The organism is Natronoarchaeum sp. GCM10025703 (assembly GCF_042661985.1).
In the GTDB taxonomy this organism is placed as follows: domain Archaea; phylum Halobacteriota; class Halobacteria; order Halobacteriales; family Natronoarchaeaceae; genus Natranaeroarchaeum.
Genome location: NZ_JBHSZF010000001.1, coordinates 625,187 through 1,071,236 on the forward strand (window position 1 = coordinate 625,187; position 446,050 = coordinate 1,071,236).

Here is a 446,050-nt window from a genome sequence, read left to right on the forward strand (position 1 = left end):
GTCTCGTCCCTCGTGGCGATGACCGCGTCAGTGCTCTAGAACCCCCGAAGAACCGCTCGACAAGCCCGCGGCGCTTTCGCGCTCCAGCGTCGCTCCACCGCTTCTCTCGTACCTGTCCCGGTAGCTTCAGGTACTCGCCGTCGTCCATCGCGGCCGACTCGTGAGTGAGAATCAGGGAGACGAGATTCCCGAGCGCTTCCTGCTCGACGCGTCCGATCCCCGTACAGCCAGTCTGGGCGTCCTCCGCGACCCACATCTCGCGCTCGATGCCGAACACCGGTGGCTCGTACTGTTCGACCGTGGCTCGTTCCGTGATCGCTCGCTCCTCCGATCGCATACTGGCAGTACGTCTCCGGCGTACTAATCGTTTCGTGGGGGTCGACCGCTCAGTAAGAAAAGGTCCCGAGAGTCCGCTCTCTTCGGGTGATCGTCGCCGTCATTCGGTAGTGTCGATGCCGACTGTGTCGTTGATGGGGCACTTCTGCGTCGTTCCTGTTACGAGCAGGACCAGGCCGATAACCAGTGCAATAGCGCCCGCGACCGCTCCGGCCGCCCAGTAGCCGGCGAGCGCCGCTACCCCGGCGATGGCTAACACGATACCGATGACGAGGCGTCCGGTACGATCGATGCCGCCGACGTTTTGTTCCATGGTTACTCCTCCAAGTGGTAGTACGCTTGCTCTGACAATAGTTCCCGGTGGCGGTCGCCAGTCCCCACTCGGTACTCGCTCGGATTTCACAGCACCCTCACTCAGTATCCCAGACATCCGCTATCGGGCTGTTCGAGGACGAGCGGCCTGCCGACCCCGAGCCTGACGTCCGGGTAGTGTTGCTACCGGAATCGTTCTTCCCCGACCGCCCACCCGACGTTCCGGAGCCACGGGTCGACCGGCCGGCCCCGCCCCGGCCGCCCGCTTTATCGGGGTCGAACTCGGGGAGGTCAGGGCGGTCCATCAGCCGGATCTGCTCGTCGAACCACTCGGGGACGTCGTGACGCGCTCGGTCGAACAGATCCAGCAGGCTCGAATCCGCCAGATACGTCGCGCCGTAGTCGTCGGGCGACCGGACGATCCGGCCACACGCTTGGATCACAGTCCGGAGCGCGGTCCGGTAGTACCAGTCCCACTGGCCGTCTTCCAGTCGGTGGGCGACTCGGGAGTCGCGGGTGTTCGGGTACGGAGCCTTGCAGAGCACCTGCCAGCGGGCCAGCTCACCCTCCAGATCCAGCGCTTCCTCCATCTTCACCGAGAGGAAGACGCTGTCGTCGTCGCTGGCCTTCCAGGCGTCCAGATCCGCGTTCCGGTGCTCGCGGTCGTGGGTTCTGATCCGGTCGCCGACGCCGAACTCGCGGAGTCGCTCGGCAAGCCGGGACTGGATGTCGTAGGAGTGACAGTGGATCAGCCCCTTCTCGTCGTCGTGTTTCCGCATGATTCGGACGATAGACCGGGCCACCTTCGGCAGGGTCTCCGAGCGCTGCTCGTAGGTCATCTTGCTCTCAGTCACGTCGTACAGCGGCCGGTGCTCGACCGGGAAGGTGTGGCCAACGTCGACCAGCGCGACGTCATCGGGGTCGAGACCAACCCCGCGACAGAACGCCTCCTTGTTGAGGATGGTCGCCGACAGCAGTGCGAACTTGTTGCCCCGCTCCCAGACGGTGTGCTGGAGATATCGTTCGGGATCCATCGGCTTGATCGTCACCGGCCCACCGGCAGATCTTTGATCTGCCGAGGATCGCCTCGGGTCGCTCGACTCACCCCCTCGCCGTCGGAGTCCCCGTCGTCCTCGCTCTGGTCGACGAGCCACGTCGTCGCACTGTGTGGGTCGCGGTAGTCCTCGACGAACCAGTTCAGTTCGGAGATCAACTCCTGCAGGCGGTCGCGCTCGCCCGCCTCCTCGGCGGTGAGATCGCCCTTCCTGAGCAGGTCGTCCTTGCGCGTGGTGCACTGATCGACGAGCGCGTCGGCGTAGTCGACGGCGTCGTCGGTGCCGTCGAGGCTGGGGACCCGAAGGTCCTCCCAGAACGGCACGGTCCGGGGGCCGAGATGAGTCGTCGCGTACATCTCCGCCCACTCTGCGAGGCCGTGAGCCTCGTCGATAACGCAGACGTCCCGTTTGCGGAAGACGTCCGATCCCGCGGTCTGCATGAAGTACGCCAGCGTCATCGCGGCGATTCGGCGGTTCGAGGCGATGGCTCGATCCGAGAAGTAGGGACAGCGGTGTTTGACCGAGCAGTCGTAGCCTCGCTCGCGGGCGCAGGGGGCCTGGTCGACCTGCGTCTCCGTCTCGTCCGGCAGGATGCAGTTGTAGTTGCTCTTTCCTCGGATGATACTCAGATCCTCGAGCAGGTCGTCCTCGGCGACGTCGTCTAGCTGTGAGACCTGCGGCGTCGTGTAATACGCTTTCGTCGCCTGGCTGGGTGTCGCCTCGGTGCCGCGACGCGCAGAGCCAGCGATCGCACGCGCAAGCAGGGATTTGCCGCTCCCTGTCGGCGCACGGACGAGCACGACGTCGTTCCCGTCCTCGAAGGCGGACTGGATGTCGCCCAGGGCCGCCTGCTGGTTCCCACGGTATGCGGGTGCAGGGAACTCCTCGAAGATACGCTCGGGATCCACTGTCTCTTCCTTCTTCCCCTTCGTTCTTAACGTTGCGGAACCGAAAAATCGCCACGTCGATGCTCGCAAGGCGAGGGAAACGGCCTATTGTTTTACGGAGATACGCGCGATTTCGCTCGACCCACAGGTCGGACAGCCGTCTTTCTCCTGCGTGACGGTCGTGCCACACCGTCGACATTCGTGGTGTAACTGTGGCCCGCCGTACGCTCCGTATGCTCGTTTGAATCGTTGTTTGATCTCATCGAGTAGGGCCATCGGTGCTTCCCGCTGGCCGGAGCGCTTGCAAATACTTTGTGTTCGAGAGACTAGCTAAAGTCCGAAAAAGACATGTATACCGGTTGATACGGCGTTTCCCCGACCATCTCTCGGGGCGTCTCACTCTCCCGTATACTGCTCGATGGCGTCGACATCTGCGGCGTCCGGATAATCCGGCAGTTCGTCGACGCAGTCCATACACAGGAAATGCTCGGTGTTGTCCTCGAACTCCAGGGTCATTCCGCCTGTCGGCGTCGGCTTCGACGTCCAGAAGTCGCTGATGCCGCCGCCGATCCGTACGTTTCGGCTGCAGCCATCACACGGTTGACTTCCCATCGCGGGTCAGTAGGGCGTGCCCGCGTGAAAACTTTCTGCTGGGGCCGTTCGGGTACTGATCGCTATTCGCCCGGAGGCTTGCCACATCACCCGGAGTTTAGTCGACTCGTTCGCAGTTCCTCACATGGAGGTGAACTGTGAGGGCTGTGCGGGTTGCTGTATCGACTGGCGTCCCCTGATCGACGACGACGTCGATCACGAACGCGAGGGCCCGTACACGCCTCTCGATGACACCTATAACCTCACGCCGCTGACGCGGACGGAGATCCGGACGTTTCTCGCCGATGGGACGGCCGCGGCGTTGACGCCCCGCTTCTGGTCGGCCGACGACGGCGTCACCATCGACGGGCACGAACTCGCCGCCGTCGGAGGTGAACCCGTCTTCTTCGTCGGTCTGCGAAAGGTGACCAAACCCGTCGGTCCCTTCGAGCAATCCCCTCACTGGCTTCGTAGCTGTGTCTTCCTCGACTCGACCACGCTCCAGTGTCGGATCCACGACGATGACCGATATCCCGACCAGTGTGCGAGCTATCCCGGCCACAACCTTGCCCTCGACCAGGAGACCATGTGCGAACGCGTCGAAGCATCGTTCGGCGGCGAGCGTCTCCTTGACGACGACCCGCCCGACGAACTCGACGGCCTCCTGCTGGGTCCGCAGGCCCTCGGCGAAAAACTGTTCGTCCACCCCGACCCCGAGCGGCTAGACGGGCTGATCGACCGACTCATCGACGGCGAACTTCGGCCCGAGGACCGGGCGGAGTGTATCGCGGTCGCCGCGGCCTCTGCCCCGCCACGACGGCTATCGACGAGCAACACTACGAGCAGTACCGCGAGCAGGCGCTCGCCAGAACGTCCTGGATCGACGACGCGATAACGGAGTGGACAGACCGCTCGGGCGTGCTCGCCAGCCCCGCGCCGAAGCCAGACGTCGCCGCCGAAGTCGAGGACGACTGTGGCGCGCCCGGAACGCCGGGCTGGGAGTGAGCGCACTTCTGACTGGCCTGGGGGCGGGCGGAGCGTCGTCGGACAAGGTGAATTAATACATCTCGGGTCCGTTCCGGTCGTATGAACGTTCTAGTCACCGGCGCGACGGGTTTCGTGGGGCACCGACTCGTTCCCGCGCTCCTCGAGGCCGGCCACGAGGTGAGCGTACTCGTCAGGGACCGCTCCAGCTACGACCCGCCCGCCGACGACGTCCACGTCTTCGAGGGCGACCTGCTGGACCAGGGAAGCTTCGAGTCGGCGCTTGCGGACGTCGATGCGGCGTACTATCTGGTCCACTCGATGGGGGCGAGCGGCGATTTCGAGGAGCGTGATCGTCGGGCGGCGAAGAACTTCTCCACGGCCGCGAGCGCCGCCGACATCGACCGCCTGATCTATCTCGGCGGGCTCGGCCCCGGCGACGAGGCAGACGGCGTCTCGGCGCATCTCCGATCCCGCCAGGAGGTCGGCCGGATACTCGGCGAGGGCACCTACGATCTGACGACGCTCCGGGCCGCCGTCATCGTCGGCGAGGAAGCGCGAGCTTCGAACTCATCGACCAGCTAACCCACCGCCTCCCGGTGATGATCGCTCCCAGATGGGTCCGGACCCGCTGTCAGCCCATCGCTGTCGACGACGTCATCGTCTACCTGGTGGGCGTGCTCGACGCCGCGGAGACCGCCGGCGAGAGCTTCGAAATCGGCGGTCCCGACGTGTTGACCTATCAGGAGATGCTTCGACAGACGGCCGAGATTGCGGGCCGAACCGTCTACATCGTCCCGATACCGGTACTCTCTCCGACGCTTTCCTCACACTGGGTGACGTTCGTCACTGACGTGCCCAAGTCCGTCGCCAAGCCGCTGATTGCGGGGCTCAAGACGCCGGTTATCGTCAGGGAAAACCGTATCGAGGAGTTCGTCGATGTCGAACATACGTCGTTCGAGACTGCCGTCCGCCGCGCCTTTGGGAGCGACCCGGAGGCCGCTCGATGAGTGTCGAGTACGGTGACGCATGGGTCTACGAGAGCATCGTCGGAGCGATTCCCGGTCTTGACCTCTCCGACCGGGCGGCGGTCACGCTCCAGTTGATCGGCTTCGAGGTGGCGGTGTTGCTCGGCGCGCTCTACTACGATCTGTGGTACGCGGCCGCCTTTGGCTCTGTCGCGGTCGGTGTCGCGGCGGTCGGCAGCGCCGTCATGCTGCATTTCAGCCAGCGACTCCGATCGCTCGACCCGCCGGACGCCTACCGGAGCGCGCTCTTTGGCTCCAGTTTCGAGGTCGTCCTCGGTCTGGTCGCGTTCCTCGTGCTCGTGACGTATCTGTTCGTTCACGACCCGCAGACGACGTCGCTGCCGCTCCTCGAACGGCTGTTCGGGGCCGAACCGCCGCTGCTCGTCGTCTTCCTCGCATTGCTGATCGCGTGGGACGTTGCCTACCGGATCGGCACGAGTTGGTGGGCGAGCGTCGTCGGGGTCTGGCGCTCCTACCGCTACGAGTTCGACGCCGATTCCGCACGGGCGTACCGTCGACTCGACCTCCTCAACGTCGGCTTCGCGGCGATCCAGCTGCGTTGCTCCCGTTCGTCTGGGATCGGCCAGTGCTGGTAGTGGCCCTGGTCGGTCACGTCCTCGCGACCGGCGGTGCGGTCGCTATCTCGACGGCGCTGCTGAGATAAGTCGGGGAGAGGCCCCAAAACACGTCGGCTAGTCGGACTTGATCTGCTCGAACGTATCGAGTAGCTCCTCGGTCGACTCGCCCGAGTCGTACTCGATCGTACCGTTGTACTCGTCTCTGGCGTCGTCGAAATCCGCATCGACCGTGCTCGCTTTCTCCTCTCGACGTTCGTGTTCGTCCTCGTCGTAGGATCCAAGTGACATGGTAAGTATTCACATACTTAGTTATGATTGGATATTAATGTAACGGTCGTTTGAACGGGTACTCGATCGATGACGAAGCGATCCCGTCGAGGACAACTGGTTTAGCCCTCCGATACCAGCTCTCTTCGTGGCGAGCCCGCTTCGATTCCGCAGATCAGACCAACGCTGGACGGCATCCCGCGCAGAACGAGATATCTTCGACCCGCTAGATGCCAACCTCGGCGCGCAACGAACGACGCCTCGATTCGAGCCGACCGGCAACTGGAATATCCGCCGGTACGACGTCGACAACGGTGACCTTGCGCTGTTCGCCTGGGGCGACGATCACGGCTACTGGCTTGGCAACACCGAGACGCCGGAGTCGCTTTGGCGAACCGAAAAGTACGGCTGGCGTGGCGTACCGCACCAGATCGCCCGCTGGGCACAGCGGGAGCTTCTGGCCGAACTCCTCGACGAGGACCCGTGGCTGGAACCGTACGATCACCTCTCGTGGTATTTCCTCCCCGTATTCATGTCCAAAGACGGCCGCGAGACGACGCGGGCGTTCTTTCACGATCACGCCAGCGGTTTTCCCGACGCCGACAGCGACGACGCGCTGGCGTTTTACAACGACTTCCTTTCGACGGGGCGTCTCGACGAGTACCGCGAAACGATGGCGGGCAAACTCGGGACGAGCGAAGTGTTCGATAGAGTGCGCATGACTGCGGCGATGGGCGAGTTCAACGCCGCGAAGCTACTGGTTGACGCCGGCTACGAGATCACGCCCGAGATCGAGGTCGGGACGGGCCACTCGCTCGATTTCCGGGCCCGGGAGGAGGAGCCAGTGATACGATGGAAGCGGACGGCGGTTCGGGGACGCTGGTCGAAGTGACGCGACCACAGCCACCGACGCGCCGCAACGCGAACACACCGAGGGCTGCAGTCCGAGAGACTGCCGGGACGAAGGCGACGGGCCAACTCCAGCACAACGGTGATGCGGTGCTGTTCGTGGACTGTTCGAGTTTTCGTGAGGACGAGTGGGCGTCGATCAAAGGCGAACGCCCCGACCTCCCCATCGACCGGCGGTCGTCTATCGCGTGCGACCGTCGGGGTCGGTAGACGGGTACGCCACGGGGACGCCCCCGCTCGACGTCGACGCTATTCTCGATAAATAGCTAGAAAGAGCGCTGGTCCGGACCGTACGGACTCCCCAGCGGCGTCGGATCACGGTCGCTGTACCCCTTCCGGCCGATTGCCTTCTCGCTAACGCCCGAGTAGATGGCGAACTCGGCGTCCTCTTTGTGTTCGTAATTCTCCGACCCGGTCCGTTCGAGGACCTCCCGCACCGTCTCGTTCGAGAGCTCTAGCTCTTCGTCGCCGTAGCGTTCGAGCAACTGTTCGGACGTCATCGGAAAATCGTTGTCGGTAAGCATTTCGGTAGCGTTGGTCGTCATCAACTGTTCTTCGGTGAAAGATCATTATAAAACTTTTCTATAATGATGACCGGTGGGATTGCAGACCCTGATATTCCTTGTATGTCCTCTAGTGTCGAATGGTAACACGCCACACGTTTCTCATCAGAACGCACAGAAGTCGTGTACAGCCCCGATCCAGTGAGCCGGTTCCATCCGTGAGCAATCTGGCCGTGGCAATACGTTAGGCCAGCGCCTCGGCGACGCGCTCGATCGGGTGGGGTGGCTTGCCGTGTTGCTCTTCATAATCCGATAGCTGTGTCCGACAGGACGCACCGGGCGCGACGACCTGCTCTGTCGGCGAATCGTCGACCTGCCCAAACAGGGTGTCGGCGATCGCCTGACTCATGGAGTAGTGTTCCGACTCGTAGCCAAAGCTTCCGGCCATGCCACAGCACGACGAGTCCAGCGGGTCGACCTCGTAGCCGGCCCGCCGGAGGACGCCGACTGCGTGGTGGTCCTTTCGCGTCGCCTTCTGCTGGCAGTGGCCGTGGTACGTCAGCGACTCCTCGCCGGCGTCGAACTCCATGCCCCGGTCGAGTTCGAACCGATCGATATACTCACAGACGCCGTAGGTGTTTGCCGCGACTGCGTCGACGTCCTCGCCCGAGAGCAACGACTGGTAGTCCGACTGGTACATCACGGCGTCGGAGGGTTCGACCGACACCACGTCCCAGCCATCCTCGACCAGCGGTGCCAGTACGTCGACGTTCGACCGCGCCGTCTCTTTTGCGTAATCGAGCATACTCTTCGAGAACGCCGGGCGGCCGCTGTCGGTGACGTCGTCGGGGACGCGGACGTGTACGCCTGCGGCCTCCAGCGCCTCGACGGCGGCTTTCCCGACGTGAGGATGCGTGTAGTCGGTGTAGGGATCGGCGATCAGCAGGGCCTTGTGGTCGGCCTCCGATTCGGCGACCGTCGAGCCACCGCGCGAGCGCATCCACTTGCGGAACGTCTTCCGGTGGAACACGGGGAGGTCCCGCTCGCTCGCGATGCCGACCGTCTTCTCCATCACCCAGTCCGTGCCGGGAACGCTCATTGCCGCGTTCGAGAGCGGCGCGAACGTACTGCCGAGTTTGAACAGCGTCTCGACGTTGGCGAACAGCCGATCACGGAACGCGATTCCCTCGCGCTGGTGGTACTCGTGGGTCACTTCGGCCTTGAGTTTCGCCATGTCGACGCCGCTCGGGCAGTCGTTCTTGCAGCCCTTGCAGGCGATACAGAGGTCGAGTACCTCGTTGACGAACTCGTCGGAGAACAGTTCGTCGGGGAGTTCTCCGTTCATCGCGTTCCGGAGCATGTTCGCCCGGCCACGGGTCGAGGTGATCTCCTCGTCGGTCGCTCGGTAGGTCGGACACATCGTCCCGCCGGTCGTCTCCTGGTGGCCGGTACAGCCCGCACAGCCGTGACAGAGCTCCGTCATCCCCTGGAAGCCGTTGTCGTTCTCCCAGTTGAGTTCTGGCTCGAAGCCGGCGTCGAAACTGTACTCGGGGTCGAAGCGGAGGTTCTCCGTCGGGTCGTGCTCGCCACAGACGTTGCCCGGATTGAGCAGACCGTCGGGGTCGAACGTCGACTTCATCTCGCGGAAGACACCCCATAGCTCCTCGCCGTAGAGTTTCTTGTTCCACCTGGTGCGGGCCCGTCCGTCGCCGTGTTCGCCCGAGATGGAGCCGTCGTACTCGACGACCAGGTCGGTGATCGCTTCGGAGATTTCCGCCATCGTCTTGATGCCGTCCTCGGATTTGATGTTCAGAAGCGGCCGGATGTGTAACACGCCAGGACCGGCGTGTGCGTAGTAGGAGGCGAAGGTGTCGTGTTCCTCGAAGACGTCCTGGATGTCGGCGACGTACTCGGGGAGGTTCTCGGCAGGCACGGCGGTGTCCTCGACGAACGGCCAGTGTTTGTCGTCGCCGGTCCGCGAGAGCAGGATCGGGAGGCCGGATTTGCGCATCTTCCAGAACTTCGCCTGGCGGTCCGGATCGTACGCCTCCAGCGCGTCGACGGCGTTGATCGGCGCGTCGGTAGTCGTCGGGTCCTCGGGGTCGATTTCGGCGTCGTGGTCGGGTAGGCGGTCGGCCAGCAGGTTCGCGACTTTCTGTTTGCCTGCTTCCGTCGAGTCGGCGTAGAACTCAACCAGTAGCGTCGAAGCTGTTCCGTCCGGAAGTGTGGCGACGAGATCGGAAAACTGGCTCGTGTCCCGCGCCAGATCCAGCAGGACGTCGTCCATCACTTCGACCGCCGCTGGATCGTGTTCGAGGATCGGCGCGACGTCACGCATCGCCGACAGGACGTCGTCGTAGGTCAGCAGGACGACAGACGTCTCGTCCGGAATCGGTTCCAGGGAGACTTCTGCCTCGGTGACGATTGCCAGCGTGCCCTCGCTGCCTGCCAGCAGTCGTCCGACGTTGATCTGTCCCCGGTCGTCGACGTCCTTGACGAGTCTGTCGAGGTTGTAGCCCGAGACGTTGCGCTTGAGGTCGGGGTAGCGAGCCTCGATTTCGTCCGTGTGCTCGTCGAGAATCGTCGCGACCTGGGCGTAAATCCGGCTTTCGAGGTCGTCGGTTCCAGCGAGGTCGTCGAGGTCGTCCACGTCGACCCAGCCAAACTCCGTCACCGTTCCGTCGGCGAGTACAGTCTCGATGGACTCGATGTAGCCGTCCGCCTTGTGGTATTTCAGCGAGTGTGCGCCGGTCGTGTTGTTGCCGATACAGCCACCGAGCACGCTCTTGTCGCCCCACGCAGGGTCGGGGGCGTATTTCAGTCCGTGCTCTTCGAGATGGTCGTTGAGTCGTGCGAGGGTGATCCCCGCCTGTGCGCGGGCCCGCCCCGCGTCCGGGTCCATCGAGAGCATCCCGTCCATGTGGCGCTTGAAGTCCAGTACGACCGCCTCGTTGACAGCCTGTCCGGCGAGGCTGGTCCCGCCACCACGCGGTAGCACTGGGATCTGGTTGTCGGCACAGTACTCCATCACTGCCTGTACGTCGTCGGTCGATCTCGGCGAGACAACTCCGATCGGTAGCTGCTGGTATGCGCTCGCATCAGTCGCATATAACTGCCGACTGTAGGAGTCAAATCGCACATCGCCGTCGACCAGCGCTTCGAGATCGTCGACGAGATCCGGACGTTCGACCTCGTCGCTCTGATAGTCGTAGTCGGCCCGAGGATCGTCCGCCACGTCGATATCTCGTGCCGAATCTGGCTGATAGGTGTCGCTCATCTTGCCTTCCAATCGTCATGTACATTGTTTTTCGTACACTTTAACCTGCGTAAAGGCACCAGTAAGCGGGGGTATCGTAGCGAGGACTATCACACAAACAAAAACGAGTCGCTCCGCCTGTACTGCTCCTCGATTGCTAGCCGATTACTCGGGGACGAGCCCTTCGTCTTCGACGCGCATGATCGCTTCGCCGTCGGCGAGGTTTGGTGCGTCGACGAGCTTGAAGATCCGTTTCGAGCCTTTCGATTTGCGCAGGTAGACGCGGAACGTCGAGGTGTGGCCGAGAATGTTCCCACCGATCGGCTGGGTCGGATCGCCGAAGAACGAATCGGGGTTCGCAGAGACCTGGTTGGTGACGAGGACGGCAGTGTTGTTGAGGTCACCGACGCGCATCAGATCGTGCAGGTGCTTGTTCAGTTTCTGCTGGCGTTCGGCGAGTTGCCCCCGTCCGACGTACTCCGCACGGAAGTGGGCCGTCAGCGAGTCGACACAGAGCAGGCGGGTCGGGAACTCGTCGTCCTGACTCTCGCCCGCCAGTTCTTTTGCCTTCTCGGCGAGCAGGATCTGGTGATTGCTGTTGAACGCCTTTGCGACGTGGATGTTGTCGAGGAAGCTCTCCAGCAGTGCCTCCATCGCTTCGTCGTCGCCCGGTTCGCCCTCGATACCGCGGTCTTCCATCGTCGCGGCGATGAGCTCGTCGTCGAGTCCGCGGATCATGTCGTCGATCCGCTCGGGGCGGAACGTATCCTCGCTGTCGATGAAGATCGCGCTGCCGTGGAGGCCGCCGTGCTCTTTGGGAAGCTGGACGTTGACCGAAAGCTGGTGTGTGACCTGGGACTTCCCGGAGCCGAACTCGCCGTACACCTCGGTGATCGACTGGGTTTCGACGCCGCCGGCCAGCAGCTCGTCGACCTCGTCGATATTAAACGAGAGTTTGCCGATCTCCTCGCGCCGTTCGAGTACCTGCGCACCGCTCTCGAAGCCACCGATGTCGGCCTCCTCGCGGGCGGCCTGAATGATATCGGAGGCCGTGCTTTCCCCCACGTCGGCGGTATTGCTGAGTTCGCCGGGGCTGGCGACTGCCAGTCCCTGATACGAGTCGAAACCGTTCTCCTGAAGCTTCTCTGCGGTTGCCGGACCGACGCCGGGGAGTTCCTCTAGATCCTCGTTTGCTGCCATACACTCCCGTTGCGCCCGACCCTACATAAACCTCCGTTAACACCTTAGTGAAAGTGAAACTGACAGCGGAGCAGCGATTTCGCCGGCCGACACTTTTGCTATAGCTAGTATATTTGTTAAAATAAAGCATATAGTATCCTTAACAAACTGAAAGGAAATAATATATATACGTGGACTTATCAGGCAACCTGTGAACGTTTGGCAAACATTCAACGACAAAACGGTTCATTGTCAGCCAGACGTCGGGACTAGCCGTTCGAGTCCCTCTGCGATGCCGACTGCGACTTTCGACTTTCATGGCCGACACTACCACGTTTCGAGCCATACCGGCTCCCCTCCCCTGCAGAACACTTCCCTATGAGTAAAAACGAAGACAGCTCCGAGCACGGATCGGACACTCGCACAGGCCGCGGCGAAACCGACCGGAACGATTGCCCGACGGTCGATTCGTTCGAGCACTACACCGCCACCGGGGCGGAATCGTTCCATCCCGGCCAGCCACGCGTCGTAACGGTCGGCTCAGAGATCATCAATCCGGCATTCGTCGGCGCGATTTACGGGAGCGACACCGGCGACTTCAGGAACAGGGATCACTTCAGTCCGCGACTCCCTGTCCTTCGCCACGACCCTACCGAGTACGACGACGACGATTTCGAGTGGTCGATTGCAGACCGGCCAACGGGTAGTTCCGCCGAACTCAGTTTCTCGACGGCGACGAACGAGGAACAACCCCGCTACAATCACGGCCGGGGACACGCCACCGAGTTCGTCCCCGACGAACCGGGCCGGTACACCCTGGAACTGGCCGCCCCCGAGAGCGAGCGAACCAACGGTTTGCGGTCCTCGTCGGAAGCGCGGTCTGACGGTGTGTACGAACAGACAGTGCACGCGTTCCCCGAACCGAGCAACAAGAACGCGGGCCAGCCACGTGTCGAACTCGACGCGACGCATGAAGACGACGAGTTCGTCGTTGAGGCGACACCCCAACTCGCGCCCAGCCGTGACGGGCCGACGCTGGCACTCGATGTGACGTTCCTCGTCGACGACCGCGATAGCCTCTCCGAGGCAGAGATGACAGTCGACGATACCACCGCTCGCGTCCCAGTGGAGGCACTCGACGGCGACAGCGCCCGTATCCACGCCGTGGCATACGACGGCAACCTGCCGAGCGTCGTCGATACCGTCGAGCTATCGCCGGATGGCACCGTGGAACTGCCCAACCGCCCGCCTACGTGGCTCGACGAGAGTGTCGTCTACGAGATATTCACTCGCTCGTTCCACGGCGAACGCGGCGAGACCGACTTCGGCGTCCTCACCGACAGGGTGTCCTATCTCGACGACCTCGGCGTCGACGTCGTCTGGCTGACGCCGGTCGTCCCCTCGGTCAGTGGGAGCGAAGACCTGTCAGGCGGCGGCCCCCACGGCTACGACACGCTCGATTACTTCGACGTGGCTCCTGACCTGGCACCCGCCGGCGAGACGCCGATCGAGGCCTACGAGACGTTCGTCGAGGCCTGTCACGACCACGATATCAAGGTGCTGTTTGACCTCGTCGCGAACCATTGCGGCCGGGACCACGACTTCTTCCAGGCCTCGATCGACGGCATCACCGACCGCGACGGCGAGTGGCCGCTTATCGACGCCTGGGACGAGGACTCGAAATACTACGACTGGTTCCACCGCGTCCACCAGTCCCGCCACGACCGCACCGGCGATCAGGTCGAACCCGAACCGCGGGTGACCGGCTTCTACGATCACCTGCACATGCCGAACTGGAACTACGATAACCTGGCCGTCCGCGAGCACATGCTCGCGGCCGCCGACTTCTGGTCGGGCGAAATCGGCGTCGACGGCTTCCGCTGTGACATCGCCTGGGGCGTCCCCCACGACTTCTGGAAGGACGTCCGCGAGATCGTTCGCGGGAACAACAGCGAGTTCCTCATGCTCGACGAGACGATTCCGCACGACTCCGAGTTCGCCGAAAACGAGTTCGACGCCCACTTCGACACCGCCTCCTACACCGAAACGGCCCACGCCGTTGCCCGTGGCGAGGCCGACGCCTTCGAACTGCTCGACGCCGTCGAAGCACGCGCGGACAAAGGCTTCCCTGACTACACCCGGCTACTCAACGCCACGGAGAACCACGACGAGAAGCGCCTCCTCAACGAGGCGCTCTCCGCCGGCGCGTACGAGAACCCCGAACACGTCCAGCGGGCCTGCTGGGCCGCCAGCGTTGCCCTTCCCGGCGTTCCGTTCGTTTACTACGGGCAAGAGCGTGCGATCAGCCGACACGGCGAGGGGCGGCATCTGGGTGCGGGCGACCCTCGTGAGAACGATGTCCGCGCGGGCGGCAAACAGCGCGCGTTCATGAACTGGGACCAGTACGACGAGGAGCACCTCCAGTTCTACGAGACGGTTATCGACCGGTATCACGACCTCGACGCGCTCAAGCCCGCTGCCGACCTCGACGACGTCTGGTTCCGCACGGAGGACCACGTCCTCGTCTTCGGCCGGGACGCGAGCGATATGGACGACGTGTCGGGTCCCGAGCGTGCAGTCGTCGTCGTCAACTTCGAGGACGGCGACCCGGCCACCGTCGAACTCCCCGCCGCGGTCGACACGACCGATCTCCTCACTGGCGAGGATGTCGCCGTCGAACGCACCGGAACGACGGTGCCCGTCGAAGTCGAGACGATCGCCGTGCTCGAAACGCCGACGTTCGATCCGCTCGGCGATCCGATCGTCCAGTGGCGTAACGACAGCAAGTACCGCCGCCGGAACGCGTACGCCATGCCGACTCACGAGACGTTCTCCGAGGCGTGTTTTGACCTCCGGCGCTTCGAGGTCCGCGAGTTCGCCGATAGCTACCAGTTCGTCTTCGAGTTCGACGCGATCGAGAACGTCTGGAACCGCAAGCGGGGCTTTTCGCTCCAGTTCCCGCAGGTGTACGTCCGCGACCCCGACACCGGGTACGGAGCGCTCAACGCCGCCGCCGGAGTCAACGCCACGTTCGAGTCGGTGTACCAGCGTCGGGTACTCGCACGACCCGAGGGGCTCGTCAGCGTCGAGACGGGCCACGGTTCGCTGGTCGGCACTGGCGGCGCGGAGGTGCTCACCGACCGTGACGCCGTGCTGGTCTGGGTCAGCAAGGACGACTTGCCCGACCTCCGGGAGGTCGAACTCGTCCCGCTGGTCGCGGGCTACGATGGCAAGAACAAGTACGACGTTCGTCAGACCACCACGGAGGCGACCGACTGGACGTTTGGCAGCGGTCAGATCAACGGGACGCCCCCGAACGTCGTCGACCTGATCACGCCTGCGGGCGTGGACCGCGACGACGCCCTGCGCCCCTTCGTCGACGGTGTGGCGCGGCTCCCGTTCCGATCGATCGACTGACCCCCGCTACTCCCACGGATGTCGCCCGTCACTCGGCCAGAGCGGGTACCAGTACTCCTTGTCCGACTCCACATCTAGCTCGCCGTCGAGGACGCTCTGGAGTTTGAGTTCGATCTGGTTGTCCCGCTCGTGGGAGGCGTTCGGCTTCGGCGCGAACGGATAGAAGCTCCCCGCCGGAACGAGTAGATCCAGTCGCCCGGCTGCCCGTCGCGCTCGAACGCGAAGACGGCCGCGAGCAGGCGCGATCCGTACCCCTCCTCGATGAAGGTGTCCGCCGCGAAGTAGACGTTCGTCACCAGATCCTCGAAGTCACCGTCGTCCTCGAAGACGACCCAGCGGTAGCCGTGGTCGTCGTCGACGAAACGCGAGACGGTGCCCGTTTCGGCCTCACTGGTCGCCAGAATGTTTCGGACGTCGCTGACGGTGCCCGCGAACTCGTGGCTGTTGACGTCGCCGAAACACAGCGCCGCGTGGCCCGTCGGCTCGAACCCGAGATTCGCCTCCATCGTCACGTAGGCGGTACTCATCCCGAACAGGTCGTCCGGGTCGGCGTCGCTCGTCGCGTCCCGCTCGGCGCGGATTCCCAGCACGCTCCGGATGCTGTCGAACAGTCCCATCGTTCGGTGGTTCGTCGCCGTGGGCATAATGCTGACCGTTCTCGTCGGGAAACCCAATCGCTTTTGAAAGCCGCCCGGTTACGAGTGGGTGAGGGCACGTAGCTCAGTCCGGATAGAGCGTCGGACTTCTAATCCGACGGTCGTGGGTTCAGAATCCCATCGTGCCCGTACTTTTGCGACGAGCGAACGCGAGGAACAAAGTACGAACAGAGATGGATTCGAGCCCTGCGAGACGAGCGAAGCGAGTCTCGCTCCGGTTCTGAATCCCATCGTGCCCGCTCATTCCCTGCGGTCATTCGCGGGCACGATGATGTTCGCAAACCTCCGGTTTGCTCACTCCCAGCGTGCCCGCTTCTACGAGGAGCGAACGCGACGAGTGAAGCGGCTCAGGGAATCGAACTAGACCGAGGTTCTGCGCGGAGCGCAGGTTCTCGGGCGTGGTTCGAATCCCATCGTGCCCGTACTTCTGCGACGAGCGGACGCGACAAGTGAAGCGGCTCAGTGATTCGAGCCCTGCGAGACGAGCGAAGCGAGTCTCGCTCCGGTTCTGAATCCCATCGTGCCCGTTCACTCCTTTCAGTCGTTCACGGGCACGATGTAGATCGCAAACCCTCCGGGTTTGCTCACTCCCGGCTGACTACGTCAGCCGATGTTCGTGAACGCGTGGCGTTCACTCACTCCCATCGTGCCCTCGACCACTATCTTCCACCTCACTCCTCGCTCAACTGTCGCGGAAACACCTGTCCCCAGACGTGCTTGTCCAGTAGTCTGACCCGCATCGGCTCCTCGACGTCGATACAGCAGGAGAGGCGGGGATAGCCGAAGCGGACCGCAGCAGCGTCGTGCCAGTGCGTCGGCTCCGGCGCTGGGTCGACCTCGACAGTACAGGTCGAACAGAGCCCCCGACCGCCGCAGTTGGCGTACTGCGAAACCGTCCCGTAGACCGGAAAATCGCGCTCCAGCAGTGCATCGCGCAGATTTGCGCCGGGTTCGACCTGGATGGTCGTCTCCTCCGCTCCGGAAACGACCGTTACCGGAATCGTCTTCTCCATGAGTTCGAGTTGGGACTCGTCCAACCTGAGGCTATCGGGCTACTCACCGGTGCGTGAGACGCCACCGACGAGTCCGTCGTTCCCTCAGAGCCCGACTTCGCTGGACGTGCCCGCCTCGTCAGCTCCCGATACAGGTAGTACGAGTACGCGACAGTGCCGAAAGCGGTCAGGAGCGACGGGACCAGCACGGCGTACAGCGCGTACTCGCCCTGTCCACTCGCGTAGCCGACCACGAGTCCGATCAGCGTCACGAGCGCGGTGAGTTTGAACAGCGTGGCTCCGAGCGCGTTCGTCCGGTTCCAGACCTCGTCGTCGCTCAGCGTCCAGGGCGTCCGGATGCCGATGAACCAGTTGCGCTTGGCCTGTTCGAGGACGACACCGACGTAGTAGAACAGCGGGACCGTCCCGGCGAGTATGACCAGCGTGAAGTCGAACTCGTAGCCGAGGTTGAACGCGAGAATTCCGGCGTGGACTAGCGTCATGTACGCACTAAACACCACGACGAACCAGTCGTAGTACGCCCGGAAGGCCGCGATGTTCTCCCGGAGCGGGTCGATCCGCGGCACGAGGGCGAACAGCACGAGGAGTCCGGCCGTTATCCCGGGAATGAGCCACAGTCCCGTCGTCGTCGACATCGTTCCGTTGGGCTCGCCCGCGGCGTCCCAGTTGGTGATGAGCTGGTCGGGGAGCTCCGGTGCGGCGAGGAGGCTCGCAATCGCCGCGACGAGGACCAGTCCGGCAGCTATGGCGAAGCGGTGGACCGTATTCATGAGCAACAGTAGTCCACCGGCCAACATAAAACGGGTTGCTGGACGGAGGGTGTGCAGCTCGCTCCGGAAGTGTCGGACATCAAGATCTGGCTCCGGCTTCCGCCGCCTGGTCTTTAGTCTCCGCCAGATGGGTGTGGATGGTCGAACCGGGTATTTGTAAGATCAGCCATCAAAAGCACGCACGATCAGCGATGGACGGTGCCGTTCGGCGTCGCCTCCTCGACACCCACGGAGAGACGATTGAGGCCGTGATCGACAGCGGGCAGACCGTCGCGCGTGCGCTACCGCAGGAGGACGTCTCCGAGTCAGCCGCCGTCTCCCGCCCACTCAACGCACTGATCGGCAAACGGAAACTGCGAGGGGAGTTGCTGGCGATGCTCCACACCGGGGCGGCGGCAATCGACGAGTCGGTGGCCGGGACACCGGTTCCGGCACCGCCGTATCTGGTGGTGACCAGTGTCGGCCCGGTCTGCCGTGCGACGCTCTCGGACGGTCGCCGGCTAGTCGTTACGGTTCGCCTGTTCGACGTCGATAGGCGTCCGGTTCGGTATCGCTTCGCCGACCCGGACGCGGAGACGTGTCTCGACGTCCGAATCCGGTAAGGAACTGATGGAGGAATCGCGGCGTCGCTAGTCGTCTTTCGCGCCGGGGTTCGTCACCGCGCCGTTGGCCGCCGAGCCGAATAGCTGGCCGTATTTGGCCATAACGCCGTTGGTGTAGTTGGGTTCGGGTTCCTCGCGTTCGTCGAGGCGGCGGTCGATCTCTTCCTCGGAGACGTCGAAGGCGAGGGTTCGCTCCTCGACGTCGATGGTGACGATGTCGCCGTCTTCGAGAGCGGCGATCGGGCCGTCGACCGCCGCCTCGGGGGCGACGTGACCGATCGAGAAGCCGCGCGTCGCGCCGGAGAAGCGCCCGTCAGTAAAGAGCGCGACGTCCTCGGCGTGGCCCTGACCGGCGACCGCGCTCGTGACGCCGAGCATCTCGCGCATGCCGGGGCCGCCCTGTGGCCCCTCGTTTCGGATGCAGATGGCGTCGCCGGACTCGACGTGGCCCTCCTGGACGTACTTCATGGCCTCTTCCTCGTTCTCGAAGACGCGGGCGGGGCCCTCGTGGCGGAGGTCCTCCTCGCCCGTGACTTTGAGCACCGCGCCGTCGGGCGCGAGATTGCCGGTGAGGATGCGGATCGCACCCTGTTCGTTTTTCGGTTCGTCGACGGAGTAGAGATAGTCGACGTCGAGTTCCTCCATCGAGGGGAGATCCATCGCGTCGAGTTCCTCGCCGATGGTGTTGCCGGTGACCGTCAGCGCGTCGCTGTGTAGCAAACCAGCCTCGTGGAGCGCGTTGAGGACGACCGGGACGCCGCCGACCTCGTGGAGGTCGTTCATGACCTTTTCGCCGCCCGGCTGGAGGTCTGCGATCTTCGGCGTCTTGCGGCTAATCTCGTCGAACTCCTCGATATCGAGGTCGATACCCGCCTCCGCGGCCAGTGCGAGCAGATGGAGCACGGCGTTGGTCGAGCCACCGACCGCGACCTGCAGTGCAATGGCGTTCTTGAAGGAGTCCTTGGTGAGGTAGTCCGACGGTTTGCGTTGTTCCTCGACGACTTCGACGGCGAGTTCGCCGGTCTCGCGGGCGATATCGTAGCGGCTATCGGCCTCGGCGGGGGCGCTTGCGCTCCCCAGCGGCGCGAAGCCGAGCGCCTCGCTGATCGAGGCCATCGTGTTCGCGGTGAACATTCCGCCACAGGAGCCAGCACCGGGGCAGGCGTTGCGCTCCATCTCGTCGAGTTCGTCCTCGCTCATCTCGCCCTGGGCGACCGCGCCGACGCCCTCGAAGACGTTCTGGATCGTCACCTCGCGGCCATCGTGATGGCCTGGCATGATCGAACCGCCGTAGAGGAAGACAGAGGGGAGATCGGTGCGGATCATCGCCATCATCATCCCGGGCATGTTCTTGTCGCAACCACCGATGGTCACGAGGCCGTCCATCCGCTCGCCAAAGGCGACCAGTTCGGCCGAGTCGGCGATGACCTCGCGGGAGGTCAGGGAGGCCTTCATTCCCTCGGTACCCATCGAAATCGCGTCGCTGATCGTGATCGTGCCGAACTCGATCGGCATCCCGTCGGCCTCGTCGATGGCGTCGTACGCGCTCTCGGCCACGTCGTCGAGGTGGACGTTACACGGCGTGATATCCGCCGCCGGGTTCGCCACGCCGACCATCGGTGCCGACAGATCGTCGTCGTCGTAGCCCATCGCACGGAACATCGCGCGGTGGGGCGCTCGCTCGACCCCTTCCGTCACTTCACTGCTCGGAAGGTCGGGGTCCTTTTCGCCGCCCGTGGTTTCCTTGCTCATACCCAGTAGGTTCGTCCCGGGGGCCTTAAGTCACTATATCCGAACGTCTTCGGCCGCCCGCTTGCCTGCCGCCTGTCCGGTGTCGAAACGCCCATCCCAGCGCGGTGTATACCCCGACGCATGACGACGGTACGGACGGCGGCGCGGCTACATTTCGGCTTCGGGAACCTCTCGCTCGTGCACGCCCGACTCTACGGCGGTATCGGCGCGACGCTCGATTTTCCCCGACTCGTCGTGGAAGGTGATCCCGCTGTCGGCGTCACCGTCACGGACGAAACGGGCTCCGAGACGTCGTTCCGGCGGACTGTCGAGTCATACGCCGAGCGCGCGACCACGCTGCTCGACGTCGACGGCGTGGCGATCACTGTCCGCGAGCGACTGCCGCGCCACGTCGGTCTGGGCAGCGGAACGCAACTCGCCCTCGCCGTCTACGCCGCGACGGCGGCCGCCCACGAGCGGTCGGTCGATGTCCGGGAGGCGGCGCCGGCGCTGGGTCGGGGCGGGCGAAGCGGTATCGGCGTTGCGGGCTTCGAGTCCGGCGGCTTCCTGGTCGACGGCGGCCACCCGACCAGCCAGTTCACGACGGATCGGCCGGCCGACGGCGAGTGGACCGTGCCGCCAGTGACTGCCCGCCACGAACTCCCCGAGGACTGGCGGTTCGTCCTCGTCCTCCCCGACGCCGAACCGGGCCGGAACGGCGACGACGAGGAGGCCAGCATGCGCTCGGTGGTCGAGTCGGCGGATCCGTCGCTGGCAGACGAGATCAGCGCCGTACTGACGCGCCGCCTGTTGCCGGCGGCCGCGATGGGGCGTCGCCGCGAGTTCGGTGCTGCTGTCGCGGAAATCGGGCGACTTAACGGCGCGTGGTACACCGACGCGCAGGGTGGGGTCTTCCGGCCGCCGGTCGGGCGCATCGTCGAGGCACTCCGGACACATCCGGTGCTGGACGGCGTCGGACAGTCCTCGTGGGGCCCGACCGTCTACGGTCTCACCGACGTCGACGCCGTCGAGAGCGCACGGGCGGCCGGTCGAGACGCACTCGACGTGGCCGACGTCGACGGCGAGGTGCTGATTGCCGCGCCGCGGAACCGGGGGCGACGATCGACGGCCAGTTGGCGTAATGCCTAACACAGCGGAGGGAGAGATGCAGGTATGTCGCGCATCCCGTTCGGTATCTCGCGGTTCGACAGGACGATCGGCGGCGGCGCACCCTCGGGAAGCGTCGTGTTGTTGGCCGGCGAGGTCGGGGCTGGCGCCCGGGAGTTCATCTACACCAGCGCTGTCATGAACGGGCTTGCTCGCTCCGACGAGGATCTGTTCGATCTGTACTACGGGGACCTCGACGACCAGGCCGAACTGCCCGACGAGATCCGCTATCTCTCTTTACGACTGCGGAGTCGCCGCTCGTCGAGGAGATGGGCTATACGCTCGAATCCGAACTGGTCGAGAGCGGAACGGAGCCGATCGACTTTCAGGACTTCTCGACGGAGTACTTCCAGTTGAGTCCGGTGCCACCGGAGTGGTACTCCGAGCGGACCCGGAGCATCACCTCGCTCGGGCAGGATACCGACACCGACGACGTGCTCGACGCGATGGGTGATTATCTGAACGAACACGCCGAGGGGAGCCTTGTCGTGATCGACTCGGTGACCGACCTGATCAGCGCGTCGGGGACGGTGATGGACTGGACGGACATCACCCTCCTGCTGAAGGGACTGAAGAAGGCGGCAAACCAGTGGGACGGCCTGATCCTCCTGCTCGTCACGCTCGATACCCTCTCGGACACCGAACTCGGCCGACTGATGGCCGCGACGGATGGGACCTTCATGTTCGAGTGGGAGAGCGGCGGGAGCGAGCGCGACCGAACGATGGTCGTCAAGCAGTTCCGGGGCGTGCTCTCCCGCCTCGAAGACGAGAACATCGTCCGGTTCGAGACCGATATCGGCGACAGTGGGTTCGACATCAGCGACGTGCGGAAGATCCGATAATCCCGAAACGACATATCGCTGAACTATTCGTATCGCGCCACCGAACTATTAAGACGCTGCTTTAACAAGTGGAGGTGAATGGCGAGCGAGGATTCGAGAGGCGAGAAGGCGACGATCGACCTCTCCGGGGACGTGTACGACTGGCTAGAGGAGGTAGCAGCCGGGACCGACGACGACGCCGACACCGTCGCCCGACGACTCCTCGCCGCACACCGACAGCTCTCGGCAGGCGACACCCCAGTCGACCCGGCGGATGCGTCGGGTGAGGGGCGAGCAGTCACCGAGGGTGAACTGGATACGCGACTCGACACGCTCGACGACACGGTCCGCGACCTGATCGAGGACGTTCGCAAGCGTGTGATCCAACTCAAACGCGAAACCGACGCGAAGGCAGCCGATGATCACGACCACGGGGAGCTTCTGAGTCGGCTCGACGAAGCCGAACAGCGCGTCGTGGCGGCCGAGCGCCGGGCCCAGTCGGCTGGCGAGCGCATCGACGAGGTCGAGAACTCGCTTTCGACCGGCTTCGAGAACTACGAGGAGATTCTCACCTATCTTACCGAGGAGACCGAGACCGCCGAGCGCCGTCTCGACGTGCTCGCGCGGGCAGTGATCGAACTCCGCTCCGAGGTCGAGGCGGTCGCGGCCGAGCGAGCAAGACGCGACGGTGTCGACGAACTGAAACGCGCCGCCAACCAGCAGGGGATCCGGACGGCCGACTGTGCGGCCTGCTCGGCGTCGGTCGATCTCGGCCTGCTGACGCGACCGAACTGTCCGCAGTGTATGGAGCGGTTCGTCGACGTCTCACCGGGCAAGCGGTTTTTCAACGCGAACACCCTCGAAACCGGCGATCCTCCCGCACTCACCGAAGCCGTCGGCGTCTCGGACGAACTCGCCGAGGAGATAGACGACGCCTTCGAGACCGAGAGCGAGCGGGCCGCCCCGGAGTGGGAACCGCCAGGTGACGCCGATGCGTGACTCGACTGAGAGCGACGAGGAGTCGGAGGAATCCAACGAGGACCTGCCGCCCGAGTCCAGAGACGACCTGCCGCCCGAACCCCACGACGACCTGCCCGTAACTCGGCCGGACAGCGAGGAGGGGACCGATCACAGTACTGGCGACACCGACAGTGAGGCACCACTCGGGGAACTCGCCGCGAAGGTCGGGCGACGAAGCGACGACCACGACGAGGGCGAGTACGACGACCTGTTCGTCTCCGAGAACGTCGGCGACCTCGACAGTGACCTCGTCTGGGAGGAGTTAGAAACCGGCGGGATCTCGATCGAGCGTGATCTCGAAACCGTAGAGCACGTCGTCGCGACGTCGACGTACTGCGAACGCTGTGAGTACTTCTCCGAACCACCGGAGGTGGCCTGCGCCCACGAGGGCACCGACATCGTCGACATGGTCGACGTCGAGCAGTTCACGGTCCGGAACTGCCCGAAAGTCGCCGAAGACATCGCAGTCGGCGAGTTCGATCCCGAAGGCGAGTAGCTTTTCCGGGCGCTCGCCGTAGTCTCTGGTATGCAGTTCTGTGACGAGTGCGGTTCGATGATGCGCTCTACGGGCGACCGGATGGTCTGCTCGAACGACGACTGCGGCGCGACCGACGAGCAGGACGCGGAACTGGCGGCGGAGTTCGTCTCGACGACCGAGCAGAGCGGCGACGAACTGATCGAGACCGAGGAGGGTGCGGAGTTCGAGGGAAAACCGACCCGGTCTGACGTCCACTGTGACGAGTGCGGCCACAACGTGGCCTGGTACACGATCAAACAGACCGGCTCCGCGGACGAACCGCCGACGCGCTTTTTCAAGTGCAAGGAATGCGGCCATCGCTGGCGTGAGTACAACTGAGTGCCCTCACAACCCCCATTCTCATTTTGAAGTAAAATTACCACATCTTATAAGGGCGGACGACGAATTTGTGTAATTGTATGACCGAATACTTCCCGGAGGTCCCGGATATCGAGTATCAGGGCCCCGACTCCGACGAGGAGCTTGCGTTCGATTACTACGACCCCGACAAACATGTCGGCGACAAGACGATGAAGGAACACCTGCGATTTGCAGTCTCCTTCTGGCACGCGTTTACCGGCGACGGCTCGGACCCGTTCGGTGCGCCGACCATGCAGCGGCCCTGGGATGATATCGAAGATCCGATGGAGAAGTCCCGTGCACGGATCGAGGCCAACTTCGAGCTTCTCGACAAGCTCGGCATCGAGTACTTCTGTTACCACGACCGGGACCTCGCCCCGCGCGGTGACAGCATCGAGGAGTCCAACGAGTACCTCGACGAGATCGTCCCGCTGATCAAAGAGAAGATCGACGAGACGGGCATCGGCGTCCTCTTCGGCTCCGCAGAGCTGTTCGCCGAACCCAAGTACGCAGTCGGTGCGGCGAGTTCGCCGAGCGCGGACGTCTTCGCCCACGCCGGCGCACAGGTCAAGAAGGCGCTGAAGTCACCAACGAGCTGGGTGGCGAAGGGTTCTGCCTCTGGGGCGGCCGTGAAGGCTACAAGACGCTCCTGAACACCGATATGGGCCTCGAACAGGACAACGTCGCTCGCTTCCTGACGATGGTCGCGGACCACGCCGACGACATCGGCTTCGAGGGTCAGCTGATGCTCGAACCCAAGCCCAAAGAGCCGATGAAGTTCCAGTACGACCACGACGCGGCGACGATCCACGCGTTCCTCCAGAAGTACGATCTGGACGATCGGTTCACGCTCAACATCGAGACCAACCACGCGACGCTCGCCGACCGACCGTTCGCCCACGAACTGCGCTACGCGCGAACCAACGACATCCTCGGCAGCATCGACGCCAATCAGGGCGACAAACTGGTCGGCTGGGACACCGACGAGTTCCCATTCAGCCTCCGCGATCACACGCTCGCGATGTACGAGCTCCTGCAGGACGGCGGCATCTCGCCGGGCGGAATCAACTTCGATGCGAAGCTACGACGTGAGTCCTTCGAGCCTGTCGACCTCGTCCACGGCCACATCACCGGCATGGACACCTACGCTCGTGCGCTCGAAGCGGCCCACGCACTCAAAGAGAGCGGAGAACTCGAAGAGTTCGTCGAGGACCGCTACAGCAGCTACGACGAAGGCATCGGCCAGCGGATCGTCGACGGCGACGTCGACCTCGCCGACCTCGAGGAGTACACCCTCGACAACGACGTTCCCCATCCCGAGTCCGGCCGCGAGGAGAAACTCAACGCTCTGCTGAACCGCTACATCCTCGAAGCCTGACTGCGTCTCACGACTAGTATCTTTTTTTGTTGCTTATTCGGCAACCAGTTGCATATCCATCAAATCGTTGGTGAGTTCCGGAGCGTTTTAATCAGCGGGGGGATATGCGTGAGATATGCGATTGCACGACAGGGACGTCCGACAGGACGTGCGGGAACTCGGTGCACTGCTCGGCGACGTTCTGGAGAACCAGACGTCCCGGGAAGCCTTCGAGACTGTAGAGACGCTCCGTACGTCCGCTATCGATTACCGAGATGGTGAGTTAGACTCGCGCGAAACGCTTCACGAGGAGCTCAACGGGTTGACCCCCGAACGCGAGAGCATCGTCGCCCGAGCCTTCACGACCTACTTCGAGCTGATCAACCTCGCCGAGGAGCGGGAACGCGTCCGGGCGATCCGTACCGGCTCTCACGAGGAGGACCTCGAAGACAGCCTGGAAACGGCCGCCGAGGAGCTGACGAGCTGACGACGAGATGATGCAACAGGTCCTCGACGACGTGCTCATCGAGCCGACGTTCACCGCTCACCCGACCGAGGCCCGGCGAAAGACCGTCAAATCGAAGCTTCGATCGGTCTCGAACCACCTCGAAACGCTCGACGAGCGCCGACTCACCAACAAGGAGAAAGGCCAGGTCGAACGCGACATCGACGCCGAGGTGACCAGCCTCTGGCAGACGCCGCAGGTCCGCGACCGGCGGCCCGAACCCGAGGACGAGGCTCGCAACGTCCAGTGGTATCTCGAGAACACCTTGTTCGACATCGTCGGCGAAGTGTACGACGAACTCGAAGACGCCTTCGAGGCCGAACTCGGTGAGGAGATAGACGTCCCGAAACTCGTGGAGTTCCGCTCGTGGGCCGGGAGCGACCGCGACGGCAACCCCTTCGTGACGCCCGAGGTCACGACGAACACCCTAGAGCGCCAGCGCCGGGTCGTACTGGGCCGGTACCGCGACCAGCTAAAGAGTCTCTCGCGCGTGCTCAGCCAGGACGGCACCCGGATCGCCGTCGGCGAACGCTTCGAGAAGTCCCTCGCGGTCGACCGCGAACGTCTCCCCGGCATCACCGAAGAGGTCGAGGAGCGCTATCCGAACGAGCCGTACCGCCAGAAGCTAAAGCTCATGCGCGAGCGACTCAACCGTGTCGGCGACGTCCGACCCGGCGGCTACGATGACGTCTCCGAACTCGAAGAGGACCTGGCAGTCATCGCCGAGAGCCTGCGCGCGAACGGTGCCAACTCCGTCGCCGAAGCCTACATCGACCCGCTGGCGCGACAGGTCGATACGTTCGGCTTCACGCTGGCCAGCCTGGATCTGCGAGACCACCAGCAACAGCACACCGAGACCGTCACCGAGGCGCTCGCCCGCGAAGGTATCGACTACGAGTCGATGGACGAAGGCGAGCGCCTCGAGGTGCTCACCGAGTCCGTCCTGCAGGACGAACGCGTCGTCGACGTGTCGAACCAGGAGGGCGTCTCGGACACTGCGGCGCGCGTCCTCGAACGGTTCGACTGTCTGGCTGACTGGCAGGAGGAGTTCGGGATCCAGGCAATCGACACCTACGCCATCTCGATGACCGAGGAGCCGAGCCACGTGCTCGAAGTGCTGTTCCTCGCCGATCAGGCCGATGTCATCGAACTGCCCGGTCACTGTGGACTCGATATCGTCCCGCTGCTCGAAACCGAGAGCGCGCTTTCGGGCGCTCGGGACATAATGGGGACGTTGTTCGAGAACGAGGCCTACACGCAGGTGCTGGAGGCTCGGAACCACACCCAGGAGATCATGCTGGCCTACTCCGACTCGAACAAGGAGAACGGCTTCCTCGCCGCGAACTGGTTGCTGTACGAGAACCAGATCCACCTCGGCGAGATCTGTGACGACTTCGATGTTACGATGCGGCTGTTCCACGGCCGCGGCGGTTCGATCTCCCGTGGTGGCGGACCGATGAACGACGCGTTGCTCGCGCTACCAAACAGTACCGTGACGGGGCAGGTCAAGTTCACCGAGCAGGGCGAAGCGATCGCCGAGAAGTACTCCAACCCGCGCATCGCCGAGCGGAACATCGAGCAGATGCTCAACGCGCAACTGCGTGCCCGCAAGCGATCCCTCCAGCAGCCCCGAGAGGACGTCGAAGAGGAGTGGATCGAGGCGATGGGGCTGATGGCCAACGCTGCCCGTGAGGAGTATCGCGACCTCCTCGATACCGACGGCTTCGTCGAGTACTTCGGACAGGCGACCCCCATCGGCGTCATCGAGAACCTGAACCTCGGCTCTCGCCCGGCCTCCCGTTCGGGCGAGCGCAAGGTCGAGGACCTGCGGGCGATCCCGTGGGTGTTCTCGTGGACGCAGGCCCGCTGTATCCTGCCGGGATGGTACTCGCTTGCGACCGCGATCGACGCCTACCTCGAAGATGGCGGCGACATCGAGACGCTTCAGGAGATGTACGACGAGTGGCCGTTCTTCCAGACGATGCTCGACAACGCTGCGATGGCGGTCGGCCGGACCGACATGAACATCGCCGCCGAGTACGCCGACCTCGCGGATCCCGAACTCAAAGAGCAGTTCTTCCCCCGCATCACCGAGGAGTACGAGCGTGTTTCCGACCTCGTGCTGGAGATCGCCGGCCGCAGTCACACGATCGATCGCGACTGGCTCCGCAAGAGTCTGGACCGGCGTAACCCCTACGTCGATCCGCTCAACCTGCTCCAGACGCACCTGCTCTCCCAGACCCACCGCACGGATCTGGAGGAACGAACCCTGCGCCTGACGGTCAAGGGGATCGCGGCAGGGATGAAAAACACCGGATAGCGCTCCGACGCAGTCGCTGATTTTTGTTCTTGCTTGATCGGAACGTACCTGTGAAAAGACGGTGATGCACCGACCGCTCGAAGGGGTTCTCTCGGCTACAGCGCCGTACAGCACCCGTCGTCAGTGTCGACGAGCCCTTTCGATTCGAGCGTCCGAAGCGTCTCGAACAGGACGAGTTTTTGCATGCCGAGTCGCTCGCTCAGTTCGTCGACGGTGTAGGGAACGTCGCCGTCGAGCGTCATATAGACGAGTTTGGCCGTTGGAGTCTCGAGCTCCGCCGGGAGTGGCTCGGCTTCGGGCGTCTGGTTTCTCGCCGCTGGGCGCTGGAGACTCATCCGCTCCACTCGCCTCCCATATCGCCGGCGATATTCGAGCGCCACATTTCTGAACTCGGTCTGGCACTCGGGGCTGGTGTGGATGTGGTCGATGAATCCCGCTCCGGGGTCGGCCAAATCCGAATCGCAGAACGGACAGCACGAGGGGTCAGTCCACGTTGTGGTGGCGGTCTGGCTCATGTCTATCTACTGCTGACGGGAAACTCGAATATAAACTTAGGTCTGAATGTATAATATGAATAGGTTGACCTAGTACGTGTATAATTACCAGTGTAATTCTTTACGTATGGGGAGTACTGGCTGGATACAGACAGGGGTCACAACAGGGAAAGGCTCTCATACCACCCGAGGCGTCGCGCTTTTACACGCGCCGCCCGAACGCTGTGTCAGTGTCGACCGACCAAGCGGGCGAGCGTGTCGAAGTATATCCCGACCGAGAGGTGATCGTCGAGTTCGACCCCGACCTCACCTTCGAGTGCGTCGACGAGTGTACCTGGTGCTGTCAGCACGGCGTCCTCCTGTACGACAAGGACTTCCTCGAACTCGCCGAGCGCGAGAGTCTCAACGAGTCGACGACCCAGTTTCAGGGCCACGACTTCGTCCGGCGCGAGGAGAAAGACCGTGACGAGCACGTCGCCGACGACGGCGCGGCCTGTTACTTCCTGCGCGAGGACGGTCTCTGTGCGCTCCACGACGAACACGACTGGAAGCCGGCGCGCTGTTCGGTGTTCCCCCTCTCCGTCACGCTCGAAGACGGCGACCTCTACGTGGATATCCGCGACTCCGCTCACGAACACTGTGAGGGCCTGAACGTCAGCGAGCGCCGTGTGATCGAGGAACTCGACGCGTTCCTGCCGGAGTATCTCTGGGAACTCGATAACCCCGACAGCGAGCGAGAGCTGTAGTTGATCGGTGCCGATTGCTCACTGGTGATGTAACTGCTTACTGGGGGTGCCTGATTGCTCGCCGGTGGGCCGCTTTCGCCGGGTGGAACACTCTCCATCCGACGCGTTCGTTTTGTTGGTCTGAACTACGGTCACCACACTCTTGGCCCGTCGCCGAACCGGCTCACCGGGTCGCCATTTTCCACTCGCGGAGACCGAGGACCGCACCGTTCAGTTCCTCCGGATCGGCGTCGGTCGCCGCCCACAGAAACATCGGCGCGACGTCTTCCGGGTCGCGGCCGCCGGGCCCCGACAGATCGGTTGCGACCTGTCCCGGATCGACACAGCCGACGGTCTGCTCGATATCGACCGAAAACGCCCGGGCGATGGCTTCCGCCGTCGCCTTCGATACGGCGTACGAACCGATGCCCTCCGTCGCCTCGCGGGCAACCGATCCCGTGGGGACGATCATCCGGGCATCGTCGGTCAGGTGCGGGAGTGCTTCCGTAATCGTTGCAAAGACGCCGCGGGCGTTCGTCCGGAGATGGTCGTCGTAGGTCGAGTAGGCCTCCTCGTCGATCGGTGTCTCACCGGGTTCTCCGTGGAAGACTCCGGCGATCGGAAAGACGTAGTCGACGCCGTCCTCTCCGACTCGCGCGGCCGTCTCAGCAATCGCTCGACGTCGAACTCATCGCGGACGTCGGCCCGGACGCCAGTCGCCGTACCGCCTGTGGCCTCGATTTCGCCGACGACCTCGGCGACATCGTCGCCGTCGCGAGCGCACGCCACGACGTAGGCCCCGTTCTCGCCACAGGCAGTGGCGACTGCGTTACCGATTCCGCTCGTCGCTCCGGTCACTACTACGGTGGATTCGTCCATATCTGCCGTTAGGAGTGAGAACTCCTAAACGTGGCCCCTACGGCAGTTCACAGGCGGTACGAGGCGGATGCCACGGGGTCGTCCGGAAATCGAAGATTTCCGTGATCACGAGAATCGGAGATTCTCGAACGACTTGACCCCGAGGCGGTTGACACCGCTCACTCGTGGAGGTGCTTTTTTGCGACTGCGGGTCGAAGCACGGACGATGGCGCCGTACAGCGGTCCACCCGCAACCAACGGACGCGGTAGAGGAGGCGAGCCAGTGCGATGAGCGAGCGCGAGCAACTGCTCGATAGCATCGGGTTCGACGAGGACACGAGCGTACTCACGCGCCGGCAGGCAGAGGTGCTCGCGCTCCGCGAGCGGGGCCTCTCACAGTCCGAGATCGCTGACCGACTGGGTACCTCGCGGGCGAACGTCTCCAGTATCGAGTCGAGCGGCCGCGAGAACATCAGCAAGGCCCGTGAAACCATCGCGTTCGCCGAGGCGCTCCGCGCACCGGTGCGAGTACAGATCGACGCCGGGACGGATCTGTACGACGTGCCAGACCGCGTTTACGAGGCCTGTGACGAGGCTGGCGTCAAAGTCACCGACTCCGCACCGGACCTGATGAAGGCGGTCAGCGACGCCGCAGGGGAGGCGGTGACGGGGCGACAGGTCGCCGCAGACTTGGTTGTTAGCGTCACTACGAGTGGTGAGATCCGCGTCCGGTCTCCGGAGATGGTGCGCGAAGAGTCGGATTAGCGTACGTCGCTCGTCGGTTGCTCGGCGGGTTCGGAGTGCGTCGCCACCTCCTCGGTTACGACGGGCGGGTCCGGAAGTTCCGGGTTCGGTTCTCTGCTCCAGGTGAGTAATCGCTCGGTGAAGGTGAGTTCTTCCTTCGTCGGATCGGGCTTTTCGATCTCCTCGTACTCGACGGTGACCCCTTCCTCAGTGGCCTCGATCTCGACGACACAGAGCTGATAGCTCGGTGCGAAGACGGGTGGGAGGATCCCCGCGACGACGTCACGGCGATGGAGGCGCTTGAGCCAGGTACCGGTGTTGACGAGCAGGCGTCCGTCCACCTCGTTGGCCTTCGGGCGGTGGGTGTGCCCGTAACAGTAGACGGCTGTCTCCGGCTTTTCCTCGAAAACCTCCCGTGCGGCGCTTTTGTACGGCTTCTCGGGATCGACGGTAAGCGGCGTCTCGAAGACGCCGAAGCGATCGACTGTCTGTCTGGCGTCCCGGACGAAGATATACAGCGGGATACCGACCAGCAACAGGAGTCCGGCGACCACTGCATTCACCCAGAGCAGGAGGTAGACTGCGGTCCCGGCCTGCCCGAACTGGCCGAGCATCGCCTGGCTCCAGTCGACGGGGAACGACCAGATACCGGCCAGATCGAGTCCCGCAAGCACCGCGAGGATCGCACTGATGTTGAACAGCAACAGGAATGGGATGACGGCGTACCGCAGGAAGGGGTTCATCTCGCGATAGAAGTACTTCGAGACGAGCCAGTTGGGCATCCGTTCGGTCGGCGTCACCGCCTGGACGTCCTTGAGCCAGTTGAACCGGCCGCGGTTCGAAAGCTTGCCGGCCCGGCTTGTGACGTGGGTGTTGTAGAAGTACCCGAGCGGCGTAGCGTGTGGGTTGCCGAAGTCCTCGATCCGGTTGTTCGGGTCCTGCTGGTGGCCGTGCTCGAAGTAGATGGTGCGGTCGCCCACCGGCCGCGTCGTCGAGAGCGTCTGTTCGAGCGTGACGTTGTACTCGGCCAACCGGTCGACGTACTCCTCGTGGGCGGCGAGTTCGTGATCGTGGTTCCCCGGAAGCAGCGTGATCGGCATCGTCTCGCCGGTCGCTCGCAACTGCTCGAACAGGTCGGGGTAGTTCGTTTCGAGCACGTCGAACTTCTCGATGCCGTCGACGCCCGTGATCTCCCAGAGCCCGAACGCGTCGCCGTTGATTATCAGTTCGGCGTCCTCGTCGGCCTGCTCTAGTCGCTTCAAAAACGCGAGTAGCTCGTCGAGATAATCGACCTCCTCAGCTGCTCGTCGCCGCCGATGTGGAGGTCACTGATGACGTAGTATTTCCGGTCATCAGAATCGTCAGTCATCGGGGGAAGTTCGGTTCCTGTATACAAATGGGTTGTTCTTGACCATCGAGTGGCGACAGTTACGTCGATCCGGTGTGCTGAGCCCTGCGATCCGAGGATATCCAGAGATGCTGCCCGGAGCATTCGGATCGCCCACCCGATTCGATCAAAAACGCACTGGGTCGGTCTACGCCAGGAAGACGTGGCGTGGCCGGTCGACCAGCACGTCACGGCCCCAGTCGACGGTGTCGCTGAAGGCGTCGCTCCGGAAGAACTCCATGCAGTCGTCTTTCGAGTCCCACCTGCTGCGATGAACATGTCACAGTCGTCCTCGACGTTCGCATAGAGGTCCGTCTGGCGGTGGCCCTCCATCTCTGCGAGCAGGTCGCCGACGGTATCGAACTTCTCGACGAAGTCCTCTTTGTAGTCCGGCTTTACGGTGTAGAACATCCCCATCGTCCCGAACGTCTCGGCATCGTCGCCAGCCTGCCGGACGATTTCGGGGAGGTCGGAAAGGTAGTCGCTCGCGGTATCGGCCGCGTCTTCGGTCTCCCAGATGCTGACGACCGCCGGGTTCACGCCCTCGCTGGTGTAGACTGCCGTCTTGATGTGCGTGTCGTAGCGGTCGAAGCCGTCGCTCAGGCTCTGGACTTCCTCGCGGAGTTCATCGACGCCGGCCGCGGAGTAAAGCACCAGCGCATAGACGTCCTCGCCGTGGGGCTGTCCGGCGTAGATGCCGTGGTCATCGAGTTCGTCGCGGATGCCGGCGGCGTTCTCGTCGTCAGCCTCCCCGGTCTCGCCGTGGTCGTCTCCCTCACTGGCCTCGCCGATCTGGTGGAACTCGTTTTCGCTCCCGTCGAGAGTACCCTGCAGATAGCCGGTGGCGTCCGGTAGCTCTTCGAGGAAGCCGCTGGCGATGCCGGCGGCCCGATCGGTCTCCCAGCCGCTGACGACGGCCGTCTCCTCGCCATCATCCACGACCTCGGTGCCGAGATGCGAGTCGTAATGCTCGAAGTTACTGCGAAGGCCGTCGACCTCCGACTGGATCTCGTCGGTCGGTGCGTCCGAGTAGACGACCAGTACGGTACCCTCCGATTCGTCGAAGGTGACGCCGAGTCGGTCGAGTTCGGCGGGCAGGTGGTCGTCAGTCGACCCGTTGGCATGGTCCGTCTCGGCATCCTCGGGGGTCGCGGCCCGGTCGTCGCTCACTGCAGTCTCGCCGTCGTCGTCCACGCTTACGGGCTCTCCGGCCAGTACGGCGTCGAGGTCGGCCGGGCTGAACCGCCGCCCAGAGTAGAACTGGCCGAACTCGGCGTACCGCGAGGTGGAGGGGTCGAAACGCATCTCGTAGAGCAGGTCCTTGACGTCCGTCGGATCGTCGGCAAACAGCGTGACGCCCCACTCGAAGTCGTCGAGGCCGACGCTGCCGGAGATGATCTGGCTCACTTTGCCCGCGTAACTGCGGCCGATGTCGCCGTGGCCGGACATCAGCTCCGAACGGTCCTCGAAGGACAGATCGTACCAGTTGTACTCCGGATCGCGGCGTTTGTCCATCGGATAGAAACTGACGAACTCGGCGTCCGGCAGGTCCGGGTGCAGACGCGACTGAATGTAGTTTTTGATGCCCGGATCGGCCTCCTGGTCGGGGTCGAAGTACGCCTCCGCGCCGGTGTAGCCGGAGGCCTCCGTGACGGAGAGATACGAGCCAGTGTGCTCGGTAAAGCGGGCGAATGCCGTCGACTCGAACGTGCGCTCCAGAGTGTCGAGGTCGGCCAGTGTCGGGCGCAGATGGAGCAGCATGAGGTCGGCCTCGTGGCCGAGAATAGTGAACACTGCCGAGGCTCCCTCGTCGGCGTCGTCGACGGCTTCTGCCGCTTCCAGATACTCGATGCCCGCTTCGAGTGCGCGGTCGCGCTCGCCCGGCGCGGCCTCGTTCCAGGCGTCCCAGTCGATCGTCCGCAGATCGTGCAGTACGTACCAGCCCTCGTCGGTCTGTGGCGGTTCTCGCGTGTCCATATGCGGGCGTTAGGACGGCGTCGTTAAGGGGTTTGCCAACCGTCGCCGTTTGGCGGTTGGCCCTCTGCATCGCTCCTCGCCGTCCGAGTCGGCGTCGACTTCGCCGGGCGATCTGCCCGTGGGTTGAAGCCCTCCGCGCCGATAGTACGGCTCATGTCGCGGCTCGAGGATCCACTACAAATCGGCGACCTCACCGTCCCGAACCGGCTGTACCGAGCGCCCTTGCTCGAATGTGCGGGCAACGGTCCCGATGCCGTCGAAACGCTGATCGCGGATCTCGAACCCGGCGCGGCCTCGGGTCTCGGCCTGCTCTGTCAGGGAGCGACTATCGTCCGGCCGGAGGGGGTGTGCCGCGCCGGGGATGACCCGGGTCCACGACCCGGCGTTCGTCGACGACCTCTCCGCGCTCACCGAGCGGATCCACGACCACGGCGCGACCATCGCCATCCAGCTAGAGTACGGCGGTCTGCGGAGCATGGAGACCTGGCACGCGGGCTACCGGGCCGCCAACCCGGACCTCACCCAACTGGCCGTCTCGCGGCCGCCCTGGCAACTCCGCGCGCTCGACCGGCTGGGCGTGGTCGCTTACGACCCCGATCTGATGACGACCGAGCAGGTCTACGACCTCGCGGCGGACTTCGGCCGTTCGGCCGGCTACGCGGTCGATGCCGGCTACGATGCGATCCATCTCGCCGGTGCGAACATGGGGATCATCCAGCAATTCCTCTCGCCGTTTTACAACCGGCGGGACGACGAGTTCGGTGGCTCGCTCGCCGCGCGGACGCGCTTTCTCGAACTCGTCTACGACGAGATCCGCGAGCGCGCCGGAGACGTGCCGATTCTCACCAAAGTCCCGGCCGAGACCGCCGCGCCCCGCGCGGTCCGCCGCCATCTCTCGCTCGACGACGGCGTCGATATCGCGGCCCGCCTCGACGCCATCGGCTTCGACGCGTTCGTCCCCGTCGTCACGTCGACGTTCTGGGACATGAGCATCGTCCGCGGGGAGTATCCCGACCGCGCGTGGGGGATGGAGGGGTTCCAGGACGGCTACGCCGAGGCGTTCGGAAGCCGGTATCGGGCCCGCGCCGTCGCCGCGCTCAATCGCTTGCAGGCCCGCCGCTTCGAGTTCGAACCGGCCTGGAACGAGACGTTCTGCCGGCGCGTCCGCGAGCGTGTCGACAGCCCCGTCCTCGCCGAGGGGGTATCCGCGAGCGCGGACAGATGGATCGGTTGCTCGGCGCGAACGGGGGCCAACCAGCCTGTGACGCCGTCGGGATGGCCCGCCCGTTTTACGCCGAACCGCGACTCGCTGCGCGTCTGCTCGACGCCGATGCGTCCTCGCGCGTACTCTGTGAGAGCTGTAACAACTGCACCGTTCCGCAGGCCACCGGCGCGCCCGGCGTCTGCCGGACGCCCGAGATACTGCGGCGACACGGCGAGTTACAGCAGCAAGGGGCCTACGAGCGCGAGGAGTCGTAGCGTTCGACTCCGGGAGAGAAGGTTTCCGTCTCCGCCGGAAAGCGACAGCTATGCGAGTCAGCGTCATCGGCGGCGGGACGGTCGAAGATGCGGAGTACGAGACGGCCAGACGGCTCGGGAGAGTCATCGCCAAGCGGGGACACACGGTCGTCTGTGGCGGCCTGGGTGGCGTCATGGAGGCGGCCTGTCGCGGCGCACACGACGAGGGCGGCGAGACCATCGGGATCCTGCCGGGCGAGGACCGCGGGGAAGCCAACCAGTACGTCACGACGCCGATTGCGACGGGGCTGGGGAACGCCCGAAACGTCCTGGTCGTCCTGAACGGTGACGCCGCGGTCGCGGTCGACGGGAGCACGGGGACGCTCTCGGAGATCGCCCACGCGCTGGATACGGGGCGGCCAGTCGCGGGACTCGACACGCACGACGTCGACGGCGTCGAGGCAGTCGAGACGCCCGCGGAAGCGGTCGATCACGTCGAGTTGGCGGGTCGGTAATCCCAGCGCGTAAATCCCGGCCACGCCAACGGTCACTCCATGCGAGCCTACCGGATCGCCTACGATGGCCGGCCCTACTACGGCTTTCAACGCCAGCCTGACGTGCCGACCGTCGAGGACGACCTCTTCGACGCCCTGCGCACGCTCGACGCCTTCTCGGGCGAGAAACCGCCGGGATACGCCGCGGCCGGGCGCACCGACGCGGGCGTCTCTGCGCTCGCCCAGACCATCGCGTTCGAGGCTCCCGGTTGGCTCTCCCCGAGAGCGTTCAACAGCGAACTCCCGGCCGAGGTCCGGGCGTGGGCGAGTGCGTCGACCCCCGAGGGGTTTCACGCCACTCATCACGCGACAGAGCGCCGCTACACCTACCATCTGCACGCGCCCGAGTCCGACGTCGAGATGGCACGGGACGCTCTCGACGCCCTCTCGGGCCGGCACGACTTCCACAACCTGACGCCCGACGCGGACGGCACGGTCCGCGACCTCGACACCGAACTCACCGTCGACGGCCCCTTCGTCGTCCTCACGCTCACTGCAAGCGGCTTCTGCCGACAACTCGTCCGCCGGGTCGTCTCGCTCGTCGCGTCCGTGGCGGCCGGCGAGCGCCCGCTTTCGGACGTCGAACGCGTGCTCGACGAGGAGCCGCTCGATGGCCCTGACGGCGTCGCGCCCGCACCGGCCCAGGCGCTGGTGCTCACAGACGTCTCGTACGCGGGGAGCGAGGCGGTCCCGGACGGCCTCTCTCTCGACGTCGACGCCGATGCGGTCGAGAGCGCCCGGACGGTGTTCGAGGCGACCCGCATCGAACAGGCCACCGGAGCGCGCGTCGCCGGCCACCTCGCAAGCGGGGTCGGGTCGGCGCCCGACGGTGGCGAGAGTCGAGGCGGGCCACAGTAACGCCGGAGGGGAACGTCTTAGTGACCCCGCGCCCTCGGCCGGGGCATGGACCGCTCTCCCGAGGAGTTCGGCCGGTACTGGCGCGGGTCGCTCCGGATCACGGCGGGCGTGCTGGCCGCAATGGGCGGCTATCGGCTGGCCCAGCCACTCTTTCTCGATCCGGGCCTCGGGACGACGCTGTTCGGCTGGCTGCTGTTCTCGCTCGTGCTCGCCGTCGCGACGTATCTCGCCGTTCTCGGGCTGGCGCGAGTTATCGAGACGGCGGCGGGGACGAGGCGCTGAACCGATCTGAAAGCCCCGATTCGGCAACAGGATTTTGCCCTCCCACACCGAACTACGGGCCAGAATGAGTTCCGTACCGGAGCGCTCGGAGATCGATGCAGAGTACAAGTGGGATCTGGAGAGCATCTATACGACCGACGAGGACTGGGAGGAAGCCTACGAGGAAGTCGAAGAGCGCGTCGACGAACTGGCGAGCTACGAGGGTGAGGCCACCGAGGACGGGGAGACGTTACTCGAGTTTCTGGAACTGTACGAGTCGGTGATGCGGGCGGTTCAGCAGATCGCCGCGTACGCCCGAATGCGCCGCGACGAGGACACCCGGGATCAGGAGTATCAGGCGATGACGACTCGCTCGCAGTCCCTTGCGGCCGACGCGTCGAGCGCGTCGAGCTTTCTCGAACCCGAACTCCAGTCGCTCGACGACGACGAACTCGATGCCCTGCTGGAGTCCGAACCCGATCTGGAGGTCTACGAGCACTACGTCGACGACGTGGTGCGGATGCGCGAGCACACCCGCTCGGCCGAGATCGAGGGACTGCTCGCCGATCTCTCCGAGGTCACCGGCGCGTCCGGCGAGATCTACAACATCCTCACGAACGCCGATGTGGAGTTCCCGACCGTCGAAGATCCCGAGGGGAGGCCGTCGAAATCTCGCTGGCGAACTTCACGAACCTGCAGAAAGACCCCGACCGCGCGTTCCGTCGGGAGGTCTACGAGCAGTTCTACGACGAGTGGGAGGGGATCCGCAATACGGTGGCGACGTCCTACCGCAACAGCGTGAAAGCCGACGTGAAACTGGCTCGCGCACGCAACTACGAGACTGCCCGCGAGGCGGCGATGAACGGCCCGAACGTTCCGGTCGACGTGTACGACAACCTCGTCGACACCGTCCGCGAGAACCTCGACAAACTCCACCGCCACGCCGACCTCAAACGTCGCGCGCTGGACGTCGACGAACTCCAGATGTGGGATCTGTACATGCCGATGACGGAAACAGAGAGCCCAACGCTGGAGTACGAAGACGCCCGCGAGCACGTCGTCGAGGCACTCGGCGCGCTGGGCGAGGAGTACCAGTCCCGCGTCGCGGAGGGGCTCGACTCGCGCTGGGTCGACGTCTACGAGAACCGCGGGAAACAGAGCGGTGCCTACTCGGGCGGCACCTACGACACCCAGCCGTTCATCCTGATGAACTATCAGGACGACGTCTCCTCGATGTTCACGCTGGCCCACGAACTCGGCCACTCGATGCACTCGCAGTTTACCAGCGAGAACCAGCCCTACGTCTACAGTAGCTACGAGATCTTTACTGCGGAAGTGGCGAGCACGGTCAACGAGTCACTGCTCACCCGCCACCTGCTCGATACGGTCGAGGACCCGCAGTTCCGTCGACATATCCTCAACGAGTATCTCGAACGGTTCCGCTCGACGCTGTACCGACAGACCATGTTCGCCGACTTCGAGCATCAGGCCCACGAGATCGTCGAGGACGGCGGCGCGCTCACCCCCGACCGACTCGACAGCCTGTACGGCGACCTCAAAGCGGAGTTCTACGAGCCAGCGGCGATCGACGATCGGATCGGCCGCGAGTGGATGCGGATCCCCCACTTCTACCGGGCGTACTACGTCTACCAGTACAGTACGGGCATCAGCGCGGCCGTCGCGCTCGCCAACGACATCCTCGAGGAGGGTCAGCCAGCGGTCGACCGGTATCACGGGTTCCTCGAACGTGGCTCCCGGGAGTACCCGCTCGAACTGCTCGCCGATGCTGGCGTCGACATGTCCTCATCCGAACCGATCGAGGCGGCGCTCTCGACCTACGACGAGCATCTCGACGAGTTCGAGGCGCTGCTCTAGGACTCCACCGAGAGGCGAACCGTTTCGGCCTCGAAGTCCTCGATGAACGCCCCGCTACCGCCCACGGAGACGGGTTCGCCGTCGGCGTCGACGGTGAACGCGCTCTCGACCGGGAAGGAGTTTGTCGCCGGTTTGACCAGTCCCTGGCGCACCGAGACCACCTCCCCTCCAGCGTTTCGAGTCCGTCCTCCGAACTCACCGTCCGGCCTTTGACCGTTGCCGTGAGTTCTTCGCCCTGATTCATCCGGAGTGCGGCCTGCAGAACGGCGTGGCGGAAGCTCGTGAACGTCCGCGGGAGTTCGGTCTCTTGGCCCACGTAGAGCTCCTTGGCGATCGGCCAGTAGTTGCCGAGGAAGGAGCCGACGATGACCGGCACCAACTGGCGCTGGACGAGCGAGATGGCGTTGGCGTCGCTGTTCGACGCCGTCAGCATCTCGTTGGGCGCGATCAGCCCGAACTGCGCGTCGACGGTGATGATCGCGGGTGCACGCGCCTGCCAGGACCGCACCGCGCTGGCAACGCCGTCGAGCTCTTCGACCGGCGTCTCCTCGGCTTCGGGACCGCTCAGCAGGAGCAACACCATCACGTTGCGGTCGACCGTCTCGACGAGTTTGGATCGGAGTGCCGAGAGCAGCGACGGCGGGAGGATCAGCGTCACCTCCTCCTCAGCGCGTTCGAGTAGCGTCTCGATCCGTTTCAGCACGGTCGAGCGCGATTTGATCACCTCGAACTGCTTGATGTCCTCTTCAGTGCTCGTGAACCGCTGTTCGAGTTCGGGCTCCATCGTCTCCAGCGTCCCCGAGAGCTTCTCGATAACGTCCTCTGGCGGGACTGCTCGTATCTTCGTCGGTACTTCGTGGTCTTTCACTTCGACGAACCCGCGTTCGTCGAGCTCTTCGCTGATACTGTAGACGTATCGCTTCGAGACGTCCGCTTCGGCAGCGATCTCGCTCGCCTTCGCCTCACCGCGTTCGAGGATCGCGAGATACGTATCTATCTCCTTTTCGGACAGACCGAACTGTTCCAACAGATCTCCGAGGCCCCTCTCATCCATATTAACTGTGAAGTGTTTGCTCATCAATCAACTTAAAGATGTGAGCCTCGCTCGAACGGCCGAACACTCCCGCTCTGCCCGGCAGTCTGGCCAGCGTTTAGTCAGTTCGTCGACAGACGACGGCGTCTTCGACCCGGACCCGTGTACCGGTCTCGGACGCCGAGACCGCCTCGTGGGGCACGGCGACGTCCTCGTCGGTGAGTAGATCGGTCGACTCGACGCCCGGGAGTTCCACGATAGCCGGCTTCGTTCCGAAGTTGAGGACGACGGTGAGGGCGTCAGTGTCTGTTTCGGGACTGCCAGCGTCCACGCCTGCCTCGCGGCCGAAAGCCACCACTCGGTCGGTCGGCCCCTCGACGACATCCCACGACACCCGCGTCAGGTCGCCCTCACGAAGTGCGCGTTCGTCGTTTCGTGTTCGGAGTAGCGACCGGTGGAACGCAGTCAGCGCGTCGTCGCCGTCGACCCACGCCATCGGATCACGCCGCCCCGCCATCCCGCGCTCCTGGCCGTAGTAGAGCATCGGGACGCCCGGGAACGTCAGGGTCGCGGCCGCGGCCGCACGAAGCCCAGCCTCCCCACACTGGGCGATGTAGCGGTCCTCGTCGTGGTTCTCGACGTAGCGCATCTGGAGGGCGTGATCGGGAAAGCCGATATCCGCGATCCGATCCGGGACGTCGAGCAGTGACCCCGCGGGCGCGTCGCCGCGGCCCACGTCGAGCAACTGCTGGTACAGCGTCGTGTCGTAATGCAGGTCGAACTCCTGCTCGTGGTACTCGGGTTCGTGGGGAATCTTCTCGTCGAGCAGGAGGAACTCGGAGTCTTCTTCTTTCACTCGCTCGCGGACCTCCCGCCAGAAGCCGTGGGGAACGCCCCAGGCCACGTCCGTCCGGAAGCCGTCGACGAGCGGGGCCCACTCGTCGACCACGTCGAGCAGGTGGCGACGAACGGCCAGCGACTCGAAGTTGAGGTTCGGGATCGACGACCAGTTGAAGTAATGAGCCGCCTCGCCGTCCTCCCAGTCGTACCACTCGCGGTACTCGTCGACGCCCGCGGCGCTCAGCTGGAAGTGCGGGTGATCGGCCCCGGTGTGGTTGATGACGAGGTCGAAGACGACGCGGATCCCGCGCTCGTGACAGGCATCGACCAGCGCCGCGAACTCCTCGCGGCGTCCCAGGTCGCTCGCGGTATCGAAGTAATCGGTGATATGGTAGCCGTGGTGGGTTGGGCCTTCCAACACCGGCGTCAACCAGAGGCAGTCGACGCCAAGCCAGTCGAGGTACGGGAGTCTGTCCTCGATCTGCTCGAAGGTAGTGTCGAGTCGTCCACCGGCGAACTCCCGGACGAAAATCTCGTAGATCGTCGACGACCGGGCCCACTCCGGCGGATCGTTCGGCCGCGCCACGCTCCTCGTCCGTATCGATCCGCACGCAGTCGGCGACGCCGTGGCGCTCTGCGACCGGAATCGCGTGAACCCGTAGCTCCCCATCGATGGCCGACCGTGGGATGCGTGCCTCGTGGCCCTCGACCGAGAGCGACTCGCGGTCGACATCGTCCCGGTCGTCCAGGTAGAACTCGACTGTCACGTCACCGTCGCCGTAGTCGTCGGACGGCGGCGCGCGCGCCGTCGCGGTGATGACTGCCTCGTTGCCGTCGAGTTCGGCGTCGAGACGCACCTGCGGACGGCCCGGCCCCGGCACGGTAAGTTTGTCCCGGACCGCCCGGACATCGCCCTCGAGTTCGCCAAAGAAGTGCATATGATCGCCCGGCGGAAGTTCGGTCTCGTAGACGTAGCTGTCACCGTCGAGCCGAGGGCGGTCGGGGCCGACCATGTGGTCGTTGAACGGCCCGTGGATCACGAGGTCCGCATCGTCATCGGGGGAAACGGGCGCCTCCTCGATCGGAAGCTCGAACCTGGCGGGCCGTCTGTCGTCCTCGAAGACGCGGACCGTCTGTGTCCGCGTGCCGGGAGTTGCCAACGAGAGTTCGTAGACGCCGGCGACGTCCGGTTCGAACGCCACGACCGGCGTCTCACCGACGGTCGCGATGCTCCCGTCCGGCGCGCGCTCGATAGTCCACCCATACTGCTCGTCCGGCTGGGGATCCCGTGGCGCGAGTTGAATCGCCGTTCCGACCGTGGTCGTTCGTGGCGGTCCGCTGGTCATGTGCTGGCGGTATCACTCGACCTACCTAAATTGATCGTGATGGGGACGATGCGCCGGAGTAGGGCCATTAAAACTGTTAAAACCTCGTGTACGGGCCGTTTAGGAGCTGCATATGTGAATTACTTTTTCAACAATGTTTATATTTGTGGGTGGCTTTTGATCCAGCAATGAAACTCCGGACTGCGCTTCGGGATTACAAACAGACACTCGGCAGCGAGACAGAGTTTCCGGGTGAACGCCGATCGACGACGGGAATGTTTTCGGGTATCGACGGACGACTGGTACACGTCGATCCTGACGGCTCACTTCGTGACTTCTCCTATCCACTGACCGGACTCGCGGGGATCGAATCCCTCCAGTTCGGGCTCTATGCCGACGACGAAATCACCTGGTTCGACGAGTTCGAGACGCGTCGACAGGAGTACGCGGCGGATACCGCAGTCGTCGAAACCGAGCATACCGACGGAACCGTGACGATCGTTCAGCGGGATCTGACGCTCGATAGCGCGCACGTTACCAACGTCGAGGCACAGGGAGTCGAGGATGGCGAACTCTGTATCTCGGTGACGTTTGCGCCCGAGACGGCCGCCTCCCGGGTCGGCCAACTCGCTCATCAGGACGCCCTCGAAGTCTATCACCGCCGCGAGCATGACTACCTCGCGGCCTCGACCGACTTCGGAACGTTGCTCGGACAGGTCCCCGAGGGGATCGAAGAGGTGCTCGACAGCGCAGGGCCAGTCGAGTTCCCCGAGCAGTCGACGGCGGCCGGTACGAGCAGAATAAACTCGGCGGGACTGCCTTCGCCACCGTGCCGTTCGACGACTCCGGATCGGTCACCGTCGTCTCGCTACTGACCGAGATAGCCGAGACGAGCCAGCACGCCGCTCTCGACGAAGTGACCGCCCTCGCCGAGCAGTATGCGGCGGCCGACTCCGTGCTCGAGGCGGGCGAGGCACAGATGCCCGACTGGACGTCCGGACTCGATGACGAGACCGGATCGACCGACGACCTACGAGTGCTCTCTCTGCTCTCGGCGAACACCGGCGCACGCATCGCAGGGCCGGATTTCGATCCGACCTACACCTACTCGGGCGGCTACGGCTACACCTGGTTCCGCGACGACGCCGAAATCTCCCGCTTCCTGCTGGAGACCGACCAGCGGACCGACCTGGATCTCTCCGCCTGGCACGAGGCCAGCGCGCAGTTCTACGCTGACACCCAGCGTCCGGACGGGACGTGGCCCCACCGCGTCTGGCCGTCCGACGGTTCGCTCGCGCCAGGCTGGGCCCACGGACGGATCGAGGCTGGCGAGAACCGCGACAGCACCGCGGCCACCGCCGACCGCGGGGAGGGCACCGACTATCAGGCCGACCAGACCGGTAGCGTCGCTGCCTTCCTCGGGACGTATCTCCGCATCGGCGACCCGGAGGATCCCGAGGCAATCGAGTCGGTGCTCGCGGACGCAGTCGAGGGGCTCGACGACACCCTCGAAGGGACCGGCCTCCCCCAGACCGCACAGAACGCGTGGGAGAACATGACCGGCCAGTTCGCTCACACCGCGGCGACGTTTCTCCACGCCTACGCCGCCGTTGCTCGCTCGCCCGTCAAAGACGAACTGGCGGATCACGCGGCCGAGCAGGCCGACGCGGTGTACGACGGAATCGACGACCTCTGGATGCCCGACCGCGGGGCCTACGCGATCCGTCTCGAAGACGGCGAACTCGACGAGCGACTGGACTCTAGCGCCCTGGCCCTCGCCGGGGCCCACCACGATTACGCGGCGGTCGGGCAGGTCGACGATCAACGCCTCGACCGCCTCGTCTCGCATCTCTCGACGACGATTGAAGGGCTCTATCGGGACCCCGAAGGGAGCGATGTCCGCGGCCTCATCCGGTTCGAGGGCGACGAATGGCGGATGCGCGAGCAGTCCCACGAGAAGATCTGGACGGTCTCGACCGCCTGGGGCGCGAACTCTGCGACCAAGCTCGCGCGACTGCTGGACGAGCACGACCGCGCGGCAGCCTCCGAGATGGCCGACTGTGCGCTGGATCTCATGACGACGATCCGCCCGGGTGGCTCGCTCTGTCTCGACTCCACGTATCTCCCCGAGCAGGTGTTCGACGACGGGACGCCCGACAGTGCAACGCCGCTCGGGTGGCCTCACGCGCTTCGACTCGCGACCGAGACCGAACTCGCCGCCATGGAACTGAACGAGGCTCAGCAGACAATGGCCGCGGACGACTGACTCGGCCCCCGTCGTGCGTGGCGCAGTCGTGCACATTCTCGAACTGCCTGCAGATCAAAAGCCGATCTTACGTTCGTACTGTGGTTGTGACTCGGGATTTATACTGGCAAACCGATAGCAAGTACTGTGTGTGCGAGCCGTTCACCTGGCAAAAAACGGCAGAAAACAGTGGGTTAGATCCCCGATCAGTCGAGTGCTGACTTAGGCCGCAGTAGCCTTCTCCTTCTGTTCGTCGGTGGCGAGGACGTCGAGACCATTGTCGGGTGAGAACAGATGGATGTGATCCTCTTTGAACGTAATCTCGATCTGATCGCCCATCTCCGGTTCGAAGTCGGCCTCGACGCGTGCGATGAAGTCATCGCCGATATCGAGATGGAGATAGTTGTCCGAGCCGATCGGTTCGACGACTTCGACGGTAGTGGTAACTGACTGATCGCCTGCTGACTGGGTCGGTTTGACGCTCTCCGGGCGGATGCCGAGCCTGAACCGCTGTCCGCTGAGGCTGCTGTTGAGGTCGCCGGCGTACTCGCCCGAGAGTTTGTACTGGAACGGGCCATTGATCTCGGAGAGCTGGATGCCGTCGCCCACTGCGGTGGCCTCGACATCGATGAAGTTCATGGATGGCGAGCCGATAAAGCCACCAACGAACTCGTTGATCGGGTTCTGGTAGACCTCCTTGGGCTGGCCGACCTGCTGGAGTTCGCCTTCGTTGAGAATGACGATTCGGTCACCCATGGTCATCGCTTCCTCCTGGTCGTGGGTGACGTAGACGGAGGTGACGCCGAGTTCGTCCTGGAGCCGCTGGATCTCGGTACGCATGGAGGTGCGGAGTTTGGCGTCGAGGTTGCTGAGCGGCTCGTCGAACAGGAACACTCCCGGTTCCCGCACGATACAGCGGCCAAGCGCGACGCGCTGTTTCTGGCCACCGGAGAGCTGGTCGGGCTTGTCGCCGAGCATGCTCTCGATACCCATCATCTCCGCGGCGTTACGGACGCGGTCGCGACGCTCTTCGGGTGAGAGGTCGGTACTCATCCGGAGACCGAACTCCATGTTCTCGAAGACGGTCTTGTGCGGATACAGTGCGTAGTTCTGGAACACCATTGCGACGTCCCGGTTCTTCGCGTGGAGATCGGTAACGTCATCGTCGCCGATATGGATCGTTCCGTCCGTGGCGGGCTCCAGCCCCGCGATCATGCGCAGGGTGGTGGTTTTACCACAGCCCGATGGTCCGACGACGGTGATGAACTCCCCGTCTTTGATGTTCAGGTCGAGGCCTTCTACGGCAACGACGGTCCCTTTATCGTACTCCTTCCGAAGGTTCCTCACTGTAATACTTGCCATTATTATTTGTGCCGGTGTGTGAACGTATAACTCTTACTCAAACGTCGTAAGATGTGACGAAATAGGTCATCCATGTTGGAAACGGATTTTTCGCCACGCTCATAACCCGCTATCCCTCGATACGGATTGCTGGCTGCCGTTTTAATCTTTTGATATCTTATTATGATTAGTAATATCTCCCCAATGCTTGTCTGTTCTTGGAACCTCCTCGTCCGGTCGTGATGGTTAACTGATCTTTACTGGAGAGCCGAATCCCAACTATTAAATAAAGGAAGTTATAATTCATCATTGATTCATCCATGGATATGGACCGACGAACGGTACTCAAAGGAGCGAGCGGAATCGTTGCGACAAGTGCACTCGCGGGCTGTCTCGGCGGTGACGAGGGATCTGCGGACGACATGAGTATGTGGTACGATCTCTCCGAGGGAGAGGAGCAGTCGCTGGACCAGTGGATCAGCACTTTCGAGGAGGAAAACGATAAGGTAATCTCCACCGAGGCTCAGGGCTCACTTCAGGATCGTATCGAGACGGCCGTCGCGTCGGGCGACGGACCCGAAATGTGGCCCTGGGCACACGACTGGGTAGGCTCCCACTGGAACCGTGGCTTCCTGACGGACGTCTCGGACGACCTCAGCATTAACGTCGAGGAGACGTTCTCGGATCCGGCCGTGGAAGCGATCCACCCGCCGGGAGAGGACGCCGTCGTCGGTCTGCCGGGTTCAGGCGAGACCATGACGATGTTCTACAACCCGGATCTCATCGACGAGCCGCCGGAGACCTACTCCGAGATGGTCTCCATTGCCGAGGAGCATCACAACCCACAGAACGGCCAGTACGGGTTCACGCAGGATATCAACGTATACACGTTCAGCTACGCGCTTCAGGCATTCGGGTCCCGCGTTCTCGAAGTCGACGAGAACGGCGAGGCCAATCTCGGCCTCGAAGAGGACGGTATGATCCGGGGAATGGAACTCGCCCGCGAGCTGTATCAGTACATGCCGGCCGATACCACGTACGAATCACAGATCCCGCCGTTCGTGAACGGCAACGCGCCGCTTCACTTCAACGGTCCCTGGGCTGTCGGTGACTTCAACAACCAGGGAGCTAGCTTCGAGATTGCAGAGCTTCCGTCCGTCGAGGGCGGCGAGTTCACCCCGTTCAACGGGATCGACGTCTGGTTCTTCTCGGATATTGTGTCCGAGAACGAGGATCGAAAGGCCACGGCGATCGAGTTCGCCGAATGGTTCACCACGAACGAGGAGGTCGTCAAGCACTACGCCGAGGAACACTCCTACATTCCTGTGCTTGACTCCATCGATCAGGACGCCCTTCCGGCGCAAGTCGCCACGTTCAAGAGCGCCTTCGACCAGGGTATCCCGATGCCGATCGACGCCCGCATGAACCAGGTCTGGGGCCCGCTTGAGGACGCAATGACGGAAGTCCTCACTGCGGATGGAGACATCGAGACCGAGTTCTCGGAGGCGGCCGACGCGATCCGAGACAGCTGGTCCGAATCCGAAGAGTAACCCTCAACACCACATTTCTTTATGAGTTTTTCCAGTGAAAACGCCGACCGGTCCTGGTTAGCACAGCGTCTGCCCTCGAAAGAGGATCAGGCGGGGCTGTTGGTCCTTCCAGGCTTGCTTGCCTACGGGATCTTCATGCTCTACCCGATCATGTACCTGGTCTTCCTCTCGTTCACCAACGCAGGCGGTGCGGAGGATCTGATCCGGGGCACGTACGACTTCATCGCGCTCAGTAACTACTCGCAACTCGTGCAGGACGGCCAGTTCTGGACATCGATGGGTGTCACCTGGCTGTTCGTCTTCGTCAGCGTCGTGCTGAAGATCATCTTCAGTGTCTCGCTGGCGCTTGTGTTCACACACGACCGTGTCCGCGGCAAGCGCTACATGCGAGCGCTGGCGATTATCCCACTGGGTCTACCGCCAGTCTTCACCATCACTGTCTGGCGACAGATGTTCAGTCCGGCCCGCTACGGTATCGCCAACGAGGTGTACATCAGCGTCGCCGGGTTCCTCGGCCGGAACCCCGAACCGATCGGCTTCTTCTTCGATCGGTGGCTGGCGTTCATGTCCTACGTCGTCACCGAACTGTGGCTGGCGTACGCGTTCATGCTGATCATCATCGTGAGCGCGCTGCAGGACGTCTCGGGCGAACTTCACGACGCGGCGAAAGTCGACGGCGCAGGCTATCTGCAGCGGTTCGTCCACGTGACACTGCCGGCGATCAAACGGCCGGTCTGGTTCGCGTCGATCCTGACGGGTGCGACCTCGTTCCAGCAGTTCCTCGTGCCCTTCATCTTCAACAACGGTGGCCCCTCGCGTACTAACGAGTTCATTCTGCTCTACGGCTACCGGGAAGCGTTCCAGTCGCCCCCACGAATGGGGATCGGTGCGGCGATCATGGTGATCGCCCTGATCTTCATCGGGGTCTTCATGTGGATCAACGTTAGAAAAGGTCAACTCGCGGAGGGACTCTCGGAACAATGAGCATGAGTAAAAACATCCTTGGTGATATCAAGGATGACGTGGTTCACGGCGCAAAGGCACCGATTAGGGCGGCGCGCGAACTCGTCGATACGGTGCGGGCGCTCCGCGACGGCCGGGCGTCCTATCGCGAAGTCGGACTGACCGCGGGCGCGACCCTCGGTGCAGTCTTGCTGCTGGTCGTGTTGCTGTTCCCGCTGTACTACATGATCAACGTAGCGCTGGCGGCTGGCACGGGCGCGGCGAGCCTGTACCAGGAGGGCTTTTTCGCCTCGCCGTCCGAGTGGAACCTCGGCGCGTTCGAGTGGCTGGTCCAGGAGTCCGGGTTCTTCTTTGACCCGTACCCCGGTTCCGCACCAACGGTCGGCTGGTGGGAAGGCTTCATGAGTTCGTATCTGGCCAACAGTATCCAGTTGGTCGTCCCGACAGTCGTGTTCTCGATGCTTCTGATCATCCCTGCCGCATACGCGTTCTCGCGGCGGGAGTTCATGGGACGGAAGCCGCTACTGTACGGCTACGTGCTGTTGACACAGGTTGGCGGCGGGATCTCGATTGCGGCGCTGATCGCGATCTACGTTGTGTTCAACCAGCTTGGGCTTCTGAATAGCTACCTCGCGGTTGCCGCGCTGTACGCGGCGGGAGCGATCCCGTTCAACACGTGGCTGCTGAAGACGTTCATGGACAACATCCCCGAATCCTACGAGGAGGCGGCGATCATGGACGGCGCCTCGCGGTGGCGCGTTGTCTGGGAGATCATCCTCCCGCTAGCGAAGCCAGGCCTCGCAGTCGTGTTCATCTTCGTCTTCCTGGCGGGCTGGAACGAGTTCATCCTGGCACAGATCCTGCTGAGCGCGGACAAACACCCGCTCTCGGTGGGGCTGTACTCCCTGGTCGACGAGTTCAGCACGCCATGGGGGCAGTTCTCGGCGTTCGCACTGATCTATGCGCTCCCGGTGGCGACGATCTACTTCTTCAGCCAGCGGTACGTCGAGAGCGGACTGTCCTTCGGCGGTATGGAAGGATAGACGGCTCGCTCTCTCGGTCCATTCCTTTTGCTGTCCGCGTACGGTTGTCGCAATCTCCGTGAAGGCGACGGCTCCAGCCCTTCGGTTCTGGACAGTGCTACCGGACCCAAAAGGCACTTTTAACGTGGGCGACAAACGTTCATACTAATGGCGCACAGCCCCTCTCTTCCGGATCGCCCCCGGCTCGATTTAGACCCCGACATGTCCGATTCCGAGCGTCTCGAGGCGTTACGGGAGCATTTCGTCGAAATACTGCAGGTGAACGATGAGCTGACGGAACAGCTCGACTCGGCCGACGAACGGCGCGAGGAACTCCGCACGGAAGCGGACCACCTCGAACGTGAGAACGAGGCGCTCAAGACGTCGTCGCTGTACATCGCGACGGTCGAAGAGCTCTCGGACGGCGAAGCGATCGTCAAACAGCACGGCAATAACCAGGAGGTTCTCACCGAACTCCCCCGAGTATGGAGGACGACCTGGCCGCCGGCGACCGCGTCGCGGTCAACGACTCCTTCGGGATCCAGACGATCCTCGACGGCGAGACCGACGCGCGTGCACAGGCGATGGAGGTCGACGAGTCTCCCGACGTGACCTACGGCGACATCGGCGGCATCGACGAGCAGATCCGAGAGGTGCGCGAGGCCGTCGAGGAGCCGCTCATCAACCCCGAGAAGTTCCGCGAAGCCGGGATCGAGCCGCCGAGCGGCGTCCTGCTCTACGGTCCGCCGGGGACCGGCAAGACGATGCTCGCCAAAGCGGTGGCCAACGAGACCGACGCCACCTTCATCAAGATGGCTGGCTCCGAACTCGTCCGGAAGTTCATCGGCGAGGGCTCGCGACTGGTCCGTGATCTCTTCGAGCTGGCGACCGAGCGCGAACCCGCCATCATCTTTATCGACGAGATAGACTCCATCGCGGCCAAACGCACCGAATCGAAGACCTCCGGCGACGCCGAGGTCCAGCGGACGATGATGCAGCTCCTGAGCGAGATGGACGGCTTCGAGGCCCGCGGCGAGGTCCGGATTATCGCCGCGACGAACCGCTTCGACATGCTCGACCGGGCGATTCTGCGCCCCGGCCGGTTCGACCGCCTCATCGAGGTGCCCGAACCGGACTTCGAGGGCCGCGAGCAGATCCTGCAGATCCACACCCGTGGGATGAACCTTGCAGATGACGTCGACTTCACCGAACTGGCGGGCGACACCGAAGGCCACAGCGGTGCCGAGATGGCCAGCCTCGCGACGGAGGCGGGCATGTTCGCCATCCGCGAGGACCGTACGGAGGTCCGAATGGCGGACTTCGAGGCCGCTATCGACAAGCTTGCGGACGACGACGGCGCGGGCGAGGCTATCACGTCGCCGGGCTACGTCGACTACGCGTACTGACGCCCCCGCGTCGGGTCATCTCCCCTGTTTCTGACTGCCTGATCGGCAACTGTCTGTTGCCCGTCTGGGACGCACGGGGAGGTACTCTACTCACATACGAACCTCTACGGAAGGCGAATCCGGACTATTTCATAACTACCGTTATACCGGCTTCGGTCGAATTTTACACCCCGTGGGGACTATCCGATGAAAGATGTAACTGAACCACTATCAGTCACAGTCTACGTTCGTCCCGCACAGCTACTGGATCCGATAGATGCAAAGATCGATACCGTCCAGCAGCTCGAATCGGCCGGGAAGGTCGATTCACTTTCGATACATGCGTGGCCCGACAAGATAACGCTCTCCGAAAAGACGCCGTACGCAGAGGCAATCGAGGAGTTCCGAAAGATGGAGGCCTGGGCCGACGAGCAAGACGTGAGCATTCGCCCGCCCTTCGACGTTCGCACCACCACGTCCTCGTTCACGAACGAGACGAAAACGATCCTTCGGACGCCGATCATGTGTCTCGCAGTGTACGCCGACAACCGGCTTGCAAACGTCTTCCCGCACTCGCGCAGTGAGGAACAGTACAGCGTCACTGACGCAATTGCGGCCCTCAGAACTGGCGATATCGATCTGTTCTCGTTCGATGCCGACCGCGCCACACAGGTACCGGAACGGTGTTCGGAGTGTGGCGCGCTGCTCACGAACGTTCAGGGGCTTGGGGTCTGTCACGACTGCGACCGGATCGAACTCGGTGGCCCCGCCGACGAGGAGGCAGCACGCCCTCAGCTCCTCTCCCAGGACTGAATCGTCGATAGCTCAAACGCGCGTTTCATTTATCAACGGCTTTAGAAGTAGTCGGCGTCTTGTCTCGGGTATGCAACGACGGAGACTGCTGTCAGTGGTCGGCTGTGCGCTGGCGACGACCGCTGGCTGTATCGAGGACCGTACCCCCGTCGGCGACGAAAACGGCGACCCCGAACCGGAGAACGGATCCGATGGCGATGAAGACGCTGTCGCGGGGGCACTCGCCGACTGGGATCTGGCAGTCGGCGTGGACAGTTCCGCCGAACCGGACGAGTATCCCAGTGTCGAGTTCGGCGAGGACGCCGTTACCGTCACCGGGCGGATGCTGATCGGCTCCAGTAGCTGTAAGACGATTGCCGCGACGACGGTCGACTACGACGCCGACGCGGCGCGTCTCGACGTGGTCCTCGAGGACGCCGAGGCCGAGGACGACTCGCCGGAGGACGAACCTCGCAACTGCACGGACGACATCTCGAGCGAGTCGTACGAACTCACCGCCCGGTTCGACGAGAGCGTCCCCGAGACCGTCCGGGCGGTCGAAGACCTCCGGGATGCGCGCCGCGAGATCATTGTCGGTCGTGACGGCGTTCGGGACCGATCCAGGGATGGACCCACCACCGTCGAGTCGCCGCCGGAGGGAATCGACGATACCTCCCTCGAGGTCGACCGTGGAAGCCTGGCGGCGGTCGGCGAGTCGCCCGAGATCAGCATCGAGGACGCGGTCACCATCGAAGGGACGCTCGTCGTCGGCTCAAGCAGTTGCAAGACGACTGGCGTCACTGACCTCTCCTACGACGCCGACGCTTCGGAACTCGATCTCACCGTGGAAGACGTCGAGGTCGATGACGCCGACGGGGCGTGTACTGCCGACGAGTCGGTCGACGACTACCGGCTGACGATCGAATTCGCCGGGAGCACTCCCACGACGGTCTCGATGACCGAGCGCGGCCGGGAGGGGACTCGCAGCGTCAGCGTCGCACAGAACAGTGTGAGCGAGGACGACGCCGGGCAGGGATCGTAACGCCTTATCGGCCCGGTCACCTCGTTCCGGTATGGACACGATTCGGATCGTCTGGGGCGTCGGTGACGGCCCCACCGAGATGGCGTCGTACGACGCCGCGCTGGCCGATGCCGGCGTTCACAACTACAATCTCGTCACCGTCTCCTCGATGATTCCCGCCGAGGCCGAAATCGAAGTCGCAGATACTGCGCCCTACCTCGGTCCGCCGGGCAACCGCCTGACGGTCGTCCAGGGTCGGGCGACCGCAACCGCGGGCGAGTCGATCAGCGCCGGCCTCGGCTGGGTGCGATCAGCCGAGGGACCGGGCCTGTTCTACGAGGCCGCGGACCGCGTCCCCGCCGAGATGACGAGCAAGCGCGTTCTCGACGGACTCGATGCGGGCCAGACGCTCCGCGACTGGACGTTCGGCGAGCCCGAAACGCGGGTCGTCGAGGCCGAGGCCGCCCACGAGGAGTATACGACCGTGCTCGTGCTGGCGACCTACGGCCACAGCGAGTCGATGCTGGAGTAACCCGTCAGCATCCGTCACGTCGAGACGACAGCTAAATACCGGTCGAATCACACGTTTTCCACAGATGTCTCTCCCCGCTCCGTCCAGACGAGTCCGGCTTACAGTCGCTCTCGGTGGGCAGGGCTGGTTCTGCTGGCCCTGGTCGACGTCGTCGCTGCCTCGAACGTCGTCGCGGGACTGGAGGGCCAGCGCGGCGACGTCGCAGTGCCGACGTGGCTGTTCTTGCTCACGGGCGGGGCGGTGATTGCCGCCTCCGCGATGCTCTCGATGCTGATGACCGACCGGCAGTTCGTCGGCTCCTATCACACGTGGTCGAAACGCCCCATAGTTCCGTACAGTGACACGGTGCTCGCGGCTGTCGGCGCTGCCGGCGCGGTCCTCTCGGCGCTCGCGCTCGTCCTCGTCGTCTACACCGGCTTCACCGGGCCACCGTTCGGAAGCGCGAGTTTCGCCGTCCTGTTCGTCTTCGTCGGCATCCGGTCGGGGCTGACGATGGTCGCGTATCTCGTCGGCAACCCCTGGCCGACGATCAACCCCTGGCGGCGCGTCGCCGAACGATTGCCCAACGGGTTTGTCGAGTATCCCGACGTGGGCCAGTGGCCCGCGGTCGCTGCGTTGCTCGCCCTGATCTGGGTCGAGGTGATCGCCCCGGTCACCGAAGCGCCCGCGGTACTGGCGTGGGGTGTCCTCGGCTACAGCCTGTACACGCTGGCCGGTGCAGTGCTGTTCTCGCCCGAGACCTGGTTCCGGCATGCCGATCCGCTCTCGCTGTGGTTCCGCTTTTACGGTGCTGTCGGGCCGCTCCAGCGCGGCGAGGAGGGCTGGTCGCTGCGCCTGCCGGGCGCTCGGTTGGGCGAGTCGGAACTGCTCGCCGACCGCTCCGGCGTCGCCTTCGTCGTCCTGCTCGTCTGGGAACTGACGTTCAGCGGGCTGGTCGTCACTTCCCCGGGCGTCTCGACGGTCGAGTCGCTCGTCGAAGCGGGGGTACCACCGCTTGCGGCCTACCTACTCCTGCTCGTGGCAGGGTATGGACTCTTTCTCGGCCTGTACAGACTCGCGTCCCGCCTCGCGCGTCGCCGCGCGGAGACGTACCTGTCCGTCCGGACGCTCGGCCTTCGGTTCGCGCCGCCGCTGCTCGCCATCGCGGCGGGCTACCATCTCGCTCACTACTTCAATTTCTTTATCGCGCTGAGTCCGTCGCTGTGGACCGCGGTCACGAACCCCTCTCACCGCCTGCCCCGCCCGCGTTCACTCAGGTCGTGCTTCCGGCGTGGGTCGACCTGCTCGAAGTCGCCTTCGTCCTCGCGGGGCACGTCCTCGCTGTCTGGGTCGCTCACGCGACGTCGTTCGACCTGTTCCCCGGCCGTCTCCAGGCGATCCGAAGCCAGATCCCCTTCGTCGCCGTGATGGTGCTGTACACGATGATTTCGCTCTGGCTGCTCTCGATGCCGACCGTCGAACTACCGTACGTTCAGGCGTGAGACCCGCCCTGACTGCTTAACGACGGCGTATTCCGGAGACGGGCCCGGGACGAGATGAGAAAACTTATTCGGGGGCCACGCAGAGACACGGGCATATGAGACAGTTCGATGTACCGGAGATCGATTATGACCGGTACACGAATCGCCAACTGGCGGCCGTTCCGTTGGCCGTGTTGGCGGTCGCGCTTGCAGTCGTTATCGGTTGGTGGGTGTTTACCGGCGCACCCGCCACGTTAGGTATTGATTTCGCTGGTGGAACGGAACTTACAATCGAGACGACTGACGACCGGAGTACTATCGAGGGGGCGTTCAACGAAGAGGTAGAGAACATTAGAACGACGGGGACCTCCAATCAGTATATCCTGGAGTTCAGGTCCGACGATGCGGAGGGGATCGAACAACAGGCCGAAGCAGACCTGACCCCGGCTAACGGGAACGATGATGTCGTCCAGGAGGCGAGCACGTTCTCGGCTGCTTCGGGGGCGACAATCAGCGGACAGCGCTGTACGGTATCGTCATCGCCTTCGTCGGGATGGGTACGCTGGCGTTCGCCCTGTTCCGGACGTTCGTTCCGAGCATCGCCATCGTCATCTCCGCCTTTTCGGACATCGTGATCCCGGTCGCAGTCATGAACGTGCTCGGGATACCGCTGTCGCTGGGAACCGTCGCTGGCCTGCTGATGCTGATCGGGTACAGCGTCGACTCGGACATCCTGTTGAACAACCACGTCCTGCGCCGGAGCGGCGACTTCTACGAGAGCACCTACCGCGCCATGCAGACCGGCGTGACGATGACCGTGACGTCGATGTCCGCGATGGCGGTCCTCACCGTCGTCGCCTACATCTTCGGGATCGGAATCCTGTGGCAGATTGGCCTCGTGCTCGTGGTCGGACTGCTGGCTGATCTGATGAACACGTACATGCTCAATCTGAGTCTACTTCGCTGGTACAAGTTCGAGGGGATCAACCGATGAGCGTGCGCGACAAGATCCGCAACAACTGGCGGGTCCTGATGCTCGCCTCGCTGATCGGGATATCGTGTTTCTTCCTGTTCGTCCCCGGGGCGGGTTTCGGCGACTCGCTCGGGGAGAGCGAACAGGGCGAGACGACCGCTAGCTGGTCGAACATCCAGTACGGTATCGAACTCTCCGGCGGTGCACGCGTTCGTGCGCCGGTGATCGGGATGACCGCCGAAGGCATTAGTATCGACGCCGGTGGGGGACAGACGACTTCGGAACTCAACGGCGAGGTCGAATCGGCGGTGCACGAGGAACTCGTCGCCAATAACGAGAGTCTAGACCTCGCACAGCGAGAAGTCTCTGCGAGCGTCAGCGGCGACAGCGTTCAGGACCGGACCGTCGAGGTGTTCCACCCGGACGTCAGCGAGGATGATCTGGTACTCGCAGTCGAGAACGCCGGCTATGCTGGCGAGGACACGGAAGTTAGAAACGGCGTAACGGCCGAAACGCGCCAGTCGATGATCGATATCCTCGACAGTCGGATGGGCGAGTCCGGCTTCGACGGTGGGACTGTTCGCCAGGACAACGCTGGCGGCCAGAACTACATCGTCGTGCAGTCGCCCGGGACGTCGACCGCCGAACTGCGCGAACTGATCCGCGATCAGAACCTCGTCGAAATCGTCGCTCACTACCCCGCCGACAACGAGGCGGGCTACGAGGAACAGGTCGTGCTCACACCCGAGGACATCAGGTCGGTGTCGACCATCGAAGAGGAACAGGCCGGTGGCCGGACCCAGTTTCGGGTTCCGGTCGTCGTGACGGACGACGCCGCGCCGGAGTACATGAATACGCTGGTCGAGACCGGGATCACGTCCGATCAGGGCGTCCAGGCAGGCTGTGCTCCGGTCGACCAGACCGACCCGCCGTACGGCTACTGTCAGTTGATCGACCTCGACGGGGAGACGATCAGCGGTCTCGGGATGCAGCCGGGTCTCGCCCAGCAGTTCAACGACGGGACGTGGGTGAACAACCCGACGTTCGTCGCGACGTCGCCGGACCGCCAGACTGCCGAGGACATCAAGGTCAGCCTGGAAGCCGGGAGCCTGCCGACGACGCTGGATCTCGACGAGGGGACCAGTCAGACCATCACCTCGGACCGGGCCAGTCAGTTCAAAAGCTACGCCCTGCTTGCCGGCGTGCTCGCCGTGCTGACGGTGGTGCTGATGGTGTTCCTCCGCTACGGTGATCCGCGTGTCGCCGCACCGATGTCGCTCACCGCGCTCTCTGAGGTGCTCCTCCTCCTCGGGTTCGCAGCAGCGATCCAGTTACCGCTCGACCTCTCTCACGTCGCCGGGTTTATCGCCGTCGTGGGGACCGGGGTGGACGACCTGATCATCATCGCCGACGAAGTGATGGCCGAGGGCGATGTCTCCTCCCAGCGCGTGTTCGATACCCGGTTCCGGAAAGCGTTCTGGGTCATCGGCGCGGCCGCCGCGACGACCATCATCGCGATGAGTCCGCTCGCGTTCCTCTCGCTTGGGGACCTGCGCGGCTTCGCGATCATCACCATCATCGGTGTGCTGATCGGGGTGTTCGTCACCCGCCCGGCCTACGGGAGCATCCTCCGACGGGTCAAGACGGAGCGGTAGCCGCCGCAGTCTACCTTCGGTTCTGATCCACACACCCATCTCTCCTTATTCTACTAGTTGTTCAAGCGTTGGGTCTAAATATCTCTAGATTGTTGGCTTCTCTTGAGAACAGGTGACCATACATCCATGTTAGTTGGCGACGACACCACGTTCGAGCGGTATCTGGGGGATAGCGACGGGCCGATGTTTCTGTCGGACAGTGACGGGCTTGAAGCGGCGCGCAGCGAGGTCGTCGAGTTCGTCCGCCGGACCGTCGTCGACGCGAACACGGAGGAGTCGTCGTCGCGATGAGCGGCGGGATCGACTCCACGCTGACCGCGACGCTCGCCGTCGAGGCACTGGGAAGTGACCGGGTACTCGGCCTCGGACTGCCGGCCAGCAAGACCGATAGCGTCCACGCCACCGAGGCCAGGACGGTTGCGGACGGCCTCGGGATCGAGTTTCAGGAGATACAGCTGAGACCCCTGCTCAAGGCGTTCGAGGAGACTGTCGGAGCCGATTTCGAGGCCGACGCCGATCGTGTGGCGACCGGCAACGTCCTCGCCAGACTACGGATGCTCTCCGCGTACTACGCGGCGAACACCCGATCCTTGCTGGTGTTGGGCACGTCGAACCGCTCGGAGCTACTGCTGGGCTACTACACCAAGTACGGCGACGGTGCGGCCGATCTGTTCCCGCTCGGGGATCTGTACAAGACGGAGGTCCGCTCGCTGGCCGCGCACGTCGGCGTGCCGCGGCGGATTATCAGCAAGCCGCCGACTGGCGGCCTCTGGTCGGGCCAGACCGACGAATCGGAGATCGGCGCGGGCTACGGGACGCTGGATCGCCTGCTCAGACTGCTGATCGACCGCGAGTGCGACGTCGAGACGGCTGCCGACAGGGTCGACGTTCCCGTCGAGACCGCCCAGGACGTCGCGGAGATGTATCTCGACTCCGCGCACAAGCGCACTCTCCCGCCAATGCCGGGGATCGGCGAGCACAGTGGTGATCGGTCGCGACAGCCGTTTTACCGGTAGCTCAGAACCCGTCCAGTCCGGTCTGCTCGGCCTCGGCGAGCAGATCCGCACACGTCTGCCAGCTTTCCCGCGCACACTCCGGGAGGGTTCCGTGCTCGGCGACGTGGGCGTCGAGGAACTCGCGAGTGGTCGGATCGCTCGGGTAGCCGCTCCCGACCGGGCCGTATCGCTCCGCGAGCGCGTCGACGTGCCGGTCGCGGGCGACCTTGGCGACGATGCTCGCCGCGGCGACGATGGCGTACTCGTCGTCGGCGCCGTGTTCGGCCAGCACGTCCGCGCGGAACGGGAGCGCGTCCTCGATGCGTCCCTGGAACCGCGTTTCGGAAGTGTCACAGGCGTCGACGATGCCGCTGTCACCCGCTCGCGCGACTTCCTGAATCGCCTCGACCTGTGCCTCGACGGTCAGCGTGTTCATGTCCGTCCCGGGGTCGTCGATCCGTTCGGTCGGGACCTCCGCGGCGGCAGTCCGGACGCGGTCGTCTGCCGCCATCCGCTCGAACAGTTCTTCGCGGCGCTCCCGCGTGAGCCGTTTGGAGTCGGCGACGCCCGCCGACAGGTCGTCCGGCTCGTCGACTGCGACGGCACCGGCGAACATCGATCCCAGCACCGGTCCGCGTCCGGCTTCGTCGGCCCCGAATCGGCTACTCATCGACTGTGCGCTCCCGCTCTCGGGACAAAACGGTTTCGCTCGGAGCTACCGCATTGCCGGGTGACGCCGTCGAATCTGGTAACAGTTATCCGGCTGGGTTCGTTAGAAGGGAGCAAATGGCCAAAGACGTCAAGCCCACTCGGAAGAACCTGATGGCGATCGAGGATCGCATCGAGCTCTCCGAACGGGGCCACGACACGCTCGAAAAGAAGCGTGACGGGCTCATTATGGAGTTCATGGACATCCTCGACCAGGCCCAGGACGTCCGAGAGGATATGGAAGCGGACTACGAGGCGGCCCAGAAGACGATCAACATGGCTCGCGCGATGGAAGGCGACGTGGCCGTTCGCGGCGCTGCAGCCGCGCTCCAGGAACACCCCGAGATCACCACGGAGTCGAAAAACATCATGGGCGTCGTCGTCCCGCAGATCGAGTCGACGCGCGTCAAAAAGAGCCTCGACCAGCGTGGCTACGGCGTTCTCGGCACGTCTTCGCGCATCGACGAGGTCGCGGAGTCCTACGAGGAACTGCTCGAATCGATCATCCTCGCGGCGGAGGTCGAGACGGCGATGAAGAAGATGCTCGACGAAATCGAGACGACGAAACGCCGCGTCAACGCCCTGGAGTTCAAGCTCCTGCCCGACCTGTACACCAATCAGGAGTATATCGAGCAGAAACTCGAAGAGCAGGAGCGCGAAGAGATCTTCCGCATGAAGAAGATCAAGGAGAAAAAGGAAGAGGCAGAAGCCGAAGAGAAGGCGGAAGCCGAAGCCGAGGCCGCGGCGCTCGAAGAAGCACAGGCAAGCGACTGATATGGCCTGTTCGGCGTGTGGCGAATCGACGGTCGTCGTTGCCGTCCCCCAGACCGTCCGTCAGCATGCCCCCGACGATGCGGACCGGATCGCGATCTGTTCTACCTGTCTCTCGATCGCCCCAACAGACGCATACGCGACCGACAGTCCCGACTTCACCTCGATCAGCGGTGCGTTCCCTGCCGACGCCGAGAGCGCGGTCGGCGTCGCCGTGCTCGTTCACCTGCTCGACTCGCTGGTGCACAACCGCGACTCGATCCAGTCGCTCGTCGACTGGCTCGAAACGCAGGGGACGGACGTCTTCTTGGTGATCGACCGCCTCGCTACTGATCCCTCGCTGGAGCCAGCAGTCGACCTCGAACGGCGGCGAACGCAGCTGCGCAGTTCGTCGAGTGAGTGTCTGGTTATTCTCCTTCAGTGTCTGCGGCCGACACCACCGCCGAGCGCTGGCGCTGTAGCTCGGCCGGAAGCCGCTCGTAGACGGAGTCAAATATCTCGTCTGGCTCCGAGTCTGGCATCGCCTCGACGCGCTCGATGGCGTCGTCGACAGCCGCTTCGGCGTCCGCACGGATCTCCTCGTCCGTCTCGTCGTCGAGAAGCCCCTGCTCGCGGAGATACGTCTCGTAGCGCTCCAGCGGATCCGTCGTGCGCCACTCGGGGAGATCCCCTTCGTCGTCGCGATATCGCGACGGGTCGTCGCTGGTCGTGTGCGCGCCGAGGCGGTAGGTCAGGCTCTCGATCAGAACGGGGCCGGTGTCGTGCGCCGTCGCCAGCGCGTCCGCGACGGTCTCGGCGACTGCGATAGGATCTATCCCGTCGACGCGGACGCCCTCGAAGCCGTAGGCGGTCGCCTTCTGTGCGATGGTCTCGCTTGCCGTCTGGCGCTCGCGGGGCAACGAGATGGCCCAGCCGTTGTTCTCACAGCAGAAGACGACCGGCGCGTCGAAGACGCCCGCGACGTTCATCGCCTCGTGGAAATCGCCCTCGCTCGTCGCGCCGTCGCCGAAGAGCGTCAGGATGGCGTGGTCGTCGTCGCGGTACTGGGTGGCCATCCCGAGGCCCACGGCGTGGGGTAACTGGGTCGCGATGGGGACGGCCTGCGGGAAGACCGGAACCTCATGCCCGGACTGGAACTCCGCGTAGCCCTTTCGGAACGCGAACAGGTCGCTCATCGGGACGCCGCGAGCTATCTGGGTAGCGTTCGAGCGGTACGTCGGGACGAGCCAGTCCGTCGCTTCCATGGCGTGGGCGACGCCCACCTGTGTCGCTTCCTGCCCACGGAACGGTGGATAGCCGCTCATCCAGCCACGGCGCTGGAGCGCGAGCGCCCGGTCGTCGAACTGGCGCGCGCGAACCATCTCTCGGTAGAGGTCGACCGCCTCGGCTTCGGTCACCGCTGTCTCCGCGACGTCCCGCTCGCCGATAGCCCGGTGCATACCTCACAGTTGCTCGCTCCCGGCAAAACCGTTACCCCGGTCCCGGGATCGCTCGCCGGTATCCGACAGGACAAAGACCGAGCAGCGACTACCCCGGGTATGGTCGCAGTGAGCACGGTGATCGGCTACGGCATTCTCCTGACCGTCCACACGGCGATTGCGGCGATAGCCACGCGCTTTTTCCGCATCCGGTTGACGACTCGGTGGGGGGCAGCGCTGTACGCGGCGCTTCTCATCCCGTTACTGCTGGTCGTGTCGACGATGCTGCTGAGCGGCCCGTTCGGTATCGGTACCGCGGCGGGCGATCGGACGACCGCTCTGGTCGTCGTTATCGGCATCCCGCTCACGCTCGGTATCGCGATTGATCTGCTCTGGATGCCACATCCCGACGAAGTCGAACTGCCGGACACGACCGGATGAGGGCGCGACTACCGGATACGTCGAACTACTGTATCACAACCCTTTTACTGGATCCCGCAGTAGCACAGGATACAGATGGCAGGTGGCTGCTTTACAGGCCGGGCGCTCGCCCGTAACTAACTACAACTCCCGCCTGCCGATTCTCTCGCTGGTCACCACCGACCAGCCGGAGGTGCACCAATGTCTCAGGATGTAGATTCAGCGGACGAAATATCGGTAGTACTGCCCGACGGTTCCGAACTTAGCGTCGAGCGTGGCGCGACCGTCGAGGACGTCGCCTACGAGATCGGGCCCGGCCTCGGCCGCGACACTGTCGCCGGTCGGATCGACGGGGAACTCGTCTCCAAGCACGAGCCGATCCACGACGACGGCGTCGAGATCGAGATCGTCACCGAGGACTCCGACGAGGCGCTGCGCGTGATGCGCCACTCGGCCTCGCACTGCCTCGCACAGGCCGTCGAACGGCTCTACGACGACGTCCAGCTAGCGATCGGTCCGCCAACCGACGAGGGCTTCTATTACGACTTCGACGATATCGACCTCGACGAGGAGGACCTGGACGAGATCAAAGCCGAGATGGAGGAGATCATCGAGGCCGACTACGACATCGAGCGAGAGGAAGTCTCGATCGAGGAGGCTCGCGAGCGACTCGCGGACCAGCGCTACAAACTCGAACTCCTCGAGGAGTTCGCCGACGAGAACGACACGGTCACGTTCTACAGCCAGGGCGAGTGGGAAGACCTCTGTGCCGGCCCGCACGTCGAGTCGACCGGCGAGATCGGGGCGGTCGACCTGCTGGAGATCGCCGCCGCCTACTGGCGGGGCGACGAGGAGAACCCCATGCAGACTCGCGTCTACGGCACCGCCTTCGAGAGCGAAGCGGAACTGGAGGAGTACCACGAGCGCCAGCGCGAGGCCGAACGCCGTGACCACCGCAAGATCGGTGCGGAGATGGACCTGTTCTCGATCCAGGAGGTCACCGGCCCCGGCCTGCCGCTCTATCACCCACCGGGGAAGACGATCCTGCGCGAACTGGAGTCCTTCGTCGCCGATCTGAACCTCGACGCCGGCTACGAGTACGTCGAGACGCCACACCTGTTCAAGACCGACCTCTGGGAGAAGAGCGGCCACTACGAGAACTATCAGGACGACATGTTCGTCTTTGACGTCGGCGAGGACGAGTACGGTCTCAAGCCGATGAACTGCCCGGGCCACGCCGCAATCTACGACGATAGCTCGTGGTCCTACCGGGACATGCCGATCAAGTACGCCGAGAACGGCAAAGTGTATCGGAAAGAACAGCGTGGCGAACTCTCCGGCCTCTCACGAGTCTGGGCGTTCACCATCGACGACGGTCACCTGTTCGTCCGGCCCGACGACATCCGTCAGGAGGTCGAACAGATCATGGACATGATCGACGACGTGCTCACCACCTTCGATCTGGAGTACGACGTGGCGCTCGCGACCCGGCCCGAGAAGAGCGTCGGAAGCGACGAGATCTGGGACCGCGCCGAGTCACAACTCGAGAGCGTCCTCGAAAGCCGATCGATCGAGTACGACGTCGAAGAGGGCGACGGCGCGTTCTACGGCCCGAAGATCGACTTCGGGTTTGAGGATGCGATCGGTCGCCGCTGGGACGGCCCGACCGTCCAACTCGACTTCAACATGCCCGAGCGCTTCGACCTGTCCTACGTCGGCGAGGACAACGAGGACCACAAGCCGGTGATGATCCACCGCGCGCTCTACGGTAGCTACGAGCGCTTTTTCATGGTGCTCATCGAGCACTTCGCGGGCAACTTCCCGCTGTGGCTCGCCCCCGAGCAGGTCCGCGTCCTGCCGATCAGCGACGCGAACCTCGGCTACGCCCACCGCGTCAAAAACGAGTTCGACGAGTTCCGCGCCGAGGTCGACGACCGCGACAGCACCATCGAGCGCAAGATCCGCGCGGCCCACGACGACCGCGTGCCCTACATGATCATCGTCGGCGACAACGAGGAGGAAGACGGCAACATCTCGGTTCGTGACCGCTTCGAGGACCAGGAGTACGACGTCGAAATCGAGACGTTCCGCGATCACCTGCGCTCCGAACGCGACGAAAAGCGGATCGAACCGGACTTCCTCGCGGACTGACGCTTTTCGGCGAGCCTTTCTCGCGGTCAGTTTACAGGTATGCACGCTGAGAGATCCACGTTCGTGGACATCAGCCCCCCGTCAGTATCGTAACCACCATACTTGTGGAACCGTGCATAGGTCGTATGAACAGAGCAGAGAAGGCGGCCCTCCAGTTGCGCGCGGTTTCGGTTCTCCGTATGCTCAAGGAGACGCGCACGTACGACGAACTCGCCGAACTCACCGGACTCCCGGCCGGCGATCTCAACCGGTACGTCAACGGTCACGTCCTGCCGAGCGACGACCGTGCCCGAGAGGTCGTCTCCGGCGTCGGCCGCGACGCGCTGGCGGCGGAACTCGAAGACCGCGTTAAAACGGACGAGGAGGGCTACGTCGACAACTCCTCTATCGTCTTCGATCAGTCTTTTCTGGATCTCGCGGCCCCGGTCGCGGCCGAGTCCTTCGAGTTCGACCGGCCGGACGTCGTGCTCACGGCGGCCACCGACGGCATCACGCTTGCGGCCGCCATCGCGAGTTACTACGGCGGGCGCTCGGCCTACGCGAAACAGTCCAAAGAGACCGCGGTCGAGGACTTCATCGAGTCCCGCCAGCGGCTTCAGTCCGGGATCGAACTGACCTACTACCTGCCGGCATGCTCGATCAACGAGGGCGACACCGTGCTGGTCGTCGACGACCTCATCCGCTCGGGCGAGACCCAGGAACTCCTGCTCGATATCGCCGAACGCGCCGGCGCTGAGATCGGCGGCGTCTTCACCCTGATCGCGGTCGGCGACGACGGTATCGAGCGCGCTCGGGAGCGGACCGACGCACCAGTGAGTGCGCTCATCGAGTTCTGATCGCTCTCTCGTAGCGATCTGTCCGCAGTTCTCTCGTACAAATGAAAATACGGAAATGAGGGAGCTGGGATTTGAACCCAGGAACTCCTACGAGACGGGTTCTTAAGACCCGCGCCGTTGGCCTGCTTGGCTACTCCTCGCTGCGCTCGTAGCTAACTGGCCCGGCGGTTTACAGTCTTGCGGTTGGTCACCGCTCCAGGCTGAGGGTGCCGTCGCCGTGGGGATCGGGTGCGACCTCTTCGCTGGTGCGCCGGTCGATGACGTAGATACAGCCATCGCCCTTGTTCGCCGGGCAGGCCTCCGCCGCGCTGACGTTCTCGTCGAGGTCGTCCTCGCCGATGTAGTAGGATCGGGGGCTTGCCATTCCGCTTTTGATGTCCATCTCCCAGTTACTCGCTACCTCGGCGCATTTGCCCGCGCCGAAACACGCGCTGGCGTCGAAGATGATCTTGTAGGGCTTCTCCTCCGTCGGGGGTGCGTTGCTGTCACCGAACGACGTCGGATCCTGCAGTTCGGCATCCAGATCGCTCATTACTCACTCGAACGAACTGGATCGTCTTTCGGCTTACGGTCCGCGCGGCCCCGTAGCCCGCGCCCGATCCCTAATGAATACCCCAAAACGTTTAATCGCTGACAGTATACTTCCCGTAGTATGTCGATGACCCTGCTGACGGTCGGTGCGGCCCTCCTCCTCGCCGGTAGCGCCTTCGCGTGGGTATCCGAGATACCCATGGCGGGGGTCGTGAGTGCGATCAGCGGTGTGAGCTTTATTCTTGGCGTCGTGCTCGGCGACGCCTACGACTGGGCACCGAAAACGGTTGCCGCCGGCGTGTTCACATTTACGGGCGTCTCGATGGTAGTGCTCGGCTGTGCGCTCGGCTTCGGCGACCGGTTCCGGTTGCTCGACGGACTCGGGACTGAGCGACGTGAGAACGCGGCGGAGTCAGGGCGATTCCTCGGCGCGTGGTCGACGGCCCTCGGTGGCTTCGTCGCACTGGTCGGCGTGGCGACCTACCAGACGGTGACGCCCCCGCCGATCTGGTGGGGCTTTGCTATCGCCTGCGTCGTCTTCTCGTGGTGGGCGATGCTCGGAATCCGCCGATCAGTGTCGTAGTGTGCGGTGCTACTCTTCGATCGTGACGGATTCCATGACGGCTTCGCCCTGTGGCTTGTCGTTGCGGTCGGTCGGCAGGTCGGCGATCTCCTCGACGACGTCCATCCCGTCGACGACGCGGCCGAAGACGGAGTGTTTCCCGTCGAGGTGTGGCTGGGCATCCAGCGTAATGAAGAACTGTGAGCCGTTGGTGTCGGGGCCACGGTTCGCCATGGAGAGCACGCCCGCACCGTCGTGCGAGAGGTCGTCGTCGAACTCGTCGTCGAAGGTGTAGCCGGGGCCGCCTCGGCCTGTCCCGGTCGGGTCGCCGGTCTGGACCATGAAGTCGTCGATGACGCGGTGGAACTCCACGTCGTCGTACAGCGGTTCGTCCTCGACCGTCTCGCCGCTTTCGGGGTCTTCCCACTCCTTCTCGCCGGTGGCGAGGCCAACGAAGTTCTCGACCGTGTTCGGTTTTTCTCGTCGTACAGTTCGACTTCGATGTCGCCGCGGTTCGTGTGGATCGTCGCAGTCAGATCGCTCATACCTCTTTGGAGGGGCGTCGGCGTCAAAAAGGCTTGTAGTCGCCCCCGAGAACGGGTCGGGTATGCCGAGGTTAGTCCACCTGCACCGGTTCCGCCTCGAACCGCTCCGCCGTGGCTCGCCACCGCCAGGAGCCCACGAACGGCCCGCCGTCCATGGCGACGATAACGTACGATTTTCCCGGCCAGGCAGCGTGTTTCCGATCCGTCTCGCTCGGAGCCGTCGGGCCCCTCGGATGCGAGTGGTAGAACCCGACGATGGACTTGCCGGCCGCTTCGATCCGCTCGAACAGCGCCAACTGTTGTTCGGGATCGATCAAATACTCGGCTCGTGGCTGCTCCGCGACGTTTTCGGTCGGATGCCGGGACGTCACCCGAGCACGGTCCTCGTCGACGTGTCCGCCGAGGATGCCGCAGGCCTCGTTCGGTGCAGCCGCTCGCGCGTGGTCGATCAGTCCGTCGTAGACCGACCGTTCGAGTTCGATCACGGCTCTCTTGGGGTGGCGTCGTGGAGCCGTTCGAAAGACGAGACGACGTCGTCCGAGGGCATATCGACGATGTCCGGGTGAAGCACGCCCGCGAGGGCTTCGAGCGTGTCGACGAGACGCGGGCCCGGCCTGTTGACGTAGTTGTGGCCGTCCATCGCGTGGACGCGACCCTGCCTCACTGCACGGAGGTCCTCCCAGCCGGGCCGCTCTGTCAGGTCGGTTCGGTTCTCGGCTGTCTGGTCGAGTTCAGAGCCACAGGGGGCCGCGATCAGGACGTCCGGATCGTACTCGCGGATCTGTCGCCACTCGCGCGGCGTCGACCGGTCGCCCGGATCGGCGAGGCCGTACTCGCCGCCGGCCCACTCGATTATTTCGGGTACCCAGTGGCCCGCAACCATCACCGGGTCGAGCCAGTCGAGGATGGCGACTTCGGGGCGCTCCTCGACCTCGGCCGTTGCGGTCCGGACGCGCTCGATTCGGGCCTCCAGATCGGCGACCAGTTCGGCGGCCCGCTCGCCGCGTCCAGTCGCCTCGCCAACCGTCTCGATGTCGTCGAGCACGTCGCCGACGCTGTGGGGGTCGGTCGTCAGTATCTCGGAGTTGGCGTCGATATCCGCCACCGCGTCCTCGACGAGCACCTCGTCGACCGCACAGACGTCACAGATCCCCTGCGTGACGATGAGGTCCGGGTCGGCCTGCTCCAGCGCCTCGACGTCGATGCCGTAGACGCCGCCGTGTTCGCGCTCGGCTTCGAGTACCTGCGCGTCTATCTCTCCGCTGCTCGCCTCCGGATCGACGTGTGCGTAGTTGATCGATGGCTGCTCGGCCGCCTCGGGCGGCACGTCACACTCGTGGGAGACGCCGACTGGCTCGATACCGAGGGCGTAACAGATCTCCGTCGCGGAGGGAAGCAAGGAGACGACGTTCATCGAATCCACGTATGGGGTCGGACGGCTAAACGCTGACGCCGGACAGGTCCCCTGCTCAGACGTCGTATAGCTCGCCGAACTTCTCCTCGGCGTACTCGACGAAGTAATCGGCGGTGAACGCCTCGCCGGTCGCTTCCTCGATCAGGTCGTCGGTGGTGTACAGCGAGCCATGGCCGTGGACGTTCTCGTTGAGATACGTCATGATCTCGTCGAACTCGCCGTCACGAACCAGCGCGTCGACATCCAGTTCGTCGCGCATCGTCGCGTCTATCTGGGCGGCCAGCACGCTCCCCAGCGAGTAGGTCGGGAAATAGCCGAAACTGCCGTGGCTCCAGTGGATATCCTGCAGACAGCCCTCGGCGTCGGTTTCGGGCCGGATCCCGAGATACTCCTCGTACTTGTCGTTCCAGACCTCGGGGACGTCCTCCACTGCGAGGTCGCCGCTGATCAGCGCCTGCTCGACCTCGTAGCGGATGATGATGTGCATGTGGTAGGTCAGTTCGTCCGCTTCGACCCGGATCAGGTTGTCGTCGTACACCTGATTCGCGGCCTCGTAGGCGTCCTCCACAGTGACGTCCTCTAGCTGAGGGAACTGGGCCTTCATATCCGGAAGGATCAGCTCCCAGAACGCTTTCGTGCGGCCGACGTGGTTCTCCCAGAATCGAGACTGGGACTCGTGGACCGAGAGGTCACGCGACTGGCCCAGCGGCGTCCCGTAGTGCTCGTCAGGCAGTCCCTGCGTGTAGGTGGCGTGGCCGAACTCGTGGATCGTGCTCGTTAGTGCGCCGAGCGGGTCGGTCTCGTTGAAGCGCGTCGTGACGCGCGCGTCGAACTGCGTCCCCGAGGAAAACGGATGGGGCGCGGTGTCGAGGCGTCCGCGGTCCCAGTCGTAGCCCAGTTCGTCGAGCACGTCGCGGACGAACGACTCCTGTTCGTCTTCGGGGAACTCCCCGCAAACGCGTCCGTCGCCAGGTCGGCCTCGGAGTCGGCGATGTCGTCGATCAGGGGCACCAGCTCCTCTTTGAGACGCGTCAGGACGCGGTCGGCCGTGTCCAGGTCGAGATATGGCTCGTACTCCGCGAAGAGGACGGCGTAGGGGTCAGCGTCGGGGTCGACGTGTTCGGCGTACTCGCGCTTGAGTTCGACCAACGTTTCGAGCGTCGGCGCGAAGATAGAGAAGTCGTTTTCCTCCTTCGCTTGCTTCCACTTGGGATGGGCCTCGCTGGTCGTCCGGGATATCTCCTCGACCAGTTCGGTGGGGACGCTCGTCGCCCGGTCGTGCTCCCGGCGGACCTCGCGTATCACCGCGGCCTGCTCGTCGTCGAGTTCGGCGTCTTCGAGCGCATCCAGATGATCGGCGGTCTCCTCGTCGGTCAGTAGTTCGTGGCTGACCGCCGAAAGTGCGGATAGCTGTTGCGAGCGAGCGGGTGTCCCGCCTTCGGGCATCATGACCTCCTGATCCCACCCGAGGACGCCTGCGGCGTTCCCCACGTTGGTGTACCGTTGGACCCGTTCGAGAAACGCCTCGTACTCTGCCGGCTCAGTCTCGGAGGCTGCATCCGTTGCCATACCCGTTTATTCGTGTCATCGCCTATCAATCTCCTGCTACCGGCGGTTCGCTCTAACCGGTTTGTCTCTAAAACGTATTGATTACCCTCGGATCTCTGCTGGTAGGAGAGTTTTCCGTACCAATAGCTCAGGCTATACCCGCTCCCATCCATCGATCATCGTCTCCGCCCGTCGACTATGCCGAGGATTACTATGTGGCTCACTGGATTGGAACTTATTAATGGAGAGCGACGCCGTTACAGAGTACCAGATCCGTCAGTATCGTCCGGCCGACCGCGACGGCGTCCTTGCCCTCGACTCTCTGGTGTGGGACCGTGACCGTGGGGGCGAGTGGTTCGACTGGAAGTACCAGCAGAACCCGTACGTCGATCACACTCCCCTGTTTGTCGTCCGGAAAGACGGCGATGTCGTCGGCGCGCGCCCCTTCATGCCGTTCGAGATCCGGGTCGACGATCACACTGTACTGGCGCTACAGCCGACGGATACGATGGTCCATCCGGACCACCGTCGTCAGGGCCTGTTCACCCGGATGACCGAACGCGCCATCGAGTACTACGAGGACACCGATGTCGACCTGTACTTCAATTTCCCGAACGGGATCTCTCGTCCGGGATACGAGCGCCTCGGCTGGCGACGGATCGACCGGAAACGGACGCACTATCGCGTGCAACACCCCGAGTCGCTCGCAACCGAGTACATCGATAGCCCGCCGGCGAGGGCAGGTGCCGTGCTTGTCGGGCCGCTGCTCAGACGGTACTATGACCGCCGCAGTGGGGCCGACGACAGACTGGACGATATCACCGTCGAGTCGCGGCCCGGCCTCGACGTCGACAAACTCGTCCGACTGTACGAACGCCGGCAGCCAGCGGGATTTCACGCCTACCGGACGCGACGGTTCTACGAGTGGCGGTTTGCCAGTCCGGTCTGGGTTCGGTCGACGTACGTGGCGACCGTCGATGGGGAGCCAGTAGTTGCCCTCATCGCACGAACACGGCGGACGAACGATGCCGTAACGATCACGCAGATTGGCGAAGTGGTGCCGATGACCGGCGGGATGCGGTGGCGAAGCGGCCTCTCGGCGACGCTCGAAGCCGTACTGGCCGATCACCTGAGTTCGGACGTCGTCGCCATCTCGGGGACGGTGATCCCGTACGATCTGTTGCTCACCTACGGGTTTCTTCCGGACGACCGACTCCCGATCTCGCTGGTCTCTGGCCACCGCTGTACGCTGGTCGCGCGACCGGCCGACGGGGTCTCGTGGTCCATCGGCGACCGCCCCTCGACGAGGCAGCATACTGGCAACTGACGTACGCCGAGCGCGATACGACATGAGTTCTCCGGCATGCTCTCAGATTGCGAGGCAGTTATAGACCGATCACGGGTGCACATTCACGTCACAGACCTCTCTGCTTTTCTTTCATAAGCAAGTCTTTATTTACAATGGGACAGTAAGTGGTAAACATGAACCGGCGAGTGGGGGATTCGCGCTTGTAGCGGTGCTGGCGTTGCTTCCTTCAGTGGCTGCTGCGCAGGGTGTACCGACCGATTCGGTCGTCGAACTGACGCTGTTCGAGCGAGTCGCCATCCAGACGAGCGTCGTCACGTTCATGGGTGTCGCCGTCCTCGCCCTCTTGCCACACTGGTGTTCACCTGCCATCAGGACTGCCCGTTCGAGCGTGTTCGTCTCCTCGCTGTTCGGTATCGCTGTCGCGGTACTGCTGGCGCTGCTCGGGGCCTCGGCATGGGTCTTCTCGCAGATCATGCTGGGTTGGCTAGCCGCCTATCCGCTTGCACTGCTCGTCCTCGGCACGACCTTCATCGCCCAGGCAATCGGCTTTATTGCCTTCGGGAACGCCATCGTTGCCCGCTTTGGCGTCGACCACGACTGGGTCGGCCTGCTCGTGGGCGTGGCGCTGGCGGCGGTGCTGGCGTTGGTTCCCTACGCCGGCGCACCGGTCGTACTCTTGATCACAATCGTTGGACTGGGCGGGATGACCCGGACGGCGCTCGGCAGCGGCAAACGCACGGAGCGCGAACAGAGCATGCCGCCCGCCCACCGACTCTGAGCGATCCCGGCCGCTCCTTGAAACCCTTTTCACCACGGGGAGCAAAGCGACCCTATGAACGTTGTACCGGACACAAGCGTGGTCATCGACGGCCGCGTGTCCGACCACGTCGAAGACGGGAAGTTCGCCGGGGCGACGATTTCGATACCCGAAGCAGTCGTCGCGGAGCTGAAGCACAGGCTAACGACGGCGTCGAAAGCGGCTGGGACGGGCTTTCTGAGCTCCAGCGTCTCGCCGAGTTCGCCGACGAGGGCGAGATAACGCTCGAATACGTCGGCGAGCGGCCGGACGCGGTCGAGCGCGGTCACGCCACCGAGGGCGAAATCGACGCGCTGATCCGCGATCTGGCCGACGACATGGGTGCGACCTTCGTCACCAGCGATATCGTCCAGAGCGAAGTCGCCGAGGCGAAAGGGCTCGACGTCGAGTATATCGCCCCGCGCGTCGAGGACGTCGGCGAACTCACGATCGAGGAGTATTTCGACGATCTGACGATGAGCGTCCACCTCAAGACGGGCGTCGTGCCGATGGCCAAACGCGGTGAGATCGGCGAGATGCACTACGAGGAGATCCGCGACGAGGTTCTCTCCGAGGCGCGAATGAAAGAGTACGTCGACGAGATCGAAAACTCGGCCAAGGAGTCGCCCGAGGGCTTCATCGAACTCTCCGAACCGGGGATGACGATCGTCCAGTTCCGGGATTACCGGATCTCCCTTGCCCGGCCGCCGTTCTCGGACGGGATCGAGATTACCGCCGTGCGCCCCATCGTCCAGACCGATCTGGACGACTACGAGTACGACGACGAACTGCGTAACCGGCTACTCGAACAACAGCGCGGCGTCCTGATCTCCGGTTCGCCCGGCGCGGGGAAGTCCACCTTCGCGCAGGCGGTGGCCCGGTTCCTCTCGGGCAGCGACTACTCGGTCAAGACGATGGAGAAACCGCGGGACCTGCAGGTCGGCCCGGAGATCACCCAGTACACCGAACTCAACGACCAGATGTCGTTGACGGCCGACTCACTGCTGATGGTCCGCCCCGACTACACCATCTACGACGAGGTCCGCAAAACCGACGACTTCGAGGTGTTCGCGGACATGCGACTGGCCGGCGTCGGCATGATCGGCGTCGTCCACGCGACCCGCGCCATCGACGCGCTCCAGCGACTCGTCGGCCGGGTCGAACTCGGGATGATCCCGCAGGTCGTCGACACCGTCGTCTACATCGAGGCCGGCGAGGTCCACACCGTCTACGACGTGACGACCGAAGTCAAGGTCCCTCACGGCCTGATGGAGGAAGACCTCGCGCGGCCGGTCATCGTCATCAACGACTTCGAGACGGGCGAACCCGCCTACGAGATCTACACCTTCAATCGGCAGGTCGTCACGGTCCCGCTCAACGACGAGGAGGAAGAAGAGTCCACCGGCGTCGACCGGATCGCACGCCAGGAGATCGAACGGGAGATCCGCTCGATCGCACAGGGCCACGTCGACGTCGACCTCAAGAGCCCCAACACGGCGGTCGTCTACGTCGAGGATCAGGACATCTCCACGGTCATCGGCAAAGGTGGTGGCCGCATCCAGGACGTCGAGAACCGCCTGGGAATCGATATCGACGTGCGCACCCACGACGAGAAGCCAAACAGTAGCCCCAACGAAAGCGGCGACGCGGGCGGCACCACACCCGCCGCCTCGGACCGATCAGGACAGATCGTCAAGCCCGAGATCACCTCGCGCCACATCGTGATTCCGGTCGACGGCGAGGCCGGCGAGACGGTCGAAGTCGAAGCGGACGGCGAGTACCTCTTCACCGCGACGGTAGGCCGCGGCGGCGAAGTGCAGGTCTCGCGGGGAAGCGCCATTGCGGAGGAGCTGGAGTTGGCAATCGACCGCAAACAGCAGATCACGGTTACGCCGTCCTGAACGGTCGGCGCATGATCGTCGCGCGGTAGGGCAGTCCGAACAGGCTGATGATGCGGTCGCCCGTCTTCTCGAAGCCCATCGACCGGTAGAACCGTCTGGCGTCGTCGTTTTCGGCAAGCGCCTCGACGAGCACTGCGTCGGCATCGTCGCGAACGGTATCGAAGCCTGCCTCGACAAGCCGTGACCCCATCCCCCGCGCCAGTGATTGGGCGCAACGTACAGTGACTGTAACTGGACCTCGTCGTCTTCGGGCGAGACGAAGGCGTGCGTCTCGGAGCCGGTAGCGAACTGGCCCTCGCCGACTACCTCGCCGTCGACGAGCGCGACCAGAAAGTCCATATCGTCGCTTTCGAGTGCGTACTCCAGCGACTCGATCGGCTGGAACCGCTCCTCGTCGGCGATGAAGGCGAGCGCGTCCGGCGGAAGGAGGTCGCCGTAGGCGACGCGCCACGAGTCGCTGACGAGCCGCTGGACCGCACGCAGATCCTCCCGTCGCGCCGGTCTGACCTTGACTCCCATCGTCTCTCGATTGGGTGTGAAGCCGGAAATATCACCGGCCGCCGTCGTCTCATACAGTCACCTGTTGGGGTCGTAGAACTCCAGATTGCGTGCACTGAAGACGCCGAAGGCCGTCAGGTAGCCGATCCCACCCAGCACGACCAGTCGGCCGGTACTGCCGAGACCGACCAGGCCCACAGTCTGTGCGGTTAGCCCAGTTGCGAGCAGACAGACGGCGAAGATGATGGCTCCGTCTGCGAGCATCCCGCCGATCCCCTTTGTTTCCTGATACTCCCTGAACGGGAACCCGCCAGTTGCCAGCGCGCCGAAAAAGACGACCGGGACGACGATCAGCGAGAGTCCGATAGCGTCCGCTGTCGCGGGCGTGATTCCGTAAGGAAGACTCGCCGAGATGGCCGCGTACGACAGCGACGCAAGCACCATTGCGATGATGGTGACGACGAGCCCTCGCAGACGAAACCGGTTCATGGCCATGGCTGTTCGCCGGACGGTCTTAAAAACCGGCGTCTCGAATCCCAACCGGAAGGCGGCTTGCCGGCCGCTCAGCCGCTCCGCTAGCGGAGGCGCGTCTCGACGTCCTGGACGAGCACTGTCACCGCCTCCGCGCGCTTCGTCTCCGCCGCGGTCGAGTCGCGGGCGGCGGTCACCTCGTCGACGAGTTCGTCGTCCGGCACCCTCGTCGAGAGGTCGAGCACGCGATCACAGACTGCCCCGGTTAGCTTCGGCACCACGTCGCTCACACTCGCCCAGACGTCCTCGTTGGTCGGTGGGGTGGCCTGGTCCTCGGCGTTGGCTGCGATCTCGTCGACCAGCGCGTCGTATTCGGCTCTCGTCTCTAGCTCCATCTCAGGCGTCCTGGACCTGCTGGAGGATGTCCGGTGCACTGGCCAGCGCGTCGTCGAGGGCCTCCGTGTCGGGGCCGCCACCCTGTGCGAAGTCCGGTGGGCCGCCACCGCCGCCGCCGACCTCACTGGCAGCTGGCTGACGACTTCGCCCGCGTTGACTGCGACGTCGTCGGGGACGGCGACGACGAACTGTGCACCGTCCGCGCTACTGCCGATCACTGCGACTTTCCCCTCGTCGACGATGGCGTTGGCCGTCGCCCGGAGTTCGTCGACGCCGCCGTCGAGACGCTGAACGACCGCCGTCACGTCGTCGAACTCGAACTCGGAGGCGTCCGACCCACCGCTGGCGCGCACCTCGGCGAGTTCCTCCTGCAGCGCTTCGATGCGCTTGCCGCGCTCTTTCCACTCGGTGAAGAAGCGCTCCGCCGTCTCCGGCACCTCGGTCGGCGTCACGTCGAGGATTTCGGCGGCCTCGTAGAGCGCGTCTTCGGTCTCCTGTGTGGCCTCGATCGCTGCCCCGCCGGCCGAGAAGACGAGTCGCTCGACGCCGTCCTGCACGGGTTCTGCATTGCGGATCTTGATCGAACCGATCTCGCCGGTCCGGGAGACGTGAGTGCCTCCACAGGCCTGTACGTCGTCCTCGACGTGGATCAGCCGGATCTGCTCTCCCGGCGGGATCCCGCCCTGATAGAGGTCGAAACCGTACTCTTCCTGTGCGTCGTTGCGATGGGGCCACTCCTCGGTGACGGAGTGGTTTTCCATCACCAGTCGGTTGGCGACCCGTTCGATCTCTTTGACGTCCTCGCGGTCGATCCGATCGTAGTGGCGCAGGTCGATTCGCGAGGAGTCGACGCCTTTCTGTGCGCCGGCCTGCCGGATGTGCTCGCCGAGCACCTGTCGCGCGCTGTGGATGACGATGTGGGTCGCCGTGTGGTTACGCATTAGCTGTCGGCGGCGTGCCCCGTCGATCTGTCCTCGCACCATCGCGCCCCGGTTGAGCGGGTCGTCGGTCCGGTGGCGGATCACGCCGTTCTCGCTCTGGGTGTCGGTCACCGTCACCGTCGCGTCGTCGGTCGACAGCGTCCCGACATCGCCCGGCTGGCCACCGCCTTCAGGGTAGAACATCGTCTGATCGAGCACGATGTCGTAGCCCTCCTCGCGCTCGAAGACGTCGAGCACGACCGCCTCGAACTCGGTGCCCTGCTGGTCGTCGTAGTAGAGCTTCTCGGTCTCGGGGAGGTCCTCGAACCGGTCGTCGATACTCTCGGCGTCGAGATCGCCCGCGCTCTCGTCGTCGTGTCGCTCGGCGACGAGGCTGTAGAAGTCGTCGGGTACCTCGACAGTCGCACCCTTCTCGTCGGCGATCTCCTGGACCATGTCCGGCTGGATGCCGTGAGAGTCGTACAGTTCGATCAGCTCCTCGGTCGGGACTGGCTCGCCCTTCTCGCTGTACTCCTCGGCGAGCTGTTCGACGCGTCGGGAGCCCCGGTCGAGCGTCTCGCGGTACTTTTCGACCTCGGTCCGGACGATGTCCCGGATCGTATCGCGGTTCTCGTAGTCGAGTCGCTCGGCCTGCATGTCGACCAGTTCGTCCAGGGGGCGTCGACGCCCACGCTGTCGACCAGTCGTTTCGTTCGGCGAAGCACCATCCGTGCCAGATAGCCGGTGCCGACGTTCGAGGGGACGATTCCGTCACCCAGCATGTACGCCAGCGTCCGCGAGTGATCGGCGATAGCGTAGATGTCTTCGAGCGGTTCGAGCAAGGACTCCAGTTCCGCGACGTCGACGCCGACGGACTCGGCGATCTCGCCGCGCGCGGCCTCGACGTCCTCGGCCTCGTCGATGTCCATCTTGCCCGAGAGTTTCGAGGCTTCCTGTACGATCGATTCCTCTTTGTCGGTGTGGTCGATCCCCGCGTTCTCTTTGAGGAACTCGATCGTCTCGGGGTAGACCGCCTCGTAGACGGTCGGAGTCCCCTGACTGACCCACGTCCAGCGTTCCAGCCCGTAGCCGGTGTCGACGACGTAGGTGTCCATCTCCGAGTAGGTGTTACCGTCTTTCATCTCGTACTCGCCGTCGGGGTCCTGTTCGAGCGACATGAAGACGAGCGTCGCGAGTTCGACGCCGCGGTAGATGACCTCGATTGCCGGCCCGGCGTTACCGCCGCCGACCCACGGGTCCTCGATGTAGACGACCTCGTCCAGATCGACGCCGACCGCCTCGAAGAGGCCGTCGCAGTACTCGACGGTCTCGTCCTTCCAGTAGACCTCACCGTGATAGGCGTACTCGTCCTCGTCGACCTCCTCTTTCGTGTTGAACGCGTGATGGGCCATCATCTCGAAGGCCATCGTGTGCCGGCCCGTCTTGCCCACGTTGTCGATATCCTGCATTCGGATGCAGGGCTGGCTGATACAGAGCGGGTTCGCCGGCGGCGGCGTCTCACCGCTGGTTACCAGCGGCTGGAAGTCGTAAATCGACGCCTGCGTGAGCAAAACGTCGTCCCGCCAGCGGTTCGCTGCGACGGGGTACGGTTCGACCCGCTCGTGATCGTGCTCCTCGAAGTACGAGAGGAACGTCTCGCGCATCTCGGTCAGACTGAACTCCTCGTCGAAGCCAGTGTCCTCCATGAAAGAGTACTCGCCACACGGGGGTTCGCCACACGTCTCGCGGTCGTGATCGCGCGTCCAGAAGTGAACGCCACACTCCGGACACTGCTTGCGGACGAAGTCTTCCTCCTCGAAATACTCGAGGCGGTACGCCTCCTCCAGTTGACTCATTACTCGCACGTCGCTCCGCGGAGAGTAAAACAGTTCCGCAACCGCCGTTCGGGAGAGCCCGTTCCCTGTTCAGCACGCAGTCGGCCCGATTTGAAACCACGACTATGTGTCTCTAACCCGTCTTTTGCAAGCGTTTACTATACTGTGTGGTATACGATAACACGTTATGCCTCGTTGTACCGCGTGTGGCGGGCACCTCCGACGTACAGAGTCGGCCAAATGCGTCTGTGGCGACCGTCTCCACTCGTCCTGCCGGGAGTATCACGTCGATTTCGACTGTGAAGCGAGCCAGGAGCGCTGGATCGGTGCAGTAGAGTTCTAGGTGTCGACGCGCCACTCCCCGTCGTCGGATTCGACGTCCGGGAGTTCGGCAAGTCGCGGAGCGACGCAGTCCCACCACGCCTCGCCGGTAGCGTAGCCCGCCGGCTGAGTCGGGTAGACCTCCTCGACGAAGTCCGCATCAGTGGCCGAGTGACGATCGTGCAGATACTCGTAGGCGGCCCGCACGGCGTCTCGCCGCCACTCGCGCATCAGGTCGCTCGCGCCCGGGAACGACAGTTCGTCGAGTGCGGCTTCGACCGCCTCCTCGTCCTCCATGGTAACGACGACGGTGCCGCCGGCGACCCGGTCGGCGGGCAGATACCACAGGTCGACGGCGAGGTCCGAAAGCTCCTCGCTCGTAAGCCGTCGCTCGGCATCGTCGTTCCCGTGGACCGCTTTGTGTGACAGCGCGTCGCGCTCGACCAGCGCCGAGAGCGTCGCCCGCACCGTCTCGACATCTGCCCGGTCTCTTCGGCGACTGTCTCGGCAGTCTTCGGCGTCGCGTCGCCGAAGGTAGCGAGCACCTCGTCGGCATGGTCGAGCGGACTGCCCTCGCCCTCGGTCGGCATACGCGCCCGTTTTTGGCCGGGGGTGATGGACCTTCTCATTCTCGTCGCGCCGAGTCGAAAGACAGGTTTCGGTCCCGTCCGTCTACCGGGGTATGCTCACTATCTGTTCGGATACACACAGCCACGACGGGCACGCGTTGACTGGCCGCACGCTGGAGGCGGTTCGGGAGGCCGACCGCGTGATTCACGCGGGCGATTTCACGTCGCCGAGCGCGCTCGAGGCGTTTCAGGAGGAGGCACGACGTCTAGACGCAGTCCACGGGAACGCCGACAGCATGGCAGTGCGGGACCGGCTTCCGACGGCCCGCACCGTCGAGTATCAGGGGTTCGCTTTGCAGTGACCCATCGCCGCGACGGCGGCCCGACCGCGCTCTCGCTGTTCGGCCGCCAGCGCGAGGCCGACGTGGTCGTCTCGGGGCACTCACACCAGCCGTCGGTCGTCGACGCCGATGGACTGACACTGCTCAACCCCGGGAGTCACGCCGACCCTCGCGGTAATCGGCCGGGCCATGCGGAGCTGAACCGGCAGGCGGCGGACTGGCTGGTCGACTCTGCCAGCCGGACGGAACCGTCTTCGAGGAGTTCAGGATCGAGCCGTAGAAGCGCCAGCGGGGACGGACCACAGATGCATGACCGCGACGGCCTCGCGAACATCGCGCCGAGAGAGGGTCGCGGCACAGGGCGCGAGCCGCAAAGTGGAGGGCTGCGGGCGGCGGGGCAGACGGGCGGCCGCGGGCGGTCCATCGATGGCAGGGGCAGACCGATCGGACCGACCGCATTGCGGTTCGGTTGGCAGGCATCTACGTCCTCTGGAACGGACGCACTTACGGCTACGAGTACCGGGGAAAAATAGCCATCGTAGAGTCAAACAACGGCTTTAGTTATCGTAATCGCGTCCAAATCCCCACCGCTTTCGGCCGGATATGGCCTACACCCGGTGAATTCGGACGTACCAGATCACGAACCACGCGAGCATCACCGTCGCGCCGCCGGCGAAAAGAGCGCGCCCGGCGGAAGTCCTGCTCCATCGAGGAGCCCGAAATCGTCCTCGATCAGGGGGATATCCAGACTGTCGCCGTCGGCGGCCGTCGGATCGGCGTCGGCCGCGCCCGAATCCTCTTCGCTCGCGGTACCGATCTGTCCGGAGTCTTCGGTCGCTTCTCCATCAGTTCCTGACTGCTGGCCGTCGTTGGCCGCCGAGTCGAACAGCCCACTGCCAGCAATCGCCTGGATGAGCAGGCTTGCACCCGCGACGGCAGCAATGCCGCCGATCAGTCGCTTGAGCGCCGCGCGGAGTCCGGTCTCTTTCGACTCGTCGCCGGCGAAGACGACGAGCGGTTGGTCGGTCGGCCCGTAGACGTTCATCTCGCGGCCCTTCTCGGAGTAGGCTGTATCGATCACTCGGACGACGTTCGCGTCCTCCAGATTGCCGAGGTGGTACTGGGCGTTCTGTAGGGAGGTATCGATCCGGTCGGCCAGATCGGAGGGGGTGCCGGGGTCGTCGTGGAGCGCCGTCAGAAGTTGTCGGGCCGTGTTCGAGGAGAGCGCAGCGAGAACATCGTCGGCCTCCTCGCTGTCGATCCCAACCACTCTGGGTTCGCCGTCATCGACGGACGAGGTGTCGGGGATGGAGGGTAGTAGATCAGCCATACTACCGTGTCAACAGTCGAACGGAAAGAACTTTGTGCAGTACGGGCCGAAACGCATTTGTCCGCGCCTCCTGAATCCGATAGTATGTACACAGATCCGTTTTTCCTCGGCCTCGTCGGGGTCTTCGTCGGCCTCTTCCTGTTCTTTTTCCTGCTTTTCCGTAAGACTGTGATGTCGTTCAAAGACGGCATCGACGATTCGCGTCGTTGAATCGCTGCTCTCTCAGGTCGCCGTGGTGACGTCCTCTACGACGCCGACGGCCGTCTCGATAGCTTCGCGGTCGATATCCAGATGCGTACAGAACCGGACAGTCGTCTCGCCGAACTCGCTCGCCCGGACGCCACGCTCTTCGAGTGCCGAACAGAACGCCGCGGCGCTCAGTCCGAGCGCGCCCGTCCCGACCAGGACGATGTTGGTCTCGGGCATTTGAACGTCGAGGCCCTCGATTCCCGCCAGTTCCTCGGCGAGCAGGCGGGCGTTCTCGTGATCCTCGTGGAGTCGCTCCCGGTTCGCCAGTGCCTCGAGTCCCGGGGCGGCGATGATCCCGGCCTGTCGCATGCCGCCGCCGAACAACTTTCGCACCCTGCGTGCCTCGGCGATGAACGACTCGCTTCCGGCGAGCATCGAACCGATCGGTGCGCCAAGCCCTTTCGAGAGACAGAACATCACCGAATCGACGTTCCGGGTGATCCGTTCGGCCGGGACATCGTGGTGGGTCGCGGCATTGAACAGTCGCGCGCCGTCGAGGTGGACCGGGACACCGAGTTCTTCTGCGGTTTCGGCGGCGGCGTCGATGGCCTCGGGCGCGATGGCAATGCCGCCTCTGCTGTTGTGGGAGTTTTCAGCGTCAGCAGTCCGGTGCCGGGCCGGTGGAGGTCCTTCTCGACGTAGCCGGCGCGGATCGCATCGGGCGAGGGAATCCCCGCTCGCCGCCGTCTATCGTCCGCGTCTGGACCTGCGAGTGCTGGGCCAGTCCACCCAGTTCCCACTTGTAGACGTGGCTCTGTCCCTCGATGAGCACCTCCTGGCCGCGTTCGGTGTGGACGCGCACAGCAATCTGGTTCCCCATTGTCCCGCTCGGCACGAACAGCGCGGCCTCGAACCCAGTGATATCGGCGGCCCGGGACTCCAGTTCGGCGACGGTCGGATCCTCCTCGTAGACGTCGTCGCCGACCTCGGCATCTGCGGCGGCCGCTCGCATCGAGTCGTCCGGTGTCGTCACCGTATCGCTGCGGAGATCGATCATACTCGAAGTCCATCGCCGAAAACGTAAACGGTTTTTCACCTCGCCCGCGAGTTCGTTGTATGGATCCGCGAATCCGTGAACACGCAGAGGTCATCGCACACCACTCGGTCGACCTGCAGGAAGGCGACGACGTCGTCATCGTCGCCCCGCCGGTCGCCTCGGACCTGGTCGTCGCCCTCCACGAAGTGATCGGCGACATCGGTGCGAACCCGATCAGCCTCTCCAGCAACGACCGCGCCCAGCGCGCATACCTCCGTGCGAGCGAGGTAGACGACTTCGAGACGCCGGGCCACACCGAGGCCCTGATCGACGAGACCGACGTCTACATCTCGATCCGGGCGAACGAGAACGCCACCGAGACCAGCGACGTCGACGCCGAAACCAACGCCGCCTACCGGCGCGCACAGAAGCCGATCACCGCCGAGCGACTGTCCAAGCGCTGGTGTCTCACCCAGTACCCCGCCCCCTCGAACGCCCAACTCGCGGAACTCTCCACCGAGGGCTACGAGAACTTCGTCTGGGACGCTGTCAACAAGGACTGGGACGAACAGCGGGAGTTCCAGGCCAACATGGTCGACCTGCTCGAACCGGCCGACGAGGTCCGGATCGTCAGCGGTGACACCACCGACGTCACGATGTCTATCGCCGGCAACCCCGTCCTCAACGACTACGCCGAAAAGAACCTCCCCGGCGGCGAGGTCTTCACCGCGCCGGTCGCCGACAGCGTCGAGGGCGAAGTGCTGTTCGACAAACCGCTCTACCATCAGGGCCGCGAGGTCGAGGGCGTCTATCTGGAGTTCGAGGACGGCGAAGTCGTCGACCACGCCGCCGAAAAGAACGAGGAGGTCCTGACGGAGGTCCTCGAAACCGACGAGGGCGCACGCTATCTCGGCGAACTCGGCATCGGCATGAACCGCGACATCGACCGATTCACCGACAACATGCTGTTCGACGAGAAGATGGGCGACACCGTCCACATGGCGGTCGGACGCGCCTACGAGGACACTGTCGGCGAGGACAACGAGCAGAACGACAGCGCGGTCCACGTCGATATGATCGTCGACATGAGCGAGGATTCGCGGATCGAAGTCGACGGCGAAACGGTGCAAGAGGACGGGCGGTTCGTCTTCGAGGAGTAGCACCGCGGCGAGCGGTGGGCGACGAACGGTGTGAGTCGTCCCGAGGGAGTCGCGGCTTTTTTGCCGAGATTTTTTCGTGAGTGGTTTGCCACGACTACGCGGCCTGTGAGTAACCTGCAACTATCCGGTACCAACAAACTACCCTCAAGCAACAAATATCAAAACAGCAGTAATCAGATGCAAGATGAACGCAGGTTCGGAGACACGGTAGTCGTGCCTGAGGGGGTGCAAGCTCGGTTGCCTGTCTCCGCGCGCTCGGCAAGCGGGGAATCCGTACCATCGCGATCTCCGAGTCAGAAACCGCACCCGCGCTCGCTTCACAGTACGCCACGGAACGCCGGATCGTGCCCGATCCGATGGAAGATCGTGCGGGGTATCGCGATGCCCTCCTTGCGCTCGCGGAGCGAGCAGACGTCAGGGCTGTCGCGCCGATGCGGGAAGTCGACGTGTTCACGCTCGCACGGAACGAATCGGCGTTCGAGGCGCAGATGCTGCCCACCTTCCCCTCTTTCGAGATGCTGCGGACCGTCCACGACCGGTCCCGGTTGGTGGAGACAGCCGCCGACGCAGGTGTGGCTGTGCCGGAGACGCGACTGCTCGGCGAGGTCGACGACTGGGAGCGACACCAGATCGTCAAGCCGCGGTTGGTGTTACTGGCCGACGAGTACGAGGGAACGACGAGTCCGGATCGGCTCGAAAGTACCGGATCGGCGACGCTGCTCCAGCCAGGCGTCGAGCCGGATCGGGAGAGCATCCGCAAACGGATGGGCCACGAGCCCATCGTCCAGGAGTACGTTCCAGGATCGGAGTATGCGCTCTGGGCGCTTTACGACGACGGCGAGCCAGTCGCGACCTGCGGGAAACATCAGCTCCGGGCCTACAAGTACAGCGGCGGCACCAGCGTCTGCCGCGAGACGGTCTCGATCCCGGACCTGGAGACTGCTGGCACGGCGGTCCTCGACGCGCTCGACTGGAACGGCCCAGCATCCGTGCAGTTCGTCAAGGACGAGCGCACCGGGGAGTTCACGCTGCTCGAGGTCAACCCTCGGTTCTGGTTGTCGCTCGCCTGTCCGATCGCTGCCGGACTGGACTTTCCCCATCTGTTCTGGCAGATCGCGGGTGGTGAATCAGTAAACGGGTCGACATCGTACGAGGACGGCGTCGCGACACACCTGCTCCGCGGGGAACTCGTCCATCTTCACAGTGTCCTCCGGGACGAGTTTCCGCTCGTCGACCCGCCGCGGTTTCGGCAGGCCGCCCGTGATGTCGCACAGTCGGTGTACGACCAGCCCAACTTCGACTACCTCTGTCTCGACGATCCGGGACCGTTCCTCAGAGACCTCAGGAACGTGTTTCCCTGGGGCTCCGGCTAGTCCTCCGGGCGTCAACTGGACACCGACTTCAGGAAATCGAGCCACTGCTTGTGATCGTTCACGTTCACCGACCGGGAGCGCTGGCCGTACCGACGGCCGCGCAGGCTGTTGAGCGCGTTCAGCGCACGGTCGATGCCGACGATGGTGTCCGCTATCTCCTTGCCGTGCTCGTAGGACATCTCCTCGGTCTCCAGTCGGTCGACGAGTTCCATTCGCTCTGCTTTCAGCGCGCGCTTCGTGTCGAGAACCAGTTCTTTCGCTTCGTCCGGGACCCCCTCGACGCGGCGCGTCTCCATCATGAACTCCTGGAGGTCGAGTTCCTCGCCGTTTACCGTGATCGTGTCCGGCGTCTTCGCGCCGATGGTCGCGCTCTGTCTGTTGATTTGCTTGAGCAACTGCTCACGTTCCGATTCGTCCATACCTGACGGTGGCTTCGGGTGGGGAAAAACATTCGGCGACTCCTCGATTCCTGGGAACGACTGCCGCTCAGACCAGCCCAGCGACACCTGCGTTGGTATCGTGCTCCGGCAGGGTGAACCACTCGTCGGAAGCCTCGCGCAGTCCATGAAGTCGGACCTGTCGTTCCCCGCCACGCTTTCTGACCTCGATCATCCTCTCGGAGAGATGCTTGAGTTTGCTGACGTCGCGCTCGCCCGTGACGTTCGTGCAGACCGGGAATAGCTGAAGTCCGGATCTGGAGCCTCCTCGAGCATCACCTGATGGGCGTACCGAAGCACAGTCATCGAATCTGCGGAGAGTAGTGGAGTGGTTAGACTGTCGAACAGCAGATGGATCGTATCGTGTTCCAGCGCGAGCGACTCGTAGCCGCGCCGCAGACCGAGCATTGCGCCGCCGAAGTCGACCGGAGAGCTCGTCTTCCAGACGTTCTCGTCCGGTTCAGCGTGTCGCCGGTCTTTCGGCGTGGCGTCGACGACTGCAAGCTTCGACGTCGAGGCGAACTCGCTTGCCCGCTCGAACTGTCGGTGGACGTGCTCTGCGGCGTCTTTCGTGGTGATGACGACAGCGCCCTGGTCATCTCCGACAGCACTGGAGAGGAGTTCCCGGGGGAGCGACCCGATGGTTTCGGGACACGCGCCAGTAATCAGTATACTGGCGTCTTCGGGGAACGCCGCGCGAATCTCGTCGACCGTTTTTACTCGTGACACACGCTCACACCTGGTTCGTTTCAATACTCTTTGCCAGTTGTTATAAACATTGTGAGCGGTTCCCGTGACGAGGTACTCCGGGTGGCGATCAGACCATCGCGTCGTCGCCGAGTTCTGGATGCGTCTTCACGAACGCGACGAGGTGGTCGACGTACGACTCGAACGGGGGCGCTTCGATCCCGGTCCCCGCCAGTGCCCGCCGAGTGTTGGGACAGCTATACCGGGTCGGATGGTCGAGATATTCGAGGGTCGCGGGCTCTATCGAGATCCCCCGCGAGTCGAGCCACCGCGCGGCTGACCGTGCGACCGGCTTGATCGTGGGAACCGTGACGGTACGGTGGCCGGCAGCCGCCGAGAGCGCATCGACGAACTCGGTAACGGGGAGCGGCGCGGGATCACAGAGATGGTAGACCTCGCCGATAGCGCCGTCTTGCGTCCCGATGGTGGCGATGGCGTCGACGACAAAGTCCCGCGGGACGACGTTCAACTCGGCGTCGGCCGACCCCGGCACTGCGAACGATAGCGATAGCCACTCCGGTTGAGCGAGTAGCAAAGAGAGCAGGTAGTAGGGGCCGTCGTACTTTTCGGTCTCACCAGTCTCGCTGTCTCCGACCACGATTGCGGGCCGGTAGACCGTCGCCGGGAGGCCCGCCGCCATTCGCTCCTGGACGGCGACCTCCGCCCGGTACTTCGTCTCTTCGTAGTGGTTGTTGAACGACTGGCCCTCCTGCAGGTGCGCCTCGGTAAACACGCCGTCGTAGCGCCCGCTGACGTAGCAGGTGCTCACGTAGTGGAACCGTTCGAGGTCGAGCATCTCGGCGACGTCGAGGACGTTCTCGGTCCCCTGAACGTTCACGCGCTCGGCGAGGTCGGCATCGACGGCGAGGTCGTAGACCGCCGCGAGGTGATACAGTTCCTCGACGCTCTCGAACGTCTCAGCGGGGTCTTCCAGACCTATCTCCTGCTCCGTGATGTCACCCTCGTAGAGCCGGATCGGCTCGTCCTCGTCGCTTCTCTCGGCGAGGTTTGCGGCCCGTCGCTCCGCAGTCTCGCGGTATTTTGACTGGATGAGGCAGGCGACCGGGCCGTCACCGCGCTCCAGCAGGCGCTCGACGAGTGCCGAGCCCAGAAAGCCCGGAAAGCCGGTGAGCAGAACGCGTGGATCGCTCACGGCAACCACCGCCCGATTCGGGTCCGCAGGCGCATCGCGCTGGCGGTCAGTCGGACGAACCAGCGCTTCGGGAGTCGCGCGGGCGGTTCGAGCGGGCCGACGCCGGAGGTCGCTATCGTCCGCGACTCGACGTACCGCCGGAGCCCCGGGAGGCCGTGTCGCCGCCCCAATCCCGAGTCACCGAACCCGCCCATGGGCGAGTCCATCGACGCCCAGCCGACGGTGTAGGGATCGTTGACGCAGACGGTCCCGGAGTCGATCCGGCGGGCGACATCCCGGCCGCGGTCAGTATCCGCCGAGTAGACGCTCGCGTTCAGACCGTACTCGGTGTCGTTGGCGGCCGAGACCGCCTCGTCGACGCCGGAGACGGGATGGACCGAGACGACCGGCCCGAACGTTTCCTCGCAGGCCACCTGCGAGTCCGGAGCTACGCCTTCGAGGATCGTCGGTTCGTAACAGAACGGCCCGACGTCGGGCCGGTGGCGGCCGCCGGTGAGCTCCGACGCGCCGTCTTCGACGGCCCCCTCGACGTGTTGCTGGACTCGCTCTGCTGTCGGCCGTCGATCAGCGACCCGACGTCACCGTCGTAGCCGACCTCGACGCCGAGCGAGAGTTTCCGCGTCTCGCCGACGAAGGCGTCGAGGAACTCGTCGTAGACCGACTGGTCGACGTAGATCCGCTCGGGCGCGAGACAGAGTTGGCCGGCGTTCGTGAACGCGCCGTTCGCTGCGCCCCGTGCCGCGTCGTCGATATCGGCGTCGTCGAGAACGAGCATCGGGTTCTTTCCCCAGCTCCAGCGAGCAGTCGATCAGGTTCCGCCCGGCCTGCTCGGCGACCGTCCGGCCCGTCTCGGTCCCGCCGGTGAACGCGACGTAGTCCACGCGGTCGATCAGCGCCGGGCCGACGACGCTCCCCTCGCCGGTCACCACCGAAAGCACGTCTCCGGGGAGTCCAGCCTCCTCGAGGAGTTCGGCCAGCATGAGCGTCGCATAGGGCGTCCGTTCGTCGGGTTTGCAGACGACGGCGTTGCCAGCGACCAGAGCGGGCAACACGTCAGTCGTCGAGAGCGTGATCGGGTAGTTCCACGGGCTGATCACGCCGACCACGCCGAGCGGCTCGAAGGTCTCTATCGCGCTCGTAAGCCCTGGTGCGGGACCGGAGCGATCCTGATCCTCGAGCATTTCCGGTCCCTCCTTCCCGTAGTACGCGCAGGTGTTGACGACGTCTAACACCTCCTCGAAGGCGTCCTCGCGTGCTTTTGCCGTCTCTATCTGAATCGCATCGAGCAGTTCCTCGCGGTGGTCGAGCACGAGGTCCGCAAACCGATAGAGCACTGCCGCTCGCTCCTCGGCGGACTGCTCCGCCCAGGCGGTCTGGGCCTCCCGTGCCCGTTCGACCGTGGCGGCGACATCCGCCGCCTCGCAGGCCGGGACTGTGCCCACCACCTCGTCGGTTGCGGGCGTTCTGACGTCGAGCGAGGATCGGTCGCCGACCGTTCGGACTTGGCCGGCAAGCGCGTCGAGCCGAGAACGTGAGAAGGCTGTCCGTTCCAGCACTGCCGACTGCGAGAGAGCTGACATATATAGAGCGTTGGACTGCAGGACCTACTGCTTTGCCCGACTACCAGTTGCCTGAGTGGGCCGTCGACGCTACTCCACGATCCGCCCCGTCTCACTCCCCGTACGTATGGAAATCGACGGCCTGTTCGAGCAGTTCGTCGGGGATGCCCGGCACTTCCTCGGAGCGCACCGGTCCCTGCTCCTCGATGGTTTCCGGGTCCCGCGGGAAATCCCGGAGCTGAAAGTGGATGTCGATACCGGCTTTCGCACCCTGGCCGAGCGCTACCGGGATCTGGTTGTGTCCGGGCGTGCAGTCGCCGACGGCGTAGACGTCTTCGACTGAGGTCTGGCCGTGATCGCCGACCTCGATCGTTCCGTCCTCGTTGATCTCACAGCCGAGTTCCCGGGCGAGACCGTTGTTGTACTCTGCCCCGTACATCGCGAATCCGCCCCTGTACTCCCGGACGGTTCCGTCGTCGGACTCCGTCCGGCTGCTCGTGGGACGTGGTCCCACGGTGTCCTCGAACTCTATGGCTTTCAGCCAGCCGTCCTCGCCGTTCTGGATGCCGGTAACGTCCTCGTGGACGATGTCGATCGGGTGGCCCTCCAGCATTTCGGCTGTCTCCTCGCTCCACTCGGGATCGTTCCCGCGGGTAAGCAGGTCGACTTCGTCGGTGAAGTTCAGCATGAGCGCGGCGACGTGAGCGGCGCTTTCGCCGTGTCCCATCACGTACACCGACCTGTCGACGAACATGTGTGCGTCACAGTGGAGACAGTAATGAAGACCGCGGCCGGTGCGCGGAAGCGGCGGTTCGGGACGGACGTCGTTGAATCCGGTCGCCAGTACGACCTGCTCTGCGGCGTACGTCCCAGTGTTTCCCGAAAGATAGATTCGGTCCTCCTCGGTCCGTGAACAGGTGGTCACCATGTCACGGTGGATATCACAGCCGTAGCCTTCGAGTTGCTCCTGGCCGATGCCGAGGAACTCCGCCCCGCTGGTCTCTTCGGTCACGCCCAGCAGATTATGGACCTCCTGCATCATCGCTGCGCGACCGCCGCCGCGGCTGACGACGGCAGTGTCGTGTCCGAGTCGTGTGCTGTACAGCGCCGCCGTCATCCCGGCAGGCCCCCCGCCGACGACGATAACCTCGTAGCTCTCTGTTGTCTCCCCCATGTTTCGGATCGATGACTGCGGATGGCAAATAGCTGTGGCCGATGTGCCTCTCGGATGCAACTTCGACGGGCCCCCTGCGGCCGAGTTGGTACTCGTATCGCACACTCACGGTTCGTTTATATGCTGGCTCTGCGATATGTTCTCCGTGTCAACGTTCGTTGTCGTCGGCGGGGACGCCGCCGGCATGTCAGCAGCCAGTAAAGCGAAACGCGACGACCCGGAGATAGATGTCGTCGTCTTCGAGAAGGGCCAGTGGGTCTCGTACGGCGCCTGTGGGCTCCCATACTACATCAAGGGCGAAATTCAGTCGCTCGACGACCTCGTCTCGGTCACCCCCGAAGAGTTCTGTGAGGAGCGGGATATCGATCTTCGCATCGGTCACGAGGTCGTCGATATCGATCGGGACGAGCGCGTCGTCACGGCACGTAGCGAGGGCGGAGACGTGGTCCAGCCCTTCGACCACCTCCTCGTCGCGACCGGTTCCGAAGCGGTCACACCGCCGATCGACGGGCTTGAGTCCCCCGGCGTCTTCACGCTGGGTTCGATGTCCGACGGGACGGAACTCAGGGAGTACGTCGGCCGGGCACGCGCTGAGGGGGACCTCCAACAGCCGGATAGCGGCCCGGCCTGTCAGTTCCTGGAGACCTGTAGCGGGCCGGTCGGTATCGTCGGCGGCGGATACATCGGCGTCGAGATGGCCGAAGCGCTCGCCGCAAACGAGTTCGAGGTCCACCTCTTCCAGCGCGGCGACCGGATCCTCAAACAGTTCAGCGAAGCGACGAGCGAGGCCGTACTCGACCATCTCGTCGAGCAGGACGTCGCGGTCTATCTCGGAGCGGAAGTCGAGACGCTTGCCGGCGACGACAGGGTCGAGGCAGTCGTCACCGACGACGAGCGGGTTCCGGTCGACATGGTGCTCGTCGGGACGGGCGTCAGACCGCGCACTGACCTCGCCGAGGCCGCCGGTATCCAACTCGGCGAGACGGGAGCCATCGAAACAGATGCCTACCGCGAGACGAACCTCGACGACGTCTACGCCGCGGGCGACTGTGCGGAAGCCGAGCACGTTATCACCGGCGACCCGGTGTACGTTCCGCTGGCGCTCACTGCCAACCGACACGGTCGAGCAATCGGGAAGACGGTCGCAGGAGATCCGACCGAGGGCGGCGGCGTCGCAGGCACGGCAGCGGTCAAAGCGTTCGAGATGGAGGCGGCACGGACGGGTATCCTCGACCACGACCGGGCCCGTGCGGCCGGCTTCGATCCGATGACCGAGACGATCAAAGCGAAATCCCGGGCCGGCTACTACCCCGACGGTGGGACGGTCCGCGTGACGCTCACCATCGACCGGCCGTCCGGACGCGTGCTGGGCGGCAGCCTCGCCTCCGAGTACGGCGAGGGTGCGGTCCACCGAAGCCACGCGCTCGTCGGGGCAGTGACCGAGGGACTCTCCGTCGACGACCTCGCCGACTACGACCTTGCCTACGCGCCGCCGTTCAACACCACGTGGGACCCCGTCCTGACGGCCGCGAAAGTGATTGGCGGCCGACGCTGAGCCGTCCCGTTTGGTCGCCGTCTCGGTCCGGTCAGACCGCGCTGCTCGCGGGGCATAGCCCCGCTCGCTACAACGAGGTCTTCGCTACGCTCAGACCTTGCTTCTCGCGGGTCGTTCCTCCCCGCTCGCCGTAACGAGATCCTCGCTCCGCCCGGATCTCGCTCTAATCGTCGGCCGGTGCCGGACTCGAATCGAGACTGTCGTCTTCTGCGTACGGGTACCAGGTCCGTTTCGTGTTGTGCATGTACGGATCCTCGTAACTCGTCTCCTCGGGTTCGACGATGTCGTCGAGGGCGTCCTCGTCCAGTCGCGCGATGAAGTCGCGGAACGTCTCGCCGCCCTCGCGCTGGGACTCGAACGTATCGAGCAGGTTCTCGATAGCGCCCGGAACCTCGTCGGCCGGGATGCGCTCGGCGACCCACTGTGCGAACTGCGGGTTCTCGCCGAGGCCGCCGCCGAGGCCGATGTCGAGTGCTTCGACCGGTTCGCCGTCCTTGCGCGTCTTCATGCCGCGCAGGGAGATGTCGGCGATCTGGGGCTGGGCGCACGACGCCGTACAGCCCGAGAGGTGGATGTGGAAATCCTCGACGCCCTCGGGCAGTTCGACGTTTTGCTTCAGCCAGCGGGCGAACCGCACCTGGCGGTTCTTCGTCTCGACGATCGAGAGCGAACAGAACTCGGTGCCCGTACAGGCGACCGAACCGCGCATGAACGGATGGGGGTCCGGCGAGTAACGTTCGAGCAGGTCCTCTTCGAGGAGCGCGTCGAGGTCTTCCTCGGCGACGTCCGGAATGATGACGTTCTGTCGCTGGGAGACCCGCACCTCGCCCGAACCGTACTCTTCGGCGACACGGGCCAACTCAGCGGTGTCGTCGGCACCCATCCGCCCGACGAGGACGTTGAGTCCAACGTAGTAGTTATCGTCGCGCTGTTCGTGGACACCGATCAGGTCACCGTGCTCGTCGCCGCCGGCGTTGTAGGTGTACTGCTCGCGGAGGTCCGTTCCTGCGGTCTCTAGCTCGAAGTCGACGAACTCGTCCTGGAGCACGTTGCGGAACTTCTCCGGGCCCCACTCGTCCATGAGGAACTTGACGCGAGCGTTGTAGCGGTTCTCTCGGTCGCCGTGCTCGCGGAAGAGCGACGAGATGCCGCCGGCGACGTCCGCAGCGTTCTCCGGTCGCGTGAACACGTCGAGTTCGCGGGCCAGGCGCGGTTCGTTTCGCGAGAGGCCGCCACCGACGCGGATGTTGAACCCGCGGACCTCATCGCCGTCGACCTCTTTGAACGCCGGTTCGAGTGCGAGGTCGTTGATGTCACCCTGTCCGGAGCCGTCCGGTGCGCCGGTGACCGACACCTTCCACTTGCGCGGCAGATTCGAGTGGTCCTCGTTGCCCTTGAACCGCTCGTTGAGCTCCATGATGACCGGCAGCGCGTCGACGAACTCGGGGGCCTTGCCGGCCATCGGGTTACCGACGATGTTCCGCCAGGAGTCACCACAGGCCTGCTGGGTCGAGAGCCCGACAGATTCGAGTTTCTCGAATATCTCCGGGACGTCCTCGAGTTTGATCCAGTGGAGCTGGATCGACTGGCGCGTCGTCCAGTCGACGTAGGCGTTGCCGAACTCGGGATTCGATGCCGGGCCGGTCGCGTACTCGTTTGCGATCTCGGCGACGACTTCCGTCTGGCCGGGTTCGAGTACGCCGTTCGGCGTCCCGATTCGCATCATGAAGAAGCTTTCCTGCCCGGACCGCTGGTGATACAGGCCCCACCATTTGAACCGCTCGAACCACGCGTCGTGTTCCTCGTCGGGGATCGACTCCCACCCGTCTTCCGCGAACTGCTCCAGATGTTCCCTGATCTCGTTTCCATAGACCTCGCTTTTCCATTTTTCGACGTCAGTTGGCATATGGGCTCAGTAAGACCCCTCTTCATATACGCCACTGCCTCGCGTCAGTTCTCCCCCATCTACAGTGTACCAGAAAGGATTGCCTGTTGTGGCGTCACGTGTCACGGCCTGGGGTCCCGATCCGTGCTAGAATCGCCCCGAGAGGCGATGCTCGTCCTCGGTGACTCCCTCGACTGGTTCGAGCAGTGACTGCACCTGTCCGGGTTCGTACGCGGAGAACTCGCCCTCGACGACCCGGCCGACCGGTAACGTATCGATCGACCCTTCGGTTCCACAGTCGATACACTGGCCGACGACGCCCGCGACGATGCGACGGCCGTCGACCCCGACATCGTAGAACGCTTCCAGAAGCAGGTGTGCGGTCTCGCACCCACAGAAATCGTGGCGGGCGATCGGCCAGATCTGGCTCACACCGACGGCTCGCGAATCGTTGATGCTGATCCAGGCACCGTCGTCGAGCGTCCGCACGGAGACTACCATAGGTGCCTACAGATCACCCGTCTACCTTAGGCCCTCGCCGACAACAATGCTTACCGGAGCTGTGACGATACAAATACCGAAAAACCGACAGCAGGGGCCGCATTTGACCCGGATCGCTTCGTCCGTGATACCGGAAAGGATTTCTGCTAATCGGGAGTTCGGGTAGGGTTTGTTGCTGAGCGCTCTTTTAAGGAGATACCGTTACAAAGCATAGACGATGACAGACGACTCGTGCGTTGATCGAGTATCGAACCAACAGCATACGTCAGCAGACGTTGCGCCGGAACTCTACGAACGAGACTCGGTGGTCTCCCAATGAGCGAACTCAAAGCGCAAGATGGAGACGATACTGAGGAAGAATCGGACGACGATCACCTCGCGGACGTCGAGGAAGGGGCTGGCTGTACGGAGATCTGGGAGCACCTCTCCGAGCAGCGTGAGGAGTAGCGTCTCCCTCTAGTCTGACACCTGTCGGGTTGCCCGAGTAGGAGGGTTTTTTGCGGTGCCGACGTTACAGTGTTACAATGACTGCTGACTGGTCGGAAGACCAGCGAAACGAACGTTATCGCTCCGAGAGCGGTCCCCACGCGCCACCGGCAGACCGCGAGGAGCCAGTTGGTAACCCTGTGGTTCGGGGCGATGCGAAAGTCACTGGAGAGCACGCGGACGAGGCGGTCCATTTCGATCCCGACGATCCCGAGAGCCTCGACCGTGCGGCCGAGACTGTCGCCGCGTTCGCCGGAAACACGGCCGGCGCGGCCGACAACGTCTACATGCTCCGCGGTGCAGCGGCGTGTGCGGCACTCGTCAGAGGCGAAGGCTCTTACAAGATCGCCGCCGAACGCGCCGGCGGCGAGGCGACGGTCGCGTTTATTCGCAAGTGGGCACGCGTCCACGACCTCCCACAGTCGATCCGGCGACACGTCGCGATGGGTCATATCGCGCCGACAGCCGCGAAACACATTGCACGGGTGAGCGGCACCGCCCGCTTCGACCTCGCGTGGGCGGCGCTCGACAACGACCTCACAGTCCGTGAGATCCGCACGCTCGCCAGCGACGTCAATGACGGCCAGAGCGTGAAGGAAGCACTTGACGGGCACGGAATCCAGCTCGGCGAAGTCTCGCTGTTACTGCCGCCGCACGTCTACCGCGAACTTCGACGGCGTGCCGCAAACGAGGGGATCTCACCCGATCACCTCGCCCATCGTGCCCTCGACCGCGAATTCAGGGAACGCTGATCCCCGCCGTGCATCATAAGGGTTTAATTGCCCCTCCCCCAACCGGTTTGTGTAGGGCCGGTAGCTCAGTTAGGGAGAGCGTCTGGCTTTTAACCAGACGGTCGAGGGTTCAACTCCCTCCCGGCCCGTGCAACGAACCGCCGAGTGACAACAAGGGGTGAGTGAACCGGCAGGAAGCAGTTGAACCACATCGGACCGTACGGTGTGAGATCTGGTACCGGATTCAATATCTCCTATCCTCTCTCGTTCCCCGACCGCCGTTCATTCCAATGCCCGGTCAAGTGTATACTCGACCAATAGTTGCATTTGGAGACTGTGCGTACTGGATCGTCGACGGTTGCGCAAGAAGCTACTGCACCGACATGCCGGTCCCGGACTCCGGAAGATAAAAACGATTTCGACGCTCTACGCGGTTACTCCTTGCGCGGCAGGTACGCCATCGCGACGAGCAGGAGGGCGGCGAGTCCGGAGATGATCGTCGCGACGGTCATTCCGTTCGTCCGCTCCTCGAAGTAGGCGACTCTGTCGGCCTCTTCGTTGTACAACTCTTTGTTCGACGTTAGCTGTAGTCGGTCCTCGGCGGTGAAGTGGGCCATGTACGTCTGGTTCTCCGAAACCTGGACGACCTCTGCCCCTCCCGGACAGTGAGATCCTCGGTGACCTGCTCGCTCCACTCTATCACTACTTCCTCCTCTGCCACTTCGCCGACGGTAGCGTTGAACTCCTGATACTCGATACCGTCGCCTTCGGCGAACGTCTGGCGGTCGAGTGGTTCGTACTCGTCGATGGGAATCAGTTGTTCTTCCCCGTCCTCCTGGACGCGGATGATGCGGTCGTCACCCTCACCGGTCACTTCGACATCGTCACCGGGTACCTCACGGAGCGTGAACTCGGAGGCATCGGTCTCGTTCGAGACGAGCACCTCGTAATCCCCTCCCTGATACTCTATCTCATCTCCATCGGCCCAGGTTTCGCTCTGGTCCTCGGTGATGTTCCACTCCAGCGTCCCAACGGGGGCACCTTCTTCAATCGTTACTTCGGCAAGCGTGTACGTCTGGCCTTCGGCCTCGAACTGGTCGCCCACTGTCGCGTCATATTCTGGGTCTTCAAGCGATATCTCGGGACTCTCGGCTGTCGCGGCGAGTCCATACGCTCCGACCGCGATGACGAGAAAGAGGGCAACATAGCCGGCCGCTGCTCGTCGTTGCATACTCGGGAGGTGGAACGCATACCGTATAACGATTACTTTTTGCCGAACACGAGTGCTCCCAATTTGGGGATCGTCGCTTCGCTTGTGACCGTGAGTCTGTTCTACTGGTGCGCTCGCGACCGGATCCAGCAACGGTTCTTTACGATTTACTGACGTACCGTGTCAGTGGTTGCTTGCTTGTCAGATCTAACGTGTATCCTCGCGTTCGGCAGTACTGTGGGCATCGGGCACGCCACCTCTCGCGGGCGGGCACGTCCTGCCGCCCCGTTTGATCGGTCAGTAGCAACTGGTCTGCTGGATCGTCAGGAGTTCGTCCGGGGCTACCGGAGTTCGAGTTCCGATTCAGGCAGGAGAGGTGTCGCGTGAACTAACGGCCAGTTGCACGTATCGCCGACCGACGAGTGTCGTGATGACCACCAGCAGCATGATTCCGAGCGCCAGCGGGAGTGGCTGGCTCCCGACTAGCCAGTCGCCAGCAGGCGTTTGATAGAGGACCGTTGCCGGGGCAGCACCGCCGAGTGCAACTGCCGCTATCCCAGCCAGACTCTGGACGATATACTGCTCCGGTTCGACGTACAGATACACGCCACCGAGGACTGGCAGCGTCCCGAGCACCAGACCCAGCAGTTCCCCAGTCAACGGATTGACGTACAAAACCCAGTACAGCGCGATGAAGGCCCCAGCGGCAATGGTCAGATCGAACTTTTGATCGTCAGTCAGGTTCGACAACATGTCTATCGGTACTGTTGCTTGATACTTAATATCCCCCTTGGCTCAAAAACTGATTGTAGTATATCGACTGGAAGAGGAACGATCTAACCGGTCTGGCAGCGCTCACAGTCTGAACTCAATCCGATCGAGATGACCGATTTGCTCACCGAAGCGGGAAGCCGCTCCGAACCGTTGCTCACGCTGTTCGCAATGACGTCGCAAAAACATGGGCCCGCTCGGGTCCTATAGTCCTCAGAATCGCCGTACTCCGTGGGGGAACTATGTGCTATCATGGTTGTTAGTTCGTCGAAAGGTGGTTTCGGCGCTGTTCCATCTTCTCGCGCTCAGTCCGGCGGTCGTAGTGGCGGTCGAGCACGTCGCGGCTCACGTCACACCGCTCGCTCACGATCTCCACCGGAATGTCCTCCAGCAGGTGCGCTGTAATCGCACCGCTTCGGACATCGTGTGGCGACCTCGACGCCGAACATCAACCGCGTCCTCGGCGAGTATAGCTGTAGCTTGCGGATTTTGAGAGAGTAGAGAGCGCTATCGTTTTTCGACTTCGTACTCGAACAGCGTTGCCGACGAGTTGGTGTCGGCGCTGTTCCAGATCACCGAGATTTCGGTGCCCGCGGTGAGGGCTTCGGGACTACCGCTGATCGACGCTCTGTCGTCAGTCAGGTAGCTCCCACTGCCGTCGGCGGCGATGTATAGCGAACTCTGTGAGCGCAAGCCGTCGGCTGAGTCCGACCAGTCCGCGCCGCTGTCGCTTACCGTCTCGCCGTCGACGACGACCGAGAGCGTCTCGACATCCTCGACCGTGTTCCCAGTCATATGGTACAGGCGGACCTGCTGGTCGCCATCGCCGTACTGCTCGACGTCGAAGCGCACATTCGGCGTCTCTTCGACGTCTCCAGCGCTCTGGTACAGATCGATGGCGAAGATGCCGAGGACTGAGGCGAGGATGACGACTATCGCGACGAGCAGGATGGTGCCGATTGCGCTCGACTGGGCGTCGGCGTCTGAAAAAAGTGAGTCATTTGCGTGTGAACGGACTGTGGTGGGTCCGGTTAGCTGACGGTGTAGTCCTGAAGGACGGACGAGTCTGCCCCGTCGTCAGATTCCCAAACAATTCGGATGGTATCTCCTGATGAGAGCCCTTCCTCATTGTACGTGTCTGTCCCGTCGGTTACTTGATTAATTTGGTCAGGTCCGTCTTCGTAGTCGACAGCGAACGTATCATCCAAGTCTTCTCCGGATGCAAAGACTACCTGTACACTATTTCCAGCACTGATATCTCCACTACTGGACCAGACTTCTTTGACATCATCATCAGAAGGACCTGTCTGAGGCGTAATACCGTATGCTGTATCACCATTCACCGTGACGTCGATGTTACTTTCGTCAATTGTAGTACCAGTTTGATGTGAAATATCAACAACAGTTAAATTCGAGGAGTGCGGTGCTGCGTCAGTGAAATTTTCCGTACTTTGATCGAAGTCCCAGCTGGCTTGCGGAACTTGTTGTTGATCGTCACCAATACCAATCACGAATGCACCAATAACAGCGGCAAGAATTACAGTGATAGCGACCATTAGTATAACTCCTATCACAGGAGATACTGCTCGGTCCTCATCAGAATATTGCATATTTTTCATATCCATATTTATAGATCCCAGGAAGTCAGCACTGAGGAATCTCCACCCGAATCAGACTCCCAAGAGAGCGTTAGTGTTTCATTCTCAGCATCAGTGGCGTAGTCATTGGTGAAGCTAAAGTTGAGTTCAACAGAAGACCCAGCACTCACATCACTATTACCAAACGGTCCTGTGTCGATGTCGCCGCTATTGTCGAATACGTCAGTTGCAGTACCGGAGAACTGGAGCTCAAGATTGCTGTTAGATATTGTATCACCGGTCTGATGTGATAGCGTTACTGAATCGGAGCCTGTCTCGCCGGTCTGATCCCAATCCCAACTAGCCTGTGGGACTTCTTGCTGATCATCACCGATACCAATCACGAACGCACCGATAACGGCCGCGAGAATTACTGTGATTGCAACCATTAGAATCACGCCGATAACCGGCGAGACCGCGCGTTCGTCGTCGTCCGTTTCGAGTAGTTTCTTGAAATCCATTGTGTGTACTTTGTAGGTTGTTTGCGCCGATTTCCGCCAAAGGATTCATATCAGACACGTCCGTGTGATATGATGAGGCAAGGGGTTCATGGGATCTGACACCCCTCCTCGCCTGTCCTTTCGCGTGCTGTCGGCGTTACACAAGAGAATACATTCATCCGTAATAAAACTTAAGCCAGATATGAAATATTACATCACAGTTGTAACCCAGACAGCATGTAAATTATAAGTAAATAATAACAACTAAATTAACGCCGAAATCGCTTGCGCGGACCTATAACGTGCAGAAACGGGCGGAGCCCTGGGACGCCGTCGAAGACTATCAGGTGTATCTCGACGTCGCCGCCCGGCATCCCGACAGCGGATCGAGCGCGCTCGCGTCGAATGGGAGATGCCGCGCGGTCGAATCCGCGCGTGGCAGAACGGCGCAAAGCCCGATCCCGCCCGCGCCGTCGAAGTCGCCGAGCAGCGCGGGTGGTTCGAGGGCGTCGACTCCGAGGAGTTCGCGGCGCTGAACCAGCTCGTCGCGTGGATTTTCTCGGGCGGCTCGATCTCCAGAGAGACCTTCGTCCCGCATTTCGCCGTCGACGACGCGACCGAACCGCGCGTGACCGACGCGCTGGACACGCTCGATATCGACTGGCGACGCGAGCGAGCGGACGAATCCGACAGAGCAACCGAGATCGTGCCCACGGACCACGCCAGCGTCCTCGGGCGAGCACTCGTCGTACTCGGTGCGCCACAGGGCGAAAAGAGCGACCAATCGGCGTTTTCGCTGCCGGAGTATCTCGACGACGTCTCGGACGAACTCCGGTACGAGTTCGTCGACGTCTACATTCGGAACCGCCAGACACCCCAAGGCGAGCGTTTCGTGATGGGCTTTCGTGAGGAACGATCCGAGGCATACCTCCAGGAGTTAGCAAACCTGATCGAAGACGTCGCAGGCGAGTCGGTCACCGCCAGCGAGAAGAATATCTACCTCTCCAGTGAGGCCGCCGACGCGCTGTACGGAAAGTTCCGGTCGTTGTGAGGTGTCCGGAAAGAGAGGGAAAGTCGAGAATTTGGCTTCGGTACGTACAGACGACCGACTGAACGGACAGCGTAGTAATCCACGCTCTTGACGAAACGCTACTTTGGACTTCGTCCTCACGTGTGTCCGGACTATCCCGTAACGGCTTCCCCTATGAGGGAACCCGGTATAATTCGATCTGTAGGCGTGCTTCGCCTGCGCTTGAGTCTGGGAATTCGATTGACCCGTGCGCGTTCTCGACGACCCATTTGATTAGCCAGAGGCCAAGCCCGCTCGAATGTTCTAGTGGGGTCTCTTCACCCTTCTCCAACGAATACCGTTCCACGTCCGGAATTGCCCCTTCATTCTGAATCTCGATTTGGGCCGTGTCTTCGCTTGGTGTCGAGACAGAGACAACAACAGTTTGGGAGTCCGTGTCCTGATGGACAATCCCATTCTCGATGGCTTCACGCAACGCGATGTCGAGATTCTCATCAGCAAGCACAGTCACTTCATTCGCTCCGGAAAACTGGACGTCGGCAGCCGAATATTCGGCTGTCGCTTCTTCGATGGCTGTCTTGATGTGGGGGCCAAGCTGCTGTGGCTCGACCGTCGTATCGCCTGTTGTTTGTTGAATGTAGCGGGCTTTCTCCGCCATCTCGACGACCGACTCAGCATGCTCGATGGCAGTTGCAAGTTGCTGGTGACTCTCGCCGGACAACGACTCCTCCTCGTCTATCAGTTTGAGCGTCCCCCTTACGAGGTTCAGATCGTTGCGGATGTTATGCCGGAGGACGCGGTTGACGATACCTAACCGTTGTTCGCGTTCGTTGATGTCGCGGCGTGCGCTCGTCAGCGAGTACGCTTGCTCCAGCATTAGTTGCGCATTCAACTCCGGGCTACCGGTTGAGCGATAGTCCTCGGGTGGGATGTAGAAGGGGTTCTTACAGAGCTGGTTGCGGTAGATGATTTGTTCGTGCGTTCGGAGAGCTTTTGCGGCCGATGTCTCATTGAACCGTTTGAGGTCGTACTGGCAGAGTGCGGTGACCGGGAGATTCGGGCAGGCGGCATCGAAGTCCGCTTCAAAATCGAGGACATGGTCGAATGACTGCTCGGTGTGGAAACACCACGAGTTCTCGCCGGCGAGCCACAACCCGTCGTAGCCGTCTTCGACGCTGACGTTGGCTTCGGTTTCGAGGGTCTTGATCATCTTTGTAGGGTCGAAGCCGGATTCGAGGTAGACTTCCTCGGCATCTCGAATGACGAGATCGCCAGCGTCGATGCGTTGCTCGACATCGATATTGGCTCTCCGGAGTGCAGATTTGATGTCGGCAGCGGTATTGACATCAAGCAGGTAGATGCAGCGGTGGCCAGACTGGAGGCCCTCGACGAGGAAGGCTGTGGTAGCAGCCAACTGGGCTTCGTTTGACCGATAGAAGAGCGCGAGGTGGCGTGTGAGATTATGAGACCCGAGTTCAGTACGGAGATCTGCGGTAGTCGCTTGGCGCGTCGTGTCTGCGGCAAACTGCGCCTCGGGTCGTTCTACCATTATCGGTCTTTTGGGATGAGAGCATAAAAGTGTCTACTATATAAAAGACGATAAGAGACCGAGGATCTTCTTGATGGCTTCGCAAACCTACTTACCGCGTATTTCAGTCTAAACGACCCGAAAATAGCGTCCGGAAACGTTCTGAAAGTCGGACGTATTCGGCCCCGATCACCCTTCCCACCCCCACCGAAAACCCCTTTACCTCCCGTGTGGCCGTCCGGGTTACAGGCTACTCGGACATGAACCTGAAAGCCCACGCTCACAGAGACGACATGAAGGTCTGGCTCAGTCAGACCGAAGTTGATCAACTAATCGCTCAGGCGGACGGCACCCAGCAGCGGATCGCCTTTTGGCTCGGCGCTCGCTGCGGGCTCCGATCCCATGAGGTCCTCGACGTGGCTCCCGAGGATGTCGTCGACACCGACGCCGGGACCGTGCTCCGGGTCTGGCACGGGAAAGGCGACCAGTACCGCGAAACGCCGGTTCCGCGGGATCTTGCGACGACCATCCGCACGATCGACGACGTTCGCGACGCCAGCGCCAACTCGTCGCTGCTCGACGTGACCAGCACTCGGTCACTTCGGCGCTGGATCCAGAACGCCGCCGATCGCCTCCAGGACGAAACCGGCGACGAAGGGTGGGACCACCTCGGCTTTCACGATCTCCGGCGCACCTGGGCGACCGCGCTCGCCAGCGCCGACGTCGACGCACTGCTCGTCTGCGACTGGGGCGGCTGGAACGATCTGGAGACGTTTCTGGAGCACTACCGCGGGACGTACTCGCCGGAAGCCCAGCAGCGAGAAAGAGGGAAGGTAGACTGGCTCTAATTTACCGAATTTTTAACTAATCGCTATGTCTTGCGCTTAGTAATGCCTGTAGAGTGTGCGATTTGTTCAACTGAGGTGGACATGCCATTCCAATGTAAATACTGTAAAGACCCATTCTGTATAGATCATCGCCTGCCCGAAAAACACGAGTGTATCGGGTTGGAAAACGGATGGGAGCCAATTCAAGAAGAACAGGAAACTCAGTCTAAGAACGACGGCCAAATCCAGACAGAGAGAGATGAGGCCCCATTTGAACGCATCTCCACACGCGAACGGATTCGAGAAGAGTTTGAAACGGTTGATGCACAGGTGATGGGAACAACCCCGGAGAGTGAAGAAATCATTGATGACCGGTCTCCAGATGTCGCATCAGACGGATCACTTATCCAGTCCCAATCCAAGGAAACTGAAGAACGGGCGGAGGAAAGTAATACATCGAAAACGCCTGCGCATCAACAGTCTTTCTTTAGTCTTTCAACAGTTGGTTTATTACTTCTCGTGAGTTTCGCCTGTACAGTTCCGTATGCAATGTGGGTAGGAACCCCAGCAACTCAAGAAGGATTTGTAGAGGCTATCTTTCCGATTCTCGCCGCTGGTTTTCTTATTGTCATTCCAGTTCGGTGGTATCAGCGGCGTCGTTCACGAAAGAGACTATTAGACTGAATTGAGCGTGTCATAGAAAGCGTCACGTACGAAGCAGCAGGGTGCGCGAAGTGTGTCCAACACAAGCGCAACCCTGCAAGATGTAGCTTCGGTAGACGACTTCTTGAATGTCGCGGCTATCGAGACAGTGCCGCTGTTTGAACATCTTGAGTTCGAGTTTCTGCTGGAGTACGACGTGTTCGCCCCCGCTTCGAGGGGGCGAACACGAGTTTACCAGCCACCAGATCTCTTTCGCGGCTTTCTGCACTGCTACTACGAGGATGTGTACGGTACACGCCCGGTTACACGAGAACTTCAGAACGGCCTTGTCTGGTACTACTGCGGACTCGACAAACCGCCATCCAGAGACACCATTGACCGCTTTCTCACTGACCTCGAACAAGTTATCGACGATGTCTTCGACAGACTCGTCGAGCAGGCCGCCGCCCGCGGCCTGCTCGACTCCACGTACTCCATCGATTCGACACACGTTGAAGCGATTCAATACAACGACGCGGCGTCATGGAACTACGATCCAACGGCTGAGGAGTACTACTACGGCTTCGGCTGTACGATCATCTCGACCGGCGCAAAGATCCCGATAGCAGCGGAGTTCACACAGGCCAAACAAGCAGATAAAGAGACGGCGATGCGCGTCACGTGTGACGCGCTCGCCGTCGATATACCGGTCTGGATGCTTGGAGACAGCGCCTACGACATCCTCGACTGGCACGACCACCTGCTGGCCGCAGGGGTCGTGCCAGTCGCCCCATACAACCCGCGAAACACTGACGACCCGAAAGACATCAAGTACAGGGTCGAAGACCGAATCGAGGAACATAGCGAGGACGTGCAGCTGAAACAATCTATCTTGGACGAGACGTACAACAACCGGACAGGCGTCGAACGAACCAACGACGCGGTCAAGGATTGCGGCCTCGGGCATATCCGCGCCCGAGGCCGCGTCCACGCACGAACAGAAGTGTTCCTCGCGCTGTGTCTTCGGATTGTTGTCGCAATCACCAACTACGAGCGAGGAAACGAACCGGGCTGTGAGAAGCTATGAGATGGATTCTATGACACGCTCTGAATTAGCTACAGATACTGGTCAGTCCCTTCCCACCGTCACCTGCCGAAAACTACTATCCTACAAATCCTCAACTACTTCGACGGTCCACTTCCCCGGCCCCTCACGCTGAATATGCGCGTGCTGCTCGCCGTCAACCTCGCCATCCTCGTTGATCAGCCCGTCGAGTCGGAGGTCGTCTTTCGGGATCGTGATGCCCGCACTATTCGAGTCGAGTTGTCGGAGTTTGTTGACTGCCATACTCAGAGCGGGCCACACGCCATCTAATAAAACTGGTGCAACCAGCAGCTATCAGGCGGCGAAACCAAGGTAATCCGAAGTTTTTCCGCGGCGCGTGTGGCCGCCTTGATCGCAATGTCCTATGCAAACTGGATCCCTGAAGGGGTTCGCCGAGAAGACGGAATCGACCTGATTGATGCAGTGCTGGCACCGCTGTTCGCGCTGGCGACGTTTTCGACCGCGGCGGTCGGGACGGTCCAGCTGTTCGACCCGATCAACTGGGGGTTTCAAGATATCCTCTGGGCGGCTGGCGGGACCGAGATCACCCTCGGCTTCGTGATCACGATGGTGACGATCTTCACCGCCTGGGTGACGAACGGCCAGACAACCATCGACGACTTCACCGATATGGAGACGATCGTCTTCCTGCTTGCGCTGGTCCTCAATATCAGTATGGCACTGATCCCGGTGGTCTCGTCGACGATCACCGCCCAGTGGTTCCTCGGCTGGTTCCTGGTGATGCTCAACGGCGCCGCGTTCTACCTGATCGCCTACAAGTGAGGTCCTCGAACATGGCAACAGCAACCTCTACCGATACGACCGAGCAGGACAGTGCGACGACCGAAGCTACTGATGACCTGGCCGATCGCCTCGACGACACCGTCACCTGGACGCTCGCGTTCGGGGCGCTCTCGGGCGCGGCGGTTGCACTGGCTGGCGGCGGCGGCCTGCTGATCGGGGGCCTGATCTAGATGTCGGCTGACGCATCCGGCCCAAAGCCCAGAAAGACATCCCAGGTCCGGTTCCAAACAGGTCGCTCGATCGGCGGATGTTCCTGAGAGGGACCGCGGCGGCTGGGGCGACGGCGGTAGGTCTCGGCAGTGGTCACATGACCGGCGAGAGTGAGGCTATCGGCATCTCGCTAGCAGTCGGTGGCGCGGCGCTCTTTGCGGCTGGAGCGGCGGCAGGCGTTGGTATCCAGTCGTGGCGCGTCGACGGCGATACGGAACTCGACCCGGACGACGTTCTACAAAATCAGATCTATCAAGCGGCGTCGGCAGTGTCTCAGGGTCGGGAGGAGTTCGTGAATCAGCTACAACAGGAATATCTCAACCACAGAACGATTCGGTTGGAAGTGGGCCCGCTCGGATTTGAACCAAGGACGAAGCGGTTATGAGCCGCTCTCTCTAACCAGACTGAGATACGGGCCCTCGCGTGGTCGTTGATGGACCTGAAACTAAGACCTGTCGCATCTGGGTGGCAGTCGAGGCAGTCGTCACGTCGAGCAAAACTGCCGCTATCGGATCGTGTACAGCAAAAAGACGCCACCGCCAGGGCTCGAACCTGGGACAACCTGGGTAACAACCAGGTGCTCTACCAACTGAGCTACGGCGGCCCGCAGGCAACTCTGAGTAGTCGACGTCTTTTGAAATGGCTTTCGTTTTTCTTCCGGTCGTACACCGGTATCCTTTCACTCGCCTAGCGAGAACGAGCGAGTGATGAGGGACGCCGAGGAGTTCGAGAGCGTCGTTGCCGCCGTCCGCGAGTCAGTCGACCCAGCACCGGACGAGCAAGAACGCATGGAACAGGTCGTGACGGCGCTCATCGAACGAGCGGAAGCGGTGATCGAGGAGCTCCCCGTCGAGGCCGACGTGGTCCGCGTGGGCTCTACAGCACGGGATACGTGGATTAGCGGCGACCGCGATATCGATCTCTTCGTCCGATTTCCACCTTCGATCGACCGCGCCGAGCTAGAGGAGTATGGCCTCGAAGTCGGCCACGAAGTCCTCCCGGACGGGAACGAGGAGTACGCGGAGCATCCATACGTCAAAAGCACCGTCGACAGTTTCGACATCGACCTCGTGCCCTGTTACGACGTCGACGATCCGGGCGACATCAAGTCCGCAGTCGACCGGACGCCGTTCCACGCCCAGTACATCAACGAGCGTCTCGACGCCGAACTGGCCCGTGACGTCCGTCTCACAAAACAGTTCTTCTCCGGCATCGGCGTCTACGGGAGCGACCTCAGAACGAGGGGGTTCAGCGGCTATCTGACCGAGCTACTGGTGCTAGAGTACGGTGGGTTCAGAGCCCTGATCGAGGCTGCTGCGGAGTGGCATCCCCCGGTCGAACTCGATCCCGAGGAACACGGCGAGGAGACGTTCGACGATCCGCTGACCGTCATCGATCCGACCGATCCGAATCGGAACGTGGCGGCAGTCCTCTCGGCCGAGAACGTCGCACGGCTTCAACACTACGCCCGAAAGCTACTCGACGATCCGAGTACCGATCTGTTCACGCCGATCGAACCCGATCCGCTCGACGAGGCTGCTCTGGTCGTTCACCTCCAGAATCGCCGGACGACCCCGGTCGCGATCAGGTTCGACGTCCCCGATATCGTCGACGATCAACTGTATCCACAGCTCCGCCGCTCGGAGTCCGGCATCGTCGAAGAACTCGATCGACGCGGTTTCGATATCTGCCGATCGAGGGCCTTCGCCCACGAGACCGCGGTGCTGTTCGTCGAACTTGCCGTGACCAGGCGGCCGGCCATCGAGCGCCACATCGGGCCGCCGGTACACGTTCGATCCCACGCCGAGGGGTTCTTCGAGAAGTACGACGGCACCGACGCGTACGGGCCGTTCCTCGACGGTGATCGATACGTCGTCGAGCGGGCGCGAGAGTACACGACTGCGGCGGCGTTTCTCAACAGCGAGGACATATTCACCGTCGCGCTGGGAACCCACATCGAACAGGCGCTCGAAGACGGCTACGACGTGCTCGTCGGTGAGGATATCACGGCACTCGTCGACGAGTTCGGCGTCGAACTGGCCCGATACTTCGAGCCGACGCCCTGGTTCGGCGGCGTGACGCCGCGGTGGCGCGTCTGGATGTCGCTGATCAGCGCTTCGACTTCGTCGTCGACATCGTCGTCCGGTGTCGATGGCGAGAGCCCATCGAACACTTCGTGGACCATCACTACACCGTCGGCGAGGACGTCCAGCCCGTACCCACCTTCGAGGACGAACGCGAGCGCGCCGTCGATCCGGTCGGTGAGATCGCGGACGTGCTGGGTGAGCACGCCGTAGCCATCGGTCGTGAGCCGCATCCGAGAGATGGGGTCGTGCCGATGCGCGTCGAAGCCGGCGCTGACGAGCAGGAGGTCGGGATCGAACCCTTCGATTGCTGGCTCGACCAGTTCCTCGAACACTGCCACGTATTCCGGGTCGCCGCCGCCTGCCGGAAGCGGAACGTTAAGCGTCGACCACTCGCCGTCGTCTGCTCCTGTTTCCCCGGTTCGTCCAGTGCCGGGATAGATTCCGTCCTCGTGGACGGAGACGACGAAGACGTCCTCGCGGTCGTAGAATATCTCCTGTGTGCCGTTTCCGTGGTGGACGTCCCAGTCGAGAATCGCGACCGACTCGGCATCCGTTTCGTCGAGGGCGTACTGGGCCGCAACGGCGACGTTGTTGACGAAGCAAAATCCCATCGCGTTGTCGGTGACGGCGTGGTGTCCGGGCGGTCGTCCGATCGAGAACGGTGTATCCCGGCCATGATCGCCTGCGAGTGCTCGTTCCGCCGCCCACGCCGCTGCCCGGCGCTGTTCAGAATCGCGTCCCAGGACTTCTCGACCGCCACCGTATCCGGATCCCAGCTTCCGCCGCCGTCGTCGCAGAACTCTCGTAGTTCTTCGATGTAGTCCTCGTCGTGGATGGCGGTTATCTCGTCGACCGTTGCGGGCGTTGCGTCGACGTACTCGACCCCGTGTTTTCGTTTGAGCCCCTCACGGACGGCTAGCAGGCGGTCGGCTGCCTCCGGATGCCGATCGCCAGTATCGTGGTCGAGGCACGTCTCGCTGTAGCCGAAGTTCATTTCATTCGAACAGCTCGAAATACGTTTGGATGTCCTCTGACTTTACTGTTCGCCGATCCGCGTGTCTCGCAAGCTTCGCCGCGGCGGTCGCAACGTTGTCCGCGTAGTCCTCAAGAATGTCCGCGAGCGCGATCCGTGCGTCCATCGAGACGCGATACGAGTCGTCGATGTTGAGCCGCGCGATCCGGTCGATGGGCGCAACGGGTAGTTCGAGTGCGTCCTTGTCGATGACTTGCTCGACGCCGAAGTCCTCTGCCATCAGCGTCTTTCGACCGTCCTTGGTCGCCTCGACGGCGGCGTCCTCTGCGAGATCTGCCCCGTGCATCTGGATCCGGCGCGCGAGCTCTTTCGCCGCCTCGGCACTCACACGCAACTGGCCAGCGTTCCGTCGAATAATAGTGTCCACGGGAGCAAACGGTAACTCAACGCTCATACCCAATTTCGGGCAAGTCGGCACCTTAACCTTTTCCGTCGCGGCGTTCTGGTCCCAACTCGACTACACTACGTCCTCGGCGTCGATGGTCCCGTCGCGCAACAACCCGCGAGCGGTGACCTCTTGGCCGAGATGGACGTCGGCGTCAGTCTCGACGCTTACGGTCTCCTCGCCGTCGTCGAGGACGACGGGATTCCCCGCCTGGACGACCGTCCCGGTGAACTCGGTCTGCTCCCCGTCAGCCATCGCGCTCGCGGCGCTGCCCTCGCCCGCGGCAGTTCCACCGGTGTCGTCGTCGTCGGCTGCCGTTGCCGTCCCACCAGCGTCGCTCGACGACGCATCGCCCGAGTCGTCGTCGAACGACCCCAGCGTTGCATCACCGTCGGCCGTCGGGGTGTCTTCCGTCGGTGTCGTCGTATCGCCCAGCACGGTTACCGACGACTGCCAGCCTGCCGAGGCTTCGAGGTCGTCCTGCCAGCCGTCCTGGATCTCGACGTCGGCGAGCGCGAGTTCGTCGCCCGGCGCGATCTCCTTGTCCGCCTTGTCGCCCCAGAGAGCGACCCGGATGTCGCCCGTATCGTCCTGCACGCGGACGTTCCGGACCTGCCCTTCGCTGCCGTCGTCCCGGTCGAAGGTCCGCTTCGGGTCCGCCGAGCGGACGACGCCGGCGATGTCGACGGTCTCGCCCATCTCCAGCGTCTCGATCGGCGTTCGTTCCGGTTCGTACTCGATCTCCTCGTCGATCTCTTCGATGGCACCGCGGTCGCCGACGTGCAGTTCGATACTGCCGTCGCGCTCGCGGACGTACCCGTCGACGACCTCGACGCTCGTCCCCGACTCGATTTCTGTCGCGCGGTCTGCCTTCTCGTCCCACAGCGTGATCCGGATGCGGCCGGTCGGATCGCCAAGGACCAGATTCGAGACCTTCCCCTCGCTGCCATCATCGCGGTCGAAGGTCCGGACCGGTTCGGTGTCCAGCACGAGTCCGGCGAGGTCGACGTCGGAAAGACCCAGCGAGAGGTCCTCGACCTGGTAGGTGTCGGTCACCGAGATGTCTATCTCGACCTCGTCCTCTGGCTGTGCGTCCTCGACGCTTACCTCCAGGCCGTTGTAGCCGTCCTTCGGCCGGCCTTTCACGCGGAGCACGTCGCCGACCTGCAGTTGCTCGGTCGCGGCTTCGGCCTGGCCGTCCCAGAAAGCCGCGCGCAAACTGCCGGTCTCGTCGGCTAACTCGACGTTGACGACCTGGCCTTCCGGCTGTTCCTCGTCGTCACGCTCGAACGTTCGCACCTCGCCGATACCGAGCACCTTCGCGATGAACTTCACTTCCTCCATCCCCGGTTCGATATCCGCGATTCCGTTCACCTCGTTGTCCGCAATCTCGTGTGCCACGAGCATCGCGGCGGTCTCCTCGTCGGCCAGCCCACCCATCTGTTCCACCTTGGCCTCGACGGCCTCGCGGAACTTCTCTTGGGGGACGTCTGCCTCGAGATCCTCGTATACGTCCTCGATAGCACCCATTCTAGTACGGTGTGGTAGTTTGGCCCCCGGTTAAGCGTTGTCCTTGCCGCAGGGAGCGACGCTGTCTGGGGGATTCCGACAGCATAGTGCGGGCCCTTGGCGGGTCTCGATGCGGTCGCGGACGTCCTTTCTGGCGTAGCATGGAGTGCTGTAGCCTCGCTTTCCGATATAAATTTGTGCGCTGGGCCGACGCCTCTCCGTGACGTATTGCCAGAGACGATTCGGATCGTAACCGCTTTACGTAGGTCGGCGGTACGTAGAGATGAGTCCGGGTAGGGTAGTGGACTATCCTCTTGGCTTGCGGAGCCAGGGACCGGAGTTCAAATCTCCGTCCGGACGTTCTTTGTGGCGTAATAACGACGAGCGTAGCGAGGAGTCTGCGCCGCGAAGCACGGCAACGGAGATTTGGGCACGGAAGTCACAGCCCGGAACAGCGCGAAGCGCCGCATGCCCGGACTGTCTTCCAGAGTTCAAATCTCCGTGCGACCTCTGGTCGCACGTGCATCGCGTTCGCTACGCTCACACGATACTCCGTCCGGACGCTCACTGCGTTCGCGACCGGACGTGCCTCACGCTCGCTTTGCTCGCGTGAGACACCATCTGATCGGCGATCAGATGTACCCCGGAGTCGGAGACTTCGAGACTCCGTCCGGACGTTCTTTGTAGCACAACCCGGCGAGCGAAGCAAACCGTCTGCGCTGAGGAAACTCCAACAAGGGGATTTGAGCAGATCAGACGCGCGCAGCAGCGCGAGCACAACTGACCGAGTTCAGATCTCTCTGCTGGAGTTCTGGAAACGCGTAGAAGACGTGCGGAGGACCGACAGCGCCAGCGGGACGATGCTCGCTATTCGTCACTGCCGTCGTCGTAGTGGACTTCGATGCCCTCGGGAACCGGCCGGAGGATGTACCGGTTGGTCTGTCCCTGTTTGACGGGAGCGAAGTCCGCGGTGAAGGAGGTCTGGGTGTCCTCGCGGATCTCGAACGGTTCGTTGAACGTCAGCGGGGCCTCGCCGGGCGTGTCCATCTCCGCAGAGTCGCCGCCGTCCAGCGTTCCCTCGATGCCGGAGACCTCAGCTGGAGGAACTCGTACTGGGCGGCGTCGAGCTCGCGGTCGTCGATCAGCGCGGTCGAGTCGTCCTGGAGTTCGACGAGGTCGGCATCTCGGGGGTCATCGAGTTCGTAGTACTCGCGGCTCGACGCCGCTTCGTCTTCTCCGTCTTGCTCTTCCTCGGTACCGTCGTCGGCACCTTCGGAGCCCTCCTCTGCGCCCTCGGGGCCGAGCCAGATGCCGGTGATCGTTACGACGCAGGACTCGAAGTCGCCGATGTCCGCAGGCTGGTCGGTAACGCTGGTCGCGAGCGTCCCCGTGGCGTCGCCGCCGAGACAGCCGGCGAGTCCGGTCGTGGCGATGGCCGCCGCACCGCCTGCCATCTCGAGATACGAGCGTCTGTCGGTCGTGTATGTGTCGTCAGTCATTGGTTTGGATCGCTTGAAACGTAGGTCGCGTTACTGTGCCTGTTCGACTGCATCGGGGGCCTCATCGTTCACGCTATCCACAACGTCACCGGCGCCGTCTGCGATGTCGCTCACTGCGTCGCCGAGGTTGTCGACGCCGCCGTCGAGGAACGCGTCGATCGTATCGTGGATCTCGGTGACGTGATCTGGCACCTGCTCGGGCAGCCCGTCAGGGGCGCCGATACCATCAGCGTTCACCGCGCCCGGTTCGTCAGCCGCGTAGTCATCGGCCTCTTCGGGAGTCGTCTCGGTTGCGTTCGATGCGTCCGCGGGGGCGGCGGCACCGACTGCCGCCGCGCCACCGATCAGGACGACCGCGGCGACCGCGATCGTGAGTAGTGTTCGAGTGTTCATTGCATCCGGATCGGGGAGTGGTAGACATTTAAGCCCCTGAAACGCTCAACCCCGTTTTGTGGCAGTTTCGGGCCGTTATTCGACGATTAAACCGAATTAAATAGAGTTATTTCCCGTGGCTGGCGTGCGGTGGGCACTCCGGCGTACCTCCGGCGTGTTCCAGGGCGATCGCGACTCGCGCGCAACGGAGTCAGCTACCGAACCGGTTCAGCAGGTTCGGACGGTCCGCGGGCAGAAGTCGCTCGACCAGGGGTCTGACGAGGACGAGAGCCGCGAGCGGAATCGCGCCGAGTCCGACGAAGAGGTGGCCGAAGAAGACGCCGCCTCCCTCACCGAAGACCAACGTATCGACGCTCAGTGCGACCATCACCAGCGTGATGACGGCGAGTGCGGTCACGACGACCGACGCGATGCTCGGCCAGTCGAGGACCGCGCCGACGAGCGTCACGATGGCGAGCAGGGTGGGAAAGACGAACACCGTCCCCGACCCCAGAGCATTACTGCCCGGGAGGACCTGGAGAATCGCTTCAGCGTGTCGATTCCGGGGACGAGTTTGACAGTCATCACGGCGACGATCAGGACGGTCAGCGCAAGGACGGCCTCGACGATACGCAGCCGTGATCTGTTGGAGGACATACAGGAACTGTCTGCGGACGCCCAAAAGTAAGTTCCGGAGGTCGAACGCCGACAGCGGCCGCTGTCGCGGTACTTTTGAGTATCGAAGGGAAAGAGTGGGTATGACCGAGGCACGCGCGGAGTTTCTGGCTGGCGAGCGACTCGAGGATGTCGCCTTCTTCCTCGCTGATCGGGCGGTAGACGAACCGGAGAAACTGGACGGGTTCGGCGAACGCGTCGACGGCGGCCACCTGCTGGTCGTCGATGGCGATGCCGGCCGCGGCGCGTTCCAGTCCGCGACGGGGACCGACGCGATGGGCTTTGCCAAGGACGCGATGGGTACGGAGGGCGAAATCGACCGATCGCTGACCGGCGGGACCTGTCCGGACGGCGAAGACCACGACGTGCGCTTCGTCTTTGCCTTCGCCGAGGAACAGAACGAGGAAGTCGGCGGCCTCTACGCCGAGGGTGACGTGATCCACGCCTACGCACAGTGCACCTGCGGGACTGCGTACTCGCACAAGTGGGTCGTCGGGGAACGTACGGACCAGCTTCGCCTATTCGTCGGCGGCATCGTCCTCCCAGTTCAGGTTCCGGAACGCGTCGAGGATCACCTGCTTTGTCGTCGCGCCGCGACTCGTCCAGTGGTGGGCGTAGTCGAGCATGTCGTCGTAGATGTCGGGCTTGCAGCCGGCCGCCTTGGGGTGGCCGCCGCCGTTGACCTGCCCGGCGACCTCGTGACAGCGCTCGAAACCGTCGGTGCCGCGGATCGACGCACTGCCCGCGGGCTTGACGATCACCGAGGCGTCGGCGTCGGCCTCGCGCATCGCCTCGGCGACCTCGTTCTGCGAACAGCGACCGTAGGTGACGCCGACGGTCCACGGTCCGATCTCGACGAACTCGGCGCGGCTCACCGCCCGCTCGATCAGGTCGTTCTTCTCGACGCGTTGCTCTTCGAGAAAGTCGAGGACCTCCTCCGAGAGGTCCGGGCCGTGTTCGAGCACGGTCTCGACGTACTCGTCGGGCTCCGACCAGTAGGAGTAGTCGGCCAGGTCGTCGCTGCGGGCGTCCTCTCGGATCCAGAGATCGTGATCGCGCGTGACGAGGGCCAGTTCGCGGAGGTGTTCGGGGAACTCGTAGTCGAGCGAGCGGAGCGCGACATCGGCAGTACACTCCTCGTCTGAGTCGCCGACGACGAGATCGGCGCCAGCCTCGCGGACGGCGGCGGCGACCTCGTCGTCCCACTGATGGTGGTCGAACCATCGGACCTCGTTCGCGCGGTCGAGCAGGGCGTCGAGTTCCTCCTCGACGTACTCGAACCTGTCCGGACAGAGATCACAGACGAACGCTCGGATACCCTCCTCGCCGTACTCGGCGACGTACTCCATCCCTTCTTCGAGGTCGTGCGGGCTGGCCGGGATCAGCGCCACGTCGCCGTACATCTCCTCTAACAGCGCAACGCAGGCGAGCCCGTCCGCGTCCGGATCGGCGACGACGGCGACCTCGACACCGGTTAGCTCCTCGGCCGCTTCCTGCTCTTCGAGATCCTCCTCGAAGGAATCGGGGACAAAAAAGCCCTCGCCGGGCAGTACGGATCGTCGCGGCGGGGCGAGTTCGCTATCATCGATGAGTGAATCGTCCATACTGTGGCCTGTGGCCCCGGCTCAAAGAACCCGCCGATCCGACTTTCGACGGTGTCACAATGGGTCCACGAGCAACACGAGCTCTCGGCGATCTGCACCGTGTTACGCGAGCTGTCGAACCGTCAGAACGGGGACGGAACTGGACCGGACGACACGCTCGGCGACGCTGCCGAGGAGAAAACGGTGTTCGCCGTGGCGACCGCGGGTACCGGTCGCGATCACGTCGGCGTCTATCTCCCGGGCGTACTCACAGACCTCCTTCGCCGGATGGCCCTCCCGTACCGCGGTGTGTACCTCCCGGTCCGCGTTCTCCCTGACGGCATCGAACGCGTCCTCGGCCTTGCGTTCGAGCGCGCTGTGCAGGTCGTCGCGAAGCTGGTCGGGCGACGCGTCGACCTCGCTTTCGTCGACGACGTACAGTGCGTGGACGCTCGCGTCGAAGCGCTCTGCGAGGTCAAGCGCCACGTTGACCGCCCGCTGGACGCTCTCGGACCCGTCCGTCGCGACGACGACAGTGTCGATCATATCTACCTGTTTTCTCGCAGGTCGCATAAATCTCCGGTCCTCCGGTGAGCGGTCACGTCTCCCTGCTGGGAGTCGTCAGGGGTGGATTTTTGATGGCGGACCGCGTTCGTCCGTGTATGTCACCAGTCACGAACGGGTCCCGATCGAGTTTCGGGGACGATGAGTCCGTCGACGATCCCGATCGGGTGCCGACCGTGGAGACAGTGCTCGTTCCAGTCGACGGTAGCGAGGACTCGACACGCGCCGTCGAGTACGCGGTCGCCATCGCCGACCGGTACGATGCCTCCCTGGAGGCGCTCTACATCCTCGGCGAGGACGTCGTCCGCGCCATCGAAGAGGAGCAACTCGAAGATACGTCTATTGCAGCGGACAACAGGGCCTATCTGGAGACGGTCGAAGCGAAGGCCGCCGAACATGACGTGCCCGTTAGCACGATGATCGCGTACGGCTTTTCCACGCAGCGAAAGACACAGCATCCCGGTAGCGTCGTCCTCGACGTCGCCGAGGAGACCAACGCCGACTTCCTGGTGATCCCGCGCGAATCGCAGACTGACGAGCCTGACGTCCTGGAAAAAGCCGCTGAATACACGCTCCTGTACGCCAGCCAGCCGGTACTGTCAGTCTGAGTCGCAGAGCCGTAGCGCCATCTCTGCTCGAAACTTTCGCTGCCAGTCTGCTCGAAGCCGACTTTCTCGTACAGCGAGACCGCGGCGGTGTTCCAGCGCTCGACGGTGAGCCAGACGCACTCGACGCCCTGTTCCTTTCCGTAGCCGAGCAGATTGCGGATCAGCCGACCGCCGATCCCGGCGCGCTGGTACTCCTGCGTGACGAAGATGGCTAACTCGTAGGTCCCGGCGTCGGAATCCCTGACCAGTGCCGCGTGGCCGGCGACGTCACCGTCGTGAGTGGCGATGACGCTGTGCCCCTCGTCGAGAATGACGTCGAGCCAACTCCGGACGCGCTGCTCCGAGGACGGCGGGATCCCCTGTGCACGATCCGCCGGATCGAAGTCGACGTACATCTCTGTCAGCGCCTCCTTGTCCGCTTCCTCGTACTGCTTGATCAGGATCTCGCGGCCCTCGCGGTCCTCGAACCTGTCCGGTGGTGAGGGGAACGGCCCCGAGGCCTTCTCCGGGTAGTGTCGCTCGTCACTCATCGTATCAGCTTCACCGTTACCTGTGCATTAACGAGTATGAACTCGGTGATGGGACCAAGTTTGATTTTCCCCATCGGGCTTGCGTGCCCCCCACCGATCACGATCTGGTCGAATCCCTCCTCCTCGGCGATCCGGAGCAGTTCGCTTTCCGGGTTCTCCTCTATGTGTCGGATCGTTGCGTCGAGTCCCGACTCGTCGAGTTCCGCGCGCACGTCAGCCTCGATAGCCTCGCGGCCGGCGTCTCGCTCTCCCGTCTCGAAGACTGCGACCGTCAACTCGTCGCCGGCCTCCATGGCTCGCTCGACCGTCTCCGTGAGCGCGCGCCGGGACTCTTCGCTTCCGCCGACCCCGAGCAAGACTTTCATAAACACCAGTTTTACCGGCCCCTTCAAAACAGTTGTGTCGCGGAACGGACCGATGCCGCGATCCGCAGGGTCGGATCTGTTCGAGACATCGACGATCGGAGACACGGAGACGTACTATATTCGCCACAGTTGTACTGCAAACGTACAGTATTAACGCATTAGCGGGTATTTCCGTCCGTTCCTACGTCAAACACGGGCTGATTCCACGAAAACCCTATAACCCGAGCGATTGATAATTATGATATGCAACGGAGGTTATTCCGGTGAGCACGGTACAGCGTGATCCCGACGACCGGGTACAGATACTGGACGAGGACGGTCACGTCCGGGATGGTGCCACGGTCCCCGAGCTCTCGGACGACCGACTCGTGGAGATGTATCGTGATATGCGGCTCGCCCGTCACCTCGACGAGCGCGCCGTTAGCCTCCAGCGCCAGGGCCGGATGGGGACGTATCCCCCGATGTCGGGGCAGGAGGGCGCCCAGATAGGGAGCGCCTACGCCCTCGGCACCGAGGACTGGATCTTCCCGAGCTATCGGGAACACGCCGCGGTTACCGTCCACGGGATGCCGCTCGACCGGACGATGCTGTACTGGATGGGTAGCGAGAAGGGCGGTCGGATTCCCGACGACGTCAACGTCTTCACCGTCGCGGTCCCGATTGCGACGCAGATCCCCCACGCGACCGGGATGGCATGGGCGTCGAAGCTCAAAGGCGAGGAGCGGGCCTTTCTCTGTTACTTCGGTGACGGCGCGACGAGCGAGGGCGATTTCCACGAGGGGCTCAACTTCGCGGGCGTGTTCGACGTGCCCGCCGTCTTCTTCTGTAACAACAACCAGTGGGCGATCTCGATGCCCAGAGAGCGCCAGACGGCCAGCCAGACGCTTGCACAGAAGGCGACCGCGTACGGGTTCGAGGGCGTGCAGGTCGATGGAATGGACCCCCTCGCGGTGTACAAAGTGACGAAAGACGCCGTCGAAAAGGCCAAGGATCCGGGGACCGGCGAGCTACGGCCGACGCTGATCGAGGCGGTGCAGTACCGCTTTGGCGCGCACACGACCGCGGACGACCCGTCGGTCTACCGCGACGAGGCGGAAGTCGAGCGCTGGAAGCAGAAAGATCCCCTGCCGCGGATGGAGACGTTCCTGCGGTCGACCGGCCGACTCGACGACGAGACGGTCGACGCCATCGAGGCCGAGGTCGAGGACCGCGTCGCCGAGACCCTCGAGTCGGTCGAAGCGATGCGGCGGCCGGAACCGGCGGAGATGTTCGAGCACGTCTATCGCGAGATGCCCGACCGTCTCGACGAACAGCTACGATACTTCCAGCGTATCAGGGAGACACGCGGCGACGACGCCCTCACGGAGGAATAACGATGGCAAGCAAACAGCAACCGACGACCGCACCGGACCCGACGGAGGTAACGAGCGAGTCACTGACGCTCGTCCAGGCGGTTCGTGACGGACTGGCGACCGAGATGGACCTCGACGACGACGTCATCGTGATGGGCGAGGACGTCGGGAAGAACGGCGGCGTCTTCCGCGCCACGGAGGGGCTCTACGAGGAGTACGGCGAGCACCGCGTGATCGACACGCCGCTGGCCGAATCGGGTATCGTCGGCACCGCGATCGGTATGGGCGCGTACGGTCTCCGCCCGGTCGCCGAGATCCAGTTCATGGGCTTTATTTACCCCGCGTTCGACCAGATAGTCTCCCACGCGGCGCGCCTGCGAACCCGCTCGCGCGGTCGGTTCAACTGCCCGATGGTGATCCGCGCACCCTACGGCGGCGGGATCCGCGCACCGGAACACCACTCCGAGTCGACGGAGGCGTTTTTCGCTCACCAGCCAGGGCTCAAGGTCGCCGTGCCGTCGACGCCGTACGACGCGAAAGGACTGCTGACGAGCGCGATTCGGGATCCCGACCCCGTGCTCTTTCTCGAACCGAAACTGATCTACCGGGCGTTCCGCGGCGACGTCCCGGACGAATCCTACGAAATCCCGCTTGGCGAGGCCGCGGTCCGGCGCGAGGGCGAAGACGTCACCGCCTACTGCTGGGGCGCAATGGCCCACCGGACCGTCGAGGCCGCCGAGAACCTTGCGGGCGATATCGACGTCGAAGTCGTCGACCTGCGGACGCTCTCGCCGCTGGATCGGGAGACCATCGTCGACTCCTTCGAGAAGACCGGCCGAGCCGTCGTCGTCCACGAGGCACCCAAAACCGGTGGCCTCGCCGGCGAGATCACGGCAACCTTACAGGAGGAGTCACTGCTGTATCAGGAGGCACCGATCGGACGCGTCACCGGCTTTGACACGCCGTTCCCGCTGTACGCGCTGGAGGACTACTACCTGCCCGAACCCGCCCGCATCGAGGAAGGGATCCGGGAGACGGTGGAGTTCTATGGTCCGCGAGTTCGAGTTACCCGACGTGGGCGAGGGCGTTGCAGAAGGCGAACTCGTCCGCTGGCTCGTCGACCCCGGCGACGCCGTCTCGGAGGACCAGCCGATCGCTGAGGTCGAGACTGACAAGGCGATGGTGGATCTACCCTCGCCGGTCGACGGACATATCCGCGAACTCCACGCCGAGGAAGGCGAGATGGTTCCCGTCGGCGACGTTGTCGTGACGTTCGACGTGGAGGGCGAGGATAGCGCGGCGGAGCCGACGGCGGACGCTGACGCCGAGACCGACGACTCCGCCGCCACGGCCGACACTGAGGCCGACACGTCCGACGCCGAGGTCGCTACCTCCGAAGGACGCGTCTTCGCGTCGCCCTCGGTCCGTCGCCGTGCCCGAGCGGCGGGCATCGACCTCGATTCGGTCGAGGGAAGCGGCCCTGGCGGTCGGATCACGGCGGCCGACGTTCAGGCGGCCGCGAGTGGGGGAGACACCGCAACCGTGAGTGCCGAGGAGGAACCAGCGGCCGAGGATGCTGATATCGCAGAGGCGTCACGCACGGCCGACCGCGATACGGCCGAGGCGTCCACCCCGACCGGTCGGGACACGGCCGGGACCACTGCCGCCAGTTCGGCCCGCATCGAGACCGATTCCGCCGACCGCGACAGAACCCTCGCCGCCCCGGCCACCCGCCGCGTGGCCCGCGAGGAGGACGTCGACCTGGACGCGGTCCCGGCCGTCGAGGAACGCGATGGCGAGGCCTTCGTCACCGCCGAGGCGGTCCGGGAGTACGCCGAGGCCCAGCGGGCCGCACAGGAGGCCGACGCGCAGGCAGTGCGGGCGGATTCGACAGGCGACACTCGCGAACCCTACCGCGGGGTCCGCCGCACCATCGGCGAGGCGATGGCGAACGCGAAGTTCACCGCGCCACACGTCACCCATCACGACACCGCCGACGTGACTGCGCTGGTCGAGACTCGCGAGCGACTGGCGAGCGAAGCCGACGAGCGCGGCATCAAACTGACCTACACGCCGTTCGTCATGAAAGCCGTCGCCGCCGCGTTACAGGACCATCCCGTCCTCAACGCGCAACTGGACGAGGAGAACGAGGAAATAGTCAAGCGGGGCGAGTACAACCTCGGTGTCGCGACCGACACGGATGCCGGACTGATGGTGCCCGTCGTCGACGATGCCGACCGAAAGGGCCTGCTCGAACTCGCCTCGGAGACGAACGAACTCGCCCAGAAGGCCCGGGAACGCTCGATCGAACCCTCGGAGATGCAGGGCGGTACGTTCACGATCACGAACGTCGGCGTCATCGGCGGCGAGTACGCCACGCCGATCATCAACCATCCCGAGGTAGCGATCCTCGCGCTCGGCGCGATAGAGCCACGGCCCCGGGTTCACGAGGGGGAGGTCGTCCCCAGAGAGACACTGCCGCTGTCGCTGTCGATCGACCACCGGGTCGTCGACGGCGCGGACGCGGCGCGGTTCACCAATCGGGTCATCGAGTACCTCGAAGCGCCGGAGCTCCTGTTGCTGGAGTGAGACAATAGCACCGTCTCGAACAAGCTACTGGACGTCTGGCGCGTGCTCGTCAGTCCGCCCCGGTAGTTCTAGCTCTATCTCCAGTTCTGGCTCCCCGACGCCCTCGTAGTCGATTTCGAGCGAGACCGGTTCGCCGAACGCGAACGGCAGTTCCCACTCGTCGTCGACGACTGTCAGTTCGTCGTCGTCGCGGAGTTGCTCGCCGATTGCGATGAGGAACTCGCCCGCTTCGCTCGCGTCGAGGCGGTACTCCTGCTCGAAGTCGCGGCCAGTTCGGATCGTCGTCCGTTCGTCGTCGGTGTGTTCGTTCTCGGACTCTTCTGCCATGACGACTGTTTAGGTCAGCCTAAACTAAAAGGGAACGGTTCAGGCCGGGAGAGGCGGTAGATACGCGGGCCATCGCGTTACAAAGGTTCGGTCATTCTTCGAGGCTCGGATGCGTCTCCTGCTCGTCGGGATGGCGTTCCGTAAAGCGCTCTCGCATCACCTCGTTCGACTCGTCTTCGCGCTCACGCGCGGTTGCCGCATCGATTTCCTCACAGCCGGGGGTAGCTCCCGGTCGCGGTCGGTGAAGTAGCCGTCCGGAGCGACCCAGTCGTGGTAGAACGGTCTATCGTCGTCCTCCAGGAGGGTGACCGCGACCTCCGCGCCGTGGCCTGCACAGACGATTGCCTGGTGTGGCTTCTCGGCAAGCCGCCCGGCGGCGTACAGACCGTCGACGCCGGTGCGGCCTCGCTCATCGACGTCGACGAACACCTTCCCCCGGTCGATGCGGCCGACGCCGTCGATATCATCGAGATAGCTCACCTCGTTTTTCGTCGCGGCGATGACGTACTGGGCGTGGTAGCGCTCGTCGCCGTCGGTAGCGACGGTGAATCCCTCTTCTGTCTCCTTGACGCGCGTGACCCTTGCTTCGACGAACTCGGCCCCTGCACCCGCTGCTTGCTCGCTCGTCAGGTCGAGCAGTCGACGGGGTTGACGCCGGCCGGGAAGCCCGGGAAGTTCTCAAGGTGGGCGTTCCGCCGAAGGATCGACGCGCCTGCATCGATGACGAGCGTGTTCAGGCCGTGTCGGGCGGTAAACGTCGCCGCCGTGCGCCCGGCGATGCCGCCGCCGACTATCACGACATCCCGTGTGCCGGCCGACATCGGTCAGCGAACACCCCCGGTGGACTCGACGTTCTTCTCGGGTGTCGGCCGGTCAGTGCTTCCCTCGCAGGGACAGCCGACGGGCAGTTCGGGGGCAACGGCTCTCTCACCCGGTCGCTGGCTCGATCCGCCCGCAGATATGATATCGATCACGTTCATGCGTTTTGCCCCGCGTACGACGACAAAACGTCTTCGGTTAGTGTCAGTCCCCGAATGGCTCGAACCCGCTCAAGCCCGCCTGACGCATCCACATCGACGACTCTCGGATGGGACCTACCAATCCGGCACCGCCGGTGTCGGACCGATACCTTGCGTTCTTTGTACCGACCTCTCCAATAGCCCTGCATGGTTGTTGGTGACGTCACTACTGGTACGGATGTACTGATAATCGGTGCAGGACCGGGCGGCTACGTCGCCGCGATCCGGGCCGGACAACTGGATCTCGACGTCACGCTCGTCGAGAAAGAGGCCTACGGCGGCGTCTGTCTGAACCACGGCTGTATCCCCTCGAAGGCGCTGATTACGGCGACGGGCGTCGCCCACGACGCTGGCAACGCCGAGGAGATGGGGATCCATGCCGCCCCCGAGATCGACATCGGGCAGATGCAAGAGTGGAAAGGCGGCGTCGTCGACCAGCTAACCAGCGGCGTCGAGAAGCTCTGCAAGGCCAATCAGGTCAACCTCATCGAGGGCCGCGCGGAGTTCGTCGACGAAAACGAAGCCCGTGTCGTCCACAGTGGCGAGGGACAGGGCGCGGAGACGATCGAGTTCGAGCATGCCATCCTGGCAACTGGCTCGCGACCGATCGAGATTCCGAACTTCTCGTATGCCGACGACCCGGTACTCGACTCCAAACAGGCGCTGCGCTCGAAGACGCGCCCGACGCGATGGTTATCGTTGGCGCAGGCTACATCGGCATGGAGCTTGCGGGCGTCTTCGCCAAACTTGGCACCGACGTTACGGTCGTCGAGATGCTCGACTCCGTCCTGCCGGGCTACGAGTCCGACCTCGCGCGGCCAGTGAAGAAACACGCCGAATCGCTGGGTGTCGACTTCCACTTCGGCCAGACCGCCGCCGGCTGGGAGGAGATGGATGGCGGCATCGTCGTTCGGACGGATGCGGCGGGCGACGACGACGGGCTCGAACTCGACGCCGACAAGGTCCTCGTCGCGGTCGGCCGCCAGCCGGTCACCGACACCGTCGACCTCGGTGCGGTCGGTGTCGAGACGGACGACCGCGGGTTCGTGCCGACAGACGACCGGGCGCGGACGAACAAAGAGCACGTCTTCGCGGTCGGCGACGTGGCTGGCGAGCCGATGCTCGCTCACAAGGGGAGCAAGGAGGGCCAGGTCGCCGCCGAAGTCATCGCGGGCGAACCGGCCGCACTGGACTACCAGGCGATCCCTGCGGCGGTTTTCACCGAACCGGAGATCGGTACTGTGGGCATGACCGAGACAGAGGCCGAAGAGGCTGGCTTCGAGCCAGTCGTCGGCCAGTTTCCGTTCCGCGCGAGCGGCCGGGCGCTCACGACCGGCGAGAGCGACGGGTTCGTCCGGCTGGTCGCCGACGCCGAAGATGGGTTCGTCCTCGGCGGGCAGGTCGTCGGCCCCGAGGCCTCCGAACTGATCGCCGAGATCGGACTGGCTGTCGAACTGGGCGCGACCCTCGAAGACGTCGCATCGACGATTCACACTCATCCCACGCTCTCGGAGTCGGTGATGGAAGCCGCCGAGAACGGTCTCGGTCACGCGATCCACACGCTAAACCGGTAACCTCCCCCGGATGGCGTAGCCGTTTGCCGACGGTTGCGCTCGATTTCCGAGTGCGCCGGAGAGCAGTTCGCGTCTGTACCTACCGGTACCCGATCAGGAGCTCGTCGCGAGCAATAGCTGTCGCTCGTGGGTGTTAGAGAGACGGTTTAGGTCAGTCAGCCATGACACCGTGGAAACCACGCGTGCCGAAAGGTAGCTGCCTGACCGTGCCGCCTACCGGAGTCTCTCTTTCCTCGCTACAAAACACCTCCGGTACAGTATTGGATGGTCCCGCCCGATCACTCCACCACGACCGATCCTTTCATGCCCGACGCCTGGTGTGGTGTACAGAGGAAGTTGTAGGTTCCCGGCTCGTCGAACGTGTACTCGAAAGTGTGACCGGTTCGGTTGACCAGATCGCTCTCGAAGAGGCCATCGCTCCCGGCGTGGACGACGTTGTGGCTACCGCCGTTGCCCGTCCACTCCCAGACGACCGTCGTTCCGGCGTCGACCCGAATCGCAGTGGGATCGAAGGCGAGTCCGTCCCCGGCGCCGACGGCCACCGTGACCTCGTCGGTACCTGTGTACTCTTCGACCCCGTCGAACTCGTCGACGTCCGAGAGCCATACGCCGGGGTCGGCGTCCCCGTCCTCGTAGTCGCCGCCGCCCGTACAACCGGCGAGGCTGACCGCCGCCGCACCGGCCACGGCGCCGAGAACGCAACGTCGAGTCGGCATCAGGCGACCACCTCGGACGGGAGGGAGCACTCGCTCGCGACACGACGACCGTCGGTCGTAGGGAGAGACATCACGTCCAGACTCAGTACTCGCCTCTCATAAGCACACTGAGATCCGTCCGTCGACAACCCGTCTACTCCGACGGCGACGGTCTTTTAGTCGCCCTCGGAGTATGAGCAGTCGATGAAAGCAGTTACCCTCGGTCCCGAAGGGACCTACTCGCATCGCGCCGCGCGGTCGGTCGCGGCCACAGTCGAGTTCCGCGAGTCCGTCACCGCCATCGTTGAGGCGGTCGCCGACGGCCAGTACGACCGCGGCGTCGTACCGATCGAGAACAGCATCGAGGGAAGCGTCACCGAGAGCCTCGACGCGCTCGCCGATTACGAACTCGCTATCGTCGAGGAGGTCGTGACGCCGATCCGACACGCGCTACTGGCTCAGGACGAGGAGTTCGAGACTGTAGCCAGCCACTCGCAGGCGCTGGCACAGTGTCGGGAGTATCTCAGCGAGCACTATCCCGACGCCGACCTCGAAGCGGTCGCCAGCACGGCCCGCGGCGTTCAGGTCGCCCGCGAAGATCCGACTGTCGCGGGAATTGGCCACCCCGATAACGGGGGCGACGGCCTCGAAGTGCTGGCCGAAGATATCCAGGACCGCAACTCGAACGCGACCCGCTTTTTCGTGATCGCCCCGACCGAAGACCGCTCGCGAGCGGGCGGGAAGTCCACGTTCATCGTCTACCCGAACGACGACTATCCCGGACTGCTACTCGACCTGCTGGAACCCTTCGCCGACCGCGATATCAACCTTACCCGCGTCGAATCCCGCCCCAGCGGCGAACGCCTCGGCGACTACGTCTTCCACGTCGATATCGCAGCAGGGCTGTACGAGGACCGTACCCAGCAGGCGCTGGCCGACATCGACGGACTCGCCGAAAACGGCTGGATCCGACGGCTTGGCTCTTACGACACCTCCCACGTCGTCTAAGCCACGGTTCTCGACTCTGTTCTCTGTGAGGGGTCGGAGGTTATAGGCCCCGATACCGTAGCTACAAACGGGCAGATCGCCCTGATCAACTATGCGAGGAAACCCGTTCGAAGAATTCGAATCGCTGTTAGAGCGGATGGAACAGGAGTTTGAAACGGGCATGGATCTCCAGCCACAGACCGATTCGACGGCGGTCGACCTTGCCGAGCGTGACGAGGAGTTCGTCGTTACCGTCGACCTGCCGGGCTACGAGACCGACGACATCGAGTTGACGATTGCCGACGACACGCTCCGCATCGAGGCTGATCGGGAGGTCGAATCGGAGGAGGAAGGAGACCAGTATATCCGTCAGGAGCGCCGGATGGAGTCGGTTTCGCGGTCGATCGCGTTTCCCGAACCTGTCGACGCGGAGTCGGTGACGGCCTCGCACACCAACGGCGTGCTGACCGTCACGGTACCCAAGGAGTTCGGGGCTGAGGAAGGCCACTCTATCGATATCGAGTAAACTGTCGTAACTGATCCGCGGAGTGGTGCTGCGGGCGCGCTTCGGACGGTCTCATTCAGAATATTTGTCGTTCAGACCGATCAGAGACTCGGTTAGCGCTGGTGGTCGGACAGGATCGAACCACGGCTTGCGTTCGTTTCGGAACTGGAGCCCTGGATCCGGCGTTTTCACGCCAGTATTACATAATCGTGTATACACCAGGGAACTGAGAAGAAAATATTTAAGTTGTCTGTTCGCCGACTGCACAATCATCCAATGGCAGTGGACCAGATCGCGGAGTTCTTCGAGTTCGAGGATCACGGCACCGACTTACGAACGGAGATGCTCGCGGGGGTCACGACCTTTTTGGCGATGTCGTATATCATCGTCGTCAACCCGTTCATTCTCTCCGAAGCGATCGTAATCGACGGATACGATCAGGGACAGGTGATCCAGATGATCGCGATTGCGACCATTCTGGCGTCGGCCCTGGCGACGCTCGTGATGGCACTCTACGCAAACCGACCGTTCGGCCTCGCGCCGGGGATGGGCCTCAACGCGTTTTTCGCGTTCACGGTCGTCATAGCTCTGGAAATCCCGTGGGAGACGGCGCTCGCTGCCGTCTTCGTCGAAGGGATTCTGTTTATCATCCTTACTGCGGTCGGTGCGCGTAAATTCGTCATCAACCTGTTCCCGGAGCCAGTCAAGTACGCGGTCGGAGCCGGGATCGGTGTGTTCTTGCTCTTTATCGGCCTGCAGGAGATGCAGGTGATCGTTGCCGAACCGACGACGCTCGTCCAACTGGGCGACATCGCATCGAACCCGTTCGCGATTCTCGGCGTTCTTGGTGTCGCGTTCACGCTGGTCCTCTGGGCACGTGACGTTACTGGATCGATCGTTATCGGTATTCTGACGACGACGCTCGCCGGCTGGCTGGTCGCCGCGGCAAACCTCACCGAACCGGCAACCGTCGTCGACGGCAGTCTCTACAGTTCTTTCGAGCAGGACGGCATTCTCTCTGCGATGTGGACCCTGATCACTGGCGTCCAGTACGACATCACCCCGCTCGCCGGTGCGTTCGTCGGCGGCCTGCAGGACATCGATCCGCTAACCTTCCTGTTCGTGATGTTGACGTTCTTTTTCGTCGATTTCTTCGACACCGCGGGGACGCTGATCGGCGTCGCGCAGTTCGGTAGCTTCCTCGACGATGAGGGCGAACTCCCGGAGATGGAAAAACCCCTGATGGCCGACGCAGTCGGCACCACCTTCGGCGCGATGGTCGGCACCTCGACGGTGACGACGTACATCGAATCCTCGACGGGTATCGAGGAGGGCGGTCGAACCGGGTTCACTGCACTGGTCGTCGCGGCCTGTTTCCTGCTTGCCCTGCCGCTCGTCTCTCTTGTCTCGATCATCCCTGACTACGCTTCGTTCCTGGCGCTGGTCGTCGTCGGCGTCATCATGTTCCAGGGCGTTACCGATATCGACTGGACGCATCCGGCCTGGGCCATCTCGGGTGCGCTCACGATCACGGTCATGCCGCTCGCATACTCGATCGCTGACGGTCTCGCGGCGGGGATCATCTCCTATCCGATCGTCAAGGCGGCGATGGGCGAGGGGGCCGAAGTCCGCCTCGGTCAGTGGGTGCTTGCGCTCGCGCTGATCGCGTACTACGTCCTCCAGACCGGCGGCTTCATTCTCTAGATCGGGTTCGCGTCGGCCGCGCACGGCACCAACGCTTTCTTGCTTCTCACCCCCAACTACTGATGAATGTCCGATCTGATACTGTACGAACTTTCGGGCTGTCCGTTCTGTGCGAAAGTCACTACGAAACTGGATGAACTCGACCTAGAGTACGAAGCGCGAGAAGTACCGCGGAGCCATTCCGAGCGAACCGAAGTGAAAGAGGTCAGTGGGCAGACCGGCGTGCCGGTGCTGATGGACGAGGCAAACGACGTCCACGGCATGCCCGAGAGCGACGATATCGTTGCCTACCTCGAAGAGCAGTACGTCTGATCGAGCGGTTTGTGGGCAGTCGGTCACCCGTCGGAACGTAGTGCGGTTCTCAGGGGAGTAGATCGAGACCTCTAAGTCGCCGGTGTCCCGGTCAGTCCCGTCGGCCGTCTCGACGCAGCACCTGCCCTTCCCCGCCGAGCGCGGCCCGCTGGGCACGCGCTCGCGGCCCTGTAGCTGTGTTGCGGGTTCGAGAGATGCGGCTACCGCCGAAGCAATGGGTGACAGAAATGGCGGCAGACGAGTCCAGTGTGGCCGATCTATAAAAGATAGCAGCGCGAGTACCCCGACCCACCGTGGTCGGGGGTGAAGCGCGTCTAATCCATACTTTTTTCAATTACTAAACCGTACTAAAATACAGTGCAGTCGTCCAAACTCACCCAAACCTTGCCATTCGGACTAGACATTACCACGGGGAGTGGCGACGACTTGCAAACCGGGTGTCTCGAAGCCCGACGCATCCGCAACGAAACCAACCGCCTCGACCAAGCTGGTTGGGAATGGGGCAATATCAAACCAACTGTGGTTGACAACGCCGATCACGTCAACAACACCACCCAACTCATCGTTGATAAGGCACTCGGTGAAATCGAAACATATCACGACAACAAAAATGACGGGTGGGGGCGTCCCTACCCGTACATCGATGAGTCGTACCCGATGGTGATGAACCACGGCGAAGGATACCGCCTGTTCCCCGAAGGGGACAGGACGATTCGCTTCCGTATCACTGCCACAAGAGGCACGCACGTCAAAGGTGAACTCCGTGGCAGCCCAGCCCACTTCGACAGACTGCAAACCGCGTTCAACGACGATGAATGGCGGGTTGGAACCGCTGAAGTCGTTCACAAACACGGTGAGTGGCGACTTCACGTCACCATTACACACGAGACCCATCACGTCGCCAGCAAGCACGACGCGGACACAATTGTTGGTGTGGATGTGAACGAGGACTGTATTGCACTCTCTGCGATGAGTCGAAGTGGTTCGGTGGAAGACTCCGTGGTGTTCGAGTATCCGTCGGTGAAAGAACAGCGTCACGAGTTTTTCACCAAGCGCAAGCGGATGCAGAAAGCCAAGCAGACTGCATTCGAGACGGTCGTACAGACCGAAGAACGCGACTACGTTCATGATTGCCTGCACAAAGTATCGCGGGAAGTAGTTGAATGGGTATCGCAATTCAACGACCCGGTTATCGTCTTTGAAGACCTCAAAGACATGCGAGAGTCCATCGACTACGGAACGCGAATGAATCGCCGCCTGCACTCGCTACCGTTCGCTGCACTCCAAGACATGGTGTCGTACAAGGCTGCGTGGCTTGGGATTCCTTCGGATGAAGTTGACCCTGAGTATACGAGTCAGCGATGCCCAAGAACTGAATGTCAGCACACGGAACGGGCGAATCGCCGCAAAAAGCGGTTCAAGTGCAAACGGTGTGAGTTTCAAGATCACGCGGATAGGAAGGCGTCGGTGTGTGTTGTGCAGGAGTGGTTAGAGCGAGAAACTGGAAATGTGCCGTCTCTCGAAACCCTTCCTCGCGTGTGGAAGGTGAGACGGGCGGCATCGGGGGCTGGTGGAGGCCCCGACTCTCACGGACACGATTTGTGTTCGGGTGTTCACGGACACGGAACGTCGGCGCAAGACTCTCAGAGTCAAGCGCGAGAGGAATTAAAGACCGTTGCGTCAGCGATGCAGGACTAAACACGGACGCCCCGCGCCACCGTGCGCGGGGTACTTCACGCTGGCTCTTCGTCGTAGTCGGCGCGCTCGCGGATCAGATCGCGGAACTCTTTCGGATCGTCGATCTCTGCGGCCTCCTCGCGCTCGATCAGCGCGGTCCCTTCGATGGAGGTCGGTTTCGCGCTGTCGACGAAGTAGACCGAGCGCGTTCCGACGACGCGGCCGACGGATCCCATGATCCGTGCGCGCTTTTCCGCAGTCCGTGTGAACTCGGAGTGCCCGGTCAGCACCGTCCCATCCAGTAGGTCCCCCTCGTCTTCTTCCTCGCTAACGGCCTTGAACGGTGCGCGCAGGGTCGGGTGGACCTCGTAGCCAACGCGGGTCATGACGGTGACTATCTCCTCGTCGTCGGGGTCCGCATCCGGAGCGTCCGGCGTCGGATCGGCGTCCCGGACGTCTTCGGCCCCCTCCAGCACGTCGACCTGACTGGTCAGACCGGAGCCAAACAGCTCTTCGAGTTGCATCGCGACCTCGATGCTGGCGTTCATCCCGTCCTCGTACTTCGAGACGGTCCGGCGGGAGACGCCCAGTTCGCTGGCTAACTGGCCGAGACTCCAGCCTTCCTCCTGACGTTTGTCTTCGAGGATGTCGCCGTCGATGCTGACGTACAGACCGCCCGGTGCGGCGTAGATCAGCGGCGGGACGCCCTCGACGAACAGATCCAGCGCGGTGTCGGGGCTAAATACGGGAACCCCGTGCCGGAAGTAGACGACCTCCGGCTTCAGGTCCTCGTCTCTGGTTCGCAGGCCGATAACCAGCGGCGTCGCGTCCAGATACGCGCCGATCCGGCGCATCTCCGCGCCAGTCTCGGCGTCGAACGCGTCGACGTTTCGCAGCACCTTCAGGAGGACGAGTTCGTCGCCGCGGCGGGCGGCGACGTCGAAACTCCGTGGGCGCGTCGCACAGCGGTCACTCACTGCAAAGCCTGCGTCTTCGAGCATCGCCGTAATGTTGCCGACGAGCGCAGACCGTGACATATTCGAAGGTAAGCCACTCACGATATATAGGCATTGTGGCGTCTATATCGGCGTTTCTTCGGGCGATTAGGGGGTGACGTGTCAACTCATCGGTGGTGGCGAGGTCCGCTCAGCTCGGTTCGCGATGCTGTGGTACTGGGCGAAAAAACGGATCGAGATGCCGGCTGTGGCGACGCGCATGCCAGCCGGAATCCTGTGCTCGGTTTAGCTACTGAAATCGTTACACACCGGGATGCCGACGGTGTCGAACTCGGTCATCGCTTCGAGTTCGTCCGGCACCTGATGGATATCGATCTTATCTTCGACCAGCGCGGTCGGATCGAGTTTCCCGGTTTCGATCATATCGAGCATCTCCGAGTACCGGGATGGCTGCAGCCCGAGCGAACCGACGAAGTCGATCTCTTTGGCGACGATATCGTCGGTTGGAAGCGACACCTCGCCTTTCTCCTCGCTGGTGGTGAGTCCGATCTGGACGTGGCGTCCGCCCTTTTTGAGCGAATCGACGGCGTTTCGACAGGTCGTCGCGATTCCCAGGGCGTCGACGGAGACGTCAGCGCCGCCATTGGTGATGTCGTGGACTTCCTGGGCCGGGTCGTCGACCTCGCTTGCGTTGACTGTTGTTACAGCCCCGAGTTCTTCGGCGCGGTCGAGTTTATCGTCCATTAGATCGACACCGATGACGTTTGCCCCCAGCGCGTTTGCGATATGTACTGCCGAGAGTCCGACCCCTCCACAGCGGTGAATGACGACGTCCTCACCGTTGCCGACATCCCCTCGGTGGGCCATTCCATGAAACGAGGTCATGAACCGACAGCCACAGCCAGCGGCAGTTTCGGCGTCGATACTGTCCGGAAGCGGGACGGCGTTGACATCGCCGTTCGGGATATGAACTTCTTCGGCAAACGCGCCGGGTGCCTCGTTCATAAAGCCGAGTCCGATGTGATTTTCACAGATGTTCTCGCGTCCGTTCCGACAAAGTGAACATTTCCCACAGGCGAAGTTGAAGGGAATCGCGATTTCGTCTCCTTCGTCGACGGTTTCGACGTTCTCGCCGACGTCGACGACGGTTCCTGTCGGTTCGTGGCCGAGGACGTGTGGCGGATCAGGCCGGTAGCCGAACCAGTCCCAATCCCCCTGCCAGCAGTGCCAATCGCTCCGACAGACACCACAGCCCTCTACCTTCGCTACCACTCCATCGGGCTCCGGATCCGGGCGTTCGATCTCCTGTACTTCCAGTGGCTCCTGAAACTCTTCGAGGACGACTGCTTGCATCGACATAGCATGTTACCACGCAACAGATGTGATGATAACTGGAGGGGGAATTTTTGAACATTGAAAATTATAATAAACATTCATTATAGTGTATCGCTGTCATTTTTATAGTTTATAATCATCCCTACCCGATCGGGTGTAATATATGCTTAACAGCTGAAACGAGACGGTACGTCTCTCCTCTGGCGAGCGCCGACCGAAAACGGTCGCGAGCGAGGAGGGAAACAGCGTCAACTCTCCGGGACGTCCCGATGAAGAACTTGCTGCCGAAAACCAAGCGCGACCCGTTCAGCCGGGAAGCCGCCCCGTTCGGTCTACGGCGAACAACACTACGACCGTCACGCCGAGGAGGAGCGCACTGGCCGCGAACACCCCGTCGTAGGTGTAGCCGCCCTCCACGAACAGGCCGAGTGCGTACGAGCCCAGCGACTGGCTGAGCATCCAGACGGAGCTAAACGCGGCGTAGGCGCTCCCGCGAGTCGCATCAGGGAGGGTGCCGAGGACGTACGTATCGATCGCCGGGAACAGCGCGTGGATGACGAAGCCGATGACGGCAGTGACCGTGATCAGCGCGGGAAGACTCTCGACAGTCGTCAGCACGAACAGGCTCACGGCGAACGTCCCGACGATGCCCAGCAGGTAGGGGATCTTGGGAAGCCGGTCCGCCAGGTCGCCGCCGACGAAGAATGCGGGGATCCCCGCGGCGAAGACGAGCGTGAGCATCGTGCTCGACAGACTATCTGAAAGGCCCTTCGACTGCATATAGAGCTCGTAGAAATTGAACACGCCCTGCCAGATGAACACCGTAATCCCGGCGATGGCGAGTGCAGTGCCGATGAGCCGCCACTCCGAGAGCGCGCCAGCGATCAACTCGCGGTCGTCCTGCCCGGCGTCGGGCAGTTCGGTCTGGCGTGCTGTCAGGTAGATGTAGACGGTTATGAGCGCTGCTCCCACGGCGATAGCCCACAGCGAGAGCCGCCAGTCGACGAAGAGCGTGAGCGCGACGAAGGGGGCGGCGATCACCGCGGCGATCTGACTGGCTGCCCCGTGGATCCCCATGGCGCGGCCGACCCGGCCGGGGAACAGTTCGCTCACCAGCGGGTTCGCCGAGACGAAGTAGACGCCCGAGGCGATTCCCATGAGGAAGGTGCCGAGCATGAGGTGTGGCACCGTCCTCGCGGTCGCGGCGACGGCGGACGAGCCTGCAAGGATCGACCCTGACGCGAGCACGAGGTGGTGTCTGGGGACCTTCGTGAGAAGCCAGCCAGTCGGCAGGCGAAGCGACGCGCTGCCGACCCACACCAGCGTGACGATCAGTCCAGCGGTCGCCTCGCCGATGCCGAACTCGGCGATGAAGACGTTCAACAGCGGCGCGAAGATGATTCGCGCGAGGTTGACCAGGAAGACGAGCCCACAGAGCGAGGCGAAAAGGCGGTTGCGGCCCACGCGGTTACGCGTCGGCGTCCGCCAGCAGTTCTTCGGCGGTGACGAGCGATTCGAGTTCGACGTCGATCTCGGCGAGGTTCTCGCGTCCGCCCTCGTTCCGGTCGACGACGACTATCGCGCGGTTCACGGTCGCACCGGCCTCGCGCAGCGCTTCGACGGCGTCGACTGCGCTCTGGCCGGTCGTTGCGATGTCTTCGAGGACGACGACCTCCTCGCCCTCCTCGAGGCGGCCCTCGATCAGGTTTGCCGTGCCGTACTCCTTCTTTTGTTTCCGTGCGATGACGTAGGGCTGGCCCGTCTCGACGCTGGTCACCGCGACCAGCGGGACGGCACCGAGCGCGACGCCCGCGAGTGTCTCGTCGCCGACACGCTCGGCGAAGGCTTCGCCGATCAGTTCCAGACAGTGCGGGTCGGTCTCGAAGAGGTACTTGTCGACGTAGTACTCGCTCGTCCCGCCGTGGGAGAGCTCGAACTCGCCGTACTGGACCGCATCGGCGTCCCGGAGCGCCGTAATGAGTTCGTCGTTTACCATACTACTCACTCGTCACGGGGGCGGTATAAGCGCCGTGAAACGTCGTAGCGTCATGGCCGTCACGCGCCCAAAATCCCGCCGCCCTCACTGCGCCGCGGCGGCGTCGACGACCCGTCCGACGAACAGGAGCGTCTCGGTCGGCCGATCCCGGATACAGAAGAGGAACGGCCGGTCGACGGTCATCTCGAACGGGTCTTGCGGTGCCGATTCGTTCATCCCCACCGCAGTCGCCGCGGCGGCCTCCGTCCCCTCCTCGTCGACCGAGACGAACGCATCGTGCCAGACGTCGTCGATGGCGATTCCGCCGCCCTCGACGATACCGCTGAAGTCCGCGCGACCGAGGTCGAAGGCGACCTCCATCCCGAGGGTGGAGAGAACCTCTTGCAGCGCGAACGAGGACTCGTACTCGAAGCGGGGCAGTTCGATGGTCCCCTCTTTCGGGTCGAGTTCGTCGAGCAGGCCGCCGAGTGTCTCCTCGTCGAACCCTTCCTCGAAAGCCTCGAACTCGCCCTCGGCGGGGAGTATCACCGTCATGCTCACTTCCTCACCGACGTAGGGAAGGTCGATGATCTGGTGCCCCTCGACCTCCGCGTAGGGGAACCGCCGTCCCTGCGACATCATCGGTACCTCGCCGGTCGAGCCATTGAGGGCGGTAAAGTCGGCGGGTTGGGTCGACTCCTCGGAGAACTGGTGGAGCCAACTCGCGTAGAAGTAGATGGCATTGGTTAGCACCATGACTGTCGTGGCCGAGATAGCTCCTTTCGGCAGCAGGTTTTCAATACGGCCTTCGGTCTGATCGGCGATGTAGCCGTTAATCTCTTCGCGGGCCGCCCCGGGGTCGGACTCGAAGGGAACCGTTCGCAGGTCCGCGTCGTAGTGCTCTTCGAGGGTTGCGAGGTACTCCTCACGATAGGGGTACTCCTCGCGCCCCCAGACGTCGTTGACCGCGCGAAGCGTGAACGGATCGCCGTCGTTGTCTTCGGCCGCTTCGGAGCGGGCGTCGAGTTCGGCCGACATATCGCCGAATGCGGCGTGTTGTTCCTCTCCATCGAGTGCGAAGGCGAGCGCGTCGGCCATCGCCGTCTCCGTCTCGCCGCGTGCCCCCGCCCAGGTCATCGCCAGCGCGGCGCGGATGCTGTACGGCGAGTAAAACAGGTTCTCGTCCGGGCGCTCCCCGACCAACTCCGCCAGGACGTCGAGCGCGAACTCGTCGTTGCCCTCGAGGAGTTGCTCCAGGTCGCCGGTCGGGCCGTCGCCGTCGCCGTTCCCGGTCTGTGGCTCCTCGCCGTCCGTTGCCGGATCATCGGCGAGACAGCCAGCCAGCAACGCACCTTGCACTGCGCCGGCAATTGCCAGCACTTCCCGTCGGCCACGGGTCGATGTGAGACTGTCCTGTGCCATGGTAAGATCATCGACGACTGATACAAAAGAACTTCTGCAAACTCAAAGAGTCGCTGTCGTCACGATTCGGCCTTGTAAATCGTTTTAAACACGGGCTTCAATTGAGTTCATATGGGATTTGACGAGATGGACGTCGACACCATCTGGATGGACGGCGAGTTCGTGGACTGGGAGGACGCCCAGATCCACGTCCTCACACACGGGCTCCACTACGGGACCGGCATCTTCGAGGGCGTCCGGTGTTACGACACCGAGAACGGCCCGGCGCTGTTCCGCTGGGACGCCCACCTGGACCGGTTCTACCAGTCCGGTGAGCCCTACGAGCTAGAGATCGGTCACGACCGCGAGGAGCTAACCGAGGCGACGATGGAACTGATCCGACGGCAGGAGCTCGAATCCTGTTACGTCCGGCCGATCGCTTTCTACGGCTACAACAGCCTCGGCGTGAGTCCGACGGACTGCCCGACCCGGACCGCAATCGCGTGCTGGCCGTGGGGCACCTATCTCGGCGAGGACGCCCTGGAGAAAGGCGTCGAAGTGATGGTCTCCTCCTGGCGGAAACACTCCTCCCAGATCCCGACCAACGCAAAGACGACCGGGCTGTACGTCAACAGCATGCTGGCGGGCGAGGAAGCGCGCCGGAACGGCTACACCGAAGCCATCGTGCTCGACAAGGAGGGATACGTCGCGGAAGGCCCCGGCGAGAACATCTTCCTTGTGCGCGACGGCGAACTGTTCACGCCGGCGCTCTCCCAGTCGATCCTCGACGGCATCACGCGCCAGAGCGTCATCGAGGTCGCCCGGGATCTGGGCTACACCGTCCACGATCAGGCGACGATCAGCCGCGGCGAACTGAACACTGCCGACGAACTGTTCTTTACCGGCACGGCCGCGGAGGTCACGCCGATCAAACAGGTCGATAACGTCGAAATCGGTTCCGGGACGCGCGGCCCGGTGACCGAGGAGATCCAGCAGACGTTCTTCGACATGCTCGAATCGCCCCCGGAGAAGTACGACGACTGGTTCACCTACGTCTAGTCGACTACTCGTCGGACTCTATCGGGACGTCGCCGGCGGCGTCTTCGCTCTCTTGTTCGCTTTCGGTTGCCCGCCGCGGATCGAGCCGTCCGTACTCGCTTTCGGACGCTTCCTGAACGTCGATAGGGATACCCCCGAGTCGCGAAGAGCCGGGACCGTTGCCGTTGGAGTCACCGAAGCCAGCGCTCAGCAAGCGGGTCAGCGCTTCCTCGACACGTTCGTCCACTTCTTCGATGTCTTCGGGTTTGACCTCGACGACGAACCCGGTAGTGATGTTCGGTGCGGTCGGCATGAACAGGATCTCATGGCCGTCGGGCGTCTGCTTGCCGGTCTTGAACGCAGTCAGTCGCATGTCTTCCCAGGGCTCGACTTTGACCGGCGTCTGGAGGGCCTCGGTGCCGCCAAGTGCGGTTTCGGCGGCCATTTTGGAGGCGTTGTAGACGACCCGTAGCCCCGGCAGGCGGTTCACCAGGTCGTCAAGCGTGTTCTCGGCGAACCCGCCGAGTGCGGTCCGCATGAGATAGCCGACTGCGAAAACCAACACGATGAACACGAGAATCGTCACGACGACGCGGACCACGTCTGTCGGTAGTCGGCCGAGTCCTAACATCGCGAGGAGTTCGGCGTCAATTGCGGCGACGAACGGGAGATCAGCGATAAATCCGGCGAGCCAGATGATCACCCAGAGCGTAACGATGATCGGGACGAGAACGACGAGGCCGCTCCCGAAGTCCCGTTTCCACGTTGTCATTATCCACCGTTTGGGATCCATCCTAATCAGCGCTGTTATCCTTACTGCCCTCGTCGGGGGAAACTGCTCAAGATCGGCTCAAGACCGCCCGCACAGCGAATAGTACGTTCTCCTTGCGCTCCATGACGCGCCGATAGAAGTAAGAGATCCACTTGTCGCCGTAGGGCGCGTACTGCCACACCTCGCAGTCGTCGGCCAACTCGAACTGGGCCGACTCGCGCACGCCCATCAGCATCTGCACCTCGAATCCGGTCCCGTGGCGGTCGTGGAGTTCTTTCGCGTGCTCGATCATTGCAGGGTCGTGGCTGCCGACGGCGACGCCGGAGTCGCGGTGCTCGAACGCGTATCGGAGCAGTTCGCGGTACTCCTCGTTGACGCGCTCCTTTCGGCTGTAAGATAGCTCGTCCGGTTCGTCGTACGCCCCCTTCACCAGCCGGAGTTTTCCGGGGACGTCGATCAGTCGCTCCAGGTCCTCTCGGGTCCGTTTCAGATTCGCCTGCAGACAGAGGCCGACCGAGCCGTACTCCCGTGCCAGAGGCTCGAAGGTATCGATGGTGTCGTCGGTCGTCGTGTGATCCTCCATGTCGACCCAAACGAAGACACCCTGCTCGTCGGCGTGTTCGACGATATCCGTAAGGTTCGACCGAAACGTCTCGGCACCGATGTCCAGGCCGATCTGGGAGGGTTTGATCGAGACACATGCACGCAGTTCTTCGTCCGCGATGTCGCCGATGAGTTGGCGATATGCGTCCCGATCCGCGGCGGCCGCCGCAGGATCATCGTAGTGTTCGCCAAGCAGATTGAGAATGACGCCGACGCCGCGGTCGTTACATTCACGGGCGTGAACGAGAGCTTCCGCGGGCGTTTCACCGGCAACGAAGTTGGATGCGATAGGCGGGAGCATACCAGATGATTGTCATTGGAGGTTTGTATACTGTTCCCCGACGAGTCGGAACCGTGGCCGTTTATACAGATCCGCGGACAGGTCCGAATATGAACGTACTCGATATCGTCGTCCTCGCTTTCTGGTTGATGTTGCCAGCGTACGTGCCGAACAATGCGGCCGTACTGACCGGCGGTGGCCCCCGATCGACGGCGGTCGGACGTGGGGCGGCAAGCGTCTGCTGGGCGACGGCAAGACCTGGCGAGGGACCGCGGGCGGTATTCTCGCCGGCGTCGGACTGGGACTCGTGTTGAACGCCATCGTGAGCGACGTGAGCGGGGCCATCGGCGTTTCCCTCCCCGAGTTTCCGATCGCTGCGCTACTCGCGCTGGCGGCCGGTGCAATGCTCGGTGACATCCTTGCCTCCTTCCTGAAACGGCGGACTGGCCGGGAGCGCGGCGCGGCGTTCCCCGGCATCGACCAGTTGGACTTCGTTGCGGTCTCGCTCGTGCTGACCGCGCTCGTCGCAACCGACTGGTTCGTCGAGTGGTTCACCGTGCCGGTCATCGTCGCTATCCTGGTCCTGACGCCGGTCCTGCATCTGGGGACCAACGCCGCCGCGTTCAAACTCGGCCTCAAGGACGAACCGTGGTAGAGGTTCGGTTTCATCCGGCTAACCGTCAAATAGCGGCCGAGGATTCTTTCGGCTTGATCGCCGTTATTCGGTATGACCAGATCCGCCACGCCGCCACGAAGCGTAGGGGAGACCGGACATGACTACCGTCGGCTACTTGATCGCGGGGGCGTGCTCCTACTGCTGTTCCCGCTGCTCCCGTTCGTCGCTATCGCGTGGCTACTCAGCAGGCTACTGGGATCCGAACCGCGAGCAGAAAAGAACCGTCGGCGTCTAGAACGGCCAGAGGAGTAACGCTACGTCCGCGTCGGAGGTAAGCACGAAATACAGACCGGCAAACTGAATCGCATTGAACGCGCCGTGGACGACGATCGGTACGAACAGGTTCTCCGTGTACTCGTACAACCCGCCCAGCACGAGGCTGATGAAGAAGAGTCCCACGATGGTCGGGAGACTGTCGAGGCCACCGTACGCCGGGATGTGGACGACGGCGAAGAGCAGACTCGCAAGGACGATCCCCAGGGGGACGCCGCTACGATTGACGAACCTGCTCTGGATGATCCCGCGAAAGAGGAGTTCTTCGCCCGGACCGATCAAGAGGAACGAAAGCGGGATCAGGGCCAGCAGGATCTCGGGAGAACCAGTCGCAGTCTGGACGATTTCGTGTTCTCCTCCATCGTAGCCCAGCAGAGTCAGGGCGCTCTGCACCCCTATTGACGCCGCGAACGTGCCGAAAACACCGACGACTACCAGCCCGATGTGTCGAAGCGTGGGCATCCGTAGCCGGAGGAACTCGAGTCCGTAGCCGCGGCGGGAGAGATACCATAGCGAGATGCCCAGCATTCCGACTCCCTGCAGGGTGGCCGTCGAGATGACAGTCAGCATGAGGTCGTTTTCGAGGATAGCTACCCCCAGCGCCTGGATGGCCACGATCAGCACGATTGCAGAGGCGGTGCCGATTGCAAATGCACCGATCACAGCCCGATTGCTCCAGCAGTAATTCCGAGGAGGGCCCGCGGGTCGGGGGTGTCGGGCGACGGGCCGCCGACGTCAGGTTCGTCACCACCGGCTGTGACCGGCTCTCCGTCGGCGGGGTCGTCCCACCCGTCGGAGTCCCAGTTGTCGTCGTCGCGTTCTTCGTTCCAGTCAGACATCTGTTACTCCTAGATCTATGGGCTGCACAGACTAAAATCTGCCAATTCTCCGGGGCCGTCTCACAGGCTTTCCCGTTCGTTCGGTATGGTCGTCGACGAGGACTGTCGGGCGACGCTCGGCAGTTGCTGTACGCAGTTCCGACAGTATCTGTAGCCCACCTCGTTTTCGGTCTCGCAGTGTCGGCAGCGCACGACCGAGGCGTCCTCAGGGAGTTCGCCGGATGCGGGCGTCTCTTCGATCCGGTCGAGGCCTCCCTCGGTCATCATCCCCGCTCGGACGTCGCCTTCTGCCCCAACTCCCGGGTGCGGCGATAGAAGTAGTAGCCGACGACGAGGTGTAACACGACGAATGCGACGGCGTACCCGATAGCCCACGCCGGAACCGTATCGAGACCCGTCATCAGGCCAAACTACGGCGTCTCGGAACTAAAACGTTGTCCGGCGGGCATGGATGATTCGATATCGTGTGCTACTAACCCCTCCCGCGTCGAGGGTGACGTATGCCAACAGCAACTCGTGAGGGTGTCTCGCTGTACTACGATACCTGGGGGAGCGGCGAGACGGTCGTGTTCATCGAAGATGTCGGCTTCGGTGCGTGGCTCTGGGGCTGGCAGAACGACGCCCTTGCCGGACCGTTCGAGACGCTCGTCTGGGACCTGCGGGGGACCGGTCGCTCCGACGCACCCGAGGGGCCGTATACGGTCTCCCAGCTAACAGCCGACCTGGAGGCGGTGCTCGCCGACCACGGCGTAGACACCGCCCATCTGGTCGGCTGTGGCCTCGGCGGGATGGTCGCGCTGGACTACGCACAGCGGCACAGTCGCGCCGAGACGCTGACACTGATCGGCGCGAGTCCGGGCGGCGAGGACGCCGACCTCCGAACTGATCGACTCGAAGACGCCTTCGCGCCGCGTGACGACGAGGCCGCGCTGGCGGCGTCGCTGGAAGCGGTGGTATCCTCCGGCTTTCGGGAGGACCATCCCGAGGCTATCGAACGGATCGCGGCGTGGCGGGCCGAGGACGACGCCGACCGCGCGGCGTGGCAGGCCCAGGCGGCCGCCTTCGAGAACTACGAACACCGCGATCCGCTGTACGAGACGACATTACCAACCATGGTGATCCACGGTGAGGACGACGAAATCGTCCCGTTCTCGAACGCCGAACTACTGGATCGAGAGCTCCCATCCAGCGAACTCGAGCCTGCACCCGAGGCTGGTCACCTCGTCGGCGTCGAGCGTGCGACCGGCGTCAACGACCTGTTGACCGGGGTTATCGAGGATCACGCGGACTTCGACGAGTAATCGTTTCTGTCGGACACGGTGAGACCCAGGGGTATAAAAACCAGCAGGGGTCCTGTCATGTGGTGTCACTCCTCGATGGTCGTCTTAGCCCGCTTACCTGCCGATCCGGCGTCACAGGAGTCGGCACGTTTCCCGGAGGACGGAACCCCTTTTACCACGCGGCCGCTTCGTTCGGATACAGATGAGTCGACCGCGCATCGCCGTGCTCAACGCAGCCCACGACCCCGGGCACAACCGTCGGAACTTCCGCCGGGAACTCGACGCCGACCTCGTGGAGTTCGACGTCACCGACGTCGAGCTCCCGCCGCTGGCGGAGTCGTTCGACGGGGTCGTCGTTACGGGGTCACGCGTCTCCGTGTACTGGGACGAAGACTGGATCGAACCCACTCGTCAGTGGGTTCGAGAAGCTATCGAGGCAGGGCTGCCGTGTCTGGGCGTCTGTTGGGGCCACCAACTCCTCGCAGACGTCCTTGGCGGCGAGGTCGCGGGTATGCACGAGTACGAAATCGGCTACCGCGGGATCGAACAGAGCAGTGAGTCGCTGCTGTTCGAGGGCATCGACGAGGAGTTCACCGCCTTCACGACCCACTCCGACGAGGTCGTCACGGTCCCGCCGGGCGCCGAGGTGCTGGCCGAGAACGACTACTCGATCCACGCGTTCCGCAAGGACCGCGTCTTCGGCGTCCAGTTCCACCCCGAGTACGACATGGAAACCGCCCGGGAGGTGACGCTCGGCAAGGATCTCTCGGACGAGCGCATCCAGCGCGTCCTCGACGGCATCACCGAGGAGAACTACGCGAAGGCCTGCGAAGCGAAGGCCGTCTTCGAGAACTGGCTCCAGTTCGTCCAGAACGTCCGGCGCGACGACGTCGCCGGTGACGCCGCGGACCCGGCGGGCGCGGACTGAGAGCGCCGCCGACTGGTTTTCCTGAACGTACCGCGTCTGGTCTCCCCTGGATAGACAGCCGTCCGAGAAACCGCCAAGTCGGGGTATACCGATCTTCAGCGGCTGATACTCCATAACTTCGGTAACTATAGTTTATAGATTCACATAGTATAGTCACGGGCGGTTCTATTTTGCCCCCGTGGACTCTATCTCCGCTATGCTCGATTACGTCGACCTGGAGGCCGACCTCGCTGAGGAAGAACGGCTGATCCGTGATACGGCCCGCGAGTTCGTCGCTGATCGCGTGAAGCCATCGATCGGGGACTGGTTCGAGGCCGGCGAGTTCCCCGAGCACCTGATCGAGGAGATGGGAGAGCTGGGCTTTTACGCGCCGAACCTGGCGGGCTATGGCTCCGCAAACGTCAGTGAGACGGCCTACGGGCTGCTGATGCAGGAACTGGAGGCAGGCGACTCGGGGATCCGCTCGATGGCGAGCGTGCAGGGCGCATTAGTCATGTATCCGATCCACGCGTTCGGTTCGGAAGCCCAGAAGGAGCGCTGGCTTCCCGCGCTCGGCCGGGGCGAAGCAGTTGGCTGTTTCGGCCTCACCGAACCCGAACACGGCTCCGACCCGGCGAGTATGGAGACCCGTGCCGAAGCGGACGGCGATGGCTACCGCCTGACGGGCACGAAGACGTGGATCACGAACGCCCCCATCGCCGACGTGGCCGTCGTCTGGGCGCGCGACGTCTCTGCGGAGGACCGCCCGGTCCGGGGCTTCCTCGTCGAGACCGATCGGGCCGACGGTGTGAGGACCAACGAAATCGACGGCAAGCTATCCATGCGCGCGTCGGTCACCGGTGAGATATCACTCGACGGTGCCTACGTACCCAGCGAGAACGTCCTCGACGTTTCGGGGATGAAAGAACCGCTCTCCTGTCTCACGCAGGCCCGGTACGGCATCGCGTGGGGTGCGGTCGGCGCGGCACGGGACTGCTTCGAGGCGGCCCGCGAGTACGCGACCGACCGCGAGCAGTTCGACCAGCCCATCGGCGGCTTCCAGCTACAACAGGAGAAACTGACCGAGATGGCGACGGAGATCACGACCGCACAGCTACTCGCGCATCGACTCGCCGACCTGAAAGAGCAGGGCACCCTGCGCCCACAGCAGGTTTCGATGGCCAAACGGAACAACGTCCGGATGGCTCGCGACCAGTCACGCGTCGCCCGCGAGATGCTCGGCGGCAACGGCATCATGACCGATTACCCGCCCATGCGCCATCTCGCCAACATGGAGACGGTCTACACCTACGAGGGCACTCACGATATTCATTCGTTGATCGTGGGGGAAGATCTCACTGGGATTGCGGCCTTCGAGTGAGCGAGAGCGAACGAGAAACGGCGCAACGCAGTGAGAAACAGGGATTGCGGCCTTCGAGTGAGACGTCTGCTCGTCGTTCGGCTGTTTATTAGTCCGATGCCCGGTACGACGCCTGTTTGTCACGGTCGCGCAGTATCGGCACCCGATCAGCCCGATTGACGACGTATTCGCCGATGTAGACGCTGAGAGCGCCGAGTGCGATACCGGCGACGACGTCAGTCAGCCAGTGGATACCCAGATACATCGTCGAGATGACGACGCTGGTACCGATCACGAGCGCGATGGGTGTCCACCGTGGGAACGACCGCCGCGTCATCAGCGCGAGGATCATCGTGGTGACGGCCAGAGAGGTGTGCAGGGAGGGGAACACGTTCACGTTCGTGTTGATCGCCGAAGTCAGCAACATCACCTCGGGGAACGTCTCGTACATCGGCTGGCTAACCACGCTCGGCATCACGTTTCGCGGGCCGTACGCGATAAAGAGCGTGTAGAAGAAGACGCCAAGACCGTAGTTCGCCGCGTATGCGATCAGCGTCACCTTCAGGGTGTGGAGCGAGTCGCGGAACAGATACGCGATCATCGGGAACACCAGCAGGACGATGTAGCCAAACACGTAGATGAACGCGAAGTACAGCGCCGCCTCTTTGGGGAACAGCTCCTGGAGGGAGGCGACGAACTCGCCTTCGAGGGCGTAGAATTCGCCAGTAACGTTCCGCCCGATCTCCCACGAGAGGGCGACGCTGAACTTGTGGAGGCCTTTGTTGATTACGAGTACGATAGCGAGGGCGCCGACGAACGGAGCGACACTGTGGAGCCGACGCTTGAAGGCGTCGGGATCGCGGAGGGGGCAGAGAGTAGCGAGGGACCGACACACACCAGTAGGAGTGTGCCGAGGAGGCCACCAGTTACGGCGGCAACTACTCCCAGGATCATCAGCAGGGACATTGTACGTATCACTATATTGTTCTCACTAATGAAACTACTGCCTCCTAACTCGCTATATTCCGGCCCCTCAGGGACTCTTACCTGATGTTTGGTGACTAGTCACATCCTTCGTCGGCGGACTCTCCGTCTCCGTGAAACCGATAGTCGTGTGCCGCCCGGGCCGACAGACGGGCGACGCGAAGCGGCTCCGGCCGGCCGCCACTCGCCGTAAAGTGCCGGAGCACCGCCTTCTCGTCGACGTTGCCGACCGACCGAACGTACAGTCGCTCGTCGCCGACCGACACCGGCGTTCGAGGCGGAAGCGCGCGATAGGTGCTGAGCCGTCTCCGGAGCGCCTCGCCGTCGAACTCTCGCTTCAGGGCGTCTTCCAGTCCGTCGCTCTCCTCGTAGCTTACGGAGAGAACTGGCCGGTCGACCCGCTCGTGGACGGCACCGATATCACAGACGTTGTACCATGAGAGTGCGATCCCAGATAAAAGAACGAAGCGGACATCGTCTCTCTGTACGAGACGGCAGACGGCGTCGGTCGCGTCGGTCCCGCCGACAGTCGTCCGGTCGAAGGTCAGTCCGTCGACCACTCTGTCCGCCCGGACCACCGCTCCCGCGAGCGTCGAGAACTCCGAGTCAACCGATCCGTCGTAGGATTCGGCGATTCCGAGCGCCCGCGTACCGGGCTTCATTACGACTATTCGTCCTTGATCTCCTGAAGCCGATCGAGTAGTTCGGTGTTCGATGCCCCGATTTCGAACTCTATCTCGCCTTCGTGTTCGCTGTCGCCAGCACCGACGTTGTTATCGTCGATTTCCGTGTCAAAATCCTGATTTTCCTGTTCGGATTCGTCGTAGCTCCCGAATCCCATACAGTAAGTAATAACAACCCCTCCCACTAAAATCGTACGCCGATTTGCCCCTCGATCGACCGATTTCGACCGAGAGTAGACGTGCTGGCGTCGAGTTCGTCGGGTCCCCGGTGCTCCCAGAAGCATTAAATAGGGACTATTTAGTATGCCAACTTGTGGCACGCGAAGTTCGGCCGACGACGGCGGTCACTGTGCTGTTCGTCGTGATCGCTGCGATTACCGGTGCGTCGGTAGTGTCGGCTGAGTTCTTCGATTCGGGCGGGGCCGCCGATCCAGAGACCGTGACACTGGAGGACGGCTCCGAGCTATGGCCGTACACCAGCAAGGGGCCGAACTATCGGGAGCGGACGCTCTCGATCAATCTCGTGGTGTACGGTGATACGGACGCGACCGAACGCGCCCTGCGTGAAATCTCTCTTGCGGACTGGGAACCGGTCGAAGAGGACCAACAGGACATCGCACCCGCCGAGGAGTTCGAGGTCGACGGTAACCGGACGACCGTCGCGTGGGGCGGGGCGAGCGGGGCGACCCGCTACGTCTACGTCGATACGGTCGACGACAGAGCGCTCTGGCTGGTGGAATCCTACCAGTTACACGATGGGGACTATCTGGGCGAGCGCCAGCATCTCCGGGGCTACGAGGATCCGGCCGAGGACGAATGGACTGCGATCCAGGCCCACGACGAGCACTGGGACTGGTTCCACCTGCGGCATACGGTCCACAGTATCGAAGAGTCACAACTCGCCATCGAAGAGGACTTCTTCGGCCGCTGGTACGTCGATAGTGTCACTCGTGATCGGTTCGCCAACGACGCCAGTTCGGACGCGGACGGGTGGGTGACGATCGTCGACCTCGACGAGCGGGCGACCCGACTGTTGATCGCCGGATTGCTTCTGGGCTCTATCGGCGTTGCGCGAACGCTCGAACGCGGCACGGAGCTATGGCAGGACGAGGACGTCCGGAGGACCCTGCGCTCGCTGGCGACAATCGGTCTGTTGGTTCTGCTATATCTCTCCATCCGGTTCGGAGCCGTCGGGATCGAACGGCTGTTCCCCGGGCTACGAACCAATGCCATCGTCATCGTATTCTACCCCTTCTCGTCCTCGGCTTGCCGGTCGTGGCCTATCTATCCACGCGACAACTCGATCGGGAACAGGCGTTTGCGGCGGCCTCGCTCGGCTTTACCGTCGCTATCTTCCTCGATTACACGCTGTTGGGCGTGACGAGGCTTCCGCTGGATACGTTTGTTCATCGCGGAGCGCTCGCGGTTGCCATCGGCCTGATCGCCGCTGGCGCGTCACAGACTGCCCGAGAGCCCGGTGTCGAACACGGCTACGTGCGAACCGGGGTGTTGCTCTGGGTTGTCGCGGTCACCATACCGCTGTTGCAGTTCGTCTGACACGGCCATTCAATCCGGACTCCGATACGGCCGCTCCCACGTCGGCGTGAACCTGGCATACGCGACGACTCCGGTGAACACGACGACGTAGAGGAGCCAGTTCGGAAGGTCGAGCCAGCCAAACACCGCCGAAGTCGCCAGCACCCACGCCGTCAGCAGCGCGACATCGACGAGTATCCGCGTCCGGTTGTGGCTGAGATACGCGACCAGTCGTCGCGAGCGCGACCGGATCGTGGGCCGGTCCTCTCCCATTACCGCTCGGCCTGCGGGAGGTCGATCACCTCTCCGTCGACACTGACGGTCGGGTCCCGCAGGATGCCGTCGAGGTGGAGCGGTGCGTCGGTATCGCCGCCGATCCCGGCGTCGTCCCCGATGGCAATGTGGACAGTCCCCGCGGCTTTCTCGTCGAGCAGTACCGAACCGACGAGGTCGGTCACGGCGAGGTTCGTTCCGATACCCAACTCGGCCAGGTTGTACGCGTCCTGCCCGACTTCCTCGGCACCGGTCTCGATCTGATCGCGGATCTCGTCGTCACTGATCGACGTCACGTAGCCGTCCTCGACCTCGAACGTGAGTTGTTGGCCCTCCGCGAGCAGTCCGTGTGGGCGCATCGTCCCGTCGACGACGTAGGTGCCGTCAGCCGACGTCGGACTGATGAACACTTCTCCGGCGGGCAGGTTCGAGAACTCGCCGGGTTCGTGCACCATCCCGGTGTCGTCCTGCCACTCGCGCCCGCCGACCGCGAAGGTGATGTCGGTTCCTGCGGGCGTCGTGACACGGATCTCGTCGGTATCTCTGACCGTCTCCAGCATGTCGGCCGAGACCTCGGCGATGGACTCGTAGTCGGCGTCGAGGCCGGTCGTAAACACTTCCTCGGTGATCCCCGGCAGTGTCGCGCCGCGCGCGCCCGCTTCGCACGCTGACCCCCGCGCTCGCGTGTGACTCAGGCTCTTCGTCGTCGGCGCCAAGAAGACGTCGGCCTCGGCCATCGCGGCGGCGACCGGAGCGGGTGGCTCTTCGCCGTGCTGGTCGCCGGGCTGATAGCGCATGACTGTTGCCTCCTCGGTGACGCCCGTGGCGGCGTCGTACAGCGCCTCGCCGATCCGTTCGCGCTTGTCGTCGGTGACGACCAGACAGGACTCGTCGGCGTCGAGCGCAAGGCATTGGTGCACTGCGGTTTCTGCGGCCTCGTGTATATCGCTCATACCGACACCTCGTCTGGAAGCGAGTTAGGTCTTGTTCTCCCGATGCCGAAAAACAGTCGACGGCGAACTGTTACTGCTCGAGGGCTTCGACCGCCGCGAGTGGCTCACCGGTGAGCGCCTTGAGATAGGCACCGCCAGCGATCGAGAGGTGATCGAAGTTCTCGGTACCGATATCGTACATCTCTATCGAGCGGGAGGTGTCGCCGCCGCCGACGACCGAGAAGCAGTCCGTATCGGCGACTGCCTGCAGGACGCCGCGGGTCCCGTAGCTGAACTCCTCCATCTCGAAGACACCGAGTGCGCCCTTCACGAGGACGGCTTCTGACTCCTCGACGTGCGGTCGGTACTCGTCGATAGTTGCCTCGCCAATGTCCATATAGGCGTCAGGCGCGCCCTGGAGGTTCTCCATGCGGTCGGTGACGCGCTCGCCGTCCTCGCCCTCCCGGGCGACGTCGACGGGCAGGGAGATCCGGTCGCCGTACTCCTCGATGACCTCGTGGATCGTCTCCTCGTTTGCTTCCCAGTTGTCGTCGTACAGGCTGGGGCCGTCCGGCGTGTCCTTGCCGATGTCGTAGCCCTTCGCGCGCTGGAACAGGTGGCCGACGATACCGCCGAGCAGGAACTGATCGACCTTCTCGTCGAGATGCTCCATCGCGGCGATGACGTCTTCGGCCTTCGTGCCGCCCAGCACCATCGTGACTTTGCCGTCGAACTCGCGGCGCTCGACGCTGGTGTTGTACTCGTACTCGTCGGTCATCACGCGGCCGGCATAGCTGTCCATGACCTGCGGGAAGCCGACGATCGAGGTGTGTGCGCGGTGGGCGACCGAGTAGCCGTCGTTGACGTAGGCGTCGAACTCGGGCGCGAGCGTCCGGACGAACTCAGTTTCGCCGTGCTCTTCGGGCGTCAGGTCGGCGAGTTCCTCGTCGGTCATCCGGACGTTCTCCAGGAGGATCACGTCGCCCGATTCGAGGTCGTCAATGGCGTCGAGCGCCTCCTCGCCGTACGTCGAGGGGACGTATTCCACGGGTTCGCCGACGTGCTCTGCGAGGATGTCGGCGTGCTGTTCGAGCGTGACGAACGTGTCACGGCCCGGCCGGCCCTGGTGGGCCATCAGCGCGATGGCGTGGTCGTCCGCGAGCAGTTCCGAGATGGTCTCGGCGTGGCGAGCGAACCGGCGGTTGTCCTGTACCTCCCCGTCCTCGACGGGGGCGTTCACGTCGATACGCATCAGGAGTCGTTGCTGGTCGTCAAGGTCGTCGATGGTTTCGAACATAGTTTGGGTATGGGGCGCGATGAATAAAAAGCCGGTCGGTCGCTTAGGCTTCGTCGAGGATGTAGTGCGCAACGTCGATCATCCGGTGGGAGAAGCCGACCTCGTTGTCGTACCATGCGAGCACCTTCACGAGGCCGTCTTCGACTTTCATCGTCGAGTTAGCGTCGACGAGAGAGGAGTACGGCTGGCCGATGACGTCACGGGAGACGAGTTCGTCCTCCGTGTAACCGAGCACGCCCTCGAGTTCGCCGTTGGCGGCCTCCTCGAACGCGGCGTTGATCTCCTCGGCCGAGACCTCTTCGGCGAGGTCGACGGTGAGGTCCGTGATCGAACCGTCCGGGACGGGAACACGCATCGCCATCCCGTCGAGTTTGCCCTCGAGCTGGGGGAGGACCTCGGTGGTCGCCTGTGCGGCACCCGTCGAGGTCGGGACGATGTTCTCGGCGGCGGCGCGGCCGCGTCGGGTCTTCGGGAGCGGGCCGTCGACGAGGTTCTGCGTGCCCGTGTAGGCGTGAGTCGTCGTCAGGACGCCGGACTCGATGCCGAACTCGTCGTCGAGCACCTTCGCGATCGGCGTGACGGAGTTCGTCGTACAGGAGGCGTTCGAGACGACGTCCTCGCCGTCGTACTCGTCCTGGTTGACGCCGTAGACGACCGTCTGGACCTCTTTCTCTCCTTTTGCAGGGGCGGAGATAACCGTCTTTTCTGCGCCCGCTTCGACGTGTTTGTACGCGTCGTCGTAGTTCCGGAACAGGCCGGTACACTCGAAGGCGACGTCGGTGTCGTACTCGTCCCACGGGAGGTCGGCGGGGTCACGCTCGGAGAAGACGTCGAACGTCTTGTCGCCGACGATGATCGAATCGCCCTCGACAGAGACGTCTTCGGTACGGCCGTGGACGCTGTCGTACTTGAGAAGATACGCCATGTCGTCGATGTCCATGACGTCGTTGATACCGACGATTTCGACGGTCTCGTCGTCGAGCGCAGCACGGAACACGTTCCGTCCGATTCGGCCGAAGCCGTTCAGTCCTACTCGAACAGGGTCGTCTGCAGTTTCACTCATACCTGAACACGTTTGATGTCGTGCGTAAAGTATTTATCTAAACACGCTTCGGACAGTTCATTTATCATGTAAAAAATAATTATAGTGTCTCCTATTTAACCGTGTCCAGGACGGAAATGTACGTTTCGCAAATAGGCAGAAACAATCACGATACTATCTGCTGTTGTCGATAGAGTAGGCCCTCCCCCGGATCAACCTGTATAGCCCGCCAATTTACTACTCGATTACGTGTACCAATCTATAATTTATCCGGAAAGATTATGAGGGTTGGGGATGCAGTCGTACATATGCTCTCCGTGGGTGTCAACGGCTACGGGACGATTGGGAAGCGAGTCGCCGACGCGGTCCGGTCTCAACCTGACATGACTGTTCAGGGTGTCGCCAAGAGATCGCCGGATTTCGTCGCCGACCACGCTACTGCGACGGGATACTCGCTGTACGCCGCCTCCGAAGGGGATATGACCCGGTTCGAGGAAACCAGCAACGATCTCGCGGGGACCACCGAGGACCTGGTCGCTGACAGCGACGTGATCGTCGACGCCACGCCAGGGGGTGTCGGCGAACAGAACCGTACACTGTACGAGCGACTGGAGACGCCAGCCGTGTTCCAGGGTGCGGAAGCACCCACGGTCGCAGACACCAGTTTCAACGCGCGGGCGAACTACGACGCGGCTCGCGACGCGGAGTACGTCCGGGTCGTCTCCTGTAACACCACGGGCCTTTCCCGATTGCTCGCCCCGCTCGCCGACGCCTACGGCATCGAGAAGGTGCGCGCGACGTTGATCCGGCGCGGCGGCGACCCCGACCAGTCCTCGCGCGGACCGATCAACGACATTCTTCCCGATCCGATCGCCGTGCCCTCCCACCACGGCCCCGACGTCCAGACAATCTTTCCCGACCTCTCCATCGAAACGATGGGTGTGACCGTCCCCGCCACGCTGATGCATCTCCACGGCGTCAACGTCACGCTCGACGCGACGCCCGACGTCGACGCCGTCCGCGAGCGTCTGGCGCGCGAGTCCCGCCTCTTCGTCGTCCCCGAACGGCTCCGTATCGATGGCTGTGGCGAACTCCGTGAGTGCGCTCGCGACGCCGGCCGCCCGCGCGGCGATATCTGGGAGAACTGCGTCTGGGGCGAGTCGATCGCGGTCGAGGGATCGGACTTTTACTGTTTCCAGGCGATCCACCAGGAGGCCGACGTCGTCCCCGAGAACATCGACGCGCTCCGGGCGATGTTCGGGCTTGCCGACGCCAGAGAGAGCATCGCGCGAACCAACGATAGCCTGGGCCTGTCGTTCCGCGAAACGCCGGACGGGCCACCGCCGATCCTTTCGACGCGCGCGAGTGGCGACTGAGGACGCTCGGACCCAGACGGACAGAAGGCTTTTCCTCGACTGGTCACTACGTTCCCCCATGAGACGTGACGACCGCGACGACCCGTTCGACGACCTGTTCCGCGAGATCGAGCGGATGATGAACGACATGATGGACGATGGCGACGTCGGCTTCGAGTCCAACGCTGGCTTCGGCGCTGACACGCACGTCGACATCCACGAGACCGACGACGAGATCCGCGTGATCGCCGACATCCCCGGCGTCGACCAAGATGCGATCGATCTCACCTGCGACGGCGAAGTGCTGACGATCACCGCCGAAAGCGAGCGCCGCCAGTACGACGACAAGATCTCACTGCCCGGAGCAGTCGACGAACACTCCGCGAACGCGACCTACAACAATGGCGTGCTAGAGATCACGTTCGACCGCGCTGACGACTCCGCGAACATCGACCTCGACTAACGCAGTCGGCGTCGCGGTCTCCCGTAGCAACAGCACGCTCGATTTTTATCGTCGCTTCGATCCTGCGGTCCGTTCTATCGCGTCCGCCAGCCGATCGTAAAAGCCGTTCTCGTACTTCGTCGCGTCGTCGACCGTTGGACGCGCATTCGTCTCGCTCACCACCGTCCGATCCTCACTGACGAGCAGGTCGACGCCTAGCAGCGAGATGTCTAACTCCGCGGCCACCCGTTCCGCTAGCCGGCGCAGGTCGTCGGACAGGTCGACAGCCGTGGCTTTTGCGCCGCGGTGGACGTTGTGTTTCCATTGCCCGGACTCGAGCGCCGCGTCGGGAAGCCGCCGTTCGACCGCGCCGACGTATTCGCCGTCCAGTACCATCGCCCGGTAGTCGGTCGCGCCCGTAACGTACTCCTGTACGAGAAAGGACTTGTCGCCGGTGGCGCGGTAGTCGTGGACGAGGTCCAGATAGTCGACGACGCCGAGAAACGAATCCAGGTCGTGGACCTTCGCCACGCCGACCCCCGCGTCGCGGAGTTGGGCTTGACGACGACCGGCGGATCGAACCGCTCGAAGACGTCGACGAGGTCGCCCTGATCGACGGGGTTCGAGACCATCTCGGTCCGGGGGACGGGGACCGCTGCGGCGTCGAGGTGAGCGATCACGCCGCCCTTGTTTCGGGAGGTGACGACCGCTTCGCGACCGTTGAGCCAGGGGACATCGAGCAAGGCGTCGGCGACGCCGCCCTCCATAAATCGGCTGGGTAGACGAAGCCGACGTCGAACTCGTCGGTGCGCTCGGCGTCGTCGCCGGTCAGTGTGAGCGTCCGCTCGGTGGCCGGGACGTGGTGGAGTCGGATGCCGCGCTCGGCCAGCGGATCGTGGATCCGCTCGAACGTCTCCGCACGGTTCACGGCGACGAGGTCGATCATAGCCGTCACTCTGCAGAGGAGAAAGAAAAGAATGCCGCTCAGCTACCCCGATCAGGAGACGAGTTGCTCTTCGCCGCGCTCGACGACGATGCGGCATGGCGGCGAGAGTTTGTTGTAGGACCGGCGGAAGGCTTCTTTGACGGTGGTGGCCTGGTCGACGGTACACCAGGTGGTGAAGATGCGGTCGCCCTCGGGGATGCGTGCGGCGGTGCCGACGATCTTGCCGAAGGACTGGCGCATTCCGTCGGAGACACGGTCGGCGCCTGCACCGGTTGCCTGCTTGTTCTCGCGGAGAACCTGGTGAGGGAACTTGCGCAGGGTCATTCTGTAGTTGTTCTCGCCGAGTTCCTTGATGAGGTGGCGGTTGGCCGACAGGCGAGCGCTTTCGAGCGCGCCGTGACGGAGTTGGACGGCCTCCTCGGTGACGAGGCTGATCTGGACGGGGTACTCGTCGGGATCGGTCTGGAGATCGCCCATCTCGTGCTGGGCGATCTTGGAACCGGGGATCCCTCCCATATACTCGCGGCGAGTGTAGGACGGCTTGTCGATCTGCCGGTACATAGAGGCGGGTTTCTCGGACATGGTTGTTACGGTGAGAAACGGTCAGTGTTCGGATAAGGGCTTCGATAACCGGAGCATGGGCCTGGACAGGCCCTCTGTCCCCTTCCCCGGTCTCAGAGCGAGGCCGCCGCGTCGAGCGAAATCGTGATCGCTCGCTCGACGTTGTTGTTCGCCTTGTCGGGCAGTTCGTCGTCGTCGGTCTCGCCTTTCTGGGTGCCCTCGACGAGGTTGCCGTCGACGGTACAGATTGCGCCAGCGGCGAGGCCTTTCCGGCGGGCAGCGTGAAGATAGCGGCGGCCTCCATCTCGACGGCGAGGATGCCCGCCGCTTCCCACGAGTCGACGTACTCCTCGGTCTCGGCGTAGAACGCGTCGTCCGTAGCGACCGCTCCGACGTGGACGTCTTCATCGTTCGTCTCGGCCCCATCGACGAGCGCCGAAAGCACCTCGTACTCCGGCACTGCGGGAACGGCGTCCGACTCGTAGCGGCCGGTCGTCCCCTCGTCCTTGGCCGCACCGGTCGCGACGACCATGTCGCCGATCTCGATGCCGGACTGGAGCGCGCCGGTCGTCCCGACGCGGATGAACGTCTCGACGCCGACCGCGGCGAGTTCCTCGACGGCGATTGCGGCCGACGGCGAGCCGATCCCGGTCGAGCAGATGGTCACCGGCGTCCCCTCGTACTCCGCGTTGACGAGTTTGTACTCGCGGTTCTCGGCGACCGTCTCGGCGTTCGTACACTGGCCAGCGATCCGATCGACGCGGCCCGGATCGCCCGGCAGTAGCGCGATATCGTTCAGGTCGCCCGGTTCGACGAGCAGGTGGGGCTGTTTTGCCATACCTCTTCGTTCGTCGAAGGCCGTCAAAAAACGCGCGCTCCGGCCCGAGTAGTCGACCGGCCGCTCAGGCACTGAGCGCGAGGGTAGGGACGAGCACCATCAGGACCAGACCGTACAGAAACGCCGTGGCCAGTAACTGTAGCTTCAGCAGTCGTGTGCGGTCCGTGTCGAGGTCGACGTCGGGGAGCACGAGTCGAGTGAACAGGAAATACATCACCGAAGTCACCGTCGCCGCGGCGGCGACCGGGGGATGAGCCAATCGATCGGGAGCGCCGCGACGCCGAGGTAGGCGACGCCGAAGACGATGCCGAGCAGGCCCGCGGCGAGTGCGTACGCCGACGCCATCCGCCCTGCGAGACCTCGTCGATCGACCATCCATGGCGTCTCGCCGCCAGCACGTAGGCGGGCGTCAGCCCCTCACGCATGAAATAGAGGAGCGGAAACAACAGCGTCGCAGCGAGCAGTGCGCCAGCCAGCGAGAGCCAGAGTGTCAGAAACGGTGCGCCGAGTCCGAGCATGTCCCGAGCAACGGGGGGCAGTATTAAACTTGCCCGAAGACTCGCTATCGGTCGGTCTCCGGGGAACTCTCGCCGTCGAGGAGCGCATCGATAGCCGCCTGCGTCGGCGCCGTTCTGGCACCCGGCTGTTCCGCCGCGAGCGCGCCACAGGCGTTGCCAACGGCCAGACATCGCTCGAGAGCGCCGCCGTCGAGCCAGACCGTCAGAAAGCCGGCGGCGAAGGCGTCACCGGCCCCGCTCGTGTCGACCGGATCGACGCCAAAGCCCTCGTGATGGACCGTCCCATCTGGCGTGAGCGCGCTTGCTCCCTCGCTTCCACGCTTGACGACGGCCGTACAGTCCTCTCGCAGATCCGCTTCAGCTCGGCGACGACGCTGGCCTCGCGGTCGTTACAGAAGACGAGATCGGCGAGTCCGAGTGCGGCCGAAAAATCTCGGTTGGGAAGCCGCCTTCCGGGATCGAAGCTTACCGTTGCGTCCCCTGCTCTGGCGAGTTCGGCGAGTCGTCGCGCCGTCTCGGGCCGCTGGCTCGTCAGGTGCAGGTGTTCGACGCCGTCGAGTCGGTCCGCGTCGACGTCCTCCGGGGCGACCGCTTCGTTGCAGCCGTCGTTTCCGAGTACCGCGACGGAGCCGTCCGCGGCGATCAGGAGGTACTTCACTGTCGTCGTCCTGCCCTCGACCACTCGCAGGCCCGTCAGATTCACGCCCTGCTCGTCCAGTTCGTGGCGGACGAGTGGCCCGTTTTCGTCGTCGCCGACGCTACCGATGACGCCGACGCCGACGCCGAGACTCGACAGCGCGACGGCCGTGTTCGCCGCGCTTCCGCCGCCCCCGCTGGACTGCGAGCGGATGCGTGCCTCGCCGTCGGGCTCTGGCAGTTCGTCGAGCCGGAGCGTCACGTCCCAGTTGACGTGGCCGGCACTCAGTACTCGTACCATAGGGAATCGCCGCGGGAGCGGGTTCGAACTCGGATGTGCGGCCACGGCCCGCGGTGTAACCTGTACGAACGCCCGGAGAGTATAAAAAGTGTGCCGCCGGTTCAGACGCCGACCGTGAACAGCAGGAGGTTGTTGAACGCGGGACCGAGTCCGACGGCGGCGACGACCGCCAGCATGAGTCGAGCGAACACTGGGTCGTCCTTGACGAACTCGCGGAACAGGACGACGATAGCCGCTGCGAGACTGACCTTGACGAGGATGAACAGCCAGCCAGCACCGACCAGATCGGCCGTCGGAAGCAACTCGCCAGCCTCCAGGACGTACCGCGAGAGCGGCGTTCGCTCGTGCGCGCCGAGGACGTCGTAGCCGACCGCCGTCGTAACGCCGTCGAAGGCGTGGCTGGCGACCAGAATGGCGCCTGCCGGGCCAGTGACCGCGGCGGACTCGGTGAAGCGGAGGGTCAGCACGATCCACGCTACGGCCGCGACGACGACGGAGGCGACGATCGCGATCACCGGCCAGAACGGCTCGAAGGTGCCGATCTCGGCACCCCGATACAGTCCCAGAGCCACGACGATGACCGCGACGGCAGCGCCGATGACGCCGAGCCGTCGGTCCGCGGAGCCGTGTGGCCGGATCTCCGAAGCGATCTCGGCGAACGCCCACGCCAGTCCGGTGACGATGGCCATCGTTGCGTAGGCACCGGGAGCCTCGAACAGCGGCGTGATCGCTGGCGGATACGCCCCGATCTGTTCCAGTCCGTGGAGCACTCCTCCAGTCGCCATCCACGGTCCGAACGCGACGACCGTCCAGTTCGTGACCGCCGGCTGGAGCAAATAGATGAGTCCGGCGACTCCGACCGTCCCGACGATCAGTCCGAACAGGTACGGTAACGGGGGTATCGTGAGACCTTCCGGAACTACCATACACGCCACACGCGTCCGGAACCGCTGAAAAGCTTGCGGTTACTTCCTCTTCGAAACAATCTCTGAGGGAGCGTCCCACGGTCGCTCGACGGTCTCACCGAACAGTTCGCGCATCAGGGTGACGATGCTCTCGGGCGGGAACTGTCCTCGCTCGGTCACGATGGCGTCGACGTAGCGCGGCGGCGTCACGTCGAACGCGGGGTTGTCGACCTCGATCAGTGGCGCGCCGTCCGCTGTAGCCTCCCGCTCCTCGATCACCGCCCGCTCGTCCGGGGGCAGCACCTCCGTTTCGTCCCGCTGTTCGATTTCGACGGTCGTGCCCGTTAGCGTGTCCGGATGCAGTTTGATCGTCGCGGCGGCGACCATGATCTGTGCGCCCTGCTCGCGGGCGAGAACCGCCAGTCCACTCGTACCGATCTTGTTGATGACGGAACCGTCCGCGGCGATACTGTCCGCGCCCACGACGACGTGGTCGACCTCGGACAGGTGCCGCCGTGCCGCGCCATCGACGATCAGCGTCACCGGCACCCCCATCTCCCGGAGTTCGCGGGCAGTGATGTGGCCCTGCTTGCGCGGTCGCGTCTCCTTGACGATGGCGCTGATCGACTTTCCGTCCTCGACGGCGGCCTCGATGCAGGCCAGCGCGTCGGTCGAGTGACAGTGCGTCATCACCGTGTCCCCGTCCTGCAGTCGATTGGCCCCGATCTCGCCGAGGCGTGACTGGGCCGCTTCGACCTCCTCGCGGAACGCCGCGGCTCGTTCGAGGACGGTCCGTTCGAGCGTGTCGACCGACTCGTCGTCGAGGTCGCGAAGCACGTACCGGAGCGCGTTCGCCAGACTCACTGCCGTCGGCCGGGTATCATATAGCTCCTGGCCCGCGGCGGCCAGTTCATCACGAAACGCGGCGGGGCTCTCGGCGTCGCTTTCGGCGGCCTGTGTCGCAAGGGCGTCGGCCGCGGCCGTCGCTATCGCTACCGCACCCCTGGTCTCCATCTCCGCGATCTCCGCTGCCGTCGCGCTGACGTCGTCGACGATTCGGCTCTCGTCGTCGGCCATGAGTTCGTGCTACGCTCTCACGTGACAAAAGCGATCCGGCCGGATCGACGGACCGATTTTTGACCCCTCGCCCCCGACTTGTCGTATGGAGTACCCCGAGTTTCCTGCGCGTATCGACCACACCGTACTCGGCCCGGAAACGACCGTCTCGGACGTCTACCGCGTCCTCGACGAGGCCGAGGAGTTCGGGATGAACGCCTGTATCCCACACTGCTACGTCACGGAGGCGACCGAGTACGCGCCATCGGTCAGGCTCGTCACCGTCGTCGGCTTCCCGCACGGCCAGACCTCGACAGAGAGCAAGGTCCAGGCGGCGACTACTGCGGCCAGACGCGGTGCCGACGAGATCGATGTCGTCGCGAACATCGGTCGACTGAAAGCCGGCGAGGACGACGCCGTCCGTCAGGAAATCAGCGAGATCGTTGCCGGCGTTACGGTACCGGTGAAGGTGATCGTCGAGGCGGCGCTTCTGAGCGATGCCGAGCGCGACCGGCTTTCGGAACTCGTGGTCGAGGCGGACGCCGACTATCTGAAGACCTCGACTGGCTTTGCCCCGGTCGACGGTGAAACGGGGGCGACGATCCCGGACGTCGAGGCGATGAGCGAGTATCTCCCGGTCAAAGCAAGCGGCGGGATCGGCAGCTACGAGGAAGCGCTGGCGTTCGTCGAGGCCGGCGCTGAACGGATCGGTGCGAGTAGCGGAAAAAGATCGCGACCGAATATCGGCGCTCGGCCGATCAGTAGCGATCAGTTGCGGTAGCGGGCGAACAGGGCAACAGCGAGCAGCGAGAGGACGGCGGCGAGCGGCCCGAAGCCGGGCAGCGAGTCGTCGCCTTCCTCGGCGTCTTCTTCCTCATCCATGCCCGAGTCGGACTGTGCACCGAGGAACTCCTCGGCGGCCTCGGTGTCCATCTCGTTGAAGTCGCGGTCCCAGTCACCGTTCATGAAGACCTCCGTCTCGTCGTCGGCGACGGAGAGTGCGCGAACGTCGCTCTTCTCGGCGTCCGCACCGACGAGACCGTCGACGCGGACGTGGACACCCATCGTGTCATCGTCTTCGAGAGCGCCCGCGATCTGGGTCACTTCGTTGCCGCCGAAGGCGGCGTCGATCTCGTCGGTCAGCGCTTCCATGTTGTTGAACTTCGCGCCGGCCTCGATCTCGACGGTTTCGCCGTCGACGTTGGCTTCCATGGCGGCAATCTCGAACTCGGAGTCTTCGAGATCAGTGAGGAACTGGTTCATCTCCGGGCCGGTGCTCGGATCCTGCATGGCCGACTCCATCATGGAATCGACCGCCTGCTGGACGAGTTCTTCCTGCTCGATTTCGAGGGCCATGTCGGCGACGAGCGCGTCGTTGTCGTCGATCTCGGCGTTGAGATCGACCGTCACGTCGCCCACCGTCCCGTTCATATCGCGGTCCTCGAGTTCGTCGACGTAGTCGCTCCAGTTTTCAGTGTCGGCGCTGAGCGAGAGCGCGACTCGATCGTAGTCGGTATCCTGGGATTCGTAGGTCGCCGACCACTGGTAGTTCTGGCCCAGATCAGCGGCCTGCTGGGCGTCGACCGTGTCCTGGAACTGCTGGATCTGCTCTTCGAGCTCCTCGTCCTCGATGGTGTCGAGTAGCGTCATCGACTCGTCGACTGCGCCTTCGAGGTTGCTCAGTTCGATGTTCCAGTCGGCGGTCAGCGTCGAACCGGACTGCTCGGCGGCGAACTCCATCGTATCGACTTCGACGTCGACGAGGCTCTGTGCGAGCGCGTCGGCTTCGCTCTGGTCGAGGTCGAGTTCGGGGTCCTCCGCGAGGGCGGTTGCAATCTGGTCAACGAGGCCCTCCTCGATGTTCTCATACTCGACGGTGTAGCTGATGTCGAGGTCGCCCTCACCGTCGGCGGTCTCGGTGTAGTCGTAGCTGTTGATCGTGATCTCGCTGGAGCCGCCGAACTGCTCACCGATCATGCCGTACTGTTGTTCGAGCGTTTCCTGCGCGGCGGCTTCGGTCTCCCAACTGCCGGTCTGGAACTGGCTGACGATCTCGTCCTGAGTCACGTCGACCGTGTAGCCGCTGTCGGTGTCAGAGACGCTCACGTCGTAGCTGAACTCGCCGGGCTGGACCGTGTTCCACTCGGCCGTGACGTTACCGGTCGTCGAGAACGTATCCGGCGTCACGCTGGCATCACCGGTCGTCTCGAAGCTCTGGAAGTCCTGTGTCTCCTCTCCGGATTCGACAACCGCTTCGAGGTTTGCATCGAACTCGCTGTTCTCCGACGTCTGCTCGCCGTAGACGTCGAGACTCAGGTCTTCGACTTCTTCAGGGCTTTTCGTCTGGAGGTTCCCCTCGCCGAAGAATCGGTCCTCTTCGAGAACGAGCGACAGGCCGCCGGTGGCGTTCTCGTCGAGTTCTTCCTGACCGGGTTCGGCGACGATCAGCGTGTGTGCAAGGCCCTCGCTGACGTGCATCCCGAGGTCGAGTGTAGTTATATTGTTGTTACCTCCGTCGTCCTGGTAGACGAGCACGGCGTTGCCGTCCTCGTCGACGTAAATCTCGTCCGCTGGCTCGACGTCCTCATCGAGTTCTTGACTGTCGATACTGGCGTCGGCTGCCGCCGCAGGGGCGGCGGCAGCAACCGTCCCGCAAAGCATCACTGCGACGAGTAACACGGCGGTTACCGCGTTACCCTGGAGGGTCAACGATTTTCTGCTCATGCATCCTGAGTGTCTCTTTGGCCGGTATTTATATTTTCGGCTCTTATATTGATTATAAATACTTGTTACTCACGATACTGAGACGGGGCAGTGAGACGGTTGCTTTCGTCGTGCTTTTGCCGTCGGAGACGCTATCAGTGGTACTGAGATGGCCCGCTACCACATCGAGACGTACGGTTGTACGTCGAACAGGGGTGAGCCGAGCGATCGAGCAGAAACTGCGGGACGCGGGTCACCGCCCGGTCGACGGTCCCGAAGCCGCGGACGTCGCGATCATGAACAGCTGCACGGTCGTCGAGAAAACCGAGCGCAACATGATCCGCCGGGCCGAAGAGCTGAGGCAGAGACCGCCGACCTGATCATCACTGGCTGTATGGCCCTCGCCCAGGGAGAGGAGTTCGAGAGCGAAGGGATCGACGCGCGCGTCCTCCACTGGGACGACGTGCCGACCGCGGTCGGCAACGGCGAGTGTCCGACGACGACCGTCGGCACCGAACCGGTGCTCGACGGCGTTATCGGCATCCTACCGATCGCTAGAGGCTGTATGAGCGACTGCTCGTACTGCATCACGAAACACGCGACCGGCAAGATCGATTCGCCGCCGGTCGAGGAGAACGTCGAAAAGGCGCGGGCGCTCGTCCACGCGGGCGCGAAAGAGATCCGCGTCACCGGCCAGGATACCGGCGTTTACGGCTGGGACGAGGGCGAGCGGAAACTGCACGTCCTGCTGGAACGGATCTGCACCGAGATCGACGGCGAGTTCCGGGTCCGGGTCGGGATGGCCAACCCGAAGGGGCTTCACGGTATCCGCGAGGAACTGGGAACCGTCTTCGCCGAGCACGACGAACTGTACAACTTCATCCACGCGCCGGTCCAGAGCGGGTCGAACGACGTGCTGGGCGATATGCGCCGCCAGCACCAGGTTAGCGAGTTCGTCGAGACCGTCGAGACCTTCGACGAGTATCTCGACGAGTGGACGCTTTCGACGGACTTCATCGTCGGCTTCCCGACCGAGACGGACGAGGACTACGAGCAGACGATGGAACTGTTCCGGGAGATCCGCCCGGAGAAAGTAAACGTCACCCGCTTTTCCAAGCGACCGAATACCGACGCCGCGGAGATGGACGGTCTCGGCGGCACGCTCAAAAAGGAACGCTCGAAGGAGATGTCGGAGCTAAAATACGAGATCGTGGGCGAGGCCTACGACTCGATGGTCGGCGAGCGTCGGGACGTGCTCGTCGTCGAAGAGGGAACCAACGACTCGGTGAAGTGCCGGGACGGCGCGTACCGCCAGATCATCGTCCAGAACGCGAGCGAGCACGGTCTCACTGTCGGCGAGTTCACCACCGTCGAGATAACCGGGCACAACACCGTCTACGCGCTGGCCCATCCGGTTCACCCGGTACCGGCGAGCGGGGGTCCGGGCGAGGACCGCCGTAGCCGAGGGGCTTAGGGGGATCGAGGGCCTAACACGCCTGTGAACCGCCAGACGATCGGGTACGCGCTCGTCTTCGTGTTCGGGCTAATGGCAGCCCTCCAGACGGCTCTCGCGATCCGCTACAATCTCTTTTTCTTGCTCATTGCTGGCCTGTTCGCCCTATCGGCGTATCTGATCTGGTATCACGTCTCCGGTCTGATGGAGCGCCGCGTTCGGCAAGGTGCGGCCACCGGGGGCAAACCGGACCCCGGGGTGGGTTCGGCGCTGGACCACGCGAACAACGGTTTCGCGAGGCCCGCCGGGGTCCGTCAGGAAACGCCGGCGGAACCGATTGGACCCGTCGAGCACCGACCAGTACCGAGGGCCCGACCCCTCGGGAGGCCTATCAGATCCTCGACCTCGGCACCGACGCCGACGACGCGGAGATCCGGAAGGCCTACCGTGAGAAAGTAAAATCCGTCCACCCGGACACGGCGGACGGTGACGAAGAGGAGTTCAAACGCGTGACGAACGCCTACGAGCGACTGACCGAGCAGTAATCCGGCCCGCATCGTCCCCATCCGAGAGCAAGGAATATGTGCCCGGAGAGACACCCTCCGGAAGATGGACGAGGACGCCTCGACACCTGAAACGGATGGAGACCCGTCGACTCGCCACCTGTCGCCGTCCGAGCGGATCGAAGAGGTCGCAAGCGTCGTCAGCCACGACCTCCAGAACCCGCTCACGATCGCGGGCGGCTATCTCGCCCGCGCTCGGAGTGACGGCGACGACGAGTCCTTCGAGCACGTCGAGGACGCGCTCGACGAGATCCGCGCGATCAGTGACGATGTCGTCGACCTCGCACGACTCGGCCAGCCAGTTCAGGAGACTCGACCGACCGATTTCGGCGCAGTCGTCGACTCGTGCTGGCGCGAGTGCTCCCCAGGGGCCGGTGAACTCGTCATCGACGAAGCCGACCCGATCGAATCTGACCGGAACCGGGTCCGTAGCTTGCTCGAACGATTGTTCGACAACGCGGTCCGCCACGGCCCCGCGGACGCCACAGTCTCCGCCGGCACTACCGAGGAGGGCTTTTTTGTCGCCGACGACGGCCCCGGCGTTCCCGATGGCGAGTACGACGCAGTTATCGAGGCGGGCTACTCGACGGTCCAGCAGCGGCCCGGACTGGGACTCACGATTGCCCGCGCCATCGCTGAGGCTCACGGCTGGTCGCTTTCGCTGTCCGAAAGTGCGGGGGAGGACTTCGGGTCGATATCACCGGCGTCGACCATGTCAGCCAGCAGACACTGCGCGATGATGTGCGGACATAGATCGGTGGGCGCGTAGAGGTGCGAGACGCTCTCTCCCCGCTCGTGTATCGGGTGTTCTCCCCGAATCGTGCCATGGCATGGCACAGCGAAGGCTTTTATTCGCTGTCACCTAACGAGGCGGTATGAGCCCGGACCGGGCCGTGCTCGAACGGGCAATAGAGCGCGGCGAGCGGGAAGGCGGCAGCGTCGAATTCAAAGAGCGGTTGAACCGCGAACTCCATCTGGTCGACGGCCGGCGAGAGAGTCTGGCCGCACAACTTCGACACCGCGTCCTGTCGGGAGACGGCGAGGCGACCTACGTCGTCGGCGTCACCGACGACGGCGGACTCGCGGGAATCTCGCCCGACGAGTTCTCCGAGACGATGGATGTGCTCTCACTGCTGGCTGAGGAGGCCAGCGCACACATCGACGAGGTCCAGACGTGGGGTATCGAGCCAAGCGGCGACGCCGACACCGGTCTCGTCGGCGTCGCGACGATCAGCGAGGGGGCCATCCTCGACACCGACGACAGCCATATCGTCGTCGGGACGGCGGGCCACGTCGACCACGGCAAAAGCACGCTCGTCGGATCGCTCGTGACGGGGCAGGCCGACGACGGCGAGGGGGAACGCGAAGCTATCTCGACGTTCAGCCCCACGAGGTCGAGCGGGGTCTCTCGGCGGACCTCTCCTACGGCGTCTACGGCTTCGACGAGGAGGGGCCGGTGCGGATGGACAACCCCAACCGGAAGACAGACCGGGCGCGGATCGTCGAGGAGTCCGAGCGGCTGGTCTCCTTCGTCGACACGGTGGGCCACGAGCCATGGCTCCGAACGACGATTCGCGGGCTCGTCGGCCAGAAACTCGATTACGGCCTGCTTACCGTCGCGGCCGACGACGGCCCGACGAAGACGACACGCGAGCATCTCGGCGTCCTGCTGGCGACCGAACTGCCGACCATGGTCGCCATCACGAAGGCCGATATCGTCTCCGACGAGCGCCTGGCCGAGGTCGAACGCGAGGTCGAGCGGATGCTCCGGGACGTCGACCGGAGCCCGCTCAGGGTCGAGCGCCACGGCATCGACGCCGCCATCACCGAGATCAGCGAGACTGTCGTTCCGGTCGTCACGACGAGCGCGGTGACCAAACACGGCATCGACACGCTCGACGAACTGTTCGAGCGGCTTCCGAAGACCGCCGGCGAGGACGGCGATTTCCGGATGTATATCGACCGCACCTACAGCGTCACCGGCGTCGGCGCGGTCGCCTCCGGGACGATCATGTCCGGCACCGTCGAGGCTGGCGACGAACTCCTGCTCGGCCCGATGGGTGACGGAAGTTTTCGCGAGGTGGAGGTCCGCTCTATCGAGATGCACTACCATCGCGTCGACGAGGCCAAAGCGGGCCGGATCGTCGGCATCGCGCTCAAGGGCGTCGAGGAACGCGAGATCGAGCGCGGGATGGCCCTGTTGCCACGGGAGAGCAATCCCGACCCGATCCGGGAGTTCTCCGCCGAGGTGATGGTGCTCAATCACCCAACGAGCATCGACGACGGCTACGAACCGGTCGTCCACGTCGAGACGATCAGCGAGGCCGCCGTGTTCCACCCCGACGGCGGCACGCTTCTGCCAGGCGATACCGGCACCGCACGCATCCGGTTCAAGTTCCGGCCGTACCTGATCGAAGAGGGCCAGCGCTTCGTGTTCCGTGAGGGACGAAGCAAAGGTGTCGGCACCGTGACGGACGTCAAGCCGGAACAATAGAACGCTCCCATCGCGGGCGAGAACGCGACAAGAGCAGCGCGAATCTGGAGTCAGGCCGCGGCGAGCGACCCGAACTTGTCCGCGGCGGTTCGGGTTCCCTTCGCGATCAGTACGTCACCTGCCTCCAGGGTCTCTTCTGCATCCGCGACGAGCAGCCACCCCTCGTCCGGCCGTCTGATCGCGATGACGCTCATCGTCACGTCGGTATCCGGGACGCCCTCGGTGATCTGCGTCCCCGCGAGCGCGCTCCCCGGTTCGACCGTGACCCGGGCGAGAATCTCGTCGCTCTCCTGCATCGCCGCCTCGACGACCGGATGGACGTCGATATCGCGGCGGACGCCCTCACTGATCTCCAGCGCGGCGTCGCTGATCACCTCGGTACTGATACCCAGTCGGATCAGTCCGCGAAGCGATACCGGGTCCTCGGCGTCTTTCGCGGCCCGGAGCGTCCACGCCTCGAAGCGGGACTGCAAGGCGTCGACCTCGATCTCCAGATTGTGGACCTCCTCGGCCAGTTCGGCGTTGTCGAACAGGATACTGCCGTAGGCCAGATCGACCGCCAGTTCGCTCAGGTTCTTCATGTGGATGATCGATCCGACGGCGCGTTCGAGGTCGTCGACCTCCGGTTCTTCGAGTGCTGGCTGGCTGTACGTCTCGCCGGTCGCGATCTCGTAGACGTCCTCGATCGACTGTGCGGGTCCGCGCATGATCACCACGTCGCCGGCCTCGATAGTCGTCGTCGGGCCGGGGCTCATGTTCCAGTCATCTCCGCGGCGGATCGCGATCACACGAACGCCGGTCCTGGACTCCAGATCGATCCCGTTGAGCGTCCGATCGACGTACTCGGAGTCGGCATCGACGGTCCCGCGCACGAGCGTCTCGACGGCCTCGGGCAGCGCTGCACGCATCGCTTCCGGGAGCCCCATCTCTTCGAGGACGATCTTTGCGATGTCGCCCGTCGCATTGCTGATCTTCTCGGCACCGCTGACCACGCCCATCACCGGCGCGAGCATCTCCGTGTCCCTCGGGTTGCGCGCGGCCATCATCAGGCTCATCCGCGCACGCATCTTGAGCACGTCCATCTTCTCTTCGAGTTTCAAAACCTCGGCGGCGATGTCCTGGCTCTGGTGGAGCACGGCGGAGTACGAGAGGTCGATGAGCAGTTCCGACGTGTCTTTCATCTCGACGAGCACGTCCTTGACGCTCACCGGTTCGTACTTGATCGATTGCGACGAGACGTCGCCCTCGTTCGGTCCCATAGATTGCGCTACTCGGCCTGCCAGTAAAGAGTTTGTTACGCTTGCGTGGTACTCGTCGCTATACAGTTTTATGAAGGTACGGCCAGCGTCAGGAACAATGCCGGGCCAGGAAACGGCGGTCGATGTATACAAACAATCACTGCCCGTAATCCTCGTCAGTCTCGTCGCCGGACTCTTTGCGGGGACGATTCTCGGGACGGATGCGATGCGCGAGGGAATCGCGAGCGTGCCCGGACTGTTGTTACTGCTCCCAGCCTTTCTGGCCACCCGCGGCGGCGTGTACGGCTCGCTCGGCGCGCGCCTCTCCAGTGGGCTTCATCAGGGGCTCATCGAGCCGTATTTCACGCGCGACAAACGTGTCACGAACGCGATTGTGGCCTCCTTCGTCAACGGAATGACCGTTTCGCTGTTCATCGCCGTCATCGCCTTCCTCGTCCTCATGATGCTGGGGCGATCCGGGAGCCTCATCGAACTCGTCGGGATCATGCTGATCGCCGGCTTTCTCAGCGCGGTCACGATGCTTGGCGTACTCCTGACAGTCATCTTCGTCGGCTATCGGCGCGGACTCGACCCCGACAACGTGATCGGTCCCGTGGTGACGACGGTTGGTGACGTCTTCGGCGTCCTCTTCTTGCTGGTCGGCGTCTATCTAATGAGGCTGATACTGTGAGTTCGCCCGACACGGAGTCCGCAGACCGCTCCGAACCAGTGTTGCCCGAGGGGTGGATGATCGGACACATCATCCGGACGATGCTGCCGTTGCTTGCCATCCTGTCGATCCTCCAGATGGTGTCGGGGACGGTTCTCGAGACGTTCGAGGAACAGTTACTCACGACGCCCTCCCTGCTGATCCTGGTCCCGGTCACCATCGGGACGGCGGGCAATCTCGGCTCGATCATGTGCTCGCGGCTCTCGACGGAGCTTCATCTGGGGACGTTGGAGTTCACGCCCGACAACCCTGCGATCCGGTCGAACGTGGGTGCAGTGATGGGACTTGCCGCGACAGTGTTCGTCGTCCTCGGCCTGAGCGCCTGGGCTATCGGGCAGTTGCTCGGCGGCACGCTGGCGCTCTGGAAGGTGATGTTCATCTCGGTGACGAGCGGGATGTTGCTCGCCGTCTTCGTGGTCGTCGTCAGTATCGCTGCGGTGTATAGCTCGTTCAGACTCGGCTACGACCCCGACGACACTACGATTCCGGTCGTCACGAACGTCTCCGACATTACCGGCGTGCTGATCCTGTTTAGCGTCGTCTCGCTCGTTCTGTGATCCCCCTCGTCACCGGGCGTACGCTCCGTCGACGCGCTCGACCAGTTCGAACAGTCGCGCCCATTCGAGGAGCCGTTCGGTCCGGTTGCGCCAGACTGCCCGCCAGTCCTCGTGACGCCGTCGCTCCCACGCCGGGACCGTCCCCTGCACGCGCTCGAAGACGGTATCGACGGAGAGGGGTTCGTCGGCGGCCTCCACGGCGGCGAGCACGTCGTCCGCGCCGACGACACGCTCGCGGAACCGGCGCCCGAGTTCGTTCGTGCTGACGTCCTCGCGGGTTCGCCGGTAGCCCCGGTCGCTCCGGTCGACGAGCGAAAGCGCTCGTAAGAAGACGAGCCAGGTCCGCCCGGCATTGCGGTCTGCGAGGCCGAGACCACGGCGGAGTCGGGCACAGCAGTCGTCGCTATCGCTCGGGACGAGCGGGACCGCGCTTCGCGCCTCGGAGAGGCGGTCGAGCGATGCTGGGGTCGGTGGGACCGGCTTGAACCGGGCGTCCCCAGACATGGCTACAGCCCGAAGCTCTCGGCCAGCAGTTCCTCGTTAGTCTCGCCGTAGACCGTCGTCGAACCGCCAGCACGTCCACAGTCACCTGTGCGGGTGCGAAGACGCCGTCCTCGACCTCGTAGAAGTCCCAGTCGACCTCCTCGAAGATCTGGGCGAACGGCTTGTCGTACTCGTCAGTTGCCGTCGAGGCGATATCGCCGAAGCGGTCGAACTCCTCGCGGACGGTAAGATGGACCTGCCCGCCGTAGGCCAGCGCGTCGTTGGTGCGCGCCATCGCGGCCTGTTCGTCCTCCGCGATGGGGGCGACCGGTGCGCTCGCGCTGACCGAGACGATATCCAGCGGATCGTAGCCGAGTTCCGAGAGCCGGAACGCGGCGAGTTCGGCGGCCCGGGCGGCCATCGTCACGCTGCCCGCGATGCTGGCGCTCGGGAACACCGGCAGGAAGACGCCGCTTGGCTCGACGTCGGCCATGTCGGCCACCTGCTCGGCGACGCTCTCGTCCGGTAGCTGATCGCTTTCGAGCGCCAGCACCGTCAGATCGAAGGCGTCGTGATAGCCGACGCGGCTGAACTCCTCTTCCTCGCCGACGAGCGCACGGGCCGGGCCGCTCCCGAGTCCCTCGAAGCTCTCCGTCGTCACTTCCCAGCCTGCCTTCTGCGAGCACAGGAGGGCAAGAGCGGGATGGTCGGTCGCCAGTTCTACGTGGGGGATCGGTGCGCCGCCGACCTCGTCCATGCGGGTCTGGACGGTTGCCAGCCCGGCCGTCTGGATCTCCGCAAGCAAGAGGCCGGACTCGATGCCGCCGTCGAAATCGACGCCGAAATCGAGGACGGTGGCCTCGTTCTCCAGTTCGTGGGCACCGATATCGAGTTCCTCGGCGAAGTCGAGGGCCTCGTCGACCAACTCGATCGCCATTCTGTTGAGACTCTCCATGCCGCCTCGTTGTTCGTCCTCGGTTTTACCTGTTGGTATCGCCCGTGGGGGCTTCCATGGCAACCGCGGTGGGGCCTCGTTGGTCTCGTTACGAAACGACTTCGTAGCCCGCGCTCTCGATGGCGGCCGTCAGGTCGTCGTCGGCGACGTCCCCGCCGAGCGTGACCGTTACGATGTTCCCCTCGTGATCCGCGGCGACGCTCTCGACGCCGTCGAGATCCGTCAGCGCGTCGGATACGTTCTCTTCACAGCCACCACATGACATTCCCTCGACGTCGAACTCTCGTCGTGACATGGCCGGGGGTAGGGGGCGGGGTGTTGAATCGTTTTCCATCTCTCACTCCCCGCCTTTCGCCTCCCGGCCGAGTTCCGACTCGACGGCGTCGACCTTGTCGGCGGCGCTGGTCTCCGCGGTCCGCTTGTCGTCGATTTTGAGCACCGTGCTCACACGGTCGCCGTCGACCGCTTCGTGGGCGGCCTGTGCGGCGTCGAACAGTTCGCCGATATCTTCTGTTTCGATGACGGTCCCCATCGGATTCGTCTCGTAGGTGACGTCGAACTCGTCCAGCGCGTCGACGGCCTTCGCGACTTCACTCGCCATGCTCTCCTCGATTACCGGTGCTACCGACAGCAGTGCAACGACAGTCATGATCGAACTGTGGGCGGCGTCGAGTAAAACTCTCGTGTCTTGGGGGTCCGTGGTCCCGGATCGCTCTCACGATCCGCTCACTGGAACCGCGATATGTTTTCGTTGGTGACCACCTATTTGCCACGCGAGTCAGTATTTGTACACCATGCCCGTTTCGCCCACACAGATCGTCCTCCTGCTTGCGCTCGGGGCCGCGCTCGGTTTCGTCTGGTACTACGAGGGGCGTGGTCGCTGGCGGTCTCGGTTCGACGACCGGTTTCTCTACGGTATTCCGTGGGGGACTCTCGTCACGATTACTGTCGTCGTCTTGTTTTACCTGCTGGCACAGGGCGGCGTACGGAACTGGTCCGAACCAGTCACGCTCCCCTTCGTCACGTGGTCCTATTTCTACCCGACTGGCCTCTTGACCTCCGGGATCGCACACGGGTCGCCCCAGCATCTCGCCTCGAACATGGCCGGAACGCTCGCGTTCGCCCCCATCGTGGAGTACGCGTGGAGCCACTACCCGCCTGGCGACGCCGAGTCGACTGGGCAGGAGAGTCGCTCCGACAGTTCGGGTGGCCTGCTGGCCCGTCCCTGGATACGCGCCGTCGTCGTCTTTCCGCTGCTCCTGTTCGGCATCGCGTTCGTCACGGCGCTGTTCTCGTTCGGTCCGGGCCTCGGCTTCTCCGGGGCGGTGTTCGCGCTGCTCGGCTTCGCTGTCGTAACGTACCCACTTTCGACTGTGGTCGCGGTCGTCGTTGGTACCGTGTTCGGGACGCTGTACAACGCGCTGAGCGAGCCGGTCGTCCGAGAGGTCGTCGAGACGGGGACGCCAGCGCCGCCCGCGTGGGCGGGAATCGCGTTTCAGGCCCACCTGCTCGGATTTCTGCTCGGCGTGGCACTGGGGATCGGCCTGCTGTGGCGTCGCGGCTGGCGACCGACGACCCAGCGGGTGTTCTTCGCGACGCTTCTCGTGGGGATAGCCCAGTCGCTGTGGTTGCTCGCCTCGCCTGGCGGGGACGACGTCTTCTTCCTCTACCGGGGCGCTGGCGTCGTGTTCGTGTTGCTGTTGACGATACTGGTCACGGTCGCTGTCACTGGAAGCGACCGACCGCTTCCAAGCGTGCTCGGCCGGTTCGACCGCGTGCCGACCCGCCGGCAGTTGGCCGCCCTCTGGCTCGGACTGGTGGTGCTCGGCGGCGTGTTTATCGCGGGCGGGGCGGTCGTTACGGGGCAACCGCTCGCCATCTCCGTCGTGCCGATAGCGTTGCTCACGACGCTGCTGGCGCTACCTGCAATCCCGCCACTGGCTCCCGACCGCTGGGTGACCAGCCCGGTGTCGCGGCGTCGGACGGCGGTCGTCGGGCTACTGGTGCTGACACTGCTCGTTGCACTCCCCAGTCTGCCGATCAGCCTGGTTACCCTCGGCGACGACCCGGTTCCGGGGTCCGGTGGAGTCGAGGTCGGCGACTATACCGTCACCTACGAGGAGAACGCGACAAGCGCGCAGCGACCCGCGATCGATCTGGGCGGTGACGACCTGCTTGCCAGCCAGCAGACGGGGGTGATCGTCGTGAGCGAGACGCGCCAACTCTGGACGATCGGCGTCAGGGAGGAGGTCCTCGAGTTCGAGGGCAACAATACGGCGGTCGTCGGAGGGATCGGCTGGCGGGAGACCGTCCACGCCGAGCGAACCGGCTGGGATGTCGTGGGCAACGACACCGCCTATGTCGTCGATCTGGAACTGGATGGCGAGACGACACGGTCGTTCGTATCCGATCCGGTGCAGGCCGAGGCGCGGATCGACGGCCGAACGCTCGCGCTGGTCCCCACCGACGACGCGTTTCTGGTCCGCGTGAGCGAGGACGGTTCCCGGATCGGCGAGACTCCGGTTCCGTCGGTCGGTGAGACGGCCTCGGTCGGGGAGCTACAGTTCTCGACCGAGCGATCCAGCGACGGCGTTCGTGTGCTCGCCGAAACCGCCGATACCCGGCTTATGATCGCGGAGCACGAACAGTACTCCTAAGCCAGTCAGCCGTCAGTGAGATACCGACGGATGGTGCCCAGAAGCGTCGACTGTGCTGATTCCGCTTCTCTCTCTCGGTCTCGTGTCAGTTGTCGGTTCTTCTCGGACAGGCGGCGCTCGTACTGCTCGATGACGTGTTGCAAGCGGCGGTCCTTTCGTTGGAGTTCGGCTTCGAGTACCGTGATTTTGCGTGCGGTATCTCCCTGTCGATCAGTGCCTTGGTCCTCCGAGTGCTGGTTCGCGGTCGGTCGGTGACCCGAGCGCTCCGTCCGACGCTCTTCGGGCCCCTCGTCCTCGTGTAACCGGTTCCAGCGCCACTCGTTTGGGCCACTGATACTTTCCGCCGGACGATCATATGACATGACTTACCATACCATGGGAGTGGAAGATCATAAGCTCTCGTCAGACGAATGTCATGCCTCAAGTGGTGGTAGATACACGGTGTCGAGAGTGCGGATCGGTGGCCACTGGTGCCAAGCTTTAGAAGTCTTAGCCCCCTGAACCGATACGATGGGAGAGCTCGATAGCGACGCCGTCTCCGGGGTGTACGACGAGTTACAGGAGTCACACGAGCAGATGTGGGACCAGCAGGGCCACCGGAGCCTCCACTACGGCTACCACGACGACGACCACGACGAGCCCGCGACAGCGGTCGAGAACACGACCCGAATCCTCGCCACGCTGGCGGAGATCGGTCCCGACGACCGCATTTTAAATATCGGCTGCGGGGCCGGCGCGGAATCGATCTGGATCGCCGCCAACCGCGGGGCATCTGTGGTCGGGATCGACGTCAACGACGGGCTACTAGACGCCGCATGGGAGTACGCGCGCGAAAGCGGCGTCGCCGAGTCGGTGACGTTCCGGAACGATGACTTTCACGAGCTATCGACCGTCGATGACGACTCCATCGACGTGGTCTGGGGCCTCGAAGCGCTCTGTCACGCGCGAGACGACGCGGCCGTCCTCGATGCAGTGGCCCGGGTTCTCACGCCGGGGGGACGACTCGTCGTCGGCGACCTGTTCCAGCGTCCACGCGACCTCGACGAGGACGAAGCCAGCCGTCTGGCACGCGTCGACGACGGCTTTGGCGTCGAGGTGACCCGGATCGACGCGCTCGAAACCGGCCTTGACGGGGCGGGCTTCGAGAACGTCTCGGTTCGGGACGTCACCGACGCCGTCGTCCCGTCGGTTCGCAGACGAGGGATCACGGGGCTGGTAAACTATCCGATCCACCGGCTCCGCGGTCTCTTTGGCGGGTCGAACGACCGGCAGCAGGCGCTGTATCGGGCGTCATACGACGTCTACAGGCTTGTCGGGGGCGGCGCGCTGGGCTACTACATAATCACGGCTAAGGCCTGATTACCTGCCGATCGGCCGGGATTTCACCGATGGATTAGACGGAATCTAAACTTATTGAGTAGCAACACTTTTAGTTTAGCCCCATCTAATCCTGCTTGATGACGGAGACTCACGCGAAGAGGCTGTCGCGACGAAAGGCACTGGCCCTCGGTGGCAGTGCGCTTTCGCTCGGTCTTGCAGGCTGTGCGACCGATACGCGGGGGCCTCACACGACGGCCCTATCGCAGTCGCTTCGTTCTTTACCTTCTACGATTTTGCTCGCCAGGTCGCCGAGGGGACGCCGATCCTCGTCAAAAACCTGATTCCGACGGGGCTCCACGGCCACGGCTGGGAGCCCGACCCCTCGATTCAGGTCGACATCATTACTGCGGACGCGTTCATCAACGTGGGCCCCGGCTTCCAGCCGTGGGCCGACCGGGCGATCAAAACTGCCCGTGACGACCGGGCCGAGACCGAGTTCGTCAACGTCCGGAAGGGGATCGACCTCCTTGACCTCGCCGACTCCGTCGGAGAAGAAGAAGAGATCGGACGAGGGAAAGACCCGCACTTCTGGCTCGACCCCGAACGCGCCAAGGAATCGGTCGACAACATCCGGGACGGCCTCGAACGGATCGCACCGGACGAAGCAGCGGTGCTGGCAGAGAACGCCGAGGCGGTCAAGGCCGAACTCGATGTCCTCGACGACGAGTGGCGTTCGCTGGTCGATGCCGCCCAGCGCGACGTAACCTTCCTCGCGGCGCACAACGCCTTCGAGTACGTCGGGGACCGCTACGGGGTCACGCTCCAGCCGCTCGTTACGAACCTCGCCGCAAACAACGACGTGCGACCGGCTGACATGCAGCGAGCACAGGATACGATCGCAGATAACGACATCCGCCACATCGGCGCGGCGGTGTTCGAGCCCCGGCGGCCCGCCGAGCAGCTACTGGCCGAGACGTCGGTCGAGAGCTACTATCCGGTCACCCCATACGCCGGCATAACGGAGCGGTGGGCAGAGCGGGGCTGGGGCTACTTCGATATCGCCCGACAGATAAACATGCAGACGTTCGGCCGCCTCCTCGATGCGCAGGAGCCATCGGAGGCGTTCAGCGGAGTGGCGGAATTTTGAGTAACAGAGCTACCAATGACAGACATCTACGTCGATGACGTTTCCTTCGGATACACAGCCGCACCGGTCGTCGAGAACATTTCGTTCGGCGTCGACTCCGGCGAATACGTCGGTATCGTCGGCCCAAACGGCTCCGGAAAGAGCACGCTTTTGCAGCTGATTCTGGGCCTGCACGAGCCGGATGCCGGCAGTATCGAGCTACTCGATCACCCGGCAGAGGCCTTCGCCGACCGCGAGCGGATCGGCTACGTCGCACAGGACGTCACCGAGAACACCAAGGAGATGCCGATTACCGTCGCCGAGGTCGTTCTCATGGGGCGGTTCCCACACGCCGGCTTTGGACGCATCACCTCGGCCGACCGCGAGAGAGCCCAGGAGGCACTCCGGACGGTCGACATCGAACACCTCGCGGACCGACGCATCACGAAACTCTCCGGCGGCCAGCGCCAGCGCGCCTACATCGCCCGTGCGCTCGCCGGGGAGGCCGAGTTGCTCGTCCTCGACGAGCCGACTGTCGGCGTCGACGCCGAGTCCGTCGAGGAGTTCTTCGAGCTTCTGGGCGAACTCAACGACGAGGGCATGACGATTCTGCTCGTCGAACACGATATCGGGGCCGTCCTCGAGCACACGGAGCGCGTCCTCTGTCTCAACCGCGAACTCTACTTCGACGGCCCTCCCGTCGAGTTCGCCGAGAGCGACGCGCTGGACCGTGCCTACGGTACCAACATCCGTCGTGACAAGGAGGTGACGGTCGCGTGAGTGTCGCGTCCTCGCCGTCGGTCGGGGTCTTCGGAGTCCCATACGACGCCTTGCTCTGGGTCCTCGAACGCTGGAGCGACCTGCTGTCGGTTCTCGGAGAGCAGTTCGGCATCGAGATGCTCCGGTACGGCTTCATGCACCGCGCGTTTCTCGTCGGCATCCTCATCGCAGTGATGGCCCCCCTGATCGGGACCTTTCTCGTCCACCGCCAGCTTGCGCTGATCGGCGACGCGCTTGCCCACACCGCCTTCGCGGGCGTCGCTGTCGGGCTGTTCGTCAACTCAGTCTTCGGGACTGGGATCTCCCCTATCTCTCGGCGGTCGTCATCGCGATGCTCGCCGCGCTCGCCATCGAACTGATCTCCGAGGTGACCGACGCATACAACGATGTCTCGATGGCTATCGTCCTCTCGACCGGGTTCGCGCTGGGGGCGGTGCTGATCAGCCTCAACGCGGGCGGGCTTGCCGTCGGTATCAACCAGTATCTCTTCGGGAACCTCTCGACGGTGACGAACGAGAACGCCGTCCTCCTGCTGACTTTGTTTGCCGTCATCGCGCTCGTCGTCGGTGTCACCTACAAACAGCTCCTCTACGTCACTTTCGACGAGACGGCCGCCCGCGTCGCGGGCATCAACGTTCCCTGGTACAACCGTGTCATGTCGATGCTCACCGCGATGGTCGTCGTCGGCGCGATGCAGATCATGGGCGTCATCCTCGTCGCCGCGATGCTCGTCGTCCCGGTCGCCGGTGCGGCACAGATCGCCCGCAGCTTCCGCGAGGCGCTGCTCGCGTCGGTCATCCTGGCCGAACTCGCGGTCATCCTCGGAATCACGCTCTCGTTCCAGTACGCGACGACTGCCGGCGGGACTATCGTGCTCGTCGCCGTCGCTATCTACATCGCCGCCGTCCTGTTCGGGAAAGTCCAATCCAGCGAGGATCCCGTCACGGAAACGGGTGCAGTCGTCGACGAGCAGTCCGCAGACTGAGTCTCACGCCGAACCGTGATCGCCCGGAGCGGACACGAACCCGTGCGGATCCGCCGTTTTGCCGACTTTCAGCAATAGTTATACGTTAGAACTATCAAAATCAGGTAATATGGCCCCCTCCACCCCGTTCGTCGACCCGCAGACAAGCGAGCTAGATACGACGCAGATCATCACCGAATCGATACTGCTCGCCAAACTCATCGGGTTCTTCGTCGCGATTGCGCTCGTCCCGTTCCTGGTGGCGATACTGCAGGCGGTCAGGGTGGGATCGGACTGCTGTTCGTTCTGGCGAGTCAGTTCGTTCTCGCAATCGGCTCCGGTATCGTTCTGATGTACGTCATCTCCCGTGCGATTCGGTTCAGCACGGAGTGACGCCATACGCACAGGTCGCGACCACCAACTCCACGAAACGCTCGATCAGCAAAGGGATCTAGGCCCGAGAGGCCGGCGTCTGTTCGGCAAACGACGGATCGGCGTCTGGCCGCATGGCGTCTGATGGCCGCGGTGCGGTGACAGTCACGCGACGCCCCAGATGGCGTTGATTCCGAGGACGGTGACGACGGTCAACAGCAACTGGAGCGGGCCGCCCACGCGCATGAAGTCGGTAAAGCGATAGCCGCCGGGGCCGTACACCATCAGGTTCGTCTGGTAGCCAACCGGCGTCATGAACGCCGTCGATGCGGCGAACGTCACCGCAAGCGCGAACGCGAACGGATTCGCGCCGACTGCGACCGCGATGTCGACGGCGACGGGGATCATCAACACGACTGAGGCGTTGTTGCTGACGACGTTCGTGAGCACGGCGGTCAGGAGATACAGGACGCCGAGCAGGAGCAGTAGGTCGAGGCCGCCAGCGATCCCGACGACGTGGCCTGCGAGGAACGCGGCACCGCCGGTCGCTTCCATCGCGATCCCGAGCGGGATGAGCCCCGCCAGCAGGAAGATGACGTTCCAGTCGACGGCGTCGTACATTTCCGACGGGCGCAGACAGCCCGTCGCCACCATCGCTACGACGCCGCCAAGCGCCGAGACGGCGATTGGTGCCAGTCCCGCACCGGCGAGTCCGACGACGAGCGCGACGATCCCCAGCGCGATCGGTAGCTTCGATCTGCGGTACTCGGGAACGTAGAACTCCCCTGCGACCACGAAGTTGCGATCGTTGGCGAACTGCTGGAACGTGTCGGCGCTCGCCTGTACCAGCAGGGTGTCGCCGCCACGGAGGTGCCGCTCGTCCATCCGGGCGTGGATCATCTGCCCGCCACGTCGGATCGCGAGCACAGTGGCGTTGTACCGCTGTCGGAAGTTCAGCGTCTCGAAGGTTTCGCCGATCAGCGACGAATCGGGCGTGATCACTACCTCCGCGAGCTGCTGGGACTCGACCTCCTCTCGCTCCTCGCCCTCCACGGCGAGGGTCTCGTCGTCTACCGCGACGTCGGCATCCGGGGCAAGCCCCAGCCCCTGGGTCTCGATCAATGAGACGAGGCTCTCCCTGTCGGTCCGCAGAACGAGCACGTCGCCACTTCTGATCTCCTTGTGTGCCAGCGGCTCGGTAAACGCCTGCTTGTTGCGGATGAACTGGACGATATCGGCATCGACGTCGACCGCCCGTAGACACTCGTCGACGGTCTGACCGATAAACTGCGAGTCCTCCTCGACGACGACTTCGGTCAGGTACTCTGCCATCTCGAAGTCCTCGGTGAGTTCCTCGGAGACCAGCACGCGTTCGGGCGTCAGGCGCACCCCCACAGTTAACAGATAGACGCAACCGACGATCAGCACGATCACCCCCAGTGTCGTGAACTCGAACATCGAGAACGCCTCGTACTCCGCGCCCATGCTGTCGTAGATATCGCTCGCCAGCAAGTTCGTCGACGTTCCCACCAGCGTCAACATCCCACCCATCATCGCGGCAAAGGAGATCGGCATCAGCAGTTTCGAGGGCGAGACGCCAGTCCGGTCGGACAGTTCGGAGACCATCGGAATCATCACGGCCACGACCGGCGTGTTGTTGATGAACCCGGCCGTCCCGCCCGATAGTCCGAGGACTGCAACCAGCTGTTTGAACGAGCTGTTACCGTATCTATCGGCGATCTCTCTGCCGATGACGCTGATCAACCCGGTCCGGCGAATCCCCTCGCTGAGGACGAACATCCCGAGAACGGCGATCGTCGCGCTGCTGGAAAAGCCCGACAGCCCCTGCGCGAGGTCGACGCCGGTCCACGGTTCGAGGACGATCAGCGCGACCATCACCCCGATCGCCGTGACATCGATCGGAACCGGTTCCCAGACGAAGAGAACGAGCGCGAGTGCGATGATCCCGAAGACGACCAGCATGTCCACCGACAGTGGCGGTGGGGCCACCGCAGGGATAGCGACGCCACCGGAAACAGCTAGGACCGAGAGTGCGCTGACGCCCATATCGGGCATGTAGGTGGCGCACGCAAAAACATTCCCTCTCCTCTGCGGTTAGTCACCAGTATACTCCGCTAATTATGGGAGCGTATCCTCTCAACCGTTCGTCCCACCTGCTGTTCGTGGCTCCCGATACCGCACGCACTCGCGGGTATTGCTTCTGAAAGGAGTGCGTCGGCGGGGAGTTCACTGAGCGAAACGATCTGAACGTCGGTCGGCAGTAGCCGACCGGGATTTGAACTCGCTTCACTCCTCTCGTCTGCTCAAATCCCCGATTACGCATACACCGATTTTACGAATCGCGGCGCGATGAAACGCACCGCTTGTCAAGTAAAAATCGGAGAAGTGCGTCGGCGGGGATTTGAACCCCGGTTGTGACCATGGCAAGGTCACGTGATACCACTACACTACCGACGCGCCCTGTCTGCATTCACAGATAACGAGAGACTGTTGTATAAGAGTTGCGAAAGCGAGCGGCTTCGGGAACCAGAACCACGGTACGGAACCACGACCGACGCCGCATCCGGGCCCGAAACAAAAGAAACCGCGTTATTACCTCAGTACCGATACAGCGAGACGACGAAGGGCAGTTTGTTGTACATGATCACCGCGATAGGGATGCCGACTATCGTCAGCGTCAGCAGGTAGGCGATCCCGGTCCAGAGGGCGCTGGCCCACCAGCCGACGAAGACGAACCAGACGCCACGGACGAGCAGGTTGTACTGCTCTCTGTCCGATTCGACCAGGTTCCCCTCGGGATCGGTCACGAGATCTCGCTGGGGTGATTTCAGCGAGAGCACCTTCGGGACGACGTTGATCATCTTGATCCCCAGCGGGATTCCGATGATGGTGAGGTTCAGTAGCCAGGCGATAGAGAGCCAGAGGCCAGTGAGCCACCAGCCGACGAACACGAACCAGAGGGCACGGATCACGAGTGAGGGCTCGGACCCCGAAGTATTGGACGACATCGTGTAGATGGAAAGCAGGTGCCATCAAATAACTCTTTCAGGTGTGCGTATGCGAAGAGTCGTCGACGTGTCACCGACCCGTGACACTCATAGGCAAGGATTCCGCACTCAAAACCACGGTAACCCCTCACAATACGGATGTGAACGGCTCTCACTGCCGAATCCGATCCGGCACCCTTTTAGGGTCGGACAGGAAAACATCGGCACAGTCTAGTGGCGAGGCGTCGAAGCGTCACGGCATGACAGTCAGTATACTCGTGCCGTCGTCCCTCGTCCGGGAAGCCGAAGACAAACGCGAGGCAACGCGTAAGATCGGTTACGTTGCTCGCGCGGCAACGGTATTCCGGGCGGATCGCCTGGTCGTCTTCCCCGATGGGGAGGGCGAACGCAGGTGGGGCGGCGGGTTCGTCGAAACCGTGCTGCGGTACGCCGCGACACCGCCATACCTCCGAAAGGAGGCGTGGGGGACGCGGAGCGAACCAGAGTACGCGGGCGTCCTGCCGCCGCTCCGCGCACCGTCGCAGACCGGCTCCGAATCTGACGATTCGGGGTCGACAAGACAGGGAATCGTGACCGAGGTCGGACCTGACGGGCGCGTACGGGTCAATTGCGGCTTGCAACACCCGATCTCGCTTGTCGTCCCTCCGAAAATGGAGGTCGACGAGGGAGAGCGCGTAACAGTCAGGATCTCTTCGCGAGAGCCGGTCCGTGCGAAACTGGTCGACGAGCCCATTTCGGTGCTCTCGATCCATCGCATGGACCTTTCGGAAGCGCTCGGCCGTGAGGATGCCGGTGTCCGGGTTGCGACGTCGAGGTTCGGCGAGAACCTGACGACGTCTCGACTCGGCTCACTGGCCGGACGCATCGAACGGGACGGGATGACCGTCGCGTTCGGTGCGCCCGAGAGAGGGCTTCCGGCGATGCTCGACGGGGTCACCGTCGAGCGCGTTGCCCCAGCGGGGCAACGAGAGGACGGAGAAAGCGACGAGGGCGACTCGTCGCACATCAACGTCGAACCGGGCGCACCCAGCCGGTTCGACCTCTGGCTAAATACGGTTCCGAACCAGGGCAGCAAGGTGGTGCGAACTGAAGAAGCAATCGTCGCATCGCTTGCCTGCCTAACACTCCCAGAGTGAAACACAATGCCACAACCAAGCAGACCACGCAAAGGCTCGTTGGGATTCGGCCCACGGAAGCGTGCGACCAGCGAGGTCCCACGTTTCAACTCGTGGCCGAGTGACGACGGACAGCCGACGCTTCAGGGTTTTGCCGGCTACAAGGCTGGCATGACCCACGTGGTGATGATCAACGACGAAGCCGACTCGCCCACCGAGGGAATGGAGGAGACGGTTCCGGTCACCATCGTGGAGACGCCGCCCATGCGGGCGGTTGCCCTGCGAGCGTACGAGGACACGCCCTACGGTCAGAAACCGCTGACCGAAGTTTGGGCCACCGAGTTCCATGAGGAACTCGATCGCACACTTGACATCCCCCAGGACCACGACCCCGAAGGCGCAGAGGGTCAGATCCGTGATGCCGTTGCCGACGGTCGAATCGCCGACCTGCGGATGATCACGCACACGGTCCCGAGCGACGTCAAGAGCGTTCCGAAGAAGAAACCGGACGTCATGGAGACACGAATCGGCGGCGGTTCCGTCGAAGACCGTCTCGCATACGGACTGGATATTCTGGAAAACGGTGGCGAACACACCGCAGACCAGATCTTCCGACCCGGCGAGTACATGGACGTCGCCGGTGTGACGAAAGGAAAGGAACGCAGGGCCCCGTCAAGCGATGGGGCGTTCAGAAACGAAAAGGAAAGCACGCACGCCAGGGCTGGCGGCGCCGGATCGGTAATCTCGGCCCGTGGAACCCGTCCCGAGTTCGCTCGACGGTTCCACAGCAGGGTCAGACCGGCTACCACCAGCGGACGGAGCTGAACAAGCGCCTCCTCGATCTCGGCGACGACGACGTCACCCCCGCGGGTGGCTTCGTCAACTACGGCGAGATCGACGGCTCGTACGCGCTCGTCAAAGGGTCCCTTCCGGGTCCTCAGCAGCGCGTCCTTCGGTTCCGCCCGGCAGTGCGACCGAACGACCAACCGCGCCTCGATCCCGAGGTGCGCTACGTATCAACGGAATCGAATCAAGGATAATCTATGCAGGCTACAGTACGTGACCTCGACGGTGAGGACGCGGGCACGATCGACCTTCCGGACGTCTTCGAGACGCCGATCCGGACGGATCTGATCGAGCGCGCAGTGCTCGCCGCTCAGGCAAACCGGAAACAGGACTACGGCGCGGACGAGTTCGCCGGTCTCCGCACACCTGCGGAGTCCCAGGGTAGCGGTCGCGGTATGGCACACGTGCCACGCGAGAACGGTACTGCCCGACGCGTCCCCCAGGCCGTCAGCGGCCGCCGTGCACACCCCGAAGGCCGAGAAGGAGCAGGGCCTCGACATCAACGACAAGGAGCGAAAGCTCGCGACCCGCGCCGCGATCGCCGCAACGGCGGACGTGGACGCAGTCGCCGAGCGCGGTCACGAGTTCGACGAGGATCTCGAACTCCCGCTCGTCGTCGACGACGAGTTCGAGGACCTGGAGAAGACCCAGGAGGTCGTTGCCCTTCTCGAAGCCCTTGACGTGCACGAGGACGTCGAACGCGCCGACGAGAACCGATCGGTCCGCGCTGGTCGAGGAACGACCCGCGGACGGAAATACACGACACCGCGATCACTCCTCTTCGTCACGTCGAGCGAGGCTGGCCCGTCCCGAGCGGCCCGCAACATCGCCGGCGCGGACGTCGCAACGGCGACCGAGGTCAATACGGAAGACCTCGCGCCGGGCGCGAACGGAGGACGACTGACGGTGTTTACCGAGAGCGCCATCGAAGAGGTGGCTGACCGATGAGCCAGGACCGAGACGTCATCGTTCATCCCCTCGTTACCGAGAAGGCGATGAACGACATGGACTTCGAGAACAAGCTCCAGTTCATCGTCGACATCGATTCGGCGAAGCCGGATATCGCAGACGCGGTCTCCGAGCGCTTCGATGTCGAAGTCGTCAATGTGAACACACAGATCACCATGGACGGAACCAAGAAAGCGACCGTCGAGCTGGGTCCCGACGACGCAGCCGATGAAGTCGCATCGAGAATCGGGGTGTTCTGAACATGGGACGACGAATTCAGGGACAACGACGCGGTCGCGGTGGCTCCACGTTCCGAGCCCCATCGCACCGGTACAAGTCCGACAAACAGCACAAGACGCCGGAAGAGACCGATCTCGTCTCCGGCTCCGTCGTCGATATCGAACACGACCCGGCCCGCAGCGCGCCGGTCGCGGTCGTCGAGTTCGAGGACGGCGATCAGCGGATGATCCTCACCCCGGAGGGCGTCACAGTCGGTGACCGAATCCAGGTAGGTATCACCGCGGAGATCCAGCCGGGTAACACCCTTCCGCTCGCCGAGATTCCGGAGGGTGTCCCCGTCTGTAACGTCGAGTCCAGCCCCGGCGACGGTGGCAAGTTCGCCCGATCCTCGGGCGTCAGCGCCGACCTCATCACGCACGACCGCGATGCGGCTGTCGTGCAGCTGCCGAGCGGCGAGGTCAAGCGACTCGATCCCGAATGCCGCGCGACCATCGGGGTCGTCGCCGGTGGCGGACGAACGGAGAAGCCGTTCGTCAAGGCCGGCAACAAGTATCACAAGATGAAAGCCCGGGGCACGAAGTACCCCCGCGTCCGTGGCGTCGCCATGAACGCGGTCGACCACCCCTTCGGTGGCGGTGGCCGCCAGCACCCCGGCAAACCGAAGTCCGTCTCGCGGGACACCCCGCCGGGACGGAAGGTCGGTGACATCGCGTCCAGCCGAACCGGACGAGGTGGAAAAGAATAATGAGTGGATCAGAATACAGAACCGGCCGCGAAGGCGAGTTCACCTACCGTGGCCACACGCTCGACGAGTTGCAGGAGATGGACATGGACGAGGTCGCGGAACTGCTCCCCGCACGACAGCGGCGAACTATCACACGCGGTCTCGGCGTCCAGCACGAGAAACTGCTCGAACGAGCCCGCGAGACGAGCGAAGAGGAGTCCACGAACGATCCGATCCGGACGCACCTGCGCGACATGCCAGTGCTGCCCGAGTTCGTCGGTCTGACCTTCGCTGTCCACAACGGTCAGGGCTTCGAGCGCGTCGAGGTCGAACCCGAGATGATCGGGCACTACCTCGGCGAGTTCCAGTTGACCCGAACGTCGGTCGAACACGGACAGGCCGGGATCGGAGCAACCCGCTCGTCGAAGTTCGTACCGCTCAAATAACCCATGGGAATCAACTACAGCGTCGACGTCGATCCGGAGACCACCGCGAAAGCGATGCTTCGGGAGCGTCACATGAGCCACAAGCACAGCAGGGCGATTGCCCGAGAAATCAAGGGCAAGACGACCACCGAAGCGGTGGAGTACCTCGAAGCGGTTATCGACGAGGAACAGCCCGTTCCGTTCAGACAGCACAACAGCGGCGTTGGTCACCGCTCGGGAATCGACGGCTGGGACGCCGGACGATTCCCCGAGAAGGCCAGCAAAGCGTTCATCGATCTGCTGCAGAACGGCATGAACAACGCAGAACAACAGGGATTCGACGCCGAATCGATGCGCATCGAGCACGTCGCCGCCCACAAGGTCGGCGAAGTCCAGGGCCGCAAACCCCGCGCGATGGGTCGCGCGAGCGCCTGGAACACGATGGAAGTCGACGTCGAACTCGTCCTCGCCGAACCCGAGGAGGAAGGTGACGAATAATGGCTGACGAACACGAGTTCATCGAAGACGGCATGCAGATGTCCCAGATCGACGAGTTCTTCGCGGACGAACTCGGTCGAGCCGGCTACGGCGGCATGGACGTCGCCAAAACGCCGATGGGCACACAGATCGTCCTCAAAGCCGAAAAGCCCGGTATGGTTATCGGGAAGGGCGGAGAGAACATCCGGAAGATCACGACGGCCCTCGAAGAGCAGTTCAACCTCGAGGACCCCCAGATCGACGTTCAGGAGGTCGAAGAACCCGACCTGAACGCACGAATCGTGGCCGACCGACTCGCCAACGCACTCGAACGTGGCTGGTACTTCCGCAAAGCGGGCCACACCACGCTCGAACGCATCATGGACGCCGGCGCGCTGGGTGCCGAGATCGTCCTCTCCGGGAAGGTAACCGGCGCTCGGTCGCGCGTCGAGAAGTTCAACGACGGCTACATCAAGCACAACGGTGAGCCGGCAGAGACTATCGTCGATCACGGCCAGGGCGTCGCAGTGATGAAGCTCGGCACGATCGGCGTTGACGTCAAGATCATCCCGCCGGGAGCCGAGCTTCCGGACGACTTCCGTATCGAGGAAGACGCCGACGTCTCCGAACTCGCCGCCGAGGTCGAGACCGACGAGGGCGTCGAAGAACTGCTCGAAGAGCCTGAAGACGAAGAGCTCGACGAGCTCGAAGACGAGGCCACCGAGGCCGAAGCCGACGACGAAGTCGTCGAGGAAGTCATCGAGACCGACGAACCCGACGAGGAGTTCGAGGAGGTCGACGTTCCCGAGGGCGACGAAGAGATCGCCGAGGAACTCGACGACCTCGAAGAGGAAGTCGAGGAGGAAGCGGACGAACTCGTCGACGAGATGGAAGAGGAGATCGACGACGAGGAGGGTGATGCCTGATGGCGATCCTTCACGTCGAAGAGATCCGCGACATGACGCCGGCCGAGCGTGAGGCCGAACTCGACGAACTCAAGACCGAACTGCTGAACGCGAAAGCAGTCCAGGCCGCTGGTGGCGCTCCGGACGATCCGGGCCGCATCAGCGAACTTCGCCGGACCATTGCCCGAATCAAGACGATTCAGGCAGAAGAAGGCGACTTCGAAGACGAAGAATAAACGATGCCACTGACACCCGAGACACTCCCACGACACGAACTCAACGGCCTGTACGTACGGGTCGTCGATGCCCCGAACCCCGATCTGATCGGGATAGCCGGGCGTATCGTGGTTGAGACTGCAAATACGCTGCACATAGAGAGCGTTGTTCCGCAGGAACAACTGAATGAAGGCGGCAACGCCGCCGACAGCGATATCGCAGCAGACGAGTCTCGGGTGCGGCAGGTGCCGAAGCAGGGATCGATATTCGAGTTCGTGCTCGAAGCAGACACAGATGAAGCCGCCGCACCCGAGAAGGGAGCGGGGATTGCGTCCAAACTGGAGGCCGAGTCGACGGCGACTCCGTCGGAAGACGGTCGGGAAACCGACGCCGACGGCCCCTCCGGCGAGGGCGTGACCTACGTTACGGTGGATGGCTCACGATTGCTCTCACGACCCGCAGAACGCACCGAAACACGAGGTACATCACCATGGCAATTGGATTAGACGTAGAACAACCACCAGAGCCGGACGACCCGGCCACATACGATTACGAGAAGTGTCCGTTCTATGGCGATCTCGCTGTTCGAGGGCAGGTCCTCGAAGGCGAAGTCGTCTCGACGGATATGGAGAAGACCGTGATCGTCGAACGAGAGTACGACGTGAACGTTCCGAAGTACGACCGACTGATGAAGCGACGCTCCCGCATCCCGGCACACGTGCCGGGCGTGCTGGAGGGACTCAATGTCGGCGACACGGTCAAGATCGCAGAGACACGACCGCTTCTGAAGACGAAAAGTCACGTCGTCGTCGAGCAGGTTGCCGTCGAGGCAGCCGCGACGACGGGGGCAGTAACGATGGAAGCGATGAAAGCTGACGTGACCCAGGGCCTGGAGAAAGGATCCCTGATCACGTGTGCCGACAACACTGGCGCGCGTGAACTCAGAGTCATCAGCGTTGCCGGCTACTCGGGGACGAAGAACCGTCACCCGAAAGCCGGCATCGGCGACAAGATCACCGTCTCGGTTACCAAGGGGACGCCCGAAATGCGTCGCCAGGTCATCGAAGCGGTAATCATCCGCCAGCGAAAGCCCATCCGCCGCCCCGACGGTACGCGCCTCAAGTTCGAGGACAACGCGGCCGTCGTCATCGACGAGAACGAAGAACCGCGCGGGACCGAGATCAAGGGTCCCATCGCGCGGGAAGTCGCAGAGCGGTTCGGAAGTATCGCAAGCACGGCTACGATGATTGTATAGCATGTCACGACAACCACGCAAACAACGAAAGGAAACGGAGAACGCCTCCCTGCACGAACAGCACAAGTTCGTGCATACGACGCTCTCTTCGGAGCTCCGCGAGGAGTACGACACCCGACGCGTCCGCGTCAACGCGGGCGACACCGTCGAGGTCATGCGAGGCGATTTCGCTGGCGAAGAAGGCGAAGTCGTTCACGTCGACCTCAAAGATTCCGTCGTACACGTCGAGGACGTCACGGTCGAAACCGCTGACGGCGAAGAGGTTCCGCGGCCGCTGGACGCCAGCAACCTGCGGGTCATCGACCTCGACCTCTCCGACGACCGTCGCGAGGAGCGTCTCCAGGGTGATACCCAATGACGAACCACCAGAAACGACTATCTGCACCGAACTCCTGGCCGGTCGAACGCAAGACGGAGAAGTTCACGGTCAAGGCCGACGACGGACCGCACGGCGACGCGGGCGTTCCGCTCGTCGTCCTGCTCCGCGACGTGCTCGGCTACGCCGACTCCAAGAAGGAGGTACGGTACGCGCTCGAATCAGGGAACGTCCGCATCAACGGCGACGAGATACGCGATTACCGCCGTCCCGTCGGGATGTTCGACATCCTCGAGTTCTCCGAGCGCGAAGAGTACTACCGCGTCTTCCCCGACGAGGAGGCCGCCTCGCACTCACCGGGATCGACGCCGACGCCGCGGGCAGCAAGCTCGGCAAGATCGTCGGCAAGCGCCAGGTCGCTGGCGGCGAGACGCAGATCAACCTCCACGACGGGCAGAACGTGCTCGTCGAGGACGCGAGCGACTACAGCGGGGACGACTCGCTGGTCGTCGACAACGAGACTGACGAGATCGTCGCACACTTCCCGTACGTGGAAGGTGCACTCGTGACCGCTGTCAGCGGACAGCACGCCGGCGACATCGGCGAGGTCGAATCGATCGAAGTGACGCCCGGCAGCGGCGACAACCGCGTCGTCGTCGAGGGCGTCGCCGGAAGCGACGCCTTCGAGACGATCGAAGAGTACGTCGTCGTCATCGACGAGAACTTCGTTGAGGGCGGACTGGAAGACGAATCGGCTGACGAAGAGGTGGACGACGATGAGTGAAGCCGAAGCCGACTTCCACGAGATGCGCGAGCCACAGGTCGAGAAGGTCGTCGTCCACATGGGCGTCGGGCAGGGTGGCCGCGAACTCGCCAACGCCGAGGAGATCCTCGAAACGGTCACCGGACACCAGAGCGTCCGGACGCAGGCCAAAGCGACCAAACCCGAGTTCGGGATCCGCCAGGGCGATCCGATCGGTACGAAGGTCACCCTTCGCGCCGACGATGCCCACGAGTTCCTGGAGACCGCGCTGCCGCTCGCCGATATCTCGGCGACGCAGTTCGACGATACCGGGAACTTCAGTTTCGGGATCGAAGAACACACCGACTTCCCGAGCCAGGAGTACGATCCGAGCATCGGGATCTTCGGACTTGACGTCACGGTCAATCTCGTGCGTCCCGGCTACCGCGTCGCCCAGCGAAAGAAGGCGACCCGGTCGATCCCCTCGAACCACCGACTCGACCCCGACGATGCAGTCGCGTTCGTCGGGTCGACCTTCGACGTGGAGGTAGAACAATGAGCGAAAGTGACAACGAGCAGACGGGCGAGCACGCCACGAAGCGCACCGGCCAGCTGAGGAGTGCCAGCGCTGTGGCCGCAAGCAAGGTCTCGTCGGGAAGTACAACATCTGGCTGTGCCGACAGTGCTTCCGAGAGATTGCCCGAGATATGGGATTCAGGAAGTACCGATAATATGACGGCAAACGATCCGCTCAGTAACGCCCTCTCGGGGATCAGTAACGCCGAGAGTGTGGGTCATCTTACCCACGAGGTATCGCCCGCCTCGAACGAGATCGGTCAGGTGCTCGAGGTCTTCTACGACCGCGGGTACGTCGACGGCTTCGAGTTCGTCGACGACGGCCGATCCGGACAGTTCGAGGTCGAATTAAAAGGTGCCATCAACGAGTGTGGCCCCGTCAAGCCCCGCTATGCGGCGGGCGCTGACGAGTTCGAGAAGTGGGAGAAGCGGTTCCTCCCCGCTCGGGACTACGGGACGCTCGTTGTTACGACCAGTCACGGCATCATGAGCCACTACGAGGCCCGCGATCAGGGCATCGGTGGTCAGGTCATCGCGTACGTGTACTAATGACGAGAGTAGCAATCGAACTACCGGACGAAGTCAGCGCAGAGGTCGACCACCTCGAACTGACAATCGAAGGACCGAACGGCAGCGTCACACGACGCCTCTGGTACCCCGACGTGACCGTCGAGGTAGCAGACGACGAAGTCGTCATCGAGACTGACGCCGAGGACGCGAACACGCTCTCGACGGTTGGCACGTTTGAAAGCCACGTCGAGAACATGGTTCACGGCGTGCAGGACGGCTGGGAGTACAACATGGAGGTCTTCTACTCTCACTTCCCGATGCAGGTTCGGGTCGAAGACGGCGACGTCGTCATCGAGAACTTCCTCGGCGAGAAAGCGCCCCGACGAACGTCGATTCACGGGGACACCGAGGTCGACGTCGACGAAGAACTCGTGACGATCAGCGGCCCCGACAAGGAGGCCGTGGGTCAGACAGCTGCCGATATCGAACAGCTAACCCGGGTTTCGGGGAAGGACGTTCGCGTCTTCCAGGACGGCGTCTACATCACCCAGAAGCCCAGCAAAGGAGGTGCCTGATAGATGGCAGACGAACTCGAAGAACTCGAAGACATCAGCGGTGTCGGCGCGAGTAAAGCCGAAGCGCTGCGCGAATTCGGTATCACGTCCATCGAGGACGTCAAAGGCGCCAGTCAGGACGACCTGTCGGAAGTCGACGGGATCGGTAACGCGCTCGCTGCGCGTATCAAAGCTGACGTTGGCGACCTCGAAGTCGACGAGGAGGCCGAAGCGGAGGCCGAAATCGAAGACGAAGAGGCCGAAGAAGAAGTCGAGGAGGACGTCGAGACGGAGCTCCAGCCCCGCGGGCTGGCCGACAAGACGCCCGACCTCAGCGACGAAGAAGCGCGCCTGATCGCCGAGCGACGGTCGGCGAGCAAGCCCGCGTTCAAGTCGCAGGACTACCACAAGAAAAAGCGGATTCCCGAATCCTGGCGCGAGCCACGCGGCGCACTCTCGAAGCAGCGCCGCGGCATCAAGGGCAAGGGCGCATCGGTCGAGGCGGGCTACCGCTCGCCGGAAGCCGTTCGCGGAAAGCATCCGAGCGGTTTCGAGGAAGTCCGCATCCACAACGCGGACGGCCTCGAAGGCGTCGACGGTGACCACGAGGCAGTCCGTATCGCCTCGACGGTCGGCGCTCGCAAGCGCGAGCGTATCGAAGACCTTGCAGAGGAACAGGGCGTTCGCGTCCTGAACCCCACCTACGTCGAAGTGGAGGTCGAGCAATGACGGACCTGAAAGCACAGAAACGGCTCGCAGCGGACGTCCTCGACGTCGGACAGAACCGCGTCTGGTTCGACCCCGAGGCCCAGGACGAACTCGTCGACGCGATTACGCGCGACGACATCCGCGAACTCGTCGAACAGGGCACCATCACGGCAAAAGAGAAGAAAGGCAACTCCCGCGGCCGCGCTCGCGAACGCGCGGACAAGCGCGCCTACGGCCACCAGAAGGGCCCGGGCAAGCGAAAAGGGAAAGCCGGTGCTCGAGAGAACCAGAAAGACGAGTGGGCGGCGAAGGTTCGAGCCCAGCGACAGCTGCTCCGCGATCTCCGCGACGACGGGACCATCGACCCCGGTCAGTACCGGGAGCTGTACAACAAGTCCCGCGGTGGCGAGTTCCGCGACGTAGCGCGACTGGTGAACTACATCGAAAACAACTACGGCGTCGACGTCGACGCCGAAGGTGATCAGTAATGGCAACTGGACCACGATACAAGGTGCCGATGCGGCGCCGCCGTGAAGTTCGGACCGATTACCATCAGAGGTTGCGCCTACTCAAATCCGGCAAACCACGTCTGGTCGCTCGAAAGAGCAACAAACACGTGACGGCGCAGCTGATCGTTCCGGGTACTGACGGCGACGAGACGATTGCGAGCGCACACTCCAGCGATCTGGCCGAGTACGGCTGGGAAGCCCCAACGGGCAACCTCCCTGCGGCGTACTTGACTGGACTGCTCGCTGGCCAACGCGCGCTTGCGAACGACACCGAGCAAGCGGTGCTCGACATCGGCCTTAATACGGCGACAGAAGAGAGTAAAGTATTCGCAGTGCAGGAAGGAGCGATCGACGCGGGCATCGAAATCCCGCACAACGACAGCGTCCTTCCGGACTGGGAGCGTGACCGCGGCGAGCATATCGCCGAGTACGCCGAACAGCTCGACGAGCCGCTGTACAGCGGCGAGTTCGACGCCACAGACCTACCCGAGCACTTCGATACGGTGCGAGAGGAGATCCTCGAACAATGAGCGGAAACAACTACAATGGCGGCTGGGAGCCGGTAACCCGGCTCGGTCGAAAGGTACAGGAGGGCGACATCGACACGATGGAAGACGCCCTCAACTCCGGACTCCCGCTGAAGGAGGCCGAAGTCGTCGACCAGCTCCTCCCGGGGCTGGAAGACGAAGTACTCGACATCAACATGGTGCAGCGGATGACTGACTCGGGTCGCCGAGTCAAGTTCCGCTGTGTCGTCGCAATCGGTAACCGCGACGGCTACGTCGGCTACGCCGAAGGGCGCGACGACCAGGTCGGTGCAGCGATCCAGAAGGCGATCGACATCGCCAAACTGAACATCATCGACGTGCCCCGCGGCAGCGGCTCCTGGGAGGACCGCGCCGGTGGGAACCACTCGCTCGCCCGCAAGGCAACTGGCAAGGCAGGCAGCGTGAAAGTCGAAGTCAAGCCCGCACCGAAAGGGCTCGGCCTCGCCGCAGCGGAGACGCCGCGGAAGGTCCTGGAGCTCGCCGGTGTGGAGGACGCCTGGACGAAGAGCCACGGCAACACCCGGACGACGGTGAACTTCGCGAAAGCGACCTACAACGCACTGCGTAACGCAGCCGAGTCGCGCGTGCCGGAGTACACCCGAGAACAGCGTGAGGTAGTCGAATGACGCAAGCGATCATCCAACTCCGCGGTGAGGTCAACATGAACGGCGACGTGCGAGACACCATGGAGATGCTGAATCTCCACGGCGTCAACCACTGTACGCTCGTTCCCGAGACCGACACCTACCGCGGCATGATCACGAAGGTCCACGACCACGTCGCACACGGCGAGCCGAGCCACGACGTCGTCGAGGAGCTAATCCGTCTCCGCGCCGAGCCCCTCGAAGGCAGCGCGGACATCGACGACGAGTGGGTGGCGGACAACACCGACTACGACGACGTGACGGCACTCACCGAGGCGCTACTGGACGAGGAGACGAAGCTGCGAGACGAGGGCCTCTCACCGGTCCTCCGTCTGCACCCCCACGCGGTGGTCACGAGGGCATCAAGCACCCGACCAAAGAGGGCGGCCAGCTCGGAAAACACGACAGCGAGGAGCTCGACGCACTCCTCACCGCAATGCGATAGAACAATGACTAGTAAGAAACGACGTCAGCGCGGCTCGCGTACCCACAGCGGCGGTTCTCACAAGAACCGACGCGGAGCCGGCCACCGCGGCGGCCGGGGCGCAGCCGGGCGTGACAAACACGAGTTCCACAACTACGAACCGCTCGGCAAGCACGGCTTCACACCGCCGGAATCGACGCAGGACGAGATCCTGACGATCGACGTCCAGAAGCTCGACGAGGACGCCACGCTGTTCGTGGCCGACGACGTCGCCGAGGAAGTCGACGGCGGCTACCGTATCGACGTCCGCGATATCGTCGAGGACGGCTACGAAGTCGACGCGGTCAAGGTACTGGGAGGCGGACAGGTTCGGAATCAGCTCGAAATCGTTGCTGACGCCTTCTCCGCGAGCGCTCGCGCGCTCATCGAGGAGGAGGGTGGCGACGCAGTCCTCTCGGAACGCGGAGAGGAAGACGAGGACGAACCACAAGACGTATCCCAGACTGACGAAGACGGGGAATAAGACATGGGATGGAAGGAGGCTGCTGAACCGGTCCTAACGCGGATGCCGACAGTCCGCAGACCGACTAGCCACGTGCCGTTCAAGCGAAAGCTACTGTGGTCCGGCGGAGTACTGATGCTGTACTTCTTCCTGACGAACATCGTGCTGTGGGGTCTTCCTCGGGGAGGAGAAGGAGCCGACGCGTTCGGCCAGTTCGGATCCATTCTCGCTGTCCAGCAGGGCACCCTGATGCAGGTCGGGATCGCCCCGATCGTCACTGCGAGTATCGTCTTGCAGCTACTCGGCGGCGCGAATCTGCTCGGACTGGATACGGACGACCCGCGGGATCAGGTGCTCTATCAGGGGCTCCAGAAACTGCTGGTCGTCGTGATGACGGTGCTGATGGCGATCCCGCTCGTCTGGGCAGGGTTCCTTCAGGCCAGTCCGGAAGTCGCTAACGCGATCGGGGTCCCGCTGGAAGGTGTGCGCGCACTGCTGTTCGCGCAGATCGTCCTCGGCGGCATCCTCATCCTATACATGGACGAGATCGTCTCCAAGTGGGGCGTCGGTAGCGGTGTTGGCCTGTTCATTATTGCAGGCGTCAGCCAGAAGCTCGTCGCCGGGTTCCTCAGCCCCGGTTCAGGCGGCTTCATTCCGACGTGGATCAACATCGCGCTCGGCCGTGAGGGGCCGACCGGTTCGCTGATCGGCGGCGACGGTCTCAACTTCCTGATCTTCGGTCAGGGACAGATCCTCGCGCTGCTCACGACACTGCTGATCTTTGGGATCGTCGTGTACGCAGAGAGCGTTCGGGTCGAGATCCCGCTGAGTCACAGTCGCGTCAAGGGCGCGCGTGGACGCTTCCCCGTGAAGCTCATCTACGCCAGCGTCCTGCCGATGATCCTCGTTCGGGCGCTGCAGGCGAACCTGCAGTTCGTCGGACGGATCATCGACCGGACGGCGAGTATGCCGGCGTGGCTCGGGGTCTACGACGCTAACGGACAGCCCGTACAGGGGTTCTTCTACTACGTCGCCCCCATCTACAGCCCGGAAGACTGGATGTGGTGGACGGAGGCCGTCGCACAGGCTCCCGCAAACATCATGATCCGCGTGGGCGTCGACCTGTTCGTGATGATCGTCGGCGGGGCGATCTTCGCGATCTTCTGGGTCGAAACCACGGACATGGGCCCGGAATCGACCGCGAAACAGATCCAGAACTCCGGGATGCAGATCCCCGGGTTCCGCCAGAACGTGGGCGTCGTCGAGAAGGTCATGGAGCGGTACATCCCGCAAGTGACCGTTATCGGCGGTGCACTCGTCGGAATCCTTGCGGTCGGCGCGAACATGCTCGGCACCATCGGTGAAGTCACCGGAACGGGGCTGCTGCTGACGGTCTCTATCACGTACAAACTGTACGAGGAGATCGCCGAGGAGCAACTCATGGAGATGCACCCGATGATGCGGAACATGTTCGGGAAGTAAGCGAGCAGTCCGCAACACCATTTCTTGCGCGGAATACCGCCGAGAGCCACGGACGATCAGCAGTGCGTACGCACGACGAACGGAGTCGGCCGGCAGCGAGTACCCCGTGCCGACACAAAGGACTAATAGATATCCTCCGGAAGCAAAACCCAATGGTCCCACAGAGCCTCGTCCCATACCTGAGGGTGGACTACCCGTGATCGACCGCGTGCGCCGGGCGACGAACCGCCTCCGCTCGGGACTCACACGAAACCGACTCCGGATCCTCTTTTCCGTCCTACTGGTGCTCTCTGTCGGGGTCGTCGCCGCCGCGGCGGTCTCGACTGACCTCTCGACGGGCTCGGAGACCGCCGTACCGACCGCACCGGAGACGGACGATTACACCGTTATCACCGAGTCGGGCCGGGCCGGAACGATCACCGTCTACGCACCCGACGGTGAGGTCGCGTACTACAACAACTCACGGACGAAGTATTTCGATGCCGACCCGGTCGAAGGCGACCCGATGACTGTCGAATACACGGCGACCGACACGATTCACAGCGAGGGGCCGACCTGTAGCGACCCGCCGTGTGCCCGGAACGTACTGGAGCGTGTCGACGTCGAGACCGGTGAGGTCGACGTGATCTACGAGCGCTACGATTACAAGGAGACCGCTGGCGAGTGGCACGATTCGGCACGGATCGACGACACCCGCGTCGTCATTGCCGACATCGTCGCGGATCAGGTCTTCATCGTGAACACCGAGACGGAGGTCGTCGAGTGGCTCTGGGATGCACAGAGCGAGTTCCCCGTCGAACGGGGCGGACCGTATCCGGAAGACTGGGCCCACATCAACGACGTCGAGTATATCGAGGAGGGTGAAAACGAGGGCCGAATCATGGCCAGCCTTCGGAATCAGGATCAGGTCGTCTTCCTCGACCCCGACGAGGGACTCGTCGAGGAGTGGACGCTCGGCGAGGAGGACAACTACGACATCCAGTACGAACAGCACAACCCCGATTACATTCCCGAGTCACAGGGCGGACCCGCAGTTCTCGTTGCCGACTCCGAGAACGGCCGGGTCCAGGAGTTCCAGCGCGAGGGAGACGAGTGGACGCGAACCTGGCAGTGGGCGGACGACCGGATCCAGTGGCCGCGTGATGCCGACCGGCTACCCAATGGACACACGTTGATCTCCGATTCGCACGGCAACCGCGTCTTCGAGGTCGACCAGTCGGGCGAGATCGTCTGGTCGGTCGGATCGACGCTTCCCTACGAGGCTGAGCGACTCGAAAGCGGCGCGGAAAGCGAGGGGGACAGAGCGCGGCCGAACTCGGACTCGAATCACGAACCGTCGACGCCGATGCCGCCGAAAGCGGCGGGGGTGTCGATCCGTTTGGATTTCTCGACAACATCGTTCAGGAACTCCTCCCACATCGGGTCTACAACGGTCTCCTGTTTGCGACACCGATCTGGGTCGGTTCGATGGAGTTCACCGCCATCGGCGTCGGCCTCCTTATCGGGATGACGTGGCTCGGTCTGGAGATCAGGTGGCGACTGCGCGATGCCGGCATCCGGTTTCGCCATCCCATCACTCGGCGTGACCGGTAGCCCGAACCTCTCGCCTGCCTCCCGGCGATCTCCATGCGCTCACATCACCATGTCGCTACCCAGCAGATAAAGTCCGGTGAGGATCGACTGATACGACAGCGTTCCGATCGCCGACAGGGTGACAAACGATCGCAGTTGCATATCCGACAGTCCGGCAGGAACTGTGAGCACCCCCGGACGAACAGCAGTGTATTGCTTCCCGCGACGGCGAGTGGCCCCCACCGATCGAACCAGCTGTCGAACCGATCGAGTCGAGCGCCAGTGAGCGGGAACCAGCGTTTTTGTAGGAGATACTCCCGTCCTGCATGGCGGATGAGGAAAAACAGGATCGTCTGTCCGATAGTCGTCCCGACGACGGTGATCGTTAGTATCACGGTGATATCGGCGATAGACGTGCCGACCAGCGCGAGTGCCGTCGGGGCAATGAGTTCGCTCGGCATGAACCGGAGCAACATCGTCCCTTCGAGGATGCAGATCCCTAACAACACGGCGAGCGCGAGATCAGACGTCAAGAGCGACTCTGCCACGTCGGAGCGTGACCCAGTTGCAATGGGATCATTGGCAGTTGGCAAACCGGTACTGACATACTCGTTTTCGGTTCCTCACGTGGATCGCTCCGTGCCGATGCACGACTACAACACCCCCGAGAGCTGGTAACTCGTCAGGGCAAGCGATGTGAGCAACAGTACAACACCGACGAACAAAACCGTTCGATTGACTCGCCTGTTCTTCGACTTGAACCAGTCGAGTGTAACGTGTCGCCGCGAGAGCGGTGCGAGCGGACGGAGTCCCATCGGCGTCACTACGTCACCAGCGAGGTGGGCGAGGATGCTGCTGGCCCCGATGGCGAAGCCCAGTACCGACGCGAGCGCTCCACCGACGAGAGCCGTCATCACGATACCGGTAAGGGCCCCGACGAGCAGAGCGAACCAGATCGTGTGAGTCCCTCCGCGATGCCGAAGCCGCGGAAGCGGCTGATCGAGGTCAGGGATGTTCGCCAGGCCGACCGTGAGTGCGGCCCCGAAAAGCGCCACTTCGAGCGACCAGTGTCGGCTCACCGTCGGCACGACGAGCGCGTACAGCGCCGCGTTGAGGCCGATGTGGCCTCCCCGATACATGATTCAATCGCGTATTCGGGCCTCCGTTTCGGACGCGCATGAACCGTTCGGTCAGTCCAGGTAGTAAGTTCATCTTACCCCGAACGTACGCATCGACACGCAACCGAGCGCTGCTCACCGGCACCCCTCATTTTTGAGTGATGCTGAGGTACTACTCGTAATGGACGCGGCCGCTCAGTCGAACGTCCTCCTCGTGATTCTCGACACGGTCCGAAAAGACGCTCTCGAACCGTATGGCTCCACCAGAGGGACGACACCACACCTGTCGGGATTCGCCGACGAGGCGACGGTCTTCGAGTCGGCCGTCGCCCCTGCACCGTGGACGCTACCGGTCCACGCGTCGCTGTTTACCGGCCTCTATCCGAGCGAACACGGGGCGGACCAGGAGAGTCCGTATCTCGACGAAACGACCAGTCTGGCGTCGACCCTCTCGGCGGCGGGCTACGACACGGCCTGTTACTCCTCGAACGCGTGGATCACTCCCTATACGGGCCTCACCGACGGCTTCGACGCGCAGGATTCCTTTTTCGAGGTCCTACCCGGCGACCTGCTCTCGGGGCCGCTGGCCACCGCGTGGCAATCGATCAATGACAGCGAGTATCTCCGGCGACTGGCGTCGGCAATCGTCAGAGTCGGCGCGATGATCCACGCCAAACTGGCCAGCGGAGAGCGCGCGGACTCGAAGACACCGACGGTGATCGATCGGACGAAACGGTTTATCGACGAGAGCGATGAGGGCTGGTTCGCGTTCATCAATCTGATGGATGCGCACCTGCCGTACTACCCCCGAGGAGTACCGCGAGGAGTTCGCACCCGATGTCGATCCCGGCGATGTCTGCCAGAACTCCAAAGAGTACAACGCCGGTGCCCGCGACATCGACGACGAGGAGTGGAACGCGATCCGGCGGCTCTACGACGCCACAATCGCGCATATGGACGCCGAACTCGGACGGCTATTCGACTGGCTCCGCGAGACTGGACGATGGGACGAGACGACAGTCGTCGTCGCGGCCGACCACGGCGAACTGCACGGCGAACACGACCTGTACGGCCACGAGTTCGCGCTCTACGAGCAGTTGATCAACGTTCCGCTGCTGGTGAAACATCCGGCGCTCGACGCCGACCGACGGGACGACCTCGTCGAGTTGCTCGACTGTTATCACTCGATCATGCACGCGCTGGGCGTCGACCCGGACGACGGAGACGTGGGCGAGGAGGCAAACCCGGTACCGCTCGACCGGACCCGCTCGCTCCTCTCGGAGCGATATCGCGACTTCGGGGCAAGCGACGATCCGGATCCCGGACAGCGCGCAGTCCGCAAGAGCGACGGCGACTACGGCTTCGTCGAGTACGCCCAGCCAGTAATCGAACTCCATCACCTCGAAGAGAAAGCCAGCGAGGCGGGTATCGACCTCCCAGAGTCTCATCGAGCCTATTCACGATTCCGTGCCGCACGGCGTCCCGACGCGAAATACGTTCGCGCGGATCGCATCCCCGACGAGGCCTATCGCCTCGACGAATATCCGAAAGAAGAGTTGCCGGTTTATCCGGCGGACGACGCGGTCGTCGCCGAAACTGAACGGGCACTAGCACGCTTCGAGGAGGCCGTCGGCGGGGCCTGGAACGAGGCGGCCGAATCTGACGCCACTGGGCGAGACGCGCTCGCCGAGGCCGACGAGGTGACCCGCGACCGATTGCGCGAACTCGGCTATCTCGAGTGACGACGGGCGTTACCCCTTATCGAGGACCGACCGATGGGGTGCCCCCGGCCAGTTTCTCGGGAGTCATAGCTGTGACGCCTTCCAAACCCGTGTAGGACAAGCCATATTACGTTCTGGTAGCTACGTTATGATATGATTTCACAGGGTGTTTTCGCCGACGATCAGCCCCACAGAAACACTGTGGCTCGGCGTTTCTCCGACCGACCGAGCGCGCTGTCTCGACGATGGCGAGTGGATCTCCGGCGGGCAGTTCGCCGTCTCTCGGTCTCCCAGCGACGTGATCTGTCATGACCCACCGACTCGACGAAATCGACCATCAGATACTCCACGCGCTGATGACGGACGCACGGAACACGTCCGCACCGATGATCGCGGAGGATCTGAACGTCTCCGCCGGAACGATCCGTAACCGGATCGAGCGCCTCGAAGAAGAGGACGTGATACGCGGCTACACGGCGATCATCGACTTCGAGCAGGCTGGCGGCCGACTCACGTCGGTCTTTATGTGTACGGTGCCGGCCGACGAACGGGAACGGCTGGCACTGGCCGCGCGGTCGATTCCGGGTGTCATCAATGTGCGAGTGCTGATGGCGGGCCGACGTGATCTTCAGGTAGTCGCCGTCGGCGAAAAGACGAGCGACCTGCGGAAGATAGCCCGTTCGCTCTCGGGACTCGACATCCAGATCGAGGACGAGGAGCTACTACAGACGGAACTTCACACGCCGTACACCGGGTTCTTGCCCGAAGGCGATCAAGAGTCGGCCGTCACCGATACGGTTACACTGGCCGACGGGATGTCCGTCGTCGAAGTGTGTGTCACCGAGGATGCACCGATCGTGGGACTGTCGCCGGTCGAAGCCCAGGAAGCGGGTGTGCTCTCTCCGGAGACGGTGGTGATCTCTGTCGAGCGCGAGGGGTCGGTTATTCATCCCCCCGACGAGACGACGCTCCAGCCAAACGACGTCGTGACCGTCCTGCCGACCGAGGAAGCCGACAGTAACGGGCCGCTGGCACCATTCCTCGCCGACGATACGACGAATCCGTCGCCATCATAAACCGTCCCGACGTCGTAAGCCCCTCGTTTTTCACGTTCGAGTCCGAAGTATCGCTATGGTTGATACGATTCTCGTACCGCTCGAACTTCCGGATCCGGAACCGCTGTCGCCCGTATTGATCGAGGACCTCTCGTCGCTGAACGTCGTGGTACTGGGCCACTACGGCCTCCCTGAACAGACGCCGGCCCGGTCGGCGAGCGAACAGTTCGGCGAGGAGGCACAGGAGACGCTCGACGAGATAGCCGAGCAGTTCGCCGAGGCGGGGGCATCCGTCCGGACGCGGTTGGTGTTCGGGAAAGACCGAGCGACGGCGATCGAACAGGTAGCCGAGGAGGAGGGCTGCGTCGCCGAACTCGATCCCGCTCCGACCGACGACATCCGTCGGATCCTCGTCCCGATCCCCGCCGCCGCCGAGGTTACCCGACTTCCCAAGTTCATCAGTCTCCTTAGCGAGGACTCGACACAGCAGATCACGCTGTTTCACGTCGTCGAGAGTGATGGGAGCCGTGAGGAGGCCGAGGAACTCGTCACAGAGATCCGCGACCAACTGATCGATGCCGGGTTCGATCCGAGCGAGGTCGACACGCGCGTCGTCGAGGGGCAAGAACACGACGACGAGATCCTTCGGGTGGCCGACGAGTACGACGCGGTCGTGATGTACGAGGCCGAATCGCGACTTGGCGACCGTCTATTCGGCTCGCTTCCGGATCGGATCGCCAACGAGACTCGCGATCCGGTGATCGTCGTTCGCCGCGACTACTGACTGAGTAGGACTCCTCTCGTGAAGTACCTCGGGGTCAAGCCCCGGGGCTTCGCCGTCTTGGACTGCCCTGCACCCGCAGGCGAATTTAATTCCCCTCGACCTTCCCCGTGAGGGGTCGGCTGGAAGTAACACCCGAACACGCCGATGTGTCCGTGAGGGTCTGTCGCTCCACCACGACACGACAACTCCCGTCTCACCGCCAGTAGCGGGTTTTGAGAGGAGTCGCATTTCCAGCAACCGAACGGCCAGCAAAGGAATTGAGGTCTTCAATTCCATACTTTGAGGGGTTGTTTCTGGCCGTTGTCTGTGTGTTATAGTTCGGAATAGTTATAATTATGGCATATCGTGACGGCATTCACCCTCGGGGGCAAGCCCCGAGGCACTCTGCCTGTTTTCTCTGTAGAAACTACTGAGCGGGAACCGTTCGGAAAACTGCCGACCTGTGTGAATACGACCGCCCTGCGAGTGTCGTCCTCGCTTTCTGAAGGCGATTACTCCGACTCGGGAACGACTGTCGCCCCTTCTTCGTCTCCGCGACGCCGCTGAATGATCGTTCCGATCGCTCCCGTCCTGTCAGTGCGGGATCGACCGTAGGCGAAGTAGATCACGACACCGGCGCTCGTGATCCCGACAGTACCGAGTATCGGGACCAGCCCCATCTGCGTGAGGAGGCCGAGTCCGGCCAGGATTCCGAAGATCTGCACGAACGGATAGCCCGGGGCGACGAACTCGGGGTCGTACGAGGGCAGGTCCGCTTCGCGGAACGCAATCAGTGCAAAGTTCGAAATCGAGAAGACGAGGATCTGGAACGCGCTCGCCAGTTTTGCCAGTTCGATCACCGGCACGAACGCGATCAGCAAGAACAGCACCGTCCCCGTGAGCAACACGGAGTTCCGCGGCGTCTTGAACCGCTCGTCGATCCGTTCTAGCTGTGGCGGAAGCAGTTTGTCACGACTCATAGCGAGCGGGAACCGTGAAGACGAAAGCACGCCGGCGTTGGCCATGCTGATGAGGGCCACCACTGCGATCACGGAGATGATGACAACGCCGAAGCCGCCGAACAATGCGTCCGCCCCCTCTGCCAGCGGTGTCAGCGATGCGCTTCCGCCGGGACCGCCGTGTTTCAGCACCTCGGGGTCGGCCAGTGCGATGATTGCGGCTACGACAAGTACGTAGATGACCGTCATTATCGCCATTGATCCCAGCATCGCTCGGGGCAGGTTCTTTCCAGGATCTTTCACTTCTTCAGCGACGGCAGCAATCTTGGTCACGCCTGCGAAGGAGACGAAGACGAACGCCGCTGCGGTGATGATGCCGCCGCCGCCATCGGGGAAGAACGGCGTGAAAGCGGACGTATCGCCGACCAGCCCGCCGTTGAGCGTATACGCTGTAAGACCGACAACGACGAGGCTGACGATGACCGCCTGCACCCGGCCGCTCAGTTTCGTCCCCGAAATGTTGAGGATGATGACCAGCGCGGCCAGAGCGAGCGCGATGAACTGAACCGCCCCTTGTGAGATCGGTGCGAACAACAGGAGATACGCGCCGAGTCCAACGAGCGCAAACGAACTCTTGAACGCTAGCGAGAACCAGGCACCGATTCCCGCGATAGTACCGAACAGCGGCCCGAGCGCTCGGTCGATGTAGAGATACGTCCCGCCTGACTCGGGCATCGCCGTTGCCATCTCCGATTTCGATAGTGCGGCTGGCAGTACGATGATTGCCGACAACACGTACGCAAGAATAACGGCTGGCCCGGCTTTCTTGTATCCAAGCGCCGGAAGGACGAAGATCCCACTCCCGATCATCGCCCCCATACTAATCATCATCGTCGAATAAAGTCCCAGACTCCGATCCAGATCGTGTCCCACCATGTGCTCACCCTCACTTAATATACCCGATCTTATATTTATTTCGGATTCCTGAATAACGGGGTATCCAAACTACTTATAACTCAGGGCAGTGTAGTTGGGAGTGACAGGTGACACGATGGCAACGACACACACACGAAACTACAGTCGAATCGGCCGATCGGTCCCCGCGGGGTTTATAGGGCTTATGGGAGCGCTCCTCGGTGCATTAGCGATCGGCTTTCTGCTAACCCATCGAGAATCGGCGGTCTGGTGGCAGGTCGAACTGATCGTCGTGGCAGCCGTGTCCTTCGCAATAGTGTTCGGCGCGTACCGACTGGCAGGGAGTTCCTACGACACGACCGATCTGTGGGTTATCCTCGCCTGGAGCGTGGCCGGCATCGTCGGTGCGGATCTGATCGGCGGTGGGCTCTACCTGCATCAGCTTACCGAACAGGTCAACCTCGCCGATCCGGCGTTCTTCTTCGAGTATCTGTCACTGCTCGGCCTAGCAATCGGACTCGCGTTCGGTATCAGCCGCCGCTCGCGGATCCGCCGCGAACTCGAGGGCGTCTTCGACGAGGAGCCTGCGGATCCCGACGCGATTCGCTCGCTCCTGGCACTGCTCGGCGGTGATGGTCGAACGCTCCGCCGGCGCTGGGATGTCGCTGCGGCTATCGCCGATACGACGACGCTTGCACTCCCGATTCCCGTGCTCGCTCACCGCCTTGCCGACAAGGAGACGGCCGCGTTCCCTGACGATGACGCGGAGGTCGAGACGCTCCTGTACGAGGAGATACTCCCGACGCTCACCGAGAACGGCGTCGTCGACGTCGACTACGAAACGGAAACGGTGGAGTACGTCGGCCCCACGGCAGCGGTCGAACACCTCGCGACACCGTGACTGAGGCGAACCATCCAGCACCGACCGATCGGTGCTGATCGGGCATCCGTCCGAGCGACGACCGGCCTGTCGTCCGCAGGTTTATTTTCTCTCCGGCCCCTCTCCGAGTCCAATGGCCGGCGATTCCTCGTTCGATCTCCTTTCGATTCCTGCCCACGCGGGACATCGTCTCTCTCGAACCGCCATCGAGGACGCGCTGGCGTACTTCGATTCCGACGCGGTCTGTCTGCCCGGCGAGTTCGATCCGGAACTGTACGGCGGCGTTCGCAAGGTCGCTACGGTTCCGGTGATCGCTCCGCGGGCCGGGACGGGCCACGTCGGACACCACAGACGCACCCCGGAGGGCGAAGTCGTCGATCAAGCGGCGGTCGACCCGACGACTGCGACCCACGAACTCGTTTCAGTCCGCGAGAGGAGCGTCCTCTCCGAGATCGACGAGATCCTGCCGAACGGCGAGGACGCCGCCGAGGACTTGCCGACGGTGCTCGTCGTCCCGGATCTCGCCGTCCAGCACGATCCGACGACGCTGACGGCGCGGTTGCCCCACCTCGATGCGCTGGCCGAGATCCGAAACGTCCTGTCGGGCCCGCTGATCGTGCTCGCAGGACGCCAGCCCGCGAACTACCACCATCCCTGGGACACTGGCGGCGGAGAGCCAGTGACGGTCCACGGAATGGGCGGCGGCGCGGACGGATCGCGACTCACGTTGCTCTCCTGTACGGCGAGCGGCGCGGTCGCCGGGGAGTCAGTCGACGCCGACAGTTTCGGCCTCCGGGCGATCCACGGCGTCGGCGCGAAGACGGAAGCCAGCCTGCACCAGCAGGGGATCACGACGCGCTCCGGACTCGCCGAGACGCCGGTCGCTACGCTCGCCGATCTGTCCGGCGTCGGCCGCGACTCCGCGGAACGGATGCACGCCCACGCCGAAGTCATCGAGACGGGCGATCCCCTGCGACTCACCAACGTGTCGCTCCCGGCCCTGCGGAACGGCCGGCAGCCGATCTGTCTCGACATCGAGACCGACGGCCTCTCGCCGACGGTCGTCTGGCAGTTCGGCATCTACGACCCGGAGACCGACGAGTACACTGCCTTCATCGAGGACGAAACGCCGAGCGAGCCGGGCCGGAACGTCCGGCAGTTCTGCGATCACCTGTTCGCCAGCCACGCCGAGCGGACGATACTGACGTGGAACGGCGACGGCTTCGATTACCCTGTGATCGAACAGTTCGTGCGCCAGCACGCCCCGGAGTACGTCGAGGCGTGGCAGGATCTCTGGAAACACGACCTGTACTCGTGGGGGTGCGGGACGGGAACGCGCTCCTCCCCGGCCGGACGAACAAACTCGACGACGTGGCGCGGGCCCTCGGCTACGCGGGCGGCGAGACGGGACTAACTGGCGCACAGACCGCCGCGGCCTACCAGCGGTTCATGCGCGCACCCGCCGACCCGGCCGCGGAACCCGACTGGACGCGTCACGAGCGCTACTGCGAGGACGACTGCCGGGCGCTCTGGCACGTCTGGCAGGCAATCGAGGACGCCAGACGCCGCGACCCGAGCGACAGTGCGACCGATTCGGGCGGCCAGCAGACCGGACTCACGGATTTCTGATATGACTCACCACTCCACTATCGACGTCGAGCGCCTGATTGCGACGTTCCCGCGCGAGGGCGTCTGGCTCGATTCCGACTCGATCACGTACCGGCCGCTTCCGGCACGCGAGGCCGACACCGTCCCGTCCGGCGAGGTGTTGCGCCCGACGCTCGCCGAGCGCTACCCCTTCGAGCCGTTTCGCCATCAGGCCGACGCGCTAAACGCGCTCGACAGGGACGAGAACGTCACCGTCGCCACGTCGACCTCCTCCGGCAAGACCGACGTGTACGCCCTCCAGATCGCCCGGAACCTCCTCGATGCGGGCGTGCTCGCGCCGGACGGCTCCCGGACCGGCGACGCCGACGCGACCGCGCTGTGTATCTATCCGACGAAGGCGCTCGCGGGCGATCAGCGCGAGAGTCTGGCCGACCGCTACGACGAGATGGGACTCGACGTCCGCGTCGCGCGCTACGACGGCGATACCCCCAGAGCGAGCGCCGGGAGATCAGAGAGCGCGCGGACGTGATCCTGACGAATCCGATGGGCGTGAGTACGTATCTCCACGATCACGACCGCTGGAGCCGCTTTTACTCGGGTCTGGACCTCGTGGTTCTCGACGAGTCCCACACCCACACCGGCGTCCAGGGAATGCACGTCGCGTGGATCCTCCGACGGCTCCGCCGGGTCGTGTCCCACTGGGGCGGCGATCCGCAGTACGTCCTGACGTCGGCGACCATCGGCAACCCCGAGGAGCATTCCGAGGAACTGCTCGACGAGCCAGTGACAGTCGTCGACGAGGACGGATCGCCACGCGGCCCTCGTGATCTGTTGCTGTGGAACCCACCGCCGTCGGGGAGCGAGCAGGAGCAAGGAACCTTCGCGGCGGACGACCCGCCGGCCGCACCGGGCGTCGACGGCGGCATCACCTCGCGGGTGCCCGCCTCGGTCGATGCGCCACGGCTCTGGAACCATCTCACCTACCATGGGATCGGCTCGCTACTCTTCTGTCCGAGCCGAAAGCTCACCGAAATCGCGGTCAGGCGCGCGGCGGAACACCGCTCCGAGCATCCGGGCTACTACCGGGCCACGAACGGGCCGCTTCCCTCGCTCGAAGCCTACAACGCGGGGATGGGCCGGATCACGCGTCAGGAGCGCGAATCCTCGTTCAAGAACGGGTCGCTCGCCGGGCTAGCGACGACCTCCGCGCTGGAACTCGGCATCGACATCGGTGACCTCGACGGCGTGGTCTTGCTGGGCTATCCCGGCCAGCGCCAGCAGTTCTGGCAGCGGATCGGCCGTGCAGGGCGGGGTGGCTCCCGGAGCGTGGGCGTCCTCGTCGCCGACCACCGCACGCTCGACCAGTACGTCGTCGACAACCCCGAGTATCTGCTCGATACCGACGTCGAGGACGCCGTCGTCGACACCGACAACGACGCCGTCTTCGCCCAGCACCTGCTCTGTGCGGCCGACGAAATCGCGCTCGACGAGGCGGATATCGGGCGCTTCGCCAGCGAGGAGCGACTCCGCTCGGGCGTCGAGATGTGGCGACGCGCTGGCCGCCTCACGGGCTATCTCGACGCTGTGGTCCACTACGCCGGCGCGCGCCGCCCTCAGACCGAGGTGAGCATCTACGGCACCGGCGGCGACGAGTACGAACTCCGACTGACTGACGACGTCGATGAGGCCGCAGTCGGCGACTTCGACGCCGAGAACGTCGCGCGAAACCGCGCCTTCCGCGACTACCACGAGGGGGCGGTACGGCTATTCGACGGCCAGCAGTTCGAGGTGACGGCGATCCACGACGACCGGCCCCAGCCAGTCGTCGAACTCGAACCGGTCGACCGGGAGTACTACACGCGGACGCTTTCCGACGTGAACGTCGTCGACGCCGAGTCGGAGCGCTCGCGCGAGGTCAACGGCTTCACGCTGCATTTCGGCACTGGAACCGTGCTCGTCCATCACCACTCCTACGATCAGGTGTACGTCGAGTCGAACGAGCCAAAAGAGCGGCTGCTTCCGACCGACCGCCCGCCGATCAGGATGGAGACCCAACTCTGCTGGGTCGAGGTGTCCGAGGACGTCGAGCGCGGCCTGCTCGAAACGTACCGGGAGTACGGGACAGAGACGGGTGTCGACGCCGAGCGCGCGGGTGCGCCCCAGATCGGCTACGTTGCTGGCCTCCACGCCGCCGAACACGCGATGATCAAGACCGCACCGCTGGAGCTACTCGTCGATCAGGGTGATCTGGGCGGCCTCTCGACGCTCGTCCTTGATAGCCACTACGCCAGCCCCGAGCACGACGAACTCGGTGCGACCGCGGAGCGTTCGCTTGACGCCGTCGAGGCCGTTATCGCGGATCGTGCCGAGGGCTCTACCGGCACCGCCTCGGGCTGGTTCATCTACGATGGCGTCGAGGGCGGGATCGGCTTTGCCCGCGCTATCTACGAGGAGTTCGAGACGCTCGCCGCGCACGCACGCGATCAACTCCGCAACTGCGAGTGCGGCCGTCCCGACGGCTGTCCGGCCTGCACGTACTCGGAGAACTGCGGGAACGACAACGCCCCACTGCTTCGTGAATCCGCCATCGACGTCTTCGAGCACCTCATCGGCGACCGGACGCGGGCCGACCTCCCTGATGGCGAGGAGTCCGAGCGGCGGCCGGCGCTGTTTTACGCGTGATCCCTACTGCTCCAGGATCTCGACGAGATTGTTCTCCGGGTCGCGCAGAAAGCAGATCCGCGTCCCGCTCTCTGTCGTCTGGGGCGGGCTGATCGTCTCGACGTCCTCGGGGAGGTCCTCGTAGAACGCATCGAGGTCCTCGACGTCCAGTCCCAGATGCGTCGCGCCGGGGCGGTTGAGCGCGGCGTCGTCGACGGCCGTCCCCTCCGGTTCGTACTCGACGAGTTCGATCCGGATCCCGTCGGCGTCCAGATGGGCGAACGACCCGGTCGCGCCCTCGACGCCGACGCCGGTCGCAAACGCCTCTCCGGAGACGGAAAACCGCGTGCGGAGGTCTAGCCCGAGCACGTCGCGGTAGAACGGGACGACGCGGTCGAGATCCGATACGGTGATACCGACGTGATGTGCGGTCGCGGGCATACACATAAAGGCGCTCGCGCGTCGCAAAAGCCCGTCGTCCGACCCCGGCAAGGAATCGCCGGCGACGACCGCCTGCCGGGCGACTCAGACTCCCGCGGCCCAGAGCAGGTACTCCTCGTCCTGTTCGTACACCTGCCGGAAGGCGTCCTCGACGAACTGGGCGATACGCTCGTCGTCGGTCCGGGCGAGTATGCGGGCGTTCGTCCCTTCGGCCTCTTCGGGCCGGACGAGTTCGTCGACTGTGAAGGAGGGGTACTCGTCGAGGAGGGATTTGAGCCGGTCGAGCTCAGTGTCCGTACAGTCGAGGTTCAGCGTGTCCTCTGCAAGCTGGATCCACGGCGCTACGGCGTCTTCGTCGGTCGTCTCCGCCGGTAGCTCCGCTTCGAGGGTCAGGAAGGCGCTGTCGCGCTCTCGATGGGCGGCGATGGCGTCCTCCGCGAGCGCGCGGCGGTCTTTGGGCGTCTCGGCATCGAATCTGGTCATACCCGTGCGTTCGAGATAGGCTCTCAAAGGCGGAACGGTTTCTTCAAAGCTTTACATCGGGAGGCTGTTCTTTCAGTATGGCCAGTCCAAACGTACTGCTACTCGGCGCACCCGGGGCAGGGAAAGGTACACAGAGCGCACGAATCACCGAGGAGTTCGACGTCGAACACGTCACGACGGGCGACGCACTGCGCGCGAACAAGGAGATGGATATCAGCCATCTCGATACGGAGTACGATACGCCGGGCGAGTATATGGACGCCGGGGAACTCGTCCCCGACGAGGTCGTCAACGAGATCGTCAAGACGGCGCTGCAGGAGGCCGACGGCTACGTGCTCGACGGCTACCCGCGCAACCTCGATCAGGCAGAGTATCTCTCGGACATCACCGACCTTGACGCCGTATTGCTACTCGACGTCGGTACCGAGGAACTCGTCCGCCGACTCACAGGCCGACGTATGGATCCCGAGACGGGCGACATCTACCACACCGAGTTCGATATGCCCGACGACGAGGAGATCCGCGAGCGTCTCGTCCAGCGCGAGGACGACACCGAAGAGACCGTCCGCGAGCGCCTGCGCGTCTTCGAGGAGAACACTCAGCCGGTGATCGACCATTACGAAGACGAGGGCGATCTCGTCCGTATCGACGGCGAAGGAACTCCCGACGAGGTCTGGGAAGCAGTCGAAGCGACAATCGAGGACGCGGTCTGACCACGCGCAGAGTGGTCCCCCTCGAGCACTTTCTCCTGTGGACCGCTCCCTACGATCACAACTGTTGAATACCCCTCCTCCTAGAAGATAGCAAATGGTTCGGACAGCGGAGAAAGTAGAGACTCTCGTCGAAGAAGACGAGAGTTTCGCCGATGCCCTCGCGGCGATCAAGCGGGCCGCCGACGAGAACGGCGGCGAGGTCAGGTGGACCGACGTCGAACGCGACGTTACCAGCGGCCAGTGGGGCCGCCTGATCGAGAAGGGTGTCCTCAGGAGTAGCGACGGCGGGTTCGAGTTCTCCGATCCCGACGGCGTCGAGGAAGTTATCGACGATAACGGTGATATCTCGCTCCCGGACGAGGAGACTCCCGAAGTCGAAGAAGAGAGCTCCTGGACCCAGTGGGACAAGATGGCCGGCGTTGCAACGGTCGCGATGATGGTTGGATACTACTTCAACCCGGTCCGGGACCTGATCGGCGGAACGATCAACATCTTCCTCGGCCCAATCGACGCCGTGCTCCCGTTCTACGCGGTGATCCTGATCGCCGCGATGCTGACCGGGATGTACTCGACGATCCTGCAGGCAAACCTGATGGACATGGACAAGATGTCGAAGTATCAGGATCAGATGCAGGAGCTACAGGATCGCCGCGAAGAGGCCAAAGAACGCGGCGACGACGAGGCTCTCGAACGCATCCAGGAGGAGCAGATGGACGCCATGGGCGACCAGATCGGGATGTTCAAAGAGCAGTTCCGTCCGATGGTCTGGATCATGGTGCTTACTATCCCCATCTTCCTCTGGATCTACTGGGCGGTCAATGCGGGCCAGCTGACGGCGGCCGAGCAGACGATGATCATGCCCATCGCCGGCGAAGTGACGCTCTCGTCGGGGCTCGTCGGTCCGATGCAGTCCTGGATCGTCTGGTACTTCCTGTGCTCGCTGGGCTTCACCCAGCTGATCCGGAAGTCGCTGAACATCAACACGACGCCGTCGTAGACCTCCCGACTCCCCTCGCCTCGTCATCGAAGTTCATAACCTCTTTTACCGGCAGTCGCTCAGATAGGATATGTTACTAACAGTCTCCGGTCCACCGGGGAGCGGGAAGAGTACCACCGCAGCGGCGCTCGCAGCGGAGTTCGGCATCGAGCACGTCAGTGGCGGCGATATCTTCCGTTCGCTGGCCGAGGAACGGGGCTACACCCTCGCAGAGTTCAACGAGCTGCCGAGGAGGACGACGAGATCGATCGCGACCTCGACCGGCGACTACAGCAGATCGCCCATGAACGCGACGACGTCCTGCTGGAATCCCGCCTTTCGGGCTGGCTCGCCGCCGACGAGGCCGACGTTCGGATCTGGCTCGACGCGCCGCTGTCGGTCCGTGCGGCCCGGATCGCCGACCGCGAGGGGAAACCCGTCGAGCAGGCCGAGACCGAGACCGAAGAACGCGAGGCCAGCGAGCACGAACGGTATCTCGACTACTACAATATCGATATCTCCGACCTGTCGATCTACGACCTGAGTATCAACACTGCACGCTGGGACGAGGATACGGTCTTTACCCTGCTCGTCGAAGGCGTCGAGGGGTACGACGAGGATAGCGACGAAGGCAAGCTACGGGTCGACGCAGATTACGAGTTCTGACTCATGCGTGGCCCCCCAGCAGAACGGACGCCCGCCGAGTTGCTTAGCTTCGGGGTCGTCAATCTCGACAAGCCACCGGGTCCCTCGGCCCATCAGGTGACTGGCTGGCTCCGGGATGCGGTCGGCGAGCACGTCCCGGAGGACGAGTACGCCGGCGAGTGGGGTGCCGCCCACGCGGGGACGCTCGACCCGAAAGTGACCGGTTGTTTGCCCGTCCTGCTCGGCGATGCGACCCGGCTTGCACAGGTGTTTCTCGAAGGGAGCAAGGAGTACATCGCAGTGCTCGAACTCCACGACGATGCCCCGAGCGATATCGAGGCCGTCGTCTCCGAGTTCGAGAACAGACTCTACCAGAAACCGCCGAAGAAAAGCGCCGTCTCCCGGCGGCTTCGAGTCCGCGAGGTCTACGACCTCGAACTGCTGGAAGTCGAACCCCGACAGGCGCTCTTGCGGATCCGCTGTGAGAGCGGTACGTACGTCCGCAAACTCTGCCACGACATCGGTCTGGCGCTGGGGACGGGCGCACACATGGGCCATCTCCGCCGCTCGGCGACCGATCCGTTCGACGACACCGACCTGCAGACGATGCACGACCTCGTCGACGCGCTTGCCGAACTCGACGAGGGCGACGACGGCCCGCTACGCGAGGTCGTCTCGCCCGCCGAGCGCGCACTTACCCACCTCCCCCGCGTGACTATCGCCGAGTCGGCGGCCCGCGAAGTCGCAGAGGGAGCACCGGTGTACGCGCCCGGCGTGCTCGGTGCCGAGGGCGTACGGGACCAGGAAGCGGAACCGCTGGTCACGTGTTATACGCCCGACGACGCGGCGGTCTGTCTCGGACGCCTGACCGGAGATGTCGAGGCGGAAGACGGCGTCGTCGTCGAACTCGAACGCGTTCTCGTCTAGACGACAGGTTTCAGAGGCCGGCGTCCTAACGCTCTCGTATGTCCGACAAACCGCGCGCCCTCTCGATGCGCTGGGAGGACGTGCTCTTTGCACACTGGCCCGTCGACCCCGCTATGGTCCGACCGACGCTTCCCGACGGCCTCGACGTCGACCTGTTCGAGGGTGACGCCTATCTGAGCGTCGTCGCGTTCGTCATGAGCGACATTAGCCCGAGCGGCGTCCCGTTCGGCCTTTCCTTCCCCGAGTTGAACCTGCGCACCTACGTCACCCACGAGGATGGGCCGCCGGGGATCTACTTCTACAATCTCGACGCCGACGACCGGATCGGCGTCCCCATCGCCCGCAAACTGTTCGGTCTGCCGTACTACCGCGCGGAGATGGATGTCTCTCGTACGTCCGAGAATGTCCGATTCAGAAGTCGACGCACTCACGACGGCGTCCCGCCCGCATCGTTCGACGCCGAGTATCGGGCAGTCGGGGAGCCACACCAACCCGAACCGGGTACGCTGGAAGCGTTTCTGACCGAGCGCTATCGGTTCTACGCGGTCGGCCAGGACAGGCTTCCGTCAGTCGATATCGGTGGCGATCAGCTCTATGCTGGCGATATCGCGCACGAACCGTGGACCCTGCGGGACGCCGAGGCGGAGTTCGACCGCAACGACCTGTTCGAGGCCGCCGGGTTCGAGATGCCCGAGGGGGAGCCGATCTGTCAGTACGGCCCCGGGATCGACGTCACGGCAGGCCGGGTCCAGCGGCTCTGAGTCGAGAGACATTTGATCCGGCCGAACGGACACCCTGACATGACCGCTCTCTGGACTATGAGCTACAACGTCCGGTACGACACGCCCGGGGACGGCGACGACGTCTGGGACGAGCGCCGGGATGCCGTCGCGGATATCGTCCGCTCTCGCCGTCCGGCTCTCGTCGGGTTTCAGGAACCGCTTCCCCACCAGCTAACCGATCTGCGCGAGCGGCTTCCGGCGTACGAAATCGTTGGCCGGGGGCGGAACGCCGATGGCGGCGGTGAGCGCTCACCGATCGGGTTCAGGCGGGACCGGTTCTCGGTGCTGGACCGGGAGACGCTCTGGCTCTCCGAGACGCCCGAGAATCCTGGTAGCGTCGGCTGGGACGCCGAACTCCCCGGATCGCGACCCGGCTTCGGCTTCGCGACGAACAAACTGGGCGGACGCTCACCCACTGTAACACGCATTTCGCACACAAGGGTGAGCGAGCACGGCGCGAAGCGGCGTCCCTGCTCGCTCGACGACTTGACGGCGACGATCCGACGATTCTGACCGGCGATTTCAACTGCGAGGCCGACTCCCCACCGTATCGACGACTCGTCGACGCCGGGGTTCGCGATGCTCGATCCGCGAGCGAACTGCCTCCGTTCGGTCCCCACACGACGCGGACGGATTTCGGTTCGCTCCATCCCGACTGGATCATCGATCACGTGTTCGTCGATGGCCCCCTATCAGTCCGGCAGTGTGGCACCTGTTCGGAGACGGACCGCCGGCACCGGTATCCGTCCGATCACCTGCCCGTACTGGCCGAACTGCGGTACGAAGACCGGTAGCTACCAGGTCTTGCAGGCCGCACAGACCATCCCCTCCTCTCCGGTCCACCGTTTCGTAACCGCCTCGCCACAGGCCGCACACTCTCCTCCCGCGTCGTCCCACGCGTAGGTGACGGTTGCCGGCGACGTCTCGTCGCGCGCTGGCTTGTCGGCGTCGCCCTCTTTCTCGCCCTCCGACTGGCCGTCCGTCTCGACAAACTCCGTCAGCGACGAATCTTCTGGCACGGCCGTCGCTACTCGGTAGTGCTACAAAACCGTTTCGCGCGGCGAGGCCGCCGCTCAGGGGTAGCAGCGACGCCGACGAGCGCGTCGGCGTCAAAAACCGTCAGAACTGCGGCAGCGACTTACAGTCGGGTGACTTCGGTCGCGCGCGGCCCTTTGGGTGCCTGTTCGATTTCGAATTCCAGTTCCTGTCCCTCTTCGAGGTCGGGGCCGCCGATATCTTCCATGTGGAAGAAGACGTCCTCGTCCGCGTCCTCAGTCTCGATGAAGCCGTAACCGCCTGTGTCGTTGAAGAAATCGACCGTACCTTCTGCCATAGCGACTACATCGAGACTACCGAGACTCATAATGGTTGCGGAGTTGCCTACTTACCCCGTCGAGACACTCCCTTCTATCAGAAACAACCGTGTAGATACTATACAGTTTCCCCGGAGCGACCCTCACTGGGGGCAGTCGTCGGCATCGACCGAGCGTTTCTCCGACCCCTGCTCGATCGGTCGTAGCTCCGCCGAGTCGAGATCTATCACGGCCGCTACTCCTCCGTACTCGTGCGTTTGATCGTGTCCACGGACGACGACGCAGTTCACGTCGTCCGGAATCTCGACCGTTTCGGATCTGGTAAACGGCTGTTGGGAGTGTGCGTGCGCGAGGTTCCGTCGGCCCAGACGCGTCCCGTCTACTCGCTCTACCTGCCACCAGTTCGCGTAGCCGTCTTCTCCCTCGTCGTCGTGATGGAGCATCACGTCGAACGTGTACGTCCCGCCTTCGCTCTCGAAGGCGACGTCGACGACGTTTGCCTCCCGGAGGTCTAACTCGTCCGTTTCGGGGTCGTCTCCGTCCTGATCGTTCTCGTCCGGATCATCTCCGTCCGCATCGCTCTCATCCGGATCATCTCCGCCCGCATCGCTCTCATCGGGATCATTCTCGCCCGAGTCGTCGAGACAGCCACCGAGACCAGCGACCGAGACGACGCCGCCAATGCTACCCAAGAGACGACGTCGCGAGCGAGACCGGACTGCATCCATATCTACTCCTTCGGGAGGAGATAGAAAAAGTCCCGCTCGTCCCGTCTGCTCACCGAAGCGAGGAGTCACTCACGCTATTTGGTAGTTCTCGCCGCGTCGGTGGCACCTCGCCTGCGAAGCTCTCGGGACTTCGAATGGACTGCGTTAGGCGTCCGTCTGCTCGCCGGCCGCCGTGAGCCAGTCGGGATCCTCGACGACTGTCGAGCCGACATCCGTGAGCGAGTAGCTGAACGTCATCGTCTGTTCGACGCCCTCTCCGTCGACACCCTCGCCGGTCCAGCTATCGTAGCGGACCAAACCGTCCTCGTCGACCAGCACCGCGTAGTCGAACGCTGTCCAGGTGAACTCGTCGTCGGTGCCCTGTGCGGCGATCCAGGCCGGCTGGTCGCTTCGCTCGTAGCGCGTGACGGTGACGCCGTCGTACGTCTCAGTTCCGACGACCGAGAACTCCGAGAGATCGCTCCCGCTCGTAATAGAGCTCTCGACCGAGAACAGGGTGTTCTCCGGGGTGAACTCTCCCGGGGCGGTCTGATACGTCGCCTCCTCGCCGTCGCCGTATCGCACGTACGACGTGCCGTCGGCGTAGAAACTCTCGTAATCGTTGGTCACTTCGTCCCGGTTCGTCATCAGCATCCCGAAACTGGATCGTTCGTTCACGTAATCGACGGCATGCGTGTATCTCGTTGTGCTTACACCGTCACGCTCGGTGGTGAACTCCATCTCCCAGACGGAGGTATAGCCCCCAGCATCCAACACTGCAGCCGTTCGGTTGTCGACGATCATCACTTCTCCGTCGGTGCCATCATCGGGTTCATCTGCTGGATCAGTAGAACCAGTTCCGCCGACACAGCCAGCAAGTAGCACGAGTGCAACGACAAAGATGGTCAGGCCGAATCTTTGTTTCATGTGTGTCTCACGCCGACCAGGTATAAATAGATAGATTCCAGCTATTTACTGCGGTCTGTTCTGCAGGAACGGGCAGGTAATTCATGGTACCGTTTGTGGGGGTGATATGGGGCCGGTCACTCGTACAATGACTGTCGCTCACGGGATTGTTCGCGACAGCAATATGGGGCCGCTCGGATTTGAACCGGATGCAGACGTGCTCACTACGTTGCGCGCGCCTGCCAGGGTTCAGATCCGAACGGCGTGTACGAGTCGCTCGTCACGTCCGTTCCTCGCAGAATCGATGGGGCCGCTCGGATTTGAACCGGATCAAGGATTCAAATCCTCACTCGTGCAATGACTGTCGCTCACGGAATTGTTCGCGACAGTAATATGGGGCCGCTCGGATTTGAACCGGATGCAGACGTGCTCACTACGTTGCGCGCGCCTGCCAGGGTTCAAATCTTCACTCGTGCAATGACTGTCGCTCACGGAATTGTTCGCGACAGTAATATGGGGCCGCTCGGATTTGAACCGAGGTGGCGAGCACCCAAGGCTCGAAGGATACCAAGCTACCCCACGGCCCCGTACCCTTCTCTTCGGTAGTCGCTATGTAAAGCGTTTCGTTCTCGATGTGTGGGGCAATAATGTTTATTAACCCTGACACGACAAAATGTGGTATGCCTACAAGGAACGATTCGGTTCTCACCGATTTTGATGCTATCGGTGCTCTCGACGCCGTACAGAGCCGGATCGGTGACGACCTTCTCGTCTGCGCTGAGTTCATCCCCGAAGACTTTCATATCATCTACGCCAGTGACACAGGGCTCGATGAGTACGAGAACGAGACCGATATCTGGGTCGTCGGCGACGTCATCCACGAGTACATGAACGTCGATTTCCTCGAACGAGAACTGTTCGAGGATCTCTATCCACAGGTGACCGAGACGAACGCCTTCGTCACGTACACCGACTACGCCGCGATCATTCGGGTCCTCAGCGGCGGCGAGGGACTGTATCTTTCCGTCGATCCGGATACCCCCGTCTCAGAGATCGTCAGCGAAGTCACGGACATACTCGGCTAACGATATCACTCGCCCGCGTCATCGTCTTCGAGTCGGTCGAGTCGATCCGCTATCTCGTCGTCAGTTGCCTCCGCATCCCCACTCTTCGTAGTCTCCGTACTGGTGGACAACTCGGCGTCCTCGATGTCGTCGTCCATTCGGGCCGCGATATCGCTGTCGGAGGCCTGTGACGACCCCGACGTGGCCGGGATGCCGTCACTCAGTGATGCCTCGGATGTCGTTTCCCTGTCCTCTAGCTTGGACTCGTCGATCAGTGCATCCGCATTTTCCGGATCGACGATCTCGCCGAATAGCGACGAGTAGGTCGCTATCAGTTGCTCGTCGTGTTCCTCTGGATCGATGTGGAAGTGGGTCACAACCTCCGTCTCGGCAAGGCGTCCAAGCAGGGTGTGCAGGAACTGAAACACTACCTCCGGGTCCGAGTGGACAAGCAGTCCGGAGATGGAGTCGAAACACAGCACGATCCGGTGGCCGTCGCTCGACCAGGTCTCACAGAACTCGCTCACTGACGCTCCGATATCGGTCAGCGCCGCGGGATCTTCCACGATATCCGTTGCGACCGGCGCGTCGAAATCCGGTTCCGTCGGATCCGCCGAGCGCAACACGTCTCCGACGATGATCTCCCCACGTTTCTCCGGTTGTCGTCCCGTGGTCCCCGTATCGAGTCGGGTTCGATCGGTGATATCCTGAGGAAACCTGACAGATAGCTCTGCCCGGTTCGTGGCTTCACCGACATCGAGTAGCGTGTCACAGCAGTGGTCGGCGTTCGTGCCGGACGCACCGAGTAGTAACACTGACGCCCCCTCGGAGACGTCGATCATTTCGTCACTCAAGCGTATTCTTCTGTTCTTTTACATGGATTAATAGTTTTGTATCGGTCTCACCGTTCCAGTCGTGTGAATTTTCATCGACGGCGGTCGGCCTACCGCCTGACGAGACGGCCCCTTCGTCCGGTAGTTTCTGCATACTAATATGGTGTGCTCCGGACGTGGAGGCATGGACACGGAGGAGGGCCAGGACGCGGTACTTATCCCGACCGGGTTCGATCCGGGGAGTTATTCCTGTGTACGGTCGCTCTCGCGACGGGGAATCCGGACGATCATCGCCTCTGAGCACGACGACGTTCCGGCGTCGAGATCCCGGTTCTGCGACGAAACCGTACGGATCCCGGCCCCAGACGAGGATCTGCTTGACTACCGAGACGCACTGCTACGGATCGCCTCGCGGCAGGACGTGAAGACGATTCTCCCGATCAGGCCACAGGACACGTATCTGTTCTCGCTGTACGAGTCGGAGTTCGAGGCGCACGTCTCGGTGGTAACGCCACTGATGGAGACGCTTCGAGTGGTCCACGATCGGATTCGGCTGACGGCGGCCGCCGAAGCCGCGGGCGTGCCAGTACCGGATACCCGTCTCCTTTCCGACGTCGAGGACACCGACCGCGAACTGATCGTCAAATCGCGCTACAATCTGCTGGCCAGCGAGTATCTCGATTCGTACTCGGAACGGGAGTCCGCGACCGCAAAATCCGTGAGCCACTATCGCGCAGGCGACGAACTCGATCGAGCGGAACTCACCGAATCGATGGGCCACGACCCGATCGTACAGGAGTATATCCCGTCGAGCGACGAGTACGTCTTCGGGGCACTCTACGACCACGGCGAGGCGCTCGCGACCTTCCAGCACCGGCAGATACGCGGGGACTCCTACACTGGCGGCGGTGGCGTCTACAGGGTCTCCGTCGATATCCCGGAGCTAGATCAGGTGGGACGGAGGCTTCTGGACAGCATTGATTACCATGGTCTCGCCTGTATCGAGTATATGCGCCACGAGGAGACCGACGAGTTCGTTCTCACGGAGATCAACCCACGGCTCTGGCAGTCGCTTCCCTGTGCCGTCCGGGCCGGGGCCGATTTCCCGTGGTACTACTGGCTTCTCGCGACCGGTCGGCCCGAAGCGATAGACCCGGAGTACGAGGTAGGAGTCGGGACCCATCTCCTGTACGGTGAACTCGGCCACCTCCAGAGCCTGTTCACCGACGACTCCGCAATCGTCGGCCGTCCGTCAGTCCCGGGAACGGCGTGGGAGATACTGCGGTCGTGCTACGAGGACCCGAACTTCGACAATCTCCGGGTCGACGACCCACGTCCGTTTGTCACGGGTCTCAGTCACGTTCTGAAGAACACGACGTAGCCCCCGGCTACTGTCGCGATTGCCCGCAGGGCGAGAGGTTTTTGCACGCTCCGTTGTAAGTGATGGGACGTGACTGAAGATTCACTTTCGTGGGAGACGTTCGGCTCCCGGACTGCGTACTCCTGTCCCGGCTTCGACGTCGTGACCGACGACGTGCGCCTGCCCGACGGGACCGAGACGACCTTCGATTATCTTACTGAACCACCGGCAGTCGTCGTGTTGCCGTTCACTGCCGACGGCGACGTCGTCGTCATCGAGGAGTGGCGACAGGCCGTGGACCGCATCAACCGCGGACTCCCGGTTGGGACTGTCGAACCGGACGACGAGTCGCTGGCCGCCGCCGCCCGGCGAGAACTCCGGGAAGAGACCGGCTACGAGGGACGGGAGTTCGAACACCTGACGACGGTCGAACCGATGAACGGTGCTACAAACAGCGTTCACAACGTCTTCGTCGCCCGGGGCTGTGCGCCGACCGCCGAGCAGGAACTCGACGACAACGAGAGCATCCGCGTCGAGACGACGACGTTCGACGACCTGCTCGCCGCAGTCGAAAACGACGAGATCCGCGACGGGCGGGCCCAGCTGGCAGTGCTCCGATACGTGCTGCTCGCCGACGAACGGAATCCTTAGGCCGTCACCTGCCCTCCACCCGACCATGCGCGACCATTTCGAGTTGCAGGACGCCGACGCTGGGGGCGGATCGGAGAGCTAACCGTCCCACGAGCAGGGGTCACCGTCGAAACGCCGGCACTGTTGCCGGTGATCAATCCGAACCTTCAGACGATATCACCCGCCCGCCTCCACGAGGAGTTCGGCGCGGAGATTCTCATCACGAACTCTTATATTATCCACAACAACGACGACCTCCGCGAGAGCGCCCGCGAGCAGGGGCTTCACGAACTGCTCGACTTCGACGGTGCGATCATGACCGACTCGGGGTCGTTTCAGCTCTCCGAGTACGGGGAGATCGACGTCACGACCGACGAGATCCTCAGATTTCAGCGCGAGATCGGCTCCGACATCGGTACGCCGGTCGACATCCCGACGCCGCCGGACGTCTCCCACGAGCGAGCAGAAGCGGAACTCGAGACGACCAAAGAGCGCATCGAGGCGGCAGAATCGATCGATACGGGCGAGATGCTCCTCACGGCTCCGGTCCAGGGGTCGACGCATCCCGACCTGCGCGAGCGGGCTGGGGCCCACGCCGACGGTACGGACCACGACGTGTTCCCGATCGGTGCAGTCGTCCCCCTGATGAACGAGTACCGGTACGGCGACATGGTCGATGTCGTCGCGGCCGCCAAACGCGGACTCGGCGTCGACGCGCCGGTCCACCTGTTCGGTGCCGGTCACCCGATGATGTTCGCGCTCGCTGTCGCGATGGGCTGTGACCTGTTCGATTCGGCTGCCTACGCCCTGTACGCCCGGGACGACCGCTATCTCACCGTCCGCGGGACCGAACAACTCGACGACCTCGATTACCTCCCCTGTTCCTGTACGGTCTGTACCGACTCCACTGGCGAGGATCTGCGTGCGCTCAACGCCAAAGCACGCGAGGAAGCGCTCGCGGCACACAACCTCCACGTCACCTTCACGGAGATCCGGCGGATCAAGCAGGCCATCCGGAGCGGCGACCTGCTCGAACTCGTCGAGGAGCGCGCACGGAGCCACCCTGCGATGCTCGACGGCTATCGGGCGCTCTGTGAACACTCTGAACAACTCGAACGCGAGGACCCCGTCTCGAAGAGCACCTTCTTTTACCTCTCCAGCGAGAGCGCGAACAGGCCGGAGGTCCATCGCCATCACCGCCGACTCGACCGACTCGATCCGGAGGGACAGGTCCTCCTGACCGAGGGCGATAGCTCGAACAACTACGACGAATCCTGGCGCATCGTCCCGCCGTTCGGGCCGTTCCCGAGAGCCCTTTCGGAGACCTACCCCCTCACGGCGGAGGTTCCCGACCGACTGGATGCGAGCGCCTACGAGGCCGCGGCCGACGGCGTCGCCCGTCTCGTCGAGTCGAACCCCGACACCGAGTTCACACTCGGCCACTGGGACTGGCCCGCGTCGGCGCTTGACCGGGTTCCCGAGCGCGTCGAATCGTTCTCTCTCGGCGACCCGTAGGACGCCCGTCCACACGTTTATATCGCAGCGAGCGGCCAGCGGCGTCCATGCACTGACCCCGCTCCGGAGCGGTTCGCGGCTGTGTGACACGCCGCTTCGGAGGTCGCCGATGTCGCCTGTTCGCCATGCGCCCTGACGCCACCGCGGAGCCCTGGCGATCCGGGACCGATAGTCTCTTTCACGCACCGCGACAGCGGTATAGTATGACCGATTACTTCGAGGTGCTGGAGCGGGACGGCGCGGCCCGGATCGCCCAGCTCCGCCTCTCCGACCCGGTAACCACGCCGGCGCTCGTCGACGACGTCGTCGAGGACGCCGGGAGCCTCTGGCCCGAGGAGCGCGAACTGCCAGCGGGCGACGAGAGCGCTCTCACCGTTCTTCCCCACCGCGGCTTTCCGGCCGGCACTGCAGACGAGGTCAAAGAGTCGTTTGCCGTCGACTACCCCGATGTCGAGTATCCGAGCGCCGTCGCCGTCACGCCCGACACTGCCGAGAACTTCGGAGCCGACGCCTACGTGCTTTCGGACGTCCAGGGATCGATCGGCCACGGTAGTGCGTTCCGTGATGCGATCATCGAGACGCGTGATTCGATCCCCGCCGACAGCGGACTTTATCTCTCCGGCGTCGCCACGCCGGTCAACGTCGCTACGCTCGTCTACGCGGGCGTCGATCTGGTCGACGAACATCGCGCGGTTGTGAAAGGACTACAGGGCAAGTACCTCACCAACGAGGGCGAACACTTCCTCGAGGATCTCAGCGAACTCCCCTGTGCCTGCCCGGCCTGCCGGCAGCCAGTCGGCGAGTTCGACCGTGAGGACTGTGCCGATCACAACGCTAACGCGCTTCGTGCGGAACTCGGTCGGGTTCGCGAACGGATCCGCGCCGGCCGACTTCGCGACTACATCGAGGGGCAGGCCCGCCACGAGCAGTGGTGTACCGCGGCCTTCCGCGAATTCGACCAGCAGTGGTCGTATCTCGAACAACGAACGCCGGTCCTCAGACGCTCCGAACTGGTCTCTGCGACCGAGGACACGATCCGCCGCGTCGAGATCCAGCGCTTTGCCGAGCGAGTAACCAACCGGTATCAGAACCGGTTTCGAACCCGCTCGTGCTCGTCCCCTGTTCGGCGACCAAACCCTACAGCGAGTCACAGAGCCACGGCCAGTTCCACGAGGCGATCGGCTTCCGCGGCCACGTCGTCTCGATGACGAGCCCTATCGGCGTCGTCCCACAGGAACTGGAGTGCACCTACCCTGCCCAGCACTACGACTCCGTCGTCACCGGTCGCTGGTCCGAGGACGAAAAGCGGTTTGTCGCGAACGTCCTGCAGGCCTACCTCGAACGCAACGAGTACCCGTCGGTGATCGCGCATATCCCCGACGAAGGCTATCGCGACATCTGCGAGCGCGTCGAGGACGCGCTCGATCTGGAGTTCACCTACACCGTCGAGGAGCACCCGACCGACGAGGAGTCGCTGGTCAACCTCGCGGGCGCGCTGGAGGGTGAACTCAAGTACTCGAAACGCGAACGCGAAAAAAACACTGTGCGGGCGATCGCAGACTACCAGTTCGGCGACGGTGCGGGGGACGCGCTTTTCGAGGACATCACGATGGAAAGCCGCTATCCGAAACTGCGCGTCCACGACCCCGAGGGCGAACAACTCGCCGCGATGGTTCCCCAGTACGGCGTCCTTTCGATGACTCTCGCGGGTGGGCGACAATGGGTCGAGAGCGACGCACCAACCAAACGCATCGAGATCGACGCGTTCGTTCCGCACGGCGACGTGCTCGCCCCCGGCGTCGTCGACGCCGACGACGAGATCCGGGTTGGCGACGAAGTGGTCGTCGAGGGACCGAAAGCGTTCGGCGTCGGCCGCGCCGAGATGAGCGGTCCGGAGATGGCTGAGAGCACTCGGGGCGTCGCGGCGTCGGTTCGCCACGTCGACGAGCAGTAACGTTCACTCGTCGATCACGAACACGCGGAGGTCGTTGACGTTCGTTCCCGTTGGCCCTGTTTTGATCAGCGCGTCGCTCTCGTCGAGGACCGGATAGACGTCGTTCCGGTCAAGTGCCTCGCGTGCGGTCGTCCGGTCGACAGTCTCGCACTCGACGATCGCACCGGCCGCATCGGTTGCGCCGTCGATGCCGTCCGTATCCACGCTTGTAACCACGATAGCGTCGGCGTCGAGTTCGAGGCCGGCGCTCAGCACGAACTCCTGGTTGGGGCCGCCAGCCCCGTGGTCATCGGCGAGGGTGACGGTCGTCTCGCCGCCCGACAGCAACACGGCAGGCGGGGCAACCGGGGTCGCCGTAGCGAGACACTCCTCCGCGATTGCGGCGTGAGTTTTGGCGGCCTCACTGGCCTCGCCACGGACGCGACTGGAGAGGACGAGCGGGGTGTAGTCCCGGTCCTCGGCAACCGCTGCGGCGGCGTCGATTGCGGTTCGGCCGTTCGCGACGACATGCCGGTCGACTCTCTCGAACGCGGGATCGTCGCATGTCGGCGTCTCGTCGAGTTCGCCCGCCTCGCCGCGACGCAGATGGGACCGAACGGTTGCTGCCTCGATCCCGTACCGGTCGAGCACCTCTCTCGCATCGGCATAGGTCGTCGGATCCGGCGAGAGTGGCCCGCTCGCGATCACGCTGAGATCGTCGCCGATCACGTCGCTGATGACCAGTGCGACGACGGTTGCCGGGGCCGCACGCCGTGCGAGACGCCCCCTTGATCCGCGAACAATGCTTGCGGACGGCGTTTATCTCTCCGATCGTCGCACCGCTCGCGAGGAGCGCCTCGGTCGTTTCCCGGAAATCATCGAGCGAGAGGTCGCCGGCCGGAGCCGGAAGCAGGGCGCTGCCGCCGCCGGTGAGCAGTCCGATCACGAGGTCGTCCTCGCCGGCCTGCTCAACGACGCGCTCGACGCGTCGGGCACTCTCGACGCCGCGCTCGCTCGGAACAGGATGATCGCCGGGCAAGACATCAACTGCCCGGGTCTCGACGGGGTCGTCGGTAACGACGGTACCGCCGGTGATCCGATCACCCAATACGTTCTCGACGGCCGTGGCAAGATGTGCCGCGGCGTTGCCGCCGCCAGCAAGTAGTATCGACTCGTGCTCGCTCAGGTCGTAGCCCCTGGACTCTTGTTCTACTACTCCGCTCACCTGCAACATCTCTCCATCCAGTTCGAGCGCGTCGTCGACGACTACCTCGGGGTGGGTGGCGTTGATACCGGCCTGGAGACAGTCGAGTGCGAGCGAGCGGGAGGGTGACTGTCGGAGTTCGTCTCGGTTATCGATAGTCTCACGTGGTGGCGTCATGTTTGCGGGGGATCTCCGTCGGTGTCAGTCGGTTGCACGGGTGTCGAAACGATCGACCTCCCGGACCGTAAGCAGTTCGACGGCACTGGGTTCTCTTGCCAGCACAGCCGATCGTCTGCGTGTGTCTCCGGGATGAATGATCTTGCACGATATCTCGTGGGCCGAACCGATACCGCTCAACGATATCCAATGCGGGCGGCGTACCAACCGGGAGGGGGCTGGTCAGCATCGGTTATATAGATGTTTACTACATATATTGTAAACTTCTTCGGCAACCACGCGCCGCCGTATCAGCCGGTGAGCGTATGCGAACGAACTCAGCGCGATAGACCGTAAAACCCGCATACTGGGAGTAGAGGCCCTGAAAGACGGTTCTGTGTCGCCACATCTATTACGCTCTGGCGTCTGAGTCCCAATAGATGAACGATCTTCCGGACTCCGTTGGGTTTCTACTGGCGGACGAGCCGTCACCCGAACAGCGTGCCGCGCTGAACTGGGCGACCAACGCCGGGATCGAGGCCGACCGAGTCAGTTTCGGCGACCTTGCAGAGGGGACGGTCTCGCTGTCACGCTACGACGTCCTGTGGTGGCACCGCAACGAGACCGTCGACACTGCCGAGCGGCTTGACGCCTGTATCGACCCCATCTCGGAGTGGGTCGAAGACGGGGGCGGCCTGTTGCTCTCACTCCGGGCAGTCGAAGCGGTCGCACCGCTGGGGATCGACCCCGTTGCCCCGGACGCGACTGGCGAGGTCGAACCGGAACACGAGATCGGACTCCTGTGCAAATCGATCTACGCCGACCGGCCCGTCTTCGGCGGGTTCGAAGACCTCCGTCTTCCGACCCGCTCGGCACACGGCACCCAGCAGTTCGCACGGTACGACGCGGTGTTGCCAGAGCACGGCGACGTGCTGGCGAGTACGATCCGTGCGAAAGAAGACGTTCCCCACCAGCCAGCGCTGATCGGCTGGCAGGTCGGCGACGGCGACGTCGCCGGACTCGGGACGGCAGTGACCTTCGCCGGCGAAACCACAGACCGTTGTGATTACAACCGGACGGCGCTCCTTTGCAATCTCCTGTCGGTACTGGATGGCGAGGAACGCCTGACCGAGGGTCGACCGAAAGACGTCGAACAGCTAACGACGATGCGCGAGACGCTGGCGACCGACCCCCACCGACCGCAGTACCACGTCACGTCGCCCGCGAACTGGCTCAACGACCCGAACGGACTCATCCACTGGAACGGCGAGTTTCACGTCTTCTACCAGTACAATCCCGGTGGGCCGTATCACGACACGATCCACTGGGGCCACGCTGTCAGCGAGGACCTGGTCCACTGGGAGGACCGGCCCGTCGCGCTGACGCCCTCGCTCGACGGCCCGGATCGGGACGGCTGCTGGTCCGGGTGTGCGTTCGAGGACGACGGCACCGTCCGGATCATGTACACCGGCGGGCGCGGTGACCTACAACTTCCGTGTCTGGCCACTGCGACCGACGAGCGACTCGATTCGTGGGAGAAAGACCCGGAAAACCCGGTGATAGACACCCTGCCGGTGGACCCGCCGCTCCGGTCGACCGACGACTGGGCAGTAGAGTTTCGCGATCACAACGTCTGGCAGGAGGACGATACCTGGTACCAGCTGATCGGTTCGGGCGTCGAGGACGGCGGTGGCACCGCCCTGCTGTACTCCTCGAGCGACGACGAACTCAGACAGTGGTACTACGAGGGGCCGATCCTCACGGGCGATCCGGAAACTGATGGCTCGATGTGGGAATGTCCCGAACTGCTCGACCTGGGCGAGAAACAGCTACTCCACATCTCGAACTACGACGAGGTCAGATATTACCTCGGGGAGTACGAGGACGGCGAGTTCGAGACGGAGCGCACGGGCCAACTCGACTACGGCGACTTCTACGCACCACAGTCGCTTCGGACAGACGACGGACGGGTTCTGACCTGGGGCTGGATCTGGGAGGCCAGAGACGCGAGCGCCCAGTGGGACGCGGGCTGGTCGGGCGCGCTCTCGCTCCCTCGGGAGATCGAACTGGCCGACGACGGCACCCTCCGCCAGCGCCCGGCAGCCGAACTCGAATCGCTGCGCGAGCGACACGTCCACGAGGGGGGCCGATCGCTTCGCGGCGAATGGGAGACGCTCGACACGAGCGGCATGGCGTACGAGCTATCGGCCGAGATCAAACTCGACGATGCCGAAGCCTTCGAGATCGTGATCGGCGAATCGCCGGACGGCGAGGAACAGACACCGATCAGATACACGCGCGACAGCCAACTCGTCGTGGACCGGAGCCACTCCAGCCTCGACGATCATACCTCTAAAATGCCCGATCAGATGCCGATCTCGCCGATCGACGAACCCCTCTCGCTCCGACTGTTCGTCGATGGCTCGGTCGTCGAGTTGTTCGCAAACGACCGGCACTGCCTGACGACGCGGATCTATCCCACGCGCGCCGACAGCGATATGCTCTCCATCCACGCGAAGGGCGGGACAGTAGAGCTACCGGAGTTCGACGTCTGGGAACTCGGCCGAGCGTGGGGCGAGGGCGGCCCCATGTCGAAAGAGGCTGTCGCCGCGCGCACCGATTAGACGTCCTTTCGGACGAACCAGACCGTGCTGGCACCGACGAGCACGAGGGTAATCCCGATCAGGACTGCCGCCCCGACCGGATCGTAGACGTTCTTCAGGAGGATCTCGTTCGGATCGAAATAGCGCATCGGCGCGATTGCGCCGGCCGCCTCGTACTCCGTCCCTTCGAGCAACGAATCCACGAGAAAGAGCGCAAACGTGCCGCCGAGGGCGACCCGCTGGGCGACTCCCGTCCGGTCAAACGCGACCGAACAGAGCAGGCCGATCCCCGCACAGGCGAACAGATAGGGGATCGCAAACAGATGGATCGCCGCCAGCGCGGCGAGTGCGATGGACTCGTCGATCAGCCAGACGCTCACGAGGATCACGGGCGGGACGAGCACGTTGACGAGAACGATCGGCACGGCCAGCGAGGCAAACTTCTCCGCGAGCAATCGCGGTCTCGACACCGGCATCGCCAGCAGCGTGTCCATCCGACCCCGATCGACCTCGTCGGCGATCACGCCAGCGGCGCTGTAGGCCATATACAGTCCGAGCAGGATGACCCAGCCGAAGACGTATAGCTCGAAGGAGAGAAAGCCCTCGATCGACGCCATGGTTTCGACGTCGAACAGTTGGATGAGTTGGGGCGGATACGCCTCCAGTAGCTCGTCACCGTCGAAAGAATCGCTAAACGACGGGTAGACCCAGATCACCATCGCCGCCAGCGCGGCCATCCCGGCGGAGAGATAGATACTGCCTCTGATCCGCTTGGTACCGTCGTACCGCAGGAACTCGAACATTAGCGCTCACCGTAGAACTGCAAGAAGACGTCTTCGAGCGGTGCCTCTTCGATCGACAGGTCGAGCAGTGTGTACTCGCCGAGGTGGGCCAACAGCGTGTTGATGTCGCCGGTGAACGTGAACGTACACTCGGTGAACGCATCGGCCGTGTCGACGTCTCGTCCTGCCGTTTCGAGGTCGTGGACGCCCGCTACGTCGAGGGCGTCGAGCGGGATCGACTCGTCGGCGTGAATCCTGACCGACTTGCCGGTCCGTTCCAGCAGCGCGTCGATCGGTTCGATCGCCGCCAGTCGACCCTCACGGATGATGCCGACGCGGTCGCAGAGTCGGCGCACTTCGCTCAAGACGTGTGAGGAAAAGAACACCGTCACGCCGTCGCGTTTCTCCTCGCGGAGGAACTCTGCGAAGCGCTGTTGCAGGAGTGGATCGAGCCCGCTGGTCGGCTCGTCCAGTACGACGAGATCCGGATCGTGCATGAACGTCGTAACGAGACCCAACTTCTGGACGTTCCCCCGAGAGTAATCACGAACCGGCCGATCGAGCGGTGGCTCGAACAACTCGATCAGTTCGTCCCGGCGCTCGTCGCCCTTGACGGCGGCGTGCAGGTCGAGAATCTTCGTGCCCGTCGCGTCTTCGTCGAACCCCGGCTCGTCGGACAGATAGCCGATCCGGCGTTTGGCCTCGATGAGGGCCGAACGGTCCGTGATGTCGTGGCCGAGCACTCGCGCGGAGCCGCTAGTCGGGGAGATAAAGCCCAGCAGAGTCCGTATCGTCGTCGTCTTGCCAGCCCCGTTCGGGCCGAGATAGCCGAAAATCTCGCCGGTCGCGACCTCGAAGGTGAGGTCGTCGTTGGCGAGGACTTCTCCGTAGTCCTTCGTCAGACCGTCGAGTTCGATAGCTCCCATACTGGAGGCTACTCTCTGACACCTTTTGATTATACGGGTAGGCTGATACGAAGTTGGGGTGGGGGACCAGGTGGGTCAGTACTCGCCGCCGTCGTCGGCCGAGAGCCGGTACTCGGTGAGAAGCCTCGGGAGCGCCTCGCGCTTCAGGGGAGGTGGCCGTGCTCCAGCGCGCCGAGGATTCGCGTCTCCGCCCCGTCGAGTTCGATCCGGAGCGTCGGGGCGAGCGTGCCACCGAAGCGACGCTGCTGTTCGACGGGCGGAAGCCCGGCGACGTCGTCGAGGGAGAGTCCGCGAAGGTCGTAGTAGTTGAAGAAACTGCTGACCAGTAGCTCCTCGCTGTGCGGATAGGCGAGCCACGAGTAGGTCTGGAACGGCGCGCTCGCGGGGTTGGTCGCGACCAGCCCGGAGCCGTTCAACGGCTCGAACTCGCCGCGAAGCGAGTCGGCGACGAACCCGTAGAGGGCGTCGTGTCCCTCCAGTCCGGGGGCGAACGTGTGCTTGTGACTGGAGACGAACAGGTAGTACGAGCCATCGCGGACGATCATGTGTGGGCGTTCGAGTTCCTGATTCGTCGCGACGCTTTCGAGCAACGGTTCCTGGAGTTCCCAGTCGGTCGGATCACCGGTCGTCGAGACGGCGAGGCCGACGCTCCCGTTGAACTCCTCGTGGACGGCATCGCAGTCGTAGGGGTTGTCGCTCTCGGAGACGGGCGTGTTCGCCTCGAAGAGAAGACACGTCTCGCCGGTCGCCGGATCCTCGAAGAACCACGGGTCGCGGAAGGTGTAGATCATGCCGCGGGACTGCTCTTCGCGCTCGTAGAACTCGCCGTCCGGTTCGAGCAGGATCTCGTGGGACCACGGTCCGTCGACGGAGAGGCCGTCGGCATCGGTGGTGACCGCTCCGCCCGCGCCGACCGCGATGCGCTGCTGGTAGCTCAGTTCCGCTTCGTCGCGGTAGCCCGCGGCCGTGTAGTAGACGTAAACGGTGCCATCGTCGTCGTAGAGCGCGGACCCGGCCCACTGCCGGGAGCCGAAGGCATCGCCGTCGAAGACAGGGCCACCGCAGGTCCACGTCTTCCCGTCCTCCGAGTAGAAGTACCGGATCGTCGCCACGTCGTGGCGCTTGCCGGGCAGTAGCTCTTTGGACGCGGACAGCGAGAAGATGACGCGATAGCCGTCGATTTCGGCGATCGAACCGTCACGATTGCGGAGTAGCCACGTATCCCAGATGTGGACGTCGTCGTCGGTCTCCTGCTCGGGTGGGTAGACGATCGGTGCGACCGTCGCGTCCGATCGCTTGATTCCTGCCGCCTGCTCTCGGGTCCAGCAGGGCGTCGACGTCTCCCTGGAACCGCCGATCGTCTCATCTCTCATACACTGATGTGCGCCCGGGGCGGAAAAAACAGTTCCGTTTTTTGACTGCTGGTAACAACGGCCGTTGTAACTTATCACTATTCCTGACAGGCCGTGCTGTCGGAGTCGAACGGTTCGTCGGTGCCCCCGTGACTCGCCAAGCCGAAGCCGATTTACCGCCTGCACCGCTACGATCCCTCAATGAGCAAGCCGAGCCCCGAAGTCTACGAGCAGGGGAAGGGCATGGACGCCCACAACAAGGTGATGCGGGAGATCCGCTCGGAGAAAGACGCGACCTACGACCCACACGAACCGACCCGGGTCTGGATCGACGAGGACAACACGCCCGACGGCGTCTACCAGAGCCTGACGATCATTCTCAACACTGGCGGCTGTCGGTGGGCGCGGGCCGGTGGCTGTACGATGTGTGGCTACGTCGCCGAGAGCGTCGAGGGGGCAGTGTGAGCCACGACGCGCTGATGGACCAGATCGACGTCTGCCTCGATCACGAGGCGAGCGAGGCCGAGGAGAAGTCGGGACTGATCAAGATCTACACGAGCGGATCGTTCCTCGACGAGCGCGAGGTCCCGGCGGAGACGCGCCAGGGCATCGCCGAGACCTTTGCGGATCGGGACCGGATCGTCGTCGAGAGCCTGCCCGACTTCGTCGAGCGCGAGAAGATCGAAGATTTCACCGAACAGGGTCTGAAGACGGATATCGCAGTCGGTCTCGAAACGGGAACCGACCGAGTGCGCCGGGACTGCGTGAACAAGTACTTCGAGTTCGAGCAGTTCATCGAGGCCAGCGAGATGGCCGAGGCGGCGGGCGCGGGCATCAAAGCATATCTGCTGATGAAGCCGCCGTTCCTCTCGGAGTCCGAAGCCATCGAGGACATGATCCGATCGGTCGAGAAGTGCGCCGAGTACGCCCACACCGTCTCGATGAACCCGTGTAACGTCCAGCGCTACACCATGGTCGACGAACTCCACTTCCGCGGCGGCTACCGGCCGCCGTGGCTCTGGAGCGTCGCACACGTCCTCGAAGAGACGGCCGACGCCGACGCAATCGTCGTCTCGGACCCGGTCGGCCACGGGAGCGACCGCGGCCCGCACAACTGCGGGGACTGCGACGACCGTGTCCAGCGCGCTATCAAGGACTTCGACCTCCGGCAGGACCCGAGCGTCTTCGAGCAGGTGACCTGTGACTGTGAGCGAACCTGGGACGCCGTCGTCGAGCGGGAGACGCTGTACAACGGTCCGCTCACGCGGTAGGGCATCGAGTATCCGGTGACTACGGCCACCCAAACGGTCACTGCTGGAGAGTACGCTCCTCGTTCGATCAGGTATGCGGCGTGTACTGAATACCCCCGATAATGGAGTGTGAAACGTGCTACGAGGGGGAGCGCAATGACCGAATCGGAGTCAGACCTGGAGAACGGCGAGCCAGAGATGGTGTATCACCCGGACGGCGAACTCGAACTCCGCGACGGCACCGAGACTGATCGCTGGATCACGACCGACTCGCCAGCAGAGGTCCGCCAGTAGCGACTGCTCGCGCCATCGCTACTGAACAGTACCAGTTTTCGGTACAGCTACTGGGCTTCGAGTTCCTCGTCCGCCAGCGCCCGCGGGACAGCGATGATCACGCGGGTGCCGTCGACGCCGTCCGTCTCGAACGAGAGGGTACCCCCGACTGCGTGACGACCCAGTTCACGAGCCACAGCCCAAGCCCGCTCGCATGGCGTAACTGCGTGATCTCTCTGTCATCATCGAGGAGTTCCCATTCCGCCCTCGGGATGCCGGGACCGTCGTCCTCGATAGTAACTGTCACGTACTGGTCGTCCGTCGAGACGTCCACAGAGACGCTTGCTACTCCCTCGTTGTGGACGATGGCGTTGTCGAGAACGTGACGGATCGCCGTCCGGAGCATGTCGTCCGCTCTCGCGTGCGCGCTGTCGGGTATCGATAGCGACAGCTCCACACTGTCGTGTTTCCCTTCGATAGAGCCGGCCGTTGTTTGCACCGTTTCGACGACGTCGACCGAACCCAGTTGTCCCTCGTCCCGTTCGAGCGTCTGTTCCACAGCACGGGTCTTTTCGGCGAGCGAGATCAGTTCGTCGGCGCGTCGCTGGATCGTCTTCGCGTACTCGTGGCCGTCGCCGTCGGCTGACTCCAGCATCTCGGCACAGCCTTTGACGATATTCATTCCGTTGCGCAGGTCGTGTCGGAGTACTCGATTCAGCACCTCGACACGCTGTCGCTGTCGTTTCTGATCGGTTATGTCCGTGTAGACGCCGTAGGTGATCGGACTGTCTTCGCCCAGATCGACGGGGACGACTGTCAGGCGGAACTTCCGCCGACCGCTCGCAGTCTGGCGTTCGACTTCGGTTTCGACGAGTTGGCCCTGCCGTCCGCGTTCGTTGAGTTCGGCCGCCCGCTCGACACTCTCTGGCGGGACGACGAACGCGTCGAGGGACTCCCCGCGAAGTTGGTCGATGTCGTAGCCGAACGTTCGCTCGAAGGCGGGGTTGGCTTTGAGAACGATGGGAACGTCGCCCTCGTATCGGACGCTCACGACCGGATCGGGAACGTTCTCGAAGAGGGCGGCGAAGCGGTCCCGCTCGTCCACGAGCCTCGCCTCGACGTCGATCCGCTCGACGGCATTGGCGACGTGCGCGAAGAGCAGTTCCGCTATCTCCGCGTCGTCGTATTTGAACGCGTCGGGGGTGGTCGTCCCTGCCTGAAACACGCCGCTGTCGCCGACCGGAACGCTGAGCAGGGATCGAATCGCGGTCTGCTGTGCCGGTCGGCGGCGCTCGTGGAGGTCGTCGACGATGAACGTCTTGTCCCCCGAACCGTTCGCTCGTGGATCTGCTCGTCCAGAGCGTCCGCGGGATACTCCTCACCGTCGATTGTAGCCGCTGGGGCGTGCCAGCGGGTCTCACTGTCGTCGGTGGTCTGCAGACAGCAGACGTCCACTTCTAGCACGTCGAGGACGGCGTCGAGCGCGATGTCGTCGATCGTCTCGGCGGTCCGGGTGTTCTCTAACTGCGTGGCGGCCCTGTGGACGCTTTCGACGTTTCGTTTCCGCTCGCGGAGTTCCTCCTCCATGCGCTTTTGTTCGCTGATGTCACGGACCGACCCGACAGTTCCGTTAAAGCGTTTTTCTCCGGGGAGCAGCGACATGATCACCTCGCAGGGGATCCGCTCGCCGTCGCTCTGGATCAGTTCGACCTCGTAGCTCTGCACGTCGGGGCCGTCCTCGTCGAGCATCTGCTGGATGAGCTTTCGTCCTCGCTCGATATCCTCGTCGGACATGAGCCGCGAGACGTGCGAGCCGAGCAGTTCCTCGCGGGAGTAACCCGTCATCGAGGCGATGGCCTCGTTCAACATCGTGTAGCAGCCGTCAGTGTCGAGCGAGTAGACCCCGTCGCCGACAGTCTCGACGATCAGGTCGCGCCGTTCGAGTTCCCGCTTCCGCTCGCCGGTGCCCAGTTCCGGTGCTGCGTCGACGGCGGCCCGGACACGCTCGACGAGTTCGGTGTCTATCTCTTCCGGACTCACGTAACCGTCGACGCCGGCGTTGAGTGCGGCGGCCAGGTCGATATCGTCGTCCGGGGCACAGAGCACGAAAGGGCGCGGACAACTCGCCTCGAATGGGGGCTGCCAGTTGCCACTGTCCGTGTCCGCCGTACTGACTATGCAGTCGATCCGTGTCGACGCGAGCAGCGAACGGAGATTCGACCCGTCGTCGGTGACGACCGCGAGTGCGGACGTCTCTAGAGCGTGTTCGATCCTGTCTCGGACGGCCTCCGGCCGTCCGACGACCATGGCCGTGGTTTTATCTGACATGTGACAGCTCTCGGTCTGGCTTGAGCAATGCCCGCCACTGTCTTTAATGTTTGACCGACCTGTCGGTGTCGCCTGCCAGTAAATGATTTTCGACTGACTGGTACGTACCTTATTTTATCTGCTGCTACCAATCTAACCAGCAAGTATATTTCTCAAATAATAGATTTCTGTTATAACTCACTACTACCTGATAATTAGCCATCTATTATCAATCTCGGATACAGAAATATGCCACACGGTATTGGTCGTCTCGACCGGCGTGCGTTTCTGAAATCCGGGGTAGCAGCAGGGACACTCCCGAGTGTCGCGGGCTGTCTGGCCGAGGACCCCGAGGAAGAGGTGGAGTTCGTTGTTACACTCTCGCAGTTCCCCGACACCATCGATCCGCTCGATCACATTACGGGGGACTACTTCGACGTGTACGACCACATCTACGAGCCGTTGTTCGACTTCGAGCTCGGCGAAGGGATCTTCGCACGGGTCGTCGAGGACTGGGAGGCCCAGGGAGACGGGACGACGTGGTGTTCTACAACGGCGACGACCTGACCGCCGACGACGTCGCCATCGAGTAAGCGGAGTTCCGGGCGGTGATGAACGTCCGCGAGCGGATCGAGGCCGAAGGGAGTGAAGCGAATCGCGAGCGACACCGTCAGGAGTTCTTCGACCGTCTCGCGGACCGACTGCTCGACGTCTCACTGTCCGAACCCCACCGCTCGCGCGTCGAGCAGGCGTTTACCCACCTCGCCGACGAGGAGTGGGACGCGGCCGAGACACTGCTCCGGGAGCACTACGAGAGCGTCTGCGAGACGACCACGCCACAGCTACAGGACGAGCACCATCCCGCAGCCTGTCACCTCTACGGGGGGCGACACCGGACAGCGATTAATATGCTGGCGGGAGAGTGTTTTAGGAATGTATGGATATAAGGACAGAACGCTTATACGGTATTGAACATATATCGTATATATGAGCGTACGGGAACACGATTCGGAACCGGAGACGAATATTCCAGAAGAAATCGGTAGCACTTCGGTAGAATTCCTGCACGATAACACAGTTGATCCGAACGAACTGACGCTTTTCAGCCCCGGTGCGGAACGCATCACAACCGAGTGGATCACGGCGGACGTGTGTACCGCGGTCGCCCTCGACGACGCACGGTGAACTGGCCCGCTCTGTTACGTACTCGAAAAGCCCTGTAGAACGCCCTGTCCGTCGGTCGCCCCGACGTCAGGCAGCGTCGCGCGCTCGGGATGGGGCATCAACACGGCGACGTGGTCGTCCTCGCCGAGGATGCCGGCGACGTTGTCTTTCGAACCGTTCGGGTTCGCCGCCGCGGTCACGTTGCCATCTTCGTCGCAGTACCGGAAGAGCACGCGGTCGGTCTCGCGCAGGTTGTCGAGGCGGTCGTCGGTGATCTCGAAGCGACCCTCGCCGTGGGCGATGGGAATCTCGATCACGTCACCCTCCTCGTAGGCCTCGGTCCACGGCGTGTCGGCGTTCTCGACGCGCAGATAGACGTGTTCGCACTGGAACCGCGCGCTCTCGTTGGTGGTGAACGCGCCGGCGGTGAGGCTCGACTCGGAGCCGATCTGTGCGCCGTTGCAGACGCCAAGGACGGGTGTGCCCTCGTCGGCGGCCGCCCGGACGTCGTCCATGATCGGCGAGCGAGCGGCCATCGCTCCCGCTCGCAGGTAGTCGCCGTACGAGAAGCCGCCGGGGAGAACGATGCCCTCCGTCTCCTCGGGCAGGCCGTCCTCGTGCCAGACGATTTCGGCGTCGACGTCGAGATGATCGAGCGCCCGGATGGCGTCCCGGTCGCAGTTCGAGCCGCCGAATCTGATCACTGAGACAGTCACAACGACCACCTTCGAGTGGGAGAGACGGGCTCGGTGATAGGGACTGAGACCGTCATCGTTCGTCGACGCCGACGTCGTAGTCGTGGATCGTCGGGTTGGCGAGCAGTCGCTCAGCCATCTCCTCGGCACGCTCCCGGGCCTCCTCCGAGGAGTCGGCATCGAGGTCGATCTCGAACCGGTCCGCCGAGCGGAGTTCGGCAGCTCGAAGCCGAGGCGTTCGAGCGCCTGTTTGGTCGTTTCCGCTTCTGGATCGAGCACGCCCTGCTTGAGCCGCACCGTGACCGTGGCGGTGTAGGCAGTCATCGGCTGTACGTGGACGTCCGTGCGCAAAAACACTTGTGACTTGCCGTGCGTATCCACGAACGTGGATACTTTCGGCCGATCGCTAGCTGGGAACGACGCCCCTGCGAACGCGTCTCTGGCACGGGAAATCGGCGAAAACAAGCCTTTTTACCGCCGCCGCTCAGGATTCGACTGATGGAAGCAACTGATCCCGCCCGGAGGTGGTCGCGTTGACGAACGATCTGACAGAGATCACGGTGATCGGAGACGACGCCACCGGACTCATCGCGCAGTTCACCACGCTGATGTTCGAGCGCGGGATCAACATCGAGGATCTGGATCAGGCCGTCCGCGACGGACTGTTCCGTATGACGATGACCGTCGACACCGAGGAGATGGTCTGTACGGAGCAAAAGCTCCGCCACGACCTGCAGGAACTCGCCGACGAACTGAGGTCGACGTCCAGGCACGGTTCCCCGCCGACCGGGAGACTCAACAGATCGCCGTCCTCGTCACCAAGGAATCGCACTGTCTCGAAGCGCTGTTCGAGGCCTGGGCCAACGATACGCTCGGCGCTGACATCTCCGTCGTCATCGGCAACCACGACGACCTTCAGCCGGTGGCCGAGCAGTATGGCGTCCCCTTTTTCGACATCGGCGACGAGAAAGGGACCCCCGACGAGGCGGAACTGCTCGACCTGCTCGGGGAGTACGACGCCGACCTGATCGTACTGGCGCGGTATATGCGCATTCTCAGTCCGAACGTCGTCTTCCGGTACGAGGATCGGATCATCAACATCCACCCGAGCCTGCTCCCCTCGTTCCCCGGCGCTCGTGCGTACGAACAGGCGATACAGGAGGGCGTCCGGATCGCCGGCGTCACCGGCCATTACGTCACGACGGATCTCGATCAGGGCCCGATCATCACCCAGCGAGCGTTCGACGTGCCCGACGACGCCATCCGCGAGGATCTGAGAGAGCGTGGTCAGCCTCTCGAAGCCGACGCCCTGCTCGAAGCGGTTCGGCTCCACCTGAACAACGACGTCTCGGTCCACCGCGGCCGGACGAGTCTGCGCGAAAAAGCGGAGGACTACCAACTCGGTCTCACCGAGGAAGCCCGCAAAGCCAACCCCGACCGGCCCGTCGATGGACTGGGCGAGGCCATCGCGGGGAAGTCGACCTCCGACGTCGAAAGCGAATCGGCGGACGACTAGCGATTATCTCCGGGACGGCTACCCGTTCTCTTCGAGCCGTTTTGCGATCGACGCCAGACTGTCGTCCGGCGATTCGCTCGCGTCGTAGAACACTCGGTCGCCGGGTTCCCGAATCCCGTATTTGAACTCCGGTTCGATCTCGTCGACCAGCACGGAGCCGCCGAGTTCCAGAGCCGCGGCGTCGATCCACTCCACGAGCCGGTTCGGTGCGGAGCCGGGGTCGCGGGCGAACGAGGGATCGTCGTAGATACCGGGGATCCGGAGGCCGCTTGCGGAGTCGGTGATCCGGGCGTGGCGCTCGTCACCGTTGAGGACGACGCGAACGACCTCGCCTTCGGGGTATTCGACGCCCGACTCGGCGGGCAGTTCGATCGCCGCCCGGGAGGTTCCACCCCGGCGCACCAGGGTCGCTCTGACGGTCGTGATCGAGTCGTGATCGGAGGGAAGACGGTCGGCCATCGGTGATCACTCGGTCGGCATCACTGATAAACTCCCTGTCGGTGACCGTCGGTTGAGCAATGAACTGCAGAGCGCGGCGGCTACGGGGTCGACAGGGCGTCGAGAGAGGAGAAGAGCCTACTCTTCGTCGGTGAGCAGTTCGTCGACGTCGCCGTCGCCGTGCTCGCTGATCTTGGCGTTGATCTGTGCGACCGCATCGCTGACCTCGCTACCGCGAACGGTGACGCGCCGTCGCTCGCCCTGGCGCGACGGTTCGTAGCCCGTGCCGCCCGTGAGGAGCACTTCGCGAAGGTTCGGACCGGAGACGTCCGCTCGCATCGGTCGGCCCGCGTCGTCGGAGCCACCGGTGAGTTCGAGTTCGAAGCCGTCGAGGCCGACTGCACCGCCGTCGACGGTTTCGCCGAGGGATTTGCCGAGGAACCGGTTGGCGTCCTGTTCGTCTACTTCACGCTGATACGTCGTACCCGTCTCGGGGTCGGCGACGACGACCTGAAAGTTTGCCATACCCGGAATCAATCGGCGGTGACTCAAAAGCGTATTGAAACGGTGTTCTGCCCGCGATGCCTTGCCGAGGGTGGTTCGCCGCATCCGGAGCGCTCTCCGGTACTGGCGGTGCCCACGCTTCGGTATGTCCCGGACGCTCTCGCCGCCCGACCACAAAGGCGAGGAAGTCTGCCCGTCAGTCGGCCGGTCGTGCCTCTCCCGACGCGGATACGCCCGGCAAACTCGGGAGTTCCAGATCGGTGCGACGGAGGAACTGGGCGTTGATCGCGACGATCACCGTCGAGAGCGACATCAGGAGCGCGCCGACCGCGGGTGAAAGCAAGATCCCGACGGGAGCCAGGACGCCCGCTGCGAGCGGGAGCGCGACCACGTTGTAGCCGGCCGCCCAGACGAGATTCTCCTGCATCTTCCGGTAGCTTGCGCGGGACAGTGTCACGAGGCGGGCGACGTCCATCGGGTTGTTCTGGACCAGAACGATGTCCGCCGACTGGACCGCGACGTCCGTCCCGGAGCCGATGGCAATCCCGACGTCCGCACGCGTCAGCGCGGGCGCATCGTTGACGCCGTCGCCGACCATCGCCACGAGAGTGTCTCCCTCCTGGAGTTCGGTAATCGTCTCGTCCTTGTCCTCCGGCAACACCTCGGCGAACACCGTGTCGATCCCCAGTTCCTCGGCGACGGCGTGGGCGACGTCCTCGGAGTCCCCGGTCAGCATCGCGACTTCGATACCGAGTTCGTGAAGCGCGTCGACGACCTGATAGCTCTCCTCACGGACGACGTCGGCGAGCGCGAATGCGGCGACTGGAGCCTCGTCCCGGAGGAGATAGACTACCGTCTGGGCCTTCGCTCCGGCCTGGTCCGCGAAGACAGTCAGTTCCTCGGGGACGTCGGTATCGAGATGCGACAGCAGGTTCGGCCCGCCGACGTGCACGGTCTCGCCGTCGACGCTCGCACGCACTCCGCGACCCTTGAGCGCCTCGAACTCCGTGGCGCTGGGGGTGTCAAGACTCCGATCGGTCGCGGCCTCGCGAATCGCCTGTGCGATCATGTGCTCCGAATCGCCTTCCACGGCCGCAGCGAGTGCCAGCGCCTCGTCCCGGTCGATGTCCGCAACAGTCGTCGCGTCGACGACGCCCTGCTCACCCTTCGTGAGCGTCCCGGTCTTGTCGAAGACGACCGTATCTAGCTCTCGTGCCCGCTCCATCGCGACCCGATCGCGAATCAACATGCCGTTTTCGGCGGCCAGCGACGTGTTGATCGCGACGACGAGCGGGATGGCAAGCCCGAGCGCGTGCGGACAGGCGATCACGAGGACTGTCACGACCCGTTCGACGACCGTGGCGCCGAACGAGACGGCGACGGTCCATGCGATGCCCGTCACGACTGCCACCGCCAGAGCGACGTAGAACAGCCAGCCTGCCGCGCGGTCGGCGAGTTGTTGTGTTCGGGACTCGCTCTCCTGGGCCTGCTCGACGAGGCGCATGATGCCGGCAAGCGTCGTGTCGTCGCCGGTAGCGTCGATCCGTACCCGGAGACTGCCGTCCCTGTTTATAGTACCGCCGATCACTTCCTCGCCTGGCTCCTTCGGTACGGGTTTGGATTCGCCGGTGATCATCGACTCGTTGACGGTCGAGTCGCCTTCCTCGACGACGCCGTCAGCGGGAACGTTCGCCCCCGGTCGGACGAGCACGAGGTCGCCTTCTTCCAGTTCGCTCACTGGGATCTCTTCGATATCCCTGTCATCGGTGACGCGCTCGGCGGTGTCGGGAAGCAGTTTCGCTAACTCGTCGAGGGCGCTAGACGCCCTGCGGATCGACCGCATCTCGATCCAGTGGCCCAGCAGCATGATATCGATCAGTGTCACGAGTTCCCAGAAGAACGTCGATGTCGTCGGGACGATCACGCTCGCGAGACTGTAAACGAACGCGACGGTGATGGCCATCGAGATGAGCGTCATCATCCCCGGTGCTCGGTCCCTGAGTTCCGGGGCCGCCATCCGGAGGAAGGGGACCCCACCGTACGCGAAGACGACGACCGAAAATACCGGCGTGATCCACTCGCTGCCGGGGAACGCGGGGACCGAGAAGCCGAGCCATTCCTGGAGCGTCTCGCTGTACAGGAGGACCGGAATCGAGAGCAGCGTCGAGACGAAAAAGCGTCGGCGGAACATCTGTTCGTGTCCTTCGTGCATACCGCCGCTACCGTGGCCAGTCCCCCGATCCGACGGTTCTCCGGACGCGTTTCTGTGCTCGTCCATGCGCTATCTCCGAGTGAGCCTACGATTTCCGAGAGGAAAATATCCGGCCCGTCGGGTGCCCCCGGATCGCCGAACGAGCGCACAGAGCGATTGGGGGTCGATAGCTCTCCCTCTACTGACCCGATCGACGGGGTCAAACGGCCAGAACGGTTAGCCGTCGACGATGGAAGTTCGATTTCTCGGCGGCGCGGGCGAAGTCGGCCGGAGCGCCCTGCTCGTCGACGACTCCCTGCTTCTCGATTTCGGCATGCTCACCGAGACCCCGCCGCAGTTTCCGGTCGAGACGCCGACGCCCGACGCGGTGGTCGTCTCCCACGGTCATCTCGATCACGTCGGGACGCTCCCGGCACTGCTGTCGGGCACTGAGCGCCCGCCGATCCACTGGACGCCGCCCACGCGGGAACTGGCGCTCACGCTCGCACGTGATACGCTGAAACTGCACGGCGGCACCCTCCAGTGCCCGTTCACCGAGACCGACGTCCAGCGCATGACGCAGGTGTCGGAAACCCACGGCTACCGGGACCCGTTCGAGGCCGCCGGCTACGAAATCACGTTCTACAACGCCGGACACATTCCGGGGAGTGCCCACGTCCTGATCGACGACGGGGACACCCGACTGCTGTACACGGGCGACTTTCACACCGGCAACAGCCAGGGTGCGGACGCCGCCTCGGGCCGCACGAACGGGGGCGTCTCCCCAGTGAACGGCCAGCGTCTGGTATCGGAGACTACCGCTCGGCCCGACGCCGACGCCGTAATCTGTGAAAGCACCTACTCCGACGCCGAGCACGAGAACCGATCCGTCGTCGAGGAGCGGTTCACCGAGAGCGTCGAGACGACTCTCTGGGAGGGCGGCACCGTCGTCGTCCCCGCGTTCGCCATCGGTCGCACTCAGGAGATGCTGCTGATCTGTGAGGCCCACGATATCCCCTGTTACGTCGACGGGATGGGCAAGGAGGTGACGCGAATGCTGTTGCGCCATCCCGAGTTCGTCCGGGATGCCGACGCGCTCCGACGGGCGAAATCCCACGCACGGTTCGTCACGGGTCGGGACGGCCAGCGAAAACGGATCACCGACCAGAAGGCGGCGATCATCACCACCAGCGGGATGCTCTCTGGCGGCCCTGCCATGACCTACATCCCCGAGATCCGGTCGAATCCGATGAACAAGATCACGATGACCGGCTATCAGGTCAAGGGGACGCCCGGCCGAGACCTGCTGGACACCGGCAGCGCCGAAATCGACGGCCGGATCATGCCGGTCAGTGCCCGGGTCGAGCAGTACGACTTCTCCGCACACGCCGACCGCGATGGCTTGCTCGGGTTCCTCGACGAGTACCGTGACGTACCGGTACTCATCAACCATGGCGACCGCTGTGACGCCTTCGCCGAGGAACTGCAGGGTGATGGAATCGAGGCGCATGCGCCGGACCTCGACGCGACGGTTGACCTCTGAGCGGCGGAATCGAGGCGCATGCGCCGGACCTCGACGCGACGGTTGACCTCTGAGCGGCGGAATCGAGGCGCACGCGCCGGACCTCGGCGAGACAGTCGAACTCTGAGCGCCGGACTTTTCTCCCGACCGGACCCAGAACCTCTATGGAAGCTGACGAGATCGACCCTGAGGTCCAGCGGATCCTCTCCCGGCGCGAGCGTATCGAGCCATTGCTCTTCCCGCGGCGCTCCGTGCGCTGGATGCGCCTCGTGATGCGCGGGCTGAACTGGCTTCAGAACAGGAACCCGCCGGCGGTCGGCGCGACGACCGACCGGACCATCGACGGCCCCGGCGGCGACCTGCCGATCCGAATCTACGAACCGGATGCCGAAGGGCCGTTTCCAACGCTGGTGTTCTTCCACGGCGGCGGCCACGTCATCGGGAATCTGGAGAGCCACGACGTGCTCTGTCGCCATCTGACCCGGGAGACTGGCTGTGTGGTTGTGGCGGTCGACTACCGCCTCGCACCCGAGCACCCGTTCCCGGCGAACGTCGAGGACGCCTACTGTGCGACGGAGTGGGCGGCCGACAACGAGGCGCTCCTGAACTCGAACGGCCAGTTGGGAGTTATTGGCGACAGCGCCGGTGGCGCGCTCGCGGCCGTCACGTCGCTGATGGCGGCCGAGCGCGATGGGCCCGAAATAGATTATCAGGTGCTCATCTATCCCGGCATCAACGTCCGGGACGAACAGGAGTCGGTCCAGGAGCATGCCGGAATCGTCCTCGAGAAAGCGGATCTGGAGTGGTTCTGGGAGTGTTACTTCGGCAGTGACATCAACTTTCGGAACCCCTACGCGAACCCGACCATGGCCTGTGACGTCTCGGACGTCCCGCCGGCGACGGTGATCACGGCCGGCTTCGACCCCCTGCGAGACGGCGCGAAGGTCTACGTCGAACAGCTCGTCGACGACGGCGTGTCGGTCCGGTATCGCAACTACGAGTCGATGGTTCACGGCTTCATCACGATGCTATCAGGGGCCGAAAAAGTCGATCGCGCCCACGAAGCGATTGCGGGGATCGCCGACGACCTGGACGACGCCTTCGGCGATTCGGCCTGAGTGCTCTGCCCGTCTCGAACAGTCCGCCGATACCAGCAGCCATACCTGCCGGGACGCCGAACCGCCTGTCATGGTCGACAATCAGAGCGACACGTTCGCGATCGGCGGCGAGGACACGGTGCATCGGCTCGGCTACGGTGCGATGCGGATCACTGGCGAGGATATAATCGGCGAACCCGACGACGTCGAGAACGCACACGAAGTGCTCCGCCACGCCGTCGATCTGGGTGTCGACTTTATCGACACTGCGGATTCGTACGGCCCCGGCGTCAGCGAACGCCTGATCCGCGAGGCGCTCCTCTCGGATCCGGAGTACCGTGACGAGGTGCTCGTCGCGACGAAGGGCGGCCTGCTCCGCCAGCCGGACGGGCAGTGGCTTCCGCGTGGCGATCCGGAGTACCTCCGGAACGCCCTCCTGTGTTCGATCGATCGGCTCGGCGTCGATCAGATCGACCTGTACCAGCACCACCGCCCGGATCCCGAGACGCCCTTCGAGGACTCGATTTCGACGCTCGCAGAGCTACAGGACGATGGTTACATCAACCACGTCGGCGTCAGCAACGTGACCGTCGAACAGCTAGATCAGGCCCGCGAACTCGTCGACGTCGCGACGGTCCAGAACCAGTACAACATCACCAACCGGGAGGACGAGGCCGTCCTGCAGGCGTGTGAGAACTACGACATCGGATTCATTCCGTGGTTCCCGCTCGCGGCCGGCGACCTCGGCGAGAAGGCCGACGTCATCGAGTCCGTCGCGGCCGAACAGGACGCCTCGCGCTATGGGATCGCGCTGGCGTGGCTGCTCGAACACTCCGACGTGACCCTGCCGATTCCGGGCACCTCCTCGATCGAGCATCTCGAAGCGAACGTCGCCGCCTCGGCGATCGAACTCACGACCGAGCAGTACGCCCGCCTGTCCGAGTAGCTCACGGTTGCATCCGGAGTGCGTAGAGGATCAACAGCAGGCCACCCAGCTGACTGCTCATCTGGACGACATACAGCGCCGGGGCGAGGCCCTCGGGCAGCAGGATGGCGAACGGATACAGCCCGAACGGGACGCCGAGCGAGAGACCGAAGCCCGCGGCGACGTACAGCATCGGTCGGCTGTCGTTGCGCCGAAAGCCGCGGTAGGCAACGTAGGCGATCAGCACGCCGATCAGGCCGCTCAGTAGGTTCGCCACCTGCCCGAAGGCGAGGAGCCAGTCGGGAATCTGTGGTTCCTGAATGACCTGGAGGGGGCTATCCACATCTCACATCCCCTCCACGAGTCTGGTAAACCGATCGGCCATGTCTTCCCGGCGGTCGATCTGCAGTCGGAGCGAGTCCTCCTCGACCTCGACGACGATCCGATCGAGATTCGTCGAGTAGACGGTGTGGTGATGCCCGGCCGAGGGATCGGGTCGTGTCGTCTCGACGAGCAGATCGCACTGCCTGAGATCGTCGAGCCGGCGATACACGGTCGGTTTCGACGCCTCACAGCGCTCGGAGAGATCTGATGCGGACATGGGTTGGCTGCTGGTTTCGGTGAGGATCCGTCTCGCCGTCTCGTCTTCGAGCAGGGCGGCGATGGCTTCGAGATCCGACTCCTCACTCACGATACGAACACTGACAGCCAGCGCTAATAAATCGGTTTCGGGTACTTCAGTTCGTGAAGTCGTGCTCGGGGTAGTATGATACTCCCGGTCCAAGCCGTTTGTATGTCAGTTCGCACCCACGAGGCAACGACGAACGACGAACAGCACCGACTGCTCGAACGATCGTCGACCCTGCTGTCGGTCGGCGTGCTGGCGGCGATGCTCGCCGCGAGCGCACTCGCATACGCGTCACTACCGGAGGCGATGACGATCCAGTGGCGGATGGGACTCGACGGCACCGTCACCACCCGAACGGTCGGTCGAACGCTTGGCGTGACGGCGCTGCCCGCAATCGCGGCGACGACCTGGCTGGCGATCCGGGCAGTGGGCCAGTACTTCCGCTCGCGAGACGACCTGATCGGCGTGCTCTGCTCGGTGTCCGCCGCCGCGACGGTCGTGCTCGTCGGATTCACCCACCTCCTCGTCCTCGGCCTCAACCTCGTTTGAGGCGCGCCGATATCATAAACGACTATCGGGCGGCGGCCTAATCAACCGCCATGACGGTTCACAACGAGAGCGACACGTTCGATATCGGTGGCGATCTGACTGTCCACCGTCTCGGCTTCGGCGCGATGCGGCTCACCGGCGAGCATATCACCGGCGAACCGGCCGACGTCGAGAACGCGCGTGACGTCCTCCGTCGGGCGGTCGACCTCGGCGTCGACTTCGTCGACACCGCCGACTCCTACGGCCCCTCGGTCAGCGAGCGACTTATCGGCGAGACGCTCATGTCCGATCCCGAGTACCGCGAGCAGGTCGTCGTCGCGACGAAAGGCGGGCTGATCCGGCAGGTCGACGAGGGGTTCGAGTGGGCGCGCCACGGCCACCCGGGCTATCTCCAGCACGCGGCATACACGAGTCGTGATCGGCTCCGTGTGGATCAGATCGACCTCTACCAGCTCCACCGGATCGACCCCGACGTGCCGATGGAAGACCAGATTCACGCGCTCGCCGAACTCAAGGACGACGGCGTCATCGGCCATATCGGCCTGAGCAACGTGAGCGTCGAACAGCAGAACAGGCCCGCGAACTCGTCGACGTCGTGACGGTCCAGAACCAGTACAACGTCGCCAACCGGGAGAACACGGACGTCCTGGACGCGTGCGAGAACTACGGCATCGGCTTCATGCCGTACTCGCCGATGGGCGGCGGTGATCTCGGCGAGTACGCCGACGTGCTCGACGATATCGCGGCGGCGCACGGGGCGTCGCGCTACCAGATTGCGCTCGCGTGGCTGCTCGAACGCTCGGACGTGTTGCTCCCGATTCCGGGCACCTCATCGGTCGAGCATCTGGAAGCGAACGTCGCCGCCTCGATGATCGACCTGCGCGATGAGGAGATGGCGCGACTGGCCGAGTAGCTACTCGCTGCCTGCCGCGTCGACCTTGTCTGCGTGTTTTTCCAGATCGCTCGCCAGTGCTCTCGCTTCCTCGGGCGACAGGTGGACTTCCTCCATGTGGGCCGGGAGGTGCTCTTCGGACATGTTGTCCAGTTCTGCTGGAGTTTCACCTCGTCGGGGTTCTTTCGCGGGGAGGTCGCGTTCAGGACGGCAAACGAGTCCGCCTCGAACTCGTGGCCTCGCACCGTCGCGTCGATCAGATCGAAGGTCGTGTACGCGTTGACTTTCATCAGCCGGTCCGGCATGTGCGACAGATAGCGACCGACACACTTAGCTTCGCGGTCCTGCGGATCGCCGCGTCACCCCTCGATCATTCCCTTCATGCTCGTGATGTTGATCCGGACGGTGTGGAACTCGATATCGTCGACCGGTCGCTTGAAGATTCGGACGTAGGGAATGTCGAGTTTCTCGTCGTGTTCTTCGAGCGCGGTATCGAGGTTGCTGTCCGTTGTCTCTTCGAGGGTGCCCTCGATTACGACGCTTTTCCAACCATCGTCAGTGTCCTCGTAGACGACCAGCGAGGCGTGATCGGTGGCGTCGCCATACCGTCGCTTCTGGCTCCCGGGCGCGTAGCCCAACCGGAGGTAAACGCACTGCTCGTCGTCGCTGAAAAAGTACGAGACCGGGATAGCGTATGCGTCCGAGTCCTTCGCGAGCGCGAGGACGCCGGTCTGTTGGTCTTGCAGGAACTCTTCGATTTCGATGGAGTCCATTGCTGTGCCGGTCTGTCCAGACATAGATTATTTTTAGTGATATATATACTTCAAACTGGGGGTGGGCCCCGTTGTGATTGACTGTCGCCGACGAACACGACGGTGACTCTGGGCTACTCTTCAGGCAGTCGACCGACGACCGCGTAAAACGGGTCGGTTCCCGGCTGGTCGACGATCCGCTCTGTCTCTGCAAATCCACCAGCAGCAAAATACTCCTCGACGAGCGCCGCCCGTTCATCCATCGACCGCGTCTGCCACGCACGAATCGCCTTTGTTGGGAACATCCGGTTGGTGAAACTCACTACAGCAGTCCCGTCCGCAGCCAGAATGCGTGCGAACTCGCTGAATATCTCACCAGGATACTGCAGATACTGCACCGATAACGCACAGCAGACGACGTCGAAGGAGTCGTCTTCGAGCGGGAGTGTCTGGTTCGAATTGAAATCCTGGCGGAAGTACTCGTCCAGTTGCTCGTTTGCTTCGAGTTCAGCCTCGTTGAGTCCATGCCCCACCACACGCTCCACCGGAACCTCCGGGAGGAACGATACCCAACTGCTCATCGCATCGAAGACACGGTCCCCCGGCGTTAGTACGGATTCGTACAACTCCGTCAGCCGTTCAGTGAAAGCATCATCAGCGTGGGTGACGAACCGGGAAGACTCGTAGAATCCGTCGTCATCGCTGCTATCGATTTTCTGGCGGTCATCGTCCGATAATACTCTCGACACAGTACTCCTGCTAGTGGCTGAGCGATAAAATACTCAGTGCCTGTTGTCCCGAGCGGTTCTGCTGAACGCCTCTGCGTTCGATACTTCTGCGAATGCAACGGCTGGCCAGTAAGAACAGGTACCGGCCCCAGAACGGGCAGCAGACCCGGCAGTGTTTTCGAGAGCCCTGTTGAATGGATGGCTCTTACTGCGCAGACGCCTCACCCCTCACTGGTGGTGCCCTCTCCGGGGATGAACTGTGCTGCCACCCAGCCGATTCCGGTGGCGATGCAGGCGGGGACCACAACGAAGACCAGCAGTACGACGAAGAGTCCGCCGCGTTCCCCGATACCGCCGTCGACACTCACGGCCGGACTGAGTGCGATCACTGGAACCAGCAACAGAACGATAGCAACGGCGTAGCCGGTTCTCGAAACCGCACCCTGGACCGTTCGGCGACGGACGAGATTGGCAGTAGCACCCAACCAGGCGACAAATCCAAAGAGAAGTGCCCACCCGCTGTTAGTTGCGATCAACAGGACGATGGTTCCCACAGCGCCGACGATAATTCCACCCACAATACCCACCAAGACGGTGAGGGTATTATCGAGAACTCCGTCCGGATCCAACCGCTGTTCGGATTCTTCAGTAGCGGTCCGCTCCTGTGAGTCCGCTGACGCGGCGTCGGAAGCGTCCCACGCCCCGTCTTCGTCCGCGTCGGCGGCATCGAGTTCCTCGGTGAGATCCGCCGAACAGTGCATACAGTAGGTGGCTGTCTGCCCGATTTTGCCCCCGCACTCGGGGCACTGCGGGTCGTCGGCGGCCCTGGTCATACATTGACCCCCGTTCTGAGCCAACATATAAGTGACTTATCAGCTGTTCAGTATGATGAATCGCTGTTCCTGCGGAATCGTCCGGGGCGGATGGATGGGGTATTGGTTGATCTACCGAATCAGGAGACAAAGGCCGAGACGGCACGAGCCGTGCTCTACGCGGTAGGCGTCAAGTCGGCCGTCTCTAACGGGTCGGTTGGGGCGGCCCAGACGCTGCTATTGAAGTCGATGCCGCCGTTCCATTTTGCGATGACCGTCGTGACCGCGAGGTCGCCGGTGATGTTGGTCATCGTCCACATCCGGTCGAGGACCGAGTCCACCCGCTACTCGACTGCGACTGGGACCGGTGGAACGATCTGCAGACGGTTCCCGACCACTATCGTGTAACGTATTCGCCGGGAACTCAGCAGCGGGAGCGCCGAAAAGTCGGGTAGTTCTGAACCAAAGCAACGGCTCTGTTGTAACCCTCAGAGACTAATGGAAATCGCCCGCTGAATACAGAGCCTCAGTTGATCACAGTGCCACTCATCATAGCTCACCGGCGGACCGTATACTGAACTCACTCACCTCGGAACGCCGAAATAACGGCATCTGAGGCGTCAGGATCGGCTGCGATAATGTATCGTTCGCCGGCCTCCAGTCGCGTTTCGGAGGTGGCGGATCGGTCTCCCCGGCTCCAGAAATCACGAGACTCCCCTCCGGAAGGTCAACATCCTTGAGAAGTTGGCCTGCTATTGGTGACTCGGAGGCGACGCGGATATCGAACACTTCCATCTCACCGGTGATATCCTCGAATGTTCGCACATCACTCCCGCTGAGTGCGTTCACTGCAGTTTTGATACTTGCACGCTCCGGGAACACGACCTCGTCGACGAGTTGTTCGTACTCGTCGCCGTCGGCATCGGTGATACGCGCCACCGTTCGGATATCCGGTTCGAACGTCCTCGCAGCGAGGCAGACCGCGAGATTAGCTGTAATTGAGGGCGCTAAGCCCCCTTCCTCAGCGAGCGGCGAAGCCGCGAGCAGGGAGGGATACAGCGCCCGCACGAGTTACTTGCCCTTTCCCCGCCACGCTTACTACCCCTGCGGTCGAACGAGGTAGTAAGATGCTCACCACGCTTCTGGCGTTGTTCAAACGCGACAAAAAGCGTGCAACGTCGGTTGTGGCCGAGTGTCGATTCGGTAGGAGTGGGACACTCCGAACCGCCCCTGAAGGGAAATCGTCTGCGGAGTCTGGAATCCCTGTGCCCACGTTGGGTATAAATTCCGACACAGAAACAGGAAGCCCTGCCCTCAACAAGCGAGGGGCGAGTAGCCCCGAGCGCGGTAGGGCAGGGTAGTTCACTGCTATCGCTGTCTGTTAGCGCGCCGATAACGGTCGTATCGTCCGTGAGAGCATTCGATAGGACGGACGGCTTTGTCGCGTCACCTACCACAACCTCGATGTCGTCCGAGTCCTGCTCGTTTGCACGGTCCGGGTCTCGCTCGATAATTGTCACTTGGTGTCCACGTTGTCTGAAGAACTGTGCTACTCGAAATCCGACCCGTCCGCCGCCAGCGACTAGGATATGACTATTGGTAACTATACACACCAACTTCGACGGCGTACACTAAAGCCCGTTGTTTGGGAGACTGTACTTCGACTGTCGTCGCGCTCGGTGTTTACACTCTGAGTTATGGATCAGCGCGTGCGCTCGCTTGAGTGCGCGCACTGGTGCGTCAACAATCCCCCTCGACGGCGACTCTCTCCGCTCTCTCGTCTCCTCGGCATCTTCGGTTTCGCTCGCTGTCCGGTCCGTGGTTCGCTGTCGTGCTCGGTCGGGGTGGCACATCACACCTCAAAATATGGATGAATAATAATACTGGGTTCTCCGGTGCCGGTTTCGAGGGGTTCAACCGAACTAACGATGCGGGATAACCACCGTTTCCAGTGGATCAACTGGAACACGGAGAACCCAGCGGCGCGTGGCACTTCTCTCCGCCAGTGCTCTCAGGCATACGCCCTAAGAGGTATGTCCTGCTTGGCAGGAACTCCCCTCCGGGGATCTCGCCTCGACCACCCGGATCACGACGTCGCCACTCCCCAGAACTAAAGTCAACTATATACAACTACGTGAAAACTGCAACTCCACTTGAACTGGAGGGGTTACACAATGGCTTGCCGCCCGGCTGTCGGCCCCTAGCGAGTGAGCCGCCGCATGGTGTCACAGCCCCGGCAGCGATGAACGACGTGGTCGTTGTCGCCGTAGACGCGCTTGAAGTCTGCCGAAACGTGGGCGCCACAGTTCTGGCAGGCGGGGGACTCGTCGCTCTCCGTGACGAGTTTCAACACGCCGACCACCCCCTCGTTCCGCGGCTGTTCGGGCGGTCTATAGCGCCATTTTTCGCGTCATCCGAGTACCGGCAAGTTTCTACACTTACCAGTAAAGTAATGATGGCGATTTCGAGCGTCTTACATACCTGAGAACGCCGACAATGACGTTCTTCAGAATAAGAAGTGGGACCGCCGAGAATTGAACTCGGGTCCTACGGACCCCATCCGCAGAGGATACCACTACCCCACGGTCCCAGTGCATTCGGATAGAGGAGAGTTCAAGTTTTAAGGGCTTCGTTTCGATTCGACCGCGGGACACAATGCCGATAGCGTGCGCCGCGACACTTACCAGCACAACACCCATAACGCCCCCTGAGAACGTCGGGGACGAATGACTATCGGACTCGATATCGGCGAGCGCTTCACCATCGTCGCGCACGACGACGCCGAATCATCGGCCGAGCGGACGAATTTCGTTGCACTGCCGGCCGAAGAGATGGTGCTCGATATGCTGTCGAGCGGGAGCGTCGAGTACGTCGAGCAGGGCGACTCGGTGTACGCGGTGGGCGACGCCGCCACCGACTTCGCGGGAATGTTCGACGCGCCGGTCCAGTCGCTACTGCGCGGCGGCGTCCTCACCGGCGAGCGCGATGCCGACGCCACGCTGGTCGAACTGCTAATCGCGCAGGTCGCCGGAGACGGCGCGGCGGATGAGCGGGCGACCTACGCCATCCCCGCAGAGCCAGTCGACGAGGACGTCGCGACGCTCTATCACCGGCGCACCATCGACGAGTGCCTCGCCGCGCTGGGCTACGATCCCGATCCAGTCACGCGGGGGCGTGCCGCCGGCTACGCCGGGTTCGGCACCGATGCGCCGTCAGGGCTGGTACTGGTGCTGGGGACCGGCACGAGCGAGGTCTGCTTGCTCGACGACGGGGAACCGCTCGCGGGCTTCGGCCTCAGTCGCGGCGGGAGCTGGATCGACCGGCAGGTCGCCGATGCGACCGATCAGGAACCGAGTGTGGTCGCCGACGAGCGCGAGGGGTACGACCTCACCGGCGGGGACGGCGACGTACTCGGAATGTACTACGAGAACTACCTCTCGTACGTCGTCGACCGCGCCGCCGAGCGTCTCACGACTGCCCTCGACGGTGCGTCGGTCCCGGTCGTCGTCGCCGGCCCGGCCGCCCGATCGGACGGCATCGACGCGACGCTCGAGTCCCTGCTCGCTGATGCCGCGATCCCGTTCGATATCGACACCGTTTGCGTCCTCGACAATCCGGTGACGGCGGTCGCCCGCGGTGCCGTACTCGCTCCCGACGCCGCGGCCGAGCAGTCGGTCGAATCGGCGGTAGCCGAGGCGGAGGCGGGAGCGGCCGCCGGCGCGAGGAAACCGACGGCCGATACCGACGGATCGTCGACTCCCGCGGCGACCGCTGACTCCGGGGCTACTGCCGGTGTGTCTGCTCAGGGGGACGATGTCACCACGTCGGACGATATCGCTCGAACTGTCGACCGATTGGACGATAGCCTCAACGAACTCCGCGACCGGATCGAGACACGGGCCGAGGCCGCGGCGACTGCGGACCTGCGCGAGTCAGTCGAGACGCTCGACGCCCGGTTCGACGAGATCCGGGACGAGCGGATCCCGGCGCTTTCGGCGGGCATCGACACGGTAGCGGACGATTTTGACGGCGTACGGAGCCGCCTCGCCGACCTGGACGAGCGACTGGACGCGGTCGATACCCGACTCGACGACACAGACAAGGAACTGGCGGCGGCCGTCACGAGTATCGAGGATGCGCTTGCGGCACTCCGCGATGACCTCGACGACGTCGAGACCGCCGCTGACTCGCCGGACGACGAACTACTCTCCCGCCTCGCGGCCGTCGAATCGACTGTCGACGAGCGCGCTGGACTGGAGTCGCAGGTCGACTCCCTCCGTGAGACGCTCGACACTGTGGACGCGGCGGCCGACAGTGCCCTCGAACGAGTCGACGAGGTCGAGCAGCGACTCGCCGACGCCGCGACGAAGATCGACCGGACCGCAGAGCGAACCGGGGAACTGGAGACGCGGTTCGAGGACGTTGTAGCAGATGCCGACACGGCCCTGGCCCGTACCGACGGGATCGAGGCGCGGTTCGACGGAGTCGAGGAACAGGCAGCGACTGCGGTAGACCGCACCGACCGACTCGAAGACCGGATCGAGGCGGTCGAGGGAACGGCCGAACGGACCGACAGCCTCGAAGCCAGGGTCGCCAAGGTCGATTCGGCGGTAACGGCCGTCGAACGGTCGCTCGCCGACCGTGCGGCCAATGTCGACGAGAGCCTCGACACGCTGGACGAACGGGTCGCAACGACAAGCGGCACGACGAATACCCTCGAATCGCGTGTCGACGACATCGATGCCAGTGTGGCGGCCACCGACGAGCGCATCGGGCGTATCGAATCCTCGACGGCGGAGACCGACGAGCGCGTCGATACCCTCGAAGGGACGGTTAGAGGACTTGAGGACCGGATCGTTGAGGTGGAGAACCAACTCGAACGGATCGACGAACTCGAAAGCGCCCTCGACCGGACCGACGACCGGATCGACGAACTCGCGGAACTGCGATCCGACGTCACTGCCCTCGAATCGCGCGTCGAAGCGCTCGCCGATGCCGACGACGGGCCGAGCGAGGCCGAACTCCGCGAGATTGCAGTCGACGCGGCGACCGAGCGCGTCCTCGCGCCGACCGCAGGCGTCGTCGGTCTGGTCGCCCTGCTCGCAGGGGGTGTGGTAGCCGCTCTGGGTACGACTGTCCCCGGCGTCGCGGTAGCACTGGTCGGCGTCGCCTGTCTGGCGGTCTACCTCCTCCTCGGGTAACGGTAGCATCCGGTGGCACGGGGTTTATCTCTCTGTTCGTGCTAGTCCCGATGATGACATCCGCACTGTTCGTCGTCAGTCAGGAAGGGTACTGGGGAGAGGAATGTGTCGACCCACTGCAGTTGCTCTCCGACCGTGGCGTCGATATTGAGGTGGCTACGCCGAGCGGCGATAAACCCGTTATCGACGAACGGTCGGTCAATCCCGAAAACGTCGGTGAGGAGACCGCGGAACGCGTAATGGAGTGTCACAACAACGATCCGCGTCTGGCGGATCCGGAACCGCTCGCGACAGTGTCGGCGGACGACTACGACGCAGTCGTCTTCCCCGGCGGCCACGGCACCGTCTGGGACGTCAATCAGGACCGTGACGCCCGCAGACTGCTCCGTAACGCCGTCGAGGGTGACGAGGGACGGGCGCTCGTCGTCTGTCACGCTGTCGCTATCCTCGCGTTCACCAGAGATAGCGACGGCGAGATGCTGGTCGAGGGGCGAAACGTGACCGGGTTCCCCAACGAGTGGGAGGAGGGTATCGTCGACGAGAACGACTGTATGCCGGACGGTAGAAAGCTTTCGTACTGGGTCGAGGACGAAGTTCTGGCGGCCGGTGCTCACTGGGACGCCGAACTCGACGCGGAGACGAGCGTTACCGTCGATGGCGACCTCATCACTGGGCGCGGGCCGGAATCGTCCAACGCGGCCGGTGAGCGACTCGCCGATACGCTCGGTGTCTGAGCAGGGTCAGAGTTTGTAGGTGGCACAGTCGCCCGAACCACACGTCGGACAGGCTCTCTCGGAGACGTCGAGCGAGGTACCACACCGTCTACATTCGTAGAGCACGTCCAATTCCTCCTCGGTGCGTATCACTCCGACTAACCGATTGAGTACCGACATGTAGTATCACGTGTTTAGTTCTCACACGCAACACCCGATTAGTAATGCTATTGATTACACGACAGTTATGGGCGTAAGGCTACGTTTACTGATAGAAATTCGCACAAAAACGGACTACAAGCCTCAGGAGACGAGTTGCTCTTCGCCGCGCTCGACGACGATGCGGCATGGCGGCGAGAGTTTGTTGTAGGACCGGCGGAAGGCTTCTTTGACGGTGGTGGCCTGGTCGACGGTACACCAGGTGGTGAAGATGCGGTCGCCCTCGGGGATGCGTGCGGCGGTGCCGACGATCTTGCCGAAAGACTGGCGCATTCCGTCGGAGACACGGTCGGCGCCTGCACCGGTTGCCTGCTTGTTCTCTCGCAGGACTTGGTGGGGGAACTTGCGCAGGGTCATTCTGTAGTTGTTCTCGCCGAGTTCCTTGATGAGGTGGCGGTTGGCCGACAGGCGGGCGCTTTCGAGCGCGCCGTGACGGAGTTGGACGGCCTCCTCGGTGACGAGGCTGATCTGGACGGGGTACTCGTCGGGATCGGTCTGGAGATCGCCCATCTCGTGCTGGGCGATCTTGGAACCGGGGATCCCTCCCATATACTCGCGGCGAGTGTAGGACGGCTTGTCGATCTGCCGATACATAGAGGCGGGTTTCTCGGACATGGTTGTTACGCGAACCGAGGCCGAGGCTGCCGATAAAGCCTTCGAAGGGAACGAGTCGCGGGCCGGGCCGACGCTCAGACGACGCCGACCTCGCGTGTCACGGCGACGTACAAGACGGCATATTGGAACGCGTTGAAACCACCGTGGATGACTGTGGGGACGAGCAGATTGTCGGTCTGGGCATAGGTGTAGGCGAGCACGAGCGACAGGACGAACGCGAGAGCAAGCCCGCCCAGCGCTGCTGGAAACGAGACGGTGGCGTAGGCCGGCAGATAGATCGCAGCGTAGAGGACGCTACTGAGGACGACCGCACTGGGCTGGGAAAAAGTGGCGTACAGGGACTTCTGGATCACGTTGCGAAAGAGCAGTTCCTCGGCCGGACCAACGAGCAGCATCGAGACGGGCAGGACGGCAAGGAAGATGTCGGGAGACCGCTCGATACCCTGCTCGACGACGCCCGACCGGGACGACGGGACGCCGAGTCCCGCGAGCAGTTCCGCGGCGAAGATCAGGGCGACCAACAGCCCGATGAACCCGCCGATACAGTAGAGCAACTCTCGAGTGTCCAGCCAGTCGAGATCCACGAACTCGAGGCCGTCATCGTGCCAGTAAAGGTAGACTGCGGCGACGACTGTCAGTCCAAGTCCGGCCGCTGTCGGGCTGCCAACGCGCTGGCGAGCATCTCGTTGCCCGAGAACAGGACGGTCGCGATGGGCCGTAATACGGCATCGAGCACTCCAGCGACGAGTAACGCGCCCACTGCAACGATACTCCTGGCGACGACCGCTTCCGACCGGTCGAGCACTTCGTCTATCCGGAGTTCGCTCCACTCGACCACGCCGGTGAGACCTGTTGCGGTGCCGAAGACGGCGGCGTGGTGGCCACAGGGAGACCGACGCTCCGGCGTCCGTCACGACCGCGAGGGCGGTCAGTGCGGAGCCGACCACTCCTACGCTCCCGGTGACAGTGAAGGCCACGCCGACCGGCCGGTCCAGCCAGTCGTATCGACGGGCGAGAAATCCGGCGAGCGTCAAAAGGAGAACGCGGTCGCAAGCGCCGCCGCCGAGACGGTCACATCAATCGGTTCGGCGACGATGATGACTGACGGCCAGGGCTGAAGCGTCGTCGCTGCGGCGACCGTGGCGAGGACGATTCCGAGTCCGGAGAAGCTACCCTTGTTCATAGGTCTCACGGCACCGCCCGCGAATCCGGTCTGTCGACCCTATTCGATCCGCAGCGTCGTCTTCTCGTCGACTGCGCGGGCTTCCTCGAACTCGCCGCCACCGAGCAGTCCTCGCGCCGCGCGCTTCCCCCACTCGACGGCAGGCTGGTGGAAGGTGTCGATGCCGTACAGTTCGCCCGCCAGTACGCAGGCGGCCTCCATCCCGTACAGCAGTTCCCCGAGGCCACGCTCGTCGACCCGGTCGAGTTCGACGCGGACGTTCGGGCGTCCGGCCGCGGCGAGACTCGCCTCGGTCGCCTCGAACTCGGCGTCGAGCAGGTCACCCAGCGAGCTATCGCCGAGATACGAGAGCCCCTCGATATCGGTGGCGGGGATCTCCAGATCCGTCCGTTCGGTCGGCCGCACGAGCGTAACCATCGTGTTTCGCGGGCCTGCACGGTAGAGCTGTAACTGCGAGTGCTGGTCGGTCGCGCCAAGCGTCCGGACCGGCGTCTGTCCGAGGCCGTCCTTGCCGAGGCTCTCGGCCCATAGCTGTGCGAACCACTCCGCATAGGTCTCCAGCGATTCGGCGTACGGCATCATCGCGTTGACCGTCGCGCCGCGGGCATCGAGCGCGTACGCGGTCGCACCGTAGGCGTAGCCCGGACACTCGAACAACGAGCCAGTGAGACCGTCTGCGGCCTGGCGGGCCCCCGCAAGGATCGCCTCGACGTCGTGCCCGTCGAGCGCCGCCGCCGCGAGGCCGACCGTCGAGAGCACCGAGAACCGCCCCGGGACGCCGTCGGGTACCCGCAGACTCGGCAGGTCGTGGGTCCCAGCGAGGTCGCGAAGCGGCCCCTCGTCGCCGGTCGTGACGACCGTTCGATCGGTCCAGTCGACGCCCGCATCCTCCATCGCCGCCCGCACGACGAGGAAGTTCGACAGGGTCTCCGCGGTCGTCCCGGAGCGCGAGACGACGTTGACGACTGCCTCCGAGAGCGGGACGGACGCGAGCAGGTCGTCGATATGTGCCGGATCCACGTTGTCGAGGACGTGTATCGAGAGGTCCCCGTCGAGCGCGTCGGTGAGCGTCGCCGCGCCGAGCGCGCTCCCACCGATGCCGACGAGCAGGAGATGCTCGGCGTCGTCGAACGGGTCGACCGCCGCCTGAATCACGTCGGGGTCGGCGGTCTCGGGCAAGTTCAGCGCGGCGTAGCCGTGTTCGGCGTTCGCCCGCCCGCGTTCGATCCGCTCGTGTGCTGTCGCCACGTCCTCGTCGAGTCGGTCCAGCGCCGCCCGTGAAACTCCCGGTGAGACCTCCGAAGCGAGCGCGTTGCCGATGTCTACGTCCATACGAACCGATGCACGCGCCGGGGTCAAAAATCCGCCGTATGGGTCCAGCGAACCTGCAGCGCCCCTGTGCGCTCGCTGGCCACCTTCCAGTATCGCGCTCTTTAACCGCCCGCCGTTCTAACTGCGACGTATGACTGACGCGGCGACCGACGGCGCGGCAACTCCGGAACGCTCGGAGGAGAGCGGCTCTCGAAGCATCCTCCGCAAGTCCTACGGCCGGACGTTCCGGTCGAGCGACTCCATACTGCTCCGTTCGTACGCCGTGGTCAGCGCGCTCGTCGGCCTCTTTCTGATCGCGCTCGTCCTGCTGGCGATGCCCATCTGGATCGCCCAGACGGCAGGCCAGACGGCGCTGAACATGATCGGCCGGGCACTGTTGCCCCTGGTGGGTCTCGCCCTGCTCGCTCCGCTCGTCGGCCCCGTACTGTACGCCGAGAAAAACCGGGCGGCGGGTACTGCCGACCGACAGGGAGACGCCACACTCGCCGTTGCGGGCTACCTGTTCGTCGCCTCGATCTATCTGGCACTCGTGATCTCCGCGCCGGTGGAGGCCCGTACCGACCCCCGGGACTCATCGCCCCGGCCATCGAGTTCTTTTATTCGTTACCGCCGCTCGCCGCACTCGCCCCCCGGTGCTCGGAGCGATCCTGATCGTCGCCGTCCAGCAGTGGATCATGCGCTGATCGCCCCCGACGCGAAACCCCGAAGTGGCCCGGAGCGCCTACGGGAGGTATGAGCAAGAAAGCAGGCACTTTCGTGGTCACGAGCGCCGCCGACGACGCCGCCATCTTCCGCGACGTGACGGACGGACAGGTACACACGCTCTCTTCGAATCCGAACGTGGTCGAGCGTGAAGTCATCGACGCGACAATAGAACCCGAACCGCCGATGGACGTCGTCTGGTCGGTCGTCGAGATCGAGGGCCGACGGGACATCAAGATCCTCGATTCGGACCTCTCGCCGACGAAACAGGCCAGAGAGATCGCGGCCGAGCAGTCTGTCGGCGACGTCGAACGCATCGAGCGCGCCGGGACGGGTGAGATTCACGTCATCTCCGTGCCGCCGGCGGAAACCACGGCCGCCGCCGCGGACGTTGTCGAGGACCTCGCGACGCTGGAACGCGCGGCGCGACTGGACGCCGTCCGCGTCGAGGTCCGTTCGGACGCCGACAATGGCCTCCTCAACGTCAGATATCTGCCGGACTGAGACAGTCATTGCCGGGATTCGGAGCGTGAATCCGAGCGCGTGGCAGGCCCGACACCAGATCGATTAACTTGAACCGATGTCGTTCTCCGTGAATCGTCCTCACCCGAGCACGTCCGCCAGAAGGTCGACCTCTTCGACTGGGCACTCGACGACGCCGACCGTCGACGGCTGACGAACTCGACCGCGGCGAACCAGTCTACGACACGCCGGCCAAGGACTGGACTGGCGACGTGTACGGAATCTCGCAGTAGCATCAAAACGACTGCCGGATGCGCAGGGATCAGTCGGATCGCCGTTCCTCGATCAGGCGCATCGCGACGACGGCGAACCCGCTGATCACCAGCAGAAACCGCTCGCCGGTCCCTGCAATGGGGAAGAGGCGTTCGACGTTCTGGGGCGTCTCCTCGGGCGTCGGATTGACGCCGGTCGTGTAGTGGGTTTCCTCGACGGTCCCTTCCGCGGTCTCGCCGTCGATAAACGTCTGGACGACGCCGCGCTGATCGGAGAGCAGGAACTCGCCCGAGAGATCGTAAAACCGGTCGTGAAGCGGCCAGAATAGGTTCACGCCGTTGAAGAAGGCGTCTAACAGGACGTGTGCGAAGACCAGCGCGACCATGCTCACCCAGGTGACTCGGACGCCCCACTCCCCCACCGGCGTTTGATGTAGGACGTCTCGCGCCAGCGGACGTCCCACCAGAGCGCGAGCAGTACCGCGGCCGGAATGACGAGGTTGTGAAAGTACGCCCGGTGAGCACCGGGGATCCAGATGTCGATGACGGTGTCCAGATCGATCACGGCGGTGACAGCCATTACGAGGACGATGGATCTGGCATCGAAGCGCTGGGCCAGCAGTGCGGTCCCGATCAGTCCGGCCAGCGCGACGTGCACGACCGTAGAGGGCATACCCCTTCTCGGTTCTGTGGTATGTTAGCGTTTACGTACCACCTACTCCAGCCGATGGTACGTCAACTGTCGAACGTCAGTTTCGATATTCTTTTGGTTCGGCCACCCACAGCACATGCCATGACGACTCAGCAGGACCCGCGGCGGAACCTCGCCGAGAAAATCGCCGGCGAGATAACGTTGAGCGAGGATCCCGGCGCGACGCTCCGGAAATGGCGAACGGATTTCGACGCTTCCCAGACCGAACTCGCCGACCAACTCGATATCTCCTCGTCGGTCATCAGCGATTACGAGAGCGGTCGCCGCGCGAGCCCCGGCATTAGCGTCATCAGTCGGATCGTCGAAGGACTGCTCGCAATCGATGAACGCCGTGGCGGCGACCGGATCCGCCAGTACGCCCGCGTGCTCTCGGCCGGGTTCGAGAGCGACATCGTGCTGGATCTGCGCGAGTACTCGACCTCGATGCCGCTCGATCGGTTTTACGACGCCATCGACGCCACCGAAATCGTCGAGGGCGAGCAGGACTCGGTGACCGGCCACACCGTCATCGACAGCATCAGCGCGATCACGCGCCTCTCCAGTGAGGAGTTCTTCCGTCTCTACGGTCAGAGCACGAATCGGAGCCTCGTCTTCACAGGTGTCACTCGCGGCGAGTCGCCCCTGGTCGCGCTCCGCGTCGTCAATCCGACGCCCAACGCGGTCGTCCTGCACGGTCTCGATCCGGACGACCTCTGGGAGCACGCCCCCAAACTGGCGACCATCGACGGCTACTCGCTGGCCGTCTCGAATGCCGACGTCGACGACATGCTCGACGCCATCCGCGACCTTCCCTGATTACTCGACTGTTTCTGCGGTTTCGTCGTCAAGTATCACCACTTCTCCGTCTACCACGTCGACTTCGAGCAGGTGCTGGACGTCGATCGGCAGGTCGACTGGCTCTTCTCCGGTGCGGCGTCTGACAACGACTGCCGCTTCCACCAGTTCGCCGCCCGTCTCGTCGATGGCATCGCACATCGCCTTGATCGTCCCGCCAGTCGCGTAGACGTCGTCGACGAACAGCAGGCGTTCGCCCTCCTCGATGCAGTTGACGTAGAGTTCGTCCTCCGCATAGCCCGTCGTCTGATGGACCGCGACCTCGCTCTCGAAGCCGTAGTCGCGCTTGCGTGCGACCACGAACGGGATCCCGGTCTGCAGACTCAGCGCCGAGGCGTGGTGGATCCCCATCGCTTCGGCCGTGATGATCTTGTCGACCCGATCGAGATCGACGACCGCCTCGAATGCAGTTGCGATCTCCCGTAGCAGGTCCGGTTGAACCTCCGGCAAGCAGTCGGTTACCGGGTGGACGAAGTACTGGTACTCGCCCCGATCGACGATGGGTGCCTCGCGCAGCGTGCGCTTGAGCGTCTCCATACCGAGACATCCCTCGGCAGGAGGCAAAAAACGATCGGGAAGGCAGCACACATGACCCGTGCCAGCGACGTTTTAGGTGCGTAGACCCGCCGGTCCGTGTTTCGGGTCGATGCCAGCAGGACGACACAAAAATCATCCACTCTCAGTCGTCAGTTGCGATACCGATATCCGACCACCCCAACCTGTTCGTCGCCCGGTCGTGAGCGTCGCTACTCGACGTATCGGTACTTGCGCTCGCCCATCCGGCCCCAGCCATCGAAGACGAACTCGGATTCGGGCGTCGTGAGTTCCTCGGTTTCGGTGTCCATGTCGTGATTGTGCGCGTCGTGGACGTCCTCGTACTCGGCGAAGGTGAGGTCGTACCGTCGGTCGAGTTGTTCGTCGACGTTGAGCGCCTCGATCTCCTCGCGCCAGTTATCTTGGACGGTCTCGGTGTGGATCTCGGCCTGTGCGCCGCTACCGTACGAGCCGACCAGCAGGCGGTCGCCGGCAAGGTCGATATCGTTTTCGGCGGCGTGTCGCAGCGCGCTGATCCGGGCCAGATGGACCGATGCAGTGTACCAGTTCCCGACCTCGCGGGCGATGCCGAGCGTCGGTTCGATCGTTGCGCTGTACCAGTGCTGGTACCGCTCGGTCTCGGAGAGCGCGTCGGTGTAGTCGGTCAGTGCGTCGACGAAGGCGTCGTCGTCCGCGAACTCGTCACGGCGTGGCTGTTCGCCGATCTGTTCGCCGATGACGTCCTCGATGTCGGTATCCCTGATCAGGTTGCGGTACGCGAGCACGGCGGCCTTGCGCACCATCCCCGGGAACGGCGTGTGGAAGGGGCCGTACGCGAAGTCGTCGGGATGGATGTCGCCCGCGACCGACTTGTAGTCCTCCAGGGCCTCGCGCATCCGCGCGAGATACACCTGCACCGAGCGCTTGCCGTCGACGCTCGGGAACTGCTGGTTCGGCTTGAGAAAGTCAGTCTCGTCGGCCGAGCCATAGCCCTGTTCGAGGGACAGCGAGACCAAATCGGGCTCCTCGTCGATCAGCATCGCGACCGCACCAGCCCCTGCGTCGCCTCACCGGGGTCGTCGCGTGCGTACAGCGCCGTGTCCGTGGCGATCACAATCGCCGCCCGCCCGCGATTTCGCCCTGCGCGGATCCAGTTGTACGCGTCGTCGAGGCTCTGGGTGCCCGCGATGCAGGCGAACTTTCGCTCGCCCTTGTTGGCGTGGTGGAAGTCGCCCTCGAAGACCTGTTCGAGACAGCCTGCGACGTACGTCGAAACCGGTTTGGAGTTGTCGAACGCGCTCTCGGTTGCGACGTCGATCCGGCCGATATCTTCGGGTTCGAGCCCTTTGCGCTCCATCAGCCGATGTGCGGCGTTGGCCGCCATCGTTACGATGTCCTCGTAGCTATCCGGGAACGAACTGCCCGTCAGACCGAGCCCTTTCGTGTACTTCTCCGGATCTTCGCCTTTCTGTGGCGCGAACGTGTTCGGCAGATCGAGTCTGAGGTTCCCCGTCCTGATCTCGATGGCGTCGATACCGACTTCAGTCATGGGTAGACTTGTGTGAAGGTTCTATATGGGTTTGTCGATAGGGGTTTCGACGTATGTCGAATAGTTTTACAACCGGATATCTACGTTCTCGGTCGTCACAACATTCTGATCGGGTCTGAGAAGTTTATAATGACAGTCCGATCCGAATCGCTCGTTCCTGGTTTGACTCGATGTTCTATGTACCTTGCCGGTTGTCGTCGGCCCAATCAGCGCTGCGAAGAGGATCAAAACGTCGGTTTAGACGGTCCAAGTGCCATTTGACAGTATATACGGTTTGATCAATGGCTACGTCAGCTTCTGGTAGTAGATATCCGTCTCTGAGTTCTTATTTTGTGCGTCGTACTGGGCGTACACTGTCGTCTCACTGTCTACTTCTATCGTTCCGGTCGCCGTGACCCGTGTTTCGGTTTTGTCATCTAAATTGACCGTCTCAAGTACCTGCCCGGTTTCATTGGTGAACGTGACTGTCGCATCCTGCTTGGCGTTGTTACGGTACCCAATCTCGACGGTGTAAGTGCCACTTGACACGGTATCAGTCGCTGTCCCGACGGAGAAAGCGTTACCCCCGACCCACGGAGTCCCGCGAAGGTCTCATCTTCCGACTGCATATTGGTCGGGCTATTGATCGTCCCCGCGGGAACATCCGGTGGAATGTCGCCGTCACCACCTTCCTGATCTTTGAACCGATCGGGGAACAGTGCACCCGGAACAGTCCCGCCAACATCGACCGTGACCTGTAGTCGGTCGCCGTTTCCACCACTCGACGCGAACACCTCCGTCACACCGTTGTCGCCCACCGTGACGTCAACGTCGTCTTTGCCGTTCTGATCCGTTCCAGTCGAGCTACCGAAACTCACAACGGATCTGTTGCCCGAGGCGTACTCGACGGCCGCGCCGTCCACCGACGGCTGGGTGAATATATAGAATGTTTTCCCCGCGTCGTCAGTGATCGTACAACTCGACGCATCGCAGGTCACTCCACCGTTCTCGGCTTCGATCTTGTCGGTGTCCCAGACGACATCGTACGCGCCGTTGCTCCCCACCGCCCCCGCCGCTATTCGCCCGTGCGTCGATGGCGACTTCCTCCCAATCTTCGCCGCCGATCCGGATTCGGACCGTTTCGCCCTCCGAGACACCGTCCACCACTGCGAGACCGTTACGATCCGTGGTTCCCGACTGGGTCGGGCCGCCGTCGACCTCGTACTCGAACGTTGCCCCGGCGACGGGATTGTTGTACTCGTCACGGACCTCTGCGCTGACGGTCGGTGCCTCGTCGTCGGTCGCCGCCACGTAGGTCGCGCGCTCGTCGGGGCCACTGTCGACGCTGGTAACGTCGCCGACGCCGACCCTCGCCATCCGGAGGTCGAACGTCTCGCCGCTCCGAATCGTAATCTCGACAGTATCCCCGTTCTCGGCGACATCGATACCGTTCCGATCGGCGAGCTGGTCGACCCAGTAGCCGGGATATTCGGTCGGCAGTCTGATCGTGCCTTGCTTAATCGTCACGGTATTTGCCGAGCTGCTCAGTGCCCGGCGATTTACGGAAACAGTGGTACTCGACGCTTGCTGTACATCACCGCGAAGGGCGATCAGCATAATCTCGTTGCGGTCAACAACGCCATCGGGCACGAACTGTGTCGGTGTCCCCTGAGGGTTGTCATTGATCAGCGCACCGTATTCGTACACGGTCGTCGGCGCGGCGCGATACTCGCTGTAGTCCGGGACGTACTGGAGCCTGCTTGTCGTCACCGGCTCGGGGGCAGTCTCCCAGTAAGATGTAACCGTGGCGCTCTCGCTGTCGCTCACGACTATATTTTCGAACTCGATCTGCCCGCTTTCGACCGTCCGTAACTGCCCGCTTGGCGGTCCCGGGTTCACGAAGAACGTCCGCGAGGGATACGTCGTCCCGAGTCGGACGGCGTGAGAGCCACGCGTGCCGTCGCGGGCGGACGCGTCCAGCCCGGTGGTAAGATCGACCATCTGGCTCTGGACGTCCTGATTGTGGTTGAACTCCACGCCGGAGTTCTGACTGGGGACGACCGTGGCCTGGTAGGAGGCCATCGCGATCACGACGAAAGCAAAGAGGATCACAGCGCCGATCTGAATGGCTGCGCCACGATCGTCACCCCAGAAATTCATACTACAGAGATGATGGCATCCGGCAACAAAAAGGCTGTTGGGGTTAGCTATCCAGCAACCGTGGCTACGGGCCGGTCAGTAACGTCGTAAAAAGTCCCTGCCGTCGCCGTGTTCTCACTCCTCGTCTTCTTCTTCGACGACTTCCGGATCGCTCATCGCGCTCTGGAGGCTGTCGAGGCCGTTGACCCAGGTCGAGACGAGACCGTACTCCAGATCTTCCACGACCGAGAAGTCGAGTTCCTCGCCGTCGATGATCATGGTACCGGCCTGGACGAGATAGCCCAGCGCCGCGTCGATGTCCTCTTCGGCCTCCGCGTCGGCGGCCGCGCGGACGTACTGCTCGATGCCGGCGTCGTCGGGCGCGCCGTTCGAGACGTACTCCTCGGCGGCGTAGAAGACGCAGACGAGGCTGGTCTGGACGTCGTCGACGAGAAGTTCTTTCTCCTCGTCGTCGAACTCGACTTCACTGAGGACGATCTCGCGGATGTCCTCGATCTCCTCCATCGCAGTTTCGGTGTCGATATGGTCCTCGTCGTGAGCCGAGACGACCTTGGCGACCGCGATAGCGGCGTCGTCCTGCAGGTTCAGGAGCAGTCGTGCGGAGTCCTCGTCTTCGGGGTCGAGTTCTTCGTCGGTTATTCGGTCGAGCCAGTTCTGCCAGCGTTCCTCTGAGTAAAACTCGTTCGGCGGCGCGCTCATACCTTGACCGTACGCTGGCGGCTTGAAAACCCTTTCTCTCCGGGGGCTGGTGATCCCCTGGGGCGGAGATGCCGGTACCATCAGGTAGGGGCGCTCCTCCCCGGCACACCGATCCCAGCGTGGCGGTTGTTCGTCCGCGCGACTACTTATAAACTCCCGCGTGTATCGATCCCATACACGGTCCGGGGCGTCTCGACGTGTGCCGTCCTGACGGCTGCTTCGTGGCCCTCCTCGAGTAGCCAACGGACCCGCCGTGGGACGGTTTTCGGCCCGAGAACTGCCCCCGGCCGGTCCGGGTCGTCGACGAAGTCCGTCTCCATCAGAAACGGCTCGCCCGCGTCGGCCGCGACGCGGAGGCGCTCTTTCTCGCTCATCACGCTCGGGACCGGCCCCGCGAGCGTGCCGCCGGCGTAATGCTTGACGACGTTGTCGGCCGGGAGCCCTGCTGCCTCGGCCCATTCCGCGACCTCCGTCAGATCGTCAGTGCCCTCAGTGTGTAGCTGGACGGCACAATCCAGTTCCGCGGCGCGCGCGAACGCATGACGCATGACTTCGTTCGACGCCGTCCAGACCCCTCGCTCACCTCGTAGTGGGGACGCCCGGATTTGAGCGCGAGCGCGCGCCCCTCGTCGACGAACCCCCGGCGACGTCGAGGCCGGCCTGCATGAGTTCGCCCGCCGCCTCCGGGGAGAACCCCCGCTCGTCGACGAGTCGCGAGATCAGTCCCGGATGGACGCCCAGCACCGGCCATGCTCGCCCCTCGAGGACGTCGCTCGCTTCCTCGACGACCGCTATCGTGCGCTCGAACACCTCGCGGAAGTCCTCGCCGGTGTCCGGCTCGACGCCGAGATGCCAGGAGGGTTTGTTGACGACGAGCAGGTGTGTCCCGCCCAGATGTGCGAAGTCCTCGACGGCGTCGATCCCTCTGCCGTGGTCAGGATCGAGGTGTATGTGATTGTCGAGGACCGGCGTGTCGAGATCCATGCGCGGCACAAGGAGCGTCGGCGTGGAAAGCACTTCGTTTCGGCGTCGAATCGAGGGGGTAGCGCTCTCCTGTACTGTGACTACTGTGGCGACGTAGGTCGACAATTGACTCCGTCTCCCCGAAAACAGCGCCACTCCGCAATCGGCCGACGCTCACTCGCCGAGCAGGACGGCCTCGTTTGCGGCGTTTCTGAGCGCATCCGACCGGCCGTGGGTCCCCGGTGCGATGGCGACCGTTCGGATGCCGTTGCGCCCCGCGGTCTCCAGCACCGGCTTGAAATCCGTGTCACGAGAGGCGATCACCAGGACGTCGATTTCGTCGCGGACGGCGCTCTCGGCGGCGTCGATAGCGAGTTTGACGTCGACGTCACCGCTCGTGATGACGACCTCGTAGCCCCGCGCTTCGGCGGCCTGAATCAGTCCCGGCGTGGCGTGTTCGTCGAGATAGAGCCGCGTCACGCCGAGTTGGCCGAACTCCGCGGCGGCGTCGCGGACGTCGTCCAGATCGACGTCGAACTCGTCGCGGAGCACGTTCGGCCCGTCGACGAACAGTCCGACGCGCATGCGGTCGGCCTCGTTGACCGCCGATATTCGGTCCTGCAAGGCGCGTAACCGATCAACCATGCCCGTTCTTCCCCACCTCGGGACATAGGTGTGGCGAAACACGGAGCACGGTTGGAACGACGCACTGGGATGCCCGGTGGAGCCACATCGGACGGAAACCATTACTACCTGCCCGACAACGCTCAGATATGTCGCTACGTCTGTCGCCGCTCGCGGCCGTACACGAGGACCGGGCCGCCAAACTCACCGACTTCGGTGGCTGGGAGATGCCCGTCGAGTTCGACTCGATCACGACCGAACATCACGCCGTCCGCGAGTCGCTCGGGATCTTCGACGTCTCGCACATGAGCGAGATCGAGGTGGGCGGGCCCGACGCGACCCGCCTGATGCAGCGACTCACCTCGAACGACGTGACGGGACTCTCGCCCGGCGACTCCCAGTACTCGATGATCACCGACGAGGAGGGGCTGATCATCGACGATACAGTGGTCTACCGTCTGCCAGAGGGTAACCGGGCGGTGGCGACCTACGGCGAGGACGCGCGCTACCTGTTCGTCCCGAACGCCGGCCACGACGAGGACATACTGGCGCGCTGGACGGACCACCGCGACGAGTGGGGGCTAGACGCCGACGTCGAGAACCACACGGATTCCTATGCGATGTTCGCCCTGCAGGGGCCTGACGCCCCCGCCACCCTCGCCGACGTCTCCGAGGGCGACGTTCGCGACCTCTCGAAGTTCGAGGCCGAGTACATGACGGTCTCGGGCGTCCGCGCTCTCGTCTCGCGCACGGGCTACACCGGCGAGGACGGCTACGAGATCCTCGCGCCGTGGGACGCCGCCGAGACGGTCTGGTCGGCCTTCGACTGCCAGCCCTGCGGACTCGGCGCGCGCGACACGCTTCGCATCGAGGCTGGCTTTCTCCTCTCGGGACAGGACTTCGACTACGAGACCGATCCCCGCGACCCATACGAGGCCGGCGTCGGTTTCAGCATCAAACTCGATACGGAGTTCGTCGGGCGCGACGCGCTCGAACGGGTGTACGAGGAAGGTCCCGACCAGCGGTTCGTCGGGCTTCGCCTGATCGACCGGGGCGTCCCGCGGCACGGCTACGACGTCACCACCCCTGACGGCGAGCCGATCGGTACCGTCACCAGCGGGACGATGAGCCCCACGCTCTCGGAGCCGATCGGTCTCGGCTACGTCGATAGCGAGTACGCCGAGGTCGGTACGACCGTGCGGGTCGAGATCCGAGAACAGTCGAAAAAGGCAAGAGTCGAACCGTCGAACCTACTGGACGAACACAGATGAGCTTCGAAACCCCTGACGAACTCGGCTACCTGGAATCACACGAGTGGGCGCGACGCGACGACGGTACGGCCCGAGTCGGTATCACGGACTTCGCGCAGGACGAACTCGGCGACGTGGTTTTCGTCGAACTCCCCGACGTCGGCGAGGAACTCGAGGCACAGGCCGAGTTCGGCGTCGTCGAGAGTATCAAGGCCGTCTCGGACCTCTACGCGCCGGTCGGCGGCGAGGTCGTCGCGGTCAACGAAGAACTGTTTAACGCCCCGGAGCTCGTCAACGAGGACCCCTACGGGGAGGGCTGGATGCTGGAGATCGAATTCGACGACGAGAGCGACTTCGACGACCTGCTGGCGGCCGACGAGTACGTCGACCAGACGGAATAACGTCTCACTCGAATCCGATCGTCCCCGTTTGCGGATCGAGATGGACGCGCTCGCCGAGCGGTAGCGGTGCAATCGGTGTCGTGTGGCCCCAGTCGACGCCCAGCACTACGGGCGCGCCAGGGTTGTACCGAGCGACCTCTTCGGCGATAGTTTCGTAGAGCCGCTCCTGATAGGCCTCCCGCTCTTCACGCGGTGGCTCGGTCAGGTGGCTTCGCGTCGGCGCGCGCCCGACCAGGACGCCCGCGAACCGCTCCAGTAGCCCCCGTTCGCCGAGACACATGAGCGTCGCCTCTACCTCGTCAGGGTCGGGAATCGTCTCGGCTGTCTCCAGCGCGAGGATGCAGCCGTCGAGCGCTTCGGGCTCCGGCAGGTAACGGTCGGTCGCCAGTTGCCACTCGACGATGCTCCGGTTGCCACCCCAGAGCCGCCCCTCGACATCACCCTCGCCGCCCGCCCAGCACCAGCCCGGATTCGGCTCGTACGCCGGTGGCTCGCCCATCTGCGATGGATCGGTCCACCACGTCGAGGGCTCGTCGGTCCACTCTTCGCTGGGGGCGAGTTCCCCTATCGACTCCTCGAAGAAGGCGCGGCGACAGTAGCGCTCGGTGTAAGCCGGGAGCTCGCCCGGGACACCCAGCTCGTTCATCAGCTGTGCGCCGTTGTACGAGACGATGCCCTCGTTCCACAGGTAGAGCCCGAGGTTTGTGTTGTCGCTCATCCCGAAGAACCGGGTCGGGTTGGCGCGAAGCACCTCGCTATCGAGGTGTTTCAGGATCCGGAGCTGGTCGTACCCGCCGATGGTCGCGACGATGCCGGCTATCTCCGGATCGCGGACGGCGGCGTGGATATCCGCCGCACGGGCGCGGGGGTTGGCTGCGAGAAAATCGTTGCCCTGTCTGGCTGTGGGATAGACGACCGGTTCGAGGTCGAACAGCTCGCGCAACCGTTCGAGACCGAGTTCGAAGACGTGCGGCGCATCGCGCGCGCCGCCGCTCGACGGTGCGAGCACAGCGATACGGTCACCCGGCTCCATTGCTGGCGGCGTAACGAACTCTCGCATGAGCGAACGTGACGATTGGCTGGCACAAAACCGTTGTTCCGGCCCACAGTGAGTTTACCGCTGGAGGAAGACACGAAGCTCGGCGGACGCTGCGTCGTATTCGTCACGGAATACGTAATGTCCGGCGTTCGGGATATGTACAAGTCGGCCGTCACGCAACCGGTCAGCGGCGTCCAGATCGGTCGCTCTGTCTGCCACATCGGCGTCGCGGCGCAACACCAGCGTCGGACACGTGATTTCGTCGAACGCGTCTTTGACGGGGGTGTGTTCCTGTGCAGCTTTGCGATATGTGGGCTACACTCGTCGGTCGCTGCGGCTAACCGTCGGACGTGGTCCATACCGTGGACGGCGTCATCGTAGTCTTCGATCCGCTCTTCGATAGAACGCGCTTTCGCCTCGCGTAATCGTTCACGAGTCATCTCTCGTGCGTCTGCCATGCTGATATCGGGCGATTCGTGGAATCGAGCCGGGTCTGCGAGCACTACTCCGCGCGGACGATGGGAGTTCGCGGCCGTCCATGCAACCGTTGCTGCTCCCATCGAGTGGCCAAGGAGAACCGGGTCGGCGAGGTTCAACTCGTCGACGAGCCCGACGAGATCCGCAACGCGGGAACCCATATCGTATCCAGTATCCGGGGCGCCCGAGCGACCGTGCCCACGGGCGTCGTAGGTGATAACCTCGTAGTCGTCGGCAAGCGCCGAGCCAAGCGGGACCCAGCGACGGCCGTTATCGTACATTCCGTGGGCTATCACGATCGGCTCCCCACTGCCGGTTCGGTAGTACTGCAGTTCGATACCGTTCGTAGAGACAGTGCCGGTTGTCCACTGCTCTGGGAGATTCATATGCTCGATTCCAGCCCCATATGAAAAGTATTTTCCAAGTTTGGTATAGCGGTATTTGATATATGGGTTCTCTTCGATCGGTCCAGCGACGGTGCCCGAGACCGCTCACAGCAGCGAGTTGGGGCACCGGAACCGGGATTATGATATACGGCTAGTCGTAACTTCCACACGTGAAAGCTCTACACGGTAGCCGGACGGGGATCCAGCCGTGACCCGATCCGGTGGAAGCCCGTACGCGCCGCATACACCGTCGGAGACCGACGCGATGCTCGCCGCGATCGGTGTCGACGAGGAGGCCGACCTGTTCGACATCCCCGAGGGGGTTGGCTTCGACGGCGAGTTCGGGATCGACGCTCGTAGCGAACGCGAAGTACGCGAAGACGTCGAGAGGATGCTCGGACGCAACGATACGATGGTCGAGTTGCTCGGACGCGGCCACTACGACGGCTACATCCCGTCGCTGGTCGATCATCTCTCCCAGCGCTCCGAGTTCCTGACGTCCTACACCCAGTACCAGCCGGAGGTCTCGCAGGGGTTCTTGCAGGCCCTCTTCGAGTATCAGTCGATCTTCGCGGAGCTAACCGGACTGGGAATCGTGAACTGCTCGATGTACGACGCCGCGACGGCGCTTGGCGAGACCGCCACGCTGGCTGATCGCGTGCGCTCGACGGCCGGCGACCGCGTGCTCGTCCCCGAGCATATCCGAGACGAAAAGCGGGCGGTACTGGCCAACTACGTCGCCGGCACCGATCTTTCCGTCGAGACATACGAGATGGACGATGGCTGTGTCGACGTCGACGCGCTCGCCGACCGGGCCGACGACGACGCCGTACTCGTCTACGCCGAGACCCCGACGGTTCGGGGCGTCATCGAGGAACACCTGAATGCCGTCGCCGATATCGCCGACGATCACGGCGCTCTCTTCGCCCTCGGCTCCGATCCGATCGCACTGTCGGTGCTCGAAGAGCCTGAAACAGTGGGTGCAGACGTCGTAATCGGCGACGCCAGCGTGCTCGGTCTTCCGGCGAGTCACGGAATGGGACTGGGCATGTTCGCCACGCGAGAGGAGTACGTCCGGCAGGTGCCGGGACGACTCGTCGGCGCGAGCAAGGACGCCGCGGATCGGCGTGCCTACACGCTGACGCTCCAGACCCGAGAACAGCACATCCGCCAGGAGCGCGCGACGAGCAACATCTGTACGAACCAGGCGTGGGTTGCGCTGCGCGCCGCCATTCACGCTACCTGGCTCGGGCCAAGCGGACTCGTCGAGGCGGCGAAAGACAGTATCTCGCGGGCCGACCGGCTCGCCGACGCCGTCGACCAGCTTTCGGGGGTCGACGCGCCAGTCCACGACCGGCATCACTTCCGCGAGTTCGTCGCGAGCACCGAGCGACCGGCCGAGGAGATAGCCGCCCAGCCAGCGGATCTGGGCTACGCCGTCCACGCCCTCGACGACCACGAGATACAGCTCTGTGTGAACGATCTGGGCGAGGACGACCTCGATGGCTTCGTCGCGGCGCTCACGGAGGTGGTCGAGGGATGACGTTCGATCAGGCCCGCTGGCGACGCGACGACGAACCGGTCTACGAACCACTGCTTTCGGACAAGGACGAGACGACGGTGGCGCTCAGCGGGGCGAGCACTGCATCGGGCGATGACGCGGACAGTACTGCCGACGTCCCGCTGCCGGACGACCTGACTCGGGACGAACTCACGCTTCCGGAACTTTCCGAACCGGAGCAGCGCGGCATTACACGCGGCTCTCGCAGATGACCTACGCCATCGATACTGGCCCGTATCCGCTGGGTAGCTGTACGATGAAGTACAACCCCAAGTTCACCGAGGACGTCGCCGCGCTCGCCGACGCGTCGATCCATCCGGATCGGCCGGAGCGGCGCAAGCAGGGCACCCTCGAACTGCAGTACCGGCTACAGGACTACCTGGCACGGATCGGCGGGATGCACGCCGTCTCGCTTCAGCCACCGGCCGGAGCGGCCGGGGAGTTCACCGGAATTCTGGTCGCGCAGGCCTATCACGAATCGAACGGCGACGAGCACCGGAGCGAGGTAATCGTCCCCGAGAGCGCCCACGGGACCAACTTCGCCAGCGCGGCGCTGGGCGGCTACGATGTCGTCGAACTGCCAGGCGGCGAGGACGGCCGCATCGACCTCGATGCCCTCGACGCCGCGCTCTCGGAGGATACCGCCGCGCTCATGCTGACGAACCCGAACACGCTCGGCCTGTTCGAGCGCGATATCGAGGAGATTGCGGAGATGGTCCACGACGTCGGCGGCCTGCTCTACTACGACGGCGCGAACCTGAATGCCCTGCTCGGGCGCGCTCGCCCCGGCGACATGGGCTTCGACATCATGCACTACAACGTCCACAAGACGTTCGCAACGCCTCACGGTGGCGGCGGCCCCGGTGCAGGACCGGTCGGCGTCGTCGATGACCTCGCCGAGTTCCTCCCCACCCCCGAATCCGGCGCTCGGAGATGGGCTACGAGGAGTTCGACCCCGACAACTCGATCGGAAAGGTCCACGGCTTCTCGGGCAACTGGCTCGTCCTCGTGAAGGCCTACGCCTACATTGCGCGACTCGGCGACAAAGGGCTCACCGACGCCAGCGCGAAGGCCGTACTCAACGCGAACTACCTCGCCGAACAGATCGAGTACGAGGTTCCCTACGGCCCGTTCCATCACGAGTTCGTCGCCAGCGCGGGCGAACAGGACGCTGCGGACGTCGCAAAGCGGATGCTCGATTACGGCGTCCACCCACCGACGACCAAGTGGCCCGAAATCGTCGGCGAGGCGCTGATGACCGAGCCAACCGAGATAGAGAACCGTGACACGCTCGACAGTCTCGCGAGGGCGTTCAACGCCGTCGTCGACGAGGACGACGAGACGCTCGAAGCCGCGCCATCTCGGACTGCGGCGCGACTGATCGACCAGACATCGGCGGCGCGGAACCTGCGACTTTCCTGGCAGGCGCTCGAGGAGTAGCGCAGCGCCGACGTTTCTAGTAAGAGAGACGCGGATTAACCGCTCTGTTCAGTAATTCTTAATAACGAACCGCGACTCAGTTAATATATGACCGTCGTAAGCGTCTCGATGCCCGAGGAACTGCTCGAACGGATCGACGAGTTCTCCGACGACCACGGCTACACCGGCCGGAGCGAAGTCATCCGAGAGGCGTCACGGAACCTGCTGGGCGAGTTCGAGGACAAACAGCTCGAGGAGAAAGACCTGATGGGCGTGGTGACCGTCGTCTTCGACTACGAAACGACCAGCGTCGAAGAGCAGATGATGAATCTGCGCCACGAGCACGAGGACCTCGTCGCCTCGAACTTCCACAGCCACGTCGGCGAGAGCTACTGCATGGAACTGTTCGTCCTCGAGGGTGAACTCGAAGACATCTCGACGTTCGTCGGCAAGATTCGGGCGACCCAGGACACGCTCTCGGTCGATTATTCCGTCATCCCGGTCGACCAGTTCACACAGGGAATCTCGGAAGCGCTGTAGGCTGGCCGGGGAGCCGACGGCGATGGCAAGCTTCAAGTTTAGACTACATCTAAATCGCCCATGGACGACGCCGACCGGTCACGCTTTGCCCGCGCATCGTGGGTGAACGTGCTCGGGAACGCCGTGAAGATCATCGTCGAGGAGCCGCTGGCCTGACGTTCGGTAGTGTCGCCCTGTTGGCCGACGCGGCACACTCTATTGCGGACCTGGTTGCCAGCGTCGTCGTGCTGATCTGGGGACAGGCCCAGTTCAAGGACCCCGATTCGACTCATCCACACGGCCACTCCCGGATCGAACCGCTGACCGCGCTGTTCGTCGGGGTGGCTATCGCGCTGCTCGGTCTCAACCTCCTCTACGAGTCTATTCAGGGACTGCTCGCCGACGAGTTCATCGAGTTCAGCTATCTCCTGCTGGCAGCTATCGGCTTCGCAATCGTGGACATGTACGCCGTCTACTGGTACACCGAGCAGGTCAACGCCGACCTCGGCTCGACGGCGCTGTCCGCGCTCGCGAAGGACTGCCTCAACGACATCTACACCTCCATCGCCGTGATCGCCGGCGTGCTCGGAGTGCTCGTCGGCTACCCGATCCTCGACCCCCTCGCTGGCGGTCTGGTGAGCCTGCTCGTCGTCTATCAGGGGTTCTCGATCGGCCGGGAGAACATCACCTATCTCGTCGGGGGCACCCTCGGACGAACAGCGGGCGGCAGTTCGACAAACTCTTCTGTCCCATCCGGACGTCGAGGGGGTTCACGATCTGGTGGTCTTCTACGACGGCACAGTGCTCGAAGTCGAGGTACACGCCGAGGTCGAGGGCGAACTCTCGCTTCGGGACGCCCATGAAGTAGAGACGGAACTCGTGGACATGCTGCGGGCCGAAGAAGGGGTCGGCGACGCACACGTGCATCTCGATCCGTCGGGCGTGGGCGAGTGGAAGGAGGCGTCCGAACGGAGCGGTTAGGCCGTCGAACTCGTGTCGACGGCGTCACCGATCCGGACGACGCCGCGTTCACACTCGGAGCAGCGCCACTTCGTTTTCGTGCCGAGGTGGAGCTCCGTGCTCGCCGTGAGCCAGAAGGTCTGCTCTTCCTCGCAGTTGGGGCAGTAGGTCTCTCGTTCCATATCCCGACTTTCAGGCCGCTCCGCTTAATGCCACTGGTTTGGGTCAGTTTTCCGCGGTTCGAGGAGCCGAGACGCTATCTGAGTCCGATTACGGCAGTTCGGGACTGGTCCGGGCGAGTCAGGCAATAAATCGTATCGTGCTATATCGAATCGTCCTATCGCTCGCGAGGGATGGACCCGGCGGCTGGTCAGTGAGACGGGGAGTGCTGTCCGTCTCAGAGATCCGCCCGGGCGAACCGGTAGTAGCCGACGGCGAGGGGGAGGATCGCCCACAGTGCGAGCATGACGAGGCCGATCTCCGGTGCCGTGTAGAGCGAGCCTCCGCCGGTTGCCCCGACGTCGACGCCTGCACCCCCTGTCCGGGATCAGCACCGGTCGCCGCGGCGAGATCCGGCAGGAGTGCAACAAGTCCGGAGAAGTAGGCCGAGGAGGGTGATATCTGCGTGACGGCGAACACCCAGTCAGGTACCGCCGTCGGCATCGAAAAGCCCTCCACGACGTACAACACCGCTACCGGGACGGCGTCCCAGAATAGCTCGAAGACGACGAAAAAGCCGAGTGCGAGCGTCGTTGCCCGCGACGTCGACCCCGTCGTCGCCGAGAGACTCACGACGATGCCGGCGTAGACCCCAGCAAACGCGAGCGTCAGCAGGACGAACACGAGCAGTGCGAGGACGTCGACATCTCCGAGGAGCGCCGAACCGAAGCCCAGACCGACCGTCAGCCCGATACCCAGTCCGAACGCGAGCACGGCGGCCCGACCCACGACTTTGCCGGCGAACACGTTCAGCCGGTCAGTCGGCAGCGAGAGCAGGAGCTTGATACTTCCCAGTTCTCGCTCGCCGGCGACAGATTTGTAACAGACGACAATCGCCGCAAGCGGCACGAACAGCCCGATCAGTCCCACGGTGAAAAAGATCAGACCGGGGAACGTTGCACCCCGGGGGAACCGAACATCTCCGGTACTTGCACGTAGGCGTACGACGAGACCACCGACAGCAGGACGAACACGGTGACGAGCGCCCACAGCGCCCGCGACTGGACGGCATCGCGGAAATCCTTCTTTGCGACGGCGAGCGTCGTCATGCTTCGACCTCCTGTTTTTCGGTCGTATACTGGACGAACAGGTCTTCGAGCGAAGATTCGACGACCGAGAAGTCCTGTACTGGCCCGACCGTCCGATCTATCGATTCCAGCACGGCGAACTTCGAGACGCCGTCGACAGCCACGCGCAGGCGGCCATCGTGGACCGAGGCCTTCCCGACACCGTCGAGTCCGCCCACCGTGTCGACCGTCTCCTCGTCGAGGCTCGGCAGATAGACGTAGAGCGTCTCGCCCGAGCCAGTCGCGTCGCGCAGTCCGTCGATGGTGTCGACTGCGACGAGTTCGCCGCGGTCGAGGATCGCAACGCGGTCACAGACGGCTTCGACCTGCTCCATGACGTGACTCGAAAAGAAGACGGTCGTCCCGCGGTCGTTCTCCGCGCGGATGATCTCGCGCATCTCGCGGGCACCGTTCGGATCCAGTCCTGTCGACGGCTCGTCAAGCACGAGAAGGTCGGGGTCGCCGACCAGCGCCATCGCCAGGACGAGTCGCTGGCGCATTCCCTTCGAGTAGCCGCCGGCTTTTCGGTCGGCGGCGTCGGCGATCCGGACGCGCTCGAGGAGTGCCTCGGGATCCTCGTCGACGCCTTTCATTTCGAGGACGAACTCGACGTGCTGGCGACCGGTGAGCCGGTCGTACACGTGGTAGGCGTCCGGTAGCACGCCGGTGCGGCGTCTGACTTCGACGCCCTCCGACTGGGCGTCGTGGCCGAGCACCGTCACCGATCCCTCCGTCGGGCGGATGAAGTCGAGCAGGATGTCGATTGTCGTCGACTTTCCCGCACCGTTCGGGCCGAGAAAGCCGAAGATCTCGCCCTCCTCGATCGTGAGGTCGAGATCGTTGACGGCGACGACGTCGCCGAACCGCTTCGTGAGTCCGTCGATCTCTATTGCTGCCATGCTTTTCCTCCGGGGAGCAGGTCCCGCCGGCTTCGAGTCGGTGTTTTCGAATACATACTATAGATTCGACGTAATTCTGAATAAACCTTCCCTGACTCGTGTCACCTACTCGCCAGCAGAGAGGAACTAAGTTCGTCCGCCCCCTTGCCATCTCGTATGAAGATTTACACCGGCCGCGGCGACGAGGGAATGACCGACCTCCGTGACATGTCCCGCGTCGCGAAGACGAGCGCACGCATCGAGGCGTACGGTACCGTCGACGAGCTCAACGCTCTGATCGGGGCAGTCCGGCCGAGCGGCTACGACGACGCCGACGAGCAACTCGAACGGATCCAGAACCACTTACACATCGCGCAGGCGGATCTGGCCAACCCCTCGCCCGAGGAGGACGATCCGGTCGTCACCGACGCACACGCCGACGAACTGAGGGGTGGATCGACGCTCATGAGGAGGAGTTGCCCCCACTGGAGAACTTCATCCTGCCGGGCGGGAGCGAAAGCGGCGCAAGCCTCCATCACGCGAGAGCGGTCTGTCGCCGTGCGGAGCGACGCACCGTCGCGCTGGCCGCCGAGGAGAACATCAACGACGCCGTGATCCAGTACCTGAATCGGCTCTCGGACGCCCTGTTCGTACTCGCCCGGGTAGTGAACCAGCGCGACGACGTTCCAGAAGAAAATCCGACGTACTGAGGCGTTACTGCGCTCCGTTCTCGGGCGTGAGTCCGACCACCGATCGGTTGAGCACGTCGGCGTAGCCCGAGAACGTTAGCTTGAACGTCGGGACGCCGACGAACGGCAGCGAGACGACCGTCAGCAACGGCTGGTCGACGTCGACGCCAAGCGAGCGACAGCCGTTCTCGACTGCGTTCAGTAGCTGTGCCGTCTCCTCGACTTCGAGATCCGCCGCGGCACCGGCGATCCGGTAGGGCACCTCCGCGATGGGTTCTCCGTCCCGGACGACGGCCCAGCCACCACCCAGGTCCGCGACGTGCTCGACTGCAGTCGAGAGTGCCTCGTCGCTCGTCCCGACCGCCAGCACGCCCGTGGACTCCATTGTCATGCTTGTCGCGACTGCGCCCTCGTCGATCCCATAGCCTTCGAGAAAGCCCGTGAAGCCGGTGCCGTCACCGTCGGGATGTCGGTCGAGCAGCGCGACCTTGGCGACGTTCCGATCCGGCGCGGCGTGGAGGTCGCCGTCCTCGACTCTTGGTTCCACCGTCGTCGCCATCGAGAGCAGGCCCTCGCCGACCTCGATAGCTCTCACACGACCGTTCTCGTCGGCCGCCTCGGCCGGGACGGCGAAACTCTCGGGGCCGCTCTCGACGTCGATCGTATCGTAGACGAACGCCGGATACTCGTGGCTCCGCGGTGCGACGCGGATCTCCTCGTTGCGTACGACGACCTCGCCGCCGCTCAGGACGGTGGTCACGTTCATCGCTTCCAGATCGTCGACGATCACCACGTCGGCGACGTTGCCGGGGGCGAGCGACCCGCGCTCGTCGAGGCCGAAGTGTCTGGCGGGGTTGAGCGTCGCCATCCGGAGCGCGTCGACGGGGTCGACGCCCGCCTCGATCGTTCGCCGGACGACGGCATCCATCGCGCCCTCGTCGAGCAGATCACGGGGCCACATCCCGTCGGTCGACAGCGAGAGTTCGGACGGGCCGATGCGGCCGACGGCGTCGGCGAGCGCATCGATGTCGTTCCGCACCGTGCCGTACCGGCCGATGGTGTGGATGCCGCGCTCGACCCGGTCGACCAGCCCTTCGCCGCTGATCGCCTCGTGGTCGTTGTCGACCAGCGTCGCGAAGGCGGTTAGCTTCTCGCCGCGACAGCCTGCACCGTGGCCGCAGATGGGTTTTCCTCCTGTCGCGCTCGTTCGTACAGGCCGTCGAGTCCGCTCTCGCGACCGACGACGTGGACCCAGTCGGTCTCGCCGACGCCGACGACGCGGTCGTCCGCGAGCAGATCAACGAGGGCGTCTTCGTCGGCCTCGCTCGCGCGTCTGTCACCGAACGTGTCGACCAGCGGCATCGACGGGACGGTCATCCGCACTGTGATCGGGAGATACGCCGTCGCGGCGAGGAGCGCCTCGACACCGTCCGCGCCGAACAGGCTTCCGAGGGCGGACGACTCGGTGACGACCGTGGTCGTTCCCGAGGCAAGCAGGTGATGGTAGGCGTTCTCCAGCGACTGGACGGTGTCGACGTGGGTGTGGGCGTCGATCAAGCCCGGCATGACGACGCGCCCGTCCGCCGAGATGCGTGTCGTTTCCGGCCCAATTACGTCGCCCGCGTCCTCGGGCAGCGCCGCTATCTCGTTGTCTACGACGAGGACGTCGAGCGCGCGGAACTCTCTGGTTTCGGGCAGAAAGACGCGTCCACCGGTGATCGCGATGTCGGCGTCGGCCTCGCCGAGCGCGACCGCCTGTGTCGGATTCATTTTCGTGTGTATACCACTCGTCCGGCGTCTTCAGTTGCACGCACTTCGCCGCGCTCTTCGAGGACGTCCAGATGACCGATGGCCTCGCTCATCGCGGGGAAGTAGTCTATCACGGGCAGGTCGTCGAACAGACCGTCCATCACCTCCCGTGCGGACGTTGGCCCGTCGATCAGTTCCAGAACGTTTGCGGTCCGGTCCTCGTGGGCTGCGAGGATCTCGCCGATCCGCCCCTGTGGATCGTCGATGAGGCTCCCGTGGCCCGGCAATAACTGGTCGAAGGGGCGCTCCTGGAGCGTAGCGAGGGATGCGTTGTAGCACGGTAGCACCCGCGGTCGGTCGTCCTCCCGGTCCATCGGCGGCCGGAGGAGCGGGTTCGGCGTCACGTCGCCGAGGACGTGGTCGCCGACGGCCGCCCGATACTCGCCGGCCGTCTCGTAGGAGAACAGCAACTCGCCCGGCGCGTGGCCATCTACAGCCTCGACCGTCAGGTCAGTTCCGTTGATCGATATCTCGTCGCCATCGTCGACGGTTCGGTCGACAGAGCAGTTCGGTGCGTAGGGGAGATACGCCTCGGGAAGCGTCGTCACCGTCTCTGCGGTCGACTGGTCAAGTCCGTGACGGACGAAAAACGTCTCGAAGAACGCCTGCTCGTACTGTAGCCTGTCGTCGAACGATTCGATGATGGTGGCCGCGTCGGGGCTGGCGACGATCCGCACTCCCCGCTCGCGGAGTCGGTTCGCCATCCCGAAGTGGTCCGGATGGGGGTGTGTCACTACGACCCGTTCGAGGTCGTCTACCTGGCAGTCCTCGGCCGCTAGCTTCTCTGTCAGGGCGGACCACGACTCGTCGCTGTCGGGGCCGGGGTCGATCAGCGTTCGTCCGGCGAGATACCCGTTGACGGGGCCGACCTGAAACGGCGTCGGGATCGAGAGCCGACTGAACATCGTGCGTTGCTCGGCCGCCGAGCGGTAAAACCATTTGTGAACCGGTGACGCACTGCTGGTGGTTGACTCGGAGCGGTGGAACGGGCTTTCCCCACTCTTGTCGGTGAAGTTATGGATGGTAAATATGCCATGCACTGGACTCCACCCTGCTGGGTGCCGTTTGATGCATCTGTTGGAGAGATACGTCAGATGGATGAACACACAAGAGTTATATCTGTTCTCTGCGTAACAACGAATATGAACAGGCACTTCTGAAGATGCACGGTACTACCTGACCCGCGCCGGAAAGAAAGCGAAACAGGGCGTCGCCGAGGAACTCGAACCGGTCGAAGAGAAGTTCAAAGCGCTCACCGGCGACGACGAGGAGCCGGAACTGGGGCGACTCGACAACATCCGCGAGGAACTCGAAGAGATCGAAGAGCGCGCCGAAGGAGAGGCGAAAGAAGCCGTCACGAAGGCTCGTGAGCGTATCCGTTCGTACCGCGAGGGCGAGGACGCGACGCCTTCCGAAAGCAAGGCTTAAGTCCGGAGCAGCGGTACGACTTTTTGCGAGGGTTGGTGGTCTAGTCTGGTTATGACACCTCCTTCACACGGAGGAAGCCGGCAGTTCAAATCTGCCCCAACCCATTTCTGACGGAGCATACGACGAGCAAAGCGAGGGGTCCTCGTCGTCGAAAGCAGTCGGCAGTTTGAACTACGCAAGTCGCGCGCAGCGAAGCGAACACGTCTTGCAGCAGTTCACATCTGCCCAACCCATTTCTGACGGAGCATACGACGAGCAAAGCGAGTCCTTCGGGTCGTCAGAACTTGTCACGGAGAGAGTTCGACTCTCCGCATAAGGTCCCTTTAGACAGGATACAGGGCATTAGACCTCCCTCCCTGCCCCCATCGAAGACAAGGAAGTAAACGCGGAGTTCAGCGCTCTCATTCCTCTTTAATTCCCAATACTTTGTATGCCTTACTAGTAATGTGTTTGATTTATACTTAATAACTCCATAGAATTCTTCGCATGGTATTACCTGGCGAAATTGGCGGACTAGTGGAAGCGTCGCTGTGGGTCGGCACAGCTGGTATGATTATCGGGATGTTATACTTCATCGCGAAAGGATGGGGCGAGGAGAACGAGCGGATGCAGGAGTTCTACATCGTCACCATCTTCATCGCCGCAATCGCGTTCGTGAACTATCTGGCGATGGCGCTGGGATACGGTGTTACATCGGTCATGATCAACGGCGAAGAGACGGTGATTTACTGGGCCAGATATACTGACTGGTTCATCACAACGCCGCTGTTGTTACTTGACATCGGCCTGCTCGCGGGCGCGACCCGGAACGAGCTGGCTACCCTGATGGGACTCGACGTTGGGATGATTGGAACGGGCGTCATCGCGACGCTGACCGGTGACGGTGCCGGAGCCATCGGTGCCCTCGGGACTGAGGCACAGCGCCTCGTCTGGTGGGGCATTTCGACGGCCTTCATGATCGTGTTGCTGTACATGCTGTTTGGCAGCCTCACCGAGAAGGCCGAAGCGCTTGGCGGCCAGGCGACATCGACGTTCAAGACGCTCCGGAACCTGATCGTCGTCATCTGGGCTGTCTACCCCGTATGGTGGATAGTCGGGACCGAGGGGCTCGCCGTGCTACCGGGTCTCGGCATCGAAACCGCAGGGTTTGCAGTCCTCGACCTGACAGCAAAGATCGGATTCGGTATCATCCTGCTGTCCAGTCGTGATGCGCTGAGCCAGTCGACGGCGGCCGCGAGTGCCGGAGCAGCCGACTGACTGCCTCGATTGCGAGACGGTACAGATCCGCATTCCCGATTTCTCATTTTTGAGGTGTGTACCCGCTTGGTCAGTCGACTGTATCACGAGTACGCCTCGAACCGACAGACAGTCCGGGTGTTGTGACAGACTGGATGTCGATTGGGAACCGCACTGGCAACTGTGCCCGTCGAAGTGACCGCACTGTGCAACCACTCAGTCGCTCTCGTTAGGCACAGGACGTATATGACTAGAGATTACTCTCCTGAATCCGCGATTGCACCAGGTCGGTCAGCAGTCCCGAGGAGGTAGCCACCGAAGGCTATCAGCCAGATCATCACCGGGTAGATAATCATTCGTTCGGTCCCACCGTGGCCGATAGGGCCAAACGCCGCAGCGTTTCCGGCGTCGCCGACGGCCATGAGCACGACGAACACGAGTCCAAGGCCACCGGCGAGAACCGACAGTCCTCGCATTACACCGGAAAGTCGAGTCGCAGTCCCGAGGGCCTGCACGTTGAAGAACACGAACGCGAGCAGTGCGAACAGTGAGTGGAGTCCGCCGGTATCGAGTGCGAAGACGCCGGCACCAACAGCACCGATGCCGGCGAGTGCGAAAACGGTGAAGAGCCAGCGCCTGTCGTGGGTTCGGTAGAAGTAGAACCCACCGAGGAGGTTGAGCACGCCGGCGGCGATGAGGGAACTGTTGAACACCAGCGCAGTCTCGTCGATGACGCCGAGGTCGCTGATTGCGGCCGCACCGAAGTCGTAGTTCGGCGCCATCGCTGCTGTAAGCATGATGACCGTCAGAAACTGCGCGGATAGTGCGACAAAGAGCACCCCTGCTGGCTTCCGGCTGTCTACCGCTGTTCTGTGGACGTTTTCAGTAGTTTGGTTGTAGGTGGTACTCTGGGTCATGATGTGTTCACTAGCACAGTACGCGCTCGGAGGGCATATAGTAGCTCTACAGCAGTGTACAGAGAGTTACAGATACAACTGGGGGCTGATCGGAACCGTTGTCCTAAAACACGGGTCCCCGCTTCAGTGGACTGTGGGGTATCATCATCCACAGTCTTCAGATTGCTGCGCGGAATTTGCCGTGAGACCGTTCGTCTGTGGGTGTAGCTGACCTTCTCAGTGTTATCATCCTGATCTCTTCCCGCGGCTTATCGAAGCCGGGAGTCGTCTCCCGCAGGCGGATCGATCGCGTTCGCCGCCGCGAGCACGTCCTCGTGGACCTGCCCGTTCGACGCGACGAGTCCGCGGCAGTCGTGTCGCCAGGGATTGCCGTCGAGGTCGGTGACGGTCCCGCCGGCCTGCTCGACCAGATACGCTCCGGCGACGGTGTCCCACGGATGCGTTTCGACGTTCGTAATCACGCCCTCGACCGAGCCAGCAGCCACCAGCGCAAGCGATACCTGGACGGACTTCAGCCGGAGTAAATCGCCGAACCGGGTAACGATGGCCTCGGTTGCCCGGGCGTACTCGTCGCGACGGTCCGGGGACCACCAGATCGTTGGTGAGACGGTGAACCGATCCGTGTCGTCCGTCTCGCTCACTCCGATCGGACGGCCGTTGCGCGTGACACCGCCCGGACCGCCGACGTAGATGTCGCCCAGCGCCGGGAGCGCTGTCGCCGCCGCGACCGGCTTGCCGTCGCGGACTCCAGCGATGCTACTTGCCCACTGGCGCATCCCGCGCACGTAGTTGTTCGTCCCGTCGATCGGATCCGCGATCCAGGCCGGCCCTCTCTCGGGGACGGTCTCGCGAGCGCCCTTTTCCTCGCCGACGAACGGCTCTTCGGGGAACCGTTCGCCGATGACCGCGGCGATCCGATCCTGGGCGTCGCGATCGGCCCGCGTCACGACGTCCGTCTTTCCGCTCTTCGTCTCGACGTCGATATCGCGACGGAACGACGCCATTGCGACGTTTCCGCCGGCCCTGGCTGCCTCGCGGGCGACGGCGACCCGATCGGATCGGGGTATCGAACTCCCATGTCGCGTTCCAGGTGTGGCGTCTGCGTCGTCCCAGCCAGTCGAGGAGTCGGTCACAACCGATCACTTCCGGGGTCGTCGTAGTCGGATCGGTGGCGGAGACACCGGCTCGTCCGGCCCGTCTCGTCGACGTCGTGTTCGACCGGAGACTCGCGGTCACAGACGGAGCTGAACTCTTCGTTCAGAAGCGCAAGCGCCTCGGTGGGATCCGTATCCGCGGTTGCAGTCGCGCGGTCGATCACGTCGCTGGCTGCCGGGGATAGCTCGACGTCCGCAAACAGTTGGGTTACGATTACTTCGACGGAGCGTCCGCCCGCTCCGAGGCCGAGTTGTCGCTTGAGACGCTTCGATAGCCCCCTCCCCTCGAACGCGGTCTCTGAGTACGTCGCGGAACGTCTCGATCGCCTCGAAGGCGTCGCCGGAGAGGTCGGCGTAGGCGGCCGGCGGTATTTTCGCCGGACATCTGGTCGAGAACGGACAGCCACTGGGCGGGTGTCGGGGGTTTGGCGGCGTCCCCCGAAGCGTGATCCGATCGAGGTCGTCGGGTGCCGGACTCGACGACCCCGGGATAGCCGACAGTAGCGACTGTGTGTAGGGGTTCGCTGGCTCCTCGAAGACCCGCTCCGTTGGGCCGACCTCCAGGACGTTCCCGAGATACATGACCGCGACCCGGTCGGCGATGTGCCTGACCAGCGAGAGGTCGTGTGCGATAAAGAGGTACGTCAGACCGAGTTCGGCCTGGAGTTCCTCGAGCAGGTTGATGACGCGCGCCTGGACGGAGACATCGAGGGCGGAGACGGGTTCGTCGAGGATGACGAACTCGGGTTCGAGTGCGAGCGCACGTGCGATGCCCACTCGCTGGCGCTGGCCGCCCGAGAACTGGTGGGGGTATCGATAGAAGTGTTCCTCTCGCAGGCCGACCCGATCGAGCAACGTATTCACGCGCTCCTCGCGTTCGGCGGGTGTCTTCCACTCGTGTGCCTCCAGCGGTTCGCCGACGATCTCCCCGACCGTCTGGCGATCGTTGAGACTTTCCTGTGGATCCTGAAAGACCATTCCGACGCGGCGCTGCCACTCGCGGAGTTCGCTCCCGCTCAGTTCGGTGACATCGGTCCCGTCGACAGTGACGCTCCCGGATGTTGCGGACTCCAGTCCGACGAGCGTGCGGCCAAGCGTGGTCTTGCCACAGCCACTCTCGCCGACTAGGCCGAGCGTCTCGCCGCGGATGACGTCCAGCGAGATGTCGTCGACGGCTTTGACCGGGGGATCGCTGTTGACCAGCGAATCGTCCGTGTAGTACGTTTTGAGGCCGTCGATCTCGAGTAGTGGGTCCTGATCGTCACCCGATGCGGTCTGTGTCTGTGGTGTCGTGGCAGTCATCGGTTCTCATCTCCGTGGTCGCGGTTGTCGCCCGCAAAGATACAGGCAGCGGCGTGATCGACGGCGGCGTCGGTCTGAACCGTCTCGGGGACATCCCTCATGCACTCGTCGACGGCTATCGGACACCGGGGCGCGAATCGACAGGCATCGGCGGGGGCGTTCGGCGTCGGGACTTCTCCTCGATAGTCGGCAGGCGCTGGTCGGGCGGCGTCCGGCCGGGAATGCTCTTCAGGAGTGCGCTCGTGTAGGGATGCTCCGGCTCTGCGAACAGGGTCTCCGTGGGCGCACGTTCGACGACCTCGCCGGCGTAGATCACGTTCACTCTGTCGGCCGTTTCTTCGATGACGCCCATGTCGTGCGTGATGAAGAGTATCGCAAGCTCCTCCTCGCGCTGGAGTTCGGCAAGCAGTTCGAGGATCTGTGCCTGGATCGTCACGTCCAGCGCCGTCGTTGGCTCGTCGCAGACCAGCAGATCGGGATCACACGCGAGAGCGATGGCGATGACCGCTCGCTGTTGCATGCCGCCGGAAAACTGGTGGGGATACTCGCCGACCCGGCGCGGTGCGTCTGGAATCCCGACGGCTTCCAGGAGTTCGATCGCCCGCTCGGCCGCTGCGGCCCCGGTCAGACCCTGATGGATCTTCAGCGCCTCCCGGATCTGGTTTCCGACGGTGTAGACCGGATTGAGGGCGTTCGAGGGGTCCTGGAAGACGATCGAGAGGTCTCCGCGGTGTTCGTCCCAGCCGGTCTCGACGAGGTCGTCGCCTTTGAACCGGATCTGCCCCTCCTCGACGACGCCCGGTTCGTCGACGAGACCGAGGATCGAGCGGGCAGTTACGGACTTCCCGGACCCCGATTCGCCGACGAGGCCGACCGTCTCGCCGGGGTAGATATCGAAGGAGATCCCGTCGACGGCGTGGATCGTCTCCTTGTCAGTGTAAAACACGGTCCGGAGGTCGGTAACCGACAGCAGCGGCGTCTTGCCGCGAGACGCTTCCTGCGTGGCGGCCAGGTCAGGGGGATCGGCACGGCTCACGCGCCACCACCCCGGCCGGCCGCCGCGCCGGTCGCGCTGTCGGACTGTGGATCGATTGCGTCCCGGATGCCGTCACCGAGAGCGTTGAACCCCGTTACGACGAGCGTGATGAGGGCACCAGGGATCAGCGAGATGTGCCAGGAGCCTGTGGTGACGTAGTCCTGGCCGAGCTGGATCGCCCGCCCCCATTCGGGAGTCGGCGGGGCGACGCCAAGCCCGAGAAACGAGAGCCCGGCGATCGCAATGATTGCGCCGCCCAGCGTCATCGAGCCGTAGATCAACACGTATCCGGTGACGTAGGGGAGCATGTGCCGTCGCATGATCGTCCGCGGTCGCTGTCCGAAGCTACGGGCGGCGTCGATCCACGCCCGTTCGGACACCTGTAACGCAGGGCCACGAATCGACCGCCACATGTAGGTCCATCCAGTGAACGCGAAGATAAGCGCGAGCACGAACCCACCGCTGTAGATATCGCCGATCCACGAGTCGGCAAGGACGGTCGTGAGCATGATCAACAGGAGCAACTGCGGCATCGCCATCACCCCATCGGAGATCAGTACCGTGCCGAGGTCGACCTTGCCCTTGTAGTAGGCGGCAGTCAGCGCGAGCGAGACGGCGAGCAACGCGCTCAGGCCCACAGAGAGAAGGCCGATGACCAGCGAGATCCGGGAGCCGACCGCGATGAAGGTAAACAGGTCCCGGCCGTTCGGCATGGTCCCGAACGGGTGGAACCGGCCGTAGTTGTCGTAGCTCATCGGCATCACACGGGAGCTATCGCCGGTCGACTGGGAGTCGAGGTTGGCCTCACCGATCAGAATCGTCTCGACCGAGCTAGCCTGCTGGTCCCAGTAGTTCATCTCGTAGGAGTAGGAGTTGATCATGTTCTGTTCGACGGTTGTCGGGCCAAGCGTCGGTGCGAAGACGGCCAGCACCGCGAACATGAACACGACGGTCGCACCGAACAGACCCCATTTGTGGGACGAAAACCGATCGATTACGTCGTCGCGCGGCGTCCAGTCGGCGACTCTGATCTCCCGGCGGTAGTACCGGTAGCCGAACACCGCCCAGACGACCCACCCGAACGCGTAGGCGTACACGAGCACCGCCCGGATCGCCCAGGAGACGCCCGGTGACAGGTCGAGGAAGGTCCCGACCCACTGCTGGCCGTTCCAGTAGCCGGCGTTGGGGATGACGTCCCGGGAGAGCAGCGTCGGAATCGTCCGTGCATACTGCTGTGCGCCGTCGAACAGCCCGGTCGCGACTGCGAGGGGCGAACCGGCGGCGTCCGCCGTCGGGAGCGCCCCGAGCAGGGTAGCGATCACTCCAGTGAGGAACGTCGCGACCGCGCCGGCCTGGAAGACGAAGAGGACGACCCCGACCGTCACCCACGCCGCAAGCGTCGGGTCGAACCGACCAGTGAACGAGAGCCACTCGCGTTCGCGCGGCGTCGCGTCGGCCACGTCAGGTCCCCTCCAGTCCGACTCGGGGATCGATTATCGTGTACAGTACGTCCTGAACGAGGTTGATTCCGACAGTCATGAGTATAAATACGTACATGAGCGTCCCGACCAGCGGGAGGTCGCCCTGAATGGCCGCCTGATAGAACAGGTAGCCGATGCCGTTGATTCCGAAGACGGTCTCGACCAGTACCGAACCGCCGATCAGCAGGAACGCCTCGCTGGTGATGATCGGCACGAGCGGGACGAGAGCGTTGCGGAAAATGTGTTTCCAGACCAGCACGCGATCCGAGACCCCCTTCGCCTTCGCGAAGTCGATATACCTCGTTGCGCACTTCGAGCATCGCCGTCCGGCCGATCCGCATCTCGTTACCCATCGACGCCGACCCGAGCACCAGCGCCGCTGGTAGAACTTTCTTCGTCGCCGCGAGAAAGCCGTCGACCGTCCAGATCCGGGCCATCTCCGGGCTCCCCGAGATCGAGTTGATGGGGACGAACACCGACTCCCAGTTCAGAGAGACCCCGAAGATCGTCGGCGAGATGCTCAACACGGCGAGCAACATGATCGCGAGCCAGAAGTTCGGCATCGCCCGCCAGACGATCCCGCCGAACGACGCGATATAGTCCGCCAGCGTGTTCGAGTTCAATCCGGCGTAAAACCCAAGCGGAACCCCGATCAGGACGGCGATCAGGACCGACCAAAAGCCGAGCCAGAGCGTCCGCGGCAGGAAATCGAGGATGAGCGCGTTGACGTTCGATCCCTCGTATAGTAGCCACGTCTGCCCCAGATCGAACACGAGGACGCTCGACATCCAGTCGAAGTAGTGCTGGAGCGGCGGCTGGTTCAGCCCGAGTTGAGTCTGTGCTGCCTCGTAGGCGGCGGGATTGCGTGTCTGTCCCTCGCTAAGGAGTCTGCTTGCCGGATCGATCGGGCCCATGAAGATGATGAACCAGGTTATGCTCATCCCGATCCACACCACCGGAATCGCCATAGCGAATCGCTTGAGGAGATACCCCAGCCGACTCACTGGTGGTCACCTCGCCGGTGGCTCAGCAGACCGCTGAATCGTGAAGCCGATGCGGATAATGAATGCATAGATGTAACAGGCGTGTTCCTCGAAGTACCCTCGGTCACCGATTCAGCGTGGTATCGTCGAACGCCTGATTCTCCATGACGCCGTACATCTCGACGTCGACGTCGTCGTGCCAGAAGCGCTGGCTCATCGGATGGAGGAATGGAAGTTCCTGGACGGACGCCCAGTTCATCTCCTCGACGGTCTGGAAGGCCTCGTTGTGGTCCTCCCGGGTCGTTCCCTCGGCGGCGTAGTTGCTGTCCCAGGCCTCCCGGGCCGTCTGGCGGTACTCGTCGGTTGAGTAGCTTCCTTCGGCACCCCAGCGGGTGAACTGGTTCGAGGGATCCTGGCCGTGGAGGAATCGAAGGAAGTTCTGCGGGCCGGGATACTCCATCCCGTCGCCGAGGCCGAACACTTCCATCTCGCCGCTGATCGCCTTGCTGATGATCGTTCCGAACTCTGCTTCGATGATCTCCATGTCGATGTATGCCGCCCGAAGTTTCGACTGGAGCCGCGTGAACACCTGCTCGTACCCGCTGTCGCCGGCTATCGTCGTCACGGTGACCTCGTAGCGGTCGTTCTCGCCGTAGCCCGCCGCTTCCATCTCCGCGCGGGCATCGTCGAGTCGGGTCTCTCCGTAGCCGTACGGATAGCCGTTGGCGGCGAAATCGGTGTTGGACTGGTAGCCGGTCTCGGCGTGGCGGTCGTAGGATTCCTCGCCGGACATCCCGTCCTCGAAGGTGGGGTACGCCGCAGGCGGAACGATATGATATGCCGGCTTCCCGGTCCCTTTGTAGACGTTCTCGGCGATATCCGCCTGGTTCATCGCGTAGGCGAAGGCCCGCCTGACGGCGAGGGGCACTTCGAGCGCGTTGAAGACGATGTACTCGGTCGTGAGTGCCGGGATCTCGCCGTAGTTGACCTCCGTGCCGTCATCGAGAGCGTAGGTGCCAATCGATGCGTTGCCGTCCTCCTGCTCGATCGAGACATCGCCCGGGTTGAATGACGCAGTGGGGACGCTTTCGAGGATGTCGGCGTTCCCGTTCGAGAACCGCCGGAGACGCGTATTTCCGCTCCCGACGACCGTGTAGGTGATGCCGTCGAGTTCGGGTTCGCCGTCGTAGTAGTCCTCGAACGCTGTGAGCGAGATGTTACTGCCCTTTCGCCAGGAATCGACCTGAAACGGCCCTGCACCGGCGAATGTCGGACCGTCGCCCTGGGTGCTGAAGAACTCGTTGTACTCGTACTCGCCGTCGTAGCCCTCGATATCGCCGACCGCGTTCTCCGGGAGGATGGCGAACGCGCCGCCAGCGATCTGGAAGAGCGTGTACTCGAACGGCGAGGCCAGCGTCATCTCGACCGTGAAATCGTCGAGGGCTTCGACGGCCAGACTCCCCGGTACGACGTCGTCGAGGGTCTCCTCGTCGGTCGGTTCCGACAGCGTCTGATCCTTCTCGTGTTCGACCGTCAGCGTCTGGCCGACGATATCGTCCTTGTTCCGGGAGTTGGAGGACTCCGCGAGCCGTCGGTACGAGTAGACGACGTCATCGGCCGTGAACTCGCTGCCGTCGTGGAAGGTGACGTCCTCCCGGAGGTCGAACGTGTAGGTCAGGCCATCCTCGGAGACTTCGTATCCCTCGGCGAGCCCTGGTTCTGGTGGATACTCCCCATCGGGGAAGTACATGAGCTGTTGGTTGTACTGGTTGTAGCCCGCACCCGAGCCTTTGGCGCTGATCGGATCGAGCGTCTGGATCGACCCGGTTGCCATCATCTGGAGGGAATCGCCGCCGGAGTTCGATGTGGTACTACTATTACTGGGATCCGAGGAAGAGGGGTCGTCTGTCGGCGACGGTTCATCGCTCTCTGTACAGCCGGCGGCAGCAGCCAGCGCCCCCGCGCCAGCAGCGGTCAAAAAGCCGCGACGGGTTGTATCACGAGTCATCAGATACCGATTTCGACCGTTCGTATTTAATATCTTATAATATCTCTAAACTGTCGTATATTGGAGTATAATTTAAAAAATATACCTATATAGATGTTTATAGTTAAATTTTACCCGAAGATATTTGTGCAAATGACCAAAAATTGGGGTGATGGAAGCGTCAACAGAGAGCGACCGGACGGTGCGAGAACAGGTCCTCGAAGCGGCCGGCGGCCTGGCCGAGGAACTTCGAGAGGGTGGCTGGGAGGTTCGTGTCGTCAGTGCAGGACACGTCACACCTGTCCCACCGAGGGAGTCCAAAGACGACTACGGGTTGGTGTACATCGTCCCGGACAGCCTCGGAGACGAACTCTCTGCCCTCGTCGACCGCGGGTCGTTCGATCGATACGAATCGTTTCGACGCGTCACCGGCACGGATCTGTCGCTGGTAACACAGTTCACCGACCGGGCGAACGAACTCGCGGTGATACTGGTCGGCACTGTCGATCTCGACCGTGCCGGGCCGCTCGCTTCGGCGGCACGCGAGCGCGGCGAACTGTACTCACACGTCCGACTGCTGGATGGGACCCTGCTCGCGACGTTCCAACACGAGAATCCTGCACACTTCTTTCCGGAGGAGCTATGACCGACGACACGCCGGGACTCCTCCTGGCCCGCCTCGACACGCCAACCACATCGCAGTCGATTCGACTGGCCGCAGTTGCTGACCCACACGTCTCGACGCGGGCCGAGGGGACGTCGAAACTGTTCGAGCACACGCTCGATCACTTCGAGGCCGCAATCGACGATATCGCTAGTCGGCACGTCGACGCCGTCCTCTCGCCCGGTGATCTCACGAAAGACGGGGAGGAATGGAACGCGGCAGCGGTCGAAAACGCACTCGAATCGCTCGACGCCCCGTTCTACGCTGTCCCCGGGAACCACGACGTCCCCAAAGTCGGTGACGCGCACGACACGCTGGCGGTCGACGGGTTCGCCGACCGGTTCGGCGCAGGAGCATACCCCTTCCACGAGCAGGTCGGCGATCTCGACGTGCTCGGTCTGAACTCCTCCGGGAGTGGGAACCGGCTAACCGAGACTCACGACGGGCATATCGACCATGATCAGCGTAACTGGCTTGCCGCGAAACTCGACGGCGTGGACGACCCGCTCGTGCTGGTACATCACAATCTCGAACCGGTGACGGATCAGCTTCGGCGACATCGAGACCGGGTTTCCGAGGAGATGGCAATCCCGCCCACGATGCGCGATGTCGACACGTTCGTAGACGTCCTCGCCGATGGCGGGGCCTCTCTGGTTCTCACCGGCCATTTCCATCTACCGCTTACCGGCATGGATCGGGGCGTTCGTGAGATCGCAACGCCGACGACCTGTTCGTTCCCACAGTCGTATCTCCTCCTCGAGGTCGGGCCGTCCGGGACCGAGATCCGACTCGTTCCGATCGCCGATCAGGATGGACTCGGACTCGCTCACGACCGGCGTACTCGCGACTCGACGACGGCACGGGGACTTACCTCGATCGGTGCGGCCCGGCAGCATCGATGCCGCTGGTCGACGACGCGGAGTAATCGTCAGACCAGTACACCGTCAAATAGGCCACGTAGATAGGCATAACGACCACTTTTCATATTTGCGTACGGAGGTACCTTTATATTGAGACAATTGGTAACTTGTAACACATGACTCGCGAACTCAGTCGACGTGATATGCTGATCGGAACGGGAGCGACCGGCCTGGCAGCGCTGGCTGGCTGTACGACCGACGATAACGGTGAGAACGGCGGCGAAGACGATTCCGATGTGCCGGACGCGGTAATGATCGTCGGGTTCCCCCAGTCGGGGATCCAGTTGTTCCGTGATTTCTACTCGGAGTTCGAGAGCGAAGCCCCGGATCTGGACATCATCGTCCCCGACGGCCTCATCGACAGTGACCTACCGGGGGAGGTCGACAACGATATGAACAACGTCATCGGAACCGCTCCGTCTGCGGGCGGTCCCGGTGCGGAGTTCTTCACCGACGAGTACGAGGCCGCCTACGGCGAGGAACCGGGGGTGTTCACCCCACAGGCGTACGACTCGATGGCGGTGAACGTTCTCGCCACTGTCGCGGCGGGTGAGAACGACGGGACGGCCGTTCGGGACCGGATCCGAACGGTGTCGAACCCCGACGGCGAGGAGTTCGGCCCGGCGGATCTGGTGGAAGCGGTCGAAACGGTTGCGGCGGGCGATCCGATCCGTTACGTGGGTGCCTCGTCCAGCGTCGACTTCGACGTCAACGGCGATATCATAACGGCCGCATACGACATCGTCGACTTCCAGGGCGGCGAACTCGAGACCGTCGACACCGTCGAGTTCGGCACCGAACTCAGCGAAGAAGACATGGCGGCGACGGCGGAGGACCCCGTCGGCGTGGACGGGTTCGAGGCGCAAGTCGGCGTGTTGATGCCGGAAACCGGTGACCTCGCCCCGCTGGGCGGCCCGATTCGTGACGGAGCACTCCTTGCAGCGGAGCAGATCAACGACGCCGACATCAACGTCACCGTCGATACGCGCGTCGAGGACACCCAGACGAATCCACAGGCAGGGATTTCGGGTGCAAACGCGCTCGTCGATGCCGGCTATTCGTCCGTCGTCGGTCCCGCAGCGTCGAACGTCAACCTGCAGGTGGCTGATCAGGTGTTCATCCCGAACGGCGTCGTCGGCAACTCGCCGTCGTCGACGGATCCGGACGTGACGAATCTGGAGGACAACGACTACATCTTCCGGACCGCCCCCTCGGACCTCCTGCAGGGGCCCGCGCTGGCTGAACTCGCCAGTGGCGACCAGGTGGGTGCGGAAACCTCGGGGACGCTGTATCTCAACGACGCCTACGGACAGGCGCTCGAAGAGCAGTACGTGACTGCCTTCGAGGAACGCGACGGCGAGATCACCGAGCGGGTCTCCTTCGAACCGCAGCAATCTACCTACTCAAGCCAGTGGAGTAGCGTGTTGAACCTCTGAGCGGACCGCCTGTTCGCCTATCCGCCGAGGAAATCCTTGCGGACCTGTTCGTCCTGCAGTAACGCCTCGCCGCGGTCGGTGTACCGGTTGGTTCCGTCGACGAGTACATAGCCCCGGTCACACCGCCGGAGCGCCTCTTTTGCGTTCTGTTCGACCATCAGCACTGCCGTCCCGGCGTCGTTGATGCGGTCGATTCGGTCGAACATGTCCGCGACGAGGTCGGGCGCGAGACCGGCCGATGGCTCGTCGAGCAGGAGCAAGTCCGGGTCGAGCATCAGCGACCGGCCCATCGCGACCATCTGTCGTTGCCCGCCGGAGAGATTACCGGCCTTCTGGTCTTCGCGTTCGCGCAGGATCGGGAACCGGTTGTAGACCGTTTCTATCCGCTCTTCCGGGACCTCGTCGAGGATGTACGCCCCCATCTCCAGGTTCTCGCGGACGCTCAGTCCGGCGAACACGTTGTCGTTCTGTGGAACGTATCCGATGCCCTTGCGGATGATCTGTTCCGGCGGTTCGCCGTGGATCGGTTCCCCCACGAACTCGATGGTGCCCTCCATGTGCGTCGTCAGCCCGAACACCGTCTTCATCACCGTCGATTTGCCGGCCCCGTTCGGCCCGACAATCGTCACGTACTCGCCCTCGGCGACATCTAGTTCGACGTCCGACAGGATCTGGAGGTCGCCGTATCCGGCGTCGAGGCCGCGGATCCGAAGCATCGCTTCCCCGTCTATCACGTGGTCAGTGCTCGCTGTCGATCCGTCGACACTCATATGTCCTCACCCAGGTACGCCTCGATGACCTGCTCGTTGTTCTGGATATCCGTTCCCGTTCCCTCGGCGAGAACGCGACCCTGATGCATGACGATGATGCGTTCGCAGTTGTTCATAATGACGTCCATATCGTGCTCGACGAGGAGGAACGTGTAGTCGTCCTCCCTGAGTTGATGTATTCGATCGAGAAGCTTCTCCTCCAGCGTGGGGTTGACGCCCGCGAGGGGTTCGTCGAGCAACACCACCTCGGGGTCGGTCATCAGAGCCCGTGCCATCTCCAGTAGCTTTCGTTGACCGCCCGAGAGGTTCCCCGCGTACTCGGTCGCCAGGTGGTCGATCTCGAAGAACTCCAGCGTCTCCCACGCCCGCTCCCGGAGCTCACGCTCCTGTTCGACGACAGCGCCACGCAACCCTGGCAGCACCGACCGGACCGCCGACTCCCCGATCTGTTTCTGCGGGGCCAGCATGAGGTTCTCGAGCACAGTCATCTCTTCGAGTTCTCGTGCGATCTGGAACGTTCTGACGAGGCCACGCTGGGCGATCTGGTAGGGCCGGAGTCCGGTGATGTCCTCGCCGTTGAGATAGACGTTGCCCGCTGTCGGCTCGTGGACGCCAGTGATGCAGTTGAACGTCGTGGACTTGCCAGCCCCGTTCGGCCCGATCAGCCCGGTGAGAGAGCCTTCCTCGATCTGGAACGAGACGCCGTCGACGGCGGTGATGCCGCCGAAGCGCTTGACGAGTCCCTCGACCCGCAGGGGAGCCCCGGCGGCGTCTCCTGGCCGATGACCTCCTGTTGCGAGTCGGCCGCATCGGTCGCCGAGTCCGCTCTTTCGTCGCCCGCTTGCGAATCACTCATTGGGCTCACCCCTCGCTTGTCCGTGCGCCGTGACAGGTCGACGGCCGCGGCGGTCTCGATCCGGTCGCCGAGCATGCCCTCCGGTCGCCGGTGCATCATGAATATCAGGACGAATCCGAGCAGGACGAACTGGAGCGGCGCGATGTTCTCGGTCGCGTACGCCAGGAACTGTCCCGGACTGAGAGAGGCGACTGCGTCGGCGAACGTCGGCGGCGTTGGGGCGTCGATAGTGTCGCGCAGGACGCTACCGACTCGCCGTGGTCCCTCGAAGAGCGCCGTCGCGAAGACGATTCCGCCGAGAACGCTCCCGGTGTTCGACCCGGCACCGCCGATGATCACTGCTACGAAGATGTAGAACGTGAGCAGCGGCATGAACTGGGGCGTCGGCGAGACGTTCCCCTGGCTACCGAACCAGAGGATCCCTGCGAGGCCCATCAGCGCACAGCCGATCATGAACACCTTGATCTTGACGAGGTCGACGTTCTTGCCGAGCGAGTCGGCGACGAGTTCGTCCTCGCGGATGGCCTTGAGCGTCCGGCCGAAGGGCGACCGACCGAGGCGTTCGAGGAAGACGTAGAACGCGATCACGAACAGCGCGAGCACGAACACGTACGCCCACCGGATGAGGATGGTGTTCGCGATACCCAGTCCACCCTCACCGAGCGTGCCGAAGACCAGTTCACCGAGCGCGGTCGGATTATTGGCGGTACCACCGACGAGAAACAGCTCTCGGACGGGATTGCTCGGCATCCCCATGCCGCGACCGCCACCTGTCCCGACTGAGAGCGTCTCGCGGAGGAACGTATCGAAGGCGCTCGACTGGAGCGTCAGCCGGATGATCTCCGAGATGCCAAGCGTGACGATGGCGAAGTAATCGGCTCGGAGTCGGAGCGCGGGTAACGCGGCCAGGAGGCCGACCAGTGCCGCCATCGCCATGCCGGCGACGATGCCGACCGGAAGCGGTAGGCCGAACCCCGGCGGTCCGATCGCGGGATCCGGCGACCGGACGACGATGCCCATCGTGTAGACGCCGACGGCCATGAAGCCGGCGACACCGATGTTGAACAGCCCGGTGTATCCCCAGTGCAGATTTAGCGCGAGCGCCGACAGGGCGTACACCAGTCCGAGGAAGGTCAGCGTCCGGAGCAGTCCGACGACGCTGTTCAGTCCGTCGCTGAAGGTGAGCAGCGTCGCAACGATATAGACTAGCCCGAGCGTCAGCAGCACTGCTCGAGATCACTCCGCCTGGCGGCGTCAGCACCACCCGCAGGGCGCTGTCCGGATCGGTCGAGTCCTCGCTCATGCCGTCGAAACACCTCCGAAGATACCTTCAGGGCGAAGGAGCAGGACGGTGATCATCACCGCGAACGCCGCGGCCTCGTTGAAGTCGGAGGGGATCCAGATCGTCGACGTGGTGAAGACGATGCCAATGACGACTCCGCCCGCGATAGCGCCGTATATCGAGCCGATGCCGCCCAGGATGACTGCGGCGAAGATCAACAGCAAGAGGAGCCAGCCGAAGTCGAACCCGATGGTCTCGCGGAGGAGGACGTAGAGATAGCCCGACGCGCCGGCGAGTCCGCCGCCCAGGATCCACGTCGCCGCGACGACGCGTTCGGCCGGGATGCCGGTGATCAGCGCGAGGTCCTTGTTGTCCGACATCGCGCGCATCGCCGTCCCGAGTTTGGTCTCCTGAAGCACGTAGTGCATCGCCGCCATGAGCGTGAGCGCGGCGACGACGATTGTCAACTGGTGTGCGTCGACGGTGAGTCCAAACGGGAACGCGAAGGCCGATTCGTCGACGGTGCCGGTGACGCCACGGCTCTGTGCGCCGTAGACGAACTGGATGAGATAGCGCACGACCAGCGCGACACCGATCGACGCGATCAGTAGCGAGATGCCACTCCGGTCACGCATCGGCTTGTAGAAGGCCCGATCGAGTGCAAGCGCTATCAGCGCCGTGATGACGAACGCGGCGATCAGTCCGACACCGACCGCCACGGGCGTCGAGAGGATATGCGCGCCGATATCGCCCGGACTCACGTCACCTGCTCCCCGAACGGTCAGCAGCGCGCCCAGCGGCTCCCGGCCGGCGGCTGCGACCACGAACGCGACGCCCCAGCCGGTGAAGCCCCCGACGCTGATGAGGTCACCGTGTGAGAAGTTCGCGAAGTTCAGAATGCTGTACGTCATCGAGAGGCCGATGCCCGCGAGTCCGATCACTAGCCCGACTACCAGCCCGTTCCAGAGGTTCGAGGAAAGCCGATTTACGGAGAGTGCGCCGCCAAATGGACCGAGACTGAAACCTGCTGCTTCGCAAGTAGGTCCGCGAAGAGGAGTGTGGCGAAGAGAACGGCGATAGCTGGCCGGGTCGGTCTCTCACCGACGGAATCTTCTGTGTGGTAGTGGTGCCCATGTGTAACGTCTTTGCATGACGTGGGTGCCGAACGGTAAATAAACGTTTGTGCTTCCACCGGACTCGCAGGGAGTCGCCCCGGGAGAAAGCGTCGCGTAATCCGTGGTGGAGGTCGAGGCTCCGCGGCGGTATTCTACTCGGACGACTCGGCCCATCTGGTTGAGCCGTCGGGGACCGGTAATGACCGTCTACTTGCAGTTATACGCCGCATAGCTACGTGACTGGCTCACGATCATCCGATACGGACATGTCCAAATCATCTATTTTGAGCATCGTGGTGGTGGTGGTCTGTCTGACGCTCGTTTCCGCGGGCGTCGCAGGTCTGGTCAACGACACGGACTCGGGTACGCCGACGGTCGAGTCACCTGCTCTGAACAGTTCGGAGACGAGCGATGAGGGGCTGCTGTTAGACGAACATGAAGAGGAGGCGACCGACCAGCGCGAAGAGGAATACCGCCAGGAAGTCCCCAGTCCGGGCGACCCCTACTTCGAGGCGTCTGCGAGCGACGGTAGCTGGGTCAGCTACGTCAATCCGCGCGACGAGTACCGGGAGCCGTATCTCGGTGACGGCTCCGGGAAGATCTGTGTCTCGGTGTACAACGCTGATGGTCAGGTCGCGGTCGGTGAGACGGTGCCGAACACGACCGTCAGTATCCCGACGGGCGAGTCGACGTCCTGGCACTCCTCGGCGGATCCGTTCGTGGTCGACCTCCCGCTGACTGACAACTACGAGCGGCCGCTCGACGCCGATCAGTTCGGCACCGACTCCGACCTGCCCCAGGGCGATGGCTATCTGGACTCTCACTGTATCGAGCTCCACGGGCTTCCGACCGACGAGTCGGTCTCGTACGGCGAGGCCACGGTCGAGGGCGAGTTCGCCGACCGGGTCGAAGTAGTCGGCTACATCCAGCAGGCCGGGCAATCGTGGGACTCGGACATCGACCCGCTCGCTGAGGCCCGCTCCTACGAGCAAGCGGGCGGCGGATGGACCTACGAACCCGGTGCCTCGCACGGCCAGGTCACCGTCGTTCTCCAGATAGATCACCCCCAGACGTCCGATGACTCGGGTGACGATAACGACACGGACGATTCGGGCGACGGTAACGACACGGACGATTCGGGCGACGGTAACGACACGGACGATTCGGGAGACGACGATACTGACGACTCGGGAGACGACGACACGGACGACTCGGGAGACGATGAAACGAATGAGGAAGGAACAGAAGAGGAGGAATCCACCTCGAACACCGACGACGACCCCACACAAAGCGATGACGACACGGTCTCTGGGTTCGGGATTGCGGTAGCCGTCATCTCTCTGCTCGCCGTTCTGGTGCTCACGAAGCGCCGGTGACGACTAGTCGAGTTGTGCGAGTGCCCAGGTGGCGTGTTCGCGGACGTTTTCGTTCGGATCGTCGGCTTCGAGCCGTTCGAGTCGGTCCCGCACTCCGTCGAGTTCGAGGCCGGCAACGGCTTTGCAGGCGTTGCTTCTGAACGATCGGCGCGGGGTCGTCGAGGCGCTCTCTGAGGCCGTCCCGTGCCTCCCGGATGGCGTCGGGACGTTCGAGACCGACGTGGAGGACGGCCGAGACGGCGTTGCCGCGCACGTACTCGTCCTCGTCGTCGAGTCGTTCGATCATGACGTCGACCGCCTCAGTCATGCTGTCCGGGTGCTCCTGTGCGACGTCCGCGAGCAGGCCGACGGCGTTCCCGCGGACGCCCGCCTGTTCGGACGCGGCGAGGGCCGTCAGTTCCTCGACGGCGTCGAGTGCGGCCGCGGGGTACGCCGACGCTATTGCGCCGAGCGCCGACAGCGCGTTGGTCTGGTAAGCGGTTTCGCGGTCCGAGATCCCGTCCAGTAGCTGCGGGACGACCGGCCGCACCTCCTCCGGATAGCCCAGCGCTAGCTGTGAGAGAATATACAGCGCGTTCGTCCGTGTCGGATCGTCGGCGTCGAGGAGCGCGCTGAGTGTCGGAACGATGTCGATGAATGCGCCGGGATCCGTGGCGACGAGTTCGACACAACACCCCGTCGCTGCCTGTGTCGTCTCGTCGTCCTCGACCGTCACGCGGTCGACGATGGCGTCCCGGTGTTCGAGCACCGCCGTCGGGGATTCGGTCGCGAGCGCCCGGAGACACCGCAGCAAGAGCGGATCCGCATCGAGTGCGGGCCGACCGAGCAGTGGGGCAACCAGTTCGGCGAACTCCCCGCCGACCGACTGCTCGCTTCGAGCGACATCGAGCAGGGCGGTCACTGCGTCTTCGTGGACGGAGGCCGGCATCGTCGGATCGGCCAGTAGTGACCGGATCTCGTCGACGTCGACCGCCGTCGGTGATTCGAGGGCACGCTCGCGAAGCGCTCGCGCTCGGTCGGCCGGATCAGTGTGTTCGCCGTCCATCGACTGAACACACGCACGTGCCGGGCAAAAACCTCTCGCCCCTCAAATGAAACGGCTTTTTTGTTCGGATGGCTCCAGCTATTCGTATGGGGACGACAGCCCACTTCACCGCGCTCGCTTCTGACCACCACCCGGTTACCGGTACGTGGTGCTGTCGTCTAGCAGTTCGCCCCGCCCCCGACGACGATCCGGACGCGCTGGCTCGGACACCGGAGACACCCTCGACCCCGAGCCATGTTTGAGGGAATACGCGAGGATATCCAAACGGCGCTGGAGACGGATCCCGCGGCGCGGAGTCGCCGCGAGGTATTCACCACCTACCCAGGCCTTCACGCCGTCTGGTTCCACCGGATCGCCCACGCGCTCTGGAGCCGTGGGTTCCACTGGCCCGCCCGCCTCCTGTCACACGTCTCGCGCTCTCTCACGAACGTCGAGATCCATCCGGCGGCCGAGATCGGTCGGCGTTGCTTCATCGACCACGGGACCGGCGTCGTGATCGGCGAGACGGCCGAAATCGGTGACGACGTCCACCTGCATCACGGCTGTACGCTGGGCGGGAACTCGCCGCGGCCCGAGAAGCGCCACCCGACGCTCGAAGACGGCGTGACCCTCGGCGCGAACGCGACGCTGATCGGCGATATCACGATCGCCGAGGACGCGACAGTCGGTGCCGGCGCGGTCGTCGTCGACGACGTCGAACCGGAGACCACCGTCACCGGTGTACCGGCACGACCGGTCGAGACCACAGGCTCGACGCCGGCGAACAGCGCCGATGCGAGAGCGCCAGACGTGACCGTCGAGGCGACCCACGAGGACGGCGAGAACTGCGGCACGCGCGAGGCGAGTTCCGAACCGTGCGACGAGGTGGAGCTATCTGCCTGCACCGAATCGAGTCCCGGCGCACTGGTACTGGAGTGCGACGAGCCAGATCCCGAGGAACTACTCGCAGACATCGACGGCGCGCTCGCGGCCCTCGACCGGCGAGAGGCCGAACTCGAAGACCTCCGCGAGGACGTCGAACGCCTGCGCAGGTCTCGCCGAGCAGGTGCCGGGCGATGATCGTCTTTTGAATCTCGCTCGTACCCTCGTAGATGGTTGTCACCCGGGCGTCCCGGTAGAGGCGCTCGACGTCGAACTCGGAGACGTAGCCGTAGCCGCCGTGGATCTGGACCGCCTCGTTGGTGACGTCCATCGCCGTCTCGCTGGCGACGTACTTCGCGACGCTCGCACGTAGTGCGGAGTCGTCGTTCCGGTCGTCCGCGCGGGCGGCGTCGAGCGTGAGCGCACGAGCGCCCTGAATCCCGGCGTACATGTCGGCGATCTTGTGGCGGATCGTCTGTATGTCGGCGATCGGGCCGTCGAACTGCTCGCGCTCGGTGGCGTACTCGCGCGCCCTGTCAAACGCGGATTGGGCGAGGCCGACCGACTGGGCGGCGATCCCGATCCGGCCGCCAGTGAGGATGGAAAGCGCGGCGCTCAGGCCCTTTCCGTCCGGTGTGAGCCGGTTCTCTGCAGGGATCCGCACGCCATCGAAGGTGAGCGAAGTCGTGTCGCTGGCGCGCAGGCCGAGTTTCTCCTCGGGATCGCCGATGGAGAGGCCGTCGACGTCGCCCGGCACGACGAACTGCGTGATCGAGGCAGGATCATCGCGGTCCGTCTTCGCAAAGAGGATGTAGACGCCGGCGCGCTCGCCGTTTGTGATCCACTGCTTCTCGCCGTCGATCACGTACTCGGTCGGTTCGTCGTCTCCGCCCACCGGCCGCGCCTCGGTCGTCATCTGTGCGGGGTTCGACCCGGCCCCTGGCTCCGACAGTGCGAACGCACCGACAGGCCGCCCGTCGACCATCTCGGGGAGCCAGCGCTTCTTCTGTGACTCGGAGCCGAACTGGGCGATACACGAGGTCGCGAGACAGTGGACCGATAGCGCGGTCGCCACCGCCAGCGCGCCGTAGGCCACCTCCTCGTTGACCAGCGCGTAGGTCACTCGGTCGGCGTCATAGCCGCCGTACTCCACCGGTGTCGTCAGGCCAGTCAGATCCAGTTCCGCCAGTCCGTCCCAGACGTCCTCCGGGAACGCCTCCTGTTCGTCGGCCTCCTGAGCGATCGGCTGGATCTCTTCGACCGCGAACTCCCGGACCACCTCCCGGACGGCCCGTTGCTCCTCGGTAAACTCCATGCCGGTAGTTCCGGCGCTCGCGCGAAAAAACTACGGGCGGCCCGTGGTCTCCGACCGCCCATCGACGGGTACAGCAGTCCCCTGCTACTCCCGCAGATACTCCACGACGCGCTCGCCCGGAACGCCGATCCCGCCGCCCTGGGCGACCGTGGGCGACCCGCCGCCGCCACCTCCGAACTCGCTCGTAACGTCGTCGACGACGCTCTCCGCGTCGACCTGTTCGCCCGCCCGCACCACGAGGAACGGTGACTCCCCGGCCCCGGCCAGGGCGATGACGTCGGCGCTCTCCTCCCTCTCACGGCCGCGGAGGTGATCCGCGACGGCGTTCGGCCCGGCGTGCTCGACCGTTCCGACGACCCACGTCTGCTCGCCGCGCCGGAGCGGTGTCGCGGCGAGTTGGTCGATCCGTGCGTCCAGGAGCGCGGTCGTGAGGTCGTCGACTTCGTCGCGTAGTTCGTCTCGCTCCTCGCGTAGGCGGACAATCCCGTCGGGCAGATCGGCCACGTTCGTTTCGAGTGCCGCGCTTCCCGCGAGGGCGGCGCGTTTCTCCGCGACGCGCCGGTCGATCCCGGCGGGCCCGACGGCGAACTCGACCCGTGTGAGCCCTTCGCCGGGGTTCGAGTGATCGAGAACGGTGACGGGACCGATCTCGCGGGTATTCCGGACGTGTGTGCCGCCACAGGCCGCGACGTCGACGTCCTCGATGGTGACCAGCCGAACCGTCTCCGATTCGCCGACGAGGCCCTCCTCGGTGGCGGCGTTGTACGCCACGTCCTCGCGGTCGAACGCGTCCTGCGTTGGCACCTGCTCCCAGGAGACGTCGTGGGCGTTCCAGACGACCTCGTTGACGCCCCGTTCCAGTTCGAGTAGCGTCCCATCGTCGATATCGGTGCTCGTCCGGAAGTCGATCCGGACCTTCTCGTCGCCGCCCGGGTCGCCGTCCGGGGCGGCGATGTCGAACCCGCCATAGCTCAACTCGTCGAGAAGTCCCCGTGCGACGCCGTACAGTGCGTGACTGGCGGTGTGGGCGCGCATGGTGTACATCCGGCGTTGCCAATCCACCGTACACAGTACCGAGTGGCCGACATCGAAGGATGGCTCCTCGGCGAGTCGGTGGACGGTCTCGCCGTCGACCTGCTGGACGTCCTCAACTGCCGCCGACTCGATGCGACCCGTATCGGCTGGCTGACCGCCGCTCTCGGCGTAGAAGTACGTCGTCTCCAGTCGGACGTCTCGGCCGTCGACTGCCGTCACGGTCGTCGTAAACTGGGTGGTGTAGGGCTCGGCCGCTGCTCGCTGTCCGCTCATTGAGGGGTGGCAACGTCGTCGTCCTACAAAAACTATCGGGCCGGGGGAGACTGCCGTCTCGGACGGGTAGTTGCGGTGGATGATCGTCGCCTTTCTACAGAGATTCCCTGTATTTGTGGTAGTCTGGCGGAGATATTGACATTTATTCGGAATATAAGGGACTGATACGTGTATGGACGGAAGTTCCTTGTATCAGTCCCTGCCGATCAGTTGTATGTGAATGTCACGCATAATCTCGCCCGTTCAGTACTGGCCGACCGGACTCGTCCACAGGACCTCCCGGGACTCCCGAACTCCGACGGCGGACCACAGCGGTCCGTGAGCCGTCGTGCAGGACCGATCACGCTCTACAATGTCTGACCCAACTGCCACCCGCTCCGCGTCGCATCGCTCCGGAACCACGTCGCCGATCCGCCGCAGCCTCGAGGTCGAGTACTGGGTAGTCGACGAGACGGGCCGACTGACAGCCCCGGACGGCCTCGTCGACGCGGCCCCCGGAGTCGAACGGGAGTTCGTCGAGCCGCTTCTGGAGATCAAGACCTCGCCGTGCGAGACGACCGAGGAACTTCGTAGCGAACTGTTCGAGCGCCTCGGTCGAGTCCTCGGACGTGCCGACGCGGTCGGGAAACGGCTCGTCCCGCTCGCGACACCGATCCATCGCGGCGATATCGAGGACCGCCCGAGCGAACGCACCCGCATCCAGGACCGCGTCGTCGGCGAGAACTTCGAGTGCGTGCGCCACTGCGCTGGCACCCATATCCACTTCGAGCAACAGCCAGGCTTCGAGATCGATCAGCTAAACGCCCTGATCGCGCTCGATCCAGCGCTGGCGCTCGTCAACTCCTCGCCGTACTACCGCAGTGAGCGCCTGGTTACGGGCGCGCGGTCGAAGCTTTACCGGCGGATGGCCTACGAGCGGCTTCCGCATCAGGGACAGCTCTGGCCGTACGCCGACGACCGCGAGGAGTGGGCGCGGCGACTCGAACGCCGCTACGGCGAGTTTCTCACGGAGGCAGTCCTCGCGGGCGTCGATCTGGAGACAGCCAGAGAGGAGTTCACCGTCGAGAGCGCGGTCTGGACGCCGGTGCAGTTGCGCGAGCGGTTCTCGACGGTCGAGTGGCGCTCGCCCGATACCGCGTTGCCGACCCAGATTCTTCGGTTGGCCGACGAGATTACGGCGGTGATCGAACGCGTCCGGGACGGCGAGTTGCGCATCGGCGGCGAAACCGGCCGGGTGATGGAGAGTTCGGTCGTCGTTCCGGAGTTCGGCGCGGTCCAGGAGTACGTCGAGGCGAGCATCTACGACGGTCTCGAATCGGAGGCGGTTCGCTCGTATCTCGACCGTATGGGCTTCGACGTTGGGGCCTACGAACCGCTCGCCGGGAGCGTCGACGCCGGTGCGGCGGTCTCCGAGGCGGCGGCCCGGGCGATCCGACTGGAGTATGCCGACCGCCTCGAAGCCGACATCGAGCAGGAGCGCTCGGTCCTTGCGGACTGATCGACAGCATCGAGTCACGAACGAATGGACGGTACACGACAACAGATGACAGATACGACACCAGCATGAATCGCCCCCGAATCGCCCTGCTGAACGCGGCGCACAAGGCCGCCGACACGCGAGAGAACTTCTGTCGCGAACTCGACGCCGAGCTGAGGCGTTTCACTGCCCGTCGGGTGAACTCCCCGACGACTTCAGATACGACGGCTTCGTGGTCACTGGCTCTAGCGCGTCGGTCTACTGGGACGAACCGTGGATCGGCGAACTCAAAGAGTGGGTCGGCGAGGCCGTTCGGGCCGGACTCCCCGCCCTCGGTGTCTGTTACGGCCATCAGCTACTCGCCGACGTGATGGGCGGTAGCGTACAGAGCATGGGCGAGTACGAAATCGGCTACCGGACGGTGTATCAGGACGGCGAGAACCGCCTGCTCGAGGGCGTCCCCGACGACTTCACCGTCTTTACGACGCACTCGGATCACGTCACCGAGGCACCGCCGGGCGCGACGGTGTTCGCAAAAAACGAGTACGGGATCCACGGCTTCCGCACGGGACACGTCTTCGCGGTCCAGTTCCACCCCGAGTACGACATGGAGACTGCGAGAACGGTCACGACCTCAAAGACCGATCAGCTCTCCGCCGACCGGATCAACGACGTGCTTGCAGGGATCGACGCGGAACAGTACGAGACCGCCTGCGAGGCAAAACACCTGTTCGATAACTTTCTGGAGTATGCCGTCGAGGTACAGCGAGAACGCGCCACTGCGGACTGATCGGGGGTCCGACCGCACTCGCCTCAGTCTTCGACGAGTTCGATCGACAGTTCGTCTTCGAGCGCTTCGATCAGTGACCCGCCGAGTCCGGCCTGCGTGGCCCGGCCCTGTTCGACGGCGAGGAGATCGGATTCGGGTACGTCGAGTTCCTCGGCGAGTTCGTCGCGCTGGAGTCCGGCGTCCTGGCGTGCGTCTTCGACTCGCTCGCCGTATGTCTGGACCAGATAGGGGAGCTGATCGTCGTCGTAATCGGTCCCGCTCTCCTCCCAGTGGCTCGTATCGCCATCCCACATACTGCTCTCGGAGGTGGTCGAGCCGGTGTTCGTCGACGTGGTGGAGGTGTTCATCGGCGAACTCGTCGAGGTGCTCGCTCCACTCCCGCTTTGCTGTCCCTGATTGCTCCGCTTTTTCTTGTCTTTGTGCGCGTTGTCGTCGTGCGGACGACAGTCGGGGCAGACGTCGAGTTCGGCACCTGCGACGTTTGCGGTGCGGAGCGACTCACTTGTCGCACCACACAGCTCGCACGCACCGCCATCGCCCGAGTCGGAGGAACCGCCCGTCGAATACTTGGCCATATGTTGTATAAGACGGTCCGTCATTTGAATTTCGCGGTCCGTTCGACGCGTTCAGGCGATTTCGAGGGTAGCGTGGTCCGCCCCCGCGAGTTCACACAGAGCGTCGGCTTCGAGCAGGTGGAGTTCGCCCGGGATCACCAGCAGGTGGAGGGGCTCGCCGAACTCCCGCTCTGCGAGGTCGGCCATGGGAGCGGCCTCGACGAGTGGCTCTGGGCTTCCCGCCCGGGCGACCACGACGCCTACGAGGTCCGGATACTGCTCGGCGAGCAGTTCCGCACCGACATCTGCGGTCATGAACTCATCGCGGTCGGCCTTGATGTCGAGGTAGACGACGGTGTGCAGGTCGGCCGCTTGGTTGTCCGCTATCGTCTCGGTGACGCTCGCGGGGAGGCCATCCGCGCCGTGGGCGTAGGGGAACGGGAGCGTCGTTGCCTTCCCGAAGCGGTAGTTCTGGAGGCCGGTGAGCGAACTCGTCGCCGTCTGGGCGGTGACGCCGTGGATCACGCGCGTCTCGATGCCGCGCTCGTGGGCCCTGAGTCGCAGATCGACGTGGGTCGTCGAGATCATCGTGTCGCCAGCGGTCAGAAAGACGGCGTCGCCCTCGGCCGCGGCGTCGAGGATCGGTTCGGGATCCTGTTCGACGCCCGCCCGATCACGCAGCTCTATCTCGACGCCGTGGTGGGATTCGAGCGTCTCGACGCTCGTCCCGATCAGTTTGCTGGTGTAGAACTCCGCGAACGCGTGGTCGGCGTCCCGGAGCGCTTGCTGGCCCTCGACCGTGATCGACCGCTCGTCGTAGAGTCCGAGTCCGACGAAAGTGAGCATGGGCGAACTCCGGGCGCGTCGGTGAAAAGCGCCGCGTGTTGGTCCGATGGCTACCGGGATCGCGACTCACGAGGGAATCCTTCAAGAACGCTGGGCCGTAAATTGTGAGTATGAGTCAGCAGGACGGCGGCGTACGGTTGACCGTCAAAGCCGCCCAGAAACGCGACGCTGGACGGGGCGTTGCACGCCTTCCAGAGTCGGCCCGGAGCGAACTCGGCGTCCTCAGTGGCGACACCGTCGTCGTCGAGGGAGAGCGTCGAACCGCGACGAAAGTGTGGCCGGCCAGTACGGACGTGCCGGACGGAACAGTCCTCATCGACGCCGACACGCGAGCGAACGCGGGCGTCAGCATCGGCGACACCGTCGTCGTCCGCCAGGGATCGCTCAGCGACGCCATCTCGGTGACGCTCGCCCCGCCGCCGTCGCTCGCGGACGTCGACCAGCGGGTGATCGAGCGCGCGGTCAACCGGGACCTCCACGACCGGCCGGTGAGCGAGGGCGAGCAGGTCGCGCTCGAACGGGTCGCCAGCCAGCCCTTTACCGTCACCGACACTTCGCCGGACGGTCCGGTTCGGATCACCGACAACACGGTCGTCGTCGTGACGCCGAACCCGAAACAGGTCGACGGGACGACAGGCAGTGAGTCGACGGACGAGACGGACGAGGCTCCGACGGCTACGACCACCGAACAGGAGTCCGGCGAGGCGCCGGCGCCCCCTCCCGGGTGAGTTACGAGGACATCGGCGGCCTGGACGAGGAACTGGAGCAGGTCCGGGAGATGATCGAACTGCCGCTGAGCAGGCCCGAACTGTTCCGCCGGCTTGGCGTCGATCCGCCGAAGGGCGTCCTCCTCTATGGCCCGCCGGGCACCGGAAAGACGCTGATCGCGCGTGCGGTCGCCCACGAGGTCGACGCGGAGTTCATCACCGTCTCCGGCCCGGAGATCATGTCGAAGTACAAGGGCGAGAGCGAAGAGCACGTCCGCGAGATATTCGAGGAAGCCAGCGAGGCCGCACCAGCGATTATCTTCTTCGACGAGATCGATTCGATCGCCGGCGAGCGCGAGGACGGCGGCGACGTCGAGAACCGCGTGGTTGCACAACTCCTCTCGCTGATGGATGGCCTCGACTCCCGTGGCGACGTGATCGTCATCGGCGCGACGAACCGCGTCGACGCCATCGACCCGGCGCTCAGACGTGGTGGCCGGTTCGACCGCGAAATCGAGATCGGCGTCCCCGACAAGGACGGCCGCAAGGAGATCTTCGAGGTCCACACCCGCGGGATGCCGCTCGCGGAGGACGTCTCCATCGAGAAGCTGCCGCCCAGACCCACGGCTTCGTCGGTGCGGATATCGACGCGCTCACGACAGAGGCGGCGATGCTGACGCTCCGGCGCGCTCGGAACGACCCCGATGGGCTCTCCGGGACCGATCTGGAGGTCTCGCGGAGCGACCTCGAAGACGCGCTGGCCGCCATCGAACCCTCCGCGATGCGCGAGTGGGTCGCCGAGACGCCCGAGGTTTCCTTCTCCGACGTCGGCGGACTGGAGGACGCCAAATCGACGCTCAGGGAGGCCGTCGAGTGGCCACTCGAGTACGATCGCCTGTTCAGCGTGACGAACACCGAACCGCCGAGCGGCGTCCTCCTGCATGGCCCGCCGGGCACCGGAAAGACGTTGCTGGCCCGCGCGCTCGCCGGCGAGAGCGCGGTCAACTTCGTCCACGTGAACGGGCCCGAGTTGCTCGACCGGTACGTCGGGGAAAGCGAGAAGGCGGTTAGAGAGGTGTTCGAACGCGCCCGACAGTCCGCGCCGAGCATCGTCTTCTTCGACGAGATAGACGCCATCGCCGCCCAGCGCGACGACAGCCACGAGGTGACCGAACGGGTCGTCTCACAGCTACTGACCGAACTCGACGGGATGGTCGAGAACCCCAATCTCGTCGTGCTGGCCGCGACGAACCGGAAGGAAGCGATCGACCCCGCGCTCCTTCGGCCGGGCCGACTGGACAACCACGTCGAGGTGCCCGCCCCGGACGCCGAGGCGCGGCGTGCGATCATCGAGGTTCACGGCCGCGGCAAACCGTTCGCCGACGACGTCGACCTCGACGACGTCGCGGACGGGTTAGTGGGCTACACCGGCGCGGATATCGAGGCGATCGTCCGCGAGGCGTCGATGCTGTCGATCCGCGAGACGGCCGAGGAGCTCGGTCCGGAGGAAGCCAACGAGCGGGCCGACGAGATAGCGATCACTGCAGAACACTTCGAGCAGGCGCTGGAGTCGGTCGACCCGACGCTCGGGTCGGTGTAGCTACCAGTACATCGCGGTGGTGCGATGGGTAGTGTTGTACGCATCGAGCCCTTCGCCCAGGAATCGCCTGACGTGGAAGTCGTCGAACTGGGTGGTGTGGGTGTAATCGACGAACGTCATCGGGAGGACGAGGTCGCCATCCCGCCGGTAGAGGCTCGCAATGCCCGTATAGGCGTGCTTGTGGCGACTGTTCTGGACGAAGCCCGCGACGACGGGGAGCGTCGCCTCGTGGGCGGGGACGGCCAGTAGCGCCTCGGCCGACCGGCGAGTCAACTCGGTACAGAACATCCCCGTGTTCTCGCCGTCCGCTATCGCCGAGAAGTCGGTTGGCGACTCGAAGTACTCCCGTAACTCGACCTGACTCATGAGGACGTTGTCCTCGACCGATCCGGCCAGATAGCGGGGGACGTCGTAGTTCGAGTATTCGCGAAACGCCGCCATCAACTCGGCGACCACACGCTCGGGATCGGTCGGCGGTGAGCCGAGAAACTCCTCGACAACGGCCGGATCGGCACCGGTGTAGCGGTTCCGCGTCGTGCCGACCGAGAAGGGCCGTGTCTCGACGTCGCGGAGTCGCTCGAAGAAACGCTCGTAGCTGGAGGGCTCGACGACGTACTCGCCCGCCCGGAGCGCCGGGACGTCCCTGAGGAGTTGTTCGACCGGGCTACCGGGAAGGTCGTACTCGTCGTCGACTGCCGTGCCCGCTTCGGGCGTCGACTCGGTCACTGACAGCGTTTCGAGGGTGCCGTCTCCGTCAGAGAGGCCAATCTCGTCGCCCGAGAGCGATAGTTCGTACTCGCCGATATCGGTCGTGCACTCGTCGGCATCGAGATGTTCGGCGACGATTGGCTGAAGGTCTTGCTCGGTGAGATTCGTACCGGTGAGTCGGCCGTAGCCGATCACGGTGTTTTGCGCCGCTCGGCCCGTCCCGACGGCGAGCAGTCCGCCGCCGAGATACTTCAGGGCCTGCCGTCGCTTCATGTCTTCATCCATCGGACGCCCGGTACTAAGCTTTGTGTTCGAAGTAGTTGAGCGACTTTTACATTTCACTCACGCGCCAGCACCGTCTCTCCGGCCCGCACTTTCTCGCCACGCTCGACCACGAGGTCGTCCCGGTCGTACTCGGGCGGGAGCAGGACGTCCGCACGACTGCCGAAAGAGATGTGACCGATCCGGTCGCCACGCTCGATGATTGCCCCCGATTCGGGATAGGGGTGGATCCGCCGCGCGAACGCCCCGGCGATCAGCGTCACCGTGTAGTCCTCGAAGGTCAGGTGGACGCGCTCGTTCCGATCGGACTCCTTGGAGAAGGCGGGGCGGTGTGCGCCGTCGACGTGTTCGACCGACTCGACGACGCCGGACCGCGGCGCGCGATTGACGTGGACGTTCCAGACGTTCATGAAGACGCCGACGCGGAGTCGGCCCTCCTCCTCGCGGATCACCGAGATTTTGCCGTCGGCAGGGGAGACGAGGCCCTCCGCCGGCGGCGTCCGCTCGGGATCACGGTAAAAGTACAGGACGCCGGGCGCGAGCGCGATGAGCGCGAGGCCGACCGGCGGGACGAACAGGAGTGCCGGAATCGCGGCGACGAGCGGCGGGGCCGCGTACCGGCGGGCCCCGGGAGCGAGTTGCATGTCCGACAGTTGGTCAGCGGGCGGTAATGAGGTTGCCGACTCAGTCCCAGAACGACTGCGTCCGGGCGTACTGGCGCTCCTGCTCCAGAATGTCCCGGTAGAACTCGTCTTCGTCCTCGCGTAGGCGATTGATGATCCGGGCGGCGTTGTGCGGGCCGACGCCGCGGGCCGCCAGCGCGATGACCGCCTGTTTGCCGTGCGTCTGGACCAGACTCCCGGCGCGGAAGGCCCGCTTGGTCTGGCTGTCCTGCTCCTCGTCTTTCTGCTGGGCGCGGACCGCCTGGACGACCTCGTCGGCCCACGGATTCAGTGCGGCGACCCGTGTCGACCCGCATTCCGGGCACTGTGGCTGGTCACGTACGCGACGCACCGGCTTTTCGGTCTTCCACTCGGTGCAGTGGAGACAGAGCAGGATGACCCGGTCGTCCTGGATCCGCTGTCGGACGGTGTCGATGACGCTCGCGTCGGCGTTTTCGGGCGAGAGCAGTTCGGTGCCGCTGGAGCGCCCGCCGGTTCCGACCGGGGTGCGTCCGCCGACGATTTCGGTCTCCAGTTCGCCCCGCTGGATCGCCGCCAGCACGTCGCTCGCGGCGTCGACGTCAAGATCCTCGTGAAACACCTCCCGGACAGCCTCGTCGTAGACCGGCGTGTCCTCCAGCGCGGCGAGCAGGCGACCGCTGGAGACGCTCGCGTCGCCCTGCCAGCGCTTGATCCGGCCGAACTGCTCGGCGACCTGTGCGAGGCGGAACTTCAGCGTGTCAGAACGCTTGAGGCTCAACTCGATGATCGCTTCGACGTGGCCGGGATCGGTCGTTTCGAGCACCTCGACGACCTCGGTGACGTCGACCCGCCCCGGCGTCTCCAGTTCGATCCGATAGGGGTCGACGTCCAGTGCAATCGACGAGCCAGTACGCTGGCCGAGCAGCGAGGAGAGCACCCGGCCGAGCGTCTCGTTGGCGCGGTGGCCGAAGGCGGCGTTGACGACGATGGTCCGACCCTCACGCTCGATCACCAGTCGGTCATCTGTCGGCATCGGATGCTCGGTCTCGGCATGGCGTTCTGCTGGGACAGGGCTTTGCGGGCGGTGTTCTCGTCGGTCGGATACCGGTTCGTGAACTCCCCGGCAACGCGCTCCGTGTCTGCACCGCCCTCGAACTGTGGTTCGGCGACCCGGCGCATCTCGCCGACCTCGCCCGCAACCGCTTCCGGGACCGGGATCTCCTGGCCGATCCAGGAGGGGACCTCACCCGCCGGATCCTCGATCGGTGAGACCTTCACCTCGCTTTCCTCGTCGTCGATGTCGGTGATGCGCCACATCTCGCCGCGCTGGATAAACACCTCGCCCTGCTGGGCGAAGTTGACGACGAACCGCTCGTCGAGCGTGCCGATCTGGCGGCCACTGGCGACGTCGTGGACCTCGTAGGTCTCCTCGTCCGGGATCATCGAGAGGTTCGCGTAGACGTACTGCCAGGTGCCGCCGGTCTTCTCGATCCGGTCTTTCGCTTCGGCGTACCAGATAACGCGGTTGCCCGCGAGTTCCTCGACGATGGCCAGAAACTCCTCCTTGGAGAGTTCTCGGAACGGGTAAGATCGGCTTACGATCTCGTAGGCGTCTGCGACCGGTATCTCCTCGTGGCCCATCGCCAGCGCGACGACCTGATTGGCGACGGCGTCGAGACTTCCTCGTGGATCGGCGCGTGCTCGACCTCGCCTGCTTTCGCCCGCCGGGCGATCGCCAGCGCCTCGAACGTGTCGTCCGGGCGGGTCGTCACGACGGTCCCCGACGACACCTGATCCCGGCGGTGGCCAGCGCGCCCGACGCGCTGGAGCAGGCGCGAGACCTGCCGTGGACTGGAGTACTGCACGACGTGATCGACGTGGCCGACGTCGATTCCCAGTTCCATCGAGGAGGTACAGAGCAGGGCATCGATCTCGCCCGACTTGAACTGCTCTTCGACCTCGATCCGGGCCGCTTTCGAGAGCGACCCGTGGTGGACGCCGATGGTCGCCGTCGTATCGAGCGCGCTCACGTCGCCGTCCGGACCGAGCGCCTTGAACCGCGAGCCAAGCGCCTCCGCAGTCTGACGCGTGTTGACGAAGATCAGGGTCGACTCGTGGGCCTCGACCAGTTCGACGATCCGGCGGACGTGGCTCGCAACGTCTTCGGCGGTCATCAGTTCGCCAGCCAGACGCTCGTCGACGGGTCTGATCTCGGGCGTCTGGACGTCGATATCGATCCGACTGCCGACGTCGACGCCGCGGATCGCACACTTGCGGCCGCCGGTGAGAAACTGGGCGATAGCCTCGGGGTCGCCGACGGTCGCCGAGAGGCCGATCCGCTGGAACGGGCCGGCCACCTCGCGCAGGCGCTCCATCGCGATGGATAGCTGAGCGCCGCGTTTCGACGCCGCGAGTTCGTGTACCTCGTCGACCACGAGGTGATCGACCGATTCCAGCCCTGCACGAAGCTTCGAACCGGTGAACATCGCCTGAAGCGTCTCGGGCGTCGTCACCAGCACGTCCGGCGGGTTGTTGGCCTGTTTGCTGCGCTGGTAATCCGTCGTGTCGCCGTGGCGAACGTCGACGCGCACGTCTAACTGCTGGCCCCACCACTCCAGTCGCTCGCGCATGTCGCGGTTCAGCGCGCGAAGCGGCGTGATGTACAGCGCCGCAAAGCCGGGGTAGGGATCGCCCGCTTCCGCGGGCGTCTCGGCGCGGCGCTGTGCGATGGCGTCGAACACTGGCAACATCGCAGTCTCGGTCTTGCCCGTCCCCGTCGGGGCAATTACGAGGCCGTTCTCGCCCGCCGCGAGGGGTGGGATCGCACGGCGCTGTGGCTCCGTCGGCGTCGAAAAGCCGCGATCGGAGAGCGCCGCCCGAACCTGTTCGCCGAGATGCGTAAAGGCCGCAGAATCGGGGGCGACCTCGCCGTCTGTCATCGACGAGAGTTCGGGGCCCGACGAGGTTAAGCCATTTGTTCCCGGCCGTTTCGCGGGGTAATCACGGCCCCCGCGCGGTAAGCGCCGTATAGTCTTGAGGCGGGGAGCCTATCGTTCGGTAGCTTCCACGGGTGTCGCAGACAGCGCGCTCGTGGCCCAATACCGATGGCTCGAACGATCTTCACGACGCTGGTCCGGGTGCTGGTCGCTCCGCTGGTGTTGCTCGCCAGACTGCTCGGGGTTGCACTCCGACTGCTCGTTAGCATTCTGAAAGCCCTGTTGGTCGTGCTCGTACTCGTGGCAGTCGTCGTCTTTGCGCTGCAGGCCGCCGGCATGACAGTCGACCTCGGCGCGGTCGGGGACGTTCCGATACCGGGCGGGGACGGCGATGCACTCGATCCGGACGATCCGGCAGCATCAGCCTACGATTTCGAGGAGGGTGACATAAACAGCACGGCAGTCGAGCGGGAGATCCATGCCGAGATCAACGAGCGTCGGACCGCCCGCGGTCTCGAACCGCTAGAGTGGGACCAGACAGTTGCCTCTGTCTCACGCGCTCACAGCAAGGATATGGCCGATAGTGAGTACTTCTCACATACGAACCCTGACGGGGAGGGGCCACACGACCGGTACCGGGCGGTCGGTAACGGCTGTTTCGCCTACGGTGAGAACATCGCGATGTCGTGGGCCGGGCGACCTGTCGATATCGGCGAGGGCGACAGCGTCACCTATACGACGAACGAGGAACTGGCCGAAGGCCTCGTCAGACAGTGGATGGAGTCACCCGGTCATCGCGAGAATCTGCTCCGCGAGAACTGGGAGTCCGGTGGCGTTGGCGTCTACGTCACCGAAGACGGGCAGGTGTACGCGACACACAACTTCTGTCGTGGTCTCGGTCTGTGACTTACTCTCTCGCGACGGCGATATTGCGGACGACGCCGCCACATTCCGGACAGCGCCCGTTAACGTCCTCGTCGGTTCGGGCCAGACACTCCGTGCATTCGTAGTACGATTCTGTTGGCGTATATGGATCTGTACGGACCATGTGAGTAGATAACACCCAACACCATATTTAACCGTTATCCATAATGCCGTGAATACTAGTTCATTGTGTATATATTTTGGACGATTGCTAGTTCTTGAGGGTATAGGCAAATATTCATCCAGATATGTCAGATACTGTCGAACGCCCCCAGTCGCGCACCGTCCAGCAGATACGCCTGTGCATCGGCGATTCCGGTGGGGAGAAACGGCGAGAGGAACTCGTCATTCGTGTTGACCCAGGTCCCACCGACGAGTTCGTTGAACGCTGGACAAACGATGAGTTCCGTCGCTCGTATCGCCGCCGGGTCGTACCGCTCGGCGAAGGCTGTCCGGTCCAGATCACCACGTAACCAGATGCGTTCGGCACGGCTCCCGCCCACGTCGTCTTCGAGGCGAACCTGCGGGTGTTCGTGGCCGACACAGACGATATCGGCGGCGAGGACGTCCGGATCCGGCCACGTGTGACCGTGGACGAAGCCGACCGATCCGAGTCGGACGCCCCCGCCGTCCGTGACGGTGACGTTCTCGATCCACGACTCGATATCGCCGTCGTGGTTCCCCTTGACCAGCGTCACGTCGACGTGTCCGGGCAGGGATTCGAGCAGCACCTCGATTTCGCCGCGTTCGGCCCCGCCGGGGCGCCGATCGAGTGCATCAGATCGCCGAGTACGACCAACTGCGTCGCGCCGTGCTCCGCGAGCAGTCGCCCGATCCGCTCGCGGCGCTGTTCGGCTCTACTGTCCAGTGATAGACCGCGTTCGGCCCGAAAGGCCGCTTCGATCCCCGCGTGGACGTCTGCGATGACCAGCGCGGGTTCCCCTTCGATGTCGGCGATTGCCGCGGGTTCGCCGGGGATCGGTTCGACTGTCGCCATCAGATCGGCTTCAGGGTGTCGTCGGTCGGCTCGTAACACCGTCCGCCCATCAGCGCCTCCTCGATGGCGTCCTTGACGTCCGGCTCGGTCATTCCGGTGTTCTCGATGACCTCGTTGATCAGGTCGTACCGGTCGACGCCGTCGCCGGTGTCCATCTCCTGCATCGTCTCGATCACCACGTCGGTCAGGGTGACGTCGTCGGGGATGTTCACCTCGTCCGTGGCTTCGTCTGCCTGCTCCACCGCTGTGTCTTCCTCGCTCTCCTCGGCAGTCGAGGCAGTGTCGTCTGCCGGTTCGTCGGCAGTCTGTGCTTCCGACTCCTCGGTGTCTCCCGTATCGGGCGTCTCGATCTCCGACTCGCCGGGGTCGGGCACCTCCGTCCCTGTCGAGAACTCGGTGCCGTACTCCTCCTCGATCTCCTCGCGTTCGTCCTCGGAGAACTCGTACATCTCGCCGGTCGCCGCGGCGCCTTCCTCGTCGCTAGCGTCGGCGTCGATGGATTCCGCGTCGGTGCCGGTATCGATTGGCTCCGTGTCGGCGTCCACGTCGACGGCTTCCGTGTCGGCCTCCGCATCGACGGCTTCCGCGTCGGCGTCCACACCGACGGCTTCCGCGTCAGCCTCCGCATCGGCAGATTCCGCCTCGGCCTCCGCATCGCCTGCGGTATCGAAGTTCCCGACCGACTTGGCGCCAGTCGTCTCCTCACCCTCTGCGGGTGTGGCACTCTCGTCTCCCTCCGTGGCTGGCGACACGTCTTCGGACTCTTGGCCCACGTCGACCTCGTCGGTCGACTCGGTCACATCAGTGCTGGCGGTCGTCTCGGACGATTCGGCGCTGGCGGTCGTCTCGGACGAATCAGCACTCTCCTCGACTGACGCGTCGGGCGGGTCTACCGCCGGTTCGCTTTCCTCCGCCGACTCGTCGGCATTCGCTGACGCTGTCGGGGTGCTGTCAGCCTCGTCTCCCGCCGTCTCGGTTGCCTCGGTGGCTTCGTCCTCGGTCGACTCCGCTACCGCCGCCGGTTCGGGGAGTTCGCCGAGCGTGTCGGGCAGGTCGTCGACTGTGACACTGCCGTCGCCCTCGTCGGGCGCAACGTCGAGGCTGGACACCTCATCGCGTTCGCCGGCGACGACCTCGGTCGCCTCGACAGCCAGGTCGCGGATCGCCGCGAGATACTCGGGGGTGGTACCGTAGTGTTCGAGGGCGAGTCGGACCCCGCTTGCGTGGGCGGGATCGGCCCCGCCGTCGACGAGCAGTGATTCGAGTTCGTCGCCCGCTTCCGGACGCTCTATCGCGGTTGCCATCGTCGCCACGCGGTCGAGGGTCTGCTCGGCGGTGCCGACGATCCAGCGGTCGCGGGTGTCGGCGTCGACCTGATTGATGCTCTCCGGTCGGATCGAGGTGAAGACCCGGTCGGAATCGTCCGGTTGGAAGGTTCTGGCCTTGCCGGTGACAGCGAGGAACGCCGGCGGATCCGTCCGTTCGAGAAACGCCATCTCGTCGGGCTGGTACTGCCCGGCGTAGATGACGAACGCCCCGGTGGGGTCGACGACCCGTGCCCGGAGCACGTTCTCGTTGACCTGCTCTATCTCGGTGAGGACGCCGACGACGAACATCCGGTTGACCCGTGCGCCGGTCGGCGTGATCACGTAGTTCGGCGCGCGCTCCTCGTCGCTTTCCTTGTAATCGAGTGTCGCGTCCTCGAACTCGGCGGCAAACACCCGGTAGGCGACTTCGCGGCGGCCGACCTCGTCGTCAGAGCCACTCATCCGCGCACCTCCGTGAGCAGCGCACTTGCACGCGACTCCGGTTCGGCGTCGACCTCCGTGAACTCCGCGGCGTCGAGGTTCGCGCCGTACTCGTCGATCGAGAGGTGCCCGCGGATCCGGAACTCGCGGCCGACTATCTCCTCGCGGATCGACTCGGCAACGACCGTTTGATCCATCGCCTCGCGCGCCTGTCCGCGGGCGTCGTCGAGGCCACCACCGTAGATCTCCTCGGTGATGTCGGCGTCGAGGACGGCAGTCAGCGTCCCCGTCCCGTCGTCGACGATGGCTTTCACGCGCAGGTCGTCGTAGGCGTCGACCTCACCGTGGGTCCGACACTGGCCGTTCTGAACCACGCGATTGCACTCCGGACAGCGCTGGATCAGTCCCGATCCGTCACGGACCGAGAGGACGTGACCGGTGATCTCGACATCGTAGATGCCGCCCGCGTCGACGGCGTCACCGATCGATAGCTGTGTCCCCGTGTCGCTCATCTCGACCGTGTGGTCAAGGGGCTCTACCGTCGAGAACTCGGAGACGTTGATCGAGGGGACGCCGCGGTACTCCCGGACGTAGGTGTTCTCGATCCTGACCGAGTTCCCCTCGGACTCGAGTGCCGGGTGGGGGTCCCAGTCGGTAAAGGGTAGCTGACCGGTCTCGTCGGCCAGCACGCCGCTGAGAATGTCGGTCTCGCCGTCCCGGCCGTCGATCGTCCGGCGCTCGACCTCCGCAACGGTGACCTCGACGTTGACGCCGCGGTCGCCCGTGTCGATGTCGACGAGGTCGGCGTCGCCACCGATCTCGTATGGCACGTCGAGGGGTTCTTCCTCGACGGCGACGCTCGTCCCGTCGCCGAGATTGAGTTCGGGTTCGCCGTCCCACTCGCGGACGCCGGCGTTTCCGACCGTGAGCGTATCGCCGGGAGAGAGCTCGAAGTCCTGCCAGGCGGTGTAGTCGATCCGGCCGGACTCGTCGGCGAGCGTCCCCTCGAAGATGGTCTGGTCATCGCCCTGATACCGGATCGAGCGCTTGCCGACGCTCAACACGCGGGCGGTGACGGTGACGTTCCCGTCAGCAGTGGTAATCTCGTCGATTCGGTCTTTCGACTGTGTTCCCGTGGAGTTGCTGCCGCCGCCGTACTTGCGTCGCAGGCTCTGTACGGCTTCGTCGATCGGCACGCTGTAGGCGACCAGGTTCTCCAGGTCCTCTATGACCTCCTCTTTGTCAACACCGAGGTCGGAGGCGAGATCCTCGGCACGTTCTTCTACCGTCATCGTCCCCCACTTCGTCGCCGGTCGGTAAAAGGATTGCCGCGAACCGGCAGTGGAGTCGGGTCCCGGTCCGCGCTCTATCCGGCTACACCGGATCGAGCGTCCAGTGCTGGTTGCCCTTGCCGAGGTAGCCCCACTGGTGGACGTTCGCGCCGTCGTCGGTCGACGCTTCTTCGACGTCGAGGGTCTTGCCGCTGCCGACGTTTTCGACCACGTAAGAGCCGTCTCCGACATCGCCGAGCGTCCAGCGCTGACTCGCGGTATCCGCCCACGCCTCTTGCTGGACGTTCGCACCGTCGCCAGTCCCGTCGGCCGCGAGTACGTTGCCGCTGTGCTGTGCGATCAGGCGGTACTCGTCGCCGCCGAGCGCTTCGACGGTCCAGTGCTGGTTGTCCTTGCCGAGGTAGCCCCACTGGTGGACGTTTGCTCCGTCGGCCGTTGACGCTCCTTCGACGTCGAGGGCCTTGCCGCTGTGGCTCGCGCGGAGCGAATACGTCCCTTCGAGCTCGGTGCTACTGCTGCCATCGAAACCGTCCTCCCAGCCCTGATGCGCCGGAGCGAGGTCGGCCTCGGTGTGATTATCGCCCGCCTCCCAGACGTCGCCCGAACCACCTTCGGGGCCGCGCCGGGTTTTCCAGCCGAACGTGCCGGGATCGTCGATCGACACCTCCCAGACGCCGCTGCCGACGGACGTCCCTTCGACCCCGGTCCCCCAGCCAGTCAGTTGGTCGGACCCACCGGTGAAGTAGACTGACTCGCCGTCGGCCGTCGGCGCTTCGACCTGCAGCGTGATCTGGTCGGTGGCCGGTGCTTCGGCCGCATCCTGTGGGGCGTAGACGGTCCACTGGCCAGCCGGAGCGGTGATCTCCGCCCAGCCGTCACTGTTCGCTTCGGTGTCGCCAGCGGCACCCGTGTACTCCTGCAGCGCTTCGCTGGTCCACGGGACGTCGACCCACTCGCTCCGCTCGCTGAAGCCCCTGTTGAGCGCGACGACGGCGTTGTCCTTGCGCTCGAAGACGATGAACTCCTGATCGACGTAGCGGGTGATCGCGGTCCCGCCGAGCAGGTTGTTGCGGATCCACAGCAGGTTCCGTAGTTCGGGGTCGTCGAAGTCGATGAGATAGCTGTACAGTCGCGGATACCCCTCGTAGGTGAGGATGAACGCCCGTGCGAGGCGTTCGAGTTCGGGCGGTGCGCTGTCGTGGTTGGCGATCAGGGTGAGGGACTGGAACGGGTTCTGCGCGGCGTAGCCGGCATCGGCGCCGTCGAGCGCACGGAAATCGCCGTCGGTGGAGAACGCCTCGTACTTCATCGTGTAAAAGAGCGGGTAGTCGGTGACGTCCATCCCGGTCTGGGCGTACTCGTCGACGTAGCCGATGGGGTCGTGGAGCACTTCGCCGACGGTGTAGAACCCCAGTTCGTCGGCCCAGGGGTTGAGCAGCTCGGCAAAGACCCAGTTGTGGACGTGTTTGGCGGCATCCCAGCGCACGCCGTCGGCACCGCAGTCGGCGAGCAGTTGGAGATAGTTGTAGGCGAGGTCCTGGACGGTCTGGGTCGTCCAGTCGAGTGACGGAAGCCCCACGAGGTCGTTGGTCTCGATTTCGTCGGGTGCACACTCCCAGCCGTTGGGGTCGTAACAGCGGTCGTCGTTCGGATCGTAGGAGTACATCCAGCCCTCGATGCCACCCTCCTGGTAGAAATGCTGGGAGTCGAGGTTCGGGAAGTCGTCCAGTTCCGGCCCGTAGCCGTTGTGATTGAGGACGACGTCGACGATCACGTCGACGCCCTGAGCGTGGGCCTCGTCGATCATCGAGCGGAACTCGGCCTCGGTGCCGAACTCGCTGTCGAGCGAGGTCCGGTCGTACGGCTGATAGCCGAGCGGCGGGTGATAGGGGTACTCGTCGCCGTACTCCGGATGACTGCCCCCTGATCGTCCTTGGTCAGGATACTTTCCTGCGGGGCGGGGACGTGAATCGCGCCGAACCCGGCGTCGGCGACGTTGGCCATGCTGGCTTCGACCTCCGTCCAGTCGGTGTGGAAGTACTGCAGCATCGTCGTCTCGCCGGCGGCGTGGGAGTCAGCGAGAGCGGTGCTGCTCGCGGCGCTGGCGGCGGCCGAACCGATCGTTGCGGCTCCGACGCCTTTCACGACGTCACGCCGAGTGAGTTCGCTGTCACGCCACTTGTTGTCATAGTCTGACATCGTTTTTTCTGTAGGATCGACCATTATAAATATCGCTCATAGGTGTTAATAAAAAATAATGTAATGTATTGAATGTTTAGAAGTATGATGTATTCTTTCAGCCGAAAATAAGTAGTTCAAACGCCGGCAAAACAACTATAGTTGGTTTTAGCGGCTCCTCTTCGGAATATGTTACTGTATCTATTGATCCGATATCGGAACTTGATCAATAGAAAATAACTCTAAATTAAGCCGGTTTGCTCTGTATCTCCGGCTGGCCCGCACGGCCCGATCAGTCGCGCCACTTGATCGAACAGCCCTGCGAGCGACGCCATTCGAGGTCGACCGGTTCGTCGGCCAGAATTGACTCGATTGCCCCCTGCACGTAGAACTCGGTGGGTTCCGCGTCGGGGTTCATCGCGTCGTCGAGTCGGCCCTGATAGACCAGTCGGAACTCCCCGTCCTCGTTCGCGAAGAGGAACGGGTCGGGCGTGCAGACGGCACCGTACTCCTGGGCTACTTCCTGTGACTCGTCGCGGAGGTAGGCGTCGTAGGCGACTGTCCCGTCCTCGACGTACTCTTTCATCTTCTCGAAGGAATCCTCGGGATACTCCTCGGCATCGTTGGGATTGATCCCGACCACTGCGGCGTCGTCGTACGATTCGGCGAGTTCGTTGAGATGGTCGAACTTCGCTTTCGCGTACGGGCAGTGGTTACAGGTGAAGACGATCAGGAGCGCCTCCCTGTCCGCAAACGAATCGAGCGTGTACGTCTCGCCGTCGACGCCGGGGAGTTCAGAAGTCGGGGGCCGAGTCGCCGTCCTCCAGTTCCGGATCGGACTCTTTCAGTACCATACCGATAGTTGGCACGGCATCGGTTTGTCGTTTGTGCCTACACGGGTGACCCGACCCGTCGGGAGTGAACTGCCTCCCGCGTGTTAGTAGTTCCCGTGCATATATGGCCGACCCGTCCTTCGAAGGGACCATGGAACTACTCGACGACACCATCGTTCCCGAGCATGCCCGGGAAGTCAAACATGAAGCCCGCGAGTTTGCCGAGGAGTATATCGAACCCAACGCTGAGGAGTACTTCCGCAGGGGGAGTACCCGCACGATATCCTCGAGGCCGGACAGGAGGCTGGACTGGTGGCCCAGGACCTCGGCGAAGACCTCGGCGGTCGGGACCTCTCACTAACGGAAGTGCTGGCGATCGGAGAGGAGTTCTACAAGGCGGATGCCGGTATCGCGCTGACGCTCCAGCTGGCCAGCTTCGGCGCGGAGATAGTCGAGGAGTACGGCAACGACGCCCAGAAAGAGGAGTATCTCCGCCCCGTTGCCCAGGGTGACCAGATCACCGGCCTCGCGGTTTCCGAACCCGATACGGGAAGCGACCTCGCGGGGATGCAGACCACTGCCGAAAAGGACGGCGACGAGTACGTCATCAACGGCGAAAAGTACTGGATCGGCAACGGCGTCGAGGGCGACTGGCTGACGCTGTACGCCAGGACCGACGACGACGAGGACAACCGCTACGGCAACCACTCGATGTTCATTATCCCCACCGAGGGCGAGGGGTACAACGCCGAGCACATCCCCGAGAAGATGGGCTTTCGTGCCTCCAAGCAGGCCCACATCGTCTTCGACGACTTCCGTATTCCCGAGGAGAACCTCGTCGGGACGGAGGGGCGGGCTTCTGGATGCTCGCGGAGTTTTTCAACCACGGGCGAGTCGTCGTCGCGGGCCACGGTCTCGGCCTCGCCGCCGCGGCCATCGAGGAGACGTGGGACTTCATCCACGGCCGCGAGGAGTTCGGCCGTACGATCAACGAGTTCCAGGCGGTCCAGCACGGCGTCGCCGACATGCGCCTCGAGTTCGAGAGCGCTCGCGCACTCACCTGGCGCGCCGCCGAGAAGGTCGAACAGGGCGAGGACCCCGGCCTCTGGGCCGCGATGGCAAAGACGAAAGCCACGGAGACGGCGACCGACTGCGCCGAGCAGGGGATGCAGTTCCACGGCGGCCGGTCGGTGCTCACGGATCGCCGGATTGCGCGTGTCTACCGCGACGTGCGCGTCCCGGTCATCTACGAGGGCGCAAACGAGATCCAGCGGAACCTGATCTACCGGCAGTCCTGAGCCGAGACTGAACGCCACTCCGACGTGCTCTTCTGTTACTTGTCTTTTGAAGTGTATCACTTCGAAAGTTATAGTTAGGGTCCGCGGTTCAGAACAGTGCCGAGAGCACCCGACCGACGATGCCCGACGGGGGCGGGCTCTCGCCGTCGCCGTACTCCGCGTATAGATATTCGACGATGTCGTCGCTTTCGGGCATCCCCTCGATCCCCTTGGATCGGTCGACCAGCACCGGGACGCCGTACTGGCCGCTCGCCTCGTGGACGGCCTCCCGCTTGGACCGGGAGCCGGGGACGTCGTTGGTCTCGTACGCCAGATCGAGGTCATCCAGCGCCCGGCGCACCTTCGCACAGTACGGACAGCCCTGGAGGTTGTACAGTTCGAGTGTCGGCGTCGAATCGGCCATACTGGCTGTCAGGACTCGGCGGTTCAGTGTGTTTCGGTCGCCGCTCGAACCGATCTGTGATTATCCAATAACTATATTAGGGTAAACTACAACATCTGATACGACTTATCGTGATGTGTGTTTGCATGCAACATCACGGGTCGGCCCGCGAACAAACGGACGCTACCACTATGAGATCACGACCTCACCGTTCGGACTTGGAGGTACCGGCGCGGAACAGTCGACCGACCAACCGGGGTGCGTAACGTGACCGAAACCCAGCAGTTCACCGACGGTCGAGGGCTCGGACTGTCCGTCCTCGGCATGACGTTGCTGATCATCGGCGGTGCGATGCTGTACCACTCGGTGCTGCCGACCGCCGGTGCGGCGTTGCTGACACTGGCGTTCCTGTGTATGCTCGCCGTCGTGGTGTTCGTGTAAGGCACATCCTTTGTACCCCCAGTCCCTACCCTCGCTCGTGCCACTGGACGATACTGATGCCGAGATCCTCCGTCTGCTGATCGAGGACGCCAGCCGTTCGTACCGCGAGATCGGCGAGGAGGTCGATCTGACCGCGCCGAGCGTCTCCGACCGGGTCGAGCGCCTGCGAGAGCTCGGCGTCCTCGAACGCTTCACCGTCGCCGTCGACCAGTCGATGTTCGCCAACAGCGCGGCGCGACTGGTCGACGTCCAAGTCGGGCCGGGCGAGGCGACCGGCGTCGCCGCCGATCTGACGCCGTCGACGGCGTCGAGCACGTCATCCGGACCGAGAGCGGGCGGGTCGTCGCACAGACACATCTGGCCGAAGACGAACTCAGGCCCCTCCTGAGCGACCTGCTGGCCGATCGCGAGATCATCGAGTACAGCGTCGAAGGCGTCGTCGAGTCGGCGTGGAACCCCGAACTGCGTGGCGGCGAGTTCGCCGTCGACTGCGTCGAATGTGGAAAAACCGTCGAGGGAGAAGGGGTCACCATCGAACGTGACGGGCACCGATACGTGCTCTGCTGTCACTCCTGTGAGTCGCTGTTTCTGGAGCGCTATGACGAACTGAACGACGGACTCGGCGACTGACTCGTGGTTCGTTAGGATCGGGTGCGCGCAAACTAGCGACTCGTTAGGGACAACCCGCTTGAATATGGAACCCGTAGTTAGTGATAGCTATGAGTACGGAAACTGCCCACGTCGAGGTTGCCGGGATGTCGTGTTCGACGTGTTCCTCGTCGGTCGAGGAGGCCGTCGGCGCCCTGGAGGGCGTCGAATCGGTCAGCGCGAACTTCGCAACCGACGATGGAACCGTTACGTACGACCCCGCGGTCGTTTCGCTGGGGGCGATCTACGAGGCGATCGAGGACGGCGGCTACGAGCCGGAGAAAGCCTCGACAACGGTCGGTATCGCCGGTATGTCCTGTTCGACCTGCGCGGAGTCCAACCGCCAGGCCATCGAGGATGTCCCCGGCGTGATCGAGGCGAACGTCAACTTCGCGACCGACGAGGCACAGGTCGTCTACAACCCCATCGACGTCTCGCTGGAGGACGTCTACGACGCAATCGAGGATGCGGGCTACGATCCGGACCGCCCCAGCAGTGAGGAGGGGGCCGACCTCGGCGAGGAACGCGAGAGCGCCGTCGAGCGCGAACTGAACAAACAGCGCAGGCTGGTGATCGGCGGCGGTATCCTCGCGCTCCCCTTCCTCGGCGTGATGATCGAGATGTTCCTCCCGGGCGTCCTGCCGGAGGTACTCGTCGCGCCGGGGTGGGTCGAGTTCCTGCTCGCGACGCTTCTGATGGCGACGCTCGGCAAGGAGTTCATCGTCGGCGCGTACGAAGCCGCGGTGAACACCGGTCGCGCGAACATGGACACGCTGGTCGCAGTCGGTTCGTCGACGGGCTACGTCTACTCGACTGCCGTCGTGGCCGGACTGATCCCCGGCGGCCTCTACTTCGAGGCCGTCGCGGTGATCCTCTGGTTCATCACGCTCGGCAACTGGCTCGAAGCGCGGTCGAAAGCCCGGGCGAGCGACGCCCTCAAGACGTTACTGGAGATGGAGGCCGACGAGGCGACGCTGGTAGTGGATGATGAGGAGCGGACGGTCCCGGTCGAAGAGATCGAGGTCGGCGACGTGATGAAGGTCCGGCCCGGCGAGCAGATCCCTACTGATGGCGTGGTCGTCGACGGTCAGAGCGCGGTCGACGAGTCGATGGTTACCGGCGAGTCGGTCCCCGTCGAGAAGGGCGAGGGCGACGAAGTCGTCGGGTCGACGATCAACGAGAACGGCGTCCTCCTGATCGAGGCGACCAAAGTCGGCAAGGACACAGCGATCCAGCAGATCGTCCAGCGCGTCAAGGAGGCCCAGGCCCGCCAGCCCGACGTCCAGCGGCTGGTCGACACGGTCTCGGCCTACTTCGTCCCCGCAGTCATTATCAATGCCGTCTTCTGGGCGGTCGTCTGGGCGCTCGCACCCGATCTGCTGTACACCGCCTCCTCGTGGCTCGGCGGCGTCCTTCCGTACCTCGAACCGGTCGGGGAGGCCCGGTCGCGGGCGGCGTCTCCACGCTGGAGTTCTCGATGGTCGTCCTCGCGAGCGCGTTGCTGATCGCCTGTCCCTGTGCGCTGGGGCTGGCGACGCCCGCCGCGACGATGGTCGGGTCGACGATCAGCGCGACCAACGGCGTCCTGTTCAAGGGTGCTGACATCCTCGAACAGGTCCGGGACATCGACGTCGTCGTCTTCGACAAGACGGGGACGCTCACCCACGGCGACATGGTGCTGACCGACGTGGTCCCCGTGGGTGACGGCGCGGCGACGGGCGGCGTTGCCGCCGATGGCGGTGAAGAGCTCCCTGACGGCGGCGCGGTCGTGACCGAGGAGCGGGAGTTCAGCGAGGACGACGTGCTCTCCGTCGCCGCAAGCGTCGAATCCGACTCCGAACACCCGCTGGCACAGGCTATCGTCGAGGGTGCGAAAGAGCGCGGTATCGATATCGAAGACGCGACCGAGTTCGAGAACGTCCCCGGCCACGGCGTCCGCGCCGAGACGGCCCGCGGCGAGGCGCTGGTCGGCAACCGCAAACTCATGCGGGACAACGGGATCGATCCCGACCCTGCCGTGGAGACGATGGAGCGCCTCGAACGCGATGGCAAGACCGCGATGCTGGTCGCCCTCGACGGCCGACTGATCGGCGTGGTCGCCACCGCCGACACCGTCCGCGAGAGCGCAAAAGAGACCGTCGCCGCGCTACAGGAGCGCGGTATCGACCCGATCATGCTCACCGGCGACAACGACCGGACGGCCCACGCCGTCGCCGAGGAACTCGGGATCGACGCCGTCGACGTCTACTCGGAGGTGCTTCCCGACGAGAAAGCGGACACAGTCGATCGGATTCAGGAGGGTGGCCGCCGCGCGATCATGGTCGGTGACGGCGTCAACGACGCGCCGGCGCTGACGACCGCCCACGTCGGTATCGCCATCGGTAGCGGGACGGACGTCGCCATCGAGAGTGCGGATGTCACGCTGATGCGCGACGACCCTGCCGACGTGCTCAAGGCGATCCGGATCTCCGAGGCGACGATCGCGAAGGTCTGGCAGAACCTTTTCTGGGCGTTCGCGTACAACGTTACGCTCGTCCCGATCGCCTCGCTGGGCCTGCTCAACCCCGCGCTCGCCGGGCAGCGATGACCGGTTCCAGCCTCTCGGTGATGGGTAACAGCCTCGCCTTCCGCGGCTACGACCCCCACGAGGACTACCACCTCGCGGTAACGAAACCGTTCCGCGCCCTTGCAGGGGTAGTTCGATGAGCGATCGTGTCTCCCGCCGATCGCTGCTCGCTGCGGGGTCCTCGGTCGCCGCCGTTTCAGTAGCAGGCTGTCTGGGCGGCGACAGCACGGACGAGTGGTCCTACTCGGGAACGCTTTCGGCTACCGCACACCAGTACAACAGCCCGAACTGTGACTGCTGTGGCGCCTACGGGGAATATCTCGACGAGCATCTTGACGGGTCGCTATCGTCCTCGGTGCGGGAGGACATCGGGACGGTAAAAACCGATCTCGGCATCCCCGGGGACCTGCAGAGCTGTCACACCGTCGAAGTCGGGTCGTACTTCGTCGAGGGACACGTTCCGGTTGAGACGATAGCGACGCTGCTCGACGATTCCCCCGACATCGCAGGTATCGCGCTGCCAGGGATGCCCGCCGGTTCGCCGGGAATGGGTGGTGCAAAAGACGAGAAGTGGACGGTCTACGCTGTCGACAAGGAAGCCGATATCGAGCCGTTCGTGGAACTGTAACAGCGCATCCGGGCCAAAAAACACTTACAAACCGGCTAGTAATTGTTTGCCAGATGAACAGACGACACTTTCTCGCTGGAGCGGGTGCGTTCGGCCTCGCATCCATTTCTGGCTGTCTCGGACTGGCCGGACTCGACGAACACGAAGCGACCCCGGGTGGCGTCGACGCCGAGACCCGCGAGGAGACCGGCTACGAACAGGTCGGTATCGAGGAACTCCCGGTCGAGGAATCGGTCGGCCTCGGCCCGGCCACGGAGTCGGTTCGGGTCGCGAACTACATGACCAAACACGAGAGGTCGGTCGACATGGGACCGCTCGGCGAGCAACGCGGGGCGGTATTCATGATCCTGTCGACGCCTCAGATCGGCATCCCGAACTACCAGTTCAACCCCGTCGAGGACATGTCGACGCGCGAACTCATCGATCTGGTTGACGACAACTACGACGGTATCGACGACATCCAACACGAGGAGGACGGGACGGCAAGCATCCTCGATCAGTCGACGACCGTCTCGCGGTTCAGCGCAGCGCGCAGTTCGACGGCGAGGACGTCGAGGTCTATCTTCACGTCAGCAAGGCCGTCGAGACCGACGACGACCTGCTCGTAACCATCGGCGTCTACCCGGAACTGGTCCGGAGCGAAGAGGAAGGAAACGTCGAGGCGCTGATGAGCGGCGTCGTAGAGCACGCCGATAGCGGTGACGAGGGCGCAGACAGCACGAGCAATGACGGAGATGATGGGGGCGATACGACCGACGACGGCGAGGACGAAGACGGCGGCTTGCTCTAGACCTGTTCGTCGACCCACTCCAGCAGATCGGCATGCTCGTCCGGGCCGATCCCGTGGCTCATTTCGTAGGTCCGGGCGGTGACCGCTGCGTCGAGTTCGCTCAGGCGGACGGCCGCGCTGTCGGTCCGTCCCGGCGGGATGATCTGGTCCCGACTGCCGCCCGCGATGAAGACTGGCTTGTCCTCGATGCCGTCGGGGGCCAGATCGGCGTGTGATTCGGGGAGATAACAGTGCAGCGCGGCGACCCAGTCGATCCGGTCGGGGTCCTCGAGCAGGAGCGAGAGAGCGGTGATGCCGCCCTGACTGAAGCCGAGCAGGCCGATCCGGTCGGCATCGAGGTCGTAGCGCTCGATGGCGGCCTCGATCGACTCGTCGACCAGATCGAGGCTCCGGCGGAACTGCTCGGGATGGGGCTCGCTCTCGTGAAGCCCGCCCCCGAGAGGTCGAGGTCGTACCAGGTGTAGCCGCCCTGTAGCGTGTCAGGCGCGCGCAGGCTGAGGACGAACAGCTCGTCGGGGAACTGCTGCGCTATCGGCAGGAGATCCGTCTCGTCGGCACCGCGACCGTGGAGTATGACGACGGCGGGGGACGGGCCATCGCCCTCGGCCTCGATCGTCCGATGTTCGAGCGGCAATGTCGGTGTCTCTGACATGGCTATATCCAGGCAGGCGAACGGCTTGAAACCCGTGATCGGCCAATCAGAGATGTGAAGTAGTACCACATCTCTTCGGCAAACGCCGAGGTTATACGTTGCGGACCGCTAATCAGGACAATGAGCGAGGAGACGGAGTACAGCGACGGAGACCTCCGGAACACCGGTATGTCTCTCAAGCACGACCGAGAATGGGATTACGAACTCGACCGGATCGTCGAGGCAGTCGAAGAACGCGACGCAAAGAAAGTCGGCCTGCAGTTCCCCGAGGGTCTCAAACGTCGCGGCCCGGACGTCGCCGACGACCTGCGCCAAATCCTCGACGACGACGTGATGATCCTGCTCTCGGGCCAGCCCTGCTACGGCGCCTGCGACTTGGATACCTTCATGATGCGCCGGACCGACGTGTTCGTCCACTTCGGGCATAGCCCGATGAAGGAGTCGGACAAGATCATCTACGTCCCACTCTTCTCGAACGTCGATGTCATGCCGATCATGGAGGAGGCCAAGGCGGAACTCACCGACCCGGACGACGACCCCGACGTGGGGCTCGTGACGACCGCCCAGCATATGAACCGCTTCTCGGAGATGTCCGAGTGGCTCGAAGACCGCGGCTACAACGTCCATACCCGCCGCGGCGACGACCGGCTTACCCACGAGGGGCAGGTGCTCGGCTGTAACTACGCTTCGGCCGACGTCGACGCCGACCAGATCCTCTACGTCGGCGGCGGGAAGTTCCACCCCTCGGACTGGCGATGGAACACCCCGACAAGAACGTCATTATCGCGGATCCGGTCAACAACGTCGTGACCATCGCAGACACCGAGAAGTTCATGAAACAGCGCTACGCCACCGTCCACAAGGCGATGGATGCCGAGACGTTCGGCGTCATCTTCTGTACCAAGATCGGTCAGGGTCGGATGGATCAGGCAGAGGCGGTCCTCGAAGACAACGACAACGCCTATCTGATCACGATGGACGAGGTAACGCCTGATCGCCTGCGGAACTTCGGCTTCGACGCCTACGTCAACACTGGCTGTCCGCGAATCACGACCGACGACGGCCCGCAGTTCCACAAGCCGATGCTCACGCCTGGCGAGTACCAGATCGCCGTCGGCAACAAACCGCTCGACGAACTGAGCTTCGACACCTTCCACGGCACCTGGTAGCGACGAACGGCAGCCGAACGGTCGTCGACCCGGCAACCGAATTCGATGCGGCACGCGATCCTTCGACTGTCGCGCTCTTTTCGACTCCGATCATGGCGAGTTTCCCGATCTGAACAGCCGCAGGCCCGCAACGAGTTCTCAATCGATACTCGTCAGATACGAAATAATAAGGGGAACAATCATGAGTATGCGGTAAAAAGACGATGCCAATGACTGAGGACGGTTCCGACACCTTACCCGACAACAAACTGTTCGATCTGTACGAACAGTATATCGGCGAACCGGACGCACAGACGGACGTTTACCTTGGCTTCGGGCTCTTTTTTATCGGGGTAGCGCTTGCGGTGATCGCAGCGGTTACTTTCATCGGCGGTGTCACGGCGTTCGGGTATCGCGAGGGGTCGTACTTCGTCTTTGCGAACGCCGCCTTCGTCGCCGCACTGCTGTCGTTACCGCTCCTGTTGCAGGCGTCGACGTACTGTTGCCGGTCGAACAGAAGGCAGTGCTCGCGTCAGCGGCTGGCGTCGTAGTGACGATCGGTGCCACCGTTGCGTTCTCCTGGTACTACCCCAGCCAGTGGGCCGAGTTCGGAGCCTCGACGATGCTCACGATCCTCGGGACGTACGGGGTCGGACTCGCTATCGTCGCTGCGGCCACCGGCGCCGCACTGGTGGCCCACCAACTCGAACGCGCAAAACCCCATCCCTCCGAGATAGAGGCTGTCGAGGCGGACGAGGTCGAAGAATCGATCAGTGAAGAAGATATCGAACAGGACATCGAGTCGGCGATGGAGGGCGTCGAGATGTCCTGGGGTGGCGTCGAGAAACAGGAGTCGAAGCGACTCTCGTTCAGTGCGTCGGACTCGTTCGAGGCGGCCAACGTCGATGTGGAGGCCGAGACGACGCGCCAGACTGGCGGCGTCGACACGCAGGTGAGTGGGCTCAAAGCGCTCAAGGGTGGCGACACGAAGACGGCCACGTCGTCGTCGACGGTCGACGACCAGACCTCGAAACTCAACGAACTGCGGCAACGGAAACAGGAGGAGGAAGCCACCGAGGAGAACGACGCCGTTATAGCCGACATCGGTCTCGTCGACCGGGTCCGTGGACTGCTGGGTCGGAACTAATCAATGTCTCCTCGGTATTGATATACTTACTTGCCGGGAAGTTCTGTAAATATTTCACATAGTTTTATTGTACGGGGGAAAGCTTGTATCGACTATGGCGAAAGGCCTAGACGTCGGCACAATGAACATCCTGTCGGCACAGCAGGATGGTAACGACACCGTCTTCGTGCAACAGCGCAACTCCTTCGTAGAGATCGATTACTCCGACATGGCGGAGCAGATGCTCTCTCGAAGCGAAGTGCTCCACATCCGCAAGGACGACAAGGTCTACGTGGTCGGCGATGACGCACTCAACTTTGCGAACATCTTCAACCGCGAGACTCGACGTCCTATGCAGCACGGTATCCTCTCTTCGGACGAGAAGTCCGCAATCCCGATGATGAAGCTCATCATCGAGCAGGTGGTTGGCGAGCCGAACCACCCCGGCGAGAAACTGTACTTCTCCTCCCCGGCCGATCCGATCGACTCGAGCATCTCGACCCTGTATCACCAGAAGACCCTCGAATCCTTCATCAACGACATGGGCTATGACGCCGAGCCCATCAACGAGGGGATGTCGGTCATCTATAGCGAGTTGGCCGACAACGACTTCACCGGGCTGGGTATCAGCTTCGGTGCCGGGATGACCAACGTCTGTCTGGCGTACTACGCGGTGCCGGTCATGAAGTTCTCGGTCGCCCGTGGTGGCGACTGGGTGGACGAGCAGGCTGCACAGGCAACTGGCACGCCGGTCGACAAGGTCACCTCTATCAAGGAAGACGACTTCGAACTCGACTTCCAGACCGACGTCGGTGGCGTCGAGGGCGCGCTGTCGATTTACTACGAGAACCTGCTCGACTACGTCATCGACCTGATCGTCAAGGAAGTCGACGACGAAGACGTCGAGGAGGGCCTGGACGTGCCGGTCGTCGTCACTGGCGGTACCTCCAGCCCCGACGGCTTCGAGGATCTGTTCCGCGACCATCTGCAGGACGCCAACATTCCGTTCTCGATCAGCGGCGTCAGCCACGCCAACGAACCCCTGTACAGCGTTGCACGTGGTGGCCTCGTGGCCGCACGCTCCGACGAAGAAGCGCCGGCAGGCGGTGCCGAAGAGGAAGAAGCCCCGGCCGCCGACGAGTAACGCAGCCCGAACCTCGTTCGATTTTTTGTGTGACGCCGTGGCGCTGGCTGTCGGTATTGGGTATCTGATTGACCGCATCGCCCCTGCCGCTCCAACTGCGAGGCTACTTCTCGCGGAAGCGACTGAGCGCGTCCTGCCAGGACTCGAACTCCTCGCGCTCGCTGGCGTGCTCCACCGCGACTCCGGCGTAGCCACAGGATTCACAGACCTCCGCCTGATGACCCTCCAGTGTGTAGGTCTGTAACGGCTCCGAACAGCGTGGGCAGTCCATATCGATGCCGACGAAGGGCACCGACTTAACTATTTTCCGCGAACGATGCGGAGAGCACAATCCCGGCGGGCCACGTATCGCCGTGCCCAGATATATAACTCATACGCATCCATCACGCTTTTGTATTCATACTGTGTATTAGTCTCTGAGATGTACCAGACGTCGATGCCGACGATCGGATGCGCCAGGGAAGGTCGGACGACTGCGGTGATACGGATCCCGACAGGGGCCAGCGACCGATGAGTACGAAACGACAACTCGCCCAGCAACTCGGCGTTGTGGGTGGGTTCGACGATCCGACGGTCGAACTGGAGCAGTACCGGACGCCGCCGGATCTGGCGGCCCATCTGGTCCACGTCGCGGATCTGCAGGGCGACATCGACGGTCGAACCGTGCTGGATCTCGGTGCCGGGACCGGGATGCTTGCGCTGGGAGCGGCGCTGCGTGGACCGGAGCGAGCGATCGGTATCGACATCGACCGTGGAGCCTTGCAGACGGCACGCAGGAACGAGCGCCGGGTTGGGACGACGACCGATATCGGCTGGATCCACGCCGATGCGACGCGCGCACCGCTCTGTATCGACGACGCCGTCGTTCTGATGAACCCCCGTTCGGCGCGCAGGACGGGAACGCACACGCCGACCGGGCGTTTCTCAAAACTGCCTCCGAGGTCGCCTCCGTCTCCTACTCGATCCACAATTCGGACAGTCAGGCGTTTGTCGACGCGTTCGCCGGCGATAACGGTGGCGAGGTCACGCGAGCGTTCCGTGCCGAACTGGATCTGGATCGCCAGTTCGAGTTCCACAGCGAGAACCGACGCGTCGTTGACGCCGAAGTGTTCCGTATCGAGTGGGACCGCTGAACCCACGACCTTCCGCGCGCGCAATCTGGACGCTCGTCTCACCGCGCTCGGCCATGATCACCGTCTTCCCGTCAGTCTGTTCGCGCTCGAAGGTAAGCCCACCAGCCTCGACCGGTTCGTCTGCTGTGGGCAGGGGCGTCCGATCGAGGCGACCGTTCCCGTCGTCGACGGCAAGGATGAACTGGCCGTTCTCGGGGATGATCATGACGGAACGCCCGTCGATCCGCGGTGTCGCAGTCTGGAGATCGGAGACGAACACCGGTCGCTCCTTCCCGTCGACGAACACCTGATAGACCGTCTCTTTCCCGGTCGGCGTCCATCCTTCACGAACCACGCGGACGGTCTCGCTCCAGCCTGGGCCACCCACCTTGACCGTCGTCGAACCGCGGAACGCCAGTCTCTCCTTCGAGGTGTGGGTCATCCAGATGTCCCGCTGTTCACTAGTGACAATCACCCCGCTGGTGTCGATGGAGGTGCTCTCGCCGAACAGTTCGATATCGTAGGCGAACACCATCTCGTTGCGGACGCCCTCGTCGTAGGTGATCTGGTAGTCCTCGACGGTCACTGCGTCCTCGTCGATCGAGGTATCGTCTACGGTGTAAAGGTTCGGGACGATAGCTACCCCGCCGAGTGCGGCGAGGCCAAGTATCAGCATCGTGATGGCGACGCCACGGCGCGTGGTCGAGCGGACCACCGTTCTGTCCGAGGTGGTCGCAGCCAGCGTGACGAGCACGGCGAGCAGAACCACGAGTACGAGACCGGGCCCGCGAAAGAGCACATACTCGCCGCCGCCGCGGAACCAGTAGACGAGATAGAGTCCCTGCACGACGCCGAAGACCAGCGTTGCCCCGAGGAGACGGGCGGCGCTCGGCCGCCGTGCGCGCCGCCGGAGGACGGCGAGACCGAGGACGACACCGACGAGAAAGCCCAGCGCGTGTCCCTGTACCGCAATCGACGCCCACGACGGCGCGGATGGGGCACTCGCCGAGGTCGTCGCCACGAGGACGGGATCGAGCAGGCTCTGGAGCGTGGTGCTGACCACCCGCGAGATCAGCAGTCCCACGACCGTCACGACGGGATAGTGGACGATTGCGAAGCCGGCAAAGGCGAAGACGACGCCGGAAAAGCCGATTACGGGTCCGAGCGCGAACAGGCTGGTCGCCACCCCCACGAGCAGTACGGCGGTCGGGAAGACGACGAACGCCCGAATCCACGGGTTCGTTCGCCACGATGCGAACGACTGCGAACCGCGTTCGCTCGGCAGATGACCCCATGCGTACTCGGCGATCGGTGCCAGCACGATAGCGCTCGTCAGGTTTCCGAGGATGTGGCCGGGGTTGGCGTGGGCAAAGCCCGAGGTGAGCCAGCCGGTCGGATAGAGATACGACCACGACCGATAGGGGAGTACCACCGGGTCCGACCAGTTCAACAGCCCCTCCTGCAGGAACAGATAGACCGCGAGAACGAACAGCACAGACACGACCGATCCCCACGGGACGCCCAGTAGCAGTCGGGAACGAACCGCCCGCCCCCACCGGCCGCCCGGCTTATCGAGATAGATGACTGCCGCGAGCGCGAGGCCGAACGCGAGCACGACGGATGCGCCGAGTGTTTGCGACGGCGCGGTCATTTTAGCGTCGCCTGACCAGTTCGCTCAACCGTTTCGTGATGCTCTCGTCCTCGCCGAGTTTGAGATAGTAGGCATCGCCGCCGTCCTCGTAGTAGTTCTCGATGCGCCGTTTGATCTCGAAGCCAGCGATTCGTAGAACTGCAATGCGTTCTCGTTTGTCGCGCGTGCATGACAGGTTACGGAGCCGTGCTCGTCGGCGACGCGAGCAACGAGTCGTTCGCCGAACCCTTCGCCGCGGAACTCCGGTGCAACTGCCAGAAACAGGATGTAGCCGTCACGTCGGACCGTCGCGAAACCGACGAGGTCGTCGCCGTCGAGGAACAGGTGGACGGTCGATCGGCGGTACGCATCCGTAAAGAAGCCGCGCCGCTGCTTGAGGACGCCCTCCGAGCGGCGGATCTGCTCTTTGAGTTCCCAGGCATCGCCCAGGTAGTCATCGTCGCCGGGCGCGACGACGCGTGAATCGACGTTAACGCTCACTGTGGGTACGTAACGGCGACGTGAATATAATTCCACCGGCAGGTCGCCGTCGTTCTCGCTCCTGGGACGGTCCGAAACCGGGCTATTCACGGTCGCTCCGCTCGTCAGTTCGACCGTGAGCTACGAACTACGAGAACATACTGCTGACATCGCCGTCGAAGCGACTGGCGAGACGTTTTCGGCCGTTGCAGGCGCCGTCGCCGATGGGCTGGCCGCCGCGATGTGCGAGGATGTCCCCGAGACGGGCGAGCGGTTCGAGCTATCGGTTACCGCCGAAAGCCGTGAAGCCGTCCTGTTCGAGTATCTCGACGAACTCATCTACGAACGGGACGTCCGGTCGGTTCTCCCGGTCGACAACGAGGCGACTGTCGTCGAGGACGACGGCGAGTGGACCGTTGACGCCACGGCCCGCGGCGTGCCGCTCGCAGACGTGACGGCACGGGAAGTCAAAGCCGTCACCTACTCGGAGATGGCCCTCGAACGCCGCGACGGGGAGTGGTACGCTTACGTTGTCTTCGACGTGTGAAATGGTGGCGCTGGTCATGGCTCTGTGCCAACAACAACACCTTTTGTTGACTGCGGCCCTTACGATGGGTATGTCAGATTCGGGCCGTCACAGATTGTCGCGCGCTCCGGCGGCGTTTTTCGGGGCGCTCTTTGTACTCCTCTCGTTCGTGGGGACGGCGAGCGCTCACGAGGAGTACGTCGTCGAGGACGAACAGGCCGTCACCCCCGCCGAGTTCTTCGGGAATGCGCTGTCGGACCCGGTCGTAGTGGGACTGCTCGTCGCCGGTGCCGTCGCCGTTCTCGGGGTCGTCCTCGCCTATCTCTATTTCCAGCCGCTCCGTCAGGACATCACGACGTTTCGCGCCGCGATGGCGGAGTACACCGAGTACGTCCCGTGGCTCCTGCGGATCTCCTTCGGTATTCCGCTGATCGGTGCCGGCTTCGCCGGCTACTTCATCACGCCCTCGGTCGAAATCGAGATGCGTCTCTTACAGGTCGCGCTCGGGTTCCTGTTGCTGTTCGGCATCGCAACACGGGTCGTCGCAGTGGCCGGGTTCGTCGTCTACGTCGTGGCGGCAGTGATCTACCCGGATCTGTTGCTCCAACTGGAGATCGCCGGCGGGATGGCGACGCTGGCTCTCGTCGGAAGCGGGAAGCCGAGCGGGGATCACGTCCTCCAGCGTCTCGCCGGGACGCCGGGCACGGTGTACGGTCGCTTCGACGTCGTCCACGATGTCGTCCAGCGCGGACAGGCTTGGATCCGTCCCTACGAGCGGTTCTTCCCGACGGTTGCCCGGGTCGGCCTCGGCATCACGTTCATCTATCTCGGCGCGAGCCAGAAGCTCCTTCGTCCCGGTATCGGGCTGGAAGTCGTTTCACACTACGACCTCACCGCAGTCATCCCGGTGCCTGCGGAGCTATGGGTGCTGGGTGCCGGCCTCACTGAGACCGCCCTCGGCATTGCCCTCATCGTGGGCCTCTTTACCCGTGCGAGCGCGGCCACGGCCATCACGATGTTCGCGCTGACGTTGTTTGCCCTGCCCGACGATCCGGTGCTGGCCCACGTCGCGCTGTTCGGGATGGCGTCGGTCCTCCTGATCGGCGGCAGTGGCCCACTTGCAGTCGATAACCGCATCGAGGCCGTCGTGGCGAGACTGAGCGACGAGCGACCGGACACGTCGGACGCGCCGCTGTGATCGGTTCGGCGGGGGAGCTATTAGCTGTCGGCGTCAACGACCGCGTGTGAACGTTCGTCGAGTCATTCCACGCGATGCGATTCCGAGCGTCGACGACCCCGAGTTCGGCGAGCGCTACGAGGGCGATGGGGACGACCGAGTCGTCGTCGTCGACTCCGGGCAACCCCCGCGTGCGTACCCGATACGGTATCTCGCGTACCACGAAATCGTCAACGACGTGCTCGACGCCGGAGCAGAACCGATCGCCGTTACCTGGTGTCCGCTCTGTGGGAGCGCCGTCGTCTACGACCGTCGCCACGAGGGGCGGACACTGGAGTTCGGCGTCTCCGGAAAGCTTGCCGACGACGACCTCGTCATGTACGACCGCGAAACGGAAAGCGAGTGGAAACAATCGAGCGGGACGTGTCTCGCGGGCCGGTTCGAGGGCGATTCGCTCTCCGTCCGGCCCGCGGCGATGCTCACGTGGGGAGCGTTCCAGCAGTCGTATCCCGACGGCGTCGTCCTCCAGGCACCCGGCGGGACCAGCGAGGCCGCAAGCGAGGACGACTCGCCCGCGCAGATCGAGTACGATACGGGTCCCTACAAGGCGTACCGGTCGGGAGAGGGGTTCGGTCTTGCGGCCCACCGATCGGGCGAGAGCGTCCGCGAGTGGACTCGTGACGACGATATCCGGCCGAAAACGGTCGTGATCGGTGTCGAACTCGACGACGCGGCGCTCGGGGTTCCGCTACCGCGCGTATCGCGGGCTGGCGGCGTCGTCCGAACGACAGTCGGGGAGCAGGACGTCCTCGTGATCGCTACCGAGGACGGCGGGATCCACGGTTTTGCCGATCCAGGATTCTCCGTCGAGGCCACCGACTCGGGCATCGTGGGCGACGGAACGACGTGGGATCCGGCGACGGGCCGTTCGAATGACGGTCGCCGTCTCGACAGACTGCCAACGCGGCGACTGTTTGCGTTCGCCTGGCAGGACGACCACGGCGCGGATTCGTTCTACAGATCCGACTGATAGTGGCGTCCATCGCCGTCGGCCTTCGTGCCGATGAGTGCTGATCCATGTGAACACTCGACGACCGTTTGACGGCCGAAAACCACGCGATTCGGGCGGTCTGTCATCGGGTTCTATCGTAGTGTTTAAGTACGGCAACGGGGAAGGTACGTCTGCAATCCAATGTAGGGGCAACGGCCCCGAGTCCGTGAGGGCGGAGATACACAGCGTGTCGTGGTAGCCAAGCGGCCCAAGGCGCATGGTTGCTAACCATGTGGCGTAAAGCCTCCGGGGTTCAAATCCCCGCCACGACGTCAACCATCTTCCGACCAGTGTATCGGTCGGTGGATTGTACCAGCGCAGTCGGCTACCGACTGCAACACCTACACACCACATATGAGTGCAGAAGAACCACAGGACGAAATCGAGGACGACGAGGACCTTCGGTATTTCGTCCGCATCGGGCAAACGGACCTCGATGGGACCAAATCCGTCGAACGGTCGCTCATCGAGATGAACGGCATCGGCCGCCGAACGGCCCGAATCATTGCGGACAAAGCCGACGTCGACCGTCAGGCAACTTTCGGTCGACTCGAAGACGACGAGATCGACGCGGTCGTCGATGTCGTCGACGAGTACGCCGAGGAAGTCCCCGACTGGCTCGCGAACCGCCAGCGGGACTTTTTCTCGGGCGAAACGACGCACAAGGTCGGTAACGACCTGAACATGAAGCGCCGCCACGACATCAACCGGATGAAGATGATCAGCTCCTACCGGGGCGTTCGTCACAACCGGGGCCAGAAGGTACGCGGCCAGCGGACCAAGTCCACTGGACGTACCGAAGGGACGATCGGCGTCAACGTCGAGGAGCTTCGTGAAGAGGCCGCTGAAGAAGCGGCAGAAGCCGAGGGGGATGAAGAATAATGCCGCTCGGTAACAAAACCAAAGCGTACGAGACGCCCAACCATCCGTGGCAGGGCGAGCGTATCGCGGGCGAGCACGACCTGCTCGGCCGGTACGGCCTTGCAACCAAAGAAGAACTCTGGCGCGCCCAGTCCGAGCTTCGTGACATGCGTCGCGAGGCTCGACGCCTCATCGGCGAGGCGCTCGGTGACACCGAGGCCGCCGAGGAAGCGGGGAGCGAGTTCCTCGCACGCCTCAAACGCGACGGCATTCTCGGCGAGACCGACGGTCTCGACGAAGTGCTGTCCCTGGAGATCAACGACGTGCTCGAACGTCGCCTCCAGACTGTCGTCTACCGCAAAGGCCTCGCAAACACGCCACAGCAGGCACGACAGTTCATCGGTCACGGTCACATCGTTGTCGGTGACCACCGCGTGACTGTCCCGTCGTACACAGTCGGGGTCGACGAAGAGGCCTCGATCGAGTTCGACGAGACCAGCCCGCTGGCGGACGACCTACACCCGGAACGAGCGGAGGAGCAATAACATGGCAGAAGACGGAAAGTGGGGCGTAGCCCACGTGCACGCATCGTTCAACAACACGATCATGACGGTGACGGATCTGACCGGCGCCGAGACGATCGCGAAGTCCTCGGGCGGCGCAGTCGTCAAGCAGAACCGTGACGAGGCATCCCCCTACGCGGCCATGCAGATGGCCGAGCAGGTCGCCGAAGAGGTGCTCGCCGCGGGCATCGACGGCGTCCACGTCCGCGTTCGCGGACCTGGCGGGAACCTCCAGAAGAGCCCCGGACCGGGCGCACAGGCGACGATCCGTGCGCTTGCCCGTGCCGGCCTCGAGATCGGTCGTATCGAAGACGTAACCCCGATCCCGCACGACGGATCGCGCGCACCGAAAGGCAAGGGCGGATTCTGACGACCATGCCAGTGGATTACGAGGTCGAGTTCATCGAACGCGACGATCGATCGGCGAGGTTCCTCGTCCGAGGAGTCACGCCGGCCTTCGCCAACGGCATCCGTCGAGCGATGATCGCCGACGTGCCGACGATGGCCATCGACACGGTCCAGTTCGTCGAGAACTCGTCGGTGATGTTCGACGAACAGATCGGGCTTCGGCTCGGTCTGGTTCCGTTGACCACGCCGCCCGAGGAGTTCGAGGTGGGTGACTCCGTCACCCTCTCGCTCGACGTGGCGGGACCGAATACGGCCTACTCCGGCGATCTCGTCTGTCACGACGAGTCGGTCGAGGTAGCTATCGACGGGGTCCCGATTATCGACCTCAAGGACGACCAGCGGCTCGAACTCGAAGCCGAGGCAGTGATGACCTCCGGCAAGGAGCACGCCAAACATCAGGGCGGCGTCTCCGTCGGCTACCGACACCTCCAGCAGATCGAGGTCGTCGGTGACCGTGGCGAGTTCGAGGACGAAGAGACCCGAATCCTTCGGGGCATCGTTGAGGACGACGGCGAGTTACTCCTCGCCGAGGAGTTCGACAACGATCTCTCACAGCGATATCCCGGCAAGGAAGTCGAAGTCACCGACGTCCCGAACGCGTTCGTGTTCCACGTCGAGACTGACGGCTCCTACACGGTCGAGGAACTCGTCACGCTGGCGGCCGACTCCATCGCGGATCGCGCAGACGAACTCGAAGACGCAGTACAGCTATAGAGATGATCGCTCCAACAAACCACTTACCCCTGACCGAAGCCCGGACCCGAAGCGATAGCTTCGCCCGGATTTCGGCGGGCTCCGACGCCGTACACTACGAGGCCGGAGCCATGGCCGCCCCGCAATCGCGGGCGGCTTCGATCGAAAGTGGTTTGAAGGGGCACCCAGTAAACGAGAACGCGGGCAGGGATAGCCAAGTCAGGCCAACGGCGCAGCGTTCAGGGCGCTGTCTCGTAGGAGTTCGCAGGTTCAAATCCTGCTCCCTGCATCACCGTTTTCACCCCTATTCAGGAGGAAAGTTATGAGCAAGACGAACCCGAGACTGAGCAGTCTCATCGCCGAGCTGAAGTCGGTTTCTCGAACCGAGGACGCGAACGTCTGGAGCGACGTCGCCTCTCGGCTCGAAAAGCCCCGCCGCACGCACGCGGAAGTGAATCTTGGACGTATCGAGCGATACGCCCAGGAGGACGAAACAGTCGTCGTTCCGGGCAAGGTGCTCGGAAGCGGCGTCCTGCAGAAGTCGGTCACCGTTGCAGCGGTCGACTTCTCGGGCACGGCAGAACAAAAGATCGACCAGGTCGGCGAAACAGTAGACCTAGAACAGGCAATCGAACAGAACCCCGAAGGATCCAACGTGCGGGTGATCCGATGAGCGTCGCAGAGTTCGAGGCAGACGTAGTCGTCGACGCCGGCGACTGCATCCTCGGTCGCGTCGCTGCAAGGTCGCCCAGAAGGCGCTCGACGACGAGCGTATCGCGGTGGTCAACGCCGAGAACGCGGTCATCACGGGCAGCGAAGACGACGTGATGAGCACCTTCGAGAAGCGAGTCGAAATCGGCTCCGATCGGGGTCCGTACTACCCGAAACGGCCGGACATGATCTTCAAGCGCTCGATCCGCGGCATGCTGCCGTACAAGAAGGATCGTGGCCTCGAAGCGTTCGAGAACGTCCGCGTCTACGTCGGCAACCCGTACGACGACGACGGCGACGTCCTCGAGGGAACCTCCCTCGACCGACTATCGAACATCAAGTTCCTCCAGCTCGGAGAGATCAGCGAGAACCTGGGTGCTAATCGAACATGGTAACCAACACCAGTGGCAAGAAGAAAACCGCCATCGCACGCGCTACCGTTCGCGATGGTGAGGGTCGCGTACGAATCAACTCCAGCCCGGTCGAACTGGTCGACCCGGAGACGTCGCGTCTGAAGATGACCGAACCGTTCCGCATCGCGGACGAGGTTCGTAACAGCATCGACATCGAAGTCGCCGTCGAAGGCGGCGGCGTCTCCGGACAGGCCGACGCCGTGCGAACGGCAATCGCACGCGGGCTCGTCCAGCACACGGGCGACGCCGAACTCCGTGACGCGTTCATGGAGTTCGACCGCTCGCTGCTGGTCAACGACGTTCGCCAGTCCGAACCAAAGAAGTGGGGCGGACCCGGCGCACGTGCCCGCTACCAGAAATCCTACCGCTAAGGTGATACTATGATGGTACCAGTCCGGTGTTTCACGTGCGGCAACGTCGTGGGTGAGCACTGGGAAGAGTTCAAAGAGCGCGCTCGTGAGGGCGACGAAAATCCCGCCGAAGTTCTCGACGAACTCGGCGTCGAGCGACACTGCTGTCGCCGGATGCTCGTCTCCCACAAGGACCTCGTCGACATCGTCGCACCCTATCAGTAATTATGTCCGGGACACAGCGATACACACGGTACGAGAAAGCACGGATCCTCGGCGCACGAGCGCTACAGATCTCGTACGGGGCACCGGTACTCGTCGAAACCGACCAGGCGGAACCGATTCTGATCGCAGCGGAAGAGTACGACGCAAACGCCCTCCCGTTCACGGTTAACAGAACATGACTCTGATCACTGACATCCGACTCCGACGCATCCTCGACTCGCGAGGTAACGCAACGGTAGAAGCAGACGTACTGACCGAGAGTGGTGGCTTCGGCCGCGCAGCCGCACCGAGCGGCGCCTCGACAGGCGAGTTCGAGGCGATCGAACTGCCGGCGAACGAAGCGATCGCGAACGCGAGAGAGCACGCCGTACCTCGTCTCGTCGACACGGTGCACGCGGGCGATCAGCGCTCTGTCGACAACACGCTCCGTGCCGCGGACGGCACGGACGACTTCTCGGAGATCGGCGCGAACAGCGCCGTCGCGATCAGTATGGCGACCGCGAAGGCCGCGGCCGACGTGCTCGGTGCACCGCTGTACCAGCATCTCGGCGGCGCGTTCCGCGGTGACAACTTCCCGATCCCGCTGGGGAACGTCGTCGGCGGTGGCGAACACGCCGCTGACGCCACGGACATTCAGGAGTTCCTGTCGGCACCGGTCGGCGCGCCGAGCGTCGCCGATGCCGTCTTCGCCAACGCGGCGGTCCACCAGAAGATCCACGACATGCTCATCGAGCGGGACACGCCCGCCGGCAAGGGCGACGAGGGCGCGTGGGCGCCGTCGATCGACGACGCCGAAGCGTTCGAGATTCTCGACGGGGCCACCTCGGCCGTCGCCGAGGAGGTCGGCTTCGAGATCAAGTTCGGACTCGACCTCGCCGCTGCGGAGATGTACGACGAAGACGAAGGCGGCTACATCTACAGCGATCAGGTTCGCAGTACGGACGAGCAGGTCGACTACATCGCAGAACTCGTCGAGAAATGGGATCTCGCGTACGTCGAGGACCCCCTCGACGAGAACGACTTCGAGGCCTTCGCCGACCTCACCGAGCGCGTCGGCGACCAGACGCTCATCTGCGGTGACGACCTCTTCGTCACCAACGTCTCGCGACTGGAACGGGGCATCGAGCAGGATTCGGCCAACTCTATCCTGATCAAACCCAACCAGATCGGCTCGCTTAGCGACACGTTCGACGCAATCGAGCTGCCCGCGAACAACACCTACGACGTCATTGTCTCTCACCGCAGCGGTGAGACCGAAGACACGACGATCGCACACCTTGCCGTCGCGACCGACGCCGACTTCATCAAGACCGGCACGGTCGGTGGCGAGCGTACTGCAAAACTCAACGAACTAATCCGCATCGCGGACGACGCAGCATGACAGAAAACGACGTAGAACAGGAAGGGCTCGACGCCGCCGAGGAGGCGGTCGACGAGGAGCCGGAGGGTGGAGCGGCCGCCGAACCGGACGCGGAGCCCGCAGAGGAAGCGCCCGCCGACGCCGAGGAGGCCGAGGACGAACCACAGCTAGACGAGGACGTCATGGCCGACGACGAGGCCGACCTCCTCATCCCCGTCGAGGACTATCTCGGTGCCGGTGTCCACATCGGTACCCAGCAGAAGACGGCGGACATGGAGCGGTTTATCCACCGCGTCCGTACCGACGGTCTCTACGTGCTGGACGTCGGCACGACCGACGACCGTATCCGTACGGCCGCGGACTTCCTGTCCAACTACACCGCGGAGCAGATCCTCGTCACGTCCTCGCGACAGTACGGCCGGTTCCCGGCCGAGAAGTTCGCCGAGGCAGTTGGCGCTCGTGCACGGACCGGACGCTTCATCCCCGGGACGCTCACGAACCCCAAGTACGACGGCTACATCGAGCCGGACGTGCTGGTCGTCACTGACCCGATCGGTGACGAGCAGGCCGTCAAGGAGGCGATCACGGTCGGTATCCCCGTCATCGCCATGTGTGACTCGAATAACTCGACCAGCAACGTCGATCTGGTTGTCCCGACGAACAACAAGGGTCGCAAGGCACTCTCAGTCGTCTACTGGCTGATGGCCAACGAACTGCTCGACCGCCGCGGTGCGGAGCCGAGCTACGCTCTTGACGACTTCGAGAGCGGTATCTGAGGCGCAGGACTTTCAGTTCGATTACTTTTGTTGCGCTCCCGACTACGCTGTGCGTCGTCGAACAGAGAGCTACAGGTCCATCCCGCCGTTGACGTCGATCACTTCGCCGGTGATGTACGAGGAGTCCTCACTGGCGAGAAAGCGGACCGTCGCCGCGATATCCTCGATTCTCGCGAACCGGTCGAGCGGGATGTCTTCGAGGATCTGCTCCTGGATGCGGTCGTCGACCTCGGCGAGCATGTCCGTCTGTGTAAAGCCCGGACAGACGGAGTTCGCCGTCGATCCCGACCGCGCGAGTTCGAGCGCAATCGTCCGGGTAAAGCCGAAGAGACCGCTCTTTGCGGTGGCGTAGTTGGCCTGTCCGAAGTTGCCCTGCTTGCCGACGATGCTGGAGATATTGATCAGGCGTCCCTCGTCGGCAGTCTTGATATCGTCGAAAAACACCTGCGTGACGTTGAACACGCCGCCGAGGTTGACGTCGATCACCCGGTCCCACTCCTCGCGGCTCATCTCCTCGAAGCGAGTGTCCTGCGTGATCCCCGCGTTGTTGACCAGCACGTCGACGGGGCCGAACTCCTCGTGGATCGCCTCGCGCATCGCCTCGACCTCCATGCGGCCGGTGACGTCGGCCTGAGCGGTCATCGCCGTTCCGCCTGCCGAGCGGATCTTCTCGACGACGTCGTTGGCCTTGTCGGTCGAACTCCGGTAGTTGATGATCACGTTCGCGCCCTCGGCTGCGAGGTCTTCCGCGATGCCGCTTCCGATCCCCCGCGACGCCCCGGTGATGAGACAGGTCCTGTCGTCCATTGTATATCGAACGGGCGGTTCCCGTCGTAGTACCACCATCAGCAGCTAGTATAATAAATGTGGGCTGTGCGACGGATTCAGGCGTTCAGCGAGCGGGCCTGATCGATCCAGTCCTCCACGCGACTGATCGGAAGGTCACACTCGGTCGCGACCGTGTCGGCGTCCGCGTCGGCGAGGGTTTCGACGGTCCCGTAGCCGGCGTCGACCAGACGCTCCTTGTATGTCGGCCCGACGCCGTCGATAGTCTGGACGCCGTTACCGGCCGCTTCCTCGCCGGCGTGGGCGTCCTCGCTGTCTGTCTGCTCCTCGTCGTGACTCTCATCGCCTGCTTGCTCCTCAGCGTGTTCCTCTTCGTCGCTGTGAGCGCCTTCGTCTGGCTGTTCGCCGTGGGTCTCTGTCTGTTCGTCGTCGTGGGTGTCCTCGCTCTCTACCTGTGAGCGCTCCTCGAACCACTCACACACGTCGGGCCAGAGTTGGTCGTGTGAGCGCGAGGAGACGGACATGCCGATGTGGCCCGTCTTGAACTCCATGACGCTCGTGTCGTCGCTCGGTATGACCTCGTTGAACGGCTTCGAGGCCTCCGGGGGAATGAGGTGGTCGTACTCGGCGACGATGTTCAGGACCGGCATGTCGATCTCGTTTAGATCGACGTGGTCGCCGCCGAGTTCGAGTTCGTTCCGGTAGAGGGCGTTCTCCTGGTAGATATCGGTGATGAACTCCTCGAATGTGGTGCCGGCCACGTCGATGCCGTCGCCGAGCCATTCCTCCATTCGGGCGAAGTTCTCGACGAAATCCTCGTCCTCGACGTTGTCGTAGAACCGGACGTACTTCGTGACGTAGTTCTCGACAGGGTCCATCAGGGCGAAGCCGACGTCCAGGAAGTCAGCGGGGACGTTGCCGAAGGTGTCGGTGACGACATCTGGATCGAAATACTTCTCGTCGCCCCAGAGTTCGAGGACGCCGCCAGTCCCCTCGAAACAGAGCCCGGCGGCCATCAGGCCGAGGTTCCGGACTTTCTCGGGGAAGAGCGCGGCGTACATCGTCGACATCGTCCCGCCCATACAGTAGCCGAGCAGGTTGATGCTGTCCTGACCGGATCGGTCTCGCACCTCGTCGACGCAGTTGTCGATGTAGCGGTTGACGTAGTCGTCGAGCGTGAGCGAGCGGTCAGCTGTGAGGGCTCGTCCCAGTCGATCAGATAGACGTCGAAGCCGTTGTTCAGCAGTGTTCGGACGACCGATCGGTTCGGCTGCAGGTCGAGGATGTACGGCCGGTTGATCAGCGCGTAGACGATCAGGATCGGCACGTCGTGTTGACTCTCCGTCTGGGACTCGTAGTGATAGAGTTTGAGCTTGTTCTCCTCGTAGACGGTCTCTTTGGGCGTCTCGCCGACGTCGGCCTCGGCGATGGCCTCGCCAGCGTCGGGCATCGCGCCCGTCGACTCGACGATGTCCGTGGCACTCTCCCAGGCCTGGCGCTGGAGATCCAGCGTGGCGGTGTAGGGGTTTCTCATCGCTGTCTCACTCCTCCAGGTGTTCGAGCACGCGGTCGAGTTTCTGCTCGACGGCGTGCTGGCGTCGCTCTAACTCAACGAGTCGGTCGCCGACCTCCTCGATATCGCTCTGGGTCGGCATCCGAAGTTGACGGAGCGTCGACTCGGCGCTTTCGTCGGCCATCTGCTGGACTTCGAGGGCGTCCCCGACGGTCTCGCCGGTCATCGCCGCGAAGGCGCTGGTCGACATGACCTCGCTGAACGCCTGATTGGCGTTGTTGAGCCAGATGTCGCGGAACTCGTCCGGGGAGACGTCCTCGCCCGCGGCCGCATCGCCCGTGCGCTCGACCATCTCTTCGGCAGCGTCCATCCAGACCTGATAGGCGTTCGCGTAGCCCTCGAAGCCCTCACTCAGCCGTTCGTCGTCGCTCGAGGATTCGACGGCGTCGCTCCAGGCCTCGACGAACTGGGCCTGTGCCTCGATGTTCTCCTCGAAGGCGTCGACGAACTGCTCGTTCATCTGCTCCATAAACTCGCTCCACCCGTTCTGTACTGCGTCAGTGTCGTATGTGTCGGACATGTTGGAAAAATTCCGCGGCCGGGACGAAAAGTGTTGGGCGCTCTACGGTGCGGAGACGTCGATCTCTTCGGCGGTCGACTCCATCTCTTCGGCCATCTCCACGGTCGTCTCTTCGACCTCCTCGTGAACCTCGAGATACGCATCGAACTGCTCGTCGACGGCGTCGATATACTCGTTGCTGGCCTCCTCGAAGGTTCCGTTGGCCTCGTCGAGCACCTCCTGGACGGCGCTCCACGTCTCCTCGTTGACCTCGCCGTACATCTCGAACTGCTCGTCGACCATCTCACGGAGGTCCGCGAAGTCGATATCGCTTCCCTCAGGCATCATCTCTTCGACAGTGTCGAAGTAACTATGGAGGGCGTCTTGGCTCATGCTGGCGTTCTGCTCGGTGACTTCTTCCATGGTAGCCATGCTGTCGACGAACGCCTGCATCGCGGTCTGCTGGGCCTCGATGGTGCCGTGGGTCATGCGCTGGCTGGATTCGAGGACGGTTCGCTGGAAGTCGAAGACGGTCTTGATGGGATTGCTTTCACTCATTGGAATCACCTGTTTTGATCGGGATGACGATTGTCTGAACGATGTCGCCCTCGTTGATGTCGAGGGCTTCACGTTCAGCGTCCGGAATGCTGATTCGGCCGCCGCTCTGCACGCGGGTCTTGAACGTCCCAGTTCCCATCGCCATCGCCGGGAACCCGGACATGTTGTTCGAACCCGCGCCCATGGTAGCGGACACGAACTGCTTTGCGAGTTCCTGCTGGCTCTCGACAGCCTGTTCACTCGCGTTTTGCAACTGCTCGGCGAACATAGCCGGCGGCCACTGCATTCCGGTCGTCTCGTCTGTCATCACGTGTGTATAGGACCCGCCGCATCTTAACCTTTACCTCTGAATGGTTCTCAATGGTACTGAGTGGTTTTGCCGGTTGGCCCCGTTCGATTGTCAAGACGTTGAACTGTGGTTTCCCGCTGGTTGTGAACGCGGGCCATAGCCAGAGGAAACTTATACTGCCTCTCCTAGTGATACATATGTCGAAAGATACGGGATCTGCGACACCCTTTGCGGATCTCACGAGCGCGTGGATGCAGCTGGGAGAAAGTGCAGTAAAAAGTGCAACAGCGATGAACCGCGCAGCGGTCGGCGCGTCAGCCGATAACGGCGGAAACGGCGACGATGCCGATGTGGCGGAAAGCGGTACCGAAGCCGCAGAACTCCGCCAGGGGTCAGTGCCCTCGCTCGCGTTCGAGACGGACGAGTGGGAGTACGAACGATCAGTCGAGCAGGCTGACTCGATCACGGTGGGAGACAGCGTGAGTTTCAGCAAACCGATCGACGACGCGGACGTCGAACGGTTCGCGCTCGCCAGTGGCGACACGAACCGCCTCCATCTGGACGACGAGTTCGCCGCCGAGGCTCGATTCGGTGGTCGCATCGCCCACGGGACGCTCGTCTCGGGGCTCATCAGCGCCGCGCTGGCACGCCTTCCCGGCCTGACCATCTACCTCTCGCAGGATATGGAGTTCCGCGGGCCTGTCAGAATCGGTGATCGCGTCACTGCGACCGTCGAGATAATCGAGGACCTGGGGAACGACCAGTACCGACTCAGCACCGTCGTCAGCGACGGCGAGGGGGAAGTGATCATCGACGGGGAAGCGGTAGTACTTATCGACAATCTCCCCGAGGAGTGACTGGCGCGGAAACTGCGCGCCAGCCCCGCACCGCTGATACCGGGGCACTCGCTCTCGCAAACCGGAGGAACGTCCTCGCGCGCGCTGATCCGCGCTTCAGCACAGTCATTGCTCCCGATTCCGCGGTGGCTGTTCCCTTCTCGTGAACTCTCTCGTCACTTCGACCGGCCGAACTCCGGCGCGTTCTGCACGTTCGTTGCCGTGATGCTGGAGGGCGAGGAGCGAACTCCCGACCGATCTGCTCCGCCAGGTGGAAACGACCATCTGAGATATTTAGGAAAGCCTAAAACCTCCCCGCTCGAAAGATACAGACAGAGTAGTTCCGTGGGCATCAACCGTTTCAGCACTCCGATGACCGCCAACGAGGACCTCGCCGCCCATATCGGGCTGTTACTGTTCAGTGGCGTGATCGCCGGACTGGTAGAATCCGTCCTTCGTTGGCTGCCCGCACGTCCACCAGCGGCCGGCGGGGCGCTCGGTCTGATGTCCTCATCGTATACGCTCGATATCCTGCCGACGAGCGTTACCCTGATACTTGCAGTGACGATGGGAGCCTCCTTGATCGGCGTTCCGCTCGTGGTTCTTACGACGCGGACCGATCTCCACTACCGAGAATTTCGGACGGTCGTCGCGGCGCTCCCGTCGCTCATCGTGATCTCGGGGCTCTCGATGACCGTGCCGCTAAAACAGGAGACATATGATGTCAGTTGAATCCACAACCACCGAGAGAACGGTCGAACGGGAACGAGAGAAGACGCCGTACGAGTCGGCAGCCGACTCGCTGCTGGAACTCGACGGCGTCTCGAAATCGTTCGGTTCCGAGGCCGCAGTCGAAGACCTGTCGCTGTCGGTCGAGCGCGGCGAGTTGCTCACACTGCTCGGGCCATCGGGCTGTGGGAAGACGACGACGCTCCGGCTGATCGCCGGCCTCGAACGACCGGACACCGGTAGTATTCGCGTCGACGGTCATCCCGTCGCGACGGCCGACGATACCTTCGTGGCGCCGGACGCCCGGGACATCGGCGTCGTCTTTCAGGACTTCGCGCTGTTTCCTCACATGACTGCCGCGGAGAACGTGGCGTTCGGTATCAGCGACCTGCCCGAGGACGAACAGAACCAGCGCGTCGCTCACCTGCTCGAACTCGTCGGACTGGGCGAGCAGGGCGACTCCCGGCCCGAAGAGCTCTCGGGCGGCCAGCGACAGCGTGTCGCCCTGGCCCGCTCGCTCGCGCCCGAACCGGAGATCCTCCTGCTCGACGAACCGTTCTCGAATCTGGACGTCGATCTCCGGGTCCAGATGCGCGAGGAAGTCCGGAGCATTCTCAAAGAGACCGGCGTGACGGCGGTCTCGGTTACTCACGACCAGGAGGAGGCCCTCTCGATCAGCGACAGGGTCGCCGTGATGCACGAGGGACAGCTCGAACAGGTCGACCGTCCCGAAGCCGTCTTCCAGCGACCCAAGTCCCGCTTCGTCGCGGGCTTCCTCGGCCACGCGAGTTTCCTGGAAGGCTACGTCAGCGGCAACGAGATCGACACCTCCGTGGCCATGATCGGCCGCGAACAGGTCCACGGGCTGGCGACCCAGTACGACATGACCGAGATCGACGTCCTCGTGCGTCCGGACGACGTGCTGGCGTATCCGACAGACGAGGAAAGCGCCGATGGTCGCGTTACGTATCGCCGGTATCTCGGACCCTCCGTACTGTACCGCGTCGAACTCGATAGCGGCGAGACGATCGAGTGCATGCACAACCACAGCGAATCGCTCGATCTGGATACGCCCGTTTCGGTGACTCTCACGGCCGAACACGATCTGGTCTGGTTCCCCCGCGACAGTCCGAGTCGCTAGCGGTCCTCGCTTCGCCGCCGCTGATCACCGCTCGACTGTCCGATTCCGCAGGCACCTCCGTACTTTTATACACGATGCACGAGTCGCAAGGTTATGGAAAAACGAGCGATGGCAGCCGCGACCGGTCTCGCGGCCCCGATACTCGCGGCGGTGACAATTCTGGCGGCGACAGTCGTCGATCCGGGCTTTTCGTGGGCAGCGACGCGCTCTCGAATCTCGGGGAGCTGCCAGTGAGCGAGTCGATCACGCTTTCGTTTCTGACCGGAGCCCCCGAGTTCGTGCTGTTCAACGGCGGGCTGATTCTGACCGGACTCGTCGGGCTACCGTTCGCATTGCGGCTCTGGACCGACGCCGAGAACGCGTTCCACCGACTGGGTGCGGTCGAGTTCGCCGGGGCACTGATCGCGCTCGCGCTGGTCGGCGTCTTCCACATTCCACGCGACCCCCATGGCACGGTGGCGATCACTCACTACCTGCTCGGCATCGTCTTCATGTGGACGTACGGCACCGGGAGCGTGCTCGCCGGCCGTCCGCGCTGGGGACTGCTCACCATCTGGTTGGGCATCTTCCACCTGCTCGCGTGGCTGGTCTGGGCGGCCGCCCTCACCGGACCGATCCCCGGACTCGCAATCCCGGAAACCGTCGGGGCGGCAGTGTTCGGCGGCTGGTCCCTCGTCGCGGCCAGGGCGAAACTCGGATGGCCGCCGCTTCCGAACCCCCTGCATCTGCGGTCGCCCCCGCAGAGTAACCCCGCTGTTCGATTTTTCCCCCGTTACGGCAGTAATCCTTAAACCCGAACCGCACCTACAGGCGTCTATGCACAAAGACGAGCTTCTGGAGCTACACGAGCAAATGGTCATCATCATGGAGAACTTCGCCGGGCGTGAGGGCGTCGACGACGAACTGTTCGAGCCCTACGACGAACTCGAAGTCGATCCATCCCACGTACACAAATCGAAAAGCGAGCACAAACACGCCGTCTTCGTGCTCGGGAACGCCCTGGCGAACGCGATGAGCGACGACGAGTTCTCCAGCGCCGGCCGCATCGGCAAGCGAATGGAGGAACTCGCAAAGGACGCAGAAGGCAAGATCTAGCTCGCGGACCGAGCCATCGAGCGGGTGGGGGCGGCGGGAACTCGACGCCGGAAAGTATTTGTTTCGCTTGTTGTTTGTACTCGGTATGAATACGCGCACGGTAGAGCGCGTCGAACGGTGGGAGTCCCGGCCCTTCTCGGGCGGCTATGAAGGTCTCAACGATCTTGCTGGGTCGGACTTCACCGGTGCCGTCGAAACGTCTGGAACGTGGCTGTTCATGCTGAACGGCCGCGCTATCGGCGTACATGACGGCTCCATCGACGCGTTCGAGGACGCCTCGGGCACCGCTCACGTCGCTCCCGAACCAGCGCTCCCCCTGCTGTTTACTATGTGGGAGGGCGACACGGAGACGCGGGCCAAGTACTACACCGAAGACACGCCGATCAGCGAGGTCGACGAGACGCTCTCCTCAGGGTCGTTCACGGGCTATCTCGAACTCAGCGAGAACGTCCTGAGTGGCGACTATTTCGTGGTGTACTACGGCGGCCGCTCCATGAGCGCCGCGTTCGTTGGCTCCAGAGACGAACTGCTCGGCGACGAGGAGGCCTTCGAGCGCGCGAACGACGAAGTGGGCATCTATGAGGTCTGCGACGCCACTGTCGAGGTCACCGATATCCCGAGCCCAGAGCCGGATCCGGAGCCATCGCCTACCGGATCCGCGGCGTCCGAATCGTCCCCGAGCGACGCTGGAACGGAGGAACCGACCGCCGCAGGCTCCGGGGAGAGCGACCCGACAGCCACAGAGCCAGTAGAGAGCGATCCGACGCCCGCGGAGCCAGCAGACGACAGCCCGTCTGCCCGCGAGTCCGCATCCAAACGGAGCGATCCGTCGACGGTTGAATCGGTCGAGGCCACCGGGGACGGCCCGAGCGAGGACCGGTCGTCGCTCGCCGCCACGATTCGCCAGGACGTCGATACCGGTCCCGACGACGACCTGCCGCCAGAGCCGACCAGACAGGCTGAGTCCGCGTCGTCAGTCTCCGAGTCTCCTGCTCCCGCTGTCGATTCGGAGCCACCGACCGAGGACAGCCCCGTCCGGGAGTCCGAACCCGACCGAGCCTCGAACGGTTCGGAGTCCGGGCGGGCCAACCATTCCACGTCGGACGCCGGACGAACGCCGACCCGCGAGCCAGCACGAGAAACCGACCAGTCGGATCAGCACGAAGAGGTCGAGGAACGGGAGAGCTCCGTCTCGGGCGTCGAGAGCATCGATACCGAGCCTCGTGAGCAATCGTCATCGCGCGCAGGTTCGGAGCCGACGTCGACGGGTGAGAGTTCGACCGCTCAGGAATCGACTGCGGGCGGCTCCAACGCCGCGCCGGCGAGCGGGACCACCCTCGATGAAGAACCGGCCACCACACCGGAGCAGGTCACATCGTCGCCCGATCCCGGCGAGGAGAGTGTGACAGGCGAGGCCGGTAGCGATCCGATCGAAGCCGAAGCGGACTGGCGCGAAGCCACGATAATCCCATCGCTCGATCCGACCCATTCGGCCCACCCCGAACCGGAGCCAACCGACGCTGGATCCAGAACGAACGGGGGTCCTCGAACTCCCACCGACGCCAGCCCACCCGAGCAGGAGAGCCGTCCCCAGTCCACAGCGAGCACGGAGCGCCGCCGCGATTCGACGCCGGACCGCTCTGCGGGGACGACCACAGAGCGCTCCACGGGGACCTCGACGGACCGAACTGCCGACGAGCAGCCAGCGCGCAACGGTGGCTCGGCCGGGTCTCCAGGCCACAGCGAACAGCGTACCTCGCCCGACACGGTGCCCAAAGCGAAACTCGAAGCGCGCGAGGAACGGATCGAGAAGCTCGAAACCGAGATCGAACGGCTCCAGTCGGCCCACCAGGAGGTCAACACGGAGCGCGACGAGCTGCCGCCGAGAACAAGTCGATGGCCGAGGAGATCGAACGGCTCGAAACCGAGGTCGAACGGCTCCGCTCGGAGCTAGCAGAGGTCGAATCGGCGCTGGAGGCGGCCGGCAAGACGGCCTACGACGCCGACCAGCAGATCCAGCCCTCTCAGGCCATCTCGGGGACGAACCTGTTCGTCCGGTACGGCTCGAAGGGCAAGGACACGCTGGAGACGGCACACGATGGGACGGCGACCGCCGACGACGTCGACGCGAACCTCAAACTCGAACGGCACACGACCTTCGAAGCCGACGCTGTGGCGGTTCAGGGCGAACCGTACGACACGTTCCTCGACGACACTCTGGAGCTGCAGTTCGTCGACTGGGTCGTTCGGACGTTGCTGTACGAGATTCAAAACACCGGCCACGAGAGCGGGCTTAGCGATCTCTACGATGCAATACCGCAGATCGATCGGGTCGAGTTCGACGGCGAAATCGAACTCACCTACCGCGAGGACGGCGAAAACGTAACGGAAGTCGCCACCTTCGACGTGGTGTTACGAAACCGGATGGGCGAACCGCTGATCGTCGCGGATCTCTCTGACTCGCGCGATCCGGCCAACGAGCGGATGCTCGTCGAACTCGAGTCGGACGCGACGCGTGTCAAGGAGGCCTCGGAGACGCTGAGTGCCGCGTTCCTCGTCACGGCCTCGTTCTTCGAGCCTGGTGCTCTCGAGGCGGCGAGCGAGGCGACTAGCGGGAGTTTCCTGAGTCGGGACTCCAGAATGAGCTTCGTCAAGCAGTCACGAAAGCAAGGCTACCATCTCTGCCTCGTCGAAGCGCGCGGAGACGAGTTCCACCTGAACGTGCCGGAGCTTTAGTTCTGGACTTCGACCGCATCGTCTATCTTCATCGTATCGAGCTTGTCGACGATGTCGTCGAGTTTCATGTCGAGTTCATCCACGAACTCAGCAGTGCGATCCGTGGTGATCGCTCCCTGACTGGAGGGCTCGATGAGGTTTTCTTCTTCGAGAACGCGCAGCGAGTAGCGCACCTTGTGGTGTGGGTACCCCGTCTCGTTGGACATCTTGACGATGCCGATCGGCTCGTTCTCAATAACCATCTTCAGCACCTGCAAATGCCGCTCCAGCATATCTACTTCTTTCTCAAGCCGGTCTATCATGGCATTTGTTAACTTGTCATAGCGGGCTTTAAATGTTACCCTCCGGCGCCCGGGCGTCAACTGGCTACAATGTTTCTCGTGGTTGTAGTTAACACGTTCGATTCGAGCGGTTGTGCGCTGGTGTGCGGCGTCGCCGTTCAGGACGGGACTGCAGCGCCCGTCATCGTCCACCGCATATCGACGATTCGGATCCCTTCTGGTGTACTGGATGATCCTTCGGGTGCATTTGAAACTGACGAACTCGGTGTAGAGCCAGCGACGGCCGGTTCACGAACCGCACGGCACAGACTATCCGAATCGACTGGACAAATATCCGACGCCCGGGAAGCCCTGCCCCCAGAGCGGGATGGATCTCACATCTCCCTCTCGTACTCGCCACCGTATTTCATGAAGAAGTACGCCATGAACGTGACGAACACCAGTGCGGTAATCGACCCGACGGCGAGTGTCATCGCCTCATCCGGAACGTACGGTCTGATGGCGCCGCCACCACCATCCCCTCCGCCGCTGGTGGTGCCCTCTTCGACGCGGATCGTTCCCTCCATTCCCAGGTTCAGGTGCGGGTCACAGTGAAACTCGTACTCTCCGGCCACCTCGAACGTGTGCTCGTACTCGAAGCCGGCGTCTTCGACGGGCTCATGGCCTTCCCAGCCGGCCTCGCTCGGCTGTGAATCGACGTTGATGTTGTGTGTGTCCGTGATCCAGACGAACTGGACGGTGGTTCCGGGAGAAATGACGAGCGGACTTTCAGTCCCCGGCTCGTATGCGTAGTCGACTAGCTCGGCGGTGACAGAGCCTCCCTCCGCTCCGTTTTCCTCGGTAGTCTCCTCGTCTCCGTTTTCTTCGCTGGTCTCGTCTTCCTCCTGGGCGAGCAGGGCGGCTCCGGCCCCGATGCCACCACCAAGCACTGCTCTGCGACTCACGCCACTCGTCGCATCCGGCGCTGTCGGCGTGTGCCGGTCCTCTCTGGAGTCGTCACCAGTCGGTGAGCGTGGTTTGGGCACCTGTCTTCCACCATCTAGATATACGGCCATTTTCATCATAAACGTGTGCACTGTTGCCGCCGGAACCGCGGGATAGTTGCACCGCGTAAACCGTAATCGGTTTATCTGGAGCAGGAGAACCGGACTGTGTTATGACCGTAACCATCGTCGGGTCCCAGCTCGGCGACGAAGGCAAAGGTGGCGTCGTCGACCTGTATGGCGACGCTGCCGACGTGATCGCCCGGTATCAGGGCGGCGACAACGCCGGCCACACAGTGGTCGAGGATGGGACCGAGTACAAGCTCTCGCTCGTTCCGAGCGGAGCGGTCCGCGGAAAGGTCGGTATCCTCGGCAACGGCTGCGTGGTCAACCCGAAAACGCTGTTCGAAGAGATCGATACCCTCCGCGAGAAGGGACTCGATCCCGACGTTCGCGTCGCACGTCGTGCGCACGTTATTCTTCCGTACCACCGCGTCCTCGACAACATCGAGGAGGACGTCAAGAGCGATACCGACATCAAGGTCGGAACCACGGGCCGGGGTATCGGCCCGACCTACGAGGACAAGGCCGGACGGCGCGGGATTCGCGTCGGCGACCTGCTCGACCCCGAAGTGCTCCGGAAACGCCTCGAGTACGTCGTCCCGCAGAAACGCGCACTCATCGAGGACGTCTACAACGTCTCGCTCGCCGACGTGGACGACGTCATCGAGGGCGTCAACGTGCAGGACGCCTTCGACGTCAGCGCGCTGTTCGAGCAGTATCGCCGGTTCGGCGAGCGCCTCGACGAGGAAGAGATGACCGTCGCCGCAGGAAAGTTCCTCGCGGAGACCATCGACGAGGGCGGCGAAGTCATGTTCGAGGGCGCACAGGGCACATCGATCGATATCGACCACGGGAACTACCCCTACGTGACCTCCTCGAACCCGACCGCGGGCGCGGCGGCCGTCGGCACCGGGCAGGCCCCACCACGGTCGGCCAGGGCGAAGTCATCGGGATAGTCAAAGGCTATCTCTCGCGAGTTGGATCGGGTCCGCTCCCGACCGAACTCGGCGATATCGACGACCAGACCGGCGGCACCGGCGAGGGCAAGGAAGACGAAATCGCGAGCTACATTCGTGACGAGGGGGCGAGTACGGCACCGTCACCGGCCGCCCGCGACGCGTCGGCTGGCTCGACATGCCGATGCTGCGCCACGCCGCCCGTGCGAACGGCTTCACCGGCCTGGCGATCAACCACATCGACGTGCTCTCGGGTCTCGACGAGGTCAAGGTGGGTCACACCTACAGCCTCGACGGCGAGGAACTCGAGACGGTCCCGGCGACGACCGAGCGCTGGGAACGCTGTGAACCGACCCTGAAGACGTTCGAGGGCTGGGAGGACGTCGACTGGGACGTCGTCGCCGAGGAGGGCTACGATGCCGTCCCGGACGCCGCCAAGGAGTATCTCGACTACATCAGCGACGAACTCGATACGCCGGTCTACGCCATCGGCGTCGGCCCCGGCCGCGAGGAGACGGTCGTGCGGCAGAACCCCTTCGAGTAGCGAACTCCGGGCGCAAACCCCTATATTTTTCTCTCTCGACCCCAATCGACCCTACATGAAAGAGTCGTTGCTCGACATCATCTGCTGCCCGCTCGACAAAAGCGAACTCGAACTGGAGATCGACGAGCAAGAGGACGAAGAAATTCTCGAAGGCTCGCTGACCTGCGTCGACTGCGGCGAGAGCTACCCGATTGAGGACGGAATCCCGAACCTGCTGCCGCCGGACATGCGCGAAGCCGCCTGACCCTCGGCATCAAAGCTTTTACTGTCCCGCTACGACCTCTGGGGTGTGCCCGACGACCTCGTTGTCCATCTGAACCGGTCCGAACGCCACGCCATCGAGCCTGTAGAGTCATCGCTGGCTGTGGCCGACAGTTTCGAGGTCGCAATCGAAAACCACGGAGACGGCTCGCACGTGAACCTGAGCCTCGGGGGCGACCTCGCGGCTGGCGGGGCCGTCGAGACGCCGAATCCGTTCATCCCCGCGGGGGAGACGGTACGGCTGATGGTTGCGATCACGACCGAACACCGACCGCTAGAGGGAACGGTGAGCGTCGCGACCGGCTACGGTCGAACGCAGATCGAACTGCCCGTCTCCGTCGTGACGCCCCAGAACACGGGCGTCGACGCCGACCCCACACCGACGCGATCCAACGGCGGCCAGTCGGTCGCGGCCGATCCGATGGAGATCGTTGCGGAACTGGAGGAGACGCTCGATCCCGGAACGACCGCACTCGTCCTGCTCGCGGCCATCGCACTGCTGATCGCACTCGTCGCCGCGTGGCAGATCGGCGGTGCCGCGGTCTTTCTCGCCGTGTTACTGGTCGTACTCGCGGTCGGCGGCGGCATCGCCACTGTGATCCGATAGTGAGCCTCCTCGACCCGGGTAAAAAACGCCCGGCGCTCGCGATTACTCCTCGACCTCGACGGCCGGCAGTTCGCCGTCCTCGTCGAACCGCTTCGCTCGCAGATAGCGCGCCCGATACCGGTTCGCGCCCTTGTAGACGTCCGCCTCCCGGATCTCGTCGACACGGCCCTCGGCGACGGTGTCGATGATCTCCTCGATCTGTCGTAGTTCGCTCAGCGTCAACTCCATCTGGAAGGTCTTCTCCGACTCGTTTTCGAGCGTCGTCCACTTGCGCGCCGCGGCGACGACGAGCGAACACGGCTCCCGGCACGGGAACTCGCCGTCTCCGCCATCCGCGGCGAGTTCGTTGCCCGCCTCGTACTGCCACTCGCGGCGTTTGGTGCACTGGGAGTCGTCACAGCAGGCCTGGGCGATCCACTCGACGGCGTCGCGGTCGAGCTCCTCGATGATCTCGTAGATGCCGGTCTGTCGCTCCGCGGTATCGCGCCAGTGAGAGATGTCCAGTTCACCCTCCTGCTCTCGGTACCAGTTCGGCACGGTCGCCGGGTAGATGTACTCGACCGTCTGGAGCAGGTCGGGAGCATCGAGGTCCGGGAACACCCACCCGGACTGCAGCGAGGGCGCGGTCTTCAGCGGTCGGTAGCGACCGTCCTCGTCGTAGGTCGTGATGTCGCGCGCGTCGAGCGGGTCGTCGTGGCGCTCCAAGTCATCAACGTCGTACTTGACGTCGTCGACGTGTCTGACGTCGTAGTAGCGGAGACCGTCCTCGTCTATCGTCGTTGTGAGCGCTAGCTGGCCCCAGTGGCAGGTGACGCCGTCGGCGAGCGCCTCGTAACGGTCCGGCGGCGCGTGGCCGTCTGCGTCTTCGAGCCACTGGAGGAACGTGCGGCGATCCGCTTTGGTCGTGTCGACGACGTGGGTCCAGTAGTACCAGTCCGTGACGGAGGGCGAGTGCTCGGTGGCGACCTCGTGGAGGTCACTCTCGGACAACCCGGTGTGTTCCGCTTCGAGGGTCGAAAAGACGTACTCGTCGCCGTCCGCCGCGACGGTGAGCGCCTCGAACTCGACGCCGTCGTCGGCCGCCGACAGCAGGGCGTCGAACTGTGTCGCGTTCATCAGTCACCCGCCACCGAGGAGTCGCTCGTCTCGTCGAGCACCTGCTCGATAGCCGAGCCAACGTCCGCGCCGGCGTCTGCCGCCCGCTCCAGCACGACGTCCGCCATCAGCCCCTCGGTGCCGACCGCGCCGGAGTACCAGAGCCGGTGGCCGTCGACCTCGCCTGGCACCGGATAGCCCGTCCGGTAGTCGTCGGTCAGCCCCATGTCCTCGGGGATGTCCTCCTGGGTGTGGAAGCCGTCGGCGATAAACAGCGGGACGACGACGATGTCTTTCGACTCGAAGAAATCCGTGACGTCGTCGACTTCGGGTTCCTCGTCCATGAACACTGCTTGCACCTCGTCGAACCGGTCGCGCTCCTGGATCTCGTCGGCGTGATAGTAGATCGCCTTCGCACTGTTCTCGTTGCGCTCTGTGCCGTGACCGACGACGGCAAGTCCGAGTCCGTCGTCGGCGTCGTGGTCCGCCGTCACCGACTCGGCGCGCTGGACGATCACGTCGGACATCGCCTCGTGGGTGCCGACCGGGCCACAGTAGTGGATCCGCTTTTCGACGTCGTCGGCACCGAGGGTGGCCTGACTGGCGCTGACGCCGTCCTCGGAGTCCCACTCGTCGACGTCCCAGCCGTCCAGGCGGAGTTCGCGGGGGATCACCTGCTCGGTGAAGTAGCCCTCGCTGATGAACAGCGGCACGACGTACACCTCGTCGCTCTCGACCGTTCGGAGGACTTCTCTGAAACTCGGTTCTTCCTTCCAGAACGCCTCTTTGACTTCGTCGAACGCACCCGTCTCGCGGATGGTGTCCGCGTGATCGTAGGTTGGCGTACTGGAGTCCGGATTGAGATGTGAGCCGTGTGCTACGATAACCAGCGCTTGCATAGCCGACGCTCAGGCCCGAACTCTCTTATGGACTTCGCCTGCGACGTCGCTCGCGGCGAGTCCCACCACTTACTGTCTCCGGGTGCGTGCACACGCTCATGTCACTCGCAGAGCAGACCCGGGCGGCCGTCCGCGAGCAGGCGTTCCTCTTTGACGCGCTCCGGGCGGGCGTGCTCAACTACACCGCTGCGGCGCGCTTTCTCGACATCGATGGCGACGCGGAGGCCATCGCGACGGCGCTTCGGCGATACGGAGACGAGCTGACCCTACGAGGAGATGGCCGCCAGCGCGACGGTGACGATGCAACGCGGCGTCGGCATCACGGAGACGTCCGATCCAAACGCCTTGTTTCGACTCGGCGACGTCGGCGTGACGCCCGACGGCCCCTACACCGCGATTTCGGCGTCGGGAGACGTGTCTGCGGGGGCGCTGGGGACGGTCTGTCAGCGACTGCGGGTGGCCGGAATCGAAGTCGCTGCTGCGGCCGGCGTCGACGGCGACGTGACGCTCGTTCTCGACACGGACGACGCTATCGACGGCCTGCGGATCGTCGAGGACGCCATCGACTCGCTTCCAGCCGAAGAGGTCTGATCCCGTTGATACTCCGTATGCCGGGGCTCTTCCGTCGGTTTTGGCAGGGCTAACCTTCATACTGTTGGGCTCCGAAACACAAAAATGAGCATGAACTGCAGAGTTGTCGTCGAGGCGGCGGTGCCTGTATACGACGTGGAAACGCCCGACGAAGCGGTTCGGATCGCTATCTCGAAGACGGGTGCGATGCTGAATCCGGATCTCAACTACGTCGAGATAGAGATGGGCGAACGCGCCTGTCCGCACTGCGAGGAGGATCTCGAACCGGCCTTTATCGCCGCCGACGAGGGGTTGGTTGCGCTCGAACTGGAGATGACCGTCTTCAACGTCGAGCGCCAGCAACACGCCTCGCGGATCGCCCGCAAAGAGATCGGCCAACGCCTCGAGAACATCCCACTGGAGGTGCTCGAAATCGAGACGATCGACGAGGACGATGACGGGGAGAGCGAGGAGGGCGACGATGGCGGCGACGGCGACGACGACGACGACGAGTCGACGGACGACTCCGATACCGAATCCGAAGAGTCCGACGAGGAGATACTCCCCGAGTTCGAGGACCTCATCGAGTAACCGTCAGCGGCACGGAATCGAACTCTGCAGTCAGATCTCGCGAGCTGTTGTCGATATCGGCGGGCGCAGCGCTGCCGAGAGTCACGTCAGGGGGAGAAGCGAGTCGCAGTACGAGAGATATTAGTCGGCAGTCGCAGGAACGGCTTCGGTGTCTTCTTCGTCGAGGTCCGTGGTGATACAGTTCGCAAGAGCAAAGACGGCCGCCTTGTGGTCGGTTTTCGATTTATGGATGGATGTCGGCCGGACGCCGAGGTTTTCGTATTCGGAATAGTCTAGCGAAATCTTGTTGTACTCCTCATAATTGTTCGATACTTCTGCGAGCAGTCCGTGAAGGTGAATGAGTTCCTGCTTCTTCATGGGCAACTACGTCTATAGAGTGCAGGGTTATATTATTATCCTGAGAGCCGTTACCACATGTCTTCGTGCATCTCAGGCAGTTTTACCCCGTGAATCCCAAATCGGGGCGACGCCCTGTGGCGTAAGTACGACTTACCACCGGGGAATACATGCGATATACTGAACGTTTTTGTTCCTTTGCCAGTTATGTCCCGATATGGACTACGACGAGCAACTCGACCGAGCGCTCGAAGATACGCCGGATATCGAGGGTAGTTCAAGCCGATTTAGCGTCCCAGAGCCGGATTTGCGCCAGGAAGGGTCGACGACGGTGTTTGAGAACTTTCAGTCTACCGTCGGTCAACTCGGGCGCGAAGACACGCACGTCATGAAGTTCTTGCAGAACGAACTCGGGACGAACGGTGCAATCGACGAGAGCGGGCGGGCCCGCCTCACTGGGTCGTTCGGCGAAGACCGTATCGCCGACGCACTGTCGGCGTACGCCGACGAGTACGTGCTGTGTGACGAGTGTGGCCTCCCGGACACCCGGTTCGAGCGTGATCAGGGCGCATTGTTGCTTCGGTGTGAAGCCTGTGGGGCCCGGTCGGCGACGGGAGAATAGCTACTCGAACTGCTGGAGGGTCTCCAGGTCGCGATCGGTCCGCATGAACTCCGCGAGCTGTCGACTCGCGTGACAGTTCGGACAGTGGTACATCTCCCGAGAGTGCGGGAGGGTACTTACCGCAGATTGCCAGTCTTTACCACATTCCGGACAGAGAAGTCAGCGGACGCTTCGTCCATGTCAACACCCTACACACACCACCAGCAAAAAGGTTGCCCACGGCTCGGGGGATTCGAGTCGGCAGAATCGAAAGAAAGGACGGCTCCTTAGATACGACCGACGTTCTCGACTTCGACGCTCTCGACGCCCTCGACAGTCGAAAATGCCTCTTCGACCGCTTCGGTACCGCCCGCGTCGTCCGGGACGATGACGGTCGGGATGAGTGCGACCAGACCGAAGGCGACGTCGTCACGTTCGACGCCGTTGATCTTCGCACCCTCGGGAAGCGACGTTTCGAGCCGATCCTGGAGGTCGTCCAGATCGATCTCGGGGCTCTGTGGCATGACCTTGATCGCGGCTGCAACCTTCCCCATCGTTACGGCCCCATGAACCCGCAGTCCGGGCACTTGTAGAGGTTGCTCTGTTTGCGGCACTTCGCACAGCGGACGATCTGGGCACCGCAGTCAGGGCACTTGAACGACGCAGCGCTCGTTCCTGCGATGTTGATCCCGCACGAGACGCACTTCTGCGCTCGCTCTTTCTGGGACTTGCTCATACCCTCCATTCCCCGCCGTCGCTTTTAACCGTTTTCTTCAGACCCGCTCAGAGACTCAGTACCAACGGGCCGATCAGCACGCCCATGAGGTGGACACGCCGGGCACCGAGATGTGGCGGGACCAGTCCGACAGCCGTTGCGACACAGAAAGCGAGAATGCCGATCCACCCGGCCAGCAGGAAGGCGACGACGAGCAAGAGCGCGATAACGCTCATCGAGAGGGTCCGGTAATCGGCCTGTCCGACCACCTGCAGGTACCAGTCGCCGACGGTGAGGACAACGACGAAGCCGATGACGCCCGAAAGCGCAACGACGGCGAGGAGTATCGGTAGCTCCACCGGCGCACCGGTCTCCTGAAACGCGACCATCACGCCGGTGCGTGGCTGGCCGATGGCCGACAGGGCAAACAACGCAAATATCGTATTCGCCGTGTCGACGCCGCTCGTCGCGACGACGTAGCCCCGGTCGTCGACGCCGCCGGGGAGGACCGCGAGGACGGCGACGGCGGCAATCGCCGCGGAGATGCCGGGCAGGTAGCCGACGATAGCGCCCGCGAGCGCGCCCGCGGAGGCGGTGACGAGCACGCGCTGGCGTGTCGAGCGGATCGCCGGGCCACGCTGGCGCGGGACGCCGCCGCCGGCCATCGCGTCGAGCAGGATCGGCGCGCCGAAGAGGCCGGCGAACAACGGCGTGAGCATCCCCGGCGTCGAGCGGTGCTGACGGCTCGATTGAGAGCGTCACGGCCCCCAGCAGGCCGCTCGCCAGCATCGCGAGGGCCCCGCCGAACTGGGCCCGGCGCGTTGGCTCGGCGACGATCATCGCTACCACGACGGCAACGAGCACGAGTGCCATGTGGTCCATGACCGTCGGATACCCAGCCTCCATCCCACGGGTGACGGGCACTGCCAGCACGGCCGCACAGAGGACGGCCAGCAGACTGCCGAGCGCGGTGAGCCGGATGGCTTCCTCGCCGCGGCCCTGCTGGACTAGCCGGTGGGCGGGCAGGGTCGTCACTGCCGTCTCCGCGTCGGGGACGCCAAGTGCGAGTGCCGGGACGGCGTTGACGAAGGTATGGACGACGCCAGCGGCGAGCATCGTCACCCCGACCAGCAGCGGCGCGGCGGGGATGGAGGAAGCAACCGACGCAAGCATGAGCGCGAAGTTGTTCGCGTGCAGGCCAGGGATCAGCCCGCTGACCGTCCCCATCGTCGAGCCTGCGCCGATGCACGCGAGCGTGAGTAGCGTCAACTCCGGATCGACGACCGGTTGCACTCCCAGTAGCTCCATCGTGCCCCGCTGGCCGCCCGATCACCTATGAACTCTCGGCTAGCTGTCAGTCGCCGGTTCGGCCGTTCGACCCCACAATCTCGGGCGTAACCACAATAGGTTACAATCGGGCAAAATCCGACAATGGTTTTAAGAACTCTGCTAACGAAGCGAGGGATATGTTGACAGACGGGTTCGGGAGGGAGGTCACCGGGGTCCGGATCTCGCTGACCGACCGTTGTAACTTCGATTGTGTCTACTGCCATAACGAGGGGCTAGGAGACACCCGTGGCCCGATGGAGCCACAGGACGACGAGATGAGCGCCGACGACGTGGTCCGCTTTCTGGAGGTGGCCAGCGAGTTCGACGTGGAGAAGGTAAAGTTCACCGGCGGCGAACCGATGCTCCGGCAGGACCTGGAGGAGATCATCCGCCGGACGCCCGACGAAATGGAGGTGTCCATGACGACTAACGGCACCTTCCTGCCCGGCCGGGCCGAGGACCTCGTCGACGCCGGACTCGAACGGGTGAACGTCTCCCAGGACTCGATGGATCCCGAAGACTTCGCCGAGGTGACGAAGACGGGCGCGTTCGACCGCGTGCTGGAAGGGGTCGACGCCGCGCTCGACGCCGGTCTGGATCCGGTCAAACTGAACATGGTCGTCTTCGAAAAGACGGCCGGTTACGTTCCCGAGATGGTCGAACACGTCGCCGAGAACTCCGGACTCCAGTTGCAGTTGATCGAGTACATGCCCGAGTTGGCGGGCCATCCCGAGTGGATGATCGAAATCGAGCGAGTCCACGATTGGCTCGCCGAACAGGCCGACGAAATCGAGATCCGCGAGATGCACGACCGCAAACGCTACTGGATCGGCGGCGACCCCGACAGCGATGCTCCAAACGACGACGCCGGGATGGTCGAAATCGTCGACCCCGTCGGCAACGAGTCGTTCTGTCAGAACTGCCATCGCGTCCGGGTCACACACGACGGCTATCTCAAGGGCTGTCTCAACCGCAACGACGACCTGCGCTCGATGGGCGAGATGACGAAGCCCGAGATCCGCGAGCGGTATCGCGAGACCGTCGACAACCGGGTACCCTACTACGGCGAGTACATGGTCGAAAACGAGGACGGCGAGTGGGTCGTCAACGAAAAGTACCTGCAGACAGCCTGAAGCGGTCTATTCCTTCCGGTCTACCGTTCCGCCGACTGACGAGACGCGCGAGCGGAGTTCGTCTACCAGGCCCGGGGGCAGTTCGAGCGTGAGCGTTACCGTCTCGCCGTACGCTATCTCGACCACCTGGCCGTTGTCGTAACACCACGAGACGAGCGTCATGCTCTCGTCGGTCTGTGGCAGAGCGACGCCCAGTCGCTCGCTTGGTAGCACGGTCCCGATCCGGTCGGCGAGTGTATCGTCCTCCCGAGTCGCTGTCTCGGCGGCCAGATCCGCGACCCCCGCCGACTGCTCGCCGACGACGATGTGTGTCCCGCCGAACCGGTCGGTAATCGTCTCGACTGTTGCCCGCCGGGAATCGCCAGCGGGCAGCACCGACACCACGACATCGGCCTGCGAGAGCGCGGCGACCGTTCCCGGAATCGTCCGTTCGTACCACGTGGGCAGGCCCTCCAGTATCGCCGTCGTTGCGGTGACTGCGACGTCGTGGCATCCGATCGAAACGCGTGTAGTCGTCGGTTCGGCGGGCCCGAGCACACCCGCGGCGTCGAGCGGTTCGTCCGTGAGCATCCGCCAGGTCGCCCCGATAGCCGCCCCGGGCGGTCCCGTCACGGCGACGTAGCTGTCGGCGGCGTTGGTCTCGGCGACGCGTGCCCGTCGGTCCACCACACGCTCTTCGATCCGGTCGTCGAGGCGATCCAGTTCGCGGTCGAGCGCGTCGAGTCGCCGTCCGGTGCCATTGGGTGTCGCCGCCGCGCCGTCGCGCTGGTCGCGGGCGACCGCCCGGCGTTCGATCCGTTTCTCTTGCCGTGTCGACAGGAGCGCTGCGACGGGGTTCTCCGCCGCGAGGTACTCTCGGAAGACGCCGCGCCGATCCCGGAGCGTTACGGGCGGGAGCGTCGCCGCGAGATCGACCATCTGCCCCGGATGGACGAGGTGGTCGACGGCGAGGAAGGCGACGCCTGCCACGTCGATCCGGTCGGCAAGCCGATCGACCAGCCCCGGCCCCAGATTGTAGCGGTTGTGTTCCCGGCGCTCCTGGCAGACAGTCTCGAGCAGCTCGTAGCCGAGCGCGTCGACGACGTCCTCGATGCCGGCGCTCGGCGGGCATGTCCTGCTCCGGGCGGCGATCAGGGCCGCGCCCGAGGAAGGGTCCGTCACGACGCCGGCTACGGACTCCACGGTCTTCGTTCCTCGCCCGGATCGCGGGCCGACCGCTACGCTTTTGTCGCTCTCTCTCGGCCGTGAAACTATGATCGCTCCCGGCCAGAAAGCCCCGGACTTCTCGCTTCCGGGCGTCCTCGACCGTGACCCTTCGATCTACGACCTCCACCGGTTCATCGACGACGTGGAGGCCGTGATACTCGCGTTTGTCCCCTCCGCCCACGCACCCGTCTGCGAGGACGACCTGCGCGCGCTCGGGGCGTCGGGATGGGCCGCTCGGGACGACCTGCTCGTGTGGGCCATTACTGGCGACTCGCTGTTCGCCAACTCCGCGGCCGCACGCCGACTCGACCTGTCCTTTCCAGTGCTCAGCGATTTCCACGCGGGGATCTCGGATTCGTACGGTCTGTGCCTGAACGACTGGCACGGCCACCGGGACATCCCCGGGCGGGCACTGCTGGTGGTCGACGACGAGTGGACTGTCACGCACGTCTGGTCGCCCGACGATCCGTTCGAGATCCCACCGAAATCGCCGTTTGCGGCGGTTGCAGAGGCGCTGAGCGAACTCGGCGTCGATGTAACTGCGCCGGACGTGCAGTATCGCAGCGAGCAGTGAGCGTCGGGGCGCGTGCCGATGCTGTCGCGTAGCCAGTCTGCATCTCACATATAAAACCCTGCAGTAATAGACGGCACCTATTAGTACGGATGCGGATAAGTACGGGACGAGATGTCATCGGAAGCCGATTTCGGGGAGCAACTCGAAACCCACACCGAGGAGTACCTCGTCAAATTCGAGGACTGCGTTACACTCTTGCCCGATCTGTTCGACCAGTATGCGGCCGGCGAATCTACCAGGGGAACGGTCGAGCGGATCGAAACGCTCGAAAGCGACTGTGACGATATCATTCACGATATCAACAGTTCGATCACCAACGCGGGTCCAGGAGAGATGGGACTGTTGAACTCGCGGATCCACTTCAACGCCTCCGCGCTCCTGGAGTTCTACAAGAACCTCGATACCGTGGTGAACCTCGTCGAGCGCATCGCCGACGAACTCGTCATCGTCAATCCGCCACACGACAACGAGTGCTTCGAGGGCCTCCACGAGATGGCAAACCACGCCGTCACCGCGGTAGCGGAACTCCAGGAGCTGGTTTCGACGTTCATTCACAACCTCTGTGATACGGAGGCCTCGGACTCGCTGGTCGACGAAATCGCGAGGATTCGGGAGATCGAGAGCGTCTGTGACGATGTTCGCAACGACGTGATCGAAACGGCGTTCGCGGACGACGCCATCGAACAACCGCTCGTCTACCGCGAGTTCGCCATCCTCCTTGACGAACTCCACAACACGATGGAGGATATCACGGATCAGATCATCGTCATCTCCAGCAACGAACCCGGAATCGTCACCGAACCAGAACCGGACGACTCCTCGTAACCGTCGGTTTTCCCGGCGGGCGAGGAACGCGGACTTGCAGGATCAGCAACAATTATACTCCTATACGACGAAGTGACATGTATGTCCCGACTGATCAAACTGCTGCTCGTCGTCGCCGTCGTCGTCGCGCTCTGGAAACTGTTCTCGACCGAAGAAGTCGATGTCGAGTACGACGAAGCCTAGTCCGAACGAACCACTTACCCTTCTCGCCGCCCACCTGCGAGTATGTACGGTGTTGTCACGCGCAACGAGGAAGAGCTCGGCTGGGCGGAGTTCGACCGGGCGTTCTACGAGGTCAAGGACGTCACGGGCCGGGCGACCGAACCCGAGTTCGGCGCGATCAACATGATCTCCTGTTTCGCCGACAACGCGGCCGTCGATGCGGAGCCCTCACTCGCCCCCGTCAGCGACGAGGGCGAGCGTGCGACCCGCGAGCAGCCCTACTTCGACTGGGCGTATATCTGTCCGACCCATCCGGAGTATCGCGAGGGGCTACTGGAGATGATCGACGAGAGCGCGGCCGACGGCGGCGACGTCCGCCTCGACGACGTCGGCTTCCCACGCGGGGAGTACTGTCACTGCGAGCGCTGTAACCGGCTGTTTGCCGACAGCGAGTTTGACGACCGGTACGAATGGCGCGCGAACGTGATCACCGAGTTCGTCGCGGAGGCAGCGGGCCGCATCACCGGGAAGACGTATCTGACACTGCATCCGGATCCCTATCCGGGCCATCTCTACGAGCGGGCCGGAATCGACGTCGACGCCCTTGCCGAGCACGTCGACGAGTTCGTCGTCCCGCTGTACGATATGGCCTACTCGACGACCTACTGGATCGAGACCATCGCAAAGGGGTTTGACTCGCTACTCGAGACGCCATTCAGCGTCGAACTGTACGCGGTCGACGTCGATATCGACGACCTGATCCACGCCGTCGAGGTCGCGGACGCCTACAGTGACGCGGTGCTCTTCGGCTACGACGCGAGCAACGCCCGGGCGGCGCTCCGGCGACTACGCGCGGACGAGCGGGACGGCATGAGTCACGGGCCGTAGCGGTCGTTCGGGCGTCGGTTGGCCGGGCATCACTCGTCTCGGCGATCCGCTGCTGTCGGTGGCCAGAGTTCAATTCTGAACGGGATAGCCCAAAAATTTATTACGATGCGCTGTACTCAAACTATCGTATGTCGCAACTGTATGGGGGACGTCCCCGCTCCGTGTCGAGGTTCGTTCTTGCCGATGGGCGGACCGCGGCACTCGTTCCCCGGGAGCGAAAGCACCTATCGAGCCTGCAGAACGGCTATCCTCTGGCGGAGAAGTTTCTGGACTCGCTGGCTGCGGACGATGTCGAGGTGCTCGTCATCGACGACGGAGACGAAGCCCACCAGTTCGAACTTTCGGAGTATCGACGCGGCAACAGGGTCGGCCACGCGCCGTATCCGATGAAACGGGTCGTCCCGCTGGACGACGCGACGCGGCCGCTAGCCGACCCCGGGACCTGGAGCTCGACGGGCGAGAGCACGAGCGGGATGGATGAGGGCACAATCGGACCGGAGGAACGCCCGAGCGCACTGGACGGCAACACGAGCGAGATGGATGAGGGTACAAACGGAACGGGCGAGTGGGAGTGGGTTTCCGACTCGGAGCTACAACCGGCCCGTGAGGGCTCCGATCCGGTGGACGGGTCACGGGACTCGACGATCGAAGATATGCAGGAAGGCTCGGTCGCTCACTAATCCGAGCGTGCCTGTTCGCGCCACGCCAGTATCTCCTCGCGATCACGAGTATCAGCCGGTGGCTCGTCGAACCAGCGCGCCTCGCTGATCTCCCCGTCCGGGTCGTCGACCGCGAGGTCGGTCGTCTCCGCGCGGGCGGCGAAGACGGGCAGGATGCCCCACGTTTCGGTCGTCCCACAGCGCAACGTCACGTCGGTCCGGAGCGCTAGCCCGTCGTACGATGCCTCGATCCCGGCTTCCTCTTGCAGTTCTCTGCGGGCCGTCTCCTGGAACGTCTCACCACTGTGGCCACAACCGCCCGGGAGGACCCACATACCGACCTCCTTGTGGCGCACCAACAGAAGTTCTCCCGACGACCTGTGGACGATGCTCTGCGTGCCATACGGCATCCCGGTCTGCTGGATCCGTTCGGTGAGTGTCCGGAAGTGATGGCGCGAGACGGTTCTGGTGCGTTCGTAGCTGAACGTCGGTTCGTACTGCCGACTGAGGTCGTGTGCGGCCTGTTCGGCTCGCTGTGTCGCCTGATCTGCGAGGTACCAGAGGCTGTTGACGGCGCTCATGCCGGCCGTCTGGTAGCCTGGTTGCGCTGCCTGCACAGCGTACTGTGATGGAGGCTGTCGTTCATGACCCTATATATAGACCCAGTTGGTGAATAGATTTCGATAGCCGTGACTCCGATGCCGGGTCGGCGTCGTCCGCCAGTCGACGACCCCTGGCGTCACTGGCCGTCGCGAAACACGTACATCGATGCCGTGAGGACGACGAGCAACACGACCACTGTCAGTGCGCCGACGCCGAGCGAGCCATCACCCAGGTCGGTAATCAGCCCGGAAGCGCCCCCGCTTGCGACCCGGACGTTCACGCTCCGGTCGTCGGTGCCGTCGTCGACGGTAATGCGCTGGGTGCCCGGTTCGTCGAAGGAAACCATCGTCGTGACGGTCGTCTCACCGTCAGCATCCAGCGCGACGGCCGTCTCCTCGATCACTCCTCGGTCAGTCCGGATTGTCACGTCGGCCCGGCCCGGAAGCTGGTTGTCGTTCGTGACCGTTGCTGTGACCGTCACGTCCTCGCCCGGCGCGACTCGTCCGGGCGTCCGGGTCACCTCAGTCACACGGCTCGTCGCGGGTGCTTCGACGAGGACGCGGCGCTGGTCGTCCCCGAGGGCGATGGTCCGCTCTCCGGCTTCCTCGAACCGGTGGGCCAACTCCACCGTCTCGCCCTCGCCGGGAGCGAGGCGTCCGGCAACGCGGTCGACGACCTCTCCGTCGACACGGAGGCGTGCCTCGTAGTTCCCCGGACTCTCGCCCGTGTTCTCGACCGCGCCAGCTATCGTCAGCCGTTCGCCCGTGACGACGGTGATCGGCTCTTCGTCGCTGAGCGATCGCTCGCGATAGTCGCCGTCGACGCGAATCCCGTCGGGGTCGCCGGGTAGCGCGTAGCTGATCCGGGCTGGCTGTGTGGCGAAGGCGGCGGCGTGCTCTTCGACTGACCAGACGTTCGCCGTCTCGCTGGTCCCGGTCAGCCGTGCCGCAGTCTCTCGTGGTTCGTCGCCGCCAGCCGCGTCGACATACTCGAGCATCGTCTCCCGGTCGACGGGCTCGCTCGCCTCGTTCATCCGGCTGAACGGTTCCTGCAAACTCGCCCCGCCGTCGGTCGTGAGCCTGAGTTGGCGGTCGACCGCTCCTGCGGCCAGCGCACCTTTGTAGTAATTACTGCCCCGGGCCCACGTCCCCGGTTCGGCGAGCACGGCGTCGGCGTGGCGCTCGCGCGTCCCGATGTCGAGACGCTCCCGGAACGCCTCGTACCCGATGCGCTCTTCTTCGAGTGTCAGCAGGGCGGCATAGTACGTCGACGTGGCTTCGGTGAACCACCTGGCGTCGGAACTCGTCTCGTAGCCCTGGCGGGTGTGGACGTACTCGTGTACCCAGACGTTGTCGGCAGTATCGAGCACTTCGTTGTCCCTCACCCAGAGATCGGATCCGCCGGTCTGGAGTCCACGGACTCCCCATCCGACCTCGTCGGTCGGCACGGCGAGCATGAACACCTCCTCGTCGCGGCTCCCGACCTGCAACGAGTCGGAGGCGTGGCTCACCGACGTGAATATCTCGTCCGGCGACTCGGCGAGCGCCGCGGCCTCGGGAACGACGAGTTCGAACTGCTGGCCGTGTGCCTCGTGTGTGTAGGTTTCCTGCTCGCCGAGGAAGGCGATCCGGTTACCCACCCTACCGGGACCGTCGATGGTCGTCGTCCGGTCGAGTCCGACCGCCTCGCCCCCACGCCACCCCCACCCGTGAGAGAGTCGCGGCTGGGCCATCACCGTCCACCCTGCGGTATCGGCGAAGACGTACGTCCCCGGCCCGGCTATCGGACCGTCCTGTTCTAGCTCCTGATCGACCGAGAGCGCATAGCTAATCGTCGGCGTGTCCGTCTCCTCGTCCCAGACGTAGCGGCCCTCAGCGTCCTTCGTGAACCCGTCGGTCGATTCGACGTTCGTCGCGTTGAAGAGACGGGCGTCCAGGGAGGTAAGCCGGTCGGGCAACCGATACTGCAGTTCGACGCCGACCTCGCCCGCGCTGTCCGGACGCCGGGTTAGCTCGATACTCAGGTCTATCGTATCGCTCGGGGCGCCCGCTACCGTTTCGGCCGCGCCATAGCTGTCGACGGCATCGACCGGTGGGTCCGTATGCGTCGCGGTGCCCATCTCGTCGGGGGTGCTGGGGAGGTCCATGCCGATGCCGTCGACCGTCGCGATATCGCTGTTGGGTACCGGTCCGTCACTGGTGGTCGCCGCCACGCCGCCTGCGACTCCGAGGCTGGTCACCAGCGCTGCCACGATAAGGAGGGTTCGCAAGTCCACTACCCGGTCACAGGGTCCAGAGTGACTTCAGCCTACTTGCCGAGGTGCGTTCCCCGGTGCCCACATCGACGCCGAACTCTCCACCAGATCCTCGGCAAAGATACCAGAGGAATTACGGGTCCTAACGGGAACTCTCGTATATGGCGCGTTCCCGGGCAGTCTTCAAGTATTACCTGTTCAAGGCCACGGAGGCGGTGGAGTTCTACCGGCCGATCATGTATCTGTACTTTCTCTCTCAGGGGCTCTCGTTCACGCAGATCGTCATCATCGAGGCGCTTTACAACGTAACGACCGTCCTCGGGGAGGTGCCAACCGGCTACATCGGCGATCGGATCGGTCGTCGAAACAGTCTCCTCGTCGGGACTGCGCTGATCACCGCGACGCTGGTCGGACTCGCCCTGGCCAGTTCGTTTCTCGCGTTTGCGCTCCTGTTCGTCTGCTGGTCGCTCGGCTACAACTTTCGCTCGGGCACCGAGGACGCGTGGGTGTACGAAACGCTGACCGACGTCTCTGCGAGCGAGGAGTTCACTCGCGTTCGGGGCCGCGGTCAGTCGATTGCCCTCTCCGCGGGCGTCGGTGCGTCGCTCGTCGGCGGCTATCTCGGCGGCCTCGACCTCGCCTATCCGTTTCTCGCGGCCGCGCTCTTCACCGGCCTTGGCCTGTTCGTGATCGTCACGCTCGACGAACCGACGACATACGAGGAGAGTGGCTCCAGCGAGATGGGGCTTCGCGAGGCGTGGACCGTCGTCACCGAGGCCGTCAGCCAGCGTCGTCTCCGGTCGTTCATTCTCTACTACTTCGTGCTCTTCTCGGCCGTTACCTATCTCGTCTTCATCTTCCTGCAACCGGTCTTCGAGTCCGTCCTGGCCGGGATCGACGTGAGTCTGGCCACCTCGCTTCCCGTCCCTGGCCGCGACGACCCCTACAGACTCGCTCTCTCCACTGGCGACGTCGAGACGCTGCTGGGCATATACTACGCAGCGATCAATCTCGCCTCCGCGGCCGTCAGTTACCGCATCGACCTCGTTCGAGACCGGATCGGACTGCGTCGGTGGTTCGTCGGCGTGCCACTGCTGGTGGGCGGCCTGCTGATGACGATGATGTTCGTGCCGTCGGTCGCACTCATCGCCCTGTTCGTTGGCTGGGCCTCTGTCGAACCGACGCGGGTCCTCGCTGGCCAGTACGTGAACGACCGCATCGAGACGCTGGGGCGGGCGACCGTGTTGAGCGCGATGGCGATGGTGAGCGCACTCACCGTCATCCCGTTCCAACTCGGAAGCGGTGTCATCTCCGACGCCGTCTCGCCGCTGATCGCACTCTCGGTCGCTGGGGGCGTGTTGGTTCTCGGATCGGTCGCAATACTGCTCTGGGAGTCGCCGATCGAACGGGCCTCGATGCGTCGAACAACGGACGAAGGGACCAGAAACGTCCCGAACCCAGTTTGCGACTCGAACCGCAGCAATGCTCCGCACTGGCTGTCGACGTCCACACCAGTACGCTCCTAACCGTCGACGTCTACAACACCTGACGCGCACCCGGCCTCAGCGTCCGGATCCAGTACGTTATTGACGATCCGCCACCAACTCGTAGGTATGGATGGAACACTCGACCACGTGATGATGCGAACCGAGGATCTGGACGCGGCGCTGGACTTCTACCAGACTCACTTCGGCTACGAGGAGAAGAGCCGCTGGGACGCTGACACCTTCACCAACGTCCACCTCGGCCCCGAAGACATGCACGAGGAGGGCGCGACGCTGGAACTCACCTACAACCACGACGGCCGATCCTACGACATGGGCGACGCCTGGGGCCACATCGCAGTCCGCGCCGAGGACGTCTACGAGGCCTACGACGAACTGATGGACGCCGGCGTCGAGGACTACCGCGACCCCGATTCCTGTGGCGGCAGTTACGCCTTCGTCAAGGACCCGGACGGCCACGAGATCGAGATCGTCGAACGCGACCATGGCGCGCGCTGGAGCCTCGATCACACGATGGTCCGCGTCGAGGACGCCGACGCCGCCATCGGCTGGTACGCCCGCAAACTCGAATACGACATGTTCCGACGCTCCGAACACAGCTCCTTCGCGCTGTACTTCATGAACCCCGAGGACGCCGCCGACGAGGCGATGTCGGTCGAACTCACCTACAACTACGACGGCAGCAGCTACGAGATGGGCGATGCCTGGGGTCATCTCGCGGTTCGCTCGGATGATCTCCACGACGACTGGGAGACCCTGCTCGAACGCGGGGCCGAGGACTACCGCGATCCGGAGTCCTGTGGCAACCGCTACGCCTTCACGAAGACCGTCGACGGCCACGAGATCGAACTCCTCAGCTAGGACTGATCGGCCCGGATCTGGTCTCTCTGGGTCACCGGGCCCGGGTGTGCACGCTTTTTCGACCGCTGGCTTTCGTACTCTCTCCGGCAGTGGCGAGTCCGCCATTGCGAGGGCCCCTCCGAGAGCGGTCACTCTAGGTTCGCGAGTTCGCGCGCTGAGGGACTCTCACCCCCATGTGGCGTATCACGGAGCCGGATCTGGGCGGCGTGGATCGTCTCCGTCGCGTCGTCGATCACGATGACCTCGCCCGGTTCCGTCGGGAGCCGCTCGTCCAGCGACTCGGTCATGTAGGTCGGCTGGGCGGCAGTCAGTGCCGCCAGATCCGCTTCCGCAGTCAGTCGGTGCGAGAGCAGGACATCCGATTGGGAGATGGCGATGTCGGAGACGGCGCTCGGTCGCTGTGTCGCCAGAACGATGCTCACGCCCGGTGCGCGACCGCGGGTGAGGATCGTGTGCAGCGCTGGTTCGCCGACGCCGCCGAAAAAGGTGTGGGCCTCGTCGAGCAACAGCCACGGCAGGCGGTTGATGGACTCGTCGACGCGCGCCCGATACAGGGCTTCGCCGACACCCCGACAGACTGCGTTCATCGGCGCGGCGTCAGGCCCGAGACGTCCAGTACGGAGACCGCGCTGCTCGCGAGGGCCCCAGCATCGAGCCCATCGGCATCGAAGACGCCCCACGACTCGGCGAGTGCGAGATGATTGAGCGCCGCCCGCGTGTCGGCGTCCGGGGCGTTCGCGTCTTCGACGTGGGGCCGCATCTCCGCGAGTGTGGTGGAGTGCTGGGCGGCCTGCCAGACCAGCCCGCCGGCACCGCTCTCGGGCGACAGTCCGAGTAGCGAACACCACGACCGCGGATCGAGCACGTCGGCCGAGACGGCCGGGCTATCGAACACTTCCACGGGAACTGGGTCGCCCTGTGTCCCGTCCGCGAGCGTCGAGAAGACGCCCATCGGGTCGACGAGTACCGGCGCGACGCCCGGCGTGCGCGCCAGTTCCTCCGCGAGGACGCCCATCGTGAACGACTTGCCGTAGCCACGCTTGCCGACGATCAACATCGCATGGGGGCCATCCAGATCCAGGTGTAGCGTTGCGCCTTCGCTCCCGTCGAGTGCGCGATACCGGCCGAGATAGCCTGCCTGCTGGGGGTCGGCGTCGCTTCCGCGTCCGATGACGAAGCTCATGGCCGTGGCTCGTTCGGGATGATGTTTGAACGTTCGCCGTGCGGTATATCCACACCGCGTTTCCGGTGGAACGGCAGGTCGGTTCCATAGTCTCGGGACCCGGTAGACACCGGATTTCCGGTGAAACGGGCGGTGTGATGAACGCGTCTCAGTCGATATTCACGAGGACGTCCTGGACGACTTCCGGGTCCTCCAGCAGTCGGTGCTTGGTGAAGTTCCCTTCGGCGCTCCCGCCCGAGTGTCGTGACTGTTCGAGCACGTCGAGGAACGCGTGTTCTTTCAGCAGGTCCCGGACACGGCGAAGCGAGAGGGGATCGGAGCCGACCTCCGAGCAGAGTCGCTCATAGACGTCGTAGATGGCGGTTGTCCGGAACGCGTCCTGTGCGGAGTCGTTGAGCGAGAGATGTGTCAGCGCCTGTAGGGCGTACCGGGAGTGTGGTGTCGCCCCACGGATGAGCTCTCGGAACCGATCCGTTTCGGCCTTCTCTCGGGCATCGGTGATGAACTCCTCGCGGACGATTTCGGCGTCGTTCGCTTGTGCGATCTCCCCGCGTAGCGAAGCATGTCGATGGCCTTTCGTGCATCCCCGTGTTCCTGTGCGGCCAGCGCCGCGGCGCGCGGAATGACGCCCGATTCGAGCACGTCGTCGCGGAAGGCATCTTTCCGAGCGTTCATGATCGATCGTAACTGATTGGCGTCGTACGGCGGGAAAACGAACTCGCGCTCGCAGAGGCTACTCTTGACGCGCTCGTCCATCCGATCCTTGTACTTGATCTTGTTGCTGATTCCGATGACGCCGATCTTGCAGTCATCGATCTTTCCCGCTTCGCCGGCACGGGAGAGCTGCATCAGGATCGAGTCGGATTCGAGTTTGTCGATCTCGTCCAGGATCACCAGAACGACATCGTACTGGTCGTCGAGGATCCCCCAGAGTCGTTTGTAGTACGTCGCCGTGCTGATTCCCTTGTCAGGAATCGAGACATCCGTTTCGTCAGGGTTGTTGGTCGACGCTGCGAGGGACTGCACTGCCTGTGTTTCGGTGGTGTCCTGCGAGCAGTCGATGTACGCGTAGGTGATCGTCACGCCCTCCTGGTCGGCGGTCTCGATCAGACGGCCGGAGACGTGTTTCGCGCACAGCGATTTTCCGGTCCCAGTTTTCCCGTAGATCAGCAAATTGCTCGGGCTTTGCCCGAAGATAGCGGGGTTGACGGCGTTTGCGAGCGACTGGATCTCGTCGTCTCGACCGACGATCCGGTTCTTTTCGGGGAGATGATTGATCTCCAGTAACTCTTTGTTGGCGAAGATCGGATCCTCCCGAGTGAACAGGTCGTCGTCTGCGTCCATACACATCACACCGCATTTCCGGTGAAAGTAGCTTCCGTTTCCGTGTGGGTTGACGAGAGACACACACCGGGTTTCCGGTGAAATCCGTGTGATAGTAGTGGGGGTGGGGGTAGCGCCCGGATCGTGTCCAGGGTACTACTGCTGTTACAGTTCGAGAACGCCCACAACTCGGCTCACTGGTGTCTGACGGACTTTCGGTCACCCCTCGGTACTGTCCGTTATCGCAGTTTCGCTTCGAGACCGAAACGACAGTCTGTCGTTTCTCTTACCGATCGACGATTCAGCCACTGGACTCTACTCACATATGGTACAAAAATACTGCGTTACGAAAATCATCGTAAATCTGTCTATTACTCGAATGATATCTCCATGTACGTCACCTCTTCCCCCTTCTCTCTAGCACCTTTCACCGGAAACCCGGTGTGTGTGTAATATACAAACAAAATTATATATTGCGGGATTCGCCAGAAAACCTCTGGCATCCTTTCGACCGTTCCAATTTTCAGTAGCTTTCAGTAGCACACCGTAGGAAACGGGTACACTGTTGGACGACTGGGCCACGTCCATCGCTACTATCTGTGTTCGACTCCGGCACGGCGACAGCGGGCGCTATGACAGCCGACCCACCACCAGCGGTCGCCGCTGCCTGTTCGGGTTCGTAGGCAACGACACCACGACCGAACGTGAACCGCGTGCCAGCGGAACGGCCAGCTAGCACGATTTCAGAATCCCCCGTATAGGAGGATGTGAAACCGTGGTCAGCTCGTCCGTCTCGCTGAAGAACACGCGAGCCACGTTCAGCGCCCCGATGTAGTCGCGGTCGCCCTCGAACCCACACCGGGCATTGTCACACCGGAAGTGCCCGCCCCACCAGTGTTCTTGCTGGTGGTCGGGTGACTTGCAGGTGTGGCCGGTCGAACCACACCGGGGACACGACCGACTCGTTCCCTCCGGGTAGACCCGCTCAACAGCGAGTCCAACACAGTCTGATCGGTATTCGATGTTATCGATGATGTCTCGTCGTGCCCATGACGACAGCTCCCACGACAACGCGCCTTCGTCACTCGGCGGAGAAAGCGAGCGCAAATCCTCGTGAACTATCGCGTCCACGTCGTAGACGAGGGCGAGTGCGAGGACTTGGTTGGCCACGTCGTGTGTCAATTGCTCGCGCTTGTGTCGAATCTTGTTGTTCACCCGTTCGTATTCGCTCTGGATATGAGCGAACTCGTCTCTATGCGAGCGACCATGGCGGCGCAACGCGGCAAGGCGGTCGTTCAGGCGCGTTCGTTCACGGTGGAGTCGTCGCATCTTCTCGCGGTCAGTGAACTGGATGAACTGTGGCGTGGACAGTTGTTCGCCGTCGTCAGTCACCACCACGGCAGTCATGTCTTTTCGCATCCCGGCGTCGAGTGCCAGCACGCAGTCACCGTCGTCGCTTGCCCCAGTCTGTTCGACATCGACAGGGAAGGACAGTTCGTAGTAGGCGTCACCAGTTTTGCGACGGGAAGGTTGGAACTCAGGAGCCGAGAGGTCACCGTGAGAGAGCAGATCGTGAAACGCCTCGTAGCCGCCACGTTCGTACTCTGTCCAGGACCAGTCACCGCGTGTCTCTGGTGAACGTGTGTCTGGCGTCTTGAGTCGGATAGTCAGCGTCTCGGTCTCGGTGTCGTACTGGTATTTGACAGCTTGCCCGCTCGTTGGGCCATCATCCGCAGAGAACGGCAAGACGCCGTTATCGTACTCAGGACAGTCCTGCATCTTAACATACGTGTCTGGATACATCCCGTGCCGGTCGTAGTGACTGTTGAGTTGGTCGATGAGGATGTCCACGTAGCCTGACGAGAGGTAGTCGCCGTCGTCCCAAAGCCGTTCTTTGATGCGACGACGGTGGATGCGTCGGATTTTGTGGTCGGGCAACACGTTCTGGATGGACTGAAAGGCGTCTCGTCGGTCGGCGTGACTCCGCAGTGTTTCACCGACTTTCTGCAATATACAGCGTCGAAACCGCGAGGGGAGATACAGGTCGAGTCCCTCAAACGGCTCGTGTTCGTCAAAGTATTTCCACGCCTGATGGGAGGCGTCAGCAATCCCGTCGAGATGGGTTGGCATCCAGTGGTCTTTGAGGACGTGATTGGCGACTCTTTGCGTGAGTGTCGCCAGTCGCTCGAATCGGTCGGTATCGTCGTCTGGCAAGCGGATTGGAAGCGAGAGGTGGTCACTCATCGGGGTTCACCTCGGATTCGACGGTGTTGACGATCTGTTGTTTTTTTGACGAACGCATACCGTAGAGTTTGCCGGAGAAGCTGGCGACGAGCTTGATGAGGTCATCAACGAGTTCTTCCTGTGCTGATTTGTCCGTCTCGTCTTCGATAACGGTGATGGTGGCACCGTAACACTCGAAGTACCGTTCGAGATACGAGAAGCCAAAGCGAGTAAGTCTATCTTCGTAAGTGACGAGAATGCGTCCATAGTTGGCTTCTCGTACGTCATCAAGGAGTGAGTTGAGGCCACGACGGTCTTCGTTGAGGCCACTGCCAACGTCGGTGTAGGTGTTTTCGACGCTCCACCCGTGTTCGTGGGCGTAGTCTGTAAGTTGGTCGAGTTGCCGGTCAAGGTCGCCGTTGTCTTTCTGGCGGTGACTGGAGACACGAGCGTAGAGTGCAACACGGTCTGTCGGACGAGTATCACCAGCAAGTCGACGGAGTTCCCGGTGTGGAATACGTCGTTCACCGCCCGGTGTTCGGGTGTAATCGAGGTCGTCGTTCCGACACCAGCGTTTGACGGTTTGAGCGTGAACACCGAGTTCCTCTGCGAACTCGCCAATTGAGTACGACCGTGGCATCTGATGTTACTGTTTACTACTGGTAGTTACTTATAGATACTGGAATTTGTAACAGTTACACTACCCTTCTCCTATATTTCCGGCACCGTGCTAACTCCTTTCGTATATCTCCTGCATCGTCACTGTCTGATTCACACGCCGACCCGCTACGACTTTTGCATGCCACCTGCTATGAGTTTCCACCGGAAACCCGGTGTGTCTGTCCACCAGCCCTGACGCCTCGTCCAGTCGTCTACTCGTGCTCCTCGACCAGTTCCAGATACGTCGGTGGGACCCGCTCGGTCGTGTAAACATCCGTGCCGCGCTTGACGACCCGCTGGCCGTCAGCCTGCAGTCGCTCGGCATCGACGACCAGCAGGACGGGGTCGTCGGCGTGGCGCTCGCCCACCGACAGCGCCGAGTCCCGCGTCCCCGAGAGGTGGACCTTCTGTCGGTTCATCGGCTTGAGTCCCGCCGAGAGTATCGCGTCGACGTGTCGCGGCGCGGTGCCGTGGTACAGCGTGTCCGGGACCGCTGTCGACGCCGGATCGAGGTCGACATCGACCGAGTGGCCGTATGCCGCCCGGATGCGCCCCTCGTCGTGACCATCCCCACCGTCCACGTCGCGCTCGAACCGTCCCTTCGGATCGGTGAACACGACTGCCGTGACGTGTTCCGGCGTTGCCCAGCGATACCGGTCGGTGACGATGTCGACGACAGCGCTGAACGCTGTCCAGCCCTGATCGTCCAACTCCAGTCCGGCGTCCTCGGGAAAGTGTCGGAGTGCGCCGCTAACGAACTTCGATAGCTGTGTCCGTCGATCGCCTGACAGGAGCGTCGGGACGTCGTTCCCGCAGTCGGGACAGATCGTCCCCGAAACGTAGCCGTGGCGCTCGCAGGTGCCGATATCGCTCATTGCTAGTTCTGTGCGGCGCGACGCATTTTTACTACACGGTGGGAACAGGCTATGCACCGATCAGCGCGCCCAGTCCCAATGTACTCGGTGAAACACTTATCAGGCCAAGCGGCCAAAGTATCGTGTGAACTACGATACCGTCGTCTTCGACAACGACGGTGTCCTCGTCGAACGAACGAGCTTCGAGGTGCTTCGGGACGCAACCCACGAAACCTTCTCGCAGTTCGGTGTAACCGACATGGACGCCGATCACGTAGACAGTATGACAGTTGGCGCGACGCCCGCACAGGTCGACCAAATCTGTGGTCAGTACGATCTGGAGCCCGAGCGATTCTGGCGCGCCCGCGAACGATCACTCTCTAACGCACAGAAAGACGAAGTCCGCGCCGGGCGGAAGTCCCTGTACGATGATGTCGATATGCTGCCTGATCTCGACGTCTCGATGGGAATCGTCAGCTCGAACCAGCAGGAGACGGTCGACTTCGTGCTAGACCACTACGATATCTCCCATCAGTTCGGCGCGGCCTATGGCCGCGAGCCGACTATCGAGAGCCTGAATCTCCGCAAACCGAACTCGCACTATCTCGACCGGGCACTGGCCGACCTCGACGCCGACTCCGCGCTCTTTGTGGGCGACAACGAATCGGATATCCGAGCGGCCGAGAACGCGGGGATCGACTCGGCGTTTATTCGCCGCCCCCACCGCACTAACTGGGATCTCAACGTCTGGCCGACGTGGGATATCGACTCGCTGGAGGACCTGTATCGAGTCTGTAGCAGAGCAGGGTCGAGCAGGCGACCAGCATCCGGTCACTCGGCGGCTTGCAGTTCGACGACGAACACTGCACCCGTAGGGTCGTTGTCTTCGACCCGGATGTCGCCCCCGTAGCTCTCGACCAGCGACTGAACCAGATAGAGCCCGATGCCGGTTCCGGCGCTCTCCAGTCCCTTCTCTCCTTTGCCGAAGATGTCGTCTTTCATCGACTCGCGAACGCCGGGGCCGTTGTCCGCGATCCGCACCGTCACCCGGTCGGCTGCTCTCTCCCCGAGACCGTTATCTCGGCGACATCCTTGTCGTTGTGCTGGACGGCGTTCGTCAGCAGGTTTCTGAACACGGACGAGAGCAACTCTCCGGCCTGCACGGTCGTCTCTGGAACCTCCTCGACGGTTACCGTGGTGTTCGGATAGCTCGACTTGAGGGCGTCGACCTGCTCGGACAGGATGCCCATCAGTCGAATCGAGTCGGTGGTGTCGTCGGGGCGCAACATTACCTCGGCCAGATCCCGGGCCGCCGTGGTGAGCGACACTGCGTCACTCGCACTCTCTTGGATGGTTTCGAGTAGCTCCTGGCCGTCATCGTCGACATGCGGTTCGAGCGTCTCCGCAGCCCCGGCGATGAGTTGGAGGTCGTTTCGGATGTCGTGACGGACGACTCCGTTGAGCGTTTCGAGGTCATCGCGCTGTCCGACGAGGCGTTGCTCGTAGGCTTTCCGTCGGCTGATATCCCGACTCGTCGTCACGTAGCCGTCGACGGGAACCTCCGCGCCCGGTGCGGCACCGGTCACCGCAAGCCAGATCCACCCGCGGTCCTTCGTCCGGAACCGGAACTCGATCTCGTCTTTGATGACGCCGCTTCCCTCGACGAGCGCCGAGAACTGCTCGATCACTCTGGATTTGTCCTCCGGGTGGACGTAGTCGAGGATGTTCTCGCCGATCAGCTCTTCGGGTGGCCACCGCTTGACGCGCTCGGAGTTCGGCGACTGGTACCGGATCGTCCCCTCTGCGTCGACGACGGTGATCACGTCGGAAGTCTGCTCTATCAGCGCTCGATACTGCTTCGCGGTAAGCTCGCCCAGCCCCGAGCTTTCTTCCGACGTATCTGTCACTACCGGTTCATTCTCGCGGTGAGATGAAAGTTGTTCCCCCGAACGGTGTTCTCCCAACCGAGTCACAAGCGACTGCGGCTCGTGCTGACATCCTCGCCTGCCCGCCGCTTCGACTGCCCGACGATTTATTCCCCCGCCCGCCCAGAGACCGACTATGACGACCGAAGCCTTCGAGGCGTTCGATCACGCTGCTCACATGCGCGCGGCGCTCGCATTGGCTCGCGAGGCCGGTGACCGCGGCGACGAGCCGTTCGGGTCCGTGCTCGTCCGTGACGACGAGGTGATCATGTCCGAATCGAACCGTATCAACACGGAAAACGACCCCCGTCGGCACCCGGAACTGCATCTCGCCTACCGTGCGTGCCGGGAACTGACGCCGGACGAGCGCGCAGAGACAGTAATGTACACGAGCACGGAGCCGTGTCCGATGTGCGCGGGTGGGATGCTCCGGGCCGGGTTCGGGCGCGTCGTCTACAGCGTCGGCGGCGACGAACTCGACGAGTTCCTCGGTTCGGGCCCGCCGGTCCGGTCCGAAGCCATCCTCGGTGACATCACCCCAGTCGACGGTCCGGTTCTGAACGATGAGGGTCGCGGTATCCACGAGGCGTTCGAGTGGTAAGATCCCACGACGGAACCGCGTTCGTCCACGGCGTTTGACAGACAGCAGACGGGCGTCTGACTGAGTATTAAGTCCGTCCGGAGATTCTCGTTTGGGTATGTCGATATTCGATACAGTCCGGCGGCGTCTCAGCAGGGCGTATCTCTGCCGGCGGGACGAGGCAGCGAGGCGGTTCGGTGCTCTCGACGGCCCGTTCGAGGACGACCAATCCGGCATCGAGATTCCAGTCGACGACGAGTGCGAGGGGTCCTCGTCGTAGCGACCGGACGAACCGACTGAAGCGGAGCGATTTTCGTCGGTTCTCGCGAACCCACAGGTCTACAACTGACTGTTCACCCCCGTTCTGTCTGGTCCTCAGGGGGCAAAATATTTTGACTCAAAACCGAATTAATAACTTCAATTATAGATAATGTCATACTACTCGCACCGTTAGGTGGTTACGTATGATTCAACACTGTGGCGAACCGCTAACTGATCAGCTATGAAGTCGATGGACAGAATCGTTCAAACAGTTCAGGATACGGCCCATTACGTGAATAGTAACCTCCCCGATCACGCCAAGGGCTCTGGAGGATCGAACCCCAGCGGAGAGACACAGATCGATGCGGACGTCTGGGCTGATCATCTGTTTTTCGACAAGCTATCCTCGCTCGAGGGCGTCGGCGGCTACGCTAGCGAGGAGCGCAAAGGGGTGGTCGACTGCGGCGACGGCGATTACACGATCGCAATCGACCCGCTGGACGGCTCGTCGAACCTCGCTTCGAACAACTCCGTAGGTACGATCGTCGGCGTCTACGACGCCGAGCTACCGGCATCCGGCCGACATCTGGTCGCCGGGATGATGGTTCTGTTCGGGCCGTACACCACGATGACCGTCGCCCGCGAGGACAGAGATATCGTGCAGGATTATCTCCTCCGCGACGGCTACAGCGAACGCTGGGGGAGTACGAGCTTCCGGACGAGCCGACCGTGATCGGCCTCGCGGGTAAGAAGGATGCTCGCTCCGAGGGGTTCAATTCGCTTGCCACCGAACTCGAGCGGAACCTGAAGCTCCGATACGGCGGCGCGACGGTCGCAGACCTCGCGCAGGTGTTACAGTACGGTGGCCTCTTTGGCTATCCCGAGACCGAGACCTACCCGGGGGAAGCTCAGAGTCCACTTCGAGGCCGCACCGCTCGCCTACCTCATCGAAGCGAGTGGCGGCAGTTCGTCGGACACGAACCAATCACTGCTCGACGTCGAACCCGACGAGATCCACGCCCGGACGCCGACGTTCCTCGGAAACACCTCACTGATCGAACGGGTCGAAGCGAAACTGGGGGACTAAGTATGCTTGCCAGTCTGCAGCCAGTCCTGACTCAGCGGACCCAGTCTCGGATCCGGACGTCACGGTGTGGTACTCGATGATCGACCAAACAGTCAACCAGATAAAGGAGATGGAGACCCGGAGTTCGTCGGTCGTCGCCGTCAAGGCGGCCGAGGCACTGCTCGAACTGCTCGACAGGGAGTACCGCACGGTCGAGGAGTTCGAGTACGACCTCGAGCGCAACAGCAAGGTGCTCAAGGGTGCAAACCGATCGCATGCACCCCTTCATACGACCCAGCGCTGGATCGTCACCGCCGTTACCGACGCCAACCCCGAGACGGTCGACGAGGCGAAAGCGGAGCTCCAGAGCGTCGTCGACGACGCCGTGACGGAGGTCGAAGCCAGCAAGGAGGCCGCGGCGATACGGGCGGCGAATCTCATCGAGGACGGCGACACCCTGTTGACCCACTCGAACTCGTCGACGGCGACGATGGCGCTCGAATACGCCAGCCAGTCCGGGACGGAGTTTACGCTGTACACGACCGAGACCCGACCGAACTTCTTCGGGCGGACGACTGCACGGCAGTTCGCCTCGCACGAGAATGTCGAGGTCAAGATGATCGTCGATAGCGCGGTCGGCACCGTCCTGCCCGACTGCGATCGAGTCATAATCGGCATGAACTGCATCATCGAGAATACGATCTACAACCGCGTGGGGACGTATCCGATCGCTGCCACAGCGGCCGACGTTGGCGTCCCTGTGACGGTGGTGGGTTCGTCCTCGAAGTTCATCGGCGACGGCTTCGAGTTCCAGCAGACCTACCGGTCGGGCAACGAGGTAATGCTCGAACCGAAGGAGGGGTTCACCGTCGAGAACCCGATGTACGACTGCACGCCGACGCGCTTGCTCGATCAGGTCGTCACCGAGGACGGAGTGATGCAGTTCTGAGAGCAGGGCGGCGGTCAACCCACCAGTAACGGTCCGCGTGGGGAGATAGTTGGCAGGACATTGTTCGCCAGGTGGTGTCTTTTTATGTATCGTCCCGGACCTGGACGTATGAACGACGGATTGGATCCCACCGAGGAGTACGACGGTACCGTGACGGTTCGGCTACTGGACGACCAGGAGGGCGTCGACGAACTCACGTGTTCGTCCTACAGTGAAGCGATCGACCGGGTCAAGTCACATACGGCGGCGGTCACCGCCGCAAAGATCGTCGACCGGGACGGCGACGTCGTTTTCACTTCCCGCGAGATGGCGATCGAGGACTGGGAACGCGAGTGGCAACAGGCGAAACGCTCCCTCTCGGTCGACGTCGAGCAGTACGAGTGTCCGTACGACAACGTGGCCTGTTTCGCGGACGACCTCTGCGTGCAGTGCAAGATGGATCGGGTCCAGGAGCAGTTCTGCGGTACGATCGCAGTCGGGTCGTACCTGCTAGTGAACGACGAGTCTTTGAGCGTCTCCTCGGCGCTATCAGCGTTCGTACCTGTGGTCTCCCAGAGTTCGTACTCCCGGCCACCCACCGTTATAACGCTTCGTCCGAAACTGATCTATCATGAACGATGCTGTCATCGTCGACGCGGTACGGACGCCCTTTGGCAAGCACGACGGAGCCTTCCGGGATACACATCCCCAGGACCTCGCGGCCGAACCGCTCGGCGCGCTCGAAGAGCGAGTCGGGTTCGATCCCGAACTGATCGAGGACGTCGTGTACGGCTGTGTGACCCCGGTCGGCGAGCAGGGGCTGAACATCGGCCGGATCGCGCCGATGGTCGCCGGGTGGGGTGAGGGCGTTCCGGGCGTCCAACTCAACCGGATGTGTGGCTCCGGCCAGCAGGCGGTCAACTGGGCGGCGTCGTCGGTTCGGGCCGATTTTCACGACGTGCTTGTCGCGGGCGGCGTCGAGCACATGACCAGGGTGCCGATGGGCAGCGACGGCAACGCCGAGCGCGGCGTCGTCGACGAGCACGCCCTGACCGACAGCTACTTTGAGCACTTCGACGAGGCGACGTCGCAGGGTGAGGGGGCCGAACGCATCGCCGAGGAGTATGGAATCAGCAGGGACGACGCCGACCAACTCGCGGCCGACTCCCAGCGCCGCTGGGGCGAGGCGTGGGAGGCAGGCCGGTATGACGACCAGATCGTGTCCGTAGAGACGACGCTCGACGGCGAGTCGATCACTGTCGAGCGCGACGGGCATCCCCGACCCGGGACGACCGCGGACGACCTCGCCAAACTTCCGCTCGCGTTCCGCGAGGAGGGCGAGGGATCCACCACGCCGGCAACTCCTCTGGCATCGTCGATGGCGCAAGCGCGCTCCTCGTGACGAGCGAGACGACCGCGGAAGCCCACGGCTGGGAGCCGATGGCCCGGATCGTCGAAACCGAGGTCGTCGGCGTCGATCCCGTCACCATGCTCACCGGGCCGATTCCGGCGACGGAGGGCGTCCTCGACAAAGCGGGGCTGACCGTCGACGATATCGACCTCTTCGAGGTGAACGAGGCGTTCGCCTCGGTCGTGCTCGCGTGGCTGGAGGAGACCGGCGCGGACTGGGCCGACACCAACGTCAACGGCGGCGCAATCGCACACGGCCACCCGCTCGGTGCGACCGGGGCGGGCCTGCTCACGAAACTCGTCCACGAACTCGACCGAACCGGGCAGGACGTCGGCCTCTCGACGATGTGCATCGGCTTCGGGCAGGGGATCGCGACGATCGTAGAGCGCGTCTGCCCGCCTCGTCGTGCTCTTGAGCGCGTTCGGGTCGAGCGCTACAGTTGTCGATTCCACTCGTCGGTCGCGAACCGATCGGTAGCGAAATCGCGCGCCTCGCTCAGGGCGTCCTCAGAGAGTTCTCCTCGACGACGCCCGACAGCGAGTCGTCGATGCTGTCGAGTTGATCGGCAATCGTGTCCGTCATCGCGCCGATCACCGCCTCGCGGCTCGCGTCCGTGTAGTCGGACATCACCGCGACGCGTTTCTCGGCGGAGCTGATGGCCTTGTCTGAGATCTTCTCCTCGCCGATCCGGAGGACCCGGAGCATCTCCTCGGTGTCCAGATCGTAGCTCATCGTGGTGTGGTGGAGAACGGCGTTGTCGGTCCGTAGCTGGGCCGCCCCGCCGATCTTGCCGTCGGGATGGACGACGTCGTTCAGCGGCTCGTGGGCGACGTCGAGCCCCAGCGACTGAAGCGCCTCGATGGCCCACTGGTCGAGTTCGGCGTAGCTCTCTGCGACGTCGTCCGGGACGGCCGACCGCGGGAGGTACAGCGAGTAGGTGATCACCGCGCCCGGTTCGACGAACATCGCGCCGCCGCCGGTGGCCCGTCGGACGACATCGAGATCCTGTTCGTCGACGTAGTCGACGGCGACCTCGTCGGCGTATGCTTGGAACCGCCCCATTGCGACGGCCGGCGCGTCGCGGTACCAGAAGCGCAGGGTTGGCTCCATCTCACCAGCGGCCAGTCGGTCCGTCAGCACGCGTTCGAGCGCCTGCTGGACCGGCTCGCTGTAGGTCCCAGAATCGATGACTCGCAGCCTCATGCGATGGCCTCCAGCGTCGCGTCTGCGAGATCTCCCGGGTCGAACCCGATGAGCTGTGCGTCGACGGCTGCGATGGCCTCGACGAGCGTCTCGCGTTCAACGTCCATCGGGTGGCCCTCGATCGCCCGTTCTAGCTCCGACCGGGCTGCTGGCGGTTCGAGAAAGAAGTCGCCAGTTACGCGGGCAGCTTCGATCCGATCACTTCCCGTTAGTGAGACTTCTACGAGCTTTCCATCCGGTACTTTCACCGTTCCTGTATGCTCCATTGAAACTATGTGATCTTCGGGGTGAACACGAATGAATCGTACGGGCTGTCTAGAAGGCGTCGTCGACGACCGTCACGTCGGCGTGGAGTCCCTCGCGCAGGGCCGTGTGGACGTGACAGTACTGCTCGCCCAGTTCGACGAGTTCTGCGGGATCATCGACGGCGCCCTCGACTTTTAGCGTGAAGCTGATCGAGTCGACGTTGTCGTGATCGTCGAGGTCGGCGTCGGCCTCGATATCCAGTTTGCCGAGATCGTCGTAGCCGGACCTCTGTGCGCCCATGCGGACGGCCGGCAGGAAACACGCAGCGTAGTCCGCGACGAGGACGGCATTGGGGTTCGGTCCCGTCTCGTTCATGGGGTCGATACCCAGCGCGAAGTCGCCGATGACGCTTTGAGTGTCGAATCCGTCCGTGCTCGTCGTGGTCAGGCTGATATCTGCCATGTTGCTATTGTGCATTATCCACTATACTATTAAAGCCCTTGCGAATCGTCTCTTGTTATGGGAATTGTATCGATGTAACTGTTGTAATCGATTAGTATGGTGAACGTTCGTGTACTTAATGCGGGCTGCTATCTGGTGTGGATGGCCTCGCCGAGCGCGTCGGCGGCCGCCTCCATGACGGTCTCCGATAGCGTGGGGTGGGTGTGGACCGTCCCGGCCAGTTCCGACAGCGTCAGTCCCTGCTCGATCGCCAGCGTGATCTCGCTGAGCAGCTCCGAGGCGTTTGGCGCGGCGATCTGCGCGCCGAGTACGCGCCCAGTGGGCTCGTCAGCGACGATCCGGGCGAACCCGTCGTCCGCTTCGACGGTGAGCGCGCGGCCGTTCCCGGCCATGGGCATCTGGCCGACGACCGGCGAGTAGCCCGCTTCGGCGGCTTCCTCCCGGGTTAGCCCCACTGTGGCGACCTCCGGATCGGTGAAGACGGCCGCGGGCATCGCTGCGTGGTCAAGCGTAGCGGGCTGTCCGGCGATGGCGTCGGCGGCCACCTCGCCCTCGTAACTCGCCTTGTGCGCGAGCATCGGCTCGCCAGCGATGTCGCCCACAGCGAAGACGTGATCGAGGTCGGTCCGACCCTGCGCGTCGGTCGGGACACAGCCGTCGTCGTCGGGTTCGATCCCGAGTGCATCGAAGTTTACTGTGTCTGTGACGGGGTCGCGACCGGCCACGACCAGCACCGCGTCGGCCGAGAGTTCGGTGATATCGCCGTCCTCGGTCTCCGTCGCGACGACGACACCCTCGTCGCGTTCGTCCCAGTCGGCGGCCAGTTCGCCAAAGCGGAAGTCGATCCCCAGCTCCGTGGCGCGCTCGCGGATCACCCGCGAGATATCGTCGTCGTACATCGGTAACACGTCGTCGAACATCTCGACGACTGTTACGTCCGTGCCGAGTTTCGCGAGGACAGTCGAGAGCTCCATGCCGATGTAGCCCGCGCCGACGACGATCAGGGAGTCCGGAACCTCGTCGAGTTCGAGCGCGTCCCGCGAGTCGAGCACGTACCCGCCGTCGGGCTCGAAGCCCGGCACCTCCAGTGGCCGGCTCCCGGTCGCGACGATCGCGTACTCGAATCCGAGCGTGCGCGTTTCGCCGTCAGCGTCGATCTCGGCGACGTGCTCGTCGACGAACTGCGCGGCGCCGTCGACGAGGTCGACGCCCGCGGCCTTGCAGAGGCCCTCAACGCCGCCCGTGAGCTGGTCGACGATACCGTCTTTCCAGTCGACGAGGCGGCCGAGGTCGACGTCGACGTCCGCGTCGATCCCGAGGTGGTCGGCGGTCCGCGCCTCGTGGGCGACGTCGCCGCCGTGGACGAGCGCCTTCGAGGGGATACAGCCGTAGTTGAGGCAGGTCCCGCCGTAGGCGTCCTTCTCGACGAGGGTAACGTCGAGGCCGTGCTGGGCTGCCCGGATCGCGGCGACGTACCCCCGGACCCGCGCCGATGACGAGCACGTCCGTGCAGCTGTCGGCTAGTGCTCGACTCGACGACTCCCCCATCGACATGGGAGACCGCCGATGTGGGGCCGTCATCGCCGTCATCACCCTCGTCGACACGGGAGACCGCTGACGTGGGACCATCCTCCGCTCCCGACTCGGCGGTCGTCGGTTCCTCAGCGGCGTCCTCGTAGCGGAACAGGACGTCGCCGACCGTGACGGCGTCGCCGACTGCGGGGACACGTTCGGTCACCGCCATGGCCGACGGGACGGTTATCTCGATCACGGACTTGTCTGTCTCCACGTCGGCGATGCGCTCGCCGGCCGCGACAGTGTCGCCCGCGTCGACGTGCCAGTCGACGAGCGTTCCGTCCTCGGTGCCGTCGTCGAACTCCGACAACTCGAACTCTTCTGACATTGGCTGGTCTTCGGGAGCCGACACTGATATTGCTTATGTTGTACAATACTATTGGTGTAGAATAATGGTGATGAATTCTGTTCCATGTCTCTTGTCGCCGTATATTCCCGAATAAGCCGACTAAATGGCCAGCTATTGCCGGTATCGCGTATTACACGCGCGATCTGTGAGTCGTTACATTGAAGTCTATGCTTGTGCGAAAACCACTACAACGTACAATACTATGAGTGAAGTGAATGTGACGCAGACGAGACAGTCGCGGCTCGCGAACACGGTCGAGTTCTTCGGGCCGCAGTGGTTCGGATCGACGATGGGGACGGGCGCGCTGGGCGTCGCGCTTGCGCTGGTCGCCGATCAGTTCCAGCTGGGCGCGTTGCTCCCGCTTTCCCAGTTCTTCGTGGCGCTGACAGCAGTGATGACTGTCACCTTCACGCTCCCGTGGCTGGCACGGATGTTCCTGTATCCCGGGCGCGTCCGGGAGGACCTGTTGCACCCGATCCGGGGGCAGTTCTTCCCGACGATGCCGATCACGCTGATCGTTCTCGGACTCGGAATCGCCCGGACGATGGGTAACGTCGTCCCGACGAGCGTGCTCGATCCGTTACTGACGGCGCTGTTCGTCGTCGGGAGCGTCGGCATCTTTGCCTTCGGCCTGCTGGTGGTGACGGTTATGTTCACCAACGACCGGATCGGGACCCAACACGGCGTCTTCGCCTGGTACATTCCACCGGTTAGTCATCTCGTGATCCCGCTACTGGGCTTCGAGCTCGCGGGAGGCTACCTCGGCGGGACGGCAACCGGACAACTGGTGTTTCTGGTGTCGATGATCGCGCTGGGGATCGGGACGTTCATGTTCCTCTTCTTCGGAGCGATCATCCTCCACCGCTACGCCTACGAGAGCCTGCCACCGGAGAAACTCGCGCCGACGTTCGTCATCGGCCTGGCACCGACCGCGGTGCTGACCATCTCGGTCACGAAGCTCGGACACGCACTCCAGGGTGGCGTCGGACTCGGCCTCGCGGTCGAACCTCTGCTACCCGTGTTGAAACTGCTTGCCCTGGCGATGTGGGGCTTTTCGGCCTGGTGGTTCGTGCTGACCGCCGCGCTCATGAGCTACTACATCACCCGTCTGTCCCATCCGTTCTTTTTCACGTGGTGGGCCTACACGTTCCCGGTCGGTGCGTTTGCCATCTCCGCGGGCGCGCTGGGGAACTTCCTCGGTATTGCCGCGTTCGGCTACGTGCTCGCCGCCGTGACGCTGCTGCTTTCGGTCGTCTGGGTGGCCACCGCGGCGCTGACGACCCGGATGGTCCTCCGGGGGAACGCGTTCGTCCCGGAGTGACAGGTCCCCGCCACTCGAAGCCCGTTCTGTTCGATCCGTAGCTTTATTTGAGCCTCCCGTTGTCGAACGAGTATGGACGCCGTCATTATCGCCGCCGGCGAAGGAACCCGGATGCGCCCGCTCACGCGTGGGTGCCCCAAGCCACTCCTCCCACTCGGAGAATCGACGCTTATCGAACAGACCATGGACCGCTGTGCCGATGTCGTCGACCGGTTCGTCGTCGTCATCGGCTACATGGGCGAGACGATCGAAGCGCGCGTCGGGCCCGAGTACAACGGGATCCCGGTTGAGTACGTCACGCAGGAGGAAGCGCTTGGGACCGCCCACGCAATCGGCTGCGCCGAGGCGGCCGTCAACGGTCGCTTTCTCGTCATCAACGGCGACGTCGTCATCGACGATCGGCTTCCCCGCCAGCTAAGCGAGAGCGAGGGGGCGACGATCGCCGTCCAGCCAGTCGATAATCCGAGTTCGTACGGCGTGGTCGAGACCGAGTCCGGCGAGGTGACGACGCTCGTCGAGAAGCCCGACGACCCGCCGTCGAACCTGATCAACACGGGCATCTACGCCTTCGAGCCATCGATCTTCGAGTTCATCGACCGGACCGAAAAGAGCCTGCGCGGCGAGTACGAGATCACCGAAGCGATCGAGTTACTGATGGCCGACGACCGTTCCGTCGCTGCAGTCGAGTACGACGGTCCGTGGCTCGACGTGGGCCGCCCCTGGGAGCTACTGAACGCCAACGAGGCCGTCCTGAGTAATCTCGACGGACGGGTCGACGGAACCGTCGAGGACGATGCCCATCTGCACGGCGAGGTCGTCGTCGAAGCGGGCGCGCGGATCCGCTCGGGCGCGTATCTCGAAGGGCCCATCGTGGTTCGATCGGGTGCGGATATCGGCCCCAACGCCTACGTCCGCGGGTCGACGGTGATCGGCGAGGACGTCCGCATCGGGAACGGGGTCGAAGTGAAGAATTCAGTGATTATGGCGGGGAGCGCCGCCGGCCATCTCGCCTATATCGGCGACTCCGTGCTCGGCCAGGACGTCAACTTCGGCGCAGGGACCAAGGTCGCGAACCTGCGCCACGACGACGAACCCGTCTCGATGCTCGTCAAGGGTGACAAGGTCGACACGGGCCGACGAAAACTCGGCGTCGTCGCTGGCGACCGGACGAAGACGGGGATCAACACGAGCCTGAACGCCGGCGTGAAACTCGGCGTCGAGACGATGACGATGCCCGGCGAGTCGGTGTTATACGACAGAAACGACTAGGCTACGTCGAATCCCGACTCGGGGCGAGTTCCTTCCGGAACCGGTTGCGGAGATAGGACAGGCCCGGGCGGCCATCGGCCCACCACACGCCGATAGCGAGCGCAACGAGGGCGAACTCGAACAGAACGTAGTTCGAGAGATCGAACGCGAGGAAGGCCCCGATGATGGAGGGACTGCTGTTTTCGTACGGCGGAACGGACAGCAACGGCCAGAGCAGAAAGTTGCCCATAGCGACGTCGCCCCACACCACTGACGGAATGGCGTCGACGACCACGTGTGAGAGAGCCCCGATGGCGAACGCGATAGCCCACTCGCTTCGCAGTCTGCGCAGGCGTTTGCAGGCCACGTAGATGGCGACGGTGAGCGGCACCAGGACCAGCAGTGTGTGCGCAAGCGTCCGGCCAGTGGGGAGGATACCGAACGTCCACGAGAACGGCTTGTCGATCAGGTCGGGGAACTGTGTCCCGACTGCGAGGATGATCGTCGCGATAGCCAGTGGTCGGCGGTCGCCTCGCGAGCGTGTGTAGGCTGAATACAGGAGATAGCCGACCGCCGCATGTCCCCAGGGCCACATATACCGTGCTTGTGGACGCCCACATAAATATCGACAGATGCTGCCGCCGCCTGCCTTCTCCGGCACGAAGTTATATACTGCTGACCGACAACGCTGTAACAAGTGAATCGATGAATATGGCTCCGAAAGTACTGCTGCTAGGATGGGGGTACCCCCGAACATTACGGGCGGACTGGACACCGCGATAGCGGAACTGTACGAACAGCTAGCGCCGAGAGACGACGTCGAGGTCGAACTCGTGTTGCCAGAAGAGTTCGCTCCCTCGGACCGGCCCGGGATCCACGGCGTCCCGACCGGCCAGGGCGACATCGTCACGCGCGTGGGCCGCCTCGCCAGCGCCTTCTCCAACCGTGCGGAGGACGCCGATATCATCCACACGAACGACTGGTTCGGCTACGAGCCGGGCTCCAGAGCTAGCTCCGCCCACGACGTCGAGTGGATCACCACGTTTCACTCGCTCTCGGTCGACCGGAACGTCAACCCCCGCAACGGGAAGTGCGGACGGAACAGCGGGTTGCCGACCAGGCCGACGAGCTAGTCGCCGTCAGCAAGTTCACCCGGGACCGCATCCGCAAGGAGTACGACGCCGACGCGCGGGTCATCTACAACGGGTTCTCGTCCGTCGAGCCGACCGGCAAAGACCTCAAAGCCGAACTCGATATCGACGGCGAGATGCTCTTTTTCGTCGGTCGCCACACCGACCAGAAGGGGCTTTCCTTCCTCCTGCATGGTTTCTCGAAGCTCCAGCGCGAGGACGTCACTCTCGTCCTCGGGGGATCGGGTCATCTGACCGATCAGCTCAAGCGGTTCGCCGAGTTGCTGGACATCGACGACCAGGTACAATTCGTCGGCTACGTCAAACAGGAGGAACTCGGCGATTACTACAACAGCGCGGATCTGTTCGTCTCGCCGTCGCTTGCCGAGCCGTTCGGCATCACTATCGTCGAGGCGCTCTCGGTCGGCACGCGGGTCGTCGCCAGCAAGAGCGGGGCAACGGAGATCCTGCCGGACGACTGTGTCATTCAGGTCCAACCGGATTCGGACTCCATCGCGGACGGGATCGACCGCGCGCTTTCGATGACGTCGCCGATCGAGTACGAAGAGCACACCTGGGCGGAAGTCGCCGACGAACACGTCGAACTGTACAACGATATCCTCGACGAGGAAGCGTAGCCCTCCCCTCGGTCACCGCAGGAATCGGATGTCGGTCACCGGTTCGGGATGCACGATGATGTAGCCGTCCGCGGTGGACTCCATTCCCTCGATCGATGACGTATCGGCCTGTGACTGGTACGGCGTCGTCTGTGATTGGGCCTGCGAGCCATAGGAACTCTGGTAGGGCGTCTGGCGTTTCGGCTCCCGATCGAAGTCCTCCGGCGGCAGGTAGATCTGCTCGCCCGACTCGGAGCGGACGATCACTGCGGTATCCCGGTCGCCGGAAACCACGATCTCGGTCTTCTCCTCATCGATCTCCATCTCGAAGGTGACCGGTGCGTCTGTCGCGTCGTCGGCGTCGTTCGACATTCCCATGGGTGATAGTTGCGCGTCCAGAACTTAACGGTTCGCAGAGTGCGCCATATATCACTGCCCAAATAGGTAATCTATTGGTATTTGGCGTGTTTGTACTCTCACATGGATCAGATCTCCTTTGGAACCGATGGCTGGCGCGCAACCCTCGATACGTTCACCGAAGAGCGAGTCCGGATCGTCGCACAGGCGGCCGCCTCGTACTTCGACGAACAGGACGCCGAGACGGTCGGCGTGGGCTACGATGCGCGCGAGACATCGCCCGGCTTTGCCGAGGCAGTGATCGAAGTCCTCTCGGGGAACGGTCTCGACGTCGTCACGAGCGAGCGCGACTGCCCGACACCAGTGCTGGCGTGGACGCTGGACGACCGCGACCTCGACGGCGGTATCGTCGTCACGGCGAGTCACAACCCGCCGGAGTACAACGGCATCAAGTTCCTCTCGCCCGACGGGTCGCCGGCCGGCGAGTCGGTGACGAACCGCCTGGAGGAGTTACTCGCAGAGCCAGACCTGCTGCCCGAGGTCGAACGCGGCACCGTCACCGAGGAGCCACTCGTCCCCGAGTACCACGCCCACGCGCTGGCGTACGCCGACACCGACCTCGAGGACCTCTCGGTCGTCTACGACGCGATGCACGGGAGCGGCCGTGACGTCACCGACGCGCTGCTCGAATCTGCCGGTGCGGACGTCGAGCGACTCCGCAACGAACTCGATCCGACGTTCGGCGGGGGTCGCCCGAACCGACCGCCGAGAAACTCGAAACACTCGTCGAGCGCGTCACCGAGAGCGGGGCCGACCTCGGCGTCGCGAACGACGGGGACGCCGACCGCATCGCCATCGTCACGCCCGAGCGTGGCTTCCTCGATCCGAACCTGCTGTACGCCGCGCTGTACGAGTACCTCCTCGAATCCGGGAGCGGCCCGGCGGTCCGAACCGTCTCGACGACGTTCCTCATCGACAAGATTGCGGCCGCCCACGGCGAGGAGACCGTCGAGGTCCCGGTCGGCTTCAAGTGGGTCGCCGAGGGGATGCGCGAGTCCGACGCGCTCTGTGGCGGCGAAGAATCGGGCGGCTTCGGCCTCACCGATCACCTGCTGAACAAGGACGGCGTGTTGCTGGCGCTGGTGATCGCCAGCGCCCACGCCGAGCGCTCGCTCGACGACCGGATCGACGACATCCTCGCTGAGTACGGCGAGATCTATCAGGATCGGATCAGCGTCGACTGCCCCGATGCGCGGAAGGAAGCGGTACTCGGCGAACTGGACGACTCCCTCCCGGAGTCGATCCTCGGCCTCGACGTCGACCGCGTCGACGAGAAGGACGGCTTCAAGATCTTCCTCGAGAACGGTTCCTGGCTGCTGGTGCGACCCTCGGGCACCGAGCCGAAACTCCGCGTGTACGCCGAAGCCGACAGCGACGAACAGGTCCGGAACCTGCTCGAAGCGGGCCGGGACATTATCGAACCGCTGATCTGCGGCCGCTTCGCTCACCCTTTCAGCAAGTACAGAAAAACGCGCGAGACCGGTCGCCCCTACTCGTCCATTACCGAAATATGGCTGAGGATCGACTCGGAGATCCGGAGGTCCTCGACCGCGACGTCCGTGTCGAGGATCGTCCCGTCGACGTTGCAGTTCTCGACGGTGGCGTCAGGGAAGACGACCGTCTGTTCGAGCGTCGAATCCCGAACCGTCGCGCCGGCCATTACGTGGACCGTCTCGCCGATCTCACAGTTTTCGACCGTTGCGTCGGGATCGATCTTCGAGCCACCGTCGAGTTTCCACTCGACCGTCTCGAGATACGAGTCGGCGGTGCCGATATCGAACCAGACGTCGTCGAAGGTGAAGGCGTACACCGCCTCCTGTGACTGCAGCCAGTCGATATACCATCCGGGTTCGTCCGGGTTGTTCTCGCCGGCGAGGTATTCGGCAAAGCGCACGGAGTCGGCGGGGAACGCGTAACACGCGATAGAGACCAGCGTGCTCTTGGGATCGTCGGGTTTCTCCTGGAAGTCGACGACCTGATCGCCGTCGAGGTCGACCAGCCCGTAGGATTTGGCTTTCTCCCGCGAGCCGACGTCGTAGGCGGCGAGGGTGGGGGCGTCGTTCTCCTCGTACTCGTCGAGGAACTCGCCCAGCTCGAAGCCGATGAGGTTGTCGCCCGCGATGACGAACAGGTCGTTGTCGACGTCCTCGCGCTCGACGAGTTGGGAAAGCGCGCCGACGACGCCGAACTTCTCGTCCTCGCCGGTCGTATCCTCGACCGAGAGCTGCGTTTTGTCGTACCCCTTGTCGGCGATATGTTCTCTGAACGTCTCCGCGAACGCTTCGTTCGTACTCAGGTAGACGGTCTCGATGCGGTCGTCGTCCTCTAACTGCTGCAGTATCCGATCGATAACGGTCGTATCTCCGACTGGGAGCAGCATTTTCGGCCGGTGACGGGTGATCGGCCACATTCGTGTCGCGAATCCTCCTGCCAGAACAATAGCGTCCATACGTGAGATGCTCAGTCAAAGAATAAAAAGGTAGTGTCATTCATGAGCCATTTGTCGCGCCATCAAACGGCGACGATCCGCCTCGGAGACCGCGGGCGACGTCGCGGCTCACTCCACGGTGACGCTTTTCGCGAGGTTGCGCGGCTTGTCGATCGGGCGGCCGAGGTCGTGGGCGATCCAGTACGCGAGCACCTGCAACTGGACGTTTGCGAGCAGCGCGGCGATCTCCGGGTCGGTTTCGGGTACCGACAGGACGTGCTGGGCGTACTGTTCGACGGTCGCCTTCCCGTCGGTGACGGCGACGACCGGCGCGCCGCGGGCCTGGACCTCCTTGACGTTCCCGACGGTCTTCCGGGCGCGCTCGTCGTTGCCGGTCACCATCGCAATGATCGGCGTCTCGGGCGTGATCAGCGCGAGCGGGCCGTGTTTGAGTTCGCCAGCGGCGAAGCCTTCCGCGTGTTCGTACGAAATTTCCTTCAGTTTGAGCGCGCCTTCGAGCGCGACGGGGCAGTGTGGGCCCCGTCCGATGAAGAAGTACGCCGAGGAGCCGGCAGCTCCGCCGCCACCTCGCGGGCGCTGTCGTCGTCGAGGATCGACTGGACCTGCTCGGGGATCGCCCGGAGCGCGGCGATACGGTCGGGGTCGACGTCGTCGCCCGTGAGCCACAGCGCAAGCAGGTGCAGGGCGGTCTGCTGGCAGCAAAGGTCTTGCTTGCAGCGACGCCGATCTCGGGGCCTGCTCTGACAAAGAGGGCGTGATCGCACTCGCGCGCCGCCGAGCTCCCGACCGTGTTGGTCACGACGAGCGTCTCCGAACCGGCGCTCTGGGCGGTCCGGAGCGCGCTCAGCGTGTCCGCGGTCTCGCCGCTCTGGGTAACGCCGATGACCAGCGGGTTCTCGCCGGCGAGGGTAGTCTCGTCGTACTCGTTCGCGAGGAACGTCTGGGCGGGAATCCCCTGTGCGCGCAGTAGCTGTGCGCCGTACAGCGCAGCGTGATAGCTCGTACCACACGCCACGAGGTGGATCCGCTCGACGCTCTCCCGATCGAGGTCGAGATCCAGCGAGACGCGGCCGTCAATCTCGTCGACGCGGCCGCGCAGGCACTTGCGAAGCGCGCGAGGCTGTTCGTGGATCTCCTTGAGCATGTAGTGCTCGTAGCCGCTCTTGCCGGCGTCCTCGGGGTCCCAGTCGATGGTCGAAACGGACTTCTCGATCTCGGCGCCCGACGCGTCGGAGACGGTCACGGCCTCGGGCGTGACGCGGACGAACTCGCCGTCGTCGAGATAGGAGACGCGGTCGGTGTACTCGATGAAGGCAGGCACGTCGCTCGCGAGGTAGTAGCCGTCGTCGCCGATCCCCAGCACGAGCGGGGAGTCCTGCCGGGTCGCGAGCAGTTCGTCCCCGCCCTCGAAGACGGCGACGACAGCGTAGCTCCCTTCCAGACGCTCGATCGCGCCGCGGAACGCGGTCTCGCGCGAGCAGCCCCGCTCCAGCGCGTCTTCGATCAGGTGCGGGATCACTTCGGTGTCGGTCTCGCTCTCGAAGGCGTGGCCACGCTCTAAGAGTTCGGCTTTGAGCGTGTCGTAGTTCTCGATGATGCCGTTGTGGACGACTGCGACCGAACCCGAACAGTCGGTGTGGGGATGGGCGTTCGCGTCCGACGGTGGGCCATGCGTGCTCCAGCGCGTGTGGCCGATGCCGACCGCAACGTCGTCGGGATGCTCCTCGTCGAGCGCCTGGGTCAGCGCCTCGACTTTCCCCTCGCGCTTGACGATGGTCAGCCCCTCGTCGGCGAGTGCGACGCCCGCCGAGTCGTAGCCCCGGTATTCGAGACTCGTTAGCCCCGTATCGAGGACGTCGAGCGCCGCGGGAGTGCCGCTCCGGTCGACGTAGCCGACGATGCCACACATTATCGGACCACCTCCTGTCCGGGATCGATGGTCCCGTCGAGCGTGACGCCCGTCGCCGCGGTGACGTCCGGCCCGACGAGCGTTCCGGGGGCGACGCTGACGTCGCCACCCAGTTCGGCTCGATCCGCGATCACGGCCCCCAGCGATTCGTCCTCGAACACGCGGGTTCCGACGCGGACGTCGCCCGGCCCGCCGGCGATCGTGGCTCCCGCGCCGATCCGGACGCCCTGACCGATGACGCAGTCGACCAGCGTCGCGTTCGGCCCGACTCGCGCGTCGCTATCGACAACGCTGTTGTCGACGACGGCGTTCGCTTCGACCGTCGCGTTCTCGCCGAGACAGACGTTCGGCCCGAGCACCGCGCCCGGCCCGACGACGGCGTCCTCGTCGATAGCGATCGACCCACGAAGCGTGGCGCTCTCGTGGACCGTTGCACTCTCGGGGATCTCGTTGGGGGCCTCCGGCAGCGCGTCGTGGGCGAAGAGCTGTCGGGCAACGACCAGCAGGTCCCACGGGTAGTTTGCGTCGACCCAGAGCCCCTCAGTTTCGACGGCGCGGATCGGTTCGTCACTGTCGAGCATGGTCTCGATTGCCCCCGGAAGCGTCCGCGTTCCGTCGCCGCTCGACGCGGTACGGATCGCATCGAACACGCTCGGCTCGAACCCGTAGACGCCGGCGTTCAGGCCGTAATCCGCCGGGATGTCCGGCCCAACTGCGACGTCGAGGACCTGCCCGTCTTCGACGTCGACGCCGTCGTACGCCTGCGCCCGACTGTCGTCGAGGACTGCAAGCGTGGCCTGCGCGTCGGTGTCGGTATGTGCGCCGACGACCGCGGTGACGATCTCCGACGCGACGATCTGGTCGCCGTTGAGAACGACGAACGGCCCCTCGACGGCGTTTTCGGCCTGTAGCAGGGCGTGGCCGCTACCGAGTTGTGTCTCCTGTCGGACGTAGTTGATCGACGCGGCCCTGTAAGTCGACCCGACATGATCCTGCACGCGCGTGTTCTTGTAGCCGACAACGACGTGGATCTCCTCGATCCCGGCGTCGATCAGCGAATCCAGCACGTGATCGATGATCGGCCGGTTGCCGGCGGGTAACAGCGGTTTCGGCCGGTTGTGTGTCAACGGCCGCAACCGTTCACCTTCCCCGGCGGCGAGGACGACAGCGGACATCACAGTCATGTTACGTGGGTAATACTATATGGCTACTTAACAATGGTGAAAGTCGCAGGTGCTGCGGTTTCAGCCCCTATTGCTGGTTTATTTCAGGTTATATGATATATAATCTCAGGCGAAAATACCCCCTTGTGGCTCCCTCGGGCGGCCCGTGCAGGGTTCGGATCAGAAAGTACAAACCGGCGCGTCTGCTTACTCGTTAGCAAACAGACATGAGTCGGTGGCTCCGGGAGACGATCGCGTCGGTCTACGAGCGAGCGTTGCGTAGCGGCATCGAGGAGGTGCCGACACACGTCGCTGTCATCCAGGACGGGAATCGACGGTACGCCCGCAGTGAGGGCGCGGAGAAATCGGATGGGCACCGACAGGGGGCGCAGACGACCGAGCAGGTGCTCGAATGGTCGCAGGAACTCGGGATCGAAGAGCTCACACTCTATGCCTTTTCGACGGAGAACTTCGAGCGCCCTGCCGACGAGCAGGAGGCGCTGTTCGATCTCATCGAGGGGAAACTCCGGGAGTTCGCCGACGCCGACCGGGTTCACGAGAACGGCGTCTGCATCCGCGCGCTGGGCGAAATCGACCGCCTGCCCGAGCGCGTCCAGGACGCCGTCGAGTACGCCGAGGAGCAAACGCGCGGGTACGACTCGTTCGTTCTGAACATCGCACTCGCCTACGGCGGGCGTTCGGAGTTGCTCTCTGCGACCCAGCGCATCCTCCAGCGCGTCGACGAGGGGGTGATGGAGCCGAGCGAGATCGATGTCGAAACGGTCCAGGAACAGCTCTACGACCGGCCGGTACGGGCCGTCGACCTGATCATCCGGACGGGCGGCGACGAGCGGACGAGCAACTTCCTGCCGTGGTACGCCAACGGCAACGAGGCCGCAGTCTACTTCTGCACACCGTACTGGCCGGAGTTCTCGAAGCCGGAGTTCCTCCGCAGCATCCGCACCTACCAGCACCGCGAGCAGTCGTGGCGACAGACCCGGCTCAGCCGGGCGCTGACGCTGGTCGAGGCGTTCCGAGAGACGGAGACCGAGGAGGCCCAGCGGATCGTCGACGGGCAGAGGACGTCACCGAGTCCGACGAGCGGACCGGTGTGTCCCTGCCCGACGAGGACGCCGAGTCAGCGTGAGACGAGCGCTTTGAGCTGGTCGCGCGAAAACAGCGACGTGGGCCGATCCATGTGGACGCCGATCTCGCCCGAGAGCGCGCGCAGTCCCGCCCGCTGGACCGATTCGGGTAGCGAGTACGCACGCCGGAGCAGGTGGCCGAGTCGGATCTCTCGCGAGAGGTCCTCGCGCCAGGCCTGCTCGTACCCCTGTAGCGTCGGCGGCCAGTCGGGATCGATCTCGCGGACTGCGTGGTCCGCACAGGTCATGCCGTAGAGGATACCCCCGCCAGTGAACGGTTTGGTCTGGGCGGCGGCGTCCCCGAGCAGGAAGCCCCGGCGCGTCGTGACGCGGTCCGGTGGGCCGATCGGGATGGCCCCCGAGCAGGTGCGGTCGAGGTCGACGCCGTAGCTCCGCTGGAGTTGCTCGAACTGTGCCTGGACGCTATCGCCTGGCGGGGCGGCCAGTCCGTACTCGACGCCCGCGTCGCCCCGCGGGATGCGCCACGCGAAAAACCGCGGCGCGGTGAGGTGGACGTCGACGTACTCCTGATGGTCGGGGTCCGGGTCGAAGCCGAGCACGCCGTGGAGCAGTTCGTCGGGTTCGTCAAGGCCCAGGGCGTCCCGGACACGCGAGCGCGGCCCGTCGGACCCGGCGATCATCTTTGCCTCGACGGTCGTCGTGTCCTCCGGCGTCGAGACGGTGAGTTCCACCCGGTCCTCGCGTTCGTCGATCCCGGTGACGGTGTGGTGTTCGCGAACCTCCGCGCCCGCCTCGCGAGCGAGGTCGGCGAGGTGGCGATCCAGCCCGACGCGGTCGATCACGTTCGAGATGGTTTCGTCCTTGTAGAACGGTTCGGCGTCGTCGAAGTGTTTCCCGGCCTCGCGGGCACGGTCGTCCGCGGGGCCCGTTCCGTTCGCTGGCTCGTCGATGTGAAAGCGGGCCCCGCGGATCCGGTTCTGGAGGAGTTCGTCGCGGGCGTCCGGGCCAGTAAAGCCCCAGATGTCGGTGCTGACGTGGCCCGAACAGGCCAGCGGCGCGCCCACCTCCCCTTTCTCGAAGACGACGACATCGTGGCCCTCCTCAGTGGCACGTCGTGCGAACCGGGCGCCCGCGGGTCCACAGCCGACGACGGCGAAATCGTACATTCGTTGCTAATACGTCATCGGCCGGAAATATATACGCTCTGTGTTATCGGTGATGAGTTCGACAGAAACGGGACGCCGACGATACTCCCAAATATTACTATGACAAAGTAATACTTATGTCAGAGAATACCGCTTCCAACGGTGACGAACGGATCGTCTCGGTCACCGAAAAGGGGCAGGCCACGATCCCCAAGCAGCTTCGAGAAAAGCACGGGATTCAGGCACCCGGACGCGTCAAATTCGTCGAGAACGAAGAGGGGAGATCGTCGTCCGCCCTGTCGGGTCGATGGGTAAGTTTCACGGACTGGACCGTGACGCCGACACGGATCGCCCAGCGACGGCTCTCCTGCGCGAAGAACGCGAACGGGATGAGGAGCGACTGGACGAGCTGATCGACCGGATGTCAGCGGAGACCGATACGGAGTGAAGTACCCCGCGCACGGTGGCGCGGGGCGTCCGTGTTTAGTCCTGCACAGCTGAGGCAACGGTCTTTAATTCCTCTCGCGCTTGACTCTGAGAGTCTTGCGCCGACGTTCCGTGTCGGTGAACACCCGAAGCGTAAATTGCTCCGTGAGAGTCGGGGCCTCCACCAGCCCCCGATGCCGCCCATCTCATCTTCTTCACGCGGGGAAGCTTGTTGAGAGACGGCACATTTCCAGTTTCTTCGTCTAACCAGTTCTGCACAACGCACACCGCCGCCTTCCTATCAGCATGGTCTTGAAAACCACACTTCTCGCACTTGAACCGTTTCTTGTGGCGATTCGCTCGTTCAGTGTGCTGGCACTCCGTTCTCGGGCATCGCTGACTCGTGTACTCAGGGTCAACCTCGTCAGAGGGAATCCCGTCCCACGCAGCTTTGTACGACACCATGTTTTGGAGTGCAGCGAACGGCAGTGAGTGGAGGCGACGGTTCATTCGCGTTCCGTAGTCGATGGAGTCTCGCATGTCTTTGAGGTCTTCAAAGACAAAAAGCGGGTTCGTGAACTGCGACACCCATTCAACTACTCGACGCGATACTTTGTGCAGACAGTCGTGAACATAGTCGCGTTCTTCAGTTTGAACGACCGTCTCGAACGCGGTCTGTCCTGCTTTCTGCATCCGCTTTCGCTTGGTGAAAAACTCGTGGCGCTGTTCTTTCACCGACGGATACTCAAACACTACTGAGTCCTTTATTGCGCCGTCACGACTCATCGCAGCGAGAGCGATGCAGTCCTCGTTCACATCCACGCCAACAATCGTATCTGCATCGACTTTGTTGGCGACTCGATGCGTCTCGTGTGTGACGGTAACGTGGAGCCGCCACTCGTCGTGTTTGTGAACAACTTCAGCCGTTCCAACCCGCCACTCATCGTCGTTGAACGCTGTCTGGAGTCGGTCGAAGTGGTCGGGGCTGCCACGGAGTTCACCTTTGAGGTGGGTGCCTCTCGTGGCCGTGACTCGGAACCGAATTAACCCACCATCTTCGGGGAATAGGCGGTAGCCTTCTTCGTGGTTCATCACCATCGGGTACATCCCGTCGATGTAGGGGTATGGCCGACCCCAGTCGTCGTCTTTGTTGTCGTGGTACGTTTCGATTTCCCCCAGTGCCTTGTCAACGATGAGTTGACTGGTGTTTTTGACGTGGTTCGCGTTATCCACGACAGTTGATTTGATGTCACTCCAGTCACCGCCTTGTCGGTCGAGGCGGTTGGTTTCGTTGCGGATACGTCGTGATTCGAGACAGCCGGTTTGCAGGTCGTCGTCACTCCCCGTGTGGATGTCTAGTCCGAACGACAAGGTTTGGGTGAGTTTGGACGACTGCACTGTATTCTGGTATGATTTGGGACTTGTTAAAAGTTCGTGCTGTGACGCGCTTCACCCCCGACCACGGTGGGTCGGGGTACTCGCGCTGCTATCCTTTATAGACGACATCGCCTCGCTCGAAAACTGGTGCCTCTTCGTCGGTCACGCTTCGTCCTCGGCGTCGACGCTCGGATGTGGTTCGTTTGGTGCGTGCTCTTGCCATGCGTCCTTCTCTTCATTCCCAAACTGCTCGTTGAAGAGGGCAGTTGCACGTTCGTAGCCACTGTACTCTTCGAGCCGGCCCTCGTCATTCGTTATCGCCCAGAAGGTTGCCTTGTGCTCGACGAGGTCGCGACGCTTCAGTCGGGAGAGTGCTGTGCTGACTGCCCCCTCATCGACTTCGATCTGTGTGGCGATTTCACGAGCTTTGAACGCACGGTCGTCGTGGGCCGCGAGAAATCCGAGCACCTGCTCCGGAACAGAGAGCTCTTCGAGTTCCGATTCGCTCGTCTTCTCGAACGTTTCTCGGTCAATCGACATCGTATCTGTAGCTAGCGTGCACAACGTAATGAGTGTTAGTTGTGAAAGCCTTGAAAATATTGAGCGAACTCTGATCGGATCGGGGAAGAGCAGGAGTTGCAGAGCAAGCAAACGCGACAAAACCGGTTAGCGAGGGCGACGTAGTTACCAGGTCAGCCCTTCATACACGATTCCCTCCTGTGGGTCGACGATCCGCCGCCCGTCGATCACGACCGGGTCGGCCATCGCATCGAACTCCTCGTCGAGCGTCGCGAACTCGTCCCAGTCGGTGACGACGAGCGCGCCGTGGGCCCCGTCCAGCGCTGCCGGTGCGGAGTCGGTGTACTCGATATCCGGAAAGCGTTCGCGCATGTTCTCGGTCGCGACGGGGTCGTAGCCGACGACCTCGGCTCCGCGCTCTGTGAGTCCCTCGATGATCGGGATCGCCCGGGAGTTACGCGTGTCGTCGGTGCCGGGCTTGAACGCCAGTCCGAGGACAGCGACGCGCTTGCCGGTCACGTCGACGTGGTCGTCGAGCAGGTCGAGCATGCGTTCGGGCTGGCGATCGTTGAGTTCGACAGCGGCGTCGAGCACGGGTGGGGAGTACCCCTCGTTCTCTGCTGCAGCGATAATTGCAGCAATATCTTTTGGAAAACATGATCCCCCCAGCCCACGCCGCTCCGCAGGAACTGCTCGCCGATCCGGTCGTCGAGGCCGATCGCGTCGGCGACCTCGTAGGCGTCGACGCCGAACTCCTTGCAGACGTTGCCGATATCGTTGATCAGCGAGATCTTCGTCGCGAGGAAGGCGTTGTTGGCGTACTTGATCAGCATCGCGGTCGCGGGGTCGGTCCGGACGACGTGGGCGTCGTGTGCGGCGAGCAGTGGTTCGTAGACGGCTTCGAGGCGCTCGGTTGCCCACGCCTCCTCGGTGCCGAGGACGACCTTCTCGGGTGCGAGGAAGTCCTCGACTGCGGTCCCTTCCCGCAGGAACTCGGGGTTCGTGGCGAGGCCGACCCGCCCCTCAGCGTTCTCGCAGGCACCGAACAGGGCGCTGCGGACTTCCTCCAGCGCGGGCGGGGTGATCGTGCTCTTGACGACGACGAGGTGGTCTTCGTCGGTGTCGGCGAGCGCCTCGCCGGTCATCTCCGCGGCCGCGGCCAGCGGCGCGGCGTCGATGCTGCCGTCCTCGCGCGAGGGCGTCTGGATCGCGAGGAAGGTCACCGCGGCCTCGGGGACGCGGTCGTAGCTCGTCGTCGCGTGGAGGTTCGCCCCGGCGTGGTCGGCAACGAGGTCGTCCAGGCCCGGCTCGTGGATCGGTGCCCGGCCGTCGTTGAGCGCCGCGACGACGTCCTCGTCGATGTCGATCGCCAGCACGTCGTGGCCGAGGTCGGCGAGACAGGCGGCGAGCGTCGTCCCGACGTAGCCGCTCCCGATGACGTTGATTCGCATATCGTAGGCGTGTCAGTCGCAGTAGTAGTGTGTTGCGGTGTCGATGTCGTAGAACGCTACCGTTGTTGGGAATGGGTGGTGATTCGCGAGGACTGTGCGATAGTTCTATTAGTACCACTCACGTACCACAGAGTATGAGCACAGACGCAGATGACGACGGTGACATGGTGAAACTCAACGTCAAAGTGCCGAAGCGTCTTCTGGAGGAACTGGACGAGTTGGCAGCGGAACTGAACTACACCAACCGGTCGGAGTTCGTCCGTGAGGTGTTGCGCGACACGACTGAGCCGATTCTGACGCCCGGGGCGCAGGAGGGTGTCTCCGAGGGGTATGCGGACGTGGCAGCGGGGCGTACGATGACGATATCGGACGCGAAGGACCGCCTCGGCATCGATGAGTGAGGACTGACCAGTGAGCCATGACGTCATTCTGACAGAGACGTTCTTTTCGACGGTGGAGCAGTTCGAGACAGAAAACGCAAAGCGCATTATCAACAAGCTGGAGGATATCGGCGATTTCCCCGAGCACTTTCTTGATCGGTTAAAGAATCACCCCGGGTACAAGCTCCGAGTCGGTGACTTCCGCGTACTGATCGACTGGGACAAGGACAACGAGCTGATCTACGCCATCGACGTCTTCGAGCGAAAGAAAAAGTACCGAGAACTGGGGAAATACCGTGAGGTGTGGGGATCCTGGCGCGACAACGAATAGGGGCTCAGACGACGACCGAGACGATCCCGCCGCCGACGATGGCGAGGCCGCCCAGGCCGAAACAGATGAGCCAGAACGGCAGGCGTTCGACGACCCGCATCAGCAGGTCGATCGTGAAGTAGCCGACGATGGCGCTCGAACCCATCGCCAGCACGGCCGCAGTCGGGCTGATCCCCGGCAGCCCGCCCGCCCCAGCGACCGTCAGCGCCGCGGCCGAGAGGCTCGCAGGGATCGACAGCAGGAAGGAAAGGCGGAACGCGACGGGCGGGTCGTAGCTCCGGAACAACAGGGCACTGGTGGTGACGCCCGACCGCGAGATGCCCGGCAGGATCGCGATACCCTGTGCGCCGCCGACGAGGCAGGCGTCGAGAAAGGTGGGGTCCTCGCGAATGCCCATCCCGACCGACTCGGAGGCGAGCTGGAGGATGCCGGTCGCGACGAGCAGGACGCCGATCAGGGCGATGAAGACGCCGCCCGTGAGCTGGCCGGCGAGATCGACCGCGTAGATGTAGAGCGGGATGCCGACGATCCCCGTCGCGAAGCAGGCAACCACGATGAATGAGACGAGCGCGTTCTGGCCCTCGAAGGCGGCGCGGGGTCGCCACTCGGGGGCGGCACGCGTCGCCGTCGCGATCTCGTTACGGTAGTAGCTGGCGGCCGACACTGTGGTCCCCATCTGGAGAAAGAGCGCGAGTTGGAGCGCGACATCGGGTTCCGTCCCGACAGCCGTCAGAAACAACGCGAGGTTGCCCTGACTGGAGACGGGCAGCCATTCGACGACCCCCTGGACGATCCCCGCGAGGATCGCAATGATCAGATCCGTGTAAGTCACTGTGTGCTCACTGCCGATTGGGTGGGGTAATAAGTATCGATACTCGCTGAGACGGACGCGTCAGTCCAGCAGTAGCTCTGCTGACAAATATACTATCGATAGAGCTCGGGATGTTGACCGAATCACCGGCCCGAGACCACGATCCCCACCGATTCGTTGGGGGACCCGTTATTCCCGACAGAGGCACTCGTCCGAGACCCGGCTCATATCGACGAGGTGCTGGTGCAGGTCGTCGGCGAGCAGGTGCATCGCCTCGGCTTGTTCCTTCGTTGCGATTCCGAGCCGATAGTAGGTCTTGGTCCGGTTCCGGTTCCACAGCTCAGCGAGGTCGTCACCGAAGGCGTCGTCGTACAGCCCGATCTCGGCCCCACGCTGGTAGAGCCGTCGGTGACTACTGATAACCTCTTCAGTGGCCATTGCCCCGTCGTGGATCAGCCGGAACTGGATGGTACGCTCGATCGCCACGAACGCCGACTCGATCACCACTGTGTAGTAGCCTTTTTCAGCAAGTTCGACCCGACATCCAATAGCCGGCAGGCGCGGCGAAGTTGGACCAACTCTGCATCGTCGATGTCCAGCCCGTCCTCTATCGTTCCGGGAGCACCCTCAAAGGTCCGCTCGGTTGCGACCAACTTCTCCCGAATCTCGTCATTCACCATCGGTGTACACCTCCGTCCGGAGCTCGGTGAGTTGGTCGGACTCGACCAACGTGATCCCGTCGTCGAACTGCGGCCGGAGTTGATCACCAATTCGCCGTACGCTGTCCGTCGATTCCACGAGCGGCTGGAACGTGTATCGGTTGCCCTCGAACTTCCGGTCCTCGAGATCGGCAACGACTGACTGGACGGATCGCCGGTCCTCCGTCTTGTCGCCCTCGACGACCACCAGGAGATCGATGTCGCTGGCCCTGTCGGCATCACCTCGGGCAACACTCCCGAAAAGGACGACCCCGACCAACTCCGCCACCGCTTCCTGGAGTCGTTGTAGGAACGCCCGAATCGGTTGGTGGAACTCCGCTTGGGGAATGGCGAGCACTGGATCCGGCTTCGTTATCCGCTCACGATTGATCTGCACCTGTTGAGCACGGCCGTCTTGTATGGTCTCGACGGCGTCAAGTTCGTCGAGCAGCCCGACTGCCTTCGAGATCGTCCCCTGGTTGGCTCCCGTGAGGGTTGCGAGTTCGGTCACCGAGTACCTGGTGTACGGTTGATCGATCAGGATCTCGAGAACGTCCTGCTGGCCTGATAGCGAAACACTCGCTCGTCCGGGAACGGATACTCCAGCTCGATCGTGATAGAATCTTTCCTATTAGGCATACTATTCCTAATAGGAATACAATAAAAAATCTGATCGTGAACGGCCCGATGGCCTCACTCCAGCAGTTCCTCGAAGATACGCAGCTCCTCGGCCTCCGAGATGGCGTCGGAGTCCAGACAGGCGTGGGCGACCTTGTGGACGAGCGCGGGATCGGCAAAGGCGGAGTCGGTGCCCGCGGATTCGCTGCTTGATTCCTGCTCGTCGGCCGCTTCGAGGGCAGCGAGTCGTTCGTTGATCCGGGCGAGCTCGTCTTCGATTTCGGCCGTCGGATCGGAACCGTCCGTGTCAGCCTGTTCGTCGTCCGCGGTGGTCGATTCCGACTGTCCGATATCGGTCGACTCGGGCTGTTCTGTATCTGTGGAGGTACTTTCGACCGCCGGTCCACCATCCGTCGTGACGGCCGCCGTCGGCGGTTCGTCGAACACCTGCTCGACGAGCGTCTCGCGGGCGCTCCAGTCGAACCCCTCGATGCTGTTCACGCGGTTGCTCACGGTCGCGCTCGAGACGTCCAGACGATCGCCGATCTCCTGCTGGGTCGCCGCGGGCCGCTCGGCGACGACGGCCAGCACCTCGCGCTGTTTCTCCGAGAGCGTCTCCGCGGTGGGGAGGTCGTCGGACGCGCTCTCAGCTGCATCTTCGCCTGCGTGGCTGTCCTCGGTCCCCTCCGTGGTGGGCTCCGTCGACTCGTCCGGTCCACTGGGGCTGGTCTCCTCTGGTGCGCCTTCGGCATCGGACGTCGGTTCCCCGTCGGACGCCGCGCCGCCGTCAGGCGTCGGTGCCTCGTCCGAGACGGCTTCCTCGTTCCGTGTGACGGCGTCGGTCGTGGCCTCAGCGGTGTCGGGGTCGTCGCGGTCGTCGCTCTCCATCGACGGGTCCTCGGGGCTCGACTCCTCCGTCGCGTCCTCGTCGGCCGCCGGATCGCCGTACTCGTCGAACACCCGCTCGACCAGGTCGGGCGTCGCACTCGGCACCATCGCGGCGATCTCGTCGATCGAGGCGTCCGGATGGTCCTCCGCCGTATCCAGTACCTGTTTGTGCCGGATCGACTGGGGGAATGGTGTGGAGTCGTCGTCGGTGCTCATGTTATCGCATTGATTGATCCCCTATTGTATAAGACTTATTGATTCAATAACATTTGTCGGCACCTGGTTCGTGATCGAAACGTATACGAAACGTGGGGCGACTCCTGTCGCGTGGATTTCGGATGAGGGTGTTACACATGAGTGTCACGAACACTTGACGCATCGTCTAGGAGTCCGATCAACAGAGCGCGTTCAGGCCGTCTCCACGACCGGTGCTCTGGCTCCCTCGGCGTCTCAGCGCTCGGAGTTGCGTTCGGGGGTTCGGGCGGACTAAACGCGCTCGCGAGCCACCTGATCGGTCGCGTCTCGCGGAGTTCTCCCCACGAGCGCGTCTCGAGGAGCGCGAGCAGTCCTACGAGCGCGCTGGCCCCGAGCACGCCCAGGGTGGTCGTCGACGGGCCGTCGCCCGTGACCGTGACGAGGCCGCCCGCACCCGTCGCGAGGAGGAGCACACTGCCCGCGCTCCGGACCGGCGCACGCGCGAGCTGTTCGAGCCCGCGGTAGGCCACCGCGCCGGTCCGCGAGTAGACCGTCGCGGTCGCCAGGCCGTCGAGGACGGACTCGAGCGCGAGAACGAACGGACGGACCGTCCGCACCTCCCGGAGGTCGATGACGATCACGTCCGGGTCGGGCTCGGCGGTGAGCCAGCGGGCGAGCCACGAGCAGCGAAGGACCTCCCAGAGCCCGCCGGTCTCGGCGTCGCCGGGGGTCGGTACTGTGGCCGTCGCTCGTCGGGCGAGGCGATACAGCACCGACCCGGTCATGATGGCTCGGAGGCGACGCTGGACCGCGCGCCGCCAGTTGGGGTGTGCGGCCATCTCACTCCAGCCCGACGACGGTCGGGGTGAGGGTGAGCGTGCCGAGCGAAAGCGTCACCGTCGAGCCCAGTTCGATCGGCGCGCCCTTGAACCGGAGCCCGGATTCCGTCTCGCGGGCAGCCAGCTCCACTGTCAGGCGGAGATCGGTCCCGGTGCCGTCGGTCCGGGCGAGCTCGTCCGCGGCGCCGTCCGGTGGGGAGACCGACTGGACGGTAGCTATCGTCTCGCCGCCGATCCGTTCCTCGAGGCCCGGTTCGATCGCGTCCCGCCAGTCCGGGGAGACGTCGGTCGCCTTCACCGTCAGGGTTCGTGTAACCGGCTCGCCGAACGCCTCGGTCGTCCCGACGCGATCGATCGTTCCCTCGAGTTCGTAGCGCGCGGTTCGGAACGGGATCTCGCGGCCGGTGCGAAGCGGCTCGCCCGCGAACTCCCGGGCGTCTTCGACCAGCCGGGTATCGACGGTGAGCCCGAGCGCCGTTCTGACCACGTCGGGATCGGTCGTGCCGCCGCGGGCGACCGACTCGACCGTGGCGACCTCGCGGCCGGCAAGCGGGAAGCTGTCGCCGTCCTCGATGGCGAGTGCGGTCTCGATCGGGAGCTCCGCGCTCACGAGCAGGGCCGTCTCGGTCCGGTCGAGGCTCGGCTCCGCGTTCGTTTCGAGCACGGTCGCGTCGAGGTCTCGGGCGCCGACTCGGAGCGTGAGCTCGCTGCCGTCCTCGAGTTCCTGCCCGCGATACTCCGGCGCGGACTGGTAGGGGCGCTGGTCCAGGGCGACTTCGACGACCGTCTCCACGCCGTCGGGCGCGGGCGTGAGGTAAGCGTCGACGACCGAGAGGGCGCCCGCGCCGTCGATGAGCTTTCGGGCCACCGAGGGCGGGACCGTCCCGACATCGAGGACGGCGTAGACCGTTCTCGTGTCGGGGTCGTCGGCGTACGCGAGCGCGCCGACCGCGAGCGCGCCGACCGCGAGCACGCCACCGACTGCCAGCGTGCTTACGTCGAGCAGGGCGAGGCCAGCCACGAGGACGGCCGTGACCCCGAGGACCGCCAACAGGTCGATGACGTTGACCAGGCCCGCGATGCGTCCGTAGTCGTCGATCAGGTCCACGAGCGATCACTCCGGGAGCGATTCGATGGGCTATGAATCATGATACCGTTCTTTCTGTTACACTGTTGAATATAATCTTCGACTACGCGCCCGTTACTGAGGGGTGTGGCTGATGACGGCACCGGAGTGGGGCGGGCTGTACGAGGTAAATCGGCCGCCAGCGTGGCGGAGGGCGCCGTCCGGAACGTTTACGTGCTCGAGCATCGGATCGCCAGACACACACCCGTAGTTCCGCTGGAACGTGATCCCGATGACCGATTACGACGACCTCTTTATCATCACCGCACGGGACGTGAGCTTCGGGCTCAGTCCACATTACGTATCATGGTCTACTCTTTGCGACTCGTGTCCGCCTCGAACAAGAGCAGTATCGTGTCGAGGCTGACCACTTCGTTGGCTATTGGAAAACCGGTCGTTCAGCCCGCACTGCTGACGCTACGCTCGTAGGCTGGCGCACCGACGCTCGCTGTTTCGTCCTCGACCTCAGGGTCATGAGCACCTCCATCGTCAGCTCTTCCACCGTCAGCTCGTCGTCGAGATGGGCATCCACCCACTCGCGTTCGACGTAGAAGTGCGACACCGCCGATTCGTCAACCGGGTGTAACGCCGTCACCTCCATGCGCTCGGTGTCGAGCCCCTCGGCTGTCGCGCCGATATACGCGCCAGTCAGGTAGCCGATCTCCTCGCTGATCTCCGCTTCGGTCGTGCCTTGTGGGTAGTATTCGACGTGGAGGACTTCGCCGTCGCGCTCGACATCAGCGAGTTCTAATCCTCCTTCACCTTCGACGACCAACTCGAACATCATCAGGAGATCCTCTTCAGTGAGATCGGTCGTTTCCTCAGCAGGTTCTTCTTCTGTGACCTCCGTCGTGTCTTCTGCATCCTCTACTGGCTCCTCGTCGGGCGGATCAGTCTCGTCTTCAGCCTCCGAGTCGGCGTCATCCGTGGACTCTTCTTCGGTCTCGAGGTCGGCTGGTTCGTCCTCTGTATCCGCGTCGTCGCTCGACATCTCGGGTTCTGCTTCGGGTGCTGGCTCGTCATCGTCGATATCGTCACCGCCCAGCGCGCTCAGGAGACTCATCACGACGATGAAGTAGCCAAACCCCACTGCCACGTTCCGCACTCGATGGCCTGGTTTCATCAACGGAACACGCTCAGAGAGTGCCATACGGCACCTACCCACATATATTAGAAAACCATTTGAGCGATTCATTCGTCTAATATATATGTATAATTAGTGAGGGATACTAAGTAGAGTACCATATATTAAAATTTATTTAAAAATATATACTTTATTACTCAATATTGTTACTGGCTTTCTGGATCCTCGATAATTTCGCAGACTCCCCGTTCAATGTTTCGCACAATACCATGTTCACGTAGACGTATTAACCTGAATTGAATATATTGACGAGAATATCCTAATTCATTTGCTAGATTTGCGGGGATATTTCACGATTCTCGCAGGTGAGAAGCAATGGCTACTACGGATACCACACGCAAAAAAGATGTCGACGACGAATCGCACTGTGAGTACGACTGGTGTGACGGCCCGGCTGGGGACGCACTCCCCTGTTTCGAGTGCTTCGATCCGTCACGAGAGTATGCCGCGAGGAGGACCCATGGTCGGTAAAGACGCCCGTCCGCAGGTCGTCGACGACACTGCCAGCGAACCTCTGATCGTCGACCCGACAGTGTCTGCCGCGCCCGAACAGGTGTTGACGGGCCATCCCGTCGGGCCGTCCGCGACCGGTCCTCAGTGTGCCGACTGTGGAACTGCCTTCGTCGAGACGGACCTCGTGTTCGCGTACGCGTACCGCTGTGCCGACAGGGCGGTGTGGGACGTTCCGCGGCTCTACTGTTGGGGATGCGCGCCCGGCACAGTTCGAACGCCGACGCTCGGGGCGACGGAAGTGCTCGTGGGTGGGCGGCTCGGCACTATCGCATGCCCGACCGCGCGGAGCCAGCGACTTTGCTTGACTGAACTTGCGCTGCGAGCGTACAGCCCGCCGATGGAGGGGGTACGTTATGAGTGAACGCTGCAGGGGCCCCGCTCCTTTGGTGTTCCCTTAGTCTCTGTAGGAAAAATCACGGCGAATGCAGCAGCTGGTCCGGTGGGTCAGGGCGCAACAAACAGCCGTTCGCAGATGGACCGATCGGGGGCACTGCAACACTGTTCCGTGGGGATACACAATGACGATGGACGAGATTCGGGACGTGTACGTCCGGATCAGATGCGAGCTGCTGGTCCTCTGCGACTCGATCATAACCGATCGCCACCACGCATCGAGTGCCAACTACGATGCTGATTGGAGCGAAAAGCACATGGTAGGCCAATAGAACTACTTGAAGCAATGACTGCTGACGCCGGCAACGATCCAGAGACCGTGTGGGAGGCAACCGCCACGTTTCTGGATGACGATTCTGATGCCGAGACCGTCTTGGCAGATGTGCTCGAAGTAGACGCCGAGCACGGCACGTGGTTGTTCGAGGATATCGCTGCCGACTCGGGCACTTTCGGTGAATTAGTCTCACAGGGGATCGTGGAAAAGGTCGACGGCGAGTATCGCGTTGCTGATCGGGACGCCGTGGAGTCGGCACTTGCCGGCGAATCACTTGAGGCGGCTGACGATGGTGGTGAGGGCGGAGTGCTTGCGGGATTCGACCCCTCACTCGACATTGACCTGCGCGCGATGGCCGGGCTGGCCGGCGCGCTTACCTTCCTGTTCGTGATGCGCATCACCCAGTACCGATCGGTGTTCCGGGGGATGACGTCGTCTCCCCGGGGAACGATCCGTACTACTACAGATATTGGATGGAGACGCTGCTGGCCGAATCGACCGACCCGACGAACCTCGACGTGATCGCGAACATGCCCGATGGGGTCGGCGGGACGCGCCCCCTGAGCCACGCCGTGAACTGGTGGCTCGCCGCCATGCTCGGCGGGGACCAGTGGGCCGCGGACATGGTCGCCGCCTGGCTGCCCGTCGTTGCGACGCTCGCGCTCGGGATCGTGGTGTACAAACTCGCCGTGGTGATTACTGCAGACGTCCGGATCGGGCTCGCCTCCGTGGTGTTGCTCGCAGTCGCGCCCGTCCACGCGGTGTACACGGGCGTGGGCTTCATCGAGCACCGACTGCATCAGTACCTCTGGCTGGGTGTTACCTTGCTGGCGCTGGCGTGGCTGGCGATGGACATACAGACACGAATTGAGGCTGGAGAAAGGGGGCAACGAGGTGCAGTGTCTGGACATCTCCAGACCCCGATGACGTGGCTCGTTGCTGGGGTGCTTGGCCTCTCGCTGGGCATCACCACACATCTATGGGGTGGCTCGGCACTCATGTTCATCCCGCTCGCGGCCTATATCGGACTTCGTGCCGTCGTCGACGCCCGGGAAGGGATCTCGCCCACGCTTGCGAACTTGCCTGTGCTTGTTGGGGTCGGTATCGGTGCCGCAATATCCGTCTGGTTGCACACGAACTGGGAGTGGCACGCCGGCTTCGTGGCCTATACGCCCGTGATGGTGTTCGCTGGGGCATTGGCAGTCGTTGTACTGGGCGAGGCTTGGCGGCGATGGCAGCTCCATTCCGTCGGACTGGTGGCTATCGAGGGGGTACTCGCCGGTATTGGCCTGTATCTCTTCCGGCGAATGCGCCCCGAAGATTGGGCACGATCACAGGAACGGGCTGACGATCTGTTTCTCAGAGAGGGCTACACCGAGTCGGTCTCGCTGTTCACCTTCGATTACGGAGTGATCTTCGGCCCGCTGATCCAGCTCGGCGTCGGGTTCTATCTGGGAATGGCCGTCTTCGCGCTGGTCGCGGTGCTCGTGTATCGCCAGTACGAGCCCGGCTGGCTGCTGCTGGTCGTCTACACTGGCTTCTGGCTCGTGCTCGCGACGATCCAGGTCCGCTTCGCCGCACAGTTGATCGTACCGCTGTCGGTGCTCGGCGGCGTCGGCTTCGTCTATCTGCTGTCGGCGGTGGAGCTCGCCCGCCCGCTCACGGTGTTCCGCGATAAGGAAACGACTGGAGCGGTCGCAGACGGCGGGCGCAGGTCGTCGATCTCCGTGCCGGGCGGGACGAAGGCATCGTATCTCCTCGTGATCGGCGTGCTCGTGTGTGGGTTCGGCCTGATCTATGTGCCGTCGCTCACGAGCCAGATCACCTACACGGATGCCGAGTACGAGGCGAACCAGGCGATCCAAGAGTTCGAGGAGGGCGTCGATCGGGAGTACCCCGAGAACTTCGTGCTGAACGAGTGGCCACGGAATCGGATGCAGAACTACCACGTGAACGGGGAGTCGAGTAGTTACGGCTACGCACGATCGAACTACAACGGCTTCGTCGGTGGGGCCAGCCCTGACGAGTCCTACGCCGACTTTGGCAATCGCGTCGGCTACGTCGTGGTTACGGATCGTGGCGGGTCGGTTGCGCAGGGGACTACCCAGGACCAGTTGTTGGGTGACCTCGGTGCTGGTGAGCAGGGCCTTGCACACTATCGGTTACTGGCCGTCGACGACGATCGCACTGCAGCGGCGTTCGCGATGGTTCCCGGGGCGACGATCGAGGGGGAGGCTGGCGCGAACGAAAGCGTTACCGTTGCGACGGAGGTGAGAGTCGACGGGAGAACGCTCGAGTACGAACGAACGGTTGAGAGCGATGGAGAGGGACGGTTTGGAGTGACGATTCCGTACGCAGGAGAGTATACGGTTGCGGATGAGACGGTTACTGTGACTGAGGCGGCTGTCGTCGACGGGGAGACGGTTTCGATGGGTGAGTGATCGCATCGATAACTTCGAGCGATTCGTACCGACTGACGCGGGGAGGGTCTGTCGATCTGCGAGCGAACAACACGCCCAATTCAAAATAGTGAATCGAGTTGCAAAAAGCTAATGTCGCTGGCGGTCGGAGTACGTATATGAGCAACGGGCGAACAGGCAATCACACGACTACGATGGATCGGATTCGGGAGGTTGCCATGACGGTTCGCGAGCCAAAAAATGCGGGAGAAATTGCCGAGACTGCTGGGGTTGCCCGAAACACGGCCGAAAAGTATCTCACGCAACTCGTCGAGGTAGATACACTCACGACGGTCCAGCGTGGTCGCGAGACGTGCTACTACCCTGATCCAGTGACCCAGTATTTCGATCAGATCCGTGACCTGGTCAACGAACATCAAAAGGACGAACTCACGGCCGAATTAGATGCCATTCGGACTGACATCGACGAGTGGAAGGACACATACGATGTGGAGTCTGCTGACGAACTCCGGACGACCGTTGGTGATGATCTTCCGGTAGCAGACCGTCGACAGCGACGTCACGATGCAGAGGACTGGGAGTACTACGAGCACCAGGCCATGCTCATCAAGCAGGCCATTCAGCTCTACGATACGATCGAGGCGACCCGCGAGAGTCGTCTCGCCTCTGCCAACTGACCTGGTGCCAGCGAATGGGGAACTCACCGATTCCGGGAGACACGCATCTCCACCGATACGAGGTCCACAAACGAGTCGCAACGCGCCTTCGACGTCACGCCGGCAGCACGGCTGTCAAGGCTGAACCAAGTCCGATGCGTCCAGTCCGTCTCGTCGCAACCCTCGACCGGGGGATCTTTTTCGACCAGGCTGCCGGTAAAGCGACACTCGAATTCGAGTGGCGTCCCCAGTCCGGGCGCGATGCGTTCCGTATCCAGTACAACGATTCGAGCACCCCGTGGTCATGTGGATGGCACCAGGACGAAACACACGAGTCCCTGGGTCCAAGTCACTTTCAAGTTGATCACGAAGCGTGGGCAACACCGTACCGTGAATCCACATCCTTTACCGATTCTGAATCCGATGGCAATCCTCGAAACATCTCTCGACGAGCTTCAGAAGCCGTGTTCCGGATCTCCCCGACAGCGTCCACTCACATTCGTAGGCATACCCGTGCGATTGTACAACGGTGGCGGTATGCGTACACCAACGAAACGTTCGAGGGAATCAACGACGCAGACAATCCACCCTGACCGGGATTTTCGACAACAGGGGCCCAACTCTCGGTATTCTATACTCGATAGAGGATTCAGATACTGGAGTTCTGGGTGATACGCATGACAGAGTACGACTGCCAGTCCGAAAGCCCCCGCAGGCTCGAGTCGCGCGCCTCGCTGCGGTCCTCGCCTGTGGCTGCGGTCCTTGCGTCGTCGTGCGTCCCCGAGCCTGCGGCCCCTTTCGATTTCCCTCCCTACCGCTCCTCGTCCTCCCCAACCGTGGCGCTTCACGTCGTTCAGCGCCACCCTCGCGTGATGGTGGCGCGCCACAGGCGGCGCGCCAGCACGCGCCACTGCGCCTGTCAGTGTTTCCGGGTACGCCCGCGAGCAAGCGGAGCTTCGACCGAACTGTATTACAGTTCATGAATAGGGAAGCAGTTCAGTCTACAGTTGATATCCTCCCCGGACTGAAGCCCGGGAATGCTGCCTCAAAGATGTCGACCAGTAGTGTTCAGACCGTTGCTCGCAGTTGCGCCCAGAGATGTAGACGACACACCCCTCTATCGATGTGTTCGCAGGGAGTGAATATTGAGGTCTGCACCCATCGAGAGCTCTGTCTGGGAAATCGAAAAGGTCACTCGAGGTCCCGCTCGTGACCTCGCGGGACCCCCAGGCTGATCGCGTTGATCGTCCGGCCGGACTGGATCAACGTGAGCAACTATTTGTGTTGTAGCTAACCACATCACTTATTATGTTGTGCCCCAAAACAACGATAGATGGGTGGCGACGACGCGGAGTTGCTAATCAGCGTATCGAAGGATTTCGGTGAGACGTATGCCGAGGTGAAGGCGTGGAACGTTCCGCCGTCGGATCGATATCCCGACGGTCTCAAGTACTCAATGCAGTACGGGAGTCGGGACGGTGGGACACGGTTTCGGTATGACAATTTCCCGGACCACCCGGGAGCAACGATGCATCACAAACATACCGTGGATGGCGATACCGAGGACATCGAGTTCCACGGTCTCGAAGCACTGTTCGATCGATTCAAACGGGAGGTACGTACTCATGGAGAAACCTGGTAACTCGACTGACCGGACGATGTATATTCGCTTTCAGAGCGGCGACGACGACAGCCTGCAGGACGCACTGTCCGCGATTGACCGTGGTGAAATGACGGAGCCTCATTTCGAGGTGATCTTCGATGATCCGGCCGACATTCACCGTGTCACACGACCGAAGAATCTGGAACTGCTCCGTACTATCGTCCGTCACACACCAGAGAGTATCCGAGAGACGGCACGGCTCGTCGATCGTGATGTCCGACAGGTTCATACCAATCTCGAGGAGCTCGAAGCACTCCACCTGATAGAGTTCGAGCAGGAAGGTCGTCGAAAGCGGCCGTCGGTGTGGTACGATACGATCGAGGTTGATCTTCCACTGGTCGATTCTGACACGTCGCGCGACCAGGCAAACGTTTGAGGCTGGGAGACGATTGCCGCTCTCTACAGGCGGAACAGGCCGAGTGCCTCGGGGCTTGACCCCGAGGGTGAAGCCGACAGTGGCCGACCAGCCGCCGGGTTGTTTCTCCCGGCCCACAGGCTCACCAGTCGTTCAGCATTGCCGTCTACCAATCGAAGTTCGATTCCACAGGCGGCGTACTTGGCCGGTCGCCCTTCGTTGGACTGCTCGATGAGCCCCGCGGCTTCGAGGTTGTCGACGTACTCGTACACCGTTCGCTGGGGGAGATCGAGCGTCTCGACGACCTCCTGGATTGTCGTGTCCGGGAGATGGCAAAGATTCACGCCCGTCCTCAGAACGCTCCGCGTTCTGATGTACGAACGAGACGCGGAGCGTCTCGTCAACGCCGTAAACGCCGGGATTCTCTCGCTGTAAGAAGATAGTGGATTCGGATATTGTAGTTCTGGGTGATACGCACGACTGCCAGTCCGAAAGGGGCCGCAGGCTCGAGTCGCGCGCCTCGCTGCGGTCCTCGCCTGTGGCTGCGGTCCTTGCGTCGTCCTGGATCAGCGACGTCTCGGATGTCCATACAGATCTGCAACACCTCGAAGTACTGGGTATCCTCGAACTCGAGGAAGGAGGGCCCAGTGGAGCGATCCAGCCCGTGGTCCCATTCGACAAAATCGAGATGCATATCGACTACCCCCTTCTTGATGACGTCGATGCAGACAGCACTCCTGCCAGCGCAGACTAGCCCATTGTTGTCACTTGACATCCTCCTGCGCCTAAAGACGCAGGAATCCCGAGCGTTGGGAGTTTCAGGTTCGCAACCATGATTCTGCCACTTAACGGGAACCTGTCTAACCCAGCCATCGTGGACAGCGGCTGACTGGCGGTGCCAAACCGCCGTTACTCCTATCCTCGGCGTCGTTGACTCCCATCTGTTGTTTTTGCCAGCAGAGAGTCGCTGACCCTTCAGCGGACTCGGAGTTACCTTTGAGGCTTGCTCGACCAACAGGCACAGAGGCGAATGTTTCTGCGTTCGTGTTCACCGTGTTGGCGTTTCGGATATTGTCTCATTACTGGCGGGTAGACCGCCTCCGAAGGCCGTTCGGAATCGCTCCGTTCCGACCTGACCTTACCTCCTGCTACGAGATGTTACCGCTTGAAACTACGGATTGGAAACTCGGGAATGTCATCGAACGGTGGTGCGTGTAGTGTATTGTCGGATTCATCCTGACCCTAAAGGGTCAGGTATTCTCCTTGCTCTCTATAAAACTGGATACTCCGTTCGATTGCCACGAACGACGCCTCGATGACGACAGTGTAGTATCCGTTTCGGCTGCGAAGCGTTCGTCCGCCTCAAGGAGTCGACACGCTTTCCGCAGTTGTACAAGGGCGTCGTCCGAGATGTCCAGATCAGACTCAGTCGTCTGTCCAGCAGTTCGCTGGAACGCCGCTTCCGCGTCGTCGAGTGCCTCCTCGACGTAACTATCGTCCATCGGTGAGAATCTCCGTTTTTAGCTGATTGCAGGCGCTAATCCCCCTTCCTCAACGAGCACCGCAGTCCGCGCAAGCGGACAAGGAGCGCAGTAGGGAGGGGATACACCGCCGTCATCATCTATCATGCGCCTGCTTGTTGCTGGCCCACAGGCCCACGAACCGATACGTTTATGTTGAAACAATGTCTAAACATAGGTGATGGATAGACACGAAATTGAAGGCCTCGAAGTCATCGAAGGCGAGGTGAAAGCCACCGGCAACGGCGCACATGTCCTCGTTCCCAAAGACTGGCGTGGCGCAGACGTGAAAATCGTCCGGACATCAGACCCAATCAAGTAACCGATGCACTACGCCTACAGGTTCCGGCTCAAGCCAACCACCGAACAGCGTGAGTTGTTGGATCACTACCGCGATACCTGTAGGCAACTCTACAACCACGCCCTTGGAGAATTTACCGAGATCCCCGAATCGGCGGGAACACTCAACCAACGAGTGCGACAGGTCCGCGATCAACTTACCGACCTCAAAGACTGGTGGGAGGAGTTGAACGACCTGTACTCAACGGTTGCACAGGCCGCTGTCATGCGGATCGAGGACAGCGTCAAAGCACTGTCTGAACTGAAAGAGAAGGGCTACAACGTCGGGAGTCTAAACTGGAAAGCTCCCAGAGACTTCCGCAGTTTCACATACGTCCAGTCTGGCTTCGAGTTCGACAAGAAGAACGGTCAGACTGTGCTCTCACTGTCGAAACTCGCGGATATTCCAATAGAGTGCCACCGAGACATTCCCGACGATGAAACAGTCAAAGAAGTCACGCTCAAGAAAGAACCGACTGGTGAGTGGTACGCCTCCTTCGCCGTCGACGACAAAGAGGAACCGCCCAAACCGTCGCTGGCGGAGATTGACGCCGACGAGATGGTTGGCATCGACGTGGGGATTCTGAAGTATGCTCACGACACTGACGGCACGGCAGTCGGTTCACTTGATCTCTCAGAAGAACGAGACAGGCTCGAACGAGAGCAGCGGAACCTCTCGCGCAAAGAGCATGGGTCGAACAACTGGGAGAAGCAACGTCAGCGTGTCGCTGAGTGTCATCTCGACATCAAGCGCAAGCGGCGTGACTTCCTTCACAAACTCTCGGCATACTACGCTCGGGAGTACGAGATGGTCGCCGTCGAGGACCTTGACGTGAAAGGGATGCTGGAATCGCCGGGCAACAGCCGCAACACCGCGTCTGCTGCGTGGAACACCTTCACCGAGCTGCTCGAATACAAATGCAAGCGCGAAGGGACACACTTCGTGGACGTTGAACCCGAAGGAACCACCAAAGAGTGCGCTCAGTGTGGCGTCGAAACCGACAAACCACTCTGGGTGCGTGAGCACTCTTGTCCGGCCTGTGGCTTCAGAGCAGATAGAGACGCAAACGCAGCGTGGAACATTCTTTCTCGCGGACTTTCGGAACTAGGAGTGGGTCACTCCGAAGAAACGCCTGTGGAGACTGCGCTCCCTACGGGAACTGCGGTTGTTCCTGCAAAGCGCGTCGTGGAACCAGGAAGCCCCTGCCTCAAGGAGCCGCCAACGGCGGCGAGTAGGCAGGGGTAGTTCACACGCGGGAGGAGGTCAAGCAAATCCTGTCCTGCGAGAAAGAGCGACGTCGTGATCGACAGTATGCACAAGGAAGCCGCATCTCCCGACTCGAGACGAGTTCTGTGTCGTTCATAATTGGGCTAAAGCCCGCTCCGGGGTCGAAACAGGCTTTCGAGTACAGAGGGCACGTCACTGAATGTTCATAATCGGTGTGTAAGGCCGGTAGGAAGTCTCTATACTGAGTATGGATCTGATCTAGGAACGTATTCTGTTGCCGACGGCTATGTGGCCACTGCCTGCTACACACGGTGTACGTGGGCTATAACCGCGGTTTTCGCGATACACCGACGTGTCGGGTTGCGGATTCACGTCGACGCCGTGGCCCCAATATGGAAAACCGACAGACGGGAGCCGATTATGAAGCCATTCGGACGTCGATCGAGATACTCGACGTCGGGGTCACATCTGAGGAAGTCGACAGTACAGGCGCTACGCGTGGCCTCCCCCACGGGTTTCTGCTGGTGGTCCCTTCCACGGTGGTGCTTCCTAGATCGTTTTTGTGTGCGCTAGTCTCACTACTTGCGGACGTCGAACCGAGTATGAATCGCCGCTTATACGCCTATCAGGGCATGTTCCGTCTGTTGGGTCTCTTAGCGATGTATGAGTTCTTGTGGTAGATATGACACCTAGTACGTCGCTTAGTATACCGCTCGATAGCCAGAGCTGTCATCGTCGACGGAACGATCTATCTGGGAAGTACGAATCGTACCCTCTACGCAGTGAACGCCGAGGACGGGTCCGAACAGTGGTCCGCAGACGTCGAACGCGACATCGAATCCGCTCCCGCGGTCGTCGACGGAACGGCCTACGTACCAACCCACGACGTCCGTGCACTGGACGCGGCCGATGGGACCGAACAGTGGCGCTTCGAGACCGAATCGAGAGCTCGTGCGGGGGCGGCTGTCGGCGACGGCTCCCTATACGTCGGCGACGAAGAGGGTGTCTTCTACGCGATTGACGCCGACGATGGAACCGAACGCTGGCGGTTCCGGACGGGCGGTTCGATCTGGGCTGCGCCATTGCTCGTCGACGACACCGTCTACGTCGGTAGCAACGATGGGACGGTGTATGCGCTGGCGACCGCCGACGGGACCGAACGATGGCGACTCGTCCCGAACGAGCAGTTCCCGCGCCCGATCACGGGCCGACCCGCAGTCGCCAACGAGACGGTATATATCACGTCCCAGCAGGACTGGCTCTACGCGCTGACCCCGCCGCCCGAACCTGATGCGGTCGCCACGTACGAGCCGGCCGCGCCCATGCCGGAAGAGACAGTAACCTTCGACGGAACCGATTCGGAGAGCCCCGAAAGCCCCATTGATAGCTACGACTGGACGATCGACGGCGACGAGAGACTGACCGGTGAGACCGTTACTCGCGAGTTCGACGAGCCGGGCGAGTACGATATCGAGTTACTCGTCACGAACGAGGCGACCGGTGAGGACAGTACGTCATTCATCGTTACAGTTGACGTGGGTGAAGACGAATCGGCGGGCGAGACTGACGACGAGGGAGAGCAAGACCATGATAACTCAATGTCTGGGGAGACCACGAGCGAATCTGCGGGTGGCGACCAGGACGACGATGGCTCGCCAGGCCCCGGCGTCGTCGGCTCACTGTTCGGTGTCAGTGGGGCAGCGTATGTACTGGGTCGGCTTTCAGGTGGTGTGAGTGATCAGGAGGAGAGGGACTGAGTCTGGGCAGCTCGATTTACTATCGGATTCTCTCTGATGCTGGAAAGCACACGAAACGTACTCTTTTTGTGTTCCTGAACTACCTGGCCAAGCCTCTCCGATTGAGGGTGAGAGCAGAAATGTACTCTCACACTGGTGCTGAGAAGTGGATCAGCTTCAGGATTTTAGTGAGATAGAATATTGCGACCAGTTTGTAACTCACTGCAACCCATCAACGGTCTTCACGAGCCCCTCCTCAAAGGTCCACTCGGGCTTCCAGCCCAGCGCTTCGAGTTTGCTCGTGTCGAGTGCGTAGCGCTGGTCATGGCCCGGTCGGTCCTCGACAAAAGTGATCTGCTCTTCGGAGCCGCTCGTCGCGTCGAGGATCGCCTCAGTCACTTCGAGGTTCGTCCGTTCCTCGCTCGCGCCGACGTTGTACACCTCGCCGGGATTGCCCTCACGGGCGGCGATATCGATCCCGCGGCAGTTGTCGACGACATAGGTCCACTCACGGATGTTCGAACCGTCGCCGTAGACGGGAAGCTCTTCGCCAGCGAGCGAGCGGGTGATGAACTTTGGGATCAGTTTCTCAGTGTGCTGGTGTGGGCCGAAGTTGTTCGAGGAGCGTGTGATGATCGTCGGAAGGTCGTGAGTCTCGTAGTAGCTCCCGACAAGTAAGTCAGCACTCGCCTTCGTTGCAGAGTAGGGGTTCCGCGGCGCAAGCGGGTCGTCTTCCGAGAATTCGCCATCGAGGATTTCGCCGTACACCTCGTCTGTAGAGATCTGGACGAACCGCTCGACGCCGTGCTCGACGGCTGCATCAAGCAGGACGCGCGTGCCGTCCACGTTCGTCGAGACAAACTCACTAGCGTCCTCAATCGAGCGGTCGACGTGGGACTCCGCAGCGAAGTTGAAGATATAATCGGCCTCCGCAACCAGATTATCCATGATCTCCTCGTCCCGGATGTCGCCCTCGATGAACTCGTGACGGTCGTCGTCAAGTGTCTCCTTCAGATTTTCAGTCGTCCCTGCATAGGTGAGCGAGTCAACAGTCGTAATCTCGTCATAGCGATCCGCTTCAAGCGCCCAGTTGACGAAGTTCGAGCCGATGAATCCCGCTCCGCCCGTGACCAAGGCTTTCATTAGGCGGTACTCGAATCGGCAGCACTTTATTTCTTTCTTGTCCAACACGTTTGCATGCACGTACTGGTCATCGGGGCGAACGGGCTTGTCGGGAGTTCGCTGGTTCGAACCTGTCTGGATCGAAGTATCGACGTTTCTGGCACGTATCATACTGAACGGCCCGCATTCGATGTCGATCTGTTCAAGCTCGATATCCGTGATTCCGAACAGGTTCGGGAAATCGTGGAGCAGGTTGAGCCCGACTCTGTTGTGAATTGTGCTGCCTACACTGATGTTGACGGGTGTGAAGAGAACCCAGACCTTGCACGTACTGTCAACGGCGATGCGCCAGGTTATCTGGCCGGAGTCTGTGCCGAACTCGGGATCTCCTTTGTCCACCTCTCGACGGACTACGTCTTTGACGGCGAGGCCGAGGAACCATACGCGGAGAACGACGAACCGAACCCGGTCCAAGTATACGGTAAGACGAAGCTGACGGGCGAACAGCAGGTACTTGACGCCGATCCGGACGCGATCGTCTGTCGGCTCTCCTTCGTCTGGGGACGCCACGGTGCGACTGGGGAACTGGAGGGGTTCCCAGCGTGGGTACTCGCCCGGGCACGTGAGGGGCAGTCGGTGCCAGCCTTTACTGATCAGTATGTGACACCGACGCGCGCGGAGTACGCGGCGGATGTCGTGTTGGCATTACTTGAAGAAGACGTAGATGGTATATTCCACGTCGCGAGCCGAGACTGTGTAACGCCCTATGAATTCGGGAAAGCCTTGATCGAGAGTTCCGGTCTGGCTGATCCGGGATTGGTCGAAGAGGGATCACTTGACGACGTTGATCGGCCCGCCCCGCGACCGGTTTACACGTGTCTGACGACGACACTTGCGAGGACACTGACTAGCCGCGATCGACCAGTCCTTACAGATGAGATATCAGCAGCTCTCGACTGAGCAGTAGAATCGAAAATTGTAGGTTCGCCAGTCAGAGGCGGTACTGATCTCTGTTTTCGATGAAATGATCGCGTTCCTCCTCGTCGGCTCTGGTGAATCGCCAGAAGGCGTTTGATTTCACTGTTTCACGGCTCGCTTGATGTTGTAGACCGCACACATCAGGACGATCTCACGAAATTCGCGGTACCACGCTCAGGCACGCACCGCGTGGCCGAGCGTGCGCTTGATCGTGGAGAAGACGGTCTCAGACAGTGCTCGTTGACCGTATAGAGATCCATCGATCCGCGCGTTGTGCGCGTGATCGATGGGTCGGAACTCGCGGTGCTTGATCAACGGTCTTACACCTTCTTCGCGTAATTTCTCGCGTAATTGCTGCCAATCGTAGCCTTTGTCGGCGGCGAGGCTGGCAATCTCGCCCGCGTTGCGGCGGGCGAGTTGCCAGCCGATCTGCGTGTCGTGACGTTTCTCGGTCGTACAATGAACGTCGAGGACTGCTTGTGTTTTTGTATCGACGAGTGCGGTTGTTTTCAGCGTTTGAACGCGATAATTCGTCCGGCGGCAGTAGTGCTTGCTGGCGGTTTCGCGGTCGAAGAACGTCGCGTCCATCACGGCGTGATCAGCGGTGTCGTGCAGCTGCGCCGAGAGACGCAGCAGCACTCGCCAGATCTTCATCTCTAACGGCTTTGGTGAATCACTAGGCTGCGTCGGGATTGGGGTCTAAACTGACGGGCAATCATGGCGATAATATCCCGGGATTCATTCTCAGCGGCGGCTATCTCCGCAAAACCTTCGATTGATGCTTGTCGAAGGAGGTTACAACGGACGCTCAAAAGCTGTATCCCAACGCCATATGGCGATTCACCAGAGCCCTTTTTTGCCTGTGTAGCCCAGTATAAACGGCTTGAACCAAGTTTACGGCGTTTCCAGACGGTTATCGAAATCATGAGAACTGTTCTATGACACGGTCCGAGACGTTCAACCACCGGACAGGAGTCGAACGAACCAACGATGTAGTCAAGGACTGCGGCCTGAAGCACGTTCGCGCCCGAGGCCGCGTCCACGTACGAACAGAAGTTTTGTCGTTTTAGAGCTATCAACAATGTAGTTGGGGTCAGTTCTGTCCGATTGTGTCGAGATACTGTTCAACGTATCGATGGTGATCCTGATACGGTCGCCGGAACACCTCGAATGCGCTGTGTTGATCATCGGTCGTGATCGCGCTCGAGGCGGCAGCGATAACCAGTCGCGAGGTAGTGTTTCAAGTCGACGTCGTCGATCTCGGATGTGTCATGAAAGTGCTCGTAGATGCCGAGACACTCGTCGATTACCACTGGTTCGTCGAGTTCTTCCTCCGCCACACGGAGGACTGCATTCATGTGATATTCGTTTTTTAGTACCCTTCCGCCGGGGACGAATCATTCGTCTTTCGGAGGTTCATTCTTGCGTTTTCCCAAGAGGACGCCGTCGTCGTATTCGACGACGAGGTCGACTGAGACGAGCGGGACGTGTTCGACAATCGAGTGCCACTCTTCAGACGGGTTCAACTCGCGGTCGGTTGTCATTAATCGAATATGGACCAGCAGTCACTTGAATCCCGACTCGATTCGAGTTGAACCGTGTCAGGCGCAAATCAGCTCTCAGCTACTGAGACCGCTTGTCGGCATCTCCAGTGCCTCGTTCTGACCCACAAGCTAGAGACACTCGAGGTCACCAGGTTAATCCCTCGTACGTGATTCCGTTGCGGCGCTCGATGATTCGTCTACCGTCGACAACGATCGGGGCGGCCATCGCGTCGAACTCTTCGTCAAGCGTCTTGAACTCGTCCCAGTCGGTGACGACGACCGCGCCATCGGCGTCGGCTAGCGCGCCTGCGGCCGAGTTGGCGTACGCGACATCATCGAGATACTCTTTGGCGTTTTCCGTTGCGACGGGATCGTAGGCGGTCACGGCCGCCCCACGCTCTTGAAGTCGATGGATCACAGGGATTGCCTGCGAATTCCGCATGTCGTCGGTTCCAGGTTTGAATGCCAAACCGAGCACGGCGATCCGTGCACCGTCAAGCGTACGATGCTCCGCGAGTTGATCGACCAATCGGTGCGGCTGGCGGTTGTTGACCTCGACGGCCGCGTTCAGAAGCGGCGGTTCGTATCCAGCGTCTGTAGCCGCCGCGATGATTGCTGCTACGTCCTTTCCGAAGCAGCTTCCACCCCACCCCACGCCGCTACGGAGGAACTGCTCGCCGATGCGGTCGTCGAGGCCGATCGCGGCCGCGACTTCATATGAGTCGATCCCGAACTCCTCACAGATGTTTCCGAGGTCGTTGATGAGGCTGATCTTCGCCGCAAGGAAGCTGTTGTTAGCGTACTTAATCATCTCCGCGGTGCGAGTGTCGGTCTCAACGACCGGCGCATCGGCCTGGCTGACAAGCGGGTCGAACACATGGCGAGCGTCTGCGAGTGCGTGCTCGTCGTCGGCACCGAGGACAACCTTGTCCGGGTGTAGGAAGTCCTCAACAGCGGTCCCCTCGCGCAGGAACTCCGGATTCATCCCGACGCCAAAGTCCTCGCCAGCGGTCTTGCCGCTCTCTGCTTCGAGGATCGGTGTGATGACATCCTCCGTGGATCCGGGCACGACCGTGCTTTTGACGATCACCGTGTGCCAGTCGGGAGCATTCCCGAGAGTCTGCCCGAGTTGGGTTGCGCCTGCTTCCATGATCGAGAGGTCGATGCTGCCGTCGTCGTTTTGTGGGGTCGGCAGGCAGAGGAACGTTACGTCTGTATCGAGGACGGTGTCGTAGTCCGTGGTCCCCCGGAGGCGGCCGGTACCCTTGGGGCCGGCGTGGTCGGCGATGAGTTCGTCGAGTCCTGTCTCGTGGATGGGGGCCTGCCCGTGGTTAATCGTCTTTACGATCTCCTCGTCGATATCTATGTTGACCACGTCGTGCCCGAGATCCGCGAAACACGCCGCGATTGTCGTTCCCACGTAGCCACTGCCGATGATGGAAAGACGCATCTCAACTGTCCATTCGTGAGTCACTGATAAGAAACGTCTGGTCAGGTTCCCATTCAGGGTTCTCAAGGGTCGTTGTGAAGTCCGAATCTCAGACCGACAGGTTACGATCCAATGACAAACAATATTTATCGGGAGCGTTGACATCGTTATGACTCATGGATGTAACGAAGGCAGTCATTCCTGCAGCGGGGTTCGGTACTCGCTTCTTGCCGGTGACCAAGGCGCAACCGAAAGAGATGATGCCCGTCTTGGACAAGCCAACGATCCAGTATGTGGTCGAGGAAGCAGTCGAATCCGGGATTGACGATATTCTCATCATTACCGGCCGCGGTAAGCAGGCTATCGAACGGCACTTCGACAAGTCCTACGAACTTGAAGAGGAACTGGAGGCTGACGGAAAGCTTGATCGGCTCGATCGCGTACAGGAGATCGCGGATCTAGCTGACATTCACTACGTTCGGCAGAAAGAACGAGACGGCCTCGGTGACGCCGTGTTGTACGCTCAAAAACACGTGGGTGACGAACCGTTCGCGCTCCTGTTGGGCGACACAATCATCGAGAACGGAACGCCATGCACCGAGAACCTCATTTCAGCTGCCGAGAAACATGACACATCGACGCTCTCGCTCGAACGGGTTCCCTGGGAGCAAGTACCCTCGTATGGAGTCGCTGATACCGCTGACGTGGACGCGACTGCGGAGAGCTTCCCAGTCAACGATTTCGTCGAAAAACCCCCACAGGACGAAGCTCCCTCGAATCTCGCGATTACGGGAAGATACATTCTTACCTCGAAGATCTTCGGCATCCTCGAAGCAACGGAGCCAGGTGTCGGTGGTGAACTCCAACTAACGGATGCGATTCAGAAAACTCGACGACGTGCGTGGCGTCGAACTCGACGGCGACCGCTACGACATCGGGAACATCCCGAGTTGGCTGCAAGCGAACATCGAAATGGCGCTTCGCCATGACGACGGCGATATGAACGGCGCTGTTCAGGAACTCCTGGAGGAGCAGTTCGAGTGAGCCGAATTCTCGTCACTGGGGCGGCAGGCTTCCTCGGGTCGTTCCTCTGTGATCGGCTGTTGGCGGACGGTCACGAAGTCATCGGGATGGACAATCAGGTGAGCGGGCGGACAGCGAATCTAGACGACGCCTTCTATCACGAGCGATTCTCATTCTATGAGCACGACGTGACGGAGTTCATCCATGTTTCCGGCGAGTTGGACGCGGTCCTTCATTTAGCGAGTCTCGCGTCACCAGTGTTCTACCGGGATTACCCGATCAAGACGCTGAAGGTGGGCGCACTCGGCACGCACAAGACGCTCGGGTTGGCGAAGGAAAAAGAAGCGACGTACCTGTTCACGTCGACGAGCGAGGTGTATGGCGACCCCGAAGTGAACCCACAGCCGGAGTCCTACCGCGGGAATGTGGATCCCTATGGGCCGCGCTCTTGTTACGACGAGTCGAAGCGCTATGGAGAGTCGCTGGTGCGTGCCTATCGAGACAAACACGATCTGGATGTCCGGGTGGCCCGGATCTTCAACACGTACGGGCCGCGGATGCGGCTTGATGACGGCCGTGTGATCCCGAACTTTATGAAGCAGGCACTGACGGGCAAGGATCTGACTGTGTACGGCGACGGGGAACAGACGCGGAGCTTCTGTTACGTGTCGGATATGATCGATGGCTTGGTGGCGTTGCTGGAGTCCGAAGTGCAAGAGCCAGTGAATATTGGAAACCCCGACGAGCGGACGATAAACGAACTGGCAGAAGTTGTGTCGGAGGTGACTGGGAGTGAGAGCGGAATAACGTATGAGGAGCTCCCGCCGCAGGATCCGGAGGTTCGGCGGCCAGACATCACGAAAGCGTGTTCGGAGTTGGGGTGGGAGCCTGAAGTAGGATTGCGGAATGGGTTACGTGAATCGGTCGAGTACTTCCGACAACAAATCAATTTGTAACTACCCGATTTGATCCGGGATCTGTGAGGTGATCTGGCCATCCGGTCGTTTTGTGTCTGTAAGCTTAATATTATCCAGAGAACATATTGACCTAGCCACTGGGGCAGCGAAAGTATGGGGCTTCTCGTTATCGGCGCAAACGGGCAACTTGGCAGTAACGTCGTTCGCGCGGGACAGGTTTAGACGTTTCACACATAGAGGCGACGCTGGACCGTTCGCAAACGACACTGCGAGAAGATGTGGAAGCTATTCGGGATATCTTCGAGTCGAACTATACCTGATATCGGTCTCGGTTACCGAGGAAGTGATTGCGCGCGTCTTCCGGGAGATCCTCAAAGTGGAGAACCTCCTGACAGCCGAGTCCTGGACACTTCATGACGCGATTGTCCTCCAGTTCGTTCGCCGCGACGACGGTACCACAGGTCGGACAAGTGTGGGTGATGATTCTCATTTTTAGTTAGAGTTTGAGCTGGGAGTTCTCGCCGACGACGAGTCGGCGTCCTTCGGGAAGGAGTTCTTCGGCGCTTTCGACGTTCGCGTTCCGTCCGAGTAGGCTGTCGACGATCCGGCCCGACGCCGTGAGTTCAGAGTTGCCGATGACGACGCTGTTTTCGATGTGGACGCTTTCAAGCGTGGAGTTCGCGCCAATGGAGGTGTAGGGCCCGACATAGGCGCCACTCCCGATTGTCGTGTTCTTGTCGATGGAAACCGGGCCACGGACGACCGCACCGTCCTTGATGGTGGCAGATTCGTGGAGCTCGACGCGGCCTTCGACTTCCGCCCCCGTCTCGATAGTACCTGCTGTTTCGAGGCTCTCATCTTCGAGAACGAGCCGATTCGCTTCGAGGATGTCCTCGGGCTTTCCGGTGTCTTTCCACCAGCCGGTCACGACGTGCGAATCGATCTCGTGACCGTCTTCGAGGAGATCCTGTATCGCGTCGGTGATTTCGAGCTCGCCACGCCATGACGGTTCGAGGTCGTCGATGGCATCGAAGACCGCGGGTGAGAAGACGTACATCCCGATGAGAGCGAGATTCGTCGGCGGATCGTCGGGCTTCTCAATGAGTTCGGTGACGTTGTCCTCGTCGTCGACGTCGGCAATGCCGAACGCCTGTGGGTTGTCCACTTCTTGGAGCGCGATGCCTGCGCCGTAGTCACCCGCCTCGAAGCTCTCTACGAGGCTAGTGACGCCGGATTTGAGGATGTTGTCGCCGAGATACATCACGAAATCGTCGTCGCCGACGAAGTCTCGGGCGCAGCCTGCGGCATGTGCGAGTCCAAGGGGTTCCCCTGGATGATGTAGGTGATTTTGACGCCGTACTCGGAGCCGTCGCCGAGAAGTTCTTGGATCTCATCTCTACCTTTATTCCCAAGGATGACGCCGATTTCGGTAATGCCGGCTTCCTTGAGGTCTTCAATCGCGTATTCGAGGACTGGTTTGTTTGCGACTGGTACAAGCTGCTTGGGTCCCGTGTGGGTTATGGGACGGAGTCTAGATCCGGTCCCGCCCGAAAGAAGAACACCCTTCATGATTATCCACTCGGTTCTTCGTCCCAGTCAAAAGGTATTCTATCTGTATCATATGGAAGACGTTCTTCATCAGGTTCGTCATAATCGTAGAGATTCGACGGGAAGTTAATGAGGAATGCGGGCTCATCACTGATAGCTTTGAACCCGTGCCAGCAATCACCGGGGATCCTGATTACTTTTTGATTGTGTTCGCCGATAATGTGAGTTTCGAGTTCACCTTGTGTGGGTGAATCGTTGCGGTCGTCATAGACGGCGATCTGGATTCGTCCTTTAGGGCAGACGAAGTAGTCAATTTGACCGCGGTGGTGCTTATGCCAGGCTCTAGTTATTCCTGGGTAGGTCATTGAATAGTACGACATTGTGGGATTAGGGTCATACTCATCCCAGTCCTTTCGGTAGATTTCAACCAAATGCCCCCGTTCGTCCGTGTTTACTTGTAGATTGCGGACCTCAACACCGTGGATTTGGACCATTACTTACCCAACACTAATAGATCGACTTAGGCGTTTGGAATTACTAAAGATCAACTCACGTGATCAACTGCGATGTCGCAACATTTTCTATACTGACCCCTAATTAGTGATTATGAAAATAAACGTGCTTCTCCCTCATTTCGGGTTATCAGGCGGGATCCGAAGCGTCGTCGAAATCACGAACAGACTGGTTGATAGGGGCCACAATGTGACGATTATCACTTCTCACATCGCTCCTACGATGCCTCATTCAATAATGGGTTCCCTTCGCACGGTGTGTGCGTCTGGACTCGGAACAGTCTCACGGGTCTCGCAAACGCTTGACTGGCTGCCTGTAAAAGCCGATAAGCAAAAGATACTACATATGGAACCGCGGTTCGATAGAATGCTTGAACGCTGGATTCCTGAAGCCGATTGTACTATAGCAACAGCGTGGGAAACAGCATACCCTGTGGCCACTCTGAGTGAATCAAAGGGACAAAAGTTTTATTTCGTTCAGCACTACGAAATTTGGCCAGTCTGGGACGACTCTGATTGCTGGGAAGAAGCGTCAGCGCTTGATGGTAGACCCTCTGTAAATATGACTAAAGTTACTCCGGATGATCCACATCTTCAATCCTACAAGAAGCTCGTTGACGAGTCGTATGAACTTTCTCTTGACCTCATTATCACTTCGGAGTGGGAAGAAGACGTGCTTGATGAACTCGGTCACGAACACTGTGGAAAAGTGAAATACGGGATCGATTTTGATACATTCTATCCAGACCTGAATGTGGACGACGACGATGATCCCACCATCCTCGCATTGTATCGTAACTCACGAGAAAAGGGAGATGAACAGGCTATTGAGTCGTTCAAACGTCTCCATGAGGAACGACCTGACGTTAATTACCTCATGTTCGGGACTAAAGAGCGTCCCGTGATTCCCGACTTTGTTGAATTCCACGAAGATCCTTCACAGGAGAACATTCGAAGACTTTATTCTCAAGCAGACATATTCGTTTATCCGAGTTGGGTTGAAGGTTACGGGATGCCTCCGATGGAGGCTATGGCATGTAAAACTGCAGTTGTCTCTACGGATGTTGGTGCGGTGCGTGAGTACTCCCCAGAGAAGTCTGTGAAGTTTATTCCGGCACGTCAGACTGTTCCAATTGTTACAGCCGTAAAAAATCTTCTTGATAACCCCGAGAGAGTTGAAAGGATGAAAGGTCAGTGTCACGAATATATTCAGCAGTTCACTTGGGACAATGCAACCGATCAATTTGAAAACATCCTTATAGATCGTTGAATCTCGGAGATATTCGTTGTGCCATTGAAACTAACCGAAGATTCTCCTATGACTGGTCATTCTCAAAAATTTTAACATATGGTCACAATGTTGGTATATATTGGGGTTAATTATAGTATCATTAATGCTATAAAATATAATATTGATGCTATAGAATTTAAAATTTATTAAATTATATGTGTGTTTATGTGTGGTCATTTTGATTTCAGGCTCAGCTCTGAGCTTATATGATAAAGGGTTAGTACTTTCGTAAAAGAGTTCTTGAAAACACGATGAATATTGCTCGTTCTACCTCTAAACTGTTCTTAGCCAACATTAGTAGTGCAATCCTTCAATTTGCAGCTATCATATATTTCAGAAAGTGCCATCGGATTATCAACTATTGGAATATTTTTTCTTTTCCAAGCTGTTTTAGGCATCTTGGCAATTCCTGCCGATTTTGGATTACGTGGTGCTATCGAAAAGCGGATTAGCGAGGAACAGGATCAGGGGGCATTTCTTGCTAGTGCTTTTATAATCAAATCTGTCCCAATAGTGATTATTTGTTCTGCAATCGCGCTTACCGCCCCTTATATAAACGAATATGTCGGGACCACTGTAGCAGTTTATTTGATTATTGCTATTTTACTACAAGAAATAGCCAATCTTTCTATTTCCGTACTTAAAGGCGAGCTTCGGGTAGAAGAAACTGCCTCCTTACAGATACTTAGGAAGATCATCTGGGTTGTGACCTCAGTCTTGTTGGTGATCCACGGATTGGAAGTTGAAGCTTTGATTTTTGGCATACTTTCTGGATTGGTTACTGTATCTGTGATTGGATGGCTCCGTGTATCTATCCAACCCACAAGACCATCGCTTAAGCATTTCCGATCGCTATTTTCATATGCGAAGTATAATCTAGTCTCCTCTGTCGGAGGATACTTTTATAATTGGATGGATATTGTCATCATTGGTTACTTTCTCTCACCGTCACATGTCGGAGCTTACGAAATCGCTTGGCGTATCACAAGTTTCACCATCATATTTAGTAAAGCGCTCTCTACAACATTTTTCCCGCAGGTCAGTAACTGGCACGCTTCTGATTCAAAGGAGAAAATTGAAACGAAGCTAACGGAATTGTTAGCACTGACTCCGTTAATAGTTGTTCCCGCATTCTTTGGGGTGGCACTATATTCTGTTGAGATCCTCTCTATTGTTTTTAGTGAAGATGCTGCAATTGCGTGGTTAGCCCTGATAGTCCTGATGACTGATGAAATAACTGAATCGGTACAGACTGTCTTAGGTAGATCATTACAAGCTGTTAATCGGCCTGATCTTGCCGCGCGTGCAACTATTGTAGCAGTGATACTAAATCTTATATTAAATGTACTGCTTATTCAGCAATATGGTATCGCTGGTGCAGCAGTGGCTACGACTTTAGCTTCACTTGTCGGTGGGGTGATACTTCACTGGTATTATTTACAGAGATTTCTTACAATTCGCGCACCAATTCGGGCATGGTTTGAATGTTGTGTAGCGTCGGGGTTAATGGCTGTGTGCTTGTTGGTACTGGAACAAATAACTCCAGTGGAAACCATAGTGCAGCTCACTATTGTAATTGTGGTGGGTGTTATTTCCTATTCTATATTTGTACTTTTTAGCCCCACTCTCAAGACGTTGGTGCGAGATCAACTTAACCAATTACGGTCGGGTTCTGGTGAATCGCTATACACGAGCTAATTTTGGTGGGTCACGGCTCATTTTATATTCGCTGACTCGATAGGAACTACCGATAATATCCTCCTCTCTATTGTATCAATCTAATGTCGCTTGACGCTATTTCATGCGGATATGTAAGCAGTAGAGACTAGCTCTTCAACAACGGGGGCAAGAGCATTGTAACTGTACTTTTTAACACATCGCTGCCTAGCTTTTGTCCCCAGTTCTTCACATAGCTCCGGATCGTTGTACAGGGCGAGGATCGACTCCCGCAATTCTCCAACGTCCCCCGGCTTTATAATCCGACCGCAACCCTCCAAGACGATCGGTAGATCACTCACATCGCTTGCTATCACAGGCTTACCCATTGCCATCGCGTCAAACACTTTCAGAAGGCATCTGTCCCCACGTCGCAGGACTGTTTTCCTGTGGAATCGCGATGGCATCCGCAGCTGCGATCCACTTCGGAATCTTATCGAATGGCTGCATTCCGCGAATAATGATTGAGTCCCCGCCAAGCCGACGGACTTTGTCGACATACTCAGAGTCGTGTGCTCCGACAATCACTGTCTGTACGTCATCCCGTCCGATTTCTGTTACCGCTTTCGCAAGGTTATGAACGCCTTTGTACGGTTGAGGTGTCCCTACGAACATCACAAGAAATTCTTCGGCAGGTAAGTCGAGGTCGTTTCGTACGGCCGATTTTCAGAAGCGTGATGGATCTAGTTTCTCGGTGTCTTTTGCATGCGGGACGAGGGTGCCACTGAATCGATCTTGGAGAAAGTGGTTCGAGACGGACCGGGCATCCGCTACACCTGAAAGGGCTTCGAGAAATCTTTTATAATAATACGAGTTCATTGATGCTAATCTGGGAACCCCTTTTAAAACCGTTTCCAGCCGTCCGTGTCGGTAACTAAAACCCGTCTCCCAGTCATCGATATCGAGGATGAGCGGTCTATCGCGGCCAATTGTCGCTAACAAGCCGAGACCATAACTAGTCGTCCGAGGCTTTGACACGTAAACGAGATCTCCGGAGATCCGATCCAAAAGACTCGGAACGGCGAACGGGAACTGATACACTCGTGATCCCGTTTCGACCCCTTTGTACTCGTACTCGTCCTTGATCGGTTCCCATACCGTCCCTTTGAGTTTTGGCCCCACGATTTCGACATCGTAATTCTGTTCGATAAGCTGCGCGAGAACGTACGCGCGACCGAGACAGTTGTGCGAGAGATCGGGAGATACGACCGATATGAGCATCTTACAACCATATCTGTTACTGAGTCATATAAATTGATACATGTGTGTTTATCCCGAAGTATCGGCAGCTGGCACAGCGTGAGCCCGTGAGATCATTAGATTATTGTTGATGACTCGACAGAGTTCTCTGCAGGGATTGCGCTGATCACTCCCGCGCCATTCCCCTGGAAGGCGAGAAGAGCCATGATGTGGTTGATGGCCTCTTGCGGAGTAAATTGACGTTAGGGTCGAAACACAATTCAATCCGGACAGTATGAGGGAAATCGGTCGCCGGACACAAACCGGTTCCGCGTCGTCGTCGGCCGCAACAAGGACGACGACGACTACCATCTGTACATCACGAACGTGCCGCGAGAAGAATTTCTCCCGGAAGATCTAGCAACGCTGTATCGGTGTCGATGGGAGGTAGAAACGCTGTTTCGTGAATTGAAGACGCAGTACGAATTGGACGAGTTCGACACGAGCAACCCTGTTGTCGTAGAGATTTTGGTGTATGCGGCGTTGCTGTCGCTGTTGGTGAGTGGTGAGCTGTTGGCTCTGGTCACTGAGCAGGCCGCTGATGAGATCGTGTTTCCGCCGGAACGCTGGGCGGCGACCTTCCGGTCGCACGCCAGCTCATCCTCCACGAACTCGGTGAGTACCTTGGCTACTCGCCACCGCCGTTGCTGGAACGGCTGATCGAAGAGGCACAGAAGATTCATCAGCAACGACCGATCTTACAAGAGACGCTCGCTACCGCTACGCAACCGAGGTGTGAGGCTTAGCTAAAGACGAATGGAGCTACTAGTTTATCCCCGGTCGTCGTTGGAACAGTAAGTGTCTCTCGCGTACCGTTGGCACCAATCGAAGAGGAGCCGTATCCGATATCATCCTCCTGGGGCTGGCTGAACTCGATCTCGCCGACGGAGTCGGAGAGTGCGGACTCCACGACCTCGATGTTATATAAGCTGTTCCGCTCAAGGTGGTCGTGTTAAGTTAGGAACGAGGCGGTCGAAGATTCGGATGTTCATGGCCGAAACCGACCGCCTCAACGAATCTACAGACTGGATCAACTTGGAGTTTGTGCAGCGTGAGAGGACACCCCTGCAGCTCATTAAAAAGGGTATTCGCCACCATCTTGCGGGCCTATCACTCTCGAATACAGTTGTGTTACTTGAGGAGTCGGGTGTCAAACGCAGTCGCACTGCGGTTCACAACTGGGTTCAAAAAGCGGATTTACAGCCGAGCGGCGGTGAGAATCTGGATCGAGTTGCGGTCGATCAAAAATCGATCCGGATCAACGACGAGTAATACTGGCTGTACACCGCGGTTGATCCTGAATCCAACAAAATTCTCCATTCACGACTGTTCCCAACGTATACGGTGCCGATTGCACGAGAGTTTCTCACTGAACTGACCGAGAAACACGCCGTCACAGACGCCGTGTTTCTCGTCGATGACGCAGATGACCTCATCGCCGGCCTTCGACGAGAAAATCTCAGCTACCGCGTCCAGCAACACGGCTTTCAGAAACGCCGTCGAACGTGTCTTTCGTGAGGTAGAACGACGAACATCTTCGTTTTCAAACTGCTTCAGCCACGTTGATCCAGATACCGCAGAATCATGGCTACAAGCTCACGCCGTCTGGTGGAATCAATGGCTAAGTTAACACCGCCCTCAAGGTCCTGTCGTAGCATCTCCACATTTGGCGGATAGGGTTCAAATGCGATGACCTTCCCATGTCGGCACTTTGTCGCGGCAAAAAGCGAGTAGAGACCGGTATTCGCCCCGATATCGTACACTACGTCGTCCTCCTTTTTAATTGATCCGAAGAAATCATAAATCTCCTCGGATTCTTGCCGGAAGCGTTGCCGGTTCCGTTCTACCAGCGTTGGGGTCGGTGCAGAGAACTCGACGGTTCGATCGTCGATATTTAGCGAGTAGTATCCGCGTACGGAAATCGCTCGGCAATAGCTCTTTGTGTGCAGTTTTCGTAGGGTCTTCTTACATAAAACGAGAGCTCCGTCCTCTCGATAGACGGAGCGCACCCGATGACGAGAGATGTCACGTTCGAGTCCAGATTGCTGGACTGACGATATATCTGTTGTGATATCTACATCGAATAAGAGTGAGTTGCTTCTGTGTCTCGGATGTCCCATGCCTGTGTCAGTCCTCTTGCAACAATTACTGGATGATTTCGGTACTCAATCGCGCGAGTTCGGTCTACCATGAGGAGGGTACCAGCACCCTTCTACGCAAAGAGAAGCACTTCGCCTATCGGCAGTTCTTTACGCACGTCGTCTGGAGCGTTCTTCCGAAGAACCGTGCCCTTCGATTCAATCACCGGTCGCGGATTCTGACTGCGCTGTACTTTCATGTCACTGGAATGTTCTACAGCGAACAACGCTCCGTGTTGTCCGGGCTCGCGGCGTACGAAGTGTTCGAATCTCAACGATAGGCACCATGCCATCAGATCATACGGAGTGTGCATAGGATTGAAGAAGGGCTCTCGATGCCTAACCGACGCTCGGTGTTCGCCGAGTCGTACATCCGAAAGGTCGTTGCTGATCTAGTGACGGCATGGGACCCGGAATCCGACGACGAACAACTCAAGTGGGCCGTTGACGTCTTATCAAAATATTTTGACGCCGTGGATCAAACCGAGATCATCATTGAGGCCGAGTCGGAGTTCCCCTCAGAGATCGAGTATACTCCGGACGGTCGCGTCCTGTTCCCGCGTCGCGAGCTCGGTGAGTCTCCAGTGTCACCTGAGCAGATGGAACAATTAGCGGTCCAGCGAACGAGCACTCGGTGGTTTCAGGACCGGGAAGTTCCTCGAGAGGAGACCGACGAAGCATTGGAAGTCGCTATGCAGTCGCCGAGCACCTGCAACAGACAGTCCTACCAGTATCTATTGTTTGATGACCGTGAACTGATTGACGAGCTATCGTCTCTTGCTATCGGTGCTTCTGGATATAGTGATAACGTCCCATCCCTCGCGGTGATCGTCGACAAGCAGCGAGCGTATTTTAATGATCGCGACAAACACGTCATCTACATTGATATCAGTCTTTCGGAATGGCTTCCAGTTTGCACTAGAGACGCAGGGACTTGCTTCTCGCTGCATCAACTGGCCAGCGATCCCTAATAACGAGCGGAAATTGCAATCACTTCTTAATTTGGAGTCTGATGAGACCGTCGTCATGCTCATGGCGATTGGGTATCCTGATCCGGATGGAATGATCCCCTACTCAGAAAAGTAGACAATCAAGTCGGTGCGATCTTATAATGATTTGTGAGAATTCACTCAGTGGGCATCTTTTCTCATAATTTACTATATAAAACAGTTTATGTCTCTCCCTTGGGTCCGATACCAGAACAGTGTAAATGATAAAAATGGGTGCCTTTTTATTGGAAGAATTTACTGTTTTTAACAATGCAAGACCGGCGTATTTTGGTGACTGGCGGTGCAGGATTCATTGGTTCAAATCTGGCTAATGAACTCGCTAAGGGCAATGATGTTATAGTGGTGGACAACTCCTATCTCGGAACCTCCGAGAACTTGGACGATAATATTGATTTCTCCAATACGAGTGTACTTGACGACGACCTACCGACAGATGTAGATGTTGTATTTCATTTGGCAGCATTGTCGTCATACGCGATGCATGAAGACGAACCCACAACAGGCGCAAGAGTGAACGTCGAGGGATTCGTTAATGTTATTGAACAGGCAAGGGCAGACGGTTGTGATACGATCGTGTACGCCTCTACATCATCTATCTATGGTAGCCGTACTGATCCTTCACCCGAAGACATGGATATCACAGTCAATACTGGCTAAGAGGCCTCAAAGATCGCACGTGAGAGTTACGCTGAGTACTTTTCAAACCATTATGACTTGACAGCAGCAGGGATGCGCTTGTTTTCGGTGTATCAAGGGTATGGTGGTGCTGAGAGTCATAAAGGAGAATACGCCAATGTTATAGCTCAGTTTGCTGACGACATCGCGAACGGTAACTCACCAAAATTGTATGGCAATGGTAATCAGACTCGTGATTTCACGCATGTTGATGACATTGTCCGTGGCTTGGTACAAGCAGCCGGATACGACCTTGACGATATCTATAACCTTGGGACTAGCCAGGCCTATGACTTTAATACGGTTGTGAACATGATCAATGAAGAACTCGGTACGAATGTGGAACCGGATTACGTGGAGAACCCGATTCCTGAAGACGTATACATTCACGACACCTGTGCAGACTATTCAAAAATGGAGCAAGCAACAGGGTGGAAACCCAGAATTTATTTACAGGAGGGCATTGACCGTGTCTGTAGCCAGTACTAATCATGTATAATAAAAACAATGAATGTTTTAGTCAAGAGCCATTATCGAAGGTCACCAATTGGTTTAGCAATAATATACAAATAAGGGTGTGATTTTAATGGACCCAACAGTTAGTGTGGTTCTTCCGACATACAATCGGGAGGACGTGATTTCAAGAGCAATAGATAGTGTTATCAATCAATCTTTCTCTGATTTGGAGCTTCTCGTAGTAGATGATAACTCATCAGATAATACCTCTGAATTGATGTCACAATACGGAGATAAAGTCAATTATATTTGTCACGACACTAATCGAGGTGCACCCGCTGCAAGAAATACAGGTATTGAAGCAGCTGATGGTGACTTTATAGCATTTATTGATAGTGATGACAAATGGGATTGTGAGAAACTTGAACGGCAGGTCACTCGTTTTCGCGAATGTTCACCGCAAGTAGGTGTAGTTTATACTGGGTATTATGTCAAACACGATGGAGCGGTTGAAATTGGAGAAGTTCCCTCTAAGCGAGGAGACCTCTATAAAGAGCAATTAAAAAAGGATTGGATAAACCCTACGTCAACTGTGATGGTCCGTTCAAGCTGTTTTGATAAAGTTGATGGTTTTAATGAAGATCTTTCTGCCAGACAAGACTATGAATTATGGATTCGAATATCACGGGATTATGACTTTGATTACATTGTGGATCCTCTTGTGACTATGTATATTGAGAATGATAATCGGATCACTAGTAATGTTGAACCTCGCATGGAAGCTCATAAACAGGTTCTTGAATATATTCAAGAGGATATAAACAGCTTGCCATGGCATGAGCGTAGAAAAAGTTTTGCTGTGCAGTATTTCACGGTGGGTAGGTTTTTACAATCACATCGAAGATTCAAAGACGCTATTTCTTATTATCTCAAATCCATAATGCTGTATCCATTATTGTGGAAAACATACATAGCATTAGTATTATCTTTATTAAGAAGAGATACAAAAAGTAAGTTAGTAATAACAATAAAAAATATCACCCGCACTACATAATACATGAAATATATTACAAGAAGATATGTATCCCCTGCGATATTATTTGTCGTAACATGGGTTATTTCACATATTGCCGCATACATAGGTCCGAAAGAGTTAGTCTACGGACTTCATGATGTTCCAAGAGCCACAATTACCGTAGAAGGAAGCTTATGGGTTATTATATCAACAGCAGTATTTTTGCTGGGTGTATTTGTCGCAAATCGAGTTCAGTTACAAATTAAAATGCCCAATGATATTTTCAGACATCAGTACATAAAACAGACAATGGAAAAATCAGACATTTCCCTGTTGTTATTTTATTTATATGGTGTTGCTATTCTTTTCCTCTTGTTTTGCTGGACCGTACTCGCCATCTATCAGATTGGATCTTTTCGTACTTTCTTAAGTGGTCTATTGTCTGATTGGCACTCTACAGGTCAGCTGTGGAGAGAACAAAAACCGTTTCCCGGCGCACGGCTGTTATATACTGGGTTCATTAGTGTGATGATATTCTCAGCAGCGAGCCTTGCTGTAATAGGGCGCGACAATCCATTGATAAATCATAGATACTATAATAACCAGAGATTAACCACACTTTTAATTATTGGATTGATACCATTAACAGTACTTCCGATTTTAGTGTCTCAACGACTACTCTTAGCTGCCGCCATTATTGGATCGCTCATCACGTATATATCTATCTCTGATAAAGGAATTCCAGTTGTTTATCCAATTATAGGCACTATTATTGGGTTTAGTGTATGGACAATTCAAGAAGTGGTACGAGTACGTTCTTCGCCTGATTCAGTTATTACTTCAGTGACGTACAGCATCGATAGAATCCTTTTTTATTTTTCAAACGATATTGGAAACTTGCACCGGAGTATCACATATATAAGTGAACATACATATGGTTTTGAAACCTTTGGGTTTATATTTCAGTATTTATTTATAGAAGATGATGTACGCGATGCATATCTAACATCTGTTTATGCAGCTATAGAGCCAACGCAAGGAGGAGGAACAGCGACAGCACTAGGAATCCCGTATCTTGACTTTGGGGTATTTGGTTTAGTAATAATCTTTTTGTGGGGATATGTGTCACAAATCGCATATTCAAAATCTAGTCAAAGTTTCCTTTCAAGTCAAATATATGGCCTTATTGCTGCAAGTATAGTCTTATCTTGGCACTCACCCCTCTGGAGTCTACCAATCTTCTGGCATAATGTATCTATAATTATATTATTTATATATTTAATACCGTACTTGGTTTTCAGTTTGTACTATTACAGACATAAAAGAAAGGGCGATAACCTCAAACTATAGGCACTGTCTAGTTAATTACCTCCTCTCAGGAGTGATCTATTCAACCCTTGGTTCGCTCTATACTAGTTTGCTCGTGAAGCGGGAAATCTTCGACATAGAGCATCGCCGATTTCCCGCTTCAATTCCTTCGATTTGACGACCTCTCCTGCTGCCTTACAGTGATTCACCAAGGCCTAATATCTAAAAACCACCAACAACAATAACCAAAATAATATACTTGTGTAGTAATATAACAGCTTATGGACCGTGAGAGGATTGCTCTCCAGCGGCGAGAGTTACTGGCCATAAGTGCCGGTAGCATGGCACTCTTCGCGGTCTGTTTTAGCAACGATAACACATCATCAGACAACGAGTCATCGTACGGATACGGAGACGATGGAGTCACTGACAACGCCGATGCGGACGATGGCGGAGACGATCAAGAAGACACTGATAAGCAGAATGAGCACGATCCTGACGAAGACGAAGAGCGCGACGAGCGAGACACCGATAAGCAGCAAGAAAACGACGATGGAGACGGCAGTGTTGAAGATGATGATGGAGGAGAGGAACAAGACGGCGAGTCATCAGGTGGAGGTGTCGGTGAAAGCGACGGGGCGGTGGTGGAACCGGTGATGACGAAGAATACGGTATTGGCTACGGGGCCAGCCCGTACGGCCATCCAACTTAACTAATCAGAGCGTGTCATAGAATCCATCTCATAGCTTCTCACAGCCCGGTTCGTTTCCTCGCTCGTAGTTGGTGATTGCGACAACAATCCGAAGACACAGCGCGAGGAACACTTCTGTTCGTGCGTGGACGCGGCCTCGGGCGCGGATATGCCCGAGGCCGCAATCCTTGACCGCGTCGTTGGTTCGTTCGACGCCTGTCCGGTTGTTGTACGTCTCGTCCAAGATAGATTGTTTCAGCTGCACGTCCTCGCTATGTTCCTCGATTCGGTCTTCGACCCTGTACTTGATGTCTTTCGGGTCGTCAGTGTTTCGCGGGTTGTATGGGGCGACTGGCACGACCCCTGCGGCCAGCAGGTGGTCGTGCCAGTCGAGGATGTCGTAGGCGCTGTCTCCAAGCATCCAGACCGGTATAT

General features: G+C 62.7%; 393 protein-coding genes, 12 tRNA genes and 117 pseudogenes (1 of these 522 only partly in view). 271 read left to right on the forward strand and 251 right to left on the reverse strand.

The genetic code is table 11. From position 1 onward, the window contains the following. Positions 1 to 160 precede the first annotated feature (160 nt). Positions 161 to 364, forward strand: coding sequence for a hypothetical protein (locus tag ACFQH2_RS03455; protein WP_377076454.1), 204 nt, complete (start codon positions 161 to 163; stop codon positions 362 to 364). A gap of 72 nt (positions 365 to 436) precedes the next feature. Here the strand turns inward: ACFQH2_RS03455 and ACFQH2_RS03460 are convergent, their stop codons facing one another. From ACFQH2_RS03460 to ACFQH2_RS03475, 4 genes and pseudogenes are all read right to left on the reverse strand, one after another. Continuing rightward, on the reverse strand, positions 437 to 649 hold the full coding sequence (locus tag ACFQH2_RS03460) for a YgaP family membrane protein (protein ID WP_377056847.1): 213 nt from the start codon (positions 647 to 649) through the stop codon (positions 437 to 439). Between the two features lie 97 nt (positions 650 to 746). Next, positions 747 to 2,611: pseudogene (locus ACFQH2_RS03465) on the reverse strand (helicase C-terminal domain-containing protein). An 84-nt stretch (positions 2,612 to 2,695) separates the two neighbouring features. Further along, a complete protein-coding gene (locus ACFQH2_RS03470) occupies positions 2,696 to 2,866 on the reverse strand; it encodes a hypothetical protein (protein ID WP_377056851.1) in 171 nt (56 codons plus the stop codon). 120 nt (positions 2,867 to 2,986) lie between these two features. Continuing rightward, on the reverse strand, positions 2,987 to 3,202 hold the full coding sequence (locus tag ACFQH2_RS03475) for a DUF7561 family protein (RefSeq protein ID WP_377056853.1): 216 nt from the start codon (positions 3,200 to 3,202) through the stop codon (positions 2,987 to 2,989). Between the two features lie 124 nt (positions 3,203 to 3,326). Between ACFQH2_RS03475 and ACFQH2_RS03480 the strand changes: the two are divergent. The 3 pseudogenes from ACFQH2_RS03480 to ACFQH2_RS03490 all read left to right on the forward strand — a co-directional run bounded on the left by ACFQH2_RS03480 (position 3,327) and on the right by ACFQH2_RS03490 (position 5,857). Continuing rightward, positions 3,327 to 4,186: pseudogene (locus ACFQH2_RS03480) on the forward strand (YkgJ family cysteine cluster protein). A gap of 81 nt (positions 4,187 to 4,267) precedes the next feature. Further along, a pseudogene (locus ACFQH2_RS03485) lies at positions 4,268 to 5,175 on the forward strand (NAD(P)H-binding protein). Then, positions 5,172 to 5,857: pseudogene (locus ACFQH2_RS03490) on the forward strand (hypothetical protein). Before ACFQH2_RS03485 ends, ACFQH2_RS03490 begins: the two co-directional pseudogenes overlap by 4 nt. A 28-nt stretch (positions 5,858 to 5,885) precedes the next feature. On the opposite strand, the gene ACFQH2_RS03495 reads toward ACFQH2_RS03490, so the two are convergent. Further along, on the reverse strand, positions 5,886 to 6,059 hold the full coding sequence (locus ACFQH2_RS03495; protein WP_377056861.1) for a DUF5786 family protein: 174 nt from the start codon (positions 6,057 to 6,059) through the stop codon (positions 5,886 to 5,888). A 127-nt stretch (positions 6,060 to 6,186) separates the two neighbouring features. Here ACFQH2_RS03495 and ACFQH2_RS03500 point away from each other — a divergent pair. Further along, a pseudogene (locus ACFQH2_RS03500) lies at positions 6,187 to 7,213 on the forward strand (DUF5784 family protein). Here ACFQH2_RS03500 and ACFQH2_RS03505 read toward each other — a convergent pair. From ACFQH2_RS03505 to radA, 3 genes are all read right to left on the reverse strand, one after another. Beyond that, entirely contained in the window at positions 7,214 to 7,492 is a 279-nt protein-coding gene (locus tag ACFQH2_RS03505; protein WP_377056865.1) for a DUF5789 family protein, read from the reverse strand. A 202-nt stretch (positions 7,493 to 7,694) separates the two neighbouring features. Next, on the reverse strand, positions 7,695 to 10,727 hold the full coding sequence (locus tag ACFQH2_RS03510; RefSeq protein ID WP_377056867.1) for an FAD-binding and (Fe-S)-binding domain-containing protein: 3,033 nt from the start codon (positions 10,725 to 10,727) through the stop codon (positions 7,695 to 7,697). A 144-nt stretch (positions 10,728 to 10,871) separates the two neighbouring features. Further along, entirely contained in the window at positions 10,872 to 11,906 is a 1,035-nt protein-coding gene (gene radA / locus ACFQH2_RS03515) for a DNA repair and recombination protein RadA (protein ID WP_377056869.1), read from the reverse strand. A gap of 357 nt (positions 11,907 to 12,263) precedes the next feature. On the opposite strand from radA, the gene ACFQH2_RS03520 reads away from it, so the two are divergent. After that, the gene (locus ACFQH2_RS03520; protein ID WP_377056871.1) at positions 12,264 to 15,302 is read left to right on the forward strand and encodes an alpha-amylase family glycosyl hydrolase; all 3,039 of its coding nucleotides are present in this window, start codon (positions 12,264 to 12,266) and stop codon (positions 15,300 to 15,302) included. Between the two features lie 6 nt (positions 15,303 to 15,308). On the opposite strand, the pseudogene pspAB reads toward ACFQH2_RS03520, so the two are convergent. Then, positions 15,309 to 15,919, reverse strand: a pseudogene (pspAB, locus tag ACFQH2_RS03525) (PspA-associated protein PspAB). A gap of 92 nt (positions 15,920 to 16,011) precedes the next feature. Here pspAB and ACFQH2_RS03530 point away from each other — a divergent pair. After that, a tRNA-Arg gene (locus ACFQH2_RS03530) sits at positions 16,012 to 16,087 on the forward strand. Positions 16,088 to 16,629: 542 nt separating this feature from the next. Here ACFQH2_RS03530 and ACFQH2_RS03535 read toward each other — a convergent pair. Together ACFQH2_RS03535 and ACFQH2_RS03540 are read right to left on the reverse strand one after the other, a co-directional pair. Next, positions 16,630 to 16,971 carry a 2Fe-2S iron-sulfur cluster-binding protein gene (locus ACFQH2_RS03535; protein ID WP_377056875.1) on the reverse strand — a complete coding sequence of 114 codons (342 nt, stop codon included), beginning with the start codon at positions 16,969 to 16,971 and terminating at the stop codon, positions 16,630 to 16,632. Further along, positions 16,950 to 17,741 (reverse strand): SdpI family protein, encoded by a 792-nt coding sequence (locus tag ACFQH2_RS03540; protein WP_377076455.1) that lies wholly within the window; start codon positions 17,739 to 17,741, stop codon positions 16,950 to 16,952. The genes ACFQH2_RS03535 and ACFQH2_RS03540 overlap by 22 nt, the downstream gene beginning before the upstream one ends. Before the next feature lie 191 nt (positions 17,742 to 17,932). On the opposite strand from ACFQH2_RS03540, the gene ACFQH2_RS03545 reads away from it, so the two are divergent. Continuing rightward, positions 17,933 to 18,343: a hypothetical protein gene (locus ACFQH2_RS03545; RefSeq protein ID WP_377056879.1), complete on the forward strand. Its 411-nt coding sequence runs from the start codon at positions 17,933 to 17,935 to the stop codon at positions 18,341 to 18,343. 27 nt (positions 18,344 to 18,370) lie between these two features. On the opposite strand, the gene ilvD is transcribed toward ACFQH2_RS03545, so the two are convergent. Continuing rightward, on the reverse strand, positions 18,371 to 20,095 hold the full coding sequence (gene ilvD / locus ACFQH2_RS03550; protein WP_377056881.1) for a dihydroxy-acid dehydratase: 1,725 nt from the start codon (positions 20,093 to 20,095) through the stop codon (positions 18,371 to 18,373). 120 nt (positions 20,096 to 20,215) lie between these two features. On the opposite strand from ilvD, the gene ACFQH2_RS03555 reads away from it, so the two are divergent. From ACFQH2_RS03555 to ppc, 8 genes and pseudogenes are all read left to right on the forward strand, one after another. Further along, complete coding sequence (locus tag ACFQH2_RS03555) at positions 20,216 to 21,223, forward strand: beta-ribofuranosylaminobenzene 5'-phosphate synthase family protein (protein ID WP_377076456.1); 1,008 nt, start codon at positions 20,216 to 20,218, stop codon at positions 21,221 to 21,223. A 24-nt stretch (positions 21,224 to 21,247) separates the two neighbouring features. Further along, positions 21,248 to 22,083: pseudogene (locus tag ACFQH2_RS03560) on the forward strand (RAD55 family ATPase). Positions 22,084 to 22,161: 78 nt separating this feature from the next. Continuing rightward, positions 22,162 to 23,061, forward strand: a complete 900-nt coding sequence (locus ACFQH2_RS03565; protein WP_377056887.1) for a hypothetical protein — start codon at positions 22,162 to 22,164, stop codon at positions 23,059 to 23,061. Then, positions 23,054 to 23,578, forward strand: a complete 525-nt coding sequence (locus ACFQH2_RS03570; RefSeq protein WP_377056889.1) for a hypothetical protein — start codon at positions 23,054 to 23,056, stop codon at positions 23,576 to 23,578. Before ACFQH2_RS03565 ends, ACFQH2_RS03570 begins: the two co-directional genes overlap by 8 nt. 30 nt (positions 23,579 to 23,608) lie before the next feature. Then, on the forward strand, positions 23,609 to 23,938 hold the full coding sequence (locus tag ACFQH2_RS03575; RefSeq protein WP_377056891.1) for a transcription factor S: 330 nt from the start codon (positions 23,609 to 23,611) through the stop codon (positions 23,936 to 23,938). Positions 23,939 to 24,018: 80 nt separating this feature from the next. Then, the gene (locus tag ACFQH2_RS03580) at positions 24,019 to 24,612 is read left to right on the forward strand and encodes a hypothetical protein (protein WP_377076457.1); all 594 of its coding nucleotides are present in this window, start codon (positions 24,019 to 24,021) and stop codon (positions 24,610 to 24,612) included. Positions 24,613 to 24,620: 8 nt separating this feature from the next. Further along, positions 24,621 to 25,337: a hypothetical protein gene (locus tag ACFQH2_RS03585; protein WP_377076458.1), complete on the forward strand. Its 717-nt coding sequence runs from the start codon at positions 24,621 to 24,623 to the stop codon at positions 25,335 to 25,337. Positions 25,338 to 25,452: 115 nt separating this feature from the next. Beyond that, positions 25,453 to 28,141, forward strand: a pseudogene (ppc, locus tag ACFQH2_RS03590) (phosphoenolpyruvate carboxylase). A 95-nt stretch (positions 28,142 to 28,236) separates the two neighbouring features. Here the strand turns inward: ppc and ACFQH2_RS03595 are convergent. Continuing rightward, positions 28,237 to 28,476, reverse strand: a complete 240-nt coding sequence (locus ACFQH2_RS03595; protein WP_377056897.1) for a TrmB family transcriptional regulator — start codon at positions 28,474 to 28,476, stop codon at positions 28,237 to 28,239. After that, positions 28,473 to 28,656, reverse strand: a pseudogene (locus tag ACFQH2_RS03600) (hypothetical protein). Before ACFQH2_RS03600 ends, ACFQH2_RS03595 begins: the two are co-directional and overlap by 4 nt. 209 nt (positions 28,657 to 28,865) lie before the next feature. Between ACFQH2_RS03600 and ACFQH2_RS03605 the strand changes: the two are divergent. Further along, positions 28,866 to 29,381 carry a hypothetical protein gene (locus ACFQH2_RS03605; RefSeq protein WP_377056901.1) on the forward strand — a complete coding sequence of 172 codons (516 nt, stop codon included), beginning with the start codon at positions 28,866 to 28,868 and terminating at the stop codon, positions 29,379 to 29,381. A gap of 163 nt (positions 29,382 to 29,544) precedes the next feature. Here the strand turns inward: ACFQH2_RS03605 and ACFQH2_RS03610 are convergent. Then, positions 29,545 to 30,239 (reverse strand): annotated as a pseudogene (locus ACFQH2_RS03610) (SDR family NAD(P)-dependent oxidoreductase). A gap of 267 nt (positions 30,240 to 30,506) precedes the next feature. On the opposite strand from ACFQH2_RS03610, the gene ACFQH2_RS03615 reads away from it, so the two are divergent. Continuing rightward, a complete protein-coding gene (locus tag ACFQH2_RS03615; RefSeq protein WP_377056905.1) occupies positions 30,507 to 30,983 on the forward strand; it encodes a Tfx family DNA-binding protein in 477 nt (158 codons plus the stop codon). Here ACFQH2_RS03615 and ACFQH2_RS03620 read toward each other — a convergent pair. Continuing rightward, positions 30,980 to 32,331 (reverse strand): annotated as a pseudogene (locus ACFQH2_RS03620) (metallophosphoesterase). The gene ACFQH2_RS03615 and the pseudogene ACFQH2_RS03620 sit on opposite strands and share 4 nt — an antisense overlap. 166 nt (positions 32,332 to 32,497) lie before the next feature. Then, a pseudogene (locus ACFQH2_RS03625) lies at positions 32,498 to 34,326 on the reverse strand (heme-binding protein). 153 nt (positions 34,327 to 34,479) lie between these two features. Here ACFQH2_RS03625 and ACFQH2_RS03630 point away from each other — a divergent pair. The 5 genes and pseudogenes from ACFQH2_RS03630 (at position 34,480) to pepF (ending at position 39,332) form a co-directional block, all read left to right on the forward strand. Further along, a pseudogene (locus ACFQH2_RS03630) lies at positions 34,480 to 35,805 on the forward strand (NADH:flavin oxidoreductase). Between the two features lie 50 nt (positions 35,806 to 35,855). Continuing rightward, positions 35,856 to 36,299 carry a TIGR00725 family protein gene (locus ACFQH2_RS03635; RefSeq protein ID WP_377056915.1) on the forward strand — a complete coding sequence of 148 codons (444 nt, stop codon included), beginning with the start codon at positions 35,856 to 35,858 and terminating at the stop codon, positions 36,297 to 36,299. A 39-nt stretch (positions 36,300 to 36,338) separates the two neighbouring features. Further along, positions 36,339 to 37,196, forward strand: coding sequence for a tRNA pseudouridine(38-40) synthase TruA (gene truA, locus ACFQH2_RS03640; protein ID WP_377056917.1), 858 nt, complete (start codon positions 36,339 to 36,341; stop codon positions 37,194 to 37,196). Between the two features lie 45 nt (positions 37,197 to 37,241). Further along, entirely contained in the window at positions 37,242 to 37,478 is a 237-nt protein-coding gene (locus ACFQH2_RS03645; RefSeq protein ID WP_377056919.1) for a hypothetical protein, read from the forward strand. A 64-nt stretch (positions 37,479 to 37,542) separates the two neighbouring features. After that, a pseudogene (gene pepF / locus ACFQH2_RS03650) lies at positions 37,543 to 39,332 on the forward strand (oligoendopeptidase F). Here pepF and ACFQH2_RS03655 read toward each other — a convergent pair. Together ACFQH2_RS03655 and ACFQH2_RS03660 are read right to left on the reverse strand one after the other, a co-directional pair. After that, a pseudogene (locus tag ACFQH2_RS03655) lies at positions 39,329 to 40,386 on the reverse strand (TrmB family transcriptional regulator). The pseudogenes pepF and ACFQH2_RS03655 sit on opposite strands and share 4 nt — an antisense overlap. A gap of 97 nt (positions 40,387 to 40,483) precedes the next feature. After that, positions 40,484 to 41,875 carry an alpha-amylase family glycosyl hydrolase gene (locus ACFQH2_RS03660; protein WP_377076459.1) on the reverse strand — a complete coding sequence of 464 codons (1,392 nt, stop codon included), beginning with the start codon at positions 41,873 to 41,875 and terminating at the stop codon, positions 40,484 to 40,486. A 28-nt stretch (positions 41,876 to 41,903) separates the two neighbouring features. Between ACFQH2_RS03660 and ACFQH2_RS03665 the strand changes: the two genes are divergently transcribed. From ACFQH2_RS03665 to ACFQH2_RS03675, 3 genes are read left to right on the forward strand one after another with little or no spacing between them, the layout of a single operon-like run. Beyond that, complete coding sequence (locus tag ACFQH2_RS03665; RefSeq protein ID WP_377076460.1) at positions 41,904 to 42,722, forward strand: hypothetical protein; 819 nt, start codon at positions 41,904 to 41,906, stop codon at positions 42,720 to 42,722. Beyond that, positions 42,719 to 43,405 (forward strand): hypothetical protein, encoded by a 687-nt coding sequence (locus ACFQH2_RS03670; RefSeq protein ID WP_377076461.1) that lies wholly within the window; start codon positions 42,719 to 42,721, stop codon positions 43,403 to 43,405. Before ACFQH2_RS03665 ends, ACFQH2_RS03670 begins: the two co-directional genes overlap by 4 nt. After that, positions 43,360 to 44,796 carry a hypothetical protein gene (locus tag ACFQH2_RS03675; protein WP_377076462.1) on the forward strand — a complete coding sequence of 479 codons (1,437 nt, stop codon included), beginning with the start codon at positions 43,360 to 43,362 and terminating at the stop codon, positions 44,794 to 44,796. The genes ACFQH2_RS03670 and ACFQH2_RS03675 overlap by 46 nt, the downstream gene beginning before the upstream one ends. A 201-nt stretch (positions 44,797 to 44,997) precedes the next feature. Here the strand turns inward: ACFQH2_RS03675 and ACFQH2_RS03680 are convergent, their stop codons facing one another. After that, positions 44,998 to 46,137 (reverse strand): ABC transporter ATP-binding protein, encoded by a 1,140-nt coding sequence (locus ACFQH2_RS03680; RefSeq protein WP_377056929.1) that lies wholly within the window; start codon positions 46,135 to 46,137, stop codon positions 44,998 to 45,000. 305 nt (positions 46,138 to 46,442) lie between these two features. Here ACFQH2_RS03680 and ACFQH2_RS03685 point away from each other — a divergent pair, with 305 nt between their 5' ends. The 12 genes and pseudogenes from ACFQH2_RS03685 (at position 46,443) to ACFQH2_RS03740 (ending at position 58,485) form a co-directional block, all read left to right on the forward strand. Continuing rightward, positions 46,443 to 47,666 carry a sugar ABC transporter substrate-binding protein gene (locus tag ACFQH2_RS03685; protein ID WP_377056931.1) on the forward strand — a complete coding sequence of 408 codons (1,224 nt, stop codon included), beginning with the start codon at positions 46,443 to 46,445 and terminating at the stop codon, positions 47,664 to 47,666. Between the two features lie 21 nt (positions 47,667 to 47,687). Further along, positions 47,688 to 48,650, forward strand: coding sequence for a carbohydrate ABC transporter permease (locus ACFQH2_RS03690; protein WP_377056933.1), 963 nt, complete (start codon positions 47,688 to 47,690; stop codon positions 48,648 to 48,650). Beyond that, the gene (locus ACFQH2_RS03695) at positions 48,647 to 49,672 is read left to right on the forward strand and encodes a sugar ABC transporter permease (protein ID WP_377056935.1); all 1,026 of its coding nucleotides are present in this window, start codon (positions 48,647 to 48,649) and stop codon (positions 49,670 to 49,672) included. The genes ACFQH2_RS03690 and ACFQH2_RS03695 overlap by 4 nt, the downstream gene beginning before the upstream one ends. A 147-nt stretch (positions 49,673 to 49,819) precedes the next feature. Then, a pseudogene (gene pan2 / locus ACFQH2_RS03700) lies at positions 49,820 to 51,057 on the forward strand (proteasome-activating nucleotidase Pan2). Positions 51,058 to 51,243: 186 nt separating this feature from the next. Next, positions 51,244 to 51,849 (forward strand): HTH domain-containing protein, encoded by a 606-nt coding sequence (locus ACFQH2_RS03705; RefSeq protein ID WP_377056939.1) that lies wholly within the window; start codon positions 51,244 to 51,246, stop codon positions 51,847 to 51,849. Between the two features lie 70 nt (positions 51,850 to 51,919). Next, a complete protein-coding gene (locus ACFQH2_RS03710) occupies positions 51,920 to 52,870 on the forward strand; it encodes a hypothetical protein (RefSeq protein WP_377056941.1) in 951 nt (316 codons plus the stop codon). 31 nt (positions 52,871 to 52,901) lie between these two features. Further along, positions 52,902 to 53,381, forward strand: coding sequence for a pyruvoyl-dependent arginine decarboxylase (locus ACFQH2_RS03715; RefSeq protein WP_377056943.1), 480 nt, complete (start codon positions 52,902 to 52,904; stop codon positions 53,379 to 53,381). Positions 53,382 to 53,504: 123 nt separating this feature from the next. Then, a pseudogene (locus ACFQH2_RS03720) lies at positions 53,505 to 54,862 on the forward strand (hypothetical protein). A 95-nt stretch (positions 54,863 to 54,957) separates the two neighbouring features. Further along, positions 54,958 to 55,835 (forward strand): annotated as a pseudogene (secF, locus tag ACFQH2_RS03725) (protein translocase subunit SecF). Next, entirely contained in the window at positions 55,832 to 57,469 is a 1,638-nt protein-coding gene (locus tag ACFQH2_RS03730; protein WP_377056949.1) for a preprotein translocase subunit SecD, read from the forward strand. Before secF ends, ACFQH2_RS03730 begins: the two are co-directional and overlap by 4 nt. A gap of 126 nt (positions 57,470 to 57,595) precedes the next feature. Continuing rightward, the gene (locus tag ACFQH2_RS03735; protein ID WP_377076464.1) at positions 57,596 to 57,760 is read left to right on the forward strand and encodes a hypothetical protein; all 165 of its coding nucleotides are present in this window, start codon (positions 57,596 to 57,598) and stop codon (positions 57,758 to 57,760) included. Continuing rightward, the gene (locus tag ACFQH2_RS03740) at positions 57,757 to 58,485 is read left to right on the forward strand and encodes an NAD+ synthase (RefSeq protein WP_377076465.1); all 729 of its coding nucleotides are present in this window, start codon (positions 57,757 to 57,759) and stop codon (positions 58,483 to 58,485) included. The genes ACFQH2_RS03735 and ACFQH2_RS03740 overlap by 4 nt, the downstream gene beginning before the upstream one ends. A 1-nt stretch (position 58,486) precedes the next feature. On the opposite strand, the gene rnhB is transcribed toward ACFQH2_RS03740, so the two are convergent. Then, on the reverse strand, positions 58,487 to 59,134 hold the full coding sequence (gene rnhB / locus ACFQH2_RS03745) for a ribonuclease HII (protein ID WP_377056953.1): 648 nt from the start codon (positions 59,132 to 59,134) through the stop codon (positions 58,487 to 58,489). A 116-nt stretch (positions 59,135 to 59,250) separates the two neighbouring features. Here rnhB and ACFQH2_RS03750 point away from each other — a divergent pair, with 116 nt between their 5' ends. Together ACFQH2_RS03750 and ACFQH2_RS03755 are read left to right on the forward strand one after the other, a co-directional pair. Next, positions 59,251 to 59,946: a V-type ATP synthase subunit D gene (locus ACFQH2_RS03750; RefSeq protein WP_377056955.1), complete on the forward strand. Its 696-nt coding sequence runs from the start codon at positions 59,251 to 59,253 to the stop codon at positions 59,944 to 59,946. 1 nt (position 59,947) lies between these two features. After that, a pseudogene (locus ACFQH2_RS03755) lies at positions 59,948 to 60,319 on the forward strand (DUF6276 family protein); the annotation flags it as partial. 31 nt (positions 60,320 to 60,350) lie between these two features. On the opposite strand, the gene pdhA (ACFQH2_RS03760) reads toward ACFQH2_RS03755, so the two are convergent. Then, positions 60,351 to 61,382 (reverse strand): pyruvate dehydrogenase (acetyl-transferring) E1 component subunit alpha, encoded by a 1,032-nt coding sequence (pdhA, locus tag ACFQH2_RS03760; protein ID WP_377051111.1) that lies wholly within the window; start codon positions 61,380 to 61,382, stop codon positions 60,351 to 60,353. Here pdhA (ACFQH2_RS03760) and ACFQH2_RS03765 point away from each other — a divergent pair. The 3 genes from ACFQH2_RS03765 to ACFQH2_RS03775 all read left to right on the forward strand — a co-directional run bounded on the left by ACFQH2_RS03765 (position 61,377) and on the right by ACFQH2_RS03775 (position 64,768). Next, the gene (locus tag ACFQH2_RS03765; protein ID WP_377076466.1) at positions 61,377 to 61,802 is read left to right on the forward strand and encodes a hypothetical protein; all 426 of its coding nucleotides are present in this window, start codon (positions 61,377 to 61,379) and stop codon (positions 61,800 to 61,802) included. The two genes, pdhA (ACFQH2_RS03760) and ACFQH2_RS03765, sit on opposite strands and share 6 nt — an antisense overlap. Positions 61,803 to 61,982: 180 nt before the next feature. Beyond that, on the forward strand, positions 61,983 to 63,932 hold the full coding sequence (gene thrS, locus ACFQH2_RS03770; protein WP_377051116.1) for a threonine--tRNA ligase: 1,950 nt from the start codon (positions 61,983 to 61,985) through the stop codon (positions 63,930 to 63,932). A gap of 125 nt (positions 63,933 to 64,057) precedes the next feature. Beyond that, the gene (locus ACFQH2_RS03775) at positions 64,058 to 64,768 is read left to right on the forward strand and encodes a phosphoribosyltransferase family protein (RefSeq protein ID WP_377051118.1); all 711 of its coding nucleotides are present in this window, start codon (positions 64,058 to 64,060) and stop codon (positions 64,766 to 64,768) included. A gap of 56 nt (positions 64,769 to 64,824) precedes the next feature. Here ACFQH2_RS03775 and ACFQH2_RS03780 read toward each other — a convergent pair. Further along, positions 64,825 to 64,907 (reverse strand) — tRNA-Leu (locus ACFQH2_RS03780). 48 nt (positions 64,908 to 64,955) lie between these two features. Beyond that, positions 64,956 to 65,300: a ferredoxin gene (locus tag ACFQH2_RS03785; RefSeq protein ID WP_377051120.1), complete on the reverse strand. Its 345-nt coding sequence runs from the start codon at positions 65,298 to 65,300 to the stop codon at positions 64,956 to 64,958. 120 nt (positions 65,301 to 65,420) lie between these two features. On the opposite strand from ACFQH2_RS03785, the gene ACFQH2_RS03790 reads away from it, so the two are divergent. Then, entirely contained in the window at positions 65,421 to 65,882 is a 462-nt protein-coding gene (locus tag ACFQH2_RS03790; protein WP_377056961.1) for a hypothetical protein, read from the forward strand. A 9-nt stretch (positions 65,883 to 65,891) separates the two neighbouring features. Here ACFQH2_RS03790 and ACFQH2_RS03795 read toward each other — a convergent pair. The 4 genes and pseudogenes from ACFQH2_RS03795 to ACFQH2_RS03810 all read right to left on the reverse strand — a co-directional run bounded on the left by ACFQH2_RS03795 (position 65,892) and on the right by ACFQH2_RS03810 (position 69,389). Then, a pseudogene (locus tag ACFQH2_RS03795) lies at positions 65,892 to 66,406 on the reverse strand (peptidylprolyl isomerase). A 71-nt stretch (positions 66,407 to 66,477) separates the two neighbouring features. Continuing rightward, complete coding sequence (locus ACFQH2_RS03800) at positions 66,478 to 66,891, reverse strand: desampylase (RefSeq protein WP_377051124.1); 414 nt, start codon at positions 66,889 to 66,891, stop codon at positions 66,478 to 66,480. Beyond that, positions 66,888 to 67,820 (reverse strand): cobalamin-binding protein, encoded by a 933-nt coding sequence (locus ACFQH2_RS03805; RefSeq protein ID WP_377051126.1) that lies wholly within the window; start codon positions 67,818 to 67,820, stop codon positions 66,888 to 66,890. The genes ACFQH2_RS03800 and ACFQH2_RS03805 overlap by 4 nt, the downstream gene beginning before the upstream one ends. 55 nt (positions 67,821 to 67,875) lie before the next feature. Next, a pseudogene (locus ACFQH2_RS03810) lies at positions 67,876 to 69,389 on the reverse strand (carboxypeptidase M32). Positions 69,390 to 69,609: 220 nt separating this feature from the next. Between ACFQH2_RS03810 and ACFQH2_RS03815 the strand changes: the two are divergent. From ACFQH2_RS03815 to ACFQH2_RS03825, 3 genes are all read left to right on the forward strand, one after another. Further along, a complete protein-coding gene (locus ACFQH2_RS03815; RefSeq protein WP_377056969.1) occupies positions 69,610 to 70,695 on the forward strand; it encodes a GNAT family N-acetyltransferase in 1,086 nt (361 codons plus the stop codon). Between the two features lie 211 nt (positions 70,696 to 70,906). Further along, positions 70,907 to 71,455, forward strand: coding sequence for a hypothetical protein (locus ACFQH2_RS03820; protein ID WP_377076467.1), 549 nt, complete (start codon positions 70,907 to 70,909; stop codon positions 71,453 to 71,455). 17 nt (positions 71,456 to 71,472) lie between these two features. Next, positions 71,473 to 73,374: a PINc/VapC family ATPase gene (locus ACFQH2_RS03825; protein WP_377076468.1), complete on the forward strand. Its 1,902-nt coding sequence runs from the start codon at positions 71,473 to 71,475 to the stop codon at positions 73,372 to 73,374. Here ACFQH2_RS03825 and ACFQH2_RS03830 read toward each other — a convergent pair. From ACFQH2_RS03830 to ACFQH2_RS03855, 6 genes and pseudogenes are all read right to left on the reverse strand, one after another. Beyond that, the gene (locus ACFQH2_RS03830; protein WP_377076469.1) at positions 73,361 to 73,564 is read right to left on the reverse strand and encodes a hypothetical protein; all 204 of its coding nucleotides are present in this window, start codon (positions 73,562 to 73,564) and stop codon (positions 73,361 to 73,363) included. The two genes, ACFQH2_RS03825 and ACFQH2_RS03830, sit on opposite strands and share 14 nt — an antisense overlap. 44 nt (positions 73,565 to 73,608) lie before the next feature. Then, positions 73,609 to 73,893, reverse strand: a pseudogene (locus ACFQH2_RS03835) (hypothetical protein); the annotation flags it as partial. Positions 73,894 to 73,950: 57 nt separating this feature from the next. Then, a complete protein-coding gene (locus ACFQH2_RS03840) occupies positions 73,951 to 74,361 on the reverse strand; it encodes a hypothetical protein (RefSeq protein ID WP_377051138.1) in 411 nt (136 codons plus the stop codon). 86 nt (positions 74,362 to 74,447) lie between these two features. After that, positions 74,448 to 74,738: a hypothetical protein gene (locus ACFQH2_RS03845; protein WP_377051140.1), complete on the reverse strand. Its 291-nt coding sequence runs from the start codon at positions 74,736 to 74,738 to the stop codon at positions 74,448 to 74,450. Position 74,739: 1 nt separating this feature from the next. After that, positions 74,740 to 77,515: pseudogene (gene alaS, locus ACFQH2_RS03850) on the reverse strand (alanine--tRNA ligase). Between the two features lie 318 nt (positions 77,516 to 77,833). Then, a complete protein-coding gene (locus tag ACFQH2_RS03855; RefSeq protein WP_377076470.1) occupies positions 77,834 to 78,283 on the reverse strand; it encodes a hypothetical protein in 450 nt (149 codons plus the stop codon). 214 nt (positions 78,284 to 78,497) lie between these two features. On the opposite strand from ACFQH2_RS03855, the pseudogene ACFQH2_RS03860 reads away from it, so the two are divergent. Beyond that, a pseudogene (locus ACFQH2_RS03860) lies at positions 78,498 to 79,005 on the forward strand (metallophosphoesterase). A 375-nt stretch (positions 79,006 to 79,380) separates the two neighbouring features. On the opposite strand, the gene ACFQH2_RS03865 reads toward ACFQH2_RS03860, so the two are convergent. Further along, positions 79,381 to 80,055 (reverse strand): ArsR/SmtB family transcription factor, encoded by a 675-nt coding sequence (locus ACFQH2_RS03865; RefSeq protein ID WP_377056979.1) that lies wholly within the window; start codon positions 80,053 to 80,055, stop codon positions 79,381 to 79,383. An 84-nt stretch (positions 80,056 to 80,139) separates the two neighbouring features. Between ACFQH2_RS03865 and ACFQH2_RS03870 the strand changes: the two genes are divergently transcribed. Next, complete coding sequence (locus tag ACFQH2_RS03870) at positions 80,140 to 80,265, forward strand: hypothetical protein (RefSeq protein WP_377051150.1); 126 nt, start codon at positions 80,140 to 80,142, stop codon at positions 80,263 to 80,265. 12 nt (positions 80,266 to 80,277) lie between these two features. On the opposite strand, the pseudogene ACFQH2_RS03875 reads toward ACFQH2_RS03870, so the two are convergent. After that, positions 80,278 to 81,301: pseudogene (locus tag ACFQH2_RS03875) on the reverse strand (threonine aldolase family protein). 59 nt (positions 81,302 to 81,360) lie between these two features. Between ACFQH2_RS03875 and ACFQH2_RS03880 the strand changes: the two are divergent. Beyond that, positions 81,361 to 82,440: an aminopeptidase gene (locus ACFQH2_RS03880; protein WP_377051154.1), complete on the forward strand. Its 1,080-nt coding sequence runs from the start codon at positions 81,361 to 81,363 to the stop codon at positions 82,438 to 82,440. Between the two features lie 356 nt (positions 82,441 to 82,796). After that, entirely contained in the window at positions 82,797 to 83,813 is a 1,017-nt protein-coding gene (locus ACFQH2_RS03885) for an ATP-grasp domain-containing protein (protein WP_377076471.1), read from the forward strand. An 11-nt stretch (positions 83,814 to 83,824) separates the two neighbouring features. On the opposite strand, the gene ACFQH2_RS03890 is transcribed toward ACFQH2_RS03885, so the two are convergent. The 6 genes and pseudogenes from ACFQH2_RS03890 to ACFQH2_RS03915 form a co-directional block, all read right to left on the reverse strand. After that, the gene (locus tag ACFQH2_RS03890) at positions 83,825 to 84,232 is read right to left on the reverse strand and encodes a DUF5788 family protein (protein ID WP_377051158.1); all 408 of its coding nucleotides are present in this window, start codon (positions 84,230 to 84,232) and stop codon (positions 83,825 to 83,827) included. A 67-nt stretch (positions 84,233 to 84,299) separates the two neighbouring features. Then, complete coding sequence (locus ACFQH2_RS03895; RefSeq protein ID WP_377056981.1) at positions 84,300 to 84,425, reverse strand: hypothetical protein; 126 nt, start codon at positions 84,423 to 84,425, stop codon at positions 84,300 to 84,302. Further along, positions 84,422 to 84,979, reverse strand: a complete 558-nt coding sequence (locus ACFQH2_RS03900; RefSeq protein WP_377056983.1) for a DUF7504 family protein — start codon at positions 84,977 to 84,979, stop codon at positions 84,422 to 84,424. The genes ACFQH2_RS03895 and ACFQH2_RS03900 overlap by 4 nt, the downstream gene beginning before the upstream one ends. An 88-nt stretch (positions 84,980 to 85,067) precedes the next feature. Further along, entirely contained in the window at positions 85,068 to 86,159 is a 1,092-nt protein-coding gene (locus tag ACFQH2_RS03905) for an SDR family oxidoreductase (protein WP_377051162.1), read from the reverse strand. Further along, positions 86,147 to 87,730: pseudogene (locus ACFQH2_RS03910) on the reverse strand (succinic semialdehyde dehydrogenase). Before ACFQH2_RS03910 ends, ACFQH2_RS03905 begins: the two are co-directional and overlap by 13 nt. A 91-nt stretch (positions 87,731 to 87,821) precedes the next feature. Continuing rightward, entirely contained in the window at positions 87,822 to 88,883 is a 1,062-nt protein-coding gene (locus ACFQH2_RS03915) for an NAD(P)/FAD-dependent oxidoreductase (protein WP_377051164.1), read from the reverse strand. Between the two features lie 136 nt (positions 88,884 to 89,019). Here ACFQH2_RS03915 and ACFQH2_RS03920 point away from each other — a divergent pair, with 136 nt between their 5' ends. After that, complete coding sequence (locus tag ACFQH2_RS03920; RefSeq protein WP_377051166.1) at positions 89,020 to 90,438, forward strand: FAD-dependent oxidoreductase; 1,419 nt, start codon at positions 89,020 to 89,022, stop codon at positions 90,436 to 90,438. A 163-nt stretch (positions 90,439 to 90,601) separates the two neighbouring features. Here the strand turns inward: ACFQH2_RS03920 and ACFQH2_RS03925 are convergent, their stop codons facing one another. Next, complete coding sequence (locus ACFQH2_RS03925) at positions 90,602 to 92,344, reverse strand: nitrite/sulfite reductase (RefSeq protein ID WP_377051168.1); 1,743 nt, start codon at positions 92,342 to 92,344, stop codon at positions 90,602 to 90,604. 126 nt (positions 92,345 to 92,470) lie between these two features. Then, positions 92,471 to 92,824 (reverse strand): hypothetical protein, encoded by a 354-nt coding sequence (locus ACFQH2_RS03930; protein ID WP_377051170.1) that lies wholly within the window; start codon positions 92,822 to 92,824, stop codon positions 92,471 to 92,473. A 315-nt stretch (positions 92,825 to 93,139) separates the two neighbouring features. Here ACFQH2_RS03930 and ACFQH2_RS03935 point away from each other — a divergent pair, with 315 nt between their 5' ends. From ACFQH2_RS03935 to ACFQH2_RS03945, 3 genes are all read left to right on the forward strand, one after another. Continuing rightward, complete coding sequence (locus tag ACFQH2_RS03935; protein ID WP_377051172.1) at positions 93,140 to 93,271, forward strand: hypothetical protein; 132 nt, start codon at positions 93,140 to 93,142, stop codon at positions 93,269 to 93,271. A gap of 77 nt (positions 93,272 to 93,348) precedes the next feature. After that, positions 93,349 to 94,062 carry a DUF7119 family protein gene (locus ACFQH2_RS03940; RefSeq protein ID WP_377051174.1) on the forward strand — a complete coding sequence of 238 codons (714 nt, stop codon included), beginning with the start codon at positions 93,349 to 93,351 and terminating at the stop codon, positions 94,060 to 94,062. A 54-nt stretch (positions 94,063 to 94,116) separates the two neighbouring features. Then, positions 94,117 to 94,190, forward strand: a tRNA-Lys gene (locus ACFQH2_RS03945). Between the two features lie 285 nt (positions 94,191 to 94,475). On the opposite strand, the gene ACFQH2_RS03950 is transcribed toward ACFQH2_RS03945, so the two are convergent. The 8 genes and pseudogenes from ACFQH2_RS03950 to ACFQH2_RS03985 form a co-directional block, all read right to left on the reverse strand. Then, positions 94,476 to 94,658, reverse strand: coding sequence for a hypothetical protein (locus tag ACFQH2_RS03950; protein ID WP_377051176.1), 183 nt, complete (start codon positions 94,656 to 94,658; stop codon positions 94,476 to 94,478). Continuing rightward, the gene (locus ACFQH2_RS03955) at positions 94,622 to 95,272 is read right to left on the reverse strand and encodes a hypothetical protein (RefSeq protein WP_377051177.1); all 651 of its coding nucleotides are present in this window, start codon (positions 95,270 to 95,272) and stop codon (positions 94,622 to 94,624) included. Before ACFQH2_RS03955 ends, ACFQH2_RS03950 begins: the two co-directional genes overlap by 37 nt. Positions 95,273 to 95,614: 342 nt before the next feature. Further along, positions 95,615 to 96,004 carry a hypothetical protein gene (locus ACFQH2_RS03960; protein WP_377051179.1) on the reverse strand — a complete coding sequence of 130 codons (390 nt, stop codon included), beginning with the start codon at positions 96,002 to 96,004 and terminating at the stop codon, positions 95,615 to 95,617. A 277-nt stretch (positions 96,005 to 96,281) separates the two neighbouring features. Then, a pseudogene (locus ACFQH2_RS03965) lies at positions 96,282 to 96,470 on the reverse strand (site-specific integrase); the annotation flags it as partial. Between the two features lie 59 nt (positions 96,471 to 96,529). Continuing rightward, positions 96,530 to 96,817, reverse strand: coding sequence for a hypothetical protein (locus ACFQH2_RS03970; protein WP_377076472.1), 288 nt, complete (start codon positions 96,815 to 96,817; stop codon positions 96,530 to 96,532). Positions 96,818 to 96,820: 3 nt separating this feature from the next. Further along, a pseudogene (locus ACFQH2_RS03975) lies at positions 96,821 to 96,982 on the reverse strand (type IV pilin); the annotation flags it as partial. A 71-nt stretch (positions 96,983 to 97,053) separates the two neighbouring features. Beyond that, complete coding sequence (locus ACFQH2_RS03980; protein ID WP_377051049.1) at positions 97,054 to 97,647, reverse strand: type IV pilin; 594 nt, start codon at positions 97,645 to 97,647, stop codon at positions 97,054 to 97,056. A 2-nt stretch (positions 97,648 to 97,649) separates the two neighbouring features. After that, positions 97,650 to 98,120 carry a type IV pilin gene (locus tag ACFQH2_RS03985; RefSeq protein ID WP_377051051.1) on the reverse strand — a complete coding sequence of 157 codons (471 nt, stop codon included), beginning with the start codon at positions 98,118 to 98,120 and terminating at the stop codon, positions 97,650 to 97,652. Positions 98,121 to 98,511: 391 nt separating this feature from the next. Between ACFQH2_RS03985 and ACFQH2_RS03990 the strand changes: the two genes are divergently transcribed. Next, on the forward strand, positions 98,512 to 99,150 hold the full coding sequence (locus ACFQH2_RS03990) for a hypothetical protein (RefSeq protein ID WP_377051053.1): 639 nt from the start codon (positions 98,512 to 98,514) through the stop codon (positions 99,148 to 99,150). A 151-nt stretch (positions 99,151 to 99,301) separates the two neighbouring features. Here the strand turns inward: ACFQH2_RS03990 and ACFQH2_RS03995 are convergent, their stop codons facing one another. Then, positions 99,302 to 100,678, reverse strand: coding sequence for an MEDS domain-containing protein (locus ACFQH2_RS03995; protein WP_377051055.1), 1,377 nt, complete (start codon positions 100,676 to 100,678; stop codon positions 99,302 to 99,304). 239 nt (positions 100,679 to 100,917) lie between these two features. On the opposite strand from ACFQH2_RS03995, the gene ACFQH2_RS04000 reads away from it, so the two are divergent. Genes ACFQH2_RS04000 through ACFQH2_RS04010 form a run of 3 tightly spaced genes read left to right on the forward strand, consistent with a single transcriptional unit; the run spans position 100,918 to position 103,213 of the window. Continuing rightward, entirely contained in the window at positions 100,918 to 101,505 is a 588-nt protein-coding gene (locus ACFQH2_RS04000) for a tyrosine-type recombinase/integrase (protein ID WP_377051071.1), read from the forward strand. 42 nt (positions 101,506 to 101,547) lie between these two features. Beyond that, entirely contained in the window at positions 101,548 to 102,168 is a 621-nt protein-coding gene (locus ACFQH2_RS04005) for an AN1-type zinc finger domain-containing protein (RefSeq protein ID WP_377051057.1), read from the forward strand. 52 nt (positions 102,169 to 102,220) lie between these two features. Continuing rightward, positions 102,221 to 103,213, forward strand: a complete 993-nt coding sequence (locus ACFQH2_RS04010) for a transposase (RefSeq protein ID WP_377051182.1) — start codon at positions 102,221 to 102,223, stop codon at positions 103,211 to 103,213. 81 nt (positions 103,214 to 103,294) lie between these two features. On the opposite strand, the gene ACFQH2_RS04015 is transcribed toward ACFQH2_RS04010, so the two are convergent. Further along, positions 103,295 to 103,474: a hypothetical protein gene (locus tag ACFQH2_RS04015; protein WP_377051184.1), complete on the reverse strand. Its 180-nt coding sequence runs from the start codon at positions 103,472 to 103,474 to the stop codon at positions 103,295 to 103,297. Between the two features lie 108 nt (positions 103,475 to 103,582). Here ACFQH2_RS04015 and ACFQH2_RS04020 point away from each other — a divergent pair, with 108 nt between their 5' ends. Both ACFQH2_RS04020 and ACFQH2_RS04025 read left to right on the forward strand, forming a co-directional pair. Further along, a complete protein-coding gene (locus ACFQH2_RS04020) occupies positions 103,583 to 104,014 on the forward strand; it encodes a hypothetical protein (protein ID WP_377056996.1) in 432 nt (143 codons plus the stop codon). A gap of 11 nt (positions 104,015 to 104,025) precedes the next feature. Then, the gene (locus ACFQH2_RS04025; protein WP_377051186.1) at positions 104,026 to 104,205 is read left to right on the forward strand and encodes a hypothetical protein; all 180 of its coding nucleotides are present in this window, start codon (positions 104,026 to 104,028) and stop codon (positions 104,203 to 104,205) included. Positions 104,206 to 104,589: 384 nt separating this feature from the next. Here ACFQH2_RS04025 and ACFQH2_RS04030 read toward each other — a convergent pair. Beyond that, positions 104,590 to 104,664, reverse strand: a tRNA-Ile gene (locus tag ACFQH2_RS04030). A 112-nt stretch (positions 104,665 to 104,776) separates the two neighbouring features. Then, positions 104,777 to 104,849 (reverse strand) — tRNA-Asn (locus ACFQH2_RS04035). Positions 104,850 to 104,952: 103 nt separating this feature from the next. Here ACFQH2_RS04035 and cca point away from each other — a divergent pair. Then, positions 104,953 to 106,308, forward strand: a pseudogene (cca, locus tag ACFQH2_RS04040) (CCA tRNA nucleotidyltransferase); the annotation flags it as partial. Positions 106,309 to 106,331: 23 nt separating this feature from the next. Here cca and ACFQH2_RS04045 read toward each other — a convergent pair. From ACFQH2_RS04045 to ACFQH2_RS04055, 3 genes and pseudogenes are all read right to left on the reverse strand, one after another. Then, positions 106,332 to 107,326 (reverse strand): annotated as a pseudogene (locus ACFQH2_RS04045) (histone deacetylase family protein); the annotation flags it as partial. A 1-nt stretch (position 107,327) separates the two neighbouring features. Beyond that, the gene (locus ACFQH2_RS04050; protein ID WP_377051192.1) at positions 107,328 to 107,759 is read right to left on the reverse strand and encodes a histone family protein; all 432 of its coding nucleotides are present in this window, start codon (positions 107,757 to 107,759) and stop codon (positions 107,328 to 107,330) included. Between the two features lie 63 nt (positions 107,760 to 107,822). Then, positions 107,823 to 109,280, reverse strand: a complete 1,458-nt coding sequence (locus ACFQH2_RS04055; RefSeq protein ID WP_377051194.1) for a single-stranded DNA binding protein — start codon at positions 109,278 to 109,280, stop codon at positions 107,823 to 107,825. Between the two features lie 266 nt (positions 109,281 to 109,546). Here ACFQH2_RS04055 and ACFQH2_RS04060 point away from each other — a divergent pair. Next, positions 109,547 to 109,619: transfer RNA gene (locus tag ACFQH2_RS04060), tRNA-Arg, on the forward strand. A 507-nt stretch (positions 109,620 to 110,126) separates the two neighbouring features. Here the strand turns inward: ACFQH2_RS04060 and ACFQH2_RS04065 are convergent. The 3 genes and pseudogenes from ACFQH2_RS04065 to ACFQH2_RS04075 form a co-directional block, all read right to left on the reverse strand. Continuing rightward, positions 110,127 to 110,758 (reverse strand): annotated as a pseudogene (locus ACFQH2_RS04065) (DUF4382 domain-containing protein). 30 nt (positions 110,759 to 110,788) lie between these two features. Continuing rightward, positions 110,789 to 111,151: a hypothetical protein gene (locus ACFQH2_RS04070; RefSeq protein ID WP_377051198.1), complete on the reverse strand. Its 363-nt coding sequence runs from the start codon at positions 111,149 to 111,151 to the stop codon at positions 110,789 to 110,791. Between the two features lie 190 nt (positions 111,152 to 111,341). Further along, positions 111,342 to 111,629 carry a hypothetical protein gene (locus ACFQH2_RS04075; RefSeq protein WP_377076473.1) on the reverse strand — a complete coding sequence of 96 codons (288 nt, stop codon included), beginning with the start codon at positions 111,627 to 111,629 and terminating at the stop codon, positions 111,342 to 111,344. A gap of 259 nt (positions 111,630 to 111,888) precedes the next feature. On the opposite strand from ACFQH2_RS04075, the pseudogene ACFQH2_RS04080 reads away from it, so the two are divergent. Next, positions 111,889 to 112,308: pseudogene (locus ACFQH2_RS04080) on the forward strand (DUF5807 family protein); the annotation flags it as partial. Positions 112,309 to 112,323: 15 nt separating this feature from the next. Here the strand turns inward: ACFQH2_RS04080 and ACFQH2_RS04085 are convergent. Next, positions 112,324 to 113,409: a DHH family phosphoesterase gene (locus ACFQH2_RS04085; RefSeq protein WP_377051204.1), complete on the reverse strand. Its 1,086-nt coding sequence runs from the start codon at positions 113,407 to 113,409 to the stop codon at positions 112,324 to 112,326. Between the two features lie 102 nt (positions 113,410 to 113,511). Further along, complete coding sequence (locus ACFQH2_RS04090) at positions 113,512 to 113,934, reverse strand: universal stress protein (protein ID WP_377051206.1); 423 nt, start codon at positions 113,932 to 113,934, stop codon at positions 113,512 to 113,514. Between the two features lie 116 nt (positions 113,935 to 114,050). On the opposite strand from ACFQH2_RS04090, the gene ACFQH2_RS04095 reads away from it, so the two are divergent. Continuing rightward, complete coding sequence (locus ACFQH2_RS04095) at positions 114,051 to 114,560, forward strand: universal stress protein (protein WP_377051208.1); 510 nt, start codon at positions 114,051 to 114,053, stop codon at positions 114,558 to 114,560. 83 nt (positions 114,561 to 114,643) lie between these two features. On the opposite strand, the pseudogene ACFQH2_RS04100 reads toward ACFQH2_RS04095, so the two are convergent. Together ACFQH2_RS04100 and ACFQH2_RS04105 are read right to left on the reverse strand one after the other, a co-directional pair. Beyond that, positions 114,644 to 115,090: pseudogene (locus ACFQH2_RS04100) on the reverse strand (GNAT family N-acetyltransferase); the annotation flags it as partial. Continuing rightward, a complete protein-coding gene (locus tag ACFQH2_RS04105; protein ID WP_377051212.1) occupies positions 115,087 to 115,455 on the reverse strand; it encodes a universal stress protein in 369 nt (122 codons plus the stop codon). The gene ACFQH2_RS04105 and the pseudogene ACFQH2_RS04100, both read right to left, overlap by 4 nt. Positions 115,456 to 115,718: 263 nt before the next feature. Here ACFQH2_RS04105 and pdhA (ACFQH2_RS04110) point away from each other — a divergent pair, with 263 nt between their 5' ends. From pdhA (ACFQH2_RS04110) to ACFQH2_RS04120, 3 genes are read left to right on the forward strand one after another with little or no spacing between them, the layout of a single operon-like run. Then, positions 115,719 to 116,828, forward strand: coding sequence for a pyruvate dehydrogenase (acetyl-transferring) E1 component subunit alpha (gene pdhA, locus ACFQH2_RS04110; protein ID WP_377051214.1), 1,110 nt, complete (start codon positions 115,719 to 115,721; stop codon positions 116,826 to 116,828). A 2-nt stretch (positions 116,829 to 116,830) separates the two neighbouring features. Next, positions 116,831 to 117,967, forward strand: a complete 1,137-nt coding sequence (locus ACFQH2_RS04115) for an alpha-ketoacid dehydrogenase subunit beta (protein ID WP_377076474.1) — start codon at positions 116,831 to 116,833, stop codon at positions 117,965 to 117,967. Continuing rightward, the gene (locus ACFQH2_RS04120; RefSeq protein WP_377051218.1) at positions 117,855 to 119,396 is read left to right on the forward strand and encodes a dihydrolipoamide acetyltransferase family protein; all 1,542 of its coding nucleotides are present in this window, start codon (positions 117,855 to 117,857) and stop codon (positions 119,394 to 119,396) included. The genes ACFQH2_RS04115 and ACFQH2_RS04120 overlap by 113 nt, the downstream gene beginning before the upstream one ends. Positions 119,397 to 119,420: 24 nt before the next feature. On the opposite strand, the gene ACFQH2_RS04125 is transcribed toward ACFQH2_RS04120, so the two are convergent. The 3 genes and pseudogenes from ACFQH2_RS04125 to ACFQH2_RS04135 all read right to left on the reverse strand — a co-directional run bounded on the left by ACFQH2_RS04125 (position 119,421) and on the right by ACFQH2_RS04135 (position 120,703). Continuing rightward, positions 119,421 to 119,723, reverse strand: a complete 303-nt coding sequence (locus tag ACFQH2_RS04125; RefSeq protein WP_377051220.1) for an amphi-Trp domain-containing protein — start codon at positions 119,721 to 119,723, stop codon at positions 119,421 to 119,423. A 91-nt stretch (positions 119,724 to 119,814) separates the two neighbouring features. Then, positions 119,815 to 120,544, reverse strand: a pseudogene (locus ACFQH2_RS04130) (FAD-dependent oxidoreductase). A gap of 3 nt (positions 120,545 to 120,547) precedes the next feature. Beyond that, positions 120,548 to 120,703 carry a hypothetical protein gene (locus ACFQH2_RS04135; protein ID WP_377051224.1) on the reverse strand — a complete coding sequence of 52 codons (156 nt, stop codon included), beginning with the start codon at positions 120,701 to 120,703 and terminating at the stop codon, positions 120,548 to 120,550. Between the two features lie 186 nt (positions 120,704 to 120,889). Here ACFQH2_RS04135 and lpdA (ACFQH2_RS04140) point away from each other — a divergent pair. Then, positions 120,890 to 122,316: pseudogene (gene lpdA, locus ACFQH2_RS04140) on the forward strand (dihydrolipoyl dehydrogenase). A gap of 278 nt (positions 122,317 to 122,594) precedes the next feature. On the opposite strand, the gene ACFQH2_RS04145 reads toward lpdA (ACFQH2_RS04140), so the two are convergent. Beyond that, a complete protein-coding gene (locus ACFQH2_RS04145; protein ID WP_377051228.1) occupies positions 122,595 to 123,032 on the reverse strand; it encodes a halocyanin domain-containing protein in 438 nt (145 codons plus the stop codon). Positions 123,033 to 123,215: 183 nt separating this feature from the next. On the opposite strand from ACFQH2_RS04145, the gene pheA reads away from it, so the two are divergent. The 5 genes from pheA (at position 123,216) to ACFQH2_RS04170 (ending at position 128,217) form a co-directional block, all read left to right on the forward strand. Next, positions 123,216 to 124,019 carry a prephenate dehydratase gene (gene pheA, locus ACFQH2_RS04150; protein WP_377051230.1) on the forward strand — a complete coding sequence of 268 codons (804 nt, stop codon included), beginning with the start codon at positions 123,216 to 123,218 and terminating at the stop codon, positions 124,017 to 124,019. 91 nt (positions 124,020 to 124,110) lie between these two features. Beyond that, the gene (locus tag ACFQH2_RS04155; protein WP_377051232.1) at positions 124,111 to 124,524 is read left to right on the forward strand and encodes an Hsp20/alpha crystallin family protein; all 414 of its coding nucleotides are present in this window, start codon (positions 124,111 to 124,113) and stop codon (positions 124,522 to 124,524) included. Positions 124,525 to 124,779: 255 nt separating this feature from the next. After that, complete coding sequence (locus ACFQH2_RS04160) at positions 124,780 to 126,207, forward strand: NCS2 family permease (RefSeq protein ID WP_377051234.1); 1,428 nt, start codon at positions 124,780 to 124,782, stop codon at positions 126,205 to 126,207. A 66-nt stretch (positions 126,208 to 126,273) separates the two neighbouring features. Continuing rightward, positions 126,274 to 126,519: a glutathione S-transferase N-terminal domain-containing protein gene (locus ACFQH2_RS04165; RefSeq protein WP_377051236.1), complete on the forward strand. Its 246-nt coding sequence runs from the start codon at positions 126,274 to 126,276 to the stop codon at positions 126,517 to 126,519. Between the two features lie 357 nt (positions 126,520 to 126,876). Continuing rightward, entirely contained in the window at positions 126,877 to 128,217 is a 1,341-nt protein-coding gene (locus tag ACFQH2_RS04170) for an RNA-guided endonuclease TnpB family protein (protein ID WP_377051238.1), read from the forward strand. A 35-nt stretch (positions 128,218 to 128,252) separates the two neighbouring features. On the opposite strand, the gene ACFQH2_RS04175 is transcribed toward ACFQH2_RS04170, so the two are convergent. The 5 genes from ACFQH2_RS04175 to ACFQH2_RS04195 all read right to left on the reverse strand — a co-directional run bounded on the left by ACFQH2_RS04175 (position 128,253) and on the right by ACFQH2_RS04195 (position 133,884). Beyond that, entirely contained in the window at positions 128,253 to 129,233 is a 981-nt protein-coding gene (locus ACFQH2_RS04175) for a transcriptional regulator (protein ID WP_377051240.1), read from the reverse strand. 204 nt (positions 129,234 to 129,437) lie between these two features. Continuing rightward, positions 129,438 to 130,505, reverse strand: coding sequence for a zinc-dependent alcohol dehydrogenase family protein (locus tag ACFQH2_RS04180; protein ID WP_377056998.1), 1,068 nt, complete (start codon positions 130,503 to 130,505; stop codon positions 129,438 to 129,440). Between the two features lie 288 nt (positions 130,506 to 130,793). Next, on the reverse strand, positions 130,794 to 131,951 hold the full coding sequence (locus tag ACFQH2_RS04185) for an MFS transporter (RefSeq protein WP_377051242.1): 1,158 nt from the start codon (positions 131,949 to 131,951) through the stop codon (positions 130,794 to 130,796). Positions 131,952 to 131,955: 4 nt separating this feature from the next. Next, positions 131,956 to 132,483, reverse strand: a complete 528-nt coding sequence (gene pyrE, locus ACFQH2_RS04190) for an orotate phosphoribosyltransferase (protein ID WP_377051244.1) — start codon at positions 132,481 to 132,483, stop codon at positions 131,956 to 131,958. Between the two features lie 84 nt (positions 132,484 to 132,567). Continuing rightward, positions 132,568 to 133,884: a serpin family protein gene (locus ACFQH2_RS04195; protein ID WP_377051246.1), complete on the reverse strand. Its 1,317-nt coding sequence runs from the start codon at positions 133,882 to 133,884 to the stop codon at positions 132,568 to 132,570. A 111-nt stretch (positions 133,885 to 133,995) separates the two neighbouring features. Between ACFQH2_RS04195 and ACFQH2_RS04200 the strand changes: the two genes are divergently transcribed. After that, complete coding sequence (locus ACFQH2_RS04200; RefSeq protein ID WP_377076475.1) at positions 133,996 to 134,922, forward strand: branched-chain amino acid transaminase; 927 nt, start codon at positions 133,996 to 133,998, stop codon at positions 134,920 to 134,922. 4 nt (positions 134,923 to 134,926) lie between these two features. Here the strand turns inward: ACFQH2_RS04200 and ACFQH2_RS04205 are convergent, their stop codons facing one another. After that, positions 134,927 to 135,673, reverse strand: a complete 747-nt coding sequence (locus ACFQH2_RS04205; RefSeq protein WP_377051250.1) for a DUF502 domain-containing protein — start codon at positions 135,671 to 135,673, stop codon at positions 134,927 to 134,929. A gap of 67 nt (positions 135,674 to 135,740) precedes the next feature. Then, positions 135,741 to 136,577, reverse strand: a complete 837-nt coding sequence (locus ACFQH2_RS04210; RefSeq protein WP_377051252.1) for a proline dehydrogenase family protein — start codon at positions 136,575 to 136,577, stop codon at positions 135,741 to 135,743. Between the two features lie 89 nt (positions 136,578 to 136,666). Between ACFQH2_RS04210 and ACFQH2_RS04215 the strand changes: the two are divergent. Next, positions 136,667 to 137,211, forward strand: a pseudogene (locus ACFQH2_RS04215) (CDP-2,3-bis-(O-geranylgeranyl)-sn-glycerol synthase). A gap of 72 nt (positions 137,212 to 137,283) precedes the next feature. Further along, positions 137,284 to 137,484 carry a DUF7535 family protein gene (locus tag ACFQH2_RS04220; RefSeq protein WP_377076476.1) on the forward strand — a complete coding sequence of 67 codons (201 nt, stop codon included), beginning with the start codon at positions 137,284 to 137,286 and terminating at the stop codon, positions 137,482 to 137,484. Here ACFQH2_RS04220 and ACFQH2_RS04225 read toward each other — a convergent pair. Genes ACFQH2_RS04225 through ACFQH2_RS04240 form a run of 4 tightly spaced genes read right to left on the reverse strand, consistent with a single transcriptional unit; the run spans position 137,464 to position 138,745 of the window. Next, complete coding sequence (locus ACFQH2_RS04225; protein WP_377076477.1) at positions 137,464 to 138,168, reverse strand: CPBP family intramembrane glutamic endopeptidase; 705 nt, start codon at positions 138,166 to 138,168, stop codon at positions 137,464 to 137,466. The genes ACFQH2_RS04220 and ACFQH2_RS04225 overlap by 21 nt on opposite strands. Further along, positions 138,165 to 138,344, reverse strand: a complete 180-nt coding sequence (locus ACFQH2_RS04230) for a hypothetical protein (protein WP_377076478.1) — start codon at positions 138,342 to 138,344, stop codon at positions 138,165 to 138,167. Before ACFQH2_RS04230 ends, ACFQH2_RS04225 begins: the two co-directional genes overlap by 4 nt. Positions 138,345 to 138,404: 60 nt before the next feature. After that, the gene (locus ACFQH2_RS04235; RefSeq protein WP_377076479.1) at positions 138,405 to 138,611 is read right to left on the reverse strand and encodes a DUF7577 domain-containing protein; all 207 of its coding nucleotides are present in this window, start codon (positions 138,609 to 138,611) and stop codon (positions 138,405 to 138,407) included. Further along, positions 138,608 to 138,745: a hypothetical protein gene (locus ACFQH2_RS04240; RefSeq protein WP_377076480.1), complete on the reverse strand. Its 138-nt coding sequence runs from the start codon at positions 138,743 to 138,745 to the stop codon at positions 138,608 to 138,610. Before ACFQH2_RS04240 ends, ACFQH2_RS04235 begins: the two co-directional genes overlap by 4 nt. Before the next feature lie 99 nt (positions 138,746 to 138,844). On the opposite strand from ACFQH2_RS04240, the gene ACFQH2_RS04245 reads away from it, so the two are divergent. The 3 genes from ACFQH2_RS04245 to ACFQH2_RS04255 all read left to right on the forward strand — a co-directional run bounded on the left by ACFQH2_RS04245 (position 138,845) and on the right by ACFQH2_RS04255 (position 141,912). After that, a complete protein-coding gene (locus tag ACFQH2_RS04245; RefSeq protein WP_377051262.1) occupies positions 138,845 to 139,645 on the forward strand; it encodes an alpha/beta fold hydrolase in 801 nt (266 codons plus the stop codon). 181 nt (positions 139,646 to 139,826) lie between these two features. Further along, the gene (locus tag ACFQH2_RS04250; protein WP_377051264.1) at positions 139,827 to 140,552 is read left to right on the forward strand and encodes a type 1 glutamine amidotransferase; all 726 of its coding nucleotides are present in this window, start codon (positions 139,827 to 139,829) and stop codon (positions 140,550 to 140,552) included. 196 nt (positions 140,553 to 140,748) lie between these two features. Then, positions 140,749 to 141,912, forward strand: coding sequence for an acyl-CoA dehydrogenase family protein (locus ACFQH2_RS04255; RefSeq protein WP_377051266.1), 1,164 nt, complete (start codon positions 140,749 to 140,751; stop codon positions 141,910 to 141,912). 88 nt (positions 141,913 to 142,000) lie between these two features. On the opposite strand, the gene ACFQH2_RS04260 is transcribed toward ACFQH2_RS04255, so the two are convergent. From ACFQH2_RS04260 to ACFQH2_RS04270, 3 genes are all read right to left on the reverse strand, one after another. Next, positions 142,001 to 142,786, reverse strand: a complete 786-nt coding sequence (locus ACFQH2_RS04260; RefSeq protein ID WP_377076481.1) for a phosphatase PAP2 family protein — start codon at positions 142,784 to 142,786, stop codon at positions 142,001 to 142,003. Between the two features lie 166 nt (positions 142,787 to 142,952). Further along, the gene (locus ACFQH2_RS04265) at positions 142,953 to 143,537 is read right to left on the reverse strand and encodes a DUF99 family protein (protein ID WP_377051270.1); all 585 of its coding nucleotides are present in this window, start codon (positions 143,535 to 143,537) and stop codon (positions 142,953 to 142,955) included. Between the two features lie 5 nt (positions 143,538 to 143,542). After that, positions 143,543 to 143,716, reverse strand: coding sequence for a DUF5786 family protein (locus ACFQH2_RS04270; RefSeq protein ID WP_377051272.1), 174 nt, complete (start codon positions 143,714 to 143,716; stop codon positions 143,543 to 143,545). A 155-nt stretch (positions 143,717 to 143,871) separates the two neighbouring features. Here ACFQH2_RS04270 and ACFQH2_RS04275 point away from each other — a divergent pair, with 155 nt between their 5' ends. Then, complete coding sequence (locus ACFQH2_RS04275) at positions 143,872 to 144,939, forward strand: hypothetical protein (RefSeq protein ID WP_377076482.1); 1,068 nt, start codon at positions 143,872 to 143,874, stop codon at positions 144,937 to 144,939. Further along, on the forward strand, positions 144,936 to 145,115 hold the full coding sequence (locus tag ACFQH2_RS04280) for a hypothetical protein (protein ID WP_377076483.1): 180 nt from the start codon (positions 144,936 to 144,938) through the stop codon (positions 145,113 to 145,115). The genes ACFQH2_RS04275 and ACFQH2_RS04280 overlap by 4 nt, the downstream gene beginning before the upstream one ends. Positions 145,116 to 145,124: 9 nt before the next feature. On the opposite strand, the gene ACFQH2_RS04285 is transcribed toward ACFQH2_RS04280, so the two are convergent. From ACFQH2_RS04285 to gap, 4 genes are all read right to left on the reverse strand, one after another. Then, positions 145,125 to 145,367, reverse strand: a complete 243-nt coding sequence (locus tag ACFQH2_RS04285) for a hypothetical protein (protein ID WP_377051276.1) — start codon at positions 145,365 to 145,367, stop codon at positions 145,125 to 145,127. Beyond that, the gene (locus ACFQH2_RS04290; protein WP_377051278.1) at positions 145,367 to 146,320 is read right to left on the reverse strand and encodes an aminopeptidase; all 954 of its coding nucleotides are present in this window, start codon (positions 146,318 to 146,320) and stop codon (positions 145,367 to 145,369) included. The genes ACFQH2_RS04285 and ACFQH2_RS04290 overlap by 1 nt, the downstream gene beginning before the upstream one ends. A gap of 70 nt (positions 146,321 to 146,390) precedes the next feature. Further along, positions 146,391 to 147,596: a phosphoglycerate kinase gene (locus ACFQH2_RS04295; protein WP_377051280.1), complete on the reverse strand. Its 1,206-nt coding sequence runs from the start codon at positions 147,594 to 147,596 to the stop codon at positions 146,391 to 146,393. Between the two features lie 43 nt (positions 147,597 to 147,639). After that, positions 147,640 to 148,659, reverse strand: coding sequence for a type I glyceraldehyde-3-phosphate dehydrogenase (gap, locus tag ACFQH2_RS04300; protein ID WP_377051282.1), 1,020 nt, complete (start codon positions 148,657 to 148,659; stop codon positions 147,640 to 147,642). A 287-nt stretch (positions 148,660 to 148,946) separates the two neighbouring features. Here gap and ACFQH2_RS04305 point away from each other — a divergent pair, with 287 nt between their 5' ends. Beyond that, positions 148,947 to 150,014 carry a type II glyceraldehyde-3-phosphate dehydrogenase gene (locus tag ACFQH2_RS04305; RefSeq protein ID WP_377051284.1) on the forward strand — a complete coding sequence of 356 codons (1,068 nt, stop codon included), beginning with the start codon at positions 148,947 to 148,949 and terminating at the stop codon, positions 150,012 to 150,014. Between the two features lie 58 nt (positions 150,015 to 150,072). Continuing rightward, positions 150,073 to 150,456 carry an Hsp20/alpha crystallin family protein gene (locus tag ACFQH2_RS04310; RefSeq protein ID WP_377051286.1) on the forward strand — a complete coding sequence of 128 codons (384 nt, stop codon included), beginning with the start codon at positions 150,073 to 150,075 and terminating at the stop codon, positions 150,454 to 150,456. 45 nt (positions 150,457 to 150,501) lie between these two features. Here ACFQH2_RS04310 and ACFQH2_RS04315 read toward each other — a convergent pair. From ACFQH2_RS04315 to ACFQH2_RS04350, 8 genes and pseudogenes are all read right to left on the reverse strand, one after another. Beyond that, positions 150,502 to 151,381: pseudogene (locus ACFQH2_RS04315) on the reverse strand (ATP-grasp domain-containing protein). A 51-nt stretch (positions 151,382 to 151,432) separates the two neighbouring features. Next, on the reverse strand, positions 151,433 to 151,963 hold the full coding sequence (locus ACFQH2_RS04320) for a 50S ribosomal protein L16 (protein ID WP_377051290.1): 531 nt from the start codon (positions 151,961 to 151,963) through the stop codon (positions 151,433 to 151,435). 92 nt (positions 151,964 to 152,055) lie between these two features. Beyond that, a pseudogene (locus ACFQH2_RS04325) lies at positions 152,056 to 152,780 on the reverse strand (nucleoside phosphorylase). 64 nt (positions 152,781 to 152,844) lie between these two features. Then, complete coding sequence (locus tag ACFQH2_RS04330) at positions 152,845 to 152,997, reverse strand: hypothetical protein (RefSeq protein WP_377076484.1); 153 nt, start codon at positions 152,995 to 152,997, stop codon at positions 152,845 to 152,847. A 5-nt stretch (positions 152,998 to 153,002) separates the two neighbouring features. Next, complete coding sequence (locus ACFQH2_RS04335) at positions 153,003 to 153,155, reverse strand: hypothetical protein (protein ID WP_377076485.1); 153 nt, start codon at positions 153,153 to 153,155, stop codon at positions 153,003 to 153,005. Positions 153,156 to 153,342: 187 nt separating this feature from the next. After that, positions 153,343 to 154,235: pseudogene (locus ACFQH2_RS04340) on the reverse strand (carbohydrate kinase family protein). A gap of 101 nt (positions 154,236 to 154,336) precedes the next feature. Next, the gene (locus ACFQH2_RS04345) at positions 154,337 to 155,161 is read right to left on the reverse strand and encodes a DUF63 family protein (RefSeq protein WP_377051296.1); all 825 of its coding nucleotides are present in this window, start codon (positions 155,159 to 155,161) and stop codon (positions 154,337 to 154,339) included. Positions 155,162 to 155,200: 39 nt separating this feature from the next. Next, complete coding sequence (locus ACFQH2_RS04350) at positions 155,201 to 156,217, reverse strand: ribose 1,5-bisphosphate isomerase (protein ID WP_377051298.1); 1,017 nt, start codon at positions 156,215 to 156,217, stop codon at positions 155,201 to 155,203. 85 nt (positions 156,218 to 156,302) lie between these two features. Between ACFQH2_RS04350 and deoC the strand changes: the two genes are divergently transcribed. Next, positions 156,303 to 156,977, forward strand: coding sequence for a deoxyribose-phosphate aldolase (deoC, locus tag ACFQH2_RS04355; protein ID WP_377076486.1), 675 nt, complete (start codon positions 156,303 to 156,305; stop codon positions 156,975 to 156,977). Here the strand turns inward: deoC and ACFQH2_RS04360 are convergent. Beyond that, positions 156,965 to 158,920, reverse strand: a complete 1,956-nt coding sequence (locus ACFQH2_RS04360) for a PGF-CTERM sorting domain-containing protein (protein WP_377051303.1) — start codon at positions 158,918 to 158,920, stop codon at positions 156,965 to 156,967. The genes deoC and ACFQH2_RS04360 overlap by 13 nt on opposite strands. A 148-nt stretch (positions 158,921 to 159,068) precedes the next feature. Here ACFQH2_RS04360 and ACFQH2_RS04365 point away from each other — a divergent pair. From ACFQH2_RS04365 to ACFQH2_RS04385, 5 genes and pseudogenes are all read left to right on the forward strand, one after another. Then, a pseudogene (locus ACFQH2_RS04365) lies at positions 159,069 to 160,373 on the forward strand (tRNA (N(6)-L-threonylcarbamoyladenosine(37)-C(2))-methylthiotransferase). A gap of 24 nt (positions 160,374 to 160,397) precedes the next feature. Further along, complete coding sequence (locus ACFQH2_RS04370) at positions 160,398 to 160,811, forward strand: hypothetical protein (RefSeq protein ID WP_377076487.1); 414 nt, start codon at positions 160,398 to 160,400, stop codon at positions 160,809 to 160,811. Further along, positions 160,784 to 160,897: a DnaJ domain-containing protein gene (locus ACFQH2_RS04375; protein WP_377076965.1), complete on the forward strand. Its 114-nt coding sequence runs from the start codon at positions 160,784 to 160,786 to the stop codon at positions 160,895 to 160,897. Before ACFQH2_RS04370 ends, ACFQH2_RS04375 begins: the two co-directional genes overlap by 28 nt. Positions 160,898 to 160,961: 64 nt before the next feature. Continuing rightward, a complete protein-coding gene (locus tag ACFQH2_RS04380; RefSeq protein WP_377076488.1) occupies positions 160,962 to 161,684 on the forward strand; it encodes a sensor histidine kinase in 723 nt (240 codons plus the stop codon). Between the two features lie 106 nt (positions 161,685 to 161,790). After that, a pseudogene (locus ACFQH2_RS04385) lies at positions 161,791 to 163,409 on the forward strand (GTPBP1 family GTP-binding protein). Positions 163,410 to 163,459: 50 nt separating this feature from the next. On the opposite strand, the gene ACFQH2_RS04390 reads toward ACFQH2_RS04385, so the two are convergent. Then, positions 163,460 to 164,668: a potassium channel family protein gene (locus tag ACFQH2_RS04390; protein WP_377051313.1), complete on the reverse strand. Its 1,209-nt coding sequence runs from the start codon at positions 164,666 to 164,668 to the stop codon at positions 163,460 to 163,462. Between the two features lie 97 nt (positions 164,669 to 164,765). On the opposite strand from ACFQH2_RS04390, the gene ACFQH2_RS04395 reads away from it, so the two are divergent. Both ACFQH2_RS04395 and ACFQH2_RS04400 read left to right on the forward strand, forming a co-directional pair. Continuing rightward, positions 164,766 to 165,338, forward strand: coding sequence for a magnesium transporter (locus tag ACFQH2_RS04395; RefSeq protein WP_377051315.1), 573 nt, complete (start codon positions 164,766 to 164,768; stop codon positions 165,336 to 165,338). Positions 165,339 to 165,394: 56 nt separating this feature from the next. Beyond that, complete coding sequence (locus ACFQH2_RS04400; RefSeq protein WP_377056999.1) at positions 165,395 to 165,934, forward strand: magnesium transporter; 540 nt, start codon at positions 165,395 to 165,397, stop codon at positions 165,932 to 165,934. Positions 165,935 to 165,943: 9 nt separating this feature from the next. Here the strand turns inward: ACFQH2_RS04400 and ACFQH2_RS04405 are convergent, their stop codons facing one another. From ACFQH2_RS04405 to ACFQH2_RS04420, 4 genes and pseudogenes are all read right to left on the reverse strand, one after another. Next, positions 165,944 to 166,438: a hypothetical protein gene (locus tag ACFQH2_RS04405; RefSeq protein WP_377051317.1), complete on the reverse strand. Its 495-nt coding sequence runs from the start codon at positions 166,436 to 166,438 to the stop codon at positions 165,944 to 165,946. 2 nt (positions 166,439 to 166,440) lie between these two features. Next, positions 166,441 to 167,372: pseudogene (mch, locus tag ACFQH2_RS04410) on the reverse strand (methenyltetrahydromethanopterin cyclohydrolase). Positions 167,373 to 167,460: 88 nt separating this feature from the next. After that, complete coding sequence (locus ACFQH2_RS04415; RefSeq protein ID WP_377051321.1) at positions 167,461 to 167,667, reverse strand: heavy-metal-associated domain-containing protein; 207 nt, start codon at positions 167,665 to 167,667, stop codon at positions 167,461 to 167,463. 42 nt (positions 167,668 to 167,709) lie between these two features. Beyond that, complete coding sequence (locus ACFQH2_RS04420) at positions 167,710 to 168,021, reverse strand: MTH1187 family thiamine-binding protein (RefSeq protein ID WP_377051323.1); 312 nt, start codon at positions 168,019 to 168,021, stop codon at positions 167,710 to 167,712. A 145-nt stretch (positions 168,022 to 168,166) separates the two neighbouring features. Here ACFQH2_RS04420 and ACFQH2_RS04425 point away from each other — a divergent pair, with 145 nt between their 5' ends. Beyond that, entirely contained in the window at positions 168,167 to 170,029 is a 1,863-nt protein-coding gene (locus ACFQH2_RS04425; RefSeq protein ID WP_377051325.1) for a rhomboid family intramembrane serine protease, read from the forward strand. Between the two features lie 5 nt (positions 170,030 to 170,034). Here ACFQH2_RS04425 and ACFQH2_RS04430 read toward each other — a convergent pair whose 3' ends face one another. Further along, positions 170,035 to 170,391 (reverse strand): hypothetical protein, encoded by a 357-nt coding sequence (locus ACFQH2_RS04430; protein ID WP_377051327.1) that lies wholly within the window; start codon positions 170,389 to 170,391, stop codon positions 170,035 to 170,037. 148 nt (positions 170,392 to 170,539) lie between these two features. Between ACFQH2_RS04430 and ACFQH2_RS04435 the strand changes: the two genes are divergently transcribed. From ACFQH2_RS04435 to ACFQH2_RS04455, 5 genes and pseudogenes are all read left to right on the forward strand, one after another. Continuing rightward, complete coding sequence (locus tag ACFQH2_RS04435; RefSeq protein ID WP_377051329.1) at positions 170,540 to 171,388, forward strand: SAM-dependent methyltransferase; 849 nt, start codon at positions 170,540 to 170,542, stop codon at positions 171,386 to 171,388. Between the two features lie 283 nt (positions 171,389 to 171,671). Beyond that, positions 171,672 to 172,496: a metal ABC transporter substrate-binding protein gene (locus ACFQH2_RS04440; protein WP_377076966.1), complete on the forward strand. Its 825-nt coding sequence runs from the start codon at positions 171,672 to 171,674 to the stop codon at positions 172,494 to 172,496. Between the two features lie 15 nt (positions 172,497 to 172,511). Next, entirely contained in the window at positions 172,512 to 173,255 is a 744-nt protein-coding gene (locus ACFQH2_RS04445; protein ID WP_377051333.1) for a metal ABC transporter ATP-binding protein, read from the forward strand. A 50-nt stretch (positions 173,256 to 173,305) separates the two neighbouring features. Next, positions 173,306 to 174,240, forward strand: a pseudogene (locus ACFQH2_RS04450) (metal ABC transporter permease). A gap of 109 nt (positions 174,241 to 174,349) precedes the next feature. Further along, on the forward strand, positions 174,350 to 174,571 hold the full coding sequence (locus tag ACFQH2_RS04455) for a hypothetical protein (RefSeq protein ID WP_377076489.1): 222 nt from the start codon (positions 174,350 to 174,352) through the stop codon (positions 174,569 to 174,571). A gap of 185 nt (positions 174,572 to 174,756) precedes the next feature. Here ACFQH2_RS04455 and ACFQH2_RS04460 read toward each other — a convergent pair whose 3' ends face one another. From ACFQH2_RS04460 to ACFQH2_RS04470, 3 genes are all read right to left on the reverse strand, one after another. Next, positions 174,757 to 176,667: an SLC13 family permease gene (locus ACFQH2_RS04460; RefSeq protein ID WP_377051339.1), complete on the reverse strand. Its 1,911-nt coding sequence runs from the start codon at positions 176,665 to 176,667 to the stop codon at positions 174,757 to 174,759. Between the two features lie 331 nt (positions 176,668 to 176,998). After that, positions 176,999 to 177,069: transfer RNA gene (locus ACFQH2_RS04465), tRNA-Gly, on the reverse strand. Positions 177,070 to 177,209: 140 nt separating this feature from the next. Continuing rightward, the gene (locus ACFQH2_RS04470; protein WP_377051341.1) at positions 177,210 to 177,620 is read right to left on the reverse strand and encodes a YccF domain-containing protein; all 411 of its coding nucleotides are present in this window, start codon (positions 177,618 to 177,620) and stop codon (positions 177,210 to 177,212) included. A gap of 239 nt (positions 177,621 to 177,859) precedes the next feature. On the opposite strand from ACFQH2_RS04470, the gene ACFQH2_RS04475 reads away from it, so the two are divergent. The 26 genes and pseudogenes from ACFQH2_RS04475 to ACFQH2_RS04600 all read left to right on the forward strand — a co-directional run bounded on the left by ACFQH2_RS04475 (position 177,860) and on the right by ACFQH2_RS04600 (position 193,879). Next, positions 177,860 to 178,756, forward strand: coding sequence for a putative RNA uridine N3 methyltransferase (locus ACFQH2_RS04475; protein ID WP_377076490.1), 897 nt, complete (start codon positions 177,860 to 177,862; stop codon positions 178,754 to 178,756). A 6-nt stretch (positions 178,757 to 178,762) separates the two neighbouring features. Next, positions 178,763 to 179,775 (forward strand): annotated as a pseudogene (locus ACFQH2_RS04480) (50S ribosomal protein L3). 3 nt (positions 179,776 to 179,778) lie between these two features. After that, positions 179,779 to 180,529: pseudogene (gene rpl4p / locus ACFQH2_RS04485) on the forward strand (50S ribosomal protein L4). Continuing rightward, positions 180,526 to 180,789: a 50S ribosomal protein L23 gene (locus ACFQH2_RS04490; RefSeq protein WP_377051349.1), complete on the forward strand. Its 264-nt coding sequence runs from the start codon at positions 180,526 to 180,528 to the stop codon at positions 180,787 to 180,789. The pseudogene rpl4p and the gene ACFQH2_RS04490 overlap by 4 nt, the downstream one beginning before the upstream one ends. A 2-nt stretch (positions 180,790 to 180,791) precedes the next feature. Next, positions 180,792 to 181,514, forward strand: a complete 723-nt coding sequence (locus tag ACFQH2_RS04495) for a 50S ribosomal protein L2 (RefSeq protein ID WP_377051351.1) — start codon at positions 180,792 to 180,794, stop codon at positions 181,512 to 181,514. Further along, a complete protein-coding gene (locus tag ACFQH2_RS04500; protein WP_377051353.1) occupies positions 181,514 to 181,939 on the forward strand; it encodes a 30S ribosomal protein S19 in 426 nt (141 codons plus the stop codon). Before ACFQH2_RS04495 ends, ACFQH2_RS04500 begins: the two co-directional genes overlap by 1 nt. 3 nt (positions 181,940 to 181,942) lie before the next feature. Beyond that, complete coding sequence (locus ACFQH2_RS04505; RefSeq protein WP_377051355.1) at positions 181,943 to 182,416, forward strand: 50S ribosomal protein L22; 474 nt, start codon at positions 181,943 to 181,945, stop codon at positions 182,414 to 182,416. Continuing rightward, on the forward strand, positions 182,416 to 183,321 hold the full coding sequence (locus tag ACFQH2_RS04510; protein ID WP_377051357.1) for a 30S ribosomal protein S3: 906 nt from the start codon (positions 182,416 to 182,418) through the stop codon (positions 183,319 to 183,321). The genes ACFQH2_RS04505 and ACFQH2_RS04510 overlap by 1 nt, the downstream gene beginning before the upstream one ends. Further along, positions 183,321 to 183,536, forward strand: a complete 216-nt coding sequence (gene rpmC / locus ACFQH2_RS04515) for a 50S ribosomal protein L29 (protein WP_377051359.1) — start codon at positions 183,321 to 183,323, stop codon at positions 183,534 to 183,536. Before ACFQH2_RS04510 ends, rpmC begins: the two co-directional genes overlap by 1 nt. A 3-nt stretch (positions 183,537 to 183,539) precedes the next feature. Then, positions 183,540 to 184,022 carry a ribonuclease P protein component 1 gene (locus ACFQH2_RS04520; RefSeq protein ID WP_377051361.1) on the forward strand — a complete coding sequence of 161 codons (483 nt, stop codon included), beginning with the start codon at positions 183,540 to 183,542 and terminating at the stop codon, positions 184,020 to 184,022. Next, positions 184,007 to 184,279: pseudogene (gene rpsQ, locus ACFQH2_RS04525) on the forward strand (30S ribosomal protein S17); the annotation flags it as partial. The gene ACFQH2_RS04520 and the pseudogene rpsQ, both read left to right, overlap by 16 nt. A gap of 93 nt (positions 184,280 to 184,372) precedes the next feature. Beyond that, entirely contained in the window at positions 184,373 to 184,771 is a 399-nt protein-coding gene (locus ACFQH2_RS04530; RefSeq protein ID WP_377051363.1) for a 50S ribosomal protein L14, read from the forward strand. A gap of 1 nt (position 184,772) precedes the next feature. Beyond that, positions 184,773 to 185,129: a 50S ribosomal protein L24 gene (gene rplX, locus ACFQH2_RS04535; protein WP_377051365.1), complete on the forward strand. Its 357-nt coding sequence runs from the start codon at positions 184,773 to 184,775 to the stop codon at positions 185,127 to 185,129. Further along, positions 185,126 to 185,871 (forward strand): annotated as a pseudogene (locus ACFQH2_RS04540) (30S ribosomal protein S4e). Before rplX ends, ACFQH2_RS04540 begins: the two are co-directional and overlap by 4 nt. Beyond that, entirely contained in the window at positions 185,864 to 186,388 is a 525-nt protein-coding gene (locus ACFQH2_RS04545; protein ID WP_377051369.1) for a 50S ribosomal protein L5, read from the forward strand. The pseudogene ACFQH2_RS04540 and the gene ACFQH2_RS04545 overlap by 8 nt, the downstream one beginning before the upstream one ends. Next, positions 186,385 to 186,560: pseudogene (locus tag ACFQH2_RS04550) on the forward strand (30S ribosomal protein S14). Before ACFQH2_RS04545 ends, ACFQH2_RS04550 begins: the two are co-directional and overlap by 4 nt. 1 nt (position 186,561) lies before the next feature. Continuing rightward, on the forward strand, positions 186,562 to 186,954 hold the full coding sequence (locus tag ACFQH2_RS04555; RefSeq protein WP_377051373.1) for a 30S ribosomal protein S8: 393 nt from the start codon (positions 186,562 to 186,564) through the stop codon (positions 186,952 to 186,954). Next, entirely contained in the window at positions 186,954 to 187,490 is a 537-nt protein-coding gene (locus ACFQH2_RS04560) for a 50S ribosomal protein L6 (RefSeq protein ID WP_377051375.1), read from the forward strand. Before ACFQH2_RS04555 ends, ACFQH2_RS04560 begins: the two co-directional genes overlap by 1 nt. A 3-nt stretch (positions 187,491 to 187,493) precedes the next feature. Further along, a complete protein-coding gene (locus ACFQH2_RS04565; protein ID WP_377051377.1) occupies positions 187,494 to 188,198 on the forward strand; it encodes a 50S ribosomal protein L32e in 705 nt (234 codons plus the stop codon). Continuing rightward, positions 188,195 to 188,665: a 50S ribosomal protein L19e gene (locus ACFQH2_RS04570; protein WP_377051380.1), complete on the forward strand. Its 471-nt coding sequence runs from the start codon at positions 188,195 to 188,197 to the stop codon at positions 188,663 to 188,665. Before ACFQH2_RS04565 ends, ACFQH2_RS04570 begins: the two co-directional genes overlap by 4 nt. Further along, entirely contained in the window at positions 188,665 to 189,216 is a 552-nt protein-coding gene (locus ACFQH2_RS04575) for a 50S ribosomal protein L18 (RefSeq protein WP_377051382.1), read from the forward strand. Before ACFQH2_RS04570 ends, ACFQH2_RS04575 begins: the two co-directional genes overlap by 1 nt. Beyond that, positions 189,213 to 189,860 (forward strand): 30S ribosomal protein S5, encoded by a 648-nt coding sequence (locus tag ACFQH2_RS04580; protein WP_377051384.1) that lies wholly within the window; start codon positions 189,213 to 189,215, stop codon positions 189,858 to 189,860. The genes ACFQH2_RS04575 and ACFQH2_RS04580 overlap by 4 nt, the downstream gene beginning before the upstream one ends. Further along, positions 189,857 to 190,323 (forward strand): annotated as a pseudogene (rpmD, locus tag ACFQH2_RS04585) (50S ribosomal protein L30). The gene ACFQH2_RS04580 and the pseudogene rpmD overlap by 4 nt, the downstream one beginning before the upstream one ends. Positions 190,324 to 190,327: 4 nt before the next feature. Continuing rightward, positions 190,328 to 190,825 (forward strand): uL15m family ribosomal protein, encoded by a 498-nt coding sequence (locus ACFQH2_RS04590; RefSeq protein ID WP_377051388.1) that lies wholly within the window; start codon positions 190,328 to 190,330, stop codon positions 190,823 to 190,825. A 3-nt stretch (positions 190,826 to 190,828) separates the two neighbouring features. After that, a complete protein-coding gene (secY, locus tag ACFQH2_RS04595) occupies positions 190,829 to 192,286 on the forward strand; it encodes a preprotein translocase subunit SecY (RefSeq protein ID WP_377051390.1) in 1,458 nt (485 codons plus the stop codon). A gap of 175 nt (positions 192,287 to 192,461) precedes the next feature. Then, positions 192,462 to 193,879 (forward strand): annotated as a pseudogene (locus ACFQH2_RS04600) (aryl-sulfate sulfotransferase). 39 nt (positions 193,880 to 193,918) lie between these two features. On the opposite strand, the pseudogene ACFQH2_RS04605 reads toward ACFQH2_RS04600, so the two are convergent. Beyond that, positions 193,919 to 194,438, reverse strand: a pseudogene (locus ACFQH2_RS04605) (DedA family protein). 73 nt (positions 194,439 to 194,511) lie between these two features. Further along, the gene (locus ACFQH2_RS04610) at positions 194,512 to 194,997 is read right to left on the reverse strand and encodes a metal-dependent hydrolase (protein WP_377051396.1); all 486 of its coding nucleotides are present in this window, start codon (positions 194,995 to 194,997) and stop codon (positions 194,512 to 194,514) included. Between the two features lie 160 nt (positions 194,998 to 195,157). On the opposite strand from ACFQH2_RS04610, the pseudogene ACFQH2_RS04615 reads away from it, so the two are divergent. From ACFQH2_RS04615 to ACFQH2_RS04625, 3 genes and pseudogenes are all read left to right on the forward strand, one after another. After that, positions 195,158 to 196,718, forward strand: a pseudogene (locus tag ACFQH2_RS04615) (sulfatase). A gap of 287 nt (positions 196,719 to 197,005) precedes the next feature. Continuing rightward, positions 197,006 to 197,773 carry an Lrp/AsnC family transcriptional regulator gene (locus ACFQH2_RS04620; RefSeq protein WP_377051400.1) on the forward strand — a complete coding sequence of 256 codons (768 nt, stop codon included), beginning with the start codon at positions 197,006 to 197,008 and terminating at the stop codon, positions 197,771 to 197,773. A gap of 55 nt (positions 197,774 to 197,828) precedes the next feature. Continuing rightward, on the forward strand, positions 197,829 to 198,536 hold the full coding sequence (locus tag ACFQH2_RS04625; protein WP_377051402.1) for a universal stress protein: 708 nt from the start codon (positions 197,829 to 197,831) through the stop codon (positions 198,534 to 198,536). A 491-nt stretch (positions 198,537 to 199,027) separates the two neighbouring features. On the opposite strand, the gene ACFQH2_RS04630 is transcribed toward ACFQH2_RS04625, so the two are convergent. Further along, complete coding sequence (locus tag ACFQH2_RS04630) at positions 199,028 to 200,410, reverse strand: APC family permease (RefSeq protein ID WP_377051404.1); 1,383 nt, start codon at positions 200,408 to 200,410, stop codon at positions 199,028 to 199,030. 184 nt (positions 200,411 to 200,594) lie between these two features. On the opposite strand from ACFQH2_RS04630, the gene ACFQH2_RS04635 reads away from it, so the two are divergent. The 5 genes and pseudogenes from ACFQH2_RS04635 to ACFQH2_RS04655 all read left to right on the forward strand — a co-directional run bounded on the left by ACFQH2_RS04635 (position 200,595) and on the right by ACFQH2_RS04655 (position 205,559). After that, entirely contained in the window at positions 200,595 to 201,290 is a 696-nt protein-coding gene (locus ACFQH2_RS04635) for a hypothetical protein (protein WP_377051406.1), read from the forward strand. Between the two features lie 112 nt (positions 201,291 to 201,402). After that, complete coding sequence (locus ACFQH2_RS04640) at positions 201,403 to 202,683, forward strand: ribonuclease H-like domain-containing protein (protein WP_377076491.1); 1,281 nt, start codon at positions 201,403 to 201,405, stop codon at positions 202,681 to 202,683. Beyond that, positions 202,641 to 202,898 (forward strand): ribonuclease H-like domain-containing protein, encoded by a 258-nt coding sequence (locus ACFQH2_RS04645; RefSeq protein ID WP_377076492.1) that lies wholly within the window; start codon positions 202,641 to 202,643, stop codon positions 202,896 to 202,898. The genes ACFQH2_RS04640 and ACFQH2_RS04645 overlap by 43 nt, the downstream gene beginning before the upstream one ends. Before the next feature lies 1 nt (position 202,899). Then, positions 202,900 to 204,134 (forward strand): annotated as a pseudogene (locus ACFQH2_RS04650) (DEAD/DEAH box helicase); the annotation flags it as partial. 285 nt (positions 204,135 to 204,419) lie between these two features. Continuing rightward, positions 204,420 to 205,559, forward strand: a complete 1,140-nt coding sequence (locus ACFQH2_RS04655) for a Zn-binding domain-containing protein (protein WP_377076967.1) — start codon at positions 204,420 to 204,422, stop codon at positions 205,557 to 205,559. 3 nt (positions 205,560 to 205,562) lie between these two features. Here the strand turns inward: ACFQH2_RS04655 and ACFQH2_RS04660 are convergent, their stop codons facing one another. Together ACFQH2_RS04660 and ACFQH2_RS04665 are read right to left on the reverse strand one after the other, a co-directional pair. Then, positions 205,563 to 205,979: a VOC family protein gene (locus ACFQH2_RS04660; protein WP_377051412.1), complete on the reverse strand. Its 417-nt coding sequence runs from the start codon at positions 205,977 to 205,979 to the stop codon at positions 205,563 to 205,565. A gap of 84 nt (positions 205,980 to 206,063) precedes the next feature. Continuing rightward, positions 206,064 to 206,462, reverse strand: a complete 399-nt coding sequence (locus ACFQH2_RS04665; RefSeq protein ID WP_377051414.1) for a hypothetical protein — start codon at positions 206,460 to 206,462, stop codon at positions 206,064 to 206,066. A 77-nt stretch (positions 206,463 to 206,539) separates the two neighbouring features. Here ACFQH2_RS04665 and ACFQH2_RS04670 point away from each other — a divergent pair, with 77 nt between their 5' ends. The 7 genes and pseudogenes from ACFQH2_RS04670 to ACFQH2_RS04700 all read left to right on the forward strand — a co-directional run bounded on the left by ACFQH2_RS04670 (position 206,540) and on the right by ACFQH2_RS04700 (position 211,299). After that, the gene (locus tag ACFQH2_RS04670; RefSeq protein ID WP_377051416.1) at positions 206,540 to 207,175 is read left to right on the forward strand and encodes an adenylate kinase; all 636 of its coding nucleotides are present in this window, start codon (positions 206,540 to 206,542) and stop codon (positions 207,173 to 207,175) included. A gap of 94 nt (positions 207,176 to 207,269) precedes the next feature. Further along, positions 207,270 to 208,172, forward strand: coding sequence for a DUF106 domain-containing protein (locus ACFQH2_RS04675; RefSeq protein ID WP_377051418.1), 903 nt, complete (start codon positions 207,270 to 207,272; stop codon positions 208,170 to 208,172). 70 nt (positions 208,173 to 208,242) lie between these two features. Continuing rightward, positions 208,243 to 208,817 (forward strand): annotated as a pseudogene (gene cmk, locus ACFQH2_RS04680) ((d)CMP kinase). A gap of 3 nt (positions 208,818 to 208,820) precedes the next feature. After that, on the forward strand, positions 208,821 to 209,723 hold the full coding sequence (locus ACFQH2_RS04685; protein ID WP_377051422.1) for an RNA-guided pseudouridylation complex pseudouridine synthase subunit Cbf5: 903 nt from the start codon (positions 208,821 to 208,823) through the stop codon (positions 209,721 to 209,723). Between the two features lie 38 nt (positions 209,724 to 209,761). Further along, the gene (locus tag ACFQH2_RS04690; RefSeq protein WP_377051424.1) at positions 209,762 to 210,484 is read left to right on the forward strand and encodes a YqjF family protein; all 723 of its coding nucleotides are present in this window, start codon (positions 209,762 to 209,764) and stop codon (positions 210,482 to 210,484) included. A 57-nt stretch (positions 210,485 to 210,541) separates the two neighbouring features. Beyond that, positions 210,542 to 211,018: a hypothetical protein gene (locus ACFQH2_RS04695; RefSeq protein ID WP_377076493.1), complete on the forward strand. Its 477-nt coding sequence runs from the start codon at positions 210,542 to 210,544 to the stop codon at positions 211,016 to 211,018. Continuing rightward, positions 210,976 to 211,299: an endonuclease/exonuclease/phosphatase family protein gene (locus ACFQH2_RS04700; protein WP_377076968.1), complete on the forward strand. Its 324-nt coding sequence runs from the start codon at positions 210,976 to 210,978 to the stop codon at positions 211,297 to 211,299. Before ACFQH2_RS04695 ends, ACFQH2_RS04700 begins: the two co-directional genes overlap by 43 nt. Here the strand turns inward: ACFQH2_RS04700 and ACFQH2_RS04705 are convergent, their stop codons facing one another. From ACFQH2_RS04705 to ACFQH2_RS04725, 5 genes are all read right to left on the reverse strand, one after another. Next, positions 211,300 to 211,524, reverse strand: coding sequence for a DUF7573 domain-containing protein (locus ACFQH2_RS04705; RefSeq protein WP_377051428.1), 225 nt, complete (start codon positions 211,522 to 211,524; stop codon positions 211,300 to 211,302). It lies immediately after the preceding gene. Positions 211,525 to 211,643: 119 nt separating this feature from the next. Continuing rightward, on the reverse strand, positions 211,644 to 211,838 hold the full coding sequence (locus ACFQH2_RS04710) for a cold-shock protein (protein WP_377051430.1): 195 nt from the start codon (positions 211,836 to 211,838) through the stop codon (positions 211,644 to 211,646). Positions 211,839 to 211,961: 123 nt separating this feature from the next. Then, complete coding sequence (locus ACFQH2_RS04715) at positions 211,962 to 212,546, reverse strand: hypothetical protein (RefSeq protein WP_377051432.1); 585 nt, start codon at positions 212,544 to 212,546, stop codon at positions 211,962 to 211,964. A 144-nt stretch (positions 212,547 to 212,690) separates the two neighbouring features. Next, the gene (locus tag ACFQH2_RS04720) at positions 212,691 to 213,452 is read right to left on the reverse strand and encodes a DUF7537 family lipoprotein (RefSeq protein ID WP_377051434.1); all 762 of its coding nucleotides are present in this window, start codon (positions 213,450 to 213,452) and stop codon (positions 212,691 to 212,693) included. A gap of 493 nt (positions 213,453 to 213,945) precedes the next feature. Then, positions 213,946 to 214,018 (reverse strand) — tRNA-Pro (locus ACFQH2_RS04725). 93 nt (positions 214,019 to 214,111) lie between these two features. Between ACFQH2_RS04725 and ACFQH2_RS04730 the strand changes: the two genes are divergently transcribed. Next, a complete protein-coding gene (locus tag ACFQH2_RS04730; RefSeq protein WP_377051436.1) occupies positions 214,112 to 214,516 on the forward strand; it encodes a hypothetical protein in 405 nt (134 codons plus the stop codon). 5 nt (positions 214,517 to 214,521) lie between these two features. Here ACFQH2_RS04730 and ACFQH2_RS04735 read toward each other — a convergent pair whose 3' ends face one another. Continuing rightward, on the reverse strand, positions 214,522 to 215,349 hold the full coding sequence (locus ACFQH2_RS04735; protein WP_377051438.1) for a DUF7504 family protein: 828 nt from the start codon (positions 215,347 to 215,349) through the stop codon (positions 214,522 to 214,524). 163 nt (positions 215,350 to 215,512) lie between these two features. Here ACFQH2_RS04735 and ACFQH2_RS04740 point away from each other — a divergent pair, with 163 nt between their 5' ends. From ACFQH2_RS04740 to arcS, 4 genes and pseudogenes are all read left to right on the forward strand, one after another. Beyond that, a complete protein-coding gene (locus ACFQH2_RS04740; protein WP_377051440.1) occupies positions 215,513 to 216,709 on the forward strand; it encodes a carboxylate--amine ligase in 1,197 nt (398 codons plus the stop codon). A gap of 69 nt (positions 216,710 to 216,778) precedes the next feature. Next, positions 216,779 to 217,339, forward strand: coding sequence for an NUDIX hydrolase (locus tag ACFQH2_RS04745; protein ID WP_377051442.1), 561 nt, complete (start codon positions 216,779 to 216,781; stop codon positions 217,337 to 217,339). A gap of 25 nt (positions 217,340 to 217,364) precedes the next feature. Next, a pseudogene (gene tgtA / locus ACFQH2_RS04750) lies at positions 217,365 to 218,833 on the forward strand (tRNA guanosine(15) transglycosylase TgtA). Between the two features lie 203 nt (positions 218,834 to 219,036). Then, positions 219,037 to 220,787, forward strand: a pseudogene (gene arcS, locus ACFQH2_RS04755) (archaeosine synthase subunit alpha). A gap of 3 nt (positions 220,788 to 220,790) precedes the next feature. Here arcS and ACFQH2_RS04760 read toward each other — a convergent pair. Next, positions 220,791 to 222,147 (reverse strand): annotated as a pseudogene (locus tag ACFQH2_RS04760) (glycerate kinase type-2 family protein). A gap of 419 nt (positions 222,148 to 222,566) precedes the next feature. Between ACFQH2_RS04760 and ACFQH2_RS04765 the strand changes: the two are divergent. Next, positions 222,567 to 224,750, forward strand: a complete 2,184-nt coding sequence (locus ACFQH2_RS04765) for a GH32 C-terminal domain-containing protein (RefSeq protein ID WP_377051450.1) — start codon at positions 222,567 to 222,569, stop codon at positions 224,748 to 224,750. Here ACFQH2_RS04765 and ACFQH2_RS04770 read toward each other — a convergent pair. The 3 genes from ACFQH2_RS04770 to ACFQH2_RS04780 form a co-directional block, all read right to left on the reverse strand. Next, positions 224,747 to 225,532: an ABC transporter permease subunit gene (locus ACFQH2_RS04770; protein WP_377051452.1), complete on the reverse strand. Its 786-nt coding sequence runs from the start codon at positions 225,530 to 225,532 to the stop codon at positions 224,747 to 224,749. The genes ACFQH2_RS04765 and ACFQH2_RS04770 overlap by 4 nt on opposite strands. Then, a complete protein-coding gene (locus ACFQH2_RS04775; RefSeq protein ID WP_377051454.1) occupies positions 225,532 to 226,437 on the reverse strand; it encodes an ABC transporter ATP-binding protein in 906 nt (301 codons plus the stop codon). The genes ACFQH2_RS04770 and ACFQH2_RS04775 overlap by 1 nt, the downstream gene beginning before the upstream one ends. 143 nt (positions 226,438 to 226,580) lie before the next feature. Beyond that, a complete protein-coding gene (locus tag ACFQH2_RS04780) occupies positions 226,581 to 227,810 on the reverse strand; it encodes a glycoside hydrolase family 68 protein (RefSeq protein ID WP_377076494.1) in 1,230 nt (409 codons plus the stop codon). A gap of 180 nt (positions 227,811 to 227,990) precedes the next feature. On the opposite strand from ACFQH2_RS04780, the pseudogene ACFQH2_RS04785 reads away from it, so the two are divergent. Both ACFQH2_RS04785 and ACFQH2_RS04790 read left to right on the forward strand, forming a co-directional pair. Further along, positions 227,991 to 229,060, forward strand: a pseudogene (locus tag ACFQH2_RS04785) (archaeosine biosynthesis radical SAM protein RaSEA). A gap of 135 nt (positions 229,061 to 229,195) precedes the next feature. Beyond that, entirely contained in the window at positions 229,196 to 229,333 is a 138-nt protein-coding gene (locus ACFQH2_RS04790) for a hypothetical protein (protein WP_377051460.1), read from the forward strand. A gap of 97 nt (positions 229,334 to 229,430) precedes the next feature. On the opposite strand, the gene ACFQH2_RS04795 is transcribed toward ACFQH2_RS04790, so the two are convergent. Continuing rightward, positions 229,431 to 230,537, reverse strand: a complete 1,107-nt coding sequence (locus tag ACFQH2_RS04795) for a PAS domain S-box protein (protein WP_377076495.1) — start codon at positions 230,535 to 230,537, stop codon at positions 229,431 to 229,433. Next, the gene (locus ACFQH2_RS04800; RefSeq protein WP_377076496.1) at positions 230,480 to 231,640 is read right to left on the reverse strand and encodes a PAS domain S-box protein; all 1,161 of its coding nucleotides are present in this window, start codon (positions 231,638 to 231,640) and stop codon (positions 230,480 to 230,482) included. Before ACFQH2_RS04800 ends, ACFQH2_RS04795 begins: the two co-directional genes overlap by 58 nt. 228 nt (positions 231,641 to 231,868) lie before the next feature. On the opposite strand from ACFQH2_RS04800, the pseudogene ACFQH2_RS04805 reads away from it, so the two are divergent. From ACFQH2_RS04805 to ACFQH2_RS04815, 3 genes and pseudogenes are all read left to right on the forward strand, one after another. After that, positions 231,869 to 232,203, forward strand: a pseudogene (locus ACFQH2_RS04805) (peptide ABC transporter substrate-binding protein); the annotation flags it as partial. A 27-nt stretch (positions 232,204 to 232,230) separates the two neighbouring features. Next, a complete protein-coding gene (locus ACFQH2_RS04810) occupies positions 232,231 to 232,566 on the forward strand; it encodes a hypothetical protein (protein ID WP_377076497.1) in 336 nt (111 codons plus the stop codon). A 40-nt stretch (positions 232,567 to 232,606) separates the two neighbouring features. After that, the gene (locus ACFQH2_RS04815; protein WP_377051466.1) at positions 232,607 to 232,804 is read left to right on the forward strand and encodes a hypothetical protein; all 198 of its coding nucleotides are present in this window, start codon (positions 232,607 to 232,609) and stop codon (positions 232,802 to 232,804) included. Between the two features lie 14 nt (positions 232,805 to 232,818). Here ACFQH2_RS04815 and purQ read toward each other — a convergent pair whose 3' ends face one another. Next, positions 232,819 to 233,499 (reverse strand): phosphoribosylformylglycinamidine synthase I, encoded by a 681-nt coding sequence (gene purQ / locus ACFQH2_RS04820; RefSeq protein WP_377051468.1) that lies wholly within the window; start codon positions 233,497 to 233,499, stop codon positions 232,819 to 232,821. Positions 233,500 to 233,551: 52 nt separating this feature from the next. Then, positions 233,552 to 233,802: pseudogene (purS, locus tag ACFQH2_RS04825) on the reverse strand (phosphoribosylformylglycinamidine synthase subunit PurS). A gap of 209 nt (positions 233,803 to 234,011) precedes the next feature. On the opposite strand from purS, the pseudogene ACFQH2_RS04830 reads away from it, so the two are divergent. Then, positions 234,012 to 234,994, forward strand: a pseudogene (locus ACFQH2_RS04830) (formyltetrahydrofolate deformylase). Positions 234,995 to 235,012: 18 nt separating this feature from the next. Here ACFQH2_RS04830 and ACFQH2_RS04835 read toward each other — a convergent pair. The 3 genes from ACFQH2_RS04835 to ACFQH2_RS04845 form a co-directional block, all read right to left on the reverse strand. Further along, positions 235,013 to 235,453: a DUF7112 family protein gene (locus tag ACFQH2_RS04835; RefSeq protein ID WP_377051474.1), complete on the reverse strand. Its 441-nt coding sequence runs from the start codon at positions 235,451 to 235,453 to the stop codon at positions 235,013 to 235,015. 117 nt (positions 235,454 to 235,570) lie between these two features. Then, positions 235,571 to 235,957 (reverse strand): 30S ribosomal protein S6e, encoded by a 387-nt coding sequence (locus ACFQH2_RS04840; protein ID WP_377051476.1) that lies wholly within the window; start codon positions 235,955 to 235,957, stop codon positions 235,571 to 235,573. 175 nt (positions 235,958 to 236,132) lie between these two features. After that, positions 236,133 to 238,148, reverse strand: a complete 2,016-nt coding sequence (locus ACFQH2_RS04845) for a copper-translocating P-type ATPase (protein ID WP_377057000.1) — start codon at positions 238,146 to 238,148, stop codon at positions 236,133 to 236,135. Positions 238,149 to 238,377: 229 nt separating this feature from the next. Here ACFQH2_RS04845 and ACFQH2_RS04850 point away from each other — a divergent pair, with 229 nt between their 5' ends. From ACFQH2_RS04850 to ACFQH2_RS04860, 3 genes are all read left to right on the forward strand, one after another. Continuing rightward, positions 238,378 to 239,670, forward strand: a complete 1,293-nt coding sequence (locus tag ACFQH2_RS04850; RefSeq protein ID WP_377051478.1) for an MBL fold metallo-hydrolase — start codon at positions 238,378 to 238,380, stop codon at positions 239,668 to 239,670. 143 nt (positions 239,671 to 239,813) lie between these two features. Then, positions 239,814 to 240,767, forward strand: coding sequence for an alpha/beta hydrolase (locus tag ACFQH2_RS04855; RefSeq protein ID WP_377051480.1), 954 nt, complete (start codon positions 239,814 to 239,816; stop codon positions 240,765 to 240,767). A 70-nt stretch (positions 240,768 to 240,837) separates the two neighbouring features. Further along, entirely contained in the window at positions 240,838 to 241,692 is an 855-nt protein-coding gene (locus ACFQH2_RS04860) for an aldo/keto reductase (RefSeq protein ID WP_377051482.1), read from the forward strand. 1 nt (position 241,693) lies between these two features. Here ACFQH2_RS04860 and ACFQH2_RS04865 read toward each other — a convergent pair whose 3' ends face one another. After that, positions 241,694 to 242,014, reverse strand: coding sequence for a DUF7521 family protein (locus tag ACFQH2_RS04865; protein ID WP_377076498.1), 321 nt, complete (start codon positions 242,012 to 242,014; stop codon positions 241,694 to 241,696). A 3-nt stretch (positions 242,015 to 242,017) separates the two neighbouring features. Next, positions 242,018 to 242,362 (reverse strand): helix-turn-helix domain-containing protein, encoded by a 345-nt coding sequence (locus tag ACFQH2_RS04870; protein ID WP_377051486.1) that lies wholly within the window; start codon positions 242,360 to 242,362, stop codon positions 242,018 to 242,020. Positions 242,363 to 242,464: 102 nt separating this feature from the next. Here ACFQH2_RS04870 and ACFQH2_RS04875 point away from each other — a divergent pair, with 102 nt between their 5' ends. Further along, positions 242,465 to 242,848, forward strand: coding sequence for a hypothetical protein (locus tag ACFQH2_RS04875; RefSeq protein WP_377051488.1), 384 nt, complete (start codon positions 242,465 to 242,467; stop codon positions 242,846 to 242,848). A 50-nt stretch (positions 242,849 to 242,898) separates the two neighbouring features. Beyond that, positions 242,899 to 243,761: pseudogene (locus ACFQH2_RS04880) on the forward strand (aldo/keto reductase). Here ACFQH2_RS04880 and ACFQH2_RS04885 read toward each other — a convergent pair. From ACFQH2_RS04885 to ACFQH2_RS04925, 9 genes and pseudogenes are all read right to left on the reverse strand, one after another. Beyond that, positions 243,762 to 244,045 (reverse strand): annotated as a pseudogene (locus tag ACFQH2_RS04885) (DUF6360 family protein). 54 nt (positions 244,046 to 244,099) lie between these two features. Next, positions 244,100 to 244,537, reverse strand: a complete 438-nt coding sequence (locus tag ACFQH2_RS04890; protein ID WP_377051494.1) for a pyridoxamine 5'-phosphate oxidase family protein — start codon at positions 244,535 to 244,537, stop codon at positions 244,100 to 244,102. Positions 244,538 to 244,626: 89 nt separating this feature from the next. Next, entirely contained in the window at positions 244,627 to 245,241 is a 615-nt protein-coding gene (locus ACFQH2_RS04895) for a class I SAM-dependent methyltransferase (RefSeq protein WP_377051496.1), read from the reverse strand. Positions 245,242 to 245,441: 200 nt separating this feature from the next. Continuing rightward, positions 245,442 to 246,053: a hypothetical protein gene (locus ACFQH2_RS04900; protein ID WP_377051498.1), complete on the reverse strand. Its 612-nt coding sequence runs from the start codon at positions 246,051 to 246,053 to the stop codon at positions 245,442 to 245,444. Positions 246,054 to 246,208: 155 nt separating this feature from the next. Continuing rightward, positions 246,209 to 246,373: a hypothetical protein gene (locus tag ACFQH2_RS04905; RefSeq protein ID WP_377051500.1), complete on the reverse strand. Its 165-nt coding sequence runs from the start codon at positions 246,371 to 246,373 to the stop codon at positions 246,209 to 246,211. A 208-nt stretch (positions 246,374 to 246,581) separates the two neighbouring features. Continuing rightward, a complete protein-coding gene (locus ACFQH2_RS04910; protein ID WP_377076499.1) occupies positions 246,582 to 246,971 on the reverse strand; it encodes a hypothetical protein in 390 nt (129 codons plus the stop codon). A gap of 68 nt (positions 246,972 to 247,039) precedes the next feature. Beyond that, entirely contained in the window at positions 247,040 to 247,645 is a 606-nt protein-coding gene (locus ACFQH2_RS04915) for a potassium channel family protein (RefSeq protein ID WP_377076969.1), read from the reverse strand. Between the two features lie 587 nt (positions 247,646 to 248,232). Next, a complete protein-coding gene (locus tag ACFQH2_RS04920) occupies positions 248,233 to 248,382 on the reverse strand; it encodes a DUF7563 family protein (protein ID WP_377051502.1) in 150 nt (49 codons plus the stop codon). A gap of 169 nt (positions 248,383 to 248,551) precedes the next feature. Further along, positions 248,552 to 248,622, reverse strand: a tRNA-Pro gene (locus ACFQH2_RS04925). 136 nt (positions 248,623 to 248,758) lie between these two features. Between ACFQH2_RS04925 and ACFQH2_RS04930 the strand changes: the two genes are divergently transcribed. Both ACFQH2_RS04930 and ACFQH2_RS04935 read left to right on the forward strand, forming a co-directional pair. Then, entirely contained in the window at positions 248,759 to 251,233 is a 2,475-nt protein-coding gene (locus ACFQH2_RS04930; protein WP_377051504.1) for a hypothetical protein, read from the forward strand. A 53-nt stretch (positions 251,234 to 251,286) separates the two neighbouring features. Beyond that, a complete protein-coding gene (locus ACFQH2_RS04935) occupies positions 251,287 to 251,967 on the forward strand; it encodes a type 1 glutamine amidotransferase domain-containing protein (protein ID WP_377051506.1) in 681 nt (226 codons plus the stop codon). A 282-nt stretch (positions 251,968 to 252,249) separates the two neighbouring features. Here ACFQH2_RS04935 and ACFQH2_RS04940 read toward each other — a convergent pair whose 3' ends face one another. The 3 genes from ACFQH2_RS04940 to ACFQH2_RS04950 form a co-directional block, all read right to left on the reverse strand. Next, positions 252,250 to 252,780, reverse strand: a complete 531-nt coding sequence (locus ACFQH2_RS04940; protein WP_377051290.1) for a 50S ribosomal protein L16 — start codon at positions 252,778 to 252,780, stop codon at positions 252,250 to 252,252. A gap of 74 nt (positions 252,781 to 252,854) precedes the next feature. Continuing rightward, complete coding sequence (locus ACFQH2_RS04945; protein WP_377076500.1) at positions 252,855 to 253,364, reverse strand: CPBP family intramembrane glutamic endopeptidase; 510 nt, start codon at positions 253,362 to 253,364, stop codon at positions 252,855 to 252,857. 50 nt (positions 253,365 to 253,414) lie between these two features. Continuing rightward, the gene (locus ACFQH2_RS04950; protein WP_377076501.1) at positions 253,415 to 253,618 is read right to left on the reverse strand and encodes a hypothetical protein; all 204 of its coding nucleotides are present in this window, start codon (positions 253,616 to 253,618) and stop codon (positions 253,415 to 253,417) included. A 4-nt stretch (positions 253,619 to 253,622) separates the two neighbouring features. Here ACFQH2_RS04950 and ACFQH2_RS04955 point away from each other — a divergent pair, with 4 nt between their 5' ends. Further along, the gene (locus tag ACFQH2_RS04955; protein ID WP_377076502.1) at positions 253,623 to 253,898 is read left to right on the forward strand and encodes a hypothetical protein; all 276 of its coding nucleotides are present in this window, start codon (positions 253,623 to 253,625) and stop codon (positions 253,896 to 253,898) included. Between the two features lie 104 nt (positions 253,899 to 254,002). On the opposite strand, the gene ACFQH2_RS04960 is transcribed toward ACFQH2_RS04955, so the two are convergent. Next, entirely contained in the window at positions 254,003 to 255,295 is a 1,293-nt protein-coding gene (locus tag ACFQH2_RS04960; protein ID WP_377051510.1) for a glucose-6-phosphate isomerase, read from the reverse strand. A gap of 130 nt (positions 255,296 to 255,425) precedes the next feature. Between ACFQH2_RS04960 and ACFQH2_RS04965 the strand changes: the two genes are divergently transcribed. From ACFQH2_RS04965 to ACFQH2_RS04975, 3 genes and pseudogenes are all read left to right on the forward strand, one after another. Then, positions 255,426 to 256,031 (forward strand): hypothetical protein, encoded by a 606-nt coding sequence (locus ACFQH2_RS04965; RefSeq protein ID WP_377076503.1) that lies wholly within the window; start codon positions 255,426 to 255,428, stop codon positions 256,029 to 256,031. Continuing rightward, a complete protein-coding gene (locus ACFQH2_RS04970) occupies positions 256,028 to 256,501 on the forward strand; it encodes a DUF5812 family protein (protein ID WP_377051514.1) in 474 nt (157 codons plus the stop codon). Before ACFQH2_RS04965 ends, ACFQH2_RS04970 begins: the two co-directional genes overlap by 4 nt. Before the next feature lie 78 nt (positions 256,502 to 256,579). Next, positions 256,580 to 256,752: pseudogene (locus ACFQH2_RS04975) on the forward strand (aldo/keto reductase); the annotation flags it as partial. Positions 256,753 to 256,781: 29 nt separating this feature from the next. Here the strand turns inward: ACFQH2_RS04975 and ACFQH2_RS04980 are convergent. Further along, the gene (locus ACFQH2_RS04980) at positions 256,782 to 257,117 is read right to left on the reverse strand and encodes a hypothetical protein (RefSeq protein ID WP_377076504.1); all 336 of its coding nucleotides are present in this window, start codon (positions 257,115 to 257,117) and stop codon (positions 256,782 to 256,784) included. 2 nt (positions 257,118 to 257,119) lie between these two features. Then, positions 257,120 to 257,404, reverse strand: coding sequence for a hypothetical protein (locus ACFQH2_RS04985; protein WP_377076505.1), 285 nt, complete (start codon positions 257,402 to 257,404; stop codon positions 257,120 to 257,122). A 120-nt stretch (positions 257,405 to 257,524) separates the two neighbouring features. On the opposite strand from ACFQH2_RS04985, the gene ACFQH2_RS04990 reads away from it, so the two are divergent. Then, complete coding sequence (locus ACFQH2_RS04990) at positions 257,525 to 258,238, forward strand: helix-turn-helix domain-containing protein (RefSeq protein WP_377051518.1); 714 nt, start codon at positions 257,525 to 257,527, stop codon at positions 258,236 to 258,238. Here ACFQH2_RS04990 and hpt read toward each other — a convergent pair whose 3' ends face one another. The 7 genes and pseudogenes from hpt to ACFQH2_RS05025 all read right to left on the reverse strand — a co-directional run bounded on the left by hpt (position 258,239) and on the right by ACFQH2_RS05025 (position 264,806). Next, positions 258,239 to 258,814: a hypoxanthine/guanine phosphoribosyltransferase gene (gene hpt / locus ACFQH2_RS04995; RefSeq protein WP_377051520.1), complete on the reverse strand. Its 576-nt coding sequence runs from the start codon at positions 258,812 to 258,814 to the stop codon at positions 258,239 to 258,241. 209 nt (positions 258,815 to 259,023) lie between these two features. Next, positions 259,024 to 260,360: pseudogene (gene hmgB, locus ACFQH2_RS05000) on the reverse strand (hydroxymethylglutaryl-CoA synthase). A 285-nt stretch (positions 260,361 to 260,645) separates the two neighbouring features. Next, positions 260,646 to 260,888 (reverse strand): hypothetical protein, encoded by a 243-nt coding sequence (locus ACFQH2_RS05005; protein WP_377076506.1) that lies wholly within the window; start codon positions 260,886 to 260,888, stop codon positions 260,646 to 260,648. Between the two features lie 414 nt (positions 260,889 to 261,302). Continuing rightward, positions 261,303 to 262,499, reverse strand: coding sequence for an Ig-like domain-containing protein (locus ACFQH2_RS05010; RefSeq protein WP_377076507.1), 1,197 nt, complete (start codon positions 262,497 to 262,499; stop codon positions 261,303 to 261,305). A gap of 114 nt (positions 262,500 to 262,613) precedes the next feature. Next, a complete protein-coding gene (locus ACFQH2_RS05015; protein WP_377051526.1) occupies positions 262,614 to 263,198 on the reverse strand; it encodes a DUF2150 family protein in 585 nt (194 codons plus the stop codon). Positions 263,199 to 263,344: 146 nt separating this feature from the next. Next, positions 263,345 to 264,182, reverse strand: a pseudogene (locus ACFQH2_RS05020) (TatD family hydrolase). Between the two features lie 153 nt (positions 264,183 to 264,335). After that, positions 264,336 to 264,806 (reverse strand): NYN domain-containing protein, encoded by a 471-nt coding sequence (locus ACFQH2_RS05025; RefSeq protein ID WP_377051530.1) that lies wholly within the window; start codon positions 264,804 to 264,806, stop codon positions 264,336 to 264,338. Between the two features lie 128 nt (positions 264,807 to 264,934). Between ACFQH2_RS05025 and gcvT the strand changes: the two genes are divergently transcribed. Together gcvT and gcvH are read left to right on the forward strand one after the other, a co-directional pair. Continuing rightward, positions 264,935 to 266,056, forward strand: coding sequence for a glycine cleavage system aminomethyltransferase GcvT (gene gcvT / locus ACFQH2_RS05030; protein WP_377051532.1), 1,122 nt, complete (start codon positions 264,935 to 264,937; stop codon positions 266,054 to 266,056). Continuing rightward, positions 266,053 to 266,436, forward strand: coding sequence for a glycine cleavage system protein GcvH (gene gcvH, locus ACFQH2_RS05035; RefSeq protein ID WP_377051534.1), 384 nt, complete (start codon positions 266,053 to 266,055; stop codon positions 266,434 to 266,436). The genes gcvT and gcvH overlap by 4 nt, the downstream gene beginning before the upstream one ends. 4 nt (positions 266,437 to 266,440) lie before the next feature. Here the strand turns inward: gcvH and ACFQH2_RS05040 are convergent, their stop codons facing one another. Then, the gene (locus ACFQH2_RS05040; RefSeq protein ID WP_377051536.1) at positions 266,441 to 267,496 is read right to left on the reverse strand and encodes a S66 family peptidase; all 1,056 of its coding nucleotides are present in this window, start codon (positions 267,494 to 267,496) and stop codon (positions 266,441 to 266,443) included. Between the two features lie 455 nt (positions 267,497 to 267,951). Beyond that, positions 267,952 to 268,338: pseudogene (locus tag ACFQH2_RS05045) on the reverse strand (alpha/beta fold hydrolase); the annotation flags it as partial. Positions 268,339 to 268,546: 208 nt separating this feature from the next. Here ACFQH2_RS05045 and gcvPA point away from each other — a divergent pair. From gcvPA to ACFQH2_RS05065, 4 genes and pseudogenes are all read left to right on the forward strand, one after another. Then, positions 268,547 to 269,881 carry an aminomethyl-transferring glycine dehydrogenase subunit GcvPA gene (gene gcvPA / locus ACFQH2_RS05050; RefSeq protein WP_377076508.1) on the forward strand — a complete coding sequence of 445 codons (1,335 nt, stop codon included), beginning with the start codon at positions 268,547 to 268,549 and terminating at the stop codon, positions 269,879 to 269,881. Continuing rightward, positions 269,878 to 271,339: pseudogene (gcvPB, locus tag ACFQH2_RS05055) on the forward strand (aminomethyl-transferring glycine dehydrogenase subunit GcvPB). The gene gcvPA and the pseudogene gcvPB overlap by 4 nt, the downstream one beginning before the upstream one ends. A gap of 87 nt (positions 271,340 to 271,426) precedes the next feature. After that, on the forward strand, positions 271,427 to 271,858 hold the full coding sequence (gene nikR / locus ACFQH2_RS05060) for a nickel-responsive transcriptional regulator NikR (RefSeq protein WP_377051544.1): 432 nt from the start codon (positions 271,427 to 271,429) through the stop codon (positions 271,856 to 271,858). Positions 271,859 to 271,918: 60 nt separating this feature from the next. Beyond that, positions 271,919 to 272,818, forward strand: a pseudogene (locus tag ACFQH2_RS05065) (cation diffusion facilitator family transporter). Here ACFQH2_RS05065 and ACFQH2_RS05070 read toward each other — a convergent pair. The 3 genes and pseudogenes from ACFQH2_RS05070 to ACFQH2_RS05080 all read right to left on the reverse strand — a co-directional run bounded on the left by ACFQH2_RS05070 (position 272,815) and on the right by ACFQH2_RS05080 (position 274,982). Next, positions 272,815 to 272,979, reverse strand: coding sequence for a hypothetical protein (locus ACFQH2_RS05070; RefSeq protein WP_377051548.1), 165 nt, complete (start codon positions 272,977 to 272,979; stop codon positions 272,815 to 272,817). The pseudogene ACFQH2_RS05065 and the gene ACFQH2_RS05070 overlap by 4 nt on opposite strands. Before the next feature lie 215 nt (positions 272,980 to 273,194). Then, a pseudogene (locus tag ACFQH2_RS05075) lies at positions 273,195 to 274,065 on the reverse strand (ABC transporter permease subunit). Further along, on the reverse strand, positions 274,062 to 274,982 hold the full coding sequence (locus ACFQH2_RS05080) for an ABC transporter ATP-binding protein (RefSeq protein WP_377051552.1): 921 nt from the start codon (positions 274,980 to 274,982) through the stop codon (positions 274,062 to 274,064). The pseudogene ACFQH2_RS05075 and the gene ACFQH2_RS05080 overlap by 4 nt, the downstream one beginning before the upstream one ends. Before the next feature lie 156 nt (positions 274,983 to 275,138). Between ACFQH2_RS05080 and ACFQH2_RS05085 the strand changes: the two are divergent. Then, positions 275,139 to 275,671, forward strand: a pseudogene (locus ACFQH2_RS05085) (cob(I)yrinic acid a,c-diamide adenosyltransferase). 4 nt (positions 275,672 to 275,675) lie between these two features. On the opposite strand, the gene ACFQH2_RS05090 reads toward ACFQH2_RS05085, so the two are convergent. The 3 genes from ACFQH2_RS05090 to ACFQH2_RS05100 all read right to left on the reverse strand — a co-directional run bounded on the left by ACFQH2_RS05090 (position 275,676) and on the right by ACFQH2_RS05100 (position 278,364). Next, on the reverse strand, positions 275,676 to 276,689 hold the full coding sequence (locus ACFQH2_RS05090; protein ID WP_377076509.1) for an adenine deaminase C-terminal domain-containing protein: 1,014 nt from the start codon (positions 276,687 to 276,689) through the stop codon (positions 275,676 to 275,678). 104 nt (positions 276,690 to 276,793) lie between these two features. Next, positions 276,794 to 277,420: an amidohydrolase family protein gene (locus tag ACFQH2_RS05095; RefSeq protein WP_377076510.1), complete on the reverse strand. Its 627-nt coding sequence runs from the start codon at positions 277,418 to 277,420 to the stop codon at positions 276,794 to 276,796. Next, positions 277,417 to 278,364, reverse strand: coding sequence for an MBL fold metallo-hydrolase (locus ACFQH2_RS05100; protein WP_377051558.1), 948 nt, complete (start codon positions 278,362 to 278,364; stop codon positions 277,417 to 277,419). The genes ACFQH2_RS05095 and ACFQH2_RS05100 overlap by 4 nt, the downstream gene beginning before the upstream one ends. 237 nt (positions 278,365 to 278,601) lie before the next feature. Here ACFQH2_RS05100 and ACFQH2_RS05105 point away from each other — a divergent pair. From ACFQH2_RS05105 to ACFQH2_RS05115, 3 genes and pseudogenes are all read left to right on the forward strand, one after another. After that, positions 278,602 to 278,887: pseudogene (locus ACFQH2_RS05105) on the forward strand (hypothetical protein). Between the two features lie 29 nt (positions 278,888 to 278,916). Further along, positions 278,917 to 278,991: transfer RNA gene (locus ACFQH2_RS05110), tRNA-Val, on the forward strand. Between the two features lie 382 nt (positions 278,992 to 279,373). Beyond that, positions 279,374 to 280,144, forward strand: a complete 771-nt coding sequence (locus tag ACFQH2_RS05115; protein WP_377051562.1) for a bacteriorhodopsin — start codon at positions 279,374 to 279,376, stop codon at positions 280,142 to 280,144. 236 nt (positions 280,145 to 280,380) lie between these two features. Here ACFQH2_RS05115 and ACFQH2_RS05120 read toward each other — a convergent pair whose 3' ends face one another. The 7 genes and pseudogenes from ACFQH2_RS05120 to ACFQH2_RS05150 all read right to left on the reverse strand — a co-directional run bounded on the left by ACFQH2_RS05120 (position 280,381) and on the right by ACFQH2_RS05150 (position 289,004). Then, entirely contained in the window at positions 280,381 to 281,040 is a 660-nt protein-coding gene (locus tag ACFQH2_RS05120; RefSeq protein ID WP_377051564.1) for a DUF998 domain-containing protein, read from the reverse strand. A gap of 248 nt (positions 281,041 to 281,288) precedes the next feature. After that, positions 281,289 to 282,107, reverse strand: coding sequence for an inositol monophosphatase family protein (locus ACFQH2_RS05125; RefSeq protein ID WP_377057004.1), 819 nt, complete (start codon positions 282,105 to 282,107; stop codon positions 281,289 to 281,291). A gap of 62 nt (positions 282,108 to 282,169) precedes the next feature. Continuing rightward, positions 282,170 to 283,496 (reverse strand): annotated as a pseudogene (locus ACFQH2_RS05130) (ABC transporter ATP-binding protein). After that, a pseudogene (locus ACFQH2_RS05135) lies at positions 283,493 to 284,508 on the reverse strand (ABC transporter ATP-binding protein). The pseudogenes ACFQH2_RS05130 and ACFQH2_RS05135 overlap by 4 nt, the downstream one beginning before the upstream one ends. A 20-nt stretch (positions 284,509 to 284,528) precedes the next feature. Beyond that, the gene (locus tag ACFQH2_RS05140) at positions 284,529 to 285,992 is read right to left on the reverse strand and encodes an ABC transporter permease (protein ID WP_377051570.1); all 1,464 of its coding nucleotides are present in this window, start codon (positions 285,990 to 285,992) and stop codon (positions 284,529 to 284,531) included. A gap of 1 nt (position 285,993) precedes the next feature. After that, positions 285,994 to 287,017 (reverse strand): annotated as a pseudogene (locus ACFQH2_RS05145) (ABC transporter permease). A gap of 103 nt (positions 287,018 to 287,120) precedes the next feature. Continuing rightward, complete coding sequence (locus tag ACFQH2_RS05150; RefSeq protein WP_377051573.1) at positions 287,121 to 289,004, reverse strand: ABC transporter substrate-binding protein; 1,884 nt, start codon at positions 289,002 to 289,004, stop codon at positions 287,121 to 287,123. A gap of 151 nt (positions 289,005 to 289,155) precedes the next feature. Here ACFQH2_RS05150 and ACFQH2_RS05155 point away from each other — a divergent pair, with 151 nt between their 5' ends. From ACFQH2_RS05155 to ACFQH2_RS05165, 3 genes are all read left to right on the forward strand, one after another. Further along, entirely contained in the window at positions 289,156 to 289,629 is a 474-nt protein-coding gene (locus ACFQH2_RS05155; protein ID WP_377051575.1) for a DUF7529 family protein, read from the forward strand. Beyond that, positions 289,626 to 290,612 carry a metallophosphoesterase family protein gene (locus tag ACFQH2_RS05160; RefSeq protein ID WP_377076511.1) on the forward strand — a complete coding sequence of 329 codons (987 nt, stop codon included), beginning with the start codon at positions 289,626 to 289,628 and terminating at the stop codon, positions 290,610 to 290,612. Before ACFQH2_RS05155 ends, ACFQH2_RS05160 begins: the two co-directional genes overlap by 4 nt. A gap of 71 nt (positions 290,613 to 290,683) precedes the next feature. Next, positions 290,684 to 292,003, forward strand: a complete 1,320-nt coding sequence (locus ACFQH2_RS05165; protein WP_377051579.1) for an ABC transporter substrate-binding protein — start codon at positions 290,684 to 290,686, stop codon at positions 292,001 to 292,003. Between the two features lie 17 nt (positions 292,004 to 292,020). Here ACFQH2_RS05165 and ACFQH2_RS05170 read toward each other — a convergent pair whose 3' ends face one another. The 4 genes and pseudogenes from ACFQH2_RS05170 to ACFQH2_RS05185 all read right to left on the reverse strand — a co-directional run bounded on the left by ACFQH2_RS05170 (position 292,021) and on the right by ACFQH2_RS05185 (position 296,045). Beyond that, positions 292,021 to 292,773 carry an ABC transporter ATP-binding protein gene (locus ACFQH2_RS05170; protein ID WP_377051581.1) on the reverse strand — a complete coding sequence of 251 codons (753 nt, stop codon included), beginning with the start codon at positions 292,771 to 292,773 and terminating at the stop codon, positions 292,021 to 292,023. Next, a pseudogene (locus ACFQH2_RS05175) lies at positions 292,770 to 293,534 on the reverse strand (ABC transporter ATP-binding protein); the annotation flags it as partial. The pseudogene ACFQH2_RS05175 and the gene ACFQH2_RS05170, both read right to left, overlap by 4 nt. A 119-nt stretch (positions 293,535 to 293,653) precedes the next feature. After that, positions 293,654 to 294,932: pseudogene (locus ACFQH2_RS05180) on the reverse strand (branched-chain amino acid ABC transporter permease); the annotation flags it as partial. Then, positions 294,929 to 296,045 (reverse strand): annotated as a pseudogene (locus ACFQH2_RS05185) (branched-chain amino acid ABC transporter permease). The pseudogenes ACFQH2_RS05180 and ACFQH2_RS05185, both read right to left, overlap by 4 nt. Before the next feature lie 274 nt (positions 296,046 to 296,319). Here ACFQH2_RS05185 and ACFQH2_RS05190 point away from each other — a divergent pair. Then, the gene (locus tag ACFQH2_RS05190; protein ID WP_377051589.1) at positions 296,320 to 297,402 is read left to right on the forward strand and encodes a PGF-CTERM sorting domain-containing protein; all 1,083 of its coding nucleotides are present in this window, start codon (positions 296,320 to 296,322) and stop codon (positions 297,400 to 297,402) included. Here ACFQH2_RS05190 and ACFQH2_RS05195 read toward each other — a convergent pair. Next, on the reverse strand, positions 297,386 to 298,447 hold the full coding sequence (locus ACFQH2_RS05195; protein ID WP_377076513.1) for a HEAT repeat domain-containing protein: 1,062 nt from the start codon (positions 298,445 to 298,447) through the stop codon (positions 297,386 to 297,388). The two genes, ACFQH2_RS05190 and ACFQH2_RS05195, sit on opposite strands and share 17 nt — an antisense overlap. An 86-nt stretch (positions 298,448 to 298,533) precedes the next feature. Here ACFQH2_RS05195 and ACFQH2_RS05200 point away from each other — a divergent pair, with 86 nt between their 5' ends. Next, positions 298,534 to 298,689 carry a hypothetical protein gene (locus tag ACFQH2_RS05200; protein WP_377051593.1) on the forward strand — a complete coding sequence of 52 codons (156 nt, stop codon included), beginning with the start codon at positions 298,534 to 298,536 and terminating at the stop codon, positions 298,687 to 298,689. Then, positions 298,682 to 299,188 (forward strand): annotated as a pseudogene (gene cysE, locus ACFQH2_RS05205) (serine O-acetyltransferase); the annotation flags it as partial. The gene ACFQH2_RS05200 and the pseudogene cysE, both read left to right, overlap by 8 nt. A 298-nt stretch (positions 299,189 to 299,486) precedes the next feature. Here cysE and ACFQH2_RS05210 read toward each other — a convergent pair. Both ACFQH2_RS05210 and ACFQH2_RS05215 read right to left on the reverse strand, forming a co-directional pair. Next, positions 299,487 to 300,623, reverse strand: a pseudogene (locus ACFQH2_RS05210) (acyl-CoA dehydrogenase family protein); the annotation flags it as partial. An 84-nt stretch (positions 300,624 to 300,707) separates the two neighbouring features. Beyond that, a complete protein-coding gene (locus ACFQH2_RS05215) occupies positions 300,708 to 301,931 on the reverse strand; it encodes an alanine--tRNA ligase-related protein (protein WP_377051597.1) in 1,224 nt (407 codons plus the stop codon). 352 nt (positions 301,932 to 302,283) lie between these two features. Here ACFQH2_RS05215 and ACFQH2_RS05220 point away from each other — a divergent pair, with 352 nt between their 5' ends. Together ACFQH2_RS05220 and ACFQH2_RS05225 are read left to right on the forward strand one after the other, a co-directional pair. Next, a complete protein-coding gene (locus ACFQH2_RS05220) occupies positions 302,284 to 303,429 on the forward strand; it encodes a glutamate-cysteine ligase family protein (RefSeq protein ID WP_377051599.1) in 1,146 nt (381 codons plus the stop codon). Positions 303,430 to 303,494: 65 nt separating this feature from the next. Continuing rightward, a pseudogene (locus ACFQH2_RS05225) lies at positions 303,495 to 304,198 on the forward strand (type 1 glutamine amidotransferase). Positions 304,199 to 304,221: 23 nt separating this feature from the next. Here the strand turns inward: ACFQH2_RS05225 and ACFQH2_RS05230 are convergent. Both ACFQH2_RS05230 and dph5 read right to left on the reverse strand, forming a co-directional pair. Continuing rightward, positions 304,222 to 304,773: a helix-turn-helix domain-containing protein gene (locus ACFQH2_RS05230; RefSeq protein WP_377051603.1), complete on the reverse strand. Its 552-nt coding sequence runs from the start codon at positions 304,771 to 304,773 to the stop codon at positions 304,222 to 304,224. 51 nt (positions 304,774 to 304,824) lie between these two features. Continuing rightward, complete coding sequence (dph5, locus tag ACFQH2_RS05235) at positions 304,825 to 305,598, reverse strand: diphthine synthase (RefSeq protein ID WP_377051605.1); 774 nt, start codon at positions 305,596 to 305,598, stop codon at positions 304,825 to 304,827. A gap of 110 nt (positions 305,599 to 305,708) precedes the next feature. Here dph5 and ACFQH2_RS05240 point away from each other — a divergent pair. After that, positions 305,709 to 307,905: pseudogene (locus tag ACFQH2_RS05240) on the forward strand (CDC48 family AAA ATPase). Here ACFQH2_RS05240 and ACFQH2_RS05245 read toward each other — a convergent pair. From ACFQH2_RS05245 to ACFQH2_RS05255, 3 genes and pseudogenes are all read right to left on the reverse strand, one after another. Next, complete coding sequence (locus ACFQH2_RS05245) at positions 307,906 to 308,898, reverse strand: hypothetical protein (protein ID WP_377051609.1); 993 nt, start codon at positions 308,896 to 308,898, stop codon at positions 307,906 to 307,908. 53 nt (positions 308,899 to 308,951) lie between these two features. Further along, on the reverse strand, positions 308,952 to 309,539 hold the full coding sequence (locus tag ACFQH2_RS05250) for a protein sorting system archaetidylserine decarboxylase (protein WP_377051611.1): 588 nt from the start codon (positions 309,537 to 309,539) through the stop codon (positions 308,952 to 308,954). A 40-nt stretch (positions 309,540 to 309,579) separates the two neighbouring features. After that, positions 309,580 to 312,478, reverse strand: a pseudogene (locus tag ACFQH2_RS05255) (DEAD/DEAH box helicase). A 165-nt stretch (positions 312,479 to 312,643) separates the two neighbouring features. Here ACFQH2_RS05255 and ACFQH2_RS05260 point away from each other — a divergent pair. Further along, positions 312,644 to 313,381, forward strand: coding sequence for a CAP domain-containing protein (locus tag ACFQH2_RS05260; RefSeq protein ID WP_377051615.1), 738 nt, complete (start codon positions 312,644 to 312,646; stop codon positions 313,379 to 313,381). Position 313,382: 1 nt separating this feature from the next. Here ACFQH2_RS05260 and ACFQH2_RS05265 read toward each other — a convergent pair whose 3' ends face one another. The 6 genes and pseudogenes from ACFQH2_RS05265 to ACFQH2_RS05290 all read right to left on the reverse strand — a co-directional run bounded on the left by ACFQH2_RS05265 (position 313,383) and on the right by ACFQH2_RS05290 (position 320,468). Continuing rightward, complete coding sequence (locus ACFQH2_RS05265) at positions 313,383 to 313,523, reverse strand: rubrerythrin-like domain-containing protein (protein ID WP_377051617.1); 141 nt, start codon at positions 313,521 to 313,523, stop codon at positions 313,383 to 313,385. A gap of 127 nt (positions 313,524 to 313,650) precedes the next feature. Then, positions 313,651 to 314,396, reverse strand: a pseudogene (locus ACFQH2_RS05270) (metallophosphoesterase). Next, positions 314,396 to 316,165 carry a hypothetical protein gene (locus ACFQH2_RS05275; RefSeq protein ID WP_377051621.1) on the reverse strand — a complete coding sequence of 590 codons (1,770 nt, stop codon included), beginning with the start codon at positions 316,163 to 316,165 and terminating at the stop codon, positions 314,396 to 314,398. The pseudogene ACFQH2_RS05270 and the gene ACFQH2_RS05275 overlap by 1 nt, the downstream one beginning before the upstream one ends. After that, on the reverse strand, positions 316,162 to 317,436 hold the full coding sequence (locus tag ACFQH2_RS05280) for a Single-stranded DNA binding protein (RefSeq protein ID WP_377051623.1): 1,275 nt from the start codon (positions 317,434 to 317,436) through the stop codon (positions 316,162 to 316,164). Before ACFQH2_RS05280 ends, ACFQH2_RS05275 begins: the two co-directional genes overlap by 4 nt. Before the next feature lie 82 nt (positions 317,437 to 317,518). Then, complete coding sequence (locus tag ACFQH2_RS05285) at positions 317,519 to 319,462, reverse strand: alpha-amylase domain-containing protein (RefSeq protein ID WP_377076970.1); 1,944 nt, start codon at positions 319,460 to 319,462, stop codon at positions 317,519 to 317,521. A gap of 444 nt (positions 319,463 to 319,906) precedes the next feature. Next, positions 319,907 to 320,468: pseudogene (locus ACFQH2_RS05290) on the reverse strand (thioredoxin family protein). Between the two features lie 130 nt (positions 320,469 to 320,598). Between ACFQH2_RS05290 and ACFQH2_RS05295 the strand changes: the two are divergent. Next, a pseudogene (locus tag ACFQH2_RS05295) lies at positions 320,599 to 321,745 on the forward strand (acyl-CoA dehydrogenase family protein). A gap of 88 nt (positions 321,746 to 321,833) precedes the next feature. Here the strand turns inward: ACFQH2_RS05295 and ACFQH2_RS05300 are convergent. Then, on the reverse strand, positions 321,834 to 322,148 hold the full coding sequence (locus tag ACFQH2_RS05300) for a glutathione S-transferase N-terminal domain-containing protein (protein WP_377051631.1): 315 nt from the start codon (positions 322,146 to 322,148) through the stop codon (positions 321,834 to 321,836). A gap of 237 nt (positions 322,149 to 322,385) precedes the next feature. On the opposite strand from ACFQH2_RS05300, the gene ACFQH2_RS05305 reads away from it, so the two are divergent. The 6 genes and pseudogenes from ACFQH2_RS05305 (at position 322,386) to ACFQH2_RS05330 (ending at position 327,200) form a co-directional block, all read left to right on the forward strand. Then, positions 322,386 to 322,568, forward strand: a complete 183-nt coding sequence (locus tag ACFQH2_RS05305) for a hypothetical protein (protein ID WP_377076514.1) — start codon at positions 322,386 to 322,388, stop codon at positions 322,566 to 322,568. 37 nt (positions 322,569 to 322,605) lie between these two features. Beyond that, positions 322,606 to 322,956, forward strand: coding sequence for an Lrp/AsnC family transcriptional regulator (locus tag ACFQH2_RS05310; protein WP_377076515.1), 351 nt, complete (start codon positions 322,606 to 322,608; stop codon positions 322,954 to 322,956). A gap of 367 nt (positions 322,957 to 323,323) precedes the next feature. Then, positions 323,324 to 325,922, forward strand: a pseudogene (locus tag ACFQH2_RS05315) (heavy metal translocating P-type ATPase). Further along, a complete protein-coding gene (locus ACFQH2_RS05320) occupies positions 325,919 to 326,410 on the forward strand; it encodes a DUF411 domain-containing protein (RefSeq protein ID WP_377051639.1) in 492 nt (163 codons plus the stop codon). Before ACFQH2_RS05315 ends, ACFQH2_RS05320 begins: the two are co-directional and overlap by 4 nt. A gap of 53 nt (positions 326,411 to 326,463) precedes the next feature. Then, positions 326,464 to 327,035, forward strand: a pseudogene (locus tag ACFQH2_RS05325) (DUF6517 family protein); the annotation flags it as partial. 42 nt (positions 327,036 to 327,077) lie between these two features. After that, on the forward strand, positions 327,078 to 327,200 hold the full coding sequence (locus tag ACFQH2_RS05330) for a hypothetical protein (RefSeq protein WP_377077019.1): 123 nt from the start codon (positions 327,078 to 327,080) through the stop codon (positions 327,198 to 327,200). Here the strand turns inward: ACFQH2_RS05330 and ACFQH2_RS05335 are convergent. Continuing rightward, positions 327,197 to 327,852: pseudogene (locus ACFQH2_RS05335) on the reverse strand (alpha/beta hydrolase). The gene ACFQH2_RS05330 and the pseudogene ACFQH2_RS05335 overlap by 4 nt on opposite strands. A gap of 120 nt (positions 327,853 to 327,972) precedes the next feature. On the opposite strand from ACFQH2_RS05335, the pseudogene dph2 reads away from it, so the two are divergent. From dph2 to ACFQH2_RS05355, 4 genes and pseudogenes are all read left to right on the forward strand, one after another. Then, positions 327,973 to 329,021 (forward strand): annotated as a pseudogene (dph2, locus tag ACFQH2_RS05340) (diphthamide biosynthesis enzyme Dph2). A 209-nt stretch (positions 329,022 to 329,230) separates the two neighbouring features. Next, on the forward strand, positions 329,231 to 329,551 hold the full coding sequence (locus tag ACFQH2_RS05345; protein WP_377076516.1) for a DUF7139 domain-containing protein: 321 nt from the start codon (positions 329,231 to 329,233) through the stop codon (positions 329,549 to 329,551). Continuing rightward, on the forward strand, positions 329,503 to 330,147 hold the full coding sequence (locus ACFQH2_RS05350) for a DUF7139 domain-containing protein (protein WP_377076517.1): 645 nt from the start codon (positions 329,503 to 329,505) through the stop codon (positions 330,145 to 330,147). Before ACFQH2_RS05345 ends, ACFQH2_RS05350 begins: the two co-directional genes overlap by 49 nt. Positions 330,148 to 330,241: 94 nt before the next feature. Further along, positions 330,242 to 331,270, forward strand: a complete 1,029-nt coding sequence (locus tag ACFQH2_RS05355) for a hypothetical protein (protein ID WP_377051649.1) — start codon at positions 330,242 to 330,244, stop codon at positions 331,268 to 331,270. Between the two features lie 103 nt (positions 331,271 to 331,373). On the opposite strand, the gene ACFQH2_RS05360 is transcribed toward ACFQH2_RS05355, so the two are convergent. Further along, complete coding sequence (locus ACFQH2_RS05360) at positions 331,374 to 331,541, reverse strand: zf-TFIIB domain-containing protein (protein ID WP_377051651.1); 168 nt, start codon at positions 331,539 to 331,541, stop codon at positions 331,374 to 331,376. Between the two features lie 239 nt (positions 331,542 to 331,780). On the opposite strand from ACFQH2_RS05360, the pseudogene ACFQH2_RS05365 reads away from it, so the two are divergent. Beyond that, positions 331,781 to 332,403, forward strand: a pseudogene (locus ACFQH2_RS05365) (METTL5 family protein). Here the strand turns inward: ACFQH2_RS05365 and ACFQH2_RS05370 are convergent. Next, positions 332,294 to 334,033 carry a rhomboid family intramembrane serine protease gene (locus ACFQH2_RS05370; RefSeq protein WP_377076518.1) on the reverse strand — a complete coding sequence of 580 codons (1,740 nt, stop codon included), beginning with the start codon at positions 334,031 to 334,033 and terminating at the stop codon, positions 332,294 to 332,296. The pseudogene ACFQH2_RS05365 and the gene ACFQH2_RS05370 overlap by 110 nt on opposite strands. A gap of 1 nt (position 334,034) precedes the next feature. Beyond that, a pseudogene (locus ACFQH2_RS05375) lies at positions 334,035 to 334,513 on the reverse strand (GNAT family N-acetyltransferase). A 115-nt stretch (positions 334,514 to 334,628) separates the two neighbouring features. Between ACFQH2_RS05375 and ACFQH2_RS05380 the strand changes: the two are divergent. The 16 genes and pseudogenes from ACFQH2_RS05380 (at position 334,629) to rpsB (ending at position 343,606) form a co-directional block, all read left to right on the forward strand. Then, complete coding sequence (locus ACFQH2_RS05380; RefSeq protein WP_377051659.1) at positions 334,629 to 335,039, forward strand: archease; 411 nt, start codon at positions 334,629 to 334,631, stop codon at positions 335,037 to 335,039. Positions 335,040 to 335,109: 70 nt separating this feature from the next. Next, complete coding sequence (locus ACFQH2_RS05385) at positions 335,110 to 336,216, forward strand: DoxX family protein (RefSeq protein WP_377051661.1); 1,107 nt, start codon at positions 335,110 to 335,112, stop codon at positions 336,214 to 336,216. Between the two features lie 46 nt (positions 336,217 to 336,262). Then, positions 336,263 to 337,225 carry a DUF3179 domain-containing protein gene (locus ACFQH2_RS05390; protein ID WP_377051663.1) on the forward strand — a complete coding sequence of 321 codons (963 nt, stop codon included), beginning with the start codon at positions 336,263 to 336,265 and terminating at the stop codon, positions 337,223 to 337,225. A 210-nt stretch (positions 337,226 to 337,435) separates the two neighbouring features. Then, positions 337,436 to 337,518 (forward strand) — tRNA-Ser (locus ACFQH2_RS05395). An 82-nt stretch (positions 337,519 to 337,600) separates the two neighbouring features. After that, entirely contained in the window at positions 337,601 to 338,128 is a 528-nt protein-coding gene (locus ACFQH2_RS05400) for a 30S ribosomal protein S13 (protein ID WP_377051665.1), read from the forward strand. Next, positions 338,128 to 338,652, forward strand: a complete 525-nt coding sequence (locus ACFQH2_RS05405) for a 30S ribosomal protein S4 (protein ID WP_377051667.1) — start codon at positions 338,128 to 338,130, stop codon at positions 338,650 to 338,652. Before ACFQH2_RS05400 ends, ACFQH2_RS05405 begins: the two co-directional genes overlap by 1 nt. A 1-nt stretch (position 338,653) precedes the next feature. Then, complete coding sequence (locus tag ACFQH2_RS05410) at positions 338,654 to 339,040, forward strand: 30S ribosomal protein S11 (protein WP_377051669.1); 387 nt, start codon at positions 338,654 to 338,656, stop codon at positions 339,038 to 339,040. 5 nt (positions 339,041 to 339,045) lie between these two features. Further along, a complete protein-coding gene (locus ACFQH2_RS05415; protein WP_377051671.1) occupies positions 339,046 to 339,792 on the forward strand; it encodes a DNA-directed RNA polymerase subunit D in 747 nt (248 codons plus the stop codon). A 183-nt stretch (positions 339,793 to 339,975) separates the two neighbouring features. Continuing rightward, positions 339,976 to 340,060: transfer RNA gene (locus ACFQH2_RS05420), tRNA-Leu, on the forward strand. Positions 340,061 to 340,093: 33 nt separating this feature from the next. Beyond that, positions 340,094 to 340,444, forward strand: coding sequence for a 50S ribosomal protein L18e (locus ACFQH2_RS05425; RefSeq protein ID WP_377051673.1), 351 nt, complete (start codon positions 340,094 to 340,096; stop codon positions 340,442 to 340,444). After that, positions 340,441 to 340,877 (forward strand): annotated as a pseudogene (locus tag ACFQH2_RS05430) (50S ribosomal protein L13). The gene ACFQH2_RS05425 and the pseudogene ACFQH2_RS05430 overlap by 4 nt, the downstream one beginning before the upstream one ends. Further along, entirely contained in the window at positions 340,871 to 341,266 is a 396-nt protein-coding gene (locus ACFQH2_RS05435) for a 30S ribosomal protein S9 (protein WP_377051677.1), read from the forward strand. The pseudogene ACFQH2_RS05430 and the gene ACFQH2_RS05435 overlap by 7 nt, the downstream one beginning before the upstream one ends. Before the next feature lie 9 nt (positions 341,267 to 341,275). Next, complete coding sequence (locus ACFQH2_RS05440) at positions 341,276 to 341,470, forward strand: DNA-directed RNA polymerase subunit N (protein ID WP_377051679.1); 195 nt, start codon at positions 341,276 to 341,278, stop codon at positions 341,468 to 341,470. Between the two features lie 2 nt (positions 341,471 to 341,472). Next, the gene (locus ACFQH2_RS05445; protein ID WP_377051681.1) at positions 341,473 to 341,649 is read left to right on the forward strand and encodes a DNA-directed RNA polymerase subunit K; all 177 of its coding nucleotides are present in this window, start codon (positions 341,473 to 341,475) and stop codon (positions 341,647 to 341,649) included. Beyond that, complete coding sequence (gene eno, locus ACFQH2_RS05450) at positions 341,646 to 342,851, forward strand: phosphopyruvate hydratase (protein WP_377076519.1); 1,206 nt, start codon at positions 341,646 to 341,648, stop codon at positions 342,849 to 342,851. The genes ACFQH2_RS05445 and eno overlap by 4 nt, the downstream gene beginning before the upstream one ends. Further along, entirely contained in the window at positions 342,848 to 343,606 is a 759-nt protein-coding gene (rpsB, locus tag ACFQH2_RS05455; RefSeq protein ID WP_377051685.1) for a 30S ribosomal protein S2, read from the forward strand. The genes eno and rpsB overlap by 4 nt, the downstream gene beginning before the upstream one ends. A gap of 69 nt (positions 343,607 to 343,675) precedes the next feature. Here the strand turns inward: rpsB and ACFQH2_RS05460 are convergent, their stop codons facing one another. From ACFQH2_RS05460 to ACFQH2_RS05480, 5 genes and pseudogenes are all read right to left on the reverse strand, one after another. Beyond that, positions 343,676 to 344,413: a beta-ketoacyl-ACP reductase gene (locus ACFQH2_RS05460; RefSeq protein ID WP_377051687.1), complete on the reverse strand. Its 738-nt coding sequence runs from the start codon at positions 344,411 to 344,413 to the stop codon at positions 343,676 to 343,678. Between the two features lie 77 nt (positions 344,414 to 344,490). Further along, positions 344,491 to 345,926: pseudogene (gene phaC / locus ACFQH2_RS05465) on the reverse strand (class III poly(R)-hydroxyalkanoic acid synthase subunit PhaC). Between the two features lie 7 nt (positions 345,927 to 345,933). Then, positions 345,934 to 346,485 carry a poly(R)-hydroxyalkanoic acid synthase subunit PhaE gene (locus tag ACFQH2_RS05470; protein ID WP_377051691.1) on the reverse strand — a complete coding sequence of 184 codons (552 nt, stop codon included), beginning with the start codon at positions 346,483 to 346,485 and terminating at the stop codon, positions 345,934 to 345,936. 42 nt (positions 346,486 to 346,527) lie between these two features. Beyond that, the gene (locus ACFQH2_RS05475) at positions 346,528 to 347,022 is read right to left on the reverse strand and encodes a hypothetical protein (RefSeq protein WP_377051693.1); all 495 of its coding nucleotides are present in this window, start codon (positions 347,020 to 347,022) and stop codon (positions 346,528 to 346,530) included. Further along, the gene (locus tag ACFQH2_RS05480) at positions 347,015 to 347,329 is read right to left on the reverse strand and encodes an AbrB/MazE/SpoVT family DNA-binding domain-containing protein (protein WP_377051695.1); all 315 of its coding nucleotides are present in this window, start codon (positions 347,327 to 347,329) and stop codon (positions 347,015 to 347,017) included. The genes ACFQH2_RS05475 and ACFQH2_RS05480 overlap by 8 nt, the downstream gene beginning before the upstream one ends. Before the next feature lie 179 nt (positions 347,330 to 347,508). Between ACFQH2_RS05480 and ACFQH2_RS05485 the strand changes: the two genes are divergently transcribed. Then, the gene (locus tag ACFQH2_RS05485) at positions 347,509 to 348,168 is read left to right on the forward strand and encodes a MaoC family dehydratase (RefSeq protein WP_377051697.1); all 660 of its coding nucleotides are present in this window, start codon (positions 347,509 to 347,511) and stop codon (positions 348,166 to 348,168) included. Positions 348,169 to 348,273: 105 nt separating this feature from the next. Here ACFQH2_RS05485 and ACFQH2_RS05490 read toward each other — a convergent pair whose 3' ends face one another. Then, complete coding sequence (locus tag ACFQH2_RS05490; protein WP_377076520.1) at positions 348,274 to 348,432, reverse strand: hypothetical protein; 159 nt, start codon at positions 348,430 to 348,432, stop codon at positions 348,274 to 348,276. Positions 348,433 to 348,519: 87 nt separating this feature from the next. On the opposite strand from ACFQH2_RS05490, the gene ACFQH2_RS05495 reads away from it, so the two are divergent. The 7 genes from ACFQH2_RS05495 (at position 348,520) to ACFQH2_RS05525 (ending at position 353,848) form a co-directional block, all read left to right on the forward strand. Further along, a complete protein-coding gene (locus tag ACFQH2_RS05495) occupies positions 348,520 to 348,879 on the forward strand; it encodes a hypothetical protein (RefSeq protein WP_377051699.1) in 360 nt (119 codons plus the stop codon). Further along, on the forward strand, positions 348,866 to 350,017 hold the full coding sequence (locus tag ACFQH2_RS05500; protein WP_377051701.1) for an ABC transporter ATP-binding protein: 1,152 nt from the start codon (positions 348,866 to 348,868) through the stop codon (positions 350,015 to 350,017). The genes ACFQH2_RS05495 and ACFQH2_RS05500 overlap by 14 nt, the downstream gene beginning before the upstream one ends. A 93-nt stretch (positions 350,018 to 350,110) precedes the next feature. After that, a complete protein-coding gene (locus ACFQH2_RS05505) occupies positions 350,111 to 350,251 on the forward strand; it encodes a hypothetical protein (RefSeq protein WP_377076521.1) in 141 nt (46 codons plus the stop codon). Continuing rightward, positions 350,248 to 350,808: a DUF998 domain-containing protein gene (locus ACFQH2_RS05510; RefSeq protein WP_377076522.1), complete on the forward strand. Its 561-nt coding sequence runs from the start codon at positions 350,248 to 350,250 to the stop codon at positions 350,806 to 350,808. Before ACFQH2_RS05505 ends, ACFQH2_RS05510 begins: the two co-directional genes overlap by 4 nt. A 25-nt stretch (positions 350,809 to 350,833) precedes the next feature. Further along, complete coding sequence (locus ACFQH2_RS05515; RefSeq protein WP_377051705.1) at positions 350,834 to 351,112, forward strand: UPF0058 family protein; 279 nt, start codon at positions 350,834 to 350,836, stop codon at positions 351,110 to 351,112. Between the two features lie 85 nt (positions 351,113 to 351,197). Further along, on the forward strand, positions 351,198 to 353,066 hold the full coding sequence (locus tag ACFQH2_RS05520) for a hypothetical protein (RefSeq protein WP_377076523.1): 1,869 nt from the start codon (positions 351,198 to 351,200) through the stop codon (positions 353,064 to 353,066). After that, the gene (locus ACFQH2_RS05525) at positions 353,009 to 353,848 is read left to right on the forward strand and encodes a DUF7527 domain-containing protein (protein ID WP_377076524.1); all 840 of its coding nucleotides are present in this window, start codon (positions 353,009 to 353,011) and stop codon (positions 353,846 to 353,848) included. The genes ACFQH2_RS05520 and ACFQH2_RS05525 overlap by 58 nt, the downstream gene beginning before the upstream one ends. Here the strand turns inward: ACFQH2_RS05525 and ACFQH2_RS05530 are convergent. Together ACFQH2_RS05530 and ACFQH2_RS05535 are read right to left on the reverse strand one after the other, a co-directional pair. Beyond that, entirely contained in the window at positions 353,845 to 354,150 is a 306-nt protein-coding gene (locus ACFQH2_RS05530; protein WP_377051709.1) for a hypothetical protein, read from the reverse strand. The two genes, ACFQH2_RS05525 and ACFQH2_RS05530, sit on opposite strands and share 4 nt — an antisense overlap. Before the next feature lie 353 nt (positions 354,151 to 354,503). Beyond that, positions 354,504 to 355,154: a plastocyanin/azurin family copper-binding protein gene (locus tag ACFQH2_RS05535; protein WP_377051711.1), complete on the reverse strand. Its 651-nt coding sequence runs from the start codon at positions 355,152 to 355,154 to the stop codon at positions 354,504 to 354,506. A gap of 131 nt (positions 355,155 to 355,285) precedes the next feature. On the opposite strand from ACFQH2_RS05535, the pseudogene ACFQH2_RS05540 reads away from it, so the two are divergent. From ACFQH2_RS05540 to ACFQH2_RS05550, 3 genes and pseudogenes are all read left to right on the forward strand, one after another. Continuing rightward, positions 355,286 to 356,675 (forward strand): annotated as a pseudogene (locus tag ACFQH2_RS05540) (adenylosuccinate synthase). 55 nt (positions 356,676 to 356,730) lie between these two features. Continuing rightward, positions 356,731 to 356,919: a methytransferase partner Trm112 gene (locus ACFQH2_RS05545; protein WP_377051715.1), complete on the forward strand. Its 189-nt coding sequence runs from the start codon at positions 356,731 to 356,733 to the stop codon at positions 356,917 to 356,919. 45 nt (positions 356,920 to 356,964) lie between these two features. Then, positions 356,965 to 357,543 carry a DUF7524 family protein gene (locus ACFQH2_RS05550; RefSeq protein ID WP_377051717.1) on the forward strand — a complete coding sequence of 193 codons (579 nt, stop codon included), beginning with the start codon at positions 356,965 to 356,967 and terminating at the stop codon, positions 357,541 to 357,543. Positions 357,544 to 357,585: 42 nt separating this feature from the next. Here ACFQH2_RS05550 and ACFQH2_RS05555 read toward each other — a convergent pair whose 3' ends face one another. Next, entirely contained in the window at positions 357,586 to 358,659 is a 1,074-nt protein-coding gene (locus tag ACFQH2_RS05555; protein ID WP_377051719.1) for a DR2241 family protein, read from the reverse strand. Further along, positions 358,659 to 359,537: a CbiX/SirB N-terminal domain-containing protein gene (locus ACFQH2_RS05560; protein WP_377051721.1), complete on the reverse strand. Its 879-nt coding sequence runs from the start codon at positions 359,535 to 359,537 to the stop codon at positions 358,659 to 358,661. Before ACFQH2_RS05560 ends, ACFQH2_RS05555 begins: the two co-directional genes overlap by 1 nt. A 276-nt stretch (positions 359,538 to 359,813) precedes the next feature. Here ACFQH2_RS05560 and ACFQH2_RS05565 point away from each other — a divergent pair, with 276 nt between their 5' ends. Together ACFQH2_RS05565 and ACFQH2_RS05570 are read left to right on the forward strand one after the other, a co-directional pair. Beyond that, positions 359,814 to 360,128 carry a DUF7523 family protein gene (locus tag ACFQH2_RS05565; RefSeq protein WP_377076525.1) on the forward strand — a complete coding sequence of 105 codons (315 nt, stop codon included), beginning with the start codon at positions 359,814 to 359,816 and terminating at the stop codon, positions 360,126 to 360,128. Between the two features lie 90 nt (positions 360,129 to 360,218). After that, positions 360,219 to 360,698 carry a DUF555 domain-containing protein gene (locus ACFQH2_RS05570; RefSeq protein ID WP_377051725.1) on the forward strand — a complete coding sequence of 160 codons (480 nt, stop codon included), beginning with the start codon at positions 360,219 to 360,221 and terminating at the stop codon, positions 360,696 to 360,698. Between the two features lie 120 nt (positions 360,699 to 360,818). Here the strand turns inward: ACFQH2_RS05570 and ACFQH2_RS05575 are convergent, their stop codons facing one another. Next, positions 360,819 to 361,055, reverse strand: a complete 237-nt coding sequence (locus tag ACFQH2_RS05575) for a UPF0058 family protein (protein ID WP_377051727.1) — start codon at positions 361,053 to 361,055, stop codon at positions 360,819 to 360,821. 196 nt (positions 361,056 to 361,251) lie between these two features. On the opposite strand from ACFQH2_RS05575, the gene ACFQH2_RS05580 reads away from it, so the two are divergent. Beyond that, positions 361,252 to 361,656 carry a translation initiation factor IF-2 subunit beta gene (locus tag ACFQH2_RS05580; protein ID WP_377051729.1) on the forward strand — a complete coding sequence of 135 codons (405 nt, stop codon included), beginning with the start codon at positions 361,252 to 361,254 and terminating at the stop codon, positions 361,654 to 361,656. Positions 361,657 to 361,922: 266 nt separating this feature from the next. On the opposite strand, the gene ACFQH2_RS05585 is transcribed toward ACFQH2_RS05580, so the two are convergent. From ACFQH2_RS05585 to ACFQH2_RS05595, 3 genes and pseudogenes are all read right to left on the reverse strand, one after another. Further along, positions 361,923 to 362,189, reverse strand: coding sequence for an elongation factor 1-beta (locus ACFQH2_RS05585; RefSeq protein WP_377051733.1), 267 nt, complete (start codon positions 362,187 to 362,189; stop codon positions 361,923 to 361,925). 2 nt (positions 362,190 to 362,191) lie between these two features. Next, a complete protein-coding gene (locus ACFQH2_RS05590; RefSeq protein ID WP_377051735.1) occupies positions 362,192 to 362,371 on the reverse strand; it encodes an HVO_2753 family zinc finger protein in 180 nt (59 codons plus the stop codon). Positions 362,372 to 362,418: 47 nt separating this feature from the next. Further along, a pseudogene (locus ACFQH2_RS05595) lies at positions 362,419 to 363,658 on the reverse strand (tripartite tricarboxylate transporter permease). Positions 363,659 to 363,816: 158 nt separating this feature from the next. On the opposite strand from ACFQH2_RS05595, the gene moaA reads away from it, so the two are divergent. Then, positions 363,817 to 364,812, forward strand: a complete 996-nt coding sequence (gene moaA, locus ACFQH2_RS05600; RefSeq protein WP_377051739.1) for a GTP 3',8-cyclase MoaA — start codon at positions 363,817 to 363,819, stop codon at positions 364,810 to 364,812. A 6-nt stretch (positions 364,813 to 364,818) separates the two neighbouring features. On the opposite strand, the gene ACFQH2_RS05605 is transcribed toward moaA, so the two are convergent. After that, on the reverse strand, positions 364,819 to 365,994 hold the full coding sequence (locus tag ACFQH2_RS05605; RefSeq protein WP_377051741.1) for a DUF1949 domain-containing protein: 1,176 nt from the start codon (positions 365,992 to 365,994) through the stop codon (positions 364,819 to 364,821). Between the two features lie 70 nt (positions 365,995 to 366,064). Between ACFQH2_RS05605 and ACFQH2_RS05610 the strand changes: the two genes are divergently transcribed. The 4 genes from ACFQH2_RS05610 (at position 366,065) to ACFQH2_RS05625 (ending at position 369,147) form a co-directional block, all read left to right on the forward strand. Beyond that, positions 366,065 to 366,592 carry a redoxin domain-containing protein gene (locus tag ACFQH2_RS05610; RefSeq protein ID WP_377051743.1) on the forward strand — a complete coding sequence of 176 codons (528 nt, stop codon included), beginning with the start codon at positions 366,065 to 366,067 and terminating at the stop codon, positions 366,590 to 366,592. A gap of 111 nt (positions 366,593 to 366,703) precedes the next feature. Then, positions 366,704 to 367,417 (forward strand): DUF47 domain-containing protein, encoded by a 714-nt coding sequence (locus ACFQH2_RS05615; protein WP_377051745.1) that lies wholly within the window; start codon positions 366,704 to 366,706, stop codon positions 367,415 to 367,417. A 225-nt stretch (positions 367,418 to 367,642) separates the two neighbouring features. Next, positions 367,643 to 368,467: a hypothetical protein gene (locus ACFQH2_RS05620; protein WP_377051747.1), complete on the forward strand. Its 825-nt coding sequence runs from the start codon at positions 367,643 to 367,645 to the stop codon at positions 368,465 to 368,467. Positions 368,468 to 368,595: 128 nt separating this feature from the next. Next, the gene (locus ACFQH2_RS05625; protein WP_377076526.1) at positions 368,596 to 369,147 is read left to right on the forward strand and encodes a hypothetical protein; all 552 of its coding nucleotides are present in this window, start codon (positions 368,596 to 368,598) and stop codon (positions 369,145 to 369,147) included. On the opposite strand, the gene ACFQH2_RS05630 is transcribed toward ACFQH2_RS05625, so the two are convergent. Beyond that, the gene (locus ACFQH2_RS05630; RefSeq protein ID WP_377057006.1) at positions 369,144 to 369,707 is read right to left on the reverse strand and encodes an NUDIX hydrolase; all 564 of its coding nucleotides are present in this window, start codon (positions 369,705 to 369,707) and stop codon (positions 369,144 to 369,146) included. The two genes, ACFQH2_RS05625 and ACFQH2_RS05630, sit on opposite strands and share 4 nt — an antisense overlap. 158 nt (positions 369,708 to 369,865) lie before the next feature. After that, positions 369,866 to 372,004, reverse strand: a complete 2,139-nt coding sequence (locus tag ACFQH2_RS05635) for a hypothetical protein (RefSeq protein ID WP_377051751.1) — start codon at positions 372,002 to 372,004, stop codon at positions 369,866 to 369,868. A gap of 140 nt (positions 372,005 to 372,144) precedes the next feature. Here ACFQH2_RS05635 and ACFQH2_RS05640 point away from each other — a divergent pair, with 140 nt between their 5' ends. Further along, a complete protein-coding gene (locus ACFQH2_RS05640; protein ID WP_377076527.1) occupies positions 372,145 to 373,509 on the forward strand; it encodes an MFS transporter in 1,365 nt (454 codons plus the stop codon). Positions 373,510 to 373,596: 87 nt separating this feature from the next. After that, positions 373,597 to 374,349 (forward strand): VOC family protein, encoded by a 753-nt coding sequence (locus tag ACFQH2_RS05645; protein WP_377051755.1) that lies wholly within the window; start codon positions 373,597 to 373,599, stop codon positions 374,347 to 374,349. Positions 374,350 to 374,477: 128 nt separating this feature from the next. Here ACFQH2_RS05645 and ACFQH2_RS05650 read toward each other — a convergent pair. The 5 genes and pseudogenes from ACFQH2_RS05650 to ACFQH2_RS05670 form a co-directional block, all read right to left on the reverse strand. Then, positions 374,478 to 375,532: pseudogene (locus tag ACFQH2_RS05650) on the reverse strand (ATP-binding protein). A gap of 148 nt (positions 375,533 to 375,680) precedes the next feature. After that, positions 375,681 to 376,876: pseudogene (locus tag ACFQH2_RS05655) on the reverse strand (orc1/cdc6 family replication initiation protein). A gap of 711 nt (positions 376,877 to 377,587) precedes the next feature. Next, a complete protein-coding gene (locus ACFQH2_RS05660; protein WP_377076528.1) occupies positions 377,588 to 379,099 on the reverse strand; it encodes a zinc ribbon domain-containing protein in 1,512 nt (503 codons plus the stop codon). Further along, positions 379,092 to 379,718: an IS607 family transposase gene (locus tag ACFQH2_RS05665; protein WP_377051763.1), complete on the reverse strand. Its 627-nt coding sequence runs from the start codon at positions 379,716 to 379,718 to the stop codon at positions 379,092 to 379,094. Before ACFQH2_RS05665 ends, ACFQH2_RS05660 begins: the two co-directional genes overlap by 8 nt. Before the next feature lie 232 nt (positions 379,719 to 379,950). After that, on the reverse strand, positions 379,951 to 380,613 hold the full coding sequence (locus tag ACFQH2_RS05670; RefSeq protein WP_377051765.1) for an RNA 2'-phosphotransferase: 663 nt from the start codon (positions 380,611 to 380,613) through the stop codon (positions 379,951 to 379,953). 124 nt (positions 380,614 to 380,737) lie between these two features. Here ACFQH2_RS05670 and ACFQH2_RS05675 point away from each other — a divergent pair. Next, a pseudogene (locus tag ACFQH2_RS05675) lies at positions 380,738 to 381,385 on the forward strand (HAD family hydrolase); the annotation flags it as partial. Between the two features lie 38 nt (positions 381,386 to 381,423). On the opposite strand, the gene ACFQH2_RS05680 reads toward ACFQH2_RS05675, so the two are convergent. Both ACFQH2_RS05680 and ACFQH2_RS05685 read right to left on the reverse strand, forming a co-directional pair. Then, entirely contained in the window at positions 381,424 to 381,639 is a 216-nt protein-coding gene (locus tag ACFQH2_RS05680; protein ID WP_377076529.1) for a sensor histidine kinase, read from the reverse strand. Beyond that, positions 381,636 to 382,499, reverse strand: coding sequence for a PAS domain S-box protein (locus tag ACFQH2_RS05685; RefSeq protein WP_377076530.1), 864 nt, complete (start codon positions 382,497 to 382,499; stop codon positions 381,636 to 381,638). The genes ACFQH2_RS05680 and ACFQH2_RS05685 overlap by 4 nt, the downstream gene beginning before the upstream one ends. A gap of 154 nt (positions 382,500 to 382,653) precedes the next feature. Here ACFQH2_RS05685 and ACFQH2_RS05690 point away from each other — a divergent pair, with 154 nt between their 5' ends. The 6 genes and pseudogenes from ACFQH2_RS05690 to ACFQH2_RS05715 form a co-directional block, all read left to right on the forward strand. Further along, positions 382,654 to 383,118 carry a nucleoside deaminase gene (locus ACFQH2_RS05690; RefSeq protein ID WP_377051771.1) on the forward strand — a complete coding sequence of 155 codons (465 nt, stop codon included), beginning with the start codon at positions 382,654 to 382,656 and terminating at the stop codon, positions 383,116 to 383,118. Between the two features lie 97 nt (positions 383,119 to 383,215). Continuing rightward, positions 383,216 to 383,377, forward strand: a complete 162-nt coding sequence (locus ACFQH2_RS05695; protein WP_377051773.1) for a hypothetical protein — start codon at positions 383,216 to 383,218, stop codon at positions 383,375 to 383,377. A gap of 222 nt (positions 383,378 to 383,599) precedes the next feature. Beyond that, positions 383,600 to 384,445: pseudogene (locus tag ACFQH2_RS05700) on the forward strand (class 1 fructose-bisphosphatase). A 76-nt stretch (positions 384,446 to 384,521) separates the two neighbouring features. Beyond that, the gene (locus ACFQH2_RS05705) at positions 384,522 to 385,373 is read left to right on the forward strand and encodes a translation initiation factor eIF-2B (RefSeq protein WP_377051777.1); all 852 of its coding nucleotides are present in this window, start codon (positions 384,522 to 384,524) and stop codon (positions 385,371 to 385,373) included. Between the two features lie 108 nt (positions 385,374 to 385,481). After that, positions 385,482 to 385,832, forward strand: a pseudogene (locus tag ACFQH2_RS05710) (hypothetical protein); the annotation flags it as partial. A 151-nt stretch (positions 385,833 to 385,983) separates the two neighbouring features. Further along, positions 385,984 to 387,155 (forward strand): annotated as a pseudogene (locus ACFQH2_RS05715) (thiolase family protein); the annotation flags it as partial. 103 nt (positions 387,156 to 387,258) lie between these two features. Here the strand turns inward: ACFQH2_RS05715 and ACFQH2_RS05720 are convergent. From ACFQH2_RS05720 to lpdA (ACFQH2_RS05735), 4 genes and pseudogenes are all read right to left on the reverse strand, one after another. Next, positions 387,259 to 387,966 carry a lipoate--protein ligase family protein gene (locus ACFQH2_RS05720; RefSeq protein ID WP_377076531.1) on the reverse strand — a complete coding sequence of 236 codons (708 nt, stop codon included), beginning with the start codon at positions 387,964 to 387,966 and terminating at the stop codon, positions 387,259 to 387,261. Further along, a complete protein-coding gene (locus ACFQH2_RS05725; protein ID WP_377051784.1) occupies positions 387,963 to 388,232 on the reverse strand; it encodes a hypothetical protein in 270 nt (89 codons plus the stop codon). The genes ACFQH2_RS05720 and ACFQH2_RS05725 overlap by 4 nt, the downstream gene beginning before the upstream one ends. A 49-nt stretch (positions 388,233 to 388,281) precedes the next feature. Further along, entirely contained in the window at positions 388,282 to 388,674 is a 393-nt protein-coding gene (locus ACFQH2_RS05730; RefSeq protein WP_377051786.1) for an OsmC family protein, read from the reverse strand. A 128-nt stretch (positions 388,675 to 388,802) separates the two neighbouring features. Beyond that, positions 388,803 to 390,222, reverse strand: a pseudogene (lpdA, locus tag ACFQH2_RS05735) (dihydrolipoyl dehydrogenase). On the opposite strand from lpdA (ACFQH2_RS05735), the gene ACFQH2_RS05740 reads away from it, so the two are divergent. Continuing rightward, positions 390,167 to 390,292 carry a hypothetical protein gene (locus tag ACFQH2_RS05740; RefSeq protein ID WP_377077020.1) on the forward strand — a complete coding sequence of 42 codons (126 nt, stop codon included), beginning with the start codon at positions 390,167 to 390,169 and terminating at the stop codon, positions 390,290 to 390,292. The pseudogene lpdA (ACFQH2_RS05735) and the gene ACFQH2_RS05740 overlap by 56 nt on opposite strands. A gap of 120 nt (positions 390,293 to 390,412) precedes the next feature. Here ACFQH2_RS05740 and ACFQH2_RS05745 read toward each other — a convergent pair. Then, a pseudogene (locus ACFQH2_RS05745) lies at positions 390,413 to 390,577 on the reverse strand (biotin/lipoyl-containing protein); the annotation flags it as partial. Between the two features lie 223 nt (positions 390,578 to 390,800). Here ACFQH2_RS05745 and ACFQH2_RS05750 point away from each other — a divergent pair. Beyond that, positions 390,801 to 391,919, forward strand: a complete 1,119-nt coding sequence (locus ACFQH2_RS05750; protein WP_377051788.1) for a C4-dicarboxylate transporter — start codon at positions 390,801 to 390,803, stop codon at positions 391,917 to 391,919. A gap of 72 nt (positions 391,920 to 391,991) precedes the next feature. Continuing rightward, a complete protein-coding gene (gene glmU / locus ACFQH2_RS05755) occupies positions 391,992 to 393,188 on the forward strand; it encodes a bifunctional sugar-1-phosphate nucleotidylyltransferase/acetyltransferase (RefSeq protein ID WP_377051790.1) in 1,197 nt (398 codons plus the stop codon). 1 nt (position 393,189) lies between these two features. On the opposite strand, the gene ACFQH2_RS05760 is transcribed toward glmU, so the two are convergent. Next, positions 393,190 to 393,762 (reverse strand): metal-dependent hydrolase, encoded by a 573-nt coding sequence (locus ACFQH2_RS05760; protein WP_377051792.1) that lies wholly within the window; start codon positions 393,760 to 393,762, stop codon positions 393,190 to 393,192. A 116-nt stretch (positions 393,763 to 393,878) separates the two neighbouring features. Between ACFQH2_RS05760 and ACFQH2_RS05765 the strand changes: the two are divergent. After that, a pseudogene (locus tag ACFQH2_RS05765) lies at positions 393,879 to 394,935 on the forward strand (glycosyltransferase family 4 protein). A 12-nt stretch (positions 394,936 to 394,947) separates the two neighbouring features. On the opposite strand, the gene ACFQH2_RS05770 reads toward ACFQH2_RS05765, so the two are convergent. Then, the gene (locus ACFQH2_RS05770) at positions 394,948 to 395,286 is read right to left on the reverse strand and encodes a DUF7510 family protein (RefSeq protein WP_377057010.1); all 339 of its coding nucleotides are present in this window, start codon (positions 395,284 to 395,286) and stop codon (positions 394,948 to 394,950) included. 108 nt (positions 395,287 to 395,394) lie between these two features. Here ACFQH2_RS05770 and ACFQH2_RS05775 point away from each other — a divergent pair. Continuing rightward, positions 395,395 to 396,761: pseudogene (locus ACFQH2_RS05775) on the forward strand (phosphoglucomutase/phosphomannomutase family protein); the annotation flags it as partial. Between the two features lie 59 nt (positions 396,762 to 396,820). Here the strand turns inward: ACFQH2_RS05775 and ACFQH2_RS05780 are convergent. From ACFQH2_RS05780 to ACFQH2_RS05790, 3 genes and pseudogenes are all read right to left on the reverse strand, one after another. Next, a complete protein-coding gene (locus tag ACFQH2_RS05780; RefSeq protein ID WP_377051798.1) occupies positions 396,821 to 397,780 on the reverse strand; it encodes a sugar phosphate nucleotidyltransferase in 960 nt (319 codons plus the stop codon). 108 nt (positions 397,781 to 397,888) lie between these two features. Then, a pseudogene (glmS, locus tag ACFQH2_RS05785) lies at positions 397,889 to 399,689 on the reverse strand (glutamine--fructose-6-phosphate transaminase (isomerizing)). Continuing rightward, on the reverse strand, positions 399,689 to 400,873 hold the full coding sequence (locus tag ACFQH2_RS05790; RefSeq protein WP_377051802.1) for a sugar phosphate nucleotidyltransferase: 1,185 nt from the start codon (positions 400,871 to 400,873) through the stop codon (positions 399,689 to 399,691). The pseudogene glmS and the gene ACFQH2_RS05790 overlap by 1 nt, the downstream one beginning before the upstream one ends. Before the next feature lie 206 nt (positions 400,874 to 401,079). On the opposite strand from ACFQH2_RS05790, the pseudogene uppS reads away from it, so the two are divergent. Next, positions 401,080 to 401,940: pseudogene (uppS, locus tag ACFQH2_RS05795) on the forward strand (polyprenyl diphosphate synthase); the annotation flags it as partial. Positions 401,941 to 401,990: 50 nt separating this feature from the next. Here the strand turns inward: uppS and ACFQH2_RS05800 are convergent. Beyond that, positions 401,991 to 403,124, reverse strand: coding sequence for a geranylgeranyl reductase family protein (locus tag ACFQH2_RS05800; protein ID WP_377051806.1), 1,134 nt, complete (start codon positions 403,122 to 403,124; stop codon positions 401,991 to 401,993). 116 nt (positions 403,125 to 403,240) lie between these two features. Between ACFQH2_RS05800 and ACFQH2_RS05805 the strand changes: the two genes are divergently transcribed. Then, a complete protein-coding gene (locus ACFQH2_RS05805; protein ID WP_377076532.1) occupies positions 403,241 to 403,516 on the forward strand; it encodes an AbrB/MazE/SpoVT family DNA-binding domain-containing protein in 276 nt (91 codons plus the stop codon). A gap of 70 nt (positions 403,517 to 403,586) precedes the next feature. On the opposite strand, the gene ACFQH2_RS05810 is transcribed toward ACFQH2_RS05805, so the two are convergent. The 4 genes from ACFQH2_RS05810 to ACFQH2_RS05825 form a co-directional block, all read right to left on the reverse strand. Then, positions 403,587 to 404,927, reverse strand: a complete 1,341-nt coding sequence (locus tag ACFQH2_RS05810) for an RNA-guided endonuclease TnpB family protein (RefSeq protein WP_377051810.1) — start codon at positions 404,925 to 404,927, stop codon at positions 403,587 to 403,589. 141 nt (positions 404,928 to 405,068) lie between these two features. Continuing rightward, positions 405,069 to 405,446 (reverse strand): MarR family transcriptional regulator, encoded by a 378-nt coding sequence (locus tag ACFQH2_RS05815; RefSeq protein WP_377051812.1) that lies wholly within the window; start codon positions 405,444 to 405,446, stop codon positions 405,069 to 405,071. A gap of 144 nt (positions 405,447 to 405,590) precedes the next feature. Continuing rightward, the gene (locus ACFQH2_RS05820) at positions 405,591 to 405,974 is read right to left on the reverse strand and encodes a UDP binding domain-containing protein (protein ID WP_377076533.1); all 384 of its coding nucleotides are present in this window, start codon (positions 405,972 to 405,974) and stop codon (positions 405,591 to 405,593) included. Further along, entirely contained in the window at positions 405,941 to 406,876 is a 936-nt protein-coding gene (locus tag ACFQH2_RS05825) for a nucleotide sugar dehydrogenase (RefSeq protein ID WP_377076534.1), read from the reverse strand. Before ACFQH2_RS05825 ends, ACFQH2_RS05820 begins: the two co-directional genes overlap by 34 nt. 134 nt (positions 406,877 to 407,010) lie before the next feature. Here ACFQH2_RS05825 and ACFQH2_RS05830 point away from each other — a divergent pair, with 134 nt between their 5' ends. Next, the gene (locus ACFQH2_RS05830; RefSeq protein WP_377051816.1) at positions 407,011 to 407,277 is read left to right on the forward strand and encodes a ribbon-helix-helix domain-containing protein; all 267 of its coding nucleotides are present in this window, start codon (positions 407,011 to 407,013) and stop codon (positions 407,275 to 407,277) included. A gap of 10 nt (positions 407,278 to 407,287) precedes the next feature. After that, the gene (locus ACFQH2_RS05835) at positions 407,288 to 407,587 is read left to right on the forward strand and encodes a type II toxin-antitoxin system RelE family toxin (protein WP_377051818.1); all 300 of its coding nucleotides are present in this window, start codon (positions 407,288 to 407,290) and stop codon (positions 407,585 to 407,587) included. A 4-nt stretch (positions 407,588 to 407,591) separates the two neighbouring features. Here ACFQH2_RS05835 and ACFQH2_RS05840 read toward each other — a convergent pair whose 3' ends face one another. The 8 genes from ACFQH2_RS05840 to ACFQH2_RS05875 all read right to left on the reverse strand — a co-directional run bounded on the left by ACFQH2_RS05840 (position 407,592) and on the right by ACFQH2_RS05875 (position 413,912). Next, positions 407,592 to 408,419 (reverse strand): undecaprenyl-diphosphate phosphatase, encoded by an 828-nt coding sequence (locus tag ACFQH2_RS05840; RefSeq protein WP_377051820.1) that lies wholly within the window; start codon positions 408,417 to 408,419, stop codon positions 407,592 to 407,594. Between the two features lie 168 nt (positions 408,420 to 408,587). Then, positions 408,588 to 408,884: a hypothetical protein gene (locus ACFQH2_RS05845; RefSeq protein WP_377051822.1), complete on the reverse strand. Its 297-nt coding sequence runs from the start codon at positions 408,882 to 408,884 to the stop codon at positions 408,588 to 408,590. Positions 408,885 to 408,898: 14 nt separating this feature from the next. Continuing rightward, positions 408,899 to 409,078 carry a hypothetical protein gene (locus ACFQH2_RS05850; protein WP_377051824.1) on the reverse strand — a complete coding sequence of 60 codons (180 nt, stop codon included), beginning with the start codon at positions 409,076 to 409,078 and terminating at the stop codon, positions 408,899 to 408,901. After that, complete coding sequence (locus ACFQH2_RS05855) at positions 409,068 to 409,607, reverse strand: nucleotidyltransferase domain-containing protein (RefSeq protein ID WP_377051826.1); 540 nt, start codon at positions 409,605 to 409,607, stop codon at positions 409,068 to 409,070. Before ACFQH2_RS05855 ends, ACFQH2_RS05850 begins: the two co-directional genes overlap by 11 nt. 182 nt (positions 409,608 to 409,789) lie before the next feature. Further along, the gene (locus tag ACFQH2_RS05860; protein WP_377051828.1) at positions 409,790 to 410,818 is read right to left on the reverse strand and encodes a winged helix-turn-helix transcriptional regulator; all 1,029 of its coding nucleotides are present in this window, start codon (positions 410,816 to 410,818) and stop codon (positions 409,790 to 409,792) included. 131 nt (positions 410,819 to 410,949) lie between these two features. Then, on the reverse strand, positions 410,950 to 411,636 hold the full coding sequence (locus ACFQH2_RS05865; RefSeq protein WP_377076535.1) for a hypothetical protein: 687 nt from the start codon (positions 411,634 to 411,636) through the stop codon (positions 410,950 to 410,952). 1 nt (position 411,637) lies between these two features. Then, positions 411,638 to 412,744: a hypothetical protein gene (locus ACFQH2_RS05870; RefSeq protein WP_377051832.1), complete on the reverse strand. Its 1,107-nt coding sequence runs from the start codon at positions 412,742 to 412,744 to the stop codon at positions 411,638 to 411,640. Positions 412,745 to 413,141: 397 nt separating this feature from the next. Further along, positions 413,142 to 413,912: a hypothetical protein gene (locus ACFQH2_RS05875; protein ID WP_377076536.1), complete on the reverse strand. Its 771-nt coding sequence runs from the start codon at positions 413,910 to 413,912 to the stop codon at positions 413,142 to 413,144. A 454-nt stretch (positions 413,913 to 414,366) separates the two neighbouring features. Between ACFQH2_RS05875 and ACFQH2_RS05880 the strand changes: the two genes are divergently transcribed. The 6 genes from ACFQH2_RS05880 (at position 414,367) to ACFQH2_RS05905 (ending at position 420,201) form a co-directional block, all read left to right on the forward strand. Next, positions 414,367 to 414,780 (forward strand): hypothetical protein, encoded by a 414-nt coding sequence (locus ACFQH2_RS05880; protein WP_377076537.1) that lies wholly within the window; start codon positions 414,367 to 414,369, stop codon positions 414,778 to 414,780. 318 nt (positions 414,781 to 415,098) lie between these two features. Beyond that, positions 415,099 to 415,608, forward strand: a complete 510-nt coding sequence (locus ACFQH2_RS05885; RefSeq protein WP_377076538.1) for a hypothetical protein — start codon at positions 415,099 to 415,101, stop codon at positions 415,606 to 415,608. Next, on the forward strand, positions 415,560 to 417,527 hold the full coding sequence (locus tag ACFQH2_RS05890) for an MFS transporter (RefSeq protein ID WP_377076539.1): 1,968 nt from the start codon (positions 415,560 to 415,562) through the stop codon (positions 417,525 to 417,527). The genes ACFQH2_RS05885 and ACFQH2_RS05890 overlap by 49 nt, the downstream gene beginning before the upstream one ends. 137 nt (positions 417,528 to 417,664) lie before the next feature. Continuing rightward, complete coding sequence (locus ACFQH2_RS05895) at positions 417,665 to 418,183, forward strand: ArsR/SmtB family transcription factor (protein WP_377051840.1); 519 nt, start codon at positions 417,665 to 417,667, stop codon at positions 418,181 to 418,183. Positions 418,184 to 419,495: 1,312 nt separating this feature from the next. Continuing rightward, positions 419,496 to 419,804, forward strand: a complete 309-nt coding sequence (locus ACFQH2_RS05900) for a toxin-antitoxin system TumE family protein (protein WP_377051842.1) — start codon at positions 419,496 to 419,498, stop codon at positions 419,802 to 419,804. Further along, positions 419,788 to 420,201, forward strand: coding sequence for a transcriptional regulator (locus ACFQH2_RS05905; protein ID WP_377051844.1), 414 nt, complete (start codon positions 419,788 to 419,790; stop codon positions 420,199 to 420,201). The genes ACFQH2_RS05900 and ACFQH2_RS05905 overlap by 17 nt, the downstream gene beginning before the upstream one ends. A gap of 23 nt (positions 420,202 to 420,224) precedes the next feature. On the opposite strand, the gene ACFQH2_RS05910 is transcribed toward ACFQH2_RS05905, so the two are convergent. Further along, complete coding sequence (locus ACFQH2_RS05910; RefSeq protein ID WP_377076540.1) at positions 420,225 to 420,584, reverse strand: helix-turn-helix domain-containing protein; 360 nt, start codon at positions 420,582 to 420,584, stop codon at positions 420,225 to 420,227. A 167-nt stretch (positions 420,585 to 420,751) separates the two neighbouring features. On the opposite strand from ACFQH2_RS05910, the pseudogene ACFQH2_RS05915 reads away from it, so the two are divergent. After that, positions 420,752 to 420,934, forward strand: a pseudogene (locus ACFQH2_RS05915) (transcriptional regulator); the annotation flags it as partial. 496 nt (positions 420,935 to 421,430) lie between these two features. Here ACFQH2_RS05915 and ACFQH2_RS05920 read toward each other — a convergent pair. Further along, entirely contained in the window at positions 421,431 to 421,682 is a 252-nt protein-coding gene (locus ACFQH2_RS05920; protein WP_377051848.1) for a hypothetical protein, read from the reverse strand. Between the two features lie 199 nt (positions 421,683 to 421,881). Here ACFQH2_RS05920 and ACFQH2_RS05925 point away from each other — a divergent pair, with 199 nt between their 5' ends. From ACFQH2_RS05925 to ACFQH2_RS05935, 3 genes are all read left to right on the forward strand, one after another. Continuing rightward, entirely contained in the window at positions 421,882 to 422,022 is a 141-nt protein-coding gene (locus ACFQH2_RS05925; protein ID WP_377051850.1) for a DUF2080 family transposase-associated protein, read from the forward strand. A gap of 3 nt (positions 422,023 to 422,025) precedes the next feature. Next, positions 422,026 to 423,285: an RNA-guided endonuclease InsQ/TnpB family protein gene (locus ACFQH2_RS05930; protein ID WP_377076541.1), complete on the forward strand. Its 1,260-nt coding sequence runs from the start codon at positions 422,026 to 422,028 to the stop codon at positions 423,283 to 423,285. Positions 423,286 to 423,998: 713 nt separating this feature from the next. After that, positions 423,999 to 425,024, forward strand: coding sequence for a PQQ-binding-like beta-propeller repeat protein (locus ACFQH2_RS05935; RefSeq protein ID WP_377057012.1), 1,026 nt, complete (start codon positions 423,999 to 424,001; stop codon positions 425,022 to 425,024). 198 nt (positions 425,025 to 425,222) lie between these two features. Here ACFQH2_RS05935 and rfbB read toward each other — a convergent pair whose 3' ends face one another. Then, positions 425,223 to 426,146, reverse strand: coding sequence for a dTDP-glucose 4,6-dehydratase (gene rfbB / locus ACFQH2_RS05940; protein WP_377051854.1), 924 nt, complete (start codon positions 426,144 to 426,146; stop codon positions 425,223 to 425,225). Between the two features lie 54 nt (positions 426,147 to 426,200). Between rfbB and rfbD the strand changes: the two genes are divergently transcribed. Then, entirely contained in the window at positions 426,201 to 427,085 is an 885-nt protein-coding gene (gene rfbD / locus ACFQH2_RS05945; protein WP_377051856.1) for a dTDP-4-dehydrorhamnose reductase, read from the forward strand. A 117-nt stretch (positions 427,086 to 427,202) separates the two neighbouring features. Here the strand turns inward: rfbD and ACFQH2_RS05950 are convergent. Next, positions 427,203 to 427,760: pseudogene (locus tag ACFQH2_RS05950) on the reverse strand (IS5 family transposase); the annotation flags it as partial. Positions 427,761 to 428,053: 293 nt separating this feature from the next. On the opposite strand from ACFQH2_RS05950, the pseudogene ACFQH2_RS05955 reads away from it, so the two are divergent. After that, positions 428,054 to 428,173: pseudogene (locus tag ACFQH2_RS05955) on the forward strand (IS5/IS1182 family transposase); the annotation flags it as partial. A 23-nt stretch (positions 428,174 to 428,196) separates the two neighbouring features. Here ACFQH2_RS05955 and ACFQH2_RS05960 read toward each other — a convergent pair. Further along, positions 428,197 to 428,647: pseudogene (locus tag ACFQH2_RS05960) on the reverse strand (NUDIX domain-containing protein). 145 nt (positions 428,648 to 428,792) lie between these two features. Further along, entirely contained in the window at positions 428,793 to 430,097 is a 1,305-nt protein-coding gene (gene aglM, locus ACFQH2_RS05965; RefSeq protein ID WP_377051858.1) for a UDP-glucose 6-dehydrogenase AglM, read from the reverse strand. Between the two features lie 155 nt (positions 430,098 to 430,252). Here aglM and galU point away from each other — a divergent pair, with 155 nt between their 5' ends. Continuing rightward, the gene (gene galU, locus ACFQH2_RS05970) at positions 430,253 to 431,065 is read left to right on the forward strand and encodes a UTP--glucose-1-phosphate uridylyltransferase GalU (RefSeq protein ID WP_377076542.1); all 813 of its coding nucleotides are present in this window, start codon (positions 430,253 to 430,255) and stop codon (positions 431,063 to 431,065) included. Between the two features lie 51 nt (positions 431,066 to 431,116). Then, the gene (locus ACFQH2_RS05975) at positions 431,117 to 432,055 is read left to right on the forward strand and encodes a UDP-glucuronic acid decarboxylase family protein (RefSeq protein WP_377051862.1); all 939 of its coding nucleotides are present in this window, start codon (positions 431,117 to 431,119) and stop codon (positions 432,053 to 432,055) included. Positions 432,056 to 432,326: 271 nt separating this feature from the next. On the opposite strand, the gene ACFQH2_RS05980 is transcribed toward ACFQH2_RS05975, so the two are convergent. The 3 genes and pseudogenes from ACFQH2_RS05980 to ACFQH2_RS05990 all read right to left on the reverse strand — a co-directional run bounded on the left by ACFQH2_RS05980 (position 432,327) and on the right by ACFQH2_RS05990 (position 434,058). Then, positions 432,327 to 432,506, reverse strand: a complete 180-nt coding sequence (locus ACFQH2_RS05980) for a hypothetical protein (RefSeq protein WP_377051864.1) — start codon at positions 432,504 to 432,506, stop codon at positions 432,327 to 432,329. Positions 432,507 to 432,512: 6 nt separating this feature from the next. Next, positions 432,513 to 433,585, reverse strand: a pseudogene (locus ACFQH2_RS05985) (glucose-1-phosphate thymidylyltransferase). Between the two features lie 2 nt (positions 433,586 to 433,587). Further along, a complete protein-coding gene (locus ACFQH2_RS05990) occupies positions 433,588 to 434,058 on the reverse strand; it encodes a dTDP-4-dehydrorhamnose 3,5-epimerase family protein (protein WP_377051868.1) in 471 nt (156 codons plus the stop codon). A 112-nt stretch (positions 434,059 to 434,170) separates the two neighbouring features. Between ACFQH2_RS05990 and ACFQH2_RS05995 the strand changes: the two genes are divergently transcribed. Next, a complete protein-coding gene (locus ACFQH2_RS05995) occupies positions 434,171 to 435,346 on the forward strand; it encodes a glycosyltransferase family 4 protein (RefSeq protein ID WP_377051870.1) in 1,176 nt (391 codons plus the stop codon). Positions 435,347 to 435,667: 321 nt separating this feature from the next. Beyond that, on the forward strand, positions 435,668 to 437,065 hold the full coding sequence (locus ACFQH2_RS06000; RefSeq protein WP_377076543.1) for an oligosaccharide flippase family protein: 1,398 nt from the start codon (positions 435,668 to 435,670) through the stop codon (positions 437,063 to 437,065). A 101-nt stretch (positions 437,066 to 437,166) separates the two neighbouring features. On the opposite strand, the gene ACFQH2_RS06005 is transcribed toward ACFQH2_RS06000, so the two are convergent. From ACFQH2_RS06005 to ACFQH2_RS06015, 3 genes and pseudogenes are all read right to left on the reverse strand, one after another. Next, positions 437,167 to 437,490 (reverse strand): glycosyltransferase, encoded by a 324-nt coding sequence (locus tag ACFQH2_RS06005; RefSeq protein ID WP_377076544.1) that lies wholly within the window; start codon positions 437,488 to 437,490, stop codon positions 437,167 to 437,169. Further along, positions 437,423 to 437,728: pseudogene (locus ACFQH2_RS06010) on the reverse strand (glycosyltransferase); the annotation flags it as partial. The gene ACFQH2_RS06005 and the pseudogene ACFQH2_RS06010, both read right to left, overlap by 68 nt. Before the next feature lie 21 nt (positions 437,729 to 437,749). After that, complete coding sequence (locus ACFQH2_RS06015) at positions 437,750 to 438,304, reverse strand: hypothetical protein (protein ID WP_377076545.1); 555 nt, start codon at positions 438,302 to 438,304, stop codon at positions 437,750 to 437,752. 152 nt (positions 438,305 to 438,456) lie between these two features. Here ACFQH2_RS06015 and ACFQH2_RS06020 point away from each other — a divergent pair. Beyond that, a pseudogene (locus ACFQH2_RS06020) lies at positions 438,457 to 439,068 on the forward strand (transposase); the annotation flags it as partial. A gap of 244 nt (positions 439,069 to 439,312) precedes the next feature. Then, positions 439,313 to 439,952: pseudogene (locus tag ACFQH2_RS06025) on the forward strand (IS6 family transposase). Here the strand turns inward: ACFQH2_RS06025 and ACFQH2_RS06030 are convergent. Next, on the reverse strand, positions 439,876 to 440,442 hold the full coding sequence (locus ACFQH2_RS06030; RefSeq protein WP_377051067.1) for an FkbM family methyltransferase: 567 nt from the start codon (positions 440,440 to 440,442) through the stop codon (positions 439,876 to 439,878). The pseudogene ACFQH2_RS06025 and the gene ACFQH2_RS06030 overlap by 77 nt on opposite strands. A gap of 371 nt (positions 440,443 to 440,813) precedes the next feature. On the opposite strand from ACFQH2_RS06030, the gene ACFQH2_RS06035 reads away from it, so the two are divergent. From ACFQH2_RS06035 to ACFQH2_RS06055, 5 genes and pseudogenes are all read left to right on the forward strand, one after another. Beyond that, positions 440,814 to 441,431, forward strand: a complete 618-nt coding sequence (locus ACFQH2_RS06035; RefSeq protein ID WP_377076546.1) for a nitroreductase family protein — start codon at positions 440,814 to 440,816, stop codon at positions 441,429 to 441,431. Positions 441,432 to 441,719: 288 nt separating this feature from the next. Next, a pseudogene (locus ACFQH2_RS06040) lies at positions 441,720 to 442,634 on the forward strand (NAD-dependent epimerase/dehydratase family protein). A gap of 97 nt (positions 442,635 to 442,731) precedes the next feature. Then, positions 442,732 to 443,655 (forward strand): glycosyltransferase family 2 protein, encoded by a 924-nt coding sequence (locus ACFQH2_RS06045; RefSeq protein ID WP_377051063.1) that lies wholly within the window; start codon positions 442,732 to 442,734, stop codon positions 443,653 to 443,655. Between the two features lie 3 nt (positions 443,656 to 443,658). After that, positions 443,659 to 444,966 carry an O-antigen polymerase gene (locus ACFQH2_RS06050; RefSeq protein ID WP_377051061.1) on the forward strand — a complete coding sequence of 436 codons (1,308 nt, stop codon included), beginning with the start codon at positions 443,659 to 443,661 and terminating at the stop codon, positions 444,964 to 444,966. Positions 444,967 to 445,371: 405 nt separating this feature from the next. After that, positions 445,372 to 445,581: a hypothetical protein gene (locus tag ACFQH2_RS06055; RefSeq protein ID WP_377076547.1), complete on the forward strand. Its 210-nt coding sequence runs from the start codon at positions 445,372 to 445,374 to the stop codon at positions 445,579 to 445,581. A gap of 83 nt (positions 445,582 to 445,664) precedes the next feature. Here the strand turns inward: ACFQH2_RS06055 and ACFQH2_RS06060 are convergent, their stop codons facing one another. Continuing rightward, a protein-coding gene (locus tag ACFQH2_RS06060) for a transposase (RefSeq protein WP_377051182.1) crosses the window boundary here: on the reverse strand, positions 445,665 to 446,050 show its 3' end. The gene runs 607 nt beyond the window's last position; 386 of the gene's 993 nt are visible here — the last part of the coding sequence; its start codon lies off the right edge, out of view — the gene reads right to left on this strand; it ends in the stop codon at positions 445,665 to 445,667.

Excerpts from the sequence above, each read along its gene's own strand:
- ACFQH2_RS03930 (WP_377051170.1), bottom strand. The coding sequence starts at position 92,824 with ATGGTAGTCTCCGTGCGGACGCTCGACGACGGTGCCTGGATCAGCATC.
- ACFQH2_RS04860 (WP_377051482.1), top strand. The coding sequence starts at position 240,838 with ATGGTCGACAATCAGAGCGACACGTTCGCGATCGGCGGCGAGGACACG.
- ACFQH2_RS04445 (WP_377051333.1), top strand. The coding sequence starts at position 172,512 with ATGACAGACATCTACGTCGATGACGTTTCCTTCGGATACACAGCCGCA.
- ACFQH2_RS05880 (WP_377076537.1), top strand. The coding sequence starts at position 414,367 with ATGGTCGGTAAAGACGCCCGTCCGCAGGTCGTCGACGACACTGCCAGC.
- ACFQH2_RS05830 (WP_377051816.1), top strand. The coding sequence starts at position 407,011 with ATGAGCACAGACGCAGATGACGACGGTGACATGGTGAAACTCAACGTC.
- ACFQH2_RS05095 (WP_377076510.1), bottom strand. The coding sequence starts at position 277,420 with ATGAATCCGACACAGGCGGTCGCGCTCGGCGAGGCCGACGCCGACATC.
- ACFQH2_RS04630 (WP_377051404.1), bottom strand. The coding sequence starts at position 200,410 with ATGGTGGGACACGATCTGGATCGGAGTCTGGGACTTTATTCGACGATG.
- ACFQH2_RS03775 (WP_377051118.1), top strand. The coding sequence starts at position 64,058 with ATGAACAGAGCAGAGAAGGCGGCCCTCCAGTTGCGCGCGGTTTCGGTT.
- ACFQH2_RS05120 (WP_377051564.1), bottom strand. The coding sequence starts at position 281,040 with ATGACCCAGAGTACCACCTACAACCAAACTACTGAAAACGTCCACAGA.
- ACFQH2_RS04415 (WP_377051321.1), bottom strand. The coding sequence starts at position 167,667 with ATGTCACGACGAGAGTTCGACGTCGAGGGAATGTCATGTGGTGGCTGT.
- ACFQH2_RS05760 (WP_377051792.1), bottom strand. The coding sequence starts at position 393,762 with ATGTGGCCCTGGGGACATGCGGCGGTCGGCTATCTCCTGTATTCAGCC.
- ACFQH2_RS04840 (WP_377051476.1), bottom strand. The coding sequence starts at position 235,957 with ATGGCAAACTTTCAGGTCGTCGTCGCCGACCCCGAGACGGGTACGACG.
- ACFQH2_RS03865 (WP_377056979.1), bottom strand. The coding sequence starts at position 80,055 with ATGGCTGATCTACTACCCTCCATCCCCGACACCTCGTCCGTCGATGAC.
- ACFQH2_RS05215 (WP_377051597.1), bottom strand. The coding sequence starts at position 301,931 with ATGAGCGGACAGCGAGCAGCGGCCGAGCCCTACACCACCCAGTTTACG.
- ACFQH2_RS05250 (WP_377051611.1), bottom strand. The coding sequence starts at position 309,539 with ATGCAACTCGCTCCCGGGGCCCGCCGGTACGCGGCCCCGCCGCTCGTC.
- ACFQH2_RS04935 (WP_377051506.1), top strand. The coding sequence starts at position 251,287 with ATGACATCCGCACTGTTCGTCGTCAGTCAGGAAGGGTACTGGGGAGAG.
- ACFQH2_RS05490 (WP_377076520.1), bottom strand. The coding sequence starts at position 348,432 with ATGGTCGTTTCCACCTGGCGGAGCAGATCGGTCGGGAGTTCGCTCCTC.
- ACFQH2_RS05425 (WP_377051673.1), top strand. The coding sequence starts at position 340,094 with ATGAGCAAGACGAACCCGAGACTGAGCAGTCTCATCGCCGAGCTGAAG.
- ACFQH2_RS05920 (WP_377051848.1), bottom strand. The coding sequence starts at position 421,682 with ATGGACGATAGTTACGTCGAGGAGGCACTCGACGACGCGGAAGCGGCG.
- ACFQH2_RS05725 (WP_377051784.1), bottom strand. The coding sequence starts at position 388,232 with ATGGAGCATACAGGAACGGTGAAAGTACCGGATGGAAAGCTCGTAGAA.
- ACFQH2_RS05470 (WP_377051691.1), bottom strand. The coding sequence starts at position 346,485 with ATGTCCGACACATACGACACTGACGCAGTACAGAACGGGTGGAGCGAG.
- ACFQH2_RS03555 (WP_377076456.1), top strand. The coding sequence starts at position 20,216 with ATGACGACGGTACGGACGGCGGCGCGGCTACATTTCGGCTTCGGGAAC.
- ACFQH2_RS05015 (WP_377051526.1), bottom strand. The coding sequence starts at position 263,198 with ATGAGCGCGCCGCCGAACGAGTTTTACTCAGAGGAACGCTGGCAGAAC.
- ACFQH2_RS04780 (WP_377076494.1), bottom strand. The coding sequence starts at position 227,810 with ATGAGAGATGAGACGATCGGCGGTTCCAGGGAGACGTCGACGCCCTGC.
- ACFQH2_RS05280 (WP_377051623.1), bottom strand. The coding sequence starts at position 317,436 with ATGACGGTAGAAGAACGTGCCGAGGATCTCGCCTCCGACCTCGGTGTT.
- ACFQH2_RS04500 (WP_377051353.1), top strand. The coding sequence starts at position 181,514 with ATGAGTGGATCAGAATACAGAACCGGCCGCGAAGGCGAGTTCACCTAC.
- ACFQH2_RS04810 (WP_377076497.1), top strand. The coding sequence starts at position 232,231 with ATGAACGTCCGCGAGCGGATCGAGGCCGAAGGGAGTGAAGCGAATCGC.
- ACFQH2_RS03570 (WP_377056889.1), top strand. The coding sequence starts at position 23,054 with ATGCGTGACTCGACTGAGAGCGACGAGGAGTCGGAGGAATCCAACGAG.
- ACFQH2_RS04025 (WP_377051186.1), top strand. The coding sequence starts at position 104,026 with ATGGCAACAGCAACCTCTACCGATACGACCGAGCAGGACAGTGCGACG.
- ACFQH2_RS04575 (WP_377051382.1), top strand. The coding sequence starts at position 188,665 with ATGGCAACTGGACCACGATACAAGGTGCCGATGCGGCGCCGCCGTGAA.
- ACFQH2_RS04635 (WP_377051406.1), top strand. The coding sequence starts at position 200,595 with ATGGGAGCGCTCCTCGGTGCATTAGCGATCGGCTTTCTGCTAACCCAT.
- ACFQH2_RS03505 (WP_377056865.1), bottom strand. The coding sequence starts at position 7,492 with ATGACGACCAACGCTACCGAAATGCTTACCGACAACGATTTTCCGATG.
- ACFQH2_RS04775 (WP_377051454.1), bottom strand. The coding sequence starts at position 226,437 with ATGGGAGCTATCGAACTCGACGGTCTGACGAAGGACTACGGAGAAGTC.
- ACFQH2_RS05080 (WP_377051552.1), bottom strand. The coding sequence starts at position 274,982 with ATGGCAGCAATAGAGATCGACGGACTCACGAAGCGGTTCGGCGACGTC.
- ACFQH2_RS05495 (WP_377051699.1), top strand. The coding sequence starts at position 348,520 with ATGACCGCCAACGAGGACCTCGCCGCCCATATCGGGCTGTTACTGTTC.
- ACFQH2_RS05400 (WP_377051665.1), top strand. The coding sequence starts at position 337,601 with ATGAGTGCAGAAGAACCACAGGACGAAATCGAGGACGACGAGGACCTT.
- ACFQH2_RS05645 (WP_377051755.1), top strand. The coding sequence starts at position 373,597 with ATGGATGGAACACTCGACCACGTGATGATGCGAACCGAGGATCTGGAC.
- ACFQH2_RS05860 (WP_377051828.1), bottom strand. The coding sequence starts at position 410,818 with ATGAGCACCGACGACGACTCCACACCATTCCCCCAGTCGATCCGGCAC.
- ACFQH2_RS03790 (WP_377056961.1), top strand. The coding sequence starts at position 65,421 with ATGTCGATGACCCTGCTGACGGTCGGTGCGGCCCTCCTCCTCGCCGGT.
- ACFQH2_RS05800 (WP_377051806.1), bottom strand. The coding sequence starts at position 403,124 with ATGTACGATTTCGCCGTCGTCGGCTGTGGACCCGCGGGCGCCCGGTTC.
- ACFQH2_RS05875 (WP_377076536.1), bottom strand. The coding sequence starts at position 413,912 with ATGGCACTCTCTGAGCGTGTTCCGTTGATGAAACCAGGCCATCGAGTG.
- ACFQH2_RS04570 (WP_377051380.1), top strand. The coding sequence starts at position 188,195 with ATGACGGACCTGAAAGCACAGAAACGGCTCGCAGCGGACGTCCTCGAC.
- ACFQH2_RS04655 (WP_377076967.1), top strand. The coding sequence starts at position 204,420 with ATGTGGCGACGCGCTGGCCGCCTCACGGGCTATCTCGACGCTGTGGTC.
- ACFQH2_RS04845 (WP_377057000.1), bottom strand. The coding sequence starts at position 238,148 with ATGCACGAAGGACACGAACAGATGTTCCGCCGACGCTTTTTCGTCTCG.
- ACFQH2_RS05475 (WP_377051693.1), bottom strand. The coding sequence starts at position 347,022 with ATGAGTGAAAGCAATCCCATCAAGACCGTCTTCGACTTCCAGCGAACC.
- ACFQH2_RS05100 (WP_377051558.1), bottom strand. The coding sequence starts at position 278,364 with ATGTTCAGTCGGCTCTCGATCCCGACGCCGTTTCAGGTCGGCCCCGTC.
- ACFQH2_RS04985 (WP_377076505.1), bottom strand. The coding sequence starts at position 257,404 with ATGCCCTCTACGGTCGTGCACGTCGCGCTGGCCGGACTGATCGGGACC.
- ACFQH2_RS05575 (WP_377051727.1), bottom strand. The coding sequence starts at position 361,055 with ATGAAGAAGCAGGAACTCATTCACCTTCACGGACTGCTCGCAGAAGTA.
- ACFQH2_RS03935 (WP_377051172.1), top strand. The coding sequence starts at position 93,140 with ATGAGCGAACTCAAAGCGCAAGATGGAGACGATACTGAGGAAGAATCG.
- rfbD (WP_377051856.1), top strand. The coding sequence starts at position 426,201 with ATGCACGTACTGGTCATCGGGGCGAACGGGCTTGTCGGGAGTTCGCTG.
- ACFQH2_RS04940 (WP_377051290.1), bottom strand. The coding sequence starts at position 252,780 with ATGTCCGAGAAACCCGCCTCTATGTATCGGCAGATCGACAAGCCGTCC.
- ACFQH2_RS05615 (WP_377051745.1), top strand. The coding sequence starts at position 366,704 with ATGTCATCGGAAGCCGATTTCGGGGAGCAACTCGAAACCCACACCGAG.
- ACFQH2_RS04875 (WP_377051488.1), top strand. The coding sequence starts at position 242,465 with ATGTCAGTTCGCACCCACGAGGCAACGACGAACGACGAACAGCACCGA.
- ACFQH2_RS05370 (WP_377076518.1), bottom strand. The coding sequence starts at position 334,033 with ATGACCGCGCCGTCGCAAACACTCGGCGCATCCGTCGTGCTCGCGTTC.
- ACFQH2_RS04220 (WP_377076476.1), top strand. The coding sequence starts at position 137,284 with ATGACCAGATCCGCCACGCCGCCACGAAGCGTAGGGGAGACCGGACAT.
- ACFQH2_RS03920 (WP_377051166.1), top strand. The coding sequence starts at position 89,020 with ATGTTCTCCGTGTCAACGTTCGTTGTCGTCGGCGGGGACGCCGCCGGC.
- ACFQH2_RS05200 (WP_377051593.1), top strand. The coding sequence starts at position 298,534 with ATGGGGACGACAGCCCACTTCACCGCGCTCGCTTCTGACCACCACCCG.
- ACFQH2_RS04640 (WP_377076491.1), top strand. The coding sequence starts at position 201,403 with ATGGCCGGCGATTCCTCGTTCGATCTCCTTTCGATTCCTGCCCACGCG.
- ACFQH2_RS05825 (WP_377076534.1), bottom strand. The coding sequence starts at position 406,876 with ATGCGAATCAACGTCATCGGGAGCGGCTACGTCGGGACGACGCTCGCC.
- ACFQH2_RS03495 (WP_377056861.1), bottom strand. The coding sequence starts at position 6,059 with ATGTCACTTGGATCCTACGACGAGGACGAACACGAACGTCGAGAGGAG.
- ACFQH2_RS04495 (WP_377051351.1), top strand. The coding sequence starts at position 180,792 with ATGGGACGACGAATTCAGGGACAACGACGCGGTCGCGGTGGCTCCACG.
- ACFQH2_RS06005 (WP_377076544.1), bottom strand. The coding sequence starts at position 437,490 with ATGCCATCGCGATTCCACAGGAAAACAGTCCTGCGACGTGGGGACAGA.
- ACFQH2_RS05025 (WP_377051530.1), bottom strand. The coding sequence starts at position 264,806 with ATGGTTGATCGGTTACGCGCCTTGCAGGACCGAATATCGGCGGTCAAC.
- ACFQH2_RS04980 (WP_377076504.1), bottom strand. The coding sequence starts at position 257,117 with ATGGTCGCGCTGGTCTTCGCACACGTCCTGTTAGACGCCTTCTTCAAC.
- ACFQH2_RS03730 (WP_377056949.1), top strand. The coding sequence starts at position 55,832 with ATGAGCGTGCGCGACAAGATCCGCAACAACTGGCGGGTCCTGATGCTC.
- ACFQH2_RS03575 (WP_377056891.1), top strand. The coding sequence starts at position 23,609 with ATGCAGTTCTGTGACGAGTGCGGTTCGATGATGCGCTCTACGGGCGAC.
- ACFQH2_RS05300 (WP_377051631.1), bottom strand. The coding sequence starts at position 322,148 with ATGGCCGATTCGACGCCGACACTCGAACTGTACAACCTCCAGGGCTGT.
- ACFQH2_RS05730 (WP_377051786.1), bottom strand. The coding sequence starts at position 388,674 with ATGGCAGATATCAGCCTGACCACGACGAGCACGGACGGATTCGACACT.
- ACFQH2_RS04930 (WP_377051504.1), top strand. The coding sequence starts at position 248,759 with ATGACTATCGGACTCGATATCGGCGAGCGCTTCACCATCGTCGCGCAC.
- ACFQH2_RS03680 (WP_377056929.1), bottom strand. The coding sequence starts at position 46,137 with ATGGCAAGTATTACAGTGAGGAACCTTCGGAAGGAGTACGATAAAGGG.
- ACFQH2_RS03805 (WP_377051126.1), bottom strand. The coding sequence starts at position 67,820 with ATGAACGTCGTCTCCTTGCTTCCCTCCGCGACGGAGATCTGTTACGCC.
- rplX (WP_377051365.1), top strand. The coding sequence starts at position 184,773 with ATGTCACGACAACCACGCAAACAACGAAAGGAAACGGAGAACGCCTCC.
- eno (WP_377076519.1), top strand. The coding sequence starts at position 341,646 with ATGACTCTGATCACTGACATCCGACTCCGACGCATCCTCGACTCGCGA.
- ACFQH2_RS04475 (WP_377076490.1), top strand. The coding sequence starts at position 177,860 with ATGACAGTCAGTATACTCGTGCCGTCGTCCCTCGTCCGGGAAGCCGAA.
- ACFQH2_RS06030 (WP_377051067.1), bottom strand. The coding sequence starts at position 440,442 with ATGGGACATCCGAGACACAGAAGCAACTCACTCTTATTCGATGTAGAT.
- ACFQH2_RS04715 (WP_377051432.1), bottom strand. The coding sequence starts at position 212,546 with ATGGATGCAGTCCGGTCTCGCTCGCGACGTCGTCTCTTGGGTAGCATT.
- ACFQH2_RS04295 (WP_377051280.1), bottom strand. The coding sequence starts at position 147,596 with ATGTTCGAAACCATCGACGACCTTGACGACCAGCAACGACTCCTGATG.
- hpt (WP_377051520.1), bottom strand. The coding sequence starts at position 258,814 with ATGGAGACGCTCAAGCGCACGCTGCGCGAGGCACCCATCGTCGATCGG.
- ACFQH2_RS03845 (WP_377051140.1), bottom strand. The coding sequence starts at position 74,738 with ATGGAGCTAGAGACGAGAGCCGAATACGACGCGCTGGTCGACGAGATC.
- ACFQH2_RS05625 (WP_377076526.1), top strand. The coding sequence starts at position 368,596 with ATGTCGCAACTGTATGGGGGACGTCCCCGCTCCGTGTCGAGGTTCGTT.
- ACFQH2_RS04250 (WP_377051264.1), top strand. The coding sequence starts at position 139,827 with ATGAGTCGACCGCGCATCGCCGTGCTCAACGCAGCCCACGACCCCGGG.
- ACFQH2_RS04015 (WP_377051184.1), bottom strand. The coding sequence starts at position 103,474 with ATGGCAGTCAACAAACTCCGACAACTCGACTCGAATAGTGCGGGCATC.
- moaA (WP_377051739.1), top strand. The coding sequence starts at position 363,817 with ATGTTGACAGACGGGTTCGGGAGGGAGGTCACCGGGGTCCGGATCTCG.
- ACFQH2_RS05155 (WP_377051575.1), top strand. The coding sequence starts at position 289,156 with ATGGAAGCGTCAACAGAGAGCGACCGGACGGTGCGAGAACAGGTCCTC.
- ACFQH2_RS05530 (WP_377051709.1), bottom strand. The coding sequence starts at position 354,150 with ATGATAGACCGGCTTGAGAAAGAAGTAGATATGCTGGAGCGGCATTTG.
- ACFQH2_RS05415 (WP_377051671.1), top strand. The coding sequence starts at position 339,046 with ATGCCAGTGGATTACGAGGTCGAGTTCATCGAACGCGACGATCGATCG.
- ACFQH2_RS05360 (WP_377051651.1), bottom strand. The coding sequence starts at position 331,541 with ATGGACTGCCCACGCTGTTCGGAGCCGTTACAGACCTACACACTGGAG.
- ACFQH2_RS04890 (WP_377051494.1), bottom strand. The coding sequence starts at position 244,537 with ATGTCTGGACAGACCGGCACAGCAATGGACTCCATCGAAATCGAAGAG.
- ACFQH2_RS05320 (WP_377051639.1), top strand. The coding sequence starts at position 325,919 with ATGAGCGATCGTGTCTCCCGCCGATCGCTGCTCGCTGCGGGGTCCTCG.
- ACFQH2_RS04660 (WP_377051412.1), bottom strand. The coding sequence starts at position 205,979 with ATGCCCGCGACCGCACATCACGTCGGTATCACCGTATCGGATCTCGAC.
- ACFQH2_RS04420 (WP_377051323.1), bottom strand. The coding sequence starts at position 168,021 with ATGACTGTCGTTGCACTGCTGTCGGTAGCACCGGTAATCGAGGAGAGC.
- ACFQH2_RS04425 (WP_377051325.1), top strand. The coding sequence starts at position 168,167 with ATGCCCGTTTCGCCCACACAGATCGTCCTCCTGCTTGCGCTCGGGGCC.
- ACFQH2_RS05555 (WP_377051719.1), bottom strand. The coding sequence starts at position 358,659 with ATGAACGCGACACAGTTCGACGCCCTGCTGTCGGCGGCCGACGACGGC.
- ACFQH2_RS04530 (WP_377051363.1), top strand. The coding sequence starts at position 184,373 with ATGGAAGCGATGAAAGCTGACGTGACCCAGGGCCTGGAGAAAGGATCC.
- ACFQH2_RS05890 (WP_377076539.1), top strand. The coding sequence starts at position 415,560 with ATGGAGACGCTGCTGGCCGAATCGACCGACCCGACGAACCTCGACGTG.
- ACFQH2_RS05330 (WP_377077019.1), top strand. The coding sequence starts at position 327,078 with ATGAGCGGCGTCGTAGAGCACGCCGATAGCGGTGACGAGGGCGCAGAC.
- ACFQH2_RS03925 (WP_377051168.1), bottom strand. The coding sequence starts at position 92,344 with ATGCCAACTGACGTCGAAAAATGGAAAAGCGAGGTCTATGGAAACGAG.
- galU (WP_377076542.1), top strand. The coding sequence starts at position 430,253 with ATGGATGTAACGAAGGCAGTCATTCCTGCAGCGGGGTTCGGTACTCGC.
- ACFQH2_RS05850 (WP_377051824.1), bottom strand. The coding sequence starts at position 409,078 with ATGGTGAATGACGAGATTCGGGAGAAGTTGGTCGCAACCGAGCGGACC.
- ACFQH2_RS03940 (WP_377051174.1), top strand. The coding sequence starts at position 93,349 with ATGACTGCTGACTGGTCGGAAGACCAGCGAAACGAACGTTATCGCTCC.
- ACFQH2_RS04965 (WP_377076503.1), top strand. The coding sequence starts at position 255,426 with ATGACTGACGCGGCGACCGACGGCGCGGCAACTCCGGAACGCTCGGAG.
- ACFQH2_RS05610 (WP_377051743.1), top strand. The coding sequence starts at position 366,065 with ATGATCGCTCCCGGCCAGAAAGCCCCGGACTTCTCGCTTCCGGGCGTC.
- ACFQH2_RS03880 (WP_377051154.1), top strand. The coding sequence starts at position 81,361 with ATGGATCCGCGAATCCGTGAACACGCAGAGGTCATCGCACACCACTCG.
- ACFQH2_RS05925 (WP_377051850.1), top strand. The coding sequence starts at position 421,882 with ATGGATAGACACGAAATTGAAGGCCTCGAAGTCATCGAAGGCGAGGTG.
- ACFQH2_RS04900 (WP_377051498.1), bottom strand. The coding sequence starts at position 246,053 with ATGACCAGGGCCGCCGACGACCCGCAGTGCCCCGAGTGCGGGGGCAAA.
- ACFQH2_RS03990 (WP_377051053.1), top strand. The coding sequence starts at position 98,512 with ATGCCGCGCGGTCGAATCCGCGCGTGGCAGAACGGCGCAAAGCCCGAT.
- ACFQH2_RS03785 (WP_377051120.1), bottom strand. The coding sequence starts at position 65,300 with ATGAGCGATCTGGATGCCGAACTGCAGGATCCGACGTCGTTCGGTGAC.
- ACFQH2_RS05665 (WP_377051763.1), bottom strand. The coding sequence starts at position 379,718 with ATGCCACGGTCGTACTCAATTGGCGAGTTCGCAGAGGAACTCGGTGTT.
- ACFQH2_RS04305 (WP_377051284.1), top strand. The coding sequence starts at position 148,947 with ATGCTCTCCGTGGGTGTCAACGGCTACGGGACGATTGGGAAGCGAGTC.
- ACFQH2_RS06045 (WP_377051063.1), top strand. The coding sequence starts at position 442,732 with ATGGACCCAACAGTTAGTGTGGTTCTTCCGACATACAATCGGGAGGAC.
- ACFQH2_RS04390 (WP_377051313.1), bottom strand. The coding sequence starts at position 164,668 with ATGGGACCGAACGAGGGCGACGTCTCGTCGCAATCGATCAAGTACGAA.
- ACFQH2_RS05435 (WP_377051677.1), top strand. The coding sequence starts at position 340,871 with ATGGTAACCAACACCAGTGGCAAGAAGAAAACCGCCATCGCACGCGCT.
- gcvT (WP_377051532.1), top strand. The coding sequence starts at position 264,935 with ATGTCGCTACGTCTGTCGCCGCTCGCGGCCGTACACGAGGACCGGGCC.
- ACFQH2_RS03585 (WP_377076458.1), top strand. The coding sequence starts at position 24,621 with ATGGGCCTCGAACAGGACAACGTCGCTCGCTTCCTGACGATGGTCGCG.
- ACFQH2_RS03980 (WP_377051049.1), bottom strand. The coding sequence starts at position 97,647 with ATGGATATGAAAAATATGCAATATTCTGATGAGGACCGAGCAGTATCT.
- ACFQH2_RS04545 (WP_377051369.1), top strand. The coding sequence starts at position 185,864 with ATGAGTGAAGCCGAAGCCGACTTCCACGAGATGCGCGAGCCACAGGTC.
- ACFQH2_RS03460 (WP_377056847.1), bottom strand. The coding sequence starts at position 649 with ATGGAACAAAACGTCGGCGGCATCGATCGTACCGGACGCCTCGTCATC.
- ACFQH2_RS05590 (WP_377051735.1), bottom strand. The coding sequence starts at position 362,371 with ATGAGCAAGTCCCAGAAAGAGCGAGCGCAGAAGTGCGTCTCGTGCGGG.
- ACFQH2_RS04490 (WP_377051349.1), top strand. The coding sequence starts at position 180,526 with ATGAGCCAGGACCGAGACGTCATCGTTCATCCCCTCGTTACCGAGAAG.
- ACFQH2_RS04835 (WP_377051474.1), bottom strand. The coding sequence starts at position 235,453 with ATGGCCGACCGTCTTCCCTCCGATCACGACTCGATCACGACCGTCAGA.
- deoC (WP_377076486.1), top strand. The coding sequence starts at position 156,303 with ATGGAGTACCCCGAGTTTCCTGCGCGTATCGACCACACCGTACTCGGC.
- ACFQH2_RS04505 (WP_377051355.1), top strand. The coding sequence starts at position 181,943 with ATGGGAATCAACTACAGCGTCGACGTCGATCCGGAGACCACCGCGAAA.
- ACFQH2_RS04990 (WP_377051518.1), top strand. The coding sequence starts at position 257,525 with ATGACGACTCAGCAGGACCCGCGGCGGAACCTCGCCGAGAAAATCGCC.
- ACFQH2_RS05195 (WP_377076513.1), bottom strand. The coding sequence starts at position 298,447 with ATGGACGGCGAACACACTGATCCGGCCGACCGAGCGCGAGCGCTTCGC.
- nikR (WP_377051544.1), top strand. The coding sequence starts at position 271,427 with ATGACCGTCGTAAGCGTCTCGATGCCCGAGGAACTGCTCGAACGGATC.
- ACFQH2_RS03950 (WP_377051176.1), bottom strand. The coding sequence starts at position 94,658 with ATGGCCCACTTCACCGCCGAGGACCGACTACAGCTAACGTCGAACAAA.
- ACFQH2_RS04115 (WP_377076474.1), top strand. The coding sequence starts at position 116,831 with ATGGCAAGCAAACAGCAACCGACGACCGCACCGGACCCGACGGAGGTA.
- ACFQH2_RS04460 (WP_377051339.1), bottom strand. The coding sequence starts at position 176,667 with ATGCCCGATATGGGCGTCAGCGCACTCTCGGTCCTAGCTGTTTCCGGT.
- ACFQH2_RS06015 (WP_377076545.1), bottom strand. The coding sequence starts at position 438,304 with ATGCTCATATCGGTCGTATCTCCCGATCTCTCGCACAACTGTCTCGGT.
- ACFQH2_RS05705 (WP_377051777.1), top strand. The coding sequence starts at position 384,522 with ATGATCGACCAAACAGTCAACCAGATAAAGGAGATGGAGACCCGGAGT.
- ACFQH2_RS04520 (WP_377051361.1), top strand. The coding sequence starts at position 183,540 with ATGCCACTGACACCCGAGACACTCCCACGACACGAACTCAACGGCCTG.
- ACFQH2_RS04400 (WP_377056999.1), top strand. The coding sequence starts at position 165,395 with ATGATCGGACACATCATCCGGACGATGCTGCCGTTGCTTGCCATCCTG.
- dph5 (WP_377051605.1), bottom strand. The coding sequence starts at position 305,598 with ATGCTCACTTTCGTCGGACTCGGACTCTACGACGAGCGGTCGATCACG.
- ACFQH2_RS04670 (WP_377051416.1), top strand. The coding sequence starts at position 206,540 with ATGGCCAGTCCAAACGTACTGCTACTCGGCGCACCCGGGGCAGGGAAA.
- ACFQH2_RS04815 (WP_377051466.1), top strand. The coding sequence starts at position 232,607 with ATGAGCGTACGGGAACACGATTCGGAACCGGAGACGAATATTCCAGAA.
- ACFQH2_RS03750 (WP_377056955.1), top strand. The coding sequence starts at position 59,251 with ATGGCCAAAGACGTCAAGCCCACTCGGAAGAACCTGATGGCGATCGAG.
- ACFQH2_RS03470 (WP_377056851.1), bottom strand. The coding sequence starts at position 2,866 with ATGGCCCTACTCGATGAGATCAAACAACGATTCAAACGAGCATACGGA.
- ACFQH2_RS05995 (WP_377051870.1), top strand. The coding sequence starts at position 434,171 with ATGAAAATAAACGTGCTTCTCCCTCATTTCGGGTTATCAGGCGGGATC.
- ACFQH2_RS04625 (WP_377051402.1), top strand. The coding sequence starts at position 197,829 with ATGGTTGATACGATTCTCGTACCGCTCGAACTTCCGGATCCGGAACCG.
- ACFQH2_RS03645 (WP_377056919.1), top strand. The coding sequence starts at position 37,242 with ATGGACCGCTCTCCCGAGGAGTTCGGCCGGTACTGGCGCGGGTCGCTC.
- pyrE (WP_377051244.1), bottom strand. The coding sequence starts at position 132,483 with ATGGTAAACGACGAACTCATTACGGCGCTCCGGGACGCCGATGCGGTC.
- ACFQH2_RS05805 (WP_377076532.1), top strand. The coding sequence starts at position 403,241 with ATGTCAGAGAATACCGCTTCCAACGGTGACGAACGGATCGTCTCGGTC.
- ACFQH2_RS04590 (WP_377051388.1), top strand. The coding sequence starts at position 190,328 with ATGACTAGTAAGAAACGACGTCAGCGCGGCTCGCGTACCCACAGCGGC.
- gcvH (WP_377051534.1), top strand. The coding sequence starts at position 266,053 with ATGAGCTTCGAAACCCCTGACGAACTCGGCTACCTGGAATCACACGAG.
- ACFQH2_RS05905 (WP_377051844.1), top strand. The coding sequence starts at position 419,788 with ATGGAGAAACCTGGTAACTCGACTGACCGGACGATGTATATTCGCTTT.
- ACFQH2_RS04005 (WP_377051057.1), top strand. The coding sequence starts at position 101,548 with ATGCCTGTAGAGTGTGCGATTTGTTCAACTGAGGTGGACATGCCATTC.
- ACFQH2_RS03635 (WP_377056915.1), top strand. The coding sequence starts at position 35,856 with ATGCGAGTCAGCGTCATCGGCGGCGGGACGGTCGAAGATGCGGAGTAC.
- ACFQH2_RS04270 (WP_377051272.1), bottom strand. The coding sequence starts at position 143,716 with ATGGGATTCGGGAGCTACGACGAATCCGAACAGGAAAATCAGGATTTT.
- ACFQH2_RS04210 (WP_377051252.1), bottom strand. The coding sequence starts at position 136,577 with ATGCTCCCGCCTATCGCATCCAACTTCGTTGCCGGTGAAACGCCCGCG.
- rfbB (WP_377051854.1), bottom strand. The coding sequence starts at position 426,146 with ATGAAAGCCTTGGTCACGGGCGGAGCGGGATTCATCGGCTCGAACTTC.
- ACFQH2_RS04770 (WP_377051452.1), bottom strand. The coding sequence starts at position 225,532 with ATGTTCGAGTTCCTGCGGTACGACGGTACCAAGCGGATCAGAGGCAGT.
- ACFQH2_RS05620 (WP_377051747.1), top strand. The coding sequence starts at position 367,643 with ATGTACGGTGTTGTCACGCGCAACGAGGAAGAGCTCGGCTGGGCGGAG.
- ACFQH2_RS05345 (WP_377076516.1), top strand. The coding sequence starts at position 329,231 with ATGACTGAGGACGGTTCCGACACCTTACCCGACAACAAACTGTTCGAT.
- ACFQH2_RS05525 (WP_377076524.1), top strand. The coding sequence starts at position 353,009 with ATGGCCGAGGAGATCGAACGGCTCGAAACCGAGGTCGAACGGCTCCGC.
- ACFQH2_RS05230 (WP_377051603.1), bottom strand. The coding sequence starts at position 304,773 with ATGGCCAAGTATTCGACGGGCGGTTCCTCCGACTCGGGCGATGGCGGT.
- ACFQH2_RS04245 (WP_377051262.1), top strand. The coding sequence starts at position 138,845 with ATGCCAACAGCAACTCGTGAGGGTGTCTCGCTGTACTACGATACCTGG.
- ACFQH2_RS04850 (WP_377051478.1), top strand. The coding sequence starts at position 238,378 with ATGGAAGTTCGATTTCTCGGCGGCGCGGGCGAAGTCGGCCGGAGCGCC.
- ACFQH2_RS04610 (WP_377051396.1), bottom strand. The coding sequence starts at position 194,997 with ATGTATCGGGGAGGCCACATCGGCCTCAACGCGGCGCTGTACGCGCTC.
- ACFQH2_RS05640 (WP_377076527.1), top strand. The coding sequence starts at position 372,145 with ATGGCGCGTTCCCGGGCAGTCTTCAAGTATTACCTGTTCAAGGCCACG.
- ACFQH2_RS03740 (WP_377076465.1), top strand. The coding sequence starts at position 57,757 with ATGAGCGGCGGGATCGACTCCACGCTGACCGCGACGCTCGCCGTCGAG.
- ACFQH2_RS04125 (WP_377051220.1), bottom strand. The coding sequence starts at position 119,723 with ATGGCAGAAGAGTCCGAGAACGAACACACCGACGACGAACGGACGACG.
- ACFQH2_RS04285 (WP_377051276.1), bottom strand. The coding sequence starts at position 145,367 with ATGGGAGAGGACCGGCCCACGATCCGGTCGCGCTCGCGACGACTGGTC.
- ACFQH2_RS05580 (WP_377051729.1), top strand. The coding sequence starts at position 361,252 with ATGGACTACGACGAGCAACTCGACCGAGCGCTCGAAGATACGCCGGAT.
- ACFQH2_RS05630 (WP_377057006.1), bottom strand. The coding sequence starts at position 369,707 with ATGAGCGCCGTCAACAGCCTCTGGTACCTCGCAGATCAGGCGACACAG.
- ACFQH2_RS04685 (WP_377051422.1), top strand. The coding sequence starts at position 208,821 with ATGCGTGGCCCCCCAGCAGAACGGACGCCCGCCGAGTTGCTTAGCTTC.
- ACFQH2_RS05480 (WP_377051695.1), bottom strand. The coding sequence starts at position 347,329 with ATGACAGACGAGACGACCGGAATGCAGTGGCCGCCGGCTATGTTCGCC.
- ACFQH2_RS04730 (WP_377051436.1), top strand. The coding sequence starts at position 214,112 with ATGCCTACAAGGAACGATTCGGTTCTCACCGATTTTGATGCTATCGGT.
- ACFQH2_RS03705 (WP_377056939.1), top strand. The coding sequence starts at position 51,244 with ATGAAAGATGTAACTGAACCACTATCAGTCACAGTCTACGTTCGTCCC.
- ACFQH2_RS03960 (WP_377051179.1), bottom strand. The coding sequence starts at position 96,004 with ATGTTGTCGAACCTGACTGACGATCAAAAGTTCGATCTGACCATTGCC.
- pdhA (WP_377051111.1), bottom strand. The coding sequence starts at position 61,382 with ATGCACCGGGCTATCGGCGAGCGGGACGTCGCGGAGACAGCGGTGACC.
- ACFQH2_RS05385 (WP_377051661.1), top strand. The coding sequence starts at position 335,110 with ATGTCAGATTCGGGCCGTCACAGATTGTCGCGCGCTCCGGCGGCGTTT.
- ACFQH2_RS03815 (WP_377056969.1), top strand. The coding sequence starts at position 69,610 with ATGGAGAGCGACGCCGTTACAGAGTACCAGATCCGTCAGTATCGTCCG.
- ACFQH2_RS05815 (WP_377051812.1), bottom strand. The coding sequence starts at position 405,446 with ATGTCGATTGACCGAGAAACGTTCGAGAAGACGAGCGAATCGGAACTC.
- rpsB (WP_377051685.1), top strand. The coding sequence starts at position 342,848 with ATGACAGAAAACGACGTAGAACAGGAAGGGCTCGACGCCGCCGAGGAG.
- ACFQH2_RS04135 (WP_377051224.1), bottom strand. The coding sequence starts at position 120,703 with ATGAACGTGATCGATATCATATCTGCGGGCGGATCGAGCCAGCGACCG.
- ACFQH2_RS04675 (WP_377051418.1), top strand. The coding sequence starts at position 207,270 with ATGGTTCGGACAGCGGAGAAAGTAGAGACTCTCGTCGAAGAAGACGAG.
- radA (WP_377056869.1), bottom strand. The coding sequence starts at position 11,906 with ATGGCAGCAAACGAGGATCTAGAGGAACTCCCCGGCGTCGGTCCGGCA.
- ACFQH2_RS04620 (WP_377051400.1), top strand. The coding sequence starts at position 197,006 with ATGACCCACCGACTCGACGAAATCGACCATCAGATACTCCACGCGCTG.
- ACFQH2_RS03710 (WP_377056941.1), top strand. The coding sequence starts at position 51,920 with ATGCAACGACGGAGACTGCTGTCAGTGGTCGGCTGTGCGCTGGCGACG.
- ACFQH2_RS04335 (WP_377076485.1), bottom strand. The coding sequence starts at position 153,155 with ATGGTCGATCGACGAGGTCTCGCAGGGCGGATGGCGTCGGCGTACGCA.
- ACFQH2_RS03510 (WP_377056867.1), bottom strand. The coding sequence starts at position 10,727 with ATGAGCGACACCTATCAGCCAGATTCGGCACGAGATATCGACGTGGCG.
- ACFQH2_RS03565 (WP_377056887.1), top strand. The coding sequence starts at position 22,162 with ATGGCGAGCGAGGATTCGAGAGGCGAGAAGGCGACGATCGACCTCTCC.
- ACFQH2_RS05170 (WP_377051581.1), bottom strand. The coding sequence starts at position 292,773 with ATGAGTGTCGACGGATCGACAGCGAGCACTGACCACGTGATAGACGGG.
- ACFQH2_RS05990 (WP_377051868.1), bottom strand. The coding sequence starts at position 434,058 with ATGGTCCAAATCCACGGTGTTGAGGTCCGCAATCTACAAGTAAACACG.
- ACFQH2_RS05780 (WP_377051798.1), bottom strand. The coding sequence starts at position 397,780 with ATGGACGCTATTGTTCTGGCAGGAGGATTCGCGACACGAATGTGGCCG.
- ACFQH2_RS05820 (WP_377076533.1), bottom strand. The coding sequence starts at position 405,974 with ATGCTCGACCTGCTCGACGACCACGTCGACGTGACCGGCAAGCGCGTC.
- ACFQH2_RS04290 (WP_377051278.1), bottom strand. The coding sequence starts at position 146,320 with ATGAGCGATATACACGAGGCCGCAGAAACCGCAGTGCACCAATGCCTT.
- ACFQH2_RS04435 (WP_377051329.1), top strand. The coding sequence starts at position 170,540 with ATGGGAGAGCTCGATAGCGACGCCGTCTCCGGGGTGTACGACGAGTTA.
- ACFQH2_RS05720 (WP_377076531.1), bottom strand. The coding sequence starts at position 387,966 with ATGAGGCTGCGAGTCATCGATTCTGGGACCTACAGCGAGCCGGTCCAG.
- ACFQH2_RS03475 (WP_377056853.1), bottom strand. The coding sequence starts at position 3,202 with ATGGGAAGTCAACCGTGTGATGGCTGCAGCCGAAACGTACGGATCGGC.
- ACFQH2_RS04455 (WP_377076489.1), top strand. The coding sequence starts at position 174,350 with ATGGCCCCCTCCACCCCGTTCGTCGACCCGCAGACAAGCGAGCTAGAT.
- ACFQH2_RS04230 (WP_377076478.1), bottom strand. The coding sequence starts at position 138,344 with ATGTCTGACTGGAACGAAGAACGCGACGACGACAACTGGGACTCCGAC.
- ACFQH2_RS04205 (WP_377051250.1), bottom strand. The coding sequence starts at position 135,673 with ATGACAACGTGGAAACGGGACTTCGGGAGCGGCCTCGTCGTTCTCGTC.
- ACFQH2_RS05585 (WP_377051733.1), bottom strand. The coding sequence starts at position 362,189 with ATGGGGAAGGTTGCAGCCGCGATCAAGGTCATGCCACAGAGCCCCGAG.
- ACFQH2_RS04565 (WP_377051377.1), top strand. The coding sequence starts at position 187,494 with ATGGCAGACGAACTCGAAGAACTCGAAGACATCAGCGGTGTCGGCGCG.
- ACFQH2_RS04160 (WP_377051234.1), top strand. The coding sequence starts at position 124,780 with ATGGCAGTGGACCAGATCGCGGAGTTCTTCGAGTTCGAGGATCACGGC.
- ACFQH2_RS05930 (WP_377076541.1), top strand. The coding sequence starts at position 422,026 with ATGCACTACGCCTACAGGTTCCGGCTCAAGCCAACCACCGAACAGCGT.
- ACFQH2_RS03985 (WP_377051051.1), bottom strand. The coding sequence starts at position 98,120 with ATGGATTTCAAGAAACTACTCGAAACGGACGACGACGAACGCGCGGTC.
- ACFQH2_RS05520 (WP_377076523.1), top strand. The coding sequence starts at position 351,198 with ATGAATACGCGCACGGTAGAGCGCGTCGAACGGTGGGAGTCCCGGCCC.
- ACFQH2_RS06055 (WP_377076547.1), top strand. The coding sequence starts at position 445,372 with ATGGCGGAGACGATCAAGAAGACACTGATAAGCAGAATGAGCACGATC.
- ACFQH2_RS04555 (WP_377051373.1), top strand. The coding sequence starts at position 186,562 with ATGACGGCAAACGATCCGCTCAGTAACGCCCTCTCGGGGATCAGTAAC.
- ACFQH2_RS05410 (WP_377051669.1), top strand. The coding sequence starts at position 338,654 with ATGGCAGAAGACGGAAAGTGGGGCGTAGCCCACGTGCACGCATCGTTC.
- ACFQH2_RS04000 (WP_377051071.1), top strand. The coding sequence starts at position 100,918 with ATGAACCTGAAAGCCCACGCTCACAGAGACGACATGAAGGTCTGGCTC.
- ACFQH2_RS05165 (WP_377051579.1), top strand. The coding sequence starts at position 290,684 with ATGACTCGCGAACTCAGTCGACGTGATATGCTGATCGGAACGGGAGCG.
- ACFQH2_RS03830 (WP_377076469.1), bottom strand. The coding sequence starts at position 73,564 with ATGGGGTCACGGCTTGTCGAGGCAGGCTTCGATACCGTTCGCGACGAT.
- aglM (WP_377051858.1), bottom strand. The coding sequence starts at position 430,097 with ATGCGTCTTTCCATCATCGGCAGTGGCTACGTGGGAACGACAATCGCG.
- ACFQH2_RS04765 (WP_377051450.1), top strand. The coding sequence starts at position 222,567 with ATGAACGATCTTCCGGACTCCGTTGGGTTTCTACTGGCGGACGAGCCG.
- ACFQH2_RS04430 (WP_377051327.1), bottom strand. The coding sequence starts at position 170,391 with ATGTCATATGATCGTCCGGCGGAAAGTATCAGTGGCCCAAACGAGTGG.
- ACFQH2_RS03970 (WP_377076472.1), bottom strand. The coding sequence starts at position 96,817 with ATGACTGGGAACACGGTCGAGGATGTCGAGACGCTCTCGGTCGTCGTC.
- ACFQH2_RS04090 (WP_377051206.1), bottom strand. The coding sequence starts at position 113,934 with ATGATCGACACTGTCGTCGTCGCGACGGACGGGTCCGAGAGCGTCCAG.
- ACFQH2_RS04145 (WP_377051228.1), bottom strand. The coding sequence starts at position 123,032 with ATGCCGACTCGACGTTGCGTTCTCGGCGCCGTGGCCGGTGCGGCGGCG.
- glmU (WP_377051790.1), top strand. The coding sequence starts at position 391,992 with ATGGACGCCGTCATTATCGCCGCCGGCGAAGGAACCCGGATGCGCCCG.
- ACFQH2_RS04120 (WP_377051218.1), top strand. The coding sequence starts at position 117,855 with ATGGTCCGCGAGTTCGAGTTACCCGACGTGGGCGAGGGCGTTGCAGAA.
- ACFQH2_RS05220 (WP_377051599.1), top strand. The coding sequence starts at position 302,284 with ATGTCTGACCCAACTGCCACCCGCTCCGCGTCGCATCGCTCCGGAACC.
- ACFQH2_RS03895 (WP_377056981.1), bottom strand. The coding sequence starts at position 84,425 with ATGATCGAGGTCAGAAAGCGTGGCGGGGAACGACAGGTCCGACTTCAT.
- ACFQH2_RS03615 (WP_377056905.1), top strand. The coding sequence starts at position 30,507 with ATGAGCGAGCGCGAGCAACTGCTCGATAGCATCGGGTTCGACGAGGAC.
- ACFQH2_RS04560 (WP_377051375.1), top strand. The coding sequence starts at position 186,954 with ATGACGAGAGTAGCAATCGAACTACCGGACGAAGTCAGCGCAGAGGTC.
- ACFQH2_RS04055 (WP_377051194.1), bottom strand. The coding sequence starts at position 109,280 with ATGGGTGCTATCGAGGACGTATACGAGGATCTCGAGGCAGACGTCCCC.
- ACFQH2_RS05980 (WP_377051864.1), bottom strand. The coding sequence starts at position 432,506 with ATGAGAATCATCACCCACACTTGTCCGACCTGTGGTACCGTCGTCGCG.
- ACFQH2_RS04405 (WP_377051317.1), bottom strand. The coding sequence starts at position 166,438 with ATGTCTGGGGACGCCCGGTTCAAGCCGGTCCCACCGACCCCAGCATCG.
- ACFQH2_RS03685 (WP_377056931.1), top strand. The coding sequence starts at position 46,443 with ATGGACCGACGAACGGTACTCAAAGGAGCGAGCGGAATCGTTGCGACA.
- ACFQH2_RS05275 (WP_377051621.1), bottom strand. The coding sequence starts at position 316,165 with ATGAGTGGCTCTGACGACGAGGTCGGCCGCCGCGAAGTCGCCTACCGG.
- ACFQH2_RS03915 (WP_377051164.1), bottom strand. The coding sequence starts at position 88,883 with ATGGGGGAGACAACAGAGAGCTACGAGGTTATCGTCGTCGGCGGGGGG.
- ACFQH2_RS04580 (WP_377051384.1), top strand. The coding sequence starts at position 189,213 with ATGAGCGGAAACAACTACAATGGCGGCTGGGAGCCGGTAACCCGGCTC.
- ACFQH2_RS03595 (WP_377056897.1), bottom strand. The coding sequence starts at position 28,476 with ATGAGTCTCCAGCGCCCAGCGGCGAGAAACCAGACGCCCGAAGCCGAG.
- ACFQH2_RS05545 (WP_377051715.1), top strand. The coding sequence starts at position 356,731 with ATGAAAGAGTCGTTGCTCGACATCATCTGCTGCCCGCTCGACAAAAGC.
- ACFQH2_RS05355 (WP_377051649.1), top strand. The coding sequence starts at position 330,242 with ATGGCGAAAGGCCTAGACGTCGGCACAATGAACATCCTGTCGGCACAG.
- ACFQH2_RS04350 (WP_377051298.1), bottom strand. The coding sequence starts at position 156,217 with ATGGCCGACGACGAGAGCCGAATCGTCGACGACGTCAGCGCGACGGCA.
- ACFQH2_RS05440 (WP_377051679.1), top strand. The coding sequence starts at position 341,276 with ATGATGGTACCAGTCCGGTGTTTCACGTGCGGCAACGTCGTGGGTGAG.
- ACFQH2_RS04195 (WP_377051246.1), bottom strand. The coding sequence starts at position 133,884 with ATGGCACAGGACAGTCTCACATCGACCCGTGGCCGACGGGAAGTGCTG.
- ACFQH2_RS05750 (WP_377051788.1), top strand. The coding sequence starts at position 390,801 with ATGAGTGAAGTGAATGTGACGCAGACGAGACAGTCGCGGCTCGCGAAC.
- ACFQH2_RS05010 (WP_377076507.1), bottom strand. The coding sequence starts at position 262,499 with ATGAATTTCTGGGGTGACGATCGTGGCGCAGCCATTCAGATCGGCGCT.
- ACFQH2_RS03695 (WP_377056935.1), top strand. The coding sequence starts at position 48,647 with ATGAGCATGAGTAAAAACATCCTTGGTGATATCAAGGATGACGTGGTT.
- ACFQH2_RS04360 (WP_377051303.1), bottom strand. The coding sequence starts at position 158,920 with ATGAGCAGAAAATCGTTGACCCTCCAGGGTAACGCGGTAACCGCCGTG.
- secY (WP_377051390.1), top strand. The coding sequence starts at position 190,829 with ATGGGATGGAAGGAGGCTGCTGAACCGGTCCTAACGCGGATGCCGACA.
- ACFQH2_RS05485 (WP_377051697.1), top strand. The coding sequence starts at position 347,509 with ATGTCGAAAGATACGGGATCTGCGACACCCTTTGCGGATCTCACGAGC.
- ACFQH2_RS05040 (WP_377051536.1), bottom strand. The coding sequence starts at position 267,496 with ATGCGAGAGTTCGTTACGCCGCCAGCAATGGAGCCGGGTGACCGTATC.
- ACFQH2_RS03840 (WP_377051138.1), bottom strand. The coding sequence starts at position 74,361 with ATGAACCGGTTTCGTCTGCGAGGGCTCGTCGTCACCATCATCGCAATG.
- ACFQH2_RS05695 (WP_377051773.1), top strand. The coding sequence starts at position 383,216 with ATGTCGATATTCGATACAGTCCGGCGGCGTCTCAGCAGGGCGTATCTC.
- ACFQH2_RS05865 (WP_377076535.1), bottom strand. The coding sequence starts at position 411,636 with ATGGCCGCACACCCCAACTGGCGGCGCGCGGTCCAGCGTCGCCTCCGA.
- thrS (WP_377051116.1), top strand. The coding sequence starts at position 61,983 with ATGTCTCAGGATGTAGATTCAGCGGACGAAATATCGGTAGTACTGCCC.
- ACFQH2_RS04095 (WP_377051208.1), top strand. The coding sequence starts at position 114,051 with ATGTCACCAGTCACGAACGGGTCCCGATCGAGTTTCGGGGACGATGAG.
- ACFQH2_RS04740 (WP_377051440.1), top strand. The coding sequence starts at position 215,513 with ATGGACACGGAGGAGGGCCAGGACGCGGTACTTATCCCGACCGGGTTC.
- ACFQH2_RS04395 (WP_377051315.1), top strand. The coding sequence starts at position 164,766 with ATGCCGGGCCAGGAAACGGCGGTCGATGTATACAAACAATCACTGCCC.
- ACFQH2_RS04255 (WP_377051266.1), top strand. The coding sequence starts at position 140,749 with ATGCTCGATTACGTCGACCTGGAGGCCGACCTCGCTGAGGAAGAACGG.
- ACFQH2_RS04165 (WP_377051236.1), top strand. The coding sequence starts at position 126,274 with ATGTCCGATCTGATACTGTACGAACTTTCGGGCTGTCCGTTCTGTGCG.
- ACFQH2_RS04310 (WP_377051286.1), top strand. The coding sequence starts at position 150,073 with ATGAGACGTGACGACCGCGACGACCCGTTCGACGACCTGTTCCGCGAG.
- ACFQH2_RS03520 (WP_377056871.1), top strand. The coding sequence starts at position 12,264 with ATGAGTAAAAACGAAGACAGCTCCGAGCACGGATCGGACACTCGCACA.
- ACFQH2_RS05265 (WP_377051617.1), bottom strand. The coding sequence starts at position 313,523 with ATGGTCCGTACAGATCCATATACGCCAACAGAATCGTACTACGAATGC.
- pheA (WP_377051230.1), top strand. The coding sequence starts at position 123,216 with ATGAAAGCAGTTACCCTCGGTCCCGAAGGGACCTACTCGCATCGCGCC.
- ACFQH2_RS03885 (WP_377076471.1), top strand. The coding sequence starts at position 82,797 with ATGGAAGATCGTGCGGGGTATCGCGATGCCCTCCTTGCGCTCGCGGAG.
- ACFQH2_RS04970 (WP_377051514.1), top strand. The coding sequence starts at position 256,028 with ATGAGCAAGAAAGCAGGCACTTTCGTGGTCACGAGCGCCGCCGACGAC.
- ACFQH2_RS04710 (WP_377051430.1), bottom strand. The coding sequence starts at position 211,838 with ATGGCAGAAGGTACGGTCGATTTCTTCAACGACACAGGCGGTTACGGC.
- ACFQH2_RS05740 (WP_377077020.1), top strand. The coding sequence starts at position 390,167 with ATGACGAGCACGTCCGTGCAGCTGTCGGCTAGTGCTCGACTCGACGAC.
- ACFQH2_RS04510 (WP_377051357.1), top strand. The coding sequence starts at position 182,416 with ATGGCTGACGAACACGAGTTCATCGAAGACGGCATGCAGATGTCCCAG.
- ACFQH2_RS03670 (WP_377076461.1), top strand. The coding sequence starts at position 42,719 with ATGAAACTCCGGACTGCGCTTCGGGATTACAAACAGACACTCGGCAGC.
- ACFQH2_RS05445 (WP_377051681.1), top strand. The coding sequence starts at position 341,473 with ATGTCCGGGACACAGCGATACACACGGTACGAGAAAGCACGGATCCTC.
- ACFQH2_RS05460 (WP_377051687.1), bottom strand. The coding sequence starts at position 344,413 with ATGGACGACAGGACCTGTCTCATCACCGGGGCGTCGCGGGGGATCGGA.
- ACFQH2_RS04235 (WP_377076479.1), bottom strand. The coding sequence starts at position 138,611 with ATGATGACCGAGGGAGGCCTCGACCGGATCGAAGAGACGCCCGCATCC.
- ACFQH2_RS05115 (WP_377051562.1), top strand. The coding sequence starts at position 279,374 with ATGGTATTACCTGGCGAAATTGGCGGACTAGTGGAAGCGTCGCTGTGG.
- ACFQH2_RS05660 (WP_377076528.1), bottom strand. The coding sequence starts at position 379,099 with ATGAGTGACCACCTCTCGCTTCCAATCCGCTTGCCAGACGACGATACC.
- ACFQH2_RS04855 (WP_377051480.1), top strand. The coding sequence starts at position 239,814 with ATGGAAGCTGACGAGATCGACCCTGAGGTCCAGCGGATCCTCTCCCGG.
- ACFQH2_RS03870 (WP_377051150.1), top strand. The coding sequence starts at position 80,140 with ATGTACACAGATCCGTTTTTCCTCGGCCTCGTCGGGGTCTTCGTCGGC.
- ACFQH2_RS04320 (WP_377051290.1), bottom strand. The coding sequence starts at position 151,963 with ATGTCCGAGAAACCCGCCTCTATGTACCGGCAGATCGACAAGCCGTCC.
- ACFQH2_RS05260 (WP_377051615.1), top strand. The coding sequence starts at position 312,644 with ATGGCTCGAACGATCTTCACGACGCTGGTCCGGGTGCTGGTCGCTCCG.
- ACFQH2_RS03580 (WP_377076457.1), top strand. The coding sequence starts at position 24,019 with ATGACCGAATACTTCCCGGAGGTCCCGGATATCGAGTATCAGGGCCCC.
- ACFQH2_RS03715 (WP_377056943.1), top strand. The coding sequence starts at position 52,902 with ATGGACACGATTCGGATCGTCTGGGGCGTCGGTGACGGCCCCACCGAG.
- gap (WP_377051282.1), bottom strand. The coding sequence starts at position 148,659 with ATGAGTGAAACTGCAGACGACCCTGTTCGAGTAGGACTGAACGGCTTC.
- ACFQH2_RS05690 (WP_377051771.1), top strand. The coding sequence starts at position 382,654 with ATGACGACCGAAGCCTTCGAGGCGTTCGATCACGCTGCTCACATGCGC.
- ACFQH2_RS05900 (WP_377051842.1), top strand. The coding sequence starts at position 419,496 with ATGGGTGGCGACGACGCGGAGTTGCTAATCAGCGTATCGAAGGATTTC.
- ACFQH2_RS04690 (WP_377051424.1), top strand. The coding sequence starts at position 209,762 with ATGTCCGACAAACCGCGCGCCCTCTCGATGCGCTGGGAGGACGTGCTC.
- ACFQH2_RS04070 (WP_377051198.1), bottom strand. The coding sequence starts at position 111,151 with ATGAACACTCGAACACTACTCACGATCGCGGTCGCCGCGGTCGTCCTG.
- ACFQH2_RS03535 (WP_377056875.1), bottom strand. The coding sequence starts at position 16,971 with ATGGAGAAGACGATTCCGGTAACGGTCGTTTCCGGAGCGGAGGAGACG.
- ACFQH2_RS04200 (WP_377076475.1), top strand. The coding sequence starts at position 133,996 with ATGGGATTTGACGAGATGGACGTCGACACCATCTGGATGGACGGCGAG.
- rnhB (WP_377056953.1), bottom strand. The coding sequence starts at position 59,134 with ATGAGTAGCCGATTCGGGGCCGACGAAGCCGGACGCGGACCGGTGCTG.
- ACFQH2_RS04240 (WP_377076480.1), bottom strand. The coding sequence starts at position 138,745 with ATGACGGGTCTCGATACGGTTCCGGCGTGGGCTATCGGGTACGCCGTC.
- ACFQH2_RS05160 (WP_377076511.1), top strand. The coding sequence starts at position 289,626 with ATGACCGACGACACGCCGGGACTCCTCCTGGCCCGCCTCGACACGCCA.
- ilvD (WP_377056881.1), bottom strand. The coding sequence starts at position 20,095 with ATGAGCAAGGAAACCACGGGCGGCGAAAAGGACCCCGACCTTCCGAGC.
- ACFQH2_RS04105 (WP_377051212.1), bottom strand. The coding sequence starts at position 115,455 with ATGAAAGTCTTGCTCGGGGTCGGCGGAAGCGAAGAGTCCCGGCGCGCG.
- ACFQH2_RS05790 (WP_377051802.1), bottom strand. The coding sequence starts at position 400,873 with ATGACTGTGATGTCCGCTGTCGTCCTCGCCGCCGGGGAAGGTGAACGG.
- ACFQH2_RS03955 (WP_377051177.1), bottom strand. The coding sequence starts at position 95,272 with ATGCAACGACGAGCAGCGGCCGGCTATGTTGCCCTCTTTCTCGTCATC.
- ACFQH2_RS04345 (WP_377051296.1), bottom strand. The coding sequence starts at position 155,161 with ATGGTAGTTCCGGAAGGTCTCACGATACCCCCGTTACCGTACCTGTTC.
- ACFQH2_RS05150 (WP_377051573.1), bottom strand. The coding sequence starts at position 289,004 with ATGACTCGTGATACAACCCGTCGCGGCTTTTTGACCGCTGCTGGCGCG.
- ACFQH2_RS04175 (WP_377051240.1), bottom strand. The coding sequence starts at position 129,233 with ATGTCACGGTCTGCGCTCGTCGGCAACATTACGGCGATGCTCGAAGAC.
- ACFQH2_RS04155 (WP_377051232.1), top strand. The coding sequence starts at position 124,111 with ATGCGAGGAAACCCGTTCGAAGAATTCGAATCGCTGTTAGAGCGGATG.
- ACFQH2_RS04960 (WP_377051510.1), bottom strand. The coding sequence starts at position 255,295 with ATGGACGTAGACATCGGCAACGCGCTCGCTTCGGAGGTCTCACCGGGA.
- ACFQH2_RS04665 (WP_377051414.1), bottom strand. The coding sequence starts at position 206,462 with ATGACCAGATTCGATGCCGAGACGCCCAAAGACCGCCGCGCGCTCGCG.
- ACFQH2_RS03660 (WP_377076459.1), bottom strand. The coding sequence starts at position 41,875 with ATGGGGAGCTACGGGTTCACGCGATTCCGGTCGCAGAGCGCCACGGCG.
- ACFQH2_RS03735 (WP_377076464.1), top strand. The coding sequence starts at position 57,596 with ATGTTAGTTGGCGACGACACCACGTTCGAGCGGTATCTGGGGGATAGC.
- ACFQH2_RS05570 (WP_377051725.1), top strand. The coding sequence starts at position 360,219 with ATGAACTGCAGAGTTGTCGTCGAGGCGGCGGTGCCTGTATACGACGTG.
- ACFQH2_RS04800 (WP_377076496.1), bottom strand. The coding sequence starts at position 231,640 with ATGTCAGATAAAACCACGGCCATGGTCGTCGGACGGCCGGAGGCCGTC.
- truA (WP_377056917.1), top strand. The coding sequence starts at position 36,339 with ATGCGAGCCTACCGGATCGCCTACGATGGCCGGCCCTACTACGGCTTT.
- ACFQH2_RS05770 (WP_377057010.1), bottom strand. The coding sequence starts at position 395,286 with ATGTCGAACGACGCCGACGACGCGACAGACGCACCGGTCACCTTCGAG.
- ACFQH2_RS05560 (WP_377051721.1), bottom strand. The coding sequence starts at position 359,537 with ATGCAAGCGCTGGTTATCGTAGCACACGGCTCACATCTCAATCCGGAC.
- ACFQH2_RS04180 (WP_377056998.1), bottom strand. The coding sequence starts at position 130,505 with ATGCAAGCAGTCGTCCTCGAAGAGTTTCAGGAGCCACTGGAAGTACAG.
- ACFQH2_RS05515 (WP_377051705.1), top strand. The coding sequence starts at position 350,834 with ATGCACAAAGACGAGCTTCTGGAGCTACACGAGCAAATGGTCATCATC.
- ACFQH2_RS03690 (WP_377056933.1), top strand. The coding sequence starts at position 47,688 with ATGAGTTTTTCCAGTGAAAACGCCGACCGGTCCTGGTTAGCACAGCGT.
- ACFQH2_RS05885 (WP_377076538.1), top strand. The coding sequence starts at position 415,099 with ATGACTGCTGACGCCGGCAACGATCCAGAGACCGTGTGGGAGGCAACC.
- ACFQH2_RS05500 (WP_377051701.1), top strand. The coding sequence starts at position 348,866 with ATGATGTCAGTTGAATCCACAACCACCGAGAGAACGGTCGAACGGGAA.
- ACFQH2_RS03995 (WP_377051055.1), bottom strand. The coding sequence starts at position 100,678 with ATGGTAGAACGACCCGAGGCGCAGTTTGCCGCAGACACGACGCGCCAA.
- ACFQH2_RS06050 (WP_377051061.1), top strand. The coding sequence starts at position 443,659 with ATGAAATATATTACAAGAAGATATGTATCCCCTGCGATATTATTTGTC.
- ACFQH2_RS03890 (WP_377051158.1), bottom strand. The coding sequence starts at position 84,232 with ATGGACGAATCGGAACGTGAGCAGTTGCTCAAGCAAATCAACAGACAG.
- ACFQH2_RS04050 (WP_377051192.1), bottom strand. The coding sequence starts at position 107,759 with ATGAGCGTTGAGTTACCGTTTGCTCCCGTGGACACTATTATTCGACGG.
- ACFQH2_RS05245 (WP_377051609.1), bottom strand. The coding sequence starts at position 308,898 with ATGGATGAAGACATGAAGCGACGGCAGGCCCTGAAGTATCTCGGCGGC.
- ACFQH2_RS04380 (WP_377076488.1), top strand. The coding sequence starts at position 160,962 with ATGGACGAGGACGCCTCGACACCTGAAACGGATGGAGACCCGTCGACT.
- rpmC (WP_377051359.1), top strand. The coding sequence starts at position 183,321 with ATGGCGATCCTTCACGTCGAAGAGATCCGCGACATGACGCCGGCCGAG.
- ACFQH2_RS03540 (WP_377076455.1), bottom strand. The coding sequence starts at position 17,741 with ATGAATACGGTCCACCGCTTCGCCATAGCTGCCGGACTGGTCCTCGTC.
- ACFQH2_RS05505 (WP_377076521.1), top strand. The coding sequence starts at position 350,111 with ATGGAAAAACGAGCGATGGCAGCCGCGACCGGTCTCGCGGCCCCGATA.
- ACFQH2_RS05895 (WP_377051840.1), top strand. The coding sequence starts at position 417,665 with ATGAGCAACGGGCGAACAGGCAATCACACGACTACGATGGATCGGATT.
- ACFQH2_RS04720 (WP_377051434.1), bottom strand. The coding sequence starts at position 213,452 with ATGAAACAAAGATTCGGCCTGACCATCTTTGTCGTTGCACTCGTGCTA.
- ACFQH2_RS04695 (WP_377076493.1), top strand. The coding sequence starts at position 210,542 with ATGAGCTACAACGTCCGGTACGACACGCCCGGGGACGGCGACGACGTC.
- ACFQH2_RS05405 (WP_377051667.1), top strand. The coding sequence starts at position 338,128 with ATGCCGCTCGGTAACAAAACCAAAGCGTACGAGACGCCCAACCATCCG.
- ACFQH2_RS05070 (WP_377051548.1), bottom strand. The coding sequence starts at position 272,979 with ATGGAACGAGAGACCTACTGCCCCAACTGCGAGGAAGAGCAGACCTTC.
- ACFQH2_RS04790 (WP_377051460.1), top strand. The coding sequence starts at position 229,196 with ATGACCGAATCGGAGTCAGACCTGGAGAACGGCGAGCCAGAGATGGTG.
- ACFQH2_RS04085 (WP_377051204.1), bottom strand. The coding sequence starts at position 113,409 with ATGGACGATTCACTCATCGATGATAGCGAACTCGCCCCGCCGCGACGA.
- ACFQH2_RS04265 (WP_377051270.1), bottom strand. The coding sequence starts at position 143,537 with ATGAAGCCCGGTACGCGGGCGCTCGGAATCGCCGAATCCTACGACGGA.
- ACFQH2_RS04470 (WP_377051341.1), bottom strand. The coding sequence starts at position 177,620 with ATGTCGTCCAATACTTCGGGGTCCGAGCCCTCACTCGTGATCCGTGCC.
- ACFQH2_RS05670 (WP_377051765.1), bottom strand. The coding sequence starts at position 380,613 with ATGAGCGATATCGGCACCTGCGAGCGCCACGGCTACGTTTCGGGGACG.
- ACFQH2_RS03545 (WP_377056879.1), top strand. The coding sequence starts at position 17,933 with ATGGACGGTGCCGTTCGGCGTCGCCTCCTCGACACCCACGGAGAGACG.
- ACFQH2_RS05565 (WP_377076525.1), top strand. The coding sequence starts at position 359,814 with ATGGCCGCCAGCGCGACGGTGACGATGCAACGCGGCGTCGGCATCACG.